General features: G+C 65.1%; 406 protein-coding genes, 1 tRNA gene, 2 pseudogenes and 2 riboswitches (2 of these 411 only partly in view). Of the genes and pseudogenes, 207 read left to right on the plus strand and 202 right to left on the minus strand.

Translation table 11 applies throughout. The features are described from left to right. Both XH92_RS02915 and XH92_RS02920 read left to right on the plus strand, forming a co-directional pair. On the plus strand, positions 1–774 hold the 3' portion of the coding sequence (locus XH92_RS02915) for a FecR family protein (protein ID WP_194457890.1). It extends 213 nt beyond the left edge of the window; the window shows 774 of its 987 coding nt (coding positions 214–987); its start codon lies off the left edge, out of view; the stop codon is at positions 772–774. A 230-nt stretch (positions 775–1,004) separates the two neighbouring features. Then, positions 1,005–12,221 carry a filamentous haemagglutinin family protein gene (locus XH92_RS02920; RefSeq protein WP_194457891.1) on the plus strand — a complete coding sequence of 3,739 codons (11,217 nt, stop codon included), beginning with the start codon at positions 1,005–1,007 and terminating at the stop codon, positions 12,219–12,221. A gap of 278 nt (positions 12,222–12,499) precedes the next feature. Here XH92_RS02920 and XH92_RS02925 read toward each other — a convergent pair whose 3' ends face one another. From XH92_RS02925 to XH92_RS02940, 4 genes are read right to left on the minus strand one after another with little or no spacing between them, the layout of a single operon-like run. Next, positions 12,500–13,522, minus strand: a complete 1,023-nt coding sequence (locus XH92_RS02925) for a zinc-binding alcohol dehydrogenase family protein (RefSeq protein WP_371817929.1) — start codon at positions 13,520–13,522, stop codon at positions 12,500–12,502. Beyond that, entirely contained in the window at positions 13,519–14,436 is a 918-nt protein-coding gene (locus XH92_RS02930) for a 3-keto-5-aminohexanoate cleavage protein (protein WP_194457892.1), read from the minus strand. Before XH92_RS02930 ends, XH92_RS02925 begins: the two co-directional genes overlap by 4 nt. 10 nt (positions 14,437–14,446) lie before the next feature. After that, positions 14,447–15,202 (minus strand): SDR family NAD(P)-dependent oxidoreductase, encoded by a 756-nt coding sequence (locus XH92_RS02935; protein WP_194457893.1) that lies wholly within the window; start codon positions 15,200–15,202, stop codon positions 14,447–14,449. 8 nt (positions 15,203–15,210) lie between these two features. Then, positions 15,211–16,113, minus strand: a complete 903-nt coding sequence (locus XH92_RS02940; RefSeq protein WP_194457894.1) for a dioxygenase — start codon at positions 16,111–16,113, stop codon at positions 15,211–15,213. Between the two features lie 108 nt (positions 16,114–16,221). Between XH92_RS02940 and XH92_RS02945 the strand changes: the two genes are divergently transcribed. The 5 genes from XH92_RS02945 to XH92_RS02965 all read left to right on the plus strand — a co-directional run bounded on the left by XH92_RS02945 (position 16,222) and on the right by XH92_RS02965 (position 22,244). Further along, positions 16,222–17,244 (plus strand): LacI family DNA-binding transcriptional regulator, encoded by a 1,023-nt coding sequence (locus XH92_RS02945; protein ID WP_194457895.1) that lies wholly within the window; start codon positions 16,222–16,224, stop codon positions 17,242–17,244. A gap of 308 nt (positions 17,245–17,552) precedes the next feature. Continuing rightward, positions 17,553–19,817, plus strand: coding sequence for a fused MFS/spermidine synthase (locus XH92_RS02950; protein ID WP_194457896.1), 2,265 nt, complete (start codon positions 17,553–17,555; stop codon positions 19,815–19,817). 260 nt (positions 19,818–20,077) lie between these two features. After that, positions 20,078–21,340, plus strand: coding sequence for a TadE/TadG family type IV pilus assembly protein (locus tag XH92_RS02955; RefSeq protein ID WP_194457897.1), 1,263 nt, complete (start codon positions 20,078–20,080; stop codon positions 21,338–21,340). A gap of 62 nt (positions 21,341–21,402) precedes the next feature. After that, a complete protein-coding gene (locus tag XH92_RS02960) occupies positions 21,403–21,852 on the plus strand; it encodes a TadE/TadG family type IV pilus assembly protein (protein ID WP_194457898.1) in 450 nt (149 codons plus the stop codon). Continuing rightward, positions 21,849–22,244, plus strand: a complete 396-nt coding sequence (locus tag XH92_RS02965) for a TadE/TadG family type IV pilus assembly protein (RefSeq protein ID WP_246788191.1) — start codon at positions 21,849–21,851, stop codon at positions 22,242–22,244. Before XH92_RS02960 ends, XH92_RS02965 begins: the two co-directional genes overlap by 4 nt. 93 nt (positions 22,245–22,337) lie before the next feature. Here the strand turns inward: XH92_RS02965 and XH92_RS02970 are convergent, their stop codons facing one another. After that, positions 22,338–23,996, minus strand: a complete 1,659-nt coding sequence (locus XH92_RS02970) for an alkaline phosphatase family protein (RefSeq protein ID WP_194457899.1) — start codon at positions 23,994–23,996, stop codon at positions 22,338–22,340. 383 nt (positions 23,997–24,379) lie between these two features. On the opposite strand from XH92_RS02970, the gene XH92_RS02975 reads away from it, so the two are divergent. The 7 genes from XH92_RS02975 (at position 24,380) to XH92_RS03005 (ending at position 28,686) form a co-directional block, all read left to right on the plus strand. Next, positions 24,380–25,276: a tripartite tricarboxylate transporter substrate-binding protein gene (locus XH92_RS02975; protein ID WP_246788650.1), complete on the plus strand. Its 897-nt coding sequence runs from the start codon at positions 24,380–24,382 to the stop codon at positions 25,274–25,276. A 111-nt stretch (positions 25,277–25,387) separates the two neighbouring features. Next, complete coding sequence (locus XH92_RS02980; RefSeq protein WP_246788193.1) at positions 25,388–26,104, plus strand: TetR/AcrR family transcriptional regulator; 717 nt, start codon at positions 25,388–25,390, stop codon at positions 26,102–26,104. Between the two features lie 46 nt (positions 26,105–26,150). Beyond that, positions 26,151–26,402 carry a hypothetical protein gene (locus tag XH92_RS02985; protein WP_194457901.1) on the plus strand — a complete coding sequence of 84 codons (252 nt, stop codon included), beginning with the start codon at positions 26,151–26,153 and terminating at the stop codon, positions 26,400–26,402. A 159-nt stretch (positions 26,403–26,561) separates the two neighbouring features. Next, positions 26,562–27,278, plus strand: coding sequence for a septum site-determining protein MinC (gene minC, locus XH92_RS02990; protein WP_194457902.1), 717 nt, complete (start codon positions 26,562–26,564; stop codon positions 27,276–27,278). A gap of 21 nt (positions 27,279–27,299) precedes the next feature. Continuing rightward, positions 27,300–28,115: a septum site-determining protein MinD gene (minD, locus tag XH92_RS02995; RefSeq protein ID WP_050401795.1), complete on the plus strand. Its 816-nt coding sequence runs from the start codon at positions 27,300–27,302 to the stop codon at positions 28,113–28,115. After that, positions 28,115–28,393, plus strand: a complete 279-nt coding sequence (gene minE / locus XH92_RS03000; RefSeq protein WP_194461084.1) for a cell division topological specificity factor MinE — start codon at positions 28,115–28,117, stop codon at positions 28,391–28,393. The genes minD and minE overlap by 1 nt, the downstream gene beginning before the upstream one ends. Continuing rightward, entirely contained in the window at positions 28,390–28,686 is a 297-nt protein-coding gene (locus XH92_RS03005) for a hypothetical protein (RefSeq protein WP_028341537.1), read from the plus strand. Before minE ends, XH92_RS03005 begins: the two co-directional genes overlap by 4 nt. 182 nt (positions 28,687–28,868) lie before the next feature. Here XH92_RS03005 and XH92_RS03010 read toward each other — a convergent pair whose 3' ends face one another. Next, the gene (locus XH92_RS03010; RefSeq protein ID WP_194457903.1) at positions 28,869–29,672 is read right to left on the minus strand and encodes an NAD-dependent protein deacetylase; all 804 of its coding nucleotides are present in this window, start codon (positions 29,670–29,672) and stop codon (positions 28,869–28,871) included. Positions 29,673–29,785: 113 nt separating this feature from the next. On the opposite strand from XH92_RS03010, the gene XH92_RS03015 reads away from it, so the two are divergent. Further along, positions 29,786–30,166, plus strand: coding sequence for a cytochrome c family protein (locus XH92_RS03015; protein WP_194457904.1), 381 nt, complete (start codon positions 29,786–29,788; stop codon positions 30,164–30,166). A gap of 20 nt (positions 30,167–30,186) precedes the next feature. Here the strand turns inward: XH92_RS03015 and XH92_RS03020 are convergent, their stop codons facing one another. Together XH92_RS03020 and XH92_RS03025 are read right to left on the minus strand one after the other, a co-directional pair. Then, positions 30,187–31,317, minus strand: coding sequence for a LysM peptidoglycan-binding domain-containing protein (locus XH92_RS03020; protein ID WP_246788195.1), 1,131 nt, complete (start codon positions 31,315–31,317; stop codon positions 30,187–30,189). A gap of 423 nt (positions 31,318–31,740) precedes the next feature. Then, positions 31,741–32,205, minus strand: coding sequence for an Lrp/AsnC family transcriptional regulator (locus XH92_RS03025; protein ID WP_194457906.1), 465 nt, complete (start codon positions 32,203–32,205; stop codon positions 31,741–31,743). A gap of 161 nt (positions 32,206–32,366) precedes the next feature. Here XH92_RS03025 and XH92_RS03030 point away from each other — a divergent pair, with 161 nt between their 5' ends. The 3 genes from XH92_RS03030 to XH92_RS03040 all read left to right on the plus strand — a co-directional run bounded on the left by XH92_RS03030 (position 32,367) and on the right by XH92_RS03040 (position 35,422). Continuing rightward, a complete protein-coding gene (locus tag XH92_RS03030; protein WP_194457907.1) occupies positions 32,367–33,380 on the plus strand; it encodes a 1-aminocyclopropane-1-carboxylate deaminase in 1,014 nt (337 codons plus the stop codon). Between the two features lie 325 nt (positions 33,381–33,705). Further along, positions 33,706–33,951, plus strand: coding sequence for a hypothetical protein (locus XH92_RS03035; protein ID WP_246788651.1), 246 nt, complete (start codon positions 33,706–33,708; stop codon positions 33,949–33,951). 205 nt (positions 33,952–34,156) lie between these two features. After that, the gene (locus tag XH92_RS03040; RefSeq protein ID WP_194457908.1) at positions 34,157–35,422 is read left to right on the plus strand and encodes a S1C family serine protease; all 1,266 of its coding nucleotides are present in this window, start codon (positions 34,157–34,159) and stop codon (positions 35,420–35,422) included. Between the two features lie 243 nt (positions 35,423–35,665). On the opposite strand, the gene XH92_RS03045 is transcribed toward XH92_RS03040, so the two are convergent. The 3 genes from XH92_RS03045 to recQ form a co-directional block, all read right to left on the minus strand. Next, positions 35,666–36,607, minus strand: coding sequence for a metallophosphoesterase (locus tag XH92_RS03045; RefSeq protein WP_194457909.1), 942 nt, complete (start codon positions 36,605–36,607; stop codon positions 35,666–35,668). Between the two features lie 82 nt (positions 36,608–36,689). Beyond that, positions 36,690–38,438 (minus strand): NAD(P)/FAD-dependent oxidoreductase, encoded by a 1,749-nt coding sequence (locus tag XH92_RS03050; protein ID WP_194457910.1) that lies wholly within the window; start codon positions 38,436–38,438, stop codon positions 36,690–36,692. A 259-nt stretch (positions 38,439–38,697) separates the two neighbouring features. Next, positions 38,698–40,566 carry a DNA helicase RecQ gene (gene recQ, locus XH92_RS03055; RefSeq protein ID WP_194457911.1) on the minus strand — a complete coding sequence of 623 codons (1,869 nt, stop codon included), beginning with the start codon at positions 40,564–40,566 and terminating at the stop codon, positions 38,698–38,700. 134 nt (positions 40,567–40,700) lie between these two features. Here recQ and XH92_RS03060 point away from each other — a divergent pair, with 134 nt between their 5' ends. Genes XH92_RS03060 through XH92_RS03070 form a run of 3 tightly spaced genes read left to right on the plus strand, consistent with a single transcriptional unit; the run spans position 40,701 to position 44,745 of the window. Continuing rightward, positions 40,701–42,044, plus strand: coding sequence for a c-type cytochrome (locus XH92_RS03060; RefSeq protein WP_194457912.1), 1,344 nt, complete (start codon positions 40,701–40,703; stop codon positions 42,042–42,044). Further along, positions 42,041–42,532: a (2Fe-2S)-binding protein gene (locus XH92_RS03065; RefSeq protein ID WP_194457913.1), complete on the plus strand. Its 492-nt coding sequence runs from the start codon at positions 42,041–42,043 to the stop codon at positions 42,530–42,532. Before XH92_RS03060 ends, XH92_RS03065 begins: the two co-directional genes overlap by 4 nt. Continuing rightward, positions 42,529–44,745 (plus strand): molybdopterin cofactor-binding domain-containing protein, encoded by a 2,217-nt coding sequence (locus tag XH92_RS03070; protein ID WP_194457914.1) that lies wholly within the window; start codon positions 42,529–42,531, stop codon positions 44,743–44,745. The genes XH92_RS03065 and XH92_RS03070 overlap by 4 nt, the downstream gene beginning before the upstream one ends. Before the next feature lie 5 nt (positions 44,746–44,750). Here the strand turns inward: XH92_RS03070 and XH92_RS03075 are convergent, their stop codons facing one another. After that, complete coding sequence (locus tag XH92_RS03075) at positions 44,751–45,962, minus strand: DUF2235 domain-containing protein (RefSeq protein WP_194457915.1); 1,212 nt, start codon at positions 45,960–45,962, stop codon at positions 44,751–44,753. A gap of 281 nt (positions 45,963–46,243) precedes the next feature. On the opposite strand from XH92_RS03075, the gene XH92_RS03080 reads away from it, so the two are divergent. Beyond that, complete coding sequence (locus XH92_RS03080; protein ID WP_246788197.1) at positions 46,244–46,771, plus strand: hypothetical protein; 528 nt, start codon at positions 46,244–46,246, stop codon at positions 46,769–46,771. 17 nt (positions 46,772–46,788) lie between these two features. On the opposite strand, the gene XH92_RS03085 is transcribed toward XH92_RS03080, so the two are convergent. From XH92_RS03085 to XH92_RS03130, 10 genes are all read right to left on the minus strand, one after another. Beyond that, on the minus strand, positions 46,789–48,168 hold the full coding sequence (locus XH92_RS03085) for a VWA domain-containing protein (protein WP_194457916.1): 1,380 nt from the start codon (positions 48,166–48,168) through the stop codon (positions 46,789–46,791). A gap of 6 nt (positions 48,169–48,174) precedes the next feature. Then, entirely contained in the window at positions 48,175–49,128 is a 954-nt protein-coding gene (locus XH92_RS03090; protein WP_371818122.1) for an AAA family ATPase, read from the minus strand. 303 nt (positions 49,129–49,431) lie between these two features. Continuing rightward, complete coding sequence (locus tag XH92_RS03095) at positions 49,432–49,752, minus strand: hypothetical protein (protein WP_194457918.1); 321 nt, start codon at positions 49,750–49,752, stop codon at positions 49,432–49,434. A gap of 175 nt (positions 49,753–49,927) precedes the next feature. Further along, a complete protein-coding gene (locus tag XH92_RS03100) occupies positions 49,928–50,560 on the minus strand; it encodes an HAD-IA family hydrolase (RefSeq protein WP_194457919.1) in 633 nt (210 codons plus the stop codon). Between the two features lie 155 nt (positions 50,561–50,715). Further along, positions 50,716–51,402, minus strand: coding sequence for an isoprenylcysteine carboxylmethyltransferase family protein (locus XH92_RS03105; protein WP_194457920.1), 687 nt, complete (start codon positions 51,400–51,402; stop codon positions 50,716–50,718). A gap of 103 nt (positions 51,403–51,505) precedes the next feature. Beyond that, entirely contained in the window at positions 51,506–51,847 is a 342-nt protein-coding gene (locus XH92_RS03110) for a hypothetical protein (protein ID WP_194457921.1), read from the minus strand. A gap of 36 nt (positions 51,848–51,883) precedes the next feature. Then, the gene (locus XH92_RS03115) at positions 51,884–52,057 is read right to left on the minus strand and encodes a hypothetical protein (protein ID WP_194457922.1); all 174 of its coding nucleotides are present in this window, start codon (positions 52,055–52,057) and stop codon (positions 51,884–51,886) included. Positions 52,058–52,113: 56 nt separating this feature from the next. Then, the gene (locus XH92_RS03120) at positions 52,114–52,305 is read right to left on the minus strand and encodes a hypothetical protein (protein ID WP_074131494.1); all 192 of its coding nucleotides are present in this window, start codon (positions 52,303–52,305) and stop codon (positions 52,114–52,116) included. 174 nt (positions 52,306–52,479) lie between these two features. Next, positions 52,480–54,942 (minus strand): S8 family serine peptidase, encoded by a 2,463-nt coding sequence (locus XH92_RS03125; RefSeq protein WP_194457923.1) that lies wholly within the window; start codon positions 54,940–54,942, stop codon positions 52,480–52,482. A gap of 351 nt (positions 54,943–55,293) precedes the next feature. Beyond that, positions 55,294–55,968 carry a response regulator transcription factor gene (locus XH92_RS03130; RefSeq protein ID WP_194457924.1) on the minus strand — a complete coding sequence of 225 codons (675 nt, stop codon included), beginning with the start codon at positions 55,966–55,968 and terminating at the stop codon, positions 55,294–55,296. Positions 55,969–56,404: 436 nt separating this feature from the next. Here XH92_RS03130 and XH92_RS03135 point away from each other — a divergent pair, with 436 nt between their 5' ends. Further along, entirely contained in the window at positions 56,405–57,166 is a 762-nt protein-coding gene (locus XH92_RS03135) for a trypsin-like serine protease (protein ID WP_194457925.1), read from the plus strand. 153 nt (positions 57,167–57,319) lie between these two features. Here the strand turns inward: XH92_RS03135 and XH92_RS03140 are convergent, their stop codons facing one another. The 3 genes from XH92_RS03140 to XH92_RS03150 form a co-directional block, all read right to left on the minus strand. Next, positions 57,320–59,542, minus strand: a complete 2,223-nt coding sequence (locus XH92_RS03140) for an acetate--CoA ligase family protein (RefSeq protein WP_194457926.1) — start codon at positions 59,540–59,542, stop codon at positions 57,320–57,322. Positions 59,543–59,710: 168 nt separating this feature from the next. After that, complete coding sequence (locus tag XH92_RS03145) at positions 59,711–60,286, minus strand: class GN sortase (RefSeq protein WP_194461087.1); 576 nt, start codon at positions 60,284–60,286, stop codon at positions 59,711–59,713. Between the two features lie 199 nt (positions 60,287–60,485). Continuing rightward, positions 60,486–62,705: a marine proteobacterial sortase target protein gene (locus tag XH92_RS03150; RefSeq protein WP_371818124.1), complete on the minus strand. Its 2,220-nt coding sequence runs from the start codon at positions 62,703–62,705 to the stop codon at positions 60,486–60,488. Between the two features lie 252 nt (positions 62,706–62,957). Between XH92_RS03150 and XH92_RS03155 the strand changes: the two genes are divergently transcribed. Further along, a complete protein-coding gene (locus XH92_RS03155) occupies positions 62,958–63,722 on the plus strand; it encodes a helix-turn-helix transcriptional regulator (protein WP_194457928.1) in 765 nt (254 codons plus the stop codon). Between the two features lie 198 nt (positions 63,723–63,920). Here XH92_RS03155 and XH92_RS03160 read toward each other — a convergent pair whose 3' ends face one another. After that, positions 63,921–65,141, minus strand: a complete 1,221-nt coding sequence (locus XH92_RS03160) for an ABC transporter substrate-binding protein (protein WP_194457929.1) — start codon at positions 65,139–65,141, stop codon at positions 63,921–63,923. Between the two features lie 125 nt (positions 65,142–65,266). Next, positions 65,267–66,808, minus strand: a complete 1,542-nt coding sequence (locus XH92_RS03165) for a long-chain fatty acid--CoA ligase (RefSeq protein ID WP_194457930.1) — start codon at positions 66,806–66,808, stop codon at positions 65,267–65,269. A 214-nt stretch (positions 66,809–67,022) separates the two neighbouring features. On the opposite strand from XH92_RS03165, the gene XH92_RS03170 reads away from it, so the two are divergent. The 4 genes from XH92_RS03170 (at position 67,023) to XH92_RS03185 (ending at position 71,046) form a co-directional block, all read left to right on the plus strand. Continuing rightward, positions 67,023–68,159, plus strand: coding sequence for an acyl-CoA dehydrogenase family protein (locus XH92_RS03170; RefSeq protein WP_194457931.1), 1,137 nt, complete (start codon positions 67,023–67,025; stop codon positions 68,157–68,159). Positions 68,160–68,279: 120 nt separating this feature from the next. Continuing rightward, positions 68,280–69,449: an acyl-CoA dehydrogenase family protein gene (locus XH92_RS03175; RefSeq protein WP_194457932.1), complete on the plus strand. Its 1,170-nt coding sequence runs from the start codon at positions 68,280–68,282 to the stop codon at positions 69,447–69,449. Next, positions 69,449–70,105, plus strand: coding sequence for a glutathione S-transferase family protein (locus XH92_RS03180; RefSeq protein WP_194457933.1), 657 nt, complete (start codon positions 69,449–69,451; stop codon positions 70,103–70,105). The genes XH92_RS03175 and XH92_RS03180 overlap by 1 nt, the downstream gene beginning before the upstream one ends. Before the next feature lie 116 nt (positions 70,106–70,221). Next, positions 70,222–71,046 (plus strand): helix-turn-helix domain-containing protein, encoded by an 825-nt coding sequence (locus XH92_RS03185; RefSeq protein ID WP_194457934.1) that lies wholly within the window; start codon positions 70,222–70,224, stop codon positions 71,044–71,046. 143 nt (positions 71,047–71,189) lie between these two features. Here XH92_RS03185 and XH92_RS03190 read toward each other — a convergent pair whose 3' ends face one another. After that, a complete protein-coding gene (locus tag XH92_RS03190) occupies positions 71,190–72,413 on the minus strand; it encodes an ABC transporter substrate-binding protein (RefSeq protein ID WP_194457935.1) in 1,224 nt (407 codons plus the stop codon). Positions 72,414–72,626: 213 nt separating this feature from the next. Here XH92_RS03190 and XH92_RS03195 point away from each other — a divergent pair, with 213 nt between their 5' ends. The 4 genes from XH92_RS03195 (at position 72,627) to XH92_RS03210 (ending at position 78,807) form a co-directional block, all read left to right on the plus strand. Beyond that, positions 72,627–73,493 carry a 3-keto-5-aminohexanoate cleavage protein gene (locus tag XH92_RS03195; protein ID WP_194457936.1) on the plus strand — a complete coding sequence of 289 codons (867 nt, stop codon included), beginning with the start codon at positions 72,627–72,629 and terminating at the stop codon, positions 73,491–73,493. A 111-nt stretch (positions 73,494–73,604) separates the two neighbouring features. Next, entirely contained in the window at positions 73,605–75,203 is a 1,599-nt protein-coding gene (locus XH92_RS03200) for an AMP-binding protein (protein ID WP_194457937.1), read from the plus strand. Next, the gene (locus tag XH92_RS03205) at positions 75,203–76,831 is read left to right on the plus strand and encodes an acyl-CoA carboxylase subunit beta (protein WP_194457938.1); all 1,629 of its coding nucleotides are present in this window, start codon (positions 75,203–75,205) and stop codon (positions 76,829–76,831) included. The genes XH92_RS03200 and XH92_RS03205 overlap by 1 nt, the downstream gene beginning before the upstream one ends. After that, complete coding sequence (locus XH92_RS03210) at positions 76,828–78,807, plus strand: acetyl-CoA carboxylase biotin carboxylase subunit (protein ID WP_194457939.1); 1,980 nt, start codon at positions 76,828–76,830, stop codon at positions 78,805–78,807. The genes XH92_RS03205 and XH92_RS03210 overlap by 4 nt, the downstream gene beginning before the upstream one ends. 150 nt (positions 78,808–78,957) lie before the next feature. Here XH92_RS03210 and XH92_RS03215 read toward each other — a convergent pair whose 3' ends face one another. From XH92_RS03215 to XH92_RS03255, 9 genes are all read right to left on the minus strand, one after another. Further along, positions 78,958–79,950, minus strand: a complete 993-nt coding sequence (locus tag XH92_RS03215; RefSeq protein ID WP_194457940.1) for an ABC transporter ATP-binding protein — start codon at positions 79,948–79,950, stop codon at positions 78,958–78,960. After that, positions 79,947–80,960 carry an ABC transporter ATP-binding protein gene (locus tag XH92_RS03220; protein WP_194457941.1) on the minus strand — a complete coding sequence of 338 codons (1,014 nt, stop codon included), beginning with the start codon at positions 80,958–80,960 and terminating at the stop codon, positions 79,947–79,949. Before XH92_RS03220 ends, XH92_RS03215 begins: the two co-directional genes overlap by 4 nt. Further along, positions 80,960–81,853 carry an ABC transporter permease gene (locus XH92_RS03225; protein ID WP_194457942.1) on the minus strand — a complete coding sequence of 298 codons (894 nt, stop codon included), beginning with the start codon at positions 81,851–81,853 and terminating at the stop codon, positions 80,960–80,962. Before XH92_RS03225 ends, XH92_RS03220 begins: the two co-directional genes overlap by 1 nt. 4 nt (positions 81,854–81,857) lie before the next feature. Continuing rightward, positions 81,858–82,805, minus strand: a complete 948-nt coding sequence (locus tag XH92_RS03230) for an ABC transporter permease (RefSeq protein ID WP_194457943.1) — start codon at positions 82,803–82,805, stop codon at positions 81,858–81,860. 35 nt (positions 82,806–82,840) lie between these two features. Continuing rightward, positions 82,841–84,436, minus strand: coding sequence for an ABC transporter substrate-binding protein (locus tag XH92_RS03235; protein ID WP_194457944.1), 1,596 nt, complete (start codon positions 84,434–84,436; stop codon positions 82,841–82,843). A gap of 403 nt (positions 84,437–84,839) precedes the next feature. After that, complete coding sequence (locus XH92_RS03240) at positions 84,840–85,727, minus strand: TauD/TfdA family dioxygenase (RefSeq protein WP_194457945.1); 888 nt, start codon at positions 85,725–85,727, stop codon at positions 84,840–84,842. 79 nt (positions 85,728–85,806) lie between these two features. After that, entirely contained in the window at positions 85,807–86,505 is a 699-nt protein-coding gene (locus tag XH92_RS03245) for a DUF2270 domain-containing protein (RefSeq protein WP_371817931.1), read from the minus strand. A 99-nt stretch (positions 86,506–86,604) separates the two neighbouring features. Next, a complete protein-coding gene (locus XH92_RS03250; RefSeq protein WP_194457947.1) occupies positions 86,605–88,155 on the minus strand; it encodes an AMP-binding protein in 1,551 nt (516 codons plus the stop codon). Between the two features lie 87 nt (positions 88,156–88,242). Continuing rightward, positions 88,243–89,397: an iron-containing alcohol dehydrogenase gene (locus XH92_RS03255; protein ID WP_194457948.1), complete on the minus strand. Its 1,155-nt coding sequence runs from the start codon at positions 89,395–89,397 to the stop codon at positions 88,243–88,245. A 1,011-nt stretch (positions 89,398–90,408) separates the two neighbouring features. On the opposite strand from XH92_RS03255, the gene XH92_RS03260 reads away from it, so the two are divergent. Then, the gene (locus XH92_RS03260; RefSeq protein WP_246788199.1) at positions 90,409–90,711 is read left to right on the plus strand and encodes a hypothetical protein; all 303 of its coding nucleotides are present in this window, start codon (positions 90,409–90,411) and stop codon (positions 90,709–90,711) included. A 3-nt stretch (positions 90,712–90,714) separates the two neighbouring features. Here XH92_RS03260 and XH92_RS03265 read toward each other — a convergent pair whose 3' ends face one another. The 5 genes from XH92_RS03265 to XH92_RS03285 form a co-directional block, all read right to left on the minus strand. Further along, positions 90,715–91,263, minus strand: a complete 549-nt coding sequence (locus XH92_RS03265; protein ID WP_246788201.1) for a GNAT family N-acetyltransferase — start codon at positions 91,261–91,263, stop codon at positions 90,715–90,717. A gap of 7 nt (positions 91,264–91,270) precedes the next feature. Continuing rightward, positions 91,271–91,801: a phage tail protein gene (locus tag XH92_RS03270; RefSeq protein ID WP_194457950.1), complete on the minus strand. Its 531-nt coding sequence runs from the start codon at positions 91,799–91,801 to the stop codon at positions 91,271–91,273. A gap of 12 nt (positions 91,802–91,813) precedes the next feature. After that, positions 91,814–92,332, minus strand: coding sequence for a phage tail protein (locus XH92_RS03275; protein WP_194457951.1), 519 nt, complete (start codon positions 92,330–92,332; stop codon positions 91,814–91,816). Between the two features lie 12 nt (positions 92,333–92,344). Beyond that, positions 92,345–92,812, minus strand: coding sequence for a phage tail protein (locus XH92_RS03280; protein ID WP_246788203.1), 468 nt, complete (start codon positions 92,810–92,812; stop codon positions 92,345–92,347). Positions 92,813–93,171: 359 nt separating this feature from the next. Beyond that, positions 93,172–101,211, minus strand: coding sequence for a cadherin domain-containing protein (locus XH92_RS03285; RefSeq protein WP_194457953.1), 8,040 nt, complete (start codon positions 101,209–101,211; stop codon positions 93,172–93,174). A gap of 836 nt (positions 101,212–102,047) precedes the next feature. Between XH92_RS03285 and XH92_RS03290 the strand changes: the two genes are divergently transcribed. The 3 genes from XH92_RS03290 to XH92_RS03300 all read left to right on the plus strand — a co-directional run bounded on the left by XH92_RS03290 (position 102,048) and on the right by XH92_RS03300 (position 107,899). Then, on the plus strand, positions 102,048–103,247 hold the full coding sequence (locus XH92_RS03290; protein ID WP_371818125.1) for an efflux RND transporter periplasmic adaptor subunit: 1,200 nt from the start codon (positions 102,048–102,050) through the stop codon (positions 103,245–103,247). Next, complete coding sequence (locus XH92_RS03295) at positions 103,244–106,417, plus strand: efflux RND transporter permease subunit (protein WP_194457954.1); 3,174 nt, start codon at positions 103,244–103,246, stop codon at positions 106,415–106,417. The genes XH92_RS03290 and XH92_RS03295 overlap by 4 nt, the downstream gene beginning before the upstream one ends. A gap of 291 nt (positions 106,418–106,708) precedes the next feature. Beyond that, positions 106,709–107,899, plus strand: a complete 1,191-nt coding sequence (locus tag XH92_RS03300; RefSeq protein WP_194457955.1) for an ABC transporter substrate-binding protein — start codon at positions 106,709–106,711, stop codon at positions 107,897–107,899. Between the two features lie 80 nt (positions 107,900–107,979). On the opposite strand, the gene XH92_RS03305 is transcribed toward XH92_RS03300, so the two are convergent. The 5 genes from XH92_RS03305 to XH92_RS03325 form a co-directional block, all read right to left on the minus strand. Then, entirely contained in the window at positions 107,980–108,369 is a 390-nt protein-coding gene (locus tag XH92_RS03305; protein ID WP_194457956.1) for an MAPEG family protein, read from the minus strand. A gap of 169 nt (positions 108,370–108,538) precedes the next feature. Next, positions 108,539–109,624 (minus strand): lipocalin-like domain-containing protein, encoded by a 1,086-nt coding sequence (locus XH92_RS03310; protein WP_194457957.1) that lies wholly within the window; start codon positions 109,622–109,624, stop codon positions 108,539–108,541. Next, the gene (locus XH92_RS03315; RefSeq protein ID WP_194457958.1) at positions 109,614–112,073 is read right to left on the minus strand and encodes an ABC transporter permease; all 2,460 of its coding nucleotides are present in this window, start codon (positions 112,071–112,073) and stop codon (positions 109,614–109,616) included. Before XH92_RS03315 ends, XH92_RS03310 begins: the two co-directional genes overlap by 11 nt. Then, complete coding sequence (locus XH92_RS03320) at positions 112,070–112,723, minus strand: ABC transporter ATP-binding protein (protein ID WP_194457959.1); 654 nt, start codon at positions 112,721–112,723, stop codon at positions 112,070–112,072. Before XH92_RS03320 ends, XH92_RS03315 begins: the two co-directional genes overlap by 4 nt. 40 nt (positions 112,724–112,763) lie before the next feature. Next, positions 112,764–113,522 (minus strand): class I SAM-dependent methyltransferase, encoded by a 759-nt coding sequence (locus XH92_RS03325; protein ID WP_194457960.1) that lies wholly within the window; start codon positions 113,520–113,522, stop codon positions 112,764–112,766. A gap of 247 nt (positions 113,523–113,769) precedes the next feature. On the opposite strand from XH92_RS03325, the gene XH92_RS03330 reads away from it, so the two are divergent. Next, the gene (locus XH92_RS03330) at positions 113,770–115,086 is read left to right on the plus strand and encodes an MFS transporter (RefSeq protein ID WP_194457961.1); all 1,317 of its coding nucleotides are present in this window, start codon (positions 113,770–113,772) and stop codon (positions 115,084–115,086) included. Positions 115,087–115,305: 219 nt separating this feature from the next. Here XH92_RS03330 and XH92_RS03335 read toward each other — a convergent pair whose 3' ends face one another. Both XH92_RS03335 and XH92_RS03340 read right to left on the minus strand, forming a co-directional pair. Further along, on the minus strand, positions 115,306–117,024 hold the full coding sequence (locus tag XH92_RS03335) for an amidohydrolase family protein (RefSeq protein WP_194457962.1): 1,719 nt from the start codon (positions 117,022–117,024) through the stop codon (positions 115,306–115,308). 167 nt (positions 117,025–117,191) lie between these two features. Then, positions 117,192–119,024, minus strand: coding sequence for a chloride channel protein (locus XH92_RS03340; RefSeq protein WP_246788205.1), 1,833 nt, complete (start codon positions 119,022–119,024; stop codon positions 117,192–117,194). A 77-nt stretch (positions 119,025–119,101) separates the two neighbouring features. On the opposite strand from XH92_RS03340, the gene XH92_RS42890 reads away from it, so the two are divergent. Further along, entirely contained in the window at positions 119,102–119,410 is a 309-nt protein-coding gene (locus XH92_RS42890) for a hypothetical protein (protein ID WP_246788207.1), read from the plus strand. 117 nt (positions 119,411–119,527) lie between these two features. Beyond that, the gene (locus XH92_RS03350) at positions 119,528–121,096 is read left to right on the plus strand and encodes a CYTH and CHAD domain-containing protein (protein ID WP_194457963.1); all 1,569 of its coding nucleotides are present in this window, start codon (positions 119,528–119,530) and stop codon (positions 121,094–121,096) included. 44 nt (positions 121,097–121,140) lie between these two features. Here the strand turns inward: XH92_RS03350 and XH92_RS03355 are convergent, their stop codons facing one another. Continuing rightward, positions 121,141–122,373: an MFS transporter gene (locus XH92_RS03355; RefSeq protein WP_194457964.1), complete on the minus strand. Its 1,233-nt coding sequence runs from the start codon at positions 122,371–122,373 to the stop codon at positions 121,141–121,143. A gap of 172 nt (positions 122,374–122,545) precedes the next feature. Here XH92_RS03355 and XH92_RS03360 point away from each other — a divergent pair, with 172 nt between their 5' ends. Further along, entirely contained in the window at positions 122,546–123,835 is a 1,290-nt protein-coding gene (locus XH92_RS03360) for a hypothetical protein (RefSeq protein ID WP_194457965.1), read from the plus strand. A 135-nt stretch (positions 123,836–123,970) separates the two neighbouring features. On the opposite strand, the gene XH92_RS03365 is transcribed toward XH92_RS03360, so the two are convergent. Next, complete coding sequence (locus XH92_RS03365) at positions 123,971–124,141, minus strand: hypothetical protein (protein ID WP_194457966.1); 171 nt, start codon at positions 124,139–124,141, stop codon at positions 123,971–123,973. 111 nt (positions 124,142–124,252) lie between these two features. After that, positions 124,253–126,466 carry a TonB-dependent receptor gene (locus XH92_RS03370; RefSeq protein ID WP_246788209.1) on the minus strand — a complete coding sequence of 738 codons (2,214 nt, stop codon included), beginning with the start codon at positions 126,464–126,466 and terminating at the stop codon, positions 124,253–124,255. A gap of 163 nt (positions 126,467–126,629) precedes the next feature. Then, positions 126,630–126,828: riboswitch (cobalamin riboswitch) on the minus strand. Positions 126,829–126,941: 113 nt separating this feature from the next. Here XH92_RS03370 and XH92_RS03375 point away from each other — a divergent pair. The 3 genes from XH92_RS03375 to XH92_RS03385 are packed head-to-tail and all read left to right on the plus strand — an operon-like array spanning position 126,942 to position 129,588. Next, positions 126,942–127,985, plus strand: coding sequence for an iron ABC transporter permease (locus XH92_RS03375; protein WP_194457968.1), 1,044 nt, complete (start codon positions 126,942–126,944; stop codon positions 127,983–127,985). Next, the gene (locus XH92_RS03380; protein WP_194457969.1) at positions 127,982–128,755 is read left to right on the plus strand and encodes an ABC transporter ATP-binding protein; all 774 of its coding nucleotides are present in this window, start codon (positions 127,982–127,984) and stop codon (positions 128,753–128,755) included. The genes XH92_RS03375 and XH92_RS03380 overlap by 4 nt, the downstream gene beginning before the upstream one ends. Continuing rightward, a complete protein-coding gene (locus XH92_RS03385; RefSeq protein WP_371817934.1) occupies positions 128,755–129,588 on the plus strand; it encodes an ABC transporter substrate-binding protein in 834 nt (277 codons plus the stop codon). The genes XH92_RS03380 and XH92_RS03385 overlap by 1 nt, the downstream gene beginning before the upstream one ends. 45 nt (positions 129,589–129,633) lie before the next feature. Here XH92_RS03385 and XH92_RS03390 read toward each other — a convergent pair whose 3' ends face one another. The 10 genes from XH92_RS03390 to soxX all read right to left on the minus strand — a co-directional run bounded on the left by XH92_RS03390 (position 129,634) and on the right by soxX (position 137,033). After that, positions 129,634–130,476 carry an IS5 family transposase gene (locus XH92_RS03390; RefSeq protein WP_194455273.1) on the minus strand — a complete coding sequence of 281 codons (843 nt, stop codon included), beginning with the start codon at positions 130,474–130,476 and terminating at the stop codon, positions 129,634–129,636. A 225-nt stretch (positions 130,477–130,701) separates the two neighbouring features. Further along, complete coding sequence (locus tag XH92_RS03395) at positions 130,702–131,742, minus strand: MBL fold metallo-hydrolase (protein WP_194457970.1); 1,041 nt, start codon at positions 131,740–131,742, stop codon at positions 130,702–130,704. Between the two features lie 282 nt (positions 131,743–132,024). Continuing rightward, a complete protein-coding gene (locus XH92_RS03400) occupies positions 132,025–132,468 on the minus strand; it encodes a DsrE family protein (protein WP_194457971.1) in 444 nt (147 codons plus the stop codon). A gap of 8 nt (positions 132,469–132,476) precedes the next feature. Continuing rightward, positions 132,477–132,932, minus strand: a complete 456-nt coding sequence (locus XH92_RS03405; RefSeq protein ID WP_194457972.1) for a hypothetical protein — start codon at positions 132,930–132,932, stop codon at positions 132,477–132,479. After that, the gene (soxB, locus tag XH92_RS03410; RefSeq protein ID WP_194457973.1) at positions 132,929–134,677 is read right to left on the minus strand and encodes a thiosulfohydrolase SoxB; all 1,749 of its coding nucleotides are present in this window, start codon (positions 134,675–134,677) and stop codon (positions 132,929–132,931) included. Before soxB ends, XH92_RS03405 begins: the two co-directional genes overlap by 4 nt. Before the next feature lie 36 nt (positions 134,678–134,713). Continuing rightward, entirely contained in the window at positions 134,714–135,028 is a 315-nt protein-coding gene (locus tag XH92_RS03415) for a hypothetical protein (protein WP_371817935.1), read from the minus strand. After that, positions 135,025–135,885: a sulfur oxidation c-type cytochrome SoxA gene (gene soxA, locus XH92_RS03420; RefSeq protein ID WP_194457974.1), complete on the minus strand. Its 861-nt coding sequence runs from the start codon at positions 135,883–135,885 to the stop codon at positions 135,025–135,027. Before soxA ends, XH92_RS03415 begins: the two co-directional genes overlap by 4 nt. After that, a complete protein-coding gene (soxZ, locus tag XH92_RS03425) occupies positions 135,882–136,193 on the minus strand; it encodes a thiosulfate oxidation carrier complex protein SoxZ (RefSeq protein ID WP_194457975.1) in 312 nt (103 codons plus the stop codon). Before soxZ ends, soxA begins: the two co-directional genes overlap by 4 nt. A 22-nt stretch (positions 136,194–136,215) precedes the next feature. Continuing rightward, the gene (gene soxY, locus XH92_RS03430) at positions 136,216–136,710 is read right to left on the minus strand and encodes a thiosulfate oxidation carrier protein SoxY (RefSeq protein WP_194457976.1); all 495 of its coding nucleotides are present in this window, start codon (positions 136,708–136,710) and stop codon (positions 136,216–136,218) included. 32 nt (positions 136,711–136,742) lie between these two features. Continuing rightward, complete coding sequence (gene soxX, locus XH92_RS03435; protein ID WP_194461093.1) at positions 136,743–137,033, minus strand: sulfur oxidation c-type cytochrome SoxX; 291 nt, start codon at positions 137,031–137,033, stop codon at positions 136,743–136,745. Positions 137,034–137,421: 388 nt separating this feature from the next. Here soxX and XH92_RS03440 point away from each other — a divergent pair, with 388 nt between their 5' ends. The 4 genes from XH92_RS03440 (at position 137,422) to XH92_RS03455 (ending at position 141,780) form a co-directional block, all read left to right on the plus strand. Further along, entirely contained in the window at positions 137,422–138,111 is a 690-nt protein-coding gene (locus XH92_RS03440; RefSeq protein ID WP_194457977.1) for a DUF938 domain-containing protein, read from the plus strand. A gap of 245 nt (positions 138,112–138,356) precedes the next feature. Beyond that, positions 138,357–138,854 (plus strand): type II toxin-antitoxin system HicB family antitoxin, encoded by a 498-nt coding sequence (locus XH92_RS03445; protein WP_194457978.1) that lies wholly within the window; start codon positions 138,357–138,359, stop codon positions 138,852–138,854. A 293-nt stretch (positions 138,855–139,147) separates the two neighbouring features. Beyond that, on the plus strand, positions 139,148–140,392 hold the full coding sequence (locus XH92_RS03450) for an MFS transporter (protein ID WP_194457979.1): 1,245 nt from the start codon (positions 139,148–139,150) through the stop codon (positions 140,390–140,392). A gap of 173 nt (positions 140,393–140,565) precedes the next feature. Beyond that, the gene (locus tag XH92_RS03455; protein WP_194457980.1) at positions 140,566–141,780 is read left to right on the plus strand and encodes an MFS transporter; all 1,215 of its coding nucleotides are present in this window, start codon (positions 140,566–140,568) and stop codon (positions 141,778–141,780) included. Between the two features lie 242 nt (positions 141,781–142,022). On the opposite strand, the pseudogene XH92_RS03460 reads toward XH92_RS03455, so the two are convergent. Beyond that, a pseudogene (locus XH92_RS03460) lies at positions 142,023–142,445 on the minus strand (helix-turn-helix domain-containing protein); the annotation flags it as partial. A 94-nt stretch (positions 142,446–142,539) separates the two neighbouring features. Here XH92_RS03460 and XH92_RS03465 point away from each other — a divergent pair. After that, positions 142,540–143,397: a class I SAM-dependent methyltransferase gene (locus XH92_RS03465; RefSeq protein ID WP_194457981.1), complete on the plus strand. Its 858-nt coding sequence runs from the start codon at positions 142,540–142,542 to the stop codon at positions 143,395–143,397. Then, a complete protein-coding gene (locus XH92_RS03470; protein WP_194457982.1) occupies positions 143,390–143,893 on the plus strand; it encodes a DUF2938 domain-containing protein in 504 nt (167 codons plus the stop codon). The genes XH92_RS03465 and XH92_RS03470 overlap by 8 nt, the downstream gene beginning before the upstream one ends. 73 nt (positions 143,894–143,966) lie before the next feature. Here the strand turns inward: XH92_RS03470 and XH92_RS03475 are convergent, their stop codons facing one another. Both XH92_RS03475 and XH92_RS03480 read right to left on the minus strand, forming a co-directional pair. Then, positions 143,967–144,461 carry a VOC family protein gene (locus tag XH92_RS03475; RefSeq protein ID WP_194457983.1) on the minus strand — a complete coding sequence of 165 codons (495 nt, stop codon included), beginning with the start codon at positions 144,459–144,461 and terminating at the stop codon, positions 143,967–143,969. Positions 144,462–144,595: 134 nt separating this feature from the next. Further along, positions 144,596–145,141, minus strand: coding sequence for a carboxymuconolactone decarboxylase family protein (locus XH92_RS03480; RefSeq protein ID WP_194457984.1), 546 nt, complete (start codon positions 145,139–145,141; stop codon positions 144,596–144,598). A gap of 168 nt (positions 145,142–145,309) precedes the next feature. On the opposite strand from XH92_RS03480, the gene XH92_RS03485 reads away from it, so the two are divergent. Together XH92_RS03485 and XH92_RS03490 are read left to right on the plus strand one after the other, a co-directional pair. Further along, entirely contained in the window at positions 145,310–146,494 is a 1,185-nt protein-coding gene (locus XH92_RS03485) for an acyl-CoA dehydrogenase family protein (RefSeq protein WP_194457985.1), read from the plus strand. 153 nt (positions 146,495–146,647) lie between these two features. Then, the gene (locus XH92_RS03490) at positions 146,648–147,787 is read left to right on the plus strand and encodes an acyl-CoA dehydrogenase family protein (RefSeq protein ID WP_194457986.1); all 1,140 of its coding nucleotides are present in this window, start codon (positions 146,648–146,650) and stop codon (positions 147,785–147,787) included. A gap of 382 nt (positions 147,788–148,169) precedes the next feature. Here XH92_RS03490 and XH92_RS03495 read toward each other — a convergent pair whose 3' ends face one another. Beyond that, positions 148,170–148,346, minus strand: coding sequence for a hypothetical protein (locus tag XH92_RS03495; RefSeq protein WP_194457987.1), 177 nt, complete (start codon positions 148,344–148,346; stop codon positions 148,170–148,172). 381 nt (positions 148,347–148,727) lie between these two features. Between XH92_RS03495 and XH92_RS43565 the strand changes: the two genes are divergently transcribed. After that, positions 148,728–148,856: a hypothetical protein gene (locus tag XH92_RS43565; RefSeq protein WP_256437563.1), complete on the plus strand. Its 129-nt coding sequence runs from the start codon at positions 148,728–148,730 to the stop codon at positions 148,854–148,856. A gap of 34 nt (positions 148,857–148,890) precedes the next feature. On the opposite strand, the gene XH92_RS03500 is transcribed toward XH92_RS43565, so the two are convergent. The 4 genes from XH92_RS03500 to XH92_RS03515 are packed head-to-tail and all read right to left on the minus strand — an operon-like array spanning position 148,891 to position 152,494. Continuing rightward, complete coding sequence (locus XH92_RS03500) at positions 148,891–149,646, minus strand: GntR family transcriptional regulator (RefSeq protein WP_194457988.1); 756 nt, start codon at positions 149,644–149,646, stop codon at positions 148,891–148,893. A 6-nt stretch (positions 149,647–149,652) separates the two neighbouring features. After that, positions 149,653–150,633: a Gfo/Idh/MocA family protein gene (locus XH92_RS03505; RefSeq protein ID WP_194457989.1), complete on the minus strand. Its 981-nt coding sequence runs from the start codon at positions 150,631–150,633 to the stop codon at positions 149,653–149,655. Next, positions 150,630–151,517, minus strand: a complete 888-nt coding sequence (locus tag XH92_RS03510; RefSeq protein ID WP_194457990.1) for an NAD(P)-dependent oxidoreductase — start codon at positions 151,515–151,517, stop codon at positions 150,630–150,632. The genes XH92_RS03505 and XH92_RS03510 overlap by 4 nt, the downstream gene beginning before the upstream one ends. A 17-nt stretch (positions 151,518–151,534) precedes the next feature. Next, positions 151,535–152,494 (minus strand): tripartite tricarboxylate transporter substrate binding protein, encoded by a 960-nt coding sequence (locus XH92_RS03515; protein ID WP_194457991.1) that lies wholly within the window; start codon positions 152,492–152,494, stop codon positions 151,535–151,537. Between the two features lie 135 nt (positions 152,495–152,629). Here XH92_RS03515 and XH92_RS03520 point away from each other — a divergent pair, with 135 nt between their 5' ends. The 3 genes from XH92_RS03520 (at position 152,630) to XH92_RS03530 (ending at position 155,817) form a co-directional block, all read left to right on the plus strand. Continuing rightward, positions 152,630–153,019, plus strand: a complete 390-nt coding sequence (locus XH92_RS03520; RefSeq protein ID WP_097670965.1) for a carboxymuconolactone decarboxylase family protein — start codon at positions 152,630–152,632, stop codon at positions 153,017–153,019. Between the two features lie 60 nt (positions 153,020–153,079). Beyond that, complete coding sequence (locus tag XH92_RS03525) at positions 153,080–154,441, plus strand: adenylosuccinate lyase family protein (RefSeq protein WP_194457992.1); 1,362 nt, start codon at positions 153,080–153,082, stop codon at positions 154,439–154,441. A gap of 119 nt (positions 154,442–154,560) precedes the next feature. Continuing rightward, a complete protein-coding gene (locus tag XH92_RS03530; RefSeq protein WP_194457993.1) occupies positions 154,561–155,817 on the plus strand; it encodes an aminopeptidase in 1,257 nt (418 codons plus the stop codon). Between the two features lie 209 nt (positions 155,818–156,026). Here XH92_RS03530 and XH92_RS03535 read toward each other — a convergent pair whose 3' ends face one another. The 3 genes from XH92_RS03535 to XH92_RS03545 are packed head-to-tail and all read right to left on the minus strand — an operon-like array spanning position 156,027 to position 158,878. Beyond that, the gene (locus tag XH92_RS03535; RefSeq protein ID WP_194457994.1) at positions 156,027–156,959 is read right to left on the minus strand and encodes a GNAT family N-acetyltransferase; all 933 of its coding nucleotides are present in this window, start codon (positions 156,957–156,959) and stop codon (positions 156,027–156,029) included. 11 nt (positions 156,960–156,970) lie between these two features. Continuing rightward, positions 156,971–158,020: an amidohydrolase gene (locus tag XH92_RS03540; protein ID WP_194457995.1), complete on the minus strand. Its 1,050-nt coding sequence runs from the start codon at positions 158,018–158,020 to the stop codon at positions 156,971–156,973. Positions 158,021–158,062: 42 nt separating this feature from the next. Further along, positions 158,063–158,878, minus strand: coding sequence for an MBL fold metallo-hydrolase (locus XH92_RS03545; RefSeq protein WP_194457996.1), 816 nt, complete (start codon positions 158,876–158,878; stop codon positions 158,063–158,065). Positions 158,879–159,052: 174 nt separating this feature from the next. Here XH92_RS03545 and XH92_RS03550 point away from each other — a divergent pair, with 174 nt between their 5' ends. Then, entirely contained in the window at positions 159,053–159,991 is a 939-nt protein-coding gene (locus XH92_RS03550; protein WP_246788210.1) for an alpha/beta fold hydrolase, read from the plus strand. A gap of 3 nt (positions 159,992–159,994) precedes the next feature. Here XH92_RS03550 and XH92_RS03555 read toward each other — a convergent pair whose 3' ends face one another. Then, a complete protein-coding gene (locus tag XH92_RS03555) occupies positions 159,995–161,515 on the minus strand; it encodes a permease (RefSeq protein ID WP_194457997.1) in 1,521 nt (506 codons plus the stop codon). Beyond that, on the minus strand, positions 161,512–162,264 hold the full coding sequence (locus XH92_RS03560; RefSeq protein WP_194457998.1) for an ABC transporter ATP-binding protein: 753 nt from the start codon (positions 162,262–162,264) through the stop codon (positions 161,512–161,514). The genes XH92_RS03555 and XH92_RS03560 overlap by 4 nt, the downstream gene beginning before the upstream one ends. 294 nt (positions 162,265–162,558) lie before the next feature. On the opposite strand from XH92_RS03560, the gene XH92_RS03565 reads away from it, so the two are divergent. The 6 genes from XH92_RS03565 (at position 162,559) to XH92_RS03590 (ending at position 169,409) form a co-directional block, all read left to right on the plus strand. Beyond that, the gene (locus XH92_RS03565; protein WP_194457999.1) at positions 162,559–163,434 is read left to right on the plus strand and encodes a branched-chain amino acid ABC transporter permease; all 876 of its coding nucleotides are present in this window, start codon (positions 162,559–162,561) and stop codon (positions 163,432–163,434) included. A gap of 9 nt (positions 163,435–163,443) precedes the next feature. After that, positions 163,444–164,595 (plus strand): branched-chain amino acid ABC transporter permease, encoded by a 1,152-nt coding sequence (locus XH92_RS03570; RefSeq protein ID WP_194458000.1) that lies wholly within the window; start codon positions 163,444–163,446, stop codon positions 164,593–164,595. Beyond that, positions 164,592–165,350 (plus strand): ABC transporter ATP-binding protein, encoded by a 759-nt coding sequence (locus XH92_RS03575; protein WP_194458001.1) that lies wholly within the window; start codon positions 164,592–164,594, stop codon positions 165,348–165,350. Before XH92_RS03570 ends, XH92_RS03575 begins: the two co-directional genes overlap by 4 nt. A gap of 10 nt (positions 165,351–165,360) precedes the next feature. Further along, positions 165,361–166,140 carry an ABC transporter ATP-binding protein gene (locus tag XH92_RS03580; protein WP_194458002.1) on the plus strand — a complete coding sequence of 260 codons (780 nt, stop codon included), beginning with the start codon at positions 165,361–165,363 and terminating at the stop codon, positions 166,138–166,140. 152 nt (positions 166,141–166,292) lie between these two features. Next, complete coding sequence (locus XH92_RS03585; protein WP_194458003.1) at positions 166,293–168,131, plus strand: long-chain fatty acid--CoA ligase; 1,839 nt, start codon at positions 166,293–166,295, stop codon at positions 168,129–168,131. 78 nt (positions 168,132–168,209) lie between these two features. Next, a complete protein-coding gene (locus tag XH92_RS03590) occupies positions 168,210–169,409 on the plus strand; it encodes an ABC transporter substrate-binding protein (protein WP_194458004.1) in 1,200 nt (399 codons plus the stop codon). A 103-nt stretch (positions 169,410–169,512) separates the two neighbouring features. On the opposite strand, the gene XH92_RS03595 is transcribed toward XH92_RS03590, so the two are convergent. Then, positions 169,513–170,265: a transglutaminase-like cysteine peptidase gene (locus tag XH92_RS03595; protein WP_194458005.1), complete on the minus strand. Its 753-nt coding sequence runs from the start codon at positions 170,263–170,265 to the stop codon at positions 169,513–169,515. A 589-nt stretch (positions 170,266–170,854) separates the two neighbouring features. On the opposite strand from XH92_RS03595, the gene XH92_RS03600 reads away from it, so the two are divergent. Together XH92_RS03600 and XH92_RS03605 are read left to right on the plus strand one after the other, a co-directional pair. Next, positions 170,855–175,018, plus strand: a complete 4,164-nt coding sequence (locus XH92_RS03600) for a VCBS domain-containing protein (protein ID WP_194458006.1) — start codon at positions 170,855–170,857, stop codon at positions 175,016–175,018. Between the two features lie 92 nt (positions 175,019–175,110). Continuing rightward, positions 175,111–177,345: a CHASE2 domain-containing protein gene (locus XH92_RS03605; RefSeq protein ID WP_194458007.1), complete on the plus strand. Its 2,235-nt coding sequence runs from the start codon at positions 175,111–175,113 to the stop codon at positions 177,343–177,345. 145 nt (positions 177,346–177,490) lie between these two features. Here XH92_RS03605 and XH92_RS03610 read toward each other — a convergent pair whose 3' ends face one another. After that, a complete protein-coding gene (locus XH92_RS03610; RefSeq protein ID WP_371818059.1) occupies positions 177,491–179,074 on the minus strand; it encodes an ABC transporter substrate-binding protein in 1,584 nt (527 codons plus the stop codon). A 267-nt stretch (positions 179,075–179,341) separates the two neighbouring features. On the opposite strand from XH92_RS03610, the gene XH92_RS03615 reads away from it, so the two are divergent. The 7 genes from XH92_RS03615 (at position 179,342) to XH92_RS03645 (ending at position 186,651) form a co-directional block, all read left to right on the plus strand. Beyond that, complete coding sequence (locus tag XH92_RS03615; RefSeq protein WP_371818060.1) at positions 179,342–180,961, plus strand: ABC transporter substrate-binding protein; 1,620 nt, start codon at positions 179,342–179,344, stop codon at positions 180,959–180,961. A gap of 197 nt (positions 180,962–181,158) precedes the next feature. Further along, positions 181,159–182,112: an ABC transporter permease gene (locus XH92_RS03620; protein ID WP_194458010.1), complete on the plus strand. Its 954-nt coding sequence runs from the start codon at positions 181,159–181,161 to the stop codon at positions 182,110–182,112. Positions 182,113–182,114: 2 nt separating this feature from the next. Beyond that, positions 182,115–183,002 carry an ABC transporter permease gene (locus tag XH92_RS03625; RefSeq protein ID WP_194458011.1) on the plus strand — a complete coding sequence of 296 codons (888 nt, stop codon included), beginning with the start codon at positions 182,115–182,117 and terminating at the stop codon, positions 183,000–183,002. A gap of 4 nt (positions 183,003–183,006) precedes the next feature. After that, positions 183,007–184,080, plus strand: a complete 1,074-nt coding sequence (locus tag XH92_RS03630) for an ABC transporter ATP-binding protein (protein ID WP_194458012.1) — start codon at positions 183,007–183,009, stop codon at positions 184,078–184,080. Beyond that, complete coding sequence (locus tag XH92_RS03635) at positions 184,077–184,268, plus strand: hypothetical protein (protein WP_092119665.1); 192 nt, start codon at positions 184,077–184,079, stop codon at positions 184,266–184,268. The genes XH92_RS03630 and XH92_RS03635 overlap by 4 nt, the downstream gene beginning before the upstream one ends. Further along, positions 184,265–185,677: an amidase gene (locus XH92_RS03640; protein ID WP_194458013.1), complete on the plus strand. Its 1,413-nt coding sequence runs from the start codon at positions 184,265–184,267 to the stop codon at positions 185,675–185,677. Before XH92_RS03635 ends, XH92_RS03640 begins: the two co-directional genes overlap by 4 nt. After that, positions 185,674–186,651, plus strand: a complete 978-nt coding sequence (locus tag XH92_RS03645; RefSeq protein ID WP_194458014.1) for an ABC transporter ATP-binding protein — start codon at positions 185,674–185,676, stop codon at positions 186,649–186,651. Before XH92_RS03640 ends, XH92_RS03645 begins: the two co-directional genes overlap by 4 nt. On the opposite strand, the gene XH92_RS03650 is transcribed toward XH92_RS03645, so the two are convergent. Beyond that, positions 186,648–187,601 carry a LysR substrate-binding domain-containing protein gene (locus XH92_RS03650; protein WP_246788211.1) on the minus strand — a complete coding sequence of 318 codons (954 nt, stop codon included), beginning with the start codon at positions 187,599–187,601 and terminating at the stop codon, positions 186,648–186,650. The two genes, XH92_RS03645 and XH92_RS03650, sit on opposite strands and share 4 nt — an antisense overlap. An 11-nt stretch (positions 187,602–187,612) precedes the next feature. Here XH92_RS03650 and XH92_RS03655 point away from each other — a divergent pair, with 11 nt between their 5' ends. From XH92_RS03655 to XH92_RS03665, 3 genes are all read left to right on the plus strand, one after another. Then, positions 187,613–188,461: an acyl-CoA thioesterase domain-containing protein gene (locus XH92_RS03655; RefSeq protein ID WP_246788212.1), complete on the plus strand. Its 849-nt coding sequence runs from the start codon at positions 187,613–187,615 to the stop codon at positions 188,459–188,461. A gap of 149 nt (positions 188,462–188,610) precedes the next feature. Beyond that, complete coding sequence (locus tag XH92_RS03660) at positions 188,611–190,362, plus strand: type I secretion system permease/ATPase (protein WP_194458016.1); 1,752 nt, start codon at positions 188,611–188,613, stop codon at positions 190,360–190,362. Continuing rightward, complete coding sequence (locus tag XH92_RS03665) at positions 190,359–191,693, plus strand: HlyD family type I secretion periplasmic adaptor subunit (RefSeq protein WP_371817939.1); 1,335 nt, start codon at positions 190,359–190,361, stop codon at positions 191,691–191,693. Before XH92_RS03660 ends, XH92_RS03665 begins: the two co-directional genes overlap by 4 nt. Before the next feature lie 262 nt (positions 191,694–191,955). Here the strand turns inward: XH92_RS03665 and XH92_RS03670 are convergent, their stop codons facing one another. Next, complete coding sequence (locus XH92_RS03670; protein ID WP_194458018.1) at positions 191,956–192,432, minus strand: CinA family protein; 477 nt, start codon at positions 192,430–192,432, stop codon at positions 191,956–191,958. A gap of 193 nt (positions 192,433–192,625) precedes the next feature. On the opposite strand from XH92_RS03670, the gene XH92_RS03675 reads away from it, so the two are divergent. Genes XH92_RS03675 through XH92_RS03690 form a run of 4 tightly spaced genes read left to right on the plus strand, consistent with a single transcriptional unit; the run spans position 192,626 to position 195,895 of the window. Next, positions 192,626–193,702, plus strand: a complete 1,077-nt coding sequence (locus tag XH92_RS03675) for an amidohydrolase family protein (protein ID WP_194458019.1) — start codon at positions 192,626–192,628, stop codon at positions 193,700–193,702. Continuing rightward, entirely contained in the window at positions 193,699–194,808 is a 1,110-nt protein-coding gene (locus XH92_RS03680) for an amidohydrolase family protein (protein ID WP_194458020.1), read from the plus strand. The genes XH92_RS03675 and XH92_RS03680 overlap by 4 nt, the downstream gene beginning before the upstream one ends. A 52-nt stretch (positions 194,809–194,860) precedes the next feature. Next, positions 194,861–195,274 (plus strand): Rieske (2Fe-2S) protein, encoded by a 414-nt coding sequence (locus tag XH92_RS03685; RefSeq protein ID WP_194458021.1) that lies wholly within the window; start codon positions 194,861–194,863, stop codon positions 195,272–195,274. A gap of 42 nt (positions 195,275–195,316) precedes the next feature. Next, positions 195,317–195,895: a class I SAM-dependent methyltransferase gene (locus tag XH92_RS03690; RefSeq protein WP_194458022.1), complete on the plus strand. Its 579-nt coding sequence runs from the start codon at positions 195,317–195,319 to the stop codon at positions 195,893–195,895. 144 nt (positions 195,896–196,039) lie between these two features. Here the strand turns inward: XH92_RS03690 and tcuB are convergent, their stop codons facing one another. The 4 genes from tcuB to XH92_RS03710 all read right to left on the minus strand — a co-directional run bounded on the left by tcuB (position 196,040) and on the right by XH92_RS03710 (position 201,252). Beyond that, entirely contained in the window at positions 196,040–197,155 is a 1,116-nt protein-coding gene (tcuB, locus tag XH92_RS03695) for a tricarballylate utilization 4Fe-4S protein TcuB (protein WP_194461096.1), read from the minus strand. A gap of 16 nt (positions 197,156–197,171) precedes the next feature. After that, complete coding sequence (gene tcuA, locus XH92_RS03700; RefSeq protein ID WP_194458023.1) at positions 197,172–198,572, minus strand: FAD-dependent tricarballylate dehydrogenase TcuA; 1,401 nt, start codon at positions 198,570–198,572, stop codon at positions 197,172–197,174. A 78-nt stretch (positions 198,573–198,650) separates the two neighbouring features. Further along, positions 198,651–199,976 carry an MFS transporter gene (locus XH92_RS03705; protein ID WP_194458024.1) on the minus strand — a complete coding sequence of 442 codons (1,326 nt, stop codon included), beginning with the start codon at positions 199,974–199,976 and terminating at the stop codon, positions 198,651–198,653. A 376-nt stretch (positions 199,977–200,352) separates the two neighbouring features. Then, positions 200,353–201,252 (minus strand): transcriptional regulator GcvA, encoded by a 900-nt coding sequence (locus XH92_RS03710; protein ID WP_194458025.1) that lies wholly within the window; start codon positions 201,250–201,252, stop codon positions 200,353–200,355. A 157-nt stretch (positions 201,253–201,409) separates the two neighbouring features. On the opposite strand from XH92_RS03710, the gene XH92_RS03715 reads away from it, so the two are divergent. After that, on the plus strand, positions 201,410–201,589 hold the full coding sequence (locus XH92_RS03715) for a DUF1127 domain-containing protein (protein ID WP_371818061.1): 180 nt from the start codon (positions 201,410–201,412) through the stop codon (positions 201,587–201,589). A 67-nt stretch (positions 201,590–201,656) separates the two neighbouring features. Further along, positions 201,657–202,280 carry a GNAT family N-acetyltransferase gene (locus XH92_RS03720; protein ID WP_194458027.1) on the plus strand — a complete coding sequence of 208 codons (624 nt, stop codon included), beginning with the start codon at positions 201,657–201,659 and terminating at the stop codon, positions 202,278–202,280. A gap of 207 nt (positions 202,281–202,487) precedes the next feature. Here XH92_RS03720 and XH92_RS03725 read toward each other — a convergent pair whose 3' ends face one another. Together XH92_RS03725 and XH92_RS03730 are read right to left on the minus strand one after the other, a co-directional pair. Next, positions 202,488–203,318, minus strand: a complete 831-nt coding sequence (locus tag XH92_RS03725; protein WP_194458028.1) for an enoyl-CoA hydratase — start codon at positions 203,316–203,318, stop codon at positions 202,488–202,490. A 193-nt stretch (positions 203,319–203,511) separates the two neighbouring features. Further along, the gene (locus tag XH92_RS03730) at positions 203,512–204,213 is read right to left on the minus strand and encodes an SDR family NAD(P)-dependent oxidoreductase (protein ID WP_194458029.1); all 702 of its coding nucleotides are present in this window, start codon (positions 204,211–204,213) and stop codon (positions 203,512–203,514) included. A 71-nt stretch (positions 204,214–204,284) separates the two neighbouring features. Between XH92_RS03730 and XH92_RS03735 the strand changes: the two genes are divergently transcribed. Together XH92_RS03735 and XH92_RS03740 are read left to right on the plus strand one after the other, a co-directional pair. Next, positions 204,285–206,066, plus strand: a complete 1,782-nt coding sequence (locus tag XH92_RS03735; RefSeq protein WP_194461097.1) for an acyl-CoA dehydrogenase family protein — start codon at positions 204,285–204,287, stop codon at positions 206,064–206,066. Positions 206,067–206,119: 53 nt separating this feature from the next. Beyond that, complete coding sequence (locus XH92_RS03740; RefSeq protein ID WP_018269116.1) at positions 206,120–207,208, plus strand: Zn-dependent alcohol dehydrogenase; 1,089 nt, start codon at positions 206,120–206,122, stop codon at positions 207,206–207,208. A 142-nt stretch (positions 207,209–207,350) separates the two neighbouring features. On the opposite strand, the gene XH92_RS03745 is transcribed toward XH92_RS03740, so the two are convergent. From XH92_RS03745 to mbfA, 4 genes are all read right to left on the minus strand, one after another. Continuing rightward, positions 207,351–207,704 (minus strand): nuclear transport factor 2 family protein, encoded by a 354-nt coding sequence (locus tag XH92_RS03745; protein ID WP_194458030.1) that lies wholly within the window; start codon positions 207,702–207,704, stop codon positions 207,351–207,353. A 207-nt stretch (positions 207,705–207,911) separates the two neighbouring features. Beyond that, positions 207,912–209,384, minus strand: coding sequence for an amidase (locus XH92_RS03750; protein ID WP_194458031.1), 1,473 nt, complete (start codon positions 209,382–209,384; stop codon positions 207,912–207,914). 149 nt (positions 209,385–209,533) lie between these two features. Further along, positions 209,534–210,400: a hypothetical protein gene (locus tag XH92_RS03755; protein WP_194458032.1), complete on the minus strand. Its 867-nt coding sequence runs from the start codon at positions 210,398–210,400 to the stop codon at positions 209,534–209,536. Between the two features lie 16 nt (positions 210,401–210,416). After that, positions 210,417–211,388, minus strand: coding sequence for an iron exporter MbfA (gene mbfA, locus XH92_RS03760; RefSeq protein ID WP_194458033.1), 972 nt, complete (start codon positions 211,386–211,388; stop codon positions 210,417–210,419). Between the two features lie 165 nt (positions 211,389–211,553). Between mbfA and XH92_RS03765 the strand changes: the two genes are divergently transcribed. Further along, positions 211,554–212,276, plus strand: a complete 723-nt coding sequence (locus tag XH92_RS03765) for a hypothetical protein (protein WP_194458034.1) — start codon at positions 211,554–211,556, stop codon at positions 212,274–212,276. Between the two features lie 76 nt (positions 212,277–212,352). On the opposite strand, the gene XH92_RS03770 is transcribed toward XH92_RS03765, so the two are convergent. Together XH92_RS03770 and XH92_RS03775 are read right to left on the minus strand one after the other, a co-directional pair. After that, positions 212,353–212,724 (minus strand): hypothetical protein, encoded by a 372-nt coding sequence (locus tag XH92_RS03770; RefSeq protein WP_194458035.1) that lies wholly within the window; start codon positions 212,722–212,724, stop codon positions 212,353–212,355. 212 nt (positions 212,725–212,936) lie between these two features. Continuing rightward, the gene (locus XH92_RS03775) at positions 212,937–214,082 is read right to left on the minus strand and encodes an alpha/beta fold hydrolase (RefSeq protein ID WP_194458036.1); all 1,146 of its coding nucleotides are present in this window, start codon (positions 214,080–214,082) and stop codon (positions 212,937–212,939) included. Between the two features lie 102 nt (positions 214,083–214,184). Here XH92_RS03775 and XH92_RS03780 point away from each other — a divergent pair, with 102 nt between their 5' ends. Further along, positions 214,185–214,691: a hypothetical protein gene (locus tag XH92_RS03780; RefSeq protein ID WP_194458037.1), complete on the plus strand. Its 507-nt coding sequence runs from the start codon at positions 214,185–214,187 to the stop codon at positions 214,689–214,691. Positions 214,692–214,862: 171 nt separating this feature from the next. Here the strand turns inward: XH92_RS03780 and XH92_RS03785 are convergent, their stop codons facing one another. Both XH92_RS03785 and XH92_RS03790 read right to left on the minus strand, forming a co-directional pair. Next, positions 214,863–216,407, minus strand: coding sequence for an acyl-CoA synthetase (locus tag XH92_RS03785; protein ID WP_194458038.1), 1,545 nt, complete (start codon positions 216,405–216,407; stop codon positions 214,863–214,865). Between the two features lie 95 nt (positions 216,408–216,502). Beyond that, entirely contained in the window at positions 216,503–217,675 is a 1,173-nt protein-coding gene (locus XH92_RS03790; protein ID WP_194458039.1) for an acetyl-CoA C-acetyltransferase, read from the minus strand. Between the two features lie 186 nt (positions 217,676–217,861). Between XH92_RS03790 and XH92_RS03795 the strand changes: the two genes are divergently transcribed. The 9 genes from XH92_RS03795 to XH92_RS03835 all read left to right on the plus strand — a co-directional run bounded on the left by XH92_RS03795 (position 217,862) and on the right by XH92_RS03835 (position 227,416). After that, a complete protein-coding gene (locus XH92_RS03795) occupies positions 217,862–218,527 on the plus strand; it encodes a TetR family transcriptional regulator (protein ID WP_194458040.1) in 666 nt (221 codons plus the stop codon). A gap of 45 nt (positions 218,528–218,572) precedes the next feature. Further along, positions 218,573–219,331, plus strand: a complete 759-nt coding sequence (locus tag XH92_RS03800) for an SDR family NAD(P)-dependent oxidoreductase (protein WP_194458041.1) — start codon at positions 218,573–218,575, stop codon at positions 219,329–219,331. Between the two features lie 173 nt (positions 219,332–219,504). Further along, positions 219,505–220,311 (plus strand): enoyl-CoA hydratase/isomerase family protein, encoded by an 807-nt coding sequence (locus tag XH92_RS03805; RefSeq protein ID WP_194458042.1) that lies wholly within the window; start codon positions 219,505–219,507, stop codon positions 220,309–220,311. Between the two features lie 41 nt (positions 220,312–220,352). Then, positions 220,353–222,221: an AMP-binding protein gene (locus tag XH92_RS03810; RefSeq protein WP_194458043.1), complete on the plus strand. Its 1,869-nt coding sequence runs from the start codon at positions 220,353–220,355 to the stop codon at positions 222,219–222,221. A 111-nt stretch (positions 222,222–222,332) separates the two neighbouring features. Next, a complete protein-coding gene (locus XH92_RS03815; RefSeq protein WP_194458044.1) occupies positions 222,333–223,460 on the plus strand; it encodes an acyl-CoA dehydrogenase family protein in 1,128 nt (375 codons plus the stop codon). A gap of 117 nt (positions 223,461–223,577) precedes the next feature. Further along, the gene (locus XH92_RS03820; protein WP_194458045.1) at positions 223,578–224,825 is read left to right on the plus strand and encodes an acyl-CoA dehydrogenase; all 1,248 of its coding nucleotides are present in this window, start codon (positions 223,578–223,580) and stop codon (positions 224,823–224,825) included. Positions 224,826–224,854: 29 nt separating this feature from the next. Continuing rightward, positions 224,855–226,099 (plus strand): acyl-CoA dehydrogenase, encoded by a 1,245-nt coding sequence (locus tag XH92_RS03825; protein ID WP_194458046.1) that lies wholly within the window; start codon positions 224,855–224,857, stop codon positions 226,097–226,099. 136 nt (positions 226,100–226,235) lie between these two features. After that, positions 226,236–226,934: a nitroreductase gene (locus tag XH92_RS03830; protein WP_194458047.1), complete on the plus strand. Its 699-nt coding sequence runs from the start codon at positions 226,236–226,238 to the stop codon at positions 226,932–226,934. A 71-nt stretch (positions 226,935–227,005) separates the two neighbouring features. Next, on the plus strand, positions 227,006–227,416 hold the full coding sequence (locus tag XH92_RS03835; protein ID WP_194458048.1) for a hypothetical protein: 411 nt from the start codon (positions 227,006–227,008) through the stop codon (positions 227,414–227,416). Here XH92_RS03835 and XH92_RS03840 read toward each other — a convergent pair. Next, positions 227,413–228,417, minus strand: coding sequence for a YafY family protein (locus XH92_RS03840; protein WP_194458049.1), 1,005 nt, complete (start codon positions 228,415–228,417; stop codon positions 227,413–227,415). The genes XH92_RS03835 and XH92_RS03840 overlap by 4 nt on opposite strands. Positions 228,418–228,502: 85 nt before the next feature. Here XH92_RS03840 and XH92_RS03845 point away from each other — a divergent pair, with 85 nt between their 5' ends. Next, positions 228,503–229,147 carry a glutathione S-transferase family protein gene (locus XH92_RS03845; RefSeq protein WP_194458050.1) on the plus strand — a complete coding sequence of 215 codons (645 nt, stop codon included), beginning with the start codon at positions 228,503–228,505 and terminating at the stop codon, positions 229,145–229,147. Between the two features lie 14 nt (positions 229,148–229,161). After that, positions 229,162–229,596, plus strand: a complete 435-nt coding sequence (locus XH92_RS03850) for a DUF6157 family protein (RefSeq protein ID WP_194458051.1) — start codon at positions 229,162–229,164, stop codon at positions 229,594–229,596. Positions 229,597–229,753: 157 nt separating this feature from the next. On the opposite strand, the gene XH92_RS03855 is transcribed toward XH92_RS03850, so the two are convergent. Then, on the minus strand, positions 229,754–230,539 hold the full coding sequence (locus tag XH92_RS03855) for an enoyl-CoA hydratase/isomerase family protein (RefSeq protein ID WP_194461098.1): 786 nt from the start codon (positions 230,537–230,539) through the stop codon (positions 229,754–229,756). Positions 230,540–230,550: 11 nt separating this feature from the next. Further along, on the minus strand, positions 230,551–231,663 hold the full coding sequence (locus XH92_RS03860) for a cyclic nucleotide-gated ion channel (RefSeq protein WP_194458052.1): 1,113 nt from the start codon (positions 231,661–231,663) through the stop codon (positions 230,551–230,553). Positions 231,664–231,980: 317 nt separating this feature from the next. Between XH92_RS03860 and XH92_RS03865 the strand changes: the two genes are divergently transcribed. Both XH92_RS03865 and XH92_RS03870 read left to right on the plus strand, forming a co-directional pair. Beyond that, a complete protein-coding gene (locus XH92_RS03865; protein WP_194458053.1) occupies positions 231,981–232,652 on the plus strand; it encodes a Crp/Fnr family transcriptional regulator in 672 nt (223 codons plus the stop codon). Between the two features lie 29 nt (positions 232,653–232,681). Beyond that, positions 232,682–233,563 (plus strand): DUF6537 domain-containing protein, encoded by an 882-nt coding sequence (locus tag XH92_RS03870; RefSeq protein WP_246788215.1) that lies wholly within the window; start codon positions 232,682–232,684, stop codon positions 233,561–233,563. Between the two features lie 127 nt (positions 233,564–233,690). Here the strand turns inward: XH92_RS03870 and XH92_RS03875 are convergent, their stop codons facing one another. From XH92_RS03875 to XH92_RS03885, 3 genes are read right to left on the minus strand one after another with little or no spacing between them, the layout of a single operon-like run. Next, the gene (locus tag XH92_RS03875) at positions 233,691–233,909 is read right to left on the minus strand and encodes a hypothetical protein (RefSeq protein WP_194458055.1); all 219 of its coding nucleotides are present in this window, start codon (positions 233,907–233,909) and stop codon (positions 233,691–233,693) included. A 49-nt stretch (positions 233,910–233,958) separates the two neighbouring features. Further along, positions 233,959–234,174 (minus strand): hypothetical protein, encoded by a 216-nt coding sequence (locus tag XH92_RS03880; protein ID WP_194458056.1) that lies wholly within the window; start codon positions 234,172–234,174, stop codon positions 233,959–233,961. A gap of 43 nt (positions 234,175–234,217) precedes the next feature. Next, positions 234,218–234,409, minus strand: a complete 192-nt coding sequence (locus XH92_RS03885; RefSeq protein WP_194458057.1) for a hypothetical protein — start codon at positions 234,407–234,409, stop codon at positions 234,218–234,220. Positions 234,410–234,640: 231 nt separating this feature from the next. On the opposite strand from XH92_RS03885, the gene XH92_RS03890 reads away from it, so the two are divergent. The 3 genes from XH92_RS03890 (at position 234,641) to XH92_RS03900 (ending at position 236,260) form a co-directional block, all read left to right on the plus strand. Beyond that, a complete protein-coding gene (locus XH92_RS03890) occupies positions 234,641–234,847 on the plus strand; it encodes a hypothetical protein (RefSeq protein WP_194458058.1) in 207 nt (68 codons plus the stop codon). Between the two features lie 90 nt (positions 234,848–234,937). After that, positions 234,938–235,300, plus strand: a complete 363-nt coding sequence (locus tag XH92_RS03895; protein ID WP_194458059.1) for a PRC-barrel domain-containing protein — start codon at positions 234,938–234,940, stop codon at positions 235,298–235,300. 198 nt (positions 235,301–235,498) lie between these two features. Next, the gene (locus XH92_RS03900; RefSeq protein WP_194458060.1) at positions 235,499–236,260 is read left to right on the plus strand and encodes a Crp/Fnr family transcriptional regulator; all 762 of its coding nucleotides are present in this window, start codon (positions 235,499–235,501) and stop codon (positions 236,258–236,260) included. 242 nt (positions 236,261–236,502) lie between these two features. Here the strand turns inward: XH92_RS03900 and XH92_RS03905 are convergent, their stop codons facing one another. After that, positions 236,503–237,900, minus strand: a complete 1,398-nt coding sequence (locus tag XH92_RS03905; RefSeq protein WP_194458061.1) for a TAXI family TRAP transporter solute-binding subunit — start codon at positions 237,898–237,900, stop codon at positions 236,503–236,505. Positions 237,901–238,319: 419 nt separating this feature from the next. On the opposite strand from XH92_RS03905, the gene XH92_RS03910 reads away from it, so the two are divergent. Both XH92_RS03910 and XH92_RS03915 read left to right on the plus strand, forming a co-directional pair. After that, positions 238,320–238,673 (plus strand): DUF3307 domain-containing protein, encoded by a 354-nt coding sequence (locus XH92_RS03910; protein ID WP_083742225.1) that lies wholly within the window; start codon positions 238,320–238,322, stop codon positions 238,671–238,673. Positions 238,674–238,874: 201 nt separating this feature from the next. Continuing rightward, complete coding sequence (locus tag XH92_RS03915) at positions 238,875–239,282, plus strand: hypothetical protein (protein WP_194458062.1); 408 nt, start codon at positions 238,875–238,877, stop codon at positions 239,280–239,282. A gap of 91 nt (positions 239,283–239,373) precedes the next feature. On the opposite strand, the gene XH92_RS03920 is transcribed toward XH92_RS03915, so the two are convergent. Next, positions 239,374–239,709, minus strand: a complete 336-nt coding sequence (locus tag XH92_RS03920; protein WP_194458063.1) for a YkgJ family cysteine cluster protein — start codon at positions 239,707–239,709, stop codon at positions 239,374–239,376. Then, positions 239,709–240,407, minus strand: coding sequence for a YafY family protein (locus XH92_RS03925; RefSeq protein ID WP_028336549.1), 699 nt, complete (start codon positions 240,405–240,407; stop codon positions 239,709–239,711). Before XH92_RS03925 ends, XH92_RS03920 begins: the two co-directional genes overlap by 1 nt. A gap of 182 nt (positions 240,408–240,589) precedes the next feature. Between XH92_RS03925 and XH92_RS03930 the strand changes: the two genes are divergently transcribed. Beyond that, entirely contained in the window at positions 240,590–240,823 is a 234-nt protein-coding gene (locus XH92_RS03930) for a hypothetical protein (RefSeq protein ID WP_194458064.1), read from the plus strand. Between the two features lie 64 nt (positions 240,824–240,887). After that, positions 240,888–241,616 carry a glutathione S-transferase family protein gene (locus XH92_RS03935; protein ID WP_194458065.1) on the plus strand — a complete coding sequence of 243 codons (729 nt, stop codon included), beginning with the start codon at positions 240,888–240,890 and terminating at the stop codon, positions 241,614–241,616. On the opposite strand, the gene XH92_RS03940 is transcribed toward XH92_RS03935, so the two are convergent. Further along, a complete protein-coding gene (locus XH92_RS03940; RefSeq protein WP_194458066.1) occupies positions 241,613–242,248 on the minus strand; it encodes a pyridoxamine 5'-phosphate oxidase family protein in 636 nt (211 codons plus the stop codon). The genes XH92_RS03935 and XH92_RS03940 overlap by 4 nt on opposite strands. A 117-nt stretch (positions 242,249–242,365) precedes the next feature. On the opposite strand from XH92_RS03940, the gene XH92_RS03945 reads away from it, so the two are divergent. Beyond that, complete coding sequence (locus XH92_RS03945; RefSeq protein WP_194458067.1) at positions 242,366–243,259, plus strand: LysR family transcriptional regulator; 894 nt, start codon at positions 242,366–242,368, stop codon at positions 243,257–243,259. A 16-nt stretch (positions 243,260–243,275) separates the two neighbouring features. Here XH92_RS03945 and XH92_RS03950 read toward each other — a convergent pair whose 3' ends face one another. Together XH92_RS03950 and pobA are read right to left on the minus strand one after the other, a co-directional pair. Beyond that, positions 243,276–243,731, minus strand: coding sequence for a PaaI family thioesterase (locus XH92_RS03950; protein ID WP_194458068.1), 456 nt, complete (start codon positions 243,729–243,731; stop codon positions 243,276–243,278). 287 nt (positions 243,732–244,018) lie between these two features. Next, complete coding sequence (gene pobA, locus XH92_RS03955) at positions 244,019–245,188, minus strand: 4-hydroxybenzoate 3-monooxygenase (RefSeq protein ID WP_194458069.1); 1,170 nt, start codon at positions 245,186–245,188, stop codon at positions 244,019–244,021. 270 nt (positions 245,189–245,458) lie between these two features. Here pobA and XH92_RS03960 point away from each other — a divergent pair, with 270 nt between their 5' ends. The 9 genes from XH92_RS03960 (at position 245,459) to XH92_RS04000 (ending at position 254,577) form a co-directional block, all read left to right on the plus strand. Continuing rightward, positions 245,459–246,484 (plus strand): TRAP transporter substrate-binding protein, encoded by a 1,026-nt coding sequence (locus XH92_RS03960; RefSeq protein WP_194458070.1) that lies wholly within the window; start codon positions 245,459–245,461, stop codon positions 246,482–246,484. Positions 246,485–246,666: 182 nt separating this feature from the next. Beyond that, on the plus strand, positions 246,667–247,176 hold the full coding sequence (locus tag XH92_RS03965; protein WP_194461099.1) for a TRAP transporter small permease: 510 nt from the start codon (positions 246,667–246,669) through the stop codon (positions 247,174–247,176). Positions 247,177–247,194: 18 nt separating this feature from the next. Beyond that, positions 247,195–248,499 carry a TRAP transporter large permease gene (locus XH92_RS03970; RefSeq protein WP_194461100.1) on the plus strand — a complete coding sequence of 435 codons (1,305 nt, stop codon included), beginning with the start codon at positions 247,195–247,197 and terminating at the stop codon, positions 248,497–248,499. Between the two features lie 4 nt (positions 248,500–248,503). After that, on the plus strand, positions 248,504–248,965 hold the full coding sequence (locus XH92_RS03975) for a DUF3237 domain-containing protein (protein WP_194458071.1): 462 nt from the start codon (positions 248,504–248,506) through the stop codon (positions 248,963–248,965). A gap of 367 nt (positions 248,966–249,332) precedes the next feature. After that, positions 249,333–250,127 (plus strand): crotonase/enoyl-CoA hydratase family protein, encoded by a 795-nt coding sequence (locus tag XH92_RS03980; RefSeq protein ID WP_194458072.1) that lies wholly within the window; start codon positions 249,333–249,335, stop codon positions 250,125–250,127. Beyond that, positions 250,124–251,995, plus strand: a complete 1,872-nt coding sequence (locus XH92_RS03985; RefSeq protein ID WP_194458073.1) for a feruloyl-CoA synthase — start codon at positions 250,124–250,126, stop codon at positions 251,993–251,995. The genes XH92_RS03980 and XH92_RS03985 overlap by 4 nt, the downstream gene beginning before the upstream one ends. 20 nt (positions 251,996–252,015) lie before the next feature. After that, positions 252,016–252,777, plus strand: coding sequence for an SDR family NAD(P)-dependent oxidoreductase (locus tag XH92_RS03990; protein ID WP_194458074.1), 762 nt, complete (start codon positions 252,016–252,018; stop codon positions 252,775–252,777). A gap of 63 nt (positions 252,778–252,840) precedes the next feature. Next, positions 252,841–253,260, plus strand: a complete 420-nt coding sequence (locus XH92_RS03995) for a thioesterase family protein (protein WP_097677100.1) — start codon at positions 252,841–252,843, stop codon at positions 253,258–253,260. Between the two features lie 165 nt (positions 253,261–253,425). Continuing rightward, entirely contained in the window at positions 253,426–254,577 is a 1,152-nt protein-coding gene (locus XH92_RS04000) for an ABC transporter substrate-binding protein (protein ID WP_194458075.1), read from the plus strand. Positions 254,578–254,932: 355 nt separating this feature from the next. On the opposite strand, the gene XH92_RS04005 is transcribed toward XH92_RS04000, so the two are convergent. From XH92_RS04005 to XH92_RS04015, 3 genes are read right to left on the minus strand one after another with little or no spacing between them, the layout of a single operon-like run. Beyond that, positions 254,933–255,664 (minus strand): ABC transporter ATP-binding protein, encoded by a 732-nt coding sequence (locus XH92_RS04005; RefSeq protein WP_194458076.1) that lies wholly within the window; start codon positions 255,662–255,664, stop codon positions 254,933–254,935. Then, positions 255,661–257,430 carry an ATP-binding cassette domain-containing protein gene (locus tag XH92_RS04010; RefSeq protein ID WP_194458077.1) on the minus strand — a complete coding sequence of 590 codons (1,770 nt, stop codon included), beginning with the start codon at positions 257,428–257,430 and terminating at the stop codon, positions 255,661–255,663. Before XH92_RS04010 ends, XH92_RS04005 begins: the two co-directional genes overlap by 4 nt. Before the next feature lie 5 nt (positions 257,431–257,435). Continuing rightward, entirely contained in the window at positions 257,436–258,476 is a 1,041-nt protein-coding gene (locus XH92_RS04015; protein WP_194458078.1) for a branched-chain amino acid ABC transporter permease, read from the minus strand. A gap of 176 nt (positions 258,477–258,652) precedes the next feature. Here XH92_RS04015 and XH92_RS04020 point away from each other — a divergent pair, with 176 nt between their 5' ends. Continuing rightward, positions 258,653–259,171, plus strand: coding sequence for a MarR family winged helix-turn-helix transcriptional regulator (locus XH92_RS04020; protein WP_050406246.1), 519 nt, complete (start codon positions 258,653–258,655; stop codon positions 259,169–259,171). An 88-nt stretch (positions 259,172–259,259) separates the two neighbouring features. On the opposite strand, the gene XH92_RS04025 is transcribed toward XH92_RS04020, so the two are convergent. Then, positions 259,260–259,745 (minus strand): adenosine-specific kinase, encoded by a 486-nt coding sequence (locus XH92_RS04025; RefSeq protein ID WP_194458079.1) that lies wholly within the window; start codon positions 259,743–259,745, stop codon positions 259,260–259,262. Between the two features lie 243 nt (positions 259,746–259,988). Between XH92_RS04025 and XH92_RS04030 the strand changes: the two genes are divergently transcribed. After that, complete coding sequence (locus XH92_RS04030) at positions 259,989–261,158, plus strand: trans-acting enoyl reductase family protein (RefSeq protein WP_194458080.1); 1,170 nt, start codon at positions 259,989–259,991, stop codon at positions 261,156–261,158. Positions 261,159–261,308: 150 nt separating this feature from the next. On the opposite strand, the gene XH92_RS04035 is transcribed toward XH92_RS04030, so the two are convergent. Beyond that, positions 261,309–262,034: an adenosylhopane nucleosidase gene (locus XH92_RS04035; protein ID WP_194458081.1), complete on the minus strand. Its 726-nt coding sequence runs from the start codon at positions 262,032–262,034 to the stop codon at positions 261,309–261,311. A gap of 213 nt (positions 262,035–262,247) precedes the next feature. On the opposite strand from XH92_RS04035, the gene XH92_RS04040 reads away from it, so the two are divergent. Further along, positions 262,248–263,477 (plus strand): GNAT family N-acetyltransferase, encoded by a 1,230-nt coding sequence (locus XH92_RS04040; RefSeq protein ID WP_194461101.1) that lies wholly within the window; start codon positions 262,248–262,250, stop codon positions 263,475–263,477. Here the strand turns inward: XH92_RS04040 and XH92_RS04045 are convergent. From XH92_RS04045 to XH92_RS04095, 11 genes are all read right to left on the minus strand, one after another. Continuing rightward, positions 263,474–264,757: a glycerate kinase gene (locus XH92_RS04045; protein ID WP_194458082.1), complete on the minus strand. Its 1,284-nt coding sequence runs from the start codon at positions 264,755–264,757 to the stop codon at positions 263,474–263,476. The genes XH92_RS04040 and XH92_RS04045 overlap by 4 nt on opposite strands. A gap of 21 nt (positions 264,758–264,778) precedes the next feature. Continuing rightward, positions 264,779–266,014 (minus strand): ABC transporter substrate-binding protein, encoded by a 1,236-nt coding sequence (locus XH92_RS04050; RefSeq protein ID WP_194458083.1) that lies wholly within the window; start codon positions 266,012–266,014, stop codon positions 264,779–264,781. 189 nt (positions 266,015–266,203) lie between these two features. Next, a complete protein-coding gene (locus XH92_RS04055) occupies positions 266,204–267,430 on the minus strand; it encodes an ABC transporter substrate-binding protein (RefSeq protein ID WP_194458084.1) in 1,227 nt (408 codons plus the stop codon). A gap of 159 nt (positions 267,431–267,589) precedes the next feature. Beyond that, positions 267,590–268,816 carry an ABC transporter substrate-binding protein gene (locus tag XH92_RS04060; protein ID WP_194458085.1) on the minus strand — a complete coding sequence of 409 codons (1,227 nt, stop codon included), beginning with the start codon at positions 268,814–268,816 and terminating at the stop codon, positions 267,590–267,592. Positions 268,817–269,057: 241 nt separating this feature from the next. Further along, on the minus strand, positions 269,058–270,284 hold the full coding sequence (locus XH92_RS04065) for an ABC transporter substrate-binding protein (RefSeq protein WP_194458086.1): 1,227 nt from the start codon (positions 270,282–270,284) through the stop codon (positions 269,058–269,060). A 117-nt stretch (positions 270,285–270,401) separates the two neighbouring features. Then, a complete protein-coding gene (locus tag XH92_RS04070; RefSeq protein WP_194458087.1) occupies positions 270,402–271,631 on the minus strand; it encodes an ABC transporter substrate-binding protein in 1,230 nt (409 codons plus the stop codon). A 29-nt stretch (positions 271,632–271,660) separates the two neighbouring features. Next, the gene (locus XH92_RS04075) at positions 271,661–272,683 is read right to left on the minus strand and encodes a branched-chain amino acid ABC transporter permease (RefSeq protein WP_194458088.1); all 1,023 of its coding nucleotides are present in this window, start codon (positions 272,681–272,683) and stop codon (positions 271,661–271,663) included. 2 nt (positions 272,684–272,685) lie between these two features. Further along, the gene (locus tag XH92_RS04080) at positions 272,686–273,564 is read right to left on the minus strand and encodes a branched-chain amino acid ABC transporter permease (protein ID WP_194458089.1); all 879 of its coding nucleotides are present in this window, start codon (positions 273,562–273,564) and stop codon (positions 272,686–272,688) included. Positions 273,565–273,577: 13 nt separating this feature from the next. After that, complete coding sequence (locus XH92_RS04085; protein ID WP_194458090.1) at positions 273,578–274,291, minus strand: ABC transporter ATP-binding protein; 714 nt, start codon at positions 274,289–274,291, stop codon at positions 273,578–273,580. Then, a complete protein-coding gene (locus XH92_RS04090) occupies positions 274,288–275,085 on the minus strand; it encodes an ABC transporter ATP-binding protein (protein WP_194458091.1) in 798 nt (265 codons plus the stop codon). Before XH92_RS04090 ends, XH92_RS04085 begins: the two co-directional genes overlap by 4 nt. 69 nt (positions 275,086–275,154) lie before the next feature. Beyond that, positions 275,155–276,021, minus strand: a complete 867-nt coding sequence (locus tag XH92_RS04095) for an IclR family transcriptional regulator (protein WP_076864184.1) — start codon at positions 276,019–276,021, stop codon at positions 275,155–275,157. Between the two features lie 170 nt (positions 276,022–276,191). Between XH92_RS04095 and XH92_RS04100 the strand changes: the two genes are divergently transcribed. From XH92_RS04100 to XH92_RS04120, 5 genes are all read left to right on the plus strand, one after another. Then, positions 276,192–278,288 carry a 3-hydroxyacyl-CoA dehydrogenase NAD-binding domain-containing protein gene (locus tag XH92_RS04100; protein WP_194458092.1) on the plus strand — a complete coding sequence of 699 codons (2,097 nt, stop codon included), beginning with the start codon at positions 276,192–276,194 and terminating at the stop codon, positions 278,286–278,288. 174 nt (positions 278,289–278,462) lie between these two features. Then, a complete protein-coding gene (gene pimA / locus XH92_RS04105; protein ID WP_194458093.1) occupies positions 278,463–280,151 on the plus strand; it encodes a dicarboxylate--CoA ligase PimA in 1,689 nt (562 codons plus the stop codon). Positions 280,152–280,261: 110 nt separating this feature from the next. Beyond that, positions 280,262–281,452: a pimeloyl-CoA dehydrogenase large subunit gene (gene pimC / locus XH92_RS04110; RefSeq protein WP_194458094.1), complete on the plus strand. Its 1,191-nt coding sequence runs from the start codon at positions 280,262–280,264 to the stop codon at positions 281,450–281,452. A 179-nt stretch (positions 281,453–281,631) separates the two neighbouring features. Next, positions 281,632–282,777: a pimeloyl-CoA dehydrogenase small subunit gene (gene pimD / locus XH92_RS04115; RefSeq protein ID WP_194458095.1), complete on the plus strand. Its 1,146-nt coding sequence runs from the start codon at positions 281,632–281,634 to the stop codon at positions 282,775–282,777. A gap of 108 nt (positions 282,778–282,885) precedes the next feature. Beyond that, on the plus strand, positions 282,886–283,659 hold the full coding sequence (locus XH92_RS04120) for an SDR family NAD(P)-dependent oxidoreductase (RefSeq protein ID WP_194458096.1): 774 nt from the start codon (positions 282,886–282,888) through the stop codon (positions 283,657–283,659). 245 nt (positions 283,660–283,904) lie between these two features. Here XH92_RS04120 and XH92_RS04125 read toward each other — a convergent pair whose 3' ends face one another. Further along, complete coding sequence (locus XH92_RS04125) at positions 283,905–285,098, minus strand: O-succinylhomoserine sulfhydrylase (RefSeq protein ID WP_194458097.1); 1,194 nt, start codon at positions 285,096–285,098, stop codon at positions 283,905–283,907. Positions 285,099–285,174: 76 nt separating this feature from the next. Further along, a riboswitch (SAM riboswitch) is annotated at positions 285,175–285,254 on the minus strand. A 170-nt stretch (positions 285,255–285,424) separates the two neighbouring features. Here XH92_RS04125 and XH92_RS04130 point away from each other — a divergent pair. The 3 genes from XH92_RS04130 (at position 285,425) to XH92_RS04140 (ending at position 289,315) form a co-directional block, all read left to right on the plus strand. Beyond that, positions 285,425–286,483, plus strand: coding sequence for a 2'-deoxycytidine 5'-triphosphate deaminase (locus tag XH92_RS04130; RefSeq protein ID WP_371818062.1), 1,059 nt, complete (start codon positions 285,425–285,427; stop codon positions 286,481–286,483). A gap of 204 nt (positions 286,484–286,687) precedes the next feature. After that, complete coding sequence (locus XH92_RS04135; RefSeq protein WP_194458099.1) at positions 286,688–287,743, plus strand: hypothetical protein; 1,056 nt, start codon at positions 286,688–286,690, stop codon at positions 287,741–287,743. Between the two features lie 129 nt (positions 287,744–287,872). Further along, positions 287,873–289,315: an MATE family efflux transporter gene (locus XH92_RS04140; RefSeq protein WP_194458100.1), complete on the plus strand. Its 1,443-nt coding sequence runs from the start codon at positions 287,873–287,875 to the stop codon at positions 289,313–289,315. Between the two features lie 190 nt (positions 289,316–289,505). Here the strand turns inward: XH92_RS04140 and XH92_RS04145 are convergent, their stop codons facing one another. The 4 genes from XH92_RS04145 to XH92_RS04160 all read right to left on the minus strand — a co-directional run bounded on the left by XH92_RS04145 (position 289,506) and on the right by XH92_RS04160 (position 291,930). After that, positions 289,506–289,922: an SRPBCC family protein gene (locus XH92_RS04145; protein ID WP_194458101.1), complete on the minus strand. Its 417-nt coding sequence runs from the start codon at positions 289,920–289,922 to the stop codon at positions 289,506–289,508. A gap of 164 nt (positions 289,923–290,086) precedes the next feature. Continuing rightward, positions 290,087–290,446, minus strand: coding sequence for a VOC family protein (locus XH92_RS04150; protein ID WP_194458102.1), 360 nt, complete (start codon positions 290,444–290,446; stop codon positions 290,087–290,089). 56 nt (positions 290,447–290,502) lie between these two features. Then, the gene (locus tag XH92_RS04155) at positions 290,503–291,342 is read right to left on the minus strand and encodes an AraC family transcriptional regulator (protein ID WP_194458103.1); all 840 of its coding nucleotides are present in this window, start codon (positions 291,340–291,342) and stop codon (positions 290,503–290,505) included. A 9-nt stretch (positions 291,343–291,351) separates the two neighbouring features. Further along, positions 291,352–291,930 carry a methylated-DNA--[protein]-cysteine S-methyltransferase gene (locus XH92_RS04160; RefSeq protein WP_194458104.1) on the minus strand — a complete coding sequence of 193 codons (579 nt, stop codon included), beginning with the start codon at positions 291,928–291,930 and terminating at the stop codon, positions 291,352–291,354. A gap of 170 nt (positions 291,931–292,100) precedes the next feature. On the opposite strand from XH92_RS04160, the gene XH92_RS04165 reads away from it, so the two are divergent. The 4 genes from XH92_RS04165 (at position 292,101) to XH92_RS04180 (ending at position 294,374) form a co-directional block, all read left to right on the plus strand. Further along, positions 292,101–293,651: a 4-amino-4-deoxy-L-arabinose transferase gene (locus XH92_RS04165; RefSeq protein ID WP_194458105.1), complete on the plus strand. Its 1,551-nt coding sequence runs from the start codon at positions 292,101–292,103 to the stop codon at positions 293,649–293,651. A gap of 107 nt (positions 293,652–293,758) precedes the next feature. Continuing rightward, positions 293,759–293,832: transfer RNA gene (locus XH92_RS04170), tRNA-Gly, on the plus strand. A 145-nt stretch (positions 293,833–293,977) separates the two neighbouring features. Further along, positions 293,978–294,160: a DUF3551 domain-containing protein gene (locus XH92_RS04175; protein WP_371818063.1), complete on the plus strand. Its 183-nt coding sequence runs from the start codon at positions 293,978–293,980 to the stop codon at positions 294,158–294,160. A gap of 43 nt (positions 294,161–294,203) precedes the next feature. Continuing rightward, positions 294,204–294,374, plus strand: coding sequence for a hypothetical protein (locus XH92_RS04180; RefSeq protein ID WP_194458107.1), 171 nt, complete (start codon positions 294,204–294,206; stop codon positions 294,372–294,374). A 305-nt stretch (positions 294,375–294,679) separates the two neighbouring features. Here the strand turns inward: XH92_RS04180 and XH92_RS04185 are convergent, their stop codons facing one another. Further along, positions 294,680–295,699, minus strand: coding sequence for an LLM class flavin-dependent oxidoreductase (locus XH92_RS04185; protein ID WP_194458108.1), 1,020 nt, complete (start codon positions 295,697–295,699; stop codon positions 294,680–294,682). Positions 295,700–295,945: 246 nt separating this feature from the next. Here XH92_RS04185 and XH92_RS04190 point away from each other — a divergent pair, with 246 nt between their 5' ends. From XH92_RS04190 to XH92_RS04205, 4 genes are all read left to right on the plus strand, one after another. Next, positions 295,946–297,112: an NADH:flavin oxidoreductase/NADH oxidase gene (locus XH92_RS04190; RefSeq protein ID WP_194458109.1), complete on the plus strand. Its 1,167-nt coding sequence runs from the start codon at positions 295,946–295,948 to the stop codon at positions 297,110–297,112. Between the two features lie 38 nt (positions 297,113–297,150). After that, on the plus strand, positions 297,151–298,080 hold the full coding sequence (locus XH92_RS04195; protein ID WP_194458110.1) for a dihydrodipicolinate synthase family protein: 930 nt from the start codon (positions 297,151–297,153) through the stop codon (positions 298,078–298,080). 235 nt (positions 298,081–298,315) lie between these two features. Then, on the plus strand, positions 298,316–298,504 hold the full coding sequence (locus tag XH92_RS04200; protein WP_194458111.1) for a hypothetical protein: 189 nt from the start codon (positions 298,316–298,318) through the stop codon (positions 298,502–298,504). After that, on the plus strand, positions 298,504–298,704 hold the full coding sequence (locus XH92_RS04205; protein ID WP_194458112.1) for a hypothetical protein: 201 nt from the start codon (positions 298,504–298,506) through the stop codon (positions 298,702–298,704). Before XH92_RS04200 ends, XH92_RS04205 begins: the two co-directional genes overlap by 1 nt. 15 nt (positions 298,705–298,719) lie before the next feature. On the opposite strand, the gene XH92_RS04210 is transcribed toward XH92_RS04205, so the two are convergent. From XH92_RS04210 to XH92_RS04265, 12 genes are all read right to left on the minus strand, one after another. Further along, positions 298,720–299,952: a DUF445 domain-containing protein gene (locus XH92_RS04210; RefSeq protein WP_194458113.1), complete on the minus strand. Its 1,233-nt coding sequence runs from the start codon at positions 299,950–299,952 to the stop codon at positions 298,720–298,722. 21 nt (positions 299,953–299,973) lie between these two features. Further along, positions 299,974–300,813, minus strand: coding sequence for an EcsC family protein (locus tag XH92_RS04215; RefSeq protein ID WP_194458114.1), 840 nt, complete (start codon positions 300,811–300,813; stop codon positions 299,974–299,976). Next, positions 300,810–302,927: a heavy metal translocating P-type ATPase gene (locus tag XH92_RS04220; RefSeq protein WP_194458115.1), complete on the minus strand. Its 2,118-nt coding sequence runs from the start codon at positions 302,925–302,927 to the stop codon at positions 300,810–300,812. Before XH92_RS04220 ends, XH92_RS04215 begins: the two co-directional genes overlap by 4 nt. 26 nt (positions 302,928–302,953) lie before the next feature. After that, positions 302,954–303,511, minus strand: coding sequence for an HMA2 domain-containing protein (locus XH92_RS04225; RefSeq protein ID WP_194458116.1), 558 nt, complete (start codon positions 303,509–303,511; stop codon positions 302,954–302,956). A gap of 135 nt (positions 303,512–303,646) precedes the next feature. After that, entirely contained in the window at positions 303,647–304,042 is a 396-nt protein-coding gene (locus XH92_RS04230) for a DUF5132 domain-containing protein (RefSeq protein ID WP_194458117.1), read from the minus strand. 236 nt (positions 304,043–304,278) lie between these two features. Then, positions 304,279–305,448 carry a cytochrome P450 gene (locus XH92_RS04235; protein ID WP_194458118.1) on the minus strand — a complete coding sequence of 390 codons (1,170 nt, stop codon included), beginning with the start codon at positions 305,446–305,448 and terminating at the stop codon, positions 304,279–304,281. A gap of 101 nt (positions 305,449–305,549) precedes the next feature. Further along, positions 305,550–306,347 (minus strand): helix-turn-helix transcriptional regulator, encoded by a 798-nt coding sequence (locus XH92_RS04240; RefSeq protein WP_194458119.1) that lies wholly within the window; start codon positions 306,345–306,347, stop codon positions 305,550–305,552. Between the two features lie 129 nt (positions 306,348–306,476). Beyond that, positions 306,477–306,839: a nuclear transport factor 2 family protein gene (locus XH92_RS04245; RefSeq protein WP_194458120.1), complete on the minus strand. Its 363-nt coding sequence runs from the start codon at positions 306,837–306,839 to the stop codon at positions 306,477–306,479. A 106-nt stretch (positions 306,840–306,945) separates the two neighbouring features. Beyond that, positions 306,946–307,266, minus strand: coding sequence for a cupredoxin domain-containing protein (locus tag XH92_RS04250; protein WP_194458121.1), 321 nt, complete (start codon positions 307,264–307,266; stop codon positions 306,946–306,948). An 11-nt stretch (positions 307,267–307,277) separates the two neighbouring features. Then, a complete protein-coding gene (locus tag XH92_RS04255) occupies positions 307,278–307,799 on the minus strand; it encodes a DUF4142 domain-containing protein (RefSeq protein WP_194458122.1) in 522 nt (173 codons plus the stop codon). A 94-nt stretch (positions 307,800–307,893) separates the two neighbouring features. Next, positions 307,894–308,583, minus strand: a complete 690-nt coding sequence (locus tag XH92_RS04260) for an RNA polymerase sigma factor (protein ID WP_194458123.1) — start codon at positions 308,581–308,583, stop codon at positions 307,894–307,896. 103 nt (positions 308,584–308,686) lie between these two features. Beyond that, positions 308,687–309,595, minus strand: a complete 909-nt coding sequence (locus tag XH92_RS04265; RefSeq protein WP_194458124.1) for a LysR family transcriptional regulator — start codon at positions 309,593–309,595, stop codon at positions 308,687–308,689. 106 nt (positions 309,596–309,701) lie between these two features. Between XH92_RS04265 and XH92_RS04270 the strand changes: the two genes are divergently transcribed. Continuing rightward, positions 309,702–310,766: an aromatic ring-hydroxylating dioxygenase subunit alpha gene (locus tag XH92_RS04270; RefSeq protein ID WP_194458125.1), complete on the plus strand. Its 1,065-nt coding sequence runs from the start codon at positions 309,702–309,704 to the stop codon at positions 310,764–310,766. Between the two features lie 13 nt (positions 310,767–310,779). Here the strand turns inward: XH92_RS04270 and XH92_RS04275 are convergent. Next, positions 310,780–311,540, minus strand: a protein-coding gene (locus XH92_RS04275; protein ID WP_210345572.1) for an IS5 family transposase whose coding sequence is annotated in 2 segments (ribosomal slippage) — positions 310,780–311,195 and positions 311,195–311,540 — 762 coding nt in all. Because the reading frame shifts where the segments join, the coding sequence is not laid out codon by codon here. A gap of 531 nt (positions 311,541–312,071) precedes the next feature. Here XH92_RS04275 and XH92_RS04280 point away from each other — a divergent pair. Next, positions 312,072–313,067: an alpha/beta fold hydrolase gene (locus XH92_RS04280; RefSeq protein WP_194461102.1), complete on the plus strand. Its 996-nt coding sequence runs from the start codon at positions 312,072–312,074 to the stop codon at positions 313,065–313,067. Positions 313,068–313,145: 78 nt separating this feature from the next. On the opposite strand, the gene XH92_RS04285 is transcribed toward XH92_RS04280, so the two are convergent. Both XH92_RS04285 and XH92_RS04290 read right to left on the minus strand, forming a co-directional pair. Beyond that, a complete protein-coding gene (locus XH92_RS04285; RefSeq protein WP_194458126.1) occupies positions 313,146–313,496 on the minus strand; it encodes a RidA family protein in 351 nt (116 codons plus the stop codon). 121 nt (positions 313,497–313,617) lie between these two features. After that, complete coding sequence (locus tag XH92_RS04290) at positions 313,618–315,057, minus strand: CDGSH iron-sulfur domain-containing protein (protein WP_194458127.1); 1,440 nt, start codon at positions 315,055–315,057, stop codon at positions 313,618–313,620. Between the two features lie 105 nt (positions 315,058–315,162). Between XH92_RS04290 and XH92_RS04295 the strand changes: the two genes are divergently transcribed. The 3 genes from XH92_RS04295 (at position 315,163) to XH92_RS04305 (ending at position 317,779) form a co-directional block, all read left to right on the plus strand. After that, the gene (locus XH92_RS04295; protein ID WP_194458128.1) at positions 315,163–315,510 is read left to right on the plus strand and encodes a helix-turn-helix domain-containing protein; all 348 of its coding nucleotides are present in this window, start codon (positions 315,163–315,165) and stop codon (positions 315,508–315,510) included. A gap of 195 nt (positions 315,511–315,705) precedes the next feature. Then, positions 315,706–316,467, plus strand: a complete 762-nt coding sequence (locus tag XH92_RS04300) for a transporter substrate-binding domain-containing protein (RefSeq protein WP_194458129.1) — start codon at positions 315,706–315,708, stop codon at positions 316,465–316,467. A gap of 169 nt (positions 316,468–316,636) precedes the next feature. After that, a complete protein-coding gene (locus XH92_RS04305; protein ID WP_246788219.1) occupies positions 316,637–317,779 on the plus strand; it encodes an HWE histidine kinase domain-containing protein in 1,143 nt (380 codons plus the stop codon). A gap of 18 nt (positions 317,780–317,797) precedes the next feature. Here XH92_RS04305 and XH92_RS04310 read toward each other — a convergent pair whose 3' ends face one another. After that, a complete protein-coding gene (locus XH92_RS04310; protein WP_194458130.1) occupies positions 317,798–318,280 on the minus strand; it encodes a lipocalin-like domain-containing protein in 483 nt (160 codons plus the stop codon). A 305-nt stretch (positions 318,281–318,585) separates the two neighbouring features. On the opposite strand from XH92_RS04310, the gene XH92_RS04315 reads away from it, so the two are divergent. After that, positions 318,586–319,041: a lipocalin-like domain-containing protein gene (locus XH92_RS04315; protein ID WP_194458131.1), complete on the plus strand. Its 456-nt coding sequence runs from the start codon at positions 318,586–318,588 to the stop codon at positions 319,039–319,041. A gap of 362 nt (positions 319,042–319,403) precedes the next feature. Further along, entirely contained in the window at positions 319,404–319,763 is a 360-nt protein-coding gene (locus tag XH92_RS04320; RefSeq protein ID WP_194458132.1) for a hypothetical protein, read from the plus strand. 188 nt (positions 319,764–319,951) lie between these two features. On the opposite strand, the gene XH92_RS04325 is transcribed toward XH92_RS04320, so the two are convergent. Beyond that, complete coding sequence (locus tag XH92_RS04325; protein WP_194458133.1) at positions 319,952–321,610, minus strand: FAD-binding dehydrogenase; 1,659 nt, start codon at positions 321,608–321,610, stop codon at positions 319,952–319,954. A gap of 276 nt (positions 321,611–321,886) precedes the next feature. Between XH92_RS04325 and XH92_RS04330 the strand changes: the two genes are divergently transcribed. From XH92_RS04330 to XH92_RS04360, 7 genes are all read left to right on the plus strand, one after another. Beyond that, a complete protein-coding gene (locus XH92_RS04330) occupies positions 321,887–322,366 on the plus strand; it encodes a hypothetical protein (RefSeq protein WP_194458134.1) in 480 nt (159 codons plus the stop codon). A 151-nt stretch (positions 322,367–322,517) separates the two neighbouring features. After that, entirely contained in the window at positions 322,518–322,673 is a 156-nt protein-coding gene (locus XH92_RS04335) for a hypothetical protein (protein ID WP_246788221.1), read from the plus strand. Between the two features lie 18 nt (positions 322,674–322,691). Continuing rightward, positions 322,692–323,282, plus strand: a complete 591-nt coding sequence (locus tag XH92_RS04340; protein ID WP_194458136.1) for an SCO family protein — start codon at positions 322,692–322,694, stop codon at positions 323,280–323,282. Positions 323,283–323,459: 177 nt separating this feature from the next. Then, positions 323,460–324,398 carry a transporter substrate-binding domain-containing protein gene (locus XH92_RS04345; protein WP_371818064.1) on the plus strand — a complete coding sequence of 313 codons (939 nt, stop codon included), beginning with the start codon at positions 323,460–323,462 and terminating at the stop codon, positions 324,396–324,398. 225 nt (positions 324,399–324,623) lie between these two features. Then, positions 324,624–326,264 carry a lysine--tRNA ligase gene (locus XH92_RS04350; protein ID WP_194458138.1) on the plus strand — a complete coding sequence of 547 codons (1,641 nt, stop codon included), beginning with the start codon at positions 324,624–324,626 and terminating at the stop codon, positions 326,262–326,264. A 283-nt stretch (positions 326,265–326,547) separates the two neighbouring features. Continuing rightward, on the plus strand, positions 326,548–327,489 hold the full coding sequence (locus XH92_RS04355) for a transposase (protein ID WP_194458139.1): 942 nt from the start codon (positions 326,548–326,550) through the stop codon (positions 327,487–327,489). Between the two features lie 183 nt (positions 327,490–327,672). Continuing rightward, positions 327,673–328,458: a class II aldolase/adducin family protein gene (locus XH92_RS04360; protein ID WP_246788225.1), complete on the plus strand. Its 786-nt coding sequence runs from the start codon at positions 327,673–327,675 to the stop codon at positions 328,456–328,458. A 179-nt stretch (positions 328,459–328,637) separates the two neighbouring features. Here the strand turns inward: XH92_RS04360 and XH92_RS04365 are convergent, their stop codons facing one another. After that, positions 328,638–329,291 (minus strand): helix-turn-helix transcriptional regulator, encoded by a 654-nt coding sequence (locus XH92_RS04365; RefSeq protein ID WP_194458141.1) that lies wholly within the window; start codon positions 329,289–329,291, stop codon positions 328,638–328,640. A gap of 200 nt (positions 329,292–329,491) precedes the next feature. Between XH92_RS04365 and XH92_RS04370 the strand changes: the two genes are divergently transcribed. Next, a complete protein-coding gene (locus tag XH92_RS04370) occupies positions 329,492–329,836 on the plus strand; it encodes a DUF952 domain-containing protein (RefSeq protein ID WP_168470963.1) in 345 nt (114 codons plus the stop codon). Continuing rightward, positions 329,833–330,930, plus strand: a complete 1,098-nt coding sequence (locus XH92_RS04375) for a quinone-dependent dihydroorotate dehydrogenase (protein WP_194458142.1) — start codon at positions 329,833–329,835, stop codon at positions 330,928–330,930. The genes XH92_RS04370 and XH92_RS04375 overlap by 4 nt, the downstream gene beginning before the upstream one ends. Positions 330,931–331,080: 150 nt before the next feature. Here XH92_RS04375 and XH92_RS04380 read toward each other — a convergent pair whose 3' ends face one another. The 5 genes from XH92_RS04380 to XH92_RS04400 form a co-directional block, all read right to left on the minus strand. After that, entirely contained in the window at positions 331,081–332,406 is a 1,326-nt protein-coding gene (locus tag XH92_RS04380) for an MATE family efflux transporter (RefSeq protein ID WP_194458143.1), read from the minus strand. A 114-nt stretch (positions 332,407–332,520) separates the two neighbouring features. Further along, positions 332,521–333,255, minus strand: coding sequence for an MBL fold metallo-hydrolase (locus XH92_RS04385; RefSeq protein ID WP_194458144.1), 735 nt, complete (start codon positions 333,253–333,255; stop codon positions 332,521–332,523). A 21-nt stretch (positions 333,256–333,276) separates the two neighbouring features. After that, complete coding sequence (locus XH92_RS04390; RefSeq protein WP_050426362.1) at positions 333,277–333,582, minus strand: DUF6460 domain-containing protein; 306 nt, start codon at positions 333,580–333,582, stop codon at positions 333,277–333,279. A 96-nt stretch (positions 333,583–333,678) separates the two neighbouring features. Then, a complete protein-coding gene (locus XH92_RS04395) occupies positions 333,679–335,562 on the minus strand; it encodes a cisplatin damage response ATP-dependent DNA ligase (RefSeq protein WP_194458145.1) in 1,884 nt (627 codons plus the stop codon). Then, complete coding sequence (locus XH92_RS04400) at positions 335,559–336,638, minus strand: ligase-associated DNA damage response exonuclease (protein ID WP_194458146.1); 1,080 nt, start codon at positions 336,636–336,638, stop codon at positions 335,559–335,561. Before XH92_RS04400 ends, XH92_RS04395 begins: the two co-directional genes overlap by 4 nt. 131 nt (positions 336,639–336,769) lie before the next feature. On the opposite strand from XH92_RS04400, the gene XH92_RS04405 reads away from it, so the two are divergent. The 4 genes from XH92_RS04405 (at position 336,770) to pdeM (ending at position 342,997) form a co-directional block, all read left to right on the plus strand. Further along, positions 336,770–337,696, plus strand: a complete 927-nt coding sequence (locus XH92_RS04405) for a methyltransferase domain-containing protein (RefSeq protein ID WP_194458147.1) — start codon at positions 336,770–336,772, stop codon at positions 337,694–337,696. 279 nt (positions 337,697–337,975) lie between these two features. Continuing rightward, positions 337,976–339,202 (plus strand): ABC transporter substrate-binding protein, encoded by a 1,227-nt coding sequence (locus tag XH92_RS04410; protein ID WP_194458148.1) that lies wholly within the window; start codon positions 337,976–337,978, stop codon positions 339,200–339,202. 297 nt (positions 339,203–339,499) lie between these two features. Then, the gene (locus tag XH92_RS04415; protein ID WP_194461104.1) at positions 339,500–342,262 is read left to right on the plus strand and encodes a ligase-associated DNA damage response DEXH box helicase; all 2,763 of its coding nucleotides are present in this window, start codon (positions 339,500–339,502) and stop codon (positions 342,260–342,262) included. A 63-nt stretch (positions 342,263–342,325) separates the two neighbouring features. Beyond that, positions 342,326–342,997 (plus strand): ligase-associated DNA damage response endonuclease PdeM, encoded by a 672-nt coding sequence (gene pdeM / locus XH92_RS04420; protein ID WP_194458149.1) that lies wholly within the window; start codon positions 342,326–342,328, stop codon positions 342,995–342,997. Between the two features lie 192 nt (positions 342,998–343,189). On the opposite strand, the gene XH92_RS04425 is transcribed toward pdeM, so the two are convergent. Beyond that, the gene (locus XH92_RS04425) at positions 343,190–344,053 is read right to left on the minus strand and encodes a LysR family transcriptional regulator (protein WP_194458150.1); all 864 of its coding nucleotides are present in this window, start codon (positions 344,051–344,053) and stop codon (positions 343,190–343,192) included. A gap of 110 nt (positions 344,054–344,163) precedes the next feature. On the opposite strand from XH92_RS04425, the gene XH92_RS04430 reads away from it, so the two are divergent. The 3 genes and pseudogenes from XH92_RS04430 (at position 344,164) to XH92_RS04440 (ending at position 347,283) form a co-directional block, all read left to right on the plus strand. After that, on the plus strand, positions 344,164–345,090 hold the full coding sequence (locus tag XH92_RS04430; protein ID WP_194458151.1) for a DMT family transporter: 927 nt from the start codon (positions 344,164–344,166) through the stop codon (positions 345,088–345,090). Beyond that, positions 345,087–345,853: pseudogene (locus XH92_RS04435) on the plus strand (MBL fold metallo-hydrolase). Before XH92_RS04430 ends, XH92_RS04435 begins: the two are co-directional and overlap by 4 nt. 89 nt (positions 345,854–345,942) lie before the next feature. Further along, complete coding sequence (locus tag XH92_RS04440) at positions 345,943–347,283, plus strand: NRAMP family divalent metal transporter (protein WP_194458152.1); 1,341 nt, start codon at positions 345,943–345,945, stop codon at positions 347,281–347,283. Positions 347,284–347,378: 95 nt separating this feature from the next. Here the strand turns inward: XH92_RS04440 and XH92_RS04445 are convergent, their stop codons facing one another. Further along, positions 347,379–347,870, minus strand: a complete 492-nt coding sequence (locus XH92_RS04445) for an Lrp/AsnC family transcriptional regulator (protein WP_194458153.1) — start codon at positions 347,868–347,870, stop codon at positions 347,379–347,381. 146 nt (positions 347,871–348,016) lie between these two features. On the opposite strand from XH92_RS04445, the gene XH92_RS04450 reads away from it, so the two are divergent. Continuing rightward, positions 348,017–349,327, plus strand: coding sequence for an aspartate aminotransferase family protein (locus tag XH92_RS04450; protein ID WP_194458154.1), 1,311 nt, complete (start codon positions 348,017–348,019; stop codon positions 349,325–349,327). On the opposite strand, the gene XH92_RS04455 is transcribed toward XH92_RS04450, so the two are convergent. From XH92_RS04455 to XH92_RS04475, 5 genes are all read right to left on the minus strand, one after another. Then, entirely contained in the window at positions 349,328–350,110 is a 783-nt protein-coding gene (locus tag XH92_RS04455; RefSeq protein WP_194458155.1) for a TIGR02186 family protein, read from the minus strand. Continuing rightward, on the minus strand, positions 350,107–351,036 hold the full coding sequence (locus XH92_RS04460) for a sulfite exporter TauE/SafE family protein (RefSeq protein ID WP_194458156.1): 930 nt from the start codon (positions 351,034–351,036) through the stop codon (positions 350,107–350,109). The genes XH92_RS04455 and XH92_RS04460 overlap by 4 nt, the downstream gene beginning before the upstream one ends. Before the next feature lie 333 nt (positions 351,037–351,369). Beyond that, positions 351,370–352,221, minus strand: a complete 852-nt coding sequence (locus XH92_RS04465) for a hypothetical protein (protein ID WP_194458157.1) — start codon at positions 352,219–352,221, stop codon at positions 351,370–351,372. Positions 352,222–352,336: 115 nt separating this feature from the next. Then, positions 352,337–355,912, minus strand: coding sequence for a tetratricopeptide repeat protein (locus XH92_RS04470; RefSeq protein WP_194458158.1), 3,576 nt, complete (start codon positions 355,910–355,912; stop codon positions 352,337–352,339). 279 nt (positions 355,913–356,191) lie between these two features. Further along, positions 356,192–356,779 (minus strand): PadR family transcriptional regulator, encoded by a 588-nt coding sequence (locus XH92_RS04475; protein WP_194458159.1) that lies wholly within the window; start codon positions 356,777–356,779, stop codon positions 356,192–356,194. 195 nt (positions 356,780–356,974) lie between these two features. On the opposite strand from XH92_RS04475, the gene XH92_RS04480 reads away from it, so the two are divergent. The 4 genes from XH92_RS04480 to XH92_RS04495 all read left to right on the plus strand — a co-directional run bounded on the left by XH92_RS04480 (position 356,975) and on the right by XH92_RS04495 (position 362,877). After that, entirely contained in the window at positions 356,975–357,391 is a 417-nt protein-coding gene (locus tag XH92_RS04480; protein ID WP_194458160.1) for a nuclear transport factor 2 family protein, read from the plus strand. 120 nt (positions 357,392–357,511) lie between these two features. Then, entirely contained in the window at positions 357,512–359,299 is a 1,788-nt protein-coding gene (locus XH92_RS04485; RefSeq protein ID WP_194458161.1) for an acyl-CoA dehydrogenase C-terminal domain-containing protein, read from the plus strand. A 137-nt stretch (positions 359,300–359,436) separates the two neighbouring features. Further along, positions 359,437–360,645: an acetyl-CoA C-acetyltransferase gene (locus tag XH92_RS04490; RefSeq protein WP_194458162.1), complete on the plus strand. Its 1,209-nt coding sequence runs from the start codon at positions 359,437–359,439 to the stop codon at positions 360,643–360,645. Between the two features lie 18 nt (positions 360,646–360,663). Next, entirely contained in the window at positions 360,664–362,877 is a 2,214-nt protein-coding gene (locus XH92_RS04495) for a 3-hydroxyacyl-CoA dehydrogenase NAD-binding domain-containing protein (RefSeq protein ID WP_194458163.1), read from the plus strand. Positions 362,878–363,378: 501 nt separating this feature from the next. Here the strand turns inward: XH92_RS04495 and XH92_RS04500 are convergent. The 5 genes from XH92_RS04500 to gstA all read right to left on the minus strand — a co-directional run bounded on the left by XH92_RS04500 (position 363,379) and on the right by gstA (position 369,170). Next, on the minus strand, positions 363,379–363,687 hold the full coding sequence (locus XH92_RS04500) for a hypothetical protein (protein WP_246788227.1): 309 nt from the start codon (positions 363,685–363,687) through the stop codon (positions 363,379–363,381). Between the two features lie 170 nt (positions 363,688–363,857). Continuing rightward, on the minus strand, positions 363,858–365,102 hold the full coding sequence (locus tag XH92_RS04505) for an HlyD family type I secretion periplasmic adaptor subunit (protein WP_246788229.1): 1,245 nt from the start codon (positions 365,100–365,102) through the stop codon (positions 363,858–363,860). A 40-nt stretch (positions 365,103–365,142) separates the two neighbouring features. Further along, the gene (locus XH92_RS04510; RefSeq protein WP_194458165.1) at positions 365,143–366,933 is read right to left on the minus strand and encodes a type I secretion system permease/ATPase; all 1,791 of its coding nucleotides are present in this window, start codon (positions 366,931–366,933) and stop codon (positions 365,143–365,145) included. 98 nt (positions 366,934–367,031) lie between these two features. Continuing rightward, the gene (locus XH92_RS04515; RefSeq protein WP_194458166.1) at positions 367,032–368,288 is read right to left on the minus strand and encodes a hypothetical protein; all 1,257 of its coding nucleotides are present in this window, start codon (positions 368,286–368,288) and stop codon (positions 367,032–367,034) included. Between the two features lie 264 nt (positions 368,289–368,552). Beyond that, positions 368,553–369,170 (minus strand): glutathione transferase GstA, encoded by a 618-nt coding sequence (gene gstA, locus XH92_RS04520; protein WP_194458167.1) that lies wholly within the window; start codon positions 369,168–369,170, stop codon positions 368,553–368,555. Between the two features lie 130 nt (positions 369,171–369,300). Here gstA and XH92_RS04525 point away from each other — a divergent pair, with 130 nt between their 5' ends. From XH92_RS04525 to XH92_RS04535, 3 genes are all read left to right on the plus strand, one after another. After that, positions 369,301–369,837, plus strand: coding sequence for a MarR family winged helix-turn-helix transcriptional regulator (locus XH92_RS04525; protein WP_194458168.1), 537 nt, complete (start codon positions 369,301–369,303; stop codon positions 369,835–369,837). 93 nt (positions 369,838–369,930) lie between these two features. Next, on the plus strand, positions 369,931–371,301 hold the full coding sequence (locus XH92_RS04530) for a glutamate--cysteine ligase (protein WP_194458169.1): 1,371 nt from the start codon (positions 369,931–369,933) through the stop codon (positions 371,299–371,301). Between the two features lie 180 nt (positions 371,302–371,481). After that, complete coding sequence (locus tag XH92_RS04535; protein ID WP_246788232.1) at positions 371,482–372,000, plus strand: PAN domain-containing protein; 519 nt, start codon at positions 371,482–371,484, stop codon at positions 371,998–372,000. A 108-nt stretch (positions 372,001–372,108) separates the two neighbouring features. Here the strand turns inward: XH92_RS04535 and XH92_RS04540 are convergent, their stop codons facing one another. The 5 genes from XH92_RS04540 to XH92_RS04560 all read right to left on the minus strand — a co-directional run bounded on the left by XH92_RS04540 (position 372,109) and on the right by XH92_RS04560 (position 376,177). Beyond that, positions 372,109–372,675, minus strand: coding sequence for a nucleotidyltransferase family protein (locus XH92_RS04540; RefSeq protein WP_194458170.1), 567 nt, complete (start codon positions 372,673–372,675; stop codon positions 372,109–372,111). A 110-nt stretch (positions 372,676–372,785) separates the two neighbouring features. Continuing rightward, complete coding sequence (locus tag XH92_RS04545; protein WP_194458171.1) at positions 372,786–373,127, minus strand: MmcQ/YjbR family DNA-binding protein; 342 nt, start codon at positions 373,125–373,127, stop codon at positions 372,786–372,788. Between the two features lie 121 nt (positions 373,128–373,248). Next, positions 373,249–374,019 carry a signal peptidase I gene (gene lepB / locus XH92_RS04550; RefSeq protein WP_194458172.1) on the minus strand — a complete coding sequence of 257 codons (771 nt, stop codon included), beginning with the start codon at positions 374,017–374,019 and terminating at the stop codon, positions 373,249–373,251. After that, the gene (tldD, locus tag XH92_RS04555; protein WP_194458173.1) at positions 374,019–375,443 is read right to left on the minus strand and encodes a metalloprotease TldD; all 1,425 of its coding nucleotides are present in this window, start codon (positions 375,441–375,443) and stop codon (positions 374,019–374,021) included. The genes lepB and tldD overlap by 1 nt, the downstream gene beginning before the upstream one ends. A gap of 260 nt (positions 375,444–375,703) precedes the next feature. Then, the gene (locus tag XH92_RS04560) at positions 375,704–376,177 is read right to left on the minus strand and encodes a helix-turn-helix domain-containing protein (RefSeq protein ID WP_194458174.1); all 474 of its coding nucleotides are present in this window, start codon (positions 376,175–376,177) and stop codon (positions 375,704–375,706) included. A 137-nt stretch (positions 376,178–376,314) separates the two neighbouring features. Here XH92_RS04560 and XH92_RS04565 point away from each other — a divergent pair, with 137 nt between their 5' ends. From XH92_RS04565 to XH92_RS04575, 3 genes are read left to right on the plus strand one after another with little or no spacing between them, the layout of a single operon-like run. Continuing rightward, complete coding sequence (locus XH92_RS04565; protein ID WP_194458175.1) at positions 376,315–376,707, plus strand: DoxX family protein; 393 nt, start codon at positions 376,315–376,317, stop codon at positions 376,705–376,707. Positions 376,708–376,717: 10 nt separating this feature from the next. Then, a complete protein-coding gene (locus tag XH92_RS04570; protein ID WP_194458176.1) occupies positions 376,718–377,221 on the plus strand; it encodes a DsrE family protein in 504 nt (167 codons plus the stop codon). 35 nt (positions 377,222–377,256) lie between these two features. Beyond that, positions 377,257–377,856, plus strand: coding sequence for a TlpA disulfide reductase family protein (locus XH92_RS04575; RefSeq protein ID WP_246788234.1), 600 nt, complete (start codon positions 377,257–377,259; stop codon positions 377,854–377,856). 132 nt (positions 377,857–377,988) lie between these two features. Here the strand turns inward: XH92_RS04575 and XH92_RS04580 are convergent, their stop codons facing one another. Next, on the minus strand, positions 377,989–378,516 hold the full coding sequence (locus XH92_RS04580) for an invasion associated locus B family protein (RefSeq protein ID WP_194458178.1): 528 nt from the start codon (positions 378,514–378,516) through the stop codon (positions 377,989–377,991). A 486-nt stretch (positions 378,517–379,002) separates the two neighbouring features. On the opposite strand from XH92_RS04580, the gene coxB reads away from it, so the two are divergent. The 8 genes from coxB to XH92_RS04620 all read left to right on the plus strand — a co-directional run bounded on the left by coxB (position 379,003) and on the right by XH92_RS04620 (position 385,668). Next, positions 379,003–379,842, plus strand: coding sequence for a cytochrome c oxidase subunit II (coxB, locus tag XH92_RS04585; RefSeq protein ID WP_076867054.1), 840 nt, complete (start codon positions 379,003–379,005; stop codon positions 379,840–379,842). Between the two features lie 81 nt (positions 379,843–379,923). After that, the gene (gene ctaD / locus XH92_RS04590; RefSeq protein WP_194458179.1) at positions 379,924–381,540 is read left to right on the plus strand and encodes a cytochrome c oxidase subunit I; all 1,617 of its coding nucleotides are present in this window, start codon (positions 379,924–379,926) and stop codon (positions 381,538–381,540) included. A gap of 64 nt (positions 381,541–381,604) precedes the next feature. Then, positions 381,605–382,543 (plus strand): heme o synthase, encoded by a 939-nt coding sequence (locus XH92_RS04595; RefSeq protein WP_194458180.1) that lies wholly within the window; start codon positions 381,605–381,607, stop codon positions 382,541–382,543. 37 nt (positions 382,544–382,580) lie between these two features. Beyond that, positions 382,581–382,745, plus strand: coding sequence for a CoxF protein (locus XH92_RS04600; protein ID WP_194458181.1), 165 nt, complete (start codon positions 382,581–382,583; stop codon positions 382,743–382,745). Positions 382,746–382,750: 5 nt separating this feature from the next. Continuing rightward, positions 382,751–383,389: a cytochrome c oxidase assembly protein gene (locus XH92_RS04605; RefSeq protein WP_194458182.1), complete on the plus strand. Its 639-nt coding sequence runs from the start codon at positions 382,751–382,753 to the stop codon at positions 383,387–383,389. 106 nt (positions 383,390–383,495) lie between these two features. Then, a complete protein-coding gene (locus tag XH92_RS04610) occupies positions 383,496–384,392 on the plus strand; it encodes a cytochrome c oxidase subunit 3 (RefSeq protein WP_194458183.1) in 897 nt (298 codons plus the stop codon). A gap of 65 nt (positions 384,393–384,457) precedes the next feature. Beyond that, a complete protein-coding gene (locus XH92_RS04615) occupies positions 384,458–384,844 on the plus strand; it encodes a DUF983 domain-containing protein (protein ID WP_194458184.1) in 387 nt (128 codons plus the stop codon). Further along, positions 384,841–385,668, plus strand: coding sequence for an SURF1 family protein (locus tag XH92_RS04620; RefSeq protein WP_194458185.1), 828 nt, complete (start codon positions 384,841–384,843; stop codon positions 385,666–385,668). The genes XH92_RS04615 and XH92_RS04620 overlap by 4 nt, the downstream gene beginning before the upstream one ends. 21 nt (positions 385,669–385,689) lie before the next feature. Here XH92_RS04620 and XH92_RS04625 read toward each other — a convergent pair whose 3' ends face one another. From XH92_RS04625 to XH92_RS04635, 3 genes are read right to left on the minus strand one after another with little or no spacing between them, the layout of a single operon-like run. Further along, positions 385,690–388,815: an efflux RND transporter permease subunit gene (locus tag XH92_RS04625; RefSeq protein ID WP_194458186.1), complete on the minus strand. Its 3,126-nt coding sequence runs from the start codon at positions 388,813–388,815 to the stop codon at positions 385,690–385,692. After that, the gene (locus XH92_RS04630; RefSeq protein WP_246788236.1) at positions 388,812–390,008 is read right to left on the minus strand and encodes an efflux RND transporter periplasmic adaptor subunit; all 1,197 of its coding nucleotides are present in this window, start codon (positions 390,006–390,008) and stop codon (positions 388,812–388,814) included. Before XH92_RS04630 ends, XH92_RS04625 begins: the two co-directional genes overlap by 4 nt. After that, entirely contained in the window at positions 390,005–390,601 is a 597-nt protein-coding gene (locus XH92_RS04635; RefSeq protein ID WP_246788238.1) for a hypothetical protein, read from the minus strand. Before XH92_RS04635 ends, XH92_RS04630 begins: the two co-directional genes overlap by 4 nt. A gap of 35 nt (positions 390,602–390,636) precedes the next feature. On the opposite strand from XH92_RS04635, the gene XH92_RS04640 reads away from it, so the two are divergent. Further along, positions 390,637–391,581, plus strand: coding sequence for a LysR family transcriptional regulator (locus XH92_RS04640; RefSeq protein ID WP_246788240.1), 945 nt, complete (start codon positions 390,637–390,639; stop codon positions 391,579–391,581). A gap of 80 nt (positions 391,582–391,661) precedes the next feature. Here XH92_RS04640 and XH92_RS04645 read toward each other — a convergent pair whose 3' ends face one another. Together XH92_RS04645 and XH92_RS04650 are read right to left on the minus strand one after the other, a co-directional pair. After that, complete coding sequence (locus tag XH92_RS04645) at positions 391,662–393,263, minus strand: DHA2 family efflux MFS transporter permease subunit (RefSeq protein ID WP_194458187.1); 1,602 nt, start codon at positions 393,261–393,263, stop codon at positions 391,662–391,664. 15 nt (positions 393,264–393,278) lie between these two features. Beyond that, positions 393,279–394,541, minus strand: a complete 1,263-nt coding sequence (locus tag XH92_RS04650; RefSeq protein WP_371817944.1) for a biotin/lipoyl-binding protein — start codon at positions 394,539–394,541, stop codon at positions 393,279–393,281. A 204-nt stretch (positions 394,542–394,745) separates the two neighbouring features. Between XH92_RS04650 and XH92_RS04655 the strand changes: the two genes are divergently transcribed. Then, positions 394,746–395,474, plus strand: coding sequence for a TetR/AcrR family transcriptional regulator (locus XH92_RS04655; RefSeq protein ID WP_194458188.1), 729 nt, complete (start codon positions 394,746–394,748; stop codon positions 395,472–395,474). A gap of 9 nt (positions 395,475–395,483) precedes the next feature. Here the strand turns inward: XH92_RS04655 and XH92_RS04660 are convergent, their stop codons facing one another. Further along, positions 395,484–396,200, minus strand: a complete 717-nt coding sequence (locus XH92_RS04660) for a RibD family protein (protein WP_194458189.1) — start codon at positions 396,198–396,200, stop codon at positions 395,484–395,486. Between the two features lie 228 nt (positions 396,201–396,428). Here XH92_RS04660 and XH92_RS04665 point away from each other — a divergent pair, with 228 nt between their 5' ends. Then, positions 396,429–396,719 carry a hypothetical protein gene (locus XH92_RS04665; RefSeq protein WP_194458190.1) on the plus strand — a complete coding sequence of 97 codons (291 nt, stop codon included), beginning with the start codon at positions 396,429–396,431 and terminating at the stop codon, positions 396,717–396,719. 9 nt (positions 396,720–396,728) lie between these two features. Here XH92_RS04665 and XH92_RS04670 read toward each other — a convergent pair whose 3' ends face one another. From XH92_RS04670 to XH92_RS04700, 7 genes are all read right to left on the minus strand, one after another. Next, complete coding sequence (locus XH92_RS04670; protein WP_246788243.1) at positions 396,729–397,541, minus strand: hypothetical protein; 813 nt, start codon at positions 397,539–397,541, stop codon at positions 396,729–396,731. 24 nt (positions 397,542–397,565) lie between these two features. After that, positions 397,566–398,984: a hypothetical protein gene (locus XH92_RS04675; protein ID WP_194458191.1), complete on the minus strand. Its 1,419-nt coding sequence runs from the start codon at positions 398,982–398,984 to the stop codon at positions 397,566–397,568. A 10-nt stretch (positions 398,985–398,994) separates the two neighbouring features. Continuing rightward, positions 398,995–400,173: a chromate efflux transporter gene (chrA, locus tag XH92_RS04680; RefSeq protein WP_194458192.1), complete on the minus strand. Its 1,179-nt coding sequence runs from the start codon at positions 400,171–400,173 to the stop codon at positions 398,995–398,997. A 170-nt stretch (positions 400,174–400,343) separates the two neighbouring features. Further along, positions 400,344–401,063, minus strand: a complete 720-nt coding sequence (locus XH92_RS04685; protein WP_194458193.1) for a superoxide dismutase — start codon at positions 401,061–401,063, stop codon at positions 400,344–400,346. 44 nt (positions 401,064–401,107) lie between these two features. Then, a complete protein-coding gene (locus XH92_RS04690; protein ID WP_246788246.1) occupies positions 401,108–401,440 on the minus strand; it encodes a hypothetical protein in 333 nt (110 codons plus the stop codon). Between the two features lie 44 nt (positions 401,441–401,484). Beyond that, positions 401,485–401,718, minus strand: coding sequence for a PepSY domain-containing protein (locus XH92_RS04695; RefSeq protein WP_194458194.1), 234 nt, complete (start codon positions 401,716–401,718; stop codon positions 401,485–401,487). A gap of 80 nt (positions 401,719–401,798) precedes the next feature. Next, positions 401,799–402,617, minus strand: a complete 819-nt coding sequence (locus XH92_RS04700) for a sulfurtransferase/chromate resistance protein (RefSeq protein WP_194458195.1) — start codon at positions 402,615–402,617, stop codon at positions 401,799–401,801. A 232-nt stretch (positions 402,618–402,849) separates the two neighbouring features. On the opposite strand from XH92_RS04700, the gene XH92_RS04705 reads away from it, so the two are divergent. The 3 genes from XH92_RS04705 to XH92_RS04715 all read left to right on the plus strand — a co-directional run bounded on the left by XH92_RS04705 (position 402,850) and on the right by XH92_RS04715 (position 405,444). Then, complete coding sequence (locus XH92_RS04705) at positions 402,850–403,128, plus strand: metal/formaldehyde-sensitive transcriptional repressor (protein ID WP_194461113.1); 279 nt, start codon at positions 402,850–402,852, stop codon at positions 403,126–403,128. Between the two features lie 5 nt (positions 403,129–403,133). After that, complete coding sequence (locus XH92_RS04710; protein WP_194458196.1) at positions 403,134–404,201, plus strand: nickel/cobalt efflux transporter; 1,068 nt, start codon at positions 403,134–403,136, stop codon at positions 404,199–404,201. Between the two features lie 139 nt (positions 404,202–404,340). Next, a complete protein-coding gene (locus tag XH92_RS04715; RefSeq protein WP_194458197.1) occupies positions 404,341–405,444 on the plus strand; it encodes a Cj0069 family protein in 1,104 nt (367 codons plus the stop codon). Positions 405,445–405,496: 52 nt separating this feature from the next. Here the strand turns inward: XH92_RS04715 and XH92_RS04720 are convergent, their stop codons facing one another. From XH92_RS04720 to metF, 4 genes are all read right to left on the minus strand, one after another. After that, positions 405,497–406,474: an IS481 family transposase gene (locus tag XH92_RS04720; RefSeq protein WP_194458198.1), complete on the minus strand. Its 978-nt coding sequence runs from the start codon at positions 406,472–406,474 to the stop codon at positions 405,497–405,499. A gap of 96 nt (positions 406,475–406,570) precedes the next feature. Beyond that, complete coding sequence (gene maiA / locus XH92_RS04725; protein ID WP_194458199.1) at positions 406,571–407,230, minus strand: maleylacetoacetate isomerase; 660 nt, start codon at positions 407,228–407,230, stop codon at positions 406,571–406,573. 220 nt (positions 407,231–407,450) lie between these two features. Continuing rightward, positions 407,451–411,305, minus strand: coding sequence for a methionine synthase (gene metH / locus XH92_RS04730; protein WP_194458200.1), 3,855 nt, complete (start codon positions 411,303–411,305; stop codon positions 407,451–407,453). Between the two features lie 15 nt (positions 411,306–411,320). Then, positions 411,321–412,235 (minus strand): methylenetetrahydrofolate reductase [NAD(P)H], encoded by a 915-nt coding sequence (gene metF, locus XH92_RS04735; RefSeq protein ID WP_194458201.1) that lies wholly within the window; start codon positions 412,233–412,235, stop codon positions 411,321–411,323. Positions 412,236–412,626: 391 nt separating this feature from the next. On the opposite strand from metF, the gene XH92_RS04740 reads away from it, so the two are divergent. Continuing rightward, positions 412,627–413,643, plus strand: a complete 1,017-nt coding sequence (locus XH92_RS04740) for an LLM class flavin-dependent oxidoreductase (RefSeq protein WP_194458202.1) — start codon at positions 412,627–412,629, stop codon at positions 413,641–413,643. A 37-nt stretch (positions 413,644–413,680) separates the two neighbouring features. On the opposite strand, the gene XH92_RS04745 is transcribed toward XH92_RS04740, so the two are convergent. Together XH92_RS04745 and XH92_RS04750 are read right to left on the minus strand one after the other, a co-directional pair. Continuing rightward, positions 413,681–414,541, minus strand: coding sequence for a prephenate dehydratase (locus XH92_RS04745; protein ID WP_194458203.1), 861 nt, complete (start codon positions 414,539–414,541; stop codon positions 413,681–413,683). Positions 414,542–414,574: 33 nt separating this feature from the next. Further along, on the minus strand, positions 414,575–415,315 hold the full coding sequence (locus XH92_RS04750) for a 3-deoxy-manno-octulosonate cytidylyltransferase (protein ID WP_194458204.1): 741 nt from the start codon (positions 415,313–415,315) through the stop codon (positions 414,575–414,577). 200 nt (positions 415,316–415,515) lie between these two features. On the opposite strand from XH92_RS04750, the gene XH92_RS04755 reads away from it, so the two are divergent. The 6 genes from XH92_RS04755 to XH92_RS04780 all read left to right on the plus strand — a co-directional run bounded on the left by XH92_RS04755 (position 415,516) and on the right by XH92_RS04780 (position 424,011). After that, positions 415,516–416,064 (plus strand): cytochrome c family protein, encoded by a 549-nt coding sequence (locus XH92_RS04755; protein WP_194458205.1) that lies wholly within the window; start codon positions 415,516–415,518, stop codon positions 416,062–416,064. 227 nt (positions 416,065–416,291) lie between these two features. Next, positions 416,292–418,196 (plus strand): extracellular solute-binding protein, encoded by a 1,905-nt coding sequence (locus XH92_RS04760; RefSeq protein ID WP_194458206.1) that lies wholly within the window; start codon positions 416,292–416,294, stop codon positions 418,194–418,196. A 17-nt stretch (positions 418,197–418,213) separates the two neighbouring features. Then, the gene (locus XH92_RS04765) at positions 418,214–420,085 is read left to right on the plus strand and encodes an extracellular solute-binding protein (protein WP_194458207.1); all 1,872 of its coding nucleotides are present in this window, start codon (positions 418,214–418,216) and stop codon (positions 420,083–420,085) included. Positions 420,086–420,088: 3 nt separating this feature from the next. Then, positions 420,089–421,198 carry a microcin C ABC transporter permease YejB gene (locus XH92_RS04770; RefSeq protein WP_194458208.1) on the plus strand — a complete coding sequence of 370 codons (1,110 nt, stop codon included), beginning with the start codon at positions 420,089–420,091 and terminating at the stop codon, positions 421,196–421,198. Further along, a complete protein-coding gene (locus tag XH92_RS04775) occupies positions 421,198–422,382 on the plus strand; it encodes an ABC transporter permease (protein ID WP_194458209.1) in 1,185 nt (394 codons plus the stop codon). Before XH92_RS04770 ends, XH92_RS04775 begins: the two co-directional genes overlap by 1 nt. A 3-nt stretch (positions 422,383–422,385) precedes the next feature. Beyond that, entirely contained in the window at positions 422,386–424,011 is a 1,626-nt protein-coding gene (locus tag XH92_RS04780) for an ABC transporter ATP-binding protein (RefSeq protein WP_194458210.1), read from the plus strand. Between the two features lie 147 nt (positions 424,012–424,158). Here XH92_RS04780 and XH92_RS04785 read toward each other — a convergent pair whose 3' ends face one another. Together XH92_RS04785 and XH92_RS04790 are read right to left on the minus strand one after the other, a co-directional pair. Continuing rightward, complete coding sequence (locus XH92_RS04785; protein ID WP_194458211.1) at positions 424,159–425,001, minus strand: C40 family peptidase; 843 nt, start codon at positions 424,999–425,001, stop codon at positions 424,159–424,161. After that, positions 424,994–426,373 (minus strand): M17 family metallopeptidase, encoded by a 1,380-nt coding sequence (locus XH92_RS04790; protein WP_194458212.1) that lies wholly within the window; start codon positions 426,371–426,373, stop codon positions 424,994–424,996. Before XH92_RS04790 ends, XH92_RS04785 begins: the two co-directional genes overlap by 8 nt. Positions 426,374–426,569: 196 nt before the next feature. Between XH92_RS04790 and XH92_RS04795 the strand changes: the two genes are divergently transcribed. Then, complete coding sequence (locus tag XH92_RS04795) at positions 426,570–427,367, plus strand: tetratricopeptide repeat protein (RefSeq protein ID WP_194458213.1); 798 nt, start codon at positions 426,570–426,572, stop codon at positions 427,365–427,367. Positions 427,368–427,767: 400 nt separating this feature from the next. On the opposite strand, the gene XH92_RS04800 is transcribed toward XH92_RS04795, so the two are convergent. The 9 genes from XH92_RS04800 to XH92_RS04840 all read right to left on the minus strand — a co-directional run bounded on the left by XH92_RS04800 (position 427,768) and on the right by XH92_RS04840 (position 436,526). Beyond that, entirely contained in the window at positions 427,768–428,742 is a 975-nt protein-coding gene (locus XH92_RS04800) for a type II secretion system F family protein (RefSeq protein ID WP_194458214.1), read from the minus strand. A gap of 9 nt (positions 428,743–428,751) precedes the next feature. Further along, complete coding sequence (locus XH92_RS04805; RefSeq protein ID WP_194458215.1) at positions 428,752–429,729, minus strand: type II secretion system F family protein; 978 nt, start codon at positions 429,727–429,729, stop codon at positions 428,752–428,754. An 11-nt stretch (positions 429,730–429,740) separates the two neighbouring features. Continuing rightward, positions 429,741–431,204 (minus strand): CpaF family protein, encoded by a 1,464-nt coding sequence (locus XH92_RS04810; RefSeq protein WP_194458216.1) that lies wholly within the window; start codon positions 431,202–431,204, stop codon positions 429,741–429,743. A 24-nt stretch (positions 431,205–431,228) separates the two neighbouring features. Beyond that, a complete protein-coding gene (locus XH92_RS04815; protein WP_194458217.1) occupies positions 431,229–432,497 on the minus strand; it encodes an AAA family ATPase in 1,269 nt (422 codons plus the stop codon). Then, entirely contained in the window at positions 432,494–433,246 is a 753-nt protein-coding gene (locus tag XH92_RS04820) for a CpaD family pilus assembly protein (protein WP_194458218.1), read from the minus strand. Before XH92_RS04820 ends, XH92_RS04815 begins: the two co-directional genes overlap by 4 nt. Positions 433,247–433,254: 8 nt before the next feature. Further along, positions 433,255–434,739, minus strand: coding sequence for a type II and III secretion system protein family protein (locus XH92_RS04825; protein ID WP_194458219.1), 1,485 nt, complete (start codon positions 434,737–434,739; stop codon positions 433,255–433,257). A gap of 2 nt (positions 434,740–434,741) precedes the next feature. Then, entirely contained in the window at positions 434,742–435,539 is a 798-nt protein-coding gene (gene cpaB, locus XH92_RS04830; protein ID WP_194458220.1) for a Flp pilus assembly protein CpaB, read from the minus strand. A gap of 127 nt (positions 435,540–435,666) precedes the next feature. Then, positions 435,667–436,191, minus strand: coding sequence for a prepilin peptidase (locus XH92_RS04835; RefSeq protein WP_194458221.1), 525 nt, complete (start codon positions 436,189–436,191; stop codon positions 435,667–435,669). Positions 436,192–436,361: 170 nt separating this feature from the next. After that, entirely contained in the window at positions 436,362–436,526 is a 165-nt protein-coding gene (locus tag XH92_RS04840; protein ID WP_050422174.1) for a Flp family type IVb pilin, read from the minus strand. A gap of 278 nt (positions 436,527–436,804) precedes the next feature. Between XH92_RS04840 and XH92_RS04845 the strand changes: the two genes are divergently transcribed. Both XH92_RS04845 and XH92_RS04850 read left to right on the plus strand, forming a co-directional pair. Next, positions 436,805–437,635 carry a sterol desaturase family protein gene (locus XH92_RS04845; protein ID WP_194458222.1) on the plus strand — a complete coding sequence of 277 codons (831 nt, stop codon included), beginning with the start codon at positions 436,805–436,807 and terminating at the stop codon, positions 437,633–437,635. Between the two features lie 24 nt (positions 437,636–437,659). Beyond that, a complete protein-coding gene (locus tag XH92_RS04850) occupies positions 437,660–439,105 on the plus strand; it encodes a hypothetical protein (RefSeq protein WP_194458223.1) in 1,446 nt (481 codons plus the stop codon). 25 nt (positions 439,106–439,130) lie between these two features. Here XH92_RS04850 and XH92_RS04855 read toward each other — a convergent pair whose 3' ends face one another. After that, on the minus strand, positions 439,131–440,615 hold the full coding sequence (locus XH92_RS04855) for a phosphatase PAP2 family protein (RefSeq protein ID WP_246788249.1): 1,485 nt from the start codon (positions 440,613–440,615) through the stop codon (positions 439,131–439,133). Here XH92_RS04855 and XH92_RS04860 point away from each other — a divergent pair. The 3 genes from XH92_RS04860 to XH92_RS04870 all read left to right on the plus strand — a co-directional run bounded on the left by XH92_RS04860 (position 440,547) and on the right by XH92_RS04870 (position 442,375). Next, positions 440,547–440,987, plus strand: coding sequence for a pilus assembly protein N-terminal domain-containing protein (locus tag XH92_RS04860; RefSeq protein ID WP_246788252.1), 441 nt, complete (start codon positions 440,547–440,549; stop codon positions 440,985–440,987). The two genes, XH92_RS04855 and XH92_RS04860, sit on opposite strands and share 69 nt — an antisense overlap. 192 nt (positions 440,988–441,179) lie before the next feature. Beyond that, a complete protein-coding gene (locus XH92_RS04865) occupies positions 441,180–441,737 on the plus strand; it encodes a TadE/TadG family type IV pilus assembly protein (protein ID WP_194458226.1) in 558 nt (185 codons plus the stop codon). A gap of 8 nt (positions 441,738–441,745) precedes the next feature. Beyond that, positions 441,746–442,375, plus strand: coding sequence for a TadE/TadG family type IV pilus assembly protein (locus XH92_RS04870; RefSeq protein WP_246788254.1), 630 nt, complete (start codon positions 441,746–441,748; stop codon positions 442,373–442,375). Positions 442,376–442,580: 205 nt separating this feature from the next. On the opposite strand, the gene XH92_RS04875 is transcribed toward XH92_RS04870, so the two are convergent. The 3 genes from XH92_RS04875 to XH92_RS04885 all read right to left on the minus strand — a co-directional run bounded on the left by XH92_RS04875 (position 442,581) and on the right by XH92_RS04885 (position 444,803). Further along, positions 442,581–442,793: a cold-shock protein gene (locus XH92_RS04875; protein ID WP_016842648.1), complete on the minus strand. Its 213-nt coding sequence runs from the start codon at positions 442,791–442,793 to the stop codon at positions 442,581–442,583. A 267-nt stretch (positions 442,794–443,060) separates the two neighbouring features. Beyond that, positions 443,061–443,354, minus strand: a complete 294-nt coding sequence (gene infA, locus XH92_RS04880) for a translation initiation factor IF-1 (protein ID WP_016842649.1) — start codon at positions 443,352–443,354, stop codon at positions 443,061–443,063. A 24-nt stretch (positions 443,355–443,378) separates the two neighbouring features. Further along, a complete protein-coding gene (locus tag XH92_RS04885; RefSeq protein WP_194458228.1) occupies positions 443,379–444,803 on the minus strand; it encodes a DEAD/DEAH box helicase in 1,425 nt (474 codons plus the stop codon). 531 nt (positions 444,804–445,334) lie between these two features. On the opposite strand from XH92_RS04885, the gene urtA reads away from it, so the two are divergent. The 13 genes from urtA to XH92_RS04950 all read left to right on the plus strand — a co-directional run. Then, the gene (gene urtA, locus XH92_RS04890; RefSeq protein ID WP_050405361.1) at positions 445,335–446,663 is read left to right on the plus strand and encodes an urea ABC transporter substrate-binding protein; all 1,329 of its coding nucleotides are present in this window, start codon (positions 445,335–445,337) and stop codon (positions 446,661–446,663) included. 114 nt (positions 446,664–446,777) lie between these two features. Further along, on the plus strand, positions 446,778–448,373 hold the full coding sequence (gene urtB, locus XH92_RS04895; RefSeq protein WP_194461114.1) for an urea ABC transporter permease subunit UrtB: 1,596 nt from the start codon (positions 446,778–446,780) through the stop codon (positions 448,371–448,373). Further along, entirely contained in the window at positions 448,370–449,539 is a 1,170-nt protein-coding gene (urtC, locus tag XH92_RS04900) for an urea ABC transporter permease subunit UrtC (protein ID WP_194458229.1), read from the plus strand. Before urtB ends, urtC begins: the two co-directional genes overlap by 4 nt. 4 nt (positions 449,540–449,543) lie before the next feature. Then, positions 449,544–450,305, plus strand: a complete 762-nt coding sequence (urtD, locus tag XH92_RS04905; protein ID WP_194458230.1) for an urea ABC transporter ATP-binding protein UrtD — start codon at positions 449,544–449,546, stop codon at positions 450,303–450,305. 3 nt (positions 450,306–450,308) lie between these two features. Then, the gene (gene urtE / locus XH92_RS04910) at positions 450,309–451,004 is read left to right on the plus strand and encodes an urea ABC transporter ATP-binding subunit UrtE (RefSeq protein WP_029077744.1); all 696 of its coding nucleotides are present in this window, start codon (positions 450,309–450,311) and stop codon (positions 451,002–451,004) included. A gap of 50 nt (positions 451,005–451,054) precedes the next feature. Next, a complete protein-coding gene (locus XH92_RS04915; RefSeq protein WP_194458231.1) occupies positions 451,055–451,891 on the plus strand; it encodes an urease accessory protein UreD in 837 nt (278 codons plus the stop codon). Between the two features lie 27 nt (positions 451,892–451,918). After that, the gene (locus tag XH92_RS04920) at positions 451,919–452,221 is read left to right on the plus strand and encodes an urease subunit gamma (RefSeq protein WP_028334687.1); all 303 of its coding nucleotides are present in this window, start codon (positions 451,919–451,921) and stop codon (positions 452,219–452,221) included. 9 nt (positions 452,222–452,230) lie between these two features. Next, a complete protein-coding gene (locus tag XH92_RS04925) occupies positions 452,231–452,536 on the plus strand; it encodes an urease subunit beta (RefSeq protein ID WP_016847280.1) in 306 nt (101 codons plus the stop codon). 5 nt (positions 452,537–452,541) lie between these two features. Next, complete coding sequence (locus tag XH92_RS04930; RefSeq protein WP_194458232.1) at positions 452,542–453,096, plus strand: HD domain-containing protein; 555 nt, start codon at positions 452,542–452,544, stop codon at positions 453,094–453,096. Position 453,097: 1 nt separating this feature from the next. After that, positions 453,098–454,813: an urease subunit alpha gene (gene ureC, locus XH92_RS04935; RefSeq protein ID WP_194458233.1), complete on the plus strand. Its 1,716-nt coding sequence runs from the start codon at positions 453,098–453,100 to the stop codon at positions 454,811–454,813. Positions 454,814–454,861: 48 nt separating this feature from the next. Further along, positions 454,862–455,161: a putative quinol monooxygenase gene (locus XH92_RS04940; protein WP_016847277.1), complete on the plus strand. Its 300-nt coding sequence runs from the start codon at positions 454,862–454,864 to the stop codon at positions 455,159–455,161. A gap of 24 nt (positions 455,162–455,185) precedes the next feature. Next, positions 455,186–455,485: a putative quinol monooxygenase gene (locus XH92_RS04945; RefSeq protein WP_092118991.1), complete on the plus strand. Its 300-nt coding sequence runs from the start codon at positions 455,186–455,188 to the stop codon at positions 455,483–455,485. An 8-nt stretch (positions 455,486–455,493) separates the two neighbouring features. Continuing rightward, positions 455,494–455,785, plus strand: the start of a protein-coding gene (locus XH92_RS04950; protein WP_194458234.1) for an urease accessory protein UreE. 335 nt of this gene lie beyond the right edge of the window; the window shows 292 of its 627 coding nt (coding positions 1–292); the start codon lies at positions 455,494–455,496; the stop codon falls past the right edge of the window.

A 455,785-nucleotide genomic window follows, 5' to 3' on the forward strand; every position in this document is an offset into this window, starting at 1 on the left:
GCAATGATGACAGGACAGTTGCCGCGTGCTTCGCGCCCGCTCAACCGCCGCGCGTTGCTTGGCGGCGGGCTCGCGGCCGCTGCCTCGGCGGCGGGCGTCTACGCGCTTGCGCGTCCGCCGCTCGGTCTGTGGCCGTCCTGGTCGGAGTTCGCGGCCGACTACCGGACCGGCACCGGCGAGCAGCGCCATGTGGCGCTGCCGGGCGATGTTTCGATCCAGATGAACGTGCAGACCAGCATCGCGCTTCGGCCTGCCGATCCCGACGCGGCACGGATCGAGTTGCTTTCCGGCGAGGCGGCGTTCGCTACATCCGGGCGCAGTTTTGGCGTATACGCCGCCGACCGCTGGATTCTCGCGGACAAGGCGCAGTTCGACGTGCGTTATGTGCCGGCTGCCGGCGAGCGGCCGGTCTGCGTGACCTGCCTCAAGGGCGAGCTTCAGGTCCAGCGTGGCGCGCAGGCGATCGCCGTCAAGGAGAGCCAGCAACTGCGCTACGACGCGCGGGGGGAGACACTTGCTGCTGCCGATATCGAGGCCACCTCCGCCTGGCAGCGTGGCTTCCTGCTGTTTCGCTTCACGCCGCTATCCGATGCAGTCGAGGAGATCAACCGCTACCGGACCGGCCGCATCTTCGTCGTCAATGCCGCGATCGCACGGTTGCCCGTCAGTGGCCGCTTTCGCATCGATCGTATGGACGAGGTCCTGACCCAGATCCAGCAGGCGTTCAATGCGCGCGTGCGGCTGCTGCCCGGCGGAATCGTGCTGCTGAGTTGAGGGCGATCCGACGATCCCCCGACCGCTCTGCAGCGACACGAAATTTTCACAAAAATACCTTGCGGGTTTTTGCGTGGCTTCCCGTCACGCTGGTGTGACCTCTGCGGTGTTCGCTGGAAGGACGTGTCATGCCGGTTCGAGCTCAAGCCACCCATCATCCCCGTGCACGCGGTGAATTGGCCGTCAGCGCGCCGTTGCGGTCGTCGCGCCGGATGTCCCGCGGCGGGTTGATGGCCGGCACGAGCCTGGCGACATTGTTGCTCGCGGCGTATCCTGCGAGTGCGAGGCCGTTGAGTGGCCCGTGGACGGTCGCGGCGCCGCGTTACGCGGCCGACGCGGCGAGCGCCGGGGCCCAGCAGGCGGCAGACGCGGCGGCCAAGAGCTCTGATGCATTGGCGCGGGCGGCCCAAGCGATCCAGGCCATGCAGGCGACACAGGCGGCCGCGCGCAGTGCCGCGCAGGCCTCCGGCACCTCGCGGACGTTGCCACAGGTGGTGGTGCCCAATGGTCTGGTGCCGGGTGGGCTACAGGTCGCGCCGGGCGCTACGCCCGGATCGAGCCTCTGGTCCGGCGCCAACCTTCCGACCCAGGCGAGCGTCAACGGACGCACCAGTGTCGGCATCACCCAGACCGCGCCGCAGGCAATCCTCAACTGGCAGAGCTTCAGTGTCGGCGCCCGGACCGACGTCGTCTTCAACCAGCAGGGCAACAGCAACTGGGTCGCGCTCAATCGCGTGATCGGCAATGTCGGGCCGAGCCAGATCCTCGGCCGTATCAAGGCTGACGGCCAGGTGCTGCTGATCAACCAGAGCGGCATCATTTTCGGCGGCGCAAGCCAGATCAATGTTGGCTCACTGGTGGCGTCGACTCTCAACATCACCGATCAGCAGTTCAAGACCGCGCTGCTCAATCGCTCGCCGTTTGACAGCTACGGCAACCTGCAGGCCCCGATCTTCGCCAACGGCAACGGCCCAACCGGCGACATCACCGTCGAAGCCGGTGCTGTGATCGTCACGGCGTCGCCCGCATCGGTCACCACGGGCGGCGGGAATGCATTCCTGTTCGGCGCCAATGTGCAGAACAGCGGCAGCATCGTCACGCCAGGCGGACAGGCCGCGCTCGTCGCCGGCACGTCGGTCTATGTCACGACGAGCAGCGGCACGAGCCAACAGGGCCTGGCGCTGAATGTGCTCAATGGCGGCACGGTCAGCAACACCGGCCTCATCGCGGCGCCGACCGGAAACGTCACGCTGGTCGGCATGAATTTGCAGCAGTCCGGCGTCGTGGTGGCGACCACCTCGGTCAACCAGGCCGGTTCGATCCTGCTGTCCGCGCAGCAGGGGCTGCAGGGAATGTACGGTTATGACAGCTCCTCGCACTACGCGGTGTCGACGCAGACCGGTGTGGTGCGGCTCGCGCCCGGCAGCCTCACGGCGGTCCTCCCCGAAGAGGATGGTCTCACCGCGATGGATACCCAGCCCCAGGCCCAGTCGCGGATCACGGTCGAGGGCGGCTTCGTCAACGTGCAGTCCGGAGCTGCGATCATCGCGCCGTCCGGACGCGTTGCGCTTCAGGCATCGAGCTACGGAGACCAGCTCTATCTGCAGGACAATCCCGCCGCCAAGATCAACACGAACTCCAACCGCGACGGGGCGCGTGTTCTTGTCGACGCAGGTTCCCTGATCGACGTTTCGGGGTTGCAAAGCGTGCCGGTGGCGGCGTCGAGCGACGTGGTGCAGGTGAACGTGCGCGCCAACGAGTTGCGCGACTCGCCACTGCAGCGCGGCGGTATCCTGTCCAGCAAGAACGTGTGGGTGAACGTCCACGATCTCGATCCCGTGGCGTCGGATCGGGTCTACACCGCAGGCGGGCTGCTCGAGGTGTCGGGATGGCTCGGGCAGGTCGCGCGTCCGATCGACCAGCGTCTGACCACGGGCGGTTCGGTGATCGTCTATTCCACGGGCGATGCCCTCCTGCGCCCCGGTGCGACGATCGATATTGCCGGCGGCTCGCTCGCGCATCAGGCCGGCTATGTGCCCGTCACCTGGCTGGTCGGTTCGGACGGCAGGATCTACAGCGCAAATCAGGCCCCCGCGGACCTGACCTACACCTCGATCGGGGTCGGCTTCACGGTCAATCACGCCCACTGGGGCGTCGCCGAGTTCTATGCCAATCCACTGGTCTCCAGTCAGCTGTACCAGCCGGCCTATCTGGAAGGACGCGCCGCCGGCGCCCTGACCGTGATTGCGAGCGCGGCAGAGATCGATGCCTCGGTTCTCGCGACGACTGTCAATGGACCCTATCAGCGGTCCGCCAACACGCTTCCGGCCGGTGCCGCGCTCACCGTCACTGCGTCCGATGCGACCATCATCGCGCCGTCAGTTGCGCCGCCGGAACTTTCCAGCGCGACGGCGCCGCTGCCGCCGTCCTGGCAACAGACCGTCTATCTGCCGGCCGATCTGCTCAACCAGGCGAACTATGGCAGCATCACCATCAATGCCGGGGGCGGCGTGACCGATCCGGTCAGCGGCATGGTATCTCCTGCCATCAGCATCGTGGGCGGCGCCAAGCTTCAGGTCGCCCCCGGCGGCTCGATCACCCTGAACTCGAATGTCGTCTTTGCCGGCGGCGGAATTTCGATCGACGGTCAGCTGGTGGCACGTGCCGGCTCGATAACCGTCAATGCCGCCCTGCAGGGAACGACTGTCTTCACCGGTGACATCGAACTGCATCGGGGCAGTGTGATCGATACGCGCGGCCTGTGGGTCAATGATCGCACCGGCGGCAACGATAATGCGCCTGCGCTCTACAACGGCGGCAACGTCAAGCTGATCGCCTACGGCAACGTTCGGATCGACGATGGGGCGGTGATCGATGCGTCGAGTGGTGGCTGGGTGCAGAGCACGGGCCGGATCAAGACCAGCAATGGCCTGCCGGTCGGAACCGGTGGCAACATCACGCTGATCGCCGACGGCTTCGGGGCGACGCTGCACAATTCGACGACCCTCGCGCAGAACTATCCGGGCCGGGTCTATCTCGATGGTACGCTGCGATCCTACGGCTTCATCCTTGGCGGTGTGCTCAGCATCGCCACGCCCGCGATCCAGATCGGCGGAGACGCCACCCTTCCGCTCCGCACCATCGGCAGCATCAACGCCGACGGGACCAGCAATCTCACGCCGGTCGATCCTGCCAGTGTGATGCGGCTGTCGCCCGGATTCTTTGCCAGCGGCGGCTTCAGTCAATACGCCCTCTACAGCTACCAGAACCTGACGGTCGTGGGCGGCACCGATCTCGAGCTGCACGGGGTCAATCTGGTTCCGAATCCGCAGGCAGCCCTGGCGCCGACAGGCAGCGACGTCATGAGCGTCGCGACGGCGGGGATACTGCCGTCGTATCTGCGGCCGGCGCCCGTCAATCTCGTCCTGAGCGCGATCGACGCTTTCAACGGCAATCTCGACGTTCAGCGCGGCGTCGTGATCAATGCCGATCCGCAGGCGAAAATATCCCTGCACGCACGCCATCAACTCAGTTTCGACGGCACGATCAGCGCGCCCGCCGGCACCATCAACATCGATTTGACCGGCACCACAGGAACCTGGAATGCGGTCGACTCTCAGGTTGGCGTGCCGCCCAACAATGGGCCGTCTTATGTTGCCACGCAGACGCTGTGGATCGGCGCGGACGCAAGGTTGTTGGTGCCTGGCCTCGTGACGTCGACGTTGGATGGGCTGGGGCGCCCGGTGAACACGGTGCTCGGCGGCGGACAGGTCAACATCAATCAGGACGCTCAGCCCGCGCTCTACTACCCCTATTCGGCCACCCAGCCTTATGGCGAGCAGCCGCTCGGTGTCGTCGTGGCGCAAGCCGGGGCGATCATCGATGTGTCGGGGGCGTCGGGAACGATACAGCAGGTCGCGGGCCGATCGGGTCTCATCCAGACACAAGTTGCGACACCGGGCGGCGGGATCGCGATCCGGGCATCGCTCGGATTGCTATTCGACGCCAACATGAAGGCACAGAGCGGCGGGACTGGAGCATCCGGCGGCAGCCTGACGATCGATCAGGTGATCGGGAGCTATGTCGCGGACAATTCGGGGGTCTCGCAGTTCGTGCAGCCGGTGTTTCAGACGATCGTGAGCCAAGCCGCGCCGCTGATGACCACTGGTCTGGCGCAGGGGCAGTCGGTCCCCGGCAACTTGCTCGGAGACATCTTCATTGGCGCTGACCAGATTTCCGGCGGCGGCTTCGCGTCGGTGTCTCTCGGCGCGGTCGATGCGCTGGTGTTCAACGGCAACGTCAACCTCGCCGCGGCGCGCAGCCTGACCATCAACGCCAGCAACATCAGTGCAACGCCGGGCGCGCGCGTCCGGCTCAGCGCGCCTTACGTCGACATCGGCGGCGGTCAGCGCAACATCAACGAATACACCAGCAGCGCCTATGTTCCTCTCGGCAGCTACAGCGCAGTACCCATGGCCGGTACGGCACGTCTCGAGGTCGATGCCGACCTGATCGACATCGAGGGCACGCTGCGCAGCGGTGCGAGTTACAGCTACGTCACGAGCTTCATCGATTTCAGCACTCCGGTCCGTCAGGCGGTGTCGCTGCCCGGCTTTGCCAGCATCGCGTTCAACAGCCTCGGCGACATCCGCCTGGTGCCGGTTTCGAAGACTGCGCCTTCCTACGCTCTCAAGCCGTCCACGTTGGCGACGGCCGGTGACGTGACGTTCACGGGGACGGAAATCTACCCGATCAGCAGCGGACCGGTCAGCAATGCATATGCAAGCATTACGAGCAGTCTGTTCCTGATCCAGGCGACAGGGCCCAACAGCGTGGTCAGCTTTGCCAGCAACGGCCAGGCGCCCTATGTGCCGCTGTCAGCGGGCGGATCCGTGCAAATCGTTGCGCCGACCATCAATCAGGGCGGCGTCCTGCTGGCACCGCTTGGGCAGATCACCTTCGGAGATCCGAGCAATCCCACCTCCACGCGCGCGATCAACCTGCTCCCGGGAAGCATCACGTCGGTGTCGGCGGGCGGCACGCTGATCCCATATGGCGCGCCGCTCGGCAACACCGACTGGATCTACGGCTACGACAACAGCGGCACGCCGAACACGATCAGCGCGCCACCGGCCAAGACGATCTCGTTCTATGGCCGGGCGTTGACGGTCGCAGGCGCGTCGGGTGGGGCGGCTACTGCGCGCATCGATGAGTCCGGCGGCGGCGATCTCTACGGCGCGCAGTTCGTCAGCGGCGCCGGCGGCTCGATCGATACGCTCAACGGTATCAAGACATTCGCGGTCCTGCCGAGCCTCGGCAACCGCTATGCGCCGCGCGATCCCCAGATGCAGCTCAGCGATCCGACGCAGACGACATCCGCGCCGGTTGCCCTGCAGGTTGGTCAGCAGATCTACCTGAGCGGAATTCCGGGATTGCCGGCTGGTACCTACACCTTGCTGCCGGGGCACTACGCGTTGTTGCCCGGCGCTTACAAGGTCACGGTTGCGGAGAATCAGACTACCGCGACCGGGCTGTCGAACTTTGCGCAGCGTGACGGCTCCTACCGTGTGCTGGGCTATGGCGAGGTCGCCAATACGGGCATCCGCGATTCGCTTCCCTCGGTCTACATCGTCACGCCGGGCGCGGTGGTCCGCCAGCAGTCGCAATATGCCGAAACCACGGCAACTCAATTCTATGCGTCCAAGGCGGCCGCAAGCGGCATCGCGGCGCCCTATCTTCCGCTCGACGCGGGACAGCTCGTCATCAATGCGACCAACAGTCTGTCGTTGCCGGTCACCGGCGGATTCGGCGACTTCACGGCTCCGGCGGGCGGCCGGGGCGGGCAGGCCGATATCGTGGCTTCGAATCTCGAGATCCTCGCGCCGGGCGGCGCCGCAGCGCCGGGCATGACGGGGCTGCAGGCCAGTGCGCTCGATAGCATCGGGGCGCAGAGCATTCTGATCGGCGGTACGCGCAACCTGAACGGCAACGTGCTGACCATCACGCCGGCGGCGCAGAAGCTTCAGATCGACAGTGGGGCGGTGCTGACCGCGCCCGAAATCATGCTGACGGCGAGCAGCGCGATCACGATCGGCGCCGGTGCGCAGATCGACACGACGTCGTTCGGCGCAATTTCCACCCTGTTCCCGAACGATCCGAAGACCGGCAAGACCCTGGGATCAATCGCGCTGGCGCGTGTCGGCAGCGGGGCGGGCGCATTCGTGCTGGCGTCCAACGCACCCGTGCTGCCGATTACGTTGCCGACGGGGAGCAACGGCGCGAGCAAGCTGAGCATCGGCGCGGGCGCGCAAATCTTCGGCGGCAGCGCGCTGGCGCTGAGCGCCTCCAACACGATCAGCATGGATCCGCTCGCCCGCCTTGCGGCGCCGACCGTCATGGTCAGCGTGCCGGTGATCAATTTCGGCGCGGGAGGCACTTCGGGCTTCAACCTGAGCGCCGGCCTGCTCTCGCAATTGTCCGAGGGTGATCCGCTGCGTCATCTGCCGGCGACCGGCAACCTGATGCTGTCGGCGTCCACGGCGATCAACGTCTACGGCTCGGTCGATCTCGGTGATCTGGATCCGGCGACCGGCCAGCCGCTGCTCGCCGGACTGACATTGAGTGCGCCCGTGATCAACGGGTTTGGTGCCGCGACCGACAGCGTCAAACTCCGCGCCAACGCGATTACGCTGAAGGGCGGCGCAACCGGCGCAGCTTCGACCGGAAGCGGGCAGGGCGCGCTCGAAATCGATGCGACGCAGCTGACGCTGGGCGGCGGCGGCAATCTCGCGTTCGGGGGCTTCGCCACCGTGACACTGGCGGCATCCGGGCAGGTGATCGGGGGCGTCGCCTATGCCGGCCCGATCGCTGCGGGCACGATGCAAAAAATCGGCACGGTGTCCTACGCCCCGGGCGAGGTGATGCCGGGCACGTTCAGCGTCAGCGGAGACCTGACGATCGCCGCGCCGCTGGTGACGGCGCAGGCCGGCGCGCTGACGCAACTCGTCGCCAATGCCGGCACGGTCACCTTCGCAGCGCGGTCTGGCGGCGCCGTCCAGACGGCCACCAACTCCAACGGCGCAACACTTTCCGTCTCCGCGCAGAGCATCGTCCAGGGCACCACCCTCGACCTGCCGTCCGGCGCGATCACCTTCACCGCGCAGAACGGCATCACGCTGCAGGCCGAGTCCGTCACCAATGTCGCGGGCGCGGTGACGCCGTTCTTCGACGTGGTGCGGATTGCACCGGCCGGCAGCGTGACGCTGCAGACCGTGAACGGCGATGTCGCCATTGCTTCAGGGGCGGTGGTCGATCTGCGTGGCGGCCGATTGGGCTCGGTGACGCTGCCGGCGCTCGATGTCGTGGATTCCGACCAGGGCGGCAACGCCGGGACGCTCACCATCGTCGCGCCGAACGGGACCGCCCGTCTCGACGGCCAGCTGCTGGCCAGCGCCGATCCGCGCTACGCCGGCGGCAAGGCGGTCCTAGCGGTCAAGTCGGGTGACGCTGCTGCGCTGCTCGGCAGCATCGCAGGTTTCTCGGGCGAGCAGGCGCTGACGCTCGCGAACGGCGACATCAATGTCGGCAACATCACCGCCCACGATGTCGAGCTGACCGCGAGCCGCGGCAGCATCATCGTCGCCGGCCTGATCGATGCGAGCGGCGGCAGCGATGCGAGCATCCGCCTGATCGCCGGCAACAATCTGGAGCTGGGCGCGCATGCGGTGCTCAATGCCGTCGCGACCGGCGCGCGGGGCGGTACGGTGTTTCTCGGCCTCGCCGGCAACAGCTCCGGCATGTTGACGTTCGATGCCGACGCCGGCAGCACGCCGACGATCAACGTCGCCGGGGCCGACCCGAACATCGCGCTCAATGGCGGGCAGCTCTGGCTGCGCGCGCCGCGGACAGCCAACAGCGACGGTACCACCGGCGTGCGCGTCAGCAACAACGGGGTGCAGGTCGTCGGTGCGCGCGAAATCGTCGTCGAGGCGGTCAAGGTCTATGACATCACCGGCACACCCTATGTCGACGCGAACCTGGCGACGGCCGATGCCGACGCGCAGGCGTATGTCGCGGCGGCAACGATCAAGACCGGCATCGGCACGCTGACCGGCACCTCCGTCACCGCCTTCCATCTGATGCCCGGCATCGAGCTGCGCAGCAGCGGTGATCTCCAGCTGTTGCAAAATCCATCCCCCACCAATTCCGGAATCGATCTGCACACCTACCGCTACAATGGCGAGCCGATGGTGCTGACGCTCCGCGCGGCCGGCAACCTGCTGATCAATGGCAGCATCAGCGACGGTTTTGCCGCGCCGGTCAGTTCGCCGGACGGCAGCATCTTCGCCATCGCGGCGCCTCTGCCGGCGGGCTCCGGATCGGCGACGCTGCGGCTGGTCGCGGGCGCGGATCTCACCGGTGCCGATCCGCTGGCGGTCGTGCCGGCCGTGCTGCGTCCCGCGGCCACGGCGACCAATCCCGAGCCAGGCTCGATCGTGTTCGCGGCGCCCTACCTGATTGACGCCAATGTCAATGACAGCGGCATCGTCGTGCAGATTCCGGGCGTAGTCCGCACCGGCGCGCGCGATATCGAGCTCGCTGCGGCCGGCAACATCGACATCCAGACCGCATTCGGCATTTATACTGCGGGCGAGCCGGTAACGCCGAATTTCACGCCGGCCCAGCGCGCTCTGATCATGTCTGCCTACACGTACACCTACGACAACTATCTCGGATATACCTTCGACGCGGACTTTAATCTGAAGGCGTACGACACGCTGTATCCCCTCGCATTCAGCGCCAGCTATTCGAGCGGCGGCGGCAATCTCACGGTCAAGGCGCATGGCAGCCTGATCGGCGCCGATACGAGCAATAATGGCGTGACGAGCTATGCGGCTTCCGAGCTCGACACCTTCTGGCTCTGGACCGAACCGAAGGCCGTCAGTCCGACCTGGTTCGTCAATTTCGGCTCCTACTATCAACCGTATCTCGATTTCGGGGGCGACTCATTTCCGTCAGTGGCCGCGTTCAAGGGGCTCGGCGCGTTGGGAGGCGGCAACGTCCGGGTCGCGGTCGATGGTGATCTGAAGGCCGTCGACATCAGCGTGCCGACAACAGGCGGATTGACGGGCACCGGTGCATTGTCAGTCTACGGCGGCGGCAATCTCTCGCTGGCGGTTGGCGGCGCTATCAACTACGCCAATCTGCTGGTGGGGCGAGGAACGGCCGACATCCAGGCCGGCGAGATCGGCATGGCGCCGCTGGACACAACTTCTCTGATAATCGCGCGCGTGGATATGTTGATCGGCGACGCTCAGTTCAACGTGGTGTCCCGCCGGGGAATCAACGCGATCGTCGGCGATCCGACACGGACGACGCAGCAACCCGACCCCGCGAGAACCGGCTATCACATCCCGGCCGGCCTGGAAGGAAATGGGCCCCCCTCATTTTACTACAACCCGGTGGCACCCTACGGCTTCTTCACCAGCATGACGGCCGCCAGCGCCCTGACCGAATTCGCTGAAGGCGGCGACATCACGGTGCATGGTGATTTCGCGCCACCGATCTTCGAACTGACGGCGGCCGGCGGCTCGATCCGCGCCGGCTACATTGCGCAGAGCGGCTCCAATTTCAGTTATCTGGCCGCACTGGCTGCGCCGACGGCCCGCCTCGACCTGCTGGCCCGGCAGGATATCGTCAGCTTCGGCGTCAGCATGACGGCGGCCGATCTGGAGCCCCAGATTACCGGTGCCTCGGCGCCGGCAGGCAGCGATTACGCGAGCACGCTCTCCAATTCGTCCTACGACACGTTTGGCGGCGCATTGTCGCTGCCCTCGAACCTGGTGCAGTTCAACAATCCACATACCGTGCATGTCTATGCGGTGCAGGGGAGCCTGATGAGGCTCGCGCTGGCGACGTCGGAGCGCGCGCAGGTGCGCGCCGGCCTCGATATCGTTCAGCCGATCATCAATATCGAGAACGCCGGGCTCGGCGACGTCTCGCTGGTGCAGGCCGGACGCGACATCGTCAGTTGCCAGCCGTGCAGCCTGGCCTACCCGGACGTCTTCAACATTCGTGTGGAGGGGCCCGGCTCGCTATCGGTCCTTGCCGGTCGCGACATTGTTGCGCAGAAGGGGCAGTATGGCACGCAGGGCGTTGGCATCACGTCGGTCGGCAATGCGGACAATCCATTGCTGCCGGCGACCGGTGCCTCGCTCGGCATCGCGGTCGGCACCGGCGCGAGCGGACCCGACACCGCGGCCTTCATCAACCTCTATTTCGATCCGCGTAACACCGATGCGACGACGCAAGGCTATCTCGCGCAGCTCACCACCTACATGAGCGGGATCGAGGGTATCGCCCTCAGTCGCGACCAGGCGCTCGCCGATTTCCGCAACCTCGGCCCGGCGGCACAATTGCCGTTCATCGAGCAGGTGTATTTCGCCGAGCTCAGGGCGGGCGGCGAGGCGGCGGCGAACGGCCATGGCGCAGGCGGCAAGGGTTACGATCGGGCCTACCGGGCGATCCAGACCTTGTTCCCCGGCAGTGTGATCGGTGGCACCACCACAGCCTATGCCGGCAACCTTTCGTTGTTCCAGCTCGCACGCGTCCGCACCGAGCAGGGTGGCAGCATCAACATCCTGGCGCCCGGTGGCGGCGTGTCGCTCGGCATCGAGAACCAGACGCCCGACCTGACCGGGCAGACCGACACGGCGCGCCCCGGCCTGCTGACGCTCGAAGGCGGTGACATCAACATCTTCACCGATCGGAGCGTGGTGGTGGCGCAGTCGCGCGTCTTCACCGAGCTCGGCGGCGACATTCTGATGTTCTCGACCAACGGTGACCTCAACGCCGGCAAGGGCAAGCAGACCTCGATCGTGACGTCGCCGCCTCTGGTCGTCTACGATCAGTACGGCCGCTCTGCCAAAACGCCGAACACGCCGCAAACCGGCGCCGGCATCGCAACCCTGATTGGTGTGCCCGGCGTGCCTCCTGGGAACGTCGACCTGTTCGCACCGCACGGCACGATCGATGCCGGCGAGGCCGGCATTCGCGTGTCGGGCAATCTCACGCTTGAAGCGCTGCGGGTGCTCAACATCGCCAATATCCAGGTGCAGGGCACATCGGTCGGTGTGCCGGTGGTGCAGGGACCGCCGGTGGGGGCGTTGACCGCGGCGAACAACACCGCGGGCGCAGCCCAGCAGCCGACGGCGGCGGCACCGGCCGGCAACACCGGACAGCCGTCGGTCATTATCGTCGAGGTGCTCGGCTATGGCGGAGGCGACGGCACGCCGGATCCCGGCAGCAACGACCAGCGCCGCGGCGGCAACGAGCGACAGAGCTATGATCCAAACAGCATGTTTCGCGTGGTCGGCAGCGGTGAACTGACGGCCGAGCAGGCGCAGCAGCTGACGGACGACGAAAGGCAGCGGCTGTCGTCGCGGTAGCGATAGCGGGCGGCAAGGCCTGTGGGCAGGCTTGTGATGCGGAGGAGTCCCGACTCCGACGAAGCAAGACAACTGATCGCAGATCGCCGTCGTCAGATACGGCCTTAAAGCGCGATGAGATTGGGTTGAATCGTCATCGCGCTTTAGCTCCTTGTTTGAGCATGATCGTTTCGGAAAACCGCTTCGCACTTTTCCGGATCATGCCCTAGTCCGCATGCCCTACCGCCAGTCGGCGGAGGTTCTCGAAGGCCGTTCGGCGAAGCGGACGACGTGCATGGTCAGGCTCCCGGGCGCAGCACGATGCGGTCGCGCGAGGACCCGATCACGGCGGCATAGGCCGCCTTGGCGTCGGCGAGAGAATAGATCGAGCGATCCGCGATCGGGAATGGGCGAAGGAAGCCGCCTGCAAAGCCTGCTAGCACGCTGCGCAGGACGTCGGCGCTCTCGACCGAGGAGAAGGCGAGGGTGTCGATGCCGACATAGGTGTGCCGCCCTCGGTAGAACTCGAGGATGCTGAACTGCACGATCTTGTGCACGGCTGCGATCAGGATCTGGCGTCCGCGCTTTGCAAGGGAGTGGTGGGCGTCGTCGAAATAGGGGTCACCGACCGTGTTGAAGACGATATCGGCGCCCTTGCCGCCGGTCAGTTCGCGGACACGTTCCGCAACGTCGGTCGCGGCGGAATTGACGATTTCGATCGGAGCATTGGCGTGACCGTCATAGCCCTCGTCCTTGCGCACCACGCCGATCACCCTGGCGCCTCGCCAGCTCGCAAGTTGCACCGCCGCCTGTCCAACCTTGCCGTTGACGCCCATGACGAGAACGTGCTCGCCAGGCTTCGGCATGCCCGACCTGCGGAAGCCCTCGATGGCGGTCAAGAACGGCACGCCGATCCCGGCGGCTTCGTCCATGGAGATGCCGTCCGGCTTTTCCACCAGCGCCGCGGCTTCGACGACGAGATGCGAGGCGTGCGTGCCGTCGCGGCGGATGCCGAGATCGCCGGAGGTGCCGAACACGGATTTGCCGATCCATTGGCGCGGCCCGTCGACCACCCGTCCGGCGAAATCGCGGCCCGGGGTTCGGGGGAAGACCGCATAGGGCATCAGACCGGTAGCGGCCTTCACGTCCGACGGGTTGACGCCGGCGGCCTCGATGGCGACGACGACCTCGTCGGGCTGTCGCGACAACGCACGCCGTTCGATGACGGGTTCAATCGATGCAGCATCGGCCGCCTTGGCGTTGAGCCGCACGCTGGTCGCCTCGACGCCAAGGTTGATTTTCGCTCCGGTCATGACGTTCATGGCCGCTCCCGGGCCGCGCCCTTGGATGGATGCGGCAGGCCGACGATCCGGCGTGCCTCCTCGATCGTCGCGATCTCTCCGCCGAGGTCCTCGACGATGCGGCGTGCCTTGACGACCATCTCCGCGTTAGACGTCGCGAACTGTCCGCGGGAGAGATAGACGGCATCCTCGAGTCCGACGCGGACGTGACCGCCGGCGAGATAGGATTGCGCGACCGTCGTGAAGGCGGCCTTGCCGATCCCGATGGCGGTGAACTCCGCATCGTGCGGCAGCAGATTACGCGCGTAGAGAACGGTTTCCGGCGCCGGCTGAAAGCCGTAGCGCACGCCCATCACGAACGAGCACAGCACCGGCCCCGTCAACGTGCCGTCGGCGATCAGATCGCGCATCAGCGCGATGTCGCCGGAATCGAACAGCTCGATCTCCGGCTTGACGCCGGCCTCGGTGATCACCTTCGCCATTCGCCGCACATTGGGTGGGGTATTGATCACCACCTCGCGGCCCGAATTCATGGTGTTGAGATCGAGGGTGCAGATATCCGGCCGCAGCACGGCGATGTGCTCGACCCGCTGCTCCGGCACCATCAAGGTCGTGCCCTCGGCGGCGATCTTCGGCTCGTCCCTTGATGGCACGAAGCGTCCGCCTGGTCCGGTCGTGATGTTGAGGATCAGCGCGGGATTGCGGGCGCGGATGCGTTGCACGACGTCGACATAGTGATCGAGCAGCATCGAGGGGCGACCGGTCAGGGGATCGCGGACGTGGATATGCACGATGGCCGCGCCGGCGTCCGCGGCGCCGAGGCAGGCCTCGGCGATTTGCTGCGGCGTAATGGGCAGATGAGGGGTCTGCTCGGGCGTCGTCAGATTGCCCGTCACCGCACAGGTGATGATGACCTTGTCGCGTGGAGATCGCATGGGTTGTCCTTCAGAGCGAGCGGCCGCCGTCGACCACGAAGGTCGTGCCGGTGGCGAAGCCGAGTTGCGTGGCGCAGGCGAGGATCGCCGAGGCGATGTCATCCGCCGTTGCGATCCGCTTCAGCGGCGTCGTGGCCGCGGTCCTGGTGTTGAAGTCGGCGCCGCGTCCGGGAACGAAGTTGGTGTCGACCACGCCGGGTGCGACCGCGAGCACCCTCACGTCAGGCGCAAGCGCGCGGGCCAGCGACTTGGTCATGACATCGATGCCGGCCTTGGCCGCGCAATAGGCGATCGACGAGCCGATACCGTTGGTGCCTGCGATCGACGAAATCGAGACGATCAGGCCGTCTTCCGACGCCTTCAGCAGCGGGGCGAAGCTGCGGATGGTGGCGAACTGTCCGCGCCAGTTGACCGCAAACATCCTGTCGATGAGGTCGTCGTCCAGCGCGTCGAGGTCGGCGTGGGGCACCGGCTTGGTGAAGCCCGCGGCGTTGACCAGAACATCGAGGCGGCCGAAGCGCCGTTCGATCTCGGTGCGCAACGACGTCAACGTATCGGTCCGCGACACGTCGGCGACGAGCGCCGCGTGGCCTTCTCCGGGCAGGGATTGCATCACCTTCGCGGCTGCCGCGGCTTCCTCCGGAACATCGCGATGACTGATCGCGATGCGGGCGCCAAGCTCGGCAAATTTCCGGGCAGACAAGGCACCGATGCTACCGGCGCCGCCGACGACGAGGACGACCTTGCCGTCCATGGACTGTTTCATGGCTCTGCTCACTGGATCGGTGGTTTGGGAAGGTTGGCTTCGCCGTTTTCCATGACGAACCGGTAGTTCAGCGTGTACCAGGGCGCGCGAACGCCGGCCGCGGGCGGCTCGCCGTCGTCATGCCGGCGATAGTCGCCAATGAGCGCCCGCGTCACGCCGAACACGACGTCGCTTTCGAGGTGCTCGTCATCGTCCACGAAGACCTGGGTGATCAGCGTCTTGTGCCCGGGCTTGAAGCCGAGGAAATGGATGTGTGCGGGCCGGTAAGGATGCCGGTTCTGGGCCCGCAGCATATCGCCGACGGGGCCATCGGTGGGGACGGGATAGCCGGCCGGCTTGACCGACCTGAAGGAGAAGCGCCCCGCGGCATCGGTGGTGAACTTGCCGCGCAGGTTCATGTCGGCCTGCGCATCGTCCTGGTTTTCGTAGAGCCCGACCGGCGAGGATTGCCAGACGTCGACTTCGACATCGGCGATCGGGTGCCCCGCGACGTCCACGACCTCGCAGCTGACGAAGAGTTCGGGCCCCGGCGTCGGCGAGCGAACGATCGAGCCGCCGTTCTTCGTCCTCGGGGAGTTGGCTCGCCAGAACGGACCGAGCAGCGCGGCAGCGGTTTCGGTCGCGCCGGCGTTTCCGTTATTCAGCAGACAGACAAGCGTCGAGAAGCCGATCGCGTCCGCAAACAGAATTCCTTCGTTGTGGCTGGCGTGGGTGGCCTGTCCGATCCGGTTGAGGAAGTCGATGCCGAGATCGTACTCGGCCTCGGTGAGCTTCACCTCGCGGGCGAAGGCGTGCAGGTGCTTGACCAACGCTTCCAGCACCGTCCGGAGCCGGGCGTTGTCGGTCCCTGCCATCGCCCGCAGCACGCTCGGCGTGACATCCTCAAGTCTCTCGATGATCCCGTTGGACATGCATTGCCTCTCTGCAATCGATTGCATTTGATATTGCAATCGATTGCAAAAAGTCAAGCTGTCTCGTATCATGATCGCGTGAATCGCCTAAATGACAGGAATTGCTGCGTGAATCGGCCCATCACCACGATCAAGCAGATCGCGGACGCAACCGGCGTCCATCCGTCCACGGTGTCGCGCGCGCTCGATCCGAAGAAGCGGCACCTTGTCGCCGACGACGTCGCCAAAAGGATCGTGGCGCAGGCCGAGGCGCTCGGCTATCAGCCCAACCGCCTCGCCGCCAATCTGCGCCTCGGCCGATCCGATCTGATCGGCGTGCTGCTGCCCGATATCGCCAACCCGGTATTCGCGCCGATCCTCGGCGGCATCACGGAGGTTTTGTCTACGCAAGGTTACGCGCCGATCGTCGCAGATGCCGGCAATGCACCATCGCAACAGATCTCCTTCGTGGAGCGATTGCTGAGCCAGCGGGTCGACGGCCTGATCCTCGCGACCGTTTCGCAGGACGATGAGCTCGTCGGCTTCTGCATCCAGCGCGGTCTGCCGGTGATCCTGGTCAACCGATCCGAAGCGCGCGATCGAGTCTCCTCGGTCGTCTCTGACGACGACATGGGGATGCGTCTTGCGGTCGACCATCTCGTGGGCCTCGGGCACCGGCATATCGCCCATGTCGCCGGCCCCATGTCGACATCGACCGGCGCGCTGAGGCGCGACGGCTTCGAACATGCGATGTCCCATCATGGATTGCGCGGCCTCGTGCGTGAGGCGGCGGCCTACACCCGCGAGGCGGGCGCGCAAGCGGCCGAGGATCTCCTCGCCGCGACAGGCGACGTCACTGCAATCGTAGCCGCGAATGATCTCCTGGCTCTCGGCGTCCTCGACGTGTTCAAGCAGCGGGGATTGCGGTGTCCGGAGGACATCTCGCTCGTCGGTCACAACGACATGCCCCTGATGGATGTCGTCTCGCCGCCGCTCACGACGGTGCGGATCGAGCACCGGGAGATGGGGCGGATTGCCGCCAGGATGCTCGCAGAGAGCATCAAGAGCGGATCGAGCGAGATCCGGCACGTGATCCTTCGGCCGGAGCTCGTCGTTCGCGGATCGACCGGCAATTCCATGTTCCGCCGGTAGTTCAACGGCACGTGCCCGGTCGTTACAAGCCGGCCGCATTGTGGTCGAGGGCGCGCGACGTCTCGATGCTCATGCCGCCGTCGATGCGCGTGAGAGACCATTGGCGGAAGCTGTGGTCGATCCGCGATGCCAATTTCCGGCAATGGCTCGATTGGCGGATACTGGCCTGGCAGCGGTGACAATTGCATTGTCCTTCAACGGATTTCCGGACTCCTTCTCCGCCGCCGATACGCGCTCCCTGAGCTCCGGTTAACCGTTGCTTAGGCGCGGCCAATCTACGTTGCTAGCGGGGATTGCAGGGACCACGGATGTCAGTATTCGAGAGCGCGCCGGAGCCTGTGCTTCCCGAGGTGGCGCGTTCCGCCGATGACACGCGCCTGCTGCCGTTCCTCAGCGTGGCGACGCTGTTCGTCTCCGCGCTGCTGCTGTTCCTGATCCAGCCGATGTTCGCCAAGATGGTGCTGCCGAAGCTCGGTGGCGCGCCCTCGGTCTGGTCGGTGGCGATGGTGTTCTTCCAGGCCGTGCTGCTCGCCGGCTATGCCTATGCACATCTGCTTAGCCGCCTGTTCGGGCCGCAGCGCGCGGGCCTCGTCCACCTGGTCCTGCTCGCGGTCACGGCCATGACCTTGCCGATCGCGATCGCGCCCGATTGGGGTGCGCCGCCTGCGGACGGAACCGCGCTCTGGCTGTTCGGGCTGTTCGCGGCGTCGATCGGCCTGCCGTTCTTCGCGCTGTCGGCCAGCGCACCCCTGCTTCAGAGCTGGTTCGCCGGCAGCGGCCATCGCGAGGCCGGCAATCCCTATGTGCTCTATGCCGCGTCGAATCTCGGCTCGTTTGCGGCCCTGTTTGCCTATCCCGTCGTGCTCGAGCCGCTGCTGACGCTGAAGATGCAGACGACGATCTGGTCGGCCGGCTTTGCGGTCCTCGCCCTCCTGGTCACGGCGCTCGCCTTCGTGCTCGGACGCGGCAATGGCGCCGTAACGGCGACGCCGTCGCCGGAGACATCGGTGATCAGCGTGGCCGACAGGCTGCAATGGATCGCGCTTGCGGCCGTTCCATCCGGGCTGGCGATCGCGGTGACCGCGTATCTGACGACCGACGTCGCGGCGGCGCCCTTCCTGTGGGTCATTCCGCTCGCGCTCTATCTGTCCACCTTCGTTGTCGTATTCCGCGATAAGCCGTGGATCAGCCACGCCACCGTGGTGCGCCTCGTTCCGTTCGCCGTTGCACCGCTCGCGATCAGTCTGGTCGGCGCCAAGGTGTTCTGGTTCACCACGATCGCGCTCCACCTCGTCGTGTTCACGCTGTTGGCGCTGCTCTGCCATGGCGAGCTCTATGCGCGGCGCCCGCACCCGCAACGGCTCACGGAGTTCTTCCTGTGCACCTCGTTCGGCGGTGTGCTCGGCGGCGCTTTTGCGGGCTTGCTGGCGCCACAGATCTTTTCCGGCAACTACGAATATCCGATCCTGATCGCGCTCGCCCTGCTGGCGCTGCCCGGCATGTTCGCAGGCGGCGCACGCCAGACACTGATCAAGGCGTCGCCTTGGATCGTGGTGGCGATGGCGCTTGCCATGGTCTGGTACCTGACCCGGCTGCAACTCCCAGCCTCGCTCGAATTGCCGTTCAGGGCGCTGTTGATCCTGCTCACGGCCTGCATGCTGTTTCTGCGGCAGCGGCCGGTGTCTTTCGCCGGATTGGCGATCGCGGGGCTGATCCTGACGACGCTCTGGCGTCCCGGCATGGCCCCGATCGAGACCGCGCGCAGCTTCTTCGGCGTTCACACGGTGGTCGACCTCGCGGACGGCAGCGCGCGGCTGCTGTTCCACGGCAACACGATGCATGGCGCGGAGCGGCTGCGCAACGAGGACGGCACGCCCGTCGCAGGGCCGCCCGAGCCGCAGAGCTACTACTACCCGGGCAGCCCGCTGGCCGAAGGGATCGCAGCGGCGCGCGGCGCACAGAAGACCTTCGAGCGGGTTGCGGTCGTTGGCCTCGGGACCGGCTCGCTCGCCTGCTATCTTCACGGGCAAGAACGCTGGACCTTCTTCGAGATCGATCCCGAGGTGATCCGGATCGCGAGCAATCCGACCTTCTTCACGTTCCTCTCGCGTTGCGCACCCAGGGCCAACCTGGTGCTCGGCGACGCGCGCCTCACGCTGCAGGCCTCGCGTGATCGCTACGACCTGATCGTGCTGGACGCCTTCTCGTCCGACGGCATTCCCGTCCACCTGCTGACGCGCGAGGCGATTGCCGGCTATGTCTCGAAGCTGACGCCGCACGGAAGTATTCTCGTGCACATCTCCAACCGCCATCTCGATCTGGCGCCGATCCTGGCGAATGTCGCGCGCTCCGAGGGATTGCTCGCGCTGTTCAAGGAAGGGCATCCCACCGGCGAGGTCATGACCACGCTGAGGACGGCGTCCCGGGTGGTGATGCTTGTGCGTACGCCAGAAGATGCCGGCGAGGCGGCGCGGCATTGGGTCGCCATGTCGCCGGAGCCGGCCAGCGCACTCTGGACCGACGATTACTCGAACCTCCTTGGCCCCATGCTGCGAGCGAAGTTCGGCTCCTGAGCGGGCGTCGAGTCGGGCGATGACGATGTGTTGTGCGGAGATGTCGCCGCCGATCGACAGCGCGGCTTAGGCCACCGCTGTTGCCGCTCGGCCCGGATTGGCTAAGGGAGTGTTAAGGGCCACGCCGGTTTTTCGTCGATCGCGCAGAACTGACATTAAATTGTCATGCTGTAGGAATCGGGGCAGCTTGCCACGAGCGGCGTGAGGACAACATGACGGCCTTCATCACTGGGAAGGCGGAAGTTGGAATATCCTCGCAAATGAGGTCGGCACCGGATGAGTGCCGAGTTAGCCGGGACGGTCTCCTGAAGCGCTTTGCGCGCGACCGGTCCGGCAGCTACGCGATCATCATCGCCTTGCTGATGCCGGTCCTGGTCGGGACCGCCGGGCTCGGTACCGAGGTCGCGTGGTGGTTCTACAAGCACAAGAACATGATGAGCGCGGCCGACTCGGCGGCTGTCAGCGCAGCCACCGCCGGCACCAATTTCGCGACCGAAGCCAACGCCATCACGACGTTCTACGGCTACGCGAACGGGATCGGCAACGTCACCGTCACCGTGAACCAGCCGCCGACCACCGGAAGCTTCACCTCCAGCTCCCAGGCGGTCGAAGTCATCATCACTCAGCCGCAAGCGCGGCTGATGTCGGCGTTGTTCGGCTCCGGGGCGGTGCCGGTCACGGCCCGCGCCGTCGCACTCGGCAATGTCGGAACGGGCTGCGTGCTCGCGCTCGACCCGACCGCCAATCCCGCCGTGACCGTGAAGGGCAACACCCAGCTCAACCTGATCAATTGCAACCTCTATGACGACTCCAACGCCAGCTCGGCGCTCAATGTCAGCGGGACCGCAACGATATCCGCGGCCATGGTCGGCGTCGTCGGCGGGGTATCCGGCACGAGCAGCATCACGGCGACCAACGGGATCCGGACCGGCATCAGGGCGATCGGCGATCCCTATGCCAACGTCACGCCCACGATGCCGACATGGTGCGACTACTCGAACAAGTTCAACGTGAAGGGGACGACGACCCTTAGCCCGGGCAGCTATTGCGGCGACATCTCGGTGGCCGCAGGCGCGACCCTGACATTCAATCCGGGGATCTACTATTTCAACGGCGCGAATTTGTCTGTGGCCGGCAACGCCACGATCACCGGATCGGGCGTCACCCTGGTGTTCACCGGCTCGAGCGGCAACTGGGGCTCGGCGACGATCGGAAGCAACGCCAATGTCAGCCTCATCGCGCCGACCAGCGGCGTGACCGCGGGTATCGCGATCTATGGCGACCGCAAGATGCCGGTCGGCAGCAGCTTCAACCTGACGGGCGGCGGTACACAAAATCTGCAGGGAGCGGTCTATTTGCCGAAGGCGGCGCTGAGCTTCAGCGGCGGCAATGGCACAAGCGCGAACTGTACGCAAATCATCGCCGACACGATCTCGATCGTCGGAAGTTCCAATGTCCAGGTCAATTGCGCTGCGATGGGCGGCAATGCCATCGGTACGGCGACGGCGCAACTTGTCGAGTAGACTGGAGGGATGAGATGAAAACGGGCACGACTGGTGGTGAGCGCCGTTCTCGGCGGCGTCGCATGTTCTTCCGTCGCAGGTTCGGAAAGGACGCGCGCGGTGTGGCGGCGATCGAATTCGGCGTTCTGGTTCCGCTGCTTTCGCTGATGGTCGTGTCGGTGACCGATATCGGCCTTGCGATCTACCGCAAGATGCAGGTTGAGGGTTCGTCGCAAGCGGGCGTCGAATACGCCATCGCGCATGGCTTCGACGCCAATGCGATCTCGACGGCCGTCACAGCCGCGACGAATTCCAGCGCGATCAACGCCTCGCCCGCTCCGGTCAAGTTCTGCGGGTGTGCGACCAGCTCGGGCGTCACCAGCATGACCTGCGGGGGAGTGTGCCCCGGAGGCGGAACGGCGGGCACATACACCATCGTCTCCGCGCAAGGCAGCTACTCGACCATCATCAATTATCAGGTGGTTCCGAACACCTATGTCATCAGCACGCAGTCGACCGCGAGGCTGCAGTGAGACGCGCATCAGTTACACGCGCGTTCTTGCCCGACCGGAGCGGGGCGTCGGCACTCGAATTCGGCCTGATCGCGCCGCTCTTCTTCGCGTTCCTGTTCGGGGTGATCGAGTTCGGGCTGTTGATGTGGACGCAGGTGGGAATGCAGCACGCAGTTGCGGTTACGGCGCGATGCGCCAGCGTCAACACCGCGCTTTGTCCGACCAGCAACCCGAGCGCAATCGCCACCTACGCAACCCAGCAGGCGTTTGGCCTGACCTTACCTTCCTCGACATTCACCTACAGCGCCGCGGCGTGTGGCAGCCAGGTCAACGCGAGCTATCAATTCCAGTTTCCCCAGATCCTCAATCTGGCGCCGTTCACGCTGACGGCCGCGGCCTGCTTCCCGGCGTAGAAGCTCGCCTCGCGAGGTGCGCCGCAAAGATATCGGCGCCCCGTGCCCGGGGCGCCGATAGGTAAGCCATTCGGTGCGTTGTCCCTCTACGCTTTACTTCAGCTTCAGGGGCTCGACGCCTTCGTCACGAACCGCCTGGAGGCTGCGCGGATTGAGGTCGAGGGCGTGGAGGATGGTCGGCGCGATCTGGGTGGTGAAGGTCGTCTCCTCGACGACCCTCGCATGCTTGATGCGCGGCGAAGAGACCAGCAGCAGGACGTTGCGATCGTCGTTGGAGAAGCCGCCATGCTCGGCGAGCTTGCTGCCGCCGGTGCAGATGACGCCGTGATCGGTGATGGCGATGAAATCAGGCACCCGGCTGTTGTGGAACGGATCCTCGTAGAGCTTGGTCAGTTCGTCGCGGTCGAGCAGCTTCTGGATATGCAGATCGGCGGCATGGGCGAGAATGTAGGCCTTGGCGTCTGCATAATAGGGATGGCCGGTCGCCGGATTGGTCGCCTGTTGCAGCTCCGGCGACAACCAGACCAGCGCCGCGTCATCGCAGATCTCGAAGCCGTTGGCGCCGAAACCGGGCGCATTGCTGTACAACGCGTCGGAGATCGCCACGCGGTCCTTGACGTCGATCGGTGACTGACCGTGCTTGGCGCTGACGATGATCAGCGTCGAATCGTAGAGGTTCTGCGTCTTGAGTTCGTTGACGAACTTGCCGAGCGCGTCGTCCACGAACTGGAATTGCAGCGTGAGCGCATTGCCGGGCGTCGCGTTGCCGTCGGCATAGCCGCCGACCAGCGATTTGTCGGTGTCGGCATGGCCGGCCTTGGCGAGCTTCTGGCCGACGCTGACCGCCTGGAAGTTCATGCCGAAGATCGCGGGCACCGGCTGACGCTGGGTTCGCGTGCCGTCATAGCCGTCGATCCAGTTCAACACCGCCTTCACCTTCAGCGAGTCGTAGGAGCGGACGCCGGTGAAGCTCTTGGTGTAGTCGTCGCCGGGCTGGGCGCCGGGATCGATCGTATCCTGCGAATTGATCTCCGGTGTGAACAGCTCGTCGAGGCCCTTGCCCGAGGGGCCCGCGAGGTCCTCATAGGCCGGATGCTTGTCGGACCAGGCCGTGCGCATCCCGGCCTCCTTGATGACTTCGAAGATCGTGTTGGTGCGCACGTATTCGTGGGGATAGACCGGCACGCACTGGCCGTTCACCAGCTTGCGCTGCATGTGGTCTGGGTCGAGCTGGGTGTAGACTTGGCCGAGCGTGCCGCCGGCGGTGTAGTCGGCGACCAGTCCGCTGGAATAATTGTAGCTCTTGTCGAGCGCTTCGAAATTGGTGAGCTCGGTTCCTGCCGGGCTCACGCAACCGGGATCGTTGAGGCCCTGGCTGGTGTAGAACGCCTTGGCCGGATATTCGGTGCGATCGTAGCTGTCGTCATAAAACAGGCCGCCGCCCTTGGGCGTCGCGCCCGTGACCTGCGCCAGCATGCCGGGATAGCTGTCGGACGGCGCGGTGGTGAGAGCGTTCGGATAGACGACGCCCTTTCCGGTGAGCTGGGCGAAGTTGCCGCCGGGGCGGCTTTCCACCCAACGCTTCAAATCGACGGCGTGCATGCCGTCGACGCTGATCAGCAGCACGTGCTTGTAGCCGTGGTGCTGCGGGTGATCATTGTCGTCATCCGCATGCGCCACGGCGACGCCGCAAGCCAGCATGGCTGCCGCGATCGCGGCAGTTGATAAGAAATAGTCACGAAAACCATTCATGCGTTCGCCCCTGTTCTATTTCCGGTGAGTTTGGAATCGCCTGCGCTGGCCGCGACAACTTGTCGCGGTCAGTTGACGGAGGGATGACGCTTTCTTGCGGGTTCGATGACTGCGGCCGGGGCTGACCGCCATGCAGTGATCGCGGGAGTTGCCTCAGGGCGGGGTTGCGCGCCAGCAGGCGATGGCGCGCAACGGCAAGCTTTGCCGTTCAAACACGGACATCGTGTCTCTGACGTCTTACGCTGGACCGCGCGACACTGCCGGCTCTATGACAGCATAAGGGGGAAACGCAGATGCCCAACATGTCTCGCCGGCCATTCCTGCAGCTCGCGCTCGGCGCGGCGACGCTGCCGCTTGCGTCGTCCGGCGCGCGCGCCGAGACCATGGCGCGCCCGGTCACGATGATCGTGCCATTCGCCGCCGGCGGGCCGACCGACGTGCTGGCGCGGATCCTTGCCGAATACATGCGCAATGCGCTCGGCCATCCCGTCATCATCGAGAATGTCACCGGCGCCTCCGGCACGGTCGCGGGCCTGCGCGCCTCGCGCGCGACACCCGACGGCTCCACGATCACGATCGGGCATTGGGGCACGCATTGCCTCAATGGCGCGATCTATCAGCTGCAATATGACGTGCGGGAATTCGCGCCGGTTGGGCTGATCGCCAGCGGGCCGCAGCTCATCATCGGCCGACCCGATCTGCCGGCGAATAATCTGAAGGAGCTGATCGCCTGGCTCAAGGCGAATGGCGACAAGGCCACAGCTGGCACCGCCGGCCCGGGTTCGGGCGCGCATGTCGCGGGCGTGTTCTTCCAGCAGCTGACGAACACGAACTTCTCCTTCGTGCCGTATCGCGGCGCCGGTCCGGCGCTGAACGATCTGATGGCCGGGCACATCGACATCATGTTCGACCAGGCCTCCAACTCGCTGCCGCAGGTGAAGAGCGGAACCGTGAAGGCTTACGCTGTGACCGCATCGTCGCGGCTCGCATCGGCGCCAGATATTCCAACCGTCGATGAAGCCGGACTGCCGGGTCTCTACATCGCGTATTGGCACGGCATCTGGGCGCCGAAAGGCACGCCCGCCGATATCGTGTCTGTTCTGTCGAAGGCGGTGGTGTCAGCGCTCGCCGAACCCGTCGTTCAGCAACGCTTCGCCGAGCTCGGGCAAGAGATCCCGGCGCCGGACAAGCAGACCCCCGCTGCGCTGCGCGACCATCAGGCCGCCGAAGTCGAGAAATGGTGGCCGATCGTCAAGTCGGCCAACATCAAGGCGGAATAGCGCAATCATCTGATTTGAAACGTGTTTTTGACGAGCCCTCAATCCGGGACTCGTCGCCTTGAAAAGGCGGATGATGGTCTTATATGTTCTATTGTACATATAAGAGTGACGATGACTGATCCGAGTAAATTGGCGGCGCTGCCGGCCTCCCGGCCCAAGGGGCGCCGCAGCAAGGACATGCCGGACGGCCGTCAGGCGCTGCTGATCGCGGCGACCGAGGCCTTTGCAAGTCTCGGCTTCGACGGCGCGGACCTGCGCAGCGTCGCCGCGGCGGCGGGCGTCGCGCCGAACCTCGTGCGCGTCCATTTCGGCAACAAGGCCGCGCTGTGGGAGGCCTGCCTCGATCGCATCGTGACGCTCGCCGTACCTGCGATGGCCGAGGTGCACGCGATCGCCCACGACACCAGCCGTTCGCTCGGCGACCGGCTCCGCGCGCTGATCGTCCGCGTCGCAACGTTCTATGCGGCGTATCCGGAGGTGCGGAATTTCGTGGTCCGGCGCGGTGCCGAGAGCCCTGAGCGCGCCACGCTGGTGACCGAGAAGCTGCTGCGTCCGGCCTACGAGACGGCATACGAGCTGTTTCAGGCCGGCATCGATGCCGGCATCATCCGCAGCCAGCATCCGGCGCTGTTCTTTGCGCTGCTCAATGCGGCCCTCAACCAGCCGCCGACATTTCCGCTGCTGTTGACGCGGATCGCGCCCGAGATCGACGCCGAGACCGCCTGGACGCAGCTGCTCGACACCACGATCGCGACGCTTCTGCATCTTCCGCCGTCGCAAGCCGACGTCGACCCCGCAGCCGGTGACGGCCGCACGCCCGCGACGTGACAACAGTCACGGCCAACACTTCAACCTGCTAACAAGAGAGTGATCCATGAAATTTCGTCTTGCCCTCGTGCTTCTCGCCGCAACTGTTGCGCCCGTTATGGCCCAGTCCGAACCGAACGAATCGATGCAGCGCCAGGCCTGCATGGGTGACGCGGTCCGTCTGTGCGGCGCCTACATTCCGGATCGCGGCCGGATCAGGGATTGCATGGCGGCGCAGGTCGAGCAGCTCAGCCCGTCATGCCGCGCGGTGTTCGATGCGTCGGTGCAGGCCGAGCGATCGCCAACAGCGCGGCGTTGATCCGCGCCGCCGGTCCCAGAATTGTGCGTCCCAGGCAACAGGTAACGGTGCCGGAGGAGCAGCCCTCGCAAATCCGTGAAAACACCACCTTCCGTTAACCTTTGATTAACCATGCGGTCCGATTGTTAACCATTCGACAAGACAACCGAGTCAGAGGCGATGGACGCAACTCCACAGGTGGCACGTCAGCAGGTCCGCATGCGCGGCCGTTCCTATGTTGCGTTCGTCTTCACGCCCGTCGTGCCGGTCGTGTCCTGGCTCGCCGAGATCGACGCGACATTGGGGAAGTCGCCGGGCTTCTTCGCCGGCAAGCCCGTGGTGCTCGACCTCTCGGCGGTCGACCTCAGCCAGGCCGCGATCGCGCATCTGGTCGGCAGCCTCGCTGAACGCAACATCCGCGTCCTCGGCATCGAGGGTGTCGACGAATCCAAGCTCGGCGCCAACCTGCCGCCGCTCCTGACCGGCGGCCGCGCCTGCGCGATCACCCATGTCGAGCCGAAGACGCCGCCGGCGCAGGAAAAAAACAAGGACAAGGACAAGACCAAGCTGCCGTCGCTACTGCTGGAGAGCCCGGTCCGCTCCGGGCAGTCGATCGTGTTTGCCGAGGGCGACGTCACGGTGCTCGGCTCGGTCGGCTCCGGCGCCGAGATCGTCGCCGGCGGATCGATCCATATTTACGGCACGCTGCGCGGCCGCGCGATGGCCGGCATCAACGGCAATTCGTCGGCGCGGATCTTCTGCCAGAAGATCGAGGCCGAACTGCTCGCCATCGACGGCTACTACCAGACCGCAGATGAAATCGCCGACAGCTTGCGCAATCGGCCCGCCCAGGCGTGGCTCGAGGGCGAGATGCTGCGCATCACAGCTTTGAACTGATCGACCACAAGGAGAGAGAGAATGGCCAAGGTATTGGTCGTGACGTCTGGGAAGGGCGGGGTCGGCAAGACGACCTCAACCGCTGCGCTCGGCGCAGCGCTCGCGCAAATGGGCCAGAACGTCGTCGTCATCGATTTCGACGTCGGCCTGCGCAACCTCGACCTGGTGATGGGCGCGGAACGGCGGGTGGTGTTCGACCTGATCAATGTGGTGCAGGGCGTCGCCAAGCTGCCGCAGGCCCTGATCCGCGACAAGCGGCTGGAAAATCTCTGGCTGCTGCCGGCATCGCAGACCCGCGACAAGGATGCGCTGACCGAAGAGGGCGTCAAGCGCGTGATCGCCGACCTCAAGACCAAGTTCGACTGGATCCTGTGCGACAGCCCGGCCGGCATCGAACGCGGCGCGACGCTCGCGATGCGCTACGCCGACGAGGCCATCATCGTCACCAATCCGGAAGTGTCGTCGGTGCGCGATTCCGACCGCATCATCGGCATGCTGGACTCCAAGACGGTCCGCGCCGAGCGCGGCGAGCGGGTCGAGAAGCATCTTTTGGTCACCCGCTATGATGCCGGCCGCGCCGCGCGCGGCGAGATGCTGTCGATCGACGATATCCTGGAAATCCTCGCCACGCCGCTGCTCGGCATCGTCCCGGAAAGCCAGGACGTGCTGCGCGCCTCCAATGTCGGCTGCCCGGTCACGCTGAACGCTGCGAGCAGCGCGCCGGCGCGGGCCTATACCGACGCGGTGCGGCGCCTGATGGGCGAGGCGGTGGAGATGACCGTGCCGGTCGAACGCAAGGGGCTGATGGACCGGCTGCTGCGACGGAGGGCGGCATGATGAACGTAATGCGGCTGTTCGGCGGCCGCGCTCAATCGGCACCCGTCGCGCGGGAGCGGCTGCAGATCCTGCTGTCGCATGAGCGCGGCCGGACCGGCGCGCCCGACCTTCTGGAGATGCTCCGCTCGGAAATCCTGGGCGTGGTGTCCAAGCATATCGACGTCGATCCCGACAAGGTCGTGGTCAAGATGGATCGCGGCAAGTTCGTCTCGATGCTGGAAGTCGACATCGAGGTTCCCAATGGCGTGCAACGATCAAAGATGGTGGCGGCCACATGACGGCAGACAGCGACAGTCACATTGCCTGGCAGCGCGCGCAGCTCAAGAAGCTGCGTGCGGCGTTGAAGGCGATCGAGGTCGACCAGCTCGGCAAGGCCAATTGCGGCCGCGCGACGCAGATGACGATCGACGAATTGCAGCGCAAGATCGGTGAATCCGGCCGCTGCATCGCCGAATACGAGCGCCGCACCCGCCGCCCGCTGGCGACGGATCTCGGCAGCCTCGCCAGCGTCAGCTGGACGCATTGGAATGCCAACATGCCGATGGCCAAGGCACCGCGCCATCGCGCGTAGCGGGCGTGCGCATCGCCAAAGTCATGTCGGTCGTAGCGGCACCGGAAGTTTTACCTCTCCCATAGGGAGAGGTCGGCGCGAAGCGCCGGGTGAGGGATCCCGGCCTCTCATGCGCGCCGCGGCCCCTCACCCGATTTTCGACCTCTCCCCGCTGGGGAGAGGTGAGCCGAAGCCGCAGTGACCTACAGCAAAAACGCCAGCGCGCTCTCGCAACTATCCTCGATCTTGAGCGTGAGCAACTCGTCGGCGCGGGTGCGGCCGAGATTGACGGCGGCGATCGGCAAGCCGCGCTGCTCCGCCATCCGCACGAAACGAAATCCGGAATAGACCATCAGCGAGGAGCCGACGATCAGGAGAGCGTCGGCCTGCTCGAGATGCGCCTGCGCGGAGGCGACCGTGTCACGCGGCACGTTCTCGCCGAAGAACACCACATCGGGTTTCAGCACGCCGCCGCAGGCCTCGCAGGCCGGCACCACGAACGACGAAAAATCCTGCTCGAGATCGGCGTCGCCGTCGGGCGCGTCGGTCGCATCGAGGGTGAGCCAGGCGGGATTCAGCCGCGCCAGCTCACCCTGGAATTGCTCGCGCGGTGTCGTCGCGCCGCAGCCAAGGCAACGGACGACGTCGAGCCGGCCGTGCAGGTCGATCACGCGCTGGCTGCCGGCGGCCTGGTGCAGGCGGTCGACGTTCTGGGTCAAGAGCAGCTCGCAGCGGCCTTGCTGTTCGAGCTTCGCCAGTGCGCGATGCGCACCGTTCGGCGCCGCCCGGCCGAACCGTCGCCAGCCGACCATGCTGCGCGCCCAGTAGCGCTGCCGCGTCGCCGCCTCGCCCAGGAACGCCTGGATCGTGACCGGCCGCGTCCGCTTCCAGTTGCCGTCGCTGTCGCGATAGTCGGGAATGCCGGAATTGGTGCTGCAACCGGCCCCGGTCAGGACAAACAGGCGCTGGTGGCCGGCGACGAAATCCTCGAGGGCGGGGTGCTGCATGGCAGCACATCTAGTGTGGCGCGCGCGGCTGCGCCAGATGGTGGGCCGGCAGCGACAGGACCTTTCAAGTCGCCTCTGCGTTGACGGCATGGCACCGTCCGACGGAGTGATCGATGCGACCAGGATTCATCGTCGTTGTTTGCGGGCTGGCGTCCCTGCCGCTGTCGCCGTCGCGTGGCGAGGATGCGGGCGTGTCCGGCGAGCAGGCGTTCAACAATTCCTGCCGTACCTGCCACACCGTCAAGGACGGCGACAATCGCGTCGGCCCGAACCTGCACGGGATCATCGGCCGCAAGGCCGGATCGGTCGCGAACTTTGCCTATTCGGAGGCGATGAAATCATCCGGCATCGTCTGGGATGAGAGCACGCTGTTGCGCTTCATTGAGGATCCCGAAGCCGTGGTGTCGGGCAACGGCATGAAGCCGTATACCGGCGTGCGCGCGGCGGAGGATCGCGCCAGGATCGTGGCTTTCCTGAAATCCCCTGGCAAGTGACGAGGGGCAGGAAGCCGGTGTCACCGCGTCGGCAGGACGAAGACCTGGCCGGGATAGATCAGATTGGGATTGCGGATCTGCTGGTGGTTTGCCCGATAAATCACCGCGTAGCGCTGCCCGGCACCCAATGCGCGCTGGCTGATCCGCCACAGACTGTCGCCGCGGGCGACGGTGGTCGTGGTGATCTTCGGCACGATCACGGCAGAGGGCGAGCTCGGGGCGGCGGTGGTTGCCGCTGCGAGCTGCGGTGTGCCGGATGACGCCGCAGGCACCGGAACCGATGCGGTGGTCGTCGTGTCGGGAACGTTGAACGGCACCTCGGCACGCGCGCGGACCTTGCCGGAGGCGGGATCGACGGCGTCAAGCCGGACCCGATAATCGCCGGTCGCTACACCCTTGTTGATCGTGACCGAAAGGTGTCCCGTCGCGTCGGCGGTCGCTGACGTGATCAGGCTGTCGTTGAGATAGAGCCTGACCGTCGCGCCCGGCGTTGCCTGAGCGCTCACATGGAGCTTGCCGCCCGGTTCGGTCTCGACAGCCTCCACAGCGACTTTCCCGGCCGCCGGCGAAGCGGGCGCAGGTTGCGACAGCACGCGGACCGGCTTGTCCGGCGCCATCAGCGCCACCATCGGCCGCTCCCTTGCCGCAGCCTCGAGCGCCACGGCCACGCTCTGCTTCGAGGTCGCCTGCTTGCCGTCACGCGTCATGCGCAGGGTCAGGTCATGGTTTCCCGGCGGAAGCGGGCGCGGCACCATGACGAACTGGCCGGATTTGTCCGCTACGGCGCGATCGTGCACCTCGCCGTTGCGCAGCAGTTCCACCGTTGCGCCCGGCAGCGCCCGGCCGGCAACGACGGTCTCGCCGGTCGGCTCGACGTCGACGACGTCGAATTCCGGCACCGCGTCGCCGCCCGGCGCTGGCGACGGTCCCAGCGCGTTGGCGAGCGCCGCGGTCTCGGTTTGCGCCTTGGCCAACGCGGTCTTGTCCTGGTCTTGCGCGGGAGCCGCCGGGGCGGATGGCGCCGTCGCCATCAGACGCGGGCTCACGCCGAGGATCTGCCGGGTTTGCTGGATGCCGAAGACGAGCGCCGCCGCGCCGCCGACGGCGAGTGCCAGCAGCGGTATGACCAGTCTCATCGTCGCGACGTTCATGATGGTCACCCGCGGATCAATTTTTCCCCGCGTCCGCGCGCGCCTGCAGCCCTGCGGATTCTTGCGAGACTGCGCCGGTTTGCGCACCTCATCAAGTCGGATGAAAGGATTACTCCTCCCGGCCAGCCCGGCCGCTGATCGACAGCGCGGCTTAGACCTCCGCCGTTTCCACACCCTCAACCGTCGTCACCCACGAAAGCGGGTGATCCAGTACGCCGCGGCTTCTCGATTCAAACGCTGGCGTCTCTGGAATACTGGATCGCCCGGTCCCGTCTTCGCCAAGGCTTCGACGAGGCCACGAGTCACAGGCGCGCCGAAGCTTTAGCGGAGGCGGCGAGCCGGGCGATGACAGGGGGTGCGCGGGGACATCACCGTCGATCCGACGGTTCACCGCGAGCACACCTGCCGCAGTTCACATCAGCCTCAGAACTCCAGCGCCGCATTGTCCACCACCTCCTTCATCACGAAGAAGGTGCGGGTCTGCCGCACGCCGGGCAACGCGATCAGCTGGTCGCCATGGATGCGGTTGAAATCCTCCATGTCACCGACACGGATCTTCAGGAAATAATCGAAGTCGCCGGCGACGAGGTGACAGTCGAGCACGAACTTCAGTTTCGCCACCGCCTGCTCGAAGCTCGCAAAGCTCTCCGGCGTCGAGCGGTCGAGCACGACGCCGACCATCACCAGCGTGCCCTTGCCGACCTTGCGCGGCGCGACCATGGCGCGGACGCCGCTGAGATAGCCCTCATCGAACAGCGCCTGGGTCCGGCGATGGCAGGTCGCGGGGCTGACGCCGACCTGATCGGCCAGCTCGGCATTGCTGAGCCGGCCGTTCTTCTGCAGCAATCTCAACATCTTGAGGTCGATGCGGTCGAGCCGGGCAGACATGGAAGAATCTCTCATTGTTGGCAGGAAATATGAAAGAAAACATATCATCTGGAGCAAGTTCGGCAATCTTCAATAATCCGGCAGGCCGACTTAGAGAGCACCTTTCGCGCATGGAGTGGTAGGTCTGGCCGCGTTCCAAAGACACCAAAGAGGATGCCAGCATGCTGGAGAAGTTCGCGCGCTATCCGCTCACATTCGGGCCGACCGCCATCGAGAAGCTCGATCGGCTGTCAAAGCATCTCGGCGGCAAGGTCGAGCTCTATGCCAAGCGCGAGGATTGCAATTCCGGGCTCGCCTATGGCGGCAACAAGTTGCGCAAGCTCGAATACATCATCCCCGACGCGATCGCTTCCAACGCCGACACGCTGGTGTCGATCGGCGGCGTGCAGTCGAACCACACCCGCATGGTGGCAGCCGTCGCGGCCAAGATCGGCATGAAATGCCGCCTGGTGCAGGAAAGCTGGGTGCCGCATGAGGACGCAGTCTATGACCGCGTCGGCAACATCCTGCTCTCGCGCGTGATGGGCGCCGATGTGCGCCTGGTCGACGAAGGTTTTGACATCGGCATCCGCAAGAGCTGGGAGCAGGCGATCGAGGAGGTGAAGGCCTCGGGCGGCAAGCCTTACGCCATTCCGGCCGGCGCCTCCGTGCACAAATATGGCGGGCTCGGCTATGTCGGCTTCGCCGAAGAGGTGCGCGTGCAGGAGCGCCAGCTCGGCGTCAAGTTCGACTACATCGTCGTCTGCACCGTGACCGGCTCGACCCATGCCGGCATGCTGGTCGGTTTTGCTGCCGACGGGCGCGCGCGCAACGTGATCGGGATCGACGGTTCGTTCACGCCCGCGCAGACCAAGGCGCAGGTGCTGTCGATCGCGCAGAACACCGCGAAGCTGGTCGAGCTCGGCCGCGATATCGTCGAGGATGATGTCGTGCTGATCGAGGACTACGCCTATCCCGCCTATGGCGTGCCGTCGGAAGAGACCAAGGAGGCGATCCGGCTCAGCGCGCGGCTCGAGGGCATGATCACCGACCCCGTCTACGAGGGGAAGTCGATGCAGGGCATGATCGATCTGGTGCAGAAGGGCTTCTTCCCGGCCGGGTCGAAGGTGCTCTACGCCCATCTCGGCGGCGCACCGGCGCTCAACGGCTACGCCTACGCGTTCAGGAACGGCTGAGGGGACGGGTCACGCTGCTCCAAACCTCCCCTTTGAAAAGGGGAGGTCGCTTTGCTCGTTAGAGCAAAGCGGGTGGGGGTCTTCTCTCTCCGCAAACAGCATCGTCTGCTGCTGACCCCCATCCCGACCTTCCCCCTTTCAGGGGGGAAGGGGAAGAATCGTAGCCCGGATGGAGCGGAGCGAAATCCGGGATTCTCGCCGCGGAGAGATTACCCCGGATTACGCTTCGCTTCATCCGGGCTACGCCCGGACCACGTCAGGTCGGTGTCAGCTTCGCCCGGTATTTTTCCGGGCGCCGGGCGAGTCGGGAGACCTTCGCGTGAGGATGATGAATGCGGGCGGCCGAGCCATCGCCGCGCTCGGCGTCGGCATCGTCGCGATGGGGCATTGGTTCTGGGCTTACCAGAGCCAAGGTCATACGCCGCGCGCTCGCCTGCTGGCGATGAACAGCGAGGTCGAGCTCTATGCCGGCATCTTCCTGATCGGCGTCGGCGTGCATGCCTTCGCATCGTGGTACTGGTTCAGCGATCCAAATCCGCCGGCGCAATCTTCGGCCCGCGAGCCGCAATAGCGTCCGCCTGCCTTGGCGATTGGAATATGTCCGGGTTGACATTTCAGGAACAAAGTAGGAACATTTCCTCCGTAACCTGAGGGTGTGGCGGTTGCCTCATCTGCGGCGGTATTGCGTGGCCGCTGGACCAATGGCCAAGCCGCGCACCACTTGCGGATGAATTTCCCCGCCTCCTATGATGGGTTGTGGCTGGGGAGTATGCGTCATGAGAGTTGCGATCTGGGCGGCCATTGCGGCCGCGTGGCTTCTTGCGTCCGCAACTCCGTCGAACGCCCGCGGTCCCTACGGCTCGATCTCGGTCGGCAACTGGAAGGGCGGCGCCTTCACCGACGACAAGAGCGGTGCATTCACGCATTGCTCGGCGGGGACGGTCTATCAGAGCGGGATCTACTTCGTGGTGGCGATTACCGCGACTGGCAGCTGGCGGCTGGGCTTTGCCCATGAGAGCTGGCGCCTGACGCCGGGTGAGGCCTTTCCGCTGGCGCTGACCTTCGACGGCCAGCCGGCGTTCAACGTCTACGGCATGCCGCTCGGCGAGAAGCTCGTGAATATCGAGATGCCGGTGACCTCCAACCTGATCAATCAGTTCCGCAAGGCACGCCAGATGACGGCATTCGCGCAGGGACAATTGTTTCAGTTCAACCTGAATCAAACCGGACAATTGCTGCCCGCGCTGCTCAACTGCGTCGTCTCGGTGAAGAAGAACGGCGTCGCCAATGCCGGCGAGTTCGCTGTCGCGACAAAGCCTGTGGCTGCGCCGCCGCAGCAGGCGGCAGCACCCAACGCGCCACCGGCGAAGCAGGCGAGATCGGGGACCGGCACCGGCTTCGTCGTCAGCGATAGCGGCCACGTCGTCACCAACCATCATGTCGTCGATGGTTGCAGCGAGATTACCGGCAATCTGAGCGGCGCGGCGGCGGTCAAATTGCGGTTGGTGTCCGACGACGAGACCAACGATCTCGCGCTGCTGCAGGCTCCGTCCCCGTTCAAGGATGTCGCGAGCATCCGGCTGAACTCGATTCGGGTTGGCGACGGGGTGGTGGCGATCGGCTATCCCTATCATGGCCTGCTGACATCCGATTTCACCGTGACCACGGGCATCGTCTCCTCGCTGAGCGGCATCCTCAACGACACGCGTCATCTGCAGATCAGCGCCGCGGTCCAGCCCGGCAACAGCGGCGGGCCGCTGTTCGATCTCGGCGGCGCCGTGGTCGGCGTGGTGGCCGCGAAGCTCGACGCGGTCAGGATGGCGCGGGCCACGGGATCGATCCCGGAAAACATCAACTTCGCCATCAAGACCGGCGCGCTGCGCGACTTCCTCGACAACAGCGCGGTGATGTACCGGACCGCCGAATGGCGCGACGGGACGAAGAAGGAGACCTCCGATATCGCCAAGGATGCCCGCAGCTACACCCTGTTGATCACCTGCACGGTGAACGAGCAGAGCGCGAACGCGAAGAAGGGCAATTGAGACCTCCGCTACCGCTTCTCCCTATCGTTACGGCAGGCGACCATATGGGGCTGTCAGCCATACGATTTTACCTGTGACTGCGGCGTCCGGCAGCCGCCGGCTACTGTGCATGGGGTTGTTTTCGATATTTTGGCAATGCCCGCCTCCGACCGCTGTTCATAGGATGGGTAGAGCGAAGCGAAACCCATCATCGTTCCGCGTGTGAGGTCGATCGCAGCGCTCTACCCATCCTGCGCATCTCAGTTAGCTCAACCGCCGCAGCGTATGCACCGTGATCTCGGCCGGGCAGTTCAACCGCACCGGCGCAAGGCTGGTGCCGGCGCCGGCTGATGTGTAGCCGGCGAGTTCACCGAACCGCCAGGCGCCTCTGCCCATCCGGCGCGGCAGCCGCGCCTCCAGCTTGATCGCGATGCCGCCGGGCAGGCAGAGCTGGCCGCCATGGGTATGGCCGCTCAGCATCAGGTCGAAGCCGGCCGCGGCCGCCGCGCGATAGGATTCCGGCGTGTGCGCGAGCAGGATCGAGAACGCATCGCGCGGGATCGCCGCGGCGGCCTTTGCAATGTCGTCGGTGCGATAGAAATGCGCATCGTCGATGCCGGCGAGATGGATGGTCGCGCCATCGCGCGTGATCGGCTCCTGCTCGTTGAACAGCATCCGGATGCCCATCGCTTCCAGCGCCGGCGTCATCCGGATGCTGTCGTGATTGCCGAGGATGCCATAGAGCGGCAGCTTGATCCGCGCGCAGAGATCTTTCATCAGCGCGAGGCTGGTCTCGAACGGGCCGAACGTCCTGCCGCGATAATCGCCGGTCAGCACGCAGATGTCGCAGGCGATATCGCGCACGATGTCGGCCAGATGCCGCATCGCGCCTTGGCTGATATCGGCGTGGAGGTCACTCAGATGAAGGATGGTGAAGCCGTCGAAGGCCGCCGGCAGGCGCGCCGACGTCACCAGATTGCGCCGCACCTCGACCCGGTCGGCGTTGCGGCGCGCGCGGCCATGCAGGCCCACCAGCTTGAGTGCGGTCTCGACGATCCACGGCGCCAGCTTCCAGTTCTCGACGTTGAACACCAGTGTGCCCTGGCCGAACAGCTGCTTCTCATGCGCGGCCTCGATTCCAAGCCGGCGCACGACGTGATCCGCGCCGATCCGCTCGACCAATCCCTGCAATGCCGTGTCGGCCATCGTCCTCCGTGCGGCCCGCGACGCGACACGCGGGCCGGCGCGACACTATCATGCGCAATCCCGGCGGCGATACGGCCGAGGCTCAGACCACGGGGACGCGCTTGGCGGCGACCGCCGCCGGCGAGATCACCTCGATGTCGAGCGGCACCTGCCAGCGCTCGGTGAAGCGGACTTGCGGCGGCGCATTGCCGTTGCGGCCGCCCTGCAGCACGAAGCCGTCATAGCCCGAATTCATCACCTCATTGCATTTCTGCACATAGATCGGGAAGCCGCCGATATAGGGCATGAACACGCGCGGACGGCCCGGGATGTTGGCGCCGACATACCAGGAGCTGCAGGTCGAGCGCAGCGAGACCGTGGAGACGTCGTTGACATGGGCGACCCAGGCATCCTCGTCGTCGCGGATCGCCTCGATCGTGCCGGCGCCGATGTCGCGCATGTGACTGATGCAATCCGCCAGCCAGTCGACATGCTGCTCGATCGCCTGGATCATGCTCGCGAGCACCGACGGGCTGCCGGGCCCGGTGATCATGAACAGGTTCGGAAACCCTTCCGAGGCAAGGCCGAGATAGGCGCGCGGGCCGGCGCGCCATTTCTCTGCCAGCGTCTGCCCGCCGCGGCCGGTGATCGCGATCTTGTCGAACGAGCCCGTCATGGCGGCAAAGCCGGTGGCGGAGACGATCGCATCGAACTTGTACTCGGTGCCGTCGACCACCATGCCCTCGGCGGTGAAGCGCTCGATCGGTGTCCTCGACACGTCGACCAGCTTCACATGCGGCAGATTGTAGGTCTCGAAATAGTTGGTATCGACACAGAGCCGCTTGCAGCCGAACACGTTTTGCGGGCACAGCAGCTCGGCGGTGGCGGGATCCTTGACGATGCCGCGGATCTTCTCGCGCGCGAAATCGGCGATGGTGTCGTTGGCGGCCTTCTCGAACAGGAGGTCGCCGAACGCGCCGAGGAAGGGCAGGCCGCCGCGCTGCCAGGCCTCCTCGTAGAGCCGCTCGCGCTCCTGCTCGCTTGCCTGCAGCGCGGGCTGGGCATTGAACTGAAAGTAGAAGCCGGTCGGCCGCGCCCGCGCTTTCGCGCGCAGCTCCGGATAATGCGCCTTGGCTTCCTTCAGATACTCAGCGGACAGCCGCTCGTTCCATGCCGGCACCGACCAGGTCGCGGTGCGCTGGAACACGGTGAGCTCGGACGCCTGCTGCGCGATGATCGGGATCGACTGGATCGCCGACGAGCCGGTGCCGATGACACCGACGCGCAGACCGCTGAAGTCGACACCGTCATGCGGCCATTCGCCGGTGTGATAGATCGGCCCACGGAAATCCGCCATCCCGGCGAAGGCGGGGCGGTTCGGTGCCGACAGGCAACCGACCGCCATGATGCAGAATTTGGCGGTGACCTTGTCGCCGCGATCGGTTTCGATCGACCAATTGCCTGCCTCCTCGTCGAAGGTCGCCGCCGTGACGCGGGTGTCGAAGACGATCTGGCTGCGCAGGTCGAAGCGGTCGGCGACATGGTTGGCATAGGCGAGAATTTCGGGCTGCGGAGAATATTTCTCCGACCAGCTCCAGTCCTGGTCGAGTTCCTCGGAAAACGAGAAGGAATATTGCAGGCTCTCGACGTCGCAGCGCGCGCCGGGATAGCGATTCCAGTACCAGGTGCCGCCGACGCCGCCGCCGGCCTCATAGACCCGCGCGGTGAAGCCGAGCCCGCGCAGCCGGTGCAGCATGTACATGCCGGCAAACCCTGCGCCGATCACCACGGCGTCGAACGTTCCACTTTCGGCAGGGCGCGCAGCCTTGCGCGCGGTGCTCTCCTGAGCCATGGCCTGTCTCGTCCCTTATCTTCGTTATGTCTTGCCTGCGCCTCGTTGGACGCGACGACGGAAAGATTAGGGCGAGGGCGGCGCGGCCCGCAAGCACATGCGGTGCCGCGCCGGGTATGGCTCCTATGCCGCGGGAACGATGGCCGCGGTATCCGGAGCAGGCTCGGTCGGGATTGCATAGAGATGCGCCGCTCCTCGGGCAGCGTGTGATCGCAGTCAAACAAGCGCGCTTGGACCGGTTTGAGTTTCTGCGTGCCGCTCAGCCGTCGTTGGACTTCACGATCCGGATCAGCTCGTCGCCGTAATGCTCGAGCTTCTTGTCGCCGATCCCGGCGATGTTGCGCAGATCGCTCAGCGTGTCCGGACGCATGGCGGCGATGCCATCGATGGTCGAATCGTGCAGCACCACATAGGCCGGCACGCCGCGCTGGCGCGCGACCTCCGAACGCCAGGCGCGCAGGGCCGCATGCAACGCGGGACTGGCGATGCCGCCGGGGCTGTCGGCGGCCGGCGCGAGCTCGCCGCGGCGCGACTTGCTGCGCACCGCGCGGTTGCGTGCGCCTTCCGGCTGCTCGCGCAGCATCACCGCGGTCTCGCCTTTCAGCACGCCGCGCGCGCTGTCGGTCAACTTCAGCGCGCCGAAGGCGTCGCTGTCGGCGCGCAGATGGCCCATCGCCACCAGCTGGCGCAGCACCGCGCGCCATTGCTTCTCATTGAGCTCGCGGCCGATGCCGAACACCGACAGCTGGTCGTGATTGAACTGCTTGACCCGTTCGGTCAGCCGTCCGACCAGCACGTCGATCAGGTGCATGGCGCCGAAGCGCTGCCCGGTGCGATAGACGCAGGACAACAGCTTCTGGGCGAGCACCTTGCCGTCGCGGACACGCGGCGGCGTCAGGCAGTTGTCGCAATTGCCGCAGCTTTCGTCGGTGCGGGTCTCGCCGAAATAGCCGAGCAGGCGCTGCCGCCGGCAGTGCACGGTCTCGGCCAGCGCGACCAGCGCGTCGAGCTTGCCGATCGAGACACGCTTGAAGGCGTCGGAGCCGGTCGATTCATCGATCATGCGGCGCTGCTGCACGATGTCGGAGAGGCCGTAGGCCATCCACGCCGCCGACGGCTTGCCGTCACGGCCGGCGCGTCCGGTCTCCTGGTAATAGGCCTCGATGCTCTTCGGCAAATCGAGATGCGCGACAAAGCGCACGTCGGGCTTGTCGATGCCCATGCCGAACGCGATCGTGGCGACAATGACGATGCCGTCCTCATTGAGGAAGCGGTCCTGATGCCGGGCACGCACGCCGGCGTCGAGCCCGGCGTGATAGGGCAGCGCGGCAATACCGGCCTCGCTGAGCGCCGCCGCGACGTCCTCGACCTTGGCGCGCGACAGGCAATAGACCACGCCGGCGTCGCCGGCATGCCGCTCCCTGATGAAGCTCTTCAGCTGCGTGGTGGCGTTCTGCTTGTCGACGATCTCGTAGCGAATATTGGGGCGGTCGAAGCTTGCGACGAACTCCGGCGCGTCGGTCAGCGAGAGACGTTCGGCGATCTCCTTTCGCGTCAGCGCGTCCGCAGTCGCCGTCAGCGCGATGCGTGGCACCTTGGGAAAGCGTTCGGCGAGTGCGGACAGGCCGATATATTCCGGGCGGAAGTCATGGCCCCATTGCGAGACGCAATGCGCTTCGTCGATCGCAAACAGCGCGATTTGCGCCTGGCTGAGCAAATTGAGGCAGCGCGGCGTCAGCAGCCGTTCCGGCGCGACATAGAGCAAATCGAGATCGCCGGCGAGCAGTCGCCGCTCGACTTCCGAGGCTTCCTCATAAGACAGCGTCGAGTTCAGTACCGCGGCGTTGACGCCGGCCTCGGTGAGGCCCGCGACCTGGTCTCGCATCAACGCGATCAAGGGCGACACGACGATGCCGCAGCCGTCGCGTAGCAGCGACGGCAGCTGATAGCACAGCGACTTGCCGCCGCCGGTCGGCATCAGCACCAGGCAATTGCCGCCATCGGTGACGTGGCGGATGATCTTTTCCTGCGCACCACGGAAACCTGACAGGCCGAATACGGAACTGAGCACGGATCGCGCGTCGCGGGGCGGAGCGGATGCACGATCGAGGGCGGGCTGGAAGGTCATGATCCCTTGCATGATCCCTTTGGGATTCCCCCGGATTTCCTTGGGGTCAACAGGCGGTGATCGAGGTCTTCTGGTCGAACGATACCGGAACGAAACGTGTTAATACACGTCCCAACAACAAACTCAATTCGGGCATGGCTCGTCAGCTGCGGTTCATCACAGGCATTGCCGCGATCGTGCTGGTCGCGGGCGCGGCCATGGGTGTCGCGGTCGCCTGGCGGCCGCAGATCGCGGCCATTGCGCCGCCGCGGCCCGACACGTTCGCCCCTGACATCGTCAAGCGCGGCCGCGATCTCGCCGCGATCGGCAATTGCAACACCTGCCATACCGTGCAAGGCGGCCCCAACTACGCTGGCGGACTGCCGGTTCCGACGCCGTTCGGCACCATCTTCTCGTCGAACATCACGCCGGATGCCGAGACCGGCATCGGGGACTGGCCGGAGGCGGCCTTCGTCCGTGCGATGCGCTCGGGCGTGGCCCGCGACGGCCGGCATCTCTACCCGACCTTTCCCTATGACCATTTCACCAACGTCTCCGATGCGGACGACCGGGCGCTGTACGCGTTCCTGATGACGCGGCAGCCGGTGCACGCATCGCCGCCGGCGAATCAGCTGGCGTTTCCGCTGAACTATCGGCCGCTGATTGCGGGATGGAAGCTGTTGTATCTGCGTGGCGGCGACGTTCCCTCCGATCCGGCGAAGGGAGCGGAATGGAACCGCGGCGCCTATCTGGTAGGGGGGCTCGCGCATTGCGGCGCCTGCCACACGCCGCGCAACGCGCTTGGCGCCGAGCGGGTCACTGCGCAGTTCTCCGGCGGCGATGTCGACAATTGGCGCGCCTACGCGCTGAACGACACTTCGCCCGCGCCGGTGCGGTGGACGGTCGACGCGTTGTACAGCTATCTGCGCCACGGCTGGCAAAGCGATCACGGCACCGCACGCGGGCCGATGGCTGAAGTGGCCGGCAATCTGGCTGATGCCGCCGACAGCGATGTGCGCGCGATCGCCATCTACATGGCTGATATTTCGGGCGCGCCGCCGCCGGATCGCAAACAGCCCGCTGACGCTGTGGCGCAATCGGCATCAGAGGATGCCGCGCAAGCCAACGCGCCAGGCGCGGCGATTTATGCCGCGACCTGCGCAGCCTGCCATCAGGGCAATCGGGCGCTGCCCTATGGCGGCGTCAATCTCGCGCTGAGCACGGCGATCACAAGCCCCGATCCGCGCAACCTGCTCAACATCGTGCTGACGGGCGTCGGCGCCGTCGCGGGCGAGCGCAGCCCGATCATGCCGGGCTTCGCGGCCAGCATCGACGACGCGCAGCTGATTGCGCTCGCGAACTATCTGCGTGCCAGGTTCGGCAAGCAGCCGGCGTGGAACGATCTCGACAAGGCCGTGCGCGAGGCGCGCGCGGCGCAGGCCACGTCGCTTGCTGCGCGTGACACGCCTGCGGAAACCAATCAGCGAGGCAAGCCATGACGACAGTGAAGGTCAATGGCCGGGATCATCAGGTCGATGCCGATCCGGATACGCCGCTGCTCTATGTGCTGCGCAACGATCTTGCGCTCAATGCCGCCAAGTTCGGTTGCGGGCTCGGGCAATGTGGCTCCTGCACCGTGATCGTCGACGGCAAGGCGGTGCTGTCCTGCGTCACGCCGCTGCTGCTGGTCGAAGGCAAGCAGGTGACAACGCTGGAAGGGCTCGGCACCGTGACGGCGCCGGCGCCGATCCAGCGCGCCTTCATGGAGGAGCAGGCGGCGCAGTGCGGCTACTGCATCGCCGGGATGATGATGCGGGCGCAGGCGCTGTTGATGCGCAATCCGAAGCCATCGGATGCGCAGATCCGCGCCGAGCTGGAGCCCAATCTCTGTCGTTGCGGCACCCATATGCGCATCCTGCGTGCGGTGCATCGCGCCGCCATGCTGATGGATACGGCCGCCGCCGCAAGCGACAGGAGCGTCCGATGACCGCGTCGATGGTTCTCGATCGCCGCCGCGTGCTGGCCGGTGGCGGCGCGCTGATCGTCAGCTTCTCACTGCGCCATGCGGTGGCGCAGGAGCAGAGGGGCCCGAAGCTGCCGGGCAGCCTCGCAACCTCGCCCAATCTGGACTCCTGGATCCGCATCGATGCCGACGGCCGGATCACGGCCTTCACGGGCAAGGCCGAGCTCGGCCAGGGCTTCCGCACCGCGTTCCAGCAGATCGCGGCCGAGCAGCTCGATATTCCCTTCGACGCGCTGAAAGTCATCACTGCCGATACGAAGCTCACGGCGAACGAAGGCTACACCTCCGGCAGCCATTCGATGCAGGACAGCGGCACCGCGATCCTGCACGCCGCGGCGCAGGCGCGCGCATTGCTGGTCGCGGAGGCGGCGAGGCGGTTCGACCTGCCGCCCGAGAGCTTGCGGACCGAGAATGCGACGGTGATCGCCCCCGATGGCCGGCGCCTGGGTTATGGCGAGCTTGTCGCCGCGGATATGCTGCATGTCGAGGCGCAGCCGGCGTCGCGACTGAAGGATCCGTCGAATTTCACGGTGATGGGCCAGCCGGTGCCACGCGTCGATATTCCGGCCAAGGTGACCGGCGGCGCCGCCTATGTGCAGGACATCCGGCTTCCCGGCATGGTTCATGCGCGCGTGGCGCGTCCGCCGAGTTACGGCGCGCAGCTGATCGAATGCGACACGGCCGCGACCGAGAAGATGCCCGGCGTGATCGGAATCGTGCGGGACGGCAATTTCCTCGCCGTGGTGGCGGAGAAGGAGTTTTCGGCGGTCAAGGCCATGCATGCGTTATCGGCCGCCGCGAAATGGCGGGAGAGCGCGAAGCTGCCGAGCCAGCAGGATCTGGCAAATGTGCTGACCGCGCTGCCGGCGCAGGACTTTGCGATTTTCGAGCGCAGCGATCCCGCAGTGAGCGGCACGAGATCGCTCGAAGCGACCTATACGCGGCCCTACCAGTCGCACGGCTCGATCGGGCCGTCTTGCGCAGTTGCGCAGTTCGTCGATGGCGCTATGACAGTATGGACGCATACCCAAGGCGTCTATCCCGATCGGCAGGCGATCGCCGAGATGCTCGGCATGCCGCTCGCCAGCGTTCGCCTGATCCATGTCGAAGGCTCCGGATGCTACGGCCACAACGGCGCCGACGATGCCGCGGCCGACGCCGCGCTGATTGCCCGCGCGCTGCCCGGCCGCCCGGTCCGGGTGCAGTGGATGCGCGAGCAGGAGCACGGCTGGGAGCCCTATGGTCCGGCGATGGTGACGAAGCTGAGCGCTTCGCTCACGGCCGACGGCAAGATCGCCGACTGGAATTTTGCGGTGTGGAGCAACACGCATTCGATGCGGCCGGGCGGCGCCGGCTCGCTGCTTGCGGCCCAGCACATGGCGCGGTCGTTTGCGGTGCCGTCGCCAAAACCGCTGCCGCTGCCGGAAGGCGGCGGCGATCGCAATGCGATCCCGATCTACAACTTCCCGAACGCGGATGTGATGCATCACTTCATTGCCGCGATGCCTTTGCGGATCTCGGCGATGCGCGCGCTCGGCGCCTATCACAATGTATTCTCGATCGAGAGCTTCATGGATGAGCTGGCCGATCTCGCCGAAACCGATCCGGTCGCGTTTCGCTTGAGGCATCTCGACGATGCGCGCGGTCGCGCGGTGGTCGAGAAAGCCGCGCAGGAATTCGGCTGGACGCCCGGCAGGAGAGCGCCGCAAAATCGCGGCTACGGCTTCGCATTCGCGCGCTACAAGAATCTCGCCGCCTATTGCGCCATAGCATCCGAGGTGGAGGTGGATCGCGAGACCGGGCGGGCTCACCTGGTGCGCGCCGTCGCTGCCGTCGATGCCGGCCAGGTCGTCAACCCGGATGGCATTACCAACCAGATCGAAGGCGCGATCGTGCAGTCGGCGAGCTGGACGCTCTATGAAAGCGTCACCTTCGACAACGCGAGGATTACCAGCATCGACTGGCAGACCTACCCGATCCTGCGCTTCAATGCCGTGCCCGACAGCATCGCCGTCCACATCATCAACCGCCCAGGCCAGCCGTTCCTCGGCAGCGGCGAGACCGGGCAGGGCCCGGCCGCGGCGTCGCTCGCCAACGCCGTCGCGCATGCGACCGGAAAGCGGTTGCGCGACCTGCCGCTCAGCCGCAAGCGGATCAAGGACGCGATCGACGCGTAGACTTGTCAGGCCGTCGGGGCGGGCGGCGGCGTCATTGGCTCGACCTCGTAGGTCGTCGGCAGGTTGATCGGCTTGTAGGTCGGATCTTTCTCCATGCGCTCCACCACCGAGGCATGGATGATCGCGCCCTCCGGTATTGGCCTTGGCTCGCCCATCGGCAGATAGAAGCCGAGGAAGGACTTCCGCTCCGGCCATTCCTTCCATTTATCGCTCTTCGGAATCCATTCCAGGATTTCCCAGGCGCCGGTCAGCGAATTGTGCAGCGGGGCCGTCGCGCTCGGCGGCACGTAGTCGTGTTTGTGTGGCGGCAGCGGCATCCCCCAGGCGAGATGATCGATCAGTGCCTGATCCATGTGCAGCCCGGCGGCCTTGGCCTGCTCGAGCATCCAGATCAGCGGAAATTTCGACGGGCCGCTCTGGTCCTCCGGATAGCCGCCGCCGACGTCGGAGTGCACGCCGGCGAACCAGACCTGGCGAATATCCTGCTCGACCTCGGTTGCCGGATTGAACGGATCGGAGCGGAACTTTTGCGGCTCGATCCAGCGGTTGAGGCGGAACATGCGCCGGCGCTCGTCGATCGAGATCGCCTGGCGGAAGCGTTTGACGCTGGAGTTGGTGCGGGTGAACAGCAGCGTCTGGATGTCGAACAGGAAGTTGTCCTGCCGCGGCACGATGATCGAGGCCACGGTGTCCCAGACGCCGACGAACTCGATGTCGATGTTGCGCCCGCCGGCGATCTGGCTGAAGTGCCAGACCTCCTTCAACGGGGCAGGGTCAAACGTTCCGTCGGACTTCTGGGCGTCCGCGCTGGCCTTCTTGTAGGTGCCGAAGGCGTAGCTTGCGAGGTCGAGCTGGTCGACCGGCAACAGGCCCATCACATGGACGAAGGCCGCCAGCGTGCGCACGGTATAGGCGCCGCGGCTGAAGCCGAACATCCAGACCCGGTCGCCGGGCTCCCAGAGCCGGCACAGAAACCGGTAGGCACCAAGCGTGTCCTCGTCGAGACCCGCGCCGAACGCCAGCCCGAAAAGACCGCGCACTTCCTGCTTGAAGCGGCCCCAGCTGTTCTGCAGGCCGATCGTGCCGAGACCCGGATGATAGTAGATGCGCTGGCGGTCATCCTTGTCGGCGACGCGAAACAGCTTCAGCACGTTGGAAATATTGGCGCCGATCTCGTTGCCGGTGCCGTCGCAACAAATCACAATATCCTTCGGCATCCGGTGCCCCCGCGGCCGCCGTGAAAATCTTGCGACCTCTATGTACGGCAGAACATGGGGAAGATTCAATCTTCAATTGAAGACGGTTCTGTGTACGCGGCATGAACGCCGGCGATCCGCAGAATTCAATTGCAACACTTTTGAAAAGATGGGAATCTCGCCGCCTGTCATTGCGATATTGCGTCGATATTTTTCTCCCTTTCAGGGACTTCGCCGGTGCGCGCGATCATCTTGCCTGCGGCTTTCCGCAGCTTCCCCAAGCAGGACAGGAACCGATCGGCATGAGCCACCAAGCTCTCGTGACGGTTATTCTCGCGGGATTGGTGGTGATTGCGTTCGGACTGTTCTGGTGGGTCGGCCGCTACTCCGATCGCGCTTTCGCGAGCAAATTCCCGACCCGCTTTCCGGAGAAGACGCTGAGCTACAGCGGCGATCAGCTCGGCAAGCTCGTGCAATCCGATCTCCGGATGAAGTATGTCTTCCCGATCCTGTTTCCGTTCGATCTGATCGTCATGCTGGCGCTGGCGGGCGCGATGGGCGCGGCGTCGTCATACTGGCTCAACCAGACCTATCCGGCTGCGGCGTGGCTCGGCCTGGTCGTGCCGGCGGTGTATCTGCTCGGCGACCTGATCGAGGATTGCCTGCTGGCGTGGCTGCTGCTGCGCGGCGACCCGCATGCGGCGGCGCGGTCCATCTCGATGCTGAAGGCGATCACGACGATCAAGCTCGTCAGTGTCTGCGCATCGATCGCGCTGACGCTGGTTGCGTTCGCCGCCTGGCTGTTCAACAGCGAATCGCTCGTGATCTAGCACGCTGGCCGGATTGCCTATTGATACGTCGCCACGATGTCGGAGACGGCGCGCTCGAGCTGCTGGGCAGTCGCGCATTGGCGCACGACAGTGCAGAACGTCGCGTAGCGCGGCATCTCGGAATCGCCAAAACCCCAGACCATGCGGCCTTCGGGGTTGAGCCACACCAGCCGCTTGGAGCGCTCGCCGATGCGGCGCAGGATATCGGCGCGCGGATCGAGATTGTTGCTGCGGGCGTCGCCGAGCACGATCACCGTGGTCTGCGGCGTGATCGCGCTCATCCAATTGTCCTCGAAATCGGCGAAGGAATTGCCATAGTCGGACGAGCCGAAGCCGACCTTGGACATGATCTCCTTCATCGCTTCTTCCGGCGAGTTGGATTCCAGAATGTCGCTGACCTCGATCAGGTGGCCCGAGAAGGCGAACGAGCGGACGTCGTCGACGACCTCGTGCAGGCTGTGGATCAGGAGCAGGAAGAAGTCCGAGACGCGGGCGACCGAACCCGAGACGTCGCATAACGCTATGATCTTCGGCCGGTCGCGATGCTTGCGCTTCCATGCGGTGAGGAAGGGTACGCCGCCCCAGGCCGCGTTCCGCCTTAGCGTGCGGCGGACGTCGAGATGGCCGCGGCGCTGGCGCTTGCGCGGCTTGGAGTAACGCTCGCGCAGCCGGCGCGCGATCTGGCGGATCAGCGCCCGCATCTGCTCGACCTGGCGCGGTTCGATCCGCGCCAGCGGGGCGTTGCGCAAGATCTCGTTGCGCAGATTTTCGGCCTCCTCGCGCCCATAGAGCAGCAGGGCTTGCGATACCGCGTCGCGAACCGTGCCGCGCAGGCCGTTGAGCGCCTCCTGCAGCCGCTCGGCGAGCGCGGGATTGCGCGTAGTCTGCTCGTCGATATCGTCGCGCAGGCGCTGGATGCCCATCGCATCGAGGATACGGGTCTGGAAGATGCCGCGCTGGGTGAAATAGCGGATGTCGGGCAGCGAGGCGGCGCCGGAGGCATTGGCGATCGCCGTCGATATCGCGGAGCGATCCTGCGACAGCAGCATCTGGGCCAGCGGCCCGAGATTCTCGTTGGCGGCGTCGCCCGCCGCATCGCCATGCTCGTCGGCCGGCGGATTGGCGCCGGATTCGCTGTTGTCGTCGTCGGTCTTGTTCTGCTCGGCGCTATCCTGCTGCGGCTCGGGCTGGCTGAAGAACAGGTCGAAGCATTCGCCGAGCGCGCGCTTCTCGTCCTGGGTCTTGGCAAGCGTCAGCAGGAACGTGTCGCGCAGGATGTCGCGGTCGGCAAAGCCGACCTGGGCGACCGCCCGCATCGCATCGATGCTTTCGGCGGGCGAGACCCGGACCCCGGCTCCCCGCGCCGCACGAAAGAAGCGATGCAGGTTCTCGCGCATAATGGTCTAGCTGAACACGCCCTGGCGCGACGCCTTGGCGATGAAGGACGAGATCTGCGGCGTCGCGGCCTCGATGTCGGCCTCGTATTTCAGGAGCACGTTGAGCGTGTCCTTGACGATCTCGGTGTCGAGCTCGCTCGCCTGCAACAGCACCAGCACGCGCGCCCAGTCGATCGCCTCGCTGACCGAGGGCAGCTTCTTGAGGTCCAGCGAGCGAATCTCGTGGATGAAGCCGACCATCTGCTTGCGCAAGGTCTGCGAGATGCCGGGCACCCGGCTCTCGACTATGCGCTCTTCCAGCTTCTGCTCGGGGAAGCCGATATGCAGATGCAGGCAGCGGCGCTTCAAGGCATCGCCGAGATCGCGCTCGCTGTTCGAGGTCAGGATCACGGTCGGCGGCGCCACTGCGGAGACGGTGCCGAGTTCGGGGATCGTGACCTGGAAGTCCGAGAGGATTTCCAGCAGCAGCGATTCGAATTCGGCGTCCGACTTGTCGATCTCGTCGATCAGGAGCACGCAGCCGGCCGGCTGCTCCAGTGCCTGCAACAGCGGCCGCGGCTCGACGAATTCCTTGGAGAAGAACACGTCGCCGAAGGTGTGGAGCTGGTCAAGCGCAGCGGCCAGCGACTGCGCGCCGCCGAGCACCTCGCCGAGCTTGTCCTTCAGGATCTGGGTGTAGAGCAGCTGCTTGGCGTATTTCCACTCATACAGCGCCTTGGCCTCGTCGAGGCCCTCATAGCACTGCAGGCGGATCATCTTCATGCCGCGCCAGGCGGCGATCGCCTTCGCGAGCTCGGTCTTGCCGACGCCGGCAGGGCCCTCGACCAGGATCGGCTTCTCGATCTGCTGCGAGAGATAGACCGCGGTCGCGATCTGCCGGCTCGCAATATAGCCTTGCGCGGCGAGGCCGCTTTCCACGGCCTCGATCGAGGCGGTGGGCCTGGTGTCAGCCACGAGGATCAGCTCCGAATTTGCCTTGAACTCGGACCTGTTCTGCGCCCGTTGCGGGCAAAGCACAAGGCTCGTTTGGCCGCAAAGGCATGGGTTTAGCGCATGGTTCGGGGGTATTCCGCCGAGCGCAATACGGGCTACGGTTGCTCGCGTGTAGCTCGAACCTCCCCTCGAAAAGGGAGGTCGCTTTGCTCGCCAGAGCAAAGCGGGTGGGGATCTACTCTCACCACAACACCGGCGTCTGCGGCCGACCCCCATCCGGACCTTCCCCCTTTCAGGGGGAAGGAGAAGAATCTCGCAGCCCGGCTACCGTCAGCCCGCGCAGCTCTTGACGAAATCCTTGCGCTGCGGGCCGACGATCTTCTGGTCGATCGCCTGCTTCAGGCAGTCGAGATGCGCCTGCGCCATGCAGAGCTGCATCTGGTCGTGCCGCTCCTGACCCTTCAGCGCCTTCGCCGCGCTCTGGCAGGCCGCGCGCTTCGCACCAGGCACCGGAGCCGCGGACGTGATCTCCGATGCGGGAGCCGCCGCCGGCGCTGCTGCCGGTGCCGGGGCTGAGGTTGATTGCGCGAACGCTGCGACCGAGACCAGCAGCGAACCGGCCGAGACCAGGGCGACGACGAGACGTTTCATGGGATGTGCCTCCGCAGGCATGATCCGGGAGCAGCGGGTGCAGGTTGTCCGGAACGTCATGCTCAGACCAGGAAAGGAATCACGATGCGATTTCATGGGCGCGCCGTGACCCAGGGGGAGGCTGAGAATTAGAGATCGCCGCCTGAATGCGGCGTGAATATGCGGTGAGGCCGCTTCACCTCAGCGTGAGGCCGGTCGCCGCTTCGAGCTCGGAGATCGCCTGCGCGGCATTCGCCACCTTGATCGTGGTCATGCCCATCTCGCGCGCCGGCTTCAAATTGACGCCGAGATCGTCGAGATACACGCAGTTGTTCGGGTTCACCTGCAGCGTCTCCACCATCATCCGGTAGATGCGCGGATCGGGCTTGCGCAGGCCGATCTTCGCGGACTCGATGACATGGTCGAACAGCGCCATCACTTCCGCGACATAGAGCGTGCGTCCGCTGTGGCTGCCGATTGCGTTCGACGGCAGGTTGTTGGTGATGCAGCCGGTCTTGAATTTCGCCTTGATGCGCTTCAGCGCCTCGACCATTTCGGGACGCAGGTCGCCGGAGAGCAGCGGCAGCACGTCCTTGCCGCGCACCTCGGCGCCGAGCGCCCTGGATTCGGTTGCGAACAGCGCGTCGAACGCGTCGATGCCGATCTCGGCGCGCTCGAACTTGGCCCAGGCGTTCTCGAGATGGTTGGCGGCGTTGGTGCGGCGGATGATGTCGATCGGCAGGCCGCGCTCGGTCTCGTAACGCGCGAAGGCCTCGAACGGCGAGGTGGTCAAGACGCCGCCGAAATCCCAGATCACTGCCTCGATCATCAATGTCCTGCCCGTTGCAAAAGCGGCGGCTTCGCCTCGGGTCGTCCGGCCGTTTGGCCGAAGACGGGGAAACGCGCGTTGATCTCTCTTTATTGGAATTGCCGCCGATCAGGCAAGCCGCCAGTTCGCGGCAAACTCCGCCATACGGAACGCGCTCACCAGACCATCGGAACCAGGCGATAACGCACGCGGGCAAGATAGTCGGCATAGCCGTCGAGTTCGGCGGTGAGCATCCGCTCCTCCATCATCGACCGCAAGCCGAGCAGCGCCGCCATGACCGGCACGATGGCAAGGCCATACCAGGATCCGAGCAGCAGCGGCGTGCCGACATAGGTCAGGAGGCCGCTGGCATAGATCGGGTGTCGCACATAGGCGTACGGCCCCGTGGTCACCGCGGCATGCCCGCGCTCGCGCTGGATCTTCACGACCGGAGCGGCGTAGCTGTTCTCGCGGTAGGTCCGGTAGACGATGTAGAACGATGCGGCGATCAGCACCGCGCCGGCGCATTGCAGCCCGAAGGGGACGAACGATGTCTGGTAGCGCACCGCATCGAGCGCCATCAACGGCAGCCAAGTCAGCCACAACAGCGGCATGATCGTCGTGATGACGCGGTCCCACCCCGCCTGGCCGCGCGCGGTGCGGCGCTCCGCCAGCAGACCCGGATCGTGCTTCGCGAGCCAGGCCTCGGTGATCAGCCCGCCGATCGTGATCTCGAGCAGGAACATCCAGCCGCCGGTCCACCGCATGGTGCCGGCCGCGAGAAACAGCAGCGTCCCGAGGCCCACAAAGGTGCAGGCGGCGCGGCGCAGATTGACGCGAGGAGGATTGCCGTTCTGATTCATGTCTCTCTCCGACAGGCGGCAACGGCCGCGCCGCCGGGTCGGGGCGGGCCGTCGCATGTTCGGGCAGCGGATCGCAGCGCGGCGGCTCAGTGCGTCGAGCCGGTCACGGTCTACGGGTCCAGTTTCGCGCCTGTCCGGAATAGACCTTGCTCGGCAGCGCGCGAGCGGTGGGATCGAGCAGGATCTTCATCGCGGTGTTGAGCCGCGCCTCCGAATGCGGCGAGCCGTCATGGCGCATCTGCTGCGGAGCACCGGGGCCCTGCGGCGGCGCCATGTAGGCCGGCGTTGTCGGCGGCGCAGGCGTGGTGGCGATCTTCGGACGGGCGACAACGGCTGCCTCCAACGGCTGCCGTGCGTCGGCAAAGTTAGACGCTGCGGATGCAGCTTCCGCCGGCGGCGGCGAGGCGGCGCTGTCGGATCCGGATTTGCGGGGCGGTCTTGCCATGGCATCGGCTCCTTAGGTTCGGTGGTGACGACGATTTCAGGATTTGTCCTCGTCGGACGTGGTGCGTTTGGCGATGATCGGGTTGCGGTCGCTGATCGCGGCGAGCAGCGAAGCGTGGCTCACGACTGATCCCACGACGATCTTTCCGGAGGGCTCGATCCGGCGACCGTTCTGCTGCTGCGGGCTCCGCGCGGTGGACTTCTGCATCATGTCGGCCTCCTTGAGGATGGGTGGGGCCCGACAGTGCCGGGCCCCGAGTTTGGCGATCAGATGCCGAAGGCACCGAGGACGCCCGGCAGCGCCTGCACGACGCCGCCGACGATGTCCTGCCAACCCTGCGGGTTGACCGACCCGTTGGCCGCCACTTCGGCAATCCGCTTCGGACCGCGCTCGATGCCCTCACACTGGATCGGGCTACGCACGCTGCCGAAGGTCTCAAAGTCGTTCCTTGCGTACATGTTCAGCTCCTTCTTTCGGTTTGAATTGACGGCAGCTACGGGAGGTGGGCACCGACCGGGGCAGCCGTCGCTGGACGTCGCCCAGGGGATCGCTCATCGCGTCGATCCCCTGGACCACGTGACGCCAATTCGCGCCACGTTCTGATCTCCTCCGGACGCAGAGGAGCAATCGCGTCAATAGACCTGCCACTGCCGCAGCGGCCCGACCGCCACCGGCACCACGTCGCTGACGTCGATCGTGTACTGATAGACTTCGCGCGCCTGGGTCAGGACCTGCGTCGGGTTGAAGAAGCGGTAGGTCACGTCGTGGCAATCCGAGTCCGGCCGGCAGATCACGCTCTGGTCGACCTCGACGGTGTCGAGCCGCAGGCCCTTCTCGGCGGCGTCAAAGAAGATCTTCCGCGTGTTGTAGGCATTCATCGCGGAATAATTCAGCGCGCGGTCCTGCGGCGAGAGACCGACATTGCGGAACTCGTTGTAGATCCGCTCGAGGAAGCCTTCCGCGCCGGGCGGCCATTGGTCGGAGTCTTTGCCGAACAGCGTGAACAGATCCCACTGGTAGAAGCCGCGCCAGTCGGTCACCAGCGTCGGCACGACGGTGCCGTTGAGCAGCTTGGTCGTGTTGGTGCTGTCGACCCAACCGGCCATCGAAACCCGCGCAACGCCGCCAGGCCCCGGGAATGCCGGGCGCGTCGGCCTTGGTTCGCCGGCGGCGGGGGCCGACATCGTCGCGATCGCCACGGTGCGGGTCGTCGCGGGATCGTCGTGCGAGACCTCCTGATGCCACAGCGCCAGGATCAGCGCGGCGAAGAAGCCGAGACCGAACACATCGAGCGGCTTGATCGCGTAGATCGGGATCGAATCGATCGTCATCGTCCAGGTGATGGCGTCGGCGTCCGGGAAGTTGTTGCCGGCGCCGGCCGGCGTCGCGCTCTCGCCTTCGGCCTGGTTCAGCAGATAGCGCGCCATGATCGCCGGATTGTACGGCGCCGAGGTGTCGCCGGAGCGATCGCGATCCGGGCCGAACACCGGATCGCCACGTCCGATCAGGCTGTCGCGCCAGTTGGCGATCGACTGCACGAAGTAGTCGAGGCGGGCTTCCTTGCCGAAATCGTAGAACAGCCGGCCGATCGGAAAGGCGAGCTGACCGGTGGACTCGGCCGTCGCGCCCCGCGGGCGCATGCCGCCGCCACAGCCGCAGCTCTTCTCGCCGCTGGTGCGTACCGCAGGCGCTTCGTACATTGGCAGCGCCGGCGGCATTGCGACCGGAAGCGCGTGATTCGGCATCAGCGCGGGCAGCTGCTGCGGCTGCAGCCAGGTTTGCGGCATCATGCCGGCCGTCGGCATCGCCATCTGCGGCATCATCATCGGCGGCATGACCATCTGCGGTGCCGGTGCCGGCATCCAGACCATGTCGCCGCCCGGATGGGGGGCGTGATACGGATAAGGCGCCGGTGCAGCGATCGGCGCGGCGACCACACCGTGATCAACGGGGGCGGCCATGGCCGCAGGTGCCGCCGGCGCGGCAGGCTGAGCCTCGCTTGGCATGATCCCGGCGCTGCTTCGCAGGACCGAGCCGTCCGGCCCGAAGATGCGCGGAGCCGATGGTGCAGACATTGCTGATAGATCTCCCATGGAACCCTCTCTGGTTGCAGTTGGCTGAGCGGCGGATGACGGTTGGACGAAAGGGCGCGCGGACACTCCCCGGAAGCGGGGAGGCGCGGCCGTGGCACCCGACGGCATGACGGCGTCCGCCTGCTCGCCAAGCAGGGCGGCGACAGCCGCGGGAATATCGAGCCGTCCGGCGAGACAGCGCGAGGCGCTGCCGTCGTTCCGGCAGGGCGCCGCGCTTTCGAGCAGCGCGGCGCGGACGGCTTGCGGTTCGGCCTTGCGACCGTTCTGGCGCAGGCATGAGAGCAGCAGCGCAACGACGCCGGTGACGATCGGTGCAGCGAAGCTCGTTCCGGAACGCAGGCTGACATTGCGAACCGGCGAGGCGCCCGCGATGTTCTCGCCCGGCGCCAGGATGCCGTTCTCCAGATAAGCGTCGCCGAAATTGCTGAACGGCAGCGGGTTGCCGACGAGATCGCACGCGCCGACCGCAAGCACCGACGAGAGGCTGCCCGGCACCTGGACGCAGCGGCAGCCGTCATTGCCGGCCGCGGCGACGATCAGCTTGCCGGCGCGCTCGCAGGCGCGCACCGCGTCGACCAGAATGCGATCGGCCTGTCCCGTCGCGGATTGCTGACCGCTGCTGATGTTGATGATGTCGGCATCGACAGCCAGCGCCTGGTTGATCGCGAGCGCCAATGTGCTCTGCGAGGACGGCTCGATCTGCCCGGCCGCGCCCTCGCGATAGATCGAGAACACGGTTGCGCTGCAGTTCGGCGCGACGCCGAGCACCGGGCTGCCGGGCGTGCCCATCAACACGCTCGTGACATGCGTGCCGTGCTCGGACTGGATCGTCGGCGACGACGGCGCGACGAACTCGCCGCCCATCGCGACGCGGGCCTGCCTGAGCGAGGGATGATTGAGATCTACCGGACCGTCGATGATCGCGATCTTCACCGCGGGGTCGCCGCCCGACGTTCTCTGCCACAAGGCAGTCAGACCAGCGATGTCGGCAACTGGATTCATGAAATCGATCCTGGCCGGTCTGCTGCGAATTCGTGCAGCCGATCCGCCTTCCACGGCAATCTGCAACCGCGCAGCGAACGAAGAGAGCGGCGTGTCGCTGCGTTGGTGCTGTTGTGGCAGGAGTGCTGCGAAAGGCCTATTCGCCGCGATGGATCAGAAAGGATCGAGCCGGTGATACGGATCGACCGATCCATGAGATCGATCCTGCGCCTCGTGAGATCGATCAAAGGATTGAGTCGGGATCGGTCTTGCTGCGTGATGCGCACGAATGCGTGCAAGGCCGCGCCGCATCTGCGCACCAATGCGTGCGCGCGCCGGGCTCAGCCGAATACGGAATTCCGGACGATGGTGTCAGTCGAGCTCGCGGCAGCGATCGAGAGCCGGCGCGGATGATGCGATCCACGGCGCTTCGCGCACTCGCCGCATCGCCTGCGCCCGGCGCGGCAGGCCGAGCTTCTGCAGTACGTGATGGACGTGATGCTTGACGGTCGCCAGGCTGAGATTGAGATCGCGCGCGATCTCCTTGTTCGACATGCCCTGCCCGATGAGCTTGAGGACCTCGCTTTCGCGCCGGGTCAAGCCCTGGTCAGTGTCGATCGTATCCGTCTGACGCTCCATGCAAAACAGCGCGCGCAGCAGCCCCCCGGAAATCTCGGCGCTGCAGGCGAGTCGCCCCGATGCCACGTCCGACAGCGCGCGGCATAGCTCGTCGAAACTGGCGTTCCGGGAAATGTAGCCGCTGAACCCGGCCCTGCCGCAGCGAACCACGTCGCGCCGGTCCTCGTTGAGGCCGAGCGCGACCAGGGCGATGTCCGCATGCTCGCTCGCAATCACCCGCACCTCGTCGAGATCGATGCCCTGTGTGACGTCGACCAGAATGACATTCACACTGCCGGTCTTCAGGGCCGCGCGCAGGCCGGCAAGGTCGGAGACCGCCGCCTCGACGGCAAACTCGGCGTGGTTCTGGAAACTCGAGGTAAGCCCCTCGCTGAACAGCCTGATCGGCGTGACGACCGCGATCCTCATCATTATCCTCGAACTCAACGAAATGGCGGATGGAAAAGCCGTTGAAGCTCAACGGCACCGGCATCCAGAACGTCATGAAGGTAAGTATGCGGTATGCTGCCAGAGGTTGTATTATTATCAGGCCGAAACTACGGCCCCGATGGGCGCGGGATCAAGAGATGCAGTTCACATTCGAGCGTCGTGCTGGCTGCACGAGGCAGGGTACGATGTGATGGGATATCGCGACACGGCGCCGATACGAAGCGCGCGAACGATGGGACCGTTGGAAATCTGGCGGTGACTTCAAGGCCGTAGTCATCGACGCCTAGATATTTAGATAATTGACGCGTGCGGGCTCGGGTGCTCTGTACAAGTTTGCGTGTTCTTCGGCCGAGCGTGAGCGACGCAATGCCGCGCCTCGGATGTGCTCAATTCAAATGCAGATCGACAGGGTTCCATGACGAGCGTGATTCGAGCGACGGTCTTTCTGACTCTGCTGATGGCAACGCCGGCCTTCGCCATCGTTGGTGGTGGCGCGCCGTCGACCGATGGTGTCGCGCGCGCCGTCGTCACCATCGTCGGCTCGCGCGGTAATTTCTGCAGCGGCGCGCTGATCGCGCCGCAGGTGGTGCTGACCGCGGCGCATTGTGTGCAGCCCGGTGCCGACTACAAGATCGTCGATTACGGGCCGGACCGGCAGCCGAAGCTGCAGGACGTCAAGACGGTGGCAATCCATCCCGGCTTTCGGATGCAGGCGATGACCAATCATGTGGCGACCGCCGATGTCGCGCTGCTGCAGCTTGCGGTGCCAACCGCGGGCAAGGCGCCGGCCGTGCTCGGCATGCCCAACATTCCGATCCAGGTCGGTGGCCGCTTCACCGTCGCGGGCGTCGGTGTCACCGTGCGCGGCGACGGCAAGAGCGGCGGCAGCATTCGCGTCGCCGGCCTGATCGCGAGCGGCAAGCCCGGCACGCTGCAGATCCGTCTCGTCGACCCGGTCGGGCAGGGCGTGCGCGACGGGCTTGGCGCCTGCACGGGCGACTCCGGTGCACCCGTGTTCGAGGACAAGCAAGCCGGGCCCGTCATCGTCGGCGTGGTGAGCTGGTCCACCGGCCCGAACGGCACCGCGGGCTGCGGCGGCATCACCGGCGTGACGCCGCTCACGCTCTATCGCGACTGGGTGATGCAGACCGCGCGGCAGTGGGGCGCGAGCTTTTAGCTCTTCGAGCGACTGGTCCGCTCAAAGCCCCGTCATCCTGAGACGCGCGGAGCCTGTCATCGGGCCGCGCTTTGCGCGGACCCGTTGGCGCTCCTCCAGCGACAAAGGCAAAGCCTGTGCGCGGGGATGACGGGGATAGATTGGCGTCCAACCCTAATGCCCGGCTGCCTTGCTCGCGGCGGCGTTGTTCAGCACGATCAGGCCGTCGACGGCGACGCCGAGCTTGCTGTTGATCAGGAACGGGTTGACGTCGATCGAGGCGATGCGGCCATTGGCGTCGGCCATCAAGTTGGAGAGTCCGACCAGCGCCTTCACCGCCGACGACTCGTGCAGCGCGGGCTTGCCGCGATAGCCCTTCAGCTTGACGCCGGCCTTGGTCTTGGCGATCAGCTGCTTCGCCTCGGCGGCATCGAGCGGCGCGCCGGCAAGGGCGACGTCCTTCATCAGCTCGATATCGACACCGCCGGTGCCGAACAGCACCACCGGGCCCATCTCGGCGTCGAGCGAGGCGCCGACCACGAGTTCGAGGTCGGCCTTGACTTGCTGCGCGATCAGGATGCCCTCGAGCTTCGGCTTGCCCTTCAGCTTCTTCACCCGCGCGGTGATGTCGTTGAACGCCTTCTTCACCTCGGCGGCGCTCGCGAGGTTCAGCACCACGCCGCCGACGTCCGACTTGTGCAGGATGTCGGGGCTGACAACTTTCGCGACCACCGGGAAGCCGATCGCCTTGGCGATCTTCACGGCCTCGGCCGCGGTCTGCGCGACGTCTTCCTTCGAGATCGGGATGCCGTAGGCCTTGAGCAGCTGCTTCGAGGCCACCTCGTCGAGCGCGGCGGCGCCGTTGGCGGCCTTCAGTGTCTTCTCCAGCACCGCGCGCGCGGACGCTTTCGAGCTCGACACGATGTCGGGCACTTCCTTGCGCAGGCCGGCATATTCGATCAGCGACTTGATCGCGCCGACCGCGCGGTCGAGTCCCTGCATCACCGCGATATTGGGCAGTGACTTGCGCAGTCCCTTGGTGAACTCGGTGAAGCCGATCGACATCGCGCTGATATAGATCACCGGCTTGTTGGCCTGACCCGCCATGTCGTTGACGATGCGCAGATTGCGTTCGCGCAGCTCATGCGGCGCCTTCGGCAGCTCGGCATCGATGATGACGATGTCGGTGTCGGGATCGTCGATCATGATCTTGATCGACTTCATGTAGACGGAGGGATCGACCACCGCGGCGAAGCCGGCGTCGAGCGGGTTGCCGACGATGCTGCCGGGCCCGAGCATCTTGGCAAGCTGCTCCGACGCGTTCTCGCTCAGCGGCGCGAAATTCAGGCCGGCGGAATAGAACGCGTCGATCAGAAGCCCGCGCTTGCCGCCGGACAGCGACACCGCCGCGAGCCGGTTGCCCTTCGGCGGATCGGCATGGACGAAGCACTCGGTGGTTTCGATCAATTCATCCAGCCCGCGGACGCGGATCACGCCCTCGCGGGTCGAGATCGCATCGAATGTCTCGATCGAACCGGCCAGCGCGCCGGTATGCGCCATCGCGGCAGCCCGGCCGCCTTCCGAGGCGCCGAGCTTGAGCGCGATCACCGGCTTGCCCGCGGTGCGCGCGGCCTTGCAGGCATCGCGGAACACTTTGGTGTTCCTGACGCCTTCGAGATAGACCACGATGACCCGGATGCTCGGATCGGCGGCGAAATAGCTCATCAGGTCGGGGGTCTCGAGCCCGGATTCATTGCCGGTCGTGACCATGTAGCCGACGCCGACGCCGCGATCCTCCAGCGCCTGGCGGATCGCCATCACGATCGCGCCGGATTGGCCGGCGATCGCGACCGCGCCCGGCTCCATGGTGACGATGCGGTCGTCGATATTGGTGAACAGGTTCTCGCCGGCGCTGAGATTGCCGAGGCAATTCGGACCGGTGACCGCAAGCCCGGTCTCCTTGATCGCCTGCTTCAGCTCGACCGCGAGCCGTTGGCTCTCCTCATCCTGCAGCTCGCTGAAGCCTGATGTGACGATGGTCGCCGAGCGCGCGCCGGCCGCGGCCGCATCGCGGATCACCTGCACGGCAAAGCGGGCCGGCACCAGCACCAGCACATGGTCGGGCTTTTCGGGCAGGCTGGCGAAGTCCTTGTAGCAGGTGACGCCCCAGATGGCCTCGCGCTTGGCGTTGATCGGAAACAGGCCGCCGGCATAGCCGTATTTGACCAGATTGTTCCAGATTCGTTCGGCGTAGTTGCCGGGCTTGTCGGTGGCGCCGACCAGCACGATGTTGCGCGGGTGCAGCATCGCATGGATGTTCTTGACGATGTCGCTGGCGTCAGCGGGCGGCGCCCATTTGTGGGACACATGAGACGCGGTGCTTGCGAAAGCTTCCATGGAGCCTGCCCTTATCCTTGTTCTGTTCGTTTCCTCTGGCCCACGGCGGATCACCGCAGAACGTGATTTTTCATTGTTTTTATGGCCGATGGAAGGGGGTAGCAACTCACGCTGCTGCAAGTCAGGGCAACGCTTGCAATATCCCGGCGGGCGCAAAATCGGTGCGCATCAGGAACCTGATTCGGGTTCGATCATGGTCGCATGCAGCAGATAGCGCTCGGGCCCCGATGTCAGAGCGTCGAATGGCCAGCAGGTCGACAGCACCAGTTCATACCGGTCGGTGAGCGAATCGATGCCGGACTGGTCGAAGCGGACGACCGCGCTGCGATCGACCCGGTAGCGAAAAATCTTGCCGTCGCTCCGCGTGACGTCGATCTCGTCGCCGATTGTGACATCTTTCAGAAAGCGGAAATGGGTGTCGCGATGCGCGGAATAGACCGCGACGCCGCGCTCGCCGGCATCGACGGTCTCTTCCACATGGCCGGGGCCGAATGCCAGCGCCTGGCCGCTGCTCCCGGCCAGCACGATCGCGGAAGCGTGCAGGCGCTTCACCTCGATCCGGGCGACCGGCCAGGTATCGGCCCAGTGCCACGGTTTTACGGGATGGCCGGTTGTGATGCTCTGTGTGAAGGCGCGTTCCAGCAGCACCTGCGCAAGCGTCGCCTTGGCATGGATATAGGCGCCCTGGCCGAACAGGATCAGGCCGATGAGAGCGAAGGCGAGGGGCGGGATGAAGCGGCGCATCTTCATTGTTCCTCGTCATCGCGAGCGAAGCGAAGCGACGAAGCAATCCATCTTTCCCCGCGTGGTGACATGGATTGCTTCGCTTCGCTCGCAATGACGGTTGAGAAAAGTGGCGCGCGCGGCCCCCGGGGGGCGGGTGAGAAGGCCGCGCGCGCTCTTGAAAGAGGAGGTCGGGGGCACCTCCTCCTTTCATCCGACGTCAGTGGGACGACGTCTGACGTCGGTTGAACACCAGAAGCAGAAGGCTGACCGTGAGCAGGATCACACCCGCGATCATCTTCAGTTCGGCGTCGGTCGCGGTCTTCGGCAGCTGGATCGTGCCGGGACGTTCGGTGGCGACCGGCGACCGCTTCAGTGCGGCGAGCTGCAGCTTGCCGTCGCCGGCGTCGGCGCGACGCTCGCCCGGCACAGTCGGCAGACTCGGACGCTCGCCGAACACCTTTGCGAAATCCCAGCCGGCGGGCAGGTTGAGCGGCAGCTCGGAGAGTTTCAGCGGCTCGCCTTCAGGGCGGCTCGGCGTCTTGTCGACTGCAACGAGGCTGGTCAGCCGCGTCACGAGCTGATGCTCAAGTGCCAGCGCAAGGATGGTCTTGTCGGCATCTTCCGGGCTCGCCTGCCGCGTGGTGCGCGCAACCTCGGCATCCGCGATCTTGCGGCGTGCCCACAGCTTGGAGAGACCCTTGCCTTCGGCGGCATTGGCGAGCGGCAGCGTGACGCTCCACGGACGATCGCCGATGCGGCCCTTGATCTCGACCGAGCCGGCGAGCTTGTCGAGCTTCGCGGCCAGCACCAGCGGCTCGTCGCGATAGACGTCGGGGATCGCCGACGGCGTCAGGTCGGCGGTCGCCTCGGAGAATTTCGCGGACAGGTTGGTCACAGCGGGATTCTCCAGCTTGGCGAACAGGTCGCGCATCCGCTCGTCGACTTGCTCGACCGAGCCGATATGGGTGAAGGTGCCGCGGCCGAGCTCGGCGGCGCGCGTCATCAGGTAGGTGTTGGGCGCCGAGCCGATCCCGACCATGAAGATCCGCGAGCGGCCGCGCAGCGCGTTGATGGTCTCGAACAATTGCTGCTCGTTGCCGATCGCGCCGTCGGTCAGGAACACGACCTGGCGGACGTAGTTGGCGTCGTCGTGGTTGGTGTCGGATAGCGCTGCGCGCATCGCCGGCACCATCTCGGTGCCGCCGCGGGCCTGTATCGCACTGACGAACGATGTCGCGTTGCCGATATTGGTGCTGTTCGCCGCGACCGGCGACGGGAACAGCGTGTCCATGGTGTCGTCGAAGCGGATCACGTTGAAGCGATCGGACGGCTGCAGGCGGCCGAGCGCGTAAGTGAGGCTCGCCTTGGCCTGGATGATCGAGGTGCCGCCCATCGAGCCGGAATTGTCGATCACGAAGATCACTTCGCGGGGGAGCTGCTTCTGTTGCGCCTGCTCGACCGATGGCGGAGTGACGAAGGCGAGCAGATAGTCGGAATTGCCAACATGCTCGCGGAACAGCCCGACCGACGGCGCCTTCTCGGCAGACGGCTTCCAGGTCAGCTCGAAATCGCGATCGGCCGGCACCGGGCCTTCGGCGAGCTTGACGACGCGCGTCGTGCTGTCGGGGCTCTCGATCCTGACCTGGTGGAAATGGCTCTTCACCTCGCCGAGCGGGAAGCCGGCGTTGAGGTGCACCGTGATGTTGGTCGGATTGACCGGAGCATTCGTCGCGGGATCGAGTATCGGCGAGGCGGTATGGTCGTGGTCCAGAATTGTATCTGTCGTGGTGGCGCCCCAGCCGCTGCCATCGGCGCGGAGGTCAACGCTCTGCACCACCGGACGCGGATTGTAGCGCGGGCCGACCACCATCGGCACCCGCAGCGAGAATTCGTTGCCGTTCTGCTGCACCGGCTCCTGATATTCGATCTGCACCAGCACGGTTTCGCCGGGGCCGATATTGGCGACCGAGTTGGTGAAGATGTTCGGCCGCTCCTGCTCGGTGAGCGCGGCCTTCTGGCCGTTCTGCTTGGCCTGCTCGTAGATCGCGCGGGCCTGCTGCCGCTCCTTGATGTCGCCGACCACGATGCGGTCGCCGACCACCATCTTCAGCGTGTCGACCGCGCCGCCGGCCGGCAGCGGGTAGACATAGGTCGCTTCCACCCAGTCCTTGGTCGGGTTGCGGAAGATCTGCGTGACGCGGGCGCGGACGGTCGGGCCCGACACCGTGAGGTCGACATCGACGCCGAGCCTCAGCGCATCTCTGTAGCCGTCGTCGGTCTTGAACAGCAGCGAGCCGGAGCGGGCATCTGAAGGCCGCAGCACCGCCTGTTGCGGCAGTTCGGCCGACCACACCGGATCGAAACTCAGGAACAGCGCCGCAAAGCCGATCGCCAGCGCGGCGACACCTTCCACCAGGAAGAACAGCGCAATGCGCATCCGGCGCGACAGCCGGATCTGCGGGCCGCTCTCACATGCATCGTAAATCGTCATTTTCGTCACTCCGAGCGAGACTTTCGCTGCTTCGCAATCATGGAGAGAGGCGGTTTTGGCGCGAGCAGAATGATCGGCAATGATTGGCCGCCGTCCGGCGCGGCCCGCCGCCGGACGAGGCGGGTTTGTGCGGTTTTGTGATGGATTGTGCGGTCTGCTAGACTGCGCGGAATCACGGGGAACCGGGCAGGAATCAGGATGCCGACGCCGGACAAGCAGCTTTCCGCCGAGCAGAGCCGGCAGGTCGCGGAGACCATTCGCGAGGAGATCGCGCGCCGCCGCATCTCGCGGCAGACCCTGGCCGAGCAGGCCAAGCTCAGCCTGTCGACACTGGAGAAGGTGCTCGGCGGCCGCCGTCCGTTCACGCTGGCGACCACGGTGCGGCTGGAGCAGGCGCTCGGCGTTTCCTTGCGCAAGCTGCCGGAGACGATCATGGTGGCAACGCCGGCCAATGGCGGGATCGCGCCCGACAGCCTCGGATCCTATTCGCGCCGCGCGGTGGCGCGGATCGAAGGCACCTACATCACGGTGCGTCCGTCGTTCGGCGAGCCGGGCGCGTTCTATGCCTATCGCACCGAGATCGCCTGGGACGAGGCGGCGTCATCGCTCGGCTTCCGCGAGGGCGAGCGGCAGGATGCCGACTACACCCAGTATGGCGAGGTGGCGGTGCCGAATGAATCGGGCTTTGTCTATCTCGTCACCAACCGGCATGGCCAGCATCGCGTGATCACGGTCTCGCGCCCGCGCAATTCCGGCGAGATGTATGGCATCATCACGACGCTGCTCGCCGGCCGCGGCTCGCTGCTGACGCCGGTCGCCGCGCCGATCGCATTCCTGCCGGTGAAGAACGTGCCGAAGCCGAGCCTCGGCCGGGTGTCGGCCGACGATGCCAACTATGCCCTCTATCGCGAGCATCTGCGGCGGACGATCGACGAGCCATTCGCGATTTTTTTGCCGGGATAATCATCTGCAAATCCCGTCATCCTGAGGAGCCGCGCAGCGGCGTCTCGAAGGATGCACGGCCACAGCCGGGCCGTCGACCCTTCGAGACGCGCGCAAGAGCGCGCTCCTCAGGGTGACGGTGAGAGAGTTGTAAAACAACGAAGCCGCCCGGATGGGCGGCTTCGCGATGGCTGATGTTTGGTTGCGGTGCGTCCGGCGCTAGCCGCCGGTCTCGGCGCTGATGATGTCGCCGAACAGCTCCCACTGTCCGTTCTTGAACTGCATCATCTTGAGCTGCTCGACCGGCGCGAAGTCGGTCGCGCTGGTATTGATCCGGATACCGGGGATCAGCGTGTCGGGCGTGAAGTCCTTCAGGCTGGCGGCCTGCTTCATCACGTTCTCGCGCGTCAGGTTGTCGCCGGCCTGCTTCAGCACCTGCACCATGGTCTGCGCCGCGGCATAGCCATAGACCAGATTGGCGTCGGACAGATTGGCGCCCGGCATGTACTTTTCGGCGAAGGCCATGAACTTCTTCATGCCTTCGTCATTCTTCCACTGCGGATCGGACGCGTCCTTCAGATAGCCGGCCGACAGCACGCCTTCGGAGGCTTCGAGGCCGGCGGGCTTCATGACGGCGCCGATCGAGATCGAGACGTCGGTCATCACGTGCATCGGCTTCCAATTGAGCTCGGCGATCTTCTTGATCGCCTGCGCCGCGAATTTCGGTGTGGAGATGTTGACGAACACGTCGGCGCCGGTGTCCTTCAGCTTGACGATGTGGGAATCGATCGACGGTTCCGTCGTCTCGTAGCTTTCCTCGGCGACGATCTTGACGCTCGACTTGTCGAGCATCTCCTTGAGGCCGACCAGGTAGTCCTTGCCGAAATCGTCATTGGCATAGAAGATCGCGACCTTGGCATCCGGCTTGGCCTTGAGGATGTATTTGCCGAAGATCCGCGCCTCGACGCGATAGCTCGGCTGGAAGCCCATGGTCCACGGGAAATCCTTCGGATCGTTCCACTTGCTGGCACCGGTGGCGAGGAAGAGCTGCGGCACCTTCTTGGCGTTGTGATACTTCTGCACCGCGGTCTGGGTCGGCGTGCCCAGCGCGTTGAACACCAGGAAGACCTCGTCGCTTTCGATCAGCTTGCGGATCTGCTCCACGGTCTTCGGCGGCGAATAGCCGTCGTCGTAGGAGATCCAGTTGATCTTGCGGCCATTGATGCCGCCCTGCTCGTTGATCATCTTGAAATAGGCTTCTTCGGTCTTGCCGATGACGCCGTAGGCGGAGGCGGGACCGCTATAGGCCTCGACATTGCCGATCTTGATCTCGGTGTCGGAGGCGCCGGTGTCGTACTTCTTTTGTGCAAAGGCGGCCTGGGTGGAGAGCAGGCAGAGCGCCGCGGCGGCGGCCAGCAGCGACAGTTTTGTATTTTTCATAAAGGCAATTTCCTCGATTGATTCTGGTTGGGGACTGACGCAACGAACCCGCAGCCGGTCCCGGCAGGCGGCTGCGGGGTAATCCTTGTCGCGGCGCGCTCCGGAACACGCGGCGCGCGTCTCGCTCACGCCGCGGTATCGGTCGGCTTCGGCTGGCTGAATTGCTGCCGCAGCGTCGGCTTGTGAATTTTGCCTGTCGCATTCCGCGGCAGGGCATTGATGAATTCGATCAGGCGCGGGCACTTGAACCGCGCCAGATTGGCCTGGCAATGCGCGTGGATCTCGGCCGGCGTCAGTGTATGGCCCGGCTTCACGGCGATCACGGCCATTCCGACCTCACCCCATTGCTCGTTCGGGATGCCGATGACGGCGGCCTCGGCGACGGCCGCCAGTTGATGCAGCACGCTCTCGACCTCGGCCGGATAGACGTTCTCGCCGCCGGAGATGTACATGTCCTTCCAGCGGTCGACGATGTAGTAGAAGCCTTCCTCGTCGATCCGCGTGGCGTCGCCGGTGTGCAGCCAGCCGTCGGTGAAGGAGGAGGCGTTGGCGTCCGGCCGGTTCCAGTAGCCCGGCGTGATGTTCGGGCCCTTGACCCAGAGCTCGCCTAGCTCGCCGACCGCGGCATCGCTGCCGTCGGGCCGCACGATCCGAACCTCGGTGTGCAGCACCGGCTTGCCGGACGAGCCGGCCTTGCGCGCCGCGTCCTCGCGGTCGAGCACCATCACCGCCGGCGAGGTCTCGGTCATGCCGTAGCCCTGCTGCAACGCGACGCCGCGCGCCTCCCAGGTCTTGAGCAGCGGCAACGGCATCGGCGCGCCGCCGACGCCGCCGATCAGCAGGCGGCTGAAGTCGGCGGTGGCGAAGGACGGATGCTGCGCCATGAACTGGTAGATCGCGGGCACGCCGAAGAACACGTTGATGCCCTGCGCGGGATCGCTGATCAGCCTCAAGGCCTCGCCGGGATCGAACGCGCGCATGATCAGCACGGTGCCGCCGGCATGCAGCACCGGGTTGGTGTAGCAATTGAGCCCGCCGGTGTGGAACAGCGGCAGCACGGTGAGCAGCACCGAGGCCGGAGAAATATAGGCGGGGCCGCCGAGATTGACGCAATTCCAGAACGTCATCCCGTGCGTGATGATCGCGCCCTTGGGCTGGCCCGTGGTGCCCGAGGTGTACATGATGGTCGAGATGTCATCGAGCGTGACCTCCTCGAACCGTTCGAGCGGCCTGGCCGCCGCGATGCCGGCCTCATAGGCGCCGCCGCGGCCGAGCCGCACGGTCGAGGCGACATCGCAGAGTTTGGCGACGGCAAGCGCGGTCTCGGCGAGCTCGTCGTCATGGATCATCACTTTTGGCGAAGCGTCGGCGGTAATGTAGCGCAACTCGGGAACGGTAAGGCGGGTGTTGAGCGGCAGGAAGACCGCGCCGATCCGGAAGCAGGCGAACTGCACCTCCAGCGTATCCGTGGTGTTCAGCGCCAGCACCGCGACCCGGTCGCCGCTGGCGACCTTCAACTCGTCGCGCAGATAGCCCGCGAGCCGCGACACCCGGGCGTCGAGTTCCGCATAGCCAAAGCGGCGACCGCTTGCGAGATCGACAAGCGCCATCTTGTCCGGCGTGCGCCGGCGATGATGCGCGATCCAGTCGTAGTAACGAACCGGCACATTTCCCTCCTCCGGAACGGCAGTCTGCGCCGCCTGTCCCTGGCTCGATTGATGCCATGAATTAGCAGTGGAGGGGGCGTATTAGGATACTGTCTTGCGTTTAGTGGCTGGCGGGTGGCCAGATGGAAACCCGGTCCGGCGGACAGCCACTCGACGCAAGTGAACAGGGAAAAATCCGGACATCGTCGGAGTTAAGAATCAACGGAGCATGCGGATGGCAAACCCGTTCTACACCGGCGAGCATGAGGCCTTTCGCGAGGTGATGCGGCGCTTTGTGGCCAAGGAAATCGAGCCCTATGCCCATCAATGGGACGAGGAGGGCGAGTTTCCGCGCGCGCTCTATGCCAAGGCGTCCGAGATCGGGCTGCTCGGCCTCGGTTTCCCGGAGGAATATGGCGGGATTGCCGCCGACCAGTTCATGAAGATCGTGGCCTCGCAGGAGCTGGCGCGCGCCGGCGCCGGCGGCGTCTCCTCGAGCCTGATGAGCCACACCATCGGCTCGCCGCCGATCGCCCGAGCCGCCCGGCCCGAGGTCAAGGCGCGGGTGCTCCCGGACGTGCTCGCCGGCAAGAAGATCTCCGCGCTCGCGATCACAGAGCCGAGCGGCGGCTCCGATGTCGCCAATCTGCGCACCAAGGCGCGGCGCGACGGCGACCATTACGTCGTCTCCGGCGAAAAGACCTTCATCACCTCGGGCATGCGCGCCGACTATCTGACGGTCGCGGTGCGCACCGGCGGTGAGGGGCCGGGCGGCGTCAGCCTGCTGTTGATCGAGGGCAATACGCCGGGCCTGTCCCGCACCAAGCTGAAGAAGATGGGGTGGTGGGCATCGGATACCGCGACCTTGCATTTTGACGAATGCCGGGTGCCGGTCGAGAACCTGATCGGCGAGGAAGGCCAAGGCTTCAAGATCATCATGCAGAACTTCAACAGCGAGCGCATGGGCATGGCGGCAAGCTGCACCGCCTATGCGCGCGTTTGCCTCGACGAGGCGGTCGCCTATGCCAAGGAGCGCAAGACGTTCGGCAAGCCGATCGCCCAGCACCAGGTCATCAGGCACAAGATCGTCGACATGGCGCAGAAAGTCGCGGCCTCGCAGGCGATGCTGGAAATGCTGGCGTGGCGGCTCGGCCAGGGCGAAAGCCCGGTCGCCGAGATCTGCATGATGAAGAACCAGGCCACCCAGACCATGGCGCACTGCGCCTCCGAGGCGGTGCAGATCTTCGGCGGCGCCGGCTTCATGCGCGGCATCAAGGTCGAGCGCATCTACCGCGAGGTCAAGGTCAACGCGATCGGCGGCGGCACCGAGGAGATCATGAAGGACCTGGCATCAAGGCAAATGGGATTGTGATGCACTGTCGTTCCGGGGCACGCAGCGAACCCGGAACCTAGAGGTTGGATATCTACGGATCGAGATTCCGGGTTCACTCGCTTCGCGAGCGCCCCGGAATGACGAGGGAAAAATCATCAGATGCTCTTCACCGCCGACCACGACGAACCGCGCCGCGCACTGCAAAAGTTCATCGTGGCCGAGATCAATCCGCATGTCGACGAGTGGGAGAAGGCCGATATCTTCCCGGCGCATGAGCTGTTCAAGAAGCTCGGCAATCTCGGCTTCCTCGGCCTCAACAAGCCGGTCGAATTCGGCGGCCAGGGGCTGGATTATTCCTACGCGCTGATGATGGCCGAGGAGTTAGGGGCCATCACCTGCGGCGGCGTGCCGATGGCGATCGGGGTGCAGACCGACATGGCGACGCCGGCGCTGGCGCGGTTCGGCTCCGACGAGGTGCGGCGCGAATTCCTGGCGCCCGCGATCGCCGGCGATCAGGTCGCCTGCATCGGCGTTTCCGAGCCCGGCGCCGGTTCCGACGTCGCCTCGATCAAGACCAATGCACGCTCCGACGGCGACGATTACGTCATCAATGGCGGCAAGATGTGGATCACCAACGGCACCCAGGCCGACTGGATCTGCCTGCTCGCCAATACCAGCGACGGCCCGGTCCATCGCAACAAGTCGCTGATCTGCGTTCCCATGAAGACCAAGGGCGTCCAGGTCGCGCGCAAGCTCGACAAGCTCGGCATGCGCTCGTCCGATACGGCGCAGATCTTCTTCGACAATGTCCGGGTGCCGAAGCGCAACCGGATCGGCGAGGAGGGCCAGGGCTTCACCTACCAGATGATCCAGTTCCAGGAGGAGCGGCTGTGGGGCGCGGCCGCCTGCCTAAAGGCGCATGAATTCATCATCAACGCGACCATCGACTACACCCGGAGCCGCAAGGCATTTGGCGGCTCGATCCTCGATAACCAGGTGGTGCACTTCAAGCTCGCGGAGATGCAGACCGAGGTCGAATTGCTGCGCTCGCTGATCTATCGTGCCGGCGAGGCGCTGGTCGCCGGCGAGGACGTCACCCGGCTCGCGACCATGGCGAAATTGAAAGCCGGCCGGCTTGGCCGCGAGCTCACCGATGCCTGCCTGCAATATTGGGGCGGCATGGGCTTCACCAACGAGACGCCGGTCAGCCGGGCCTATCGCGACAGCCGCCTGACCTCGATCGGCGGCGGTGCCGACGAGGTGATGCTGATGGTATTGTGCAAGATGATGGGCACGCTGCCCGGCATGAAGCAAAAGGGAAACGCCTGATGATCACGCTCTATCACTGCGACGCCGCGCGCTCGTTCCGCCCGCTGTGGATGCTGGAGGAGCTCGGGCTGCCCTATGAGTTGAAGATGCTGCCGTTCCCGCCGCGCGTGTTCGCCAAGGAGTATCTCGGCATCAATCCGCTCGGCACCATCCCGTTCATGGTCGACGGCGAGACGAAGATGACGGAGTCCTCCGGCATCTGCCATTACCTCGGCACCAAATATGGCCCGACGCCGTTGATCGTAGGCTCCGACGAGCCGGCCTATGGCGCGTTCCTGAACTGGATGTATTTTTCCGACGCGACGCTGACCTTTCCGCAGACGCTGGTGCTGCGCTACAGCCAGCTCGAGCCGGAGGAGCGGCGCAACCCGCAGGTCTCGGGCGACTATGCAAAATGGTTCCTGGGCCGCTTGCGTGCGGTGGAGGCCGCCGCCGCGAAATCGGAATTCCTCTGCGCGGAACGCTTCACCGCCGCCGACATTACCAACGGTTATGCGCTGCGGCTCGCCAGCAATATCGGCCTCGCCAAGGATTTCGGGCCGAATGTCGCGGCCTATTGGGCGCGGCTGCAGCAGCGCGAAGGTTACCGGCGCGCGGTGACGTCGGAGCAAAAAGCCGGGCTGGAACAAAATGTTGCGCCGCGCGCGCGGGCTTGATCTCAGCAGCGTCGATGTGTCCAGGAATTGATCCAGCGCGTCGGTGACAGGTTTCGAATTTGCGCTATGGTAGCTCCGCCGCAGCGGCCCAAAGAGCCGCGCGAGGAGGAACCGACATGGACGCGATCGTGGACGCGAAGTGCCAGAATTCTGGCCAGCAGCAATCCGGCCACCGGATGCTGATCACGCCGGAACGGGTGTTCTATGCCGGGCTGCTCGGCCGACCGCGCGAACGCTGTCCCGGCGCATTCCATGTCTATGTCGCGATCCGCGACGGCTTGCATCTGTCGACCAGCGAAGGCCGCGAGTCGCACGGCGAGCTCGCGGTGACGATGCCGAACCTGCGCCACACCATCACCAGCGAATATCGCTCCGCGATCTGCGTCGCGATCGAGCCGGAAAGCGTGCCGGACGGCACGCTCGAAGCCGTCGCCCGCCGGCTGCAAGGACCCGACTCTCATTTATTCGCGAACCGGATTCGCAACGCCTATGCGACGCTTGCCGAGATGCAGCATCGCGACGCGATCGCGAATGCCGAGTTCGACACCATGTGCTTTGGCGACGCACTGCCGCAGCGCGTGCTCGATCCGCGTGTGGTGCGCGCGATCGGCCGCATCGGGCAATTCTCCGGCGAGCCGGTGACCGCGGCAGGCTGCGCCGCCGAGGCCGGACTGTCGCCCTCGCGCTTTCTGCATCTGTTCAAGGAGGAGACAGGAATCTCGTTCCGCTCGTTCCGCGCCTGGAAGCGCGCGCGGCATCTGCTGCACTTCGCCAACCAGGACATCAACCTCGCGCATCTCGCGCAGGATATCGGATATCCCGATAGCACGCATTTCAGCCACTCGATCCGCCGCTTCTATGGCCTGAAGCCGCGCGCGATCTTCTCCGGCTCGCGCGATCTTGCGATCTACCGCACGGGGCAAGAACGTGCGCTGACGTAACTTCCGCTGTCGTCCCGGCGAAGGCCGGGACCCATAACCACAGCAGGCCGTTGTTTTGTCAGGTATCAGCCATCCCGCGCCATCGATAATTCACGCGGTATGGGTCCCGGCCTTCGCCGGGACGACGTTAGGGCATTTCTCCGCTACAAATTCGCGCCCTGGATCACCTCGCCGAAGCGCAGCCAGCCGGGCCCTTCGATCCGTTGCAGCTGCAGCTGCTGCAGCGGGTGATGATTGGTCGGGCTTGTGTTGACCTTGATGCCGGGCAACAGCGTCGGGACCTCGACGTCCTTCAAATTGTTCGCCTGCGCCATGATATTGTCGCGAGTGAAATTGCCCCTGCACTGCTCCAGCACGATCCTGAGTACCTGCGCCACCGTGTAGGCATAGAGGCTGTAGCCTTCCTTCGGATTGCCATCGGGGAAGTACTTCGCCATGAAGGCGAGGAAATCCTTCACGCCGGGGTCGTTGGCCCACGCCGGATCGGCGACGTCCTTCACATAGGCTGACGAGATCGTGCCCTGCGACTTGTCGAGGCCGACAGGCGCGATGGTCGAGGAGATCGAGGCCGCGCCGCTGGCGATGAAATGCATCGGCTTCCAGCCAAGCTCATAGATCTTGCGGATCGACTGCGCGCAGAACTTTGCCGTGCTGCCCGAGATCAGTACGTCCGGATTGGCGCCGCGCAGCGCGACGATCTGGGAATCGATGGTGGGATCGGTGACCTCGTGCGAGGCGACCACCGCTGAGGTCGCGAACCGCTCGCCCAGTACGTCCTTGGCGCCGGCGACGAAATCCTTGCCGAGATCGTCGTTCTGGTAGAGCACCGCGAACTTCGCGTCCTTGTTCTGGCTCAGCGCATATTTGACGAACACCTGCGCCTCGGTGCGGGCGCTCGGCGCGAAGCCCATGGTCCAGGGATAGCTCTTGTAGTCGCCCCATTTGTCGCCGTTAACCGACAGGAACAGATGCGGCACCTTGGCGGCGTTGATGTATTTGACGACCGACGAGTTCGGCGCGGTACCGAGCATGTTGAACAGGAAGGCGACATTGTCGCTCTCGATCAGGCGGCGCACCTGCTCGACCGTCTTGGCCGGATTGAACGCATCGTCGTAATAGATGTACTTGATCTGCCGGCCGGCGATGCCGCCCTGCTCGTTCAGCATCTTGAAATAGGCTTCCTGGCAGCGCGCCTGCACGCCGAGCGCCGACACCGGGCCGCTCAATGAGGTCGTGCTGCCGATCCTGATCTCGGTCGCGGTGACGCCGGGCGTATCTTCGGCGAGCGAAGGCTCAAGGCCTGCGATCGCGGCAACTCCTGCGCCTGCCGCGCCGGTGAGCCATGTGCGCCGGCTGATCGAGACCATGACGTTCTCCCCGTGATGCCGGCTTGTTGCGCCGCTTCTGCTTGAGGCAGATCCTATGCGTCAGGTGGGCTTCTCGTCTTGTGTTAACCGGCTGGCGGCGAATTCCGGCGCCGGCGCATTGACTTAGCCAGTCAACGCAAGATGGCGCGAAGGCAAAGTTCTCATCATGGGAAAATCAGCAGCGCAGGTGCGCTGTAAAGCGGGCAACAGACCATGAGCGACAAGGCCGTCATCACCTGCGCGCTGAACGGCGTGCTTACCGACCCGAAGCAGCACAATGTCCCGGTGACACCGGAACAGATGGCGCGCGAGGCCAGGGCCGCGTTCAACGCCGGCGCCAGCATCATGCACATCCATCTGCGCCAGCAGGAGCCGAACAAGGGCCACCTGCCGTCGTGGGATGTCGGCGTCAGCAAGGAAATCCAGCAGGCGATCCGCGAGGCCTGCCCCGGCGTGATCATCAACCACACCACCGGCACCTCGGGCCCGAACTACCAGGGCGCGCTTGATTGCGTGCGCGAGACAAAACCCGAGATCGCGGCCTGCAACGCCGGCTCGCTGAACTATCTCAAGGTGAAGGCCGACAACACCTGGGCCTGGCCGCCGATGATGTTCGATAACGCGGTCGAGAAGGTGCAGGATTATCTCGACGTGATGAAGGCGGCCGGCACGATTCCGGAATTCGAGTGCTTCGACGTCGGCATCGTGCGCTGCGTCGGCATGTACCGGCAGACCGGCATGTATTCCGGTCCACTCGAATACAATTTCGTCATGGGCGTCGCCTCGGGGATGCCGGCGGATCCGGAGCTGTTGCCGATCCTGCTCAAGCTGAAGGCGCCGGAGGCGCATTGGCAGGTCACAGCGATCGGCCGCGCCGAGATCTGGCCGCTGCACCAGCGCGCCGCCGACCTCGGCGGCCACCTGCGCAGCGGGCTCGAGGACACGTTCTATCTCGGCGACGGCACCAAGGTAACGTCGAACGGGCAGCTCGTCGAAGGCCTCGCCGCCTGCGCGCGGCGTGCCGGTCGCGAGATCGCGAGCCCGGCCGAGGCGCGGCAGATTTTCGGGATCCGACACTAGGCGTCGCCCCGTCATTGCGAGCGAAGCGAAGCAATCCATTTTGCCGCGTGGAAGGTATGGATTGCTTCGTCGCTTCGCTCCTCGCAATGACGGTTGAGAGGAGAACCAGCCATGGACAATCTCGCAGCAACCGGTGGCGTCACCGGCCCCGGCCGCATCGGGCGGGTCGCGATCGGCGACCTGCTGAAGCGCGCCGCGCGGCGGTTTCCGGATCGCGTCGCGCTGACCGATGGCACCAGGCAAGTCACCTTCACCGAGCTCGAGCGCGATGCCAATCGCTTCGCCAACCATTTGGTGCAACGTGGATTGAAGCCCGGCGAAAAAATCTCGACGATCTGCAACAACTCCGTCGAATTCGTCAAAGCGCTGTTCGGCATCCACCGGGCCGGCCTGGTCTGGGTACCGATCAACACAATGCTCGGGCCGGCGGACATGGACTACATCCTCGGCCATGCCGAGGTCCGCTTTGCGATTATCGACGACAATCTGCACGCCCAGGCAGATCGGCGCGCGGCGCTGGAAGCCCGCGGCATGGAGATGATCGCGATCGATCTGACCGGCAATGCCGGCAAGACCGGATTGCAGGAATTCAACGGTCTCCTGAAGGGGCAATCCGACATCGAGCCTGAGATCGAGATCAACGATCGTGATCTCGCGATGATCATCTATACCTCGGGCACGACGTCGCGGCCGAAGGGCGCGATGCATTGCCACCTCGCCGTGGTGATGGCCGTGATGAGCAACTGCATCGAGATGCAGCTTTCGCGCGACGACGGGATCACCGGGCAGTTTCCGCTGTTCCACTGTGCCGGCCACGTGCTGCTGCTGAGCTATCTCTCGGTCGGCGGCCGCATGGCGCTGATGCGCGGCTTCGATCCGGTGGTCTGCATGGAGGCGATCGTCCGTGACAAGCTTACGGTGTTCGTCGGCCTGTCGCTGATGTATCAGGCGATCCTCGATCATCCGCGCCGGCGCGAGTATGATCTCTCCGGCCTGCGCTGCTGCATCTACACCATGGCCCCGATGGGCAAGCCGCTACTGGAGCGCGCCATGGCCGATCTCTGTCCGAACTTCGTGCTGACCAGCGGCCAGACCGAGATGTATCCGGCGACGACGATGTCGCGGCCGGAGGTGCAGCTCGAGCGTTTCGGCAATTACTGGGGCGAGTCGTTGATCGTCAACGAGACCGCGATCATGGACGACAACGGCAACCTGCTGCCGCGCGGCGAGATCGGCGAGCTGGTGCATCGCGGGCCCAACGTGATGATGGGATATTACAAGGACCCGAAGTCGACCGAGGAGGCGCGCAAGTTCGGCTGGCATCATACCGGCGATCTTGCCTTGATCGACGGCAATGGCGAGGTGTTGTTCCTCGATCGCAAGAAAGACATGATAAAGTCGGGCGGCGAGAATGTCGCTTCCGTCAAGATCGAGGAGACTTTGCTGGCGCATCCCGCCGTGCAGAATGCCGCCGTGGTCGGGCTGCCGCATCCGCAATGGGGCGAGGCGGTCTCCGCCTTCGTCAAGCTGAAGCCCGGTGCGGTGGCCGACGAGGCCGGCATCGAGGCGCATTGCCGAAAGCATCTCGGTGGCTTCCAGGTGCCGAAGCTGGTGCGTATCCTCGAGGAGATGCCGATGACCGCGACCGGCAAGCTGCGCAAGGTCGAGCTGCGGCAGCAATACAGCGGGCATTTTGTGGAGCGCGCCTAGTGGCCATCATCGAGAACACCATCGCTACCGGCAGCGCCGCGTTCCAGGGCAATCGCGACGGCATGCTGGCCCTGATCGACCGGATGCGCGCCCTGGAGGAACGTACGCGCGCGGCCTCCGCCGCGGCCAAGGACCGGTTCCATAAGCGCGGTCAGCTGCTGCCGCGCGAACGCGTCGCGTTGGTGCTCGATCCCGGCTCGCCATTTCTCGAACTGTCGACCCTCGCCGGCTACATGTTCGATGTGCCGGATGCGGACAGGAGCGTGCCCGGCGGCGGACTGGTGGCCGGCATCGGCTTCGTCTCCGGCATCCGCTGCATGGTCAGCGCCAATGATGCCGGCATCGACGCCGGTGCGCTGCAGCCCTATGGCCTCGACAAGACGCTGCGGGTGCAGGAGCTCGCGCTGGAGAACAAGCTGCCTTATGTGCAGCTGGTCGAAAGCGCCGGCGCCAATCTGCTGCGCTACCGCGTCGAGGATTTCGTCCGCGGCGGCAACATTTTTCGGAACCTCGCGCGGCTGTCGGCGGCGGGGCATCCCGTCGTCACCGTCACCCACGGCTCTTCAACCGCCGGCGGCGCGTACCAGACGGGCCTGTCCGACTACATCGTGATGGTGCGCGGCCGCACGCGCGCCTTCCTCGCCGGGCCGCCACTGCTCAAGGCCGCCACCGGCGAGATCGCAACCGAGGAGGAACTCGGCGGCGCCGAGATGCACACCTCGATTTCCGGCCTTGGCGATTATCTCGCCGAGGACGACCGCGACGCGCTCCGCATCGCGCGCGAGATCATGGCCAAGTTGCCATGGGACCGTTCTTGGGATCGGCCGGCCCCCGAACCGGCCGCATTCAAGCCGCCGCGTTACGATGCCGAGGAATTGCTTGGCATCATGCCGATGGACCACAAGCGCCCCGTCGACATGCGCCAGGCGATCGCGCGCTTCATCGATGATTCCGATTTCACCGAGTTCGGCGCCAACTACGGCCCGGCCACGGTCTGCGGCCACGCCCGCATCGAAGCGCAGGCGCTCGGCATCATCACCAACAACGGCCCGCTCGATGTCCCCGGGGCCAACAAGGCGACGCATTTCATCCAGGCCTGCTGCCAGTCGCGCACGCCGATCCTCTACATGAACAACACCACCGGCTACATGGTGGGCCGCGCCTATGAAGAGGCCGGCATGATCAAGCACGGCTCGAAGATGATCCAGGCCGTGACCTCGGCGACCGTGCCGCAAATCACGCTGTATTGCGGCGCCTCGTTCGGCGCCGGCAATTACGGCATGTGCGGCCGCGGCTTCCACCCGCGCTTCTGCTTCTCGTGGCCGAACGCCAAGACCGCGGTGATGGGCGGCGAGCAGGCCGCCGAAACCATGGCGATCGTCACTGAAGCTGCGGCCGCGCGGCGCGGCAAGCCGATCGAAAAGGAGAAGCTGGAGGCGATGAAGGCGCAAATCACTGGCGTGTTCGACGGCCAGATGGACGTGTTCTCGACCAGCGCCCGCGTGCTCGACGACGGCGTGATCGATCCGCGCGATACGCGGACGGTGCTGTCAGAGGTGCTTTCGATCTGCCGCGAGGCGGAGGCGCGAAAGCCCCAGCGCATGCAGTTCTCGGTGGCGCGGCCATGAGCGGTACCATCGTGAAGCGGACGCCGTTTTTCAAGATCCTGATCGCCAACCGCGGCGAGATCGCGCTGCGCATCATGCGATCGGCACGGCGGCTCGGCTATGGCATCGTCGCGGTCTATTCGGATGCCGACCGCGACGCACTGCACGTGCTCGAGGCCGACCAGGCGGTGCGGATCGGCGAGGCGCTGCCGGCGCAATCCTATCTGAAGATCGACGCGATCATCGCAGCCGCCAAGGCAAGCGGGGCCGGCGCGGTGCATCCCGGCTACGGCTTCCTCGCCGAGAACGAGGACTTTGCGCAGGCCTGCCGCGATGCGGGGTTGGTGTTCATCGGTCCGTCGCCGCAGGCGATCCTTGCGATGGGCAACAAGGCCGGTGCCAAGGACATCATGCAAAAGGCCGGCGTACCCTGCGTGCCCGGCTATCAGGGCGCCGACCAGAGCGATGCGGCGATGCTGGCAGAAGCCAAGGCGATCGGCTTCCCCGTCATGATCAAGGCAGTCGCCGGCGGCGGCGGTCGCGGCATGCGGCTGGTCGCGGATGCCGCGGCGTTTCCGGATGCGCTGCGCAGCGCGCGATCGGAGGCGCAGGGTGCGTTCGGCGATCCCACCGTCATCCTCGAACGCGCCATCGTCGATCCCCGCCACGTCGAGATCCAGGTGTTCGGCGACCGTTACGGCAACGCCGTTCATCTCGGCGAGCGCGATTGCTCGGTGCAGCGGCGGCACCAGAAGCTGATCGAGGAGGCACCGTCACCGGCGGTGACGCCGGAGCTGCGTGCGCGGATGGGCGCGGTCGCGGTCCAGGCGGTCAAGGCGATCGGCTATGAGGGCGCCGGTACGCTGGAGTTCCTGCTCGATCGCGCCGACAATTTCTACTTCATGGAGATGAACACGCGGCTCCAGGTCGAGCATCCCGTCACCGAGGCGATCACCGGGCTCGATCTGGTCGAATTACAACTGCGTGTCGCGAGAGGCGAACCACTTGGCGTGAGGCAGGAGGACATCAGTTTCTCCGGTCACGCCATCGAGGTCCGGCTCTGCTCGGAGGACGCCGGGCATGAATTCATGCCGCAATCCGGCACGATGGCACGGTGGCAGATGCCGGAAGGCATCCGCGTGGAGCACGCATTGCAGTCCGGCTCGGAGATTCCGCCGTTCTACGATTCGATGATCGCCAAGGTCATCAGCCATGGCGCCACCCGCGACGAGGCGCGCGGCAAGTTGATCTGCGCCCTGGAGCAGGTCACGGCCTTCGGCGTCACCACCAATCAGGGCTTCCTGATCGATTGCCTGCGTCATCCGGTCTTTGCCAGGGGCGAGGCGACTACGGCCTTCATCGGCAACAACCGCGATGTGTTGCTGGCGCCGCGGCCCGATCGCGGCAGCGATCTCGCGCTCGCGGCGCTGCTGCTCTACGTCACCCATCCGGACGCGCCGCCATGGCAGCGCGGCCGGTCGCTCGCTGCGACATTCCCGCTCGGCCTGCGGATCGATCTCGGCCACGGCGTGCAGGAGATCGAGATCGTCCGCGAGCGCGACGGCAGCTACGTCGCCGCTCGCAACGGCGATCGCTTCAGCTTCGCGATCGACGAGCTCAATCAGGACAGCATCCGCTTCCACCATGATGGCGTGATGGAGCAGGCCAGGTTCCTGCGCGATGGCGATCGGCTCTATATCCTGCATCGTGGCGTCACGCTGACGGCGCGCGATCTCACGCTCGCGCCGCCGGAGAGCGCGACGGCTGCCGGAGGCGACGGCAAGGTTCGCGCCGCCATGAACGGCCGGGTCGTCGCGGTGCTGGTGAAGCCGGGCGACAAGGTCGCGGCCGGCCAACCGGTGATGACGCTGGAGGCGATGAAGATGGAGCACGTGCACACCGCAGGGGTTGCGGGCACGGTGTCGTCGATCGATGTTGCCGAGGGCGAGCAGGTGACGACGGGGAAGATCGTGGTGGAGATCGAGGTGGCCGCATAACAACTGTCGTCCCGGCCTAGTGCGCTATTGCGCACGGGGACCGGGACCCATAACCACCGATGTATGTTGTTGGAATAGAATGTGGCCCCAGCTCGCCAAATCAACGGGCATTCGGGGTAATGGGTCCCGGCCTTCGCCGGGACGACAGGTCTACTCGGCACGCCCCGTCCCGTCATTCAGCCAGCAGGCGACCTGATGTGCCGGGGCGGCTGCCAGCAGTGCCGGGCGCTCGGTCTTGCAGCGATCCATCGCGTAGCGACAGCGGGTGTGGAAGGCGCAGCCGGAGGGTGGATTGATCGGGCTCGGCACGTCGCCGTCGATCAGCGGCGCGGTTCGCTTCGCCTTCGGATCGGCAATCGGCACCGAGGCGAGCAGGGCCTGCGTATAAGGGTGGCGCGGATTGGCGAACAGCTCGTGTTTGTCGGCGATCTCGACAATGCGGCCGAGATACATCACGGCGACGCGGTGGCTGATATGGGCGACCACCGCGAGGTCGTGCGCGATGAACAGGTAGGAGAAGTTCTGCTTGCGCTGCAGGTCGATCAGCAGGTTGATCACCTGAGCCTGGATCGAGACGTCGAGCGCGGAGACCGGCTCGTCGCAGACGATCAGCCGCGGCCCAAGCGACAGCGCGCGCGCGATGCAGATGCGCTGGCGCTGGCCGCCCGAGAATTGATGCGGGAAGTTCTTCATCTGGTCGGGCCGCAGCCCGACCTGCTGGAACAGTTCCGCGACGCGCTCCTGCTTCTTCGCGCCGGTCGCGATGCCGTGCACGCTCAAGGGCTCGCCGACGATGTCGCCAGCGGTCATGCGCGGGTTGAGCGAGGCGAACGGGTCCTGGAACACGATCTGCATCGAGCGGCGATAGGGCCGCAGCGCCGTCTTGCTCAGTGACGCGATGTCCTCGCCATCCAGTTTGATCGCACCACTGGTCGGCTCGACCAGCCGCAGCACGGTGCGCGCCACCGTCGACTTGCCGCAGCCGGATTCGCCGACCAGCCCGAGCGTCTCGCCGGTGCCAAGCGCGAAACTCACCCCGTCAACCGCATGCACGGTGCCGACCTGCCGGCGCAGCACGCCGCCGCGCACCGCGTAGTGCTTGACGAGATCGGTAACCTCGAGGAGGGGGCGCTGTTCGGTCATGACGCCTCCGCTATCTCGCCGGCGCGCCAGCACGCCGCCCAGTGATTGCTCTTGACCTCATCGAGCGGCGGATATTCCTGACGGCAGCGGTCGATCGCCAGCTTGCAGCGAGGCGCGAAGGCGCAGCCGGGCGGCAGCCTGGTCAGTGACGGCACCATGCCGGGGATTTCGACCAGCCGCACGTCAGCTTTGGCGTCAGGTGAGGGCACTGCCGGGATCGAGGCCATCAGCCCTCGGGTGTATGGATGCAACGGCGTCTCGAACAGAGATTCAACCGTCGCCTCCTCGACCTTCTTGCCGGCATACATCACGATCACGCGCTGCGCGGTTTGGGCAACGACGCCGAGGTCATGGGTGATCAGGATCAAGCCGGTGCCGAGCCGCTGCTGCAGATCGACGATCAGGGCCAGGATCTGCGCCTGGATGGTGACGTCGAGCGCGGTGGTCGGCTCGTCCGCGATCAACAGCGCCGGCCGGCACGCCAGCGCCATCGCGATCATGGCACGCTGGCGCATGCCGCCGGAGAGCTGATGTGGATATTCCTGGGCGCGACGCTCCGGCTCCGGAATGCGCACCAGCCGCAGCATGTCGACCGCCTGTTTCCAGGCTTCCTTGCTGCTCACCTTCTGATGCAGCCGTACCGCCTCGATGATCTGGTCGCCAATCCGCATCACCGGATTGAGCGAGGTCATCGGTTCCTGGAAGATCATCGAGATGCGGTTGCCCCTGATGGCGCGCATCGCGGTATCGTCGAGCTTCAGCAGATCGGTCCCTTCGAGCGTCACCGAGCCGCCGACGATGCGGCCGGGCGGATCGGGTACCAGGCGCATGATCGAGAGCGCGCTGACGCTCTTGCCGCAGCCGGATTCACCGACGATCGCCAGTGTCTCGCCGCGGCGGACCGAGAACGAGACGTCGTCGACCGCGCGGAACAGGCCGGAGTTGGTGAAGAACACCGTCTGCAGGTTCTTCACGTCGAGAACCGTCACTGCCGTCTTGGCGTCGCTCATCAGCCGCGCTGCCTCGGATCGAGGATGTCGCGCAGCGCGTCGCCGAACAGATTGGTGCCGAACACCGCGAGACTGATCGCTATGCCGGGGAAGATCACCAGCCACGGCGCGGTGCGGACATATTCGGCAGCGGATTCCGACAGCATGCGGCCCCACGACGGATAAGGTTCGGGGATGCCGAGGCCAAGGAACGACAGCGACGCCTCGGTCAGGATGGTCGAGCCGAGCTGCGCGGTGGCGAGCACGATCAGCGGCGCGATGGTGTTCGGCAGCACATGGCGCAGCGCGATCCGCATCTCGCTCATGCCGATCGATTTGGCGGCCTCGACGAACGGCTGCTCGCGCAGCGCCAGCGTGTTGGCGCGGATCACGCGGGCAACCGTCGGGATCAGGGGGATGGCGATGGCAAGGATCACGTTCGGCAGCGATGGCCCGAGCGCCGCGGTCATCACAAGCGCGAGCACCAGCAGCGGCAGCGATTGCAGGATATCGGTCACCCGCTGGAACACGAGGTCGACCCAGCCGGAGAGGTAGCCAGAGGCGAGACCCACGATCACGCCGAGCGTGGCGCCGAGCGTCGTGGAGCCGATGCCGACCGCAAGCGAGATCCGGGCGCCATGGATGATGCGGCTCCAGACGTCTCGGCCGAATGAATCGGTGCCGAACCAGTGCAGCATGGAGGGCGGTGCGAGCCGGTGCGCCGAATCGACCGTGAGCGGATCGTAGCGACTGATCAGATCGGCAAAGATCGCAGTCAGCACGAACAGCAGCATGACGATGAGGCCGATCGTGCCGAGCACATGGCGCTGGGCGAGGAACGTCAGCCGTCCCCAGCCGCTGGTGGCGTTGGCTCCGGCGCGTCGTAACTCACTTTCGAAGTTGATCGTCGCCATCGGGCTAGTCCCCAAACCGGATGCGCGGGTCGATCGCCGCATAGAGCATGTCGACGATGAAGTTCACGACCACGACGACGACAGCGATGAACATCACGAGGTTCTGCACAATCGGATAGTCGCGCCAGCGCAGCGCCTCCACCAGGAAGCGGGCAATGCCGGGGATGTTGAACACGGTCTCGGTGACGATAAGCCCGCCGATCAGGAACGCGGCCTCGATGCCGATCACGGTGATCACCGGCAGCACCGCGTTCTTCAGCGCGTGGTGATAGTTCACCGAGGCTTCGGAGGCGCCCTTGGCGCGCGCGGTACGGATATAGTCCTGGCGCAGGATCTCCAGCATCGAGGAGCGGGTGATCCGCATGGTCAGCGCCGCGCTGCGGAAGCCGACCGCCATCGCCGGCACCGCATAGATGGTCAGCGCCTCGAGCCAGGTCTTCGGGTTCGGATTGAAGATCGGCATGGTGCCGAACAGCGACACCGAGGCCATCAGGACCAGGAGGCCGAGCCAAAACGACGGCAGCGACAAGCCGCTGAGGCTGACGACGCGCAGCGCATAGTCGAGCTTCGAGCCCTGGTGCACGGCGCTGATCACGCCGAGCGGAATGCCGATCGAGGCCGAGAACAACAGCGCCAGACCCGCGAGCCGTGCGGTGATCGGGATCCGCGGCAGGATCTCCTCCAGTGCCGGCTTCTCCGAGACATAGGAATAGCCGAGGTCGCCGCGCAGCAGGCCGCCGATCCAGTGCAGATACTGGATCACGATCGGCTGGCTCAGGCCGAGCTCGCGCTCGAGATTGGCCTTGTCGGCAGGATCGACGAAGCCTGCGGCGTCGAACAGGATGTCGACGATGTTGCCGGGAACGATGCGCAGCAGCACGAAGATGATGACCGAGATCCCGAACAGGGTCACGAGCATCAGGAACAGCCGCCGGACGATATAGGCAAACACCCTCGCGCTTCTCCCTATCTCGTCCGCATCTTGGACTACTTGTCCAGCCAGACGTCTTCGTAACGATAGCCGTTATAGGAGCTGTTGGACATGATCGTGACATTCTTCACGTAAGGCTTCCAGCAGGTGCCGGTCCGGGCATGGAAGATGATTGGCCGTGCGACGTCTTCCTGCAGCTTCTTGTCGATCTCCCAGACCAGCTTCTTGCGCTTGTCGAGGTTGGTCTCCTCGGATTGCTGGTCGAACAGCTTCTCGATGTCCTTGTTGCAATAGTTGGTGTAGTTGCGCTCCGAGCCGCAGGCGTAGTTCTCGTAGAACGACTGGTCGGGCTCGTCGACGGCGTTGCCGGTGAGGTTAAGGCCGAGCGAATAGTCCTTGCGCGCGATCTTCGGGAACCATTGCGCGGTGTCGACGACGTCGAGCTCAGCGTCGATGTAGATGCTCTTGATCTGGTCGATCAGGATGATCGCGGGATCACGGTAGACCGCGATGTTGCGGGTCGACACCTTGATCTGCAGATGCTTGTCCGGGCCATAGCCAGCCTTCTGCATCAGCTTGCGGGCTAACTCGCGGTTCTTCTCAACGTCGGGGCCATAGCCGGGAATCGATTCAAGCATCTCCTTGGGCATCGCCCACAGGCCGTCGGGCGCCGGCTCCATGGTGCCGCCGATATCGCCCTGGCCCTCGAACATGATCTGGATGAACGCCTTGCGGTCGAGTGCCAGCGCCAGCGCGCGGCGGATGTCGAGATTGTCGAACGGCGGCGCGCTCGAATTGATGATGATGTTGGTGGAGACGTTGTTCGGTTCCACCACGCAGACGGCCTTGGCGTCCTGCGACTTGACGTCCTTGAGCAGCGGGATCGAGACCTCGGTCGGGAACGTCATGTCGAACTTGCCCGAGACGAAGCCGAGGATCGCCGTCGAGCGGTTCGGGATGATGGTGAACTCGATGCCGTCGAGATAGGGCAGGCCTTTCTTGAAGTAGTCAGGGTTCTTGGTGAGCTTGATCGATTCGTTGGCCTTGAACTCGACGAACTTGAACGGGCCGGTGCCGATGGGCTTGGTGCGCATCTCCGCCGGCGACACATGGCAGGGATAGACCGGCGAATAGCCGGAAGCGAGCAGCGACAATAGCGCCGGTTGCGGCCGTTTCAGCTTGAACGACGCTTCATAGTCGCCGTTGGTCGTCACCTCGTCGACCTGGTCGTACCAGGACTTGCGCGGGTTCTGCCGGAACTTCTGCTGCGACTTGCCCATCAGCATGTCGAAGGTGCACTTGACGTCGGCCGCGGTGAACGGCTTGCCGTCGTGCCACTTCACGTCCTTGCGTAGTTTGAAGGTCAGCGTCTTGTTGTCGCCGCTCCAGGCCCAGCTTTCCGCAAGCTCGGGCCGGATCGTGCTGGCGCTGTTCTGGGCGATGTGCTGATCGAAGATGACGAGATTGTTGAAGATCGGCATGAACGGCACGTTCAGCGAATAGGTCGCGCCCTCGTGGATCGAGGCGCTGCCGGGGCTGTCGCGGTGATAGATCCTGAAGATGCCGCCGGATTTCGGCTCGGCTGCGCGTGACACGTCGCTGATGGTCAGCACAGACAACGCCGCCACGGCCAGCGCTTGCACGCTCCGCATGGTCCCCTCCCACATGTCGGTCTCAATGGCCGATTGGCATCGACGATACCACGGTGAGGCTGTCGGGCAACCAGCGAGGGCCGTGCGGGGATTGGCAATTCGGATGACGTGAGAGCATTAAAATTTCCACGGACCGGGAATAATGACTGTGGTTGCGGGGAACTCAGTCGGTTTTGCTATGCAATGACTACTCTGCGTTCGAATTCGATTGATAACGCTACCGCGTCCGGCGCCGAGCGATTCGCGATGAGCGACAGTTTGTCGCCTATCGTTGGTGTGTTCTCCGTCATCCTGAGGAGCCGCGAAGCGGCGTCTCGAAGGATCGACGGCCACAGGCCGGGCCGTGCATCCTTCGAGGCTCGCTCCGCTCGCACCTCGGGATGAGGTAGGACAAGAACAACGGTCACTCCGCCGCCTGCGTCGAGGGCAGGTGCATGTTGGCGACACCATCGGCCTCGGTCGCCGAGATTGTGGTGCGGATCATCAGGCGGCCCTCATGCGCCGGCCAGGGACGGCCGCGATGCATGGTGGCGCGGTTGTCCCACATTACGACGTCGCCCTGCTTCCATTGATGCAGATAGCTGACGCCGGGCGCGGTCGCGGCTTCAGTCAATTGCTCGATCAGCGTCTTGCCGGCTTCGGCATCCATGCCTTCGACGCCATAGGCGTGGGAAGCGAGATACAGCGCGCCGCGGCCGTTGACGGGATTGCGCCAGACCATGCGCCAGCACACCGGCGGCAGCGCATCGACTTCCTCTGACGTCGCGAGACCGGTAGCCACCTTGCTGCGGGAATGCGCGTAGGAGTGCCAGGCGAAGGAGTTCTCCAGCCGCTTCGCCACATCCTTGTCGAGCCGCTCGAATGCCAGCCGCATCGAGACGAACTCGGTCTCGCCGCCATGTTCGGGGATGATGCGCGCCGACAGGATCGAGGTCAGCGCCGGCACGCGCTTGAACGACGAGTCGGTGTGCCAGAGCTGATTGGCTTTGGCGCGCAGCTGCTGTCGATGGTCTGATGGAACCACCTTGCCGTCAGGCCCGAAGGTCGAGAGGATCACGAAGTGCGAGCCGGTGCCCATCGAGCCGACCTTGGTTGTCTCGGGCGGACCGAAGCGGCGCGAGAAGGCGAGCTGGATGTCGTCGCTGACCTCCTGGCCGCGGAACACCAGCACCGAATGCTCCTCGAACGCCGCGCGCACCGCCGCATAGGCGGCATCACTGGCGGCAACATCCGAAAGCATGACGCCGCGCAGTTCGGCTCCGAATCCAGGACGCAGTGGGATCACTTCCATCGGCAAATCCTCCCTGACTTTTCTTGTTGAGGCAAGGTTAGGGGAAAAGTCCGCCAGCGGCAACGCGGCTTGCGCCACCTCACCCCATCGCGATCAGATTATGACGCGCCCGCCGGTCGGCGACCTCCATGCGTTGCGTGACAAAAGCGAACAGCGCCCAGCTGGAGTGGAAGGCGACGCCGGCCAGGACCACGATGGTGCCGGGAATCGGGCCGATCGAGGCGCGGTCCCAGATCGCGCTCATCTCGGTGAGCGGCAGGGGATGGATCGCCAGCTTGCCGTAATAGGCGATCGCCTGGATCGCGAAGATCCAGCCATAGGTCCGGCGCAGCCGCCGGCCAACCGCGCGGGCAAAGCTGATGTGATACCTCGGGCGGCGGTAGTCGTTGGCGAGCAACTCGGTCCAGGACGCGTTCGGCGTCGGACCTTCGCCGCGAATCATCGGCGCGTAGAAATCGGTTTCGAGCAACCGCGCCCGGGCGCGCCAGACGTTGAAGTAGCGATAGCGCCGCGCCTCGAACAGCAGGAAGACCGTGACCAGCAGCCCGACCAGCACCATCGGCAAGGGCGAGGCCTCGGCGTTGCTGTAGGTCGCCGACAGCGCGATCCCGGTCGTGACGACAGCCCAGTTGGTCGAGCTGTCGAGGCGGGTGCGCCAGACCGTGCTGCGGTAGACCTCGCCGCGATAGAGGTGGGCGAGCGCACCGATCTCGGCGGCAGTGAATTCGAGCCTTCCGGCCTGTACCGGCTCCGGCTCGCGCGGCTGGGGCGAGGGCATGGCGGCCTCCGGCGAAGCTGGCTTGCGATCCCGCAGCATAGCGCGAAATCCGCGCGACGGGCGAGTTAGTTACGCCGCCCGGCGCGCCGCATCGCCTGGTCACACGATCCGCGAGGTCTTGTTGCCCCAGTAGCGATCGCGCAGCAGGCGCTTGTAGAGTTTCCCGGTCGGCAGCCGCGGCAGTTCGGCCTCGAAATCCACCGAGCGCGGCACCTTCTGGCGCGACAGCGAACTTGCGCAGAAGGCGATCAGCTCCTCGGCGAGCTCCGGCCCCGGCGCGATGCCGTCGACCGGCTGCACCACTGCCTTCACCTCCTCCCCGAGATCGACATTGGGCACGCCGAACACCGCGGCGTCGGCGACCTTGGGATGGGTGATCAGGAGGTTCTCGCATTCCTGCGGGTAGATGTTCACGCCGCCGGAGATGATCATGAAGGTGGCGCGATCGGTCAGATAGAGGAAGTTGTCGTCGTCGACATAGCCGACGTCGCCGACCGTGCTCATGCTGCCGTCCGCCGAGCGGGCCTCGCTGGTCTTGGCCGGATCGTTGAAATACTCGAACGGCGTCGCGGTCTTGAACCACACCGTGCCCGGCGTGCCCTTCGGGCAGGGCTGCATGTTCTCGTCGAGGATATGCAAATCGCCGAGCAGCACCTTGCCGACGGTGCCGCGATGCGCGAGCCATTCCTCGCTGTTGCAGGCAGTGAAGCCGAGGCCCTCGGTCGCGCCGTAATACTCGTGGATGATCGGGCCCCACCATTTGATCATGTCGTCCTTGACCAGCGCCGGGCAGGGCGCGGCGGCATGGATCGCGATCTCGAGCGTCGACAGGTCGTAGCGGGCGCGAACCTCCTCGGGCAGCTTCAGCAGCCGCGAGAACATCGTCGGCACCAGCTGGCTGTGGGTGATGCCCCATGTCTCGACGAGCTGGAGATAGCGCTCGGGATCGAAGCTCTCCATGATGACGACGGTGCCGCCCATCCGGATGGTGAGATTGACCGCAGCCTGCGGCGCCGAGTGATAGAGCGGTGCCGGCGACAGATAGATCATGCCTTCGCGGTAGTGCCAGAGCTTGGTCAGGAAATCGAACAGCGGAAGGTTTTGCGACGGCGGCTGCTCGGGCAGCGGCCGCACGATGCCCTTCGGCCGGCCGGTCGTGCCTGACGAATAGAGCATCGCGGTGCCCGCATATTCGTCCGCGATCGGCGTCGCCGGCAGCCCCGCGGTGGCCTCTCGCAGTCCGACGATACGATCGCCTTCACTGTCGCCGTTGACCACGATGCAGAGCTCGACCTGCGGGCACTCCTTCAGCGCCTCGCGCGCGATGTCGAGCTTCAGCTTCGAGGTGATCAGGATCCGCGACTGGCTGTTGGTCAGGATGTAGGCGAGCTCGCCCGGCGTGAGGTAGGAATTGACGCAGGTGAAGTAGAGGCCGGAACGTTCACCGGCACCGCAGGCCTCGAGGTAGCGATTGTTGTTCTCCATGAAGATCGAATAGTGGTCGAGCCGCTTCATGCCGCGGTTGCGGAACAGATGCGCGAGGCGATTGCTGCGCGCCTCGAGCTCGCGATAGGTGACGATCTCGCCGGTGCTGGCCATGATGAAGGCCGGTTGCAGCGGGCGCAGGTAAGCATGCTTGCCGGTATACATCGAAGCTCAGATCTCCCCTCGGTCCTTGCCTTGCGTCTTGTTTGAACATGATCCGGAAAACCGGTTCCCACTTTTCCGGATCATGCTTTATGCGGCCATCGCCAGAATCTCGCGGACCTGGGATGGACCGTCGATCTTGCGCGGATTGCGCGGCACCCAGGGCGTGCGCATCGCACCCGCCGCGATGCGGTCGAAATGCTCGGGGCCAACATGGACCTCTTGCAGGCTGCGCGGCATGCCGAGGTCGCGGATGAAGCGGTCGAGCAGGTCGCCGGCGTCCGCGCCCGGATGCCCCATCGCGGCCGCGACCAGCGCCTGCCGGTCAGCATTGTCGCGCTTGTTCCAGCGCATCACCGCCGGCAACATCACGCATGAGGTGTAGCCGTGCGGCACGTCGAACTCGGCGCCGAGCACGTAGCCGATGCCATGGCTCGCGCCCATCGGCACGCCCGAGGCGAGCGGTCCGGTGGACAGCCAGGTGCCGATCTGGCAATCCATCCGCGCCGGGATGTCCTTCGGATTGGCCTTCACCCGCGGCAGGCCGGCTGCCAGCATCTCGAGTCCCTTCAGCGCCTGTGCGTCGCCGTAAGGATGCGCCTCGCGCGAGCAGATGCCCTCGACGCAATGATCGACCGCGCGGATGCCGGTCGACAGGAACAGCCAGTCCGGCGTGTGCACCGAGATATCAGGATCGAGAATGGTGGCGCGCGGCATCACCAGGGGATGGCGCAGCATCTCCTTCTGCCGCTTGGCCTCGTTGGTGACGCCTGCGATCGAGGAGAACTCGCCGCCGGCGATCGTGGTCGGCACGCTGATCTGGCGCACGACCGGCGGATTCATCTCGGGCGAGACGCCGCCGCGGGTGCGGATGGTGTCGATGCCGTCTGTCGTTGTGACGTTGTTGGCGAGGCAAAGCTGCACCGCCTTGGCGCCGTCGGTGATCGAACCGCCGCCGATGGTGACGATCAGGTCGGCCTTCGCATCACGCGCCTGTTCCGTCGCGGCGATGACCGCGGCGCGCGGCGTGTGCGCCGGCATCCGGTCGAACGTGCCGACGCAGCGGGCGCCGAGCGCTTGGCGAACTTTCTCGATCTCGTCGGTTTCGCGGTTCAGCGTCCCCGACACCATCAGGAAGGCGCGCTGGGCGCCAAGCCGGTCCAGTTGCTCGACGATGGCCTCGCGGGCGGGCCGCCCGAACACGACCTCGTCCATGGCGCCGAATACGACACGGCCTCGATGCACGCGCGTCTCCTCTCTCAAGATGGCCCGCCTTGCCGGCGGCCGTTTGTGGGGAGGTTAGCGGAGGAAATCGGGGCCGTCATCTGGGGTGTGGGTTGCACAGTCGAAGGCTCAGCATTCACCGCCGTCGTCCCGGCCTAGTGCGCAATTGCGCACGGGGGCCGGGACCCATACGCCGCAGCAGACGTGGTGAACGGGACTCGTCGTTCCGACATCGGGCAACGACTTGCATCTGGGGTTATGGGTCCCGGCCCCCGCCGGGTCGACATCGAATATGTGGCGCTCACTTGAGTCATACATCCGCATCCTCGCGGCGCGCTGCACCCGAGTCTTGCGTTTACTTGCCTCCCCCTGGAAGCAGAGGGCGCAGGGAAGACCGGGTGCCGATCGCACCCATGGGCCCCGAGCAGTGGGTAGGAAGCTCGGGGGTAGGACCACAGGTGTAACCGGGAACAACCCGGCCTTCCCTGCGCGATGGGCTACGGCTTACTTCGTGCTCTCCCCGGCGAGACTGGGCTTGCTTGTCACCGTCTTCGCAACGCGCGACCTGCGCAATCGGAAAAAGACACCTGCCGTTAGGGCGTCAGGACCACACGACTTCACCGTCCGCTTCGTGCGCGTTCGTCAACTGCGCAGTCCGCGTCCACCGCATCTCGACCCGCGTTCGTGACGACCGCGAAGCGCCCCTCGTGTCGGGCGAGACGGGCAGACCATATACTGAGTCGTGTTTCTGATAAAGCGAAATATTTCTGCGGCGGGGGCTTGCCACGTCGGGCAACTCAATGGCACGCGCGCGTGAGGTGAGCAACGGCGGACGGGTTCCCTCTCCCCTTGCGGGAGAGGGTTGGGGTGAGGGGTCCATACGACGAGCTTTCTCCATCTCGCTTATGGCCCCGAGAGGCGTGCTCACCTCACCATCGATCGCGCTCAGCCGAACGCGAATGATGGCCGGCAGAAATCTTGACGGCAACATCGCGACGTGTGTTACACCTCGAAAGCAACAGGGGCGTGCGCATGACATCCACCGTCGATCTGGCCAAGCTGCACATTGACGACTTCACGCCGCATCAGGGTGCGGAGTTCGGGATGCAGACGGCGGAAGGCGTCTTGGCGCTGAAGCTTGCCAAGGTCGAGCCCGTGGGCAACAGCGGCCGGCCGGGCGGTGCGTTCTCGCTGCTGTTCACGACGCCGAAGGGAGCGTGGCTGCCGCAGGCGATCTATCCGGTACGGCATCCGGAGCTGGGGGTGATCGAGATCTTCCTGGTGCCGATCGGGCCGCTTGCGGATGGCAACGGCTACCAGGCCATCTTCACCTGAAGGTCATGCGGCGCGGGAGCCGGGCCTGATCCAGCGCATCAGATCATAGACGCCCTTGTCTTCCTCGGTGATGAAGCCGAGCCGGCGGTAGAGCCGCATCGCCGGATTGAGCTTCTCGACATGAATCGAGATGTCCTTGCCGGCCGCATCAGCCTCGTCCATCGCATCACGCAGCAGCGCTTCGCCGTAGCCCTTGCCTCGATGCTCGGGAACGAAGGCAATGTCGATGATGCGGTGCTGGCTCGGCCAGCGCTCGATGTAGAACCGGCCGACGTCCTCATCCTCGCGGGCGATCACCAGCCAGTCGGCGTTCGGATAGTAGTGCTGGTAATGCGCGTGCTGGGCGCGGAATTGCTGATCGAGAAAGGCGGCCTTGTCCGCTTCGCTCCACTGCACCGGCGCCAGCTCCTCGGCTCGCGTCGAAGCATAGAGCCGGCCGAGGAACGGCAGGTCGGCCTCCGACAGGCGGCGAAAACCGCAGCCGGATCGAGCTGCGCGGGCCCAGCCGAATGCCGGAGTTGCAGACGCGTTTACGGGCACGTCGAACGCCAAGACGGCCTCAGCTTCTCGGCGGGTAGACGCCCTGCAGCGCAATGCAGAAGCTCAAGGTGAGATAGGGCATCAGATTGTTGTGCGGCAGGCCGGAGCCCGTCAGTCCGATCATGTCAGGGCTCATCTGCACCAGCGTGGGCGTCGGAGTGCCGGCGACATAGACCGCGCCGTTGACCGATCGCGCGATGCCCCGAGTCGGTGTCGGCGCGGCCTGGTCGGCCTCCAGGTTGATCGCCATCATGTTGTGCGGGTGCGAGGCGAGTTCCGATTGCAGCAGAGTTACCGTGTCGGAGCCGCCGCTCTCGCCGAGGTCGTACAGCGAGAGGCCGGGGCCCTGTCCTGGCGCCAGTGGCGCGTTGCCCTGCATGTTCGGAAGCGCGAAGTTCGACGTGCCGTTGCCGCCATAGGTGGTGCCGAGCAGCGAGAACAGCGCCGTGTTCTGCGAGATCGGCACAAGCTGACCGTTGCAGAAAGCCCAGCCCTTGGGGGCGAAGTTGAACGGAAAGATGCGGATCTCGGCGACGAAGGGGTCAGCCATGGTGTCGCGCTCCTAACTCTGGCTCGGGAAGATGCCGAACAGCGAAATAATGAAACCGACGCACAGGAAGGGCTGGATGTTGCTGTGCGGCTGGCTGCCGCCGGTCGGCCCGATCACCACCGGGCTCAGCGGCGTGGTCGGCGTTTGCTCCTTGTAGAGCAGCAGCGCACCGCTCATCTGGTCGAGCACGTTGCCTTGCGGGTTCGAGCTCGTGCCGGTGCTCTGCGATGCCATCATCGTGTGGGTATGTGCCGGGATGGTCTGCGTCGTCAGGGTGACTTGCTCGACGCCGCCGATTTCGCCCATCGTGAACGCGGTGCCCGCACTGAAACCAGTATGTACCGGCAGTCGGCCGCGAAGATCTGGCAATCCAAAGGTCGACTGGCCGTCGCCGCCATAGGTGGTGCCGATCAGGTTGAACAGCGCGTCATTTTCGGAAATCGCCAGCAGCCTGCCATCGCAGAACTGCCAGCCGGCCGGCGCGAAATTGCCGGCGAACATTTTGATTTCGCCGATAAACGGTTGTGGCATGAGAGGTCTCCGTCAATTCTGCGAAGGGAAGATACCCTGCAGCGCGATGCAGAAATTGATCGTCAGGAAAGGTTGCATGTTCTGATGCGCCTGGCTGCCGCCGACCGTGGAAATGCTGCCCGGCGTGAGCGCGGTCAGCGCCGCGGGCGCGGCGTACGCGTTGTTCAAGGCGCCGAGAACGTTGTTGGCCGGCACCAGAAGGGCGCCATTGGTGTTGGTGGCGTTCGCGACGTGAGTGTGCTGCGGCATTTCGTTGATCGAAAGCGTGTGCGCCTGCTCGCCACCGAGCTCACCGAGCACATGGCCGTTGCCGACATGCATCGGGGTGCGGCCCTGCAGATTGGGTAAGGCGAAGGTGGTTTGCCCGTTGCCGCCATAGACGGTACCGAGCAACGAAAACAGCGGCTGGTTCTGATTGATCGGAAGGACTTGCCCATTGCAAAAGGCCCAACCCTTGGGCGCAAAGCCGAACGACATCATGCGGATTTCGGAAAGAAACGGATCAGCCATGAGTCCCTCCGCGAATACGTCGTAAGATTTGTGAAAAATACAAGACAATGGTGCTGCGTCGTCAACATGTGCACGATAGCGTGTTTTGCACCAAGTGCAACCTCAACGATTGTGCCGCGTTGGCAATTTTCATTCAATCACCGGTTGAGCTTCGCGTCCGCGAGCCGCGACCACTGACTGCGGAACTCGCGTCATGAAACGGACGTTCGCGCGTGCTCGCTGCGCGACGATCGGAGTCTTCCGCTCCGGACAATTCGGATTCGATCGTGCCGAAAGAACAACGCCTGCCGAAGCGATCCGGCAGGCGTCGTGTTTGATACGGTGCCCGATCAGACGATCAGGTCGTGATTCACCTGTAGGTGGGCGTGATTGTCGGTCGGCGTGCCGCCCATCGCAGCGAACGCTGCCTCGTGGCCGGTCCACCACGGGGCTGCTGCATTGGAAAGGCCGCTGAACAGATCGGACAGGGTCTGGGTGTTCGCGCCGGGGTCCGCATGGCTTGTGGCGGTCGCGGTCGGCGACTGGGTGAACGAGAAGTTGAAGCTGTCATGACTGGCCAGGCTGACCTGCGAAGACGCAGTGCCCTGCGTGGGCATGACGTGCGGCGCAGCCGTGTTGGCATCAGCAGCACTTGGCAACCGGCGCTCGCCATCGGCCAGGTTGATGTACATCAGGTCGCTGGAGTGGCTCGGCGTCGTGTCGTCCGCCAGGCCGATGACGTGACCGAGTTCGTGCGCCACCGCGGTCAGAAGGTCGAGATGTCCGGCTGCCGCACTGGTCGGGTCGGCGAACAGGTCGGTCGCGGTCGCGGCATGGGCAAATTCGAAATTGTCTGATGGGGTCGGGTCGACGAACCAGCCGTGTCCGGCGGCGCCGGCATCGATCGTGATGTGGCCGTTCGATTCCGCGCTGATGACATTGCCGCCGAGACTGGCGACGCTGAACGTGACCGCCTTCATGGTGGCGAGCTGGCTTGCCGTCGCGCCGGCCGTAGCCCATTGCGCGATCGCCGCGGAGATGACGGAATTCAGCTCCGTCTGGGTGAGGTTGGTTTCGCCCGCCGTCGGCGAGGCCGCTTCGACGCCGCCCGAGACGGCGACCATGAACTGGGCGCCGCCGAAATAGCCGCCGCCCGCGGCGTGGGTGGGATCACCGATGGCCTGCGTCCCGACCGCCCCGTTTCCGGTGCCGGTCACAGTGTTGTTGGCCGCGAGGTAGTTCGCCACTGCGGTGAAATCATAGGGCGAACCGGCATAGTTGGGACTGCCGATCAAGCCGGTTTTCGAAACGCCCTCCTGCTCGAGGAAGACGCCGGCAACCAGGCCCAGGCCCGTGTTGCCGCCGAGATCGACGCTGTTCTTCAGCGCGCCGGCGCCCCCGATCGTGGCGTTCAGCAGGTTGTTGTCGCCGCCAACTCCGGTCGCCGATCCGTTCTGCACATCGATGCCGGCAAATCCGTTCGTCGAATCCAGCGTATCGATCGTGTTGCCCTGGATTACCGCGGTCATCGCTCCGCCGGCGCCGTTATGGTTCAGCGTAAAGATGCCGCCGACGACGCCGGAGATATGATTGTTGGTGATGGTCGTGCTCGACGTGCCCGCGCCGTCCTGGAAGACGTTGATGCCGATGCCCTGAGTGGAGCCGCTGCCGGCCACGCCTTGCGTGCCGATCGTGTTGCCGTCGATCGTGCCGGTGAAGTGCGCGTCGGTGCCGGTACCCTTGGTGACCGCGAGAGCGGCGCCGAGAGCGCCCTTGATGATGTTGTTCGCGATGTCGTAGGTCAGCGTGATATTGTTGGTTGGGCCGCCGCCGCCGATCGTGATGCCGCCGCCGCCGCTGACGATGTTCTGGTTGGTGTTGCTGAAATTGTCGCCCGTCATCACCAGGTCCGACGACACCGTGCCGAGCAGATTGAGCTGGAACATGTCGCCGCGCGCGGAAGTGACGGTCGAGTTCTGGATCGTGGCGTTGAACGTACCGCCGGTGGCCTCGAAGCCGATCGCGTCGTTGGACGCATTGCCGGCCGCGGAATTGGTCGCGAAGGTCGAGCCGGTCACGGTAATGCGATTCAGCGTCTGGCCGCCGTCGTTGAACACGTGCAGGGCATCATAGGCCGCACCGGTGAGGGTCGAGTTCGTGATCGACGCGGTGCCGGACAGGCCAGTGAAATAGACGTCGCCCTCGCCGATGCCGCCGACGCTGGTGCCGTTGGTGCCGGTCACCGTGGTGTGGCCGAGGGCAAAGCCGGTGACGCTGGTGCCGACGATGCCGTAGTTCTGGAAGTCATGCATCGTCATATAGGAGATCTGAACGTCCTTGGTGTTGTTCAGATAGATTCCGCTGCCCTGCGTGGTGCTGCCGTCGGCGCCGCTCTTGTTGGCGATGGTGCCGCCGCTGCCTGCCGTCGAGCCGTCGCCGGTGATATGCAGGCCGCCATTGCCGGCCGCGGTGCCGGTGTTCGACAGGATGATGCCGTTGCTGGACCCGCCGCTCGAGGTGATGCTCTTGAGGATGAGGTTGGACGACCCGATCTGGGTGTTCTCGACATCCAGCGCGGTGCCGGTCCCTGACGTGATGGAGTTGGCGCTGCCGGTCAGCGTGATGGTGCCGCCATGGGTGAAGCTCATGCCGGTGCCGCTGGCGGTCTTGATCGTGAGGTCGGACATCGTGACGGTGCCGACATTGTTGCCGTCGTCGCTGATGCCGATGCCGGTCGAGGCCGAGGTATCGATGCTGACGCCGCTGATGGTGTGGCCCGTAGTGCCGAGCAGGTCGATACCGTTGTCGGCGCCGGTGACATGGATGACCGGATCGGTGCCGCTCGCGGTGTTCGCCGTCACCAAAGCGCCGGTCACAGGATTGGTGAATGTCAGGGCGTGACTGCCGCCGACCAGATTGACGCCATTGGCGAGATTGATGCCGTTGGCTTCGGTGTATGTGCCGGATCTCAGCACGACGTAGTCGCCGGAGCCTGCCGGATTCGCCGCGTTGAAGGCGGCGATCGACGTGTACGGATCCGCGGCGGTGCCGAGATTGTGGCTGTTGGCCAGCGCCGTGGCCGAGTTGTCGATGTAGAACACCTGCGGCACGACGCCGACGTGGAAGGTCTGCGGACCGGAGGCCTGCGCGCCCGGTGTGCCGGTGTTGCCGTTGTCGTTGACGTTCAGCGTGACGGTATCCGAGCCGGTGAAGCCGTCGTCGCTGTTGTAGGTCAGTGTCGCCAACGCGGTGTTGACCTGCGCGATGGTGCCGGTGAGCGTGACGGTATGGCTGGCGTTGTTGGTGAAGCTCGCGAGCCCCGTGGTGTCGAAGCTCAGAGCGGCATGGCTCGAGCTGATCGTGGCCGTGATGTTGCCGCTGCCGGCGTCGACGTCGGCGACCGACAGGCCGGAGATCGCGAGATTGGTGTGCGAGAAGGCGGTGCCGATCGAGTTGTCCGCCGGCACCGCCGCAGTGGGCGCATCGTTCACGGCGGTTACGCTTCCCGTCGTCGATGCCGTACCGGTGTCGTTGCCGCCATTCGCGGTGCCGCCGTCATCGTGCACGGTCAGGGTATAGGACCGCGCTGTGGTGTCGGGGTTCTCGCTGGTGTTGTTGAACTGGATCAGGTCGAGCGCCGCATTGTAGTGCGCCAGCGTGTCGGTGCCGGTGAAGCTGATGGTTTCGGTGCCGGCCGTGCTGGTGATGTCGAAATGGATGCCGCCGATGTCGCCGCTGCTGCCGGCATGACCCGCGATCGAGAGCGAATCCGACGGCTTCAGATCGTTCAGCACGAAGGTCGCATCGGTCAGATTGTTGCCTTCGGCGTCAGTGATCGTCAGGTTCGGTGTGATCGTGACCGGCGTCGAGCTCGCCGCCGGCGTGCCGTTCGGCGGTTCGGTGAATCCGCTGATGGCGCCGAAAGTGATGACCGGCGCGTCGTTGACCGGCGTGACGTGAATTGTCGAGGTCGAGGTGTTGCTGTCCAGCGAGCCGTCATTGACCGTGAAGCTGACGGTGCGATCCGCCCCGGAGGGATTGTCGCTCGAGTTGAAATAGGTGATGGAATCGAGCGCGGCCTTGTAGTTGGCGACGCTGGAGGAGCCGGTCAGCGTCAGCACGCCGGTTGCGGCATTATACGATCCGGCGATGCCGTTCTGGCCGACGAAGCCCAGCACGTCCTGACCGGCGGCGAAGCCGCCGGTGATGGCAACCGTGGCGCCGACCATGTTGGCGCTGTCGACGTCGGACACGCTGACCGATGGATCGATCGCGGTCGCGACCTGGTTCTCGATGTAATTCAGCGTACCGCCGGCCGACGTGACCGGCGGATCGTTGACCGGCGTGACGTTGATGGTGTCGGTGACCGGCGTGGAGTTCGCCGCGCCGTCATTGGCGATGATCGTCACGGTGCGCGCCAGGCCCGACGGGTTGTCGCTGGTGTTGAAATAGGTCACCGAGGCCAGCGCGGCCTGGTAGTTGGCGACCGTGTCGGTGCCGGTCAAGGTCAGCTTGCCGGTCGCGGCATCGAACGTACCGGTGATGTTGGCGGTGTTGGTGAAACCCAGGATATCCTGGCCGTTGGCATAATTGCCGGTGATCTGCACCGTCGCGCCGGCCAGCGTGATGTTGTCGACGTCGGTGACGGTAATCGCGGGGTCGAACGCGGTCGCGGCTTGGTTCTCGGTGTAGTTCAAGGTGTGGCCGGCGGTGACCACGGGCGGGTCGTTGACCGGGGTGACGTTGATGGTGTCGGTGACCGGCGTGCTGTCGAGCGTGCCGTCATTGGCCGTGATCGTCACGGTGCGCGCCAGTCCGGACGGATTGTCGCTGGTGTTGAAGTAGGTCACCGAGGCGAGCGCGGCCTGGTAGTTGGCGACGCTGGAGGTGCCGGTCAGCGTCAGCGTTCCGGTCGCGGCGTCGAACGAGCCGGTGATGCCGTTCTGCGGGTTGAAGCCGAGAACGTCCTCGCCGGCCACATAATTGCCGGTGATGTGCACGGTCGCGGACACCAGATTGGCATCGTCGGCGTCGGATACGGTGATCGCCGAATCGATCGCGGTCGCGGCCTGGTTTTCCGTGTAGTTCAGGGTATGGCCGGCGGTCACGACCGGTGCCTGGTCGACGACGACCTGGATGGTGAAGGTCTGCTGGCTGTGCAGCGTGCCGTCGGAGGAGTCGACCGTGACGTCGTAGGACGGGTTGGCAGGATCGAAGACGATCTTGGTCGGATCGGCGACCGTAACCTTGCCGGTGTTGGGGTCGATGGTGAAGCCGCCGCCGGACGTGTCGCCGACCAGCGAATAGGTCACCGCGGGTCCGTTGACGTCGGTCGAGGACGCCGTCAGGTGGGCATAGCTGCCCACCAGCGCGCCGACCGCGACGCGGTTGGCGGCGCCGTCGCTGTCGACCGGGGTCGATGGCGCGACGTCGGTGACGGCAATGGTGAAGGTCTGCGAGCTCGCCAGCGTACCGTCGCTGGCTTGCGCGGTCACCGTGTAGGAATGGGTCGGGCCGCTGCTCTCGTAATCGATCTTGGTGGGATCGGCGACGGTGATGACGCCGGTCGTCGCGTTGATGGTGAAGCCGCCGCCGGAGGTGTCGCCGATCAGCGAATAGGTCACGGCCGGGCCGTTGACGTCGGTCGACGACGCGGTGATGCCGACGGTCGAGCCGGCGGCCGCGCCTTCGGCGATCGTATTGGTGGTGGCGTCGGCATCGACCGGGGTCGACGGCGCGGTGTCGTTGACGGCGATGGTGAAGGTCTGCGAGCTCGTGAGCGTGCCGTCGCTGGCTTGCGCGGTCACCGTGTAGGAGTGGCCTGCGCCGCTGCTCTCATAGTCGATCTTGGTGGGGTCGGCGACGGTGATGACGCCGGTTGTCGCGTCGATGGTGAAGCCGCCGCCGGAGGTGTCGCCGATCAGCGAATAGGTCACGGCGGGACCGTTGACGTCGGTCGCGGAAGCGGTGACGCCGACCGTCGAGCCGGCGGCGGCCCCTTCGGCGACTCTGTTGGCGGTGGGGTCGCTGTCGACCGGGGCCGACGGCGCAACGTCGGAGACGTTGATGGTGAAGGTCTGCGAACTCGCCAGCGTGCCGTCGCTGGCCTGTGCGGTCACCGTGTAGGAACGGGCCGCGCCGCTGCTCTCGTAGTCGATCTTGGTGGGGTCGGCGACGGTGATGACACCGGTCGCCGCGTTGATGGTGAAGCCGCCGCCGGAGGTGTCGCCGATCAGCGAATAAGTCACGGCCGGGCCGTTGACGTCGACCGCCGAGGCGGTGATACCGACGGTGGAGCCCGCGGCCGCGCCTTCGGCGACGGTGTTGGCGGCGATATCGGCGTCGACCGGCGTCGACGGCGCGACGTCGTTGACAGCGATGACGAAGCTCTGCGTGCTGGTGCCGCCCTGGCCGTCGCTGGTCTGCGCGGTGATGGTATAGCTGTGGCCCGCGCCGCTGGTTTCGTAATCGACCTTGGTGGGATCGGCGATGGTGACGACGCCGGTTGTCGCATCGATCGTGAAGCCCCCGCCGGAGGTGTCGCCGACCAGCGAGTAGGTCACCGGCGGGCCGTTGACGTCGATCGAGGATACCGTGACGCCGACGGTGGTGCCGGCAGCGGCGCCTTCGGCGACCGCATTGGGCGTGGCGTCGGCGTCGACCGGGGTCGATGGCGGCGCGTTGGTGACGTCGATGGTGAAGGTCTGCGAACTCGCGAGCGTGCCGTCGCTGGCGGTCGCCGTCACGGTGTAGGCGTGGCCGGGCGCGCTCTCATAGTTGATCTTGGTCGGATCGGCGACGGTGATGATGCCGGTCGTCGGATCGATCGCAAAGCCGCCGCCGGAGCTATCGCCCGTCAGCGAATAAGTGACGCCGGGACCGTTGACGTCGGTCGCGTGCGCGGTGATGCCGACCGTAGTGCCGGCGGCCGCGCCCTCGACGACATGGTTGGTGGCGGCGTCGCTGTCGACCGGGGTCGACGGCGCGACGTCGCTGACGCCGATGGTGAAGGTCTGCGTGCTGGTCAGCGTGCCGTCGCTGGCCTGCGCGGTGATGGTATAGGCGTGGCCGGGGGCGGTTTCGAAATCGATCTTGGTCGGATCGGCGACGGTGACGACGCCGGTTGCCGCATCGATGGTGAAGCCGTGCGTATCGCCGACCAGCGAATAGGTCACGGCGCCGCCATTGATGTCGGTGGCGTGCGCGGTGATCCCGACCGTGGTGCCGATGGCCGCGCCCTCGACCACCGAATTGACGGTGACGTCGGTATCGGTCGGCGCCGACGGCGGCGCGTCGGTGACGCCGATGGTGAACGTCTGGGTCGACGAGGTCGCGCCGGCGGTCGCGTGCACGGAGATGGTGTAGGCGTGGCCGGGCGCGCTCTCATAGTCGAGCTTGCTCGGATCGGCCACCGTGACGACGCCGGTATTGGGATCGATCTTGAAGCCGCCGCCGGAGGTGTCGCCGGTCAGCGAGTAGGTGGTTGCCGGACCGTTCGGATCGACCGCGGACGCGGTGATGCCGACCAGCGTGTTGACCGCGGCGCCTTCGACGACGCTGTTGGCGGCGGGATTGACGTCGACCGGCGTCGAGACCGGAACGTCGTTGACGTTGACCGTGAAGCTCTGCGAGCTGACGCCGCCATGGCCGTCACTGGCCTGCACGGTGATGGTGTAGGCGTGGCCGGGCGCGGTCTCGAAGTCGATCTTGGAGGAATCGGCGACGGTGACGACGCCGGTGTTGGGATCGATCTTGAAGCCGCCGTTGGAGGAATCCGCCGTCAGCGAATAGGTGACGCCGGGGCCGTTGACGTCGGCCGAGGCTGCCGTGATGCCGACCAGGGTATTGACCGCGGCGCCTTCGTTGACGGCGTTGGCGGCGGCGTTGCTGTCGACCGGTGTCGAGGGCGGCGCATTGCTGACCGCGATCACGAAGCTTTGCGACGAGACGAAGATGCCGTCGGTTGCCTGCACATTGACGACGTAGCTGCCGCCGGAGCTTTCGAAGTCGACCTTGGTGGGATCAGCGACCGAGACCACGCCGGTGTTCGGATCGACCTTGAAGCCGCCATGGGAGGAATCCGCGGTCAGCGAATAGGTGACGGGAAGGCCGATCAGGCTGCTCGACTGCGCGGTGATGCCGACCGAGGTGTTGGCTGCCGCGCCTTCGACGACGGTGTTGGTGCTGGCATTGGTGTCGGTCGGCGGCGCCAGGAAGCCCTGGACCGGCGGCCACAGCGTGCCGGGAGGGCAGCCGAGGTAGAGATATTGCAGACCATACGTGTCGGCGAACGCCTGCGCGGCCGGATCGAGGATGATATGTCCGGTCGGATCGAGGTGAAGCTCGGGGCGCGTTAAACCACCGATTGTATAGGCAGGTATGGTCGTCATGAGCGCTCCTGCGACCGGCGTGGAAGCCGATCAGTATTTACAATTGTTGGGGACGATGACGTGTGAAGCCATTCACACGTTGAAGTTGATCGCCCGCGACCGGCGATCGCGCCGAGTCGCCTGCAATTCGAGAAGACCGCGATGTCCGCGGAGCCGTGGCTGCAGCAAGGTCAAATGCGCTTGCCATTTACGTAGTCGCCTTCACATACTCGCGCCGCGACAAACACAATGAATGTTCGAGAAAAATGCGGCCGGCCAACAAAATTCATGCTTTGGCAACCATGACCGTATTGGCGATATTTCCGGGTGTCAATGTGTGCCCGGATGACAACCGCGCCGTTAACGATGATTTCGTCATGCAGCGAGAGGTAGAGTGGTGGAACCTGGCCGGTCCTGGCGTTTGCGCGCCGAGGTTGTTACGCCAAAAGTCGAACCCGAGGCAGTGTGACGCTTCCGTGAAGCGAGTTCGCGCTGTGATTGATTCGGGACGATCCGTCTGTGATCTATTGCCTTCGATAGGCCAGCCAAACTGCCCCTTTTCGTCGTCACGGTTTCGCGAGCGCGTCGTAAGGCTTTCAGACTACGCAACTATTTGCTTGATCCGGCGCCCATCTTGAACAGACTGGGGTGCGGCTACATCTGTGACGTCCGCTGCCGCGACATTGCGGTGGTCCATCCGTGTTGAATCACCGCAATTTGGTTGCGACTTTCGTAGCCCTGCTTTGGTCGGCGTGCTTCGTGGTCTTTTGGGGGAGAGGGAATTGAGTTCGATTGACAGAACGGGGCGTCCGGTTCCGGTGAGCGGCGTCGAGCGTCATTCGCTTCGCCGCCAAGGATTGGTCAGGGCCCGCTGGCTCGGCCTCGCGCCGATCGGCTTGCTTGCCGCGCTGACGCTCGGCGGCTGCGACAACAAGAGCGCGCAATCACAGGCCGCGCCGCCGGCGCCGCCAGTCACCGTCGCTCAGCCGGTCAAGCGCACCGTCACCGATTGGGACGAATTCACCGGCCGCTTCGAGGCGATCGAGGAAGTCCAGGTCCGCGCCCGCGTCGGCGGCTTCGTCAACAGTGTCGAGTTCAAGGATGGCGCGATCGTCCATGCCGGCGATCTGCTCTACGTCATCGACCCGCGGCCGTTCGAGGCGGTCGTGCTGCAGGCCGAAGGTCAGCTCGCCGACGCGCGCGCCAAGGGCGAGCTTGCCAAGCGCGATCTCGAGCGCGGGCTCAATCTGGTGCAGACCAGCGCGGTCTCGGAGCAGGTCGTCGACCAGCGCCGCCAGGCGCTGCAGGCGGCTCGCGCCGCCGAGACGCAGGCCGAGGGCACGCTGAAGGCCGCGCAGCTCAACGTCGAGTTCACCCATGTGCTGGCGCCGATCACCGGCCGCGTCAGTCGGCATCTGGTGACCCCGGGCAATCTGGTGCAGGGCAGCGAGGGTGGCGCGACGCTGCTGACCTCGATCGTGTCGCTCGATCCGATCTACATCTATTTCGACGTCGACGAGGCGACCTATCAGCGCAACAGCAAGCTGTGGTTCGAAGGCCGGCGGCCGAGCTCGCGCGACACGGCGAACCCGGTGCAGGTGACGCTGACCGGCGAGACCAAGCCCTCGCATGAGGGCAAGATGGACTTCCTCGACAACCGCCTCGACGTCTCCACCGCGACGCTGCGCAGCCGCGCGATCATTCCGAACAAGGATCTCTCGATCCTGCCCGGCCAGTTCGGCCGCGTCCGTCTGATCGGCTCCTCGCCCTATGAGGCGCTGCTGATCCCGGATACCGCTGTTGCCACCGACCAGTCGCGCAAGATCGTGTTCGTGGTCAAGGACGACAACACGGTGGAAGCAAGAGCCGTTACGCTCGGGCCGCTGGATGAGGGCCTGCGCGTGATCCGCGAAGGCCTCAAGCCGGAGGATCATGTGATCGTCGACGGGCTGCAACGCGCCCGTGTCGGCGCCAAGGTGACGCCGAAGATGGCCCAGGCTCCGGCGGATACCAAGCCGGCGGCAGACACCAAGCCCGCGGCAGGTGCCAAGCCATGAATCTCGGCAGGCTTTCCATCAACCAGCCCATCCTCGCGATGGTGCTGTCGATCGTGCTGCTGATCGTCGGCGCGATCGCCTATCCGACGCTGCCGGTCTCGGAATATCCGCAGGTCGTGCCGCCGACCGTCACCGTCACGACGCAGTATCCGGGCGCTTCGGCGCAGACCGTGTCCGACACGGTCGCCGCTCCGATCGAGCAGGAGATCAACGGCGTCGAGGACATGCTGTATCTCTACAGCCAGGCGACCTCGAACGGCCAGCTCACCATCACCGCGACCTTCAAGCTCGGCACCGACCTCGACAAGGCCCAGGTGCTGGTGCAGAACCGCGTCGCGATCGCGCAGCCGCGGCTGCCCGAAGAAGTCCAGCGCAACGGCGTCGTCACCCGCAAGAACTCGCCCGACATCCTGATGGTCGTGTTCATGCTGTCGCCCGACGACACGTTCGACCAGCTCTACATCTCCAACTACGCGCTGCTGCAGGTCCGCGACCAGCTGTTGCGGCTCGACGGCGTCGGCGACATCCAGATGTTCGGCGCGCGCGACTATTCGATGCGGCTGTGGCTCGATCCCGACCGGATCGCCAATCTCGGCCTGACCTCGACCGAGGTGCTGGCTGCGATCCGGGCGCAAAACCTGCAGATCGCGGGCGGCCAGATCGCCGAGCCGCCGATCGCCGATCGCGCCTTCCAGCCGAACCTCGTGTTCACCGGCCGCCTCAAGGACATCAGGCAATTCGAGGACATCGTGGTGAAGGCCGGCTCCGACGGCCGCACGGTGCGGCTGCGCGACGTCGCCCGCGTCGAGCTCGGTGCGCTGTCCTATGCCACCAACAGCTTCCTGCTGCGCAAGTCGGCGGTCGCGCTGCTGGTTACGCAGCGGCCCGGATCGAACGCGCTCGCCACCGCCAAGAGCATCTCCGACACGATGGAGCGGATGAAGGCGGGTTTCCCGAAGGGGCTCGACTACAACATCGGCTACAACCCGACCGAATTCATCGCCCAATCGGTCCATGAGCTGATCAAGACGATCTACGAGGCGATGGCGCTCGTCGTCATCGTGGTGCTGGTGTTCCTGCAGGGCTGGCGGCCTGCGATCATCCCGATCATCGCGATCCCGGTGTCGCTGGTCGGCACCTTCGCGGTCATGGCCGCGCTCGGCTTCTCGATCAACAATCTGACGCTGTTCGGCCTCGTGCTGGCGGTCGGCATCGTGGTCGACGACGCCATCGTGGTGGTCGAGAATGTCGAGCGGCATCTCGAGCATGGCATGTCCAGGCGCGAGGCTGCGCTCAAGACCATGGAGGAGGTCGGCGGTGCGCTGGTCTCGATCGCGCTGGTGCTGTGCGCGGTGTTCGTGCCGACCGCCTTCCTCGGCGGCATCTCCGGGCAGTTCTTCCAGCAATTCGCGGTCACGATCGCCGTCGCGACCGCGATCTCCTGCTTCTGCTCCCTGACGCTGTCGCCAGCGCTGGCCTCGCAGATCCTGGTCCCGCACGAGGAGAAGCGCCCGCCGGCACGCTGGAACATCATCGCGCGCGGCTGGGACAGCTTCACCGCGCTGTTCAACCGGGTGTTCGACCGGCTGGCTCACGGCTATGCGGCGGTCGCCGACTTCGTGATCCGGCATACGGTGGTGATGGTCGCGATCTATCTCGTGCTGATCGGTAGCGCCGGTTGGCTGCTCGCGACCACCTCGCAGGGCTTCATCCCGGCGCAGGACCGCGGCTACGTCATCATCTCGGCGCAGCTGCCGGGCGCCGCGTCGCTGGCGCGGACCACGGCCGTGGTCCGCGAGATCGAGCGGATCGCGCTGGATACGCCCGGCATCGTTCGCGTTGCGGCCTTCGCCGGCTTCTCGGGCGCGACACGCACGCAAGCGGGTAATGCCGCGGCGCTGTTCCCGGTGTTCGACGAGCCGGAGGCGCGCCTGAAGAAGGGCCTGACGGCGACTGCGATCACGGCCGACCTGCGCAAGCGCCTGTCGGTGATCCAGGGCGCCTTCATCATCGTCATTCCGCCGCCGGCCGTGCCCGGCATCGGCACCGGCGGTGGTTTCACCATCCGCGTCCAGGACCGGCAAGGCCGCGGGCCCGAATTGCTGGCGTCCGCGACCGACGAATTGGTGCAGGCCGCGCGCAAGTCGCCGAACCTGACCTCGGTGTTCTCGCCGTACTCTGCGAACACTCCGCAGCTGTTCGTCGATATCGATCGCGTCAAGGCGCAGAAGCTCGGCGTTCCCATCGCCAACATCACCGACACGATCGAGACCTATTTCGGCTCGACCTATGTCAACGACTTCAACCTGTTCGGGCGCACCTATCACGTCACCGCGCAGGCCGATCTGCCGTTCCGCAAGGAGACCACCGATCTGTCGCGGCTGCGCACCCGCAACGCCAGTGGCGACATGGTGATGCTCGGCAGCGTCGTCGACTTCAAGGACATCTCGGGCCCCGACCGCGTCGCGCGCTACAATCTCTACTCGGCGTCCGAACTGCAGGGTGAGCCGGCGTCGGGCGTCAGCTCGACGACGGCGCTCAACACCATCAAGAAGATCGCCGACGAAACCCTGCCGAGCGGCTTCTCGTTCGAATGGACCGATCTGTCCTACCAGCAGGTCAATGGCGCCAATGCCGGCCTCTACGTGTTCCCGATCTGCGTGCTGTTCGTCTACCTGGTGCTGGCCGCGCAATATGGCAGCTGGACCTTGCCGTTCGCGGTGATCCTGATCGTGCCGATGTGCCTGTTCGCGGCCACCATCGGCGTGCGCATCATGGGCCAGGACGTCAACATCCTGACCCAGATCGGCTTCGTGGTGCTGGTGGGCCTTGCCGCCAAGAACGCGATCCTGATCGTCGAGTTCGCGCGCGATATCGAGCTCGAGGGCCGGCCGCGGCTGGAGGCGGTGATCGAGGCCTGCCGGCTGCGCCTGCGGCCGATCCTGATGACGTCGTTCGCCTTCATCCTCGGCGTGCTGCCGCTGGTGGTGTCGACCGGCTCGGGCTCGGAGATGCGGCAGGCGGTCGGTGTCGCGGTGTTCTTCGGCATGCTCGGCGTCACCCTGTTCGGCCTCGTCTTCACGCCGATCTTCTACATGGTGGTGCGCAACCTCGCGGAAGGAAAGAACGAGGGCAAGCCGAAGGAACCAGCGGCGACCGTGGCGGGGTAACGGGCGGCATTCGGCATTCCGCGGAAGCAAGGTCCTTGCCCGTCATCCCCGCGCAAAGGCCTCGCCTTTGTCGCTGGAGGAGCCTGCGAAGCAGGCGTCTCGAAGGATGCACGGCCAGCGGCCGGGCCTTCGAGGCTCGCGCCGCTCGCACCTCAGGGTGACGGGGAAACTGTGGGCGTGCGTGGACAGAGCCCATACTTTTGGCTGAGCGGAAAGAGATGGGCAGCAGCTAGGTTATAAAATAATGTCGCGCCGATTTTTCCTGATAGAGACTGCTGGGAGAGCACAACAATGAAGTCGGGATTTTTGGCTGCGGTTGCGGCGTGCAGCCTGATGCTGGCGGCGCCGGCGATGGCCCAGGGTGTCAAGATCGGCATCCTGAACGACCAGTCGGGCGTATACGCCGACTACGGCGGAAAGTATTCGCTCGAGGCCGCACGGATGGCAGTTGAGGATTTCGGCGGCGAGGTGCTGGGCCAGAAGATCGAGATCGTCACCGCCGACCATCAGAACAAGCCCGACCTCGCAACCGCGATCGCGCGGCGCTGGTACGAGGTCGAGAACGTCGACATGATCACCGAGCTCACCACGTCGTCGGTCGCGCTCGCGGTGCAGGAACTGTCCAAGGAAAAGAAGAAGATCGATATCGTGGTCGGCGCGGCGACCTCGCGCATTTCAGGCGATGCCTGCACGCCCTATAGCTTCCACTGGGCCTATGACACCCGCGCGCTCGCGGTCGGTACCGGCGGGGCGCTGACGGAAGCGGGCGGCAACACCTGGTTCTTCCTGACCGCCGACTATGCCTTCGGCTACGCGCTGGAAAAGGACACCAGCGACATCGTTGCCTCGAAGGGTGGCAAGGTAGTCGGCTCGGTCCGCGTGCCGCTCAACTCGTCGGACTTCTCGTCCTTCCTGCTGCAGGCGCAGAGCTCGAAGGCCAAGATCATCGGACTTGCCAATGCCGGCCTCGACACCACCAACTCGATCAAGCAGGCGGCTGAGTTTGGCATCGTGCGCGGCGGCCAGAAGCTCGCCGGCCTGCTGATGACGCTGTCGGAGGTGCACGGTCTCGGGCTCGAGGCGGCGCAGGGTCTGGTGCTCACCGAGGGCTTCTACTGGGACCACGACGATGCCTCGCGCGCCTTCAGCGAGCGCTTCTTCAAGCGCACCAGCCGGATGCCGAGCATGATCCATGCCGGCACCTATTCGGCGACGCTGAGCTATTTGAAGGCGGTGAAGGCCGCTGGCACCAAGGACAGCGAGGCGGTCGCCGCCAAGCTGAAGGAGCTGCCGGTCGACGACGCCTTTGCCAAGGGCAAGGTGCTCGCCAACGGCCGCATGGTGCATGACCTCTATCTGTTCGAGGTCAAGAAGCCCTCGGAGTCGAAGAAGCCGTGGGACTATTACAAGCAGATCGCCGTGGTGCCCGGCGACAAGGCGTTCTTCACCGCCAAGGAAAGCGGGTGCCCGCTGACCAAGTGAGGCGTAGCTGGGGCAACAAATATCGCTGTCGTCCCGGCCTTCGCCGGGACGACAGCGGAGGGTGTGGCGCGATCACGCCCTCAATGCACCAGCCGCCACACCGCGCCGCCGAGCGCGCCGACCCATAGAATGATCGCGGCCATCGCCTGGATGCCAAATCCGCGGCTGCGCTTTGCCACCGCCTCGCGATAGCCGATGAAGTAGACGATGCGGCCGATCACCCAGATCGCGCCGATCGCGGCAGCCGTGGCGTCGCCGATATAGATCGCGAACAGCCAGAGCGACGGCAGGAAGATCGGCATCCATTCCAGCGTGTTCATCTGGATGCGGAAGATGCGCTCGAAGTCCGGATGGCCCGAGATCGCCGGCAGCTTGACGCCATAGGCGGCGCGCGCGTGCGCGACCTGTGTCGTGGTGAAGAAATAGAATGCGACCGCAAGGCAGGTGACGATGGCCGTGTAGTGGTACATGTCAGGCGTGTCCTCTGGTTCTGTTGGCCCCGACCTCGTGACGCGGCAGCGACGACCGGTGTGACAGGCAGGGTCATTTTGGGCGGCGCCGATCTTCCGTCGACGTTTGGGCTTCTTGTTAGAGCATGATCTTTTCGGAAAACCGCTCCGCACTTTTCCGGATCATGCTCTAGTACCCGGTCATCTCAAGATAGCCGATTCCGGCGTGGCTGCCCGAGAAGCGGATCGGGCCTTCCCAATAGGGGAAGCTGGTTCCCATCCAGGCCTTCGGATTGAGCGGCGTAGTCTCGATGGCAAGGCCGCGCGCCGGAAGGGTCACGCGCCACGACGTCGGCAGCTTGCGGCCGTCGATCTCGGTGGTCGCAACCGGCGTGATGCTGTTGCCGGGGCCAGCGATCTCGGCCGAGCGGCCGTCCGGCGTGAACCAGTTGCCGAACAGGTTGTCGCGGCCGTCCTTCTGGCGCAGCCGGTACAGCATCAGCTTCTCGTCGCCGGGCAGATGCAGCGAGAACCAGTCCCAGCCGGTTTGATCCGCCGCCAATGGCTGGCTGCTCCATTCGCGATCCATCCAGGCCGTGCCCGTGACGTCGACCGATCGGTCGTCGATCTCGATGCGGCCGGACACCGTGTAGAACGGCTGGCTGTAATAATAGGACGCCTGTCCGCGATCCGACTTGCGGCTGTAGCCATGGTCGCCTTGCAGCACCAGCGGGCGATTGGCGTTGAGGCGGAGCGCGGTGCCGAAGTCGGCAGCCGAGGCCTTCAGTTCGAGCGGCGCGACGCGCTGCGCATCGAATGGGTCGATCCCATGCATCTCCCAGGCGTCGATCCAGGCACGGAACGGCGTGGCTTCGACACCGGCCTGCCCGACGCCGCCGCGCGCAAAGGTCTCGCTGAAGCGATGCGTGGTGGCGCTGGTCACGGCGGCATGGCCCATCCAGACCTGCTGGTTGGCCCAGCCCTCGGCCGGTCCGCCTGGCTTCGTCGCCTGGCGGAACAGCGTCCATTGCGCGCCATAGGCCGCGCCGCTGGCATCGGACAGGTTTGCCGTCACGTACCACCACTCGATCCGGAACTCCGGATGCGGGCCGTGATCGACGGGGAATACGAACGGCTTGCCCGGCGTGACGGCGGCAAAACCCTCGGCATTCTCGCCGAGCCCGGCAAAGCCCTGCGCGAGACCCTTGCCGCCGAGCGCCAGCGCCAGCGCGCCGCCAGCAAAGGCGCGGCGGGTGATCGTGCTGCTAGCGCTCATTGACGAAGGTCCGGATCAGGGTGGCCGGCTGCATGCGCGCCAGTCTAGCGACCGGCAGCGCCGCCGCACAGAGCGCCGCCGCCATCGCCACTGCGAGCAGCTCGATCAGCTGCAGCGGGAAGACTTGGAACGGCAGCCGCCAGCCGAACGCCTTCACATTGACGATAGCAAGCAGGCACCACGCGACCAGAAGGCCGAGCGGCAGTGCGAACAGCGCGGTGATCAATGCAACCGCCATGGTCTTCAATAGCTCGAGCGCCGCGAGCCGCCGCCGCGTCAGGCCGATCGCCCACAGCGGCGCCAGTTGCGGCAGCCGCGAATTGGCCAGCGTGAGCAGGCTGGTCAGGAGCGCGACGCCGGCGACGCCGAGCGTGAAGGCGTTGAGCGCCGCCGTCACCGAGAAGGTGCGGTTGAACACCCGCTTGGATTCCCGCTTCACCGTCGCCTGGTCGGCAACGTTGCGGTCGTCGAGACCGAACTTCTCCTGCAACGCCGTGATCAGCGGCGCGATGTGATCGGGCGCGACGCGGAGCCCCAGCCGGGTCTGCGGCACGTCCGGGAAGCGCCGCGTCAGTGCGGCGAAGTTGACCGCGATCTGGCCCTTGGGGTTGCCGTAATCGGCATAGATGCCGACGATCTCGAGCGGCCAGTTGCCGCCGGGGGCGGGTACCTCGATATGATCGCCAATCGCGAGCTTCATCCGCCGCGACAGCTGCTCGCTGACCAGACACGTGTCGCCGGGACGCAAGCGCACCCAGGCATTCGCGGTGCTTTCGAGCAACGGCCAATTGTCGCGATAGGTCGTGTGGTCGGGCAGGCCGAGCACCTCGATCGGCGCGCCGCCAAGCTGGGTGTCGGCGCGGCCGCCCGGCAGGATGGCCTGAACCTCCGGCCTATCGCGCAGCCAGGCCTTGATCTCCTTCGCCTGCTGATCGCTCGCGGCGCTGACATAGACGTCGGCGGCGAGACGGCCGTCGAGCCAGACCAGGAAGGTGCGGCTGAAACTTTCCACCATGGTGCTGACGCCGACATTGACGGCGAGCGCGAGCAGCAGCGCCATCAGCGCCAGCGACAGGCCTGACAGCTGCTGGCGGCTGTCGGCCCAGAACCAGATGCCGACCGGTTGCCGCGCGCTGCGCTGGCCGAGCGCGAGCGCGATCTGCAGCACCATCGGCAGGATCAATGCCGCGCCGAGCATCAGCGCGGCCAGCACGGCGAAGCCCGCGATCAGGGAATCGCCGAACTGGATGAGAGCCGCGGCGACCGCGAACACCGCGAGTGCCGCGGCGCTCTGAAACATCAGCCAGCGCCGCTGCGCCTGCTGCCAGGCCTGCGGCTGCGCCGTCGCCAGCACCGGCATCCGGATCGCCTTGGCGAGGCTCGCGGCCGCCGCGGCGAGCGCGCCCAGGATGCTGATCGCGATGCCGACAAGCCACCACACGGGCTTGAGCGAAAGCTGCCCGGGAATCTGCGCGCCATAGAGCCCGCGCAGCGAGGCCGCGACATCGGGCAGCAACGCCGCCGCGATGAAGTAGCCGCAGACGAGACCAATCAGGCCGGCGACCAGCGCCAGCGACACCAGCTCGATGACAAGCACGGTGTTGAGCATCCGCGCCGAGACGCCGCAGGCGCGCAGCGTCCGCAGCATCGGCAGCCGCTGCTCGAAGGCGAGCCCGATCGCGGAGTTGACGATGAACAGCCCGACGAAGAACGACAGCAGGCCGAAGGCGGTGAGGTTGAGATGGAAGCTGTCGGTCAAGCGTTCGAGATCGCTCTCGGCACTCGGCTCGACCAGGCGGAGCTTTTCACCTGCGACGCTTTCCAGCGCTGCACGTGGTGCTTTGGACTTGCCGACCAGCAGACGCGACACCTGGCCGGGCATCTTCAAAATGTCCTGCGCGATGCCGATGTCGACGATGAGCGCGCCGGGCGCAAGCTCGGCTTGCACGCGCAGCGGCGGCAAGGTGATGCCGTTGGCCTGCGGCCGTTCGCCTTCCTTGAGGCCGAGATCCCGCAACGTCTCAGGCGCCGCCAGCATTTCACCTGGCGGCGTGACGAAGGATTGCAGGCTGCCGCGCCCGACCGCCGGCGCGTTGCCAACCTCGGACGGCAGCGTCACCGGCTCGACGCCGAGCAGACGGAAGCTGCGCCCGTCGATCTGAACGCGCCCCTCCAGCATCGGCGACACCGGCCAGCCGGCGCGGCGCAGATCGACGAACAGTTGTTGCGGCAAGGTCGCGCTGTCCTTCGCGGTCAGCATCGCGGTGCGCGAGCCGCCGAAGGTCGCGGCCGCGCGGTCATAGGCGATGCGGGCCTGCTGGTTCAGCGCCTGCACGCCGCTCCACAGCGCGGTCGCCGAGATCAATCCGATCAGCAGCGTCGCAAGCTGCATCGGATGCCGCCGCCAATGGCTGAGCAGCACGGCTAGGATCCATAATGGGCGCCTCACGCAATCACTCCAGCATGCAGGTTGACCTGACGATCGAGCGTCGCGGCCAGCCGCGCGCTGTGGGTGACCATCAGGAAGCCGCAGCCGGTGCGTGTCACCAGATCGCGGGCGAGCCGCAGCACCTCGTCCGCGGTATCCTCGTCGAGATTGCCGGTCGGCTCGTCGGCGAGCAGCAGCAGCGGCTTCGGTGCCAGCGCGCGGCCGATCGCGACGCGCTGCTGCTGGCCGCCGGACAATTGCTCGGGATAGCGCTTCAACAGCTGCTTCAGCCCAAGGCGCTCGACCAGCTCGTCATGCCAGGCGGCATCATGCCGGCCGGCGATGCGCGACTGGAACACGAGATTGTCCGCGACCGAGAGACTCGGGATCAGGTTGAACTGCTGGAACACGAGGCCGAGCCGGTCGCGGCGCAGCTCGGCGCGCCCGGCGTCGTCGAGGGCGGAGACCGTGATATCGGCAAGCCTGATCTCGCCGCTGTCGGCGGCATCGAGCCCTGCGATCAGGTGCAGCAGCGTGCTCTTGCCGCTACCGGATTCGCCGGTCAGCGCCACGCTCTCGCCGGTTGCAACGGCAAGGTCGACGCCGCGCAGCACCGCGACGTCTTCACCGGCAGTGCGGTAACTCTTGGTCAGGCCGGTGACGCGAAGCACCGCGGCGGTCTGGTCAGATGAAGCGATGGCCGTGCCTCATTCAAGGCTTCTGGTATTTCAGGACGAACTCGTCGATCGGCACCGGCGCCTTGAAGACGGGAATGTCCTTCGGGTCCTCCGCATGATGCAGGAAATCGCCCTCGGCCACCAGCTTGAAGCCGGCCGCCTCGATCTCCTGTTTCAGGGTGCTCTCCTCGATCCGGTGCAGCGTTTTGGCGACGCTGGTGCCGTCGCCCGCCTTGGCCGAGTGGTCCGCGATGATCAGGTAGCCGCCCGGCTTCAGCGCGGCGAACATCTTCTTGTTCATCGCGGCGCGGTCGACCGGCAGATAGCTGATGTCGTGATAGAAAAAGAAGAAGGTGATCATGTCGAGGTTGCTGACCTCGGGCGGGATCGGATCGTCGTAGTCGCGCACGACATGGACGACGTTCTTCATCGCCGGCGACTTGGCGCGGGTGTCGAACTTGTCCTTGACGAAGCGCTCGAGCACGGTGGCCGAGTCCTGCGCGTAGACCTTGCCCGACGGGGCGACGGTGCGCGCCAACAGCTCGGTGCTGTAGCCGGCGCTCGCGGCCATGTCGAGGATGCTCATGCCCGGCTTGACGCCGGCAAAGGCCAGCATCTTGGCCGGCTGGCGGCGTAGGTCGACCTGGCGATCCGCATCGCTGCGATCGGGCGCGGCGACGATCGCCGCATAGTCGGGACCGGCGGCGTCCTCGGCGCGGACGGAAGGCACCGCGAGCAGCGTGGCGGACATAAGCGCGGCGCAGGCGGCCGCGCGAAGGATCGATCTGTTCATGAAATAACCCAACCTTCGATAACCTCGGCTCGTCGTTAGCCCGAGCATAGCAGCCGGCCCGTGACAGATCACCGCTTCACTGGCCGCGACGACGCGAACGTGATCGGGCGTGCTTGCCCGGCATCGTGTCGCGCCGGCCACAGAACCCGAGGAAATGCGGTGTTGCGTTGCGTGGCGAGGCGTGGCTAGCATCGCCTGACGGGGCCGATCTTACGAAGCCAAAAAACGAAACGACGGGGAGCCAGACATGATGACGCAGCCGACGTCCAAGGGGATGTCAACGAGGACGCCCAAAGGCGCCTGGCAGATCACCTTCCTTCTATTCCTGTTCATGGTGGTGAACTTTGCCGACAAGATCGTGGTCGGGCTGGCCGGCGTGCCGATCAAGAAGGATCTGGGCCTCACTCCGGAGCAGTTCGGCACCCTCGGATCGTCGTTCTTCTATCTGTTCTCGATCTCGGCGATCGTGATCGGCTTCGTCGCCAATCGCGCGTCGACGCGTTGGATATTGCTGATCCTGGCGCTGATCTGGGCGGTGACGCAGTTTCCGATGGTCGGCCCTGTCGACTTCACGACGCTGATGGTCTGTCGCATCATCCTCGGTGCCGGCGAAGGACCGGCGGCGGCGGTTGCCATTCATGCGATCTACAAATGGTTCCCGGACGAGAAGCGCACGCTGCCGACCGCGATCTTGTCGCAAGGATCGGCATTTGGCGTGATCCTGACGATGCCCGCGCTGGGCTGGGTCATCAACACCTACAGCTGGCATCTTGCCTTCGGTGTGCTCGGTGTCGTCAGCCTGCTCTGGGCCGTCGCCTGGTTTGCGTTCGGCAAGGAAGGGCCACTGGCGTCGACGGCGGCTGTTGTCGCCGATGAGCAACGGATTTCCTACTGGAGGCTTTTGACGTCGCGCACCTTCATCGGCTGCGTTGCCGCGACCTTCGGCGCCTATTGGGCGTTGTCGCTCGGACTGACCTGGTTCACATCCTTCATCATCGAGGGCTTGGGCTTTACGCAGAAGGAGGCCAATTTCATCTCGATCCTGCCCTGGGTCTTTGGCGCGGTTGTCGTGATCCTGACCGGTTGGATTTCGCAGCTGATGCTGGCGCGCGGTTTCACCACGCGCGGCGCGCGCGGCGTGCTCGGGTCGGCGCCGCTCATCGTTGGCGGCTGCATTCTGGCGACGCTGCCCCATGTTGCGCCCGGCGCGCTGATGATCGCGCTGCTGGTGGTCGGCTCTGGCCTGTGCGGCTCGATCTATGTGGTTTGCCCGGCGATGCTCGGCGAGTTCACGCCGGTGTCGCAGCGTGGTGCGGTGATCGCGATCTACGGCGCGCTGTACACGCTGTCGGGCATTTTGGCGCCGCAGGTGATGGGCAACGTGATTCAGCATGCCGGGGCAATGATGGAGGGCTACATGACGGGCTTCACCATCAACGCTGCGATCATGGTCGGCTCCGGCCTGCTCGGATTGCTGCTGCTGTGGCCGAACACCGAGCGTGCGCGGTTGACCGGCACGTCGCAGCCCGCCGGCACGATCAAGGGCGCGATGTCGCCGACGTAACGGGGCGCCCCCTAGCAAGTCGCTTCACTTCGCCTCTCCCCTTGTGGGAGAGGCCGGATTTCGCGCGTCAGCGGGAAATCCGGGTGAGGGGTTTGCCTCCGCAAACTCAGTCCCCTCGAGAGACCGCAACCCCTCACCCGGATCGCATTGCGCTCCGCTCCATGCGATCCGGCCTCTCCCCCAAGGGGAGAGGCGGGAGTTTGCTGCGACGGCTTTACTTCAGTTCATTCCCTGCGCGCCGCGGACCAGCCTGCCCGGCCGTGCGCCGGTGGCCTTGCCCGCGCGCTGCGTGACGACGCCCGAGACGATGGTTGCGTCGTAGCCGTCGACCTGCTGCAGCAGGCGGCGACCGCCGACCGGAAGGTCGTAATGCACCTTCGGCGGATGCAGATGCAGCCGGTCGTAATCGATCACATTGACGTCGGCTTTGAAGCCCGGCGCGAGCACGCCGCGATCAGTGAGCCCGACCGACAGCGCGGTCTTGCGCGACTGCGCCGCGATCACGAACGGGATCGACAGCTTGTCGCCGCGGCTGCGGTCGCGCGTCCAGTGCGTCAAGAGATAGGTCGGGAAGCTGGCGTCGCAGATGATGCCGCAATGCGCGCCACCGTCGGACAGGCCGGGCACGGCGCTGGGTTCGCGCAGCATCTCATGCACGGCATCGAGATTGCCATCGGCATAATTCAGGAACGGCACGTAGAGCATGCCGCGGCCCTCGTCGGTCAGCATCGCGTCATAGGCGAGCTCTTCCGGTTGCCGGCCCTGGCGGCGGGCCTGCGGGCCGAGCGCGTTCTCCGGCGGCTGCTCGTAGTCCGGCGGATTACCCAGCAGATACATCTTGTCGTAGTTCGGCCGGAAGAACAGCGGATCGTCGGTCGCCGTGGCGCTCTCGCTCAGAATCGCGGCGCGCACCTCGGGCCGGCGCAGGTGCGTCAGCCGCTCCGCCAGCGGCAGCCTCGCGATCTCGCGATAGCTCGGATGGGTCTGGAACGGGTTGCGCGACAATTCCAGTCCGAGCAGCAGCCCGACCGGCCGCGCCGCGATCTGGGTCGTGATCGACAGGCCGCGGGCTGCGGCTTCATTGATGGTGTCCATGGTCTGCCGCCAGCGCCGCGGCGCCTTGTCGGCCTGGGCGACGGAGAACGAGATCGGGCATTTGGTGTTCTCGGCGACCCGCAGCATCATCGGCAGGTCTTCGTGCACGGTGCTCTGGTCGAGCACGAATTGCAGCACGCTGCGGCCGACGCCGTGCATCGCGCCGGCGATCGCGGTCAATTCATCTTCGCCCGCTTTCAGCGTCGGCGTGTAGTCGCCGGTCGAGGTGCGGTGATTGAGCGTGCGCGAGGTCGAGAAGCCCAGCGCGCCGGATCGGACCGCATCGCCTGCGAGCGCCGCCATCGCCTTGTTGTCCTCGGGTGTTGCGGGATCGCGGCGCGCGCCGCGCTCGCCCATCACATAGACCCGCAGCGCCGCGTGCGGCAGCTGCGCGCCGATATCCATATCGAAGCTGCGCTTCGACAGCCACTCCATGTAGTCCGGGAAACTCTCCCACGCCCAGGGAATGCCGGCGGAGAGCACCGGCTCCGGAATGTCCTCGACGCCTTCCATCAGCTGGATCAGCCTATTGTGGTCGCTCGGCCGGCACGGCGCGAAGCCGACGCCGCAATTGCCCATGATCGCCGTGGTGACGCCGTTCTGCGACGACGGCGTGATGTCCTGGCTCCAGGTCACCTGGCCATCGTAATGGGTGTGGACGTCGACGAAGCCGGGCGCGACGAGCTTGCCGCGGGCGTCGATCTCTTCCTTGCCCTTTGCCGTGACCTTGCCGACCTCGGTGATCTTGCCGCCGGTGATCGCGACATCGGCTTCATAGAGGTCGCCGCCCTTGCCGTCGGCGATGCTGCCGCCGCGGATCACGAGGTCTGGGGTCGAGGTCATGGCATTTCATCCCGAGGCTGTTCTTGTTTATCCAGCATCATGGGTGAGCCCTTGATGCTGTCAACCATCGCCGGTGAAGCTCTGGGATGCGCTGGCGGCGATTTGCCAGCGGGGATCGAGCGCTGCCGCCAGGCGGAAATTTGTTCCGCGGGGAAGCCGCTGCAGAGCTACCGCGCGCCGAAGAACGCCGTCTTCTGGGTCTCCTCGGCCTGCAGCTTGGCGCGCACGCGCATCAGGTCCTTCCAGCCGATATAGCCGACGAGGCGCTGGTCCTCGCGCGAGATCACAGGCAGGTGCGAGACGTTGACCTGCATCAGGCGATCGGCGAGCCGGTCGAGATATTCATCGGGATAAGCGACGGTGATCTTGCTCCCGGTCAGCAACTGCTTGAGCGTCGCGGTACGGTGCGTGCCGGCGCGGCGCCAGCGCAGCACCGACGGCGGATCGATCACCCCGAGCACGTGATGGTTGGCGTCGACGACCGGGAAGCTCGGGTGACCGGTCTTCGGGTTGGTCAGGAAGGCTGCCGCGCCGTGCAGCGTCATGGTGTCCGCGACGGTCTCGACCGCCTTGGTCATCACGTCGCGCACGCGCGTCAGGGCGAAGGGATCGACCCGGTACTCGCGCACCAGATGGTGGCCGCGCCGCGCCACCTTCTCGGTCAGGATCGAGCGCCGCATCAAAAGCACCGTGACGCCATGCGCGGTGCCGCAGGCCGCGATCAGCGGCAGCAGGACATGGGTGTTGCCGGTGAGCTCGACCGCGAAGAAGGTTGCGGTCAAAGGCGAGCGCATCGTGCCGCCCATCGTCGCCGCCATCGCCAGCAGCGCCCAGAAGCCGGGGCTCGCTTCAGGTAGATAGCCGCTCAGCGCCGTTCCCATCGCGCCGCCCATGATCAGCAGCGGCGCCAGCACGCCGCCCGACGTGCCGGAGCCGAGCGCGACCGACCAGATCACGGCCTTCACCACGAGCAGCAGCAGCGCGGCCTTCAACACCACGTCGCCTTGCAGCATCGACGCGAGGTTGTCATAGCCGACGCCGAGCGCCTGCGGCTCGATCAGCCCGCCGAGGCCGACGACCAGGCCGCCGATCAGCGGCCACCACATCCAGTGGATCGGCAGCTTCAGGAACAGGTCCTCAAACCCATAGACCAGCTGGGTGAGAACGCCCGACAGCAGCCCGGACAGGATTCCGATCAGCATCCAGGCGCCGAGTTGCAGCACCGAAATGTCGACGCTGCCGGTGAACGGAAACAGCGGCGCCTGCATGTGCAGGAAGGTGCGCCCGACCGCCGCCACTACGGCTGCGACAGTGACGGGAATGAAGCTGCGCGGCGTCCATTCGAACAGCAACAGTTCGACCGCGAGCATGATCGCCGCGATCGGCGTTCCGAACACCGTGGTCATGCCGGCGGCGGCGCCGGCCACCAGCAGGGTCTTGCGCTCGTTGTCCGTCACCGGAAGCATCTGGGCAATCAACGAGCCGATCGCGCCGCCGGTCATGATGATCGGGCCTTCGGCACCGAACGGGCCGCCGGTGCCGATCGACACTGCTGACGACAACGGCTTGAGGATCGCCACCTTGGGATCGAGCCGGGAACGGCCGAGCAGGATCGCCTCGATCGCTTCCGGAATGCCGTGCCCGCGGATCTTATCGCTGCCGAAGCGCGCCATCAGGCCGATGATCAGCGAGCCCGCGACCGGCACCAGCACGGTCCAGAGGCCAAGCGGGGAATCCTGCAATTTCAGGTCGGCGAAGCTGAACTTGCCGAAATAGGCGATGTTGGTGGCGAGTTTGATCAATTCCAGCAGTCCCGCACCGGCCAGCACGCCGGCGGCGGAGACGAACACGGCGATCGCCGAGATCACCACGACACGCGGATCGGTGGTGAAGTCGCTCAGAAGATGGCCGGCCTTGTCGCCGATCGTATTGCTGGTCTTGGCGCCGGCTGTGGCACTTGTTTCGGCGGGGGCGGTCGATTTGCTGGAAATGACGCTCATCGGTGGCGTAAGGCTCGGGTGAAGTGGACCGCGGCGTAATATCGTACTGCGATATAATTACAAGCGGGAGCCGTCGAATGGCAGCGTTGAAGGGACCTTCGAAATCGCAGGCCAAGGCTCTGAATCAGGCCAAGGCTCTGAATAAGGCGCGAAAGCGGGTTCCGAGCCAAGCCGATGACGAGGCGCTGTCGCAATTCCGCTATCTGATCCGCCGATTTCTGGAATTCAGCCAGGATGCCGAAGGCCGAGGCCCTGAGGCGGATCGAGCCGCTCTTGAAGCAGGTGCTGTCGCGACGATCGGAATGAATGCGTCGCGCACACCGTCGCGCGGCAGGATTCCTTCGCTCTTGGCTAGCGGAGTAGCCACGCACAACTTGACCGCGTAGATTTAGATAAAATGCGCGGCTAATGCACGCTGCGATACGGCGGTATGCCTTGTCATTGTCATGAATACTTCATAAACCATGCCGGGGACGTTATCATTGGACGGACGGCGGCCGGTCGTGACCGATGCGGGCACTGCCATTGCCATGAGGCATGGCGATCAGGCGGAAATCGAACTCAAGCTGCTTGCGCCGCAAGGAAGCCTCGAGAAGCTGCGCGAGGCACCCTGCATCGTGCAGTATGCGCGCAATCGCGGCGCATTTCACCGGCTGGAAACGGTGTACTACGACACGCCGGAGCGACTGCTGTTTCAGCATGGCATGTCACTGCGCGTGCGACGTAGCGGCAAGAACTTCATCCAGACGCTGAAGCTGGCACCCAATGGTGCGCAGCCTCTGTCGCGTCGCCAATGGGAGGTGCCGGTTGAAGGCATCGCCCCTGATCTGGCGCGACTGCCCGCCGACGAGGTCGGCGATCCCGTGGCGGCGCTGAGCAACGATACGCTGGTGCCGGTCTTTGCGACAAAGGTGCGCCGGCACGCGCGGCAGCTCGACCTGCCCGATGCGTCGATCGAAGTCGCATTCGACGAGGGGACGATCGAGGCCGATGCGCGCCAGGAGGTGCTGTCGGAGATCGAGCTTGAACTGAAGAGCGGCAATGCCGGCGTCCTGTTCGATCTCGGAACGCAGTTGCTCGACGCCGCGCCGCTGCAGATCGGCACGCGCAGCAAGGCGGAACGCGGCTATGCGCTCGCGTTCGATGTCGCGCCGTCGGCCGCGAAGGCCGAATTGTCGGGCATCACCGCGGAGCTCGTGGTCGACGACGTCATCGCATTGTTGGTGGGTTCCTGCTGGCATCATCTTTTGAAAAATCACGCGGTGGCCGAGCAGGGATCGGACCCCGAAGGCGTGCACCAGATGCGCGTGGCGTTGCGGCGCTTGCGGACGATCTGTGCGCTGTTCCGGCGCGACATTCCATCGCCGGCATTTCTGGCGATCAATGGCGAAGCAAAATGGCTGATGCGGCAACTCGGCCGGGCCCGCGACTGGGACGTCTTCGCCGGAACGACGATCACCCGCCTGGTCAGCGCGGTTCCGGATATCGACCTGGACGGCCTCCGCAAGGCGGTCGAGCAGCGGCAGAAGTCGAGCTACGGGACTTTGCAAAGCGTTCTGGCTGATCCCCGATGCAGCCGCTTCCTGCTTTCGCTGGGGCATTTGGTGGAACGCCGCGGCTGGCGCAACGAGATCGACAGCGAAGCGCTGGCCGTCCTGTCGCAACCGATACCGGTGCTAGCCGACAGGATATTGCAACGATTGCATCGCAAGACTTTGAAGCGGGGTGCGGGATTCCGGCGGCTCGATATCCACGCACAGCACAATCTGAGGATCAACCTCAAGAAGTTGCGCTATGCGGCGGAGTTCTTCCTGCCGCTTTATGCCGCCCACGCGCCGGCGAAACGCTACGTGAAGCGGCTCGCCGGGCTACAGAACAGCCTCGGGCGGGTGTGCGACATCGGCAGTACGCGCGTGCTGCTCCACACCATCGCGCAGGACGATCAGCCTGCGCTTCATCTCGGCATCGGCGCGATGGCCGGCTGGCTGGCCCGCGATCAGATCGCGGTGACGAAAGCGCTGCGCAAGAGCTGGCGACGATTCAAGATGACACCCGCATTCTGGGGCCGGTAAATCGGGCCTTTCGCGGACGGCAGCTGCGCGATTGGAGCAATCGCCTAACGGGGCTGCGCCTGGATGGCGAGCTCGGAGGCCTGCGGCTTGCGCTCGGTGACCAGCGCGAGCAGCACGGTCAGCACCATGAAGCACACGGACGCGCCGAACACCCAATGCGGCATGTGCTGGTCCATGATCCAGCCGAACAATAGCGGGCTGACGATGCCGCCGAAGTTGAAGCCGGTGGAGACGATGCCGAAGGCGCGGCCGGCGGCGCCGGGAGGCGCCGCGTTGCGCACCATCATGTCGCGCGACGGCGCGATCACGCCGCCGAGGAAGCCGGCAAGCCCCATCGCGAGCGTGAGTGCCACCGGCGGCAGGTTCAGCAGCGCGATCAGCAGCACCAGCGCGGCATTGACCGCGAAGCAGGCCGCGGCGAGCTGGCTGTGGCGATGGGTCCAGTCGGCGAGATACCCGCCGGCGAGCACGCCCGCGGCGCTGGCGCCGAGGAACGCGGTGAGCGCGATGTTGGCGGTCGAGAACGACGCGCCGTAGCCCCCCATCAGCGCGACCACGCCGAAATTGTTGATGCCCGAGGTCGACAGGCTGAGCAGCGTGAAGAAGGCGGTCAGCACCATCAGCGCCGGGGTGATCACGCTGGCTTTCGGCGCGGTGTCGTCCTTCGGCTTGTTCTTGTTGGCGCCGGCATCGGGAATCCCGAGCACGATCAGGAACAGCGCCACCAGCGGTCCGACCGCGCCGGCGACGACCAGCGCGCCGAGGCCGCCGATCGAAGCGACCAGCGCTGCCATGATCGCAGGCGCCACCGCGCCGCCGAGGAAGCCGGCAAAGGTGTGGATCGAGAAGGCGCGGCCCATCCGCGCCTCGTCCATATGGGCCGAGAGGATCGCGTAATCGGCCGGATGGTAGACGCTGTTGGCGAGGCCGAGCAGCACGGCGCAGACGATCAGCGAGGTATAGCTCAAATGCAGGCCGAGCCCGATCAGCGCACAGCCACCGACGGTGAGCCCGATCAGCAGGATCTTGCGCGCGCCGATGTGGTCGGCGAGGTAGCCGATCGGCGCCTGGGTCAGGCCGGAGACCACCGCAAACACCGTCAGTGCGAAACCGAGCTCGACATAGCCGACGCCGAGCTGCTGCTTCAGGAACGGGAACAGCATCGGCAGCACGAAGATATGGAAATGGCTGACCCAATGGGCGACCGAAATCCCCGTCAGCGTGCGCAGCGCGCTGTCGGCCTTCGCTTGCTGCGGTGCGGCCAGAATGTCGACCATGTCCGTGACAACCCACCCTTTTCAAAGCCCGGCAGGGCGGGCAGAAAATAGAGGCTGGCCGCTAATTGTCCATGAACGCGGGCGCATGGCTGCCTTCGCCGCGGGCGTGCCGGATCGACACATGCGGCATTAAAGGCGGCGACAAAGTGTGGCCGCGCGGTAATGATCGGTCATGATCGACGCCAAAAAGCCGCTCCGGGTGCTTGTGTCGGAGGGCTCCAGCACCTCCGGCCGCGAGACGATCACGATCCTGGGGCTGGCCGGCCATCACGTCGAGGTCTGCGATCCCTCGCGCTGGTGCCTGGCGCGCTATTCCCGCTTTGTCCGCAAGTACCACCATTGTCCGCCGCTGCGGTCGGATCCGGCCGGCTTCCTCGGCTTCGTCGAGCGGCTATTGGCATCGCGGCGTTTCGATGTGTTGCTGCCGACCCATGAGCAGGGGTTCTTGTTCGCCCGCGCCGCGGCGCGGCTGACATCGCGTACCGGCCTTGCACTGCCGGATTTCGACAGCTATCGCGCGGTGCACAGCAAGGCCGCTTTCTGCTGGCTGCTCGACCGGCTCGGCCTGCCGCAGCCGCCGACCCGGATCGTGCACTCGGCCGACGAACTGCGCGAGGCGATGCGGTTTCCATCCGTGGTCAAGACGTCGGTCGGCACCGCGAGCCGCGGCGTCTGGTTCGTGCGCGACGCCGGCGATCTCAACCGCGCGCTCTACGACCTGGAATCTTCCGGCGATTTTGCCGGCGAAGTGCTGGCGCAGGATCTCATCACGGGCACGGTCGAGAAGGCCCAGTCGGTGTTCTGCCGCGGCACGCTGATCGGCTTCCACGCCTACCGGCAGATCGTGGCCGGCGTCGGCGGCGGCGAGGCGATCAAGGAGAGCGTGAGCCGGCCGGCGATCCGCGCCGCGCTCGAGACCATCGGCGCGCATCTTAACTGGCACGGCGCGCTCTCGGTTGACGTCGTCATGCCGCTCGACAGCGCGACGCCGTTGTTGATCGACTGCAATCCACGGCTGGTCGAGCCCATGAACGCGTACCAGTCGGGCACCGATCTGGTCGATCTCCTGCTCCGCGTCTCGCTCGGCGAGACGCCGGCCCCGCTGCCCGATGGCCGCGCCGGGGTGCGGACGCATCTTGCCATGCAGGCGCTGCTCGGCAGTGCGTCCCGCGACGGCACCCGGCGCGACCTGATCCGGGAATGCGGCCGCATCGCTTCCGGTGAAGGTCTCTATCGCGGCAGTGTGGAAGAGCTGACGCCCATGCGGCTTGATTGGCTCAGTGCCGTGCCGCTGGCGATGACGACGGCGTTGCTGCTGGCGTCGCCGCCGATCGCCTCATCGCTGGCCCGCGGCGGCTTTGGCGCGCATCTGCTCGATCGCGGGAGTATCAAGATGATAGAGGGCGAGGATTTTCTGCGCGATACCTCACCACGTCGTCCGGGCGAAGGCCGAGAGCCATAGCCACCGCTGGTCATTGTTGCGCATCGGTGGGGCTACAGCCTGTCTCAACAACCCAACCCTGTGGTTATGGGTCCCGGCTCCCGTGCGCAATTGCGCACTAGGCCGGGACGACGTGGAGATGGATGTCGTCCAGCCCTACAACGGCTCGTCATCATTGCCGTAACGATCGAGCTTCGGCGTGGCGATGTCGCCGTCCTCGTAATAATCGTCGTCCTGCGGCGCTGCGGGCGGAGGCTTTTTCGACTTGTCGTCGACCTTGTCGTTGCTTCCGGCGCTGCCCTTGCTCTTCTTTCCGACCTTGCCCATGCGTTTCCCCTGCGCGGGTCAAATCATCTGCCGGAATTCTACCCCGTTTCCCCGGAACTTGTAACGTGAGGAGATGGCATGGCGGGTCACGTCCGCCGCGCCAATCATGCTCTAGAACGTCGCGCCGGCCTTGACCATGTAGGTGCGGCCGGGCAGCGGATAGGCCGAGAAGCGGCCGGCCGTGAACGAGCTCGCGATCGCGTAGTCGTAGTAGAGCGCGTCGAACAGATTGTTCACGCTGAGCGACCAGAAGAAGCGGTCATATTGCCCGCTCAGCTTGATATCGGCGGTGGCGTTGCCGGGAATTTTGCTCTGGGTGTTGGCCTGGTCGTTGTCCATGATGCGCGAGCTCCAGGCCCGCACCGTGGCGTCGAACACCAGATAGTTCTGCCAGATATTCCAGGTCACGCCGAGATTGCCGGTGGTGCGCGACACCAGCGGCACGTCGTTGCCGGCCCAGATGCCTTCGCGGAACACCGCGCGGGTGATCGCCATGCCGCCGCGCAGGGTGACGCTGTCGCTCACCCGGAGCGAGGCGCTGGTCTCGCTGCCGTAGCGGCGGGTGGGATCGAGGTTGACGTTGTAGAACAGCACCGGGTTGAAATGGATCTCGTTCTCCAGATCCATCAGATAGACGCTGGTCTGCACCTGAAACAGATTGGTCCTGACCCGGAAGCCGCCCTCGACGTCCTGCGACGTCTGGGTCTTGAGCTGGAAGTTCTGCGGGATCGGGGCGAAGGTCACGGGATCGAACGCCGGCCCTGATGCCACGCGCTCGTCGACGTCGGGCGTGCGGAAGGCGCGCGCGGCACGGCCGAACACCGAGAAGGTGTCGGTGAAGCGATGCTCGGCGCCGACATGCAGTGCGTATTGGGTCTCGTTGCTGTCGAGCGGTGCCGCCTGCGTGTCGAAGGCAAACGGCGCATTCGGATCGTATCGATCGCGCGCCGAGACGCTCGTGTTTTGCACGCGCGCACCGTAAGAGAAATCGGTCGTCGGCAGCAGGCCCAGCGTATGCTGCCAGTATCCGGCCACGGTCTGCTGCTCGATATTGTAGATGTGATAGGGATCGACGCCCCGATAGGCGCCGCGCGCCTCGCGGAAGGTCGAATCGTAATGGTCGATGCCGGTCAGGATCGTCGACGGCATGCCGAGCATGACGTTCTTGACGCTGAGGCGTGGCGTGATTGACCAGGTTTCGAGCGCCGCGTCATTGTAGGTCGAGGCGAAGTTGATGGTCGGCACGGTGCCGAAGAAACCGCTTTGCGTCTCGCGCTGCCGCCAGCCGCCGTCGACGATGAGGTCGACGCCGTTGATCAGCGTCTTGGTGAAGCCGGCGGTGACGCTGGCGGTCTGCTGATTGGCATAGTCGAACGGCGTTGCCGCGCCTCTGCGATCGGTGAGCAGCTCGTTGACGCCGATCGACGGATCGACTAGGCGCCCGCCGGGCAGGCCGAGCTTCTGGTCGCTGCCGGTGACGGTGAGGAAGGCGGTGAGATCGGATGTCGTGTAGTTGACGTTGCCGACGGCGTTGCGCTGGTCGAGCGCATTGTTGACGCGGTAGCCGTCGGACTTGATGCCGTTGCCGTAGAACGAGGTCGACCACGGGCCGGAATTGAGCGCCGCGGACACCGCGGCCATGCGGGTGTTGAACGAGCCAAAGCCACCTTCGGCGCGCATCGTGGCCGGCGGACCGCCGGCGCCGGTCTTGGTGATGATGTTGACCACGCCGCCGACCGCATTGTCGCCATAGAGCACCGCGCCGGTGTTGCCGCGGGTGATCTCGATGCGCTCGATCGAATCCAGCGGGATCGTGGTGAGATCGAAGCCGGCCTTGTCGACGTCGTTGAGGCGGCGGCCGTTGAGCAGGAACAGGGTGTTGTCGGAGGCGAATGCGCCGAAGCCGCGCAGGTCGACCGAGGTTTTGGCGCCGTTCGGGCCGCCATAGAGCGATTGCAGCTGGACGCCCGGCACCTGCGCGAGAATCTCGGGCAGCGATTGCGATGGCGAATGCGCGATGTCGTCGGCGGTGATCACGGCCGAGGAGGAGCCGACGATGCCGGCGAACTGGCGGCCGCCGCCAGTGCCGCCAGTTCCGGAGGCTGCTCCAGTCCCTGTCGTGTTCGATCCGGCTCCGCTGCCTACATTGTTGCCTTGCGGGGTGCCCGGCGCCGGGCGGCGCGGCGCCGGCGCCTCGTCAGCGGCCGGCCTGGCGCGGGTGAAATTCTGGTCGTTCGGCCGGGTGACTTCGATGGCCGGCAGCTGATCGGGAGAGGGCGCCTGCTGCGCCCGCGCGGTGGAGATGATGATTGTCGGCGCGATCATCGTCGACGCGAGCAGAAGCGCGCGGCGGCGCCGATGCGGAGGGAGGGAGAACATGAAGCGAGACCTCGGTGACGTCAGTGGCACGTCACCGCGAACCAGTCTCACCATCGTGCTTGCAGCATCAGGTGAAGCTCATGCCTGTACTCCCCGACCGGCATCTTCGCGTGTGACCACGGCTGACGGCAGGTCTCCTGGCTCGCGGGTCGTTACCCTTCGTCGCCTTCCCAGGACCGAGATTCCCAGTGGCCTGTGACGAAGGATTCACCGCATACAGTTGCGGGGGCAGCCGCGGCATTGGGGAAGTCTCCCCGCACCGCATTCCCTTTTCATCTCATGAAAGAACCGTCATGGTCATCTAGGGTTCGGCCGGTCGGCAAAGTCAATCCGGCGGCGGTCGGGCGGCGGCCAGGGGGACCACGGTTTTTGTCGGGTGTCGCTTGTCTGCCACGGCGATCGCTGTAAGAGCATGGATTGGATGAGCGTGCGGGATTTTGCCTTGGCGGCCGAGGTCGCGGCGCGGCGCCGGTGGAGCGCCACCGCGGCGCTGCTCGCGCTCGTGGTCCTGCTGTGCGTGATCTCGCTCGGCGTCGGGCCGGTGCGGCTGTCGCCGCTTGCGGTGATCGAGGCGCTGTTCGGCGGCGGCAGCGACGTGGCGCAGGTGATCGTGCGCGAGATCCGGCTGCCGCGCACCATCCTGGCGTTCGCGATCGGCGGTATCCTCGGGCTGTCAGGCGCGGCGCTGCAGGGCCTGCTGCGCAATCCGCTGGCCTCGCCGTCGCTGTTCGGCGCGCCGCAATCGGCGGCATTCGGCGCGGTGCTGGTGATCGCGCTTGGCCTTGCCGATGTCCGCTCCTACGCACTGCCGGTGGTGGCGATCATCGCCGCGTTCGGCTCGGTGTTCGCGCTGCTCGCGATCGCCGGCCGCAATGCCGGGCTGTTGATCCTGATCCTCGCCGGGCTTGCGATCTCGAGCTTTGCCGGGGCTGCGACGGCGCTGGTGATGAATCTCTCCAGCAATCCCTTCGTGGTGCTGGAGATCGCATTCTGGCTGCTCGGCTCGCTGGAAGACCGCAGCTTCCAGCACGTGGCGCTGGCGCTGCCCTTCATCATCGCGGGTGCTGCCGTCCTGCTCAGCCAGGCGAGCGCGTTCCGCGCGCTGACGCTCGGTGAGGAAGCCGCGCAGAGCCTCGGCGTCGATGTCGGGCGGCTGCGGCTCCTCGTGATCACGGGTGTTGCGCTCGGCGTCGGCGGCGCGGTGGCGGTGACCGGCACGATCGGCTTCATCGGCCTCGTCGCGCCGCATCTGATGCGTCCTCTGATCGGTCACGATCCGGCGCGGCTCCTGGTGCCGAGCGCGCTCGCCGGTTCGGCACTGCTGCTCGCGGCCGATATCGCGGTGCGCATCATCCCCCAGACCTCGGACATCAAGGTCGGCGTGCTGACCTCGATCATCGGCGTGCCGTTCTTCCTTTACCTCATCATGCGCGAACGCCGCGCGCTCGGCGGAGGCGTGGCATGACGCTGCTCTCCGCCACCGCGCTCAACGCCTCGCTCGGCAGCCGCAAGGTGCTGCACGATGTCTCGCTGTCGCTGGCAGCCGGTCATCTGGTCGCGCTGGTCGGGCCGAACGGCGCCGGCAAGACCACGCTGCTGCGTGCGTTGGCCGGGCTGATTCCGTCCGACGGCGAGATCCGGATCGGCGGCGACACATTGGCGTCGCTGCCGCTGCGCGAGCGCGCCAGGCGCTTCGCCTATCTGCCGCAAGGGCATATGGTGCACTGGCCGCTGCCGGCGCGCGATATCGTCGCGCTAGGCCGCTATCCGCATGGCGCGACCGATCCGGCGCGGCTGTCGCCGAAGGATATCGAGGCGGTGCTGCGGGCGATGCAGGCGGTCGACGTCACCGCGTTCAGCGATCGCCGCGTCACCGAGCTCTCCGGCGGCGAGCGCAGCCGCGTCGCGCTGGCCCGGGTGCTGGCGGTGGAGGCGCCGGTGATCCTCGCCGACGAGCCGACCGCCTCGCTCGATCCGCGCCACCAGATCGACGTGATGCAGAAGCTGCGCAACGTCGCCGACACCGGCGTGTTGGTCGTCGTGGTGACGCACGATCTCGGGCTCGCGGCGCGGTTTGCCGATCATGTGCTGGTGCTGTCGGAGGGACGGCTGGCGGCGCAAGGCGCGCCCGCTGTGGCGTTGTCGGAGAGCGTGTTGGCCAGCGTATTCCGGGTCAGCGCCTACCGCGCCGAATTTCAGCGCGAGGCCGTCATTGTGCCGTGGGCGGACGTCTAATGCGCGCGCGACGTCTGGCAGCCTTTGTTGCGGCATGGCTGATGTCGTGTGCAGCCGCCTCCGCCGCCGGACCGCGCATCGTCTCGATGAATGTCTGCAGCGACCAGCTGGTGCTGTCGCTGGCCGACCCGGACCAGATCATGGGCCTCAGCCGTTTCTCGCGTGACGCCTGGCAATCCTGGGCCGCCGAAAAGGCGCGAAACTATCCGCTTCTGTCCGGCGAGGCCGAGGACGTGCTGCTGCTCAAGCCCGACATCGTCGTGGTCAGCCTGTTCGACAAGCGCGCGACCCGCGATCTCTTGAAGGCCCACGGCATGCATCTGGTCGAATTCACGGTGCCGCGTACGCTGGACGAGGTGAAGGATCAGATGCGCGCGATGGGCGATGTGGTGCAGCATCCGGATCGCGCCGAGGTGGAGATCGCACGCCTCAATGCGGCCATCGCCCGCGCGCGCGCAGTGGCGAGCGCGCATCACTATCGCGTGCTGCCGGCGGAGCGCCGCGGCTTTGTCGCTGGTCGCAGCAGCCTGATCAGCTCGTTGCTGGCGGCAACCGGCCTGACCAATGCGGCCGGCGAACTCGGGCTCGATGCGGGCGGATTTGCCTCGCTCGAGGCGATCGTAAAGCTGCGGCCGGATTTCATCCTGGTGTCGGAAGCCGGCGATCGCGCCGAGGATGACGGCCGCGCCTTCCTGCTGCATCCGGCGCTGGAGCTCTTCTATCCGGAAGACAAGCGCATCGTGCTGCCCGAGCGGCTCACCGTATGCGGCGGCGTGATGCTGGCGGATGCGCTGGATCGGCTGACGGAAGAGTTGCAGCGGGTGACGCGATAGATGAAGCGCCCCGCGATCTAAGTCCCGTCATCCTGAGAGTCTGACTCAAAAAGCGCTGAATGTTTTTGGGCATGCCAAGCGCCTAGTTAGTAGCCTGAGGTGTGCGACGAGGATCCAGGCGGTCTCGGTTGCGGCGGACCCTTCGAAGTCTTTGGCAAGGCGGCGGCACCTACCGCACCAGGCGAAGGTGCGTTCGACCACCCAGCGCCGAGGCAAGAGCTGGAAGCCTTTGACGCCATGCGGTCGCTGGACGATCTCGATCGTCCACGGCTTGCAATGAGCCAGGGCTTTGAGAAGCTGCTCGCCGCGGTAAACACGGTCGGCAAAGACGTGGCGCAGCTTGGGGAAGCGGCGGCGTAGTCGCTCCAGCACCGGAACGGCGCCGTGGCAGTCCTGAACATTGGCAGGATGGACATGGACGGCCAGCAGCAGGCCATCGGTGTCGGTGACGATATGCCGCTTACGCCCGCAAATGCGCTTGCCGGGGTCGTAGCCCCGCGCGCCGCCAGCTTGGGTCGTTGGCGCACTCTGGCTGTCGATCACAGCTGCGGTCGGGCTGGGCTTGCGCCCAAGCTGCTGGCGGGCTCGCCGGACCAGACGTTTGACAATCTTCTGCCAGCGTCCGGTATCGCGCCAAGCATAGAAATACCCTTGAACCGTCGAATACGGCGGGAACTCCTTCGGCAAGGCCCGCCATTGGCACCCGGTCGACAGGATGTAGAGGATCGCCTGTACGACCTCGCGCAAATCGACTTCCCGCGGTCTCCCCAGCCGCCGCCGCGGCGGCATCTGTCGGGCAATCAGCGCCCACTCCCGATCGGTCAGATCGCTTGTGTAGCGCAGCCCATTGCGCTGATACTCGACGCGAGTGATTTCGGTCCACGGCATCGTGCCCTCCCTCGAATCTTCGCAAATCCGAAGGAATCACAGCCAACCGAAATCACTCACTGCTTTTTCAGTCAGGCTCTGAGGTGCGAGCCCTTGCGAGCCTCGAAGGATGCACGGCCCGGATTTCTCCAAGTCTTCGCGGAGCGAGTGGGGCCGTCGCCCTTCGAGGCTCGCTTCGCTCACACCTCAGGGTGACGGTGCTAGAAATTGTGCGCGGCTAACGAGCTACCCCATCACCACCGGCCCGCCGGCCTTCTTCCACGCGTCGATGCCACCCTCGATATGCGCGGTGTTGGCCAGTCCGGCCTTCTTCGCCGCCGCCACAGCCATCGCGGAACGCTCGCCGAACGCGCAGAAGAACACGACGCGGCGGCCGGTCGCGGCGGCGACTTCGCGCAGCATGCCGCCGGGTTGCAACGTGGTGCAGATGCCGGGATAGGGCGCGTGCAGCGCGCCCGGAAGTGTGCCGTGCTTGGCCCGCTCGCCGCTCTCGCGCAAATCGACCAGCAAGATGTCGGGCCGGCCGAGGCTCGCGATGGCGTCGCGCGCACTGAGGGAGAGGCCTTCCTTGGCGAGCTCGTCCTGGTGCAGGCCGACATGCATGTTGGCGGGCACCACGACGTCCATCAGCTTCGGATTCGGCAAATTGAGGTTGTTCATCAGCTCGACATAGTCGTCGATCGACTTCACCTGCAGCCGTGGATTGTAGCGCTTCTCCTCGCCGATGGTGGAGACGGTGTCGCCCTTGTAGTCATGCGCCGGGAACACCAGCGTCTCCTCGGGCAGCTTGAGCAGGCGGTTGAAGATCGAATCATACTGCGCCCGCGCGCTGCCGTTCTGGAAATCGGTGCGGCCGGTGCCGCGGATCAACAGCGTGTCGCCGGTGAAGACGCGGTCGCCCATCAGGTAGCTGTAGGAATCGTCGGTGTGGCCCGGCGTGTACAACGCCTCGAGGCAAAGGCCTTCGATCGTCACCTTGTCGCCGTCGGAGACGCGCATCGACACCACGTCGGCCTTGCTCTGCTCGCCCATGATCGTGATGCACTGGGTGCGGTCGCGCAGCTCGCCGAGGCCGGTGACGTGATCGGCATGCAGGTGCGTATCGACGGCTTTGACCAGCCGCAGGTCGAGTTCCTGTAGCAGCTTGCAGTAGCGGTCGGCTTTCTCCAGCACCGGATCGAGGATCAGCGCCTCGCCGCCGGCGCGGCTCGCGAGCAGGTAGCTGTAGGTGCCGGATACGCTGTCGAAGAGCTGGCGAAAGATCATGACGGCTTACCTGTTCTCCGGGTCGAGTCGCGTGGAGGATATTATTCCATAGATGAGGGCGATTCAAAGTAAATCCATCCCCCGGGTAATCCGGTCCCGTCACCCGCCAATCCATCACCGTCACCCTGAGGAGCCGCGAAGCGGCGTCTCGAAGGGTCGACGCCCGGCTCTTTCCGAGAGGAGTATTGGCGTGCGGAAGCAATGGGGCCGCGCATCCTTCGAGACGCCGCTGCGCGGCTCCTCAGGATGACGGGTTTGGCTTGTTGAGTAGGCTCCGAGCCCCTACGGCCTCACGTAACTCCAGCCCTGCTCCTGCAACTCCATCAGATGCACCACGCCTGACGGTACGATGGTGGCGTCGGGGACGACGGAGATGGCGTGGCCCTCGGCCTTCTCCATACCCTGCTTGGTGTTGTTGCAGGCGGAGAACTGGATCTTGCCGGGGAAGACGTCATCCTTGAGCCGCTTGATGCGGTCCTGCACCGGCGAGGTATCGCTGCGCAGCATGTTGAGGCCGGGACCGTAGGTGACGATGTCGATCTCCACGTCCTCGTTCCTGGCGCGGTAGTACTCGATCACGTTGGTCGCGTTGTTGAGCGCGAGGTTCATGACCTGCGGATCGTTCTGGTCGACCTGGATCGCGATGTGATGCGGCTTGTCGGCGGCGGGTGCGCTCGCCGTGAAGGCAAGCGAAAGCATTGCGGCAACGGCGAGACGGCGAAGCATGAGGACTCCTAGGGGCGGACCAGCGTATAGCCGTTCTCGGTGAGAAGCAGGATCTGCGCGACGCCGACCTGTACCGGAGTGGCGGCGGCGATATACTCCGGCCGCTTGCCGGTGTCGCGCTCGATGGTGTCGACGGTGTTGAGGCAGATGTCGACCCGCGCACCTTGCGCGACCAGGCTCTCGACCAGCTTGCGGTTGGCGTTATCGGCCTTGAGCAGGTCGATGCCCGGGCCGAAGGCGACGATCTCGACCGCGACCTTGTCGGGGTCGTAGTGCTTCATCAGATTGCTGGCGACGCTGAGGACAAGGCCCTGCTTCTTCGGGTCGCTGTCGGAGAGCTGCAGTACGACCTTGTGCTCGGCGAATGGCTTGTCCTGCAGCGGCGCCAGCTGGGCGCGGGCGAGCGGCGCCGCGAGGATGAGCGCCGTAACGCCGAGCACGGCGATGAACGCGCGCCGCGTCATCCGTGCCTCGCAATGCCGAGATTGTCCTCGACGCCTTTCAGGGTCACGCCCGGTTCGTCGCGGTTCGGCGGCCGGCCGGAGCGCAGGTGCCTCGCCACGACATCCCAGATCGGTGCGCCGTTCTGCTGGTTGACCGAGGCCCAGCCCGCGACCTTGTAGTGCTTGCCGGCTTCGAGATGCTTGCCGTTGCCGAGCTTCAGCTCGGAGATGCGCTTGCCGACATTCTCGCCCGGCGTGCAGGTATAGGCGAGGCCGCCGACGCGAACCATGTCGCCGCCCTGCTGATAATAGGGATCGGCGTTGAACAGATTGTCGCAGACGTCTTCCAGCACATCCTTGATCTGGCTGCCGGTCATTGTCGCGACGTAGGTCTCGGGATAGGTGATCGCGGTTTCCGACAGCACGTCTTCCATGGTCAGCGGCTGGCCGGCCAGCGTGGTGAGGCCCCAGCGGAAGCCGGGCGACAGCGCAATCTCGGCGTTGAGCTCGTTCAGCAGCGCGTCGCAGATCAGCTGGTCGACGGTGCCGGAGAAATTGCCGCGTCGGTAGAGCAGGCGGTCGGCCGTGCCGAGCTTGTCGCTCCATTCGTCGACATGCGGATCGCGCATCTTGTCGATCAGCGTCTGCATCGCCGGATCGGGCTTCAGGAGCTCGGCAAAAACCGGCAGCAGCCGGTAGCGGATATTGGCGACCTTGCCCTTGGCGAGGTCGAGATCGAGTACGCCGATGAACTTGCCGTTGGAGCCGGCATTGGTGACCAGCGTGACGCCGCCGGGATTGGTCACGGTGATCGGGATCGGGATCGCGTCGTGGGTGTGGCCGCCGAGGATGACGTCGATGCCGGTGACGCGGCCGGCGAGTTTGAGGTCGACGTCCATGCCGTTATGCGACAGCAGGATCACCGCCTCGACCTTGTCGTTGTTGCGATGGCTATCGACGAGCTTCTGCAGCTCGTCGTCGCGGATGCCGAACTTCCAGTCCGGCGTGAAGCGCTTGGGGTGCGCGATCGGCACATAGGGGAAGGCCTGGCCGATGATTGCGACGCGGTGGCCGCCGATCTCCTTGATGATAGACGGCTTGAACACCCGCCCCGAGGCCGGATCGAACGCCTTGGCGTCGTTGAACGCGGCCTCCTCGGTCAGGAACACGTTCTGCGCCAAAAACTCGCCCTTGAAGCGGGAGAGGTTGTCGCGCAGCACCTGTTCGCCATAGGTGAACTCCCAATGCCCGGTCATCGCCTCGATGCCGAGCAGATTGGCGGCCTCCACCATGTCGGCGCCGTTCATGGCGTGGGCGAGCCCTGAGCCCTGCCAGAGGTCGCCGCCGTCGAGCAGGATCGAGCGCTTCTCGCCGACATCGGCGCGCAGCTTGTCGACCAGCGTCTTCAGATGAGCAAAGCCGCCGAGCCGGCCGAAGCGGACGGCGGCCTTCTCGAACTCGACACAGGTAAAGGCATAGGCGTCGGCGCTGTCGGGCCGGATGCCGAAGCGGTCGAGGAACGCCTTGCCCACCAGATGCGGCGGCTGGCCGGCCATCGCGCCGACCCCGATATTGACGCCGGGCTCGCGGAAGAACACCGGCCTCAGCTGCGCATGCGTGTCCGTGATGTGCAGGATGCGGGCGTTGCCGAAGCGTTCGAGGTCGTAGACGCTCGCGGTATCGGCGCCGCGCGCAAGGCGGGGCAGGCCGGCCGCAAGCGCAGCTGTAGCCGAAGCTCTCAGGAAATCCCGGCGGCGGATGATCATCACTCTCTCCGCGCGGCCCCCGAGGCCAGCGCGCCTTTAACGAACTTCCATGTCCTTCCAGCGTTCCTTTTCGCTGGTGGCCTGGAAGATCGATGCCTTTGCCAGCGCCTCGGCCTCCTTGGCCTGGGCGACTGCGGTGTCGAAATCACCAGCCTCACCGGCCTTTTTTGCGGCGGCGAGGGTCGAAGCGGTGGTGGTCCACTGGTTGCGCAGGCTGCCGGCCTCCTTGTTGGCGGCTTCGGCCGCGGCATACGCCGCCTTGTAGTCGGCTTCGGAGGCGGCAAGCGCGCCGGTTGCCGTCGCGATCAGCAGGGCCGATGCAGCGAGGATGGCTCTCATGACCGGGTTCATGGCCGTGCTCCCGGCCCCGAAATCGGCAGGCCATTGCTGACATAGGACAAATAGTATTCGAGGTTGCGATACTCGTCGTCCTGCGGATTGAGCGGCACGCCGCGGATCTGGCTGTTGCAGGTGGTGAAGCGGCGGCTGGTCGTGCCCATGCCCGACCATTCCGAGCGGTAGATCGGCATCGCGTTCAAAATGCCGAGCGCCGGCGCCAGCACCTCGGCGCGAATCCGCTCGCCCGGGCTCTGGATGTGGCAGGTGGCGCAGGAGAAATTGAGCTGGCCGCGGCGGGTGTAGAAATACTCCTTGCCCTTCTGATAGGCCTCCAGCGCGCGCGGATCGTTCGGGATCTTGATATCCATCGGCTTGCCGCGCGAGGTGAAGGCCATGTAGGCGGTGAGCGCCGCCATGTCGTCCTTCACATAGGAGAACGGCGCCTCGCCATTGGCCTCGCGACAGCGGTTGAGTGCGAGCTCGAGCGTGACGACCTTGCCTTCCTTCTCGTCGAAATAGGGATAGTTCTGGCGGATGCCGATGCCCTGGTTCGGGAAGCAGTCGGCGTAGGTCTTGCCGTTCTTGAACGGCGTCGAGAACATCTCCTTGCCGGCTTCGAGCGAGAACTCGTAGGGCGGAAACTGCTCCTTCTCTTCCCACTGCTTGTGCAGGTCCTCATTCATCGAATAGGGACCGTTGACGAAATCCTCGGGCTTCAGCTTGGGGAATTTATTCGTGAAGAACTTCTGGAACGCGGCCTTGTCGGCGGCGGGATCGACGCTGTCGGCCGCGCGCGCAGCTGGTGCGAGCGCCAGCACGCCAAGCGCGAGCGAGGCAATTGCTGCGCTAATTGCGAAGCGCCGCGTCATTGAATCTTCGCCGTGGTGGTATCGGTCGCGCCCTTGTTGTCGACCCAGCTGACCTTCAGATCGTCGCCCTTCTTGCCGCCCTTGAAGGCGAACTTGACGTAAGGGTCCTTGGAGACGCCGCCGCCCCAGTCGGCGACGAACACCGGCTTGCCGTCATACTCGAAGGTCAGCTGCTGGATGAAATGCGGCGGGATGATCTCGCCCTTGGCGTCCTTGACGAAGCCGGAATCCATCGGATGCTGGATCAGCGCCTGCACCTCGGTGGTGTCGCCGCTTGACGTGGCGCGCACGCGAATGCTCGATGCCATCTTGATTGTCCCTTGATTGAACTCAGCCGCCGCAGCCGCCGACGGTGACCTTGATTTCCTTGCTTGCGCTGTAGAGCTTGCCGCCGGCCTCGACGATCACGGTGACGTTGCTGGTCTTGGCCATCTTGATGCGGTTGGCGACGCTCGGCAGCGTGCCGGCGGGAATCTTGTATGAGGCAATCAGCGAGATCGGGTTCTCGCTCACCAGGAACGAGATCGAGGTGACGTCTGATAGCGTCGTGGTGGCGGAGATCGGCACCACCGCGCCGTTCTCGGCGATCTCGGGTGCGTCCATCTTGACCTTGTCCGACGGCTCGGCGGTCTTGCCATAGAGCGCCTTGATCGCATCGGCCTCGTTCTTCTGCTTGAACGCCTCTTCCGGATATTTGTCGTTGGCGGCGGCGAGCGCCCGCGGCACGTCGAACGGAATAACGCCAAGGCCGATCAGCGCGGCGACGCCCGCGCCCTTCAACACCAGGCGGCGGTTCGTCAAGAATTCGCTGGTCGTGATGTTCATCGAAAAAATCTCCTCAAGCTGATGTCGCCGCGTCACAGCGTCTGCAGGAAGTCCACCACCGCGTCGATTTCCTTCTCGCTCAGAATCCGGTTGCGGCCGAACGGCGGCATCATGGTCTGCGGGTTGCGCTTGGTCTCGTCGGTCACGATCGCGATCAGCTCGTTGCGGCTGTATTTCGCCTTCAGGCCGGTCAATTCGGGGCCGATCGTGCCGGGCAGGTCGCCGCCCTTGATGACATGGCAGGTCAGGCAGTTGCCCTTGCCGCGGTCGAAGGCGAGCTTCTGGCCCTCGGCGGCGGATTGGCCCTGCGCGGGCGCGGCCATGGCGGTGCCCGCCAGCAGCGCCAGGACGAAGGCTGGCTTGGAGAAAGTGGCGATCAAGGACGTTTCCCGGGCTTCAATCTCGATGATCCCATCGCAATATAGAGAGTGGAAAGCACAAAGGCTATCGGCTGGCAATGTGGAGAATAGGCGTGTTGCGACGGGGTTAATGTGCTTTAGCGAATGTCCGCAGACACGAAATTGCGCCCGTCACCCTGAGGTGCGAGCAGAGCGAGCCTCGAAGGGTCGACGGCCCGACCGTAGCCGATTCATCCTTCGAGGCTCGCAAGAGCTCGCACGTCAGGATGACGGATTTGGCAGTATCGCCGTCCGGTTCCGCTTTTGCGGCTTGCGGCTGCACGGTCTACATACGGCTAACAGGAGAAGCGCGGTGGCGGAGTTCGTGGTGGAGTTCGGCAAGGACGGCAGACCGGTCGAGCCGGACGGGCGGCTCGATGCGGCAGCATTCCACCGCAATCACCTGCCGATCTGGGCGGTCCTGAAGAATTACCTCGCCGGCCAATCCGGCGATGTGCTGGAGGTGGGCAGTGGCACGGGCCAGCACGTCGTCTATTTCGCCGGCCAGGCGCCGGATATCATTTGGTGGCCGAGCGACCTCCATGCCGCGCATCTGCGCAGCATCGAAGCCTGGCGCGCGCATGCCGCCCTTCGCAACATCCGGCCGCCGCAGCCGATCGATCTGTCCGATCCGGCCTGGTCGCCCGTGTCGCAGGGCGGCAAAGGTCCGGACAAACTGCTCGCGATCTTCTGCGCCAATGTGATCCACATCGCGCCGTGGCGTGTGGCCGAGGGCCTGTTCGCCGGCGCCGCGCGACATCTGCGCGCCGACGGCCGGCTGTTCCTCTACGGCCCGTTCAAGCGCGGCGGCAAGCACACCGCGCTCAGCAATGCCGTGTTCGATACGTCCTTGCGCGAACGCGACGCCGAATGGGGCGTGCGCGATATCGCCGATGTCGAGGCGCTCGCGGAAGGCGTCGGGCTGAAGCTCGCCGGCAGCTTCGAGATGCCAGCCAACAACATGATCCTGATGTTTGTCCGGAAGGATGGCGCGCAATCGTAGGGTGGATTAGCCGACCGCGTCCGCCGTAGCGCACGCGCGACGGCGGAAGGCGCAATCCACCGCCGCCGCATAATGGCGGGTTACGCTTCTAACCCGCCCTACAAAGCCGTGATCGATCGGCTACTAGCCGGCCACCACCATCCGTCCCGAGGGTCCATTGCGCGGTCTCCCCACGATCGGCGCGTTGTGTGATTTGACACACTGAAGTGTGTGTGAAATAGCATACTCCGACGACGGAGGCCAGAATGACGAGACGGCTTTATCCGGCCGTGCTGGAGCGCGGTCCGCGCGGCGCGTTCGGGGCGTGGTTTCCCGACTTTCCCGGGTGCGTCGCCGGCGGCAAGTCGCAGGAGGAGGCGATCGAGCGTGCCGAGCATGCGCTGGCGCAGTCGGTCGACGGCTGGGTCGAGCAGGGTCACGCGCTGCCGGAGCCGACGCCGATCGAGCGGATCGTGCCGCCGAAGGGCTCCGACGTTGCCGCGTTCTTCATGGTCGGCGTCGATCCGCCCGATCCGTCCGAGCGCGTCAACGTCTATCTCCCGAAAAGCCTGATCGCGCGCATCGACAAGCGCGCCGCCGAGCTCGGCATGAGCCGTTCGAGCTTCTTCGGCTTTGCGAGCTCGCTGGCGCTCGAATGGCCGGGCGGCTATCCGCGCGGCGCCCCGATCGCGCCGCGCTCCAAGGTGCACAAGACCGGCGCGCTGCGCGCCGAGAAACGGCCGGGCAAGAAGCCTGTGCGGTAGGTGCTCTCGCCAAGCTCTACCCCCGTCACCCCGAGGAGGCCGCAACGCGGCCGTCTCGAAGGGTCGACGGCCCGACCGGTGGCCGTGCATCCTTCGAGACGCGCTACGCGCTCCTCAGGATGACGGGACTGATAGAAGTGTCGGGCTGCCGTGATGTCACTCTAGATCACGCGATCTCGTGTGCGCCTCCTGCATGGCGTACGCCCGTTTGCGCCGGTTGATCGGCCTCGACCCGCTCTCCATAGTGCGCCCGATTTGGGGGCTCCCGCCGGGGCTTCAGGGCGGGACTGCCGATGATCGACGTGACAGCTGCGGATGAGGCGAGCGACGACGCGCGGGCGCGCAGCAATGTGTGGCGGCTTGCGGCGGCGCAGGCGCTGACCGGCGCCAATTCGGCCGTGATCTTCGCCACCGGTTCGATCGTCGGCGCGACGCTGGCGCCAGACATCTCGCTCGCGACGGTGCCGCTCTCGATGTATGTGCTCGGGCTTGCCGCCGGCACGCTGCCGACCGGCGCGATCTCGCGCGCCTATGGTAGGCGCGTCGCCTTCATCGTCGGCACCTTCTGCGGCACGCTCACCGGCGCGCTCGGCGCCTGGGCGATCCTGCACTCGTCGTTCTGGCTGTTCTGCGGCGCGACCTTCCTCGGCGGGCTCTATGGCGCCGTCGCGCAGTCCTATCGCTTTGCCGCCGCCGATGGCGCCAGCGTCGCGTTCCGGCCCAAGGCGGTGTCGTGGGTGATGGCCGGCGGCGTGTTCGCCGGCGTGCTCGGGCCGCAACTCGTGCAATGGACCATGGACATCTGGCCGCCTTACCTGTTCGCATTCTCGTTTGTGATGCAGGCGCTGGTCGCACTGGTGGCGATGGCAGTGCTGTCGGGGGTCGACGCGCCGAAACCCGCGGCGGCGGATCTGCATGGCGGCCGCCCGCTGCTCGAGATCGCGAGACAACCGCGCTTCATCGCCGCGGCGCTGTGCGGCGTGATCGCCTATCCGATGATGAACCTGGTGATGACCTCGGCGCCGCTCGCGATGAAGATGTGCGGGCTGTCGGTCAGCGATTCCAATTTCGGTATCCAGTGGCACATCGTGGCGATGTACGGCCCGAGCTTCTTCACGGGCTCGCTGATCGCTCGGTTTGGCGCGCCTCGCATTGTCGCGCTCGGGCTGGCGCTGGAGGCGGTGGCCGCGATGATCGGGCTGTCCGGCATCACCGCACCGCACTTCTGGGCAACGCTGTTCGTGCTCGGGATCGGCTGGAACTTCGCGTTCGTCGGCGCCTCGGCGCTGGTGCTGGAAACGCACCGGCCGCAGGAGCGCAACAAGGTGCAGGCATTCAACGATTTCCTGGTGTTCGGCATGATGGCGATCGGCTCGTTCTCATCGGGCCAGCTGCTCGCGCATTACGGCTGGAACGCCGTCAACATGGTGGTGTTTCCGCCGGTGCTGCTCGGGCTCGTCGTGCTATCGCTGGCCTCGTTCGCCAAGCGGCGCGCGAAATTGCGTGCGGTGGAAGAAATCCCGGACCCGAGTATCTAAGGCTCGTTGTTTGAGCATGGTCTGTTCGGAAAACCGCTTCGCACTTTTCCGGACCATGCTGCTGCCAATTGCTGACACTTCGATCCGTTTCGAAGTGACCGGCTTGCACGGCTCCTTACATCGTGAGAACGGATAGATCCGGTCATGACGATGTCGGGAAGCAAGAGCAAGAAATGGACGCATCCTCACCCACGCTGCATGACGAATCCTCGCTTGGTTACGAAGGCTGGCGCATCGTCGTCGTCTGCTTCCTGCTTGCGACCTTCGGCTGGGGGCTGGGCTTTTACGGCCAGAGCGTCTACGTCGCCGAGTTGCACAAGCTGCACGGCTGGCCGGCGTCGCTGATCTCGTCGGGCACGACCTTCTTCTATCTGTTCGGCGCCGCGCTGGTCGCCTTCGTCAGCGAGGCGATCAAGGCGTTCGGCGCGCGCAGCTGCCTGATCGCCGGCACTTTCGCGATGGCGGTCGCGGCGGTTGCGATCGGCGAGGTGCGCGAGCCGTGGCAGCTCTATCTTGCCGACGCGCTGCTGGCGTTTGGCTGGGCCGGCACCAGCCTCGCCATCATCACCAACACGCTCGGCCTTTGGTTCGACAAGAAGCGCGGCATGGCGATCAGCCTGGCGCTGAACGGCGCGAGTTTTGGCGGCATCGTCGGCGTGCCGCTGCTGGTGGCGGGGATCGGCACTTTCGGCTTCTCCGGCGCGATGATCGCGGCCGCGGTGCTGCTCGTCGTGGTGATGGTGCCCGTGATCCTGATCTTCGTCGGGCGGCCGCCGATGCACCTGCACGCGGTGACCTCGGCGGCGGCCGATGCGCCGTCGGCGACCCAGGTGCGCGCCCGTGCGCTGCGCGACATCCGCTTCCTCTCGGTGTCGGTTGCCTTCGCGCTGGTGCTGTTCGCCCAGGTCGGCTTCATCGTGCATCTGATCGCCTACCTCGATCAGGTGATCGGCCGCGAGCGCGCCACCGTGGCGATGGCGCTGCTGACCGCGATGGCCGTGGTCGGCCGAGTCTCGTTTTCCTTCGTGATCGACCGGCTCAACCAGCGGCTGGCGTCAGCGCTGTCCTTTGTCAGCCAGGCGATCGCGCTCGCCGTCATCATCAACGTGCACAACGACATCGCACAGATCGCCGCCTGCGCGCTGTTCGGCTTCTCGGTCGGCAATCTGATCACGCTGCCGGCGCTGATCGTGCAGCGCGAGTTCGATCCGCGCGCGTTCGGCGTGCTGATCAGCCTGATCACGGCGATCAACCAGATCACCTACGCCTTTGGCCCCGGCGTGATCGGGCTGCTGCACGATCTCTCCGGCAGCTACACGCTGCCGTTCTACGGCTGCATCGGCCTCGAGCTGATCGCGGCGGTGACGATCATGACGAAAGGGAAGTAGCTTCCACCTCCCCTTGAAAAGGGGAGGTGGCTTTGCTCGCAGAGCAAAGCGGGTGGGGATCCGCTCTCTCCACTTGCACCGGAGCCCGCGGCTGACCCCCATCCCGACCTTCCCCCTTTCAGGGGGAAGGGGAATAAGGATCTGTCGTAGCCTGTAGCCCGGATGGAGCGAAGCGCAATCCGGGAACAGTATCGTCTCATAGAAAGAACCCCGGATTTCGCTGCGCTGCATCCGGGCTTCTTCCGTGGCCGTCGCACCTTCTTCTCGCCGATCTTGCCGGCCGCTGCGACCCGCAGCAGGCGTCGGAAGGTCGGACATTCCATGTGGCTCGGCGCCGGACACACCGCGGCGTGGCGCAGGCCGTCGCGCATCGCGTTCAGCCTGCGGATGGTGCGGTCGAGGTCGTCGGCCTTGGCCGCGAGCATCTTCCGGTCGATGCGCGGCCTGCCGTCGGGCGCGAACATCCTTGCGATCTCGTCGAGCGAGAAGCCGGACGCGCGTCCGAGCGCGATCAGCGCCAGCCGGTCCAGCACGCCCGGATCGAACAGGCGGCGCAGCCCGCGCCGTCCATGCGAGGCGATCAGCCCCTTTTCCTCGTAGAAGCGCAGGGTCGAGGCGCGAACGCCCGACAGTTCCGCCACCTCCGCGATGTCGATGTCCCGCATCGCCTTGACCTCAAGTTCACTTGAACTGGCAGTGTGCGGCTAGCCGCTTGCCCAAGGCAAGCATCAGGGCAGGCAAATTGCAAAGGACGAGATCATGAGTGTCGCATCACAGGCCGATGACGAGCACGTCAAACTCTGGAACGGTGCCGCCGGACGCGCCTGGGTCGAGACCCGCGACGTGCTCGAAGGGATGTTCAAGCCGCTTGAAGACCTGCTGGCTCGGGCGGTGTCCGATGAAGCGGCGAGCCGCGTGCTCGACATCGGCTGCGGCACCGGCGCCACGACATTCGCCGTCGCTCACGTGCTCGGCCCGCAGGGGCATTGCACCGGTATCGACATCTCCGAACCCATGATCGCGGCGGCGCGTGATCGCGCGGAGCGGGAAGGATGGCCTGCCAGCTTCATCTGCGCCGACGCGCAGACCCATGTCTTCGCGCCGGCGAGTTTCGACATGATCATCTCGCGTCTCGGCGTGATGTTCTTTGCCGATCCGGTGCAGGCCTTCGCCAATCTGCGGCGCGCGGCCCGGCCGGGTGCTGCGCTTCGTTTCATCGCGTGGCGCGGTGCGGCCGAGAACCCGTTCATGACGACGGCGGAGCGGGCGGCAAAGCCGCTGCTGCCGGACCTTCCGGCGCGGCGTACCGATGCGCCGGGGCAATTCGGCTTCGCGGACCGGGGGCGGGTTGAAAGCATCCTGGAGGATAGCGGCTGGGATGCGATCGCGATCGAGCCGGTCGATATCGCCTTGCGCTTTCCGGCAGCGGAGCTGACCCGTTACGTGAGTTGGCTCGGCCCGGTCGGCACGATGCTGCAGGCGATGGAGGAGCCGCGTCGCACCGAAGTGATCGAGGCCGTAGGCGGTGCCTTCGATCGTTACATCCACGACAACGAAATTCGCTTCACCGCGGCCTGCTGGATGGTCGCGGCGCGGGCGCCGGCTGCACATGGTTGACGCGACGGACTTTTTGGCGCGTGCGGTGCTGATCGGGGCCGGCGCCACCATCGTGATGGACATTTGGGGGATCGTCCGCACGCGCGTGCTCGGCATTCCGTCGCTAGACTATGCCCTGGTCGGCCGCTGGCTCGGCCATCTCGCGTCCGGGTGCCTATGCCACGACCGCATCGCCGCGTCGCCGCCGGTCGCGGGTGAACGGGCGATCGGCTGGGCCGCGCATTATCTGATCGGGGTCGGCTTAGCCGGCGTGCTGCTTGCGATTGTCGGGCTCGACTGGGTGCGGCAGCCGACCATCGCTCCGGCTTTGTTGGTCGGGATCGGCAGCGTGGCCGCGCCGTTCCTGGTGATGCAGCCGGCGATGGGAGCCGGTCTTGCCGCGAGCCGCACGCCCCGTCCATGGGCCTCGCGGCTGCAGAGCCTCGTGACGCACGCTGTGTTCGGCGTTGGGCTCTACGCGGCCGGCTTGCTCGCGCACCTATTTCTGAACCCGTAACCCGGATGGAGCCAACGGGCGCGCGTTCGCGCGACCCGTTGGCTCCATCCGGGCTACAATCCGCGTTACGGAATTACACCGCCCGCTGCTTCAGCAGATCTTCAAGATCCAGCCGCCGGGTGAACATCGACAGCTTGCCGTCGGCGCTGCGCGGCCATTCGGCCTCGGGCCGGTCCCAATAGAGCTCGACGCCGTTCTCGTCGGGATCGCGCAGGTACAGCGCCTGGCTGACGCCGTGGTCGCTGGCGCCGTCGAGCTGGATGCCGGCCGACAGCACCCGGTGCAGCGCGTCTGCGAGCGCCGGACGGGTCGGGTAGAGAATGGCGGTGTGGAACAGGCCGGTGGTGCCTGGCGGCGGCGGATGGCCGCCCTTGCTCTCCCAGGTGTTGAGGCCGATGTGGTGGTGATAGCCGCCGGCCGAGATGAAGGCCGCATCCGCGCCCAGCCGCTGCTGCAGCTCGAAGCCAAGCACGCCGCAATAGAAGCCGAGCGCGCGCTCGAGATCGGCGACCTTGAGGTGGACATGCCCGATCCGGGTGCCCGCGATGATGGGAGGATTTTGCGGCATGGTCCGGCTCCATTCGGGTCAGCGCCCTGCATCAAGGGCAAGGCTTCTGCCGTTGATATAGTCCGGATTTGCCGAACTCAGAGCGACCGATCCGGAAACCCAGGGTTTCCGGAAGGCGCCACGGTCCGCCGGGCCTAGCAGAGCTCCGACAGTTCGCCACCGGGCAGCTGGAACTCGAACGTGTTCAGCGTCATCGACACCATGGTGTAATAGCCGCAGAGGCCGATCACCTCGACCAGGCCGCGCTGGCTCAGCACCTCGACCGCCTCGTCATACAGTCCCTTCGGCAGGCCGTGACCTTCGTGCAATGCCTTGGCGACGTCGTAGATCACCCTGGCCTTGGGATCGTCAAAGCTCGGCGTCCGGCGCACCCGAATGTCCTCGATGATCTTGGGGTCGAGGCCGCCCTTTAGCGCGAGGCGCTTGTGGGCATACCATTCGTAATGCGCGGTCCAGTGCCGCGCGGTGACGAGGATGGCGATCTCCGAGAGCTTCGGCGGGAAGATGGTGTCGAAGCGCAGCACCTCGCCGAGCCGCGTGGCGTGCCGCGCCATCTCCGGGCTGTTGAGCCAGGCCATCATCGGCGCCGGTGGCGCGCCGCGCTTGCCGGCGATCGACTCGTCGTAGGTTTCTTTCTGGGCGGCGTTCATTTCGCTAGGCGAAAGCAGCTTCAGCCGCATGTCCGTTTCCTCTTGTTTTTCAATCGTTACCCCATCTCGGCGATACACCCGATCGCGTAAGGTGAGTAGCGACGCCAGAGCATGGCGCGGCCGCGAGGCATATTGAATTCGGCGGCTGCGTAGGTCTAAGGTCGAATCCAATTCGTCGATTTTGACTGGAAACGCACCATGGCTGACCTCGAGAAATTCCGCGCAGAGACTCGCGCCTGGCTGGAGCAGAACTGCCCGGCGGAGATGCGCAAGCCGACGACCTCGGATGGCGACACCTTCTGGGGTGGCCGCAACACGAAATTCTCCTCCGACGCGCAGCGCGTCTGGTTCGAGCGGATGCGCGACAAGGGCTGGACCGTGCCGCATTGGCCGAAGGAATATGGCGGCGGAGGCCTCGACGGCGAGGAGGCCAAGATCGTGCGCCAGGAGATGGCGGCGATCGGCGCGCGGGCGCCGCTGACCTCGTTCGGCATCTCGATGCTCGGACCGGCGCTGCTGAAATACGGCACCGAAGAGCAGAAGAAGGAGCATCTGCCGAAGATCACCGCGGGCCTGATCCGCTGGTGCCAGGGCTATTCCGAGCCGAACGCCGGCTCCGACCTCGCCTCGCTGCAGACCCGCGCGGTCGGCGACGGTGACGACTACATCATCAACGGCCAGAAGATCTGGACCTCCTACGCCAACTACGCCGACTGGATCTTCTGCCTCGTCCGTACCGATCCCGCGGCCAAAAAGCACGACGGCATCAGCTTCATTCTCTTCGACATGACGTCGAAGGGGGTGTCGACCAAGCCGATCCTCTTGATCTCCGGCTATTCGCCGTTCTGCGAGACCTTCTTCGACAATGTCCGGGTACCGAAATCGCATGTCGTGGGCACGGTCAACCGCGGCTGGGATGTCGCGAAATATCTACTGCAGCACGAGCGCGCGATGATCTCGGGCATGGGCGAGCGCGGCGTCGGCCGTCCGCTCGGCCAGATCGCCGCCGACTCGGTGGGCGCGGACGCGCAAGGCAAGCTCGACGATTCGCAGCTGCGCGGCCAGATCGCGAACTTCGAGGTCGACGAGGCCGCGCTCGCTGCGGCCGCCGAGCGCGCGGTCGATCTCGCCAAGGCCGGGCAGTCGCATCCGGCGTTCTCCTCGGCGATGAAGTATTACGGCACCGAGCTCAACAAGCGCCGCTACGAGATCCTGATGTCGGCCGGCGGCATCGACGCGCTGGAATGGGAGAGCGACCGCTCCCGGGGCGGTGCCCGCCCGCGCGCCTGGCTGCGCACCAAGGCCAACTCGATCGAGGGCGGCACCTCGGAGGTGATGCTCGGCATCGTCGCCAAGCGCATCCTCGATCTGCCGGGGGCGTAGTTGCTGCCGTCGTTCCGGGGCGTCGCGAAGCGACGAACCCCAATGCGCGATGGCGCATTGTGGAACCTCGAGATTCCGGGTCCGATGCTGTCGCATCGCCCCGGAATGACGAACTCGGAAATTTTCTACTTAGAACGTTAGATCGGATTCTCCATGGCCCTCGTCCTCACCGAAGAACAATCCATGCTGCGCGACAGTGCGCGCGGTCTCATCAGCGACAAGGCGCCGGTGGCGCATCTGCGCTCCTTGCGCGACAGCAAGGATTCCACCGGCTTCTCGCGCGAGCTTTGGAAGACCTTTGCCGAGATGGGCTTTTCCGGCCTGCTGGTGCCGGACCAGTTCGGCGGCAGCGGGCTCGGCTGCGTCGAGGCCGGCATCGTCATGGAGGAGATCGGCCGCACCTTGATGCCCTCGCCGTTCCTTGCGACCTCGGTGCTTGCGGCCTCAGCGCTGTCGCGCGGCGGCAGCGAGGCGCAGAAAGCGCAGCACCTGCCTGGCATCGCCGACGGCTCGCTGCTCGCGGCGCTCGCGATCGATGAGGGCGCGAAGCATCGCCCGCTGCAGACCAAGTTGCAGGCCACGCGCGCCGGCAACGGCTTCAAATTGTCTGGCGACAAGGCCTTCGTGGTCGACGGCCACACCGCCGATCTGCTGATCGTCGCGGCACGCACGGCCGGCAGCGCCGGCGACAAGAACGGCCTGACGCTGTTCCTGGTCGATCCGAAGGCCAAGGGCCTAGCGGTCGAGCGCACCGCGATGGTCGATTCGCACAACGCGGCGCGCATCGTGTTCGACAATATCGAGGTCAACGCCGACAGCGTGCTCGGCGAGGTCGATCAGGGCGGCGGCCTGCTCGAGGGCGTGCTCAATATCGGCCGCGGCGCGGTCGCCTCCGAAATGCTCGGTCTCTCCGACGAGGTGTTCGGCCGCACCGTGACCTACCTGAAGGAGCGCAAGCAGTTCGGCAAGGCGATCGGCGAGTTCCAGGCGCTGCAGCATCGCGCGGCCCAGCTCTACATCGACATCGAGATCACCCGCGCCGCCGTTCTGAAGGCGTTGCAGGCGCTCGATACGGATGTCGAGAAGGCCGTCACCGCAGTCGCGGTTGCCAAGGCGCGCGCCGGCACCACCGCGACGCTCGCCGTCCAGGAAGGCGTGCAGATGCACGGCGGCATGGGCATGACCGACCAGTTCGACATCGGCTTCTTCGTGAAGCGCGCCCGCGTCTGCCAGGAACTGTTCGGCGACAGCAACTTCCACACCGACCAGCTCGCGAGCGGCAAGGGGTACTGAGCAGGAGCGACGGCGTCGCCGCATAACGCGGCATCGTCGCCACCCAACGCGCTGTCATCGCCCGGCTTGCCGGGCATGACACCGAGCTGAAGTCCGCAAATGACGGTGCGTCGTATCGCGCGAGAACCATCCTCATCGTCGTCCTGGCGAAGGCCAGGACCCATTACCCCAAATCTCAATTGTCGTGCGCGCTGGGGCCGCCATCCCGTTCATCACGGAATGCGGTGGTTTGGGTCCCGGCTTTCGCCAGACGTGGTGGGCCGTGCCCTCACACACTTGATCGCCCGCATGCGCGGGTGGTGATACGGGCAAGCTGTTTGACAATTGAATCGGAGTTTGCGGTCGCGCCGGTCCAGCGCCCTCGCGTCCGGAGGCCGCGCGCCTAGTGGTCCGTCTTCGGCGTCTTGGCTGCGAAGTCGAGGCCGAGCCGGAGGGCGCGCTCCTGCCGCTCTTCGGTCAGGAACTGCAGCTCCCGTTCCAGCGACCGCGCGACTTCGTCCTGCGATTCCTTGGAATGGCGGCGGGAGCCGCCGTGCGGTTTGGCCGGTTGGGCAGTCACGGGAGAACCCTTGTCATCGCAGTGTCACAGCCGCAGGCATGCCACGGCTGGAGTCCGGCGGACAATCAAAAAGAATTCAGCGACGGCGCTTTGGAATGTTTGTTGTGCATCTGACTCAAATTTAAGCAGGATATTCTCCCGGCCTGCCGCGAGTGCCGCGCCGCTAAGACCGCAGTCTCATCAATTCGGATGAGAGGGCCGGGTTCCCACGAAATCATTTCCGGATTCGCACGAAGACGTCCTGAAACCGACAAGGTCTAACCTTAGTAGCGTTGTGAAGGACGGGTGTCTGGTGAGACGCTGACAATTGAGGTCGTGAGATTCACGACGCAGGTCGCGAGGTCGATCGGTGCATCTGAGACGTTGGGGATGATCTCGGAAATGAAGAAGCCGAATGCTGTGCCATATGTCTGGGCGGCCGCGCTGATCGCGGTCGTGATCTGGGGCGTGAGCGGCACCCCGCAGATGGCACATACTTCCGCCACCACGCACCTGGCGCGGGCGCGATAGCGCGTTTCGCAGCGAAACGCGTCCCAACAAAATTCTAAAGCTTCGGCCGCAGCGAGCGCTGCATGTCCATCGTGTAGGTGTAGCGCCCTTCCGGGTGCGTCGTGATGGTGACCTCGAACAGTTCCTCGCGCAGGCCGTAGTAGCGGCGGACCACGGTGAGCGCCGGCGAGCCGGGCTTGACGCCGAGGGCTTTGGCGATCGGCGCCGGCATGCCCCGCACGAAGATTTCCATCTGCGCACGCTCGGTGACCTGGCCGTACATCTTGGCGATCTGCTCGTGCACCGGGGTGCGGCCGTGGTCGCTGCGGGTCACGACGTCGGCGAACCGGCGCAGCACGTAGATCTCGGTCCAGCCGAGCGGGGCGGCGAACTGGTCGGAGCGGCGCACCGCCTCGATCAGGAACCAGCTCTTGCCGGGCTCGCATTTCAGCAGCGCCGCCAACTTGCGGTCGGCGACGACGTCGCTGCTGGCGACGACGTCGCGGTAGGTCTCGTTGGAATAGCGCAGCCATTCGCCGAGCGACTTGACGCTGTGGGTGAACAGCACCGGCGGCTCGGAGGCGATCACCACCGAACCGAGGCCGGCGCGGCGCACGATCAGGCCCTGGTCGATCAGGATGCGCAGCGCCTCGCGCACGGTCTGCCGACTGGCCTGATAGCTCGCCATCAACTCGGTCTCGGTCGGCAGCAGATTGCCGACTGCGTAGGTGCCGAGACGGATGTCCTTTTGCAGTCCGGTGGCGATGTCGCGATAGCGGGACGATCTCGCCCTGTCCGGTTGTTCAGACATGGCAGATCACTGGTATGCCGTATGGCAGGCAACCGGATGCCCAGACTGCATCGATTGCAGCGCGGCCTCGAACGCGGCGAGTGTCGCCAGCACATCTGCCTCCGGTACCGGGAACGGCTGCTTGCGTTCGACCGCGTCGGCAAAGGCGGTAAGTTCCGCAGTGAGCGTGTCGACCGCCGGATAGCACGTCGCTCTCGGTGCCTCGCCGGATGTCCGTAGCACCATCGTCCCCTCGTCGAGCACCTCTGCGGATCCCTTCGTTCCGAACACATGCACGCGCCAATAGAACGGTGTTGCGCGGACCGTAGCAAGGGTTGCACTCACGCCATTCACAAATTCAATCGCTAAAGTTGCAGTGTCGAGCGGCGGCGGTCCGGCTTCGCGCACACTCAACCGGGCATAGACCTGGCGCGCGGGGCCGAGCAGGCTGACGAAGCCGTCCAGCACATGCAGGCCCGCGCCGGTCAGTCCGCCACCGGGCGATTCCTCGGGCGACAGCCGCCAGCCCTGCGTGATGGACTGCGAGTTCTCGTTGCTGTTGTGGCCCTCGACATGCAGGATCGTGCCGAGCTCGCCGCTCGCGACCATCGCGCGCAGCGCCTGCATCGACGGCCAGAACCGGCGGTTATGCCCGACCGCGAGCAGCACGCCGGCATTGCGGCAGGCCGCGAACATCTCGGCCGCATCGCTGCGCCTCAGCGCCAGCGGCTTCTCGCAAAACACGTGCTTACCGGCTCTGGCTGCCGCGATCACCTGGCTCCGGTGCAGCGAATGCGGCGTTGCCAGCAGAACGGCATCGACATCGGGTTCGGCCAGCACGGTCTCGAGGCTAGCCGCAGGCGACAGGCCATGCGCCGCGCAGAAGCTCGCAGCGCCGTTGATGTCGGGTTCCACCGCGTGGATGATTCTGAGCCGAGGCTCGCTCTGCGCAGCCTCGACCAGCGCGCGGCCCCAGCGACCAAGGCCCGCGATCGCACAGTTGATCATGAGTGTTCCTTGTCCTGGCCGCGTCCGGCACGGATCGCCTCGATGACCGCGGCGCTGTCGCGGTCCGGGCCTTGCAGCGCGATCGCCGCGCGCAGCAGCTCGGCCTGCGCCGAGGTCAGCGGCAAGGGCAGGCCGTGCCGGCCGGCCTCCTGCAGGATCAGCTCGGCGTCCTTCAAGGTTTGCGCGATATGCGATTGCGGCGAGAAATCCCGCGCCAGCATCTTCGGTCCCTTGCTGTCCATCACCTTGGAATATGCTGCCGATTGCCGCGCGGTCGCAAGGAACGTCGCGCCGTCGAGGCCGAGGCTTTCGGCAAAGGCGATGCCCTCGGCCAAAGCGGCGCGGTTGCTCTGCAGGATCAGGTTGATCGCGAGCTTGGTGCGGCTGGCATCGCCGATCGCGCCGACATTGATCCGCTGCGGGCAGAGGATGTCGAGCGTCGCCGTGGCGGCTGCGATGACGTCGCGATCGCCAGCGACCAGCGCGGTGGCCGTGCCCGCGCGGACCTCGGCGCTGGTGCCGGAGATTGGGGCTTCGATGAAGGAGAGGCGCGAGCGGGACGCGAATTCGGCAATCGTGGCGATCTCGCCCGGTGCGCAGGTGGTGGTGCAGATCACAAGCGGCGGCAGTGCCGAGTTGGCGAGGTCCGGCAGCAAGCCCGTGACCTGGGCCGCGTCATACACCGCGATGACGATGGTCCGGCAGCGCGCTGCGACGTCGGCGGCGAAGGCCGCGAACTCGGCGCCGCTGGCCCGTAACCCATCGGTCTTCGCGGCGTCGACGTCGAAGCCGATCACCCCGACGCCGGCATCGATCAGCCGCGCCGAAAGCGCCGATCCCATCAGCCCCAGCCCGATCATGCCGACAGGTGTCTCGCGAGCCATGATACGCCGCCGCTTCGCTATTGCGGCTGGATGCCGGCCGCCTTCACCTCCGCCGACCAGCGCACGACCTCGCTCCTGACGAAGGCGCCGAACTCGGCCGGCGCCAGCGGCGCCACGATCACGCCGACATCGGCGAGCTTCTTCTTCGTCTCCGGCATCGCGAGGTACCTGGCGCACTCGGCATAGATCTTGTTGATCACCGGTTCCGGCGTGCCGGCTGGCGCGAACAGCCCGTACCAGATGGTAGCCTCGAAGCCGGGCATCGCTTCTGACAGTGCGGGCAGGCCGGGCGTCAGCTCGTTGCGGGCCGCCGACGTCACGGCGATGCCGCGCAAGGTGCCGCCCTGCATTTGCGGGATCGCGACCGAGAAATCGCCGAAAGTCAGATCGATGACGCCCGCCATCACGTCGGTCATCGCCTGCGGTACGCCGCGATAGGACGCCGCGATCAGCGACAGGCCGCCGCGCGACTGCAATTGTGCGATCGAGATCTGCGATGCGCCGGAGCCGTAGCCCGCGGTCAGATTGGGGGTGGCCTTGGCGTAGCTGAGGAACTGCGGCAGGTCCTTCGCCGCCAGCTTCGGGTTGACCAGCAGCACCATCGCCGTCGTGGTGGTGCGGATCACGGGTGCAAAGTCCTTCACCGGGTCGTAGGGCAGGCTCTTGAGCGTCGCGACATTGCTGGCGTGGGTGGTGTTGGTGCCCATCAACAGCGTGTAGCCGTCGGGCGCGCTGCGGGCGACTTCCTGGGCGCCGATGCTGCCGAGCGCACCGGCGCGGTTCTCGATCAGCACGGTCTGGCCGAACGCGTCCTGCAGATGCTGGCCGACCAGCCGCGCGACATTGTCGGGACCGGCGCCGGCCGGGAAGGGCACGATGATCCTGAGCGGCCGTTGCGGGAAATCGTCCGCGGCCAAAGCCGGCAGGACCGGAAGTGTCGCGAGCAGGACGACGAGCAGCCCCAGCCGTAACTTCATCCCGGTCCCTCCGCTTTTGCTTGGGTGAATTTATACGGACAAATATGCCGGAAGTGCAAGCGAGAGGCCCATCGGAATATTGAGATGCGACATATTTATCCGTATAAATAGCCCATACAGGGGAGCCAGACGACAATGGTGGACACCAGCGATCTCCATGCGCGCGGGCTGCGTCGGCGCCAGAAGATGTTCGGCGAGGTCGATGTCGCCAAGCGGATGGCCGCCGCGGGCGATTTTGGCACGCCGCTGCAAAACATCATCAATGCTTACGTCTATGGCGACGTCTGGGAGCGCTCCGGGCTGTCCGACCAGATCCGCAGCCTCGTGATGCTCGGCATCACCGCGGCAAGCAGCAAGCCGACCGAGTTCCGCGTCCACGCCAAGGGCGCGTTGGCCAATGGCTGCACCGCCGCGCAGGTACAGGACGTGCTGTTGCTGGTCGCGATGTATTGCGGCATTCCGGCCGCGATCGAGACCAGCAAGATCGCAGCCGAGGTGTTCGGCGAGGCGCCCGCGGAGGGGTAGGGTACGGGCCTGCGCCGTGATAGGGACGTTGCCGACTGCGATCGGCAACAGGATGCGCCCATGTCCGCCTTCCCGACCTCGACCACCGTGCTCGATTCCGTGCTGTTTCGCGATGCCTTCGGCACCCGCGAGATGCGCGAGGTGTTTTCCGACCTGAGGCTGATCGCGCGCTACGCCGAGGTCGAGGTCGCACTGGCCAAGGCCGAGGCGCGCTGCGGCGTGATCCCGGCGGAAGCGGCCGAGGAAATCGCAAGGCGTACCGATGTCGGCGCGTTCGACTTCGATCTGCTGCGGCAGGAGACTGATGTCGTCGGCTATCCGATCCTGCCGCTGGTGCACCAGATGGCGAAGCAGTGCGGCGAGGCCGGCCGCTATGTCCATTGGGGCGCGACCACGCAGGACATCATGGACACCGCCGTGGTGCTGCAACTGCGCGATGGTCTCAAAATCATCGAGGGCGACATCGCCGCGCTGCGCGGCATCCTCGCCGATCTCTCAAAGAAACATCGCGACACGCCGATGGCCGGCCGCACCCATCTGCAGCAGGCGCTGCCGGTGACCTTCGGCTACAAGACCGCGATCTGGCTCGCCGCGTTCGATCGCCACGCCGCGCGGCTGGCGGAGCTCAAGCCGCGGGTGCTGGTCGGCCAGTTCGCCGGCGCCGCCGGCACGCTGGCCTCGCTGGGCGACAAGGGCTTCGCGGTCCAGAAGGTGCTGTGCGAGGAGCTCGGCCTCGGCGTTCCCGTCTCCACCTGGCACGTCGCGCGCGACGGGCTGGCGGAAGCGGTGAATTTCCTCGCGCTGGTCACGGGCACGCTCGGCAAGATCGCGCTCGACATCATGATCATGGCGTCGACCGAGTTCGCCGAGGTCTACGAGCCGTTCGTGAAGGGGCGCGGCGCGTCGTCGACCATGCCGCAGAAGCGCAACCCGATCTCGTCGGAGCTGATGCTCGCCGCTGCCAAGGCGGTGCGCCAGCATGCCGGCTTGATGCTGGATGCGATGGTGCAGGATTTCGAGCGCGCCACCGGTCCCTGGCACGCCGAGTGGATGGCGATCCCGGAAAGCTTCGTGCTGACCGCGGGCGCGCTGCACCAGGCAAGGTTTGCGCTCGGCGGCCTGATCGTCGACGAGAAGCGGATGGCCGACAATCTCGACATCAGCCGCGGGCTCATTGTGGCCGAAGCCGTGATGATGGGCCTTGCGCCCGCGATCGGCCGGCAGGAGGCGCATGACGTGGTCTACGACGCCTGCCGGCTCGCCAACGACAAGGGCCTGACGCTGGCCGAGGCGCTGGCGGCGGATGATCGCGTCGCGAGCCGGATCGATCGGGCGACCATCGACCGCCTCACCGCGCCGAAGAACTATCTCGGCCTCGCGCCCGAGATGGTCGACCGGGTGCTGGCCTCGGCGACGCGGTAAAATTCGCGGCAATCGCTCGCCGGCGCGTGATCGGGCGCGGCGGGCAGGAACCTTGCGGATGCGGATCGAATTGGACTACGAATCCCTAAAATCCCTCAAACGACACGGCCGGACGCTTCATGACCGCACATCAACGCAACCTTTCCGCCTCGATCGATCCCGTGAAGCTTGATCGGCTCGCCGAAGTCGCGATCAAGGTCGGCCTGCAGCTGCAGCCGGGGCAGGACCTCTTGCTGACGGCGCCTTCCGCGGCCATGCCGCTGGTGCGGCGGGTGGTGGAGCATGCCTACAGGGCCGGCGCGGGTCTGGTGACCCCGTTCTTCTCGGACGAAGAGCTCACGCTGGCGCGCTATCGCTACGCCAACGATGCGAGCTTCGATCGCGCCGCGGGCTGGCTCTACGAGGGCATGGCGAAGGCGTTCGGCGCCAACACCGCGCGGCTTGCGATCGTCGGCGACAATCCGATGCTGCTGTCGGGCGAGGACCCGACCAAGGTGGCGCGCGCCAGCAAGGCCAATTCGATCGCCTACCAGCCGGCGCTGGAGAAGATCGTCAATTTCGACACCAACTGGAACATCATCGCCTATCCGAGCACGTCCTGGGCCAAGCAGGTATTTCCTGACGATGCCGAGGATGTCGCGGTCGCAAAGCTTGCCGACGCGATCTTCTCCGCGTCCCGGGTCGACCAGGACGGCGCCGTCGCCAACTGGGAAAGGCACAATGCCAGGCTGCGCGAGCGCACCGAATGGCTGAACGGCCAGCGCTTCCACGCGCTGAAATATTCCGGTCCCGGCATGGACCTCACGATCGGGCTCGCCGACGGTCATGAATGGGAAGGCGGCGCGTCGACCGCCAAGAACGGCATCGTCTGCAATGCCAACATCCCGACCGAGGAAGTCTTCACCACGCCGCACTGCCGCCGTGTCTCAGGCCACGTCGTCAGCTCCAAGCCGCTGTCCTATCAGGGCACGCTGATCGACAATATTTCGGTGAAATTCGAGGAAGGCCGCATCGTCGAGGCCAGGGCCTCGCGCGGTGAGGAAGTTTTGAAGAAGGTGCTCGACACCGACGAGGGCGCACGCCGCCTCGGCGAGGTCGCGCTGGTGCCGCACTCATCGCCGATCTCGAAGAGCGGGCTGTTGTTCTTCAACACGCTGTTCGACGAGAACGCTGCCTCGCACATCGCGCTCGGCCAGTGCTACTCGAAATGCTTTATCAATGGCGACAAGCTGACGCCGCAGCAGATCGCCGAGCAGGGCGGCAACAAGAGCCTGATCCATATCGACTGGATGATCGGCTCCGCCCACACCGACATCGACGGCATCCATGCCGACGGCCGCAGCGTGCCGGTGTTCCGCAAGGGCGAGTGGGCGTAAGGCGCGGCTAACTCGTCTTGCGCAACTCAATTCCGTCATCCTGAGGAGCGGCCACTTGGCCGCGTCTCGAAGGATGCACGGCCCGGATGCGTCCGCGCGTTGCTTCTCTACCAGCGAGAGTGTGGCCGTCGACCCTTCGAGACGCGCTACGCGCTCCTCAGGGTGACGGGGATAAGTCTGCCGTTGCCCCCGAGTTACGCTGCAAATGGCTAGCCAAACCGCCGCTCCCGCGCAGCAATCAGCTCGCCCCGCGGCGCGCTGAAGCGGCAGGTCTCGTGCTGCGGCTTGAAGCCGAGGCGGCGATAGATCTTCAGCGCGGGGGCGTTGCGGCTTGAGACGTTGAGCCAGCAGGGATGCTCGACCGACACGTCGTGCGCGGCCAGCACGCGGTAGACCAGCAGCTGGCCGAGCCCGCGTCCTTGCCGCGCCGGATCGACGGCGACCGACTCGATCCACATCGAGTTCCGCTCCGGCTCGGTCAGGCAGAAGCCCGACATCTGGCCATCCTCCGACGCGATCCAGACCTCGCTCTCGGTCAGGACCTGCGCCATCTCCTCCGGCGAATACAGGCGGAAGGCGGAGTCCGAGGCATAGGCGGTGTTGTGGATGCGGGCCACCTCAGCCGCGCAGGCGGTGACATCGCTGGCCTGCTCGATGGTGGCGCGGGCCGCCGCGAGGGTGCGGGCCGGTTGCAACGGCTCGACGCACTTCATCCCGATCTCGGACTCGAGATGAACGAAACCGAATGCCGCCACGAAGGCCATTCCCGCCGGCCAATCGCTGCTCACCAGGGTCTGCACGGCGATATCGGCGTCATTGTCGATCGCAAGCACGTCGTCAAACAGCGCGAGGCCGATCCGGCGCCGCCGCCTCTCGGGCGCGACGACGATCTTGAGGAATCGGGAATGATGCGCGCCCTGATCGCGCAACGAAGATTCGGCCAAGCCGACAAGCAGGCCGTTCCGTTCAGCGATGCGAAAGTCGCGGCCGCCACGGTTCTGCGCCAGCTTCAAGAACTGGTCCCACTGCGGCAGCGTGACAGGGCCCAGCCGCGGTTCAACCGCAGCCGCCTTTGCGTAGAGTTCGACCACCGCTTCCGCATCAGCCTCTCGAAGCGGCCGGATGGTGATGCTGTCATCCATGAGTCGAGAGCTTACCCGATATCGAGCCGATAGACATCCTTTGCCGTCTTCAGGAACAACGCCGTCTTCTCGGCTTCGCTATATTGTGATGCAAGCCGTTTAAAGGTGTTGAAGATGACCTGGTAACTGCACTGCCCCTTATCAGGTGGGAAGTTGCTTTCGAACATGCAACGGTTCGGGCCGAACGCCTCGATGCAGGTCTCCACATAGGGCTGCCAGGCGGCGGCGAGTTCCTCCGACGAGGGCGGCCTGGGGTGGAGGTGGAAGTCGTAGCCGAGCAGGCACATCGCCAGCCCGCCGAGCTTGACCACGACGTTCGGGCATTTGGCGATCTCCTGGATTGACGCCTTCCAGACCGGAAAGGTCTCCTCGCGCTTGCCGGCGAAGCGGCCGGTGCCGACCGGACCGCCGCAATGGTCGAGCACGATCCTTGTGTCGGGAAAGGCGCGGGCGAGGTCGGTCAGTTCGCCGAGCTGGGGGTGGAACAGCCAGGCGTCGAAGCTGAGGCCGAGCGGCGCCAGGCAGGCAAACCCCCTCCGAAAGGTGGAATCCAGCAAGATGCCCTTCGGACGGTTCGCGTACATGTGGGCGACGTTGGGGTCCTCGTCCCAGGCCGAGGAGTGGCGGATGCCGCGGAACCGGCCGTTGCCGGCTGATATCTCCGCCTCCAGCACCGCCTTGGCCTGGTCGCCGATCAGAAGGTTAACGTGACTGACGATGCCGGCGCAGATTTTGGCCTTGCCGTAGCCGCCGCTCGCCGCCATCGCCGCGACGCCGTTGGCGAACTCGACTTCGCCGACCGGGCGGAACGCCTCCGGCCCGTCGGCGCGATACATCGACCGGCAGTCGACATAGACGGTCGCAACGATGTTGTGGCCCGAGGCGGTGTCGTCGCGCATCTCCTCGATCAGATAGCGCAAGCCGCCGCGGTCCCAGAGATGGTGGTGCGGATCGACGATCGGGCGGGCCGGGTCAATGATCTCCTCGGTATATTGGGCGAGCCAGTCTTCGCGCGGATTGGCATAGAGCCCGCTGGCGGAGGCGGGCAGGGTGCTGGCCATCGATTTTCACTCCCGTTTGGTTTGCTTCTTCTTGGACAGACATTACACGCCGTCGAGGATGATCACGGTCGGCGTCGCCGGCAGCGTGTCGCGCGAAATCCGCAAGGTGCGCTCGCCGCCGCGGCGGTCGATCTCGAACTGCTGGCCGATCAGGCGCATGAACTCGTCGAGCGGGGTGGCGAAGCGGTGCATCGGCAGCACGACGGCCGCGCGCAGCCGCTTGGTGATCTCGGAGATGCCGTCGAGCGACATCGTATAGGTGCCGTCGATCGGCACCATCACGATGTCGAGCCTTCCAATCGCCGCGAAATGGCTGTCGTCGAGCTTGACGTGGAGGTGGCCGAGATGCCCGATGCAGAGGCCGGCGACCTCGAAGATGAAGATCGAGTTGCCGTCCTTGATCATCTCGCCGCCGGAATCTTCGCCCCAGTAGCGGCGGATGTCGGTCGTGACGTTGCGGATATAGACGTCGCCGATCCGCATCCCGTAGTGCGCGGCTTGGCCGTTCTCGCCCCACCCGTGCAGCACATGGGGAATTTTCGGGTCTGGAAACAGCGTGTAATGCGTCGCGTGCGCCCGGTTCATGGTCGCGACGTCGGGCAGCCGCCCGGTCTGATAGACGCCGTTGTAGTCGGTTGCGATCCTAATGCCGCCGGGCGTGTCGATGTAATAGGTGGAATGCCCGGCATAGGTGATCGCGACCTCGTCGGCTTTCGCCGCGACGCGCCGGTAGCTCACCGGGATGGCACGCGGTGGCGCACTGGCCATCGCGAGGCACTCGCTGCGCTGGGCGGCCTGCGCCAAGGCGTGGCTGGTCAATGTTCCCAGCAGGACGAGCGCGGCAAGCAATCTCAGCATGAGCTGTTCCGTCTGCGGCGACATCCGCCGACGTCAGACTATCTCGCAATTGGCGTTCCGTCATGATGAGGCCGGCGCATCGCTCCATGGCGTTGGCTGCAACACGATCCGGGCGATTATTCGGTTGGCAGGCGCTATCATGCCGCGCAGATCACGGCGATCAGGGAGTTCTGCGTGACCGACAATAGCTCCGCCCCGCGCGCATCATCCACCAAGCGGCTCGAGCCGTTGCGCCATGTCGACGCAGGCGTGCTCACCATCGCCTATTACGAGGTCGGCCCGGCCGACGGTCCAGCCGTGATGCTGATGCACGGCTTTCCCTACGACATCCATTCCTATGTCGACGTCGCCCCGCTGCTGGCGGCGCACGGCTGCCGGGTCATCGTGCCCTATCTGCGCGGCTACGGACCAACGCTGTTCCGCGACAAGGCGACGCCGCGCTCGGGCGAGCAGGCGGCGGTCGGGGCCGACCTGATGGCGCTGATGGATGCGCTTGGCATCAAGCGCGCGGTGTTCGCCGGCTATGACTGGGGTGGCCGCGCCGCGTCGATCGGCGCGGCGCTGTGGCCGGACCGATGCATCGGGCTGGTCTGCACCAATGGCTACATGATCCAGGACATCGCGCATGCGATGGTGCCGGCGCGCCCGGAGCGCGAGGTGCCGCTGTGGTATCAGTACTACTTCCAGCTCGAGCGCGGACGGGCGGGACTTGCCGCCAACCGAGGCGGGATTGCCAGGATATTGTGGTCGCAATGGTCGCCGAGCTGGGCGTTCGACAATGCCTGCTTCGAGCGCACCGCGGTCGCATTCGACAACCCTGACTATGTCGACGTGGTGATCCACAGCTACCGGCATCGCTACGGCGTCGTCGCTGGAGATCCGCAATATGCGGATTTGCAGCGGCGGCTGGACACGCTGCCGGTGATCACGGTCCCCACCATCACGCTCGATGGCGGCGATGACGGGGTTACGGCTGCCGGCGACGGCAGCGCCAGCGCGGCCAAATACACGGCCCGCCGGGCCTATCGCGTGGTCCCGGGCGCCGGCCACAATCTGCCGCAGGAAGCGCCGGAGGCGTTTGCCGCGGCGGTGATGGAGCTGGTGAAGGGCTAAATCTTACGCGCGCCGCGGGCTGATCTTCCAGGCGGTGGCGAGCGTCAGCAGCGTCAGAATGCCGCTGACGAGCGCAGCCGCCGGGATCGTCAGGGCCAACGCAGCGGTTGCGGCCCAGCCGATCGAGGAGAAGGCTTCCGCGAAGGTGGCGATGCGGGAGGAGGTCTGGCGCCGGCGGAACTGGCTGCGCTTGGCCTGCGCGCGGAACCAGAGCTGGACCGCGGCGGCGGATGCGGTCGCGATCACGATCGCGATCGCGGTGACCGCGGCCTGCCCCGGCGAGGCGAACGCCAGCGCGGCCACCAGCGGCGCGAAAACCGTGGCGATCGCGATCAGGACGACCTCGACCTTGGCGCGGGTCACCCGCGCCGGCGGCAACGGCGCGGTTGCCACCAGATCGGGCGCGTCCTCGCCCGAAATGGTCAGCCAGGCGAGGCCACCGGCGAGTTGGCCTGCCGCCATCACGATCACGGGCGTGATCAGCACGATCGCGGTCGACGTGCCGGAGAAGCTGCGCCACAACATCAGCGCCGGCGGCAGCAGATAGAGCATCTGCATCAGAGTCTGCGACAGCAGCCACGGATCGCGGCGCAGCAGCAGGAATTCCTTGCGCCGCAGCGCCTGCTGCCGCGAGCCGGTCCGGAACGCGCGGGCGCGTCCTTGCGTGACCGCAGCCGGATTGGCGGCAACGCGCGCGACGGTGTCGGCAAACCGCGGCGCGAACACCGCCATCACGACGCCGAGCAGCACGAGCGCGGCGGCGAGCAATAGCATCATGATTTCGAAATCGCCGAGCGATGCCCGGGCCGGCCACCAGAGCAGGTTGCTGGGGGCCGGGGCAATGCGTGCCGCGGTATCGGAAGTCAGAAAGGCAAAGCGCGACAGCGTGCCGTAGGACAGCACCGCGACGATTTGCAGCGCGATGACGAAGCCGGCGCCGATGACGGCGGAGACGATCTGCGCCACCAGCCGCGTCCGGCTCGGCCCGATCAGGTGAAACAGCAATGCGGTGACGGCGATCGCCGCGGCGGCCGCCGACACCCCGATCGCGAGCACGACGCCGAAGCCGGCAAGCCAGCGTGCGCCGCCGAGGTACACCAGCACGTCGATGAACGGCGTCGACAGCAACAGCGCCATGCTGCTCACGGTCAGCGCGATCGCAGCGATCCGGATCGAGAAGATGTTGGTGAGTTTTGCCGGCGACGACATGATCAGATCGAGATCTGCGCGGGCGTAGAACACCCGCGTCACCGACTCGATCGCCTGCGACAGCATCAGCGCCCAAGCCAGGAAGATCGTTGCGGTCAGCACGATCAGTGAGGACGGATCGAGCGGAAACCGCAGGTCGACATAGCGGGCGACCACGGCATAGGCCGGCAGATGCAGGATCGCCGCGAACACCAGCAGGCCGATCACGGCGCGATTGCGCCGGCGCCGGCCGCCGGTCATCATCGCCAGCCATTCGCGCCAGGCCAGACGGAATTCGTGGCGCACGAACCAGGTGAGATGGGCGGTCGAGCTCACGCGGCCGCCGCTTCGGTATCGACCAGCGCGATGAACATGTCTTCGAGCGTGGTGTCGTTGCTGCCGTTCCGCGCGCGCAGCTCGGCGAGTGTGCCTTCGGCGATGAGCCTGCCGGCCGCGATCACGCCGATGCGGTCGGCCATGCGCTCGGCGACCTCGAGAATGTGGGTAGTCATGATCACGGTGCAGCCGGCGCGGACGCGCTCCTGCAGCAGTCCCTTGACGTGACGCGCCGACAGCGCGTCGAGGCCGGTCAGCGGTTCGTCGAGAATGATCAGGCGGGGATCATGCACCAGCGCGCCGGCGAGCGCCACCTTCTGGCGCATGCCCTTGGAGAAGCCCTCGCAGCGCTCGTTGAGATGCGGCTCGAGCCCGAGCGACACCAGCAGATTGCGTGCCGACTGCTCCGACGTGCGGGGATCGATGCCCCACAGGCCGGCGACGAATTCGAGATACTCCAGCGGCGTCAGCTTGTCGTAGATCATCGGCTCGTCGGACACCCAGGCCATGATCTGCTTGGCTGAGACCGGATCGGCCAGCGCGTCGATCCCGAGGATCGACACCGAGCCAGCGTCGGGCCGCAGCAGCCCCGCCACCATGCGCAGCGTGGTGGTCTTGCCGGCGCCGTTCGGCCCGAGCAGCGCATAGAACTCGCCGACACGGACGGTGAGATCGAGCGCGTCCACCGCCGGGCGGTCAAAACGCTTGGTTAACCCTCGCACGGCGAGTGCGGACAGTTCCGAAGTCATGGTATTTGGCGATCCGGGAGTTCGCTCGTCGGTTGCGTGACCTTGGACAAAAACCGTTTCGGTGCAGTGAATCACACGGGGACAATCGAACGCGATATCCGTATTAGTCCGTGCTGCGGCAAATCTCCGCAAATGTGATGATACAGCCGGATCAGCGGTTTGTTGACAGGGATCAGGCGTTTTGGCTCAATCCCGGTCGGACATAGGCGGCTTTCAGCGCTTCCGACACAAGGGCGTGAAGGCGGGATGCAACGAGCGATCGGATAAGAATCGCCGGGCATCGGGGAGGGAACGATGCTGGACTTCGTTCAGCAGCTCGTCAGCGGCATCGCGCTCGGCTGCGTTTACGGCCTGATCGCGCTCGGCTTCGTGCTGGTCTACAAGGCAACCGAGGTCGTCAATTTCGCGCAAGGCGATTTGATGATGCTGGGCGGCTTTTTCGCCTTCACCTTCATCGGCATGCTCGGGCTGAACTATTGGGTCGGCTTCGCCGGCGCGGTGATCTGCATGGCGCTGTTCGGCATGCTGGCCGAGCGGGTCGTGGTACGGCCGATCCTCGGCTATCCGCAGTTCTCTATCATCATGGCGACGATCGGGCTCGGCTATTTCTTGCGCTCGGTCGCCGGCATGATCTGGGGCACCGACGACTTCAAGATCGAAACGCCGTTCAGCCAGGGCGTCTTGAGGATCGGCAGCCTGGTGCTCGCCTATGACAAATTGTCGGTGATCGCGGCGACCGTCATCCTGTGCGCGCTGCTCTATCTGTTCTTCAACCGCACCACGCTCGGCACTGCGATGCGCGCCAGCTCCGAGAACATGCTGGCTGCCTATTACATGGGCATCCCGGTCAAGCGCGTGGTCTCGATCGTCTGGGCGATCTCGGCGGCGGTGGCGACCTGCGCCGGCGTGCTGCTGGCGCCGATCACCTTCATCCACTCCAATGTCGGCCTGGTGCTGGGGCTGAAGGCGTTTCCGGCCGCCGTGCTCGGCGGCTTCGGCTCGATCCCCGGTGCGGTGGTCGGCGGCGTCCTGATCGGTGTGATCGAGAGCATGGCCGGCTTCTATCTGCCGCAGGGATGGAAGGACGTCGCGCCCTACATCGTGCTGCTCGCGGTGCTGCTGCTCAAGCCCGAAGGCCTGTTCGGTCTTCACGTCCGTAAGAAAGTCTGAGGAGCCAGCATGCGGTTTCTCTTCAAGACCGACTACGAAGACGACATCAGGCTGTTTCCGCATTCCGGCTACGTCTACTGCTACGGCCTGTTGCTGGCGGTGCTGCTGATCGCGCCCTACGTGCTCTCAAGTTATCTGATGAGCCAGCTGGTCTTCGTCTGCATCTATGCGACGGTCGGCGTCGGGCTCATGATCCTGACCGGCTTCACCGGACAGGCTTCGCTCGGCCATGCCGCGTTTCTGGCGATCGGCGCCTATACCGCGGCCTATCTGCAGCAGTTCAACGTACCGTTTCCGGTCTATTTCCTCGCGGCGGGCCTGTTGACCGGCGTGGTCGGCGCGCTGGTCGGTTTTCCGGCGCTGCGGCTGCAGGGCATCTATCTCGTGATCGCGACGATCTCGTTCGCCTTCATCGTCGAGGAAATCATGGCGCGCTGGGAAAGCGTGACCCACGGCAATGAGGGCATGCGGATCAAGACCATGCAGCTGCTCGGCATCACGGTGTCGCGCGACGGCCCGACCTTCTATTATCTCTGCCTTGCGGTGCTGGTGCTGACCATCGTCGGCACGCTCAATCTGCTGCGCTCGCCGACCGGGCGTGCCTTTGTCGCGATCCGCGACAGCGAGACCGCGGCGCGCAGCATGGGGATCAACGTCGCGCTGTACAAAGTGAAGTCGTTCGCGATCTCCGCGGCGATCACCGGCTTCGCCGGCGTGCTGTTCGCCCACAAGCTCTCCTTCATATCGCCCGAGATGTTCACGCTGCAGCTTTCGATCGAGTTCATCATCGTGATCCTGATCGGCGGCACCTTCAGCCTGCATGGCGCCGTGCTGGGTGCGATCTTCCTGGTCATGATCGATCCATTCCTGACCTATCTGAAGGACGACATGCCCGGCGTGATCGGCGGCGTCGCGGCAACGCTCGGCGCCGGCAGCGAGCGCGCAGGCCACATCCAGGATGCGGTTGCAGCGTTTGCCTCCGCGAACGGGCTGAAGGGCGCGATCTACGGCGTCATCATCGTGGTGTTCGTGCTGTTTGAGCCCCTGGGACTCTATGGCCGCTGGCTCAAGATCAAGCTCTTCTTCCAGCTGTTCCCGCTCTACAAGCGCGCGACCTTCAAGCGGCAGAAGATCTACGTGAAATCGGAGCGGAACCGATGAGCTATTTCCGCGCAGAGAACCTGTCCCTGCATTTCGGCGGCCTCAAGGCGGTCGATGCCGTCAGCTTCGCGGTCGAGAGGGGCGAGATCCTCTCGATCATCGGGCCCAATGGCGCCGGGAAGAGCTCGATCTTCAACCTGATCTCGCGGATCTATCCGCCGACCTCGGGCAAGATCTTCTTCGAGGATCAGGACATCACCCAGCAGCCTGCTTACGACATCGCAAAACTCGGCATCGCGCGCACCTTCCAGAACATCGAGCTGTTCGAGAATGCGACCGTGCTGAGCAATCTGCTGGTCGGCCGCCATCGCCATTCCACCACCCGGCTCTGGCAGGAGCTGCTGTTCCTGCCGAGTGTCCGGGCCAGCGAGAAGGCGCATCGCCGCCGGGTCGAGCAGGTGATCGAATTCCTCGATCTCGAACCGTACCGCGACAAGCTGATCTCGGGTCTGCCCTACGGCGTGCGCAAGGTGATAGAACTGGCGCGCGCGCTGTGCTCGGAGCCGAAGCTGATCCTGCTCGACGAGCCGTCGTCCGGCCTCAATGTCGAGGAGACCGACGACATGTCGTTCTGGATCCGCGACATGAAGAGCGAGCTCGGCATCACGGTCTTGATGGTCGAGCACGACATGACGCTGGTCAACCGCGTCTCCGACCGCGTGATCGCGCTGAACTACGGCCGCGTGCTGGCGATGGGCTCGCCGTCCGAGGTGCAGCACCATCCCGACGTCGTCGCGGCGTATCTCGGCGCATGAGGATGATGCCATGAGCGCAGCCGACATCATCCTGAAGCTCTCCAACATCGAAAGCTACTATGGACCGATCATGGCGATCCGCGGCATCAGCCTCGAGGTGCCGCGCGGCCAGATCGTGACATTGCTCGGCGCCAACGGCGCCGGCAAGACCACTGTTCTCAAGACGATCTCCGGCATCCTCGATCCGCAGAAGGGCTCGATCGAATTTTTGGGCAAGCCGATCCAGCGCATGGAGGCCGACCGGATCGTCCGGCTCGGCCTCAGCCACGTGCCGGAGGGACGGGAAGTGTTTCCGTTCCTGTCGGTGCGCGAGAACCTGATGATGGGTGCCTATCTGCGCAAGGACCGCGACGGTGTGGCGCAGGACCTCGAACGCGTCTACAGCTATTTTCCCCGGCTGAAGGAGCGGCTCGGCCAGCCGGCCGGACAGCTTTCGGGCGGCGAGCAGCAGATGCTCGCGATCGGCCGGGCGCTGATGAACCGGCCGACGCTGCTGCTGCTGGACGAGCCGTCGCTTGGGCTGTCGCCGATCCTGGTGAAGGAGATCTTCACCATCATCCGCCGCGTCAATCAGGAGCAGGGCATGTCGATCCTGCTGGTCGAGCAGAATGCCAAGATCGCGCTGGAGACGGCGCATTACGGCTATGTGCTGGAAATCGGCCGCGTCGTCATGAACGACACCTGCGAGCGGCTGCTGAATTCGCCTGACATCCAGGAGTTCTACCTCGGCGCCAAGGAAGCCGGCGCGCGGGGCGAGCGGCGCTGGAAAAAGAAGAAGACGTGGCGCTGAATTGGCGCTGACGAAGGCCGGCGTCGACGAAAGTAGCGCTGCGGAAGGTTTGGCACTGAGAGCCAGTTGGAGCTAGATTTCAGGCCTGCTTCGCGAACAAGACCGGCAGCAAAAGCCGGCGCGGGAGGCAAGCGGCAGAGGAGGGAGCGCGCATGGCAGGACCAGCGGTGCTGACGGTTGCCGACACGATCGCGCGGAGCTTTCTGCTCGCGGTTCAGACGCGTGGCGACAGGCCCGCGATCCGCGAAAAGAAGTTCGGCATCTGGCAGCCGACCAGCTGGCGCGAATGGCTGCAGATCTCCAAAGACATCGCCTTCGGCCTGCATGCGACCGGCTTCCATCCCGGCGACGTCGCCTCGATCATCGCCAACGCGGTGCCGGAATGGGTCTATGCCGACATGGGCATCCTGTGCGCCGGCGGCGTCTCCTCCGGCATCTACCCGACCGACTCGGCGGCGCAGGTCGAATACCTCGTCAATGATTCCCGCACCCGGGTGATCTTCGTCGAGGACGAGGAGCAGCTCGACAAGGTGCTGACCTGCCGGTCGCGCTGTCCGACGCTGGAAAAGATCGTGGTGTTCGACATGGATGGCCTGTCCGGCTTCTCCGATCCGATGGTGCTGTCGCTCGCCGAATTCACCGCGTTCGGCCGCAATCATGCGCAGGGCAATGACGCCTTATGGGATGAAATGACCGGCAGCCGTACCGCCGCCGATCTTGCGATCCTGGTCTATACGTCGGGTACCACTGGTCCGCCCAAGGGGGCGATGCACTCCAACCGCAGCGTGACGCATCAGATGCGCCACGCCAACGATCTCTATCCATCGACCGACAGCGAGGAGCGGCTGGTGTTCTTGCCGCTCTGCCATGTCGCCGAGCGGGTCGGCGGCTACTACATCTCGCTCGCGCTCGGCTCGGTGATGAATTTCGCCGAGAGCCCTGAGACGGTGCCGGACAATTTGCGCGAGGTGCAGCCGACCGCATTCCTCGCGGTGCCCAGGATCTGGGAGAAGTTCTATTCCGGCATCACTATCGCGCTGAAGGACGCGACCCCGTTCCAGAATTGGATGTATGCCCGGGCGCTTGCGATCGGCAACCGGATGACCGAATGCCGGCTGCAGGGCGAGACGCCGCCGCTGTCGCTGCGGCTCGCCAACCGCGCGGCCTACTGGCTGGTGTTCCGCAACATCCGCCGCATGCTCGGGCTCGACCGTTGCCGGATCGCACTGACCGGCGCTGCGCCGATCTCGCCGGATCTGATCCGCTGGTATCTCGCGCTCGGCATCGACATGCGCGAGGTCTACGGCCAGACCGAGAACTGCGGCGTCGCGACCATGATGCCGGCGGACCGCATCAAGCTCGGCTCGGTCGGCAAGGCCGCGCCCTGGGGCGAGGTCATGATCTGCCCGAAGGGCGAGATCCTGATCAAGGGCGACTTCCTGTTCATGGGCTATCTCAACCAGCCGGAGAAGACCGCCGAGGCGATCGATGCGAAAGGCTGGCTGCACACCGGCGATGTCGGTGCGATCGACAATGAAGGCTATGTCAAGATCACCGACCGGATGAAGGACATCATCATTACCTCCGGCGGCAAGAACATCACGCCGTCCGAGATCGAGAACCAGCTGAAATTCTCGCCCTACGTCTCGGATGCGGTCGTGATCGGCGACAAGCGGCCGTACCTCACCTGCCTGATCATGATCGATCAGGAGAATGTCGAGAAATTCGCCCAGGACCAGGACATCCCGTTCACCAACTATGCGAGCCTGTGCCGTGCCCGCGAGATCCAGGACCTGATCCAGCGCGAGGTCGAGGCGGTCAACGCGAAGTTCGCACGCGTCGAGACTATCAAGAAATTCTACCTGATCGAACGCCAGCTTACGCCCGAGGACGAGGAGCTGACGCCGACCATGAAGCTGAAGCGCAGTTTCGTGAACAAGCGCTACGCGGCCGAGATCGACGCCATGTATGGCGAGCGGGCGGTGGCTTAAGCGGAGGCATGGAATTGGCGAAGGAGCGAGCAGGCCCGACCCTTCGCGCAACATGGGCCATGTAAGGAGGAGACTGCAATGTCGAAATCGCTGAAGGCGCTGGGCCTTGCGGTGAGCGCGCTGGCGCTGTCCTGTCTGCCGGCGGCAGCCCAGACCAAGGTCACCAATGAAGGCATCTCGCCGACCGAGATCGTGATCGGAACACATCAGGACTTGTCCGGTCCGATCAAGGTCTGGGGCGTTCCGGTATCCAACGGCATGAAGATGGCGGTTGAGGAGATCAACGCCGGCGGCGGCATCAACGGCCGCAAGATCAAGATGATCCTGGAGGATAATGGTTACGACCCGAAGAAGGCCGTGCTGGCCTCGCAGAAGATGGTCGAGCGCGACAAGGTGTTCGCGATGATCGGCCCGATGGGCTCGCCGACCGTGCTCGCCGCGCAGGACATCCTGTTCGACGCCGGCGTGCTGCAGCTGTTCCCGCTGACCGCCGCCGAATTCACCTTCAAGTTCGATCCCGCCAAGCCGCAGGAGCGGCTGAAGTTCAACAACCTGCTGCCCTATGTCGAGAGCACGCGCGCCGCGCTCAAATACATGATGGACTGGAAGAACTTCAAGAAGCCCTGCATCATGCACCAGGACGACGAGTACGGTAAGAACGTGCTCGATGGCTTCACACAGCAGCTTGGCGCGATGAAGGTGCAGCCGGCCTCGGTCACGAGCTACAAGCGCGGGGCTTCCGATTTCTCGGCGCAGGTCGCCAAGATGAAGTCCGACGGCTGCGACCTCGTCGTGCTCGGCACCGTGATCCGCGAGACCATCGGCGCGATGAACGAGGCCAAGAAGCTCGGCTGGGACGTGACCTTCCTCGGCGCCACCCCGACCAACGTGCTCGAAGTGCCGGCGCTCGGCAAGGAAGCCGTCGAAGGGCTCTACGCGGCGTCGGGCTTCGAGATCCCCTACGAGGACACGGCCAAGGGCAAGGTCAAGGACTGGCTGGTCAACTACAAGAAGATGTTCAACTCCGACGCCAATACGCAGGCGATCATCGGCTACAATGCGGTGATGACGTTTGCCTTCTACGCCCAGAAGGCGGGCAAGGATCTCACCGGCCAGAAGATGCTGGACGCGCTGGAGTCAGGCGACAAGTTCCTCGACATCTTCAGCTCGCCGCCGACCAAGTTCTCCAAGACCGATCATCTCGCCAACACCATCACCCAGGTGCAGCAGGTCAAGGGCGGCCGTTGGGTGCTGGTGAAGGATAATTTGATGTTCTGAGTGGCGACCCTCGGGATCGTCGTTCCGGGACGGTGCGTCAGCACCGGACCCGGAACCTCGAGATTCTGGGTTCGATGCTTCGCATCGCCCCGGAATGACCTGGTCAGTTCATCCGCGCCGCCGGCCGCCACGCGGCCTCGGCAACGAGCGGCGCATCGACGTAACGGCTGACGCCGTTCTGGTCGATCACGAAGGTCGGCCGAAAACTCCTGATGTCGGCATCCTCGATCATCGCCATGCGGCGGTTGTCGAGCGTCAGCCAGTGGCCGTCGAGCCGCGCCGCGACCACGGCATGGTCCTCGCCGCCGAGCAGGTCATGCATCACGACGATGCGCAAATCTTCCGGCGCGACGCCGGCCTTGCCGAGCGCCACGAATTTCGCGATCGCATAGTCCTCGCAATCGCCGCTGCCGCGGGCAAAGGTGGCGAGCGGTGTGGCCCAGACGTCGGGCTCGCCATAGGTTGCAAGATCGCTGCCCGGGCGGATCGCTAGATTGATCGCGCGGTTGATCTCGCCGAGACGGGCGCGGCCGTTGCGCGCGCGTCCGGCATCGACGATCGCCAGGAACCGCAGCGCCTCCGGCGAAGCACACCCGGCGCGGTCGCTCTCGCAGGTCGCGAGCTGCGCCAATTCGTCGGCAAGCTGGCGCTGCACGCCGAGCCATTTGTCGTGCAGGCCGCCGCCGGCAAGCAGGCTGGTCGCAAGGCCAAACGGTTCGGTCGACTTTCTGAGCAGGGAGGCAGGGCCGGGCGAAAGCAGCGAGGCAGCATTGAGCTCGGCAATTGGTGCGGCGATCACCAGGCCGAAACCCAGCATGACAGCGCGCAGCGCAAACGAGCGAAGCGAGTTACCCATGTGACACCCCCTGTCCGCTCATCGACGGGTGGATACCGCGCACGCGACCGGATCGTTTCATGCCGGCAGCATGGCCAACGATCCCTTCGAATCGACTTAAGATGTGGGGAATCCGGGCAGGAGCCTAAAGGGCGTGTGGTCCGGGTCCCGAAAACTTTACCGGTTTGTGAAACGAACCGGCGAACCTTTTTCCACTGCGAAACGCCTCATCCTTGCCTTCTGGTTAACCGGGCCGGTCCGCGCACGGGATAGCTGCGATTTGTAAGCCAGGTCACAGCTTTAGCCGGAAAAATGGGGTCAAATGCCCTCTCGGGGCCGCGGGGAAATAAAGGCAAGTAGAGAAATGCCAGTCAATACCACGAATACGTGGCTCAGTACGCATCTTGGCTTAAATCCCATCTCATGGTACCGTCCGGCAAGTTCGGACTACACGACTCATCTGAGAGTGAGCCAAGTCACACCCACCCAAACCGCGCAATCGGAGCACCTTGCGAAAGCACAGGATGGTTTCGCGAAGCTTTATCCGATGATATGCAGGCGTAATCATTCGGATATTTTACCAATATTAACCCTCGTGCGGTGATCCGCAGTGAACTTTGTCGAGAAATTCGACGGCCATTTGCCGAACGTGGACGCTTATGCCCGCGGATCGGTGCATGTCGACAGCGTTTCCACGCACGCGCCGCCCGGCGCGATCACCGTCGACGACGGACAATTGCTGTTCACCGGCGACTTCAAGCGGACGGGGCTCGATCTCGTCATCTCGAAGGACGATCGGGAACTCGTCCTTCACGACTATTTCAGGGGTGAGAAACGCGCGGCCCTGGCTTCGCCTGAAGGCGCGCATCTCACCGGCGATCTCGTCAAAGCGCTCACCGGCTACACCCAATATGCGCAGGCCGGCGGCGCCGCCGAGCCGGCCAAGGTCATCGGTCATGTCACCAAGCTGACGGGCAGCGCCACCGCAATCCGCAACGGCGTCGCCGTTGTCCTCAACCAGGGCGACAACGTCAACAAGGGTGACGTAGTTCAGTCCGGCGGCGACTCGACGGTCGGCATCACCTTCATCGACGGCACCGTGTTCGGTCTCGGGCCGAACGCCAAGATGGTGCTGAACGAGATGATCTACGACCCGAACGGGTCGAGCAATTCGTCGCTGATGAGCCTCGTCTCGGGCACGATCTCGTTCGTTGCCGGCGCGACCGCCAAGCATGGCGACATGAAGGTCGATACGCCGGTCGCGACCATGGGCATTCGCGGCACCGCGGTGCTGGTCGAGATCGATTTTGACGTGCAGGGCACGGGTGGCGTGCCGCCGGCCAAATTCCAGGTGCTGGTCGAGCCCGACGGCACCACCGGTTCCTACATCCTGTTCGACAAGACGACGCTCAATCCGATCGCGACCGTCGATCAGGCCGGCACCCAGACCATCGTCAACGGCCAGGGCAGCGTCAGCTTCGTCTCGTCGGCGCAACTGTCGACCGATGCGCAGAAGCTGATCTCCGACGTCTTCGCGCTGAAGTTCACCGACAATTCGAATCCCAACACCAAGCTCACGACCAACTTCACCGACAGCGTCGTGCCGGTCACGATCGGATTGAAACTCGCCACCGGCGACGTCATCGTGCCGACCAGCTTCCTGCTGGGGTTGACCAACAATTCCGGATCGCAGAGCGCGCCCATCAAGTCCGACCACATCGCCGGGGCGCCGCATGTCGTGACCCAGGATGGGGCGATCACCGAACAGCCCGGGCAGACCCATAGCACGCAGCCCGACACGGTGAGCGGCCAGATCACCTGGGTGGACGTCAATCTCGGCGACAAGCCGACTGCAATCGTCAACTTCAGCGCGTTCAGTTACCACGACGCCGGCGGCAACGATGTCACCTCGTCGCTGACGGCGGCCGAGCGGGCGGCGATCGCGGCGGTCGAGATCCCGGTGCAGCTCGACCCCAATCCGCTGAACAGCAACATCGGCTCGGCGACCTGGACCTACAGCCTTGCCGACGGCGCCTTCGACTTCCTCGCCGCCGGCGAGACGTTGACGCTCACTTACATGGTGCGCGTCGACAACAACTACCCGCTGAGCAACGAGACCGCATTCAAGACCTTCACCATCACGATCACCGGCACCAACGACACGCCGGTCGTGACGTCCGCGGCACAGGTCGGTTCGATCACCGAACTCGCATGGACGACGAATTCCGCCGCGCCCGATACGGCGCATGGCACGGTGACGTTTACCGATGCTGATTTGACCGACACGCACACGGTCACCATCACCGGCGTCACCGCGGCCGGCTTCACTGCCGGAATCCCCAACCAGGCGACTATGCTGAGCTGGCTGTCGCTGGGCACGCTGGCCGATTCGACCGACGGGGTGACGGGATCGCGCGCCTGGACGTTCTCGGCCGCCGACAAGAGCTTCGACTATCTCGCCACCGGCGAGACGCTGACGCTGACCTACACGATCCAGATCGACGACCATCATGGTGGCGTCGTCACGGTCCCCGTCACGATCACGATCGTCGGCACCGACGACAGGCCGGTGATCACCTCGCCGACCCAGGCGGCCGCCATCACCGAGGCCGAGGGCGTGACCGGTTCGGTGAATCCGGATACCGCGTCCGGCACCGTGACGTTCACCGATGTCGATCTCAGCGACACCCATAGCGTGACGGTGGCCGGGGTCACCGAAACCGGCGTGACTACGGGGCTTCCCGATCAGGCGACGATCCTGAGCTGGCTGTCGCTCGGCACGTTGAAGGATTCGACCGGCGGCGTCACCGGATCCAATGCCTGGACGTTCTCGGCCGCCGACAAGAATTTCGACTATCTGGCTGCGGGTGAGAAGCTGACGCTCACCTACCTGATCCAGGTCGACGACCACCATGGCGGCGTCGTCACCCAGCCGGTCACGATCACCATCACGGGCACCAACGACGTCCCGACGTTCACATCGGAACCGTCGACCACCTCGGTCCCCGAGGCGATCGGCGAGACCGGCTCGACCAAGCCGGACGTGGCACAAGGCGTGGTGGCGTTTGCCGACGTCGATCTCAGCGACACCCATACCGTGTCCATTACCGGCGTCGCGGAATCCGGAACGACCACGGGCCTGCCCGAGGACGAGTCCACGGTCCTGAACTGGCTTTCGCTTGGGACGCTGACGGATTCGACCGGCCATGTGAACGGATCGCAGGCCTGGACCTTCTCGGCCGCGGACCAGAATTTCGACTATCTCGCCGCCGGCGAGACCCTGACGCTGACCTACACGATCCAGATCGACGACCACCATGGCGGCGTGATCAGCCAACCGGTGACGATCACGGTCGTCGGCAGCAATGATACGCCAACCGTGACGTCGGAGCCGCAGACGGCCATCATCCCCGAGCAGCCCGACACGACGGGTTCGTTGAAGGCGGACAGCGCCTCGGGCACCGTGACGTTCACCGATGTTGATCTCAGCGACACCCACGCCCTGACCATCATCGGCGTCGCCGAATCCGGCGCGACCGCGGGCCTGTCCGAGGACGAGTCCACGATCCTGAACTGGCTGTCGCTGGGTACGCTGACGGATGCGACCCATGGCGCGATCGGATCGCAGGCCTGGACCTTCTCGGCCGCGGATCAGAATTTCGACTATCTCGCCGCGGGCGAGTCGCTGACGCTGACCTACACGATCCAGATCGACGACCACCATGGCGGCGTCATCACCACGCCCGTGACGATCACGATCAACGGCGCCAATGACGCGCCGACGCTAGCCGACGTCAACGCCGGCACGCTCACCGATACCGCGGCCTACGACACGTTCAGCCCGCTCACCGGCGCGCTGCACGGCCATGACGTCGACGATGGCGAGACGGCGACGCTGACCTATGCCGCCCTCAATTCGGACCACGTCGCGGTCAATTCGCCGATCGCGGGCCTCTACGGCTCGCTCACCGTCAATGCCGACGGCACCTACAGCTATGTTCCCGACGCTGCCGCGATCAACGCGCTGGCCAAGGGCACCTATGCCGACACGTTCACCGTCGAGACCATCGATACGCATGGCGCGACCGGGACCGCGACGCTGACGGTCGATGTCGTCGGCGCCAACGACGCGCCGGTGATCCATGCCGACAACATCAGCATCACCGACAATCCCAACGGGACCGAAACGATCTCCGGCCTGACGGTCACGGATGTCGATGCCGGCGCCAACGAGAACTTCACCCTGGCGGCCGCGACGAACCCCGGTTCGGGCAGCAGCGTCGCGCCGCCGGCGCTGCTCGGCCATCTCCCGGATATCAACACCGCGCTCGGGTCACCGGGCCTTGTCTACAACCCCGGCCAGACCCCGCCGGCGACCGACAAGATCGCGCTCTCCGTGACTGACGGCAACGGCGCGAGCGATACGGTCAACCTGATCTTCAACGTCCAGCAAAATCCGTCCCAGCCGGTGACGCTGACGGGCACCGGCGACAAGGACGTGTTCTTCGGATCGGGTTATCAGGACAAGTTCGTGTTTGCGCCGAACTTCAATCACGACACGATCCTGAACTTCACGCCGGGCCAGGACCAGATCGACCTGTCCGCGATTGTCTCAACGAGCACCTTCAGCAGCTGGTTCGATCAGAATGTGACGACGTCGCCGACGAATTCGGCGGATACGCTGATCACGATCGACAGTGCAGACACGATCACGTTGCACAATGTCTCGAAGGCGAGCCTGTCCCAGAACGACTTCATCATTCATTATACGTGATGGGCGTCGGCCTCCCGAAAAGCCGGCTGGATTCCGCGTTGCGCAACGTCTGCTCGATTGGAACAACTCTCGGCGCGTGATATCCAGACGGCATGAGACGGCTGAGGGCGATACGAAGGTGGTTCGGACGGCGCTTCGGCTACGCGCGGCTGGCCTGCGTGGCGCTCTTGATCGGCATTGCTGCGCTGCGGGTCGTGGATCCGGCTCCGGTGCAGGAGCTTCGCGTCCGGACCTTCGACACATTCCAGGTGATCGAGCCGCGTCAGAAGACCGCGCGACCCGTCACCATCGTCGATATCGACGAAAAGAGCCTCGCCGACCCCCGGCTCGGGCAATGGCCGTGGCCGCGAACGCGGCTCGCCGACATCGTCACCAATCTCACTCGGCTCGGCGCCGTGGTGATCGCGTTCGACGCGGTGTTCTCCGAGCCGGATCGCCTCAACCCGGACATCGCGGCCGATACGTTCAGTAATCTCGACGAGGAAATGCGTGCCAGGCTGCGGCAGTTGCCGAGCAACGACAGCATCTTTGCCGAAGCCATCAAGAACTCGCGCGTGGTGCTCGGCGAATCCGGTGGCCCCAATGTGCGCGCCGACCTCAACGAAAGGCTTCCGGTCACCGGGCTTGCGACGCTCGGTGAGGAGCCGCAGCCTTTCATGTTCATGTTTCCGGGCTTGCTACGCAATGTGCCGGCGCTGGAGGAGGCCGCCGCAGGCCGCGGCCTGTTCACGATCAGGCCGGAGCGCGACGGCATCGTGCGCCGCGTCCCGATGATCATGGTGGCGCAAGGCGTCACCATGCCGTCGCTGAGCTTCGAGATGCTGCGGGTAGCGAGTGGCTCGGGTACGATCCTGATCAAAGCCGACAAGGCCGGTATCAAGAGCCTGGGCCTCAAGGGCTTCGCGATCCCGACCGATCTTCACGGCCAGCTCTGGATCCACTACGCCCGCCGCGATCCCTCGATCTATGTCTCGGCCGTCGACGTACTGGACGGGCGCGTGCCACCGGACAGAATTGCCGGCAAGCTGATCGTGATCGGCACCTCGGCGGTCGGGCTGAACGACATCAAGACCACGCCCGTGACGCCGGCAATGCCTGGTGTCGAGGTTCATGCCCAGGTGCTGGAGAGCGCGCTGACCGGCGACGTCGTTTCGCAGCCGAACTACGGCATCGGCATCGAGTTCTTCGCGGCGCTGATCATGGGGCTGCTTGTGATCGCCTTCGCGCCGAAGTTCGGTCCGATCACGCTGGTCGTCGTCGGTGGGATGTTTGCCTCGGTGCTGACCGGCACGTCCTGGTATTTCTATTCTCAGCACCGGCTCCTGATCGACTTCACCTATCCGCTGATGTCGACCACGGCGATCTACCTCACGCTGATCTTCTCTGCCTTCGTGCGCGAACAACAGCAGCGCCGGCAGATCAGATCGCAATTCGTGCAGTATATGTCACCCGCGCTGGTCGAGCAGCTGGCGCAGTCGCCGGAACGGCTCGTGCTCGGCGGCGAAGAGCGCGAGATGACCATCATGTTCTCGGACATGCGCGGCTTCACCACGATCTCGGAAACCTACAAGCGCGATCCGCAGGGGCTCACGGCGCTGATGAACCGCTTCCTCACGCCGCTCACCAACGTGATTCTCGCCCGCAAGGGCTATATCGACAAGTACATGGGCGACGCCATCATGGCGTTCTGGAATGCGCCGCTCGACGACAAGCAGCACCACCTCAACGCCTGCGAGGCCGCGCTCGACATGCTGCAGCAGGTCGGCGAGCTCAACCAGACGCGCGAGCAGGAGGCCAAGGAAGGTGGCCACGTCTATGTGCCGCTCAATATCGGCGTCGGCCTCAACACCGGCACCTGCGTGGTGGGCAACATGGGGTCCGATCTCAAGTTCAATTATTCGGTGTTGGGCGATAGCGTCAATCTGGCCGCGCGCCTGGAGGGGCAGTCCAAGGAGTACGGCTTCCCGATCATCGTGGGATCGAAGACTGCACTTGCGGTGAAAGAGAGGTTTGCGATCCTCGAGCTCGACTTCATCATGGTCAAGGGCAAGAAGGAGCCCGAGGTGATCTACGCCATTGCCGGCCGCGAGGACGTGGCCGGTTCCGGCCGCTTCCAGCGGCTGCGCAACCTGACCATCGAGATGCTCGCCTGCTACCGCAGCCGCGATTGGGACGGCGCGCTCGCCGCGATCGAGCGCGGCCGCAAGACCGACGAGGCGCAGGCGCTGCAATATCTCTACCGCCTCTACGAGGCGCGCATCCGCGCCTTCCAGAAGGAGCCGCCGCCGGACGATTGGGACGGCGCCTTCGCGTTGACGACGAAGTAACGCGCCACAAATCCGGTGGCGTCCCGGCGCATGCCGGACCCATAACCACGAGTGGGTGTTGTTAGAAAGCCGTCTCGCCGCGTGCCCATTGCGCTGGCCGCGGAGTATGGGTCCCGGCCTTCGCCGGGACGACGATGGAGAGAGTTTACTCCAGCCCGATCTGCGTCAGGTCCTGGAACCAGTGCTGCGCCTGTACGAAGGTCTTCACCTTCGGCGACAGCGCGTGGGGGTTGGTGTCGTGCACCACCCACACCAGCGCGGCGTCGTCGACGATCAGCGCGTGCGCCTGCGCCAGCAGCGCATCCTGCTTGGCGCTGTCGAAGGTCTGCTTGGCCTCGTCGATCAGCGCGTCGACCTTCGGATTCTTGTAGCCGCCCCAGTTGACGCCGGTCGGCGCTACCTGGCCGGAATGAAAGAACCGCACGATGGCGTAGAGCGGATCCGAGGTGACATAGGCGATGTTGTTGGCAGTGATGCCGGCGTTCATCTCGTCGGCCGCGCCCTTGCGCCAGTGCGAATAGAGCGTCTCGAGCTCGACCACCTTGAAGTCGATATCGATGCCGATCTCCTTGAAGCTCTGCTGCAGGAATTCGTTCATCGGCAGCGATAGCATCTGCCCGGTGCCGCCTTGGGCGATGATGAAGGTCGTCTTCAGTGGCTTGTCCTTGGAGTAGCCGGCTTCCTCCACCAGCTTCCTGGCGGCCGCGAGGTCATATTTCAGTTCGAACGTCGGCTTGCCGAACCATGGACTCGACGGATCGACCTGGCCCTTGGCCGGCTTGGCGAGGCCATTCATCAGGCCAACCACCGCATCGCGGTCGATCGCGAGATTAAGTGCCTTGCGCAGCCGGATGTCGGTCCAGGGCGAGCCCGGCAGCACGCTCAGGTGATAATTCCAGACATGCGGCGTCACGTTGTCGACGATCCTCATGCCGGCGGCCTTGAGCTGCGGCACGGCGTCGGGCGCCGGTGTTTCGATCAGGTCGACCTGGCCGGCCAGCAGCGCGTTGGTACGGGTCAGCGCCTCCGGCATCGGGATCAAGATCATCTTGTCGACCTTCGCAAGCCGCTTCTTGTCCCAATAGTCCGGGTTCTTGGTCAGCTCGGCGAGTTCGCGCGGCACCAGCTTGGTCAGCTTGAACGGGCCGGTGCCGGAGGGCTGGCTGGCGAACTTGTCCCAGTTCCCGCCGAGCTTCTCATATTGCGCGGGGCTGGAGACCAGGAACCAGAGCATCTGGTAGGGGAAGAAGGAGTCGACCGTCTTGGTCGTGATCTCGATGGTGAAGTCGTCGATCTTGGCGTAGCTCGCGACTGAGGGCAGGCGGGTCTTGACCTGGGCGCTCTGCCGCTTGTCGAATTGCGGTGCCTTGTCGTTCAGCACCTTGTCGAGATTCCAGATCACCGCGTCGGCGTTGAAATCGCTGCCGTCGTGGAATTTGACGCCCTTACGCAGGGTGAAGCGCCATTTTGTCTTGTCGTTGTCATCGACCTTCCATTCGGTCGCAAGCCCGGGCACCAGTTTGCCCGGCCGGTCGGCAACGTCCATCTCCCAGGCCACCAGCGGATCGTAGATCGTGTAGGCCGTGAACTGATAGGCGCCGGCGCCGCGATCGGGCTGGCCCGTCGTCAGCGGAATGTCGGCCATCGAGATGCCGTAGCGCACAATGGAATCTGCCCGCGCTGAGATGGCCGGCCAGCCCATGGTCAGGGCAAGCGCCATTGCCGCCATCAGGATCGAATTGCGCGCACGCATATGAAAGGCTCCGTTGGTGGGAAGTCGGAGCCAAAACTTGCAAGCATGATGCCAGAATAGGCAGCATTGCCCCGTCTTAGCCTAATGTGGGAAGAAATGACGCGCCCGGTGGTTATTTGCTGAAGAACTATTCCCCTTGGCACAGGCATTGCATACGCTTGCCCAAGAAATAATCACCAAAACGTCACCAGACTCGAAGGGGTTGCTCAGATGCGTAACAGGAAGACCAATGCGACGGCGATCATGCTGGCGCTTGCGATGGCCGCGTGTGTACCGGCGGCCGCCGGCGCCGAGACCGTGCTGCGCATTGGCATGACGGCTGCCGATATTCCGCGCACGCTCGGCCAGCCAGATCAGGGTTTTGAGGGCAATCGTTTCACCGGGCTCACGATGTATGACGCGCTGACGATGTGGGACCTGTCGTCGTCGGACAAGGCGAGCGCGATGATCCCGGGCCTCGCGACCGAGTGGAAGGTCGACGATGCCGACAAGACCAAGTGGATCTTCAAGCTGCGTCGCGGCGTCAGCTTTCACGATGGCTCGCCGTTCAATGCCGACGCGGTGGTCTGGAACGTCGACAAGGTGCTGAAGCAGGACGCGCCGCAATACGATGCGAGCCAGGTCGGCGTCACCGCCTCGCGCATGCCGACGCTGGTCTCGGCGCGCAAGATCGACGACATGACCGTGGAGCTGACCACCAAGGAGCCGGACAGCTTCCTGCCGATCAACCTCACCAATCTGTTCATGGCGAGCCCGGCCAAGTGGCAGCAATTCTACGACAAGGCCGAAGGCGCCGATGCCAAGGCGAAGTCGCAGGCCGCATGGGCCGCGTTCGCCAAGGACGCGTCGGGCACCGGTCCTTGGAAGATGTCGAGCTTCACGCCGCGCGAACGGCTCGAACTGGTGAAGAACGAGAACTACTGGGACAAGGCGCGCGTGCCGAAGACCGACAAGATGGTGCTGTTGCCGATGCCCGAGGCCAACGCGCGCACCGCGGCGCTGCTGTCGGGGCAGGTCAACTGGATCGAGGCGCCGGCGCCCGACGCGCTGCCCGAGATCAAGCAGCGCGGCTTCAATCTCTATTCCAACGAGGAGCCGCATGTCTGGCCGTGGCAGTTCTCGCGCGTCGAGGGCTCCCCGTGGAACGACATCCGCGTCCGCAAGGCCGCCAATCTCTGCATCGATCGCGAGGGGCTGCGCGACGGCCTGCTCGCGGGCCTGATGGTGCCGGCGACCGGCACGTTCGAGCCCGGCCATCCCTGGCGCGGCAACCCGACCTTCCAGATCAAGTACGACAAGCCGGCCGCGCAGAAGCTGATGCAGGAGGCCGGCTTCGGTCCGAGCAAGAAGCTGACGGTCAAGATCCAGACCTCGGCGTCCGGTTCGGGCCAGATGCTGCCGCTGCCGATGAACGAGTATCTGCAACAGGCCTTGGCCGAGTGCTACTTCGATGTGCAGCTCGACGTCATCGAGTGGAACACGCTGTTCACCAACTGGCGGCGCGGCACCAAGGACCCGTCGGCCAACGGCTCGAACGCGATCAACGTTACCTATGCGGCGATGGATCCGTTCTTCGCGCTGGTGCGCTTCCTGCAATCAGGCATGGCGCCGCCGGTCTCGAACAATTGGGGCTTCAATAACAATTCGAAGTTCGACGAACTGGTGAAGAAGGCCCGCCAGACCTTCGAACCTGCGGCGCGTGACGCTGCGCTCGCCGAGCTGCATGCCGCCTCGGTCGATGATGCCGCGTTCCTGTACGTCGCCCACGACGTCGCGCCGCGCGCGATGAGCCCGAAGATCAAGGGCTTTGTACAGCCGAAGAGCTGGTTCGTCGACTTCTCGCCGGTCACGGTCGTGCCGTGAGATAACGTGCGGCGCTCTTAGGTACCCTCTCCCCTTGTGGGAGAGGGTGGCTTCGCATAGCGAAGCCGGGTGAGGGGTTGTCTCCGCGGGCGCTCCTCTCCGATCTGAAATGATGTTGTCCGCGGATAGAACCCCTCATCCGGCGCGCTTCGCGCGCCACCTTCTCCCACAAGGGGAGAAGGAAAAGAGAGCCCAACGTGCTTGCCTATACGTCCAGACGGATCGTCTACGTCATTCCGATCGTGCTCAGCGTCGCGCTGGTGTGCTTCCTCCTGGTGCACATCACGCCCGGAGATCCCTTGGTCGCGGTGCTGCCGGCCGATGCCTCGCAGGAGCTCGCCGCGCAATTGCGCAGCGCTTATGGCTTCGATCGGCCGTTGCCGGTGCAATTCGGTCTGTGGCTGTGGCGCGCGATCCATGGCGATCTCGGCAATTCGATCGCGACCGGACGGCCGGTGCTATCGGAGGTGATGCGGGCGGTCGGCAACACCGTGATGCTGGCGATCGCCGCCGCGATGATCGGCTTCACGCTCGGGCTGCTGTTCGGCCTGATCGCCGGCTATTTCCGCGACACCTGGGTCGACAAGGTCGCGACGTCGGTTGCCATCGCCGGCGTCTCGCTGCCGCATTATTGGCTCGGTATGGTGCTGGTCATCATCTTCTCGGTGCAGCTCAACTGGCTGCCCGCGGTCGGCGCGGGTCCTGGCGGCTCCGGCGCCTGGGCGTGGGACTGGGAGCATCTGCGCTATCTGGTGCTGCCCGCGATTACCACCTCGGTGATTCCGATGGGCATCGTCACCCGCACGGTGCGCGCGCTGACCGGCGACATCCTGAGCCAGGATTTTGTCGAAGCGCTGCGCGCCAAGGGCCTGCGCGAGACCGAGGTGTTCCGCCACGTCATCAAGAACGCGGCGCCGACCGCGCTCGCGGTGATGGGACTCCAGCTTGGTTACATGCTCGGCGGCTCGATCCTGATCGAGACCGTGTTCTCCTGGCCCGGCTCGGGGCTCCTGCTGAACTCGGCGATCTTCCAGCGCGATCTGCCGCTGCTGCAGGGCACGATCCTGGTGCTGGCGCTGTTCTTCGTGCTGCTCAATCTCCTGGTCGATATCGCGCAGGCCGCGATCGATCCGCGCATCAAGCGGAGCTGAGCATGAGTGCAATGAGCGATACCGCATTGCAGGCAGCCCCCGCGACCAAGGCGCGCGGCTACTGGGCGACGGTCGGGCGTCGCATCAGACGCGACAAGGTCAGCATGGCCTGCGCCATCATCCTGGTGCTGATCTTTGCGTCCGCGCTGCTGGCGCCGTGGCTGCATCTCGCCGATCCCTATCAGGGCTCGATGATCCGCCGTCTCCGCCATATCGGCACGCCGGGCTATCCGCTCGGGACCGACGAGCTCGGCCGCGACATGCTGGCGCGGCTGATCTACGGCGGACGTCTGTCGCTGGTGATCGGCATCCTGCCGGTGATCTTCGCCTTCGTGATCGGCACCTCGCTTGGTCTTGTCGCCGGCTATGTCGGCGGCAAGCTCAACACCGCGATCATGCGTACCGTCGACGTGTTCTACGCCTTCCCGTCGGTGCTGCTGGCGATCGCGATCTCGGGCGCGCTCGGCGCCGGCATCACCAATTCGATCGTGTCGCTGACCATCGTGTTCGTGCCGCAGATCACCCGCGTCGCCGAAAGCGTCACCACTGGCGTGCGCAACATGGATTTCGTCGAGGCGGCGCGCGCCTCCGGCGCCGGTCCCTTCACCATCATGCGCGTGCACATGCTCGGCAACGTGCTCGGCCCGATCTTCGTCTACGCCACCGGCCTGATCTCGGTGTCGATGATCCTCGCCGCCGGTCTCTCGTTCCTCGGGCTCGGCACCAAACCGCCGGAGCCGGAATGGGGCCTGATGCTGAACACGCTGCGCACCGCGATCTATGTCAATCCATGGGTCGCGGCGCTGCCGGGCGCGATGATCTTCGCGGTCTCGATCTGCTTCAACCTGCTCAGCGACGGCATGCGCAGCGCCATGGACATCAGGAACTAGTGCGATGATGGATGCCAATCCCGTAGCTGACATGCTGGAGCGGGTCGCCGATATCGGCGGTGCCGCGCAGCCGCTACTGCAGGTCCAGGGGCTGACCAAGCACTTCCCGGTGCGCGGCGGACTGTTTAGTCCGCGCAAGACCGTGCGTGCGGTCGACGACGTCTCCTTCGCGGTCATGAAAGGCGAGACCGTCGGCATTGTCGGCGAATCCGGTTGCGGCAAGTCGACCACCGCGCGGCTGTTGATGCACCTGATGGCACGCGATGCCGGCGACATCATCTATGACGGCCGGCAGGTCGGCCCGGCGCTCTCGCTGCGCGATCTGCGGCGCGGTGTGCAGATGGTGTTCCAGGACAGCTACGCCTCGCTCAATCCGCGCCTCACCATCGAGGAGTCGATCGCCTTCGGACCCAAAGTCCACGGCATGGCCGATGACACGGCGCGGACGCTGGCGCGCGAGCTGCTCGGCAAGGTGGGCTTGCGGCCGGAGATTTTCGCCAACCGCTATCCGCACGAGGTGTCCGGCGGCCAGCGCCAGCGCGTCAATATCGCACGTGCGCTCGCGCTGTCGCCGCGGCTGGTGATCCTCGATGAAGCGGTTTCCGCGCTCGACAAGTCGGTCGAGGCGCAGGTGCTCAATCTGCTCGCCGATCTGAAGCGTGAATTCGGCCTGACTTATCTGTTCATCAGCCACGATCTCAACGTGGTCCGCTACATCTCCGACCGCGTGCTGGTGATGTATCTCGGCGAGGTCGTCGAGCTCGGCCCGGTCGATGCGGTGTGGGACGCGCCGGCGCATCCCTATACCCGCGCGCTGCTGGCGGCGATGCCGTCATCCGATCCCGACAAGCGCACCGAGGTGCCGCCGATCTCGGGCGATCCGCCCAATCCGATCGATCCGCCGTCGGGCTGCCGGTTTCACACCCGTTGCCCGTTTGCGGAGCCGCTCTGCGCAAACGTCACGCCAAAACTCAGCGATCTCGATACAATGGGCCATCAAGCGGCCTGCTACATGGCCATTGCTGGCTCGGGGCACAGCCGCGCGCCGGCAAAAGCAAAAGGAGAAAACGCGGCATGACCAGACCAACCCCGAAGGACGTCAAGGTGATCGCGCACGTCGCCGACGTGCCCGCCGATGACGATGTCGCCACCCGCATCGCCAATTCGATCGGGCCGGCATTCGACGGTTTTGCGCCGATCTCCGGCACGCTGCCGTTCGATCTCGAGCCTGCGAGCTTCCTGCTGGCGCAGAAGGTGTCGAAATGAGCACCGAACCTGCCCTGATGACGCTGACCGCGGTCGCCAAGGCGATTGCCGACAAGAAGCTCTCTTCGCATGAGGTGACGCGCGCCGTGCTGCATCGCATTGCGGAATGGCAGCCGCGCCTCAACGCCTATATGGCGGTCGAATCCGAACAGTCGCTGGCCGCCGCGACCGAGGCCGACGCTGCGCTCGCCAAGGGCAACAGCCGGGGCGCCCTGCACGGCGTGCCACTGGCGCACAAGGACATGTACTACGAGGCCGGCAAGGTTGTGACCTGCGGCTCGCTGATCCGGCGCGACTTCGTGCCGAAGACGACCGCGACGGCGTTGCAGCGGCTGAAGGATGCCGGACAGGTCCGGCTCGGCTCGTTGCAGATGGTCGAGTTCGCCTATGGGCCGACCGGCCACAACGTGCATTACGGCCCGGTCCGCAATCCCTGGAATGTCGAGCACATCACCGGCGGCTCGTCGTCGGGCTCGGGCTCGGCGGTCGCCGCGCGTCTCACCTTTGCCGCGCTCGGTTCCGACACCGGTGGCTCGGTACGCATGCCGGCGCATTTCTGCGGCGTCACCGGCCTGAAGACCACGGTCGGCCGCGTCAGCCGTGCCGGCGCGATGCCGCTGTCGCAGTCGCTCGATACCGTCGGTCCGCTGGCACAGACCGCCGAGGACTGCGCGCTGTTGCTCGGCCTGATGGCCGGCGCCGATCCTGACGATATGACGGCGTCGACACAGCCGGTGCCGGATTACATGGCGGCGACGAGGCAGTCGCTGAAGGGTCTCAAGATCGGCGTCCCGACGGCGTTCTATGTCGACGACCTCGATTCCGAAGTCGCGCGCATCCTCGACGAGACGGTGGCGACCCTGAAGAAGGAGGGCGCCGAGATCGTCAAGGTCGAGCTGCCCGATCAGCGTCAGCTCGGCTCGGCATCGCAACTGGTGCTCGCGGTCGAGGCCGCCGCCTTCCATAAGCGCTGGATGATCGAGCGGCCGCAGGATTACGGTGCGCAGGTCCTGATGCGGCTGCAGAACGGCCTGACCATTCCGGCGGTCACCTATCTCGAGGCAATGCGCTGGCGCGGGCCCGCGCTCGCCGCGCACAATGCGGCGGTCAACGGGATCGATGCCGTCATCGCGCCGTCCTCGCCGGTGCCGGCGCCGACGATCGCCGAGAGCGATGTCGGCAACGGTCCGGGCGCGGAAGCGGTGATCCAGCGGCTGACCCGGTTCACGCGACCGGTCAATTATCTCGGCTTGCCGTCGCTCTCGATCCCGTCGGGCTTCACCAAGACGGGTCTGCCGGTCGGCATGCAGCTGATTGGCCGCTCCTTCGAGGAAGCGGTGTTACTCCGGATCGGCGCTGCCTTCCAGCGCGCGACCGACTTCCACGCCAGGGTCCCCAAGCTCGCATGACCAACCTCGTCGAGATCAACAACCTCAACATCCGCTTCACCGGCGATCGCACGGTCCATGCCGTGAACGATCTCAGCCTGCAGCTCGGCGAGGGCGAGGTGTTGGGGCTGCTTGGCGAGTCCGGCTCGGGCAAGAGCGTGACGCTGCGGGCGCTAATGCGGCTGTTGCCGAAGAAGCGCACGCAGATCTCCGGCAGCGTCAAGGTGCTGGGCCGGGAGGTGCTGACGATGGACGACGAGGCGCTGTCCGCATTCCGCGGCCAGACCGTCTCGATGATCTTCCAGGAGCCGGCACTGGCGCTCGATCCGGTCTACACCATCGGCCGCCAGATCGCGGAGACGGTGATGCGTCACGAGGGCAAGAGCGAGCGTGATGCCATGGCGCGCGCGCTTGAAATGCTCGAAGTGGTGCGGATCCCCTCCGCCAGGCGTCGGCTCGATTCCTATCCGCACGAGATGTCGGGCGGCATGCGCCAGCGTGCGATGATCGCGCTGGCGCTGGCCTGCAAGCCGAAGATCCTGCTCGCGGACGAGCCGACCACCGCGCTCGATGCCACCGTGCAGATCCAGATCCTGCTGCTGCTGCGCGAATTGCAACGCGAGTTCGGGATGTCCGTCATCTTCGTGACCCACGACATCGGCGTTGCCATCGAGATCTGCGACCGGGTCGCGGTGATGTATGCCGGCCAGATCGTGGAGCAGGGCGCCTTGCGCGATATCGTGCGCACGCCGGTTCATCCCTATGCGAAGGGTTTGCTGGCCTCGACCATTCACGGCGCGATGCGCGGCCAGCGGCTCGAGACCATTCCGGGCACGCCGCCTTCGCTCGACCGCGCGCCGGCCAGTTGCTCGTTTGCGCCGCGCTGCAAGTTCGCCGAGCCGCGCTGTAGTGAGAGCCTGCCGCCCAGCGTGCAGGTCGCGCCCGGCCATCTGGCGCGCTGCGTTCTGGCCGAGCCGGCCGTGGCGACGGTCTAACTCGCCCGCGCGACCGCGTCGGCGATCCAGCGCCGCACCGCTGCGATCCGCCGGTCGCGCGCCTGCTCGGTGCGGGAGACCAGGTAGATCGTTTCGCTGGGCTCGGCCTCGAAGGCAAACGGCGCCACCAGCTTCTTGCCGAAGCCGGGCCGCGCCTTGATCAGCGGCGCGATCGCGATCGCGACGCCGAGCCCGTGTTCGGCGGCCTCCAGCATCGCCGGTACGCTGTCGAGCCACAGATGCCCGCGCGGTGCGAGTTGCGGCAGCCCGGCCTGCTGCAGCCAGGCCGGCCAGGCCCGCGGCTGGGTCGTGACATGGATCAGGACCTCGCGCGACAGGTCGTCCGGCTGCCGCAGTCCCGCCTTGACCAGCGCCGGCGTGCAGACCGGCTGTCCGCTGACCCGGACCAGCGGCTCGACCTTCAGCCCGGCGGAATGCTCCCTTCCGTAGCGGATCGCGACGTCGACGCGCGAGCCGGCGAAGTCGGCATATTGGTGCGTGGCCTCGATCCGCAAGGTCAGTTGCGGATGGCGCCGCTTGAACTCCGGCAGCGCCGGCAGCAGCACGGCGCTGGTGAAGAACGGCAGTGAGCTGATCCACAGTTCGCCGCTGGTCTCGCGGCGTTGCCGCAGCATGTCGCGGCTTGCTTCCTGCAGCGTCGCCAGCGCGGCCGCTACCTTCGCAAGGTAACGTTCGCCGTCCGCGGTCAGCCGCACCGAGCGCGCGCCGCGGATGAACAGCTTGGTGCCGAATTGCTGCTCAAGTCCGCGGATCTGATGGCTGATCGCCGACGGGCTCAGCGACAGGTCGCGCGCGGCGCGGCGGAAGCTGAGCTGGGTGGCCGCGCGCTCGAAGGCGAGCAGCGCCGGCAGCGGCGGGATGGCCCGCGGGTCAGGGGCGTCCAACAGGTGAATCTTGTTCACCTGAAGTGATGAATGGCCTTTTGTCATGACCGCTATTCTTGGATCAGATCGCCGCTGCGCTCAATCCTGCTCACCTCAGGGATTTTATCGCCTTGGCCATCTTCGAACCGACAGCGACCCCGCATCACTGGAAGCCCGCCGCGCTGGCGGCGGGGCCGTTCGCAGGTCTCCAGGGCGGCGCGGTCGCAGGCCTGTTGACCGGCGAGGTCGAGGCCATGGCAGGTTCGCGCAACTGGGGGACCGCCATCTCGGCGTCGGCCTGGTTCCTGCGGCCGACGCCAATGGCGGAATTGCGCACGCAAGTCGCTGTCGTGACCGAGGGCGGCCGGGTCAGCGTCGTCGACAACACGCTCTGGCCGGCCGGCGAGGAGGCGCCCTGTGCGACGGTGCGCGTGACGCTGTCGCGCGAACGTGCGGTCGAGATCCCCGGCTTTCACGCCAGCGCGGCCGAGCCAGTGGATCCCATGCGTTTTCCGTTGCACAGCCCGCACGCCGTCCATGGCCGCAGCTGGTTCATGGACGCAATGGAAGCCCGGGCCGGCGGCGATGTCGCCTGGTTTCGCATGCATCACAGCGTGATTGCGGACGCGGGCGCGCTGGCGCGCGTGCTCGGCCCGGCCGATTGGACCCACGGCATCGCGCGCCCGGTGCAGAACGTGGTGGCCGACCCCAATCCGAACCTCGCGGTGCAGTTGTTCCGGCCGCCGCGGGGGGAATGGATCGGCATTCGCGCCGAGGCCCGCTGGCGCCCGGCGGCCGGGCTCGGCGTCGGCAGCGGGACATTGCTCGATGTCGATGGCGAGATCGGCCGGGTCTCGATGTCGGTCATTCTCGTGCCCTTTCCGAGAAGCGCCCCTGCTGCCGGTCCGGGTTCCGCGGCCGGTTAACCCTAATTATTCCGTCAACTGTCTGTGGGATCACAAAAATAGGCTGCGAACCATGCTTTGGTTGGCGCGACTTAAAATGGACGGTGGTCGCAAACGCCTATACAACGTGGTGATCACGTAACTCTTTCATTTTGCAGAGATCGATTTTTATGGCAGCCGCGCCCGCTGTCCGGCGTTCCGAATTGGCTGAGGCGCTGCGCGCATGCCGCAGCGCCTTCATCGGCGTCGGCCTCATCAGTTGCATGATCAACCTGCTCTATCTGACAGGTTCGATGTTCATGCTCCAGGTCTATGACCGCGTGCTGCCGAGCCGCAGCGTTCCGACGCTGGTCGGCCTCGTCGCCATCGCCGCGGTCCTTTACATGGCCCAGGGCGTGCTCGACCTGCTGCGCGGACGGATCCTCGGCCGCGTCGGCACCTCGCTCGACGAAGCGCTCAATGCGCGGGTGTTCGACACCATCGTGCGGCTGCCGCTGATGGCCGGCAATCGCAGCGAGGGCCTGCAGCCGCTGCGCGACCTCGACAACGTGCGCTCCTTCCTCGGCAGCATGGGTCCCGGCGCGTTCTTCGATCTGCCCTGGCTGCCGTTCTACATGCTGATCTGCTTCGCATTCCATTGGCTGCTCGGCGTCACGGCGCTGGTCGGCGCCGTCATCCTGGTGACGCTGACGCTGATCACCGAATACATGTCGCGCACGCCGGCCAGGGAAGCGATGTCGCTTGCGGCGCGGCGCAACGATCTCGCCGCCTCCAGCCGCCGCAACGCCGAAGTGCTCGTGGCGATGGGCATGGCCGGGCGGATGAACAAGCGCTGGAACGAAGCCAACGAGGAGTATCTGTCCGGCAACCAGCGGGCGAGCGACGTGACCGGCGGGCTCGGTGCGGTCGCCAAGGTGCTGCGCATGATGCTGCAGTCCGCCGTGCTCGCTGTCGGCGCCTATCTCGTGATCCACCAGGAGGCCACCGGCGGCATCATCATCGCCGGCTCGATCCTGAGCGCGCGGGCGCTGGCGCCGGTCGATCTCGCGATCGCGCATTGGAAGAGCTTCGTCGCCGCGCGGCAGAGCTGGCAGCGCCTCAACCGCCTGCTGCAGCAGATTCCGGCGCGACCGGCGCAGACGCTGCTGCAGGCGCCGGAGAAGAAGCTGTCGGTCGAGGCGGTGACCATGGTTGCGCCGGGCGACCAGCGCCCGATCGTGCAGGACGTCAGCTTCGCCGTCGAAGCCGGCAGCGGCGTCGGCGTGATCGGCCCGAGCGGGTCCGGCAAGTCGTCGCTGATCCGGGCGCTGGTCGGTGTTTGGTTGCCGGCGCGCGGCAAGGTCCGGCTCGACGGCGCCGCGCTCGATCAGTGGTCGTCGGACGAGCTCGGCCGCCATGTCGGCTATTTGCCGCAGGACGTCGAACTGTTCGCCGGCACGGTCGCGCAGAACATCTGCCGGTTCGATCCCGACGCCAAGTCCGACGGCATCATCGCGGCGGCCAAGGAGGCCGGCGTGCATGAGATGATCATCAAGATGCGCGAGGGTTACGACACCCAGGTCGGCGAGCAGGGCACCGCGCTCTCCGCCGGCCAGGCGCAGCGCGTCGCGCTGGCGCGCGCGCTCTACGGCAATCCCTTCCTGATCGTGCTGGACGAGCCGAACTCCAATCTCGACAGCGAAGGCGACGAGGCGCTCACCCGCGCGGTGCGTGGCGCCCGCGAGCGCGGCGCCGTTGTCATCGTGGTCGCGCACCGGCCGATCGGCATCGAGGGCGTCGACCAGCTGCTGGTGCTCAAGGATGGCCGGATGCAGACCTTCGGGCCGAAGGAGACCGTGCTCGCGCAGGTGCTGCAGCGCGCCGCGCCGCCGGTGCCGACGCCGATCAAGATCGTCGCCGATGCGGGGGCGGCCAAATCATGAGCACCCGCTTGAGCGATCGCATGACCGATCAGCCCCGCAACGCACATGCTTCGATCAGGAAGCATCTCGTGGTCGGCCTCGCCGTGGTGCTGGTGCTGGGCGGCGGCGTCGGCGGCTGGGCCGCGACGGTGCCGATCTCGGGCGCGCTGATCGCGCCGGGCTCGGTGGTGGTCGATACCAACGTCAAGAAGGTGCAGCATCCGACCGGCGGAGTCGTCGGCGAAATCCTGGCGCGTGACGGCGACACGGTCAAGGCGGGCGACGTCGTCGTGCGTCTCGACGAGACGGTCGTGAAGGCGAGCCTTGCGATCGTGGTCAAGACGCTGAACGGTCTCTATGCGCGTGCGGCCCGCCTCCAGGCCGAGCAGCAGGGCCTCGACAAGATCGCGTTTCCGCCGCAGCTCACCGAGCAGGCCAAGGATCCCGACGTCCGCGACATCATGGCGAGCGAAACCAAGCTGTTCGAGGTGCGGGTCAACGGCCGCGCCGGCCAGAAGGCGCAGCTGCGCGAGCGCGTCACCCAGCTCAACGAGGAAATCGCCGGCCTGCAGGCGCAGGAGACCGCCAAGGACAAGGAGATCGCGCTGGTGCAGCAGGAGCTGGTCGGCGTCCGCCAGCTCTATGAGCAGCATCTGGTGCAGCTCACCCGCCTGACCACGCTGGAGCGCGACGCGGCGCGGCTCTCCGGCGAGCGCGCGCAGTACATTGCCTCGCGCGCCCAGGCCAAGGGCAAGATCACCGAGACCGAGCTACAGATCATCCAGGTCGACAAGGACATGCTCTCGGAGGTGTCGAAGGACCTGCGCGAGGCCAACGACAAGATCGGCGAGTTCGTCGAGCGCAAGGTCACCGCCGAAGACCAGCTCCGTCGCATCGACATCCGCGCGCCGCAGGACGGCGTCGTGCTGCAATCGACCGTCCACACCGTCGGCGGCGTCATCACCGCGGGCGATGCCATCATGATGATCGTGCCCAGGGCCGATGATTTGTCGGTCGAGGCCAAGGTCAATCCGCAGGACATCGACAAGCTGCAGGTCGGACAGAAGACCGTGTTGCGGCTCTCCGCCTTCAACCAGCGCACCACGCCGGAGCTGAACGGCGTCGTCACCCGCGTCTCCGCCGACGTCAACACCGACCAGCGCACCGGGCAGAGCTACTACACGATCCGCGTCTCGATGCCGCCGGAAGAGGTCGCGCGCCTCGGCGGCGAGGTGAAGATCATCCCCGGCATGCCGGTGGAAGCCTTCGTCCAGACCGGCGACCGCACCATGATGTCGTATCTGATGAAGCCGCTGAGCGACCAGTTCATGCGCTCGTTCCGCGAGAAGTGAGATCTGGCGGGTACGATTCTCGTAGCCCGGATGAAGCGCAGCGAAATCCGGGAAACGGTCGTCCAGCGGATGCAGTTGCCCCGGATTACGCTTTGCTCCATCCGGGCTACGGTGACTTCCGAGCTACCCATCGTTGATCCGTCATCCTGAGGTGCGAGCGGAGCGAGCCTCGAAGGATGCACGGCCCCGCTGGTGGCCGTCGATCCTTCGAGACGCGCTTCGCGCTCCTCAGGATGACGGGGATCGATGATCCGTGCGGCGACTAGAGATTGCTCAACAACAGCTCCAGCGCCGCTTTGGCAAAGACCTGCATGTTGGCTTGCCGGTCGCCGCTTGCGGTTTCCACCGTGATCACCTGCTGCCGGGGACCTGCGATCGCCATGCAGCTATGGCCGGCGGCATCGCCGTAGCGGTTGCCGGTCGGGCCGGCCGCGCCGGTCTCCGACAAACCCCAATCGGTCGAAAGGCGCTCGCGGATCTGGCGCGCCAGCAGCTGCGCGTAAGGTTCCGACGACGAGCGGAGACCGCGCATGGCATCGTCGGGAATGTCCATCAGCGCGCGCCGCGCGTTGCGGGTGTAGATCACGCCGCCGCCGAGGAAATAGGCCGATGCCCCGGGCACTGCGAGCAGCGATGCCGAGATCAGCCCGCCGGTGGATGATTCCGCGACCGCAATCGTCTGCTTGTTCGCGATCAGCCTTGCGGCGACCTGTTCGGCGATGGATATGAGTGCGTTCATCGGCGCTCTTTCTCGTTGCTTGCCATGAAAACTGCCAGGAAAACTGCCATGAAAATCCCGTGGGGCGTTCTGCCTTCCTAGCACACCACACCGGCCTCTGCCGAGTTGCGGACCGTGGCATGGACTGCTTGAATGTCAGACAACAACCAAGCGGCGCCCCGACAGTTGCGAGAGCGCGCGCGGAGGAAACACCATGACGTCGCCGATCGCGGGTGGCGTGGATTGCGATCTGCATCCCGCCGTGCCCCATCTCACCAGCTTGCTGCCGTACATGAACGATTACTGGCGCGACCAGGTGACGACGCGCGGCATGACCGATTTGATCTCGCAATCCTATCCCACCAACTCGCCGATCGCCTCGCGGCCGGACTGGCGCCCCGCACAGGGCAAGCCGGGTTCGAGCCTTGCCGACATGCAACGTCAGGCGCTCGACCGGCTCGGCACCGCCACCGGCATCTGTAATCCGCTCTACGGCGTGCAGATGGTGTTCTCCGAGGACATGGCCGATGCGTTCTGCCGCGCGCTGAACGACTGGCTGGTCAAGGAATGGCTTGACAAGGACGATCGGCTGCGCGGCTCGATCGTGATTCCCGTGCAGAGCATCGAGAAAGCGGTCACCGAGATCGAGCGCTGCGCGCAGGACAAGCGCTTCGTGCAGGTGCTGATGCTCGTGATGGGCGACATGCCGCTCGGCAAGCGTCACTACTGGCCGATCTACGCGGCCGCCGAACGGCTCGGTCTGCCGATCGGTGTCCATGCCGGGAGCGCCTATCACAACCCGCCGACCTCGGTCGGCTGGGGTTCCTACCACATCGAGGACTATGTCGCGCAAGCGCAGGCGTTCCAGACCCAGCTCACCAGCCTGATCGTCGAGGGCGTGTTCGCGCGCCATCCGAACCTGAAAATGGTGATGCTGGAAAGTGGCTTCACCTGGCTGCCTCCATTCCTGTGGCGGCTGCACAAGTTCTGGCGCGGCGTGCGCATGGAAACGCCGTGGGTCGATCGGGCGCCGCTGGAGATTGTGCGCAGCAACATCCGCTTCTCGCTGCAGCCGGTCGACGCGCCGCCGGAAGGAGATACGCTGAACCGGCTGTTCGACCATATGCAGTCGGATGAATTGATCCTATTCTCGACCGACTACCCGCATTGGCAGTTCGACGGTGACGAGGTGCTGCCGAAGGGGCTGTCGCAGGATCTGGTGCGCAAGATCATGATCGACAATCCGCACGCGACCTATCCGCGCTTGCAGGTGAAGGAGACGACGCCATGAACATCCAGATTCGGGAACGTCCCGACGCGGCTGCGTCAGCCGGCATCAAGACCGCGATCGCCGATTGCGACATCCATCCCGCACGCGCGACCAAGGACGAACTGCATCCTTATCTGGCCAAGCGCTGGCACAGCCATCTCGAGACCTTCGGCGTCCATCCCTATCAGGGTATGATGGAAGGCCCGCCCTATCCGAAGGCGCAGCCCAATGCCTCGCGCCGCGATGCCTATCCGCCGGAAGGCGGCCCGCAGGGCTCGTCGCTGTCCTTCATGCAGAAGCAGCATCTCGATCCCAACAATGTCGCGCTCGGCGTGCTCAATCCGCTCAACACCGGGCAGGGCATCCGCAACCAGGATCTCGCCGGTGCGATCTGCTCGGCGATCAACGACTGGCAGATCGAGAAATGGACAGCTAAGGACTCGCGCCTGAAGGGCTCGGTCGTCGTTGCCAATGAGGACGGCGTGTCGGCCGCGGCCGAAATCCGCAAGCGCGCGGGCGACAAGAATTTTGTGCAGGTGCTGCTGCTGAGCCGCAATGTCGAGCCGCTCGGCCAGCGCCGCTACTGGCCGATCTATGAGGCGGCGCAGGAGGCCGGGCTGCCGATCGGCGTGCACGCCTTCGGCTTCGGCGGCAACCCGATCACCGCGTCGGGCTGGCCGAGCTACTACATCGAGGAGATGGTCGGGCATTCGCAGTGTCAGCAGACCGCGCTGGCCAGCCTCGTGCTCGAGGGCGTGTTCGAGCGTTTCCCGAAACTGAAGATGGTGATGGTCGAGGCCGGGTTCGGCTGGGCGCCGTCGCTGGCGTGGCGGCTCGACAAGGTGTTTGCGCGGCTGCACGCCGAGGTGCCGCATCTGAAGCGCAAGCCGTCCGAGTATATCCGCGACCACATCTGGTGGACGACGCAGCCGATGGAGGATCCGGAGAGCCGCGACCATCTGTTCCAGACCATCGAGTGGATCGGATGGGACAGACTGTTGTTCGCGACCGACTACCCGCACTGGGACTATGACGAGCCGTCACGCGTGCTGCCGGCCGGCGTCAGCGACGCCAACAGGCAGGCGTTCTATCTCGACAATGCGAAGCAGCTTTACGGTATGGCATGATCCGAAAAAGTGGGAACCGATTTCCGAGTCAGATCATGCGTGAGAATAACTGATGGCGCGTCATGTGATCGCTCCGGTGGACGAACTGCCGCCGGGGTCGCGAAAATTCCTCGAGATCGACGGCCGGCCGATTGCCGTCTTCAATGTCAAAGGCGAGTTCTTCGGCCTGTTGAACCGCTGCCCGCATCAGGGCGCGGCGCTATGCGAGGGGCCGCTGATCGGGCTCGCGTCGTCGTCGGACCCCGGCGAGATCGAATACACCAAGCTCGGCGAGATCCTGCGTTGCCCTTGGCACGGCTGGGAGTTCGACATCCGCACCGGCCAGTCCTATTGCGACCCGCGCCGCTTCCGCGTGCGCGCCTACCCGGTCAGCGTCGAGCCGGGCACCAATGTGGTGAAGGGGCCGTATGTCGCCGAGACCATCAAGGTCGCGGTGGAGAGCGACTACGTGGTGGTGGAGCTGTAGCCGCGATCGTCCCGAAATCCGGTTCACCGGAGACGGCACTCCGTGAGCGTCACGCGAAGTATTTTCCTGCGCGCATTTGGCCGGCCTCGGGGTTTCCTGGGGAGGCTGGGCGGCGTGATCATGGCGCGCACCAATGCCGACTGCGGCGCGTGGGTGACGGAACTCCTTGAAATCGAACCCGGCGACAACGTGCTGGAAGTCGGATTCGGCCCCGGCGTCGTCATTCAACGTTTGGTGAAATTGGTGTCAGTGGGGCGTGTCGCCGGCATCGATGCGTCGCAGGAGATGGTCGAGCAAGCCCGGACCCGGAACAGGGCCGCGATCCAGCACGGTCATGTCGAGTTGCGGCTCGGCTCGGTGGAGCGCCTGCCGTTCGATGACGCGAGCTTCGACAAGGCGCTGGCGATCAACTCGATGCAGGTTTGGCCTGATGCGGCTGCCGGGCTACGGGAGATACGGCGCGTGATCAAACCGGGCGGCAGGATTGCACTCGGCTTTACGCGGTATTCCGGACAGCCCAGGGAAGGGGTGGTGGAAAAGCTCGTGACCGCCGGCTTCACGAACGCCCGCCTCGTGGAGACGGACGAGTGGTTCTGCATCCTGGCGGCAAAGCCTGACTGAGCGGATCGCGTTGGAGAGGGACTACGTCGCTCGTCATTCCGGGGCGCGAACCGCGAGCCCGGAATCCATTCTTCCGCTTGGATTTGTGGCCCGATGGATTTCGGGTGCGATGCGGCGCGTCGCCCCGGAATGACGGCGAGAGATTTACTCCGCCTTTCCCTGCACCATCATCTGCCGCTCCCGCGCGTAGCGTACCAGCGCGACGAAGCGGTAGATGCCGTGCACGAATTTTCCGTAGGGCATCGTGATGAACAGCGCGAACACCACGCCGAGATGCAACGCCAGCAGCGGGCCCATCGCGGCGGCCTCGCGCCACAGCAGCAAGGCGAGGCCGCTGATGCTGGTCAGGAACAACATCAGGATGAACGCGGTATCCATGCCCATGGCCTGTTCGTCGACCAGCACGCGGTCGCGCTTCCATTTCTCCGACAGGAGCCCGATCGGGCCGACCACGAGGCCGATGCCGCCGAGCGTGCCGAGCACGACGGGAAGGTCCCACCACGAATAGGGCGCCTCGCGCGCCAGCAGGTAGTGATACAGCGTGCCGACGCAGGTCGCGGCGAAGCACAGCGCAAAGCCGTAGAAGGTGAAATGGTGATACAGCTTGCGGCGGTCGGTCGGGTGGTCGTCCTCGTTGAAGCAGCCGACGCCGCCGCCGTCGAGATAGCGTAGCTCGCCGGCGTCGCGGACCGCCTGCAACAGCGATTTCGCATCCGTCGTCATGCCGACCGGCTCGCCGATATCCCGCCAGAACGCGCGCACGCCCATCACCAGCGCGAGGATCGCGTAGAGCAAAGCGGCGCCGAACAGCAGCGCCATCGCATTGTGCGGCATCAATTTGTAGAACGCGCCGGGACCGGTGTGGATGCCGGTGAGCACGCCGCGGTCGTTGACCGCAGCGAAGCCGAAGATGAAGGCGGCGACGCTCAGCGCTGCGATCAGGCTGATGACCAGGCCGTTGCGCGCAAATGCGCCGGCGAAGGCGCGCGGCCAGGCATAGGCGGCGTAGGATTCGGCGCGCGCGACCGCGAGCGTCTTCGGCACATTGACGTTGAACTCGTGCGGCGGCGAGAACTGGCAGTCGGTGTAGCAGGCGCCGCAGGCGTGGCACAGATTGGCGAGATAGTTGAGGTCGCCGTCGGAGAAGGCGCGGCGCATCTCCATCGCGGGAAACACCGCGCACAGGCCCTCGCAATAGCGGCAGGAATTGCACACCGTCATCAGACGGTCGGCTTCCTGCAAGATCCTCGTCCCGTGCATCGCGTCAGCCCCGCCTTCAGTTCCGCGCATTCTTCGCCGCTTCCCGCCCGGCGACCCGGCCGAACACGCTGCCGATGGTCATGCCGATGCCGGCGGCGTAGCCCTTGCCGAGCACGTTGCCGGCCATGATCTCGCCGGCGGCGAACATGTTGGCGGACGGCTTGCCGTCCTTCATCAGCATCCGCGCCTCTCTGTTCACGCGGGTGCCGAGATAGGTGAAGGTGATGCCGGGCCGCACCGGATAGGCGAGGTAGGGTGGCGTCTCGATCTTGCGCGCCCAATGCGTCTTCGCCGGCGTGATGCCTTCGGTACGGCAGTCGTCGAGGATGGTGTGGTCGAACGTGCCCGGCTGCACCGCGGCGTTGAAGTCGGTGATGGTCTTTTCCAGCGCGGCTGCATCGAGCTCGAGCTTGCCGGCAAGCTCGGCGATCGTCGCGCCCGCGATCGGTGGAAACAGCGTCGGCATGAAGCTGGTTACGACGGTCGAATCGAAGATGATGTAGGCGATCTGGTCCGGCTGCGCTGCGACCAGGCGGCCCCAGATCGCGTAGCGCTTCGGCCAGATGTCCTCGCCTTCGTCGTAGAAGCGCTCGGCATGCTTGTTGACGACGATGCCGAACACGACCGAGTCGTGGCGGGTGATGATGCCGCCGTCGAACTTCGGCGCACGTGCGTCGATCGCCACCGCATGGCATTGCGTGGGATCGCCGATCGCCTGCACGCCCTTGGCGAGCAGCATCTTGAGGATCGCGCCGCGATTATAGGGCGTGCCGCGGATCAGGAAATTGTCGGCGGCCTCGCCCCAATATTGCTTCAGCCACTCGATATTGGCCTCGAAGCCGCCGGCCGCCGCGACCAGCGTCGAGGCGCGTACCTCGGTCTTGCCGCCGACCGGCTGCTTCAGCTGCGCCGAGAGGAACATGCCGTGCTCGATCACGAGATCGATCACCTCGGCATCGTAGAGGATGTCGACGCCGAGCTCCTCGGCGGTGCGATAGAGCGCGTTCAGCATCGCGCGGCCGCCGCCGAGGAAGAACGAGTTGGTGCGGCCGAGGCTCAGCGTGCCGCCGAGCGAGGGCTGCCAGCGTACGCCCTGTTCGACGATCCAGTTCAGGATGTCCTTGGACTCGTGGATCATGAAGCGGGCCAGCTCCTCGTCGGTCTGGCCGCCGGTCACCACCAGCAAATCCTTCCAGAACTCCTCCTCGGTGTAGGGACCGGTGAGGATCTCGGTTGCCGCGTCATGGGCGCAGCGCATGTTGCGGGTGTGGCGGGTGTTGCCGCCGCGGTAGAATTTCGGGGCGCCTTCCAGCACCAGCACGGAGGCGCCGGCGCGCCGTGCGCTGATCGCAGCACAGAGCGCGGCGTTGCCGCCGCCGATCACCAAGACGTCGAACCTGCGCGTCAGATCAACCATGCGCTCTTGTTATCGTGGTCGGCATGGAAAGCAACATGCCGGGGCAGGCGATCGGCCTGCCCCGAATGCATATGCCGATCAGGCCGCGACCGTCTCGCGCTGAGCGATGGTCCGGCCACCACGATAGACGAGCAGCGCGGCGATGATGCCGAGCGCAGCGCCAAACATCAGCCAGTAGGCCGGCGAGGCCTTGTCCTGGCCGGTCATGGCGATCAGCTTGGTCGCGACGAACGGGGTCGAGGTGCCGAAGATGCCCGCCGCCAGCGCGAACGCGATCGAGAAGCAGGTGGTGCGGACATGCGCCGGCACGATCTCGACCAGGCATCCCAGCATCGTGCCGCTGTAGACGCCAAAGTAGAACGAGAACATCATCTGCACCGCTAGCAGTTTTCCGAGCGTCGGCTCATGCGACAGCCACGACAGGGCCGGGTAGGCGGTCACGAACGACAGGCCCGCGATCGCCAGCAGCACCGGCTTGCGGCCGATCCGGTCGGACACCGCGCCGCCGACCGGATTCCAGATGAAGTTGGTCACCGCAACGAGCAGGGTCACCAGCAGCGTGCCGGACGCCGACAGGTGCAGCTCCTTGCCGAAGCCCGGCGCATACACCGTGATGAAATAGAACGTCGTGGTGGTCAGGACCGCGATCATCATGCCGAGGATGACGATGCGCCAGTTCTCGATCGCCGAGGCGAACACTTCGCTGGGCGTCGGGTGCTTCTTCATGGCCAGGAACGCCGGCGTTTCCTCGAGCGAGCGCCGCAGCATGAAGATGACGGGAATGATGAGGCAGCCGACGAAGAACGGGATGCGCCACTTGGCGATGCCGCCGATCGCATCCAGGAAGGTGTCGCCCGGCATCACCTCGCGCAAGAGATAGCCGATGATCGCCGCAACGAAGATCGCGACCTGCTGGCTGGACGATTGGAACGAGGTGTAGAAGCCGCGGTTGCCGGGGGTTGCGATCTCGGAGAGATAGACCGAGACGCCGCCCAGTTCGACACCGGCCGAAAAGCCCTGAATCAGGCGGCCGATCAGCACGATGATCGGCGCGGCAATGCCGATTGCCGCATAGCCCGGGCAGAACGCGATCACCACGGTGCCGAGCGCCATCAGCGCCAGCGTCACGATCAGGCCTTGCCGGCGGCCGATGCGGTCGATGTAGGAGCCGAGCACGATCGCGCCCACGGGGCGCATCAGCGCGCCGAGCCAAAACACGCCATAGGCATTGAGCAGCGCCGCGGTCTCGTTCTGGGCGGGGAAGAACGCTTTCGCGATGTCCTGCGCATAGAAGCCGAACAGGAAGAAGTCGAATTGCTCGAGGAAATTGCCGCTGGTCGCGCGCAGGATGGCGCCAAGACGCGACTTGATTTGCGGGACTTGCGATGAACTCGACTGCGACATAACGCCCTTTCCTCCCCGTGACAAAGCGGCCGGCGCAAATTGTCTCGCCGGCCAAGGCAGTTAACTGCCATATGCGGCAATTTGGCACGGCTGTCCGGCGCGACCAACCCGAAATCGCGCCGCCGCTATCGGAAAAAAGCCGTAGGTAGAAATCGAGAGCGAGGCTCACTTCACCTCGCCCCGCGTGCGGGGAGAGGTCGGAACGCATCTCGGATGCGTTCCGGGTGAGGGGGAGCGTCCGCGAATACGGCTATTACCGTATATGCGGAGACGGTCCCTCACCCCAACCCTCTCCCCGTAAGAACGGGGAGAGGGAGCGCTGCACGGCCGCTATTCCTTTCATCATGCCATCGCGTGCGTTGCGGCGTGCGCCGCATCAGGGCGTCGCATGCGCCGCGGCGCCGAGCCAGGAGCGGAATGCGGAGAGCTTCGGTGAATCGGCGCGTCCCTGCGGCGTGACCAGATAGAAGCCGGCGTCGGCGGGCAGCGCGATCTTGAAGGGAACCACGAGCCGGCCTTTGGCGACGTCGTCCTGCACATAGGAGGTGCGGCCCATCGCGATGCCGATGCCGTCGATCGCGGCCTGGATCGTCACGAACAGCAGGTCGAAAGTCACCCCCGGCTGCCTGGAAATGTCGGTCGGCAATCCCGCCGCGGTCAGCCACAGCCGCCAGTCGTCGCTGTTGGCGTTGCTGGTGTGCAGTAGCACGTGATCCCTGAGGTCCTCGGGGCATTTGAGCGGCTTGGTTCCCTGCAATAGCGACGGGCTGCACACCGGAAACAGTTCGTCCGCCATCAGCCAGTCCGCGCGCAGGCCTGCCCATTGGCCGCGGCCATAGCGGATCGCCGCGTCGACCTTGTCGCGCTGGAAGTCGACCAGGCTGGTCGAGGTGGTGATGCGAACGTCGATGCCGGAATGCGCCTCCTGAAACGCCGACAGCCGCGGCAGCAGCCATTTGGCGGCGAGCGATGCCAGCGTCGAGACGGTGAGCACGTGATCGTCATCCCGGCGCAGCAGGCGGTCGGTTGCGAGCCTGAGATCGTTGAAGGCGGCGCGGACGCCGGGAAGGTATTCGGTAGCCTCCGGCGTCAGGCTCAGCGAGCGGTTCTGGCGGATGAAGAGGCGGACGCCGAGCTCTTCTTCCAGCCGCCTGATCTGATGGCTGATCGCGGTCTGCGTCACGTTCAGTTCGGACGCTGCCAGCGTGAAGCTCATGTGCCGCGCGGCGGCCTCGAACGCCCGGAGGCCGTTCAACGAAGGCAGGCGGCTGGTCATCCCTGGAGTGCCTCCCAATACATGACTTTAATTCATGCGAAACGGTACAAAGTGTCGTTTGTGAACGGGTCGAATGGCGCAGATATTACCGCCAACAAGTTACCGAGAGGACCCGCAAATGTCCATTTTCACCCATGAATCGATGACAAATCATCATATGCCGGATCATCATGCGTCTGGGCTTTTGAACCAGGTCGGCGAGACGCTGCATGTGTGGTGGGAGCGCTATGAGCGCCGCCGCGAGCTGTCGCAGTGGACCGAGCGCGACCTGCACGACATTGGCATGTCCCGGAGCGACATCGTTTTCGAGACCGAGAAGCCGTTCTGGCGGGCCTGACAAGGACGCCTTCGCTGGCGCCGCCTCTATAGGGGCGCCGGCCAATTCTTCACCCGAGGAGCGTGTCATGACTGCGCTGCATCTCGACGACCTCAAGCAATACTCTGATGTGCTGCGCGCCAAGAACGGCAGCGAGATCAGGGTGCGTTTCGTCGAGCCGCGCGACCGCGAAGAGCTGCAGAACTACATCCGCTCGCTCTCCGCGGGGTCCCGTTACAACCGTTTCCTCGGTGCGCTGAGTGAGCTGCCGAAGACGGAGCTCGAGCGTTTCGTTCACGTCGGCGAGGCTGACCGGTTCACGGTGGTCGCGACGATGGTAGTCGATGGTTTTGAAACCATCGTCGGCGAGGCCCGCTATGCCTTCCATGCCGATACGTCGAGCGTCGAGTTCGGCCTGTCGATCGATGACCGGTGGCAGGGCCACGGCATTGGCAAGGCGCTGCTGAAGAACCTCGAATGCCGCGCGGCGTCCTTCGGAGCCGAGCGCATTTTCGGCGACACCCTGCGGTCCAACGCCACGATGATCGGCCTGGCCCGCAAGTCGGACTACGCGTTCATGCCCAGCCCCGGCGACTGGAAGCTGGTGCGCTTTGCGAAAGAGATCCACGTCGAACCGCAAGACATTCCCTGTGCCAGCTGGCGGCTTGCCGCCACTTCCCGCTCGGCCGCGATGTCCTCGCTTGCGGTTTGACTGACTAGGCCCGGTTCTGGCCCCTCCAGAACCGGGCCCTTTTCTTTTTGATTGCTCCAACTCCGTAGCCCGGATGAAGCGCAGCGCAATCCGGGGCAGCCCGTACCGCGGAGAGACTTGTCCCGGATTTCGCTTCGCTGCATCCGGGCTACAAGCTTGCTTCGCCTCTCCCACAAGGGGAGAGGTGATTTGAAGGGCGCTACGCGCCTAGCTCCCCCTAAACACCGGCTTGCGCTTCTCGATGAAGGCCTGCACGGCCTCCTTGTGGTCGGCCGTCGTGGTGAGGCGGATCAGTCGCTCGGCCTCGTGGTCGCGCGCGGTGGCGAAGTCGAACTGCAGTGCCTCGTCGAGATTGTCCTTCATATAGCGCAGCGCCAGCGTCGGGCCCTCGGCGATCGATTTCGCCAGCGCGAACGCTTCGTCCTGCAACGTCTCGTCCGGCACCACGCGGTTGACGAGACCGATCTGCTCGCACCTTGCGGCGTCGACCTTCTCGGAGGTGAACATCAGCTCGCGGGCGCGCGAGGTGCCGACCAGGCGGGTCAGCAGCCAGGCCATGCCGTAGTCGCCGCTCAGCGCCACGCGCAGATAGCCGGTCGAGATGAAGGCGGATTGCGCCGCGATCCGGATGTCGCAGGCCATCGCGATCGCAAGGCCGGCGCCGACCGCAGGGCCAGGCAGCGCCGCAATGGTCGGCTTGCGTACCGATGCGAGCGCACCGGTCAAGAGGCGCTGGCGCTCCTGCAGGTCCGCCACCTTGTCCTCATAGGACATTTCGAGCTTCTTCGGGTCGCGATTGGCGCCCATGCCCTTGACGTTGCCGCCGGCGCAGAATGCCTTGCCGGCGCCGGTGACCAGCAGCACGCCGACCTCGGGGTTCTCGCCGCAGGTCCGGATCATCGTGCGCAGCGCCGGCGTCAAGGTATCCGACAGCGAGTTGCGGGCGTCCGGGCGGTTCAGCGTGATGACGGCGACGCGGTCGCGGATCACGCAGAGCAGTTCGTCGGTGCCGGTCTCGATCTTGATTTCGCTGGTCATGTTCCCCCGGGTTCAATTGTTGTCGTCATTGCGAGCCACCCCGTCGGCGCGTAGCGCCGCCGGATGACAGGCTCCGCGAAACAATCCATGCCAACGCGAGCGGAGAAATGGATTGCTTCGTCGCTTCGCTCCTCGCAATGACAAGCGTGGCGATTGGCATGGAGCTTACGCCGCTTGCATGATCTCCGTCATCTCAAAACTTCTCAACCCAGGGCCGCAATTCCAGCTCCCAGGTCCAGGCGCTGCGCGGCTGTTGCAGCACGTTCCAGTAGCTCAATGCGATCGCATCGGGATCGAGCATCGAATCCGGGCGGTCGGCGGGCTCGGTGCGCGCGGCGCTGCGGATGCCGCCGTCGATCACGAAATGCGCGACATGAATGCCCTGCGGCGACAACTCGCGCGCCATGCTCTGCGCCAGTCCGCGCAATGCGAACTTGCCCATCGCGAACGGCGCCGATTGCGCGTAGCCCTTCACGCTGGCGGAGGCGCCGGTGAACAGGATCGCGCCTTTCTTGTTGGGCAGCATGCGCTTCGCCGCCTCTTGCGCCACCAGGAAACCGCCGAACGCCGAGACCGCTATCGCCTGCTCGACCTCGGAAGGGACCAGTTCAACGAACGGACCGCGCGAGCGGCCGGAGGCGTTATAGACAACGAGATCAGGTGTTCCGATCTCGCGCTCGACCAGGCCGAACAGGCGCTCGACATCCTCCGCCTTGGTGGCATCGCAGGCATAGGCGCGCGCGCCAGTCTCGTTGCAGAGTGCGCCGAGTTTCTCGATGCTGCGGGCGCCCAGGGCCACGCGAATTCCCTCGCGCGAAAATAGCCGCGTCAACGAGGCGCTGAGGCCTTCGCCGGCGCCGACGATCAGGGCGATCTTGTACTTTGGAATATCCATTGGGCTTTCCTTTGCTCGGCCGGAGGAGGATAGTCGTGCCCAAACAAATGAGCACCGAAGCCGGGAATTCAATGCAGCCGCACAAGCAGGATCCGAAACCGTCGTCCACCACCCAGCCGGGCCTGTTGGCGCCCGATACGACGGGAATGAATTTCTACCGGGCCGATCCGGCGCTGACCGATCTCCTGAAGCTGCATCTGCCCGAGGCATTGTTCCGCCACATCGAGCCGCATCTCGACCGGCTCGGCGGATTGGCCGGCGGCTATCTCGACGAATGCGCGCGGCTTGCCGACCGGCATACGCCGGTGCTGCACCCGCGCGACAAGTTCGGCCGCGACGTGCAGTACATCGAGTATCATCCGGCCTATCGCGAGATCGAGAAGGCCGCGTTCGGCGAGTTCGGCATTCACGCGCTGTCGATCCGCAAGGGCATCATGGGCTGGCCCGACAAATATCCTGTGGTGGCCAAGCACGCCTTCACCTTCCTGTTCAATCAGGCCGAATTCGGCATGGGCTGCCCGATCAACGTCACCGACGGTTGCGCCAAGCTGCTGGCCAATTTCGGCAGCGAGGCGTTGAAGGCGAAATATTTGGACGGACTGACCCAGACCGACATGAGCAGACTGACGCAGGGCGGCCAGTTCATGACCGAGAAGGAAGGCGGCTCCGACGTCGGCACGCTGACCACGCGCGCCGTGCAGGAGGGCGATCACTGGCGGCTCTATGGCGAGAAGTGGTTCTGCTCGAACGCCGATGCCAAGGTGGTGATGCTGCTGGCGCGGCCGGAAGGCGCAGGGCCGGGCACAAAGGGCGTCGGCCTGTTCCTGATGCCGCGCTTCCTCGACGACGGCTCGCAGAACCACTACCGGATCGTGCGGCTGAAGGACAAGCTCGGCACCCGCTCGATGGCGTCGGGCGAGATCAAGTTCGACGGCGCGATCGCTTACGCCGTCGGCAAGCTCGACCGCGGCTTCGTGCAGATGGCCGAGATGGTGAACTCGTCGCGGCTGTCCAACGGCGTGAAGTCGACCGCGCTGATGCGTCGTGCCTGGCACGATGCCATCACGGTCGCGCGGGGCCGCGTGGTGTTCGGCCAGCGCATCATCGATCTGCCGCTGGCGCGGCGCCAGCTGATGAAGATCATGCTGCCGACCGAGCAGGCGTTGTCGATGAGTTTCCTGACCGCCGATGCGCTCGACCGCGCCGAGGCCGGCAGCCAGGATGCCGCAGCACTGCTCCGTATCCTGACGCCGACCTTGAAATTCCGCGCCACCCGCGATACCCGCAAGGTCTGCGGCGATGCGATGGAGATGCGCGGCGGCATCGGCTACATCGAGGAATTCGTCACGCCGCGGCTGCTGCGCGATGCGCATCTCGGCTCGATCTGGGAAGGCACCGGCAACATCGTCGCGATCGATGCGCTGAAGCGCGCGGTCGGACGCCATGGCGCCGACGCTGCGCTCGCCGCGGATCTGCATGCACGGCTCGATGACAGCCCGAATGTGCCCGAGGCGTGGCGCAACCGACTGCGCGATCTCGGCGACCGCGCGATCGCGTTTGCGCGCGAGGTCGCAAGCCGCATTGACAATGAGGGCGATGCGCGGCGCGCCACCAGCCTGCTCTATCATGTCGCAAGCGCGGTGGCGCTGGCGTGGGAGGGGGGACGCATCCATGAGATGCGCGGCGATGCGCGCCGGCTGCTGCTGTCGCGGATGGTGATCGATCACCGCGTGATGCCGGGCGATCCGTTCCGGCTTGCGGAAAATACCGTTCAACGCAGGATGACCGAGCACCTGCTCGGCGATCGCACTGTGGGCATGGCCGAGGTTGGCGAATTGCTATCAGCAGCGTAGTCTGCCGCGCGAGCGCACCGTTCAAACAATCAAAAACGTCAAGGGAGACCCCGATGAAGGCCGCCGTCCTGCATGAAGTCAATCAGCCGCTGGTGATCGAGGATGTCAGCGTGCCCAATCCGGGGCCGCGCGAGGTCCTGATCCGCACCGCGGTCGCGGGGCTCTGCCATTCCGATCTGCACTTCATGGAAGGGCTTTATCCGCACCCTCTGCCGGCGGTGCTCGGCCATGAATCGGCCGGTGTGGTCGAGAAGGTCGGCTCCGACGTCAACTACGTGAAGCCCGGCGATCACGTCGTCACGTGTCTCTCGGTATTTTGCGGCACCTGCGACAATTGCACCACGGGCCGCACCGTGCTGTGCACCGACACCACGGTGAAGATGCTGCCCGGCGCCTCCAACCGCCTGTCGTGGGGCCGGAAGGAGAAGCTCAACCAGTTCCTCAACCTGTCGTCTTTTGCCGAGCAGATGCTGGTGCACGAGAACGCCATCGTGAAGATCAAGAAGGAGATGCCGCTCGATCTCGCCGCGCTGATCGGCTGCGGCGTCATCACCGGCTACGGCGCCGTGGTGAACACCGCGAAGGTGACCGCCGGCGAGACCGTGGCTGTGATCGGCTGCGGCGGCGTCGGCATGGCCGCGATCAACGGCGCGCAGATCGCCGGCGCCGGCCGCATCATCGCGATCGACACCAATCCGGCGAAGCTGCAACTCGCGACCAAGCTCGGGGCCACCGACATCGTCGATCCCGCGCGCGGCGACGTCGTGCAGCAGGTACGCGAACTCACCGGCGGCGGCGTGCAGCACTCGTTCGAGGTGCTCGGCCGCAAGGACACCGCCGAGCAGGCCTTCGCCATGCTGGCGGCAGGTGGCACCGCGACCATCGTCGGCATGATCCCGTTCGGCCAGAAAATCGAGCTGCACGGCTTCGACTTCCTGCGCGAGCGCCGCATCCAGGGCTCGTCGATGGGCTCCAACCACTTCCGCGTCGACATGCCGCGCCTCGTCGATTTCTACATGCGCGGCAAGCTGCATCTCGAGGACTGGATCTCGGCCAAGCTGAAGCTTAGTGAGATCAACGAAGGCTTTGCCAACATGAAAGCCGGCAAGACGCTGCGCAGCGTGATCATGTTCGATAGCTAGCCCAGTCGTCGTCGCCCGGCTTGACCGGGCGACCCAGTACGCCGAGGCGGGAGTCGTGTGAATCAACTGCCACCGCGGAGTACTGGATGCCCCGCATGAAGCGGGCCATGACAGCGGAGGGTGACGCTGCGAACGTTACCCCTCACCGCGCGACGTGCGCGGACACCGCGAGCCATTTGCCGTTCTGCCGCGCCCAGCAGTCGGTGTAGCGGCCGTGCGCGCTCTCACCGTCTGCGGTGGTGTAGCTGGTCTGGGCGTGGATGATGGCGAAATCGCCGAGGATGCGGATCTTGACGTCCTCGGCCTTCAGTCCCCTGATTTTCACCGGGATCGCCGTCTGTTTCAGGAAGGCGGCGCGGTCGACCAGGCTCTTGTCGGGATTGGTGCAGTAGAAGTCCTGCGCCAGGATTTCGTCGAAGCGCTTGACGTCGCAGTTTTGGACCGAGTCGACGTAGTCCTTGTTGAGTTTTGTCAGCTCTTCGAGATCGTTGCTCATTGTTCCTCCCGGTTGCTGTTGTTCGTCATTGCTGCGCGACTAGCAGCGCTCTCGACCCGTCATCCTGAGGTGCGAGCGGAGCGAGCCTCGAAGGATGAATCGGCCACAGACGGGCCGTCGACCCTTCGAGACGCGCGCAAGGGCGCGCTCCTCAGGGTGACGGCGATAGAGTTAGGTGCCCTTCGTCGCTCTGCAATGATCGCTCACTCAATCGTCGAACATCTTCGGCGGCACGAAGCCGCCGAATTCGCGCTCGATCAGCTCGGCGAGCTTGAGCGGTGTGCGGTCCTCGAGCCAGGGGCCGACGATCTGCACGCCGATCGGCAATCCGTCCGGCGCAAAGCCGGTCGGGATCGCGGTCGAAGGCAGGCCGGGCAGGGTCGCGATGCCGGGCCAGGCGAGCTGGTCAGTGTAGACGTGCGGCTCACCGTCGATCAGGATTTTGCGCTGCTCCTGGTCGGGTGAGTGATCGTGTGGATAGGCCGGCGTCGGCATGATCGGGCAGATCACAGCGTCGAACGATTTGAACAGCTCGCGCCATTGCGCACGCAGCCGGGCGCGGCCGCCGTCGGCGATCACCCAGTCGCGATGGCTGAGCGCGATGCCGCGCAGCCGCTCGGCTTGCAGGCTGGTATCGCCGGCCGGCAGCGCGGCTGCCGCGGCGCAGGCGCCGGCATAGACCTCCGGCGGGAAGGTCGCCGCGAGGAACGACAGCAGGATCCGCATGTAAAGCCGCGAGGACGCGGCGAAGTCCGGCAGCAGCGGGCTCGAGCGCGACACCTTCGCGCCGGCCTTGTCGAGATTGCTGGCGAGCTTGTCGATGCTTCCCCGGATCACCTTGTCGGTCGGCATCACCGGATCGCTGTCGATCACGAGGATGCGGAAATCCTTCAAGGCGGTGTGGCGCGCCACCGGCAGGTCCAGCCGGTAGGCCTTGCCCGCTTCGAGCGGATCGGGGCCGGCCATCACGTCGAGCACGAGGGAGAGGTCGGCCGCGCCGCGCGCCATCGGGCCGATCACGGAAAGATCGCGATCGAACGGCAGCGGCGGCAGCGGCGGCGGAGTGTGGCCGCGCGACGGCAGCAGCGCGAAGGTCGGCTTGTGCGCATAGATGCCGCAGTGGAATCCCGGCACGCGCAGCGAGCCGCCGATGTCGGAGCCGAGCGACAATGCGCCGTAGCCCGCGGCGAGCGCCGCCGACGATCCGCCGGACGAGCCGCCCGGCGTGCGGCCGAGGTCGTAGGGGTTGTTGGTAGTGCCGTAGATCTCGTTGTAGCTCTGCCAGTCGGCGAGCGCGACCGGCACGTTGGTCTTGCCGAGGATGACGCCGCCGGCGTCCTTCACCCGCGTAATCGAGAGCGCGTCCTCAGCGGGCACGAAATCCTTCTGCGGCGGGAAACCCCAGGTGGTCGGCAATCCCGCGACGTTGAAGGATTCCTTCACCGTCATGGGAATGCCGAGCAGCGGCTTGTGCTCGCCGCGCGCGATCGCGGCATCCGCGGCACGGGCCGCAGCAAGGCCGCGCTCGAAATCGCGCACGCAGACCGCGTTGACCTTGCCGTCGTGACGCTCGATGCGGCCGATCGCGTCTTCGGCGAGCTCGACGGCGGAGACCTGCTTGTTGCGGAGGGCTTTCGACAGTTCGACGGCGGTCTTGAAACTGTATTGCGATTTGGCCACGGCGTGCTCCCTGATTTTGGCGGCGATCATGCGCAGAATGGAGCGGGCGGGCAAGACTGGCTTGATCGCAATTGCGCCGGCGCGCAACCGCGACGTCACCGATCGCCTAACGCGATCGTGATCGTCGGGTTCGGCCGATGGACACGCGCCTAGTAGGGCGTACTTCGCGCCGACAGATGCGCCATCGGATTGATGGGGCCGCTCGCGCTGGCGCGCTCGCTGCTCTCTTTGGTCCCGGGTACCGGGAAAGCGTATCCGATGATGGTCTTGACGACGAGCCGGTCGGATGCCCGTGTCAGGCCGTAGCCGACGCCGAAGTCGATGTCGACATCACCGACCTTGAAGTCGGTCACCGCGAACAACGTGTGCTGCTGCTCGGCAAGCGGGCTGAAGGCACCGATCTTGCCGAAATCGGCATAGTATTCGAGCCCGACATATACATCGTCCTTCAGCTTGCGCGCCACGCGCGCGGCGGGCGCGAAATCCGCTTCGCCATATCGGCCAAAGCCGACGTCGACGATCGGGTTGACGATGAATTCATAGTCCGCGTTGCGTACGCCGATGATCGGTCGGATTTCCAGACCCCAGCGGGTCTGCGCGAACTTCGGCATCTCGTAGCTCAGCTCGAAATTGATGCCGTAGAACAGGTTGCGCTTGTCGGCATTCGGCGAGACGAACACCGTGCGCAGCTTGAAGGCGTCGGACAGGAATTGCCGGTCCTGCACGGCAAACGGCAGATAGAGCCCGAGCTCCCACCAGTCGGTCATGCCATAGGCAAATTCCGGCGTGCCGTTGAGACTGTGGTTGGACGGAAAGCCGCCGGGGAAGGGCGGATCCTTCTGGCCGATGCCGACATAGTTGAGATGCTGCTGGACCGTGAGCTGGCCGACCGCCGCGATGCCGGCATTGTAGACCTGGATCTCGTCGGTCGCTCGTGCACGGCTGCTGTATCCGACGGCGGCGAGCGCAATCAGCGCCGCGCCGGCGGCATCTCGACATTGGCGTCGGGATCGCATCGGTGACCTCACCGTCCTACGCCGCGCCGATCAGGATGCCGACCGCGAGCACGATCGCGCCGCCGAGCACGATCTGGAACACCGCCTGCAGGAACGGCGTGTCCATGTAGCGCGAGCGGATGAAGGCGATCGCCCACAATTCGAAGAACACCACGATCCCGGCGATCGCGGTCGCGATCCAGAATGCGTTCGGCCAGGCGTCGGGCACCAGATAGGGAATGGTGTGGCCGAGGCCACCGAGCGTCGTCATCAATCCGCAGGTCAGGCCGCGCAGCCAGGGTGAGCCGCGGCCGGTCAGCGAGCCGTCGTCGGACAGCGCTTCGGCAAAGCCCATGCTGATGCCGGCGCCGATCGATGCGGCGAGGCCGACCAGAAACGTCTGCCAGTTGTGATGCGTGGCGAAGGCGGCGGCGAACAGCGGCGCCAGGGTCGAGACCGAGCCGTCCATCAATCCGGCGAGGCCCGGCTGCACATATTGCAGCACGAACATCCGCCGCCGCGTGCGGTCTTCCTCGGCGCGCACATCGGGCTTGAGTATCTCGCCGGTCAGGCGGACCGCGAGCTTCTCGTGACCCTTCTCCTCCTCGGCGAGATCGCCGAGCAGGCGGCGCACACCGACATCCTCGGCTTTCTCGGCGGCCTTGGCGTAGAAGCGCTCGGCCTCCAGCTCCATGGTCTCGACTTCCTTGCGGATGGTGTCGAGCGGCAGGTTCTTGGTCAGCCAGATCGGACGCCGGCGCAGAAAGCCTTTGACGTCCTCGCGCCGGATCGGCGGCAGATGCGGACCGAAGCGCTGCTCATAGGTTTCGAGCAGCCGGTGGCGATGGCCGCGTTCCTCTTCGGCCATCTCCTCAAAGATCTTCGCGGTATCAGGATAGCGTTCGGTGAGATCCTCGGCGAAGGACATGTAGATGCGGCTGTCCTCCTCCTCGGAGGCAATCGCGACCGCCAGCACCTCGCGCTCGGTCAGATCGGCGAAATTCTTCACGGCGACGCTTTCTTTACCCGATTTAGAATTAGAATAATTCTAATATTAGCTCGTCAGGCCGAGGTCAATCCTGGGTGGGCGCGTCTCGGCCCGTTCGTGATCAAGTTCAGGGGAACCAGGCTGTGCTACGTCCGTTCGAGTTCCTGCTGTTCACGAGAGGATGCCATGGACACCGTCAAATACCGCCTGAACGACGCGCGACTGGCGCCGCGGCGGACGAAACTCGAGATTCCGGGCTGGGCCGGCAACCGTGAGCCGCGCACCGATGGCTCGCGCGAGCAGGTCTGGCATTGCGTGCCGTTCTCGGAAGGCGCGCAATATGGGATCGAGCTGTTCTATCCCTATGATTTCGAGCTGCACGTCACCACGAAGGACGGAAGGGTACAACTCGACGCCGATTGGGGTGAGCCGCCGGACAGCGGCGTGCAGTGGCCGCCGTTCCGGAATTTCGGCGACGTGTTCTACACTTACCAGATATTGCTCGATCTCAAGGTCGAGAAGGGCATGGCGATTCGTACCGAACCGCATCCGCGCTTCTACACCGATCGCACCGACACCGTGCCGATCGCCGTTCCGGCGCTCGTGCGCAATTGGTGGCCGATGATGTTCTTCACGGTGTTCAAGGCGCCGGCGGAAGGGCGCACTCACATTTTCCGGCCGAACGAGCCGTTCGCCCAGATCATCGTGATTCCCGAGGAAGCGAACTTTCAGCTCGAGCAGATGGGCGAGGAGGAGGCCGCCGAACGCGAATTGCAGGCGCGCCGCATCTACAACAATCGGCCCAAACTGGCCGCCGGAACGGAATGGACGTCGTCATCGGACACGGTGTTCGACGGCACATATCGCCATCTGCACCGCGCCGCGAAGGAGAAGGCGCGCCAGGACTAAGACGGCGCCGCATCATGGTCGAAAAACACAAACGGGGCCCGTGGGCCCCGTCGTCGCATCACCAAAGTGCCATCGCTCAGTAATCGCGACGGTAGAAGCTGTGATGATGATGGTGGTGATGATGGTGATGGTGGTAGCGCCGATAGCGCGGCACCACGATGACCGGGCGGTCGTAGTAGTCGCGGCGATAGTAGCCGTGATGATGGTGGTGGTGATGATGATGATGGTAGTAGTACTGTGCAAGCTGCACGTTCTCCCGGACCGGGGCGGGCGCAGCCTCGTCGAGCGCCTGCAGCTTTGCGGAGGCGTTCGAGATCGGCTCCAGCAGGTCCGCATATGAGTTCGCCTGCAGAACGTCGGCCGGGTTCGGCCCAGGCGCAGCTTCGGCGGCACCGACCGCGCCGAACGCGGCCACCGCTCCCAGAAGTCCAGCGATTTTCCTATCCATCTTTGCTCTCCTTAAAAAGTCGCCGGACCGACCGCCGGTTTCTAGCAACGCCAATCATTGCCCAATGTTTCGTGAACCGCGCATTAACGCCCTGTGACGGGATCGTGGCGGCAGGCATCCGCATCTGACACGGGACGGATGTCGGTTCGCGCGAGGAAAACCTGCCAATACAAGAATCTGGAGCGACTGATTCGATCAGAACCGAAGTGGCTCTACCTTGCACGCGCGAGGAACTGCAGCAGCAGCCGGCTCACCTCGTCCGGCTGCTCCTGTTGCACCCAGTGGCCGGCGCCGTCGACCAGATGGCAGCCGATCATTTTGGTGCAGGCCTTCGCCTGCATCGCCTCGAACACGCCGGGACGCTGATGGGTGCCCCAATCCTGCTTGCCCGAGATGAAGGCGGACGGCTGATCGATGCTTCGGCCGCTCCAGGTCTGCAATTCCGGAGTGAACGCGCCTGACGTCCCGCAGCGATACCATTGCAGCCCGCCCTGGAATCCCGTGCGCTGATACTCGGCGCTGTAAAAGGCCAGCTCGCGGTCCGGCAGCCAGGTGTTGGCGGCGATCGCCTCGCGCGACGGCATCTCCTCGGCGACCGTCGCGGCCATGTCCTTGGCGAGATCCATCACATAGTAGGTCGGCAGTTTTGCCAGTTCGCCCGCCGACCAGGATTGCAGCGGATAAGGCTTGTTGTCGCTCCAATCCGCACTCTTGTGATGATAATAGGCGCGCAGGAAGTCGTGCACACCCTGTGGTGCGCGATGCATGTCGGCGTTGGCCGGACGTGTCGAATAGTACCATTGGTAATGCTTGCGCGGGCGCGGCAACGCCGCCAGTTCGCGATGCACGGGGTCTTCGCTCGCGGGCTTGCCCGGTTCATTGGCGATGTTGAACGGTAGCGACGGCGGTCCTGCGAACGGTGCGCTCATCATCACGACAGCGCGAAACACGTCGGGGCGGATCAGCGCGCACCACGCCGCGACCGACGAGCCGAAATCGTGCCCGATCACGGCATCGACACGCGTGTAGCCGAACGCCGCGACCAGCCCGAGCGCATCGCGCACCAGATTGGGCAGGCGGAACGACGCGAGGTCGCCGTCATAATCCGCGCTCCAGCCTGACGTGCGGCCATAGCCGCGCTGGTCCGGAGCGATCACGTGGTAGCCGGCGGCGGCGAGCTTCGGCATCACCTTGCGCCAGGAAAACGCCAGCTCCGGAAAGCCGTGCAGCAGCAACAGGCAGGGCCGGCCGATTGTTTCGAAGCCTGCTTCGAGCACATGCATGCGCAGGCCGTTGATCCCATCGACATAACGCGAGCGGATGGTGGAGGGGAGCGGAACGTCGGGGAGCGTTTCCATCGCAAATCACCTGTTGGGCATCGCCGCACAACCAGCGCATTTTGCTGTATGCTGGCGGCCATTGATTCACGATAGCAACTTTGCCTACGGGATGCATACCGCATGCGCCACGCGAGGATTGCAGAGCTGCCCGGCCGGATGTCGCGCCTCGGCGTGGTGATCGTGGCCGCCGGCCTGTTGCTGATGCCTGCGGCCCGTGCCGCGGACATCAAGCAGCTCACCGAGAAATTGCCGCGCGCCTATATCGGGGAGTTCCTGTGGGACGGCGACAACGCGGTGCAGAACGTCGTCATCACCTTCGACAAGGTGCAGGCGTTGAACGAGCAGAACGCGGAAGCGCGCGGCTGCGGTTCATATGAGGTCGGCCGTCACGTGACCAAGATCGCTATAGAGATGTTCATCCGGCTATCCGATCTCGAGGTCGAGATCTTCGAACGGTCGCCCGATGGCAACGGAGCGTTCGAGACCGACGGCAGCCATCGCGGCAAGCTGTCGGAAGATTTGCAGCAGATCGATGCGCAATGGACCTCCACAGCATCCGGCAAGCACGGCCAACTGCACTTGCGTGCTGCGGCGTCGGTGGCATGCGAGCCGGCGGAGGATTTGTAGGGCGGCACCCTCCCCTGGAGGGGGAGGGTCGGCTCACAGCGAGCGAAGCGAGATGTGAGGCGAGGTGGGGTGATCTCTCCACGCGGGCAGCACCCGATACGAGGGACTTTCACCCCACCTCGGTTCGCATTTCATGCGAACCGATCCTCCCCCTCCAGGGGAGGATAAGATTCACGCCTTCCCAGTTGCCTTCGGCCAATACCTGTCGCGCAGATGGCGCTTCACCAGTTTGCCGGTGGGCGTGCGCGGCAGCTCCTGCTCGAAGTCGATGCTCTTCGGGCATTTGATCGGCGACAGATGCTGGCGGCAGAACGCGATCAGCTCGGCCTCGAGCTCCTTGCCGGCCTTGCCGATGTCGTGCGGCTGCACCACGGCCTTGACCTCTTCGCCCATCTCCTCGTTGGGCACGCCGAACACCGCGACGTCGGAGACCGCCGGATGCGTGATCAGCACGTCCTCGGTCTCCTGCGGGTAGATGTTCACGCCGCCGGAGATGATCATGTAGCTCTTGCGGTCGGTGAGATAGAGGAAGCCCTCCTCGTCGAGGTAGCCGACGTCGCCGAGCGTCGACCAGCCCTTGGCGTTGTAGGCCTTCTTCGTCTTCTCGGGATCGTTGTGATAGGAGAAAACAGGCGCGTCGGCGAAATAGACCTGGCCGATCTGTCCCGTCGGCGCCTCCTCGTCGTTCTCGTCCAGGATTTTGACCTTGCCGACCACGGCGCGGCCGACGGTGCCGCGATGGGTCAGCCATTGCTCTGAGGTCGAGACGGTGACGCCGTTGCCTTCGGAGCCGGCGTAATACTCGATCAGGATCGGTCCCCACCACTCGATCATCTTGGCTTTCACGTCGACCGGGCAGGGCGCCGCGGCGTGGATCGCGCCCTTCAGCGATGAGACCTTGTAGCGGGCGCGCACCTCGTCGGGCAGCTTCAGCATGCGCACGAACATGGTCGGCACCAGCTGCGACTGCGTGACCTTGTGTTTCTCGACCTGCTTCAGAAATTCCTCGGCGTCGAAATGCTCCATGATGACGGAGGTGCCCCCGAGCACGGTCGCCATCATGTTGAAGCGCAGCGGAGCCGCGTGATAGAGCGGCGCCGGCGACAGATAGATCGAGTCGGCGTTCATGCCGCACATGTCGGCGGTGAGAATCCGCAGAAACGGATTCGGCACATCGATCCGGTTGCCCTCGAACTCCTTCTTGATGCCCTTGGGCCGGCCGGTGGTGCCGGAGGAATACAGCATGTCGTAGCCCGCGACCTCGTCGGCAACCGGCGCGGTCGGTTGCGCGCCGGCTTCCTTGTCATAGGAGCGGAAGCCAGGTGCCGGCTCGTCCATCATGTAGAACAGCGGCTCGCCGGGTTCGCCCTTGATCAGGCCCTTCACCTTGTCGGCGCACTGTGGCGTGGTGATGAACACCTTAGCTCCGCAATCCTTGATGATGTAGGCGATCTCCTCTTCCGTCAGGTAGCGGCTGATCGCCGTGTAATACAGCCCCGAGCGCTGTGCGGCCCAGCAGATCTCCATGAAGGCGAGGCGGTTTTCCATGAGCAGCGCAATGTGGTCGCCGGCCTTCAGGCCGAGCGAGCGAAACAGATGCGCGCCCTGGTTCGAGAGCTCGTCGAGCTCGCGATAAGTGATCGCCTTGCCGGATGCCGCCATCTGGTAAGCGATCTTGTTCGGATGATTACGCGCGTGGATGGAGGGATGGGTCACAGACGTTTCCTCGGGTGTTGCCTCGATATGAAAATGGCGAGCAGGAAGCGCACTCCCTGCTCGCCAGTTGCTCGCGAATAGCTTTTTGCTTCTTCTTACAGCCGCTCGACGATCGTCACATTCGCCATGCCGCCGCCTTCGCACATCGTCTGCAGGCCGTAGCGCTTGTTGCGCTGCTTCAGGGCATGCAGCAGCGTCGTCATCAGCTTGGTGCCGCTGCCGCCGAGCGGATGGCCGAGCGCGATCGCGCCGCCGTTGACGTTGAGCCGGGCCGGATCCGCGCCGGTGGTCTTCAGCCACGCGGCCGGCACCGAGGCGAAGGCCTCATTGACCTCGAACAGGTCGATGTCGTCAATCTTCATGCCGGCCTTCTGCAGCGCGCGCTGGGTCGCCGGCAGCGGCGCTTCCAGCATGATCACGGGGTCGCCGCCCATCATGGTGAGGTGATGGATGCGCGCCATCGGCTTGACGCCGAGCGCCTTCAGGCCGTTCTCGTTGACGACCATGACGCCGGAAGCGCCGTCGCAGATCTGGCTGGCGCTTGCGGCGGTCAGCTTGCCGTTCTCGGCGATCAGCTTGACGCCCTTGATGCCGTCGAGGCTGGCGTCGAAGCGGATGCCTTCATCGATATGGTGGGTGTCGGTCGAGCCGTCGGCGCGGGTGATCGTCACCGGCACGATCTCGTCCTTGAAGTGGCCGGCTTGCGTTGCCGCGATCGCCCGCTGATGGCTGTTGTAAGAATATTCGTCGAGCTCATCCTTCGACAGGCCGTACTTCTCGGCCATCATCTCCGCGCCGGTGAACTGGCTGAACACGATGTTGGGATACTTCGCCTCGATGCCCGGGCTCTTGTAATGGCCGAAGCCGTTCTTGGCGGGCAGCGAGGAGGCGAGCCCCATCGGCACGCGGGTCATCGATTCCACGCCGGCGGCGATCACGCAGTCCATGGTGCCGCTCATCACGGCCTGCGCCGCGAAGTGCAGCGCCTGCTGCGAGGAGCCGCACTGGCGGTCGATCGAGGTGGCGGGCACGCTCTCCGGCAGCTTCGAGGCCATCACCGCGTTGCGCGCGATATTGGTGGATTGCTCGCCGGTCTGCATCACGCAGCCCATGATCACGTCCTCGACCTGCGCCGGGTCGGCGCCTGATCGCTCGACCAGCGCATCGAGCACGGTGGCGGCCAGATCGGCCGGATGCCATCCGGCAAGACGCCCTCCCTTGCGGCCGCCGGCGGTGCGGGCGGCGGCGACGATATATGCCTCGGCCATGTCTGATCTCCCTGATGTTTCTGGATTGGGCGGTCTTTAAAGTTGGGCCGGATTTAAGGGGCGGCTCAGCATTTAGTCAATCAATCAATTAACTCTTGAGTGCAGGCCCGCCATGGGCTTATGTGCGGCCTCGATTTACCGTCGAGCCGAGAAAAGCTCGGGGGACAGAGCGGGACCAGAGCGCAGTTGAATACCAGCGTACCGACGAAACTCCCGGCCGGCAAAAATGCCACCGCCGACAAGCTATTGGTCGCGGCCAGCGAGCTGATGATCGAGCGCGCCTCGATCGAGGTGTCGCTGTCCGACATCGCGCAGAAGTCCGGCGTCAACGCCGCCTTGGTGAAATATCATTTCGGCAACAAGGACGGGCTGTTGCTGGCGCTGCTGGCGCGCGACGCCGCCACCGAGATGTCGCAGCTCGAATATCTCATCAGCCAGCCGATCACCCCATCCGCGAAGCTGCGCCTGCATATCGGCGGCATCATCCGCGCCTATCACCAGTTCCCCTACATGAACCGGTTGATTCATTATCTCCTGCATGAGAGCTCGCCTGCCGCCGCCAACGAGGTGTCGAAATTCTTCGTCGCGCCGCTGCTCGATTTTCACCGCCGCCTGCTCGCCGAAGGCATCAAGGCCGGCGAATTCCGCAAGATCGATCCGGTGCTGTTCTACACCAGCCTGATTGGCGCCTGCGATCATCTGTTCTTCGGCCGCCACGCGATGTCGCGCGCGGTCGGCGTCGGTCCTGTGACCGACCAGGTTTGCCGCGAATACATCAAGCACATGGAAGCCTTGATCTTCGGCGGCGTGCTCAATCCCGATAAGGAAACGGCAGCGGCCGCTGCCGGATAACAAGTTCAAGTCTAGAGAAGAAACGCCCAAGGAAAGGTTGTTCTCATGCAGTTGAAAGACGTTGCCGTTCTCATCACCGGCGGTGGCTCCGGCCTCGGTGCCGCGACCGCGCGCGCCATGGCCGCCAAGGGCGCCAGGATCGGCGTGATCGACCAGAACAAGGAAAACGCCGAGAAGGTCGCCGCCGAAGTGAAGGGCGTTGCCCTGCATGCCGACGTCACCGACGAGGAAGCGATCAAGGCGGCGATTGCCAAGGCCGAGGCCGCGCACGGTGTCGCGCGCGTGCTGATGAACTGCGCCGGCATCGGCGGCTCGCAGCGCATTGTCGGCAAGGACGGTGTCTATCCGCTGGCGAAGTTCGTCCGCATCATCAACGTCAATCTGATCGGCACCTTCAACGTGCTGCGCCTGTTCGCCGAGCGGCTGGCCACCGAAGCCCCGATCGGCGAGGAGCGCGGCGTCGCGATCAACACCGCGTCGGTTGCCGCCTATGAAGGCCAGATCGGCCAGATCGCCTATTCGGCCTCGAAGGGCGGCGTCGTCGGCCTCACGTTGCCGGCCGCGCGCGACCTCGCCAGCCTGAAGATCCGCGTCAACACCATCGCGCCGGGCCTGTTCCTGACGCCGCTGCTGATGGGCTTGAATGAAGAAGCCCGCAAGAGCCTCGGCGCCCAGGTGCCGCATCCGGCCCGCCTCGGCGACGCCTCGGAATACGGCAACCTCGCGGTCCATATCGTCGAGAACCCGATGCTCAACGGCGAAACCATCCGTCTCGACGGCGCTATCCGCATGGCGCCTCGATAGTACCTTCTCCCCTTGTGGGAGAAGGTGGCGCGCAGCGCCGGATGAGGGGTTTCTCTCCGCGGAGGCAGACCCCTCACCCGCGCGAACACGCGGCACACACGCGCATGCCCTCTCCCACACGGGGAGAGGGCGCATCAATTGCCACCGCATTTGCAGATGCAGGAGTGTAACGCGTGTCTCAACCGCTGCTGATCGAACATCACGATGGAGTCGATTGGGTCACGCTCAATCGCCCGGAAAGCCTCAACGCGCTCGATCCTGCGATGATCGATGCGCTCAACACCTACTTCCAGGGCCTGCAGCGCAACCGCGATACCCGCGTCGTGGTGCTGAAGGGTGCGGGCGCGAATTTCTGTGCCGGGCTCGACCTCAAGCACGCGATGGCCCGCCGCGGCGGGCAGGCCGAGCCGCCCGGCGTCACGGAGTCGCTCGACTCGCAGCGCCGCATTGCCGACATCGTGATGCTGATGCGGCGCTGTCCGCAGCCGATCATCGCGCTGGTGCAGGGCGCGGCCGCCGGCGGCGGTTTTGCGCTGGCGCTTGCGGCCGATATCCGCATCGCGGCGAAGAACGCGCGGATGAACTGCGCCTTCATCAAGCTCGGTCTCGGCGGCTGCGACATCGGTACCAGCTATTTTCTGCCGCGCCTCGTCGGCGTGTCGGTCGCGTCGGAATTGATCCTCACCGGGCGCTTCATCAACGCCGATCGCGCGCTTGCCGTCGGCCTGGTGTCCGAAGTGGTCGAGGCCGCCGATCTCGACATTGCCGCCGGTCCTTATGTCGAGGCGATGATGACGGCCTCGCCGGTCGGCCTCCGCTTGTCGAAGGAATGCATCAACATGAGCGTCGATGCCGGCTCGATCGAGGCCGTGATCGCGATGGAGGATCGCAATCAGGTGCTGTGCAGCCGCTCGGAAGATTTCCAGGAAGGCATCAGGGCCTTCCTCGAGAAACGAAAGCCTGTCTATATCAGGCGCTGAGAACAGATCCTCAAAAGGACAAGAATTCCGGGAGACGCAAAATGGACGGAGACGCGGCGATGCTGACGAAACCTGCCTTTCGCAAGGTGGATTGGCTCGCGCGTGACATCGCGGTCGAGCGGCGCGCCGACGGCACAGTCGTGCTGAAGTCGCGGATTCCGCTGCAGGCCTACGAGACCCACATCCCGGCCTACCTCGCCAAATGGGCGGCGCAGGCGCCGGAGCGCATCTGGCTCGCGCAGCGCGGCGGCCCCGACCGGCAGTGGCGCAAGGTCTCTTATGGTGAAGCCAAGCGCACAGTCGATGCGCTGACGCAAGGCCTGCTCGATCTCGGGATTGCCGACGGCCGGCCGGTCGCGATCCTGTCGGGCAATTCGATCGAGCACGCGCTGATGACGCAGGCTGCGATGCAGGCGCGGCTGCCGGCGGCGCCGGTATCGCCAGCCTATTCGCTCATGAGCCAGGATCATCTCAAGCTCAAATACCTGTTCGACCTGATCAAGCCTGCCGTCGTGATGGTGCAGGATGGACCTGCCTTCGAGAAGGCGCTGAAGGCGATCGATCTCACCGGCATCACCGTCGTCCATGTCCTGCGTCCCTGCGAAGGCATCAGGAGCACAGCCTTCGCCGCGCTCGCGGCAACGAAGGTGACAGCCGATGTCGCCGCGTCGATCGCCAAGATCGCGCCCGACACCACAGGCAAGCTGCTGTTCACCTCCGGCTCGACCGGCATGCCGAAGGCTGTCATCAACAGCCAGCAGATGATGTGCGCCAACGCGGCGATGATGATGCAGGTGCGGCCGCGTGATACGGCCGGCCCGATCCCGACAGTGCTCGACTGGATGCCGTGGAATCACACCATGGGCGGCAACGCCGCGTTCAATCCGGTGCTGGTCGACGGCGGTACGCTTTATATCGACGACGGCCGGCCGATGCCGGGCCAGCTCGAGGAGACCATCCGGAACCTGCGCGAGGTGTCGCCGACCTATTACGCCAACGTGCCGGCCGGCTATGCCGCGCTCGCGGCCGCAATGGAGAAGGACGAGGCGCTGTGCGCGAGCTTCTTCAAGAACCTCTCGATCATGGCCTATGGCGGCGCCCGGCTGCCCGACGATCTCTATGACCGCATGCAGGCGCTGGCGGTGAAAACCACGGGCGAGCGCATCGTGTTCTACACCGGCTGGGGCTCGACCGAGACCGCGCCGACTTCGACCGGCACCTATTGGGACACCGAGCGCGTCGGCCTGATCGGCCTGCCGTTCCCCGGCGTCGAGCTGAAGATGGTGCCGTGCGGTTCGAAATACGAATTGCGGCTGCGCGGCGTCAACGTCACGCCGGGCTATTTCGGTCAGCCCGATCTCACCGCGAAGATGTTCGATGAGGAAGGCTTCTACTGCATCGGCGATGCAGGCGTGTTCGTCGATCCCGAAGATCCGCTGCAAGGCATCATCTTTGCCGGCCGCGTGGTTGAGGATTTCAAGCTGACCACCGGCACCTTCGTTCATGTCGGCTCGCTGCGTACTGACGCGATCGCTGCCGCGACGCCGGTCGTGCATGACGCGCTGGTCGCGGGGCAGGATCGCGCGTTCATCGGCCTGTTGTGCTGGCCGAACCTGCATGCCTGCCGCCAGCTCGTCGGCAATGCGGACGCAAGCTATGAGGACGTGATCCGGCATCCCGAGGTGGTCGATTGTCTCAGGAAGGGGTTGCTGGCGCACAATGCGTCCAGCACCGGCAGCAGCATGCGGATCGCGCGCGCGATGCTGATGGTCGAGCCGCCATCGATCGACGGCAATGAGCTCACCGACAAGGGCTATATCAACCAGCGCGCCGGCCTCGAACGCCGCGCCGCATTGGTCGAGAAGCTCTATGCCGGCAAGCCCGGCGACGAGGTGATCATTTTGAACTGACCGTAGGATGGGTAGAGCGCAGCGAAACCCATCATCTCTGACCAAGCAATCGATGGGTATCGCTTCGCTCCACCCATCCTACGAACAACAACAGCAATGCGGGTAAGCGCCATGAATTTCGATTTCTCCGACGAACAGAAGCAGATGCGCGACGAGGCGCGGAAATTCCTCAGCGAGCAGTGCCCGCCGAAGGCCGTGCGCGAGGTGCTCGACGGCAAGGCGCCCTACGACAAGGCGTTGTGGAAGGGCCTTGCCGAGATGGGCTTCCTCGGTGTCGCGATCCCGGAGCAGTTCGGCGGCGCCGGTGCCGGCCATCTCGAGCTCTGCGTGATCGCGGAGGAAATGGGCCGCGCGCTGGCGCCGGTGCCGTTCTCCTCCACCGTCTATCTCGCCGCCGAACCACTCCTGATCGCCGGCAGTGACGCACAGAAGCAGAAATGGCTGCCGAAGATCGCCTCCGGCGATGCCATCGGCACGCTGGCGCTGTTCGAGGGCAAGGGCAATCCGTCGCCGAAGGCGATCACGGTCACGGCCAATGGCGGCGTGCTCAATGGCGTCAAGAAGCCGGTTCCGGATGGTGCGATCGCCGATTTCGCTGTTGTCGCTGCGCGCACTGGCTCGAGCGGGCGCGAGTCCGACATTTCCTTGTTCATTGTCGATCTCAAGGCCGGCGGCGTCGAGATCAAGTCGCTGACCAATATCGACCTCACCCGCGGCCAGGCCGAGATCACCTTCAAGGATGCCAAGGCCGAGCCGCTCGGCGCGGCCGGCGAGGGCTGGAGCGTCATCACCCAGGTGCTGGATCGCGCCGCCGTGCTGATGGCATTCGAGCAGGTCGGCGGCGCCGACCGCGCGCTGGAGATGGGCCGCGACTACGCGCTCGACCGCATCGCGTTCGGCCGTCCGATCGGCTCGTTCCAGGCGGTCAAGCACATGTTGGCCGACATGTATGTCTCGGCGACGCTGGCGCGCTCGAACTGCTACTACGGTGCCTGGGCGCTCTCGACCAATGCCGGCGAGCTGCCGGAAGCTGCCGCCGCCGCACGCATCAGCGCGACGCAGGCGTTCCAGCACTGCGCCAAGAACAACATCCAGGTCCATGGCGGCATGGGCTTCACCTGGGAGTTCGACTGCCACATGTACTACCGCCGCGCCAATGCGGTGGCGCTCGGCCTCGGCAGCCTGTCCTATTGGGAAGACGCGCTGATCGACCGCATGCGCAAGAAGAACGCGGCTTAACGCTACGATTCGTCATTCCGGGGCGCGCGTAGCGCGAACCCGGAATCCAGAGATTGGGAATCGAGATTCCGGGTTCGATGCTCCGCATCGCCCCGGAATGACGGAAAGAAAGCCACCATGAATTTCGATGACACCCCGCAGGAGGCCGCATTCCGCGCCGAGGCGAAAGCCTGGATCGCGGCCAATGCGCCCAAGCAATATGAGGACGAGCTGCGCAAGGCCTCGCTCGGCCGCGTTGCGCTCAAGGGCGCAAACATTCTCGAAGTCGCAAAGGCCTGGCAGAAGAAGAAGGCCGATGCCGGCTGGGCCTGCCTGCACTGGCCGAAGGAGTATGGCGGCCGCGGCTCATCGCCGATCGAGCGGGTGATCTGGCAGCAGGAGGAGGGCCCGTTCGGCCGCCTCAGCTCGATGTTCATCATCGGCCACGGCATGTGCGGCCCGACCATGATGGCGTTCGCCGGCGAGGAGCAGAAGCGCAGATATCTGCCGCCGCTCGCTTCCGGCGAGAAGATCTGGTGCCAGCTGTTCTCCGAGCCCGCCGGCGGCTCGGACGTCGCGGGCCTGCGCACCCGCGCCGAGAAGCGCGGCGACGAATGGGTGATCAACGGCCAGAAGATCTGGACCTCGGGCGCGCATTATTCCGACTACGGCATCCTGCTCACCCGTACGGATCCGACGGTCGCCAAGCACAAGGGCCTCACCATGTTCTTCCTGGACATGAAGAGCCCGGGCGTCGAGGTCAGGCCGATCAAGCAGGCGAGCGGGGCCTCCGACTTCAACGAGGTCTATTTCACCGACGTGCGCATTCCCGACACGCAGCGGCTCGGCAATGTCAATGACGGCTGGAACGTGTCGCTGACCACGCTGATGAACGAGCGGATGTCGATCGGCGCCGGCGTCGCCACCGGCTTCCCGGAGCTGTTCGACTTCTGCAACAGCCTGATGCTGGAGGATGGCCCCGCGATCGAGAACCGCGCGGTGCGCTCCAAGCTTGCCAACTGGGCGGTGAAGGCGAGCGGGCTGAAATACACCAGCATGCGCGCGATCTCCGCACTGTCGCGCGGTGAGCGTCCGGGACCGGACAACTCGATCGGCAAGCTGGTCGCCGGTTCGATGATCCAGGACGTCGCGACCTACGCGCTCGACCTGCAGGGTGCCGCCGGTACCTTGAGCGGACCCGAGGATGCCGAGGTCGCCGGCAAATTCCAGGCGATGCTGCTGCGTGCGCCGGGCACCCGCGTCGAGGGTGGCACCGACGAGATCATGCGCAACATCATCGCCGAGCGCGTGCTGGGCCTGCCCGGCGACATCAGGGTCGACAAGGACGTTCCCTTCAACAAGATCCCGACCAAGGGCCGCGCCTAACAGCGCCAGAACAACGAGAGAGGTTCGCCATGAATTTCGATGACACCCCGCAGGAAGCCGAATTCCGCAAGGTTGCGCGCGACTGGATCGCGGCCAACGCGCCGAAGGAGTTCGAGGAAGAACTCTCGAAATCCTCGCTCGGCCGCATCAGGCTCGCCAAGCACGACATGGTCGAGGTGGGCAAGGCCTGGCAGAAGAAGAAGGCCGAGGGCGGCTGGGCCTGCCTGCACTGGCCGAAGGAATATGGTGGCCGCGGCGCGACCCCGATCGAGCGCGTGATCTGGCAGCAGGAAGAGGGCGTGTACGGCAAGCTGACCCAGCCGTTCCAGATCGGCGAGGGCATGTGCGGCCCCACCGTGATGGCCTGGGGCAGTGAGGAGGCCAAGCGCCGCTATCTGCCGAAGCTCGCTGCGGGCGAGGAGATCTGGTGCCAGCTGTTCTCCGAGCCGTCGGCAGGCTCGGACGTGGCGGGGCTGCGTACCCGCGCCGAGAAGAAGGGCGACAATTGGGTCGTCAACGGCCAGAAGATCTGGACCTCAGGCGCGCATTATTCCGACTACGGCCTCTTGATCGCGCGCACTGATCCGAATGTGCCCAAGCACAAGGGCCTCACCATGTTCTTCCTCGACATGAAGAGCCCCGGCGTCGAGGTCAGGCCGATCAAGCAGGCCAACGGCATGCAGGAGTTCAACGAGGTCTATTTCACCGACGTCGTGATCCCGGACAGCCAGCGCTTGGGTGCCGTCGGCGAGGGCTGGAGCGTGTCGCTAACCACGCTGATGAACGAGCGCATGTCGATCGGCGCGCGGCTCGCCACCGGCGTGCCTGAGATGTTCGAGTTCTGCTCCAACCTGATGCTGGAAGATGGTCTTGCGATCGACGATCCGGCGGTGCGCTCCAAGCTGGCGAGCTGGGCGGTGAAGGCGAGCGGGCTGAAATACACCAGCTACCGCGCGATCTCGGCACTGTCGAAGGGTGAGCGGCCCGGTCCGGAAAACTCGATCGGCAAGCTCGTCTCCGGCCTGATGCTGCAGGACATCGCGACTTATGCGATGGACCTCGAAGGCGCGGCGGGCAGCCTCACCGGCGCCGATGAGGAGCAGGCCAACGGCCAGTTCCAGCAGATGCTGCTGTCGTCGCCCTCGATGCGCATCGCCGGCGGCACCGACGAGATTCTGCGCAACATCATCGCCGAGCGCGTGCTGGGCCTGCCCGGTGATATCCGGGTCGACAAGGACGTGCCCTACAACAAGATCCCGACCAAGGGGCGCTGACGATTCTCGTGTCCCGGACGCGATGCGGCACGTAGTGCCGCGTCGCAGAGCCGGGACCCACCTCTGTGCATGGGCCCCGGCTCAGCAGCGCATCACTTCGTGCTGCGCTGCGTCCGGGGCAAGAAAGCGAGCACCAATGGACGCTGTCGTGAAGCAAAACAACCGCATCGGTGCACTGGAAGAGCTGCTCAACGAGCGCTACTCGGTGCGCGCGTTCGAGCCGCGCGAGGTGCCGCGCGACGTCATCGAGCACATCCTCAGCACCGCGCAACGCACCGCGTCCTGGTGCAACAGCCAGCCCTGGCAGGTGCTGATCGTGTCCGGCGAGGCCAAGGAGCGGTTTCGCAAGGCAATCTATGCCGAGGCCTCGCGCGGTCTCGGCGATGATTACGACTTCACGCCGCCGCGCGAATATGTCGGGGTCTATCTGGAGCGCCGCCGCGAAAGCGGCTTCCAGCTCTACAACACGCTCGGGATCGCGCGCGGCGACAAGGCGGCCTACGGCAAGCAGGCGCTGGAGAACTACAATTTCTTCGGCGCGCCACACGTTGCCGTGATCCACACCAACGAGCCGCTCGGCATCTATGGCGCGATCGACTGCGGCGGCTATGTCTCGAACTTCATGCTGGCAGCGCAGGCTCTCGGGCTCGGCACCATCCCGCAGGCCGCGATCGCGCGTCATTCCGGCCTGATCCGCCGCCACTTCAACCTGGCCGATGACCGCCGGGTTGTCTGCGGCATCTCGTTCGGCTATGCGGATAACGCGCACAAGGTGAACAGCTACCGCACGTCGCGCGCGACTGTGGCGGATACTGTCACATTTGTGGATGTATAGTTTCCCTCAAGGCGGGACGTAACGTTCCCGCCGAGGACGAGAAGACGCGATAAAGAACGACAAGAACAACAATGGCGAATAACGCCTCCCTGTCGCCGGCGGAGATCAGCTGGCAACTGCACCGTCTGCCTGCGCTTGAGCGCGATGCGTTCATCGCGGCGCATTATTTGGGACAGCCCGTCGCCTGGAAGACCCGCTTCTTCGATGCGATCGACTGGGGCGCGGGCTCGGTGCTGCAATTCAGCTTCCTGCAACGCGGCTGGCACCGCCATTCGCGGCTCGACAATCCGATCTATGCCTATATCGACATCGAGCAACATCCGGAAACACGCAACCTGCGCCGCGGCCGGCGGGTCGATCTGCAGGGCACGATCAAGGGCGTCGACTTCGTGACCGGGACGACGCTCACGCTGGACAAGTTCGAAATCCTGCCGGTCAATTTTCTCGACCGCTTCGTCATCAGCTCCGACAGCCGGTACTAGCGCTTGCGTCCCGCCACTGCGCAGCGTGGCGGCGCCTCGATATAGCGCGCGGCCATCGCACCTGTGAGCTCGGCCATCTTCTCGCGCAGCTCCACGGGTGCGAGCACTTCGACCTCGGCGCCGAGCCGCAGCAGCTCGGTTGCCGCGTGCCACACTGTCTTGCCGACCGGCATGACGGCGATCCGCCAGCCGTCGGCGTCGGTGCCATCAGTGAGCCGCACCCGCGCCTTCACGTAAGGATGCGCCAGCGCATCGAACAGCTGCAGCCCGAGCGGCGACAACCGCACCGTGGCCTCGTTCGGATGCAGCTCGGCCTCCAGCCGCTCGATCGAGGCGCGCCAATAGGTGGCGAGATCGAACTCCGCGGGCCGCGCGAACGGCGTCTCCAGCGTGGTGCAATCCAGCACGCGCGCGACGCGGTAGGTGCGTACATTGCCGTCGACGAGGCCGGCGAGATACCAGCTGCCGCCCTTCAGCACGAGGCCGAGCGGGGCCACGCGCCGGCGCTTCTCGGCCTTCCAGCTCTGGTAACGGATCTCGATCAGGGTCTCGCGCAGCACGGCGCCGGCAATGGCGCGCAGATGCTGCGGCTCCTCGGTCTCGCCGAACCAGCCCGGCGCGTCGAGATGGAAGCGCTGCTGCATGCCCCGCGCATTGGGGCGCAGGCTCTCCGGCAGCGCCGCCATCAGCTTGGTCTGCGCCGCCGCCATCGCGGCATCGAGGCCGAGCGCGGCGGCGGGGCCGGGCAGGCCGGCCATGAACAGCGCTTCGGCCTCGCCCTGCGACAGCCCGTTCAGCCGCACCCGGTAGCCGTCGAGCAGCCGATAGCCGCCCTCGGCGCCGCGGTCGGCATAGACGGGCACGCCCGCAGCAGCCAGCGCATCGATGTCGCGATAGATCGTGCGCACCGAGACCTCGCAGGCCTCGGCCAATTCGGGTGCGGTGACCTGTCCCCGCGCCTGCAGGGTGGTGAGGATGGAAAACAGCCGGCTCGCGCGCATGGGAAGATCATACCTGACACAAGATGTCAGGTATAGGCGGACATAAAAGGAGGCCATTCCCCCGATGGCGCAAGGAGACCCGCTTATGACCACTACCGACCGCATCACGCTGTATTATTCGCCGCAAAGCCGCGCCACCGGCACGCGCGTGCTGCTGGAGGAGCTCGGCGCGCCCTATGATCTGCACGTCCTCAACATCAAGGCGGCCGAGCAGCGCAAGGACGCCTATCTCGCGATCAATCCGCTCGGCAAGGTGCCGGCGATCCGCCATCGCGACGCGCTGGTGACCGAACAGGTCGCGATCTTCATCTATCTCGCCGATCTGTTTCCGCAAGCCGGCCTCACCCCCGCGCTGACCGACCCGCGCCGCGGCCCGTATCTGCGCTGGATCGCCTATTACGGCGCCTCGTTCGAGCCGGCCGTGATCGACCATTTCATGAAGCGCGAGCCGGCACCGATCACGCAGTCGCCCTACGCCGATTACGACACCATGCTCGGCACGCTCGAGGCGCAGCTCGCAAAGGGGCCCTATCTCTTCGGCGAAGCGATCACGGCGGCCGACATCCTCTGGGGCATCGCGCTCTCCTGGACCATGATGTTCGGCATCGTGCCTAAGCGGGACGTGTTCGTCCGCTATGCCGAGCGCATCGCCGCGCGTCCGGCGTTCGTCCGGATCTCCAAGGCTGACGACGAGATGGCGGCGCAGCATGCGGCAGCCGCCGGAGTGTGATAGGGATCGTGCCGATGGCAAAGCCGCTGTATAGCACCAACTGCTTCAACACCCTGATCCGCGTCGCCGAGGACTGCCCGGCGCAGCGCGGCGAGGAGCCGCAGCCGCGTGGCGGCCAGCCGACGGTTGCCGTGCTGCAATACCGGATGCTTGCGGACGCACCCTATAAATACACCTCCGACGACGTGGTGTTCGCGACGTCGTCGGCCGGCCGCGCGCTCGATACCAAGGCCGGGAAGAAGGAACGCAACCTCGCCCGCGAGACGTTCTTCTCGCGCGGCCAGGCCTGCATGCGCGCCTCGCCGCTCGGCAAGCGTTTCGGCTGGGGCGTTCACGCCGACGCCGAAGGCCGCATCGCGATCTACGCCGTCGACAGCAAGCGCTACCAGGCGCTGGCCCGCGACCCTGAGGTCGCGCAGACGCGCGCGATGCGGTCGAAACGGGCGTGAGGGGAAGGGTAGTATCGACGGGGCCATTAGGCCCGTCATCCTGAGGAGCGCGCAGCGCGTCTCGAAGGATGCACGGCCACCAGCCGGGCCGTCGACCCTTCGAGACGCGCGTTCCGCGCTCCTCAGGGTGACGGGACTGATAGTGTGATTCGCCGAACTAGAATCTCGGTGCCCGCTTCTCGGCGAAGGCCTTGATGCCTTCCTTGATCTCGTCGCCGCGCATGCTGTCGCGGTGGCGCTGGTCGGCGGCGGCCGCATCCAGCTCGCCGCGGGCGAATTCGTTGATTGCGCGCTTCATGCCGGCCATCGCCTTCGGCGCATTGCCGGCCAGGATCGTGGCAAGCTTGTCGACCTCCTCGTCGAGCAGGTCGAGCGACACCATGGCGGTGAGGTAGCCGATCCGCAGCATCTCCGGCGCCGTAATCTTCTGCGCGGTCAGGAACAGCATCTTGGCGTTGTCGACGCCGAGCCGCGTGACGTAGCGCTGGATGCCGCTCTTGTAATAGTGCAGCCCGAGCCGCGCCGCCGGCATGAACATCTCGGCGGTATCGACGCCGATGCGGAAGTCGCAGGCCAGCGCGAGGTCGGTCGAACCGCCATAGACGCCTCCATTGAGCCGGCAGATCGTCGGCACGGAGAGATCCTCGAGGCGGTTGACCACGACCTCGAATGCCGAGCCCGCGCTCTGCTGCTCATTGGCGCTGACTGCGCGCTCGGCCACCGAGTTGAGGTCATAGCCGGCGGAAAACGCGCGGCCGGTTCCGGTCAGCACCAGCACGCGGATCGCAGGATCGGCCTCGATCCGGTCGAACAGCCTGACGAGCTCGCCGAGATCCTCGGCCTGCAGGCGGTTGAGATGCTTCGGCCGGTTGAGGCGGATCGTGGCGCGCGCGCCGGCAATTTCGAGCACGGGTCCGCTGGCGGTGTCGGCCAACTCGGCCATATCGGTCTCCATCATTGATTCTCGAGTTCGCGCCGCCTTGCCTCGGCATCGATGGTCTCGGCGAGATCGGGGTGCCGTGCCATCAACAGGCGGAAATCGACGAGGTCAAGCACCAACAGCCGGGTCACCTTGCTGGTCGAGACGCTGGCGCCCCGCTTGGCGTTGCCGAGCAGCGCCATCTCGCCGAAGAATGCGCCCTCGCCGAGCTTGACCTTGCGTCCGGGCAGGTCGACCTCGACCTCGCCGGCGGCGACGAAATACATGCAATCGCCATTGGTGTCCTTGCGGATGATCATGGTGCGCGGCGGCAGGTCCATGGTCCGCAGCATCTGGGTGACGTCGGCGATCGCGGCCGGGCCGAGATGCGCGAAGAACGGCACCTTGCTGACCGTCTCCCAGGTTTTCAGGAAATTGTCGCGGCGGGTTTCGTTGGCAAAGCCGGTCGCCAGAATACCGGTCCACAGCCCGAACACGCCGAGGCCCGAGATCATCACCATGGCGGCGACCACGCGGCCGAGCGGGGTGATCGGCACCACGTCGCCATAGCCCGTCGTGGTCAGCGTCACCACCGCCCACCACAGTGCCGCCGGCACGCTGCCGAAGGTCTGCGGCTGGACGTCCCGCTCCAGGAAGTATTCGGCGACGGAGGCCAGGAACACCACCATCAGGAAGATCACCAGCACGCTGAGCAGCGGCCCGGACTCCACCACGAGCACCCGCCGGAGCTGGCGCAGGCCTGGAATGCCCGGCACCACCTTGAGCACCCAGAGCACGCCGAGCAGCCATGCGGTCTTCGGCTCGATGCCGGCAAGCAGCGCCAGCGGCACCGCCAGCGCGCCGATCGCATCGACGATGCCGGCGCTGGACAGCGCGTAAAACCAGAACTTGCCCTGCCGCCGCATATGGCGCAGCCGCACCAGCCATTCGAACACGAAATAGGCAAGGCAAGCCCACAGCAGCGCGTCGACCCAGTGCGGCACCGCATCATAGGCCGGCGCGACCGTCAGCAGCGTCATCATGGCGACACCGACCGTGACCGCGACATAGGCTGCCGTTGTCATGTTGCGGCCGGCAGTGGCGGAAACGAAGCGCGTCAAGGCCGGAAGGACGAGCGGCTTGGACATCGGAACGGAGCTTGCCTGTCGCTGAACTGCTGGAATTAAGGCCCTGCGAACGGCTGAGCCTGTGTCACAACGTGCCTCCCCCGGTTGAGGCCGTCAACGCGCAGGCTGCGGCGGGATGATCGCGGCGGAAGTCCGATATGTTGGACGAATGGCCTAACCATGTTGGCCCGTTTTTGCGCCCGCGAATGTGAGAAATCAGACAAATCGTCGCTTTTTCACCGTATATCAGGGATGCTGGTCGCCGAAGCGACCCTGGCCGGAATGAAGCGACTAATAAGGCGATCTTATTCACTTCTTGAGAAATTGGTTGGTTTCCGATGGATACCTCACATCTCGCGGAGCACGCCGGCGCCGCCGGCAGTTTCTTCGCATCGATCTTCGTGGTCGCCACGCTGTCGATGCGGACCATGATCCCGTTGCGCGTCTTTGCCATCCTGACCAACATCATCCTGATCGCGACCGCCGTCCCGACCCACAATTACGCGACGCTGATCCTGCATGCCGTGCTGCTGCCGGTGAACACCTATCGCCTGCACCAGATGCTGCAACTGGTCCGCAACGTGAAGAAATCGGTCAACAGCGATCTGTCGATGGATTGGCTGAGGCCGTTCACGACCGAGCGCAAATGCACGGCGGGCGAGGTCCTGTTCTACAAGGACGAGAAGGCCGACAGCATGTTCTATATCGTCAGCGGCCGCTTCCGCCTGGTCGAATCCGGCATCGAGCTGCCGGTCGGCGCCCTGGTCGGCGAGTTCGGCATGCTGTCGCCGTCGAACACGCGAACCCAGACGCTGGAATGTGTCGAGACCGGCATGGTGCTGTCGGTGACCTATGACCAGGTCGAGCAGCTCTACGTGCAGAATCCGGCGTTCGGCTTCTACTTACTGCGTCTCTTCAGCGCCCGCCTGTTCGAGAATATCGCGACGCTCGAGCAGCGGCTCGCGCAGCACGCCACCCCACCACAGGTCGCGGAGCCCAAACCTGCATGAGCCCCGCGACGAGTTCTGGAGGCGCCGCAGTGCCGGATGACGACAGCCTGCTGGCTTCGCTTCGTTACCTGTTCGCCGATATCATCGGCGATGAGGACGAGGGCCCGCCGGTGCTGCCCGAAGCCTGCCCGGACCACCTCGGACCCGCGGTCAACGACGCCATCGATCTCTTGATCGCCTATCAGAGCACGAGCTACGCCCAGCTCTATATCGACCGGCTCAAGCGCTTCGTCGGCCGCCGCGGCGTCGACGACGCGCTGCTCGCCGAGATCGCGCGGCTGATGGCTGATCGTATGGCCTATGAGGATGCGATCCGCATCGCGCAGCTCAAGCTCGGCGAAGTCAACGCGGCGGGCGGCCTTGCGGTGCGCTCGGCCGACGACGTCAAGAAGCTCCGCCTCGACGAGTTGATCGACGCCCTGCCGGAGATGGTCGCCGATCCGGTGCTTGCCGTGCTCGACCAGTTCGGTTGGCGCCGCCGCCGGGTCTCGATCCGCTTCAGCGCCAACACCCGCTTCAGCGTTCGCCGGCTCAGGATCGAGGCCGGCCTGAAGCGCTGGCGGCTGTTCTCGGGGCGTTACGCCAAGGAGCGTGTCTGGGTCGAGCGCTGGCTGCACATGATCGACCGCAGCCTGACCAAGCAGCCGGGCGCGGCCCCGGCGGTGGTGCAGACCGCGACCATGATCCAGGGCTACGGCGATCCCTACCGCCAGGGCATCGCGGACTGGCACGTGATCATCGATGGACTGGTCAAGCCGACCTTCGACGGCGTGCTCGCGCTTCCCGACCTTTCCGCCGCCATCGCTGAGGCCCGCGATGCCATCATGCCCGATCCGCGCCAAGCGTCGTTGAAGCGCAAGATCGCAGAGATCCGCGCGCGGGTGCCGGCAAATCCGTCACCGTCATCCTGAGGTGCGAGCACTTGCGAGCCTCGAAGGATGCGCGGCCCGACTGGTGGCCGTCGACCCTTCGAGACGCGCGAAGACGCGCTCCTCAGGGTGACGGGGCACGCCTACAACGGTTGGCTTTCCGCGAAGCCTACCGCTTGATGTGCGGCGGCTCGTCGTAGCCGCGGCGGCTGGAATAGAACAGCAGGCCCATCAGGCCGGCGCAGACCGCAGCCAGGACCACAATTCCGATCGTGAACAGCACAATGCCGTATGTCGGCACCGGAGCGTCCACGGTCAGCCCTTCATAGGCGTAGGCGCCGACGGCGGCCAGAAGTGCCAGCAGCCCGATGCTGATTGCAATGCGCATGCGTGATCTGCCTTTGCTGAAGGCCAGGAACAAGGCAGGTTTGCGCGGACTATCCCGCCGCGGCGGTGACCTTGGCCAACGCCTGTTGTCCGGCTTCGGTGAGCTCGGAGAGCGTCGTCCTGCCGTTCTTGGCGCATTTGATGATGTATCGGGCAACGCGCCTGCGAGTGTCATGTTCCTCGCCATGAAGGGCGCCGGCGCAGACATGGTCGAGCGCAAAGTTCATGGCAGCGAGCGTCCGTGAATCAAATCGTTCCTCGATCATCGCAGCTCTCCCGTCGCGGCTCTCTTTTTTGGGGGCTCTCGGGCTATTTGTCGGGCATCAGCCATTCGCTGACTTCCATCACGGTCTCGGTCTGTCTGGCTTTCTTCATCAGCGTTTCGCGTTCCCGTCCCGGCGGCAGCTTGCGTGCTGCCATGCGCGAATCCTCGGCGAATTTTTGCAGGCGGTCCTCGAACGATCCGGGAGGCCGCGACCTGTTGCGTTTCTTCTTGATCATGCCGCCTCCGCGCTGGAACCAGCAATTCTAGGCATGTTCCCCAAATGCCGTCGTTAACCCATGACATCAGTCGAGCGAAATCGTCGTCAGGAGCGCAGGAACGATCGTCGGCGCCATGCGTAACACTCACGCGTTCGCTGCCTTGCTCCCCGAAAGGCGGTGGACCACCCCGGTGACGGGCCTCGGCGAATTTCATCGCCGGGGCCCGCATGTCTTTTGAGGAGACGGACAATGGCACATTCCAACCAGGGCATCGTGAAGGACGACAAGGGTCAGGAGCAGCCGGCCGACAAGGAGCGCGCGCGGACCGCTCACAAGACCGACACCCGAAAGCCGCCGGCGCGCGAAGCGACGCGTGATCCGAAGCTGAACGACCCCGACAAGACGCCGGGCTCCGGCATGACATCAGACGATCGCGGCGATCCCCCAACGGGCTGAACGGTGTTCAGCCGTGCAGCAAGTGCCGCAATGCGGCAGGAACGACGGTCCCGCTCCATCGTTGGCCTGGGCGTTTAATGGAGAATTGACATGGCGATGGACGAGAATGAGCTCGGAAACCTGATCGGGAGCGACAAGGTCGAGGGCACGGCGGTCTATGGATCTGACGAGCGCAAGATCGGTTCGATCGAACGTGTGATGATCGACAAGAAGAGCGGGCGCGTATCCTATGCCGTGCTCGGCTTCGGCGGCATCCTCGGGCTCGGCAATGACCATTATCCGCTGCCCTGGCAGTCGCTCAAATACGACACAAGGCTCGGCGGTTACGTCACGGGCGTGACCGAGAGCCAGCTGCGCGGCGCGCCGAAATATGGCAGCGAGCGTGACTGGAATTGGGCCGATATCGGCACCACCCGCGCGGTGAACGATTACTACGGCGTGCCGCTCGTCTGAGCGGCATCGGCCCGAAGGGCACCGCTTCTGCCGTCTCCCTTCGAAAAAACCGAGATATACGGCGCTTGAGGGTATAACCGTCGCGTCCTCTGGCGTCTGTACACTAGTGAACATAGGTCATTAGCTGTGCAATGTAACATACGTTATTGAAATCGGCCCGGCGGTTACCCGATTAAACATGCGGGGAGACCTATGTCGTTGGCGTCGCTAGTCCGGAAATTGGAGCAGTTCGTACGGCTTTCGCCGGTAGATCACGCCATTCTCCATCGTGCGTCGACCGAGCGCGTCCGACATTTTGCTCCGCGCGTTGATATCGTCCGTGAGGGTGAAAAGCCGAAGGACGTCCACCTGATCCTGTCCGGCTGGGCCTACCGCTACAAGCAGCTCGAGGACGGCCGGCGCCAGGTGGTCTCGTTCTTCCTGCCTGGCGATATCTGCGACGTGAACGTCTTCATCCTGCGCGAGATGGATCATTCGATTGGCACCATCACCGCGGTGTCGATCGCCGACCTCTCCCGCGAGTTCTTCGACAAGGTCGCAGCCGGACATCCGCGCATCGTCACGGCGTTCTGGTGGGAAACCCTGGTCAATGCTGCGATCCAGCGCGAATGGACCATGAGCCTCGGCCAGCGCACGGCGCTGGAGCGGATGGCCCATCTGCTCTGCGAGATCTGGCTCCGGCTGCGTCTCGCCGGCCTGACCCAGGGCGACAGCTGCGACTTCCCGCTGACCCAGGGCGATCTCGCCGACGCCACCGGTCTTTCCAAGGTCCACGTCAACCGGACCCTGCAGGAGCTGCGCGCCGACGGCCTGATCGTGCTCAAGGGCAAAACCCTGGCGGTGCCCAATCTCGACCGTCTGATGCGGGCGGGGCTGTTCAACCCGAACTATCTGCACATGGACCACGAGGGGCGGCAGCTCGATGCCGCCGGGACGCAGCCGGACGCGGCGGCCGGGTGATGGGACGCGCCCTGTGGCAAGTTGCGAGCGCGCGGGTGCATGATTCACAGGTTTCTCAACATACCTGGTGTCGTCCTGGCGTAAGCCAGGACCCATTACCCCAAATTTCAGTTGTTGCGCGACGCTGGGGCCGCGATCCCGTTCAGCACCGAAAGCAGTGGTAATGGATCCTGGCTTTCGCCAGGACGACAGCCGTGTATGTGGCGCGAGCGCGGGGACGTCGTGGATGCAAGCAACCGCCTTCACCCGTTCGCGGTCTTCACCACCACGAGATTGTCGTCGACCGCCGGCGGGTGGCGCTTGAGGTGGTCGCGGCGCAGGGCGATCTCGTCGCGGACCAGCTCGTAGCCGAGCTTGAAGGTGTCGAGGCCATCGCCGGAGACGGTGCCGTCGCGCAGGCCGATCACCGCGCCGCGCAGGATCGCCTCGAGCTCGTCCTGCAATTCGTCGAGATGTTCGCCGCAGGTGGCGTGCTCGACACGCTCGCCGATGTCGAAGATCCGGCTCGCCAGCTCGCTGGCCTTCTCCGGCGCGACGCGGGTGATCTTGGTGTAGATCGCAGCGAAGATCGTACCGATGATGCTGAGTGCCGCGGCGCCGAGATACATCACGTCGCTGTAGCGATCCATGAACGACTTGGTATCGTCGTTGATGTATTCGGCGGCGCCCTGATGGGCGACGATGAAGGCGTCCTTGTCGGTTGCAGCCGGTTCGATCTTGGAGGCGAAGCCGTCGCCGAGCGCGAGCTCGGACTTGTTCTCATAGATGATGCGCGCGAGCTCGGCCGCCGTGGTCGTGGACATCGAGGATTGCGCCACCAGCAGCCATTCCAGCCCGATGGTGTCGACGTCGTCATCGGGGATCGCCGGCGACGACGACAGCATGCCGGTCGAGACGGTCTCCTCCGAGATCGCCGGATATTTGCGTGCGAGCGCCTTGGCCTCGTCGATCGCATTCAGCGTGAAGCCGGCGCGTTTGGCATATTGCTCGTAGGTCTTGTCCTTGATGATCTTCGAGGCATGTTCGATCGCGACCACGGCGCTAAAGCCCGAGGCGAACAATTTGTCGAGCGGCGTGTTCGGCGGCGCCTGCTGCACCCGCTGCGCCGCATCGGCGCTGTCGGAAATCTCGAGCGCGCTGCGAACGAAATTGACGCTGTTCTCGCCGTTGCCGACGACCGCGATCTTCTTCCGCTTCAACTCGGCCAGCGACTTGATCTTCTTGCCGCCGGGGCTCAGCACCAGCACGACGTCATGCTCGAGGATTGCGATGGTGCGGGCGCGCGGCGGCACCTTTGCATCGGTGCGCAGGATGGCAAGCGTCGCGTCGCGGCGATCGAATTGCGCCAGCGCCTTGGCGTTATCGGGGTTCGGCGAGATCTTCAGCCGCAGCCGCGACGAATTGCCCTTCAGCACGGTGGCGAGGCGGGCGGCGAATTTGGCCTCCGCGCCGTTGGCGTCGCCGACCGCGAACACCAGCGTTTCGGAATTGCGCAGCCAGACCCGGCCGCCGATTACGGTGATCGCGCTCAGGAACAGCGTCAGCATGGTGAAGATGATGATCTGCGCGCGGTTGCTCTTGGCGACCGGAGGACGTGGCCGCGGCAGCATTGGCGAAGGCGCGGGGGCTTCGGCACTCATGGCTGATCACCTGGCTCATCACCCGTCCGGGACGGCCTGTTGCCGCAACGGCGCGGCGCTGCCCGTTGAATCCGTAAATCACTATAAAAGAAAGAAAATTTCCCGTGCCGCCGACGATATACCTCCCCGGCGGGAATGCAAACCGGTCACCAGCCGTAACCTTAATTGCGGCCTGTCTGCGCCGCGATGCCACATGACCATCGCCACTATCGACGCCCGAACCCAGATGTGATTTTCGAGGGGCCGCAGGTGCATTCCGCCGCCGGAGATGTCATAAATGAGACAAGCTTCGCTTTGCGGAATTGTGCTGACGGCCTGACCCGGATTTCTTGCAATCACATTCATCGAAGTAAAAGGGCGTCAGCTTGCTGTTTCCTTCCATGTCATCGTCGGTGTCGGTTGGTGCCCTGGTGGGATGGATGCTGCTCCTCACCGCAAAGCACATCATCGCTGACTTCATGCTGCAGAACGCCTGGATGGCGATCGGCAAGGACCAGAAGACCGGCTGGGCGCTGCCGCTGCTCGCGCACTGCCTTGTCCATCTGGCGGTCGCGCTGGCGCTGATCCTGGTGGTGGCGCCGCGCTTCTGGTACGTCGCCTTCATCGACTTCGTGATCCACATTATCGTCGATCGCTGCAAGGGGATCTGCGCCTCGCATTTCGGCGTGACGCTGGAGTCCGGCCATCCCTGGTTCTGGACCCTGATCGGGGTCGACCAGGCGCTGCACCACCTCACCGGATTCGCGCTGTCGATCTACATGGCCGCGAACTGAGCCGCCGGCCTCTGCCGCTTCCCACATCCCGGACCGTGACCCGGCCGCTGGACCTGCTTCCGTCCCGATGGAATCGGATCTGGCGGCGCGCGGATGTGATTCGCGTGCAACGGGCAAGGGGCCCCGGAGGCGACCGGAGGCCGTGGTTAACCTTTCGTTAGAGGATTGCGCGGCATCTTCCCGATCGAGGGGGATTTGCAAATGTTTTCAAGCCGCGACGCCTTCGAGAACGATGCCTGCCCAGTTGCGGACGACCTGCTCGGCCAGATGTACCGCGCCAATCCGAACGGGCTTTCGCTGCTGGTTGCCAATGTCGCGCCTGACGTCAGGGCGATGCTCGCGCTGTTCTGCTATCGCCGCAGCCATCTGCATGCACTCGCACTCGCGATTGCGTCGAGCTGCAGCGAGTGGGAGCTGGCCAATTGCGGCGGCCGTGTCGGGTCGACGCTCTACGCGCTGTCGCGTGAGCCGGCCCGTGCTGCGACCGTGTCGCATGGCGGCCGCAAGCCGATCACGCTGTCGACCAAGCCGCTGTCGAGCTTCGCGCCCGTTGTCGACGACGAACTCGACGATGAGGACGTCAACGAGACGGTGACTGTGACGGCTTGAGCATGATCTGGAAAAGTGGAAACCGGTTTTCCCTCGCGACAAACGCGGAACGCGTTTGCGCGGAGATCATGCGCAAATAATACAGCCGTGCTCAATCCGGCTGCGCGCTCGGGATGAGCGGCAGCCCGTGCCGGCGCCGCGCCATCGCGCATTCGGCGTCGCCCGGCAGACAGGTGCGGCACACCTCCGGCCGCACCGCATAGACCTCGCAGCGCGTTGCTTCTCCGATCTTGCCTGACAGCGCCGAGCAGCGGTCGCCCTCGCAGCGCATCCCCGACTGCCGCGCATTGACGAATTGCAGCGGGATCAGATCGAGCTGCGCATCGTCTTCCACGGTGAAGCGCGGCCAGTTCTCCGAATAGCTGCAGCAGGCGCCGCAGGACAGGCAGGGGCTCGCGTCTGCCGTGTCGATCGCGTTGTCGGCCATCAGGTGTCCCTCGGCGCTTCCCACACCAGGCTGCGCCGCCAGCGCGCCCTGAGCAGGTCGCGTCGCTCCGGATACTTCTCGTCGTGATAGACAGCCGTGACCACGCGGTCGGTGCGGAAGCTGCGGAAATCCTTGCGCAGCTCGCACCAGGCGGCGAGCAGCCGCACCGCCTCGTGATAGCCGACCGCGATCGGCCAGATCGTGCGTTCGCTATCGCGGCCGTGCTCGTCGCGATAGTTGAGCGTGATCTTCTTGCCCTCGTGGATCTGGCTGCGGGTCCTGACCATGTCGATACGGTCCGGCTCCCGGTTCCAGGCGGAGCGGGCGCGGCTTGCCGGCTCCAGCACGAACGGCCGTAGCCGGTCAGGCACGGTCTCGGCGATCTTGGCCATCAGGTCCTCGGCCGCGCGCGCCAGCGCCGGATCGGCGTGGCCGACCACCCATTGCGCGCCGAGCACGCAAGCCTCGATCTCGTCGGGTGTCAGCATCAACGGCGGCAGGTCGAAACCCTTCTCCAGGATGTAACCCATGCCGGCCTCGCCGCGGATCGGCACCCGCTGCTCGATCAGGCTGGCGATGTCGCGATAGATCGTCCGCTTCGATGTCTCGAGTTCGGCTGCGATCGCATCCGCGGTCAAAGGCTTACGGGTGCGGCGGAGCACCTGGATGATCTGAAACAGCCGGTCGGCGCGTCTCATGGCAATTCTCTTGGTCGTTCTCTTCTCGGGCGTCTTGACGAGTGTCTTACAAGCGTCTCGGCAGCTCTCTTGGTCACTCGGCGCGTCGCCTTTTCGCTGCCCCTTGTCACTGCTGCTGACAGCATGTTGGCAGCAGGTGGGGGCTATATCAGGACAACACCTCAAGTGAAGGGAATTTGTCCATGACGAATCTTGATGAACTCGGTTTCAGGCAAGCGCACAGCTTCGCGCTGGAACAAATGGTCACGGTCTACTCCACCTCCGGCGATCTGCGCTGGGCCCTGGTCGCGCTGGTCGCACAGTCCATCAGCGCAGCCTGGTCCTACGGGCGGGCACGGCTGGTCAAGCGGGTTCGCGAGGCGGTTCGCCGCCTCGCACCCGCAGGCCCGCTCGGCAGTGAATGCCACTACTGCTGACACCATGCTGGCAGCAGGGGACAGCTAGCTTCAATTCACGACCACAGGCGATCGGGAGCTTCATATGATTACGCTTTTTGGCTTTGGCACGGGCTTCGGCTTGCCGGAAATCAGCCCTTTCGTGACCAAGACCGAGGTCCAGCTCAAGATGGCCGGGCTCGCCTACGCCAAGGAAAAGGCAATGCCGCCGGCCTCGCCCAAGGGGCAGCTGCCGTTCATTTCCGATGACGGCGAGATGATCGCCGATTCGACCTTCATCCGCGCCCATATCGAGGGCAAATACGGTTTCGATTTCGATGCGCCGCTGAGCCTGCAGGCACGCGCGCAGGCCTGGGCCTTCGAGCGCATGATCGAGCATCACGTCTACTGGGCGCTGGTCGGCGCGCGCTGGGTCGACGACACCAATTTCGCCAAGGGGCCCGCGCATTTCTTCGACGGCGCGCCCGATCATCTGCGCGACAAGATGCGCGAGGACGCCCAGTTCCGCGTCGCCGAGAACTATCTGTTGAGCGGGCTTGGCCGTCATGGCCCGGATGAGGATGTCGATCTCGCGCTCCGCTCGCTGTTTGCGCTGTCGGTGCAGCTCGGCGACAAACCCTATCTGATGGGCAACGCCCCGTGCGGCACCGACGCCACCGCGTTCGGCGCGCTGGCGGGCATCCTGACCCCGTTCTTCGATTCGCCGCTGCGTGAGCGCACCGAGAAGTTCGATAATCTCACCGCCTATGTCGGCCGGATGATGCAGCAGTACTATCCGGAGTTCGCCTGGGCGCCGCTGCAACAGGCGGCCTAACCGGCGGTGGCAGGAGTGGGCTCGCCCTTCAATGCGGCGAGCTCGGCCTCGAGCTCGGCGATGCGCTGGTCGCGTGAGGCGAGCGCGGTCGCCACATCGGCCGCGTCGAATTTCTGCGGAATGTGTTGCGGGCAGTTGGTGTCCCACGCCGCGACCTTGAACAGGATCACCTGTTCGGGCCGCGCGCGATAGCCCTGCGGCATCAGCGAACGCGTCAGCGCCGGATCGTCTTCCACCACCCGCGCCTCGCCCCAGATCTTCACCCGCTGCCGGTACGCATAATTCATCACGAAGATATAAGCCTTCGGGTTCTCCGAGAGATTGCCCTGGGTAATGAACTGCCGGTTGCCGCTGTAATCGGCGAACGCGATGGTGTGCTTGTCGAGCACCTTGATGAAGCCCTTTGGCCCGCCGCGATGCTGGATGTAGGGCTGGCCGGCGGCCGAGGCGGTGGCGAGATAGAAGCTGTTGGTGTTGGCGAGGAAGGCGGCGAGATTCTCGTCGACCTCGGTCTGCCAGCCGCCATGGGCCTCGACCTCGGCATAGGTTGCGCGCGAGCCCTTGCGGGTCTGGATTTCCTTCACCGCCGGAGTGAACCCGACATCGCTCGAATAGCTGCCAGCGTCTGACATCTGAGTCTCCCGCCAGGGGCGACAAGGGCCGTCCTTCGTGTCGTAAGATGGATATTTCCGGATCGTAAGCAATCTGGTGGATTGACACTTCACTGTTGCCGATTATGCAATAGTGTCATGGACCGGATCGACGCCATGCAGGCCTTCGTCGCGGTGGCGGACCTCGAAGGGTTTGCCCCCGCCGCCCGCAAGCTCGGCCTGTCGCCATCCGCCATCACGCGACTGATCGCGGCGCTGGAGGAGCGGCTCGGCGCCCGGCTGCTGCAGCGGACCACGCGGCAGGTGACGCTGACCGACGCCGGCTCGCGCTATCTGGAGCGGGCGCGGCGGATCCTCGCCGACGTCGAGGAGGCCGAGGACGCGGTGGAGAGCGAGCGCACCCGCCCCGAAGGCCGCCTCGTGATCTCGGCGCCGTTCGGCTTCGGGCGGCTCCATGTCAGCCCGGTCGTATCAGCCTATTTGAAGCGCTATCCGGATGTCGGCGTCGACCTGCGGCTGTCGGATCGCCGGATCAACCTCGTCGAGGACGGCGTCGACCTCGCGGTCAGGCTCGGGCACCTGCCGGATTCGACGCTGGTGGCGCGGCATGTCGGCCAGATGCGCCGCATCGTGGTCGCCTCCGCCGGCTATCTCAAGCTCCGCGGCGAGCCAAAGCGGCCGGCAGACTTGACCTCCCATGACACCATCCAGTTCGGCGCCATGACCGCAACACCGGATTGGCGCTTCATGGAGAACGGCCAGGAGATCCGCATCACACCGACGCCGCGCTTCACCAGCAACAGCTCGGATGCCGCCATCCAGTTCGCCGAGCAGGACGGCGGATTGACCCGGGTGATGGCCTATCAGGCCGCCGAATCGCTGAAAGCCAAGCGGGTCCGTATCGTGCTCGCCGAGTTCGAGCAGCCGCCGGTGCCGATCCATGTCGTCTACCCGACATCCCGGCTGTTGTCGGCGAAGGTGCGGACCTTCATCGATCTCGTCACCGAGATCACCGACTGGCACTTCGGTTAGCTTCTCGCGAAAGCGCTCAGCTCACCGGCGCCTTCTTCGGCACCACGCGGAACGTGCCGCTGGCGCGCGCGATGGTCACGCCGTCGGCCTTGATCAGGCTCTGCGCGAAGCAGATCGTGCTGCCGGTCTTGATCACATCGCTCTCGATCGCGAGCCACTGCCCGACATTGGCCGAGCCGACGAAATCGACCGTGAGCGAGATCGTCACATACGAGGTGGTCCAGCCGGTCGCCTGGCCGCAGCTATAGCCCATCGCGTTGTCGGCGAGGGCCGCGATCAGCCCGCCATGGATCAGGCCGCGGCCGTTGGTGTGCGGCCTTGCCAGCCGCAGGCCGATGATGACGGAGCGCTCGGTCTTCTTCTGGTAAAGCGGCTCCCAGGGCTCGGTGAGCGGGCTCTTGCGGAATAGCGGCTCGAAGCCTTCGGGGACGTCCTGGGGAATGTCGGGGGCGACGTGCGTATCGGTGGTCATCTCTGGCTCGCGAATGGCGTTGCGTTGACGCCATTGAACGCGATGTCGATCGTGGTTTCACCGCCTACAAAGTTTTAAACGGGATTTGCGCGGGTGTTTGAATGTAGCACGGGCCTGTCGCCACATCCCCTGCTGTCATCGCACGGCTTGACCGGGCGATCCAGTATTCCAGAGACCCCAGGTATGAATCGAGAGGCCGCGGCGTACTGGATACCCCGCATGCGCGGGGTATGACGGCGGACATAGCGAAGAGGATGCTGTTCGACAAAAGCATTCCACGAGCTCGCCTAGAACGGCAGCCCGACATAATTCTCCGACAGCGAGGTCGATGCCGCCTTCGAGCTGACGAGGTAGTCGAGCTCGGCGATCTGGATGCGCGCGGCGAATTCGCCCTCGTCGGGGAATTTGTGCAGCATCGAGGTCATCCACCATGAGAAGCGCACCGCTTTCCAGACCCGCGCCAGCGCGCGTCCCGAATAGCCGTCGAGGCCGGCCGGGGACTTCTCGTCGTAATACTCGCGCAGCGCCTGCGACAGGTAATGCACGTCGCTGGCGGCAAGGTTCAGCCCCTTGGCGCCGGTCGGCGGCACGATGTGCGAGGCGTCGCCGGCCAGGAACATCCGGCCGAACCGCATAGGTTCGGCAACGAAGCTGCGCAGCGGCGCGATGCTCTTTTCGATCGACGGGCCGGTGACGATCTCGTCGGCAGCCTTCTGGTCGAGGCGCCGCTTCAATTCATCCCAGAACCGCTCGTCTGACCATTGATCGACATGATCGTCCAGCGGGCACTGCACGTAATAGCGGCTGCGGTGGGTCGAGCGCATCGTGCAGAGCGCAAAACCGCGCTCGTGGTTGTTGTAGATCAGCTCCGGCGAGACCGGCGGCGTCTCCGAAAGGATGCCGAGCCAGCCGAACGGATACACCCGCTCATAGCTGGTGATCGCCGATGCCGGCACGCTGGCGCGGCTGACGCCGTGGAAGCCGTCGCAGCCGGCGATGAAATCGCAGGCGATTTCGTGGCTGACGCCATCCTTGACGTAAGTGACGCGCGGATGGTCGGTGTCGAAATCGTGCGGGGTGACGTCGGCGGCGGAGTAGACCGTGGTCAGGCCGGCCGCCTTGCGGGCGTTCATCAGGTCGAGCGTGACCTCGGTCTGGCCGTAGATGGTCACGGTCTTGCCGGTCGCCGCATGCATGTCGATGCGGTGCCGCGCGCCGCCGAATGCCAGCTCGACGCCGTGATGAACCAGGCCTTCCTGGTGTAGCCGGGCGCCGGCACCGACGCTGTCGAGCAGCGACACCGTGCCTTCCTCGAGCAGGCCGGCGCGGATCCGCCCCAGCACGTAATCCGGCGTCTGCCGCTCCAGAATGACGTTGTCTACGCCGAAAGTATGAAGTAGTTGCCCAAGCAACAGTCCGGCCGGACCTGCGCCTATGATTGCTACTTTTGTCCGCAATACCTGGTCCTCCCGATCGGATAGGCTTTCAGCCGGGCGCTCGCGCCGGGGCGGTCGCCGTCAACTTGCCAAGGCAACTATATCATATAACAGTTTTGGCAAGGCGGATTTGCGCGGGACCTGCGTTCGCCGCAGCGCAAGATGGGCGAGGAGCGGGGTGCGACGAGGCGTCCCGCCTCGCGGATTTCGTCTTGAATATTCGCGCGAATTAGATAACATGTTAAGTAATGAGACCGGGCACGAAGCCCGTCCTGGAGGGGAGGAGACGTGATGAGGAAGAGTTTGCTGGCGCTGCTGGTGGCAGCCGCCGCCATCGTGCCCGCCGCGGCACCTGCCGTGGCGCAGGACAAGACCGTCAATCTCAAAGTGTCGCTCTGGGTACCGCCGGCGCACCCGCTGGTGCCGGCGACGCAAGCGTGGGCCGCCGACATCGAGAAGGCCTCGGGCGGCACCATCAAGGTCACCGTGTTTCCGTCCGAGCAGCTCGGCAAGGCGTTCGACCATTACGACATGGCGCGCGACGGCATCGCCGACGTCACCTATGTCAATCCCGGCTATCAGCCCGGCCGGTTCCCGATCGCGGCCGCCGGCCAGCTCCCGTTCGTGTTCTCGGACGGCAAGAAGGGCACGCTGGCGCTCAACGAGTGGTACCACAAATATGCGCCGACCGAGATGAAGGACACCAAGCTGTGCTTCGCCTTCATCCACGATCCGGGCGCGCTGCACGGCAAGAAGAAGATCCTGCTGCCGAGCGACCTGTCCGGCGTGAAGGTGCGCCCCGCGCAGAGCACGATCGGCGAGATGGTGAAGATGTTCGGCGGCACCAATGTGCAGGCCTCCGCGCCGGAATCGCGCGACGCGATCGAGCGCGGCGTCGCCGACGAGATCACCTTCCCCTGGGGCTCGATCTTCCTGTTCGGCATCGACAAGGTGGTGAAGTACCACATGGACGTGCCGCTCTACACGACGGTGTTCACCTACAACATCAACCTCGCCAAATATAATGCGATGTCGGATGCTCAGAAGAAGGTGATCGACGATCACTGCACGCCGGAATGGGCCTCCAAGGTCACCGACCCCTGGACCGAGTTCGAGGCCAACGGCCGCACCAAGATGAAGGCGCTGCAAGGCCACGAGGTCTATCCGCTGAGCCCCGAGCAGCTCACCGAATGGAAGAAGGCGGCCAAGCCGCTGCGCGACAGCTGGGCCGAGGCCGTGAAGAAGGCCGGCGGCGACGCGGAGAAGATCGAGGCCGATCTGCAGGCCACGCTGAAGAAGTACGAGGCGGGGATCTGATTTCGTCATTCCGGGGCGCGCGTCAGCGCGAACCCGGAATCTCGCGCCACAATCTCCGGATTCCGGGTTCGCTCGCCTGGCGAGCGCCCCGGAATGACGGTTCCTGACAGCGATAGTCCGACATCATGGCTGCCAATTCCGAAGTTTCCCAGGACGGCGCGATCACCGGTCCACCCGAGCCGGTGCGCAAGAATTTCATGGACCGCTTCATCGATTCGATCGAATGGGTGGCGGCGTTCTTCGTCGGCGTCGTCGCGCTCAACACCTTCACGGCGGTGTTCATGCGCAAGTTCTTCGCGGTGACGATCCCCGACTACTACAATTTCGGCCAGTTCCTGCTCGGCATCCTGATCTTCTGGGGCATCGCCGCGACGAGCTATCGCGGCACCCACATCACCGTGGACCTGGTCTGGGCCAATGCCTCGCCGCGCTATCAGCGCTGGATCGATATTTTCGCGACGCTGGTGCTGCTGTTCGTGGTGAGCGTGCAGACCTACACGCTGGTCGACAAGGTGATCGACACCAAAAACAGCCACATCGTCACCATGGATCTCGGCGTTCCCGTGTGGCCGTTCTTCCTGGTGTCGTGGATCGGCGATGTCTCCGCGGTGCTGCTGATCGCGATCCGCACCTACCGCCTGATCTTCCATCCGGAAGATATCCACGATGCCAAGATCAAGACCGCGGAGTAGACGGCCATGAGTCTCGATTTGAGTCCGGAGGCCGTCGCCGTCATCGGCTTCGTCAGCCTGTTCGTGCTGATGCTGTTGCGTGTCCCCGTCGGCATGGCGATGGGCCTCGTCGGCATCACCGGCTTTGGTTATCTCACCGGCTTTGCCCCGGCGCTGAAGCTGGTCGGCCAGACCACGATGCGCACGGTGACGGATTATTCCTTCGGCGTGATCCCGATGTTCCTGTTGATGGGCGCCTTCGTGTCCGTCTCGGGCATCAGCCGCGAGCTGTTCCGCGCCGCCAACACCTTCGTCGGCCACTGGAAAGGCGGGCTCGGCATCGCAACGATCGCAGCCTGCGGCGGCTTTGCCGCAATCTCGGGCTCATCGGTTGCGACCGCCGCGACCTTCTCGGCGGTCGCCTATCCCGAGATGCGCCGCTTCGGCTATCCGCAATCGTTCTCCACCGGCGTGATCGCGGTCGGCGGCACGCTCGGGGCGATGCTGCCGCCGTCCACCGTGCTCGCGGTCTACGGCATCATCACCCAGCAGGACATCGGCAAGCTGTTCATCGCGGGCGTGGTGCCGGGCTTGCTCGCGATCCTGATGCACATGATCACGATCGGCATCATCGGCGTGACCCGGCCGGGTTTCCTGCCGGCAGGCAAAAAGGCGTCGTGGCATGAGCGCCTCATGGCGATGCGTGACGTCTGGTCGCCGCTGCTGCTGTTCCTATTCGTGATCGGCGGCCTCTATGGCGGCTTCTTCGTCCCGACCGAAGCGGGCGCGGTCGGTGCGGTCGGTGCCTTCATCATCGGCATCCTCCGCGGCAAGCTGACCAAGGACGGCATCCTGCAATCGCTGCTGCAGGCAACCCGCACCGCGGCGGCGGTGTTCACCGTGCTGATCGGCGCGCTCTGCTTCGGCTATTTCCTCACCATCACCCAGACGCCGCAGAACGTCACTGCGTTCCTCACCGGCCTCGGCATCGGCCCCTATGGCGTGCTGGCGCTGATCCTGATGATGTATCTGGTGCTCGGCTGCCTGATGGATGCGATGGCGATGGTGATCCTCACCGTGCCGATCGTGTTTCCGGTGGTAACCGCGCTCGGCTTCGACCCGATCTGGTTCGGCATCATCATCGTCATGACGGTTGAGCTCGGCCTGATCCATCCGCCGGTCGGCATGAACGTGTTCGTGATCAAGAGCGTGATCAAGGACGTCAATATGTCGACGATCTTTGTCGGCGTGCTGCCGTTCGTGATCACCGATCTGATCCGGCTGGTGATCCTGATCCTGTTCCCGCTGCTCGCGACCTGGCTGCCGCAGCGCATGATAGGCTAAATCTATGAGTCCGGAGCTTCAGACCAGATACGTCTTCACCATCACCGCCAGGATCGCGGAGGTGACGTCCGCCGGCGACATCGGTACCGGCGTCCGCCGCATCATCCCGATCATCGGCGGCGAGGTGAGGGGCGAGCACGTCAACGGGAAGGTGCTGCCCTTCGGCGCCGACTTCCAGATCATCCGGCCAAGCGAGTTGATCGACCTAGAGGCAAAATATGCCTTCGAGACCGACGACGGCGCCGTCGTCTATGTCGAGAACAAGGGCATCCGCTTCGGGCCGGTCGAGCTGCTCGAGAAACTCAAGCGCGGCGAGCCGGTCGATCCGAAGCTGATCTATTTCCGCACCGTGCCGAAATTCGAGACCGGTGCCGAAAACTACCGCTGGCTGATGCAGCACATCTTCATCGGCTCCGCCGCCCGCCACCCCGACCGCGTCGTGATCGACGTGCATCAGGTGCTTTGAGCCGCGGAGAGAACGGGGCTCTCGCTTCGCGCATGTGCGGAAGGCATTAGCGGAAGGGTTCCCTCCCCCCTTGCGGGGGAGGGCTAGGGAGAGGGGTACCACACGGCGTACTCTCTTGGCCTTCGTTTCAACGGTGCGCGCTCGAATTGCGAGTGCGACGTTCCCGTCAACCATCTCTCCCGGGACCACCCCTCTCCCCAACCCTCCCCCGCAAGGGGGAGGGAGCCCCGATCGTGTGCTCGCCTAACTCTCAGAATGACGAAGCGCGCTGACGAACGTCGCACTCATCCGCCGGAACAGCAGCCATATTGACTCCTGTGCTAATCGTTATAAAACATAACTATTCTGAATAGGAAACAATAAAGCCATGGGAAACGCTGCCGACGCGGGTGACGCCTCGCTGCTCAAGGTCGAGACGCGGGGGGCGGTGCTGACCGTCGGGCTGAACCGGCCCGCCAAGCGCAATGCGCTGAATGACGGCATCATCCTCGCGCTGCGGGACTGCTTCTCCGCGATTCCCGACACCGTGGGCGCCGTGGTGATCCATGGCGTCGGCGATCATTTCTCGTCCGGTCTCGATCTCTCCGAGCTGACCGAACGCGACGCCACCGAGGGGCTGGTGCACTCCCAGATGTGGCACCGGGTGTTCGACCGCATCCAGTATTGCCGCGTGCCTGTGATCGCCGCGCTGAAGGGCGCCGTGATCGGCGGCGGGCTAGAGCTTGCCTGCGCCGCGCATATCCGGGTCGCCGAGCCGTCGGCCTATTTCGCGCTGCCCGAAGGCCAGCGCGGCATCTTCGTCGGCGGCGGCGGATCGGTGCGGCTGCCGCGCCTGATCGGCGTGCCGCGAATGGCGGACATGATGCTGACCGGCCGGGTCTATTCGGCGACCGAAGGCGCGGCCTACGGCTTCTCGCAATATCTTACCGAGGCCGACGGCGCGTTGCCGAAAGCGCTGGAGCTCGCCGAGCGCGTCGCCGCCAATGCGCCGCTGACCAATTTCGCCGTGCTGCAGGCATTGCCGATGATCGCCGAGGCCAATCCCCAGACCGGCCTTCTGATGGAATCGCTGATGGCGACGGTGGCGCAGAGCGACAAGGAGGCCAAGAAGCGGATTCGCGCTTTCCTGGATCGCAAGACCGCCAAGGTGAAGCCGACATGAATGCCACGCCGTCTGCATCCACCGCGAATGCGCATCCGCTGCGCCCGATTTCGTTCGGCAACCCTGATGTCACCGTCGAGCGCCGCGACGACGGCACGATCTATCTTCGCCCCAAGCTAAAGCTCGCCGACTTTCCCGTTCGCCTCACCGACCGCCTGCATCACTGGGCGACCGCCGAGCCGAACCGCGTGTTCATGGCGGAGCGTGCGGCCGGCGGCGGCTGGCGCCAGATCACCTACGCGCAATTGCTCGAGGCTGTCAGGCGCATCGCCTCCGCGCTGATCGCGCGCGGACTGTCGGCCGAGCGGCCGATCGTGATCCTGTCGGGCAACTCGATCGATCACGCATTGATCGCGCTCGGCGCGCTCTATGCCGGCATTCCGTTCTGCCCGGTGTCGCCGGCCTATTCGCTGGTGTCGCGCGACTACGGCAAGCTCGACTTTGTCATCAAGCTGCTCACGCCGGGCCTCGTCTTCGTCGACGACGCCGACAAATTTGCCGACGCGCTGCGGGCCAATGTCGGCCCCGACGTCGAGATCGCGGCAAGCCGCGGGACCGTGCCCGGCCGCGAAGTGACGCGGCTCGCCGGCCTGATGGCAACGCCGGAAGATCCGCGCCTCGATGCGGCCCATGCGGCGATCGGTCCGGATACGATCGCGAAATTCCTGCTGACGTCGGGTTCAACCGGCAATCCCAAGGCCGTCATCAACACCCAGCGCATGATCTGCGCCAATCAGGTGATGCTGCGCGAGACGCTGGCGTTCCTGAAGGACGAGCCGCCGGTCATCGTCGACTGGCTGCCGTGGAATCACACATTTGGCGGCAATCACAATGTCGGGTTGACGCTGTTCAACGGCGGCTCGATGTATCTCGACGAAGGCAAGCCGATGCCCGGCGGCATCGAGGAGACCGTGCGAAACCTGCGCGAGATCTCGCCGACGGTCTATTTCAACGTGCCCAAGGGCTATGAATCGCTGCTGCCCTATCTGCGCGACGACGCAGGTCTCCGCGCAAAATTCTTCCACCGGCTGCATGCGATGTTCTTCTCCGGCGCGGCGCTGTCGCCGTTCATCTGGAACAGCCTCGATGCGCTCGCGGTGCAGGAGAAGGGCTATCGTGTGCCGATGCTCACTGGCCTCGGCGCCACCGAGACCTCGCCGTTCTTCATGTCGGTGCGGCCCGGTACCAGCCGCTCCGGCCATGTCGGCCTTCCGGTGTCGGGCAACGACGCGAAGCTGGTCCCCAACAACGGCAAGCTCGAAGTGCGCGCCAAAGGCCCGAACGTGACGCCCGGCTACTGGCGGCAGCCCGAGCTGACCGCCAAGGCGTTCGACGAGGAAGGTTTTTACAAGTTTGGCGATGCGCTGAAGCCCGCCAATCCGGGCGATCTCGATGCCGGTTTCGATTTCGATGGCCGCATCGCCGAGGATTTCAAGCTCGCAAGCGGCACCTGGGTCAGCGTCGGGCCGCTGCGCGCGCGCTTCGTCGGCACCTGCGCGCCGCTGGTGCGCGACGTCGTGATCGCGGGGCTCAACCGCGACGAGCTGGCGGCGATCGTGATCCTCGATCTCGACGGCTGCCGCCTGATCAATCCGGCGCTCGTCGCCAATGACATCGCGGCCGCGGCCAATGATCCGCTGGTGCGTGCCGCGTTTCGCGAGCGTTTCGCGCGCGTCCTTGCGAGCGCCACCGGGTCGTCGAACCGGATCGCGCGGGCGATCCTGCTCGACACGCCGCTGACGATCGATCGCGGCGAGGTCACCGACAAGGGCTCGATCAACCAGCGCGCGGTGCTGGAGCATCGCACCGACATCATCGAAGCGCTCTACGCGCCGGTGCCGCCGGCATCGGTGATCACGTCAATCTGAAGATCGAAGAGGAGCATGCCATGCAGTTGAAGGACCAGGCCGCCATCGTCACCGGCGGTGCATCGGGATTGGGCGCTGCGACCGCGCGCCGTCTGGCCGCGCAGGGCGCCAGGGTCGCGGTCTGCGACCTCAACGCCAAGCTCGCCGAGAGCGTCGCAGCCGAGATCGGCGGCATTGCTGTGGTCTGCGACGTCGCTGATGCAGCCGCCGCGGAAGCTGCGGTCGCTGCCGCCGCCAAGGCGCACGGCCCGGCGCGGGTGCTGGTGAACTGTGCCGGCATCGGGGTGGCCAAGCGCGTGATCGGCCGTGAAGGGCCGATGGCGCTCGCCGACTTCGACAAGGTGATCAAGGTCAATCTGCTCGGCTCCTTCAACATGCTGCGGCTCGCGACAGCAGAGATGTCGAAGCTCGAGCCGCTCGCGACCGGCGAGCGCGGCGTCGTGATCTCGACGGCTTCGGTCGCGGCCTATGACGGCCAGATCGGGCAGGCGGCCTATTCGGCCTCCAAGGGCGGCATCGTCGCGATGACCTTGCCGATCGCGCGCGAGCTCGCGCAATTCGGCATCCGCGTGCTGACCATCGCGCCCGGGCTGTTCATGACGCCCTTGCTGGCCGGATTGCCGCAGGAGGCGCAGGATTCGCTCGCTGCCGCGATCCCGTTCCCGCGCCGGCTGGGCCAGGCCGACGAGTTCGCCTCGCTGGCGCTGCACATGATCGACAATCCCTATCTGAACGGCGAAGTGGTGCGGCTCGATGCCGCGCTCCGGATGGCGCCGCGCTGACGCATGATCCGGAGGAGCATGACACGCGCCTCCGGATCGCTCGTGCTCAATCGAGGATAAACCATGTTCGTCAATCGGCGCGACGTGCAGATCCAGTGGGGCGATTGCGACCCCGCCAACATCGTCTACTACCCGCGCTACTTCGCGATGTTCGACGACTCGACCTCGATCATGTTCGAGGCCGCCGGTTGCTCGAAGCAGGACCTCGTCCACAAATACGGCCTGGTCGGCATTCCCATGGTCGACACGCGGGCGAAATTCCACATCCCGTCGACCCATGGCGACTGGATTACCATCGAGAGCCGGATCGAGAGCATCAAGCGCTCGAGCTTCGAGGTGGTGCACCGCGTGTTCAAGGGCGAGGCGCTGGCGATCGAGGCATTCGAGACCAGGGTGCTGGTCGGCCGCCACCCGGACGATCCCGCCAGGCTGAAATCGGCGCCGTTTCCGCAGGAGGTCATCGACCGCTTCATGAACGGCTGAGGCGTTCGTGAACGGCTGACTCGTAGCCCCTCATGACTCGACTTTCGGAGCATGATCCTCTTGGAAAACCGGTTTCCACTTTTCCGGATCATGCTCTAAAGAAGGGGCTGAATTGGCCCGCAAAACTGGTTTAAACCCAAAAAACTTATCCGCAGGGAGGAATGAATGAGGAAGGCCACTCTCGCCGCCGCGGCGCTCGCAGCTGCTTTCGCGCTGCCGGGCGCGCCCGCACTGGCGCAGACCAATGAAATCACTATCGGCATCTCGATCTCGACCACCGGCCCCGCCGCGGCGCTCGGCATCCCCGAGCGCAACGCGCTCGATTTCGTACCGAAGGAGATCGGCGGCGTGCCGCTGAAGCTGATCGTGCTCGACGACGCCGGCGATCCGACGGCTGCGACCACCAACACGCGGCGCTTCGTCACCGAGTCCAAGGCCGACATCATCATGGGCTCCTGCATCACGCCGACCACGATCGCGGTGTCGACGGTCGCCAACGAGGCCGGCATCCCGCATCTCGGCCTCGCGCCGTTCCCGATCAATGAGGCTCGCGCGAAATGGTCGGTCGACCTGCCGCAGTCGATTCCGATCATGGGCAAGGTGCTCTACGAGCACATGAAGGCGCACAACATCAAGACCGTCGGCTATATCGGCTATTCGGATTCCTACGGCGACCTCTGGGTCAACGACTTCAAGGCGCAGGCCGTGCCGATGGGCCTGACCATGACCGACGAGGAGCGCTTCGCGCGTCCGGATACGTCGGTCGCGGGCCAGGTGCTGAAGCTCGTCGCCGCCAATCCCGACGCGATCCTGGTCGGCGCCTCCGGTACCGCCGCGGCTTTGCCGCAGACCGCGCTGCGCGAGCGCGGCTACAAGGGCCTGATCTACCAGACCCACGGCGCCGCCACCATGGACTTCATCCGCATCGCCGGCGCGTCGGCGGAGGGCGTCATCATGTCGGCCGGCCCGATCATGTCGCCGGAAACGCAAGCCGACAGCGCGTTGACCAAGAAGCCGGGCCTGACGCTGAACGCCGCCTATGAAGCCAAGTACGGTGCCAACAGCCGCAGCCAGTTCGCCGGCCATTCCTTCGATGCCTTCGAGGTGCTGAAGCGCATCATCCCGACGGCGCTGAAGACCGCCAAGCCCGGCACGGTGGAATTCCGCGAGGCGATCCGCCAGGCCTTCATCTCCGAGAAGGAGATCGTCGCGAGCCAGGGCGTCTACAACTGGACCGAAAAGGACCGCTACGGCCTCGACGACCGCTCGCGCATCCTGCTGACGGTCAAGGACGGGAAGTACGTCCCGGCGATGTGAGCCGATCTCGATCCGCAAAACGAGGAAGCCGGCCCCGATGACGGGCCGGCTTTTTTCTTAGCCTCCGCCGGAGAGTCATCTCACCTGAGATCGCGTAAGGTGAGCACGTTGCGCAGGCTCCCTCCCCCCTTGCGGGGGAGGGTGGGGAGAGGGGTGAGCCCCGGGCGAGATGATCGACGGGATCGTCACTATCGCAAGCTCGGTCGCGCGTAGCCGAAACGCGTGCTGCGAGAGCATGCCGTGTGGCACCCCTCTCCCTAACCCTCCCCCGCAAGGGGGGAGGGAACCCTACCGCCGGTGATTCCCTCACATTGGGCCGGTGGCGTGAGGATCCATCCGCGTACGATGATCAGACCTAAATCGCGCTCTCGCCTTCATGCTGGAAGCCGAGATAGCTCGCGGCGACACCCTTGTTGGCTGCGATCTCATGGGCCGGGCCAGACAGCACGAACTCGCCGAGCTCCATCACATAGGCGCGGTCGGCGATCTGCAACGCGGCCTGGGCGTTCTGCTCGACCAAGAGCACCGAGACGCCGGCTGCGCGGAGCTCGCCGACGATGCGGAAGATGTCGGCGACGATGATCGGGGCGAGGCCGAGGCTCGGCTCGTCCAGCATCAAGAGTTTCGGCGCGCCCATCAGCGCGCGGCCCATCGCCAGCATCTGCTGCTCGCCGCCGGACAGCGTGCCGGCGAGTTGCTTGCGCCGCTCCTTGAGTCGCGGAAACAGCGTGTAGACCCGCTCCAGCGAGGTCGCCGCGACCGCCTTCGCGATCCGGAAGGCGCCGAGCTCGAGATTGTCCTCGACATTCATGGTGCCGAACAATTCGCGATGCTCGGGCACGAGGCTCAGTCCCGTTGCGACGCGGTCCTCGATGTCTAGCGGCGCCATGTCGACGCCGGCGAAGGTGGTGCGGCCCCGCAACGGCAGCACGCCCATGATGGCGTTGAGCAAGGTAGTCTTGCCGGCGCCATTGGCGCCGATGATGGTGACGATCTCGTTGCCGGCGACATCGAGCGAGACGCCGCGCACGGCCTCGACCTTGCCGTAGGCGATATGGACGTCGGTCACCGTCAACAGCGCACTCATGCGGCGGCTCCGAGATAGGCCTTGATCACGTCGGGGTTGCGCTTGATCGCGGCCGGCGTGCCCTCGGCGATCTTGGTACCGAAATCCAGCACGACGATGCGGTCGGCGAGATCCATCACGAACCCCATGTCGTGCTCGACCAGCAGCACCGACATGCCGCCGTCGCGCAACTGCCGGAGCAGCGCGGCCAGCCGCTGCTTCTCCATGTGGCGCAGGCCGGCGGCCGGTTCGTCCAGCAGCAGCAGCATCGGGTCGACGCACAGCGCACGCGCAATCTCGACGATGCGCTGCTGCCCGAGCGACAGCGAGCCCGCGAGCTGGTCGATCTGGTCGGACAGGCCGACGCGCGCGATCTGCCGCGCGGCTTCCGCCAGCAGCTTTGCCTCGTCGGTGCGGTCGAGCCGCAGCATGCTGGAGATCGCCCCGGAATTGCCGCGCAGATGCGCGCCGATCGCGACGTTTTCCAGCACGGTCATGTCGGGCACCAGCTTGACATGCTGGAAGGTCCTGCTGACGCCGAGCTTGACCACTTCTTGCGGCGGCGCGTTCGCGACCTCCTTGCCGTGGACGGCGATCTTGCCGCTGGTTGCAGCCAGGACGCCGGTGATCAGGTTGAAGGTCGTGCTCTTGCCGGCGCCGTTCGGGCCGATCAGCGCGACGATCTCGCGGGCGTTGACGTCGAACGAGACGTCGTTCACCGCGAGCACGCCGCCGAACTGCTTGCGCGCCTTGTCGATATGCAGCAGCACCGGAGACGTTCCGGGCGCTCGCTCGCGGTGTTCCAGCTTCACCGATGTGTCCGGCGTCTTGCGGGTGGGCTTGAACGGCAGCCGCGACATCAGCCAGGGCCAGACGCCCTGCGGCGCGAGCTGCAACAGCAGCACCAGCATGATGCCGAACACGATGGTCTCGAGCTGGCTCTGGCCGCCGAAGATGTAGGGCAGGTAGCTCTGCAGCACCTCTTTCAGGATCACGACAATGCCGGCGCCGAGCACGCCGCCCCAGACGTAACCGGCACCACCGACCACGGCGATGAACAGATACTCGATGCCGGCCTGCGCGCCGAACGGCGTCGGATTGGCGGCGCGCTGGAAATGCGCGTAGAGCCAGCCGGACAGGCCGGCCAGCACCGCGGCATAGATGAAGACCAACAGCTTGGCGCGCGGCGTCTGCACACCGAATGCCTCGGCCGCGATATGCCCGCGCCGCAACGCGCGGATGGCGCGCCCGGTGCGAGAATCCAAGAGGTTCATGGTGAGTAGCGCCGACAGCAGCGCCGCGACCCAGATCGCATAATAGATCGTGTCCGGGCTCAGCATCCTGAACGAACCGATCGAGAGCGGCGGAATGCCGGAAATGCCGTCGTTGCGGCCGAGAAATTCGAGCTTGCTGAACAGATAGAACAGGCCGATGCCCCAGGCGATGGTGCCGAGCGGCAGATAGTGGCCGGACAGCCGCACCGTGACGAGGCCGAGCAGCACGGCCGCGACGCCGCTGACCAAAAGCGAAGCCGGCAGCGTCAACCACGGCGAGACGCCATAGGCGATAGTCAGCACCGCCGTGGTGTAGGCGCCGAAGCCGCAGAACGCGGCCTGGCCGAACGAGGTGAGGCCGCCGACGCCGGTGAGCAGCACCAGCCCCATCGCGACCAGCGCGGCGAGGCCGATATTGTCGAGCAGCACGATCCAGAACGGCGGGATGCCCGGGACAAGCGGGATCACCGCCATCAGGAGCGCGAAGATGATGAGAGGAAGTCGCTGCGTCATCGCGCTCAATCCTTCTCTTCTTCGACCTGGGGCGCTGCGAGCGAGCGCAGCACCAGGACGGGAAGGATCAGCGTGAACACGATGACTTCCTTGAAATTGCTGGCGTAGAACGACGAGAAGGCCTCGACGATGCCGACCAGGATGGCCGCGACCGCGGTCAGGGGATAGCTGACCAGACCGCCGATGATGGCGGCGATGAAACCCTTCAGGCCGATCAGGAAGCCGGTGTCGTAATAGAGCGTCGTGATCGGCACGATCAGGATGCCGGAAATCGCGCCGATCACGGAAGCGAGCAGGAAGGCGATCTGGCCCGACAGCGTGGTGCGGATGCCGACCAGGCGGGCACCGAGGCGATTGACCGCGGTGGCGCGCAGTGCCTTGCCGGTCTTGGTGTAGCCGAAGAACAGCCACAGCGCGACGATGAAGCCGACCGTCAGGGCGTACACGGCAAGGCTCTGGCCGGTGAAGCGCAGCGGACCTGCGGTCACCGCGGCGCTCGACAGCGCCGGGCCGCGCAGGCCCTCGGCGCCGAAGAACACCAGGCCGAGCCCTTGCAGCGCCAGATGGCAGCCGACCGAGGCGATCAGCAGCACCAGCACGGAGGTGTGCGCGATCGGCTGGAACGCGATGCGGTAGAGGAACAGCCCGATCGCCGCCACGATCAGAAGCGCCAGCGCGATGTTGACGGCGATCGGCGTATGGGGGCCGACCAGCGCATAGACGAGGCCGAGCAGCGCGAAGGGAAACACGATGTTGAGCGCGACGGAGCGCATCACCAGCCGGGCATGCAGCGCCTTGCGGGCGAAGAACAGGTCGAGCGCGAATGCAACGAGACCCATCGCGACCGCGAGGCGCACCGTGCCGGGCACCTGCCCGGTCGCCAGCATGGCGTAGCTCAGCGCGCCGTAGGTGACGAATTCGCCCTGCGGGATCAGGATCACCCGCGTCACCGCGAACACCAGCACCAGGGCCAGCCCGAGCAGTGCGTAGATCGCGCCATTGGTGATGCCGTCCTGCAGCAGGAACAGCATGATCGTTGTGTTCAAGGCCGAGCGCTCCCCCTTAAGCGTCGGACCGCCGCGGCCGGTTGTGCCGGTCGGGTCGGCCGATATCGGCTGTTGATAGCCGCCGATATTTGATATAGTTCATAACGATTATTGGATATAATCTCAAGGTCCCCGAGCGTCCCGCGGGGTTTTACCGGGATTGCGAGCCTGGAGCGATGACTGTTTCCAAGACCGCCGCCGATGCCGTCCGTTCGCCGCGTGCCCAGCGCAGGGAACCGGTCGATCCTGCCGGGGACGACAGCATGCTGCAACTGGGCGAACTGTCCGGACTGCTCGGCTATTCGCTGAAGCGTGCGCAGCTCAAGGTGTTCGAGGACTTCCTGCGCTGCGTCGCGCCGCTGCAGCTGACGCCGGCGCAGTTCTCGGTGCTGCTGCTGCTCGACAAGAATCCGGGCCGCAACCAGACCGAGATCGCCAATACGCTCGGCATCCTCAGGCCGAATTTCGTCGCGATGCTCGACGCGCTGGAGAGCCGCGACCTTTGCGCGCGGATGCGTTCCACCAACGACCGCCGCTCCCACATCCTGGTCCTGACCGACAGGGGCCGCGCCGTGCTGGCGCGCGCCAAGAAGCTGGTCGCCAACAAGCACGAGGCGCGGCTGATCGAGGTGCTGGGCCCCGCCAACCACGCCGCGCTGCTGGAGATGCTGGCGAAGCTCGCGCAGGAGTTTTGAGGGGGCGTGACGGCCCGTCCGCTCGCAATGACGCGCTGGGTTGATACATATCCGGCATGCGGGCGCCGCCAGGCGGCGAACCATCGGTCTAAAGCTTGTAGCCAATGTTCCGCAGCAGATCCTTCCGCCACGCAATGTCGGCGTCGGTTTCGACACCCAGCGGCGAGGCGCCATCCACCACGCCGAGCACGCCGCGCCCGAGATCCGTCTGCGCGACGATCACCTGTGTCGGATTGGCCGTCGAGCAATAGATGCGGCAGACCTCCGGCACTGCGCGCACCGCCGGCAGCACGTTGACGGGAAAGAACCCGTCGCCGAGGAAAATCAGGAAGGTGTGACCGGCGCCGATCACCAATGCGTTGTCGCGTGCCAGGGCGAGCGAGGCGTCGTCGTTACCGGAGCAGCGCACCAACCGCTTGCCGGAAGCTTCGCAGAAAGCCAACCCGAAGCGGATGCGCGGGACCGCGCCCACCAGCGCTTCGTGAAGGTCTTCCACGGTCTTGATGAAATGCGACTGGCCGAAGATGAAGTTGGTCTCGTCCGGCTTGACGATGGGTACCACGGTGAGTTCCATGGCTTCGCTCCTGCACAGTGAGCTCCCCAATTCATGGTAGGCCACCGTAGGGCGTTTGCAAGCGGCCACAGGCGCTAGATTGTGTTGCGCGCCCAGAGGCGGGAACTGTGGTATCCTGCGTCAAGCGCGACGGGGGGCGCCCGAATGTTGCGCGACCCCTCGCCAAAGTGGCCGCGAAGCTTACCGGGCGTTTGCGAACGGATCTGAACGGAGCGGCTTGGGGGCTCGAGGAGGATCAACGCCGTGAAGCGGGACTTCGACCTCATCGTCTATGGCGCGACGGGTTACACCGGGGGTCTCATCGCCGAATATCTGGCGACATCCTATCGCGGCGACGATGCACTGTCCTGGGCAATTGCGGGACGCTCGACCGACAAACTCCAGAAAGTGCGTGCCGACATCGGCGCACCGGACGATTTGCCGTTGGTGAAGGCGGATGCCTCCGAGCCGGCCAGCCTGCGTTCGATGTGCGAGCGCGCGGCCGTGGTCGTCACCACGGTCGGGCCCTATCAGCTTCACGGCCCCGAGCTAGTGGCGGCATGCGCGGCCACCGGCACGGCCTATGTTGATCTTTGCGGCGAACCGGGCTGGATGCGGGGTATGATCGACGCCCATCACGAAGAGGCAAAACGGACCGGCGCGCGCATCGTCTTCTCCTGTGGCTTCGATTCCATCCCGTTCGATCTCGGTGTGCTCACGTTGCAGGAGAAGGCGCGCGAGAAATTCGGACGCCCGGCGCGGCGGGTGAAGGCCCGCCTGCGCAAGGTGAGGGGTGGCATGTCTGGCGGCACCGCGGCGAGCGCTCAGGCGACGCTGGCCGCCGCGGCGCGCGACCCGGCTCTGATCCGGCTGCTGACCGATCCCTTCGCGTTGACGCCGGGCTTCACTGGGCCGTCTCAGCCATCGGGCCTCGTCCCCGAATATGACACGAGCATGCACGCGTGGCTCGTGCCGTTCCCGATGGCGCCGATCAACACCAAGAACGTGCACCGCACGAACTTCCTGTTGGGCCATCCCTACGGCAGGGACTTCGTTTATGACGAGATGATGGTGGCGCCGGGACTTGGGGACATCGCGAGCGTGACGACGGAGACGTTCGCCACGGTGGTGTCCTTGTTCGGGACCGGCGGCCTCAAACGCGGCGCAGGCCCGACCCGGGAAGCGCGCGAGAGGGGCTTCTACGACATCTTCTTTCTGGGCGAGGTGCCGGATGGCGGACGGGTCGAAGCCGTTGTCACCGGCGACCGCGATCCGGGCTATGGCTCGACCAGCAAGATGATCACCGAAAGCGCTCTCTGCCTCGTGCGCGACGTGCAGGGCGAGGGCGGCATCTGGACGCCGGGCGCGCTGATGGGGCCGGCCTTGCGCAAGCGTCTGAAGGAGCGCGCCGGCCTCACCTTCAGTGCGCGTTGAGGTCACGCAGTCGGCAGGTACAGCAGCCGGTTCGACCAAAAAAGCGACTAGAGCATTTTCGGTTCTGATTGAATCAGAACCGAAGCTCTAGATTCTTGTTTTGACGCGTTTTCTTCACGCGAACCGGTGCCCACTTCGCTCGAAAACGCTCTAGAAGGCGATCATACGATCTTCCGCTGCGATACTTGAGCTTGGCTCCGACTCATCTGCTTGCAAGGAAGGCAGCCCTAATCCAGGGCCAAGCAATTGACGGCAGCGAAGCAGCGCCGCAAATCCGGACAGTGCGTCGAGACTGGTCCGAAGCAGCATCGGTAACTCGCTCGGCTGTTTCATTGTCGCACGGACCAGCGCGGCGAGATCGATCGTCCCGTTTGCACGCACTGCGGACAGGGCGGCGGCAGGAAGTTGCCGACCGGCCGGATCCATGATCACGCGGACGGCAGCCATAGGGAGGCCGCGCGCAGCAGCGACACTCGCCGCCACATGGGATTCGTTATCGACCGCCAGCGCGCCTGTACTCATATGCAGCGAGCGCTTCGCTTCTGGATGCATGGCGACGGTGGTCACACCAGCAATAGGGCCATAAATCGAACCGGGGATGAGTCGAAGCAAGGCTTGCGACCAGTTCCGATCAGTGAAGAGCTGAATCGTTTCCGAAACGATCGTCGATGCTACGACGCATGCGCCTGCCGGGAGGTCGGGCGAAAGGCCGCCCGCGACGCCAAAACTGATGAGACCGCAGCAATCCTCAGCAATTGCCGACGCGAGAGACTCCGCGAGCGTGCTGCCATCGCCACTGCAGATCGCCTGCGTATGCAGGTCTGCAGCGATCCGCGCCTCAAATGCAAGTCCCGTGACTCCAATCACCGCTGCCATGAGTTCGCTCCCCGGATGCCGCGCTGGACGCCGGGTGTCCGCGCATGCGGGTCGTATCAGGAGTGTTCTGCTCCAACGCCAAATCGCAAATGACTAACGAGTTAGTTTCTGACGGATATGTTAGCTGCTTTGTTTTGGCGCCGTGATAAATGCTGCCTTAGGGCCGGGATCCGTGGCGAGCGTGAGATCGTGCCGGAAGCTGCAACAGTGCACTTGACGAGCCAAATCGGCGACCTCACGGGACGCGAGCCGATGCAATGTCGGCCGCATCTCCAAGTCATTGTGCGGAACGATTTGGAGCATTGTCCGCGCTGGCAGTTCGCCTTCGCGAGCGAGCGCAAGGATCATCGATACTATGAGTTGGTCGAGGATACCCTTCATCCCGAGTTCGATTACCGGTATTTCCTCATCAAGGATGCGGTTGACCAGGTTTGTGCTGTACAGCCATTCTTCCTAATGGACCTGGATGTGCTGGCCGGTGCGAGCCCGCGGTTTGGCGTACTCATCGACGCCATTCGCCGGATATGGCCAGGTTTGATGCGCGCCCGTGCGCTCATGGTGGGTTGCGTCGCCGGGGAAGGTCATCTTGACGGGAACGAGGCCTGCCATCGGGACTGCGCGGAACTGCTGGCCTCTACGATTGCAATACATGCTCGCAGGCTCGGTGCGCGGCTGATCGTGCTCAAGGAGTTTCCGGCGCGATACCGACCAATCCTCGACTGCCTGATCGCTCACGGCTTCACCCGCATCCCCAGCCTGCCCATGACCAGGCTTTGCATCGATTACGCCAGTTTCGATGACTATATGAATCATGCGCTCAACAGCGCAACCCGTAAGAAACTTCGCAAGAAGTTTGAGGCCACAGCGCGGGCCTCTCCATCCGTCGAGATGAACGTCGTCAACGACGCGACGCCGGTGATCGCGCAGATCTATCCATTGTATTTCCAAGTCTATCAGCGTTCGAAACTGCACTTCGAGAAGCTGACGGAACAATATTTCTGCGACTTGGGGCGGCGGATGGGGGACAAGGTCCGCTTCTTCCTCTGGCGTCAGAACGAGCGGATCGTCGCGTTTGCCGCATGCATGGTACACGGTGACGCGATTTATGCGGAGTACATAGGTCTCGACTACGATGTCGCCTTAGACCTGCACCTCTATCATTATGTGTTTCGCGACATGGTGAGCTGGGCAATCGCCAACGGGTACAAATGGTTTCGCAGCAGCGGGCTGAACTATGATCCAAAGCTGCACCTGAGGCACTTGCTTGATCCGATCGACTTATACGTTCGGCACACCTCCGCGCCAATCAACTCAGTGTTGAAGCGCATTTTGCCGGTGCTCGAGCCGACGCGATATGACGAGACGCTTGCGAAGTTTCGTAACTATCAGGAGCTTTGGGCGCAGCCCGAGACTGGCCTTGGGTCCGTCGAGGATACGGCCTAATCCACCAAAATCACCCGCACGTCGTTGACGTTGGTCAGCGTTGGGCCGGTCAGTAGCAAATCCCCGGTCTGCCCGAAGAACCCTGTGGCATCGTTGTTCTCGAGATAGGCCCTCGGATCGAGGCCGAGCGACTTCATCTTCGCGAAGGTCGCCTGATCGATCACGGCCCCGGCAGGGTCGGTCGCGCTGCCGGCGCCGCCATCGGCGCCGTCGGTGTCGGCGGCGAGCGCCGAGATGTCGGGCGTGTCCTTGAGCAGGTCGGCCAGCGCCAGCGCGTATTCCTGGTTGGGGCCGCCGCGGCCATTGCCGCGCACCGTCACTGTGAGTTCGCCGCCGGAGATGATCGCAACCCGCTTGCCCTCGCTGCGTGCCTTCAGCGCAAGCCGCGCATGCGCGGCCGCGACGTCGCGGGCCTCGCCTTCGAGATCGGCGCCGAGCGCGATGGTCTCGTAGCCGGCGTTCTGCGCGACCTTCGCCGCGGCGTCGATCGAGGCTTTCGGCTTCGCCAGCAGCTCGAACGTCGCGCGTGCAAAGGCCGGATCGCCCGGCTTGCAGCTCTCGTTCCTGGGATCGTCGAGCGCGCGGCGGACCGCGTCGTCGACGGAGAGATTGTATTTGGCGACCAGCGCGCGGGCATCCGCCAGCGTGGTCGGATCCGGCACCGTCGGCCCCGAGGCGATCGCCGAGGGATCGTCATGCGGCACGTCCGAGATCGCCAGCGTGACGATCTCGGCGGCGTGCTGGCCGGCGCGTGCCAGCCGTCCGCCCTTGATCCGCGACAGATGCTTGCGGACGATGTTCATCTCGCCGATCGGCGCGCCGGAGCGCAGCAGCGCGCGGTTGACCTGCTGCTTCTGGGCGAAGCTCACTCCCTCGACCGGGGCGATCCAGTTCGCCGAGCCGCCGCCGGTCAGCAGCACCAACAGCAGATCGTCGGGCGTGGCTTCCGCCGCCAGCCGCAGCGTATCGTCGGCCGCGCGCAGGCCGGCTTCATCGGGCACGGGGTGACCGGCCTCGACCACCTTGATGCGGCGGGTCGGCACGCCATGCCCGTGGCGGGTGGTGGCGATGCCGACCAGTCGTGACGGCTCGAGGCCGAGCGTGTCGAGATAGTGCCGCTCCGCCGCGGCCGCCATCGCGCCGGCGCCCTTGCCGGCGGCGAGGCAGATCACGCGACCCTTCGGCGCCGGCCGCAGCCGCGATGCCAGCACCACATCGGGATGCGCAGCCGCCACCGCGGCATCGAAGATCGAACGCAGGAAGGGACGACGGTCGGTCATGGCTGTGCTTTCGTTGTGCGGTCAGTTGCCGCCGACTTCGCCGCTGATGACGTCGCCGAACAATTGCCAGCGCTCGCCCTTGAACTGCATCAGCTGCAGTTGCTCGATCGGCTGGAAATCGTTCGGACCGGTCGACAGCGTCACGCCGGGCAGCAGGCCGCCCTGTGGAAACTGCTTCAGGCTCGCCGCCTGCTTCATCACGTTGGCGCGGGTGAGGTCGTCGCCGCAGCGGCGCAGCACCTCGACCATCGTGGTCGCCATGTTGTAGCCGGTCATCGCCGAGGCATCGACGCGGTTGGTGTCGGGCATGTATTTGGCGAGCAGCTCGTCGAACGCCTTCATGCCGGCGTCGTCCTTCCACTGCGGATCGCTGGCGTCCTTGGCGTAGGCCGCCGAGATCACGCCTTGCGCGTTGTCGAGGCCGGCCGGACGCATCACCGTCGCGGTGGAGGCCGAGACGTTGGAGACGATGGTCACCGGCTTCCAATTCATCTCGCCGAGCTTCTTGATCGCCTGGGCGCCGAATTTCGGCGTGGTGAAGAAGATGATGACGTCGGGATTGGAGGATTTCAGCCGCACCACATGGGAATCGATGGTGGGCTCGGCAACTTCATAGCTTTCCTTGGCGACGACGCGCGCGGGGTCGCTGGCGAAGCCGTCTTCCAGGCCCTTCAGGTAATCCTTGCCCATGTCGTCGTTCTGGTAGAGCACCGCGACCTTGGTTCCGGGCTTCTCCTTGAGCAGATATTTCGCGTAGATCCGCGACTCGCTCTGGTAGCTCGGCAGCCAGCCCATGGTCCATGGGAAGGCCTTCGGATCGTTCCACTTGGTGGCGCCGGTGGCGACGAACAGCTGCGGCACCTTCTTGGCGTTGAGATATTTCTGGATCGCGGTGTTGGAGGCGGTGCCGAGCGTGCCGAACAGGAACAGCACCTCGTCGCTCTCGACCAGCTTGCGGGCCTGCTCGACCGCCTTCGGCGGCGAATAGGCATCGTCGTAGGAGATGAAATTGATCTTGCGGCCGTTGATGCCGCCGTCGTCGTTGACCTTCTTGAACACCGCGGCCATCGCCTTGCCGACCACGCCATAGGCCGACGCCGGGCCGCTATAGGGCACGATGTTGCCGATCTTGATCTCGGTATCGGTCGCACCGGTGTCGTACTTCTTCTGTGCCCATGCGGCATGGCCGGTCGCGGCGGCGACGGCGAGGCCGAGCAGGGCGGTTGCGACACGGTGACGGCGGATCGGCTTCGGCATTTCCCGAAAACTCCTTGTTGTTGCCGGCGCACAAGGGCGCCAGGTTCTCTTCGGTTCTTGCCGGTTTCCTAGCGCATTGCCGGGCAAAGTGTAAGCAGGCATCGCCGGGGCCGGCCGGCCCATGGTGAACGAAAAGCCCCCTGCGACGGTATCGCAGGGGGCCATCGCCGGCCGGATACTTCTGTGAAATCAGCCGCCGACGTCGGCGCTGATGACGTCGCCGAACAGTTCCCATTTCTCGCCCTTGAACTTCATCAGCTGCAACTGGCTGATCGGGGCGAAATCGTTTGCCGCGGTGTTGATCTTGACGCCAGGCAGCAGCACCTCGGTACGGAAGTCCTTCAGGCTTGCGGCCTGCTTCATGATGTTCTCGCGGGTGAGGTTGTCGCCGCACTGCTTCAGCACCTGGACCAGCGTCTGTGCCACGCCGAAGCCGACCACGGTGCCGCCGTCGAGCTTGTCGCCCTCGGGGAAGTCCTTGGCCATGAAAGCGTAGAACTCCTTCATGCCGGGGTCATTGTCCCATTGCTTGTCGGAAGCGTCCTTCAGATAGGCGGCGGAGATGATGTCCTGCGCGTTCTCGAAGCCGGCCGGTTTGATCACGCTGCCGACCGAGGCCGACACGTTGTTGAGGAAGTGGGTCGGCTTCCAGCCGATCTCGGCGACCTTCTTGATCGCCTGGGCCGCGAATTTCGGCGTCGCGATGTCGATGAAGACGTCGGCGTTGCTGGCCTTCAGCTTGACGATGTTGCTGTCGATGGTCGGCTGGGACGTCTCGAAGCTTTCCTCGGCGACGATCATGCTGGCGGCCTTCTGGCCGAGACCGTCCTTCAGGCCCTTCAGGTAATCCTTGCCGTAATCGTCATTCTGGTAGAGCACGGCGATCTTGGCGTTCGGCATGTTCTTCAGGATGTACTTGGCGTAGATCTGGGTCTCGCTCTGGTAGTTCGGCTGCCAACCCATGGTCCAGGGAAAGTCCTTGGGGTCGTTCCACTTGGTGGCGCCGGTGGCGACGAATAGCTGCGGCACCTTCTTGGAGTTCATGTATTTCTGGATCGCCGAGTTCGACGGCGTGCCGAGCGAGTTGAAGATCAGCAGCACCTCGTCGCTTTCGACCAGCTTGCGGGCCTGCTCCACGGCCTTCGGCGGCGAGTAGGCGTCATCGTAGGAGATGAAGTTGATCTTGCGGCCGTTGATGCCGCCGGCGTCGTTGATCTTCTTGAAATAGGCGGCCTCGGTGCGGCCGATGATGCCGTAGGCGGAGGCGGGGCCGCTGTAGGGCATGATGTTGCCGATCTTGATCTCGGTGTCGCTGGCGCCGGTGTCGTATTTCTTCTGGGCGAGCGCAGCGCTGCCGGATGTCGCGACGAACGCGAACGCGGCCCCGAGGACAGCAAGTTTTGTAGTAGCGGACATCTATGTCTCTCTCCCTGTTGTTCAGACGAATGTGTCGCGGCCCCCTGTTTCGCGGGCTCTGTTGTTATGCGGTGAAATTATCACCTTAGGCGGGTCGCCTCAATGAAAAGCCCCTGCGACAACGCCGCAGGGGCCGCGTCTTTAGTCGACAATTCCGGCTTAACCGCCGACGTCGCCGCTCAAAACTTCACCAAAGCGATCCCAGGTCTCGCCCTTGAAGCGCATCAGTTGCAGTTGCGAAAGCGGCGCGAAGTCGGTCGCCGAGGTGTTGACCTTGACGCCCGGCAACAGGCCGCCGGGCTCATAGTCGCGAATGCTGGCCGCCTGCTTCATGATGTTCTCGCGGGTCAGATTGTCGCCGCAGGCCTTGAGCACATGCACGAGGCCCTGCGAGACGATGTAGGCGTACATCACGGAGGCGTCGGCCCGGTTCGCGTCCGGGTAATACTTATCGAGGAATTCGTTCCAGGCGATCATCGCCTTGTCGGTCTTCCACTGCGGATCGGTCGGATCCTTCAGGTATTGCGACGAGATGATGCCCTGGGCGGCCTCGAAGCCCGCCGGCTTGATCACGCTGCCGATCGAGGACGAGACGTTGTTGAGGAAGTGCAGCGGATGCCACTCGAGCTCGGCGTTCTTCTTGATCGCCTGCGCGGCGAATTTCGGCGTCGTGATGTTGAAGAACACGTCGGCGCCGGAGGCCTTGAGCCTGACGATATGGGAATCGATGGTCGGCTCCGTCACCTCGTAACTGTCCTCGGCGACGATCATCGACGCGGCCTTGCTGCCGAGCCCGTCCTTGAATCCCTTCAGATAGTCCTTGCCGTAATCGTCATTCTGGTAGAGCACCGCGATCTTGGCGTCCGGCTTGTTCTTCAGGATGTACTTCGCATAGATGATCGATTCGCTCTGGTAGTTGGGCTGCCAGCCCATCGTCCACGGAAATTCCTTCGGATCGTTCCACTTGGTGGCGCCGGTGGCGACGAACAGTTGCGGCACCTTCTTCTGGTTCATGTATTTCTGGATCGCCGAGTTCGGCGGCGTGCCGAGCGAATTGAAGATCATCAGCACCTCGTCGCTCTCGACGAGCTTGCGTGCCTGCTCGACGGTCTTGGGCGGCGTGTAGGCGTCGTCGTAGCTGATGAAGGTGATCTTGCGGCCGTTGATGCCGCCCTCGGCGTTGACCTTGCGGAAATAGGCTTCCTCGGTCTTGCCGATCACGCCATAGGCGGAGGCCGCTCCGCTGTAGGGCATGATGTTGCCGATCTTGATCTCGGTGTCGCTGGCGCCAGTGTCGTATTTCTTCTGCGCGAGCACGGCGCTGCAGGATGCGGAGACGAGCGCGAGCGCAGCGGCAAGTGCCGCCAGTCGTCGTGTTGCGGACATGCGGTTTCACTCCCTGATGGCAGATGATGCGTCGCGGCCCCCTGTTTCGAGGGCTCTTTGTTGTCAGTGGAAACTATCATTTTACCTGGGGCGTCTCAACGAAAAGCCCCCGTGGCGTGGCCGCGGAGGCTGCGTCTTTAGTCTCGCTCGCCGATCTGCCCGAGATAACCGCGGAGATTGCGGCAAGCTGAGGCGACGCCGTTGAGTTGAGCGCGCGGACGCCGAGGAGAATTCGCGAAGATCAGTTGCTCAGATTGCTCGAGATGATGTCGCCGAACAGCTCCCACTTCTCGCCCTTGAACCGCATCAGGCGCAATTGCTTGATCGGCGCGAAGTCGGTGGCCGAGGTATTGATGCTGATGCCTGGCAGCAGCGTGCCGGGGAGATAATCCTTCAGGCTGGCGGCCTGCTTCATGATGTTGGCGCGGGTGAGATCGTCGCCGCACATCTCGAGCACCTTCACCATGGTCTGTGCGGCGGCGTAGCCGTAGGAGGTGGCGCCATCGAGCTTGTTGGCGTCGGGATAATCCTTCTTGAGGAAGGCCAGGAATTTCTGCATGCCGGGATCCTGGTCCCATTGCGGATCGGCGCCGTCCTTGAGATAGGACGCCGACAGGATGCCCTGCGAGTTTTCGAAGCCGGCCGGCTGCATGACGCCGCCGACCGAGGCCGAGACATTGGCGACGATCTGCATTGGCGTCCAGGCGATCTCGGCGGCCTTCTTGATCGCCTGCGCCGCGAATTTCGGTGACGTGATGCTGATGAAGGTGTCGGCGCCGGCGGCCTTCAGCTTGACGATGTGACTGTCGATCGCGGGCTCCGATGTCTCGTAGGCTTCCTCGGCGACGATCATCGAGGCCTTGTCACCGAAGGCATCCTTCAGGCCCTTGAGGTAGTCCTTGCCGAAATCGTCGTTCTGGTAGAGCACGGCAACCTTGGCGTCGGGCTTGTGCTTCATGATGTATTTTGCGTAGACCCGCGCCTCGTCCTGGTAGGACGGCTGCCAGCCCATGGTCCACGGATAGTTCTTGGGGTCGTTCCACTTGGAGCCGCCCGAACCGACGAACAGCTGCGGCACCTGCTTCTCGTTCATGTACTTCCGGATCGAAGCGTTGGTTGCGGTGCCGATCGAGCCGAACACCAGCAGCACCTCGTCGTCCTCGACCAGCTTGCGGGTTTGCTCCACCGTCTTGGCCGGCGAGTAGCTGTCGTCATAGGAGATGAACGTGATCTTGCGGCCGTGGATGCCGCCGGCCTCGTTGATCATCTTGAAGTAGGCCGCCTCGGTCCTGCCGATCACGCCATAGGCTGAGGCGGGGCCGCTGTAGGGCGCGGTGTTGCCGATCCTGATCTCGGTGTCGCTGGCCCCGGTGTCGTAGGTCTTCTGCGCCAGCGCGACATTGCAGCTCGTCAGGATCAGAGCGAATGCGGACAACAGCGCCGTCAGGGACGGACGTGCGGCAGTCATGGTTTCCCCACCTCGGATCTTAGTTTCGCGTATTCAATACCATCGGTGCGGGGCGTCAACAAAAAGCCCCCGCGACAGATATCGCGGAGGCTGTTGTTTTATTCCCGCAGTGCAACGTCACTCTGAGGGGACATCGCCGGAAATGATGTCACCGAACAGTTCCCACTTCTGACCCTTGAAGCGCTGCATCTGCAGCTGGGCGATCGGGGCGAAGTCGGTGGCGGAGGTGTTGATCTTGACGCCGGGCAGCAGGGTGTCGGGCGTGAAGTCCTTCAGGCTCGCCGCCTGTTTCATGACGTTGGCGCGGGTCAGATCGTCGCCGCACATTTCCAGCACCTTGGCGAGCGTCTGCGCGGCACCATAGCCGTAGACGTAGCCGCCGTCGGTCTTGTCGGCGCCCGGCATGTACTTGTCGAGAAACTCTGCCCACTTCTTCATGTTCGGATCGTTGGCCCACTGCGGATCGGCACCGTCCTTGGCATAGGCTGCCGACAGCACGCCCTGCGCGTTGTCGAAGCCGGCCGGCTGCATCACGCTGCCGACCGAGGCCGACACGTTGGTGATGATCTGCAGCGGCTTCCAGCCGAGCTCGGCGGTCTTCTTGATGGTCTGCGCGCCGAACTTCGGCGTGGTGTAGATCAGCAGCACGTCCGGATTGGCGGCCTTGATCTTGACGATGTGGCTGTCGATCGACGGCTCGGAGATCTCGTAGCTCTCCTCCATGATGATGCTGGAGGCCGCCTTGGCGCCGAAACCGTCCCTGGTGCCCTTGAGGTAGTCTTTGCCGAAGTCGTCGTTCTGATAGAGGATCGCGACCTTGGCGTCGGGCTTCTCCTTCATCAGCCACTTGGCGTAGATCTGCGCTTCGCTCTGGTAGCTCGGCTGCCAGCCCATGGTCCACGGGAAGTTCTTCGGATCGTTCCACTTGGTGGCGCCGGTGGCGACGAACAGCTGCGGGATCTTCTTGGAATTCAGGTACTTCTGGATCGCGGTGTTGGACGGCGTGCCGAGCGGGTTGAACACCAGCAGCACCTCATCGCTCTCGACCAGCTTGCGCACCTGCTCGACTGCCTTCGGCGGCGAATAGGCGTCGTCATAGCTGACGAAATTGACCTTGCGGCCGTTGATGCCGCCGCGGTCGTTGATCATCTTGAAATAGGCTTCCTCGGTCTTGCCGATCACGCCGTAGGCGGAGGCTGGTCCCGAATAGGGGATGATGTTGCCGACCTTGATCTCGGTATCGCTTGCGCCGGTGTCGTATTTCTTTTGGGCGAATGCGGCAGTGGACGTCGCGGCAACAGCTGCGATCGCCGCGGAAATCGCGGCGATCCGAACGGTAGAAAGCATAATGTCTCCTGGTTTGGTTCTAAAGATTCTTAGTTCTTCTTGAGCTTTGCGGCCAGTTGCTGGGCAACGATCGCGACCTGTCTGGCGCCGTGCGGCACGAGGAAGATGACGAGGAACAGCAGCACGCCGAACACCGCGCCCGACAAGCCCTTAGAGATGCCTTCGGCGATGTTCGGCACGAAGATGATGAAGGCGCTTCCTACGATCGAGCCGGGCAGCCAGCCGACGCCGCCGACCACCATGCCGAGGAACAGCGAGATCGCGAGCTGGATGGTGTAGCCATCGGGGGCCACGAACTGCACCGCGATGGCGCCGAGACCGCCGGCAACACCGGTGATGCCGGCCGAGACGCCGAACGCCAGCGTCTTGTACAGCGCGACGTCGACGCCCATCGCGGAGGCCGCGATCTCGTTGTCGCGGATCGCCATGAAGGCGCGGCCGGAGCGCGAGCGCAGCAGGTTCACCGAGGCGACGTAGATCGCGATCGTGACCACCAGGGTGAAGTAATACAGCCACATGTCCTGCGACAGCGGCAGGCCGAACGGCGCATCCGGCTTGGTGACCACGAGGCCCTGCACGCCGCCGGTCCAGTGCTCGAAATAGCCGAGCTTGAGCAGCTGCGGCATGGCTGTGGCGAGCGCGAAGGTCGCGAGCGCCAGGTAGACGCCGGACAGCCGCAGCGCCGGCTGGCCGAACAGGAAGCCGAAGCCGAAGCAGATGATGCCGGCGATCGGCAGCGTGAGGGCATAGTTCATGCCCGCATGCTCCATCAGGATCGCCGACGTATAGGCGCCGACGGCGTAGAACGCGCTCTGGCCGAGCGAGAACTGGCCGCTTCCGCCGGTCAGGATGTTGAGCGCCAGCACCGCAAGCCCGTAGATCAGAAGCATCGTCATCTGGAAGATGATGAAGTTCTTCACGAACAGCGGGATCAGGATCAGCGCGGCGAGCACCACGAGCGAGGTGCCGTAACCCAGCGTCATCGCGCGCTTCGGCACGGCCTCGACGGCCTGGCCTTCGGTGACGACTTCGACTTCTTCAGCGGCGCTCATGATCAAACTCGCTTCACGATGGCGCGGCCGAACAGGCCTGCCGGTTTAACGACCAGGACGACGATGATCAGCGCAAGCGCGATCGGAAGCTTCAGCTCATTGCCGACGCCGGGGATGTAGGTGCCGACGAGGTTCTCGAAGATGCCGACCAGGAAGCCGCCCATCACGGCGCCGAACGGCGAGCTCAGGCCGCCGAGCACGGCCGCGGCAAATCCGTAGATCAGCACGCCGAGCATCATGTTCGGCTCGAGGAACACCACCGGGGCGATCATCATGCCGGCGATCGAGCCGATCGCGGACGCCATGCCCCAGCCCAGCGCGATCATCCACGAGGTGTTGATGCCGACCAGGCGGGCCGATTCAGGCAGCGAGGCGGCCGCCCGCATCGCAAGGCCGACCCGGGTGAAGCGGAAGAAGAAGAACAGCAAGAGCAGCATCAACAGCGTGATGCCGATCATGCCGGCCTGGTGGGTCGAGATCAGCTGGCTGCCCAGGAACGGCGAGGAACCGAACGGCGTCGGATACTGCTTGATGGTGAAGTCCCAGATCAGGCCGGCGACCGAGTTGATGATCGCATAGAGCGCGATGAAGCCGGCGACGTTGGTCAGGATCGGCGCCTTGGCCAGCGGCTTGAACAGCAGCCGCTCGATGACGATGCCGGCGCCGAACGAAAAGGCGACGGTGAGCACGAAGGCGCCCCAATACGGCACGCCCCATTGCATCAGCTGCCAGGACACGAAGGTCGAGAACATCGCCATTTCGCCCTGGGCGAAATTCAGATGGTCGATGGCCTGGTAGATCATCACGACCGCGAGCGCCATGCAGGCGTAGATCGCGCCCGTGGCGATGCCGGCCAGGACCTGGTTGGCAAAAAGCTCCATTGTGCCAGCTCCCTCAGTAGCCGAGATAGGATTTGCGGACGTCTTCGTTGTTCGCGATGTCCTTGGCATTGCCCGACATCACGATCCGTCCGGTTTCGATCACATAGGCCTGGTCGGCGAGCTCGAGCGCCAGCTGCGCGTTCTGCTCGACCACCAGGATGGTCACCTTTTCCTCGCGATTGATCTTGCCGAGGATGCGGAACAGGTCGCGCACGATCAGCGGCGCGAGGCCGAATGACGGCTCGTCGAGCAGCATCAGGCGCGGCCGCAGCATCAGGGCGCGCGCCACCGCGAGCATCTGCTGCTCGCCGCCCGACAGGGTGCCGGCCTGCTGGGTGTAGCGCTGCTTCAGCACCGGGAAATGTTCGTACATCCGCTCGATGTCGGAGCCGATGGCGCCCTTGTCGGAGCGGCTGATGGCGCCGAGCTGCAGATTCTCCTCCACCGTCATGTTGGTGAAGGTGCCGCGGCCCTGCGGCACATGGGCGATGCCGAGGCGGACCACGTTCTCGGTGGAACGGGTGCCGATCGGCTTGCCGTCGAATTCGATGGCGCCGGTCGAACGCACCATGTTGCAGATCGCCCGCAGCGTGGTGGTCTTGCCGGCGCCGTTGGCGCCGAGCAGGGTGGTCAACGAGCCCTCGTTGAGCGAAAAGTTGAGGCCGTGCAGGGCCTGGACCTGGCCGTAATAGGCGCGCAGGTCCTTGACGTTCAGCATCGCTGTCATTGGTCCTTGCTCCCCAGATAGGCCTTGATGACGTCGGGGTCGGCCTGGACCTGGGCCGGCGTGCCTTCGGCCAGCTTGCGGCCGAAATTGAGCGCGACGACGTGGTCGGCGATCGACATCACGAGACCCATGTGATGCTCGACCAGCAGCACCGTAATTCTACGGTCATCGCGGATTTTGCGGATCAGATCGCCGAGCACGTAGACTTCCTCGTGATTGAGGCCGCCGGCCGGCTCGTCGAGCAGCAGGATCTTCGGATCTGCGGCCAGAGCGCGCGCCAGCTCGACGCGCTTCTGGGTGCCGAACGGAAGTCCCGAAACCACGGTGTGGGCGACGTCCTCGAGATCGAGATAGCCGAGGATGTCGTGCACCTTCTTGTTCATGTCGCTCTCGCCGCGGCGGACCCAGGCAAGACGAAGCGAGTCGCTGACGATGTCGCTCGAGGTGCGCGCATGGGCGCCGACGCGGACATTGTCGATCACGGACAGATTGGGGAACAGCGCGACGTTCTGGAAGGTGCGGCCGATGCCGATCTCGGCGATCCGGTGCGGCGGCCGCGACAGGATGCTCTTGCCTTCCATCAGGATGTCGCCGGACGAAGGCTGGTAGAGCCGCGACAGGCAGTTGAACAGCGTCGTCTTGCCGGCGCCGTTCGGTCCGATCAGGCCGAGGATCTGCCCATGGCGCATGTCGAACGACACGCCATTCAGTGCGATGATGCCGCCGAACACGACGCTGACGTCGCGAACCGCGAGCAAGGGATCATTCCCCTGCGCGAGCTGTGCCTGCGTCATCTCGTCTCGCCCGCCGTCTTCGAGCGGTGCGAGCGGCCCTGCGATGCGTTTCGCTGGACGTGATGGAGGCTATCTGATCCCCTCGGCCAAACGTGCAACTTTCCCTCCTACTCTGGTCTTTTTGCGTTCTTCTTTTTTGGATTGCGGCGCCATTCCACCGAGCGCCTGCTCGATGTTCCTTACCATCGCGACAAGACGAGGTCCAATGTCGTTGAGCAATCTATCTTCCGTGAAGCGGAATGCCGGCGCGCCGCAATTGAAGGCGTAAGGACCGGTTCCGTCGTTCAGTCTCAAAGCAACGCCGACGGCGGCGACGTCGTCCTGCCAGTCGCCGGTAGACATGGTGAAGCCGTGCTTCGCCACCGTCTCGCCGGAGCGCTCGATGCCGTCGCGCATCTTGGCCCAGCGGCTGCCATAGTGATCCCGCAGCTCGCGTAATAGAGCCGCACGCTCTTCGGGTGGCAATGCCCAAATATAGGCACGTCCCATCGCGGTGGTTGCGATCGGCACCCGCGAGCCGACGTCGAGCTGCACGCCGAGCGCCAGGCCGTTCCGGCTCTGGCCGAAATAGATCATGCTGTGACGGTCGCGGCCGCCGACCGCGACCGCGCCGCCGGTCGCGCGCATCACTTCTTCTCGATACGGTTCGGACAAATGCCGAACGCCGAGATTGGCGAGCGCGGCATAGCCGAGCGCCATCGCCGACGGCGCCAGCTGATACTTCTCGAATTTCGGTACAGGTGTAAGGTATCCCAGCTTGGTCAGCGTGTAGGTCAGCCGGGAAATGGTTGGCTTCGGTAATTTGGTGCGGGCGGCAATCTCCTGATTGCCGAGCAGCCCGTCATTGGGTTGAAATGCGCGCAGGACGTCCAGTCCGCGGGAAAGCGCGACGACGAAATTGCGATCGGTCGCTACCTTCTTGCTGGCGCGCTTCATTCCCTCACCTTGTCATGCTCGTTGACAAGGCTCGTGCTTCAAAATAACCCTCCGTGTCAAGATGTGGAATTAAATTTCGCAGTGCGAAATTGGTCTAATCCTGGCGGCTCGACGCAAGTCGTGCAGCTACTCAACGCAAGTTCAAGAACAAGCATCCAGGGAGAGTCCCGGTGAGTGAAGTCGTCAAGCTCGAACGTCATGACAACATTGCCGTCGTCACGGTTAACAGTCCGCCCGTGAACGCGCTGAGCGCTGCCGTGCGCGGCGGCATCTTCGATTGCGTCAAGAGCGCGATCGATGATGCGCAGGTCCAGGGCATCGTGCTGACCTGCGCCGGCCGCACCTTCATCGCCGGCGCCGACATCACCGAATTCGGCAAGCCGCCGAAGCCGCCTGGCCTCGCCGAGGTGCTGAGCCTGATGGAAAGTTCGCCGAAGCCGATCGTTGCCGCGATCCACGGCACCGCGCTCGGCGGCGGCCTCGAGGTCGCGCTGGCCTGCCACTATCGCGTCGCCACCAAGGACGCCAAGCTCGGCCTGCCCGAGGTGAAGCTCGGCCTGCTGCCGGGCGCCGGCGGCACCCAGCGCCTGCCGCGTGCGGTCGGTCCCGAGCTGGCGGTCAAGATGATCGTCGGCGGCGATCCGATCGGCGCCGACGCCGCGCTGAAGGCCGGCCTGATCGACGAGATCGTCGAGGGCCCGGCGTCGGGCGGTGAGGCATTTGCGCGCAAGGTGGTCGCCGAGAAGCGTCCGCTGCGCAAGCTGCGCGATGACGATAGCAAGCTCGCCGCGGCCAAGGCCGACCGTTCGATCTTCACCAATGCGGTCGCTGCGCTGACCAAGAAGTCGCGCGGTCTCGAGGCGCCGTTCGCCGCCGCCGATGCCGTCGGCGCCGCGATCGACCTGCCGTTCGACGAAGGCCTGAAGAAGGAGCGCGAGGGCTTCCTCAAGCTGATGAACGGCGACCAGTCGAAGGCGCAGCGCTACGCGTTCTTCGCCGAGCGCGAAGCCGCCAAGATCTCCGGCGTCCCCGAGGGCACCAAGGGCCGCAACGTGGCGCGCGTCGCGATCCTCGGCGCCGGCACAATGGGCGGCGGCATCGCGATGTCGTTCGCCAATGCCGGCATCCCGGTCACCCTGGTCGAGACCGGCGAGGAGCAGCTCAAGCGCGGCCTGGGCATCATGCAGAAGAACTACGAGGCGACCGCCGCGCGCGGCGGCATCCCGGCGGACGCGCCCGCCAAGCGCATGGCGCTGATCAACGGCGTCGTCGGCATCGAGAACGTCGGCGACGCCGATCTCGTGATCGAGGCGGTGTTCGAGACCATGGCGGTCAAGAAGGAAGTGTTCGGCAAGCTCGATCAGTACGCCAAGCCGGGCGCAGTGCTGGCCTCCAACACCTCCTACCTCAACATCGACGAGATCGCGCAGTCGACCAAGCGTCCGCAGGACGTGCTCGGCATGCATTTCTTCTCGCCGGCCAACGTCATGAAGCTGTGCGAGATCGTGCGCGCCGACAAGACCGCGCCCGACGCGCTGGTGACTGCGGTGTCGATCGCCCGCAAAATTGCCAAAGTGCCGGCTGTGGTCGGCGTCTGCGACGGCTTCGTCGGCAACCGCATGCTGGCGCAGCGCGGCAAGCAGTCCGAGAAGCTGTTGTTCGAAGGCGCATTGCCGCAGCAGGTCGACGCTGTGGTCACCAAGTTCGGCATGCCGATGGGCCCGTTCGCGATGGGCGATCTCGCCGGTCTCGATATCGGCTGGCGCTCGCGCAAGGACCGCGGCATCAAGTCGGAGATCGCGGACGCGCTGTGCGAAGCCGGCCGTTTCGGCCAGAAGACCGGCAAGGGTTACTACAAGTATGAGCAGGGCTCGCGCGCGGCGCTGCCCGATCCGGAGGTCGAGAAGCTGATCGACGAGACGCTGGCGCGCCTCGGCCGCAAGAAGCGCGTCGTCAGCGACGACGAGATCCTCGAGCGGATGATGTACCCGATGATCAACGAGGGCGCGAAGATCCTCGCCGAGGGCATCGCGGCGCGTCCGTCTGACATCGACGTGGTCTGGCTCTATGGCTATGGCTGGCCGATCTATCGCGGCGGCCCGATGTTCTGGGCCGACACCGTCGGCCTCAAGCATATCGCTGACCGTCTGGCCTTCTACGCCAAGGAGACCAACGATCCCTCGCTCGAGCCGGCGCCGCTGCTGAAGAAGCTCGCCGACGAAGGCAAGACCTTCGCCTCGCTCGCCGCAGCGTCGAAGGCGGCGTGATCTTTCGGCGATACAAAGGCGGTGACAGGGTTCCCTCTCCCCTTGTGGGAGAGGGTTAGGGAGAGGGGTGGCCGCATCGGGACCGCCCGAGTGGACCCCCTTCCCCAACCCCTCCCCACAAGGGGGAGGGGAGCCCTCGCGCCGGTGCTCACCTAACGGCAGTCAGATGTATCAATGACCTATCCCGGCGAACAATATTATCCCAAGGGCGTGCAGTGGAGTGACGAGATCACGCGCGGCACGCTGCCGGACCTGCTCTCGAATGCCGCCGCCGAGTTCGGCGCGCGTCCGGTGCTCGAATTCCGCGACCGGCAGATCAGCTACAGCGAGCTCGAGGCCCTGGTCGAGACCGCGGCCACCGCCTTCATGCGGGCCGGTTACGGCAAGGGCACTTCGGTCGCGCTGTTTCTCGGCAACTCGCCTGACCACCCGATCAACTTCTTCGGCGCGCTGAAGGCTGGAGCCCGTGTCGTGCACCTGTCGCCGCTCGACGGCGAGATCGCGCTGTCGCACAAGCTGTCCGATTCAGGCGCGCGCGTGCTGGTCACCAGCAACCTGTCGGCGCTGCTGCCGACCGCGCTAAAATTCCTCGCCAAGGGTCTGCTCGACCGTCTGATCGTTTGCGAGGATGACAATTGGGGCAAGGTCGGCACACAGCAGACCGCACTGCCTGACAATCCCGCGATCATCACCCACCGGCAGTTCATCGACGGCGCAGTCAAGCCGTCGCAATGGCCCGCGGTCGACGTCGAGGACGTCGCGCTGCTGCAATATACCGGCGGCACCACCGGCCTGCCCAAGGGCGCCATGCTGAGCCACGGCAATCTCACCGCGGCGGTCTCGATCTACGACGTCTGGGGCAAGCCGGGACGGCTCGAGCGCAACGCGATCGAGCGCGTGATCTGCGTGCTGCCGCTGTTTCACATCTACGCGCTGACCGTCGTGCTGCTGTCGGTGATCCGGCGCGGCCATCTGATCTCGCTGCACCAGCGCTTCGACGTCGAGGCCGTGATGCGCGACATCGAGGTCAAGCGCGCGACGGTGTTTCCCGGCGTGCCGACGATGTGGATCGCGATCGCCTCGCTGCCCGACCTCGACAAGCGCGATCTCTCCTCGCTGGTGGTCGCCGGCTCCGGCGGCGCGCCGCTGCCGGTCGAGGTCGCCAAGATCTTCGAGCGCCGCGTCGGCATGAAGCTGAAGAGCGGCTGGGGCATGACCGAGACCTGCTCGCCCGGCACCGGCCATCCGAAGGAAGGGCCGGAAAAGCCGGGCTCGATCGGGCTGATGCTGCCCGGTATCGAGATGGACGTGGTGTCGCTGGAGGATTCCACCAAGGTGATGCCGGTCGGCGAGGTCGGCGAGATCCGCATCCGCGGCCCGAACGTCACCAAGGGCTACTGGAACAGGCCGGCGGAGACCGCGGAGGCCTTCGTCGGCGACCGCTTCCTGACCGGCGACATCGGCTACATGGACGCCGACGGCTATTTCTATCTGGTCGACCGCAAGAAGGACATGATCATCTCCGGCGGCTTCAACGTCTATCCGCAGATGATCGAGCAGGCGATCTACACCCATCCTGCCGTGCAGGAAGTGATCGTGATCGGTATCCCCGACGACTACCGCGGCGAGGCGGCAAAGGCTTTCATCAAGCTGCGCGACGGCGAGAAGGAGTTCTCGATCAACGAGCTGCGCGCCTTCCTCACCGGCAAGGTCGGCAAGCATGAATTGCCGGCCGCGGTCGAGTTCGTCGCCGAACTGCCGCGCACTCCGGTCGGCAAGCTGTCCCGTCACGAATTGCGGCAGCAGCAGCCGAAGACGTCTCAACCCCATCAGCAACAGACCCCATCAGGATCCCGTTCATGATGGACGATATGGTGCAATGAATCCGTCGTCCCGGCTCCAGTGCGCAATCGCGCACAAGGCCGGGACGACATCGAGAGTGACGAAGCATTGAACTTTAAACGGAGGATCCGATGGATCTCGCTTTCACCAAGGAAGAGATAGCGTTTCGCGAGGAGGTACGGGAGTTCTTCAAGAACAACGTGCCGCCGGATACACGGCGCAAGCTGCAGGAAGGCCGCCATCTGTCGAAGGACGAGATGGTCACCTGGTGGCGCATCCTCAACAAGAAGGGCTGGGGCGTCACCCATTGGCCGAAGGAATATGGCGGCACCGGCTGGACCACCGTGCAGCACTACATCTTCAACGAGGAGCTGCAGTCCTATCCCGCGCCGCAGCCGCTCGCCTTCGGCGTCAGCATGGTCGGCCCGGTCATCTACACCTTCGGCAACGAGAAGCAGAAGAAGGAATACCTGCCGCGCATCGCCAATGTCGACGACTGGTGGTGCCAGGGCTTCTCGGAGCCGGGTTCGGGCTCGGACCTCGCGTCGCTGAAGACCAAGGCCGAGCGCCGCGGCGACAAGTGGATCATCAACGGTCAGAAGACCTGGACCACGCTCGCCCAGCACGCCGACATGATCTTCTGCCTGTGCCGCACCGATCCGGCCGCCAAGAAGCAGATGGGCATCTCCTTCATCGTGTTCAGCATGAAGTCGAAGGGCGTCACCGTGCGCCCGATCCAGACCATCGACGGCGGCCACGAGGTCAACGAAGTGTTCTTCGACGACGTCGAGGTGCCCTACGAGAACCTGATCGGCGAAGAGAACAAGGGCTGGGATTACGCCAAATTCCTGCTCGGCAATGAGCGCACCGGCATCGCCCGGGTCGGCGTGTCGAAGGAGCGGCTGCGTCGCATCCGCGCGCTGGCCTCCAAGGTCGAGTCCGGCGGCCGCCCGGTGATCGAGGATCCGGCATTCCGCGAGAAGCTCACGGCCTGCGAGATCGAGCTGAAGGCGCTCGAGCTGACCCAGCTCCGCGTCGTCGCCGACGAGGGCAAGCACGGCAAGGGCAAGCCCAATCCGGCTTCCTCGGTGCTCAAGATCAAGGGCTCGGAAATCCAGCAGACCACCACCGAGCTGCTGATGGAGATCATCGGACCGTTCGCCGCGCCCTACGACGAGCATGGCGATGCCGGCTCGAACGAGAGCATGGACTGGACCGCGCAGATCGCGCCGAGCTACTTCAACAACCGCAAGGTTTCGATCTACGGCGGCTCCAACGAGATCCAGCGCAACATCATCAGCAAGGCGGTGCTGGGGCTGTAAGCCACAAGTTCGGTGTCGTCCCCCGCCTTGTGCGCAATTGCGCACAGGGGCGGGGGACCCGGTACGCCGAGGCGGTTGTGATTCCCAATGAGGGCCGCGGCCTACTGGATCCCCGCATTCGCGGGGATGACGAGTGGAGATCAGGGCAGGCGCCCGCGTGATTTTGGAGAGATGGTAAAATGGATTTTGATCTGTCCGAGGAGCAGCGGCTTCTCAAGGAAAGCGTCGACGGTTTGCTGGCGGATGCCTACGACTTCGATGCGCGCAAGAAGTACATGAAGGAGAAGGGCGGCTGGAGCAAAGCGCTCTGGGGCAAGCTCGCCGAGCAGGGCCTGCTCGGTCTGCCCTTTGCGGAGACCGACGGCGGCTTCGGCGCCGGCGCGGTCGAGACCATGATCGTGATGGAGGCGCTCGGCAAGTCATTGGTGGTCGAGCCCTATCTCGCCACCGTCGTGGTCGCCGGCGGTTTCCTGCGCCATGGCGGCTCGGCCGAGCAGAAGGCCAAGTACATCCCGGGCATCATCGACGGCAGCAGGACCTTCGGCTTCGCCCAGCTCGAGAAGAACTCGCGCTACGACCTGTTCGACGTCGTGACCACGGCCAAGAAGAAGGGCGACGGTTGGGTGATCGACGGCGAGAAGTTCGTCGTGCTCAACGGCGAGAACGCCGACACCTTGATCGTGACCGCGCGCACCAAGGGCGGCCAGCGCGACAAGATCGGCATCGGCGTGTTCCTGGTCCCGGCGGACGCCAAGGGCGTCACCCGGAAGGGCTATCCCACCCAGGACGGACTGCACGCGGCCGACATCACCTTCACCAATGTCGAGGTCGGTGCGGATGCTGCGATCGGCGATCCCGAGAACGGCCTGCCCCTGATCGAGCGCGTAGCGGACGAAGCCCGCATTGCGCTGTGCGCGGAAGCCGTCGGCGCGATGGACGAGTCGCTGAAGGAGACCGTCGAGTACATCAAGACCCGCAAGCAGTTCGGCGTTGCGATCGGCTCGTTCCAGAGCCTGCAGCACCGTGCCGCCGACATGTTCGTGGCGCTGGAGCAGGCCCGCAGCATGTCGATGTTCGCGACCATGGCGTCGGACTTCAGTGATGCCAAGGAGCGTTCGTCCGCGGTCGCGGCCGCCAAGGTGCAGGTCGGCAAGTCCCTGAAGTTCGTCGGCCAGCAGTCGATCCAGCTCCATGGCGGCATCGGCATGACCATGGAAGCCAAGATCGGCCACTACTTCAAGCGGCTGACCATGATCGAGAACACGCTCGGCGACACCGACTACCATCTCCGTCGCGTCAGCGAGGGCGGCGGGCTGCTGGCTTGAGATGTCGTTGCCGGGCTTGACCCGGCAATCCATCGCTCTTGAAAAGATGGATGCGCGGGTCAAGCCCGCGCGTGACGAGTTTTTCTAACCATCCGGGAGGCAACAACAATGAAAAACACTCCGTTCGATCTCACCGGCCAGGTCGCCGTCGTCACCGGCTCGAGCCGCGGCATCGGCCGCTCCTCGGCGGAACTCCTGGCAAAACTCGGCGCCAAGGTCGTGATCTCCTCGCGCAAGGCGGATGCCTGCCAGGAAGTCGCCGACGGCATCAAGAAGGCCGGCGGCGATGCGCTCGTCATCCCCTGCAACATCGCGCGCCGCGCGGAGGTCGAGGCGCTGATCTCGGGCACGATCAAGCACTACGGCAAGATCGACACCCTGGTCTGCAACGCCGCAGTGAACCCGTATTACGGCCCGCTGCTCGACATCACGGACGAAGCCTTCGACAAGATCATGGGCTCCAACGTCAAGAGCAACATCTGGCTGTCCGCACTGGCGATCCCGCAGATGGCCGAGCGCGGCAAGGGTTCGGTCGTGATCATCTCCTCGATCGGCGGCCTGCGTGGCTCGACGGTGATCGGTGCCTACGGCATCTCCAAGGCGGCGGACTTTGCGCTGTGCCGCAGCCTCGCCGGCGAATGGGGGCCGAAGGGCGTGCGGGTCAATTGCGTGGCGCCGGGCCTGGTGAAGACCGATTTCGCCCGCGCGCTGTGGGAGGACCCGGACAATCTGAAGCGCCGCACCGCCTCGACGCCGCTCCGCCGCATCGGCGAGCCTGACGAGATCGCCGGCGCGGTGGCCTATCTTGCCTCCGATGCCTCGACCTTCATGACCGGCCAGACCATCGTGGTCGACGGCGGCGTGACGACGGCGGCGACGTAAGCGGCTGTTCCCTCAGGGATGACGGGGTGATTGCTCAGCTTGCTCAGTGTCATCACTCGCGCAGGCGGGTGATCCAGTATTCCAGAGACCGCAGTGCTTGAGCCGAAGGGCCGCGGCGTACTGGATCGCCCGGTCCATGTGCGCAATTGCGCACAGGCCGGGCGATGACGGCGGTGGACGAGGATACAGCCTCACATCCTCTCAGGATGAGGTCTTGTTTCGCGCTTTAGGCTTCTACGCCAGTCTCAAACCTGCTCCAGCGCCCGCTCGAAATCCTCGATCAGGTCGTCGGGATGCTCGAGCCCGGCCGAGAAGCGAATGAAGCCTTCGCTGATGCCGAGCTCGGCGCGGGCTTCCGGCGCCAGGCGCTGATGCGTCGTGGTCGCGGGATGCGTGACCAGGCTCTTCGCATCGCCGAGATTGTTGGAGATGCGCGAGATCTTCAGCGCGTTGAGGCAGCGGAAGGCGCCGGCCTTGCCGTCCTTCACCTCGAAGCCGACCAGCGTCGAGCCGGCGCCCATCTGCTTCTTCACCGTCTCGGCCTGCGGATGATCGGCGCGGCCGGGATAGACCAGCCGCGTGATCTTCGGATGCTTGGCCAGCGCCTCGGCGATCTTCGCCGCGTTCTCGGTCTGAGCGCGGACGCGGACGCCGAGCGTCTCCAGTCCCTTCAGCAGCACCCAGGCGTTGAACGGCGACAGCGACGGGCCGGTCTGGCGCATGAAATTGTGGATGTGCTCGGCGATGAAGGCTTCCGACGACAGGATGATGCCGCCGAGGCAGCGGCCCTGGCCGTCGATATGCTTGGTCGCGGAATAGACCACGACGTCGGCGCCGAGCGACAGCGGGCTCTGCCAGATCGGCGTCGCGAACACGTTGTCGACGATCAGCCGGGCGCCGCCGCCATGCGCGATCCTGGCGATGGCGCCGATGTCGAGCACGTCGAGCGTCGGATTGGTCGGGCTTTCCAGGAAGAAGGTCTTGGTGTTCGGCCGCAAGGCGCGCTGCCACTGGTCGAGATCGAGGCCGTCGACCAGCGTGGTCTCGATGCCGTAGCGCGGCAGCAGGTCCTGCACCACGTAGAGGCAGGAGCCGAACAGCGCCTTCGATGCCACCACGTGGTCGCCGGCCTTCAGCGGCGCGAGGATCGCGGTGGTCACCGCGGCCATGCCGGTCGCGGTCGAGCGCGCGGCTTCCGCGCCCTCGAGCTCGATCATGCGGCGCTCGAACATCGCAATCGTCGGGTTGGAATAGCGCGAATAGATGAAGCCGGGGTCCTGGCCCTTGAAGCGCGCCTCGCATTGCTCGGCGGTGTCGTAGACGTAGCCCTGGGTGAGAAACAGCCCTTCCGACGTCTCCCCGAATTGCGAGCGCAGCGTGCCGCCATGGACGAGGCGGGTTTCGGGACGAAAACGGGCGGTACCTTCAGATTCAGACATGTGACCTCCGAAGTGGCCATTTCCCTTGGAAACTGGCCACAAAAAAACCGGCCTGGAGCAACCTCCACAAGCCGGGATCACACTGTCCCCGGCCTGTTTAGCGACTTATTTAACGTGGCTGCAAGCCGGCCGGCTCAAATCACCACGGGATAAGTGCAGCTGATATTCCCTCGCGCCCTTTCCGTCAAGACGGTCATCGGATAACCCCTAAAAGCCCATATATTGGGGCTTGGTGGCCGTTCAGAGTATGATTTTGGGCCATCTCGAGGGACCTCGCCGTGTCGTTCACGCTGGAAGATGAATCCAACGGAATCCTGCCCGACCGCATGATCGCGGAGATGGCGGAGGCCGGCCTCATCCTGCCCGCCTACGACTTCGTCGAGAGCCAGATCCAGCCGGCAAGCCTTGACCTCCGCCTCGGCGACATCGCCTACCGGGTCCGCGCCAGCTTCCTGCCGGGCCCCGATGCCACCGTCGCCGAGCGGATCGACCAGCTCAAGCTGCACGAGATCGATCTCTCCGACGGTGCGGTGCTGGAGACCAATTGCGTCTACATCGTCCCGCTGCTGGAGAGCCTGGCGCTGCCGCCGGAGATCGTGGCCGCGGCCAACCCGAAGAGCTCGACCGGACGGCTCGACGTCTTCACCCGCGTGATCGCCGACGGCACCCGCCGCTTCGACATGATCGGCGCCGGCTACCACGGCCCGCTTTATGCCGAGATCTCGCCGAAGACGTTTCCCGTGCTGCTGCGCGAGGGCTCGCGGCTCAGCCAGGTTCGTTTCCGGATCGGCGAGGCGACGTTGAACGCCGACGAGCTCGACGCGCTGCATGCCGCCGAGCGGCTGGTCGATATCGACGATGCCGATCTCACCCACGGTGTCGCGCTCTCGGTCGATCTCTCCGGCGAGACTTCGGGCGGCTTCGTCGGCTATCGCGCCAAGCGTCACACCGGCGTGGTCGATGTCGATCGCCGCGGCGGCTATGCGGTCGACGACTTCTGGGAGCCGATCAAGGCGCGGCCCGACGGCAGCCTCATCCTCGATCCCGGCGAGTTCTACATCCTGGCCTCGAAAGAGGCCGTGCAGGTGCCGCCGGACTACGCCGCGGAGATGGTGCCGTTCGATCCCCTGGTCGGCGAATTCCGCGTGCACTATGCCGGCTTCTTCGATCCCGGCTTCGGCTATGCCGGTGCTGGCGGCAAGGGCGCGCGCGCCGTGCTTGAAGTGCGCTCGCGCGAGGTGCCGTTCATCCTCGAGCACGGCCAGATCGTCGGCCGCCTCGTCTATGAACGCATGCTCGAGCGTCCCGACGCGCTCTACGGCCAGCGCATCGGCTCGAACTATCAGGCGCAGGGCCTGAAGCTCTCCAAGCATTTTCGCGTGTAATTCCGTAGCTCGGATTTCGCGTCATTCTCCGCCGTCATTCCCCGCGAATGCGGAGAATCCAGTACGCCGCGGCCCCTCCATCGACAACGACTGTCTCTGGAATAATGGATCGCCCGATCAAGTCGGGCGATGACACCGAGTGTGTTGGTTGCGCGGTCTCGTCGGCGATGACACAGTCCGGCAAACAACAAGCAGGGAGCGAACATGAGCGCCGCAACAGATTCAGCGCAGCAAGAAGCGCAGTGGCGGAAGTGGCGCAGCGTCGCCGATCTCTATCACGCCTTCTTCACCGGACTGATCCTCACCGTGGTCACGCGGCGCGGTACGGCCGACGCCGCCGAGTTCGTCTTCCGCGTGTTTCGCCGTCAGCAGCAGGAGCGCTTCCTGCCCGGCTTGAAGAAGCTCGGCCTCGACGGCCTGCCGCCGGCGGTCGCCGCCGCGCAGTATCACTACCTCTCCAACTGGATCGGCGGCGTGCATGTCGAATACATGTACGAGAGTGACCGCAAGGCCTGGATCCGCTATCCGCCGCCGCGCTGGATCTGGAAGGGCACCGCGATCTGTGGCGTGCCCGGCGAGGTCTCGCGCGCGATGCTGCGCGGCTGGCACGCCAACAATGGTGTCGCACTCGGCGATCTCAGGCTCGGCTTTGTCTGCACCAAGCAGAGCGTCGATGGACAGGATGGGCTCGAGGGCTATTACTGCGAATACGATCATCCGCTCGAGCTCGACCAGCGCCTGGTGTTCGCGCGCCATCGCGAGGCGCCGCTGTTCGATCCCAGAACCGCGCCGGCGCTGCCGGTCGACAGCTGGCCGAAGCCGCGGCTGGAGAAGGCCTATCGCAACTACGCGATGGAATATGTGAAGACCGCCGCGCCGGTCATCGTGCAGGTGTTCGGGCCTGAGGACGCGAGCTACCTGCTGCATCTCACCGGCAAGCTCATTGGCATGCAGTATTTCGACGAGGTCGCGCAGGCGCTCGGCGGCAGCCGTGGCCGTGCCGCGGAATTTGCCGCATTCCTGCGCGCGCTGTTCGAGTCGCAGGATGATGTCGCAGAGATCAGCGAGTCCGAGGGCCAGTTCGAGATCCGCCAGCGGGGCTGGAAGCTGATGGCCGACGTGGCCGATTATCACCCGGCCTGCGCAAACGTGCTGACGGGCCTGTTCGAAGGGCTGGCCACCGGCTGCGGACGGCATATTCCGGTGCATCTGACGCCCAATGGCGCCGCCGGCGCGCCGTTGGTCTGGTCGATCGGCTAGATCAGGGGTTCATTCGGGTTCACCTGCAATCGCGCAGGCCCCCCTTGCGTCCCGCGCACGTGGATTTCGCCGCTGCCATGGTAGGGAAACACCATGGCGCGGCTCCCCAGATCGCGCGTGGGAGTAGAAATGTCCGATCTCGGCCTCGCCGAAATACCTGTCGACGAACAAGAACGACCGCTGCCGCCGCCGGTGACGAGACCGGCGCGCAACGCGCTGCTCGACGGGCCGATCTTGCGCACGCTGTTGTGGCTGGCGTGGCCGAACGTGATCGCGCTCTCCGCCGGCACCTGCGTGGTGATCGCGGAGACCTCCTATATCGGCCGGCTCGGCGTTGAATCGCTCGCGGCGATGGCGCTGGTGTTTCCCTGCGTGATTCTGACCATGACGATGTCCGGCGGCGCGATGGGCGGCGGCGTCGCATCCGCGATCGCGCGCGCGCTCGGCGCCGGCGAGATCGAGCGCGCCTCGACACTTGCCATGCATGCGCTGCTGATCGGATTGACGTTCGGTGTCACCTTCATGCTGGGCATGCTGATCTTCGGTCCGCGCCTGCTCGAATTGCTCGGCGGCCGCGGCAACGTGCTGGCGAATGCAATCGCCTATTCGCAGATCTTCTTCGGCGGCGCGATCCTGCCCTGGCTGATGAACACGATGGCCGGCATCCTGCGCGGCACCGGCAACATGAAGCTGCCGTCGACCATGATCCTGTCCTCGGCGGTGTGGCAGATCATTCTCGGCGGCACGCTCGGGCTCGGCCTCGGGCCGGTACCGCAATTCGGCATGCGCGGCGTCGCCGCGGGCTCGCTGATCGCCTATTCGATCAGCATCAGCGTGATGGGCTGGTATCTGTTCTCGGGCCGCGCCCGCGTGAAGCCGAAGCTCAAGGGGTTACGCGTGCAATGGGCGATGTTCATCGACATCCTCAGGGTCGGCGCGGTCTCCTGCTTCTCGCCGCTGCAATCGGTCCTGACGATCTCGATCTTCACCCACATGCTGGCGCAGTTCGGCACCGCGGTGCTCGCCGGCTACGGCATCGGCGCGCGGCTCGAATTCATGCTGACCTCGGTGGCGTTCGCGGTCGGCATCGCTTCGGTGCCGATGATCGGCATGGCCGTCGGCGCCGAGCGCGTTGCGCGCGCCCGGCGCATCGCCTGGACCGCAGGCACGGTGTCATTCCTTGCGGTCGGCGTGGTCGGCAGCTTCATCGCCGTCTTCCCAGACCTGTGGGTCAATCTGTTCACCAATGATCCGCATGTGCGGGCGACCAGCCACCAATATCTCTCGACCGCCGCGCCGATGTACGCCTTCATCGGCCTTGCGATGTCGATGTATTTCTCCTCGCAGGGTGCGGCGAAGGTGCTGGGTCCGGTGCTGGCGCAGACCGCGCGGCTGATCTTCATCGGCGCCGGCGGTTGGTGGCTGTCGACCCATGAGGCGAGCGCGCAAAACTTCTTCGCACTCGCCGCCGCCTCGATGGGCGTGCTCGGCGTGCTCTCTTGCCTCAGCGTGATCCTGACGCGCTGGGGCAAGGCTGCGCCGGTCGCCCAGGCGCAACCGGCGCTGTCGTAAGTCTCAGTCCGTCATTCGCGACTCTCACACCGTCATCCTGAGGAGCGGCCACTTGGCCGCGTCTCGAAGGATGCACGGCCCCGATGCCTCAACAGGCTCGTGGACAAAGCCCGGCCGTCGGCCCTTCGAGACGGCCGCTTTGCGGCCTCCTCAGGGTGACGGTGATAAAGCTTTTCGGCCGCCAGCCCCGCTACGCCGCGCTCTTCTCCCTGGCCGATTTGGCCTGTGCGGCCTGCATCGCCGCCGCGCCGAGATCCATCTGCGCGTCCATGTAGGGCGCGACTTCGTGCGGCAGCACGTCGGCGATCCACACCACCCGGCAGCGCGTATCGCCTTCGGCAAACACCTGCACCGAGGCGGAATGCTGCTTCAGCCGCTCGCTGGTGATCGCATAGACCAGCCGTTGCCGCTTGTCGTCGCAATCGACCAGCGTCTCGTGCGCCACGGTGCCGTTACTGAAAGTCACGGTGCGGACGTCGCCGTCGAGCTTGGTGTCGGTGACGAAGCCCGGCACCAGCCGCGTATGCAGCGCGCCGAAATCGCGCAACGCGTCCCAGACGTGGTCGGCCGGTGCGTCGATCGGGATGTCTTTGTGAATGGAAGCCATGAGATTGAGTCCTTGGTTGGATGGATGTGAAGGTCGTCATTGCGAGCCACCCGGTCGGCGCAAAGCGCCGCCGGATGACAGGCTCCGCGAAGCAATCCATCCTTCCGCAGGGCGAGAGCATGGATTGCTTCGTCGCTTCGCTCCTCGCAATGACGGGTTGAGGCTTAGGTGCTCACCGCCTCGACATTGTTGCCGTCGGGATCGAGCAGGAACGCCGCGTAGTAGGTCGGGCTGTAGTCCTTGCGATGGCCTGCCGCGCCGTTGTCCTTGCCGCCGGCCTTCAGGCCCTCGGTGTGGAATGTCTTGATCGCGTCGTGGCTCGGGGCGCGGAACGCGATGTGGGCGCCGCCTTGCGCGCGGCCCTTGTGCAGATGCAGCCAGAGCGCGGGTTCGCCCTTGGGGCCGAAGCCCGCGCCGCTGTCGTCGCGCGAGCACAGCACGAAGCCGAGCGGCGCCAGCACCGCGGTATAAAAGCGCACGCTGGCGTCGAGGTCGGCGACGCGCAATCCGATATGGTCGTACATGATGGGGTCTCCAGTCGCTGGGCGCGTCGAGGGACGCGCGGACCGGAGCAACCTAGCTATTGCAGCGCAAGGCGTTCTTGGAGAATCTTGCGGTCGCCGCGGGAGGCCTGGCGGAACTTGAGCGGCGAGGCGCCGGCGGCGCGGTGGAAGCTGCGCACGAAATTGGAGAGATCGCCGAAGCCGACGTCGTAGGCGATATCGGTGACCGGGCTGTCGTCGTCGACGAGCCGCCGCGCCGCATGGCGCAGCCGCGAGCGCACGAGATATTGATGCGGGGTAACGCCGAGCACCGCGGAAAACAACCGCAGGAAATGAAAGGTGCTGAGGCCAGCCTGCTCCGCGGCATCGTCGAGATCGATCTGTTGGTGCGAATTGGCGTCGATCCACAGCGCGGCCTCGACGGCGCGGCGGCGATCGCGCAGGCCGGCGGTGAGGGGCTTTGCCTTGCGGTCGGACACCAGCTCGACAAGGCGGCTGGCGAGGAGCTGGCCGACCTCGTCGAGGCCGACGTCGCTGTTGCCAGCTGCCGCCGTTTGGGCGAGCTCGCCGATTACCATCAATTCGGGCAGCGGCGGCACCGAGCCGACCTGCCACACCGTGGTGCGGTCGCCAATCGTCTCGACCAGCTCCGGGTCGAGGAAGAACGACAGGCATTCGTCGCCGACCACATGGTCGTGCGTGCAGGTGTATTCGTCGCCGGGATGGCCGACCAGGATCGAGCCTGCCACCAGCTCATGGAAGCGGCCGCGGCAATGGCAGCCGAAGCTGCCACTGCGGACATAGGACACGGAGTGGCAGGCGAACTGCTCGGCGAATGGTTTGTCGCCGGGCTCCGCCGTGCAGCGAAACTCGTTCACCGTGATGCGATCTCGCTGCAACAGCGTGGTCCGGGTCATACCCCAGATTTAGGCTTGCGGCCGGGGCCGTGCAACGGGCAGCAGCACGTCGAACAGGGTTTTGCTGGTCGATGACTGGGCGCCTTCGATCGAAAGCAGCCGCCGCTTGGAGACGCTGCCGCCGTTCGGGGAGATCCGGTCGGCATAGTGGCCCGCCTCCAGCACGCGGTGGCAGGGCACGATGATCATGAAGGGATTGCGGCCGAGCGCCTGCGCCACCGAATAGACCGCGCCGGACGCACGCAGCGCGCTCGCCACCTCGTCATAGGTCCGGGTCTCGCCGCGGGGAATGCCGCGGACGGTCTGGTAGACGCGCTGGTTGAAGGCCGGGATGGCGCTCATGTCGAGCGCAACGCCGGTGAGATCGGCATTGCCGCTGCGCAAGATCGCTGCAATGCCCTCGATCGCGACCTCGATCTCCTCGGGAGGCCGCATCTCGCGTGCATCGGGATAGAGCTTGAACAGCCGCTTGCGGGTTTCGATTTCGCGGAACTCGGGAAGCTGGACACCGGCGACGCCGGCTTCGCCCCATGCGATGCCGCATCGGCCGATTGCCGTGTCGAAAATGGTGTACCCACGCCCCGCCATGACGCCGCCAACCCCCAGACGCGATCATAACATCGTCGCGGTCCGGCGCATCCGGAATCTTGACGATTGGTTAAGCATGTTGTGGCCGGCGCTGTGTGACCTCGACAACGTCCGGTCACGCATCTTCCAGTCACGCATCTTAAAGGCTTTGCCCGCTATCTGGTCGCGACATGCTGCTCCAGAAGACGATCGGCGGAACGATGACGGGCACGAGCGTCGAGGCCGCGCCCGGCAGCGCAGGCATGGTCGTGCGCGCGCGCGGGCGTGTTCACGGGCTCTTCGCGTTGCTGCTGCTGGCGCTGGTGCTGCGCCTTGCGGCCGCGGTCTGGCCCAACGTGATTTATCCCGACGAGATCTTTCAGTATCTCGAGCCGGCGTGGCGGATGCTTGGCCATGACGGCATCCTGACGTGGGAATGGCGCGACGGCATTCGCGGCTGGTTCCTGCCGACATTGATGGCCGGGCCGGTTGCGCTCGGTGATGCCATCGCGCCCGGCGGCGCGGGCGCCTTCCTGGTGCCGCGCCTGATCGCCGCATGCGCCTCGCTGTCGATCGTGGTCAGCGCCTGGTTGTTTGGCGCGCGGGTGTCGCGAACCCATGCCGTCGTCACGGCCTTCGCGGCCGCGACCTGGTTCGAACTGATCATGCTCGCGCCACACACATTGGGTGAGCCGCTGGCGGCCGCGCTCATCGTTCCGGCGGCGCTGTTGATCACCGATGGTACGTCGCCGCGGCGTCTCGCGATTGGCGGTGCGCTGCTCGCCTTCGCCTTTGTCTGCCGCTTCCAGTATGCGCCGGCGATCGCCGTGCTGGCCTTCGGGGCGTGCTGGACACGCTGGCGAAACCTGGTTCCGATGGTCGCCGGCGGGCTCGTTGCGTTGCTGCTCGCCGCCGCGATCGACCTTGCGCATGGCGCCGTGCCGTTCGCCTGGCTGATCGGCAATATCAGGGAAAACCTGGTCCACGATCGCGCCATCGAATTCGGCGTGTCGCCGCCCTCGGCCTATCTGATCGACTTCCTGACCGTGTGGTCGATAGCGATCCTGCTTCCGCTCGCTGCGATCTGGCGCGGCTGGCGGCACGCGCCGCTGCTGCTGGCCGTGGCGCTCGTCAACCTCGTCTTCCACAGCCTGATCGTGCACAAGGAATACCGCTTCGTCTTCCTGTCGGTGGCGCTGTTCACCATCGTCGCGGCGCTGGGCTCGGCCGATTGGGTGCAATGGCTGCGCGCGAAGGCTACGTGGCGGCGCTGGGCAATGCCGATCGTGCTCGGCGGCTGGGCGCTGCTGTCGGTGGCGCTGGCCGGCGCCAGCGACGGGATGCGCGAGTACTGGACGCGCGGCGTCGGCGCGGCGCGGCTTGCCGCCGAACTGCGCAGCGATCCGCAGCTGTGCGGCCTTGCGCTCTACAACGTTCGTTTCCAGCAATTGCCGGGGCGGGAGCGATTGGTCGGCCCGGCGCCGCTCTATGCGCTTGCGCCCGCCGATCCGATCGCCGAGCTGATCCTGCTACCTCTGCTGCTGCAGGCGACCAGGCCGGCCTTCAACCGCATCCTCGCGCGACCCGAGGCCGCAGCCGATCTGCCGGCGGATTTCTCGCGGCAGAGCTGTGCACGCGTCGGCTTCAGCGAAGCCTGCATCTATGCGCGCGGCGGGAGCTGCGACGCATCCGCTGCTGCCTCCTTTGTGATCAATGACGTGCTTGTGAGGATGGGCCAGTAGCGGCGACGGCGCGGGGATCGGCGCCAATGCGCGCTTGATCCCCAGCCACGGGCCGGGCTATGGTCCGGCGGTCGCAGCCGTGAGGGCGACCTCAAGCAATTGAGATCGCGGGCGTAGTTCAATGGTAGAACGGCAGCTTCCCAAGCTGCATACGAGGGTTCGATTCCCTTCGCCCGCTCCAGCCCCAAGGCCAAATCGCGCGGGACAGTCTTGTCGGCGAGACGATGCATTGTCGCGGCAATCGCAGGAGACATGACGTGAGGTTGCTTGGAGCGCTGCTGCTCGCGCTGGGCGCGCTTTGCATGACGAAGCCGGCATCCGCACAAATGTACGATCCTCGCTATCCGGTCTGCATGCATGTTTACGGGGAACTGGTCGGCGATCGAATGGATTGTATCTTCGCGTCGATAAGGCAGTGTCAGGCCAGCGCCGTGGGGATTCCGGCAACTTGCCTGGTCAATCCCTTCTATGCGCCGAGACCGGCGCATCCCGGCAGGCCTGAACGATGACTTTTCCCGCTCGTATCGGCGAGCGTTCATTTGAGATCAACGCATGGAATGGTGGCCCTACGCACTCTTTGCGGTTGTTCTGATCGGATGCGTATTTGTCGTTCGCGCCCGTCGCGGCAGGAATCCGAGCGAGGATGAGGAATTGAACCGGCGGATTGACGAGCGCATCGATCGCCTCGATCTCAAGCGCCGCAATCGCGACGAGAATTCCTGAGCCAATTCCGCGAGACTGGCCTTGTGTGATGATCCCGGGATATTACGGCGATCTGTTCACGCAACGTGCGCGCCTAACGGACCGTACTCGACCTGTTCTTCTCACAACGCGCAGTTATGTTTCCGTAGTTCTCCGCGTTTGAGAACGAAGTTCCGGCGGAACGATCTCTCCGGTTCCGGCATTGGCCAAACAGAACCGGCCAACCTCCGGCGAGAACGGCCGGTTCAAGCCCGCTGCCGGTCGTCCGCTTTCAACCACACCCCCTGAAGGACGGCCGGCGCGGGTGCTTGCGCGTCGAGGCAAATTCAGCGCCAGCCGAGAGCCGGCGCGATCTGGGTCAGGATGGTCTCGATCACATGGGCGTTGTAGGCGACGCCGAGTTGATTGGGGACGGTCAGCAGCAATGTATCGGCCTCCGCGATCGCCTCGTCCGTCTTCAGCTGCTCGATCAGCTTTTCCGGCTCGGCGGCATAGCCGCGGCCGAAGATCGCGCGCGTCCGCTCGTCGATGAAGCCGATCTGGTCTTCCTCCTGCCCGTTGCCGAAATAGGCGCGGTCGCGATCGTCGACCAGCGCGAAGATGCTGCGGCTCACCGAGACTCGCGGCTCGCGGGTGTGGCCGGCCTCCTTCCAGGCGGCGCGGTAGGCCCGGATCTGCGCGGCCTGCTGGATGTGGAAGGCCTCTCCGGTCTCGTCGCTCTTCAGCGTCGAGCTCTGCAGGTTCATGCCGAGCTTCGCCGCCCAGACCGCGGTTGCGTTCGAGCCGGCGCCCCACCAGATGCGCTCGCGCAAGCCTTCCGAGAGCGGCTCGAGCCGCAGCAGGCCGGGCGGATTGGGAAACATCGGCCGCGGATTCGGCTGCGCAAAGCCTTGTCCGCGCAGCATGTCGAGGAAAATCTCGGCATGACGCCGGCCCATGTCGGCATCGGTCTCGCCTTCGCCCGGCTGATAGCCGAAATAGCGCCAGCCATCGATCACTTGTTCGGGCGAGCCGCGGCTGATGCCGAGTTGCAGGCGTCCCCTCGCGATCAGGTCGGCCGCGCCGGCGTCCTCGATCATGTAGAGCGGATTTTCGTAGCGCATGTCGATCACGGCGGTGCCGATTTCGATCCGGCTGGTCCTCGCGCCGACCGCCGCCAGCAGCGGGAACGGCGAGGCCAGCTGGCGAGCGAAGTGATGGACGCGAAAATACGCGCCGTCCGCGCCGAGCTCTTCTGCAGCGACCGCAAGGTCGATCGATTGCAGCAGCACATCCGCGGCGGAGCGGGCCTGCGATTGCGGGGAGGGCGTCCAGTGCCCGAACGAGAGGAATCCGATTTTTTTCATGTCGGCAATGTAGGCATATCAGGCGCGAATTGCGAACGGTGGCATGGCCCGGCGATGACGGAAATGTTTACCACTCGGGGAAAGTTGATTCAGCAAGCGTTGCGGGTTCTGCGGATCGCGCGCCTGTGTATGCGCTGCATGCGCTTTGGTCTTGCCGCCTGCGCTGCGGCGCGGCTTGCGATCGGCGCGCGCGCCGCCTAGCTTTCGGCCGCCATTCTTCCCGCCACCACGCTTCCGCAGGTCCAGATGTCGCAGCCGTTCTTGTTTCAGCCGATCACGCTTCGCGGCGTGACCTCCCGAAACCGCATCCTGATTTCACCGATGTGCCAGTATTCGGCGACCGACGGCCTCGCCAATGACTGGCATCTTGTTCATCTTGGCAAATTCGCCCAGGGCGGCGCCGGGCTCGTGATGGTCGAGGCCGCGGCGGTCACCGCCGAGGGGCGCATCACCCATGGCGACGTCGGCATCTGGAACGACGAGCAGATCGCACCGCTCGAACGCATCGCCGCTTTCCTGAAGGACAACGGCGCGGTGCCCTCGATCCAGCTTGCGCATGCCGGCCGCAAGGCCAGCATGCAGCGCCCATGGTACGGCAATGCCGCGCTCGACGCGGCCGACCGCGCTCGCGGCGATTTGCCGTGGCGCACGGTGGCGCCGAGTGCGATCCCGATGGAGGAAGGCTGGCTGATGCCGCACGCGCTCGAAATTGCCGAGCTCGCCGTGCTGCGCGAGCATTGGCGCCGCGCCACCTTGCGCGCGGTCGAGGCCGGCTTCGAATTCGTCGAGGTGCATTGCGCGCACGGCTATCTGCTGCACGAATTCCTGTCGCCCTTGTCGAACCGCCGCAGCGACGCCTATGGCGGCGACCGCGCCGGGCGGATGCGCTATCCGCTCGAGATCATCGAGACCGTGCGTGCCGCCTGGCCCGCGGAGCGGCCGCTGGCGGTGCGCATCTCCTCGGTCGATGGTGTCGATGGCGGCCTGACGCTCGAGGATCAGATCGCATTCGCGCGCGAAGCCAAGGCGCGCGGCGCCGATCTGATCGATTGTTCGTCGGGCGGCCTGCTCGGCTCGGCAACCGCGGCGCGGATTCCGCGCGGCTATGGCTTCCAGGTGCCCTATGCGGAGGAAATCCGCCGCGCCGCCGAGGTTGCGACCATCGCGGTCGGGCTGATCCTGCATCCGCAGCAGGCGGAGGATGTCCTGGCCAGCGGCCAGGCCGATCTGGTCGCGATCGGGCGCGAGGCGCTGTTCGATCCGAACTGGCCGCTGCATGCCGAGCTTGCGCTGGGCGGCGGAAGCGGCGAGGTGTTCGCGTCCTGGCCGAAGCAGTATGGTTGGTGGCTGGAGCGGCGCGAGCCGGGCCTGCGCAGACTCGAAGGGCCGCCGCTGCCGTTCCGCAACGTGTGACGGATCAAGCTGCGGCAGATCATGAGGGAGGATTTGACATGACGAATTCGGCACAGCGTCCCTATCGCGGCGTGTTCCCGGTGGCGCCGACGATCTTCGACGCCGGCGGCAACCTCGATCTCGACGGGCAGCGGCGCTGCATCGATTTCATGATCGATGCCGGCTCGCACGGCATCTGCATCCTCGCCAACTTCTCCGAGCAGTTCGTGCTGACCGATGCCGAGCGCGAGACCGTGATGCATGCCGTGCTCGAGCACGTCGCGGGCCGCATTCCCGTGATCGTCACCACCACGCATTTCTCCTCGGCGGTGTGTGCTGCGCGCAGCCGCGAGGCGGAGGCCGCCGGTGCCGCGATGGTGATGATCATGCCGCCCTATCACGGCGCGACCTTCCGCGTTGGCGAGCCGGCGATCTACGAGTTCTATCGGACGGTGTCGGATGCCATCAACATCCCGATCATGATCCAGGATGCGCCGGTCGCGGGCACGCCGCTGTCGGTGGACTTGCTGGCGCGGATGGCGAAGGAACTCGCCAACATCAGGTACTTCAAGATCGAGGTGCCGATGGCCGCGAACAAGCTGCGCGGCCTGATCGAGAAGGGCGGCAGCGTGATCGAGGGACCGTGGGACGGCGAGGAGGCGATCACGCTGATGGCCGATCTCGATGCCGGCGCCACCGGAGCGATGACCGGCGGGGGCTATCCCGACGGCATCCGCCAGATCATCGATCCGTTCTTCGCCGGCCGCCGCGACGAGGCCGTGCAGGCCTACGCGCGCTGGCTGCCGCTGATCAATTACGAGAACCGCCAATGCGGACTGCAGGCCTGCAAGGTGCTGATGCGCGAAGGCGGTGTCATCAAGTCGGACGCAGTGCGGCACCCGTTGCAACCGCTGCATCCGGCGACGCGCGTCGGCCTGATCGAGATCGCGCGCGCGCTCGATCCGGTCGTGCTGCGCTGGGGGCGCTGAGCGCGCCACCCGGCTGCCTCGTCCGGATCGTCGCTGCCGGCTGCATTCACATAACCGTCAACAACGGTATCTACCGTTCCGGTACGGGGAGCGGGCGAGTTTTCCCCGCGTGTGCATTCTGGATACGTCTGACCGCTCGGGCAGAGGATGATCGAGACCTTCCGGGTTGGCGGTTTTGCGATGCGCTACGGCCATTTCGTGCCGCGGCTCTATAATTATTGCCGGTCGCTCGGCTTTGAGCGGCAGCAGATGTTGCCGTCACGCGCCTTCCCGCCTGCGCGACGGCCGCTCGTTCCTGCTGGAGCAGGAGCAGCTGGTCGAGACGCTGCGCCGGATGCCGGGCGAGAATCCGGATTGCCTGTCGTTCGACACCACGATCGAGCAGATGACCACTGCGCCGGAAATCCGGATCCCGATCGGCTGATGCATATGACGACGCTCCCCGCCCTGCGCAGGCACGCTGCTCCCGAACCGCGCCTCCAGCGCCTTGCATTCGCGGACCGCGGGCGAGGCTTGACCCGCCGCCACTTCATCCTCGGCTGCCTCGGAATGGCGGCGGGCCATATCGTGCGGCTGCTCGACAGGCTCCAGCAATTGCCGTTGCTGCGAATTCGTTTTCCGTGACCTTGGGCGGACGCGCTAAAGCCAGCGCGAGACGGAGAAGATCAGCAGGCCGACCAGCCCGCCGACGACGGTGCCGTTGATCCGGATGAATTGCAGATCGCGCCCGACCTGCAATTCGATCCGCATGATCAGCGTTTCGGTGTCCCAGTTCTCGACCACCTTGCGGATGAAGGCTGCGATCTCCTGGCGGCGCGAGGCGAGGGCGCGCAGCGCGGCGACCCGAAGCCAGCGGTTGATGCGGTCGCGCATCTCGGCATCGTCACGGACCCGGGCGGCAAGCGAGATCAGCGCGGTTTCGATGGCATCCGCGATCGCGGCCGAGGTCGCCGCAGAGTTCAGCCGAGCCTCGATCGCCTGCCACATCGCGTCGATCTGCCGGATCACGGCAGGATTGTCGAGCATGCGCTGCTTCAGCTCTTCGCCCCTGGCGAGGTAGTCGGGATCGGTGGCGAGCCGGTCGATCAGACGCTCGACCTCGGCCTTGAGTTCGATCCGCCAGGGATGGTTTGGCTCGCGCATCTCGTCGAGGGTCTGACCGATGCCGGAGATGACGCGGTCGGCCACGATGCCGTCGACCCATTTCGGCACGAAGCGGTAGGAGCGCTGCGAGACCTTCTTGCGGATGGTCTCCTTGTTGTTGGCGAGCGCCTCGCTCGCCGAATTGATCAGGCGCTCGACGAGCGCCTGCGCGTCGCCATGCGCCCACAACAGCGCCAGCACGCGCGATGCGAGCGGAGCCACCGGAACTGCCGCGATCCCCTGCCGGGTTCGGCGGGTCAGGAAGGAATTGAGCTCGGCGCTCGGCGTCGCCTGCAGAGCCTGGTGGACCGCCGAGACCGTGCGTTGCGCGGCGCTGCGGGCGTGCGACGGCCGCTCGATCCAGTGCGCCGCCCAGCCGGCGATATCGACGTCGCGGATGCGGTCGCCGACCACGCGGGGCGACAGGAAGTTGTTGGCGATGAAGCGGCCCAGCGCCACCGCGATGCGCTGCTTGCTCTGCGGAACGATCGCGGTGTGCGGGATCGGGACGCCGAGCGGATGGCGGAACAGCGCGACGACCGCGAACCAGTCGGCGCAGGCGCCGATCATGCCGGCTTCTGCGAAGGCGCGCGGATAGGCCAGCCACGGCCAGTGCGGCTGCGCCATCGAGGTCGCCAGAAACACCAGCAGCATCAGCACGAGCAGGGCCGTGGCGAGTGCTCGCATGCGGCGCAGGTCGCGCAGCCTGGTGTCCTCAGGCGGAAGCACGGCGCCGATGTCCAATTGGCTTCATGCCGTCGCGACGCCGCGGCGCGGCGCGAGCCTCGCCGCGATCGCCGCATAATGTTGCCGAACGCCGGCGCTGCCATGGAGCCGCTCCAGCCGGCGCACGGTGAAGTGGCCCTTCGCGATCTTCTGGAAATGGTCCATGAAGATGACGTTGACGGTCGCGCCGAACGCTGCGCCGATGATCGGTACCGCGCCGGCCGCGGCCTTGTCGGAGACCACCAGCCCGAACCGGGAGACGATCTCGCTGACCAGATTGGAGATCACGGGGGCGGAGGCATCCACCGCGCCGCGCTCCAAAATATAGGCGGCCGCGTCGCTGGTGTATTTGCTGATCAGCGCGCGGGCGGCGTAATAGCCGATGTCGACATTCTCGTCGGTTCGCTTGGTGCCGTAGGCGAAGACTTCGAGACACGCGAGCCGTGCCTCGATCTGGGAGAGATCTTCACCCTGGTGCCGGGCGATCTCGGCAATCGCGCGCAGCATCAAGGTCGTCGTCAGAGGAAGCTCGACCGCCAGCGCACCGAAGCCGAACAGGCCGCTGACGCCGCCGGTCACCCCGGCGAGAAACGACGAGAAGGTGACCGCGGGCGAGGGCGGTGGCTTCTCGTCGAGCGTGTCGACGGCAACTTCCAGTCCCTTCATGACCGCCGTGCGCACCAGCCCGCTGAGCTGGCGGTTGGCGGTTTTCGGCAGCAGGTTGAGGACGCGATTGACGGGAACGCCGGCATAGTCGGCGATCCTCGCCGCGAGGTTGGAGCTCTCGAGCGTCTTGACGGCGGCTTGCAGTGCGGCGTGATCGCCGGGAGGAAGAACGAGGAGCTGGGTGACTTCCTGGCTCATTGATAGCGCAGTATCGGCCGTATGCCGTTGAAGCTCGCGAGGATCGCCGAGCCATTGCTGATGAGCGCGGTCACCTCGGGCGTGATCAGGCCGCCGGGCAAAGCAAGGCCAAGCGCCAGCGTGTTGAGCGCGGCGACGATGGCGTAGTTCTGCTTGATCAGGCTGACGGCGCCTTGCGAGATCTCGACTGCCTTGACCAGCTTCCAGAGCGAATCTTCCATCAGGATGACGTCGGCGGATTCGTGCGTGACCTCGGCACCGTGCTTCATCGCGATCCCGACGTCGGCGAAGCTCAGCGCGGGAGAATCGTTGATGCCGTCGCCGACCATGGCGACCCTGCGCCCCTGGCGTTGCAGCTCCTGGATGACGCCGGCCTTGTCGGCCGGCAGCATGTCGGCGAAGTGCTCGGTGAGCCCGAGATTCTCGCAGACCGCGCGCGCCACCACCGCATTGTCGCCGGTCAGCATGATGCTGTTCTTGACGCCCAGCGCATGCAGCCGCTGGATCACCGAACGGCTCTCCTTGCGGATCTCGTCGGAGTAAGGCACGAGGCCCGCGAGCTTGCCGTCCACCGCGATATAGAGGCTCGAATAGCCGCGCTGGTCGAGCGCGGCGCGATCGAGGGCCGAGGCGTCGACAGCGATCTCGCTCTGGCGCATGAAGCGCTGGTTGCCGACATGGACATAGTAGCCGTTGACCTGGCCCTCGACGCCGAGGCCGAGGCGGTAGGTGGTCTCGTGGCACGGCGGGATGTTGACGGCGAGCTGCCGGGCCCGTGTGCGTAACGCTTCGGCGACCGGATGCTGCAGCTTGGTTTCGGCGGCTGCGGCGAGCCCGAGCAAATGGTTCGGCGTGATCGAGTTCTGGTAGGAGATCACGTCGATGACGGCGGGCGTGCCGTGGGTCAGGGTGCCGGTCTTGTCGAACACCATGGTGTCGATCCCGGCGAGCTTCTCCATGTGGCCGCCGCTCTTGATGATCATGCCGGTGCGGGCGGCCAGCGTCATCGAGGACAGCACCGAGGTCGGCGCCGCGACGCGGATGCCGGTGCCGTAGTCGACGATCACCAGCGAGAGGAAGCGATTGAAGTCGCCCGAGACCATGGCGGTGCCGGTGGCGAGCGCCAGGGTGGGGGTCACCAGGCGGTCGGCGAAGCGTTCGGCATGGTTCTGCATGCGGGTGTCGCCGATCGGCGCGGATTCGATCAATCGCACGATCTGGCCTGCGGTGGTCGCGGTTCCGACGCGCAGCGCGCGCAAGGTGATCTGGCCCTCGCGGATCACCGTGGCGGCAAAGGCCGCTTCGCCCTTGCCGCGATGCACCGGCAGGCCCTCGCCGGTGATGGTCTTCTGGTCGATGGTGGCGGAGCCGTCGATGATCTCGCCGTCGACCGGGATCATCTCGCCGGGATACACCACGACGATGTCGCCGTTCTTGAGCTCGGCAGCGGGGATCGACACCACCTCGCCGTCGCGCAGCAGCCAGGCTGTCTTCGACTGGAATTCGAGCAGCTCATTGATCGCGCGCCGCGAGCCCGCCGCGGTCAGGTCGCGGATCCAGTCGCCGAGCTTGATCAGCCAGGTGATGATGCAGCCGGCCAGCGGATTGCCCTGGACCACCGACGCGCTGATCGCGAGCGTGTCGAGCACGTCGATGTTCAGCCGGCTCTCGTTTGCCCAGACCTTCCAGGCGCGCTTGGCGATCGGGATCGCATTCCACAGCATCAGCGGCATGTTGATCGCCGTGATCACCGGATTGGCGCTGAAGGCCATGAACAGCGACAGCGTCGGCAGTGCCAGCGGCGAGCGCTTGGAGACTTCCGGCGCGCTGGCGCGCGGCAACGCCACCTCCTGCGCGGCGCTCGCGCACAGCGCCTTGACGTCGGCGAGGCTCATGCTCCTGAAGCCGTTCAGCAGCGCCAGCAGCCTCTGCTCGCGGGCCGGATCATATTCCAGCACGAGGCTCGCGCAGTCGTAGTTGATCCGCGCGGTCCTGATACCGTCCTGGGCGCGCAGCCAGCCAAGGCAGGTCTCGCCGAACTTGCGATTGTGCCTGAGCGCGGGAATGCTCAGACGAATGCGCCCAGGCATGGAGTGGCAGAAACTGAAGTCCATGAATTTGCGCTCTCGCCCCTGGCGGGTCAGGCCGTCGCGCCTGCCGGCTCCGCCTGCTCCGCGGCAGCCATGTTGGCCTGGATCATGTGGTTGAGCGCAAAGATCGCCAGCGTGACCCAGACCGGCGTCGCCGCATTGGCGCCGACCTCGAAGATGGTGAAGCCGGCGATGCCCGTGGCGAGCAGGATCTTCAGATCGACCACGTTTCCGGTGGCGACCTTGATGCCGTTGTCGAAGTCCTTGAAGAAATCGACGATCACCCTGGCCGTATGCGAGTGCTCGGCGAGGTACTCGGCTTCCTGCTCGATCTTGGTTGCCAGCGCGTCGATCTCATTGGCCGGCGGCTTGTAGTGGCCGCCGGTGTGATGCTCCAGTCGGCCGTGAAATTCGTCGTGCCGCTCGGTGTCGTAGTGCAGCACGATGCTGCCCGTCGCCGGGTTGACGATGACTTCCTCGATGCCGGGAATGACGCTGAAGGTCTGCTTGATCTGCTCGAGAAGCTCGGGGCTTTCCTTGGCCGACGGCACCTTCATGCGAATCCGCCCCGGAATCTGATGCGCAATTTGCAGCTTCATCTTGGTCATCGCAATCCTCTCACAGCGTTCCAACGCCGGCGCGGGGACGCGAATGATGCCGTCGTCAAATTGTTTGCAGCGCCGGCGTCGCAAGCCCGATCATCGGCGCGCTGCGCCGCCGTGCACGTGCCCGTCCGGCCCGGTTCAGGCCGCGGACGAAGCCCGGCTCTCGGCCGCCGCCTTGCCCTCCTGCGCCTGGCTTTCGGCCTTCACTTCCGCGACGATGTCGTTCACCTGCTCGTGGGCCTCGGCAAACATCTCGCGCGACTTCTGGGCGAACTTGTAGGTGCCGCGAACGGTGGACTTGAACAGCGGATTGAGGGCGCCGGCGAGCTTCGGCAGATATTTCGGCGCGGCGACGGCGGCAACGCCAAGTGCAAGTCCCGGGAGCAAGGCAGCTTCGAACACGGCAGCGCCGACAGCCACCACCGCGACCACCGCAACCGTCTTGTTGATGCCGCCGCCTTCCTCGGAATCCTGTTCGGGGGCGTCATGGTGGAAGGCGGTATCGTGACTGCTACCATTGGTATTCGGGTTCATCTGAAATCCCTTGTGACCGCTCAACTGACTGCAGTTTCATCAATAACGGCGGATTGAAATGGATTCGTGACAGTTTGATTACAGCCGTCCGACCGGTTACGGCGGCATGGTGTCGCAACGCATTTGCCCAGCAAGGGACCGTCCGCATGGTCCGCGGCAAGCCTCGGCGGCGATATTTTATGTCTCGATGTATCCGTGCTGACGTCGATCCGCCGCAACGGCGGACGCGCTGCGCTCTACCGGTCCCACGTCACCGGCAAATCCAGCAGGCCGCGGAACGCCCAGCCGCCGATCCGCGGCGGCTTGTCCGCGATCAGGCGCAGATTGGTCAGCCTGTCGAAGATCGCGGGCAGGGCCACATCGGCGACCATGGCGCGCGAAGCCCAGGCGCCGGCGCAGAAATGCGGACCGGCACCGAACGCGATGCTCTTGCTGGCGTCGCGGCGCACGTCGAATGCGTCGGGTCGATCGAAATGCTTCTCGTCGCGGTTCGCCGAGCCGAACATCAGGAACACGCGCTCGTTGGTCTCGAACGCGACATCGCGGATCGTCCAGGGCTTTGCGATCCGCCGCGGCGACATCCCGATCGGCGAGATCCAGCGCGCATATTCCTCGAACACCTGCAGCCACGGGATCGCGCCGCTCATAGCCAGCGCGAGCTGATCCGGATGGGTCAGCAGCGCCCATACCGTGCCGGCGATCGCATCGCGCGGCTCGTTCTGTCCGCCCGAGATCGCCAGCTTGATGTTGGCGCGCACGCTTTCCATTGGCATGTCGGTCTGCAGCATCACGCCGAGCAGGCTGAGGTCGGGCGTCTTGCGCAGCCTGGGGACCATGTCGTCGATCGCGGCGTCGATGCCCGAGGTCGCGGCATGGCAGCGTGCCTCGATCGCGGCATCGCCGACATAATTGGCGATGCCGTCGATCATGCCTTGCGACCAGGCGTTCATGTCCTGGAAGCGCATATTGGTGAGGCCGGTGATCGATTTCAGGCATTCGGCCGAGAACGGGAGCGCGAAGGCCTGCACGAAATCGACCACGCCGTCCGGCGATAGTTCATCGAGGATGCGCGTCGCGTGTGCAGCGAACTGCGCGGTCCAGTGCGATCGCACGGTTTTCGGCGAGATCGCCGGGAAGATCGCCTTGCGCTCGTTCATGTGCGCATCGCCATCCTTGCGCATCATGTTGTGGCCCATCAGCTTGTTCATCAGCCCCTCGGGCTGGTGCGACGAGAACACGTCGATCTGCTTCTCGGAAACGAAGATGTCGTCGCGGTTGCACAGCAGCGTGCTGCCGAGCTGCGGCACAAAGGCGATCGGCGCCAGCTTGCGCATCCGCGCCAGCGTCGGATAGGGGTCCTGCCAGAAGGCGGGGACGTCGATGTCGAAATGGGGAGCGGTGCTCACGGCGTGATCTCGGGTTGGCCTTCAGGTTTCGAACCGAGCATAGGCCGGCAGACGCTGCCGGTCTGTCCCTACCGTTGGGGACAGGCGGCCGCTTGGGCGCTTCAGTTCAGCTGGCGTGCCGACGCCATCAGGCGCAGCGCGATCGCGAACAGCTCGTTCTGCGAGGAGATGCCGAGCTTGTCATAGGCGCGCTTGCGGTAGGTGAGTGCTGAATGCAGCCCGATGCCGAGCTCGGCGGCGATCGCTTCCGAGCTGAGGCCCGAAAGGATGCGCAGGCAGACCTCCTGCTCGCGCCCGGTCAGCCGCGCGAGCGGCTCAGCGGTCGCAAACAAGGTCTTCAGCCGCGCGATCGGATCAACATCCGCTGCCGGGTCGCGCTGGAAGTGCCGCGCCACCGCTGCGGTCAACGCAGGCGCGACCGCGGCCAGACGCGCGATCTGCTCGCGGCTGAAGCGGCCTTGCGCGGTGATCTGGTAGAAATTGACGTAGAAGCAGGTGTCGCCGGTCCAGATCGCGGAGGCGAACTTGTCGACGATGTCGGAATCGTCGAAGAAGATCTTGCGGTAGCCGTCGCTGTACATCCGGCGGGCGAAGTTCGGCAGCACGATCGGCACGGCCTGCGTCTTACCCTCGAACACCGCATCTCGGTTCGGGTCGGCCTGATGGAAATGTTCGGAATAGGCGATCCGGAGGTCGCGCCCGGTCGGGATGTTGCCGACGTCGAGCAGGCACGCGGCGGACCGCGGGCCTGTGAACGAGAACACCATGCAGTGACCGACGCCGGCGACGCAGCGCAGCGCGCCGATCAGCGCCTGCGGAAAGCCGTCGCGGCCGATCGCCAGCAGCGCCGGCGTGATGTCGCTGACGACCGAAGTCTTGAAGGCGAAATCTGCCTTCATGGCGTCCTCCCTGTGTTTCGGGAAGACTAGCAGCGACATTGCGGGGGTGGAAGTTCCCTCGTCATTCCCCGGTGCGCAATTGCGCACCTGAGGGCGACGCTCCGCGTCGCCCCGGAATGACGGGATTCATCAGGCGCCCGGCACCTGGTCGAGGAACCCGGTGATGCTCCTGATACGGCCGTCCTTCAGCATGGCGAAGTCGGTGCCCTTGATCGGGCTGTCGACGCCGTCAGGGCCAAGGCCCCAGGAGAACCGGACATGGTCGCCGAAGCCGTTCGGCTCGCCGATCAGCTTGAAGCGGAAGTCCGGAAACTTCTGCTGCACGCCGGCGATCAGCGCGTCGACGCCCTCATGGCCGTCGCCGCTCATCAGCGGATCGATATAGCGCGCGTCGGCGGTCCAGTTCTGGCTCAGCATCTCGCGGCGCCGGCTCGGCGTCCGCTCGTTCCAGAGCTCGATATAGTTGCGGGCGATCGTGGTGTGGTCGGTCATGGTGCTCTCCTTCCGATGGGCCGGACTGTGCGGCTGTCCGGACTATCGAAGGTTCGCGTGCGCCGATCGATTACCTCAGAGGTCATCGTGCAACTCATCGCGCAACTTATGGCGCGATGGTCAGCACCGCCTTCATGTTGGGGTGATAGCGGCAATAGTAGTCGACGGTGCCGGCCTTGGTCAGAACCGACTTGACCGTCTTGTTCGGCGCGATCGTCACGTCGAAGTCGCCGTTCTTCGCGGTGGCGGTGTGCGCCAGAACGTCCTTGTTGACCCATTCGACGGTGTCGCCGACCTTGGCCGATACCTCGGCCGGCGAGATCACCAGATTCTCCATCACGATCTGGATGGTGGCTGCATGCGCCGGGACGGCCATCGCGCCGAGCGCGAACAAAGCCAGCGTTGCGAGATAGCGTCTCGGCGACATCGCGCGTCTCCTTACTTCATGCTGGCCGCGACATGTTCGGCATGCTGCTGGTGGCCCTGGAAGATCTTCAGGCCGGTCTGCAGCAGGCTCTTCAGCTCGGGATTGCTCGCCGAGGGGATCAGCTGCGTCTCCAGCGCGGTGTTGACGGTCTTGTGGTAGCCGACCTCGTTGTCGATATAGGCCTTGTCGTAGGCGGTGCCCTTCAGCTTGCCGAGCTCGGCGAGCTTGTCGGCCGCCTGTTTCGACAGCGCCTTGCTGGTGTCGTTGTCCTCCGGCGTCACCTTCAGCTTCTTGACGAGGTCGAGCGCCTGCTTGTTCACCGCTTCATGGTCGCGCGCCATGTCCTTGGCGAATGCCTTGACCTCCTTGTTGGAAGCTTTGGTCTCCGCCTGCTTGGCGGCGTTGATGTCGATCACACCGGCCGTGTAGGCGATGTGCGCGATCTGCGGATCGGTCAGCTTTGTACCCTGGGCCAGCGCTGCTCCGGTGAGAACGCCGAGCGCGGCGACCGCGATGCTCAATCGAACGAACATGGTTTGACACTCCTGTTGAGCCGGGCGTAGCGCACGGCGCGTCGTTACTTGCACAGGAGTTGGATGGTGCTGATAGCCAGAGGTTCCCGAAAATCTATGCTGTGATGCCGAGCCGTTGCAGAACCGCCTCGGTCAATCGCGCGCAGCGTCGGCCCGCGAACGGAAAAGCCTCCATCACGATGGGGCCGATCTTGCGCTCGACATTGTCGCGCAGCATGGTTCGGGCGCGGTGCAGGCGGGTCTTCACGGTTTCCGGCTTGAGGCCGAGGATGTCGGCGGTCTCCTCGACATTCATGCCCTCGATCACACGGGTGATGAAGACGAGGCGGAACGCCTCGGGCAGTTCATCGATTGCGTGCTCGACGAATTGCTGGATTTCGCGCTGGGCCATGGATTTTTCCGGATCGGCCGCTGACGACAGCGGAAACTGGATGATTTGGGCTTCTGCGGCGCCGTTCGGCAGCTCGGACCACTCCACGCTGGCGCGCTTGCTGCGCAGCCGGCCGAGCGCCTCGTTCATCGCGATCCGCGACAGCCAGGTCGAGAGGCTGGAGTCGCCGCGGAATTGGTCCAGATGGGTGAAGGCGCGTACATAGGCGTCCTGAACCACATCCTCGGCCTCGTTGTCGTTGCGGAGGATGCCGCGCGCCAGCCGGAACAGCCGGCGATTATTGGCCTGCATGATGGCGCGGATCGCGGCCTCGTCGCGGGCGAGCGCGCGTCGCACGAGCTCGGCATCGCCCGAACGGATCGGCGGCATAGGCGTGACATGGGCCTGGCGCATGGCGGGCTCGCCCTCTCTGTTGGCGGTATCTTACCATTGGATGCCAACCGGCCGGACAGGTTCCCGAGAAAATGGTGCTCGGCCAAAAAGACCCGGTCAGCGGCTATGGCCTGATATAGGCCTCCGGATCGCCGCGCGCGTGCGCTTCCATCGCGTCGAGGAAGCAGCGCACCTTGGCCGGGACAAATTGCCGCGCCGGCAGCAGCGCGTGCACGTTGAGCGGCTCGCAGGCATGGTCCGGCAGCAGCCGCCGCAATTCGCCGGCCGCGACCGCGGCGCGGGTGTAGCTCGCCGTCACCCGCAGCACGCCATGGCCGGCGAGTGCCGCCTGCAGCCGGACATGGGCATTCGAGCTGGTCAGGCGCGCGCGATCCACCGCGAGATGTTCGACCACGCCGCCGGGAGCCGTGATCGCCCATGGCGGATCGCTGGGGCCGGTCAATAGCGGCAGCTTTCGCAATTCGTCCAGCGTGCGCGGCTCGCCGAATTTCTCCAGCAGCGCCGGCGCCGCGAACAGGCCGCGCTCGAGGGTGAAGACGCGGCGGATCACGATGCCGGCCGACGGCAGCGGCGCCTCCAGCATCGCGAACACGATGTCGTAGTTCTCGGCGATCGGATTGACGATGTCGTGCTCGACGTCGATCCGGATCGCGAGCTCCGGATAGCGGCCCATCACGGCGCAGGCGACCGGCCCTGCATGGTGCGCGCCGAATTCATACGGCGCCTTGATCCGCAAGGTGCCGGCGACCGCGCTCGACATCGCCAGCGCCTCGCTATGGGTGTCATGCAGCGCGGCGAACAACGGGCGGACCTTGCGGTAGATGGTCTCACCGGAATCGGTCAGCCGCAGGTGCCGCGTGGTCCGCTCGATTAGCCGCAGCCCGAGATTGGCTTCGAGACGCTGCACCGCAGCACTGAGGCTCGATTTGGGATGCCCGAGCACGCGCGCAGCCGCGGTGAAGCCGCCATGCTCGACAACCTCGCAAAACAGCTCCCAGTCGCGCCACTCCATGGCCGATTGTCCATCCACCGGTACAGTGTGTCCAGCCAAATCGGATTATCCCGATCGCCGGGATCACCTAACCTGATTGCAAGCAATAGTGCATCGGGAGGGTGAGATGGCTGACGACGGAATTTTCCTGCGCAACGCCTGGTACGTGGCGGCGCTGAATCACGAGCTGATCGACGGCAAGAAGCTGGCGCGCACCATATTGGAGCGGCCCATCGTGATCTATCGCGGCGCCAGCGGAAAGGTGGTCGCGCTCGACGACCGTTGCTGCCATCGCGCCGCGCCGCTGTCGATGGGCCGCGTCGAGGGCGACGACATCCGCTGCATGTATCACGGCATGAAGTTCGCGGCCGACGGCAAGTGCATCCAGATTCCCGGCCAGGACGCGATCCCTGCCAAGCTCGGCGTGCGCAGCTATCCGGTGGTCGAGCGCTACAACATGATCTTCATCTGGACCGGCGATCCCGAAAAGGCCGATCCGAAGCTGATCCTCGACTATCCGCCGCTCGAGAATCCCAAATGGCGCGGCCTGCCGGGCTACATGCACTACAAGGCCAATTGGCTGTTGATCGTCGACAATCTCAGCGATTTCGCGCATCTCGCCTTCGTGCACACCAACACGCTCGGCGGTTCCGAGGAATACGCCTACAAGACCAAGCCGGTCGCGATCGAGAAGCTGGACGACGGTTTCCGCGTCGAGCGCTGGCACATGGGCGCCGATGCGCCGCCCTACCACAAGAAGGTGATTTCCAATCGCGAGGACAAGGTCGATCGCCGCAACATCGGCCGCATGATCGTGCCGGGCATCTTCACGCTCGACACCACGTTTGCGCCGGCCGGGCAGGGCGTGGAGAAGGGCGTTCAGGTTCCGGGCACGCGATCATACCGCAACGCGCAGTTCATGACGCCGGAGACGCGTTCCTCGACGCACTTCTTCTGGAACTATCTGCACGATTTCGACACCGACAATCCGAACATTGCGCTGTCGCTGCGGCATTCTCTCGAGGAGGCCTTCAACGAGGACAAGGATTTCATCGAGGCGCAGCAGAAGGTGCTCGACGTCGATCCGGATTATCAGTTGCTGGCGATCGGCGCCGATGCGCCGCTGACCTATTTCCGCTGGCTGTTCGCGCGCAGGCTCGAGGCGGAGAAGGGCACGGCGCGCGCCGCCTAGGGCCGATCGACATTCATTGCATCCAGATCATTGCGGCTGCGAGATGGATGAAGCCAGTAAAGTTGTCAGATCGCCTGTCATAACGGGTTGCCAAGCGTCGGAAGTGTTTGAGCTGGCAAAAGCAGCGCTCGATGCGGTTGCGCTGTTTGTAGGCGTCGGCGTCGTGCGGAATGATGATCTTGCGGGTGCGGTTTGACGGGATCACCGCCGTTGCGCCGATTTCCGCGATGATCGCACGCAAGGCGTTGCTGTCATAGGCCTTGTCGGCGAGCACGGCATCGCCGCTCTGGCCGTGGAGCAGTGCGGGCGCCTGGGTGATGTCATTAACTTGCCCAGCCGTGACGATGAAGCGGAGCGGACGGCCGAGCGCATCAGCCAGCATGTGGATCTTGGTGGTCAGTCCGCCTCGGGAACGCCCCAGCGCCTGATCTTTGGCCCCCCTTTTCCGCTCGTCGCCTGCTGGTGGGCGCGAACGATGGTGCTGTCGATCATCAGATACTGGTTGTCGCGATCGGCGGTCAGAGCAGCGAACACGCGCTCCCAGACGCCGGCATGGCACCAGCGGCTGAAGCGCTGATGCACCGTTTTCCACTTGCCGTACCGTTCCGGCAGGTCGCTCCAGTGTGCGCCCGATCGCAAGACCCACAAACATCCGTTGACGAACAGTCGATTGTCCGCAGCCGTCCGTCCCGGGTCGCCGGCTTTCCCCGGCAGCAGTGGCGCAACCCTCGCCCATTGCGCCTCCGTCAGCTCATATCGTTTCGCCGCCACCATCTGCTCCGTGTCTCGAATCACGGAACTCTATGAATCAGCGATCAAACCGCTTGGGAATCCTGAATGTCGATCGGTCCTAGAGCATGATCCGGAAAAGTGTGAAGCGGTTTTCCGAAAAGATCACGCTCAAACAAGCAGCGAAAGCGCGATGATGATTCAACCCAATCTCATCGCGCTTTAGTCCGCTGAAACGACGGCGGTTGCTGCTTGGCAGCAAGCCGCGCCGGGATCGCGAGATCGTGACGTCCCGGCGTGGCTGCCGCTCCAGCCGATTTGGCGTAGACTGATTCAACCTGAATTTGTCGGTTCTTGATCAGGGTGAAGGTTTTGGCCCGCGTTGGCCAGACTATCCCGGTAGCGATCAATCGGTGTACGAGCTTGCCCGACAAGACGGATCCATCGGATCGAAGTGCGAGCACCTGGGCGCAGGACGCTTGGCTATGGCCGTTTGAAGCCGCGCGATTGGCGCTGGACATCTACTCGCAGTGGTACCCCAATCGTGCGCCCGAGCCGACAGATTCGTCGGGCGAAGTGGCGGCGCTGGCCTGGACGACGGCCCATTCGGTCGCGCTTCAACTGCCGTCGATGCGCCTGCTGGATTTTTCGCGAGCGCTCGAAGGCCCGCCGCTGCTGGTCTGCGCGCCCTATGCGCTGCATCGCGCGCAGATCGCGGATATTGCACCCGGCCACAGCCTGATGGAGGCGTTGCAGAAGGCAGGCGTTGCGCGTCTCTATCTCACGGATTGGCGCTCGGCGGCGCCGGAGATGCGATACTTCTCGATCGACACCTATCTGTCCGACCTCAACGTGGCCGTCGACACGATCGGGCCGCCCGTCGACCTTGCCGGTCTCTGTCAGGGCGGCTGGCTGTCGTTGCTCTATGCGGCGCGCTTTCCCGGCAAGGTACGGCGGCTCGTTCTCGCCGGCAGCCCGGTCGATGTTTCGGCGCCGTCGGACCTTTCCAGGATGGTCGCCTCGCTGCCGCAGCAAGGCTTCGAGGCGATGGTGCGGCAGGGAGACGGGATCGTCAGCGGCAAGCACATGCTGCAGCTCTGGAGCATTCCGTTCAGCTTGCCCGACGTGGAAGCGGCGCTGCAGCGCCGGCTCGACGGCAAGTCGGAGGATGCACGGGTGCTGCTCGACCGTTTCACGCACTGGGACAGCGATCCGCTTGATCTGCCCGGTACCTACTACCTCGAAGTGACCGACTGGATCTTTCGCCAGAACCGGATTGCAGCCGGACACTTCGTCGCGCTTGGCCGTAAAATCGATCTTGCTGCGGTGACGCTGCCGGTCTTTCTGCTTGCTGCGGAGAACGACATCGTCGTTCCGCCCGACCAGGCGTTTGCGACGATGCGGCTGTTGGGCACGCGGCCCGCGTGGCTGCAACGAGAGACCGAGCCGTGCAGTCACCTCGGCCTGTTCATGGGCCGCAGGGCTCTGGCCGGTTCGTGGCGCCGGATTGCCCGCTGGCTTCAGTCCGATCTCGGCGAGACCGCGAGCGAGCGATCGCGGATCAGCGCGTGAGTGAAAAATGAGAATGCCCCGAACTGCAATTTTGCAATCCGGGGCATCCGACATCGATCGCGACAGCGTGCCGCGCGCTTACTTGGCCGCGACGACCATGATCTCGACATTGTACTGCGGCGCCGCGAGCTTGGCCTCGACGGTGGCGCGGGCCGGGGTGTTACCCTCCGAGACCCACGAGTCCCACGCCGCGTTCATCTCCGGGAACGTCTTCATGTCGGTGATGTAGATCGTCGCGCTGAGCAGCTTCGACTTGTCGGTGCCGGCCTTGGCGAGGTGGCCGTCGATGATCGACAGGATGTCCTTGGTCTGGTCGGTGACGCTGCCGCCGGCGGCCTTGCCGGCGACGACGCCGGCGAGATAGACGGTGTTGCCGTGCACGACGGCCTGGCTCATGCGCGGGCCGGTTTCGAAACGCTGAATGCTCATTTGGGTCTCCACTTGACTGGCGGAAACTCTCTAGCCTGCCAGCGCGTCCGCCGCCACTGCGCAATTTGCAGCGCTGTTCACGGAAATCACTCGAAATTGCTCCGAGGTCGCCTCGGCGCAATCAGGCTGGCGGATTCAGACCGTTCGTCCAGCGCGCGAACAGCGCCACCTGCGCGGCCGGCCAGGCGCCATCGCACGGCATGGTCCCGGCTTCCAGGCGGGCCAGGATCTGCCGACTGTGCCTGGCAACGTCTTCTTCCTTCCAGAGATCGAAGGCGAACAGCATCGAGCTGCGATCCATCGGCCGGAACAGCGGCCGGATGTGCCGCTCGAATTGCACCGCCTCGTCCGGACCGGGCAGCGCGTTCGCGACGGGCGCATCGCCTGCGCTGGCGGGCGGCCGCGCGGCGGGGGTTGCGTTGCAGACCCACCACCAGCGCGGCACCGGCATGTTCGGCGGCGGCTTCGCGCCGGCGCCGGAATTCTCCACCGCGATCCGCGAGCCCCATTCGATATAGGCGACGAAGGCGGCGCGGAATTCCGGATCGGACGGCAGCCCGGCATCGTCGGCGCTCTGCACCATGTAGGTGGCCCACAGCGCGCGCTGCTCCGGCCTGATCTCCTTGCCGATGTGCTGCGACACCATCCGTCGATAGCCGCCATAGCGTTCGGTGTAGAAGCGCGGGCCGCCGAACACCTCGCTGAGCCAGGCCGCCACCCGTTCGGGATGGTCCGGCGACATCTCCGCGAACAGCGGGCCGAGCAGCGGATCTTCCGGCACGTAGCGGCTGTAGAAGATGCGTGTCATGTCGAGCAGCGCCGGATAGCCGCCGGCCCACTCGAACAGCGTCGGCTCGCGCAAGGGATCGGGGACCGGATCGTGAAACCCCACGTTCCAGTGCATGCCGCTGCAGAACGGCTTGTTCAGCGACGCACCGCAGCGGCACAGGCTGGCATGTTCCTGCGACGCACCTGCATTGCGCGCGATCGGCGTGCCATCCTCGTCGACGAGCTCGACATCACCGGTGACGCGATAGGGACCGTCCTTCGACACTTCGATCTGCGGCGGCCGGCTGACGTCGGACAGGTTGACGTCACGCGCGGGGCCGATGCCGATGCCGAGCGCGCCCGATGGACATCGGCGCACCGCATTGATGAGGTCGTCGAGGCGTGCGCCGCTCGGCGCGACGAAAGGTTCCTCGCCGAGATGAAACACCGAGCTGAGCCGGTCGGTGCAGAAGCCGGAATGCGCGCAGGTGCCGCGATTGTCGAACACATGGGCCTGCTGCCCGGCATAGACGTCGAGCTTGTCGGGCACGCGTCGCGGATCCCTCGTGTCGGTGAAGCCGCGCGCGACATGGCTGTCGTCGCAGAACGGTTTGGTCTGCGACTGCCCGCAGCGGCAGAGCCGCACTGGCGCCTCGGCTATGATCGGCGCACCGAGGTGATCGACGATCGGAATGCCGGGTTCGGGTTCGTAGGGCCCGTTGCGCCTGACGATGATGCGCTTGCGCAGCTGTTGCCTGTCGCTTGGACCTTGGGCGGAACTGTCTTCTGTCATGCCTTGCAATGATCCCTGAGCTCGCCCAACCCTTGCGAAGCGTGCTTAGATGGATCGACGGCGGCTCTCAACGAACCAGATGGAAAGTGCCGCGGGAGAGTTGCGATGATCCGCAAGACCAAGCGCAAATATGGTTGCCCGGTCGAGTTCTCTATCGATCAGCTCAGCGGCAAATGGAAGACCGTGATCCTGAGCCGGCTGAAGGTCCGACCGATGCGCTATGGCGAACTGCGCCATGACATCCCGCAGCTCAGCGACAAAGTGCTGACCGAGCGGCTGCGCGATCTCTGCAATTCGGGTTTCGTCAGGCAGGAGCGCGGCGGCGGCTCCTCGCGCTATTGCCTGACCAAACGCGGCGAGATGCTGAAGCCGATGCTGCAGGCGCTCTACGATTGGGGCGAGGCCAACGCCGACACGTTCGGCGTCCGCTTCCTCGGCGCGGAGGCGGATTAGAGCGCGGGCTCATAACGCGCGGCCAGCCATAGCCGGATAGGGGAAGTCCCCAGTTGGACGCTCACGAAGCGGACATCAGCCAGCCGACAATCTCTGCTGAAACCGTCGTGATCCGACTCGGACATGGAGGACCTATGCAATCCTCATCATCGGTTGGTAGAATTGCGCTGCGTGTTCCTTTTGGAAGGGATGCACATGAAACGGCTTCTCCTATCGATTGCTGCATTGCTCGGGATGTCCGGGGCGGTATTCGGGCAGACATCGCCTGTCTCGGAGATCGCGCCCGGCGGAAAGCTGCGGGTCGGCATGATTGCCATCACCGTACTCGGAGGCGTGGCCGAACCCGTCGCGGGTTTCGTCGGACAGAAGTTGGGTGCTGCCGTTGAACCGGTGATGTACCCGAACCCGGAAGCCTATCTACAAAGCTTCGCCAAGGCTGAATGGGACATCGCCATAGGGCCAGGCGTCCTTGCTCCGATCGACAAGGCGGATTCAACGGCGAACCTTTGGGCCATAAGTCTCGTCTACGTCGCCGCGCCGGGAACAGAGTTTCCCGATATCGCCTCCGTGGACAAGGCCGGGGTAAGGATTGGCACCATCCGTGGCGCTCCCTCCGACCGCGTGCTGACGCGGGAGATTAAGGCCGCCGAGATCGTCCGTATCCCTCTGAGCCCGACCATCGCGGCTGACGCAGCCGACTTGCTGCGCTCCGGCAAAGCGGACGTCTTTGGCGCAGACTCCGGCGTCGGGTATCCTGCCGCCGAGGCCCTGACCGGCGCCAAGGTCGTGCCGGGCACCTTTGGGACGGTTCTCGTAGCGGCCGCATTGCCGAAAGGCCGCTCTCCCGCGGCGCAGGCTCTGCTCGCGACGCTTGTCGAAGAAGCAAGACAGACCGGCGTGGTGCAGAAAGCGATCGACGCGAAGGGCCTCAAAGGTGTGAACGTCGTCTCGAAATAGCCGGACACGACGAAGACCCAGGTCAAGCTCGCTCTTGGGCCCTTGGCCGACGTTTGCCCAGAATGCTGCAATGCCCGCTGCCGGGGAGGGAAGCCGACCAGGGTCAAACGGGGCGTCGTGGTCGGCTCTTGACCCGCGACGGACTTGACACAAGCTGGTGTCGAGAGCCTTGTTCCCCGATGGTAAAACCTGCTTGTTGAACGCCATGGGCACCGTTCGCAACGTCGAGGGCGATTTTCCCCAAGGTGGGGGCGAAGCTGCCGCACTCATTAGGTCTCTTGACTGGTCTGCCACCAGCTTGGGGCCAATCGCGGACTGGCCTGCGCACCTCAAGAGCGCCGTTAGCCTTATGCTGCCGGCCAAAGCACAGATAGTGCTGTTCTGGGGGCCGGAGTTTGTGGCGCTATACAATGACGCCTATGCACCGACGATAGGTCAGAAGCATCCAACGGCTCTTGGACGACCTGCACGCGAGAATTGGGCCGAGCTGTGGGATGATTTAGAACCGCTACTCACGCGCGTCCTCGATACCGGCGAAACAGTCTTCGCCAAGGACCGCCCCTTTTATATCGAGCGCCACGGTTACCCCGAGACTGTTTACTTCGACATTTCCTATTCTCCGGTACAGGACGAATTTGGTGAAATTGACGGTGTTCTTTGCATCGTCAGTGAGACGACCGAGCGTGTAGTTGCGCAGGAGCGCCAACGATTGCTCGCGCGGGAAGCCAACCACCGCGTGAAGAACATGTTCGCCGTCTTCCACGGCATCATAAATCTGAGTGCTCGATCGGCGCGAACGCCGCAGGAAATGGCTCAATCGCTACGAGGCCGCCTGAACGCTCTCATGCAGGCCAAGGATCTCATTCGTCCCGGGATTATGGGTACAGAGGCGCATAGCGAGCGAACCACGGTGGGAGACGTTGTGCGAACGGTGTTGCGGCCGTACGAAGATGATGCGTCTCGCGAACGCATCGTTTTGAGAGGACCTAATGTGCCCGTGGGTGCGATGGCCGTGACAAGTCTCGCTCTCGCCCTGCATGAAACAACGACGAATGCGGCCAAATACGGCGCGCTATCGGAGCCGACTGGTTCGGTCAGCATCACATGGGAGACGCATGGTGGGGATTTCCATCTTGAATGGGAGGAGACAGGCGGCCCCGTGATTGTCGCCCCACCGTCAGCTAAAGGCTTTGGTAGCGTGCTTGCAGAGCGCAGCATTGCTGATCAACTCGGCGGCAAGGTTGAGCATGATTGGCTGCCGAGCGGGCTCAGGTTGAGGGTTTCGGTTCCTTTGGATCGCCTTGCAGTCTGAGGCTGTGCCCGGCCGGTCTTAGCGTTCGCGCTCCCAGGTGAGGGTTCCGACCACTTTCTTGCCGGGATAAACGGCACTGGCTTGTTCGGCCGTTCGAATGGTCAGCTTGTCGCCCTGCAAGTTGAAAAATCTCACCTGGTCCTGCCCGGTCAAAAGCTCATTCCAGGATATATCGACCCTGGTCGTGAACTTGTCGTCCTCGATGGTGAATGGGCCGGTGTAAGCCATCAGCGTCTTGAGGAGAGCTGCTGACTCTGCATCGTTTGCCGCCGGCTTGCGATTTGCCGCCGCGATGACGAATGCCGCGTACCCGTCCGGCGTGATGAGCGCCCTGCCTTTCGGATTGCGACCAAACGGTTCGGTGACGTCTCCACCGATGATCTGAATGGTCCACGAAGTCAGCTTCCAACTGCCGGCCAATTGCCTCGCGGTGTCCTGCGCGAAAGCCAATCCAGGCGCAAAATAGCAATACATGACAACAGCGAGGGCGAAGAAGCGCATATGCTGTCCTCCTATGAAGGAACAGACTTCGAGCATGGCCATACTAACGACGGGGAATGAAACCTGCGAGCCCTGCGACGACTGCCTCCTGGCCCGCCACGCCACGTTCTTCGGGCCGCGGAGTGGCAGCAGGTTCGATATTGGCCCCGGTGCGGACTTGGCGGCCTTTATCTTACCCGTCTCGCCCGCGCATGGTATCGTCCGGGCTGCTCGGCTGATGCTATCGATCCTCCCTTTGGAATAGACCAATGATGACTCTGCGAGCAATTTTCGCCGCATGCGCTGTTGCGGCTTTTGGATCGTTCATGATGACAATCGACGCGCTTGGTCAGAAACAATCGCTGAAAGATCAATTGGTGGGCACGTGGACGCTGCTCTCGTGGCAGCAGAAGAAAGGCGACGGCACCAGGATCGAGCGTTATGGGGCCGCTCCGAAGGGCACCGCGTTCTTTGATGCGGGTGGGCGATACATCATCACGGTGATGCGCTCGGACCGAGCCAAATACGCGAGCAATACCCCGTGGCAGGGCACACCCGAGGAAAACAAGGAAACCGCCGACGGCACGATAACCTACTACGGAACGTATTCTGCCAACGAGGCAGATAGCAGCATCGCAATCCACGTCGAGGGCAGTTCCTTTCCAAACTGGAATGGCACCGAACAGAAGCGCTTTGTCGCGATTGCGGCAGACCAACTGACGCTGACCGTTCGTCCCCCGGCGGGAGATATCGTCGACGTAATTTGGAAACGAGCGAACTGATCCGGCTATCACAGCCTGCTGTCGGCGTGTCGTGACCTATTGCGCTACGGCATGAACCTGGTCGCCATAAGAGCAAGGCGGACGTGTCACCTGCCGGGCTTATGGGCGCACGGCCTGGGCTCAAGTTGAGATCAAGCTGTGGCCAGGACATTGCGTAATTTCGGAATATTAGAAACGTATCCCTGAGTTGCCCGACGTGTCAAGTTCCCTGGTCGAACGCCGGCCACCACCGGCTACTTTGCATGGGGTTGTTTTCGATATTTTGGCAGCACCCCTGCGACGAACCGACTTCCGGCCGGAACCTAAAGCGAGGAGAGCCCGTTGTCGCGGGATGTTGGGGGTAATCAACACAAGGAATGCTCATGCGCATCCGCATCTCGACGGCATCCATCGTTGCTGCCGCACTTTCGCTCGGAACACCTGCACTGGCGCAAACGCAGGGAACGCAACCGAAGGCGCCGCCGCAGGCTCAATCCGAGGAGTCCACCGTCATCCGGACCATCCAGGTGGTGGACGTCAAGGAACTCAAGCCCGAGGTCCGGTCGAGGGTCGAGGCTGTCATCGCAAAGGCAAGCGAAGACGACCTGAAGAACCTGCGCGGTTCCATCGACGCGTCCCAGGAAGCGACATCTGCGCTCAAGGCGAAAGGACTGAGCTCGGCACAGGTCGTCGCGGTCAATCTCTCCAACGGCATCCTGACGCTGTTCACCAAGATCGCCTGACGACGTTCGCAACCTGAAGACATTCGGGCTGAACAACAAAGGCCCGCCGGTTCCAGCCGGCGGGCCTGCGCATCTCGGAACAGCGCGCTAAAGCGCGATGAGATTGGGTTGAATCATCATCGCGCTTTAGCTTGTTGTTTGAGCATGATCTTTTCGGAAAACCGCTTCGCACTTTTCCGGATCATGCTCTAGTTCACTGCCTTCGCCGCCGCGCGCCCGGCGTTGCGGCCAGAGAACAGGCAGCCGCCGAGGAATGTGCCCTCCAGTGAGCGATAGCCGTGCACGCCGCCGCCGCCGAAGCCGGCGGCTTCGCCGGCCGCGTAGAGTCCGCGGATGATCTGGTGATTATTGCCGAACACGCGTGAATCGAGATCGGTCTCGAAGCCGCCGAGCGTCTTGCGGGTGAGGATGTTGAGCTTCACCGCGATCAGCGGGCCGTGCTCGGGATCGAGGATGCGGTGCGGCTTCGCGGTTCGGATCAGCCTGTCGCCGATATAGCGCCGCGCATTGTGCAGGTTCATCACCTGCGCATCCTTGACATAGGGATTGGTGATCTCGCGGTCGCGCGCCTCGATCTGAGTCTTGATGGCGTTGAGACTCAAGAGGTCATTGCCGGCGAGCTTGTTCATCGCGGCGACGAGCTCAGTGAGATTGTCGCGCACGATAAAGTCGGCGCCGTGCTGCTTGAAGGCCTCCACCGGCGCCGGTGCGCCCTTGTTGGTGGCGCGCTTGATCGTCATGCGCCAGCTCTTGCCCGTGAGGTCGGGGTTCTGCTCGGAGCCCGACAGCGCGAACTCCTTCTTGATGATGCTCTGGGTCAGGATGAACCACGAATAGTCGTAGCCGGTGCCCATGATGTAATGCAGTTGCCCAAGCGTGTCGGAGCCCGGGAACAGCGGCGCCGGCAGGCGTTTGCCCGTGGCATCGAACCACAGCGACGACGGCCCCGGCAGAATCCGGATGCCGTGACGCGGCCAGATCGGGTTCCAATTCTGGATACCCTCGACATAGTGCCACATGCGGTCGCGATTGATCAGCCGGCCGCCCGCTCGCTCGGTGATCCCGATCATGCGGCCGTCGACATGTTCGGGCACGCCGGAGATCATGAACTTCGGCGGCTCGCCGAGCCGCTTCGGCCAGTTCTGCCGCACAAGGTCATGATTGCCGCCGATGCCGCCGGAGGCGACGATCACCGCCGGCGCGCGCAGCGAAAAATCGCCGACGACATTGCGCGAGGAACTCTTGCCGCGCTCGACCGAAGTCGGTTCCAGGATCGCGCCGCTCACGCCGTCGACGGCGCCGTTGGTGACGCTCAGTGCATCGACGCGATGGCGGAACTTGAACACCAGCCGTCCGCTCCTGGCGGCCTCGCGCGCACGGCGCTCGAACGGCTCGACGATGCCGGGGCCGGTGCCCCAGGTGACGTGGAAGCGCGGCACTGAATTGCCGTGGCCCATCGCATCGTACCCGCCACGCTCGGCCCAGCCGACCACCGGGAAAATGCGGTGGCCCATCGCGCGCAGCCAGTCGCGCTTCTCGCCCGCCGCGAACGCGACATAGGCTTCGGCCCATTTGCGCGGCCAGTGATCCTCCTCGCGATCGAAACCGGCGGTGCCCATCCAGTCCTGCAGCGCGAGTTCGACTGAATCCTTGATGCCGAGCCGACGTTGTTCCGGCGAATCGACCAGAAACAATCCGCCAAACGACCAGAACGCCTGGCCGCCGATGCTCTGCTCGCCTTCCTGGTCGAGCACGATGACGCGCTTGCCGGCGTCGGCGATCTCGGTTGCGGCGACCAGGCCGGCAAGTCCGGCGCCGATCACGATCACGTCTGCATCGTCAGCCATGTTTGATTCCCCCGTCCCGCCGGGATTCAAAACCGTGTCGTTGCGCGCGGTCAACGGCAAATGGACCTTGCCTGTGGCGGCGAGGCACCAAATGGTTGCGGCAAGCTGTTCCAGTTTGGGACCTTTTCCACGCGCCACTGCAGCGCGGGCGCAACACCCAATTTGAATTTGTTTTGACCGGCTTCGCTCGTCTGGACAAAAATCCGCGGCCGCAACACGCTCACGCCCATCTTGCATCACAAGACCAACAGATTCGGTTTCGACTGGGGCAGGCCAATGAAGTTGATGACGGGGTTGCTCGCTGCGGTTCTTCTGCTGGCGGGAATGGGGGCGTCTCAAGCAGTGGTCAGGATCGCCGACGATCGCGGTGGCAAGATCGGCGTCTATGTCGACAGGTATCAGGACCTGCGCACATCGGGCGAGACCGTGATCATCGATGGGCTGTGCGCCTCGGCCTGCACCATCGTGCTCGGCAAGGTCCCGCATGACCGGATCTGTGTGACCTCACACGCCAGCCTCGGCTTCCACGCCGCCTGGGATTACGGGGACAACGGCCGCCCGGTCCCCAATCCCGAAGCCACCCATATGCTGTACCTGATGTACCCGCCGGCGGTGCGCAGATGGATCACCGATCGTGGTGGCCTGACCCGGCGCATGATCTTCCTGCGCGGCAAGCAACTGCAGGCCCTGTACAAGCCGTGCTATCTCAACGCCCAGGCTTCGGCGCCCAAACCCGCCATTGAGCCCGCACACTGAGCTGCCGATCCCGGCGAGCGTCCTCTCTCGTCATGCCGGACATCGCCTCGCTATGATTTGACGGCCTGCGACGGCCATTGCGCTTGCTGGCTGGGGGAACCCGGCTTATCTCAACCGCATGGTTCAGCCGATCTCCACCCGATCCGAGCTCGTGACGGCTCCGCAGGGCCGGGTGGCATCTGCGATCCTGTGGGGCGCTGCCGGAATCGGCGGATTGGCCTCGCTCGCCGCTGCCGCGCTCTGGTTCCACTACGGGACCGCGGTATTCTTCGAAATGATCACGGCCGGCATCGCCGCCTGCTTCTGACAAGGACGCCCTCGCACCATGCCCCGGACCACGCGCCCATTGGTGATCTTCGCTGCCTTCGCGGGCAGTCTGGCGGTCGGCCTGTTCCTCATGCTGTGGGCGGTAGGCGGCTTGCGCACCGTCGCTGCGCCAGCCGCGATCGGCGGGCCGTTCCAGCTCACCGACCAGGCCGGCCAGACCGTCACCGACAAGAACCTTCAGGGCAAGCCGACCTTGATCTTCTTCGGCTTCACCCATTGCCCGGACATCTGCCCGACCTCGCTGTTCGAGATCTCGGAGGTCCTGAAGGCGATGGGCAAGGACGCCGACCGCGTGAATGCCTATTTCGTCTCGGTCGACCCGGAACGCGACACCGCCACGGCGATGAAGGACTATTTGTCGAGCTTCGATCCGCACCTTAAGGGCCTGACTGGCGATCCCGCCGCGATCGCCAAGGTGCTGTCGAGCTACCGTGTCTACGCCAAGAAGGTGCCGCTGAAGGATGGCGATTACACGATGGATCACACCGCGCTGATCTATCTGATGGACCGCGACGGCCGTTTTGTCGCGCCGTTCAATCTGAAACGGACGCCGGAAGAGGCGGCGACCGATCTCAAACGGTATCTCTGACCCTGCTTCCGGCCCGGAATTAACCCAATCGGCGCTCGCATCGGACGCCGGATGGTCTATAAGCCGTTCAATTTCCTGATATTGCCGGTTATGCCAAATCTGTCTGCCCAGCTTTTTGCCGTCCGCCCGCGCCAGCTTCGCCTGGCCGCGGGCATGATGGCGGCCGCCGTGCTGGTGATGGCCGGGCCTGCCGTCGCGCAGACGCCCCCGGCACCGGCGCCGCAGGCCCCGGCGGCCAAGCCGGCCCCTGCGCCCGCCAAGCCTGCCCCGGCACAAGCGGTGCCCGCAACGCCGCCGGCGGCTGCCGCTCCGTCGGCTCCGAACCAGCCGGCCAAGGCCGCCGAGGCTGCACCGCAGGCGGTGCCGGGCTTCTGGGACCCGCGGCGGCGGCCGGATCGGCCGGACCTGTCGCGGCTCACCGTGATCCGTTTCCTGACCGAGACCGACTATCCGCCGTTCAATTTCACCGGGCCTGACGGCAATCCGGCCGGCTTCAATGTCGATCTGGCGCGCTCGCTCTGTGACGAGATCAAGGTCACCTGTACCATCCAGATGCGCCGCTTCGAGACCCTGATCGATGCGCTGGCGACCAACCGGGGCGATGCCATCATCGCCTCGATGGCGGTGACGCAGCAGCTGCGCGCCAAGGTCGATTTCACCGATCCCTATTACCGCGCGCCGGCGCGCTTCGTGTCGCGCCGCGACAATGTGATGCCGGAAATTCGTCCGGAATATCTCGAGGGCAAGAAGGTCGGCGTGATCGCCGGCACTTCGCACGAGGCCTACCTCAAGGCGATGTTCACCGACGCCGAGATCCATTCCTATCCGGACAACGATGCGCTGCGCGCTGCGCTGCGCCGCGGCGAGGTCGATTTCATCTTTGGCGATGCGATCTCGCTCGCGTTCTGGATCAATGGCACCGATTCCGCCGAATGCTGCGCGTTCTCCGGCGGCCCCTTCGTCGAAAGCCGCTATTTCGGCGAGGGCGTCGGCATCGCCGTGCGCAAGGGCAACGATCTGCTGCGGCAGTCGTTGAACTGGGCGCTGTTCCGGATCTGGGAAAAAGGCCGCTTCACCGACCTGTGGCTGCGCTATTTCTCGATCAGCCCGTTCTGACGCTGTGGTCTTCACCTCGCCCCGCTCGCGGGGAGAGGTCGGAATTCAAGCGCAGCTTGAATTCCGGGTGAGGGGGGCCTTCCGCGAATTCCTCTCTCGCCGGTTACGCGGATAGAGCCCCTCACCCCAACCCTCTCCCCGCAAGCGCGGGGCGAGGGAGCGCAGTTTTGCATTTTGCCGCGAAGGCGTTAGTTTTCGCGGCCTTTTTGGAGAAAGCCTGAAGAAATGTCCGTGATTGATCTTGCTGCCAGCCCGAGCGACCTGCGGGCGCTCGCCGAACAATCCAACGCCTGGCCGTTCGAGCAGGCGAAAGCGATTGTGGCGCGGCTGAAGAAAAATCCGAAGGACGAGGTGCTGTTCGAGACCGGCTACGGCCCGTCGGGCCTGCCGCATATCGGCACCTTCGGCGAGGTCGCGCGCACCACGATGGTGCGCCATGCCTTCCGCGTGCTCACCGAGGACAAGATCAAGACCCGCCTGCTCGCCTTCTCCGACGATATGGACGGGCTGCGCAAGGTGCCGGACAACGTGCCGAACAAGGAGCTGCTGGCGCAGCATCTCGGCAAGCCGCTGACCAAGGTGCCGGACCCGTTCGGCACCCATCCGAGCTTCGGCCAGCACAACAATGCGCGGCTGCGCGCCTTCCTCGATCAGTTCGGCTTCGAGTACGAGTTCGCGAGCTCGACCGAGTATTACACCTCCGGCCGGTTCGATGCCGCGCTGCTGCGCATGCTGGAGCGGATCGAGAAAGTGATGGCGATCATGCTGCCGTCGCTGCGCGAGGAGCGCGCGGCGAGCTACTCGCCGTTCCTGCCGATCTGTCCGCGCACCGGCCTCGTGCTCTACGTGCCGGTAACCGCGCACGACGCCAAGGCCGGTACGATCTCCTATGAAGATCCAGAGACCAAGGAGAGCGTCACCGTTCCCGTCACCGGCGGCCGCTGCAAGCTGCAATGGAAGCCGGACTGGGCGATGCGCTGGTACGCGCTCGGCGTCGACTATGAAATGGCCGGCAAGGACCTGATCGATTCGGTGAAGCTGTCCGCCAAGATCTGCTCGGCGCTCGGCGGCACGCCGCCCGAGGGCTTCAATTACGAGCTGTTCCTCGACGAGAAGGGCCAGAAGATCTCGAAGTCGAAGGGCAATGGTCTGACGATCGACGAATGGCTGCGCTACGCCTCGCCGGAATCGCTGTCGCTGTTCATGTATCGCGAGCCCAAGGCGGCGAAGCGGCTGTATTTCGACGTCATCCCGCGCAATGTCGACGACTACCAGCAGTTCCTCGACGGCTTCACGCGGCAGGAGCCGCGGCAGCAGCTGCAGAACCCGGTCTGGCACATCCACTCCGGCAAGCCGCCGCAGGCCGACATGCCCGTCACCTTCCAGCTCTTGCTGACGCTGGTGTCGTCGTCGAACGCGGAGAATGCCGAGACGCTGTGGGGCTTCATCGGCCGCTATCGGCCGGGCGTGACGCCCGAGAGCCATCCGAAGCTAGATGCGATGGTCGGCTACGCCATCAACTATTATCGAGACTTCGTGGCGCCGACCAAGCAGTTCCGCGAGCCCACCGAAGGTGAGCGCGCCGCGTTGCAGGATCTGCGCGATGCGCTCGCCAACATGCCCGCCGACGCGACAGCGGAAGACATCCAGAACGTGGTCTACGAGATCGGCCGCCGCGAGCCGTTCCTCGACATGGTCAAGAAGGGCAAGGACGGCCGTCCCGGCGTCTCGCTCGACTGGTTCAACATGCTCTACCAGGTGCTGCTCGGCCAGGAGAAGGGCCCGCGCTTCGGCTCTTTCGTCGCGGTCTACGGCGTGCAGAACGCGGTCAACATGATCGACGGGGCGCTGGCGCGGTCGTCGTAGCTCGGTGGACTCCCGCTATTGTCGTCCCTGCGAAAGCAGGGACCCATAACCACGGGATCGTGTTGTCAAGGCGAGACGTGGCTCCAGCCTTCTTCAACACGATGAGTGGTGGTTATGGGTCCCTGTGTCTTGGAAGTCTGTCATGATGAGGGTGGGCGGGAAGCCGTTGGGTCCTTGGCGCTTGACGCCGTGAGCCGGCTCGGTCTCCCGCCCGTTCCATCTATCAACCTGAACAGTTGCACGAGGCTGCGCCAACAGACCTCGCATCACAGGGACAGGCACCGTGATCATAGCTCTTCGTTACGTCGGAATCGACATCTCCAAGAAACACCTCGATATCTTTGATGAGGCTGACGGCGTGCCGAGGCGCATTGCCAACGCGCCACAGGCCATCACACAGCAGGTGGCGCGTTGGCAATGCGATACGCTGGTCGTCTTCGAGGCGACGGGTATCTATGACCTCGCGCTTCGCGAGGCGCTGCGTCAGGCCGGGATCCGGTTCGCACGGATCAACCCGGCCCGTGCCCGCGACTTTGCACGGGCTAGCGGCCTACTCGCCAAGACCGATCCGATCGATGCGCGGATGCTGGCGGCCTTTGCGCGGGCCATGCAGCCTGCCCCCGAGCAGGTCGCCGATCCTGCACGCAACACTTTGGCGAGGCTTGCAAAACGGCGGGATCAGCTGGTCCTCATGCGCGCCCAGGAGAAGAACCGGCGCAGCGAGGCCGACGATCGCGCCATGGCCGAACGCATTGGCCGCCTCATCGAGGTCCTCGACAGCGAGATCGCCGAGATCGAGGCGGACATCAGTGCATTGATTAAAGCCGAAGCGGAGATCGCGGACGATGCCAAGTTAATGCGTTCGCTGCCCGGCGTGGGTCCGGTAGCCTGCATGCAGCTGATCGCGCAGATGCCGGAACTCGGGCGGGTCGGGCCGAAACAACTCGCAGCGCTCGCTGGCCTGGCTCCCTTCAACGTCGACAGCGGCGCCTTCCGCGGCAAGCGCAAGATTGCGGGCGGCCGAAAGCGCGTTCGTGACGCCCTCTATATGGCGGCCCTCAACGCAGTTCGCAGAGCTGATCTGTTCAAGGCCTTCTATGCACGACTGCGACAGGCCGGAAAACCAGCCAAACTCGCCCTCATCGCCGTCGCCAGGAAGCTGCTAACGGTCCTCAATGCCATGATGCGAGACCGAAAGCCGTACCTGCAGACCAAACCAACATAACAGTTGCCGGGTCGCGCTTCGCTTACCCGGGACGACAGGGGTGTTTGCGGCGCCAAGCCCGCAAAATGCAGATGGCTGATCCCCGGCATTTTCAGCCAAGGCCGCGGCCGGATTGCGCTACACTTCCTCCCATAAAATCAGCACGGCCTCCATCGAGCGGCCGGCACAAATGGGAGCATGTGCATGCAGTTCAGGGTTTCGCCGACATCGCTGCAGGACAGTTCGAGCGCCGAGGAATGGCAGGCGCGGGTCGATCTCGCGGCGGCGCATCGGCTCGCCTACATCCACGGCTTTTCGGAAGGTATCTTCAACCATCTCACCTTCGTGGTGCCCGGCCGCACCGACCGCTACTACCAGATCCCGTTCGGCATGCACTGGTCGGAGGTAACAGCGTCGTCCTTTATGGAGGTCGGCATCGACGATGCCGAGGTAAAGCGCGGCGAGGGTGAGGTCGAGCGCTCCTGCTATTGCATTCATGCGCCGATCCACAAGGCGCTGCCGCAGGCCAAGGCGGTGTTCCACACCCATATGCCGTATGCGAGCGCGCTGACGCGGCTCGAGGATCCGCGCATCAAGGAGATCGGTCAGACCGAGGTCGGATTGTCGGAGGCGATCGCCTATGACGATCTCTACACAGGTCCGGCGCTCGATCCCGAGGAGGGCGCACGGCTCGCCAGGGTGATCGGTAACAAGACCATCCTGTTCATGGCCAACCACGGCATCTCGACCGTCGGTGAGACCGTCGCCGATGCCTATGACCGGCTCTATTACATCGAGCGCGCCGCGCAGGTGCAGATCTACGCGATGTGGACCCAGCAGCCGCTCAAGCAATTGCCGCAGCATGTGGTGGAGAAGACCAAGCGCGATTTCCGCGACGACCATCTCTACAGCGGCCCATCCCCGGCGCAGCGGCATTTCGATGCGCTGAAGCGGATGCTGGACCGCAAGGAGCCGGACTACGCGACGTAGGGGGAATGCAAGGGGCGCGCCGCAACCTCCGCTGTCGTCCCGGCGAAGGCCGGGACCCATTGCCACAGGGTTGAGTTGTCGAAGCGAGCTGTGGCCCCAGCTCGCTGCAAATCAAACGGCGGTGGTTATGGGTCCCGGCCTTCGCCGGGACGACGATGGTGACGACTGAATCGCCGCAGCTACTGGCTCGCCCACACCACGCGCGCGATCCACGTGACCTCCTCGGCGTCGAGCAGGCGGTCGGGATGTTCCGGATTGAGCGACGCGAGCTCCAGCACCTTGCCGGTGCGGCGCTTCAATTCCTTCACCATCACCTCGCCGCCGGTGGTGCGCACCACGACGCGGTCGCCGCGGCGGATCGCGGTCGCTGGCGACACCACGATGATGTCGCCCTCGCGATAGGCCGGCTTCATCGAGTCGCCCTCGATCTCCAGCGCATAGGCGTGCTCGTCTGTTGTCGCCGGCAGCGCCACTTCATCCCAGCCCTTGCCGGCGGGAAAGCCGGCGTCGTCGAAATAGCCGCCGGCGCCGGCCTGCGCGAAGCCGATCAATGGCACCGACTGGCCTCCGCGCGGACCATCGCCGAGCAACTGCACGAAGGTCTCCATGCTGGCATTGCTCGCGGCCAGTGCCTTGGAGAGCGATTCGGTCGATGGCCAGCGCTCGCGCCCGTCGCCGGTCACGCGCTTGGACTTGTTGAAGGTGGTGGGGTCGAGGCCGGACTGCTTGGCAAGGCCTGAAGGCGACAGGCCGGCGCGTTCGGCGAGCCGGTCGAGCGCGGCCCAGACCTGCGCGTGGGTCAGCGGTCGGGCGGCTTTGGACTGTTTGGCCATCGAGGATACCCCGGATGGTAGGAATTATTACCTGAAAGCTGGCGTTTTCGCAAATCTGCTGTCGGATGTGTCGCAGCGCCGCTTGAGTTGCGCCGCCGCCGCCGATACGGTCCCTCGCTCGCCAATTGGCGTCTGGGGCATTTCCCCTCAAATCCGGATAAAACCCCAAGAGACTCAAGGACAAAAGGGAAGGCCGCGCCGTGCCCATGATCTACAAAATCACTCCCGCTTCGGCCTGGCGCGAGGCCGAGCGGCAGGGCGTCTACCGGGGCAGTGCGGACGACAATCGCGACGGCTTCATCCATTTTTCGACCGCTTCCCAGGTGGCCGAGACCGCGCGCAAGCACTATCACGGGCAAACCGGCCTGTTCCTGGTCGCGGTCGATGCCGATGCGCTCGGCGACGCCTTGCGCTGGGAACGCTCGCGCAATGACGAGCTGTTCCCGCATCTCTATGGCGAGCTCGACCTCGGCGCGGTCACCGAAATCCTCAGCCTGCGCGCGCGCTCCGACGGTGGCCACGATGTTCCGGAGCTCAAGCCGTGATCCGTGCCTTCGACGCCTTCTCGCTGCCGCTGCTGCGCTGGTTCGATCCCGAAGATGCCCATCGCATGGCGATCCAGGGCCTGAAGCTACTGCCGCCGATCCGGCAGCGGGTGGATGATCCCAAGCTCGCGGTGCGCGCTTTCGGGCTGAACTTTCCGAACCCGATCGGCATGGCGGCGGGTTTCGACAAGAGCGCCGAGGTGCCCGACGCGCTGCTGCGGCTTGGTTTCGGCTTTGTCGAGATCGGCTCGGTGACGCCGAAGCCGCAGGCCGGCAATCCGCGGCCGCGGCTGTTTCGTCTCGAGCGCGACGAGGCCGTCATCAACCGCATGGGCTTCAACAATGACGGCGCGGAAGCGGTGCTGCGCCGGCTCGCCGCGCGCGCCAGCGGCGGCGGCATCATCGGGGTCAATGTCGGGGCCAACAAGGATTCGACCGACCGCATCGCCGATTATGTGAAGCTGATCGAGACCTTCGCCCCGGTCGCGAGCTATTTCACCGTCAACGTCTCCTCGCCGAATACGCCGGGCCTGCGCAATCTGCAGCAATCGGCGGCGCTCGACGATCTGCTGGCGCGGGTAATCGACACCCGCGAGCGGGTGCGCAAGAACGCCGGCGACTCGCCGGTGCTGCTGAAGATCGCGCCGGATCTCAGCCTCGCCGAGCTCGACGACGTCGTGCATATCGCCCGCTCGCGGCGCGTCGACGGCATGATCGTCGCCAACACCACGCTGGCGCGTCCCTCGACCTTGCGCGAGGAGAACCGGGCCAAGGAGCAGGGCGGCCTGTCGGGCCGTCCGCTGTTCCGCCTCTCGACCCGGATGGTGGCCGAGACCTATGTCCGTGTCGAAGGCGCATTTCCGTTGATCGGCGTCGGCGGCATCGATAGCGGCGGCGCCGCGCTGACCAAGATCCGCGCCGGGGCCAGCCTGATCCAGCTCTACTCCTCGCTGGTCTACAAGGGCATCGGCCTGGTCGACGACATCAAGCGCGATCTGTCGTCGACTCTGCTGCGCACCGGCCGCGACTCGCTGTCGGAAATCGTCGGCGCCGATGCCGCGACGATTACGGCCGAGGACTGGCCGGTGAGGTAACGGCTCTCTCGTGCCCCGGATGCAGTGCAGCGCGCCGCAGTGGTGGCGTGGTGCGCTGCTGGTCCGGGGCCCATGGTTGACATAGGTCCCGGCTCAGCGGCGCGTCACTTCGTGCCGCACCGCGTCCGGGACACGAGAGGCTTAGCCGAGTCAGGTAGCCTTGAACGACTTCCGCAGCAGCGCCGGATAGCGCAGGCCCTGCAGGCCACCGCGCGCGACGTAGAAGCCGAGCAGCGCGATCCACAGGCCGGTGTTGCCGAACGAACTGAGCGCCCACCAGGTGGCGAGGAAGATCGCAAGCGAGGCCAGCATCAGATTGCGCATCTCGCGCGCCCAGGTCGCGCCAACATAGATGCCGTCGAAACCGAATGCGAACACGCCGGGTAGGGGCGCCAGGATCACGAACAGCAGGAAATCGCGCGCATAGCGGCGTACATCGTCGCTGGTCGTCATAAGGTTGATCAAGGCGGGGCCGAACAGTGCGAACAGCACTGATACCACCAGCGCAAAGCCGACGCCCCACAGCAGTACCAGCCGGGTCGAATCGGCAAAGCCGCGTGCGTCGCGCGCGCCGAACGCGCGACCGCAGAGCTGCTGGGCGGCGTTGGCGAGGCCGTCGAGGAAGAAGGCGCTCACCAAGAGGAAATTGTTCAGCACCGAATTCGCGGCCAGCGTCACGTCGCCCTCGCGCGCGCCCTTGGCGGTGAAGAACAGGAACACGACGATCAGCGCCGCGGTGCGCACCATGATGTCGCGGTTGACCGCCAGCATGCGCATCAGCTTGGCGCGGTCGAACAGCGTGGCCGCGGGAACGGCGAAGCCCGTTTGTGAGATCCGCCACGCCACGACGATGCCGACAGCGAAGCCGGCGGTCTCGGCCAGCACGGCGGCGATTGCGGCGCCTGCGATGCCGGCGCCATAGGCCTGCACCAGCAGCACGGTTGCAATCATGTTGATCAGATTGATCACGATCTGCAGCGCCAACGCCAGATTGGCGCGCGCCTGCCCGACCAGCCAGCCCAGGATGACATAATTGCCGAGCGCCAGCGGCGCCGACCAGATCCGGATCATGAAATAGCTCTTGGCCGCGCGCGTGACGCCTTCGCTGCCGCCCATCAGCTGGAAGGTGATTGCGGCGAGCGGCACCTGCAGCACGATCAGTGCCGCGCCGATCAGGCCGGCGACGATGAAGCCGCGCACCAGGATCGCGGCATATTCCTGCGGCTCGCCGGCGCCTTGCGCCTGCGCGGTGAAGGCCAGCGTGCTCATGCGCAGGAAGGCGAACAGCCAGAACAGGCAGTCGAAGATCACCGAGGCCATCGCCACGCCGCCGAGCAGCGCGGCATCGTCGAGCCGGCCGATCGCGGTGGTCGAGACGATGCCGATCAGCGGCGTGGTCAAGTTGGCGACCATCGCCGGGCCGGCAATGGCGAACACCTGGCGGGTGGTGATCTTCGGGTGAACGGGTGCGTGCATGGCTACGATTGCAAGGAACAGGCGTTTCTATCCCGACATCCGTCGCGCGACCATGCCGGAATTGTTCTCAGAGCAATGCGGTGGCGGAGGGGCAGCCGACAAGGCATGGCATGGTCAGAACGTCACGACCATGCCGTCGCTCGCCGCCGTGTAGGGCAGGCTGTCGACGCGGCCGAGCATGTCGTCGCTCATATGGGTCAGCACCACGCGCCTGGCGTTGATGGCCGGCAAATGAGCTTCCAGCACTTTCAGGCTGAGATGGTTCTTGACCGTCTTGTCGTAGGTATAGGCCTCGACGACGAAGAGATCGGCGTTTTGAGCGGCGGGGATCAGCGCGTCGGTCCACTCGGTGTCGGCGCTGTAGCTGACGACGCGGCCTTCCGCTTCGACGCGATAGGCGAGAAACGGCCCGCCGGATTCGCCATGCACCACCGGGTAGGGTGTTACGGTCACCTCGCCAAAGCCGCGCCGTTCCTGCGGTGCGAGCGTGACGACGGACAGGTCGAAGCGCTGTCTGGTTTTGGACGAATGCTCGAACATCACTTCCATCACCGCAGGCAACTTCGTTTCGATGCCTTCGGGCCCCGCGATCACCAGCGGCCGGGTGCGGCGGGTGAACTGTGCATCGAGCAGGAAGAACGGCAGGCCGGCGAAATGATCGCCGTGGAAATGCGTGATCAGGATCAGGTCGATCGCGTTGCGATCGATCTCGAGCCGCTTCAGTGCCGGCAGCGAGGACGTGCCGCAATCGATCAGGAAGTTGACGCGCGCGCCGCTGACGTGGAAGCAGGTGTTGAAGCGGCCTCCGGAACCGAACGCATCGCCGCAGCCGACAAATTGCAATTGCATCGGCTGCGGACTTTCCTTTGATCAGCGGCCGCGCGGCGCGCCGAACAGCCGCGACAACAACCAGATCGGGATCACGATCACGGCGCCGAGCAGGAAGTAGCGCCAGGCCCAGTTGATCGCATCGAAGCCGAAATCCCAGAGGCTCTGGAACAGCCGGCGGATGCTGTACAGAATGTTCCACGGGTCGAGGCCGATCGCGGCAAGCACGACGCCGACCAGGATCGAAAGCAGGATCAGCCGGAACGCCACCGACAGCGGCGATCCGCCGAGAAAGCGGTACAGGCCGTCACTGTGGCCGGCCGGCAAGTCCCGGATATTGTCTGGCATTGCTGTCTCCCGCGGAATCGCCCGCATTATAGGTCACGGCGGAGCACATGGGAAACCCGTGAGCCGCGATCAATGGCTGTCATGCGGCTTGCGGGTTTAACTTCCTGTCATGGAGATTAACATCCGTTCAAGCGTCTCCAGCCGGTCGGCTTCGCGCGGCGGCTTGTCCCAGCGCAGGCGGCTGATCCGGGGAAAACGCATCGCGACGCCGGATTTGTGACGCGGCGAGCGCTGCAGACCCTCGAAGGCGACTTCCAGCACCAGTCCCTGATCCGGCTCGTGCACGACGTGTCGCACCGGACCGAACTTCTCGGTGGTGTTGCGGCGGACGAAGCGATCGATCTGCAACAGCTCTTCGTCGGTGAAGCCGAAATAGGCCTTGCCGACCGGCACCAGTTCGTCGCCGGCCTCGCCACGGGTCCAGACCCCGAACGTGTAGTCGGAATAATAGGACGAGCGCTTGCCGTGGCCGCGCTGGGCATACATCAGCACCGCGTCGATGATGTGCGGATCGCGCTTCCACTTCCACCACGGACCCTTCGGCCGTCCGGGCAGATAGGGCGCGTCGCGCCGCTTCAACATCACGCCTTCGACCGCGTCGGCATCGTCGCCGGCGCCGGCGCTCCTAGGATCGGCGCGCGCTGCGGCCAGCTCTTCCCAGCTTGCGAACGGGACGTTCGGCGACAGATCGATCCGCGGATCGTTGAGCTTGGCCACGAAGGCTTCGAGATGCGCGCGGCGTTCGGTGAAGGGCAGCTCGCGCAAATCGTTCTCGTCGTCGCCGAGCAGATCGTAGGCCCGCAAGTGGATCGGAAATTCCTTGATCAGCTTCGGCGAGACGACTTTGCGGTTCAGTCGCTGCTGCAACACGTTGAAGGTCTGCACGCGGCCGTCGCGCAGCACCAACAACTCGCCGTCGATCGCGCCGGGCAGATGCAGCGAAGGCACGAGGTCGGGGAAGCTGCCGGTGATGTCCTCGCCGGTGCGCGAATAGAGCCGCGCCTGGATGTGGCCGCGCGCGTCGCGGCCGGCGACCGCCTGCACGCGGATGCCGTCCCATTTCCATTCCGCGCCGAAGTCGGCGGCGTCGAGGTTGGCGAAATCGCTGTCCTCGATCGCATGCGCCAGCATCACCGGACGGAACGGCGTCGGATCACTGTTGACCGGCTTGTCGCCGCGGCCTTCGAGCCAGGCGAACAGGTCGAGATAGGGCGGCGACAGGCCGGGCCACATTAGCTCGATCTCGTGCGGGTCCTTCTCGCCGAGTGCCGCAGCTGCCGTCTTCGCCAGCCGCGCCGAGATCCCGATCCGCATCGCGCCGGTGACGAGCTTCAACAGCGCCCAGCGTCCGGTCTCGTCGAGCTCGTCCAGCCAGCGCGCCAGCTGCGCCGGCAGCTCGGCCTTGCCGAGCGTGCGCAATGTGGTGACGACGTCCGTTAGCGTCGGGGGAGGCGGGTTGTTGTGGGCGCGGAGGTCGCGATCGTTGCGCGAGAGCAGATCGTCGCTGACGTCTCGCCCGCGGTACCCCTCTCCCTCACCCTCCCCCGCAAGGGGGGAGGGAACCCATCCACCGGCGCGTCCCTCACCCAAGTCAGTCACCTCGTTATCGCTGTGAGGTGAGCACGACGGGTGGGCTCCCTCCCCCCTTGCGGGGGAGGGTTGGGGAGAGGGGTGGCTCAGCAAAGATTGGTTGTGAGTCGCACCAGCCGCCTTCGGCCACATCAGCGCGACGGTCTCGGAGAGGTCGCCGACGTAATCGTAGGAGTAGCCGAACAGCACCGGGTCGGCGCGTTCGGTGATGAGATCGCGGATCAAGCCGGGCTTGGCGTGCTTGAACGACAGCGCGCCGGTCAGTGCCGCCAGCGCGTAGCCGCGGTCGGGATCCTCGGTCTCGCGGAAATAGCCAACCAGCAGCTTGATCTTGTTGTTGCGGCCCGGCTCGTAGGCGAGGCGGTCGAGCAGCTCGGCGAAGCGGTTCATGGCTTCTTGGTCTCGCCGACGGGCTGGGCCTCGCCGGCGGGCTCGGCCTCGCCGGTCAACGCTTTCGTCTCGCCTTCGTCCTCGTCGCCATAGCCGACCAGATCGAGCGGCTGCGCGGCAAGGCCCTTGGTCTTGCACCAATGCACCAGCGCGTCTTCCTGGCCGTGGGTGACCCAGATCTCGCCGGCGCCGGTTGCCGCGATCGTCGCCGTCAGCCCGTCCCAGTCGGCATGATCAGAGATCACCAGCGGCAGCTCGATGCCACCTTGCCGCGCCCGGGCGCGGACGCGCATCCAGCCCGAGGCAAAGGCGGTGACCGGATCGGGAAAGCGCCGCGTCCAGACATCTGTTGTCGCGCTCGGCGGCGCCAGCGTGATGGTGCCGGCAAGCTCGGCCTTCTTCATGCCGCGCGCGGGCCGCAGCTCGCCGAGCGCAATGCCGCGCTCCTGATAGTAATAGGTGATCTTCTCCATCGCGCCATGCAGATAGACCGGCGCGTCGTACCCGGCCTCGCGCAGCAGCGCGATGACGCGCTGCGCCTTGCCGAGCGAGTAGGCGCCGACCAGATGGGCCCGCTCCGGAAACAGTTTCACGGACGCCAGCAACTTGTTCACTTCGCCGGCGGCATCGCCATGGCGGAACACCGGCAAGCCAAACGTTGCCTCGGTGATGAAGACATCGCACGGGACGAGCTCGAACGGCGCGCAGGTCGGATCGCGGGCGTCCTTGTAGTCGCCGGAGGCGACGATGCGCATGTCCTTGCAGGTGACCGATATCTGGGCGGAGCCCAGCACGTGGCCAGCGGGATGAAAGGTCGCCGTGACGTCGCCGAGCCTGATCTCTTCGCCGTAGGCGACCGCCTGCACTGAGCCGGCGAAATTCTCGCCATAGCGCAACCGCATCATGTCGAGCGTTTCCTGGGTCGCGAGCACGGCGCCATGGCCCGCCCGGGCATGGTCGGAATGGCCATGCGTGATCAGGGCCCGTTCGACCGGCCTGACAGGATCGATGTGGAAGCCGCCGGGCTTGCAGCAAAGCCCGGCCGGGACGGGCATCAGGATGTCTTGCGGGCGCATTGTCGCTATATAGGCGCTCCTTCCGCGATGTTTAGCCATCACGCGCGGGCTTGACCCGCGCAGCCATCTCCGGAAAAAGTCCGTGCTTTCATGGACGGCCTCGTCGGCCAAGATCGGTTCCTTAAGAGAAAATGGCTCCCCGCCTGTTTCTGTCCTCCGGTGACCTCGTCGCCGACCGCCGCTACGAGTTCGCGCGCGACCTGCAATTGAAGGGCGATCTGCCGGCCGCCGCCGAGCTGCTCGAACAGGCGATCGAGCTCGTGCCGAAATTCCCCTCGGCCTGGTACACGCTGGGGAAGATCCGCCTCGAGCTCGGCCAGCGTGAAGCCGCGATCGCAGCCTTCCGCGCCGCGCGCGACGCCGATCCCGAAGACCGCCATGGCGCCGGCCTGCACCTGATGCAGCTCGGCGTCGAGGCCGTCGGCGCGATGCCGCCGGGCTATGTGCAGACGCTGTTCGATCAATATGCACCGCGCTTCGAGGCGGCGCTGGTCGGCGATCTCGGCTATCGCGGCCCGGCGCTGCTGTTCAAGGCAGTGCTGTCGGTGCGCGCGTCGGCGAAGAAGCCGGCCTTCTTCAAGCGTGCGATCGATCTCGGCTGCGGCACGGGCCTTGCGGCCGGTGCATTCGCCGAGCACGTCGATCGTTTCATCGGCATCGACCTGTCGCCGCGCATGATCGACAAGTCGCGCGCCACCGGGCTTTATGCCGAGCTCGAGGTCGACGACATGCTGAAGGGCATTTCGGGCAAGCCGGACGCCAGCGCCGAATTGATCCTTGCCGCGGATGCGATGGTCTATGTCGCCGATCTCGCGCCGGTGCTCACTGAAGCCGCGCGCGTGCTGGTGGGAGGCGGCGTGCTCGCCTTCACCACCGAGACCCATGACGGCGAGGGCGTCATCCTCGGCGAAGGGCTGCGCTACGCCCACAGCGCAGACTACGTGCGCGCGTCGGTCGCCGCCGCAGGGCTGACGCTGGCCCTGCTCGACGATCTCTCCGCGCGCAACGAGGACAACATCCCGGCGCCCGGGCTTGTCGCTGTCGCGACCAAAGCTTGATGCACCCTCTCCCCTTGTGGGAGAGGGTCGCTTCGCGCAGCGAAGCGGGGTGAGGGGTCTGCCTCCGCGGATGCATACCCCTCATCCGTCGCGGACTGCGTCCGCGCCACCTTCTCCCACAAGGGGAGAAGGTAAGAGGGCGACGCATCCCGCTCCGAAACTTGAGTCTACACGCTACGCATTTGCCGTGACGCGGCATTGCGCCGCAAAGCCGTGACTTCGCGCTTGCCCGGCGCAGGGCGGAATGCGAGAGAGCTTTTCGCCTCAGGGAGAGAAACAATGAAAAAACATACGCGGCGCGAATTCGGCGCCACCGCATTGTCCGTGATCGCAGCGTCGGTGCTGCCCGCGCCCTTCGTCCGGGCGGCAGACAAGAAGTACGATCCGGGCGCGAGCGACACCGAAATCAAGCTCGGCCAGACCGTACCGCATTCCGGCCCGGGCTCGCTCTATGGCGTGCTCGGCCGCGTCGGCGAAGCCTATTTCCAGATGCTGAACGACAAGGGCGGCATCAACGGCCGCAAAGTGAAATTCCTCACCATGGACGACGCCTACAGCGCGCCGAAATGCGTCGAGGCGACGCGCCGGCTGGTCGAGCAGGAGGAGGTGCTGGCGCTCTACGGTTCGCTCGGCACGGCGCCGCAGACCGCCGTGCACAAATATCTCAATTCCAAGGGCGTGCCGCAGTTGTTGCTCAACACCGGCGCCTCGAAATGGAACGACCCGAAGACCTACAAATGGACCATGGCGGGCCTGCCGCTCTATCCGACCGAAGCGCGCATCCTTGCGAAACACGTCGTCAGCGTGAAGCCGAACGCCAAGATCGGCATCCTTTACCAGAACGACGATTTCGGTCGCGACTTCCTCGGGCCGTTCAAGAAGGTGCTGGCCGATGCCGGCGGCAAGGCACAGGTGATCCTGGAGCAGACCTACGATCTCACCGATCCGACGGTCGATTCCCAGCTCATCAATCTGTCGAAGTCGGGCGCCGACGTGTTCTACAACATCACGACAGGCAAGGCGACGTCGCAGTCGATCCGCAAGGTGGCCGAGCTCGGCTGGAAGCCGTTGCAGCTGTTGTCGGCCGGCTCGACCGGCCGCTCGATCCTGAGCGCCGCGGGCCTCGAGAACGCCAAGGACATCGTCGCGATCCGCTACAACAAGGAAGTCGGCGTGCCCCGCTACGAGAAGGATCCGGACGTGGTCGCGTTCGAGGAACTGCGCAAGAAGTATTTGCCGAACATCGACCCCGACAACACCATCGCTTTCGCCGGCTACGGCCAGGCGGCGACGATGGGCGAAATCCTGCGCCGCTGCGGCGACGACCTGACCCGCGCCAACGTGCTGAAGCACGCCACCACGTTGGCCGGTTTCCATTCGCCCTATTTCCTCGACGGCATCAATTACAGCTATACGCCCGACGACTACACGCCGATGAAGACGCTCTATGTCTCGATCTTCAATGGCAAGGACTGGGATCTCGCCGGCGAGCCGATGACGGAGTAGGGGGCACGGCACTTCACCTCGCCCCGCTTGCGGGGAGAGGCATAGGCCGCCTACGGCGGCCGTCCTCAAGAACGCCGAAGCTGAGCTTCGGCTATGTCGCATCGTGAGATGCGATCCGGGTGAGGGGGTACAGGTCTCACGACACTCGCCGCTCGCGGAAGCAGCCCCTCACCCCAACCCTCTCCCCGTGATGGACGGGGAGAGGGAGTCGAAGCGTCCTGTCGCTGGCCCCCTGCCACCTGCTGCCATTTCCGTCCCGCCCTCGACGAAACCCGCTGAACCACTTACCTCTTGGGCGTGTCGACGCTCGATCTCTTTTCCGTCCCGCCGTCGGAAACGGCCGATCTCCTGCCGCGCCGGTTTCGCGACTGGTTCGCCTCACGCGGCTGGTCGCCGCGCGAGCACCAGCTCGCGCTGCTGGCGAAGGCGCGCGAGGAACGTTCGGCACTGCTGATCGCGCCCACCGGCGCGGGCAAGACGCTGGCGGGGTTTCTGCCGACGTTGGTGGAGTTATCGGGTGAAACACTTGGCCGCAAGGATTCTCACCTCCCCCTGAAAGGGGGAGGTCGGCACGCTCGGGGGCGCGCCAGCGCAACCGAGCTGGACGGGTGGGGGTCAGCCGCAGGCACGGAGCAAGCGGCTGACCCCCACCCCAACCCTCCCCCTTTCAGGAGGCGGGAGCCTGACGAGCTCACGAGCGGAGAGGCAGCGGCGTCGGCGAGATCGCGTCCCAACCTCATCTCCACCGGCCACGGCGTTCGCCGCTCCAGCGGGCTGCACACGCTCTACATCTCGCCGCTGAAGGCGCTCGCGGTCGACATCGCGCGCAATCTGGAGACGCCGGTCGCCGAGATGGGGCTGCCGATCAAGATCGAGACCCGCACCGGCGACACGCCGGTGTCGCGGCGGCAGCGGCAGCGGCGCTATCCGCCGGATATCCTGCTCACGACGCCGGAGCAGTTGGCGCTGCTGCTGGCGTCCGACGACGCGCCGTTTCTGTTCTCTTCGCTGAAGCGCATCGTGCTCGACGAGCTGCATGCACTGGTCACCTCCAAGCGCGGCGATCTGCTGTCGCTCGGTCTCGCGCGGCTCTGGACCATCGCGCCCCAGGCGCGCGCCATCGGCCTCTCGGCAACGGTGGCCGAGCCCGAACAGCTCGCGCGTTTCCTGGTGCCGCAGCCGGGCGGCGCGAGCGTGTCCGCCGACGTCGTCACCGCCGGTGGTGCCGCGTCGCCCGTTGTCGAGATGCTCGACACAAGGGAGCGACTGCCGTGGTCCGGGCATAGCGCGCGCCATGCGCTGCCCGAGGTCTACGAGCTGATCAAGCGCAACAAGACCACGCTGGTGTTCGTCAACACCCGCAGCCAGGCCGAGATGCTGTTCCAGGATCTCTGGCGCATGAACGACGACGGCCTCGCGATCGCGCTGCATCACGGCTCGCTCGACGTCGCGCAGCGCCGCAAGGTCGAGGACGCGATGGCCGCCGGCCGGCTGCGCGGCGTGGTCTGCACCTCCTCGCTCGATCTCGGCGTCGACTGGGGCGATGTCGATCTCGTCATCAATATCGGCGCACCCAAAGGCTCGTCGCGGCTGATGCAGCGGATCGGCCGTGCCAACCACCGCTTCGACGAGGCCTCGCGCGCCGTGCTGGTGCCGGCCAACCGGTTCGAGGTGCTGGAATGCGCCGTTGCGATCGACGCCATCGCGGAGAATGCACAGGACACGCCGCCGCTGCGCATCGGCGCGCTCGACGTGCTGGCCCAGCACGTGCTCGGTTGCGCCTGCGGCAAACCGTTCCTGTCCGACGAACTCTACGATGAGGTCAGGACCGCAGCGCCCTATGCGTCGCTGTCGCGAACGGATTTCGACGATGTGGTCGACTTCGTCGCGACCGGCGGCTACGCGCTGAAGACCTATGAACGCTTCGCCCGCATCAAGCAGGACAAGCAGGGCCGCTGGCGCGTCACCAACCCCAAGGTGCGGCAGAGCTACCGTCTCAACGTCGGCACCATCGTCGAGGAGACCATGCTGAAGGTGCGGCTGGTGCGCTCGCGTGCCGGCGGTCGCGGTTCGACCGGCGCGATCGCACGCGGCGGCCGCATGCTCGGCGAGATCGAGGAGGTCTTCATCGAAGGCCTCGTACCCGGCGACACATTTGTCTTTGGCGGTGAGGTGGTGCGCTACGAGGCCTTGGTTGAAGACCAGGTCTATGTCTCCCGCGCCAATGATAAAGATGCAAAAGTGCCGTCCTACATGGGCGGCAAGTTTCCGCTGTCGACTTATCTCGCCGAACGCGTCCGAAAATTGCTCGACAACAGCCGGGCCTGGAACGCGCTGCCGGACCAGGTGCACGACTGGCTGTCGCTGCAGCGAAAATTTTCGCGGGTGCCGGCGGTGCGCGAGCTGTTGGTCGAAACCTTTCCGCGCGGCGGCAGCCATTACCTGGTTTGCTATCCATTCGAGGGCCGGCTCGCGCATCAGACGCTCGGCATGCTGCTGACGCGCCGGCTGGAGCGCGCCCGCGCCCGTCCGCTCGGCTTCGTCGCCAACGAATATGCGCTCGCGGTCTGGGGCGTCGGCGATCTCTCCTTCATGATCCGGCACGGCAAGCTCGATCTCAACGCGCTGTTCGATCCCGATATGCTCGGCGACGACCTCGAAGCATGGCTCGCGGAATCCGCGCTGATGAAGCGCACCTTCCGCAACTGCGCCATCATCTCCGGGCTGATCGCGCGCCGCTTCACTGACGAGGAGAAGTCGCGCCGCCAGGTGCTGTTCTCGACCGATTTGATCTACGACGTGCTGCGCAAGCACCAGGCCGACCACGTGCTGCTGCGCGCCGCGCGCGGCGATGCCGCCACGGGATTGCTCGATCTCCGCCGCCTCAGCGACATGCTTGCGCGCATCCATGGCCGAATCACCCACAAGGACCTCGACCACGTTTCTCCGCTTGCCGTGCCCGCGCTGCTGGAAATCGGCCGCGAGTCAGTTTATGGCGAAGCATCCGACGAGCTTCTGGCCGAGGCGGCCGAGGAACTCGTGCGGGAGGCGACGACGTAACGCTGATACTGTGGGGAACAGGACGTGACGGCAAGCGCGCTAGCTTTGCGAGACGGTGACGACATGCGCGTTTCGAGGGTCACGGTGGCGGACGTCGGCTTCGTGGCGGATTTCTCCGGCGCGCTGTTCTGGGAAGAGCAGAGCCTGCTGGTGGTGTCCGATCTGCATCTGGAAAAAGGCTCGAGCTTTGCCAGCCGCGGCGTGCTGCTGCCGCCCTACGACACGGTAGCGACGTTGAGCCGGCTTGCTGCGGTGATTGCGCGGCACGACCCGCGACAGGTGATCGCGCTCGGCGACAGCTTTCACGATCGCGATGCGCATGCGCGCCTGTCGGAATCGGACCGCGAGGCGCTGGCGGCGCTGCAAATGCGGCGCAATTGGATCTGGATCTCGGGCAACCACGATCCGGCGCTGCCGACCAGCCTCGGCGGCGTGGTCGCCACTGAAGTTGCGATCGGTCCGATCGTGTTCCGCCATGAGCCGACCGGGGCTGCCGGCGAGATCGCCGGCCACCTCCACCCCAAGGCACGGGTGCCGACCCGCGGCCGCTCGATCGAGCGCCGCTGTTTCGCCTCCGACGGCGAGCGCGCGGTGTTGCCGGCGTTCGGCGCCTATACCGGGGGCCTTAGCATCCGCGACGCCGCGTTCGCGCGGATTTTCGGATCGCCGGGTTTCATGGCCCATGTGCTCGGCGACAACCGCGTCCACGCGTTCGTGGCGTCGCGGTGTTGTTGACGGTCGCCTTCACCCTCCCCTGGAGGGGGAGGGTCGACTCACATTGAGCGCAGCGAAATGTGAGTCGGGGTGGGGTGAAAGTCTATCCTCATGCGACACTGCCCGTACGGAGAGATCACCCTACCTCGGTTCGCATTCCGCTGCTTCATGCGCACCGATCCTCCCCCTCCAGGGAGGATGGAAGTCCGAACCTCACGCCGCCTTCGCTTGCACGCTCGCGCAATACTCCGCCAGCCGATCCGCCAGCCGCAATGTCGCGGGGCTGGCTTCGGGGGCGGCGACGAGGGCGACTTCGGTGCGCTCGATCGGGGCAAAGCCGTCCTTCGCCGTCAGCACGCGATGCTCGGCCTGGATCGACATTTCCGACAGAATGCTCAAGCCCAAGCCTGCCGCGACCGCGGCCTGGATGCCGGCGAGACTGGAGGAGCTGTAGGCCATGTGCCAGTTGCGGCCCGCGCGCTCCAGCGCATGGATGGCATGGGCGCGATAGAGGCAGCCCGAGCCGAAGCCGATCAGCGGCACCGAGCCGGTCGCCGTGTCGCGCGGGTGGCTCTTGCTGGTGACCCAGTGCACGCGTTCCGGCCACACCGCGATGCCGCCCTTCTCGCTGGCTGCGCGCTTGATCAGCGCGAGATCGAGATCGCCGCGCTCCAGATCGCGGTGCAGGAACAGGCTTTGGCCCGAGCGTACGTCGAGCCGCAGAGTAGGATGGCTGCGCGAGAAGGCCGCGAGCAATCTCGTCAGCCGATACGCGGCGAAATCCTCGGTGATGCCGATCCGGATCGCGCCTTCGCTGCCGGGGCGCGAGAGCACGTCGCGGGCCTCTTCCGCGAGTGACAGCAGCCGCCGCGCATAGGTCAGCAGCCGCTCGCCGGCCTCCGTCGGGGTGACGTCCTTGCCGCTGCGGATCAGGAGCGGCTGGCCGACATCCTCCTCCAGGCGCTTGATCTGCTGACTGACAGTCGATTGCGTGCGGTGGACGCGCTCTCCGGCGCGGGTGAAGCCGCCGGCGTCGACCACCGAAACGAAACTGCGCAACAGCTCCAGGTCGAGCATCGCAGCCTCCATTCAAAAATCCACTGCATGTCAGTCTATCATTTAATTTCCAAATGACAAGGCGCGGGCCTAGATCAGGGGCGAAGGCGAAATCGCCAGGAGAAGCTCCCATGTCCGCCGCAACTTCGATGTCCGTCCCCCGCACCCGCTTCAACACCCTGCCGCTGCTGATCGCCTTGTTCTGCCTGCTCTGGAGCTACGCCTTCGTCGCCGGCAAGATCGGCGTCACGGATTGCCCGCCCCTGATCCTGCTCGCCGCGCGATTTTCGCTCGCCGGAGTCTTGATCCTCGGCATCTCCTGGCTTCGCAGCGACAAATGGGATCTCACCTGGCGCGATGCGGCGGTGTTCGCCGTGATCGGCGTCGCCAACAATGCGCTCTATCTTGGCCTCGGCTATACCGGCCTGAAGACGGTCTCCGCCGGCCTTGGCGCGCTGATCGTTTCGGCCAATCCGGTCTTCACCGCCATGCTGGCGGCGTTGTTCCTCGGCGAGAGCATGACCTTGCGCAAGGTGATTGGTCTCGTGCTCGGCATCGTCGGCGTCGCCTTCATCGTCTGGCATCGCATCAAGGTCGGCAGCGACAGCCAGTACGGCATACTCTTCACATTGGCCTCGCTCGCCTCGATCGTCGCCGGCACCATGTTGTTCAAGCTGCTGGCGCCGAAGGGCAGCCTTTGGATCGGCAACGGCATCCAGAACATCGCCGGCGGGCTTGCGGTGATGCCGTTCGCCTTCACGCTCTCCAGCGTCGGTGACATCGTGCCGAGCATGCGGCTCGCCGGTGCCTTCGCCTTCCTCGTGCTCGGCGGCTCGATCCTCGCCTATCTGCTCTGGTTTCATCTGCTGAAGGTGTGCGGCGCGACCGCCGCGAGCGCCTATCACTTTCTGATGCCGCCGCTCGGCATGCTGTTCGCCTATCTCGTGCTCGGTGAGCATGTCGAATTTCGCGATCTGCTCGGGATCGTTCCGGTCGCACTCGGCATTTACCTGGTGACCCGCCCCGCGGCGGCTTCGCCCAAGAGGAGTGTGACGTGAGCATCACCATCACCCTGATCGGAGGCCCGACCGCCCTGATCGAGATCGACGGGTTCCGCCTGCTCACCGATCCGACCTTCGATGCGCCCGGCGACTATCAACTGCCGCATGTGAGACTGGAGAAGCTGACCGGGCCCGCGCTCAGCATGCGCGATGTCGGCGAGGTCGATGCAGTGCTGCTCAGCCATGACCAGCATTCCGACAATCTCGACCATTCCGGCCGGATTTCCTTAAAAGCTCAAAGCGCGTGCTGACGACGCAGGCCGGCGCCAAGCGGCTCGCCGGCAACGCCGAGGGTTTTGCGCCCTGGGCATCGACCACACTGAAGAAGGGCGGCCGGACGCTCACCGTCACCGCGACGCCGGCGCGGCACGGGCCGGCCGGGATCGAGCTGTTGTCCGGCGACGTCATCGGCTTTGTCTTGGAGCCGGCGAAGCCCGCCCGTCCGGTCTATGTCAGCGGCGACACCACCTGGTTCGACGGGCTCGCCGAGGTCGCGCGGCGCTTCGATTGCGGCGTGGTGCTGCCGTTCGCTGGCGCGGCGCAAACCCGCGGCCCGTTCCATCTCACCATGGATACCAACGACACGATCGAGACCGCGCGCGCCTTTGCCGACGCAGTCATCGTGCCCGTTCATACCGACGGCTGGGCGCATTTCCGGCAGAACGCCAGTGACCTGCGCGCGAGCTTCGATACGCTCGGCTTCGGCCGTCGTCTGCGCATCCTAGAGCCCGGCGTCGCCACGGTCATCGAGCACGTTTGATCCAGCGCATGGCGGGCAGCAGGCCGCGTGCGAGTTTCATCGTTGGAACCGGGGCAGGTCCGGTTCGTTGTCGCGATGGCTCGACCGGCATGACACAGCACAGGCAGATAGCGCGAAAGCATCATCACAAGGCCGGCAACACGCCGGCGAGCAAGGCCGATCGGCCACGGCTGTTCAGCCTTACGGGCATCCTGAGGTCGCTCGGTCCCGGGCTGATTACCGGCGCAGCGGACGATGATCCGTCCGGCATCGGCACCTACAGCCAGGCCGGGGCTCAGCTCGGCTACGGCATCGGCTGGACCATGCTGATGACGTTCCCCTTGATGGCGGCGATCCAGGAGATATCGGCACGGGTCGGCCGTGTTACCGGACATGGCATCTCGGGCAATGTGTGCCGGCATTATCCCGCGTGGTTGCTTGTCGTCGTGGTGGCGTTGTTGTTCATCGCCAACACCGTCAACATCGCGGCCGACCTCTCGGCCATGGCCGATGCGACAAGGCTCCTGATCGGTGGTCCGGCTTTCCTCTATGTCGTGCTGTTCGGTGTGGCCTCGGTCGCCGCCCAGATCTTCATGAACTACCGGCGCTACGTCGCCGTCCTGAAATGGCTGACGCTCAGCCTGTTCGCCTATGTCGCGGCGCTCGCCTTCGCCAAGGTGTCGTGGACGCAGGCGCTGGCCGGTGTGCTGCTGCCGCGCGTCACCTGGAGCGCGGACTATTTCACCACCATCGTCGCGATCCTCGGCACCACGATCTCGCCCTATCTGTTTTTCTGGCAAGCCTCGCAGGAGGCCGAGGAACAGCGGGTCGATGCCAGCAAGCATCCGCTGATCGAGCGACACTACGGCGCGCGGCGCGAATTCTCCCGCATCCGTGCCGACACCATCACCGGCATGGCATTCTCCAACGTGATCGCGCTGTCGATCATCATCACCGCCGCCGCATCACTGCATGCCGCAGGCAAGACCGACATCCAGACTTCGGCGCAGGCCGCCGAGGCGTTGCGCCCGATCGCCGGACCCTTTGCCGAGGTGATCTTCGCGCTCGGGATCGTCGGCACTGGCCTGCTGGCGATCCCGGTGCTTGCGGGCGCGACGGCTTACGCGGTCAGCGAAGGACGGCGATGGCCGGTCGGACTGACGCGCAAGCCGAAGGAGGCGATCGCGTTCTACTCGGTGCTGGCGCTGTCCGGCGGCATCGGCATCGCGCTCAACTTTACGCCGATCGATCCGATTGCGGCGCTGTACTGGAGCGCGGTCGTCAACGGCGTGCTCGCCGTGCCCGTGATGGTGCTGCTGATGGTCATGGCCCGCCACAAGGAGATCATGGGGCGCTTCGTGATCGGCGGGTGGCTGTATTGGCTCGGTTGGCTCTCGACCGGCGCGATGGTGCTCAGCGTGATCGCGATGGGGATAGGGCTGATTCTGTAACTCTGCCGTGGGATGGGTGGCGCGCAGCGATACCCATCAATTTTTCCGCACCGCGCAATGTTGGGTATCGCTGCGCTCCACCCAACCTGCGCTCCTCAATCCTCAGCGAACAGCGAACTGTCGATCTTGGTGGTCGATTTGACCTTCCGCAGGATGATGGTGGTGCGGTAGCTCGCGATATCTGTGTCCGGATGCATCAGGCGGTCGAGGATGAACGATTGATAGCGGGCGAGGTCGGAGGACACGACCCGCAGCGCGTAATCCCAATCGCCGGCAATCATGCAGCATTCGACGACCTCCGGAAGGTTGATGACCTTCTTCTCGAAGCGAGCGAAGGATTCCCTGTTCTGCTGCTTGAGGCGGACTTCGACGATCACGTCGAACCCGAGGCCAACTCGCGCAGGGTCGACCAATGCCACATAGGAATCGATGACGCCGGTCTCTTCCAGGGTCCGGACACGTCTCATGCAGGGAGCAGACGAGAGGCCGATCCGCTCGGCCAGCTCGAGATTCGTGATGCGCCCCTCGACTTGCAGCACGTCGAGGATTTTCCGGTCCATCTCGTCGATCACGATTGTGATTCCCATTTCTTTCGCATTTTCCATCTTCTGCGCAATTGATTGCAGAAGATCGGGTCAAATGCATCTCAAATCGCAATGTCATTGCCGCGTCGCGCGCATAAGATGCGCTGCAAGCGTCTCCCATCGTGGTGACTGAGCAGCAAGGAGCGGGCATGGCCGGAAATGACGACAAATCCTTTTGGGATCGTGCGCGGCGTCACCTCATTCGCTATGGCGGGACGTTCGCGCCCGTCATCATCGAGCGCGCTTCCGGATCCTTCGTCTATGACGCCGACGGCCGTGCCATCCTGGATTTCACGTCCGGGCAGATGAGCGCCGTGCTCGGTCACGGTCACCCGGAGATCGTCCAGACCATCAGCGAGCATGCCGAGCGGCTCGACCATCTGTTCAGCGGCATGCTGACGCGCCCGGTCGTCGCGCTCGCCGAAAAGCTCGCGGAGCTTTTGCCGCCGGGGCTTGATCGCGTCATGCTGCTGAGCACGGGCGGCGAGTCGAACGAGGCTGCGATCAAGATGGCCAAGCTCGCCACCGGCGGCTTCGAGACTGTTGCGTTCGCGCAGTCCTGGCACGGCATGACATCGGGTGCGGCCGGGACCACCTATTCGGCCGGCCGCAAAGGCTATGGTCCGGCGCCGGTCGGCTCGCTCGCGATCCCGACACCGAATCTCTATCGCCCCCGCTTCGGTCATGCGGCCGATTGGCGGGCCGAGCTGGCCTACGCCTTCGATCTCGTCGATCGCCAATCGACCGGCTCGCTCGCCTGCATGATCGCCGAGCCGATCCTGAGCTCCGGCGGGCTGATCGATCTGCCCGAGGGCTACCTCGCCGCGCTGAAGGAGCTGTGCCGCGCGCGGGGCATGCTGCTGATCGTCGACGAGGCACAGACCGGCCTCGGCAGGACCGGCGCCATGTTCGCGTTCGAGCGTGATCGTGTCGTGCCTGACATCCTGACCTTGTCGAAGACGCTCGGCGCGGGACTGCCTCTGGCAGCGGTCATCACGTCAGCCGAGATCGAGGAGCGCTGTCACGAGCGTGGTTTCCTGTTCTACACGACGCATGTGTCGGACCCGATGCCGGCCGCGGTCGGACTGAAGGTGATCGAGATCATCCTGCGCGACAGATTGACCGAGCGCGCTGGGATCGCGGGCGCGCGGCTGAGGGACGGGCTGCTTGCGCTTCAGAACCGGTTCGAATGCATCGGCGACGTCCGCGGCCGAGGACTGATGCAGGGCATCGAGATCGTGCGCGACCGCTTCAGCAAGGAGCCCGACGAAGCGCTCGGATCGCTTGTGTCGCAGCGCTGCATGGAGCTCGGACTGAGCACCAACATCGTGCAGCTGCCCGGGATGGGCAGCGTATTCCGCATTGCTCCGCCGCTGACGATCAGCGACGATGAGATCGATCTCGGTCTTTCGATCCTGAGCGACGCGTTCGCGAGCACGTTGCAGCAGAGGCGTGATTGATCAATCCTTGCGGAACACGATCGAGGCCATCCAGCCGGTCATCAGCGCCATGAACGCGGTGACGAGGCCGTAGACCAGGCCGTTCTGCCGCGCGGTGGTGGCGACGAACTGCTCGAAGCCGACCTTGACGATCTCGAAGGCGGTCTCGGTCTTGGTCACCAGCGCGCCGTCGGAGAACAGCTTGATCTCGACATTGTAGGTGCCGATCGGCACCTCCGCCGGCAGCGGAATGCCGGTGCGGAACAGGGTCGGCGTGAGAAACGTCACCGCCGATGTTGCCTCGCGGTACAGCCCGTGCTCGGAGCGCAGCCGGACGAAGGCGCTGCGGAACGGATCGTTCGGCACCACGTCGGCATAGTCAGGCCCGACCCGCTGCATCAAGAGCACGTTGTTGAGCCCGAGCTGCTGCCGCCGCTGCACCTCCGGTGAGGCGATCTGGTCGAACGGGCGATTGGAGAACAGTGCGAGATAGCCCGGCACCTGCAGGAATTGGCGCGAATCGGTGTTGATCCAGATGCCGAATCTGCGCTCCTTGCGCCGCGTCACCATGTCGGCGCGCGGGCCCGACACCGTGACGACGAGATCGTAGTTGCCGCGGTTGGCCGGCGTCTTGTCGTCTTTCTCGACCGAACCGAACAGCACGAGCTCGCCGCCGGAATAATTCGGCGTCACCGTGACGCGGTGGTTGGAGACCGACACGATCAGCCGCTCGGCGCGCGCGGGTACTGCCGCCAGGCCGGCGGCGACGAGCCCCATGATCGCGAGCGCCGCGCGCCGCCTCATGGTGGGGCTCCGCCGGTTTCGCGGATGCTGAACAGGTCCTGCGGCCGGATCACCAGCTCGACCGCAAAACGGATGCCGACCGCGAGCACGAGCAGGCCGAGCAGGAGGCGTAGGTGCTCGCCGCGGATCTTCTGGCCGGCGCGGGCGCCGAACTGCGCGCCGGTGACGCCACCGATCATCAGGATCAGCGCCAGCACGGCGTCGACCAGATGGTTGGTCACCGCGTGTAGCATGGTGGCGAACACCATGGTGACGAGGGTCAGCACCATCGAGGTGCCGATCACGGTCGAGGTCGGCACCCGCAGCACATAGATCATCAGCGGCACCAGGATGAAGCCGCCGCCGATGCCCATGACAGCGCCGATGAAGCCGATCACGAGCCCGATCACGACGACCGGGATGACCGAGAGGTAGATCTTGGAGCGCTTGAAGCGCAGCTTTAGCGGCAGGCCGTGGATCCAGCCATGGCTGCCGGGCTTGCGCAGCGCGACCGGGCGGCCGCCGCGGGCGCGCAGCATCGCGCGCAAACCTTCCCAGAACATCAGCCCGCCGACCGTGGTCAGCAGGATGACGTAGGACAGCGCGATCATCAGGTCGAGCTGGCCGAGCGAGCGCAGGAAGGTGAAGGTCCAGACCCCGAGCGTGGTACCGAGCGTGCCGCCGACCAGCAGTACCGCCGCCAGCAGCGGGTCGATCGCGCGCCTTCGCCAATAGGAGATCGCGCCGGAGAATGAGGAGGCCGCGATGTGGCTCGCCACCGAGGCGACCGCGACCGCGGGCGCGATGCCGACGAAGATCAAGAGCGGCGTCATCAGGAAGCCGCCGCCGATTCCGAACATGCCGGAGACGAAACCAACCGCCGCGCCCATCGCCAGGATGAGGAAGACATTGACCGGAATGTCGGCGATCGGGAGATAGAGCTGCACGCGCGTCGCTTCTTGTCGGTTCGCCGCATGCTGGGGCGCAAGGCCACATCACGGCGTGATGTCGTTCGGGTCGGGCATTCTCCGGCTGAACGAATCCGGTCGGCGCGCAAGACGCAGACGAACGCGGGCCGATTGCCGCGTTCTTGCATAACCGAAATCGGCGAGGGGAGGGACTAAAGTTTCCGCTCCGGGTGGCATTTTTCGCCGCACGTGGCGGCTCGGCTGCGGACGTGGTTGATAATTCAGATTAATGGCGCCGGTACCGGCTTGTTTGAGCGTGATCTCCGCGTTTTTCGCGAGGGAAAATCGCTCCGCACTTTTCCGGATCATGCTTCAGGGCCGATCGACCGGCCTGGTGATCAGGTTCAGCGCGAGCGCTTCCTTCGGGCCCAGCCAGCGGATGTCCGAGGTCTGCGACATCGCTTCCACGATCCCGGAGGAGACGCCCATCTTGGTCATGTAGCCCAGCACCATGCCCTGGATGCGCTGCGCCTCGGCGAGGGGATCGCTGACCGGTGCGCTGGTCGTGAAGCGATGCACGCCGAGCCGCGAGCCGGCGATGCCGTAGCGGGTCTGGCCGCCGGCATAGACCAGGACGCAGGCGCTGGCGCAGGCGGCGGGGCGAAGCTTGCCCGAGGCATCTGATGTGGCGACGGCGGTGACGAGCCCATGACTGCGGATGACCTCGCCCATGATGGCGGCCTGATTCAGCGCACCGCCCTGCGACGACAGCAGCACGGCGTCGCCGGGCGCGAGACGCGCCTCGCTGAGCCGGTCGCGGAACCAGCTCGCGCTGGCCGAGCCGATCTTGCCGCTGATCGCGAGCGCACGGCGGCCGCGGCCCGACCCGTCGAGGTCGACGTCGGCAATCACCGCCGACGTCATGCTCGCCGCGATATAGGTCTCGCGCCAGAAGTCCCAGGCACCCGGCCTCGACAGGTCGCGGTAGGCCTGGATGGCGACGCTCGACAGCAGCAGCACGAAGATGATGATGGACCAGAGCGAGAACCGGAAGGCGCGCTGCGGCGATGCCACGTTTCCTTGCTGGAGCCGCGGCGGAGGGGGAGGCGGAGCTTTGGGAGGCGCGGCAAACGGAGACGGCGTCCGACGCGGCGGCGCGACGCGGGGCCCGGTCGGCGACGAACGATGGCCCGTTCCATCATCCTGACGATCGTCGACAGACAAGCCTGACCCTCCGGAACGCGTGCGCCATCGCCGCGGCACCGTGCGCCTGTCTACACGGCGGAAGGGCGGAGGTATAGGACAGCGGCGCCGTCAAGGCGCCGCAGCAGCTTGGTCTCTAGTGAGCTGGCGCGGCCAGCGCCGCGGTGCGCTTCGACGGTTGCCTGACGGACTTCGCCGCCGCGGGCTGCACGGGGGCGCCGTCCCAGCCGCCGGCCGGGGCCGGCACGTTGACCGCATCGCTCGGCTGCGGCTCGGGAGTAAAGGTCTGGATCGCAAGCTTCGCGGCGGCCAGCGACTGCGGGTCGAGTCGCTTGGCGATGTCGTCGCGCTTGTGGCCGGCGTCGGCGTCGCCCTGCGCGGCGGCGAGACTGAACCATTTGAAGGACTCGGCGAGGTTCTGTTCGACCCCGATGCCGCGCGCATAGAGGATGCCGAGGTTGACCTGGCTGTCCGCGACGCCGCGATCGGCCGCCTTGCGGAACCACTGCGCGGCGCTCTTGTAATCGGCGCCCTTGCCGCCGCCGTCGGCGTCGAGCACGGCGAGGTTATGCATCGCCTTGGCGTTGCCGCGCTCGGCGGCCTGCACGTAGTAGCGCCGTGCGACGTCGAAGTCGCGCTTCACGCTGAGGCCCTTCTCGTAGAAGGTGCCGAGCCGGAACATCGCGGGCACCACGCCGGCCTGTGCCGCGCGGCCATACCATTTGGCGGCTTCGTCAACATTGGCGGGCACGCCCTTGCCCTCGGCAAAGCGGACGCCGACCTCGTAGGCCGCGGCCGCATCGCCCTTGATCGCGGCCGTGCGCAGCGCCAGACCGCCAATCGCGTCGGGCAGCTTCTCGCCAGCCGGAATCTGGATCGTGGCGAGCTTGCCGCCGAGCGGCGGCGCGGTCGGAATCGTGCCGGTGATATCACTGGCGGCCGCGACCGGTGGCGCCGCGACCGGCTCCGGCGCTGCGGCGGGCGCGGGCGCGATTGCCTGAGGGATCGTCACCTGCGCGCTGTCGAGCGTGTTCGGCGCCGGGCTGTTGTTGGACTGGCGGCCGAGCGGGGTCGGTGAGGTCATCGACGGCCCGGGCACGCCGGACGGCGCAGCGGGTGCGGGCGATGTGGAATTCTCGGCAGGCGGCAGCGCGGGCGGCGCGGCCGGCTCGCTGTGCTCGATCGCCGGCATCTGTGGCGCCGAGCTGGTGTCGAGCAGGTTCATCGCCATCTTGACGGTGGAGAGCAGGATCACGACCACGCTCGCGCCGACCAGCAGCGAGCGGATCTTGGAGGTGATGGTCGAGGGCTGGGCCTCCGGCGCGCCACTCGCCTGCGCGCCGGTCGCCGGCGTGCCGGCCTTGGCGGCGGCCTTCGCGGCCTTGTCGGCCTTCTCCTTGGCCTTGGCGGCAGCCTTGCTCGCCGCGCGTGCGGCCTTGTCGTTGACGGGTTGCGCGGCGGCGGCCTGCGCGGCGCGGCGTGCGGCGGCGATGAAGCTCGAGGTCGAGACCGGCTCCTTCTTTCCGGCCGGAAGATCAGAGATCGCGCGCTCGGAATCCGCGATCCGCTCCGACGGCGACGATACCCGGCCCGAGGGGCGCGTGCCCGGCTCGAGCGGATGATCCGGCGGCAGTTCAGGCGCGATCGCAGCGCGCGCGGAGGCGGCATGCGGTTCGAGGATCTCGCTGATCGCGCGCGGCGGCAACGGCGGCGGCGCGGCCTCGACCGGCTGCGCGGCATGGAATTCGCGCGGCGCCGACATGAAGTGCTCCTGCGCCAGCGCAGGATTGGGCAATTCGGGCCTGTACGATTCGGGCAAGTACGATTCAGGTTTCGGCTGCGGCATCGCCGCGCGCGGCATCTCCATCCGCGGTGCTTCCATCCGCGGTTCGACCGGCGCGGGGGCCACGGGAGCCGGCGGTGGCGCGGTGCGCACCGTGCGCAGATCGTTCTCGATCATCGCGAGCCGGTCGACGACATGACCGAGCGTGTTGTGAACGGTCTCCAGCGAATCCTGGGTGCGGCGATCGGTCTCCGACTGGCTGAAGCGGATGTCGGACAGCTCGCGCTTCACCAGGTCGACGATGCCGCTGTCCATCATCGGCTGCGGCGAAGAGCTGCTGACGCTGTTGCGGGTGGCATCGGCGAGCGAGGCGATGTGGGCGTGCTGCGCCTCGAGGTGCCGCATGATGTCATGCAGCCCTTCCTCGACCCGGCCGAGATTGCCGGAACGCTGGTCGGCGGATTCGAGGCGCTCGAGCAGATACGAGACGCGCTGTTCGAGATGGGTGAACGCCGACGAGCTGTCGTTGCCGACCTGCAAGCGGTCGATCCGTTCCGACAGCGAGCGCAGGGCGCCCTCGATGGCGTCGGTGTTGTCGTAGCCGGCGGGCCGCTCGCGGGTCTCGAGCGTCGAGGCCAATGCGGCAATACGCTGCTCGATTCCGGCGAAAGCGTCGCCGTAGGACTCGCCGCGCGACATCTGCGACAGCTGGTCGACCTTCGCGGCCAGCGCATGCACGTCTCCGGAGAGCTGCAGCAGCGCGTCGTTGGAGGCGACGTTGGAGACGATGGCGCGCAGTGCGGCGATCGCGCTCTCGAGCTGATGCACCGTCGACGGATCGTCGTTGGCGCGCAGGATCATGTCGAGCTTGGCGCCGAGGTTGCGGATCGCCTCGTCGTAGCCGGTGAGCTGCTCGGCGGGAGTCAGCGTGCGCAGCGCCTCGCGAATTTCCGACAGCGCGCGCTCGATGCCGGTAATCACCTGGGCTTGGTCGTGGCCTTGGCCGTTGCTGCTGTCCTGGCGGATCTCGTCGATCCGGTGGTGCAGCGAGCGGATCTCGTTCTCGATCGATTCGATCGCCCGCCGCGGCATCGCCTCGGTGATGGCCTGGCGGATCTCCGCAAGCTCGCCGCGGAACGCTGCGATCGATTGCTCGATATGGTCGGGCCGCTGCAGCGCCTCGATCTGGCTCGTGATCTTGAGCAGATGCCGCTCGAGCGAAGAGAAGTCGGGCCCGGCCGGGGCCGCGGGCGGCGGCGCGTAGGCGGCCATCGGCGGCGCCGCGTGCTGCATCGGCGGCGCGCTGCGCTGTGGCATCTGCCGGGGCGCCGGGCCATCGAGCTCGTTCTGGCGTGCGGCGATTTCCGCGATCGCGGAATCGAACGAGGCGGGGCTCAGCGGCGGTGAGGGGCGGTAGACCTGGGCGGCGGCGCGCTCGACCGCTTCCGCCTGGCGCAGCCTCTCCTCCAGTTGCCGGTCTTGCAGTTGCCGATCCTGCATCTGCGGCTCCCGCTGCATCTGCGCTTCACGCATCGGCTGGGGCTGCGGCTCGCGCGCCGGCTGCGGCCGCGAAATCTGCGACAGCCGCGCGTCGAGGCGCGAGATCGCGTCGTTCAGCTGGCGTGCGACGGCGGGCTGGCCGCGCGGCACTTCGGCGCGCACGGCTTCGGCGCGCGTCATCGGTTTTGCAATCTGTTCGATCTGGCGGGTGATCGCATCGAGCCGCTGATGGATGTCGGCGACCTCGCGGCTTTCCCGGCTCGGCATCGGCTGCCGTTGCTCCATGCGCCAATCCGGCGGACTCGGCTCGCCGACGGTGGAGTTGAGCCAGTCGTTCAGCGACATGCCGGCGCGGCGCGCAGCCGCCTCGGCCCTGTCGCGGACGGAGGGATCGATGCCGTCAACACTCCACGATACGCGCGAATTCATGATTCCGTCCGGTCCCGACTCCGGCGCCATACTCTGCGCCCGCAGCCTCCCCGCGCATTCCCGTTAAGAGACAATCGAATTCTGCGCTGGTCGTCTGCTTCAGCTGCTGACTTTTTCCCGTCACGGTAAATAACGGGTTAAGGAATGCGATCAGCGGGCCTTAAAGTTAGGGAATCCGGGAACCTGTTGCGCCGGATCAGGACACGCCTATCGCTTTCCGGCAAAGCGGATTCCGCGTCGCGTGTCGGCACGGGCAAAGCAATGGCGCGAGATTTGTTTCTAGCCGTTGCTCTCGCGCTTGCCGTCGTCGAGCGGCAGCACATTGCTGCGGCCGGACATCGCCGACAGCGCGTCGAGCGCCTCCTCGCACCATTCCACCACCATGCGCTCATGGCGCATGCCGAGGCGCAGGCTGAGCATCTTGCCGACATCGGCCGGCGGCGCGGTGCCGTCGGGGAAGCGCTTGTTGAGCAGGCGCTCGTAGCGCTCGAAGCGGTCGCGGTGATGCTCCAGCCGCGCCATCAGGTCGGTGCGCAGCGGCTCGATGTCGACGCAGTCGAGCGCATAGAGCCGGACCAGCAAATCGTCCTTGATCGAGGGCGGAACGCTCGGCCGCGCCGCCCAGTGCTTCAGCGCCGCGCGGCCCTCGGCGGTCAGCGTGTAGACCAGCTTGTTCGGCTTGCCGGACTGCACCACCTCGCGGCCCTGGACATGGCCCTTGTCGCGCAGCCGGGAGAGCTCGCGGTAGATCTGCTGATGGTCGGCCTTCCAGAAGAAGCCGATCGAGGCATCGAACGTCTTGGCGAGCTCATAGCCCGTCATCGGACGTTCCGTGAGGCAGGCGAGGATTGCGTCACCGAGTGCCAACGCCCACCTCCATCAGAGTTCCCGTATCAGCCATTCCGAAGTTCGCTTGACTTTATGCGTTACTGTGCATATGCGTCAATATGCATATGCAGGCGAGTGCCCTTCGGCGCTCGCCCGCCCGATACACATCGGCGTGCCGCCTTGTCGCGCTCGGCCGATGTTGGCTTCCTAAACCTCGCCGCAGGAGACGTCCGAATGAGCAAGCCGGGCCTCGACAAGTGGTACGCCTATATGAATTCCCACGACACCGCCGCATTGTGGGATCTGCTGCATCCCGACGCGGTGTTCGAAAGTCCGGTCGTGCACACGCCGCAGCGCGGCCGCGACATCACCTTCAAATATCTGACCAGCGCCGCCAAGGTGCTCGGCGGCCCGACCTTCAAGTATCTCGGCGAGTGGCGGAGCGACACCGGCGCGGTGCTCGAATTCGAGAACGAGATCGACGGCATCAAGCTCAACGGCGTCGACATCATCACGTTCGACGGTGACGGCCGGATCACGCATTTCAAGGTGATGGTGCGCCCGCTCAAGGCGATCAACCTGCTGCATCGGATGATGGGCGAGGAGTTGATGAAGCAGAGCGGCGCAACGTCGCAATCACAGTCTCGATAGGACCTGCCGCGGACCTCCCGAACCGGATAAGGTCCGCTGCAACAAACCCAAGTACAACCCAAGGACACGCTGCGCAGCATTCGGTCGCACATGCGGCCACGAGCCAGCCGGGAGATCAGCATGCCGACCTACAAAGCCCCCGTCGAAGACGTCAGCTTCCTCTTGAACGACGTTTTCCAGATTGATCGCTACGGCAATCTTCCCGGCTTCACCGATGCGTCGGCCGATGTACGCGAGGCGATCCTCGGCGAGGCCGCCAAGCTCAGCGAGGAGGTGCTGCAGCCGCTCAATCGCACGGGCGATCTCGAAGGCTGCAAGCGCAATGACGACGGCAGCGTCACCACGCCGAAGGGCTTCAAGGACGCCTTCAAGCAGGTCGCCGAGGGCGGCTGGCTCGGCCTGTCGGCGCCGACCGAATTTGGCGGCCAGGGCCTGCCGGTGACGCTCTCGCAGGCGGTCAACGAATTCCAGATCTCCGCCAACATGGCGTTCTCGATGTATGGCGGGCTGACCATGGGCGCGACCGCCGCGCTTTTGGTGCACGGCACCCCCGAGCAGAAGAAGACCTATGTGCCGAAGATGATCGCCGGCGAGTGGACCGGCACCATGAACCTGACCGAGCCGCAGTGCGGCACCGATCTCGGCCTGCTCCGCACCAAGGCGGTGCGCCAGGCCGACGGCAGCTTCAAGATCACCGGCACCAAGATCTTCATCTCCGCCGGCGAGCACGACCTCACTGAGAACATCGTCCATCTGGTGCTGGCCCGCATCGAAGGCGCGCCGGCCGGCATCAAGGGCGTCTCGTTGTTCGTCGTGCCGAAGGTGCTGGTCAATGCCGACGGCTCGCTCGGGGCGCGCAACGGCGTCACCTGCGGCTCGATCGAGCACAAGATGGGCATCCACGGCAATTCCACCTGTGTGATGAACTACGACAACGCCACCGGCTGGCTGATCGGCGAAGAGAATAAGGGCATGCAGGGCATGTTCGTGATGATGAACGAGGCCCGCCTCGGCGTCGCCGTGCAAGGCCTCGCGCAGTCCGAGGTCGCCTATCAGAACGCTGTGGCCTATGCGCGCGAGCGTTTGCAGGGCCGTTCGCTGACCGGGGTCAAGGCAGCCGACAAGCCGGCGGATCCGATCATCGTGCATCCCGATGTTCGGCGCACGCTGCTCACCATCCGCGCCTTCAACGAGGCGGCGCGTGCCATGGTGGTGTGGACCGCGCTGAAGAGCGACGTCGCGCACCGCTCCAACGATCCGAAGGATCGCCAGGCCGCCGACGATCATATGGGCCTGATGACCCCGGTGCTGAAGGGCGTTCTGACCGACACCGGGTTCGCCAACACGGTTTCCGCGCAACAGATGTTCGGCGGCCACGGCTATATCGCCGAGCACGGCATGGAGCAGTTCGTGCGCGATGCCCGCATCGCAATGATCTATGAGGGCGCCAACGGCATCCAGGCGCTCGACCTGGTCGGCCGCAAGCTGCCGCGCGACGGCGGCCGTGCCGCGATGGCGTTCTTCGGCGAGGTCGGTGCCTTCGCCAAGGAGCATGGCGGCGACGAGGCGATGAAGCCGTTCATCACCCCGCTCTCCACCGCGCTCGGCCATCTGCAGCAGGCCACCGGCTGGCTGATGCAGAACGCGCTGACCAAGCCCGACAATGCCGGCGCCGCCGCGACCGACTACATGAAATTGTTCGGCCTCGTCGCGCTCGGCTACATGTGGGCCAAGATGGCCAAGGTGGCGCAGGACAAGGCCGCCGCCGGCACGACGCCCTATCTGAACACAAAGCTCGTGACCGGCCGCTTCTTCATGGAGAGGCTGCTGCCGGAGACCGCGGTGCATCTGGCCCGGATCCAGAGCGGCAGCGCCACCACGATGGAGCTGGCCGCGGAGGCGTTCTGAAGCGTCTTCCAGCGAAGTGGAGACCGGTTCGCGTGAAGAAAACGCGTCAAACAAGAAAGCCTTGAAAATTGCCGCCGCACCGCTGCGGCGGTGCTTCTTTCCGTATATATTATGATCCTCATATCAAGGAGGGCGTCATGCCTGAGGCATACATCTACGATCACGTTCGTACCCCGCGCGGCCGCGGCAAGGCAGACGGCGCGCTGCACGAGGTCACCGCGCTGGCGCTCGCCACGGTGCCGCTGAAGTCGCTCAAGGAGCGCAACAATCTGGCCAAGGACTCCGTCGACGACGTCATCCTCGGCGTGGTCGATCCTGTCGGCGAGGCCGGAAGCGACATCGCCCGCTTCGCGGCGCTGAACGCCGGTCTCGGCGAGAAGGTGCCGGGCGTGCAGATCAGCCGCTTCTGCGCCTCCGGCCTCGATGCCGTGAACTTCGCCGCGGCTCAGATCATGGCCGGCCAGCATGAGCTCGTGATCGGCGGCGGCGCCGAATCGATGAGCCGCGTCGGCATCGGCGCCTCCGGCGGCGCCTGGCCGATGGATCCCTCGATGGCGGTGCCGGCCTATTTCATGCCGCAGGGCATCTCGGCCGATCTGATCGCGACCAAATACGGATTCTCGCGCGACGACGTCGACGCCTATGCGGTGCAGAGCCAGCAGCGCGCGGCCAAGGCCTGGGATGAAGGCCGCTTCGGCAAGTCGGTGGTGCCGGTCAAGGATGTCAACGGCCTGACCATCCTCGCCAAGGACGAGCACATGCGCCCGACCACGACGATGCAGTCGCTGGCGCAGCTGCAGCCGTCCTTCGCTGCGATGGCGGCGATGGCCGGCTTCGACGCGGTGGCGATCCAGTCGCACCCCGAGGTCGAGAAGGTCAATTACGTGCATCACGCCGGCAATTCCTCCGGCATCGTCGACGGCGCCGGTGCGGTGCTGCTCGGCAGCAAGGAGGCGGGCGCCAAGCACGGCCTGAAGCCGCGCGCGAAAATCCGCGCCTTCGCCAATATCGGCTCTGAGCCCGCGATGATGCTGACCGGCCCGGTCGACGTCACCGAGAAGCTGTTCGAGCGCTCCGGCATGAAGAAGTCGGACATCGACCTGTTCGAGCTCAACGAGGCCTTCGCCTCGGTGGTGCTGCGCTACATCCAGGCGTTCGACATCGACAACGCCAGGATCAACGTCAATGGCGGCGCGATCGCGCTCGGCCATCCGCTCGGGGCGACCGGCGCGATGATCCTCGGCACCGTGCTCGACGAGCTCGAGCGCACCAACAAGGAAACGGCGCTGGTGACGCTGTGCATCGGCGGCGGCATGGGCACCGCCACCATCATCGAGCGCGTCTGAGGCGAGGGAGCGAGCAACATGGCTTACAAGAATTTCAAGTTCGACGTCGACGCCGACGGCATCGCGCTCGTCACCTGGGACATCCCGGGCCGCTCGATGAACGTGTTCGACGAGGTCTCGACCCAGGAGATCGGCGAGATCATCAAGCAGACGACCAGCGATGCCGCGATCAAGGGCGTCGTCATCACATCGGCCAAGGAGGCGTTCTGCGCCGGCGCCGACCTGTCGATGCTCGAGGGCATGAACCGCAGCTACGCGCAGCTCTTCAAGGAGAAGGGCGAGGAAGCCGCCAACCAGATGCTGTTCGAGCAGAGCCGCCAGATGTCGCTGTCGTTCCGCGCGATCGAGACCTCGGGCAAGCCGTGGGTCGCCGCGATCAACGGCCTCGCGCTCGGCGGCGGCTTCGAGGTCACGCTGGCCTGCCACTACCGCGTCGCGGCCGAGAACCCCAAGACTCGCCTCGGCCTGCCCGAGATCAAGGTCGGCCTGTTCCCCGGCGCCGGCGGCACCCAGCGCGTGCCGCGCCTAGTGTCACCGCAGGACGCGATGCAGTTGCTGCTCAAGGGCGAGGCCGTCAACCTGACCCGAGCCAAGGCACTCAACCTGATTCACGCCGTCGTGCCGGCGGCCGATCTGATCAAGGCCGCGAAGGACTGGATCAAGGGCGGCGGCAAGGCCGTCGCGCCGTGGGACGAGAAGGGCTTCAAGCTGCCCGGCGGCCCCGTCTTCTCCAAGATGGGCATGCAGATGTTCCCGGCCGGCAACGCGATCTACCGCCGCGAGACCTACGACAATTATCCGGCCGCGCGCGCCATCATGAGCTGCGTCTATGAGGGCCTGCAGCTGCCGATCGATGCCGCGCTGCGGGTCGAGTCGCGCTACTTCACCAAGGTCCTGCGCTCGAAGGAAGCGGCGGCGATGATCCGCTCGCTGTTCCTGTCGATGCAGGAACTGAACAAGGGCGCGCGCCGTCCGGCCAATGTGCCGCCGACCAAGGTCAAGAAGCTCGCCGTGATCGGCGCCGGCTTCATGGGCGCCAGCGTCGGCTATGTCTCGGCACAGGCCGGCATCGACGTCGTGCTTGTCGATCGCGACCAGGAAAGCGCCGACAAGGGCAAGGGCCACGCCAAGACCGTGGTCGACGGCCTCATCGCGAAGGGCCGGATGAAGCAGGAAGCCGGCGATGCCATCCTGGCGCGCATCTCGGCAACCGCGGACTACAACGTGATCAGGGATTGCGACCTCGTCATCGAGGCGGTGTTCGAGGATCGCAAGGTCAAGGCCGACACCTATGCCAAGGCGCAGCCGCTGCTGAAGGAGGGCGCGATCTTCGCCTCCAACACCTCGACCCTGCCGATCAACTCACTGGCCGAGGAGTTCAAGGACCAGGGCAAGTTCATCGGCATCCATTTCTTCTCGCCGGTCGAGAAGATGATGCTGGTCGAGATCATTCTCGGCAAGAACACCGGCGACGTCGCGCTGGCGACCGCGCTCGACTATGTCCGCGCGATCGGCAAGACGCCGATCGTGGTGAACGATTCCCGTGGCTTCTTCGCCAACCGCTGCGTGATGCGCTACATCTCCGAGGGCAACGAGATGCTGCTCGAAGGCGTGCCGCCGGCGATGATCGAGAACACCGCCAAGATGGCCGGCATGCCGGTCGGTCCGTTGTCGCTGCAGGACGAGGTCGCGCTCGATCTCGGTCTCAAGATTACCAAGGCGACCGAGGCCGATCTCGGCCCCAACGCGATCGACCAGGCGCAGAAAAAGCTGATGGTCGAGATGGTCGAGAAGCAGGGCCGCTTCGGCCGCAAGAACGGCAAGGGCTTCTACGACTATCCCGAGAAGGGCAAGGGTCAGAAGAGCCTGTGGCCGGGGCTTGCCAATCTGCAGCCCAAGCAGCTCGATCCGGATACGCTCAGCGTCGAAGAACTGAAGCAACGCTTCCTGGTGGTGCAGGCGGTGGAAGCCGCGCGCACCGTCGAGGATCACGTCATCACCGATGTGCGCGAGGCGGATGTCGGCTCGATCCTCGGCTTCGGCTTCGCGCCGTTCACCGGCGGCGCGCTGTCCTATATCGACTTCATGGGCACCAAGAACTTCGTCGCGCTCTGCCACGCGTTCGAGAAGAAGTACGGTTCGCGCTTCACGCCGCCGAAGTTGCTCGAGGAGATGGCGGCCAAGGGCGAGACCTTCTACGGCCGCTTCCCGCCGAAGAAGCAGGCGGCGTAAGCGCCGTCGTTTTTCAAAAGCGCGATGAGATAGCGAGGCCTCTCCTCTCCCTCTCCCCGTTCTTACGGGGAGGGGGTTGGGGTGAGGGGCTATCTGCGCGAGCTTGATGCAGCGAGTGTGCGGAGATTCCCCCTCACCCGGATTGCATCTGTCGATGCAATCCGACCTCTCCCCGCGCGCGGGGCGAGGTGATGCGGAGTCCGCTCCTTGTCTTGAAGCAAAGTCATCGATCCGACTTGATCCTGCTCTGCGACGGTCATCGTGGTCAAAGTCCCGCCATGCTTGCTCCCAACTGGCACCATGCTGCTGGCATCACTCTTGCTCGTCGATCGGCAAGATGGTCGAAGGCGACGATCAGGGTTGGGGTGTCCTGCAATGCGTTCTGTGCTCAAGGAAGGTGCCGCTGAGGCCGCGGGCAGGCATTCCTTCCAGCTCTCGCCGCCGCGACGCTGGAAACCGCTGCGCTTGCGCGGCAAAGGCCCTTCCTGGATCGGCCTCGTGCTATTCGTTCTGGCCGTGGACCTTGTGCTCGCGGCGGCGGCGTGGAATGCCGTCGATTTCTTCCGCAATTGAGCCGTCATTGTCCGGCGAGAGCATGGCGCCGGCGAGATAGGCGATCTGGTTGAAGGCGAGGCAGGCGACCGCGATCGGGGCGCCGGTGGCAAATGCATAGCCGTCGGACTGGAGCACGATGGCGGCGAGCACCGCGATCAACGGCGACACCAGCATCAATGTCCAAACCCGAAAGTACAAACTGGTGGCCAGCCCAACCAGGGTGCTGGTCAATAAAAGCGTAAAGGCGATCGTCACATTGTTGGACCAGTTGGAGCGGAGGGCGCGCCGCAGGTCATAGTCGGTCAGTTGGATCGCACGAACAAGGACAGCTACGCCCTCAGCCGGAAGTACACCGACTTAGTCTTAATCGGTAGAATGCGGATTAAATTTGATTTGTTCCAGCGCGTGCCGAAAGTTTGCACCGCTCATTTCTCCCTGAAGGCGCGGTGCACCTGGTCGGCCAGCGGCTTCATCAGATAGGACAACACGGTCCGCTCGCTGGTCGGGATGAAGACCTCGACCGGCATGCCCGGCAGCAGATGCGCGGACGCGAGCTTGTTCAACTCCGACGGCGGAATCGCAATGCGCACAAGGAAGTAGGTCGGGGCCGTCTTGTCGTCACGCGAGACGTCGGCGCCGATCCGGCTGACCTCGCCCTCGATCTCCGGCGTGGTGCGCTGGTTGAAATTGGTGAAGCGCAGCACCGCCGATGAGCTCAGCTTCACCTGGTCGATATCCTGCGGTGCAACATGAGTCTCCACGATCAGATTGTCCTGGTCGGGTACGATCGTCATGATGGTTTCGCCCGCCGCGATGACGCCGCCCTGGGTGTGGATGGTGAGATCGTGGACGACGCCGGCCTGCGGCGCGCGGATCTCAAGCTTCTCGGTCTGGTCCCTTGCGGTGACCTGCTTCTCGATCGCGTCGGCATATTTGGCGCGGATGTCGGCGAGCTCCTTGGCGACGCCGGAGCGGAAATCCTGATCGACCTGCAGGATCTTCAGCTCGGTCTCCGAGATCTTGCCCTTGGCCTGCGCGATCGATGCGGTGAGCTGGCCGCGCTCGCCGAGCAGCCGCGCCGAATCCCGTTGCAGCGCGCTGAGGCGTGACAGCGAGACCAGGCGTTGCTCCCAGAGCTGCTGCACGCCGGTCAATTCGTTGGCGATCAAATCGGCTTCCTGCTTCTTGGCGCTCAGCTGGTCCTGCATGCCGCCGATCTGCTCCTTGAGCTGCGCGATCTGCTCCTTCAACTGCTGCTTCTGCCCGTCATTGGCGTCCTTGCGCAGCTGGAAGAACCGCCGCTCGCCCGAGACCACCGCCTGCGCCGCGGGATCGCCGAGCGACGCCACGCTGTCGGGGAATGCGACCTCGGCGTCGCCGTCGCGCTCGGCCTGCAGCCGCGCGCGGCGGGCCTCGAGCTCCCACAGGCTCTTCGTCACGGCGGTGAGATTGGCCTGCGCCACCGTCTCGTCCATCAGGATCAACAGATCGTCCTTGGCGACACGGCTGCCGTCCTCGACCAGGAGCTTCTTGGCGACGCCGCCGGACGGGTGCTGCACCTTCTTGACGCTGGATTCGACCACCAGCGATCCCTGCGAGATGATCGCACCCGACATCTTGGTCGCCGCACCCATGATGCCGATGCTGGCGACGAGGAGCGCCGCGGCCATGACGACCGCCAGGATATGATGACGAACCGACTGCCGGGCGCTAGGCATTTTGCCGGGGCTCCGCTTCCTTCTTGCGCTTGCGGCGCGCCGGGGCCGGTGCCGGCTCCGCGGCGGCTGCCGGCGCCGGCTGCGGCGCCTTCGGCACCAGCAAGGGCAGCACCGTCGCCGTGGTGCCGAATGCCTGCATCCGTCCCTCGTTCAGCACCAGCATGTGATCGACCGCCTGCAGCACTGCCGGACGATGCGCGATCACCACCACGATGCCGCCGCGGGCGCGGACCCGCGCGATCGCGAGCGTGAGCGCGCGTTCGCCCTCGGAATCGAGGTTCGAGTTCGGCTCGTCGAGCACGACCAGGAACGGATCGCCATAGAGCGCGCGGGCCAGCGCAATGCGCTGCCGCTGGCCGCCCGACAGCATCAGGCCGCCATCGCCCACTTCGGTCTCGTAGCCGTCCGGCAATCGCAGGATCAGTTCGTGGACACCGGCCTCGCGCGCGGCGGCGAGCAGCTTGCTGGCGTCGGGAGTGGCGTCGAAGCGGCAAATGTTCTCAGCCACCGTGCCGCGGAACAGCGCGACGTCCTGCGGCAGGTAACCGATCGACGGGCCAAGCGCGAGCGGATCCCATTGCGCCAGCGTGGCGCCGTCGATCCGGATCACGCCGCGCACCGGCGCGCCGATACCGACCAGCGCGCGCGCCAGGGTCGATTTGCCGGAGCCGCTCGGGCCGACGACGGCGACCGCATTGCCGGCACGCAGCGCGAAGCTCACCTCGTGCAGCACCACGGCATCTGTTGCCGGCGCGGTCAGGCTGATCGAGGTGACGCGAACCTCGTTCTTCGGCGCGGGCAAAGGCGTGAACGCCAGCCGCGACGGCACGGCCGTCAGGGCTTCGGCAAGCCGGCCCACGCTGGCGCGGACCGCGATGAAGCTGCGCCAGTTCGCGATCGCAAGCTCGATCGGCGCCAGCGCGCGGATCGAGAGGATGGTCGCCGCCAGCATGACACCGGCGGTCGCCTGCTGGTTGATCACGAGGTAGGCGCCGAGCGCCAGCACGCCGGATTGCAGGATCATGCGCAGGAAGCGCGAGGCGCTGCCGAAGGTCCCGGTCAGGTCGGAGGTCACACGTTGCGCATTGAGGTAGGCCTGCGTGCGCGCCGACCATAGTTCGCTCATCCGCCGCTGCATGCCAAGCGCGTGCACAACCGGCGCGTGGTGGAATGCGGTCTCCGCCATCTGCCGCCGCGACGACGCGAGCGCCACCAGCGAGCGCGTCGGTGCGCGCGTGAACAGCTCGGCGGCGACCGTGATCAGCGCCAGTGCGACGGCGCCGCCGGCCACCGCCAGGCCCATCAGCGGATGAAACAGCGTGCAGACGATGATGTAGAGCGGCGTCCATGGCAGGTCGAAGATCGCGACCAGGCCGCTGCCGGCGAGGAAGCCGCGGATCGTGTCGAGGTCTCGCATGATCTGCAGGCCGTCGCCGTTCGGCCGGCTGAGAGACGCGTGCTGCACGCTGTCGAACACGGCGCCGCGAATGGCCTCGTCGAAGATTTCGGCGATGCGCGCCAGCAGCCGGCTGCGCAGCACATCGACGCCGGCCTGCACGATCAGCAGCACCAGCGCGATCGCGAGCAGGCCGACCAGGGTTGCGATGCTGCGGCTCGGCAGCACGCGGTCATAGGTCTGCAGCATGAAGACCGGGCCGACCAGCATCAGTAGATTGACGAGGCCGCTCGCCATCGCCACGGCGATCAGCGCGCCGCGCACGGCCGTGATCGCGTTCCGGATTTCGACCGGCAGTGAGGAGAAGCGTTTGCCCTGACCGATCATCGCGCCCCGCGGATGTTCAAGCCTGTGATGCCCAGTGGACATGGAGAGGGAGTTGCGGAAGCGCGGCGAATCCACGCTTCCGCCGATTGGCGGCGACTTCAGAGGATGTGTGTGCCGTGGGTATCAAGGATGCCGTGACCATGTGTGGGCGGTGAGAGCAGATCGTGGACGACCGTCCCGAGATCGACTGGCGCGGATACCGGTGCGCTCGCAACGTGTGCGGAGACGCTGCTGTTGCCGAGCAGACTGAGGTTCAGGCTGCCGAGCAGATTGCCGACCAGTCCGTCGGCGCCGACGCCGCCGAGGCTCGGTATGCTAAGGCTCGGGATGTTGAGTCCATGCGCGCCGGTGAGCGCACCGAGATCAAGCAGATGCGGTCCGCTCTGGCCGGTGTCGACGGCGTTGATGTCGGCGGCGTGATGATCGCCCGACGTCGACGCCGCGAGGATGTCGAGCGTCGATCCGTTCGGTTGCGCCGGGCCAATATTGACGCCGGCCAGATGGCCGCTGCTGGTGCCGGTGAGGCCGCCGAGCAGGCCGCCTAGCAATCCGCCGCCGTTTGCGGCGTCGCCGCCGAGATTGAGCAGGCCGTTATCGAGAAGGCCATTATCCGGGAGGCCATGGCTGAGCTGGTTGACCAGCCCGGAGACCGGGCTCAGCAGACCACTGACGTCGGAGACAACGGTGTCCACCAGTCCTGCGACGACATGGACCACGCCGGAGATATCAGCGCCGAGATGCGCGATCGTCTCGCCGAGATTGCCGGCAAGGATCTGTCCCGGCACATCCAGGATGTCTGCGACCAGATTGGCATGGCCGCCGCTGGTCCCGACACTGCCGAGGTCGATTGCCTGTCCGAGATTTGTGATGCCGTGAAGCGCATCAGGCAGGACGGTCGCCTGGGACAGGACGTCGGCTGAGGAATGAACCGCGGTGCCGGCGGTGTCGAGCGCCGGTTGCAGCATTCCGCCTGATGCCATGAGCGCCGGTGCCGGGTCCGGTTCGGCTGGCAGCACCGCATTCATCAGGTTACCGGCCACCGGCAGATCACTCGTGCTCAGCAGCCCCCCGACCAGGGGCAAGTCGGACCTGGCGGCGCCGCCGGCGCCATCGCCGAGTAGGGAGGCGGCGCTCTCCAGCGCATTCGCCGCCGGCAATAGGTCGACCAGAGGCGCGATCAGGCCGTGGGCGAGCTGGCTGGCGGCCGTATCGGCGGGGTTGTCCTCGGGCTGCACCGATGTTGCCGGGAGCGGAAGCTCGGTGAGGCTCCCGACGGGATTTGCCAGCAGCGCCGTCGAGCCCGCCAGGACCTCGACCATCCGGTCGGCCGCGTTGCTGGATAGAGAGCTACTCATAGGCGCATCTCCGGCTGGGTGAGGCAGCAGTGCGGCTACGCCCGATCGAAGGAATAGTTGCCTCACCGCGGACCGGCCGTTCGCGTCGTGGCGAAGGCACAGCTAAGCCGAAGACGACAAACTGCGGAAAATTGCATGGAAGGTAGGGCCGGCCGGAGGTTGACCTGCTGCGCGGTGATGCTTGCCGTGACCTTGTCGACGGCGCAGAAAAAAGGGCCGGATCTCGATCCGGCCCTTTACGTCTGATGAAGCCGGCTCGAAAGCTCAGGCGGCCTTGAGCAGGCCTTCCTTCTTCAGCGCTTCCTGTACCTTCGGGCGCGCCGCGACGCGGGCCTTGTAGGCCGTCACATTGGGCAGGCCGGAGAAGTCGAAGCCGAGCCGGTCCTGCGCCCACATGATCATGGTGAACAGGTAGCCGTCGGCGACCGTGAACTGGTTGCCCATCAGATAGTCGCGCCCGGCGAGCTGGCTCTCGACATATTTGAACTTGCCCATGGCGCGATCCTTGAAGAACGCCTTGGCGTCGTCGGCGAGCACCGGCGAGAACATCGGGCCGAGGTTCTTGTGCAGCTCGGTCGTGATGTAGTTCAGCCATTCGAGCAGCTTGTAGCGCTCGTTGGAGTCCCGGGCGGGCGCCAGCTTCCGGTCAGCGACCCTGTCGGCAATCATCTGGATGATGATCGGCCCTTCGGTGACCATCTCGCCGGTATCCAGCGCCAGCGCGGGCACCTGGCCCTTGGGGTTCACAGCGAGGAAATCGTCGCCGTTTTCGAGCTTCTTGGCGCGCAGATCGACCTTGACCAGGTCGTAGGGCAGGCCGGCCTCGAGCAGGGCGATGTGGGGGGAGAGGGAGCAGGCACCGGGGGAGTAATAAAGCTTCATGGGGGTATTCCTTCCCTTGTTCTTGGCGTCCGGAGAGGGATTGCCTACATGCACCTGCATGAAATAGTCAAGATTGATGCAGATGCATTCAGTGCGGTACACTGGGTTCCGGGACCTTATGGACTAGACGATGAAACGCAAGCTATCGAGCGAGGCGACGGCCGCCTGGATCCGCCTGATGCGGGTGCCGAGCCGGGTGCTGGACTGCGTCGAGCAGGATTTGAAGAAGGCCGGCTTTCCGCCGCTCGCCTGGTATGACGCCTTGCTCGAGCTGTCGCGCGCGCCGTCGGGCGAGCTGCGCCCGGTCGAGCTCGAGCGGCAGATGCTGATCCCGCAATATTCGACGTCGCGGCTGATCGACAAGCTGGTCGACGAGGGGCTTGCCGCCCGGCGCGAATGCAAGATCGACAAGCGCGGCCAGTTCGTCGAGATCACCGAGGCCGGGCGCGAGCTCCAGAAGAAGATGTGGAGCGCCTATTCTGCCGCGATCGACAAGCATGTCGGCTCGAAATTGTCCGATGCCGATGCGGCCAGGCTGTGCGGTCTGCTCGACCGTCTGGGCTGCTCCTGCGGTGACGCCAAAGCTGACACCAAGGTCGATGCCAAGAGCGATACCAAGAGCGATACCAAGGCCGCGCCGGCGCGAGACGGCGTGCCTGCCCGATGATATTCCTGATCCCATCATCCGCGGCCGTTGTGGCCCACGGATGCCCCTGCCACCGCGCGACTTCGATCGAAGCGCCCTTGAGTTGGATTTTCTATGGCGCGTGACCAGATCGACATGACGCCGCTGCAGTCGCGCGACGAACTCGTGGCGTGGCTTGAAGCCGGCGTGAAGCCTGAGTCCGAATTCCGTATCGGCACCGAGCACGAGAAGACCCCGTTCACGCTCGAGGGCCATCAGCCCGTCCCCTATGAAGGCGCGAAGGGCATCGGTGCGCTGCTCGAGGGCATGAAGCTCCTGCTCGGCTGGGAGCCGATCATGGAGCGCGGCAACATCATCGGCCTCTATGACGTCACCGGCGGCGGCGCGATCTCGCTCGAGCCGGGCGGCCAATTCGAATTGTCGGGCGCGCCGGTCGAGACCGTGCACCAGACCCAGTCGGAATTGATGGCGCATCTGGCGCAGGTGCGGGAGATCGCAACCCCGCTCGGCATCGGCTTCCTCGGGCTCGGCATGACGCCGTCCTGGTCGCGGGCGCAGATCCCTGTGATGCCCAAGGGCCGCTACAAGATCATGAGAAATTACATGCCGAAGGTCGGCAAATACGGCCTCGACATGATGTTCCGGACCTGCACGGTGCAGACCAATCTCGACTTCTCGTCCGAAGCCGACATGGTGAAGAAGCTGCGGGTGTCGCTGGCGTTGCAGCCGATCGCGACCGCTTTGTTCGCCAACTCGCCGTTCACCGAAGGCAAGCCCAACGGCTTCCTGTCGTTCCGCTCCGAAATCTGGCGCGACACCGACAATGCGCGAAGCGGCATGATCCCGTTCGCGTTCGAGGACGGCATGGGCTATGAGCGCTATGTCGATTACGCGCTCGACGTACCCATGTATTTCGTCAAGCGCGGCGATGAATATATCGACGTCTCCGGCTCGTCGTTCCGCGATTTCTTCGCCGGCAACAACAAGATCCTCCCCGGCGAGCGCCCGACCCTGTCGGACTGGGCCAATCATCTCTCGACCATCTTCCCCGAGGTGCGGCTGAAGCGTTACCTCGAGATGCGCGGCGCCGACGGCGTGCCGTGGGGCCGGCTGCCGGCGCTGCCGGCGTTCTGGGTCGGGCTGCTCTACGACAACGACAGCCTCGACGCCGCCTGGGACATCGTTCGGCACTGGACCGCGCCGGAGCGCCAGGCGCTGCGCGACGACGTGCCGCGTTTCGGCTTCAAGGCGCGGATCAAGGACCGCTATCTGTTCGAGATCGCCAAGGAGTGCCTGATCCTGTCGCATGCCGGATTGCGGCGGCGCGGCCGGATCGACCATCTAGGTCGCGACGAGAGCCGCTTCCTCGAACCGCTCGAGCGCATCATCGAGACCGGCCGCTCGCCGGCCGAGGAGATGCTGGAGAAGTTCAACGGCCCCTGGAAGGGCTCGGTGGAACCGGCATATCAGGAGTACGCCTTCTAATCCCCGCCCGGCCCGAATTCGGGCGGGGCACGCGCGTGAACGGCGGTGGTGTCGCACCCGCCGTTCATCAGCCGTACAGGTTCATGGCGTTCAAATGACACCCCGCGGGATGCGCGGGGGCTGTGCGAATTTGAAAGCAATCTCATGGGGATAGGTCGCCTCTCTAGGGCGTGCGTGGTGATGTTCGCGGTTTTTTCGGCCGCTTTCGTCGCGCGTCCGGCGCTGGCGCAGACCAATTTCGACCGTCCCGGCGGCGACTACCTCAACGCGCCGGTGACATCAGGCGATCCCGCCGATTGCGCGCTCACCTGCGAGCGCGACCGCCGCTGCCGCGCCTGGAGCTTCAACTATCCGACCGACGCCAATAATGGCGCGGTGTGCTGGCTGAAGAACACCGTGCCGGCGCGGGTGCAGGACGTCTGCTGCGTCTCCGGGGTGCGCGGCGCCGGCGTGGTCGAACCGCGCAACGGCGCCATCGAAACCTCGATCGACCGGCTCGGTGGCGACTACAAGAATTTCGAGTTGAAGAGCAGCGACGGCGACGAGGCTTGCCATGCCGCCTGTACCGCCGACAACAAGTGCCGCGCCTGGACCTATGCCCGGCCCGGCTATGCCGGCCGCGACGCGCATTGCTTCCTGAAGAAAGAGATCAAGCCGCCGCGCCGCAAGGCGGGGTTCACGTCGGGCGTGGTGCGGTAGCGCGCAGGGAATCCGTAGCCCGGATGGAGCGAAGCGCAATCCGGGAACGCTCTCACCGCGGATACATCTGCCCCGGATTTCACTTCGCTCCATCCGGGCTACGAATCTCTACTCCGCCGCCAGCACCGTGATCTCCGGCCACAGCGCCTTCCACCGCTCGGCCTTCGTCACATAGTTCGCCGCGGAGAAATTCGCGGTCGGGTTCGGCCGCACGATCATGCCGGCGATATCGTCAAAGCCACTTGGCGCATAGACGTCGTAGCCGCTCGCGCTGCGGCGGATACCGACCTGCACGTTCGCGCTGAGGAAGCGATCGATGCCGTCGGTCGAACGCGACAGTGCGGGGTAGGGCACGCCGTGCTTGCCGGGGTACCAGAGATGGACGCGGGCCTGGTTGCGGACCTCGATCTCGGCACCGAGATGGCCGAGCCGCGCCGTGAGGTCGCGGATCACCGCGTCCTCGGCCTCCCATGAGGTATCCGGATCGAAATAGAAGACGTCGTAATCGTTGATGCCGTGATCGAGCGGCCGCTTCGTCAGCACATTCCACACGCTCTGTACCAGGCAGCCGGCCACCAGCCACGCATCGGGCAAACCGAGGCGGTAAAGCTCGTCTGTGATCGCTGGATTGACGGGGTTGCGCAGCGCCGCGGCGAGGAATTGGTCCTGCGTCATGATTCCAGGTCTCTCCCCGTCATTGCGAGGAGCGAAGCGACGAAGCAATCCATTGATCCGTTATGCCGTGACATGGATTGCTTCGCTGCGCTCGCAATGACGGGAAACGATTACCGGATCGCGTCGTAATCCCTGACCGCCTTCTTCGATGCCAGCGTGCGCCAGTGTCGGCGCAGCAGCGGCTCGACGGTTTGACGCTTGGCCTTCGAGAGGCGGACCAGCACCGTCGGATAGTCGCGGTAGTGATCGGTGAAGTAGAACACCTTCGGCTGGCCCTCGACCAGCATGTCGCGCTCATCAGGAGGCACGCCGGGGATCACCAGGCTGTCGCCGTCTTCCTTGAGCCGCACCAGCATCTTCTTGCGCACCTTCAGCGCCGGTGTGCCGTAGGAGGAGCCGTCCTCAACCTCCGGCCACGCCAGTGCGATGCGCCTGATGTCGTCGAAGGTCACGGCCGGTGCCCCGCGAAGAATGTAGCCCGGATGGAGCGAAACGTAATCCGGGGTTCTCGCACGATGAAGGATTTGTCCCGGATTGCGCTGCGCTCCATCCGGGCTACGGGTCCGTTCGAGCTTACTGCACCGAGGTGAAGAAGCGCGCGAGACGGAAGCCGGAGAGCCAGGTCCAGACCGGCTGGCTGCGGATGCCCATGTCCCAGGAGCCGACCACCGCGTCGGCGCGGCCGATCAGATTGTCGATCGGCAACAGGCCGACGCCGCCGTCGCGCACCGGCACCCGGCTGTCGGCGGAATTGTCGCGGTTGTCGCCGAGCACGAACAGGTTGCCTGGCGGCACCGTCACCTCTTGCGTGTTGTCGAGCCTGCCATTGTCGCGGATCTTGAAGATCGCGTGGCTGACGCCGTTCGGCAGCGTCTCGATATAGCGGTAGGCGTCCTCGCCGCCGCCGCGATCGTCCTCGGCAAAGCCGGTGCCGTCGGGCTTCAGCGCCGCCGGATGATCGTTGATGAAGAGCTGGCCCTGCCGCATCTGGATGCGATCGCCGGGCAGCCCGACCACGCGCTTGACCCAGGCCTGCGAGCGGTCGCCCGGCCAGCGGAACACCACGACGTCGCCGCGCTTCGGCGTCTCGCCGAACACCCGGCCGGTCTCCGGCAGCGTGATCTGGATCGGCAGCGACGCCGCGCCGTAGCCATAGGGAAACTTCGAGGCGACCAGCGCATCGCCGATCAGCAGCGTCGGTTCCATCGAGCCCGACGGCACGTAGAACGGCTCGGCGATCGCGCCCTTGGCGAGGAACACGACGGCCACGATCGCAGCCAGCTGCACGGCCTGCCCGCGCCAGCTGGTCGGCTTGGCCGCCACGACTTCGTTTCCGCTGCTCACTAGCCCGTTCCTCCGACCGTAATCCGTTCCATTCTGAGCGTCGGCTGGCCGACGCCGACCGGCACGCCCTGGCCGTTCTTGCCGCAGGTGCCGATTCCCGTATCCAGCGCAAGATCGTTGCCGATCATGGTGATCCTGTGGAGATCGGTCGGTCCATTGCCGATCAGCATGGCGCCCTTCAGCGGCGCACCGAGCTTGCCGTTCTCGATCTTGTAGGCCTCGGTGCACTGGAACACGTATTTGCCCGAGGTGATGTCGACCTGGCCGCCGCCGAAATTGGCCGCATACATGCCATTCTTCACCGAGGCGATGATCTCGGCCGGGTCGCGGTCGCCGGAGAGCATGTAGGTGTTGGTCATGCGCGGCATCGGCACATGGGCATAGCTCTGCCGCCTTCCGTTGCCGGTCGGCTTCATGCCCATCAGCCGGGCATTCTGGCGGTCCTGCATGTAGCCGACCAGGATGCCGTCCTCGATCAGCACGGTGCGGTTGGTCGGGGTGCCCTCGTCGTCGATCGACAGCGAGCCGCGGCGCGAGGCCATGGTGCCGTCGTCGACCACGGTGACGCCCTTGGCGGCGACCTGCTGGCCCATCAGGCCGGCGAAAGCGGAGGTCTGCTTACGGTTGAAGTCGCCCTCGAGCCCGTGGCCGACGGCTTCATGCAGCATCACGCCGGGCCAGCCGGCCCCGAGCACGACGTCCATCTCGCCGGCGGGCGCCGGCACCGATTCGAGATTGACGAGCGCCTCGCGCAGCGCGCCGTCGGCGGCGTCGCGCCAGGCCTTGGTCTCGATGAAGCGGGCATAGCCCTCGCGACCGCCATAGCCCTTGCTGCCGCTCTCCTGGCGGTCGCCCTGGCCGGCGACCACGGAGATGTTGACGCGCACCAGCGGACGGATGTCGCGATAGCTCTCGCCGTCGGGCCGCAGGATCTCCACCACCTGCCAGGTCGCGGTAAGGCTGGCCGAGACCTGCCGCACCCGCGGGTCCTTGTCCCTGACATAGGCATCGATCTCGCCGAGCAGCTTGACCTTGGCCTCGAACGCCGGGCCGTCCAGCGGGTTCTCGTCGCCATAGAGCTTGATGTTGGTGTGGGCCGGCGCCGCGGCGAACGTCCCGGCATAGCCGCCGCGCACCGCCGCCACCGCGTCCGCAGCGCGAATCAGCGCCGGGATCGAGACGTCGGAGGAATGCGCATAGCCGACCGCGTCGTCCTTGACGGCACGCAGGCCGAAGCCCTGCGAGGTGTCATAGGTCGCCTGCTTCAGCCTTCCATTGTCGAACACCAGCGCCTCGGTCTGCCCGAACTCCAGGAACAGCTCGCCGTCGTCGGCGCCTTCAAGTCCGCGCGCCACCTCGCGGCGGACGGCATCGCGGTCCAAATTGGCGCGGTCGATCAGGGAGGTCGTGGCGGGATTGGTCATGGTCACTCCGACGCAATGCGATTCCTTGGGCGTATCCTTGCCTGAAGCGCAACCGATTGCCAGTGCGGAACTCGCAGCAGGAATTCCCGGCGATTGAAGCAGAGGTAGGCAGAAAACTCACCTTACAACCCGGAAACCTGTGCCGGTCCCGGTTCAGGCCTGGACGGCGATCGCTGAAGATAGTGTTTGGGGTGGCAAACCGGGAGTACCTGCGGCCATGCGGTCGATCACGGTGGCTCCCCGGAATCCTCACCTTGTCGTCATCGTCGCGTGTGCCGATCCGCCTTGCGCGGCGAGCTCTCCGGCGCGTCGGCATCGCGCGATTGCGATACCGGCTTCGGCTGCGCGCCGCCGGAGGCGCCCTGCGCCGAGGTCGGAAAACCATGCTCCTGTGCCCAGCGGTACAGCTCGTCGAACACCGGTTTGAGCGCCTTGGCCGACGGCGTCATCTCGTACTCAACCCGGGGCGGCACCTCGGGATAGACGGTGCGCTTGACCAGGCCGTTGGCCTCGAGATCGCGCAGCTGGGTGGTCAGCATGTGCTGGGTCACGCCCGGGATCGCCTGCCGCAACTCGCCGAACCGGCGCTTGCGCTCGACCAATTGCCAGAGGATGTCGCCCTTCCATTTCCCGGCGAGCACGGAAAGCGCCCGATGGAATTGCGCCGACAGGTCGCCGTTGCACGGCTCGGATGCCGCCGGAGGCTCGGCGGGCTCAATAGTCAGTTTTTTCATACTACCTCACAAAAAGCATCCTACTTGTCCTTTTCATCTTACTCCCGAATTTAGTCTATCGAAAGCCGCGGGCCAGCCCGCCGAAAGGGGGCGGGTGGCTGCGCGGTCAGGTCGATTTGAACAATGGGGAGTCATCAATGTCAGTTGCTGTTGCCGCGGCGCCGTCGCGCTGGAAATCCATCACCCTCTGGGTCGTCAGGGGATTGCTCGCCTTGGCCTTTGCCGCCGCGGGCGCCGCCAAGCTCTATGGCGTGCCGATGCTGGTCGAGGAATTCGAGCATATCGGGCTCGGCCAATGGTTCCGCTATCTGACGGGATCGCTGGAGCTGCTCGGCGCGGTCCTGATCCTGCTGCCGCCGGTCGCAGCCTTCGGCGGCGTGCTGCTGAGCTGCATCATGGTCGGCGCCACGTTGACGCATCTGTTCGTGATCGGCGGCTCGCCGGTGCCCGCTCTCGTGCTGCTGGCCTTGAGCGCGATCGTCGCCTACGCCAAGCGGAGCCAGTTCGCCCTGGTCGCGAGCGCGCCATGAGGCGGGTGCGATGCGCATCTCTCGCCGTATCCTGACGCTGGCCGCTGGTCTCGCGCTGGCCTTCGCAGTGCCGTTCGCGGTGACATTGCTGCTCACCGGCTCGGTCGCGGCGGTCTCCAGACCGGAGCCGAAGAAGGCGGAGCCGCGCGTGCACCATGTGGTGCTGCCGATCAACAGCGACGACCCGACCACGATGCGGGCGCTGATCTCGACCGCGCTCAACCTCCCGAAACATTATCGGGAGCGCAACGAGCCGTTCGAGATCGAGGTCGTCGCCTACAATGCCGGCGTCCACATGCTGCGCGCCGACACCTCGCCGGTGAAGGACCTGCTGCGGGTGGTGCGGGGGCTGACGCCCGAGATCCGCTTCGTGGTCTGCGAAGCCACCAAGCTCGGCATGGAGCGGGCAGAGGGACATCCGCTGGTCCTGCTCGACAATGTCGACCTGGTGCCGAACGGGCCCGGACGCATCATCGAGTTGCAGGAAGCCGGCTGGTCCTACATCCGGTCCTGAGCGATGTGGCAACCAACGTAAGCGGAGAATCCGTCATGACCTCTGTTCGCGCGCCCACGCGCCGCGCCGTTGTCGCCGGCATGATCGGCGCCGGTGCCTCGCTGGCGATGCCGGCTGCACGCCTTCGCGCCGCATCCGGACCGCCGCCATTCGGCACCGTCAGGCATCAGTTCACGCAAGTCGAAGGCGCACGCCCGGTGCCGCAGGTGGCGATCCCCGCGCTCGCTGCCGGCGCGCTCGATCTCACCGCGTTCAAAGGCAGACTGGTGCTGGTGAACTTCTGGGCCACCTGGTGCGCGGCGTGCCGCACCGAACTGCCGATGCTGGATCGCCTCGCGGCCAGCGGTCGCAGCGATCTCGTCGTCGTCGCTGTCAGCACCGATCGCAACCGCGCGCAGGTCGCGCCCTACGTCAAGCAGCTCAAGCTCCGCCACCTTGCGATCGGCTTCGATCCCGGCGGCCTCGTCTCGCGCGTCGACGCGGCCGAACTCGACACGCCGTTTGCGCTCTACGGCATGCCGATCTCGTTCCTGGTCGGCGTCAGCGGTGAGGTCGAAGGTTATATGACGGGAGAAGCGGACTGGCTGTCGGCGGAGGCGGAAGCGTTGTTCGATTACTATGCGCGTGTCCGCTGACATGGCGTAGCCCGGATGGAGCGCAGCGAAATCCGGGACTGGTCAATCCGCGATCAGAGCGGCCCCGGATTGCGCTGCGCTCCATCCGGGCTACGTGCTGCTGTATTCCGTGACGCAGCAGGGTGGGTAGCCCTAGGGCAATTTGTCATAGCCCTCCGCCAGCCCGTTCAGGCTGAGCGGAAAGCCGATCCCCTCCTCCGGCGTCTCGAAGATGATGAACGTCGCGGTCTTGGCGTTCTTGAGCTGGCCTAGCAGCTTGTCGTCCATCACGACCTCGGCGACGCAGCCATTGGGCAAGCAGCGGACAAAACCGGCGCGGCCGACGTCCTGGTTGTCGAGCTTGAGGCCCAGGCCGGAGGGCAGCAGCACGCCGAGCGGGGCGACCACGCGCATCAAACGGCTCTTCTGGTCGGCGGTCTTGAGCACGATCACGGTCAGGCCGGCATTGGAGCGGTCTTCGGCTACCACGCTCTGGATCAGCGCGCATTGCTCGGCCTGGGCGCCCGGCGGGGTGTCGCAGCGGATCTGCCAGTCGCCATGGACCGAGCGCACCGCGCCCTGCGCGTTCGCTTGCTGGGTCAGGCCGAGAGAAAGGGCCAGAAACAGCAGTCCGCCGAGCCAGCCGGCCTTTCGTCCTGCCTGAATGTTCGAAGCGCCCATCCGGGTCGATCCTTTGATTGTTCGGTCGGTCCGGCCGTCGAGGCCGCCGGGTAGCACGCATCAGTCGACTGATACCGCAATAGGGCGCCTTGAAGGCGATCTTGAAGCCATTCCCGCGCCGGATTGGGGCAGCCCGCAGCGAATCAGGTTCCTGTGGGCACCACCGCCTGTGGGTACATCCGGCAATCCCCCTGTCAACTGCGTGCGACGTCGTTTCCGCGACTTTCGCTTGATTTTGCGGGAAAAATCGCAAGCGGCAGCTTCATCGCAGGCGCATGGCTTTCGGCCCTACTACTGCATTGCGAGCGCCTGAGAATTATGGTTTGAGAGGCTGGATTTCGACGCGTTCTAGCGATCTGGCTCCCGTACCCACCTTGACTCAGAGACGGGTATGTCCGGAAGGCCGTTTGTCAGGGCGGATCGTGCTGCATTTTCGGCCACATGCCGAAGGTGCTTTGGGGAATAATGCAAGGGAGCGCGAGCGGCATGAAGATGTCGATTGGCCGGTTGGGCAGGCAATTGCTGGGGTTGGCGGTAGCGGGTGTGGCGTCTGTCGCCGCGGGATCGGCCTTCGCCGAAATGGGGCAGCCGGCGCCGTGGGAGCACACGCTGCAGGAAGCCGCGACCCCGGTGATGGAAAACATCATCTGGTTTCATAACTTTCTGCTGGTGCTTATCACCGTCATCACCCTGTTCGTGCTGGCGCTGCTCGTCATCGTGGTGGTGAAGTTCAACGCCAGGGCCAACCCGGTCCCTTCCAGGACTACCCACAACACGCTGATTGAAGTGGCCTGGACGTTGATCCCGGTCCTGATCCTGGTCGGCATCGCGGTGCCGTCGTTCCGTCTCCTGTTCCTGGAGCTCGACGTGCCGAAGCCGGACCTCACTGTGAAGGTCACCGGCAAGCAGTGGTACTGGTCCTACGCCTACCCGGATAACGGCAAGTTCGAGTTCGACTCGCTGCTCGACAAGGACAAGCAGCCCCGGCTGCTGGGCGTCGACAACGAGATGGTGGTCCCGGTCAACAAGGTGGTGCGGATCCAGACCACCGGCGCCGACGTGATCCACTCCTTCGCGGTGCCGGCCTTCGGTGTGAAGATCGACTCGGTCCCCGGCCGCCTCAACGAGAGCTGGTTCAAGGCCACCAAGACCGGCGTGTTCTACGGCCAGTGCTCGGAACTGTGCGGCAAGGACCACGCCTTCATGCCGATCGCGGTTCGGGTCGTCAGCGACCAGGAATTCGCGACCTGGGTTGAAGGGGCGAAGAAGAAGTTTGCGACCAACCCGGCGAATTCTTACGCCTCGGCTGGTCAGGCGGCGCAGTAAGCCTGACGGCTCACGGCGCGGACGGAATAAGGGCGACGGGACCGCAAGGTCCGAGAGGGACTGCAAGGCAGGATTTTGAACATGGCGACAGGCGCAGCGACACACGACGATCACGCCCATGATGATCACGCCCACCATCCGACCGGATGGCGGCGTTATCTCTACTCCACGAACCACAAGGACATCGGTACGATGTACCTGGTTTTTGCGGTGATCGCGGGCGTCATCGGCGCTGCGATGTCGATCGCGATCCGTGCCGAGTTGATGTACCCGGGCGTCCAGATATTCCACGAGACGCACACCTATAACGTGTTCGTGACCTCGCACGGTCTGATCATGATCTTCTTCATGGTCATGCCGGCGATGATCGGCGGGTTCGGCAACTGGATGGTGCCGCTGATGATCGGCGCGCCGGACATGGCGTTCCCGCGCATGAACAACATCTCGTTCTGGCTGCTGCCGGCCTCGTTCGCGCTGCTGGTGCTGTCCACCTTCGTCGAGGGTGAGCCGGGCGCCAACGGCGTCGGTGCGGGCTGGACCATGTACGCGCCGCTGTCGACCTCGGGCCATCCCGGTCCGGCGGTCGATTTCGCGATCCTGTCGCTGCATCTCGCCGGTGCGTCGTCGATCCTCGGCGCCATCAACTTCATCACCACGATCTTCAACATGCGCGCGCCGGGCATGACGCTGCACAAGATGCCGCTGTTCGTGTGGTCGATCCTGGTGACGGTGTTCCTGCTGCTGCTGTCGCTTCCGGTGCTCGCCGGTGCGATCACCATGCTGCTGACCGACCGCAATTTCGGCACCACCTTCTTTGCGGCTGACGGCGGCGGCGACCCCGTGCTGTTCCAGCATCTGTTCTGGTTCTTCGGTCATCCCGAAGTGTACATCCTGATCCTGCCGGCCTTCGGCATGATCAGCCAGATCGTCTCCACCTTCTCGCGCAAGCCCGTGTTCGGCTATCTCGGCATGGCCTACGCCATGGTCGCGATCGGCGGCATCGGCTTCGTGGTGTGGGCGCACCACATGTACACCGTCGGCATGTCGTCGGCGACGCAGGCCTATTTCGTCGCCGCCACGATGGTGATCGCGGTGCCGACCGGTGTGAAGATCTTCTCGTGGATCGCCACGATGTGGGGCGGCTCGATCGAGTTCAAGGCGCCGATGATCTGGGCGATCGGATTCATCTTCCTGTTCACCGTCGGCGGCGTCACCGGCGTCGTGCTGGCCAATGCCGGCGTCGACCGCGTGCTGCAGGATACCTATTACGTGGTGGCGCACTTCCACTACGTGCTGTCGCTCGGCGCCGTGTTCGGTATCTTCGCCGGCTGGTACTACTGGTTCCCGAAGATGTTCGGCTACATGTACTCGGAGCGGATCGCCAAGCTCCACTTCTGGTTCACCTTCATCGGCGTCAACCTGGTGTTCTTCCCGCAGCACTTCCTCGGCCTGTCGGGCATGCCGCGCCGCTACGTCGACTATCCGGATGCGTTCGCCGGCTGGAACCTGATCTCCTCCTGGGGCTCCTACATCTCGGGCGTCGGCGTCCTGATCTTCATCTATGGCGTGATCGATGCCTTCGTCCGCAAGGAGCAGGCCGCGAACAATCCGTGGGGTGCAGGTGCGACCACGCTGGAGTGGACGCTGACCTCGCCGCCGCCGTTCCACCAATTCGAAGTGCTGCCCCGCGTGCAGTAAGTCCAAGACAACGCGGCGCACCTGCGGGTGCGCCGCGCCTTTCTAAAAGAAGTGAGACCTGATCTTGTCGGTTGTCGATCACAACGCCATCGAGCTGCCCCGGATCTCCGAGGCCGAAGTGGGCGACTACATCGCGCTGCTGAAGCCGCGCGTGATGTCGCTGGTGATCTTCACCGCGCTGGTCGGGCTGATGATCGCGCCAGTGCACGTGCATCCGGTGCTGGCGTTCACCTCGATCCTGTGCATCGCGGTCGGCGCCGGCGCCTCCGGCGCGCTCAACATGGCCTATGAGAGCGACGTCGACGCCTTGATGTCGCGCACCGCCAACCGGCCGATCCCGCGCGGCCGGATCACCCAGGCCGAGGCCGCCGCGTTCGGCCTGACGCTCGCCTTCTTCTCGGTGATGACGCTTGGCATCCTGGTCAACTGGGTGGCGGGTGCGCTGCTTGCCTTCACCATCTTCTTCTATGCCGTGATCTACACGATGTTGCTGAAGCGCTGGACCGCGCAGAACATCGTGATCGGCGGCGCCGCCGGCGCGCTGCCGCCGGTAGTGGCATGGGCGGCCGCGACCGGTTCGCTCTCGGTCGAGCCGATCCTGCTGTTCCTGATCATCTTCTTCTGGACCCCGCCGCATTTCTGGGCGCTGGCGCTGTTCCGCAGCGACGACTATGCGCGCGCCGGCATCCCGATGCTGCCCGTCGTCGCCGGTCCCGACGCGACCCGGTTGCAGATCCTGCTCTACACCATCGTGCTGGTCGCGATCGCGCTGGCACCGTGGCCGCTCGGCTATTTCGATGCGATCTACGGCATCACTTCGCTGGTGCTCGGCTGTGGCATGCTGTGGCTCGCCATCGAGGTCTATCGCCGTCGCGAGGGTGTTGCGGCCAACCGCGCCACGCGCCGGCTGTTCGCCTTCTCGATCCTTTATCTGTTCGCGCTGTTTGCCGTCCTCCTCGCCGAGGTCGTGGTCCGCGCGATCCTGCCTGTTTTCATCGGGTAGGGACGCCGGGGGCAAGATGGGGGCGCACGGGATACCAATGGACGAGAAACACGAACCTGAAGGCATCGTCCTCACCGAGGCGCAGCTCAAGAGCCGCCGCCAGCGCTCGATCGCGATTGCGCTCGCGCTCGGCGTCATGGTCGTGCTGTTCTTCGCCGTCACCCTGGTCAAGGGGCCGGCCGTGCTGGTGCGGCCGCTGTGAGTGAGATGGCCAACCAGGGTGCGCCGCAGGCTCCGCGAGGCGAGGGCGCGAAAGTCACGCGCCGCATGCTGACGCGCGACGCCATGGTCGCGTCGATCTGCGGCTTCGTCGTGGTGCTGATGGTCGGCGCGTCCTACGCGGCCGTGCCGTTCTACAACTGGTTCTGCCGCACCACCGGCTTCAACGGCACCACCCAGGTCGCGACCTCGGTGCCTTCGGATGCGCCGCTCGAGCGCACCATCTCGGTCAGCTTCGATTCCAATGTCGCGCCGGGCCTGCCCTGGAAGTTCGAGGCCGAGCAGAACACGATCGACGTCAAGATCGGCCAGGTCGTTACGGTCTATTACACCGTGACCAACCAGTCGGCGCGCACCACGACGGGACAAGCCGCCTACAATGTCGCGCCGCTGACGGTCGGCGCCTATTTCCAGAAGATCAACTGCTTCTGCTTCACCGAACAGACCATGGCGCCGGGCGAGAAGCGCGAGATGGCCGTGGTGTTCTATGTCGATCCGGCGCTGGCCAAGGACAGCGAGAACGACACGCTGAAGACGATCACTTTGTCCTACACCTTCTTCCCCGTGCGCGATGCCGCGCCGAAGCCCGTGGCTGCGGGCGAGGCGGAGCAGCGCAAGGGCGGCTAGAGCATGATCCGGAAAAGCGGGGACCGGTTTTCCGAGAAGATCATGCTGAAGAGATTGGAATTTAAGATTAAGACGTGCCTTGCGGCACGCGAATGGAGAGACGGCAATGGCTGAGGCGCAAGTCAAGCATCACGACTATCATCTCGTCGACCCGAGCCCGTGGCCGGTGGTCGGCTCGATCTCGGCCTTCATCATGGCGTTCGGCGCGATCGGCTGGATGCACCACATGTTCTCCGCCGCCCCGATCGTGTTCGGCGTCGGCACCATCGGCGTGCTCTACACCATGGCGAGCTGGTGGGGCGACGTGATCAAGGAAGCCCAGTACAAGGGCGACCACACCCGCGTGGTGCAGATCAGCCACCGCTACGGCATGATCCTGTTCATCGCCTCCGAAGTGATGTTCTTCGTCGCCTGGTTCTGGGCGTTCTTCAATTCGGCGCTGTTTCCGGCCGATGCGGTGCATGCCACCCGCGATGCCGTGTTCGGCTGCGGCGCCGGCACGGCGATGGGCGCCTGCTCGGTTCCCGGCACCTGGCCGCCGCACGGCATCGAGACCTTCGATCCCTGGCATCTGCCGCTGCTCAACACGCTGCTGCTGCTGACCTCCGGCACCACGGTCACCTGGGCGCACCATGCGCTGCTGGAGAACGACCGCCAGGGCCTCAAGCAGGGCCTGATCCTGACCGTGATTCTCGGCGCCTTGTTCACCTGCGTGCAGGCCTATGAGTACGCCCATGCGACGTTCTCGTTCGGCGGCAACGTCTATGGCGCGACCTTCTTCATGGCGACCGGGTTCCACGGCTTCCACGTGCTGGTCGGCACCATCTTCCTGCTGGTCTGTCTGATCCGCGCCTATGCCGGTCACTTCACGCCGAAGCAGCACCTCGGCTTCGAGTTCGCCGCCTGGTACTGGCACTTCGTCGACGTGGTATGGCTGTTCCTGTTCATCTGCATCTACGTGTGGGGCCACGGCGCCGAGTCGATGGCGCACGGCGCCCACTAAAGCGCAGGCCGACGTGCTAACAAGGGGCGGCCGAATGGCCGCCCCTTTGCTTTTGAAGAGAACCGATGAACGATACTCCGCCCACTGTGACCGAAAGTGCGCTGCGCGGCATCGCCTGCCGGTGTCCGCGCTGCGGCAAGGGCAAGCTCTATTCCGGCTTCCTGACCTTGGCGCCGCGCTGTCAGGCCTGCGGCCTCGACTTCGCCTTCATCGATGCCGGTGACGGACCGGCGATCTTCGTCATCATGCTCGCCGGCGCCATCGTGGTCGCGGCGGCGTTGATCGTCGAGGTGAAATACCAGCCACCTTTCTGGGTGCACGCGGCGCTGTGGCTGCCGTTGATCGTGGTCACCACGATCCTGCCGCTGCGTTCGATGAAGGCGCTTTTGATCGCGCTGCAATTCCACCACAAGGCCGCCGAAGGCCAATTGATCGAGCGCGACCCGAAATGAATGAGAGGACGAACAAAGCGTTTTCCAGCGAAGCGGGCACCGGCAAACAAGACGCGTCAAAGGGTTCTACCCGGCCGAGCGCGGCCGGCTTCGGCATTTTCACGCTGATCCTGATCGCGGTGTTCGTCGCCCTCGGCTTCTGGCAGTTGCAGCGCCGGGTCGAGAAGCACGCGCTGATCGCAGCGCTCGACGCACGGCTGGCCGCCCCGACCGAGGCGCTGCCACCGCCATCGTCGTGGCCGACGATGACCTCGGCGAGGGACGAATTCCGCCGCGTCACCCTGACCGCGACCTACGCGAAGCAGCCGGACGCGATGGTCTTCAGCTCGGGCTCGGGCGTCCGCGACGACATTTCCGGACCCGGCACCTGGGCGTTCCTGCCGGCCAAGCTCGCCAGCGGCGAGACCGTCGTGATCAACACCGGCTTTGTCCAGAACACGATGCAGGACCGTGCCTTCGAGGATCGCGTCACCGGCCGCCTCGTCACTGGCGCGCCGGTCGAGCTGACCGGCTATATCCGCTTCCCCGAGCCGCCGGGCCGTCTGACGCCGAAGGAAGATCCGGCGAAGCGGCTGTGGTTCGTGCGCGACCATCGCGCGATGGCGCAGGCGCTCGGCTGGGGCAAAGATGGAGCTCAGCTCGCGCCGTTCTACATCGACCTCGAGGCGCCGGTGCCCGACAGCGGCACGCCGAAGCCGGGGCCGCTCAAGGTCCATCTCAAGGACGATCACATGCAGTACGCCATCACCTGGTTCTCGCTGGCCGCCGCGGTCACGATCGCCTTCGGCCTGTGGTGGCGCGGCCAGCGCCGCAGGGCCGATTGAGGTAAGCCCGCGGGCACAGGATCAGGTCGTGAGGCTCGCCTCGGGTCCGTGCGGTGCGGCGTTCTGCTCACCTTTGCGCAGCTTGCCCAACGACCGGCTGATTCTGTCGAGATAGATGTAAACGACCGGCGTCGTGAACAGCGTCATCAGCTGGGAGACGATCAGCCCGCCGACGATGGCAAAGCCGAGCGGCTGGCGCAGCTCCGATCCGGTGCCGGTGCCGATCATCAAGGGAACGCCGCCGAGCATGGCGCACATCGTCGTCATCAGGATCGGGCGGAAGCGCGCCCGGCAGGCCATGTAGACCGATTGCTCGGCGGAGAGATGCTGGTGGCGCTCGGCCTCCAGCGCGAAATCGATCAGCATGATCCCGTTCTTCTGCACGATGCCGATCAGCAGGATGATGCCGACCAGCCCAATCACGTCGAGCCCGAAGCCGAACGCCCACAGCGCGAGCAGCGCGCCGAGCCCGGCGGACGGCAGGGTCGAGAGGATCGTGACCGGATGGATCGTGCTCTCATAGAGCATGCCGAGGATCAGATAGACCGCGACCACCGCGGCCAGGATCAGGATCGGCGTCGACGCGAGCGCCGCCTGGAACGCCTGCGCATTGCCCTGGAAGCTCGTGAGCACGGTCGATGGCACATGCAGATCGGCGGTCGCCTTCTGGATTGCAGCGACCGCGGTCCCCACCGCTGTGCCCGGTGCCAGGTTGAAGCTCAGCGTCACCGAGGGAAACTGGCTCTGGTGGTTCACCGCGAGCGGCGCGGTGCCGTAGTCGATGCTCGCGATCTGGCTCAGCGGCACCATCGTCCCCGCGGACGAGCGGACGTAGATGCGGTTGAGCGCGTAGGGCCCGAGCTGGAACGACGGATCGACCTCCAGGATCACGTAGTAGGTGTTGAGCGTCGTGAACAGCTGGGCGACGTGACGCTGGCCGAATGAGTCATAGAGCGTGTTGTCGACCGCGGCCGGATCGATGCCGAGACGCGAAGCCGCGTCCCGGTCGATCTGCAGCTTGAGCTGGCGCGCGGCGTTGGCCTGGTCGGTGGCGACGTCGGCCAGCTCGGGCAGCGTCTTCAGCTTCTGATACAGCTTGCCGGCCCACAGATTGAGCTCGTCCTGATTCACGTCGGTGAGGGTGAACTGATACTGCGTCTTGGACAGGCGGCTGGCGAGGTTGATGTCCTGCGTCGCCTGCATGAACACCGACATCCCCTTGATCTTCTGCAGCGCGGTGTCGAGCTGCCGGATCACCTGATCGGCAGACGCATCGCGCTCGGCTGGCGGCTTCAGCAGCACGAACAGGCGGCCGTTGTTCTCGGTCACGGTCGGGCCGCCCGGTCCGATATAGCCGGTCGCATTGGCGACCGATGGGTTCTTCGCGATGACATCGATGACGCTGCGCTGCAGTGCCGCCATCTGCGCCGGCGAGACGTCGGCCGAGGCCTCCGTGATGCCGGTGATCATGCCGGTGTCCTGCTGGGGAAAAAAGCCCTTTGGGATGCCCACGAACAGCAGGCCGGTCGCGACGACGCTCGCGAGCATGATCGACAGTGTCGTGGCCTTGTAGCGCAGCGCTACAGCGAGCACCGCCTCGTACGCGCCCTGGATCGCAACGAAGCCGCGCTCCAGCGCGCGCGACACCACGCCGGCATTGGCGCCCTGGTGCGGTGCCAGCAGATACGCGCACATCATCGGCGTCAGGGTCACCGAGACGACCACCGACACCACGATGGCAACGCACACCGTGACGGCGAATTCCTGGAACATGCGGCCGATCACCCCGCCCATCAGCAGCAGCGGAATGAACACCGCGATCAGCGAGACCGAGATCGAGATGATGGTGAAGCCGATCTCGCCGGCGCCCTTCAGTGCGGCCTGCATTGGCGAGAGGCCTTCCTCGATATGCCGCGAGATGTTCTCGATCATCACGATGGCATCGTCGACGACGAAGCCGACCGCGATCGACAGGCCCATCAGCGACAGATTGTCGAGGCTGTAGTTGAGCAGATACATCACGCCGAAGGTGCCGATCAGCGAGATCGGGACCGAGACCGCGGGGATGATGGTCGCCCACAGATTGCGCAGGAACAGGAAGATCACGCCGACCACCAGCGCAATGGTCAGCGCCAGAGTGAGCTGAACGTCGGCGACGCTGGCGCGGATGGTCTGCGTGCGGTCGGAGGCGATCTGGACCTTGATGTCGGACGGCAGGCTCGACACCAGCTGCGGCAGCAGCTTCTTGATACCGTCGACCGTGCTGATCACGTTGGCGCCGGGTTGGCGCTGGATCGCGAGGACGACCGCCGGCTTGTCGTTGTACCAGCCATGCAGCGTGACGTCCTCGGCCGCCACGATCGCGTGCCCGATATCGCGCAAGCGAACCGGCGCGCCGTTGCGATAGGCGATGATCAGATCGTCATACTTGCTAGCAACCAGAACCTGGTCGTTGGTGGCGAGCGTGTAGGCCTGCTGGCTGCCGTAGAGTACGCCCTTGGGCTGGTTCACGGTGATGTTGCCGAGCGTGGTGCGCAATTGCTCGAGATCGAGCCCCGCGGCGGCGAGCTTGGCCGGATTGACCTGTACCCGGATCGAGGGCTTCTGCATGCCGCCGATGGTGACGAGCGAGACACCCGGCACCTGCGACAGTTTCTGCGCCAGGATACTGTCGGCATAGTCGTCGACCTTGGTCAGCGGCTCGGTGTCCGACGTCAGCGCGATCAGCAGCACCGGCACGTCGGCCGGATTGACCTTGTGGAAGGTCGGTGGCGACGGCATCGTCTTGGGCAATTGCCCCGATGCGGCATCGATCGCGGTCTGCACGTCCTGCGCGGCTGCATCGACGCTGCGGTTCAGCGCGAATTGCAGCGTGATCTGGGTGTTGCCGAGCCCGCTGCTCGAGCTCATGCCGGTGAGGCCGGCGATCTGGCCGAATTGCCGCTCCAGCGGCGTCGCGACCGAGGAGGCCATGGTCTGCGGATCGGCGCCGGGCAATTGCGCGGTGACCTGGATGGTCGGGGTATCCACCGTCGGCAGCGCCGAGACCGGCAGCCGCACGAAGGCGATCATGCCGACCAGCACGATGGCAATTGCGAGGAAGGCGGTGGCGACGGGCTTGCGGATAAATCCTGCGGAGATATTCATGGCAGCATGCCTGCGCTTGCGGTGGTTGCGTCCTGGACCTGGTCCGTCTTGTCGTCGGGCACGATCTCAACCGTTGTCCCCGGATTGAGCCGGTACTGGCCCGCGGTGACCACGATCTCGTTCGCCGCGAGGCCCTGCTCGATCAGGACCTGCCCGTCGCGCGATTGCCCGGTCGTGACATTGCGGATGCTGACGACGTTGTTCGCTCCGACAACATAAGCGAAGCTGCCGTCCGGACCCTGGCGCACCGCCGTCAGTGGCACCGTCAGCGCGTCATGGCGAATCGCGATCGTCAGATGGACGTTGACGAAGGCGCCGGGCCACAGCGTGTTGCCGGCATTGGGAAACGATGCCTTCAGCTGCACCGTGCCGCTTGAGCTGTCGACCTGGTTGTTGATCAGCATCAGGGTGCCGTGGTCGAGCTTGCGCTTGTTCTGTGCATCATAGACGTCGACCGACGCGTCCCCGGATGCCAGCGCCTGCCGCACGCCTGCGATCTCGCCGGACGGCAGTGTGAAGATCACCGCGATCGGCTGCAGCTGGGTCAGGACCACGAGCCCGTTGGTGTCGGTCGGGTGCACGATGTTGCCGGGATCGATGCGGCGGATACCGGTGACGCCGTCGAACGGCGCCGTGATCGTGGCGTAGCTCAGCTGGGTCTGCGCGGCTTCCAGCGCCGCCTTGTCGAGCGCGACGGTGCCTTCGCCCTGCGCGACCTGCGAATCCTGGGTATCGAGCAATTGCTGGGTGGCAAAGCCGCGATTGGCGAGCGGCTGGGTTCGCGCCAGATTGGTCCTGGCGTTCTTCAGGCTCGCCTCGTCGCGCGCCAACGCGGCCTCGGCCTGGTCGACCTGGGCCTCGTAGACCCGCGGGTCGATCCTGGCGAGCACATCGCCGCGCTTGATCTGCTTGCCCTCGACGAAATCGACGCTGTCGAGCGTACCCTGCACCTGGGTGCGTATGGTGGCGGTGTTGATCGGCGTCACCGTGCCGAGGCCTTCGAGCACGATCGGCACATCGTGCTGCAGCACCTTCGCCGCCGTCACCGGAACGACTGATGTGGTGGTGTTCGACTGGGACGCCGGTGCATGGTCCGTCGCGCGGTCCGGTCGATGCAGGACGTAAGCGCCGGCGCCGATTGCGGCGGCGGCCACCAGGCCGGCGGTCGCGATCTTGAAGGTCTTCGATCTCATGGCTCACCAGCTCCATCGGTTGTCCGGCGGCCGATCGTGGCGACCAGCTCCAGGACGAAGGTTTCAGTTGCACTCGCCGCGGCCGCCTCGGCCCCGCGGCCGGCGGTCAGGTCGAGGTGGATGATGCGTGCGTCGAGATCGGCGGCGCGCAGCGCACCGATCAGGCTGGCCTGCGGCGCATCGTCGTTGCGGTGAACGACGAGCCGGATCGCGGTCACCGTCGGCACGATGTGAAACGGCAGCGCGTCGGTGGCAGCGTCGATCGCGACAATGCCGCCGCAGGGCAGCTCGCCCCGCAGCGCCAGTTCGAGCATGTGCCGCGCGACCGATCCTTCGCCGAGCAGGATCAGCTGCCGCGGGATCATGCCGACGCGATCGAGCGCGTCGGCGACGCTGCTCAGGATGCCGGCATAGCTTGCCTCGCGGAGCTCGATCGGCAACCACGTCGCAAGCGGCGTCAGCCGGCGCCAGCGCGCGAAGGTTTCCGGCACGGCGATGGACGCCGCATCGGGGGCGGCCAGAACGCCGACCAGCACGGGCGTTGCGGCGCGACGGGGCCGGGTTGCGATTGCGCTGTGCGGGCTTCCGGACATGCCCGGAAGCTGGGCCCTGGCCTGATATTATTCAAATGAATTGTCTTTATCCGCCAATTCATGTCGTGCATGATGACGGCATGCGGCTGCGCAATCTCGATCTCAATCTCCTGCTGGTGTTCGACGCCGTGATGCGCGAGCGCAGCGTGGTGCGCGCGGCCGGCACGCTTGCCATCAGCCAGCCCGCCGTGAGCCACGCGCTGAACCGGCTGCGTCATGCGCTGAAAGACCAGCTGTTCGTCCGCACGCCGTCCGGCATGCTGCCGACGCCGCGGGCCGAAGCGCTCGCGCTGCCGGTCCGCAAGGCGCTGAGCGAGCTGCAACTCGCGGTCGAGGGCGATCGCTTCGATCCGGCGCGGGCGGAGCGGCGTTTCAGCATCGCCGTCAACAACTATGCCGCGGTGGTCGCAGCCGGTTCGATCATCGCGGCGGTGCGCGCGCAGGCACCCAAGGTGCGGCTGACGCTGGTGCCGAGCGGGACGCTCAATCTCGCCGACAGTCTCGATCGCGGCGAGCTCGATCTTGCGATCTCCGCCCGCGCACTGGAGGGCGAACGCTTTGCCTCCTGCCGGCTGATCGAGGACCGCTTTGTCGCGGTGCTGCGGGTCGGTCATCCGGCCTTGCGCAAGAAGCTGACCGGGGAGACGCTGGTCGAGCTGCCGCACCTTGCGATCACCTCCAGCGGCGAAGATCTGGATTTCATCGATGCCTGGCTGCGGGCGCGCAAGGCGAGCCGCATCATTGCCTCCGATGTGCCGTATCTGTCCGCCGGCGCGGTCCTGGTGCAATCGAACATGGTCGCGATCCTCGGGCGCAAGCTCGCGCTCGAATTCCGCCGCGCCTATCCGATCGAAATGCGGGAGCTGCCGTTCGACGCATCGAAGCTGCAAAGCGTCATGAGCTGGCACCGCCGCTTCGACGATCTGCCGGCGCACCGTTGGCTCAGGGACACGATCATTGCCGCGACGCGCGGCATTTGATCTCTGGCGAGACGATCCGGAATCGATACGCCTGCGCCGATCTGTGGCGCGGGCGTATCGCAGGAGACCTCCGCTCTTCGTCAGTGGCCAACAGGGGCGGGGCCGCCGAGCTTGATCTTGCGCAGGGTCAGCGCCAGCGGGATCGCCGACAATGCGATCAGCATCAGCACCCAGAACGCATCCATGTAGGACAGGAACGAGGCCTGGGTCTGCACCTGCTGGCCGATCCACTGGACCGCCTGTTGATGCGCCTGCGCCAGCGCATTGCCCTGGGCGACGAAGTAGTCGGTGACCTGGTGCAGCGTGTCCTGATATTGCGGGCTCGACGGCGTCACCTGCTCGACCAGCCGGCTCTGGTGGAACTGCTGGCGATGCGTCAGCACGTTGGAGACGAGCGAGACGCCGATCGAGCCGCCGGTGTTGCGCGCCGCATTGATCAGCGCGGAGGCCTGGTCGGTCTTCCCGGCGGGGATACCGTCATAGGACGCCGTCATGATCGGAATGAAGATCAGCGGCAGGCCGACGCCGATCAGCATGCGCGAGCGCGCCATGAACCAGAAGCCGAGATCGCCGTACACGTTGGTCATGCTGTACATCGAGGCCGCAATCACCAGCGCGCCGACGATGATCAGATATTTCGGCTGCACCTTGGCGGCGAGCCGGCCGACCACGAACATCATCAGCATGGTGACGACGCCGCCGGGCGAGAGCACGAGGCCGGCCCAGGTCGCGGTGTAGCCGAAATCCTGCTGCACCAGCTGCGGCAGGAACTGGGTGGTCGCAAGCAGGATGGCGCCGGTCGCCAGCATCACCAGGAAGCTCGCGCCGAACTGCCGGGTCGCGACCATCCTGAGGTCGATCATCGGATTGCGGCGGGTCATCTCCCACGGGATCATCAGCACGAACGCCGCGGCACAGATCGCCGCTGACGCGACGATGAAGGACGATCCGAACCAGTCGTCCTCGAGGCCGCGATCGAGCGTCACCTCGAGCGCGCCGAGGAAGGTCGCCACCAGCGCGAAGCCGATGAAGTCAAATGTATTGTCCGTCTGCGCGTCCTGCTGCGCGCCCTTGGTCTTCGCAGGCTCCCGCAGCACCGCGGCGATCGCGATCGTCGCGAACAGCCCGACCGGCGCGTTGATCAGAAAGCACCAGTGCCAGGACAGATTGTCGGAGAGCCAGCCGCCGAGCGTCGGGCCGACCACCGGCGCCACCACCACGGCGATGCCGAACACCGCAAACGCCTGGCCGCGCTTGGCCGGCGGGAACGCATCCGCGAGGATCGACTGCGCCACCGGCACCATGCCGCCGCCGCCGAGACCCTGCAGGATGCGGAACAGCAGCAGCGCGTTCAGATTGGGCGCGAAGCCGCACAGGATCGAGCTGACGGTGAAGATACCGAGGCAGATCAGGAAGAACGTCTTTCGCCCCAGCATTTTGGCGAGAAAGCTGGAAGCGGTCAGGATGATGGCGTTGGACACCAGATAGGAGGTGACCACCCAGGACGCTTCGTCCTCGCTCACGCCCATACCGCCTGCGATGTAGGGCAGCGCCACGTTGGCGATGGTGGTGTCGAGCACCTCCATGAAGCTCGCGAGCGCGACCACGATGGCGATCAGCCAGGGATTGACGGCAACGCTCGGAGTAGGGAGGCTTTTGACATCGATTGTTGCGGCACTCATGACAGCCTCCCCGGATCAGAGCTTTCCAAGCCGCTCGAGCAGGGACGGCGCCGGATCGATCCGCACCGTCGGGACGACGGACATGCCCGGGCCGAGCGCGACGTCGGTCGGCGGGTTGTCCATCACGATTTTCACCGGCACGCGCTGCACGATCTTGACGTAGTTGCCGGTAGCGTTCTGCGCCGGCAGCAGCGAGAACGCGGTGCCCGATCCAGGCTGCACGCTTTCGACATGGCCCTGGATCGTGCGGCCGGGATAGGCGTCGATCTTCAGCGTGACCTTCTCGTTCGGCCGCATCTGGTCGAGCTGGATCTCCTTGAAGTTCGCGGTGACCCAGGTCTGGTCGGGCACGAACATCGTGAGGTTGGTGCCGGCCTGCGCGAACTGGCCGACGGCGGCCGACAAATTGACGACGCGGCCGGGCTGCGCGGCGGTGACCGTCGTGTAGGAGAGATTAAGTTGCGCCTGGTCGCGCTGTGCCTCGGCCTGGGCGAGGTTGGCGACCGCGCTCTTGCGCTGCGCTTTCAGCGATTCGACCTGGCGCTGCGCGAGGTTGAGCGTCGCCTGCGCGCTCAGGAGTGAGGCCTGCTGCTGATGCAGCTGCGAGGTGTACTGCTCTGAATTCTGCACCGTGCCGTAGCCGGTCTGCTCCAGATGCTGGTAGCGCGTCGCCTGCTGCTGGGCGAAGGTCAGCGCCGCCTGCGCCTGGTCGACCTGGGCCTGGTTGGCTGCGATCTGCGCCTGCTGCACGTCGAGCTGCGCGTCGACATTCTGGATGCTGGCCTGCGCGGCCGCGACCTGGGCTTCGGCCTGCGCCAGCGCCACGCGATAGTCGCGGTCATCGATGCGCGCGATCACGTCGCCGGCGACAACATGCTGGTTGTCGGTGACCGGCACGGCCGTGAGATATCCCGACACCTTCGGGGCCAGCGCGAACTGCCGCGCCGCGATGAAGGCGTCGTCGGTGGATTCGAAATGCCCGCTGTAGTCCATGTAGAGATAGCCGCCGCCGAGCGTGGCGGCGAGCAACACGGCGCCGATCGCGGAGACCACCGGCCGGCGGCGCAGGAAGCCGCGTCGCTGCGGGCTCATCTCCGGCGGGATTGTTGCCGGCGGGGCGGGCTGCTTGCTTGCGGGGCGCTCCTGCGCCGGCGCCCGCGCGGTGATCTCCGGCCGCTCGGATGTGATGGTGGGCTCGTGTGCGGCCGGCGCCGAAGGCGAACCCTCGACGCTCTCGTGCCCTCCCTGGTCGCGCTCCAAAACAGTGTCTTCGAACATGATGGCTGCTCCTGCTGTCGGGCGAGGTCTACAAGGCCTTCGCAAAAAGGAACGATACCGTTCCGTTCTGTGCGACAAATAGTCCTGCTGCGGTGCAGCGTCAATAGAAACGGAACTGTACCGTTCTATTTACAACTAGATGTGATGGGGCTATATTGCCTGACGTTGCCGGCCGGACCGGCCCATGGAACCCGGGGAAGACTGATGACCACCAGTACCCTGAAGATGCCGCGGGCGCCCAAGAGCAGGCCGGCGACCAGGCCGGTCGAGGTCCGCGCCGGCCGGCCGCCGAAGGAATTGGCCGGCGAGGTCGATGCGCGCATCCTCGATGCCGCGCGCAAGGTGTTTCTGCAGCGCGGGTTCGAAGGCGCCAGCATCGACGAGATCGCGGAGGCCGCGCGCTCCGGCAAGCGCACCATCTATGCGCGCTTCCGCGACAAGCGGGCGCTGTTCACCGAAGTGGTGACGAGGGACATCCTGTCGCGTATCGCCGAATTCAAGGCGGACGCGCCGCTCGGCGCGACGGTCGAGGAGCGCCTCACCAGCGTTGCCTCGACCCTGCTGCACTGGGGGCTCGACGCCGACCGGATCGGCCTGATGCGGCTTGCCATCGCGGAGGCGCATCGCTTCCCGGATCTCGCCGCCACCGTCAACCGCAGGGCGCGCGCGCTCGCCACCGAGCTCGGCGTTCACCTGCTGCGCGAGCTGACGCAATCCGACGAGCTCGGCAAGCTGCCGGCCTTCGCGCCCGAGCACCTGCCGACCACCGCGCGCCTGTTCCTCGACATCATCGCGGTGCCGATGTTGATGCGGGCGCTGTACGAAGTCGACCTCAAGACGCTCGATCCCGAGCTCGACGAGCACGTCGCACGCGGCGTCTCGTTCTTCGTCGCGGGGTGCAGAACCGGCTGGGTGGAGCCGCGCCAACAGTAGGCGCGAGCCTCAGCCCGGCGCGCGCTCCACCGCGTGGCGCAGCCAGACCATGCCGCCTTCCAGCGTCTCGCAGTGGGTGAGCCGGAGCGATTGGCCGGCTCCGGGACGGTCGCCCTCGGGGCCATGATAGTCGACGATGCACTGCGATCCGGCGACGCCGTCGACCGCCGGATGAATCAATGTGCTGAACTCGTCGATCAGCCCGTGCTTCAGAAACGCGCCGTTGATCCCGCCGCCGCCCTCGAGCAGCAGCGTCTTCGCGTCGAACAGCGCCGCGAGCTGCGCCATCGCGCCCGCCAGATCGTCGCCCTTGGGGCCTGCAAAGATGTAGGACGCGCCGTCCTCGCGCAGCTCGGCGAGATGATTGTCGGAGACCTGCTCGCCGAGCACCGCCACGGCATGATCGCCGCCGACATTGTCCTTGCCGAAATGCACCCGGCCCGACGGATCGATGCCGACAGCAAGCTTGCGGCCATTGCGGTTGCCAAGATGCGGCTCGCGCGGCTGCTTCGGTGGGTTGGCGATGTGCCGCTCCGTTCCCTTGGCCATCTCGTTCATGGTGACGCGGCCGATGATCCATCCATCGGCGTTGAAGCCGTCATGAATCCGTTCGTAGTGGGCGCGCAGCACGTCGACCGGGATGCCGGCGGCAGCCTTGGTGAAGCGGCTGGGATGAAGCCGGCCGTCGATCGACGTACCCATGTGACAGATGATGTGGGGTCGCATTGGCTCAACTCTTGTAGGGAATGACAGTGCCGCGGGGTGCGGCAGGTCCAGATCTAGAGAGCCGCAATCGGGTTCTCAACGCCGATAACGCAGCGGTGTTTCAGTTTCTGAAATGTGCGGAATCCGCCGGTTCCAGTCTCGCAGGGCGCGCGTCAAACGTGCTCGTTTTAAGAACAAAGCCCGTCACGGCGAGTTGGTGCACAGTTCTGGCGAGGAAGGGAGACGACCATGAGAATTTCTGCATCGCTTGCATTGTTATCCGCTTTCGCGCTGATTTTCGCCTTCGACGGTGGTGCGGCACAAGCACAGTCCACTCCCGTTCAACAGGCACAGACGCCTCAGCAGTCGGAGCAATCCCGTGAACAGGATCGCAATCGCGCAGAGGACGTCAAGATCGGGCGCGACTGGAAGGCCGTGGGCGGCGAAGATGACCACGCCAATCAGACTGCACCGAATGAGGATCACCAGACCGTTGGCCGCGACTGGCGGGCGCATCCCGAAGACCGGGACCGCCAATAGGCTATCAGACTATCGTGGCAGGTTTGGCCCTGCCTGGTGCGCAGCGTGACTTCCGAGGGCCGAAAGCGGGAAGCCGAAGGTCAACCCCGCACGTATTTCGTTCACCGGGTGTCCACCTGTGAGCGCGTGGCGGACTGCGACGTCGAAGTTGAGGTCATCGCTTACACGATAGATCAGCCCGACCAGCCCCGAGAAGGTCTCCTGCCGTCCGAGCTCGTTCTCGTAGAAGATTTCGGCGACGGGACGTACTGTCCACGTTGCCGGTCCCTCGACAATTGCACCCAGGAATACATCGCCATGATGGTCACGGGTCAGGGCCGTCTCGGCGTTCAGATGTATCGTCCCCCAGTCCCAGCGCTGCGAGACGATCCCGGCCAAGCTAAACCCGGCGCCTGAATTGCCGGTGCTGTCAGGTAACAGGACGCCAAATTCGGTCGCAACACTTGGGCCGGTCTTGTCCTGCAGGCTTCCGGGCACGATCACATGCTTGAGGAACGCGCCGGCGGCGGTCAGGGTCGTCGGTCCGGGCGGGGAAAGCGAGGTCCGGCCCTGGCCTTCAAAGACCGCTTCCCAATCCTCGCTGAGTCCGTAGTTGATGACCCAGGCCGGCGCGATCACGCTTGTCCCACCCTCGTCGCGCAAGCGGCCGGCCGGCTGCAGCTCGATCTCCATTTCTCCCTTCTTGGCGACCGCAGCATCCGTGCCGTCAAACGGACGATAGGCCGACGCGGGAGCAGGCAAGGCGACGAGGCCCGAAGCGACGATAGCGCCGAGCGCAGGACGTGCCGGGAAGCTGCGAAAGCCTCGGCCTTGTTTTGACATATGCCGCCTCCTACCGGATCAATCTCAAGGCGTTGGCTTGAACACCCAAATCGCCGCAGGTCCTGCGGGGCCCGCGCGCACCGCGACGAACAGACGGTCCATCTCCGCCACAAAGAGCGCCGTTCGCGCGCCCGTTGCCGTCGGCGTGCGCGCGATCCGTCGATAGACCGATCCATCGACTTCGAGTACGTCGACGTAGCCTGCACCGCAGCTCAAATAGACCCGCTCACGCTTTGCATCGACGAAGAGATCGTCGACATCGCCGCAGGTCTCGGCATTCGCGATCGGTTTGCCGTCCGTCGAAAAGACGGCAAGCTCGGCGGGATTACGGTACGCCAAAAGCACACGCCCGCGATCGCGATCGACGGTCATCGCGAAGTTGCCGCCCTTGTCCAATGGCCAATTGGCAAGCTGTTTCCCGGAAGTGCCGTCCACCACCGCGACCGCGTGCGCGTCAGGCAGGTTGACAAAAATGCGTCCGCTGTCGGGCTCGAGCTGGAAGCTTTCCGGATGAACCTTTAGCGGTACGCTTCGAATCTTGGTGCGGGTGGACGGGTCGAGCACCGCCAGACCGCCATCACCATAGCCGACGACAACATGCTTGGCCGCCGCGTCGATCCGGATGTTGTCCGCATCGCTGCCCAGTTCGATCCGTCCGGTCGCCTTGTACTCGTTAGCCTCGAACAGCCGCACCGATCCATCACGGGCATTGGCGACATAGAGGGTCTCGGTCGACGGCTCATAGCCGACGCCCTGGGGTTCGTTCAGCCCGGCGATGGTGCGAAGCAGGCTGTGGGCAGCCAGGTCGACGACGCCGATGCTGTCATTGCCAAGCTCGGCCACGAACAGTCGCTGGCGCTTCAGATCGACTGCCAGGTGATCGATCCGCCCGCGGACATCGCCGAGCAGGATTTTCGCTTCGAGCTGAAGCGGCGCCTTGTTTCCTGCCGCTTCGGTTGCTGCCGCCAGCGCCGGAATGAGTACATCGATACGCTGGACGATTTGGTCCCGGGTTGACTCGTAATCATCGATACCCAGAGGAATGCCGGACCAGTAGGTCACGTCGGCTCGTCCTCGCCGCTCGGCGGGAATCCGATCGAACGCCACCACCTGGTCCGCCGCGGTCATGTCGTCCAAGGTCAGTTGTTGCGGCGTGTTCGCTGTCTCCAGACCATCCAGCGCTAGCCCGTCCTGGATCCTGACCGGCACTGACCGATAAAGGTCGATGCCGCGCGAGACCGCCCTGAACCGCAATCCGCGCTCCTGCGCAGCCTTGTTGAAATAAGCCGCCGCCATCTGGCTGTTCACCACGCCGTGCTGGCAGACAAAGACAATCATCTTGTCTTCGCCGGCCGGCGCGGGCCGGACTGATGTCAGCAGGATCGCGAGCACCGCGGCCACATTGAGCAGCGTCGCCTGGGTCCTCCTGAGCAGCGTCTGCATCGTCGGTCTCTCACTTCAAACCGGTCAGCACCCACGCCGGTTGCAGGATGGGGTAAGCAAGTAGCCCAATGACCGCCGTAACTGCAATGAGCAGGGGGTTGCTGACCTTCCAGCGGAACAGAACGGCGAGCGATCCAATGCCGATGAGTGCGGTCAACCAATCGCCGATCGCGATCTTGCCGAGCAGGATGCACGCGCCGAGAATCGTTCCGATCGCAGCCGCATAGGCGCCCTTCACGAATCCCTGGACGTTCGGATTCTTGCGATGCCGCGCCAGCAGGGGTGCCACGATCAGGACAAGCAGGAAGGATGGCAGGAAGATGCCGATGGTCGAGACGAGAGAGCCCCAGAAGCCCGCGACCAGGTAGCCGACGAAAGTTGCTGTGATCACGACCGGTCCGGGGCTCATCATGCCGATCGCGACGGCCACCAGGAATTCACGTTCGTTGAGCCAGCCATATTGCTGCACGAGTCCTTGTTCCAGGAAGGGAACGATGACGAGGCCGCTGCCGAAGGTCAGCGAACCGGCCTTGAGGAAGAACAGCAGCAGTTTGCCCAGCGTCGAACCGGTCACGACCGGCGCGGCGCCGGGTGCTGCCGCCGGTATGATCGCGAGTTGCAGGGCGACAGGCGGACGCTTGATGTTGCCGTAATAGATGATGCCGACGATCCCCGCACCGATGAAGAGCAGTGCGACCTCAGCCTTCAAGATCACAGTGACGGCAAAGCAGACTGCGGCGATCACCCATTGCAGCCAGTCCTCCATGCCGAGCTTGGCAAGCCGGTAGCAGGAGTGAAGGATGAGCGCGATCACGGCGGGGCTGACGCCATAGAAGACGGCGGTGACGGGCTGAAGATCGCCCAGATAGACATACAGCGCGCCGAGAGCCGCGACGATGGCGAAGTTGGGAAGGATGAAGCACCATCCACCGACCCAGGCTCCCCAAAAGCCGCCGCGAAGCCAGGACACATAGATGCCGACCTGGATCGCCAGCGGCCCCGGAAGCGATTGGCAGATGGCAATCGATTCCCTCATCTCCTCCTTGGTCAGCCATTTCTTGCCGTCGACCAGCTCCCGCTCCATCTGCCCTACAAGCGCGACCGGGCCGCCGAAGCCGAGAAAGCCGAGGCGCAGGAAATAGCGTGCGAGCTCTGCCAAATGGCTGCGTTGTGAGGTGGTCGGCGACATCGCTGAAAAATCTCCTCGGAAACAAATTGGCGTCTCGTTGCGGATCAGAGATGCTCTGAAGAATGCCGTCTAGCCAGGGCCGAAGCCCAGCCGGCATCAGCGTGAATGAAGAACCGGAGAGCACGACGTCGTGGCAGCCGTCGCCGGCTGCCTCGCGCACGTGTTTCTCCTCAGGCTTCCTTCGAATATTGCTCATACAGTCTGGCCGCGTTGTCCCAGCGGATGGCTTCCATGTAAATGTCGACATAGCGGGCCGCCGCGGCTCCGAAGTCCATGTGATAGGCGTGCTCATACATATCGAGCACCAGCACCGGGCGGCCGCCGGCGAGCGTGGTCGTGTGATCGGCCGCCCATTGGTTGACGAGCCGCTTGTCGCGGGGCGAGTAGGCGAGGATCACCCAGCCCGAGCCGCCGCCTTCCGCCTTGCCCATGGCGGCGAATTCGGTCCGCCAGCGCTCCAGGCTGCCGAAGTCGCGCGCGATCGCCTCGGCCAGTGCGCTGCTCGGCTTGCCCGCGCCGCCGAGCCCGTCGAAATAGACCTCATGCAAGATCATCGAGTTTGCCGCGATCAGCTCCTCGCGCTTCAGGCCGTTGATGACGAAGTTCGGGGCCTTGGCGAAGTCGAGCTCGGCAAGCTGCGTGCCGATTGCGTTGAGCCGCTTCACCGCGCCGACGTAGTTGTTCTCGTAGTGGCTGACGAGTATCTTCTCCGAGATGCCGTTGATCGACTTTGGATCGAACGGCATCGGCTTAGCTTGATAGGACATGGCTCTGGCTCCTGTCTGCTGATTGGTTTCGGCCGCGGCCTGGTTGATGCCAAGCACCGTTGCAGATGCTGCGGCTACGCCAGCCGCTGCGATGAAGTTTCGACGCTCTGTGTTGATTGTCATCGGCTTCTCCCAATGTTGAACGATCCTTGCGCCAGATCGCGGCTCTATTGCTTCGTAAGTCCGACGATGGTCGGGAATCCCGAGATGGTCTGCACCGAGATTTCGACGGGATCGCCGAAGCGGACGGCGTTGAAGATCAGGCCGTCCTGAACCTTGAACGGCTCCGTTCTGCCCGCAGGCAGGCGTATCAGCAGCGTGTCGTTGCGTTCGTCGACGCTATCGACGACGCCGCGCAGCGTCTCGCTTATCGGCGGATGGACGGCCGCGGCCTGCAATGCGACGGACGTTTCACGCTGCTCGCCACCATCGGCCGGTGTCGCAAGCGTTGCGCCGGGCCACAGCACGGCGAGGCACAGGGCCAAGGTTGTTCTCATCATGATCGTCGCTCCATTGTTCTGGTGGCTTCGGGCGGAGCAGGACCTCAGTCCTGCTCCTTGACCTGGCCGCTGCTGTCGATCACGAGCTTTACGGGCTTGCCGTTCTTCATCGCCTTCGCCGTCGTGCCTTCGGCCGTCGACTTGACGTCGCTGACGTTCGCGTAGCCGGCAGCCTGAAGTTTCGCGACAAGCTCGTCCTGCGTCAGGGCGCGGGCGGGCACGGCGGTGCCTGCGACCGCGAGCGCAAGGATCAGGTGGATGAATCTTTGCTTCTGCATCGCTGTTCTCCTGGTTGTGTTGTGCTGCCCCAGGTTCTTCAGGTGCGCGCTTGCTCAGATGAAGCGGAAGATCGCGACGCTCATGGCTTCACCTTGCTGGTCGGCCAGTTGTGCGTCTCCTTCGTCGCGTCGCGGCACCAGCGATAGAAGGCGTCGTAGAGCAGCATGCCGGCGCTCAACTGGTCGAGATCGTCGTCGAACATCCGCGACAGGCCGAGCGAGGCGGCGAGCAGCCCGGGCGCTTCCGGCGAAAGCTCGAGCCGCGCGGTATCCGCGGCCCGCACCATCGTCGCAAGCCGCTCCAGCGCAGGTGTCGACAGGCCGAGTTCCCTGACCATTACGTCGAAGGTGCAGAGCTCGCCGCGATGGCTCCAGAACACGTTCTCGATGTCGAACGGCGTGGCGTCGAATCGTTCGGCGACCGCTTCGACTTCCGCTGATGCGACGAACAGAAACACGGCCGCGGGATCGACGAAGCGGCGGATCAGCCACGGACAGGCGATGCGATCGATCTTCGGCCGCGACCGCGTCACCCAGACCGTGCGGCCGCGCCCGTCACGTTTCGGAATTCTGTCGGCGGGAATGGTCGGAAGCTCCGCCTGCTTCCAGGCGAGGTGGCCGCCTTCGAGAACTTCGGCAGCAATGTTGCCGCATCGGAGCCAGGCGGCGGCACCTTCGCTGAGCTTCTGTCCCTTCTGGCAGATCACGACCACGGACTGGCCGGTCAGGCCGGAAGCCCAGTCCTGGACGTCGAGATGGGAGTGCCGGATGGCGCCCGGAATCAGGCACGGATCGGCGGAAAAATCCTCATCGAGACGGACGTCGACAAGCGCCGGCGCCTTGGCGGTACCGATGAGACGAAACAGTTTTTCGGATGAGATCGAGGTGTATGACGACATGGTGCGTCCTTGGTGAACAGGACGCGATTCTTGGGCATGTCGCCTCGCGGGGAGATCGCACATCCCCGTGCCGTCAATAGAAGACCAATGTGCCTCGCTGTCAACCGGCTCTGCCGGATCAGCGGATCACCAAGAATTCACCGTTTGCGATAGGAACATATCGGTGCTGGCCATCGTGACCGGATCGCCCGACTTGGTTGACCAATATAGGGTACCCCCCTATATTACTGGAATGTCGCACACGATCAAGCACAAGTCCAAGCTCGTTGGCCGGGTTCGCCGTATCAAGGGCCAGCTGGAGGCCGTCGAGCGGGCGCTGGAGTCCGAGATCGGCTGTGCCGATGTGCTGATGCTGGTGGCTTCGGTTCGCGGCGCCATCAACGGCCTGACCGCGGAGTTGCTCGAAGATCATATCCGCCATCACGTGGTTGATCCTGCCCGGGAAAAGGATCCCGAGCGAGCGCAGGGCGCGGCCGATCTGATCGACGTGGTTCGTACCTATTTGAAGTGATGCCTATGACCGACCTGTCCCAGCTGCTCCAGCAGAGCACCGCGCATGCGTGGCTGTTCATCCCCAGTGCTATCCTGCTCGGCGCGCTGCATGGGCTCGAGCCGGGCCACTCCAAGACGATGATGGCGGCCTTCATTGTCGCGATCCGCGGCACCGTGGTGCAGGCGGTGCTGCTCGGCCTGTCGGCCACGATCTCGCATACGGCGATCGTCTGGATCGTCGCGTTGGCGGGGCTGCATTTCGGCCAGCAATGGTCCGGCGAACGCAGCGAAGCCTGGCTGCAACTGGCCTCGGCAGCGATCATCATTGCGATCGCGGCCTGGATGGCCTGGCGCACCTGGCGCGAGCAGAACTCCGACCATGATCACGATCATCACCATCACGACGAAACGCGCCGGCTGGTCCTTGCCGGACAATCGCTGTTGCTCGAAGTGTTCGAGGACGGCGTGCCGCCGCGCTGGCGATTGCGCAGCGACGCCGGCGCGCTGCCGGCGGCCGGCGAGGTCGATGTCGTGACCATCCGCCCCAACGGCGGCGAGCAGCAATTTCGCTTCGTTGCACGAGACGGCTATCTGGAAAGCGTCGATGAAATCCCGGAGCCGCATGCCTTCAAGGCGCGCATCTCGCTGCGCGCGGACACCGCCGAAGTGCTGTTCGAGGAGCACGACCACGCGCACATGGACCTCGGCGACGAGGACGATGCGCATGCGCGCGCCCATGCCTCTGACATCCGCAAGCGCTTTGCCGGGCGCACCGTCACGACCTGGCAGATCATCCTGTTCGGCCTGACCGGCGGCCTCATTCCGTGTCCGGCGGCGATCACCGTGCTGCTGCTCTGCCTTCAGCTCAAGCAGTTCAGCCTCGGCTTCGTGCTGGTGCTCTGCTTCGGCATTGGGCTTGCGATCACCATGGTCTCCGTCGGTGTTGCGGCCGCGCTCAGTCTCCGCCATGTCGAGCGTCATTGGGGTGGCTTCAGCCGCTTTGCCCGACGCGCGCCCTACGTGTCGGCGGCGCTGATCGTGCTGGTCGGCCTCTACACGGGCTGGCTGGGATTGCACGGAATCACGGCGTGATCCGGGATCACGGCCCGATCCCACTTCCATCTTGAAAGCTGCGCGAGGTGGTCTAGAGTCCTGTCAAGGGGACAAGGCAGACTCCCCGTGAGACCTCGGTCCAAGCTCTGCGCGACACCGTCAGTCGTGGAGCTTTCATATGGACACCGAACCACACACTCATCCTCGTTCCAACACTGCTCGTCGTTCCAGGATCGCGATCCTGTCGCGTGGCGACGCCGCGGCGCGGCACGACGCGACGGCGCAGAACAGCCGTTTCGTGCGCGTCTTCGAAGCGCTAGATGCCTCCGGCATCGAGGCGATTCCTGTCGTCTATGACGAGACCTTCGCTGATCTCGTCCGCAACCAATTGCTGACCATGGACGGCGTTCTGGTCTGGGTCGATCCGATCCATCAGGGCAAGACCCGTGCGGCGCTCGATCCGCTGCTGCGCGAGGTCGCGGCAAAGGGCCCGATGAAACGACCATGGGTCAGCGCACATCCCGACGTCATCCTCAAGATGGGCGTCAAGGACGTGCTCTATCGGACGCGTCATCTCGGCTGGGGCGCCGACACGCATCGCTACGCCAGCGTGGAGGCTTTCCGCGCCGAATTCCCGTCGCGCTTGTGCACGGTCGGGCCGCGCGTGCTCAAGCAGAACCGTGGCAATGGTGGGCAGGGCGTCTGGAAGGTGGAAGCCGTGCCGGGTACGGACGCCGCCGTCCGCGTGCTGCACGCACTGCGCGGCAGCAGGCCCGAGGAGATGCCGCTGGACGCGTTCATGGCGCGCTGCGAGCCGTATTTCGGTTGGGGCGGCTGCATCATCGATCAGACATTCCAGCCGCGGCTGCCCGAAGGCATGATCCGTTGCTATGTCAGCGGATCGAAGGTCGCGGGCTTCGGGCACCAGCTGATCAAGGCCCTAATTCCGCCACCGCCGGAAGGGCCGGATTCACCGGAAGCCCAACCCGGACCGCGCATCATGCACGGCCCCGACGCCGCGCAATTCCAGAGGCTGCGGCGGCTGATGGAGGACGAATGGATTCCGCGGATGATGGAGACGCTGACGATCGATGAAGCGTCGCTGCCGGTGATCTGGGATGCGGACTTCCTCTACGGTCCGCGCGATACCGATGGCGCCGACACCTACGTGCTCTGCGAGATTAACGCGAGCTCGTGCTTTGCGATCCCCGACGAGGCGCCGGCCGCAATCGCGCGGACGGTCAGCGAGCGTATTGGTCGGAACGTGGAGAGCGGCGGATAGAGCATGGAGGGCTCCATCCACTCGTCATGTCGCGAGAATGCGGAAGTGCGACTCACGGACGGAGCAACAAATGTGGTGTCGTCCCTGCGAAAGTGTTTGGTCCCGTTTGATTGGCAAGGGCCTGGATTGGCGCCTTGTAGCCGAGGCATTTGAGGCGGGTTCGGTTGTAGTGGTGGACGAACTTGCTGAGGAAGGCGTCCCGATCGGCATGGTCGACGAAGGTGCGCCGGGCGCTGCCGCGCTTTTCTTCGCGGCCTATGGCTTCGGCGATGCGCCGGTTGAAGCGTTCGACGAGGCCGTTGGTCTGCGGGTGGTAGGGCTTGGTCAGGCGATGCTCGATGCCGCGCTGCTTGCAGAGCTGATCAAAGGGATGGTCGCCGGACGGTCGCCCGGCCGGCTTGTTCTTCTTGTCGACAGCGAAGCGGTCGGTGAACTCGGCGCCATTGTCGGTCAGGATGGTGTGAACGTCGTGAGGGAAGTCGGCCAGGAAGCGTTTGAGGAAGCCGGTCGCGGTGGCGCCGTCCCGCCGGGCATGGATCTCGACAAAGACGTAGCGGGTGGCGCGATCGATGGCGACAAAGGCGTAGCTGGTGCGGCGCTGCAGGGCCGGCAGATACTTCACGTCGATATGGATGAAGCCGATACCGGCATTCTCGAAGACGCCGGCCTTGGGCCTGTCAGGCTTGGCAAGCCGGCTGATGCCATTGCGCTGCAGGCAGCGGTGAATGGCGCTGCGGGACAGCTTGGCATTGATGCAGCGCCGCATCACCTCGACGATGTCGTCGAGCGGCAATTGCAGCGACGTCCGCAGCTCGCACACCGCCCGCTCTTCGACGGCCGACAGGCTGGTCACGAGGTTGTGCGGCCGGTGCGAGCGGTCCTCGACCGTGGTGCGGCCGCGCCAGCGATAGATCGTGGTCTCGCTGACCCCGAGTTCGGCCGCCAACTGAGCGACCGACTTCCGGCTGCGCTGGATGTAGCCACGTGTCTTCGGCGTCGTCGTGGCGTTCGCGTGCAGGTTCAATTCCATGACACGAGGCGCTCCCTGACAAAGGCCACGCCTCGTTCTACACCGATTCCATCCAACCAATCAGCAGGGATCAAACACGAAAGCAGGGACGACAGCTCACTTCGCCCGCATCGCCACAGGCGTGTCCGGCTGCGCGGACGGATGCGCTTTCGCAAACGCCGGCAGCGCCATGGCCGTGTCGTGGATGCGCTTCACGGTCGGCCAGGGCGACAGGCTGATCTGCTGGTTGATCGCCGCCGTGACATGGCCGACCAGGCAGATGTCGGCGAGGGTGGGCGCATCGCCGTGACAGAACCGGCCGGTGGCCTTGTGGCCGGCGAGGTGGCCTTCGAGCGCCGCCAGCGTCTCGACCGTCCAGTGCCGCCGCCAGGCGTTCTGCTGGCTGTCGCGCAGATCGAGCTCGCGGTCGAGATAGCGGCGCACGCGCGGCGTCAGCAGCGGATGACCCTCGCAGGCGACGATCAGTGCAAGCCCGCGAACCCGGGCACGGCCGAGCGGGTCGGACGGCAGCAGCGCCGGGCTCGGGTAGGCCTCGTCGAGATAGTCGATGATCGCGAGCGATTGGAACAGCACCGTGCCGTCGTCGGTCACCAGCGCCGGCAGCGCCATCTGCGGATTGATCTTGCGATAGGCGTCAGCGCGATGCGCGTCCGCATCGATGTCGACGAACACCACCTCCGCCGGCACGCCCTTCAGATTGAGCGCGATCCGCACCCGAAAGCTCGCCAGCGATCGCCAGAAGGAGAAGAACTGCATGGTGTGGCCACTCCGCATTTCTTCCCCTCTCCCCTTGTGGGAGAGGGTGGACATAGGCGGCCTTCGGCCACCGTCCGCTTCGAGACGCCGATGCTTCGCATCGGCTATGGCAAAGCATCGCGGACGGGTGAGGGGTCTGTCTCCGCGGATAGAGACCCCTCATCCGTCGCGGATTTCATCCGCGACACCTTCTCCCACAAGGGGAGAAGGGAAGGAAGAGCTACCCCGCACCCACCTTCTTCTTTCGCCAGGCAAGGTGCACCGCGCAGGTGCAGCCCTGCGGATGCGAGGCCAGTTCCTCGTCATTGGCGGGCGTCGCGGCAGGCGCGATCGCCTGCCCCTTGGCGCCGTCCTGCGACGGGATGTAGTTCAGCACCGGCGCCAGCCAGCGCTCGACCTCGGCGACCGTCATGGCTTTGCGCGCGGCATAGTCCTCGACCTGGTCGCGCTCGATCTTGCCGACGCCGAAATAGAAGCTCTCGGGATGCGAGAAGTACAGGCCCGAGACCGACGACCCCGGCCACATCGCAAAGCTCTCGGTCAGCTTCACGCCGGCGGTGTTCTCGGCATCGAGCAGCGCGAACAGCGTCCGCTTCTCGGTGTGATCGGGCTGCGCCGGATAGCCGGGCGCCGGGCGGATGCCGTCGTATTTCTCGAGGATCAATTCGTCCGCCGAGAACGTCTCGTCGGGCGCATAGCCCCAGAACTCCTTGCGCACGCGCTGGTGCATGCGCTCGGCAAAGGCCTCCGCGAGACGATCGGCCAGCGCCTTGCACAGGATCGAGGAGTAGTCGTCATTGGCGTTCTTGAAACGATCCGCGACCGCATCCTCGCCGATTCCCGCCGTGACCACGAAGCCGCCGATATAGTCGGGCACGCCGGTCTCCTTTGGCGCGACGAAGTCGGACAGCGCGGCGTTGAAGCGGCCCTCGCGCTTCTCGAGCTGCTGGCGCAGCGTGTGGAAGGTCGCGATCTTTTGCTTCCGCGTCTCGTCGGCATAGACCTCGACGTCGTCGCCGACCGCATTCGCCGGCCAGAAGCCGATGGTGGCGCGCGCGGTGAACCACTTCTCCTTGACGATCGTGTCGAGCATCTTGCGCGCATCGGCATAGAGCGAGCGGGCGACTTCGCCGACCTTGGGGTCGTCGAGGATCGCCGGGAAGCGGCCGGTCAGCTCCCAGGTCTGGAAAAACGGCGTCCAGTCGATGTAATCGGCGAGTTCGGCGAGATCGTAGGCGTCAAAGCTCTTCAGGCCGAAGAAGGCCGGCTTCTTCGGCGGCACGGCTGCGAAGTCGATCGCGACCTTGTTGGCGCGGGCGTCGTTCAGCTTCAGCCGCTTCTTGTCGGCCTGGGCACGGAAATGCGCCGTCGAGATTTTTGCGTATTCGGCGCGCACCTCGGCGGCGTAGGCCTGCTTCTTCTCGGCCGACAGCAGCGAGGAGGCGACGCCGACGGCGCGGCTCGCGTCGTTGACATGCACGACCGGGCCGCCCGGATAGTTCGGGTCGATCTTGACGGCGGTATGGACGCGGCTCGTCGTTGCGCCGCCGATCAGGAGCGGCACGTTCATGCCCTGCCGTTCCAGTTCGCCGGCGAGGAAGCTCATCTCGTCGAGCGAGGGCGTGATCAGGCCGGACAGGCCGATGATGTCGGCGCCCTCGGCTTTCGCGGTCTCGATGATCTTGTTGGCAGGCACCATGACGCCGAGGTCGATCACCTCGAAATTGTTGCACTGGAGCACGATGCCGACGATGTTCTTGCCGATGTCGTGGACATCGCCCTTCACCGTCGCGAGCACGATCTTGCCCGCGGCGTTGCGGCCGCCGGTGATGCCGTTGGCGAGGTTGCGCGCCTTCTCCTCCTCCATGAACGGCATCAGATAGGCGACCGCCTGCTTCATCACGCGGGCCGACTTCACGACCTGCGGCAGGAACATCTTACCGTCGCCGAACAGGTCGCCGACCACGTTCATGCCGGCCATCAGCGGGCCCTCGATGACGTCTAGCGGACGCGACGCGTTCTGGCGGGCGGCCTCGGTGTCAGCCTCGATGAATTCGGTGATGCCGTGCACCAGCGCGTGGCTGAGCCGCTTCTCGACCGGCCATTCGCGCCAGGCGAGATCCTGCTCCTTGGTCTGCTTCTCCTTGCCGCGGAATTTCTCGGCCAGCGCCAACAGCCGCTCGGACGCGCCGGGATCGCGGTTGAGGATCACGTCCTCGCAGGTCTGGCGCAGCTCGGGATCGATGTCGTCATAGACGATCATCTGCCCGGCATTGACGATGCCCATGTCCATGCCGGCATGGATGGCGTGATACAGGAACACCGAGTGCATCGCCTCGCGCACCGGCTCGTTGCCGCGGAACGAGAACGACAAATTGGAGACGCCGCCGGAGATGTGGGCGCCGGGCAGGTTCTGCCGGATCCAGCGCGTCGCCTCGATGAAGTCGACGCCGTAATTGTTGTGCTCCTCGAGGCCGGTCGCGATCGCGAAGATGTTCGGATCGAAGATGATGTCCTCGGGAGGGAAGTCGAGCCGACCCACCAGGATGTCGTAGGCACGCTTGCAGATCTCGGTCTTGCGCGCGAACGTGTCGGCTTGGCCGGTCTCGTCGAACGCCATCACCACCACGGCGGCGCCGTGGCGCTTGGCGACCGTCGCCTCGTGCAGGAACTTGTCCTCGCCTTCCTTCATCGAGATCGAGTTCACGATCGGCTTGCCCTGGATGCATTTCAGGCCGGCCTCGATGACGTGGAATTTCGAGGAGTCGACCATCACGGGCACCCGCGCGATGTCGGGCTCGGCGGCGACGAGGTTGAGGAATGTCACCATCGCCGCTTCGGAATCGAGCAGACCCTCGTCCATATTGACGTCGATGACCTGGGCGCCGTTCTCGACCTGGTCGCGCGCGACCTGCAGCGCGGCAGTGTAATCGCCGGCGGTGATCAGCTTGCGGAAGCGCGCCGAGCCGGTGACGTTGGTGCGCTCGCCGACGTTCACGAACGGGATCGCGTCGGTCAGGGTGAACGGCTCGAGGCCGGAGAGCCTGAGCCGCGGTTCGATCTCGGGCACCACGCGCGGCTTGTGCGGGGCGACGGCCCTGGCGATCGCGGCGATATGGTCGGGCGTGGTGCCGCAGCAGCCGCCGACGATGTTGACGAGGCCGGCGGCGGCGAACTCGCCGATCAGCCGCGCCATGTAGTCCGGCGTCTCGTCATACTGGCCGAACTCGTTGGGCAGGCCGGCGTTCGGGTAAGCGCAGACCAGCGTGTCGGCGACGCGGCCGATATCGGCGATATGCGCGCGCAGATCCTCGGCGCCGAGCGCGCAGTTGAAGCCGATCGTGATCGGCCTCGCGTGCCGCACCGAGTGCCAGAACGCCTCCGGCAACTGCCCGGAGAGCAGGCGGCCGGACTTGTCGGTGATGGTGCCGGAAATCATCACCGGCACGTCGATGCCGCGCTCCTCGATGATCTCGGCGATCGCATACAGCGCCGCCTTGGCGTTCAGCGTGTCGAAGATGGTCTCGACCAGCAGCAGGTCGGCGCCGCCGTCGAGCAGGCCCTTGGCCTGTTCGCCGTAAGCCTTGCGCAGATCGTCGAAGGTCACCGCGCGATAGCCGGGGTTGGAGACGTCCGGCGAGATCGAGGCGGTGCGGTTGGTCGGGCCGAGCGCGCCGGCAACGAAGCGCTGCTTGCCGTCTTCCGCGTTCACCCGCTCGGCGGCGGCGCGCGCCAGCCGCGCGCCCTGCAGGTTCATCTCGTAGGCGAGGTCCGACATGTCGTAGTCGGCCTGCGCGATCGAGGTCGAGGAGAAGGTGTTGGTCGCGACGATGTCGGCGCCGGCACGCAAATATGCGGCGTGGATGTCCGTGATCGCCTCGGGCTGGGTCAGGATCAACAGATCGTTGTTGCCCTTGATGTCGCGGTGGAAGTCCTTGAAGCGTTCGCCACGGAAAGCGGCTTCGTCGAACTGCAGGCCCTGGATCATCGTGCCCATGGCGCCGTCGAGCACCAGGATGCGCTCGCGGGCAGCCGCGAGCAAAGCGTTACGCTTGGGAGAAACCGGTACGGACATCGATGGCTTTCTGGCTCAGGCAGCTTTTTGGGCACCGGTCGGCCGGATGCCGAGCAGGTGGCTGATCGCGAACACGAGGTCCGCGCGGTTCATGGTGTAGAAGTGGAAGGTGTCGACGCCGTGCTTGAACAGCTTCTGCACCTGGCCGGCGGCGACGGTGGCCGCCACCAGCTTGCGGGTCTCGGCGTCGTTGTCGAGGCCCTCGAACTTCTCGGCGAGCCAGTCCGGCACGCTGGTGCCGGCGCGGGTGACGAAGTTGCGGGCCTGCTTGAAATTGTGCATCGGCATGATGCCGGGCACGATCGGAATCTCGATGCCGCGTGCCCGCACCCGGTCGACATAGCGATGGTAGAGGTCGTTGTCGAAGAACACCTGGGTGATCGCGCGCGTCGCGCCGGCGTCGACCTTGGCCTTCAGCGTGTCGATGTCGGCATCGAAGTCGGCGGCTTCCGGATGCTTCTCCGGATAGGCGGACACCGAGATCTCGATGTCTGCGTGGCGTCGCTTGATCCCGGCGACGAGCTCGGCCGAGCTCTGGTAGCCGTCGGGATGGGTGAAGTAGGGCGTGCCGATGCCGCCGGGCGGATCGCCGCGCAGCGCCACGATGTGGCGGACGCCGACCTCATGATAGCGGTCGACGATCTCGTCGATCTCGCCGCGCGAGGCGCTGACGCAGGTCAGGTGCGCGGCCGGCAGCAGATCGGTCTCGCGCAGGATGCGGCTGATGGTCGAATGGGTGCGCTCGCGGGTCGAACCGCCGGCGCCGTAGGTCACCGAGACGAAATTGGGCGTCAGCGGCGCCAGGCGGTTGATGGTCTCCCAGAGATTGCGCTCCATCTCCTCGGTCTTCGGCGGGAAGAACTCGAAGGAGATTTTCGGCGCTTTCGGCGCGCGCTGCCCGTTCGGCAGGGAGGAAATGGTCTCGGTCATGATACGCAATGGCTCCGCAACTGGAGGGTCGATGTCCGGCCTGGATATGGTGGCCATAAGATAAGCCAAATCGGTGGGCCAAAACAGCCCATCGAATATGGGAAATTGCCCATTGGTGCCTAATTTATGGTCAAAATCAACGATCGAGGATAAGCAGTGGGCTGTGCCAGCGATTGGTGAATAATTGAGCTATCATAATGAACTATAATGATAAAACTAGATATTCTGCGGCCGGCCAGATGTCCACATCGACAGTGGGCTACGCGACATTTCAACGAATCTTCGTATTTCGTCCCAATGACTTGGATAGCCGGAGCGACTTTCCGGTGCGGGACTGGTCTGCGCGGCCGAGGTCTTTGTCGCTTCGTGACGCCACACTAGGTTGGCGGCCATGATCCCGCTCTCCGTCCTCGACCTGTCCGTCGTCACCACAGGCACCAGGCCCGCCGTTGCGCTGCGTAACAGCATCGATTTGGCGCGCCATGTCGATGGTCTCGGCTACACGCGCTATTGGCTTGCCGAGCACCACAACCTTGCCTCGGTCGCGAGCCCTGCGCCCGATCTGATGATCGGGCAGATAGCGGCGGTGACGCAGCATATCCGCGTCGGCTCCGGCGGCGTGATGCTGCCGAACCACGCGCCGCTGGTGGTCGCCGAACGCTTCAAGATGCTGGAGGCGCTGTTTCCCGGCCGCATCGATCTTGGCCTCGGTCGTGCGCCCGGCACCGACGGCGCCACGGCCTACGCGCTGCGCAGCCGGCTCGATCGCCGCGAGGGCGACGACTTCCTCGAGCGGCTGCACGAGCTGACCTTGTGGGAGACGCGCGATTTCCCACCCGGCCATCCCTACAACAACGTTGTGGCGATGCCGGACGATTCGCCGCTACCGCCGATCTGGCTGCTCGGCTCGAGCGACTATTCCGCCGAGCTGGCTGCGCAGGTCGGGATGGGCTTTGCGTTCGCGCATCATTTTGCCACTCACGACGCAATTGCGGCGATGACGAATTATCGCGCGCATTTCAAGCCGTCGGGCTGGCGCGCGACGCCGCAGTCGATCCTGGCGGTCGCCGTCGTCACGGCCGAGACCGATGCGGAAGCCGAGCAGCTTGCGACATCGATGGATCTCAATCGGCTGCGCCGCGATCGCGGCCAGTATCTGCCGCTGCCGAGCGTCGAGGAGGCCGAGGCCTATCCCTACACTGACGCCGAGCGCGCCTCGATCGCGCGCAACCGCGCGCGGCTCTTCGTCGGCAGTCCTGCAACCGTGATGGCGAAGCTGGAGCCGCTGATCGCGGCGACCCAGGCGGACGAGCTGATGGTGATATCAGCGGTCTACGATCACGTGGCGCGGAAGAAGTCCTACAGCCTGCTTGCCGAGGCGTTCGGGCTGCAGAAGGCCGCCGCATAACCATCGTCGTTCCGCCGAAAGACTGCGATCGCCTGACTTAGGCCTGCGTCTCGCTGAAGGTCGCGCGGAACGGATGGCCGGGATAGACGCCGACGATGCGGAATTCGCGCGAGAAGAATTTCAATTCCTCCAGCGCAAAGGCCAGTCCACGGTCGTCGGGATGGCCGTCGACATCGGCATAGAATTGCGTGGCGAAGAAATTGCCGTCGACCATGTAGCTTTCGAGCTTGGTCATGTTGACGCCGTTGGTGGCGAAGCCGCCGAGCGCTTTGTAGAGCGCGGCGGGCAGATTGCGCACCCGGAAAACAAAAGAGGTCACCAGCGGCCCCGAGCCCTGCGCGGCCCATTTGGCTTCGCGCGCCAGCACCACGAAGCGGGTGGTGTTGTGGGCCTCGTCCTCGATGTCCTCGGCGAGAATGTCGAGGCCATAGATATCGGCGGCGAGGCGCGAGGCGATCGCCGCCACGCTCTTGTCGCCGCGCTCCGAGATATCGCGGGCGCTGCCGGCGGTGTCGCCGGCGACGATCGGCCGGATGCCGAGCTTGCGGATGATGCGCCGGCACTGGCCGAGCGCGTGGACGTGGCTCTCCACGCTCTTGATGTCGGCGAGCTTGGTGCCCTTCACCGCCATCAATTGGTGGCGGATCGGCAAGAACCATTCGCCGACGATGAACAGGCCCGAGGCGGGCAGCAAATGATGGATGTCGGCGACGCGGCCGGCGACCGAATTCTCGATCGGGATCATGCCGAGATCGGCCTCGCCCGAGGAAATCGCGGCCAGCGCGTCCTCGAAGGTCGGGCACGGCATCGGCTCGGCGTCGGGATAGGCCTCGACGATCGCGATATGGGAATTGGCGCCAGGCTCGCCCTGGAACGCGATTTTCAGCTTCTTGGTCATGGGTTCTTTCCTGGCGGGCCTTTTAGCACCCACTCAGTCTTTGGAAAGTATTCTGCGGGCGGTTTCGAGGTCGGCGGGGGTGTCGACGCCGCGGGGGACGGTGTCGACGATGGTAATGTCGATCCGCATCCCGGCCTCCAGCGCGCGCAGCTGCTCGAGCTTCTCCTGCTGCTCGAGCGGCGAGGGCGGCAACGCTACGAACCGCTCCAGCGCGGCGCGGCGGTAGGCGTAGAGGCCGATATGGTGGTAGCGCGGTCCATCGCCATAGGGCGCGGTGGCGCGGGTGAAATACAGTGCACGCAACCGGTTGGGGCCGATCGGGGAGCCGACGGCCTTGACGACGCTGGGGGCCCGGTCCTCCTCCTCGGTGTGGATGCGTGAGGCCAGCGTCGAGATATCGACGGCGGCATCAGCCAGCGGCGGCATCACGCTGCGGATCGTCTCGGGGGTGATGGTCGGGAAATCGCCCTGCAGGTTGACCACGATCTCGGCCGCGCCGTCCGGGTCGAGGATGGTCATCGCTTCATGGATCCGGTCTGAGCCGGACGGATGGTCCGGGCGGGTCATCACCACCTCGCCGCCGGCAGCCTTCACGACGTCGGCGATCTCGGCCGTGTCGGTCGCGACCGCGACCCGGCCGATCCCGGCCGCCTCGGCCCGCCGCAGCACATGGACGATCATAGGCCGGCCAGCGATATCGAGCAGCGGTTTGCCGGGGAGGCGCGTGGCGGCCATGCGGGCCGGAATCAGCACCAAGGTGCGCGGGTCGGTCATACGTGTCGGGGCCCGTCCGGCCTGCGGAAATTGCCGGGGAGGAGGTTGAATTCGGCGCGTTTATACGGGTTGCCAGAGCGCGGGCAAACCGATATCTCAACCCTGCTTGGGGCGGTGCGATAAGGCCGATTCCCAGGTCTTTCCCCGCGGCCGTATTCCCGGCCTGAAGTCGACATTCAAGGCCCGGAGCCTGACCCAAAATGGACTCCTTCGAACTCAACAAAATCCTCGGTGCGGTTCTCGGCACCTGCATCGTCGTCCTGGTGATGAGCTTTGCCGCCAGCGCGAAATTCGCGCCGAAGCTGCCGGAGAAGCCGGGTTTTGAGATCGCGGTGAAGGAAGAGTCCCATGGTGGTGGCGGCGAGGCCGCTGCGGCCGCCTCCGAGCCGATCGAGAAGCTGCTGCAGACCGCCTCGGTCGAGAAGGGCGCGGCGGCCGCCAAGAAGTGCCAGGCCTGCCATACATTCGAGAAGGGCGGCCCCAACCGCGTCGGTCCGAACCTCTACGGTGTCGTCGGCGAGAAGAAGGGCGAGGGCCGCGGCTTCAATTTCTCGGCTGCGATGAAGGGCAAGGGCGGCGACTGGTCGTTCGACGACCTCAACAAGTTCCTGACCAACCCGAAGGGCTTCATCCCCGGCACCGCGATGGGCTTCGCCGGCGTGCCGAAGGACAGCGAGCGCGCCGACATCATCGCCTATCTGAATTCGAACTCGGAGCATCCGGCTCCGCTCCCGACCGCTTCGAAGTAACGAATTGCTTCGCGCAAGCATGCGGATGAAACGGCCAGGCAATGCCTGGCCGTTTTCGCATGAGGAATCCCTTGGGGAATCCGCTGTCGCGGGGTTGTTATCGGGACGTTTCGCCGCACCGATATTGTTCCCGGGCCAATATCATGAGGAAAAAGCAACGTAATTTGTCGAACCGTTGCCTTATATTGGGTCCCATGTAACCGGGGCCGCAAGCAGGAAGAGCGAATTTGGCGATCACCCGACGACACCTCCTTCAAGGCAGCGCACTGGCGACTCTCGCTCCGGCGCTCGGACTGAACTCCAGCCTGTCGGCGATCACGCCGGCACTCGCCGACGACGCCCCGAACGGGCTGAAATGGCGCCACGGCCTCTCCACCTACGGCGAAATCAAGTACCCGGCCGACTTCAAGCGCTACGATTACGTCAAGCCGGACGCGCCGAAGGGCGGCGTGGTGCGACTGTTCCAGCCCGGCACCTATGACAGCTTCAACCTGGTCGTTGCGGGATTGAAGGGCACGGTCGCCGCCGCAGTCGCCCGCATCTACGACTCGCTGATGGAAGCTTCGCTCGACGAGCCCGATACTTATTACGGCGAACTCGCCGAGGCTGCGGCCTTTCCGGACGATTTCTCCTACGTGATCTACCGCCTCCGGCCGGGGTCGCGCTGGCACGACGGCAAGCCGGTGACGCCGGAGGACGTGATCTTCTCCTTCGAGGCGCTGAAGGCGAACAGCCCGATGTTCAGCGCCTATTACCGGCATATTGCAAAGGCCGAGAAGATCGGCGATCGCGACGTCAAATTCACCTTCGACAGCCCGGGCAACCGCGAGCTGCCGATGATCACCGGCCAGCTCATCATCCTGCCCAAGCATTGGTGGGAGGGCACCGACGCGCAGGGCAAGAAGCGTGACATCACGGCGAGCACGCTGGAGCCGCCGCTCGGGTCGGGTCCTTACAAGATCAAGGAGTTCGTCGCCGGACGGTCGGTGGTGCTCGAGCGCGTCAAGGACTACTGGGGCAAGGACATTCCGATCGCGATCGGACAGAACAATTTCGACGAGCTGCGCTACGAGTATTTCCGCGACGACACCGTCGCGCGTGAGGCGCTGAAGGCCGACGGGTTCGATTGGTACAACGAGCGCAGCGCCAAGGAATGGGCGTCGGCCTACGACGTTCCGCCGGTGCGCGAGAACCGGCTGCTCAAGGAGCTCTTCACCGTCCGCAATCAGGGCCGGATGCAGGGTTGGGTGTTCAACCTGAGGCGCCCGAAATTCGCCGACCCGCGGCTGCGCCGGGCCTTCAACTACGCGTTCGATTTCGAAGAGATGAACCGCGTGCTCTCGACCGGCGAGTACCATCGCGATTCAAGCTATTTCGACGGCATCCCCGATCTGATGGCGACCGGCCTGCCGGAAGGCAAGGAGCTCGAGCTGCTGGAGACGGTGCGCGACAAGGTGCCGCCGGAAGTCTTCACGACGCCATACAAGGATCCGGTCGGCGGCACGCCGGAAAACGTGCGCGCCAATCTGCGCGAGGCGACGCGGCTGTTGAAGGAAGCCGGATTCGAGATCCGCGACCGCAAGCTGGTCGATTCCTCGGGCCAGCCGTTTACGGTCGAGATCCTCGGCAACAGCGGCGATTCCGGCATGGAGCGGATCACCCTGTTCTACAAGCCGAGCCTGGAGCGCCTCGGCATCACCGTCAATCTGCGCGCCGTCGACACCGTGCAGTACCAAAACCGGGTGCGCGATTTCGATTTCGAGATGGTCACCCAGGTGTGGGGACAGTCGATTTCGCCCGGCAACGAACAGCGCGACAATTTCGGTTCGCAGGCTGCCGACCGGCCGGGTTCGAACAACCTCCCGGGCATCAAGAATCCGGCCGTCGATGCCATCATCGAGCGCATCATCTTTGCCAACAGCCGCGCCGATCAGGTCGCCGCCGCCAAGGCGCTGGACCGGGTCTTGCTCTGGAACTTCTATTGCGTTCCACACTTCAACTACGACAAGCAGCGCTACATCTATTGGGATCGCTTCAGCCATCCCGATCCGCTGCCGAAATACGCGGTTTCAGGATTCCCAAATCTTTGGTGGTACGACGCCGACAAGGCGGCCAAGCTCAAGCGTTCATAAGATCGAAGGATTCGCGCATGACGCACTTCTCCCGTCGGCACGCACTCGGTCTCGGCATCGGTGCGTTGAGTGCTGCAGGCTTGCGTGTCGCACCGGCGGCGGCCGACAACGGAACCGAGATGCACGGCATGTCGGTGTTCGGCGACCTGAAATACCCGGCGGATTTCCAGCAATTCGACTACGTCAACGTGAAGGCGCCGAAGGGTGGTGCCTTCTCGGTCATTCCATGGGTGCGCGGCAATAATCAGTCCTACTACACCTTCAACTCGCTGAATGCCTATGTGTTGAAGGGCGAGGGCGCGCAGGGCATGGACATGACCTTCGCGACGCTGATGTCGCGCGCCAATGACGAGCCCGATGCGATGTACGGCTTTGCCGCGAAGTCGGTGCAGATTTCGCCGGACAAGCGGGTCTACCGTTTCAACATCCGTCCCGAGGCGCGCTTCCATGACGGCACGAAGCTGACCGCGCAGGACGTGGCCTTTTCACTGAGTACGCTGAAGGAAAAGGGCCACCCGTTGATCCAGGTGCAGCTCCGCGACTTCGTCAAGGCCGAGGCGACGGATGATGCGACCGTGGTCGTGACCTTCGCGCCCGACCGGGCGCGCGATGTGCCGCTCTACGTTGCCGGCCTGCCGATCTTCTCCAAGGCCTATTACGCGACGCGATCGTTCGAGGAATCGACGCTCGATACGCCGCTCGGCTCGGGGCCGTACAAGGTCGGCCGGTTCGAGGTCAACCGCTATGTCGAGTTCGACCGCGTCAAGGATTGGTGGGGTGCCGACCTTCCGGTCAATCGCGGCAGCTATAATTTCGACACCGTGCGCTATGAATTCTACCGCGATCGCGACGTTGCGTTCGAGGGCTTCACCTCGAAGAGCTATCTGTTCCGGGAGGAATTCACCGCACGGGTCTGGGCGACGCGCTACGATTTTCCCGCGGTGAAGGACGGCCGCGTCAAGCGCGAGACGCTGCCCGACGACACGCCGTCGGGCGCACAGGGCTGGTTCATCAACACCCGCCGCGACAAGTTCAAGGACCCGCGGGTGCGCGAGGCGCTGATCAACGCCTTCGATTTCGAGTGGACCAACAAGACCATCATGTACGACGCCTATGCCCGAACGGTGTCGCCGTTCCAGAACTCGGACATGGTGGCGGAAGGGCCGCCCTCGCCCGAGGAACTCGCGCTGCTCGAACCGTTCCGCGGCCAGGTGCCCGACGAGGTGTTCGGCCTGCCGTTCGTGCCGCCGAGGTCCGACGGCTCCGGGCAGGATCGCGCGCTGCTGCGCAAGGCGGTGCAGTTGCTCAACGAGGCCGGCTGTGTCGTCAAGGACGGCAAGCGCCTGCTGCCGAACGGCGAGCCGCTCACCATCGAATTTCTCAACGACGAGCCCTCGCTGCAACCGCATCATGGGCCCTACATCAAGAATCTCGGTACGCTCGGCATCGAGGCGACGTTCCGCCTGGTCGACGCCGTGCAGCGCCGCGCGCGGGTGGAAGATTTCGACTTCGACATGACCATGGAGCGCTTCAGCTTCTCGGCGACGCCCGGCGACAGCATGCGGCCGTTCTTCTCCTCGCAGGCGGCGAAGACCAAGGGCTCCTACAACCTCGCCGGCATTGCCAGTCCCGCGATCGACGTGCTGATCGAGAAGATCATCGGCGCCAACAGCCGCCATGACCTGACCGTCGCCTGCCGCGCCTTCGACCGCGTGTTTCGCGCCGGCCGTTACTGGGTGCCGCAATGGTACCGCAACACGCATCCGATCGCCTATTGGGATCAGTTCGGCCATACCGAGAAGCTCGCGAAATACACCCAGGGCGTCGGTGCGCCGGAGAATTGGTGGTACGATGCGGCGAAGGCCGCGAAGCTCGAGCAGGCGAAGTAGCCGATGAGCGCCTATATCGCCCGACGTATCTTTCTGATGCTGCCGACGCTGCTCGGCATCCTGTTCGTCTCCTTCGTGGTCGTGCAGTTCGCTCCCGGCGGACCGGTCGAGCGCGTCATCGCGCAGATCAACGGCGCCGACACCGGCGGCACCTCGCGCGTCTCGGGCGGCGGCGGCGATTTCGGCGCGCAGCGCGGCCAGGGCGCGGGTGCCGGCGCGGCCATCAATTCGAAATACCGCGGCGCGCAAGGGCTTGATCCTGACTTCATCAAGAAGCTCGAGGTACAGTTCGGCTTCGACAAGCCGGCACCCGAGCGGTTCGCGTTGATGGTGTGGAATTTCGCGCGGTTCGATTTCGGCACCAGCTATTTCCGCAGCGTGAGCGTGATCCAGCTCATCAAGGAAAAGCTCCCGGTCTCGATGTCGCTCGGCATCTGGATGACGCTGCTGACCTATCTGATCTCGATTCCACTCGGTATCCGCAAGGCGGTGAAGGATGGTTCGCGGTTCGACACCTGGACCTCGGCCGTGATCATTATCGGCTTTGCGATCCCGGGATTCCTGTTCGCGATCCTGTTGATCGTGCTGTTCGCCGGCGGCTCGTTCCTCAACATCTTCCCGCTGCGCGGCCTGACCTCGGACGGCTGGTCGCAATTCCCCTGGTACTGGAAGATCATCGACTATTTCTGGCACCTGACGCTGCCGCTGGTCTCGATGGCGCTCGGCGCCTTCGCCACCATGACGCTGCTCACCAAGAACTCGTTCCTCGACGAGATCCGCAAGCAATATGTGATGACCGCGCGAGCCAAGGGCTGCAGCGAGCGCCAAGTGCTGTACGGCCACGTCTTCCGCAACGCGATGCTGATCGTGATCGCGGGCTTCCCGGGCGCGTTCATCCACGCGTTCTTCTCGGGCTCGCTGCTGATCGAGACCATCTTCTCGCTCGACGGGCTCGGCTTGCTCGGCTTCGAGAGCGTCCTGAACCGCGACTATCCGGTGGTGTTCGGAACGCTGTTCATCTTCTCGCTGGTCGGACTGGTGGTCAATCTGATCTCCGATCTCGCCTATATGTGGATCGATCCCCGGATCGACTTTGAGGCGCGGGAGGTCTGATGACGCTGCTCGCACCCCAGCCGGTCGAAAGTTCGACGCAATCGCCGCTCGGCGAGGCCGTGCCCGCCACGCGCCACGGCTTTTCGCCGTCGCCGTTGAACAAGCGACGCTGGCAGAACTTCAAGGCGAACCGCCGCGGCTACTGGTCGTTCTGGATCTTCCTCGCGCTGTTCGTGCTGTCGCTGTTCGCCAATTTCATCGCCAACGACAAGCCGCTGATGGTCAAATATGACGGCCGGCTCTACTGGCCGGTGATGTTCACCTACGCGGAGACCACCTTCGGCGGCGACTTCGAGACCGCGGCCGACTATCGCGATCCCTATCTGCAGAAGCAGATCGCCGCCAAGGGCGGCAGCATGATCTGGCCGCCGATCCGCTATTCCTACGACAGCCGCAACCTCGACCCGCCGACGGCGGTGCCGTCGAAGCCGACCTGGCTCCTGACCGAAAAGCAGTGCGCGGATGTCGTGAAGCGCAAGGGGCTGACCGGTTGCCGCGACCTCGAATACAACTGGCTCGGCACCGATGATCAGGGCCGCGACGTCGTGGCGCGGCTGATCTACGGCTTCCGCATCTCGGTCTTGTTCGGCCTGACGCTGACCATCCTGTCCTCGATCATCGGCATCGCCGCGGGCGGCGTGCAGGGCTATTTCGGCGGCTGGATCGATCTCGGCTTCCAGCGATTCATCGAGATCTGGACCGCGATCCCCTCGCTCTATCTGCTGTTGATCATCTCGGCGGTGCTGCCGCCGGGCTTCTTCATCCTGCTCGGCATCCTCCTGCTGTTCTCCTGGGTCTCGCTGGTCGGCCTGGTGCGTGCCGAATTCCTGCGCGGCCGTAACTTCGAATACATCCAGGCGGCACGCGCGCTCGGCGTCTCCAACGGCAAGATCATGTTCCGCCATCTGCTGCCGAACGCGATGGTCGCGACCATGACGTTCCTGCCCTTCATCGTCTCGTCCTCGGTGATGACGCTGACGGCGCTGGATTTCCTCGGCTTCGGCCTGCCGCCCGGTTCGCCTTCGCTCGGCGAATTGCTGTCGCAGGGCAAGGCCAATGTGCAGGCGCCGTGGCTCGGCCTCACCGGCTTCTTCTCGGTCGCGATCATGCTGTCGCTTTTGATCTTCATTGGCGAAGCCGCGCGCGACGCCTTCGATCCGCGCAAGACATTCGCGAAGGGCTGACGCATGGACGCGATCAACCAGCCTCTGCTTGACGTCCGCGACCTGTCGGTCGCCTTCGGCCGCTCGGTTGCGGTCGACGGCATCTCGTTCTCGATCAAGCGCGGCGAGTGCGTCGCGTTGGTCGGCGAGTCCGGTTCGGGAAAATCCGTCAGTGCGCTGTCGGTGCTGAAGCTGTTGCCCTATCCGACGGCATCGCATCCCTCCGGCGCGGTCCGTTTCCGCGGCCGCGATCTCTTGACCGCGTCCGACCAGGAGATGCGCGAGGTCCGCGGCAACGACATCTCGATCATCTTCCAGGAGCCGATGACCTCGCTCAATCCGCTCCAGACCATCGAGACCCAGATCGGCGAGATCATGTCGCTGCACCGGGGCGTCAGCGGCGGGGCGGCGCGGGCCCGGACGCTGGAATTGCTGGGCCAAGTCGGCATCCCCGAGCCGGAAACACGGCTGAAGAGCTATCCGCACCAATTGTCCGGCGGCCAGCGCCAGCGCGTGATGATCGCGATGGCGCTCGCCAACGAGCCCGACCTGCTGATCGCGGACGAACCGACCACCGCACTCGATGTCACGGTGCAGGCGCAGATCCTGGCGCTCTTGGCCGAGATCCGCGCCCGGCTCGGCATGAGCCTCTTGTTCATCACCCATGACCTCGGCATCGTCCGCCGCATTGCCGACACCGTCTGTGTGATGAACAACGGCAAGATCGTCGAGCAGGGCCCGGTCGAGCAGGTCTTCACCGCGCCGAAGCACGCCTACACGAAGGCGCTGCTGGCGGCCGAGCCGAAGCCCGATCCGGCGCCGCCGCAGCCGGGCGCGCCGGTGGTGATGTCGGCGGACAATCTCAAGGTCTGGTTTCCGATCAAGCGCGGGCTGATGCGCTCGACCGTCGGCCACATCAAGGCGGTCGATGGCGTCAGCCTCGCGGTGCGCAAGGGCGAGACGCTTGGCGTGGTCGGCGAATCCGGCTCCGGCAAGACCACGCTCGGGCTCGCGCTGCTCAGGCTGATTTCCTCCGATGGTCCGATCGTGTTCCTCGGCAAGGACATCCAGGGCCTGCGCTTCAAGCAGATGCGACCGTTCCGCCGCGACATGCAGATCGTGTTCCAGGACCCGTTCGGCTCGCTCAGCCCGCGCATGTCGGTCGCCGACATCATCGCCGAGGGGCTCGAGGTGCACCAGAAGCAGCTGTCGCGCGAGGAGCGCGAGGCGCGGGTGATCAAGGCGCTGAAGGACGTCGGGCTCGATCCCGATTGGCGCTTCCGCTATCCGCACGAATTCTCCGGCGGCCAGCGCCAGCGCATCTCGATCGCGCGCGCGGTCGTGCTGGAGCCGAACTTCGTCGTGCTGGACGAGCCGACCAGCGCGCTCGACATGCTGTTCCAGGCCCAGATGGTCGATCTGCTGCGCGACCTGCAGCGCAAGCGCGATCTCACCTACATGTTCATCTCGCACGATCTGCGCGTGGTGGCCTCGCTCGCGAGCCATCTGATCGTGATGAAATCCGGCAAGGTCGAGGAGGAGGGGCCGGCCTCCGAGCTGTTCAAGAATCCGAAGAGCGACTACACCCGCGCGCTGTTCGCGGCGGCGTTCCGCATCGAAGCGGCCGGCGACGGGACGGTGGCGACGTAGCCACCCTTCTCGTTCCACGTCATCCCCGCGCAAAGGCTTCGCCTTTGTCGCTGGAGGTGCGAGCGGAGCGAGCCTCGAAGGGTGGCGTGGCCCGAGTAGGGCCGTCGATCCTTCGAGACGCGCTTCGCGCTCCTCAGGATGACGGGGTTAGAGCCGCTTGATCGCCAGCACCTCGCTGCCGGCGGCCTTGATCCGCGCGATCGCGGCCTGCGTGTTCTCGACGACTGTCGCCATGTGATGCGCGTTGGCGTGCACGATCGTCGTCGCATCGCGCACGATGGCGACATGGCCCTTCCAGAAGATCAGGTCGCCGCGCTGCAGATGTCTGGATTCCGCCGCCGTCAACTCGCGGCCGAGCCCGTCCTGCTGCATGTCGCTGTCGCGCGGGCAGCCGGTGCCGGCGGCGGTCAGCGCGATCTGCACCAGGCCGGAGCAATCGATGCCGAGGCTCGACTTGCCGCCCCAGAGATAGGGGGTGCCGACGAACTGCTCGGCGATTGCGACGAAATCCGGCGCCATCGCGTCGAGCGCGGCGAGATGCTGGCGCGGCAGGTGCCAGCCCTCGCGGGTCACCGCGAAGGGACCGTCTTCGCGGGTGATCGCGAGCTTGGTCCCCATCGCCAGCGCCTCGACCGGCGGCAGCTTGATCGACGGTCCCGGAAACGCCAGCGTGCGCAGCGCCGTCACCTTGTGCGTCGGCGCCGCGCCGGGCGCGGTCAGCGCGGCTTCGGCAATCCAGCCGACATAGCCGTCATCGGCGAGCTGGCCCCAGGCCCAGCCCTCACCGTTGCGGTCATAGACAGTGACGCGTTCGCCCCTCAGCGCCTGCGTCATCTGCTCGGCATCGGCCGCCGGCGCCCGCCGCAGCGGCGCGATGGCCTCAACCACCTCAAGCGTCTCGCCGTCGACGAAACGTGCGGCCTCCACCTTGCCCTCGAGATATTTCGCGGCGAGGTCGGCGCGGGCAGGTGTAAGCCTGACATCATGCATAGCGCTGGCTCAGCAATTTGTAGATCGCGCGTGCGGCCTGGCATTCGCCGCCTTCGGGACGGCCGGGCTTTGCCGATGGCGTCCAGCCATAGATGTCGACATGCAGCCAGCTCCGCGCGTGCTCGACGAAGCGCTGCAGGAACAGCGCGCAGGTGATCGAGCCGGCGAAACCACCTGATGGTGCGTTGGTGATGTCGGCGGTCTTGGAATCGAGCCAGGCATCGTAGGCCGGCCATAGCGGCAGCCGCCACAACGGGTCGTTCTCGCTTTTCGCGTGAGCTGCAACGTCCGCGGCGAGTGCCTCGTCATTGGTGTAGAACGGCGGCAAATCCGGGCCCAGCGCTACCCGCGCCGCGCCGGTCAGTGTGCCGAGATCGATCAGCAGATCCGGCGTCTCCTCGTCGGCCAGCGCCAGCGCGTCGGCGAGCACCAGCCGCCCCTCGGCATCGGTGTTGCCGATCTCGACGGTGATGCCCTTGCGCGACTTGAAGACGTCGAGCGGGCGGAACGCGTTGCCGGCGACCGCGTTCTCGACCGCCGGGATCAGCACGCGCAGCCGTACCTTCAGCTTGGCGTCCATCACCATCTGCGCCAGCGCCAGCACGTTGGCGGCGCCGCCCATGTCCTTCTTCATGATCAGCATGCCGCTCGACGGCTTGAGGTCGAGCCCGCCGGTGTCGAAGCAGACGCCCTTGCCGACCAGCGTCACCTTCGGATGGGCCGGATCGCCCCAGCTCAGATCGATCAGCCGCGGCGCGCGGGTCGAGGCCATGCCGACGGCGTGGATCAGCGGGAAGTTCCGTGCGAGCTCCTCGGCATCGATGCAATTGAAGGCGGCGCCGAACCGCGTTGCGAGGTCGCGCGCCGCCTCGGCGAGCTCGGCTGGGCCCATGTCGTTGGACGGCGTGTTGATGAGGTCGCGCGCCAGCGCCGCCGCTTCCGCCATCCGCGCGATCTCGGCCGTGTCGACGCCGTCGGGCGGCACCAGGCGGACCTCGGGGGCTTTGTTCTTGCGATAGCGGTCGAAGCGATAGCAGCCGAGCGCGAAGGCGAGCGCGGCGAGCCTTGCGTCATGCGGCGCATTGGCGAAGCGGTAGACGCCAGGCGGCAGCAGGCCGGGCAGGGCGCCGGGCCGAAACGGATCGCGCGCCTTGTGGTCCGCATCCTCGAGGCCGAACAGCACCTGCGCGATGCCGCCATCGGCTGCCGGCAAAGCGAGGGCCTTGCCGGGCTTGGCGGCAAAGTCATTGGCCTCCGCGAACTGGCGCGCCGGCGCCGGCAATTCGCTGCGGATCGCATCCCATGTCGCCCTGGTGACGAAGGTGATCGGCGTGACGGCGGTCGTGGGGGCGGTCTCGAACACGGATGGCATGCGGCTCTCGGCTGTTCTGGCGTCGTTGCTGGTGACTACCACGGCTTTCGCCGTGGTTGGTAGCGCGCCCGCGGCTGACGCGACCTGCGGGAATTGGAACCGGCGCGCCGGTCAGTTAACCAGACGTTAGGGTTAACAGTCTATTGCTGGCGCGCTCGGCTCGATCCATTCGCCCGATTTCGTGAGTCACAGTGCCATGCGTCGACAGTCCATTTTGACCCGGCATCTTGCTTCCGCAGCCCTCGTGGCGGTCCTCGCCGCCGGGCTTGGCGGCTGCCAGACCATGTCCGACGTCACCGGATCGATCGCGTCCCGGTCCGATCCGGTGCCCGACGATCCGCGCCGCAATATCGAGGTGTATGGCGAGCGCTATCGCAAGAATCCCAAGGACGTCGACGCCGCGATCGCATACGGCCAGGCGTTGCGCGTGAGCGGACAGCGTTCCCAGGCCTGCGCCGTGTTGGAGCAGGCCACGCTCGCCACCCCCGGCAACAAGCTGCTGCTCGCCGCCTATGGCCGCGCGCTCGCTGACAACGGCAATTCGCAGGCCGCATTCGACGTGCTGAGCCGCGCGCACAGCCCGGACAATCCGGACTGGCGGATATTGTCGGTGCAGGGCACCACGCTCGACAAGCTGAACCGGCACGAGGAAGCGCGGCGCTATTACGCCAGCGCGCTTCGACTGGCTCCGGACGAGCCGTCCGTGCTGTCCAATCTCGGCCTGTCCTACATGCTGACCAAGGAATTGCCGAAGGCGGAGGAGACGCTGCGCCAGGCCTATGCCAGCGCCCGCGCCGACACCCGCATCCGGCAGAACCTGGCGCTGGTCGTCGGCCTGCAGGGCCGCTTCGCGGAGGCGGAGACTATCGTCAAGGCCGACCTGCCGGCCGATGAGGCGGCGGCGAACGTCGCCTATCTCCGCGACATGCTGAGCCGCAAGGACGGTCCGCGGATTTCCTCGCGCGCCGCGCCTGTTGTCGCCAAGGACGATTAGCCGACATGGCGACTTGCCAACTTCCCCTTGAAAAGGGGAGGTTGCTTTGCTCGCGAGAGAAAAGGCGGTGGGGATCTGCTCTCACCGCTTGCAGCGGCGTCCGCCGCTGACCCCCATCCCGACCTTCCCCCTTTCAGGGGGAAGGAGCAGAACCGTAGCCCGGATGAAACGCAGCGCAATCCGGGGCGCTGTAACCGCGGATGGTCCTCTTCCGGATTTCGCTTCGCTTCATCCGGGCTACGCAGTCCAACCTCCCCTTGAAAAGGGGAGGTCGCTTTGCTCGCGAGAGCAAAGCGGGTGGGGATCCGATCTCTCCGCAAACTCCGTCGTTTGCCGCTGACCCTCATCCCGACTTTCCCCTTTCCGGGGAAAGGGAAGGCCGCCGGCGCAGTGCGCGGGCTCAATGCATCGTGGCGATCTTGATGTAGGACGGCCCGAGGATCACGATGAACAGGCAGGGCAGGAAGAACAGGATCATCGGCACGGTCAGCTTGGGCGGCAGTGCCGCCGCCTTCTTCTCGGCCTCGTTCATCCGCATATCGCGATTTTCCTGCGCCATCACGCGCAGGCTCTGGCCGAGCGGGGTGCCGTAGCGTTCGGATTGCTGCAAGGCCATGCAGACCGATTTCACGCCTTCGAGCCCGGTGCGGCGCGCCAGGTTCTCGTAGGCGGACTTGCGGTCCTGCAAATAGGACAGCTCGGCGGTCGTCAGGGCGAACTCTTCCGACAGCGCGATCGACTGGCCGGCGATCTCGTTGGCCACCTTCCGGAACGCGACCTCGACCGACATGCCCGACTCGATGCAGATCAGCAGCAGGTCGAGCGAATCAGGGAAGGCGCGCTTGATCTGGAGTTGGCGCTTGGAGATCGCGTTCTTCAGGAACAGCATCGGCGCCTGGAGGCCGGCATAGGCCGCACCGACGCAAATGCCGATCTTGAGCGTGAGCGACCAGTTCGCGCCGGCGATGAAGAACGTATAGATGATGGCGCCGAGCAGCAGCACGATCGGTGTCACGGCGCGGGCGAACAGGAAGGTGACGTAGGGCGCGTGGCCGCGATAGCCCGCCATCACGAGCTTCTCGAGCGCCGCTTCCTGGGCGAGCCATTTCGTGAGGTTGAGATCGTCCACCACCCTGGAGACGACCTGCTTCGGGGTCTGCCGCAGCGCCACCTTCTCGGTCTTGGAGAGACGTTCGCGCTCGCGCTGCCGGAGGCGCTCGCGCTCGCTGGCGACGGCCTTCATGCGCTTGTTGAGGTCGCCGCCGGCGAGCAGCGGCATCACCAGCGTGTAGACCGTCGCGCTTGCCGCGAAAAAGGCAAGCAGCATGGTCATGAACCTGACGTCGTGGAGCTTGGCGATCAGAATATCAATCATGCTGCACCGTCAGAAATCGAAGTTGATCATCTTCTTCATCACCAGCACGCCGCAGGTCATCCAGAGGGCGCAGCCAACCAGCATGAGCTGGCCCATCGAGTTGGTCCACAGCAGGGCGATGTAGTCCGGCGTCGTGAGGAACACGAGGATCATCACGATCGGCGGCAGCGAGCCGATGATCGCGGCGGAAGCCTTCGCTTCCATCGACATCGCCTGGATCTTCTCGGCCATCTTCTTGCGGTCGCGCAGCACCCGCGACAGGTTGCCGAGCGCTTCCGACAGATTGCCGCCGGACTTCTGCTGGATCGCGATCACGATGCCGAAGAAATTCGCCTCCGGCAGCGGCATGCGTTCGTAGAGCCGCGCGCAGGCCTCGCCGAGCGGCATGCCGATCGCCTGGGTCTCGATGATCGCAAGAAACTCGCTGCGCAGCGGCTCGGGTGCGTCGTTGACGACCGCCTTGAGCGATTCGAACAGCGGCAGGCCGGCCTTGATGCCGCGCACGATGACGTCGACGGCGTCGGGCAGCGACTTCAGGAAGGCCTTTTCCCGCCGCTTCTTCAGGAAGCCGAGCAGCCAGCGCGGCAGGCCGAGACCCATGGCAAAGCCGATGCCGGCGGCACCGAGCAGGCCTCCGCCGACCATGAACGCCACGGCGAACCCGAACAGGCCGAGCCCGCCGGAGATCATCCAGAATTTCTGCTCGGACCACTCCAGTCCGGCCTGCGAGATGCGCAGGCCGAGCGGGACTTTCTTGTCCTTCTGCCGCCGTGCCTCGAGCTCCTTCAGCGATCCTTCGACCTGCTCGCGGCGGGAGCGCTGGGTGCGGTCGGTGCTTCGCGTCGTCGACGGTTCGCTGCGCGCCACCGATGCGCGGCGCGACTCGGCCTTCTTCTCTCCCGAGAGGTAGGGATAGAGGAAGACCCAGGCGATGCCGCCCACGGTGGTGGCGGCGAGGAAGGCCAGGGCGAGGGTTTGCGTCTGCATCCTGCGTTCCCCTAGACCGGCGCCGGCGAGTCGGAGGCGTCCAGCGCCGCCGCAAGCCGCTTCTCTTCATTGTAGTAGCGCGCACGCTCCCAGAAGCGCGGCCGGCCGATGCCGGTCGAGCGGTGCTTGCCGATGATCTTGCCGTTGGCGTCTTCCCCGACCACGTCGTAGAGGAAGATGTCCTGCGTGATGATGGTGTCGCCTTCCATGCCCATCACCTCGGTGATGTGGGTGATGCGGCGCGAACCGTCGCGCAGGCGCGCGGCCTGCACGATGATGTCGACGGAGGCGCAGATCATCTCGCGAATGGTGCGCGAGGGAAGCGAGAAGCCGCCCATGGTGATCATGGATTCGCAGCGCGACAGCGCTTCGCGGGGATTGTTGGCGTGCAGTGTGCCCATCGAACCGTCATGGCCGGTGTTCATCGCCTGCAACAGGTCGAACGCCTCGGGTCCGCGGACTTCGCCGACGATGATCCGCTCGGGACGCATACGCAGGCAGTTGCGGACCAGTTCGCGCATCGTGACCTGGCCTTCGCCCTCGATGTTCGGCGGCCGGGTTTCCAGCCGCACCACATGCGGCTGCTGCAGCTGAAGTTCGGCGGCGTCTTCGCAGGTGATGATGCGTTCGTCGTGCTCGATATAGTTGGTCAGGCAGTTCAGCAGCGTGGTCTTGCCCGAACCGGTGCCGCCCGAGATGATCACGTTGCAGCGGACACGGCCGATGATCTGCAGGATGGTCGCTCCTTCCGGCGTGATCGCACCGAACTTGACGAGCTGCTCCAGCGTCAGCTTGTCCTTCTTGAATTTGCGGATGGTGAGCGCGGGCCCGTCGATCGCCAGCGGCGGCACGATGGCGTTGACGCGCGAGCCGTCGGCGAGGCGGGCGTCGCAGATCGGCGAGGATTCGTCGACGCGCCGGCCGACCTGGCTGACGATGCGCTGGCAGATGTTGAGCAGCTGCTGGTTGTCGCGAAAGCGGATGCCGGTGCGCTGGATCTTGCCGGCGACTTCGATGAACACGGTGCCCGCGCCATTGACCATGATGTCGGCGATGTCGTCGCGCGACAATAGCGGCTCCAGCGGGCCGTAGCCGAGCACGTCGTTGCAGATGTCGTCGAGCAGCTCTTCCTGCTCGGCGATCGACATCACGATGTTCTTGATCGCGATGATCTCGTTGACGATGTCGCGGATTTCCTCGCGCGCCGACTCGCTGTCCAGCTTGGCGAGCTGGGCAAGGTCGATCGCCTCAATCAGGGCGCCGAAGATCGTCGCCTTGACCTGGTAGTAGTTGTCGGAGCGGCGTGCCTCGACGGCGGGAGCAGGCGGCGGCTTGGCCGGGGCCAGCGGCGGCGATGATATCGTCGGGGCGGCGGACTCGCGCACCATCGGCGACGAGCCGGCAGGCTCCGGCGTCTGAAAGGCGGGCTTGGGTGCCCGCAGATCCCCATCGTTTCCGCTACGCTTACCAAACACGACGTCTTGACTCCACGCGGACCACTATTTGGACCGCAGCTTTTCGAGCAGGGGCGACAGGAAGGACCCCCTCGGCTTCTTGGTCTCGCCGCGGCCTGTCAGCCGTTGCGCCATCTGCAGAAACATCTCGACCGCGCGGTGATTGGCGGAGATCTCCGCGATCATCTGGCCGTTGTTGGCGGCTGAACCGAAGATCTGCGGATCGAACGGAATGGCGGCGATCGGCTGGCTTTCGATCGCCTTGGCGAATTCGCCTGCCGCGATCTCCGGACGCTTCGGCACGCCGACCTGGTTCAGGCAGTACAGCGGCGCGCGGTCGTTCGGCCGCGACGCCTTCAGGAGGTCGAACATGTTCTTGGCGTTGCGCAAATTGGCGAGGTCGGGCGCCGCCACGATCAGGATGTCGTCGGCCGCGATGAGCGCGCGCTTGGTCCAGCCGGACCATTGGTGCGGCACGTCGAGCACGATGCAGGGCATCGTGGTGCGCAGCGTGTCGAAGATCGCATCGAACGCCTCGGCGCCGAAATCGTAGACCTTGTCGAGCGTCGCCGGCGCCGCCAGCAGGCTCAGATGGTCGGTGCATTTCGACAGCAGGCGGTCGACGAAGGCGGTATCGACGCGGTCCGGCGAGAACACGGCATCCGCGATGCCCTGCGCCGGATCCTGGTTGTAGTTGAGGCCGGCGGTGCCGAACGCAAGGTCGAGATCGGCGACCACGGAATCGAGCGCCAGATCGCGGGCGATCGCCCAGGCGACATTGTGGGCGATCGTCGAAGCGCCGACGCCGCCCTTCGCGCCGACCACGGCGACGACGCGGCCGACTGCCTTGGCTTCCGGCGCCGAGAACAGGTTGCAGACCGCGCGCACCACGTCGATCGCATGTGCCGGCGCGATCACGTAGTCGCTGACGCCGCGGCGTACCAGCTCGCGATACAGCGTGACGTCGTTGACCCGGCCGATCACGACCACTCGGGTGCCCGCGTCGCATACCGTGGCGAGCTGGTCGAGCCCGGCCAGAATGTCGCTGCGGCCCTCGGTCTCGAGGATGATGACGTTGGGCGTCGGCGCCGAGCGATAGGCCTCGATGGCCGCCGCCATGCCGCCCATCTGGATCTTGAGGTGGGCCTTGGCGAGCCGGCGATCCTCGCCCGCCGACTGCACGGCAGCGGCGGTCTCGACCGTTTCGCAGAACGCCTGGACCGAAACCCGTGGCGCCGGAGCAATATGGTCGTCCACGCCCTGCGGCGGGGCGTCCGTCTGCTCTTCGGAGTTTTGCTGCGCGTAGGTGATCATTTTCCTGTGTCGCTTAGCTTGGCCCTGTCGGCCTCGGGATACGTTGTCGCTGTCGTGGTGCCCTTGCGATACTTGTCGAAGGCGATATTGCGGCGCGACGTGTAGGCGGGGGTCTCCGCGCGCGGCTGCACGAGGTCAGTCGGGTCTTCGACCATGGCTGCAAGGTTGCGCTGATTGGCGCAGCCGAAATTGTAGTATTGCTTGTTCTGGATGTAGGACCCGTTGTGGATCGACGGGCCGAGATCTTCGGGCCACAGACCGCACGGCCCGGCCTGCGCCTTCATCTTCGGATAGTTGACGCGGATCGCGGGCATCAGGCGCGGATTCTCGGGATGGTATTTGCGCACGAGGATTCCGCGCGGCGGCACGCCGGCGGCGGCGAAGGTCGCCTGGATCTCGCGCAGCGATTCCTGGGCCGGCCGGGCGTTCGGCGTGTCGGCGGGAACGTCGATGGTGACGGCGCCGGTGCCCTCGCGCATCCAGTCCTGCGCCATTCCCATCACCTCGGCGCGCTGCTCCGCGGTCAGGCCGCCGCGGCTGCGGCCGACGAAGACCACGATCGAGCGATCCGCCTCGGTCACCGCGATCGGGTGACGCAGGCGATAGTCGGCCGGCGCGTCGACCATCGCGAAACTGTTGTCGGCGGCGTGCTGGCAGGCGCCGAGCGTCAGGGCAAGGCCGACGAGCGCTCCCGCGAGACCGGCGGTGCGCTTGTAATCGGCGGATGTTCTGGGTGTGGTCTGTGTCATCGTCCGCCTCAGTCGGTAATGAAGCCGTAGGTGCCGCGGTAATTCCGCGCCGGCTCGGTGCGGCCGGGCACGCCGTAGATGCGATTGAGGCTGCCGAGCAGGTCGGCCTGCGGATCGGAGGCGTTGGCGAAGCCGTCATCGGGGCGCGACAGGTCCTTCTGCGCCACGGCGCGAACCACATAGGGCGTCACCAGGACCATCAGTTCGGTCTGGTTGTTGACGAAGTCGCGGCTGCGGAACAGCGTGCCGAGCACCGGGAGCGACGCCAGCCCGGGAAGGCCGTTGATCGCCTGCTTGGTCTGGTCCTGGATCAGGCCGGCCATCGCCATCGAGCCGCCCGAGGGAATTTCCAGCGTGGTCTCGGCGCGGCGGGTCTTGATCGACGGGATCGTCGTGCCGCCCGCGCCGCCGGTCAGCGCGTTCTCGGTCGAGACTTCCGACACTTCCGTCATCACGCGCAGGCTGATCCGTCCTTCGGTCAACACCACCGGCGTGAAGTTGAGCGAAATGCCGAATTTCTTGAAGCTGACGGTCTGCACGCAATTCCCGATCGTGCCCGTCGACGAGGTCTGACAGGTCACGCCGGTCGGAATTGGAAACTCGCCGCCGGAGATGAAGGTTGCCGATTCGCCCGAGATCGCGGTCAGGTTCGGTTCGGCGAGCGTCCGCACCACACCGGCGCTTTCCATCGCGCGGATCGTCGCCGACACCGACGATCCGAACGACGTGGTGAGCGCGTTGCCGGCCACCAGCGGCGAGCTGTTCGCGGTGAACGGGTTGCTGTTGGCGAATTTCACCACGGTCGTGCCGTAGTTGAGGTTGGCGGTGAGGTCGATGCCGAGCTGCTTGATCAAGCTGCGCGCGACTTCGGCCACCGTGACTTTCAGCATCACCTGGTCGCGGCCGCGGACCGCGATGGAGTTCACGACCTTGTCGGGGCCGCCGACCAGCCGCTGGGCGATCTCGCCGGCCTGCTGCGCCTCGACCGGGGTCGCCGCGCTGCCGGTCAGCACGACGCCGTCGGCAACACCTTCGATCTGGATATCGGAATTCGGCAGTGCCGCACGCAGCGCGGCGCGCACGCCGTTGAGATCGCGCTTGACCGCGATGTCATAGGCCGCGATCTGCTGACCGGCGGCGTCGAAGAATACGATATTGGTCTGGCCGACCGTCGCGCCGATGATATAGGCGCGTTGCGCCGAGCGGACCACGGCATTGGCGATCTTGGGATCGGCGACCAGCACGTCCTTGATGTCCCTCGGCAGATCGATCACGATCGATTTGCCGACGCCGAGCGAGAGAAAACGGGCGTTCATCTGGCCGCCATCAGACGATGCCGCAGGGGCGGGCGCCGCGCGATAATCGCTCGCCAGCACCGGCGTCAGCGCCGGGTTGAGCGAGAGCGCCGTGACGGCCGAGAACGACAATGCGCGGACCATGAAGGCCCGTATCGTCCGTTGAGTTGCCCCGCCCTTCATCACGTGTGTCCTCATGGTCACTTCTGCATCGTTGCCTGGTTGGCAACGCCAAAGCGGATGACGTTGATCGTCTCACCGCGCTTCTGCCGGTTGTAGTCGTCGGTCCTGGTTTCGGGCGCGTTGTTGTCGGCGATGCTGCGCAGCGCCAGCGACAGGACGCCGCTCTGGCGCGCGCGCGCCAGCGTCTCGGTCTGTTCGGGCTTCAGCTCCAGCGTCACCGTCTTGCCGATCAGTGCGTTGGTGCCGTCCTTTTCCTTCGGAGCCTGGTCGATCGCGAGCACGCGGACGTTGGTCAGGATCACCTCGGAGTTGACGATGTCGGCGCCGTTGCGGTCCGGATTCTTGTCCCGCTTCGACAGCAGGACGTCGACGCGGTCATTCGGCAGGATGAAGCCGCCGGCGCCGGTCTCGGGTGAGATTTCGGTCGATACCGCCCGCATGCCGGTCGGCAGGATCGCGGCCATGAAGCCGCTGCCGTCGGCCTTGACGAGCTTCTGCTCGCGAATCGGTTCGCCCTGGATGAACGGGGCGCGCGCGATCGAGCCGGTGACGTCCTTGATCGCGTCGGCGTTGCTGTCCCTGCGCATGAAGCTGGCGCTGGCGGTTGCCGCCGGCCAGGTCTGCCATTGCAGGTCTTGGGGTTTTACGGCCTGGCCGAGGCCGATGTCGGATTTCGCGACCAGGATGTCGACGGTTGGCAGTTGCGCGACCGGCGGAGGCGGCGCCGGCTTGTCGTCGCTTCCGCTTGCCAAATAGAGCGCCGCAAGGCCGGCGCAGCCTGCAATTGCCAGGACCAGAATGCGGGCCTTATCCATTACGCTTCACTTTCCACATGACGCCGCGACGCTGCCGCCGCCGTGATGGGAGTTGACCAGCTATTCGTCAAAGCATGGTTAATGAGGCGTATCTAAATCGCCTTAACGAGCGGTTACCGCTGCTTTCTCAGCGCATGGCGAAGTGCGCGAGATCAATCGTCTTGATCCAATCGGTCTCGGGATAGATCAGCAGGGCGCCGAGCGCGAGTGCGATGCCGTAGGGAATTCCGGTCTGCTTGTCGTGCAGGCGACTGAGCCAGGCCTGGTTCGCGAGCGGATAGGGCAGCGGCCATTGCCGGAGCTGCAGCAACAGCACCGTCAGCGCGCCGCCGAACAGCGAGGCGAAGACCAGATAGGGGAGCAGATGCTCGAACCCGAACCACAGTCCGGCCGCGGCCGCGACCTTGGCGTCTCCGCCACCGACCCAGCCCATCGCAAACATGCCGAACGCCGCCACCAGGACCACGGCGCCCGCGCCGGCATGGCTGAGGATCTCTTGCACGCCCATCCCGGTCAGCGGTGCCAGGACGAAGAAGCCGGCGGCCAGTGCCAGCGAGATCCGGTTCGGGATCGTCATGGTCAGGAGATCGCTCGCCGCCGCAAACGCCATCAGGGCGGGAAACAGCATCAAGCGTGCGATGTCGAGGATCATGGATTTATGCCGTCAAGCTGGAGCTGCGGTCGAGACCCGACGCTAGCGGCCAATGGTGAACAATCGGGAAAGGCGGCGGTGGCCGCCATCAAGGCGCCGACGGCCTGCCCGCCAAATAGCAAAGGTCCCGGGGTTGCCGGGACCTTTGATGCGAGTTCGTTGGAACCGGCTTACTTCAGCGAACCGGCGATCGTGCTGAAGGTGCCCGACAGCTTGGTGCCGACGCCGTTGACTGCAGCGATGATCGCGATGGCGATACCGGTGGCGATCAGGCCGTATTCGATGGCGGTCGCGCCCGACTCGTCCTTCACGAAGCGCGAAACGAGGTTCTTCATAAGTAACTCCTGTGTACACGTGGCTGGTCGAACTTGGTTTGGTCTCGCCGGCGTTCTCAGCACCGTGACCATTGCGGCACCCTACGGTTCGACAATTTCGGTGCAGTTAATTTGATTGCATAAACACAGCGGGAACCCGCTGTTGTTGGGCACAGTAAATTTGAGATTAAGCGGCCCGCTAAGATTGCAGACTATTGCAGGGGCCGGCTATCGGCCCCTGTTCACGGCTCCTTAAGCGCACATCTGTACCCATGGGGCTTCCGTGAAATGAGGCGGTCATGCCCAGCCTTCCCCTTGAAGTCATCGAGATGATCGGCCAGACGATGATGAAGGTGGTGCCGATCACCATCGCGCTGGCGCTGTTCTTCACGGTGCTCACGCATTTCTGGGCCTGCAATCCCGGCAAGCCGTGGTGGCAGAAGCGTGAGCTCGTCACCGACATCTGCTACTGGTTCTTCGTGCCGGTGTTCGCCCGCGTGCTGCGTATCGGGCTTCTGGTCGTGGGCGCAGCCGTGGTGTTCAACGTTCACGGCGCCGACGATCTGATCGCCTTCTACGAGAACGGGCATGGCCCTCTGGCGCAGCTTCCGCTCTGGCTGCAGTCCATTATCTTCCTCGTCGGCTCCGATTTCATGCTGTACTGGCTGCATCGGATGTTCCACCGCGGCGACTTCTGGAAGTACCACGCCATTCATCACTCCTCCGAGGATCTCGAATGGATCTCGGCGGCACGCTTCCATCCGGTCAATCTCCTGATCGGCACCATCACCGTCGATGTTATCCTGCTGATGGCGGGCATCTCGCCGAACATCATGCTGTGGGTCGGACCGTTCACCACATTCCACTCGGCGTTCGTGCACGCCAACCTGAACTGGACGCTCGGTCCGTTCAAATACGTGATCGCGACGCCGGTGTTTCATCGCTGGCATCACACCGGGCTCGAGGATGGCGGCGACACCAATTTCGCGGGCACGTTTCCGCTCTGGGATATTCTGTTCGGGACGTTCCGGATGCCCGAAGGCAAGCTTCCGGAAGATTACGGGGTCGATGCCGAGCAGGGCGTGCCGTCCGAGATCGGCGGGCAGTTGGCCTATCCGTTCCGGCAATGACGCCGCTGGCCGGCCGGTGCCGTCATGAGCGCTGAGACCGCGACGTTCCCCCGGGCGAAAGCCTCCGTGTTCGCCGAGCTGCCGGCCTGGTTCTGGATGGCGTGCGGCGTCTATGCGCTGCTGCTGTTCGTCGGCGACAGGCTGCTCGCCGATTCCGACACCTATTGGCAGATTGCCGTCGGGCGCTGGATCCTCGACCATCGCACGCTGCCGGCGGTCGACATCTATTCGTTCACCAAGGCCGGCGCACCGTGGGTGTCGTCGTCCTGGCTGGCGCAGGTCCTGTTCGCGAAGGCCTATGATCTTGCCGGGTGGACAGGCCCGGTGGCGCTCGCCGCGGCCTGTGCCGCTGCCAGCTTCGCGCTGCTCACCGCCATCCTCAGCCGCGCATTGCCGACGATCTATGCGAGCCTGATCGCGCTTGCGGCGCTGGTTCTGACCTGCGGGCACCTGCTGGCCCGTCCGCATGTGCTGGTGATGCCCATCATGATCATCTGGGCGAACGGCCTGATGACCGCCAGCGAACGCCGCGAGGCACCCTCGTTCTGGCTGCTGCCGCTGATCGCGCTGTGGGCCAATCTGCACGGCGGCTTCCTGTTTGGGCTGGTGCTGGCCGGCGCATTTGCGCTCGATGCGATGTGGAATGCCCTGCCGGCCCAGAGGCTGGCGCTGGCGCTGCGCTGGGGCGTGTTCGGCATCGGCGCGCTGGCTGCGTGCTGCGTGACGCCCTATGGATGGGGCTCGATCGTTGCCTCGCTGAAGATTCTCGGCCTCGGCGAATTGCTGCATCTGATCGCGGAGTGGCGGCCGGCGACATTCGGCGAGATCGACCCGTTCGGGCTATCCATCCTCGGCCTGCTCGGCGCTGCGCTCTATTGCGGGGCGAGGTTGCCGCTGCCGCGAATCCTGCTGGTGCTGGGCTTGCTGCACATGGCGCTGTCCCATGTCAGAAATCTCGAGCTGCTCGCCCTGCTGATGCCGCTCGCCGTGCTGACGCCGGTCGCAACCCAGTTCGGACTGCGCGCAACGAGCACCGTCCGCCCGAGGGCCGCGCCGGCCGCAATCCTGATCGTCGGGCTTTGCGCCTGGACCTCGGTCGTTGCGGCGCGCCAGGCCATATCGCCACCGCCGAACTATTCGCCGGCCGCCGCCGTCGACGCGATGAAGGCGCGCGGCGTCAAGCGGGTGCTCAACGATCTGCAGTTCGGCGGCTATTTGATCTGGCGTCAGATGCCGGTTTTCATCGACGGGCGTGCCGAGCTCTACGGTGAGACGTTCGGGATGAGCCTGGCCCGCGCGCTTCAGCTGAAGGACGTCAACGGTTTCCTCGATCTGCTCAAGACCCATGACATCGATGCGGTGATGCTCGATCCGACCACACCGGCCTCCAAATTGCTGGATCACATCGGAGGATGGCAGCGCCTCTACGCCGATGACCGCGTGGTCGTTCACGTCCGCGACGCCAGTTGAAGCCGCTGCGCTGCGCGGGCGGCGCTCAAGTCCTGCTGACGGACGGCCTTGCCGAGCGACGAGCCACCAGGATGGCGGCCGTCGTCAGGCCGCCGCCGGCGAGGACGTCAGCGAGGTGATGCCCGCCAACGGGCATCGTCGCGACAATCATCGTCGCATTCACGATGAATACGGGAACGACCAGCCAGCGCGTGTCACGCGCAGCATAAATCGTCATGACGCCGAGCATGGTGTGAAACGACGGAAAGCTGACGATGCCGTCGACCCCCGCCATGTCAACGACCGAGAGCGATCCGTCCCGCAACATCGAGAAGGTTCGTCCGAACGTCCACATGTCGCCGAGCGCCGCAAAGTGCGCGTAGGTGTGTGGGGCGGGATGGAAATAGGCGAACGCGCCCGCAGCCAGGATCAGCCGCATGCCGATGCACAGCGCGACCGCGCTCAGACTGAGCACGGCGATGAATTCCGCGAGCCTGTCGCCGCGCCGTTGCAGGATGAGCCACGCCAGGACCAGCTGGGACATTAGACCGGTGCTTTGGTAGGCCGTCGTCAGCAGCGTCGCGATGAACGAATTCGAATTTGTCGCGGCCACGAAGCTCGGCCAGTCGAAGCCCAGCAGATGATCGACGTTTGCCAGCACGTCGTCCCTGAGCGGCAGCTTCGCCGCTGCGATCAGATAGCTGAGCGTGCTGCCCGCGGTCAGGAGCGCGCTGATCGGCAGCAGCGCGCGCCAGAACAGCTCGGTCATGAACAGGCCGCGCCGCAACAGGACGGCCGGGCGCCGCAGGTCGGCGCCGAGCCGGCTCGAGGCGATGGCGATGAACGCTGCGGCAATCCCGCAATATGCGATGCCTTTCAGGATCGCGATCCAATTCCCGGACGCAAACGAAAGGCCGGAGTTTGGCAGCCAGATCGCGTCGGCAAGCGTGCATGCGAAAATACAGGACCAGGCGATCGCCATGTGACGCTGCGCAGCGTCGCCGAAGTCGCTGAACATGAACCAGCGCGCCGCAGCGTCACGAATCCGGATCGGGTCGACAAGCAGGCCGCGAGCGCCGGAATTGCCGGCGCGCTTTTCGATTCTTGATATCGACGACACGTGCTGTCCCGCGGTTGTGGCCGGCGCAGAACCTGCTTTGGAGACTCTTAAGATTGCTATAAGCGCGCCGCCTTTGCCGACCGGCTGGCCGACGGAATCGAGGGCCGGATGGTCCCGCGCCACGGCTGGCTGATCCGCTCGGGAAGTCGTGACATCCGCGCAATTCGGCGGTCGATCTTTGCTCTTCCTAAATGAATTGCCGTCAGATTTGCCAGCGTCGGGCGCCGGTCCGCAGCGTATCGCCTTTGCCGGCCTGTTAACGTCCCGGGGTAGAGTATGTCGTTTCAGTTCCCGCGTATTTGCGCCGTCACGCGCATTGGATTCATCTCGCTGGCCGCAGCCTTGCTGCTGGGGCCCGCACTGGCAACGGCAGCGCCGGATCCCGACCGGATCGCGGTCAATGTCGATCAAGCCAAGCTCGTCAAGCTGCCCGGCGGCATTGCCACGATCGTGGTCGGCAATCCCCTGATCGCCGACGTCACCCTGCAGAATGGCGGGGTTGTCGTGGTGACCGGCAAGGGGTATGGCGCGACCAATTTCATCGCTCTCGACCGCTCCGGCCAGGTGCTGGTGGATCGCCAGATCCAGGTCGAAGGTCCGACCGATCAGCTCGTCACCGTCTATCGCGGCATCGATCGCGAGACCTATAGCTGCATGCCGGTTTGCCAGCGCCGCATCACCCTCGGCGACGGTGACACCTATTTCAGGGCGACCATGGAACAGGCCGGCACGCTCAACAACCAGGCCACTGGCTCGGGTGGGGCCGCGAAGCCGCAGAACTGACGCGTGTCGCTCCGGCGCTTCACGGGCCGGAGCCTTGCCTGAATGTTGCCTGAGTCTTGGCCGATCGCAGGCCGTTCGTCCGACATGCTTAACAAGGGGCTAACGGATCGGGTCGCTCTGTCTCGATCCGGCGAAATACTTCGACAATGACTCTTGGGTAGTTGTTGCCGCCATGTTGATCCGGGGTCGTTGATGCCGTTGACCGCTCATTCCTTCGCGCGCCTCCTCCGTCGCTTTCGCCGGGACCGCCGCGGTGTAACCGTGGTGGAATTCGCGATGGTCGCGCCGCTGTTCTTCGGATTGCTTTTTGCGATCATCGAAGTGGCAATGATCTTCTTCGCCAGCCAGGTGCTCGAGACGGCGACGCAGGATTCGTCGCGCTTCATCATGACCGGTCAGGCCCAGGGGTTGAGCTATACCCAGGCGCAGTTCAAGGCCTATGTCTGCGGCCGGGTCAACAATACGCTGTTCGACTGCACCAACGGCATCTACGTCGACGTCCGCAGCTATGCGTCTTCGACAGGCTTCAGCAGCGTCAACATCACGCCGATCACCGATCCCACCCAGGTGAAATGGTGTCCCGGCAAGGACGGCGACGTCGTGGTGGTGCGCCTGTTCTACCAATGGCAGCTGTTTGTCACCCAGCTCGGCTTCAACGCCTCGAACCTCCCCAATGGCAAGCGGCTCCTGATCGCGACCGCGACATTCAAGAACGAGCCGTCCGGAACCGCCGGAGCCACCTGTTCATGAGTAAGGTCATGAAAACCCTGCCCGCGGCCTTGCTGCGCTCAGTTGCCGCTCTCGCGCGTGACCGCCGCGGCCTCGCCGCCGTCGAATTTGCCTTCATCATGCCGCTGATGCTGGTGACGTTCTTCGGCACCGTCGAATTTTCATCCGGTGTCGCGGTCGACCGCAAGGTCACGCTGATGGCGCGCGCCGCGTCGGATCTCACCTCGCAGGCGACGCAGGTGGTGGATGCCGACCTGCAGAACTTCTTCAGCGCCAGCGTCGGCATCATGACGCCCTACGATGCGTCGCCGACCAAGGTCACGTTGTCGGAGATCTACGTCGATAATTCCAACATCGCGCACATTCAGTGGAGCAAGGCCGGGACGATCGCCTCGGGGGCGACGCAGGCCACGGTGACGGCCTCGACCCGCAATCAGGGTGACATCGTGACAAGCATCGTTCCGTCGGCGCTGCTGGTTGCGGGCACCTACCTGATCTTCAGCGAGGTGAGCTACAAATACGTTCCGTCGGTCGGTTATGTGATGGCCAAGGCCGGCATCACCCTCAGCGACGTTGCCTTTACGCGGCCGCGGCAGTCGGTTTGCGTGTTTTATGCCCCGACGTCCGCCACCATGCCGACGACCTGCTCGACCTACTAGGGCCGTTTTCGAGCGAAGTGGTTCGCGTGAAGAAAACGCGTCAAAGCAAGAATTCAAAGCTTTGGTTCTGATTCAATCAGAACCAAAAATGCTCGAAGCCGCGCCGGCAGAGGCGCGATCAAGACAAAAAGGGCCGCACCCGAAGGTGCGGCCCTTGATGCTTTGACGACAATTTCCTGGAGCTGCGCGCTCCCTGGAAATCGGCTTATCCGGCGGCGCGCAGATTGTCGGCCGAGGATTTGCCGGAACGGCGGTCAGCCACGATCTCGTAGGAGATCTTCTGGCCTTCACGCAGAGTGCCAAGGCCGGCGCGCTCGACTGCACTGATGTGCACGAACACGTCGTTCCCGCCTTCATCCGGCTGGATGAAGCCGTAGCCCTTGGTCGCGTTAAACCACTTCACGGTTCCCATGCTCACGTGGGTAGTCCCTTCTCAGATATACAAGTTCAAGACCCGCCGGTTGGCGGGGTGGTGAGATCGAATTTTTGGAAGGGTCGTCAGCGTCTGAACCGGCTGTACCGGTATTGGCTAATGTCGTCCGGCCGAAAATCGATGGGTAGGATATTATTCGATAGAAGGCTTCAAAACAATCCTGACGTGCGCGATTTTTTGGCCGGCGCAGCCGCCGGCCATTTGTTGCGCAGGACATCAGGACGTCATGCGCGCAACGGTTGCAATTCCGATCTATCGGCGACGGAACTGGCCGCCGCGCTGCGCGCCGCCCCGCGGCGGACCGCCGGGCGCGCCGCTCGGACGCTCGTCCTTGTGCCGGAAAATCAGGCGGCCCTTTTCGAGATCGTAGGGTGACATTTCGATCGTAACGCGGTCGCCGGCCAGCGTCTTGATGCGGTTTTTCTTCATCTTGCCGGCGGTGTAAGCGACGATCTCGTGTCCGGCATCGAGTTGCACCCGGTAACGAGCGTCGGGGAGGATTTCGGTCACCAGTCCTTCGAACTGGATCAGCTCTTCCTTAGCCATATGGTTCTCCAGATCGAGCGACGGCTAGTGCTTCGGTCGGTTGTTGCGGTTGTGTTGCGGATTCGGCCGGCTCTCGCGATGCAAGAAGGCGACGCCCTGGATGCCTTCGCTGCTGCCGGCCTGCGACGGACGCGGCGACTCGCCCCGGCTCGTCTGCGGCGCGCCATTATTACCACCCCGACGGCGGCGGCGGCGAGGGCCTTTTGCGCCCGGAGCGGCCTCGTTCCCACGGACATTATGCGCGCGCGGTGCAGAGCGGCCGCCACGGTGGGGGTGGGTAGCCTGCGCGGTCGCAGCCGCGGCCTCGCGGCTGCCCTGTTGAGTACGGCGGTCTTCCCGGGGCACGGTGATCCGGATCAGCCGCTCGATATCGCGCAAATAGCCCATCTCCTCGGCGCCTGATATCAGCGAGATCGCGACCCCGTCGGCGCCGGCACGCGCGGTGCGGCCGATGCGGTGGACGTAGGTTTCGGGGATGTTGGGCAGGTCGAAGTTCACGACATGGCTGACGCCGTCGACGTCGATGCCGCGGGCGGCGATATCGGTCGCCACCAGGGTGCGGATCTCGCCGGAACGGAACGCCGCCAGGGTGCGCTCGCGGTGGTTCTGCGACTTGTTGCCATGGATCGCATTGGCCTCGATGCCGGCCTTGGCGAGGCTCTTCACCACCTTGTCGGCGCCGTGCTTGGTGCGGGTGAACACCAGGGCACGATTGACCGGCTCCTGCTTCAGCAGCTGGGCGAGCACGGCCGGCTTGGCCGCAAAATCGACCTGAATCGCGCGCTGGGCGATGCGATCCACCGTCGAGGCCACCGGGGTCACCGCCACGCGGGCCGGGTCGCGCAGCATCGCCTCGGCGAGCTCGGCGATGTCCTTGGGCATGGTGGCCGAGAAGAACAGCGTCTGGCGCCGGATCGGCAGTTTGGCGACGATTTTTCGGATGTCGTTGATGAAGCCCATGTCGAGCATGCGGTCGGCTTCATCGAGCACCAGGAACTCGACCTGGTTGAGCTTCAGTCCGTTGCTCTGCACGAGATCGAGCAGGCGGCCGGGGGTGGCGACCAGCACCTCGACGCCCTGCATCACGGCGCGGACCTGGCGGCCCATCGGTACGCCGCCGATGGCGAGCGCCGAGGACAGCCGGATGTGGCGGCCATAGGTGTTGAAGCTGTCGAGGATCTGCCCGGACAGTTCGCGGGTGGGCGAGAGCACCAGCACGCGGCAGCTCTTGGGCTGCGGGCGGACGCGGTTCTCGAGCAGCCGGTGCAGGATCGGCAGCGCGAAGGACGCGGTCTTGCCGGTTCCGGTCTGGGCGATGCCGACGACGTCGCGGCCGGCGAGTGCGAGCGGGATGGTCTGGGCCTGGATGGGGGTCGGCGTGAGATAATTTTCTTCTCGAAGCGCGCGGGCGATGGGATCGGCGAGGCCGAAATCCTGAAAGGAGGTCAAAAGGTGGTTCTTTCCATAAAAGCCGTCATCGTCCCGGCCCATATCGGCCGGAATCGCATGAAGGCATTCGGGGACACCCGCGTGTCTGGGGCGTCAAGCTGGGTTAGCTGAAAGGCGAGCCAGAAGCCGCTTGGGGCAGCTTGAACACGCAGCTCGCGAAGGCACCGCGATGTCGCGGGCATGGCGAGGATATGGACCAGGAACTGGGCGGATTCAAGATGATATCGCCGGGATTGGTGCCCGGAATGCGCCGAACCATCGCGCAGACTGTCACAAATCTGTGCCGGAAATTTAGCCAAGAAGGCAATTTTGCCTACAAAATAGACTGATTGCTCTTTCAGCAGTCAAGTTTGCGGCTCAATGATTGGGCAGTCGTCTTCCGTATTTGCCCGGAACTCGTGAAATTATCCAGTCGGTTCATCGGCTTACGGTGCCCACGCACCGTGGCACAGTTCTTGCGATTCCCTTAACCGCAGGCGGCCAAGCGGCCGTTCGCAAGCGTTCACGCCTGCGTCAGGGAGACGACATTTCATGCTTACTCAGCTTACTCACAAGATAACGACGATGACCCGCCGCCGCGCGCTCGCGGCGACGGCCGGCCTGGTTTTGGGCCTGGCTGCGTCCTCGCCGTTCGCGCCCGCCCAAGCGGCCGACGACACCATCAAGGTTGGCATCCTGCACTCGCTGTCGGGCACCATGGCCATCAGCGAAACCACGCTGAAGGACACGATCCTTTTCCTGATCGACGAGCAGAACAAGAAGGGCGGCGTACTCGGCAAGAAGCTCGAGGCCGTCGTGGTCGACCCCGCCTCGAACTGGCCGCTGTTCGCCGAGAAGGCGCGCGAGCTGATCACCAAGGACAAGGTTGCGGTCGTGTTCGGCTGCTGGACCTCGGTGTCGCGCAAGTCCGTGCTCCCGGTGTTCAAGGAGCTCAACAACATCCTGTTCTACCCGGTGCAGTATGAGGGCGAGGAGTCCGAGCGCAACGTGTTCTACACGGGCGCTGCGCCGAACCAGCAGGCGATCCCCGCCGTCGACTATCTGATGAAGGAAGAGAAGGTGAAGCGCTGGGTGCTGGCCGGCACCGACTACGTCTATCCGCGCACCACCAACAAGATCCTGGAAGCCTATCTGAAGTCGAAGGGCGTCGCCCAGGACGACATCATGATCAACTACACGCCGTTCGGTCACTCCGATTGGCAGACGATCGTGGCCGACATCAAGAAGTTCGGCTCGGCCGGCAAGAAGACCGCCGTGGTCTCCACCATCAACGGCGACGCCAACGTTCCGTTCTACAAGGAGCTCGGCAACCAGGGCATCAAGGCGACCGACATTCCGGTGGTCGCGTTCTCGGTCGGCGAAGAAGAGCTCGCCGGCATCGACACCAAGCCGCTGCTCGGCCATCTCGCCGCCTGGAACTACTTCGAGTCGATCAAGACCCCGGCGAACGAGAAGTTCATCAAGGAGTGGCAGGCCTACACCAAGAATCCGAAGCGCGTGACCAACGACCCGATGGAAGCGCACTACATCGGCTTCAACATGTGGGTGAAGGCGGTCGAGAAGGTGAAGTCGACCGATCCGGACAAGGTGATCGACGCGCTTCCCGGCACCGAGGCGCCGAACCTGACCGGCGGCACCTCGAAGATGCTGCCGAACCACCACATCACCAAGCCGGTGTTCATCGGCGAGATCAAGGGCAACGGACAGTTCGACGTGGTCTGGAAGACCCCGGGCCTGGTGGCCGGCGACGCCTGGTCGAAGGAGCTCGAGGGCTCCAAGGACCTGATCGGCGATTGGGTCGGCAAGAAGTGCGGCAACTACAACACCAAGACCAACAAGTGCGGTGGCCAGGGCTCCTGATCGGGCACTCCTGACCTAACGACACAACACAACCATCCAAGAACCTGGAGAAGGCGGCATGCTCGTCGCCTTCTCCTCCACTCCTGCCGGGGTACTGACGTGTTTGCCAATTGTATTGATCGCTTTCGCGCGCTTTGTCTCTCGATCCTGCTGCTGAGCTGCCTTGCTGTGCCGGCGCTGGCCGGCCCGTTCGAGGATTCGGTCGCCAAATTCGCCAATGACGAGTTCTCCGACACTGAAGCTGCGATCGGCGAGGTTGCCGCATCGGGCAACGCGCTGGCATCGCCGATCATCAGCGCGCTGCAGGACGGCCGGCTTTCGGCGGATCCCGACAGCAAGAAGGTCTTCATCACGCAGGCCGACGGCAAGATCGTCGACGCCACCACCGGCGCTGCCGTCGACAAGCTGCCTGACAACGCCGCCGCCGTTCGCCTCAACAACCGCCTGCGCCGCACCGTAGAGGCCGCGCTCGGCGGCCTGACGCTGCTGTCGCCGGATCCGGCCAAGCGGCTGGCGGCTGCGCAATCGGTGTTCAAGAGCCACGAGGAGAACCTGCTGCCGACGGTCGAGGGCGCGCTCGCCAAGGAGAGCGTCAAGTCGATCAAGCAGGCGTTCGCCGAGGCGCGCGCCGCCATCATCCTGTTCAAGTCGGATGCATCCGACGTCGACAAGCTCGACGCCGTCGCCGTGGTCAAGGCGCGTGGCGACCAGGAGGCGCTGGCGCTGCTCACCGGCCTTGGCGACCAGCCGCCGCTGGTCACCAAGGCGGCGGCGGCCGCGGTGACCTCGATCCAGAGCAATCTTGCGATGTGGTCGATGGTGCAGAACGCCTGGTACGGCTTGTCGCTCGGCTCGGTGCTGCTGCTCGCGGCGATCGGGCTTGCCATCACCTTCGGCGTGATGGGCGTCATCAATATGGCGCACGGCGAGATGGTGATGCTCGGGGCCTACACCACCTTCGTGGTGCAGGAGGTGATCCGCACCCGCTATCCCGCGTTGTTCGACTATTCGCTGCTGATCGCGGTGCCGCTCGCCTTCCTGGTTGCCGGCTTCATCGGCGTCCTGATCGAGCGCACCATCATCCGCTTCCTCTACGGCCGTCCGCTGGAAACGCTGCTCGCGACCTGGGGCCTGTCGCTGGTGCTGCAGCAGGCGGTGCGCACCGCATTCGGCCCGACCAACCGCGAGGTCGGCAACCCCTCGTGGATGAGCGGCGCCTTCGAGCTCGGCCAGATCACTATCACCTATAACCGGCTCTGGATCCTCTGCTTCACGCTCGCGGTGTTCGCCATCCTGCTCGCGATGCTGCGCTACACCGCGCTCGGGCTCGAGATGCGCGCGGTGACGCAGAACCGCCGCATGGCGGCCTCGATGGGGATCGCCACCTCGCGCGTCGACGCGTTGACCTTCGGGCTCGGCTCGGGGATCGCCGGCATCGCCGGCGTGGCGCTGTCGCAGATCGACAATGTCAGCCCGAATCTTGGCCAGAGCTACATCATCGACAGCTTCATGGTCGTGGTGTTCGGCGGCGTCGGCAATCTGTGGGGCACGCTGGTCGGCGCCTTCACGCTCGGCATCGCCAACAAGTTCCTCGAGCCGGTGGCAGGTGCCGTGCTCGGCAAGATCGCGATCCTGGTGCTGATCATCCTGTTCATCCAGAAGCGGCCGCGCGGCCTGTTCGCGCTCAAGGGCCGGGCGGTGGAAGCATGACGCCGCACATCCTCACCCGTTCGCTCGACCGCGCGGCGACCGCGTTCGTCCTGATCGTCGCCGCGGTCGGGGTGCTGATCCCATTGTCGAACCTGCTGCTGCCGCAGGGCTCGATGTTCCAGGTGCCGACCTATCTGGTGGCGCTGTGGGGCAAATATGTCTGCTACGCCATCCTCGCGCTCTCGATCGACCTGATCTGGGGTTATTGCGGCATCCTTTCGCTCGGCCACGGCGCGTTCTTCGCGCTCGGCGGCTACGCGATGGGCATGTACCTGATGCGGCAGATCGGCAGCCGCGGAGTTTACGGCAACCCCGTTCTGCCCGACTTCATGGTGTTCCTGAACTGGGACAAGCTGCCCTGGTACTGGTACGGCTTCGATAAATTCGCCTTCGCGGCGCTCATGGTGCTGCTGGTGCCCGGCCTGCTCGCTTTTTGCTTCGGCTGGCTCGCCTTCCGCTCGCGCGTCACCGGCGTGTACCTGTCGATCATCACGCAGGCGATGACCTATGCGCTGCTGCTCGGCTTCTTCCGCAACGATTTCGGCTTCGGCGGCAACAACGGCCTGACCGACTTCAAGGACATCCTCGGCTTCAACGTGCAGGCCGAGGGCACCCGTGCCGTGCTGTTCCTGCTGAGTTGCCTCGCGCTGATCATCGCCTTCCTGATCTGCCGCGCGATCGTGACCTCGAAGCTCGGCAAGGTCCTGATCGCGGTGCGCGACGCCGAGAGCCGCACCCGCTTCCTCGGGTACCGCGTCGAATCCTACAAGCTGTTCGTGTTCACGCTGTCGGCCTGCATGGCCGGTGTCGCCGGCGCGCTCTACGTGCCGCAGGTCGGCATCATCAATCCGAGCGAGTTCGCGCCCGGCAATTCGATCGAGGCGGTGATCTGGGTCGCGGTCGGCGGCCGCGGCACGCTGGTCGGCGCCGCGCTCGGCGCCGTCGTGGTCAACTACGCCAAGACGTTCTTCACGTCGGGACCGCTCGCGCCGTACTGGCTGTTCATGCTGGGCGCACTGTTCATCCTGGTCACGCTGCTGTTGCCGAAGGGCATTGTCGGCACCTTCAACAGCTGGTGGGAGCCGATCAGGGCGGGGCGCAACTCGCCTGACGCGGAGAGTGCCGCGCGCGAAGACGGTGTCGGCGCACCGAACCTGGCGGAGTAGGCAGATGAACGTCATGGATACCCGTGCCACCTCGGCCATGCTCTATCTCGACGGCGTGCACGTCTCGTTCGACGGCTTTCACGCCATCAACAATCTGTCGCTGACGCTCGCGCCCGGCGAGATGCGCGCCATCATCGGGCCGAACGGGGCCGGCAAGACCACGATGATGGACATCATCACCGGCAAGACCAAGCCGGACGAGGGCACCGTGCTGTTCGACGGCACCGTCGACCTGACCCGGCTCGACGAGACCCGCATCGCCGAGCTCGGCATTGGTCGCAAATTCCAGAAGCCGACGGTGTTCGAGAGCCAGACCGTGCAGGACAATCTGCTGCTCGCGCTCAATGTCGACCATTCCGTGCGCGGCACGCTGTTCTGGCGCGGCAGCAAGGCGGAGTCCGAACGCATCGACAAGGTGCTGGAGACCATCCGCCTGACCGATGCGCGCAACCGCCTCGCCGGCAGCCTGTCGCACGGCCAGAAGCAGTGGCTCGAGATCGGCATGCTGCTGGCGCAGGACCCCAAGGTGCTGCTGGTCGACGAGCCGGTCGCCGGGATGACCGATGTCGAGACCCATCTGACCGCGGAGCTTTTGAAAGAGATCAACAGGAACCACACCATCATGGTGGTCGAGCACGACATGACCTTTGTGCGCGAGCTCGGGGTCAAGGTGACCTGCCTGCACGAAGGCACGGTGCTCGCCGAAGGTTCGATCGACCAGGTGTCGTCGAACGAGCGGGTGGTCGAAGTGTATCTGGGACGCTAGGCGATGCTGAAGATCGACAACATCAATCTCTACTACGGCGCTGCGCAGGCGCTGCGTGGGGTGTCGCTGACCGCGGAGCCCGGCAAGGTCACCTGCGTGCTCGGCCGCAACGGCGTCGGCAAGACCTCGCTGCTGCGCGCCATGGTCGGCCAGTATCCGATCGCCTCCGGCGCGATCAATTTCGACGGCAAGGACATCACCGCGCTAAAGCCCTATGAGCGGGCGCGGCGCGGCATCGGCTTCGTGCCGCAGGGCCGCGAGATCTTCCCGCTGCTGACGGTGGAGGAAAACCTCAAGACCGGCTTCGGCCCGCTGAAGCGCGAGGACCGCAACATCCCCGATGACGTGTTCTCGCTGTTCCCGGTGCTGCAGACCATGCTGGGCCGCCGCGGCGGCGACCTCTCCGGCGGCCAGCAGCAGCAGCTCGCGATCGGCCGCGCGCTGGTGATGCGGCCGAAGCTCCTGCTGCTCGACGAGCCGACCGAAGGCATCCAGCCCTCGATCATCAAGGACATCGGCCGCGCCATCTCCTATCTGCGCAACCTCGGCAACATCGCAATCGTGCTGGTCGAACAATATCTCGACTTTGCCTGCGAACTCGGCGACAGTTTTGCCGTGATGGACCGGGGCGCGGTGAAATATGCTTGTGACCGCGCGAACCTCGATCCCGCCGAGATCAGCCGCCAGATGGCGCTGTGAAGATGATGTGACGCCGCCTTTCGCGGCGCGCGCAAGGGAGCATTGGGGGAATGCGGACCGGGATCGCAAGCGCGGCAGCGGCGACGTTTGCGGCAAACCGTGCCCAGGGTGCGGTCCGGTTCGGCGTGCATCGCAAGGATGGCGCGACCCGCCGCGGCGATCTCCATGAATCCGGCTCCCTGCGCGTGCGCTTCCCTTCACCAGAGGATGAGGGCCTGTCGGCGATGTTCGTCAACACCGCCGGCGGCATTGCCGGTGGGGACCGCTTCGAGATCGCGATCGCAGCCGGCGAGGGCGCCCGCCTGACGCTGACCACGGCGGCGGCAGAAAAGGTCTATCGCGCGCCGGCAGCGGCGGCGCGGATCGATATCGCGCTCAAGGTCGCTGATGGCGCGCATCTGTCCTGGTTGCCGCAGGAGACCATCCTGTTCGACCGCGCCCGGATTCATCGCAGCTTCGACATCGACCTCGCCGAGGGGGCCTCGCTCTTGCTCTGCGAGATCGTGGTGTTCGGCCGCGCCGCGATGGGCGAGACCATGCGCCATGGCGAATTCGTCGACCGCTGGCGGATGCGCCGTGGCGGCCGGCTGGTGTTTGCCGAGACCATCAGGCTCGACGGCGAGATCGGCGAGAAGCTGGCACGTCCTGCGATCGCAAATGGCGGCTGTGCGATCGGCACGGCGCTGATCGTGCCGGGCGACGAGGCGCTCGTCGAACGCATCCGCGAAGCGTCGGACAGCTTTGGCGGTGAGGTCGGCCTCTCCGCCTGGAATGGCTTTGCAACGGCGCGCTTCTGTGCCCAAGATGCGGCCCGGTTGCGCGCCGACATGATGGCGGTGCTCGGCCGCGCGTCCATCGTCCCGCTGCCGCGGTTATGGCTCAACTAATCCTTTCAGAACGATCAGAGTGCTCGCATGAATTTGTCTCCCCGCGAAAAGGACAAGCTCCTGGTTTCGATGGCGGCCATGGTGGCCCGCCGCCGGCTCGAGCGTGGCGTCAAGCTGAACCATCCCGAAGCGGTGGCGCTGATCACCGATTTCATCGTCGAGGGCGCACGCGACGGCCGCACCGTCGCCGAGTTGATGCAGGCCGGCGCCAAGGTCCTGACCCGCGCGCAGGTGATGGATGGCATCCCGGAGATGATCCATGACATCCAGGTCGAGGCGACATTCCCCGACGGCACCAAGCTCGTCACCGTGCACGAGCCGATCCGATAGGAGCCTGACATGATCCCCGGCGAACTCTTCATCAAGGACGGCGAGATCGAGCTCAATGCCGGCCGCAAGACCGTGACGCTCTCGGTCGCGAACACCGGTGACCGCCCGATCCAGGTCGGCTCGCACTACCACTTCTTCGAGACCAACCCGGCGCTGAAATTCGACCGCAAGAAAGCCCGCGGCATGCGCCTCGACATCGCTGCCGGCACCGCCGTCCGCTTCGAGCCCGGCCAGACCCGCGACGTCCAGCTCGTCGCACTCGCCGGCAAGCGCGTGATCCACGGCTTCCGCGCCGAGGTAAAGGGGAAGCTTTAGATCCGATGCTCCCCGCGCTCCGCATGGTTTCCGAAGCTGCCGAGCTTGCCGCGCGTCGCCACAACGGGATGGCGCGCAAGGGGCGGGGAAACGAGCCGTACATCAACCATCTCGCCGAGGTTGCCAACCTGCTTGCGCAGGTCACCGATGGCACCGATGCCGAACTGGTGGCGGCCGGCTGGCTGCACGACACGATCGAGGACACCGAGACGACGCGCGAGGAGCTCGCCGGGAAATTCAGCGAACGCGTTGCCTCCCTGGTGGTCGAATGCACTGACGACATGAGCCTGCCGAAGGCCGTGCGCCGGCAGAAGCAGATCGAGGACGCTCCGCACAAATCGCCCGATGCAAAACTGATCAAGACCGCCGACAAGGTCAGCAATATCGGCGCGCGGATTGTGCCGCATCCAGACAAGGACGAGCGCGACGACCTCGCCGACTATGCCGCCTGGGCCGACAAGGTCGTTGCCGGGTGCCGGGGCATCAATCCGCGGCTCGACCGCATTTTCGACGACACCATTGCGCGCGCCAGGGCCGCGCTGGCTGAAACTGGGGGCTGACATGTCCGTGAAGATCAAGCGTTCCGTCTATGCCGACATGTTCGGTCCGACCACCGGCGACAAGGTGCGGCTTGCCGACACCGATCTGATCATCGAGGTCGAGAAGGACCTCACCACCTATGGCGAGGAGGTGAAGTTCGGCGGCGGCAAGGTGATCCGCGACGGCATGGGGCAGTCGCAGGTGACCAACGCGCAGGGCGCGGCCGATACCGTCATCACCAATGCGCTGATCGTCGATCACTGGGGCATCGTGAAGGCCGACGTCGCGATCAAGGAGGGCATGATCGCCGCGATCGGCAAGGCCGGCAATCCGGACATCCAGCCGGGCGTCACCATCGTGATCGGCCCCGGCACCGACGTGATCGCGGGCGAGGGCAAGATCCTCACCGCGGGCGGATTCGACAGCCACATCCACTTCATCTGCCCGCAGCAGATCGAGCACGCGCTGATGAGTGGCGTCACCTCGATGCTGGGCGGCGGCACCGGCCCCTCGCACGGTACCTTCGCCACCACCTGCACGCCGGGCCCGTGGCACATGGGGCGGATGATCCAGTCGTTCGACGCCTTCCCGGTCAATCTCGGCATCTCGGGCAAGGGCAACGCCTCGCGTCCGGCGGCGCTGGTCGAGATGATCAAGGGCGGAGCCTGCGCGCTGAAGCTGCACGAGGATTGGGGCACCACGCCGTCGGCGATCGACACCTGTCTCTCCGTTGCCGACGACTACGACGTCCAGGTGATGCTGCACTCGGACACGCTGAACGAATCCGGCTTCGTCGAGGACACGGTGAAGGCGTTCAAGGGCCGCACCATCCATGCCTTCCACACCGAAGGCGCCGGCGGCGGCCACGCGCCCGACATCATCAAGATTGCCGGCCTGAAGAACGTGCTGCCGTCCTCGACCAATCCGACAAGGCCGTTCACCCGCAACACCATCGACGAGCATCTCGACATGCTGATGGTTTGCCATCACCTTGATCCGTCGATCGCCGAAGACCTCGCCTTCGCCGAGAGCCGGATCCGCAAGGAGACCATCGCGGCGGAGGACATCCTGCACGATCTCGGCGCACTCTCGATGATGTCGTCGGACTCTCAGGCCATGGGCCGGTTGGGCGAGGTCATCATCCGCACCTGGCAGACCGCCGACAAGATGAAGAAGCAGCGCGGCGCGCTGCCGCAGGACAAGGGCAACGACAACGACAATTTCCGCGTCAAGCGTTACATCGCCAAATACACCATCAACCCCGCGATCGCGCATGGCGTGTCGAAGCTGATCGGTTCGGTCGAGAAGGGCAAAATGGCCGATCTCGTGCTGTGGTCGCCGGCGTTCTTCGGCGTCAAGCCGGATTGCATCATCAAGGGCGGCTCGATCGTGGCAGCTCCGATGGGCGATCCCAACGCCTCGATCCCGACACCGCAGCCGGTGCACTACCAGCCGATGTTCGCCGCCTTCGGCAAGTCGCTGACCGCGTCCTCGGTGGTGTTCACCTCGAAGGCCGCGGCGAGCGGCGGTCTCGCCCGCAAGCTCGGCATCAGCAAAAAGCTCTACGCGGTGCAGAATACCCGCGGAAAAATCTCCAAGAAGAGCATGATCCACAACGACGCGACGCCCGAGATCGAGGTCGATCCGGAGACCTATGAGGTACGCGCAGACGGCGAGCTCCTGACCTGCGCGCCGGCCGAGGTCCTGCCCATGGCACAGCGCTATTTTATGTTCTAAAACCCTTCCCGGTATCTCACTCAGAAAAGAAAACCGGGAGGAATTTCCGTGATTTACGTCGTTGCTACGCTGACCATCAAGCCCGAGACCCGCGCCGAATTCATCGCTGCGGCGACGGCATGCATCAAGGAAACCCGCAAGGAGCCCGGCAACATCGCCTACGATCTGCACGAGAGCGTCACCGACCACAGCAAGATGGTGTTCGTCGAGCAGTGGGAGAACGCCGACGCGCTGGTGCCGCATCGCACCGCCGAGCACATGAAGACGTTCGGCCGGGTCGCCGTGAAGTGCATGGCCGCGCCGCCGAAGATCGAGGTGATCACGCCCGAGAAGGTCGACGTCCGCTAATAAAAACAAGATCGGAGCAACACCATGATCTATGTGATCGCCACCACGCCGATGAAGCCGGAGAACAAGGACGACTTCATCAGGGGACACAAGGCGTGCATCGCCGAGACCCACAAGGAGAAGGGCTGCCTCTCCTACGAGGGCCATGTCAGCGTCAACGATCCCAATCTGTATGTGGTGGTCGAGCGCTGGGAAACCCGCGACGATTTGACCGCGCACAGCAAGGCGCCGCATATGAAGGTGTGGCGCGAATATTCCGCCGAGATGAAGACCGGCCCGACGGTGATCGAGATCATCAGCGACGCCAAGGTTCAGAAGCTCTGAGGCAATCGATGATCCGCGCAACCAAGGTCCTTGGACAGCATCGCTGGACGGAAGCGGCAGCCGACACCGTCGTGCTCGATTTCGACGACCGGCACCGGCGGCGGATGGCGATGACGGGGACGCGCGGGCTCGAATTCCTGCTCGATCTCGAAAACGCCATCGCCTTGCGCGGCGGCGACGCGCTGGTGCTGGAGGACGGCCGCCTCGTCGAGGTGGTCGCAGCTCCGGAGCCGCTCGCGGAAATCCGCGGCAGCGACCCGCATCATCTGATCCGGGTCGCCTGGCATCTCGGCAACCGCC

It is taken from the genome of Bradyrhizobium sp. CCBAU 53421, from assembly GCF_015291625.1.
Lineage (GTDB): Bacteria > Pseudomonadota > Alphaproteobacteria > Rhizobiales > Xanthobacteraceae > Bradyrhizobium.

Excerpts from the sequence above, each read along its gene's own strand:
- cpaB (WP_194458220.1), bottom strand. The coding sequence starts at position 435,539 with ATGGATAAGGCCCGCATTCTGGTCCTGGCAATTGCAGGCTGCGCCGGC.
- XH92_RS04025 (WP_194458079.1), bottom strand. The coding sequence starts at position 259,745 with ATGGAACTCACCGTGGTACCCATCGTCAAGCCGGACGAGACCAACTTC.
- XH92_RS03385 (WP_371817934.1), top strand. The coding sequence starts at position 128,755 with ATGCGCGCGCGACGTCTGGCAGCCTTTGTTGCGGCATGGCTGATGTCG.
- XH92_RS03645 (WP_194458014.1), top strand. The coding sequence starts at position 185,674 with ATGACCAACCTCGTCGAGATCAACAACCTCAACATCCGCTTCACCGGC.
- minE (WP_194461084.1), top strand. The coding sequence starts at position 28,115 with ATGAACGTAATGCGGCTGTTCGGCGGCCGCGCTCAATCGGCACCCGTC.
- XH92_RS03595 (WP_194458005.1), bottom strand. The coding sequence starts at position 170,265 with ATGGGTAACTCGCTTCGCTCGTTTGCGCTGCGCGCTGTCATGCTGGGT.
- XH92_RS03475 (WP_194457983.1), bottom strand. The coding sequence starts at position 144,461 with ATGCCGCAAAATCCTCCCATCATCGCGGGCACCCGGATCGGGCATGTC.
- XH92_RS04290 (WP_194458127.1), bottom strand. The coding sequence starts at position 315,057 with ATGACAGAAGACAGTTCCGCCCAAGGTCCAAGCGACAGGCAACAGCTG.
- urtD (WP_194458230.1), top strand. The coding sequence starts at position 449,544 with ATGAACGTCATGGATACCCGTGCCACCTCGGCCATGCTCTATCTCGAC.
- XH92_RS03175 (WP_194457932.1), top strand. The coding sequence starts at position 68,280 with ATGCTCTTCACCGCCGACCACGACGAACCGCGCCGCGCACTGCAAAAG.
- XH92_RS03985 (WP_194458073.1), top strand. The coding sequence starts at position 250,124 with ATGAATGCCACGCCGTCTGCATCCACCGCGAATGCGCATCCGCTGCGC.
- XH92_RS03500 (WP_194457988.1), bottom strand. The coding sequence starts at position 149,646 with ATGTCTGAACAACCGGACAGGGCGAGATCGTCCCGCTATCGCGACATC.
- XH92_RS04635 (WP_246788238.1), bottom strand. The coding sequence starts at position 390,601 with ATGTCCGGAAGCCCGCACAGCGCAATCGCAACCCGGCCCCGTCGCGCC.
- XH92_RS04625 (WP_194458186.1), bottom strand. The coding sequence starts at position 388,815 with ATGAATATCTCCGCAGGATTTATCCGCAAGCCCGTCGCCACCGCCTTC.
- XH92_RS03300 (WP_194457955.1), top strand. The coding sequence starts at position 106,709 with ATGAAGTCGGGATTTTTGGCTGCGGTTGCGGCGTGCAGCCTGATGCTG.
- XH92_RS04075 (WP_194458088.1), bottom strand. The coding sequence starts at position 272,683 with ATGAGCGCCGCTGAAGAAGTCGAAGTCGTCACCGAAGGCCAGGCCGTC.
- XH92_RS04450 (WP_194458154.1), top strand. The coding sequence starts at position 348,017 with ATGGCCGGAAATGACGACAAATCCTTTTGGGATCGTGCGCGGCGTCAC.
- XH92_RS04800 (WP_194458214.1), bottom strand. The coding sequence starts at position 428,742 with ATGATTGATATTCTGATCGCCAAGCTCCACGACGTCAGGTTCATGACC.
- XH92_RS04920 (WP_028334687.1), top strand. The coding sequence starts at position 451,919 with ATGAATTTGTCTCCCCGCGAAAAGGACAAGCTCCTGGTTTCGATGGCG.
- XH92_RS03575 (WP_194458001.1), top strand. The coding sequence starts at position 164,592 with ATGAGCTATTTCCGCGCAGAGAACCTGTCCCTGCATTTCGGCGGCCTC.
- XH92_RS03975 (WP_194458071.1), top strand. The coding sequence starts at position 248,504 with ATGAGTCCGGAGCTTCAGACCAGATACGTCTTCACCATCACCGCCAGG.
- XH92_RS04775 (WP_194458209.1), top strand. The coding sequence starts at position 421,198 with ATGACGCTGCTCGCACCCCAGCCGGTCGAAAGTTCGACGCAATCGCCG.
- XH92_RS04745 (WP_194458203.1), bottom strand. The coding sequence starts at position 414,541 with ATGACCAAGAAGCTGAAAATCGCGTTCCAGGGCGAGCCTGGCGCCAAT.
- XH92_RS04605 (WP_194458182.1), top strand. The coding sequence starts at position 382,751 with ATGGCCAACCAGGGTGCGCCGCAGGCTCCGCGAGGCGAGGGCGCGAAA.
- XH92_RS03530 (WP_194457993.1), top strand. The coding sequence starts at position 154,561 with ATGACCGCACATCAACGCAACCTTTCCGCCTCGATCGATCCCGTGAAG.
- XH92_RS04160 (WP_194458104.1), bottom strand. The coding sequence starts at position 291,930 with ATGGCGGGGCGTGGGTACACCATTTTCGACACGGCAATCGGCCGATGC.
- XH92_RS04340 (WP_194458136.1), top strand. The coding sequence starts at position 322,692 with ATGCCCCGGACCACGCGCCCATTGGTGATCTTCGCTGCCTTCGCGGGC.
- XH92_RS02940 (WP_194457894.1), bottom strand. The coding sequence starts at position 16,113 with ATGTCCAACGGGATCATCGAGAGACTTGAGGATGTCACGCCGAGCGTG.
- XH92_RS03325 (WP_194457960.1), bottom strand. The coding sequence starts at position 113,522 with ATGAACAGATCGATCCTTCGCGCGGCCGCCTGCGCCGCGCTTATGTCC.
- XH92_RS02985 (WP_194457901.1), top strand. The coding sequence starts at position 26,151 with ATGAAATTTCGTCTTGCCCTCGTGCTTCTCGCCGCAACTGTTGCGCCC.
- XH92_RS04540 (WP_194458170.1), bottom strand. The coding sequence starts at position 372,675 with ATGACGCAGGACCAATTCCTCGCCGCGGCGCTGCGCAACCCCGTCAAT.
- XH92_RS04250 (WP_194458121.1), bottom strand. The coding sequence starts at position 307,266 with ATGTCGCCGAGACGCTATCTCGCAACGCTGGCTTTGTTCGCGCTCGGC.
- XH92_RS04080 (WP_194458089.1), bottom strand. The coding sequence starts at position 273,564 with ATGGAGCTTTTTGCCAACCAGGTCCTGGCCGGCATCGCCACGGGCGCG.
- XH92_RS04865 (WP_194458226.1), top strand. The coding sequence starts at position 441,180 with ATGCCGTTGACCGCTCATTCCTTCGCGCGCCTCCTCCGTCGCTTTCGC.
- XH92_RS02920 (WP_194457891.1), top strand. The coding sequence starts at position 1,005 with ATGGCCGGCACGAGCCTGGCGACATTGTTGCTCGCGGCGTATCCTGCG.
- XH92_RS04445 (WP_194458153.1), bottom strand. The coding sequence starts at position 347,870 with ATGGGAATCACAATCGTGATCGACGAGATGGACCGGAAAATCCTCGAC.
- XH92_RS03670 (WP_194458018.1), bottom strand. The coding sequence starts at position 192,432 with ATGAACGCACTCATATCCATCGCCGAACAGGTCGCCGCAAGGCTGATC.
- XH92_RS04690 (WP_246788246.1), bottom strand. The coding sequence starts at position 401,440 with ATGATGAGAACAACCTTGGCCCTGTGCCTCGCCGTGCTGTGGCCCGGC.
- XH92_RS04425 (WP_194458150.1), bottom strand. The coding sequence starts at position 344,053 with ATGCTCGACCTGGAGCTGTTGCGCAGTTTCGTTTCGGTGGTCGACGCC.
- XH92_RS03145 (WP_194461087.1), bottom strand. The coding sequence starts at position 60,286 with ATGCGCCGCTTCATCCCGCCCCTCGCCTTCGCTCTCATCGGCCTGATC.
- XH92_RS03100 (WP_194457919.1), bottom strand. The coding sequence starts at position 50,560 with ATGATCGAGGCAGTGATCTGGGATTTCGGCGGCGTCTTGACCACCTCG.
- XH92_RS03765 (WP_194458034.1), top strand. The coding sequence starts at position 211,554 with ATGGACACCGTCAAATACCGCCTGAACGACGCGCGACTGGCGCCGCGG.
- XH92_RS03305 (WP_194457956.1), bottom strand. The coding sequence starts at position 108,369 with ATGTACCACTACACGGCCATCGTCACCTGCCTTGCGGTCGCATTCTAT.
- XH92_RS03505 (WP_194457989.1), bottom strand. The coding sequence starts at position 150,633 with ATGATCAACTGTGCGATCGCGGGCCTTGGTCGCTGGGGCCGCGCGCTG.
- XH92_RS03395 (WP_194457970.1), bottom strand. The coding sequence starts at position 131,742 with ATGATCTTTCGCCAGCTCTTCGACAGCGTATCCGGCACCTACAGCTAC.
- XH92_RS04575 (WP_246788234.1), top strand. The coding sequence starts at position 377,257 with ATGACCTCTGTTCGCGCGCCCACGCGCCGCGCCGTTGTCGCCGGCATG.
- XH92_RS03075 (WP_194457915.1), bottom strand. The coding sequence starts at position 45,962 with ATGCCGAAGGATATTGTGATTTGTTGCGACGGCACCGGCAACGAGATC.
- XH92_RS02975 (WP_246788650.1), top strand. The coding sequence starts at position 24,380 with ATGGCGCGCCCGGTCACGATGATCGTGCCATTCGCCGCCGGCGGGCCG.
- XH92_RS03020 (WP_246788195.1), bottom strand. The coding sequence starts at position 31,317 with ATGAACGTCGCGACGATGAGACTGGTCATACCGCTGCTGGCACTCGCC.
- XH92_RS04000 (WP_194458075.1), top strand. The coding sequence starts at position 253,426 with ATGAGGAAGGCCACTCTCGCCGCCGCGGCGCTCGCAGCTGCTTTCGCG.
- XH92_RS04655 (WP_194458188.1), top strand. The coding sequence starts at position 394,746 with ATGACCACCAGTACCCTGAAGATGCCGCGGGCGCCCAAGAGCAGGCCG.
- XH92_RS03030 (WP_194457907.1), top strand. The coding sequence starts at position 32,367 with ATGCTGGAGAAGTTCGCGCGCTATCCGCTCACATTCGGGCCGACCGCC.
- XH92_RS03080 (WP_246788197.1), top strand. The coding sequence starts at position 46,244 with ATGAGCCACCAAGCTCTCGTGACGGTTATTCTCGCGGGATTGGTGGTG.
- XH92_RS03915 (WP_194458062.1), top strand. The coding sequence starts at position 238,875 with ATGTTTTCAAGCCGCGACGCCTTCGAGAACGATGCCTGCCCAGTTGCG.
- XH92_RS04365 (WP_194458141.1), bottom strand. The coding sequence starts at position 329,291 with ATGGCCAAACAGTCCAAAGCCGCCCGACCGCTGACCCACGCGCAGGTC.
- XH92_RS04755 (WP_194458205.1), top strand. The coding sequence starts at position 415,516 with ATGGACTCCTTCGAACTCAACAAAATCCTCGGTGCGGTTCTCGGCACC.
- XH92_RS03310 (WP_194457957.1), bottom strand. The coding sequence starts at position 109,624 with ATGAGCGCTAGCAGCACGATCACCCGCCGCGCCTTTGCTGGCGGCGCG.
- XH92_RS03610 (WP_371818059.1), bottom strand. The coding sequence starts at position 179,074 with ATGGCGGCAATGGCGCTTGCCCTGACCATGGGCTGGCCGGCCATCTCA.
- XH92_RS04260 (WP_194458123.1), bottom strand. The coding sequence starts at position 308,583 with ATGCGCCAGGCCCATGTCACGCCTATGCCGCCGATCCGTTCGGGCGAT.
- XH92_RS03830 (WP_194458047.1), top strand. The coding sequence starts at position 226,236 with ATGGACGCTGTCGTGAAGCAAAACAACCGCATCGGTGCACTGGAAGAG.
- XH92_RS04380 (WP_194458143.1), bottom strand. The coding sequence starts at position 332,406 with ATGCACGCACCCGTTCACCCGAAGATCACCACCCGCCAGGTGTTCGCC.
- minD (WP_050401795.1), top strand. The coding sequence starts at position 27,300 with ATGGCCAAGGTATTGGTCGTGACGTCTGGGAAGGGCGGGGTCGGCAAG.
- XH92_RS03515 (WP_194457991.1), bottom strand. The coding sequence starts at position 152,494 with ATGAAGTTACGGCTGGGGCTGCTCGTCGTCCTGCTCGCGACACTTCCG.
- XH92_RS04660 (WP_194458189.1), bottom strand. The coding sequence starts at position 396,200 with ATGCGACCCCACATCATCTGTCACATGGGTACGTCGATCGACGGCCGG.
- XH92_RS03845 (WP_194458050.1), top strand. The coding sequence starts at position 228,503 with ATGACCACTACCGACCGCATCACGCTGTATTATTCGCCGCAAAGCCGC.
- XH92_RS04205 (WP_194458112.1), top strand. The coding sequence starts at position 298,504 with ATGCATATGACGACGCTCCCCGCCCTGCGCAGGCACGCTGCTCCCGAA.
- XH92_RS03565 (WP_194457999.1), top strand. The coding sequence starts at position 162,559 with ATGCTGGACTTCGTTCAGCAGCTCGTCAGCGGCATCGCGCTCGGCTGC.
- XH92_RS04710 (WP_194458196.1), top strand. The coding sequence starts at position 403,134 with ATGACCGACCTGTCCCAGCTGCTCCAGCAGAGCACCGCGCATGCGTGG.
- XH92_RS03400 (WP_194457971.1), bottom strand. The coding sequence starts at position 132,468 with ATGCTTCGCCGTCTCGCCGTTGCCGCAATGCTTTCGCTTGCCTTCACG.
- XH92_RS04150 (WP_194458102.1), bottom strand. The coding sequence starts at position 290,446 with ATGTACGACCATATCGGATTGCGCGTCGCCGACCTCGACGCCAGCGTG.
- XH92_RS04510 (WP_194458165.1), bottom strand. The coding sequence starts at position 366,933 with ATGATCGGTCAGGGCAAACGCTTCTCCTCACTGCCGGTCGAAATCCGG.
- maiA (WP_194458199.1), bottom strand. The coding sequence starts at position 407,230 with ATGCAGTTCTTCTCCTTCTGGCGATCGCTGGCGAGCTTTCGGGTGCGG.
- XH92_RS03035 (WP_246788651.1), top strand. The coding sequence starts at position 33,706 with ATGATGAATGCGGGCGGCCGAGCCATCGCCGCGCTCGGCGTCGGCATC.
- XH92_RS04390 (WP_050426362.1), bottom strand. The coding sequence starts at position 333,582 with ATGCCAGACAATATCCGGGACTTGCCGGCCGGCCACAGTGACGGCCTG.
- XH92_RS04580 (WP_194458178.1), bottom strand. The coding sequence starts at position 378,516 with ATGGGCGCTTCGAACATTCAGGCAGGACGAAAGGCCGGCTGGCTCGGC.
- XH92_RS03010 (WP_194457903.1), bottom strand. The coding sequence starts at position 29,672 with ATGCAGCACCCCGCCCTCGAGGATTTCGTCGCCGGCCACCAGCGCCTG.
- XH92_RS03040 (WP_194457908.1), top strand. The coding sequence starts at position 34,157 with ATGAGAGTTGCGATCTGGGCGGCCATTGCGGCCGCGTGGCTTCTTGCG.
- XH92_RS04685 (WP_194458193.1), bottom strand. The coding sequence starts at position 401,063 with ATGACAATCAACACAGAGCGTCGAAACTTCATCGCAGCGGCTGGCGTA.
- XH92_RS03910 (WP_083742225.1), top strand. The coding sequence starts at position 238,320 with ATGCTGCTCCTCACCGCAAAGCACATCATCGCTGACTTCATGCTGCAG.
- XH92_RS02930 (WP_194457892.1), bottom strand. The coding sequence starts at position 14,436 with ATGCGATCTCCACGCGACAAGGTCATCATCACCTGTGCGGTGACGGGC.
- XH92_RS04225 (WP_194458116.1), bottom strand. The coding sequence starts at position 303,511 with ATGACCAAGATGAAGCTGCAAATTGCGCATCAGATTCCGGGGCGGATT.
- XH92_RS04145 (WP_194458101.1), bottom strand. The coding sequence starts at position 289,922 with ATGGCTTCCATTCACAAAGACATCCCGATCGACGCACCGGCCGACCAC.
- XH92_RS03990 (WP_194458074.1), top strand. The coding sequence starts at position 252,016 with ATGCAGTTGAAGGACCAGGCCGCCATCGTCACCGGCGGTGCATCGGGA.
- XH92_RS04845 (WP_194458222.1), top strand. The coding sequence starts at position 436,805 with ATGCCCAGCCTTCCCCTTGAAGTCATCGAGATGATCGGCCAGACGATG.
- XH92_RS03190 (WP_194457935.1), bottom strand. The coding sequence starts at position 72,413 with ATGGTCTCGATCAGCCGGCGCACATGGCTCACCGGCGCGGCAGGCGCA.
- XH92_RS04870 (WP_246788254.1), top strand. The coding sequence starts at position 441,746 with ATGAAAACCCTGCCCGCGGCCTTGCTGCGCTCAGTTGCCGCTCTCGCG.
- XH92_RS03285 (WP_194457953.1), bottom strand. The coding sequence starts at position 101,211 with ATGACGACCATACCTGCCTATACAATCGGTGGTTTAACGCGCCCCGAG.
- XH92_RS03980 (WP_194458072.1), top strand. The coding sequence starts at position 249,333 with ATGGGAAACGCTGCCGACGCGGGTGACGCCTCGCTGCTCAAGGTCGAG.
- XH92_RS03225 (WP_194457942.1), bottom strand. The coding sequence starts at position 81,853 with ATGGCGACGATCAACTTCGAAAGTGAGTTACGACGCGCCGGAGCCAAC.
- XH92_RS03480 (WP_194457984.1), bottom strand. The coding sequence starts at position 145,141 with ATGCGGCTGAAGCTGCTTTCGCCTAGCGAAATGAACGCCGCCCAGAAA.
- XH92_RS42890 (WP_246788207.1), top strand. The coding sequence starts at position 119,102 with ATGGCAGCGTTGAAGGGACCTTCGAAATCGCAGGCCAAGGCTCTGAAT.
- XH92_RS03160 (WP_194457929.1), bottom strand. The coding sequence starts at position 65,141 with ATGAAAAATACAAAACTGTCGCTGCTGGCCGCCGCCGCGGCGCTCTGC.
- pimC (WP_194458094.1), top strand. The coding sequence starts at position 280,262 with ATGGATCTCGCTTTCACCAAGGAAGAGATAGCGTTTCGCGAGGAGGTA.
- XH92_RS03625 (WP_194458011.1), top strand. The coding sequence starts at position 182,115 with ATGAGTGCAATGAGCGATACCGCATTGCAGGCAGCCCCCGCGACCAAG.
- XH92_RS03070 (WP_194457914.1), top strand. The coding sequence starts at position 42,529 with ATGACCGCGTCGATGGTTCTCGATCGCCGCCGCGTGCTGGCCGGTGGC.
- XH92_RS04700 (WP_194458195.1), bottom strand. The coding sequence starts at position 402,617 with ATGTCGTCATACACCTCGATCTCATCCGAAAAACTGTTTCGTCTCATC.
- XH92_RS03895 (WP_194458059.1), top strand. The coding sequence starts at position 234,938 with ATGGCGATGGACGAGAATGAGCTCGGAAACCTGATCGGGAGCGACAAG.
- XH92_RS03880 (WP_194458056.1), bottom strand. The coding sequence starts at position 234,174 with ATGATCGAGGAACGATTTGATTCACGGACGCTCGCTGCCATGAACTTT.
- XH92_RS03770 (WP_194458035.1), bottom strand. The coding sequence starts at position 212,724 with ATGGATAGGAAAATCGCTGGACTTCTGGGAGCGGTGGCCGCGTTCGGC.
- XH92_RS04470 (WP_194458158.1), bottom strand. The coding sequence starts at position 355,912 with ATGAATTCGCGCGTATCGTGGAGTGTTGACGGCATCGATCCCTCCGTC.
- XH92_RS03720 (WP_194458027.1), top strand. The coding sequence starts at position 201,657 with ATGACTGCGCTGCATCTCGACGACCTCAAGCAATACTCTGATGTGCTG.
- XH92_RS03485 (WP_194457985.1), top strand. The coding sequence starts at position 145,310 with ATGGCTGACCTCGAGAAATTCCGCGCAGAGACTCGCGCCTGGCTGGAG.
- XH92_RS03120 (WP_074131494.1), bottom strand. The coding sequence starts at position 52,305 with ATGTACGCAAGGAACGACTTTGAGACCTTCGGCAGCGTGCGTAGCCCG.
- XH92_RS04070 (WP_194458087.1), bottom strand. The coding sequence starts at position 271,631 with ATGCTTTCTACCGTTCGGATCGCCGCGATTTCCGCGGCGATCGCAGCT.
- XH92_RS04770 (WP_194458208.1), top strand. The coding sequence starts at position 420,089 with ATGAGCGCCTATATCGCCCGACGTATCTTTCTGATGCTGCCGACGCTG.
- XH92_RS04175 (WP_371818063.1), top strand. The coding sequence starts at position 293,978 with ATGTACGATCCTCGCTATCCGGTCTGCATGCATGTTTACGGGGAACTG.
- XH92_RS03890 (WP_194458058.1), top strand. The coding sequence starts at position 234,641 with ATGGCACATTCCAACCAGGGCATCGTGAAGGACGACAAGGGTCAGGAG.
- XH92_RS03685 (WP_194458021.1), top strand. The coding sequence starts at position 194,861 with ATGGCGCGTCATGTGATCGCTCCGGTGGACGAACTGCCGCCGGGGTCG.
- XH92_RS03650 (WP_246788211.1), bottom strand. The coding sequence starts at position 187,601 with ATGACAAAAGGCCATTCATCACTTCAGGTGAACAAGATTCACCTGTTG.
- soxA (WP_194457974.1), bottom strand. The coding sequence starts at position 135,885 with ATGACGCGGCGCTTCGCAATTAGCGCAGCAATTGCCTCGCTCGCGCTT.
- XH92_RS04505 (WP_246788229.1), bottom strand. The coding sequence starts at position 365,102 with ATGGCCGCGGCGCTCCTCGTCGCCAGCATCGGCATCATGGGTGCGGCG.
- XH92_RS02970 (WP_194457899.1), bottom strand. The coding sequence starts at position 23,996 with ATGAATGGTTTTCGTGACTATTTCTTATCAACTGCCGCGATCGCGGCA.
- XH92_RS04270 (WP_194458125.1), top strand. The coding sequence starts at position 309,702 with ATGGCTGACGACGGAATTTTCCTGCGCAACGCCTGGTACGTGGCGGCG.
- XH92_RS04255 (WP_194458122.1), bottom strand. The coding sequence starts at position 307,799 with ATGTTCGTTCGATTGAGCATCGCGGTCGCCGCGCTCGGCGTTCTCACC.
- XH92_RS03105 (WP_194457920.1), bottom strand. The coding sequence starts at position 51,402 with ATGAATCAGAACGGCAATCCTCCTCGCGTCAATCTGCGCCGCGCCGCC.
- XH92_RS43565 (WP_256437563.1), top strand. The coding sequence starts at position 148,728 with ATGAAGAAGCCGAATGCTGTGCCATATGTCTGGGCGGCCGCGCTGATC.
- XH92_RS04405 (WP_194458147.1), top strand. The coding sequence starts at position 336,770 with ATGGCTCCCCGCCTGTTTCTGTCCTCCGGTGACCTCGTCGCCGACCGC.
- ureC (WP_194458233.1), top strand. The coding sequence starts at position 453,098 with ATGTCCGTGAAGATCAAGCGTTCCGTCTATGCCGACATGTTCGGTCCG.
- XH92_RS03520 (WP_097670965.1), top strand. The coding sequence starts at position 152,630 with ATGGTGGACACCAGCGATCTCCATGCGCGCGGGCTGCGTCGGCGCCAG.
- XH92_RS03015 (WP_194457904.1), top strand. The coding sequence starts at position 29,786 with ATGCGACCAGGATTCATCGTCGTTGTTTGCGGGCTGGCGTCCCTGCCG.
- XH92_RS04570 (WP_194458176.1), top strand. The coding sequence starts at position 376,718 with ATGCGCATCTCTCGCCGTATCCTGACGCTGGCCGCTGGTCTCGCGCTG.
- XH92_RS04020 (WP_050406246.1), top strand. The coding sequence starts at position 258,653 with ATGACTGTTTCCAAGACCGCCGCCGATGCCGTCCGTTCGCCGCGTGCC.
- pdeM (WP_194458149.1), top strand. The coding sequence starts at position 342,326 with ATGCGCGTTTCGAGGGTCACGGTGGCGGACGTCGGCTTCGTGGCGGAT.
- XH92_RS04345 (WP_371818064.1), top strand. The coding sequence starts at position 323,460 with ATGGCCGGGCCTGCCGTCGCGCAGACGCCCCCGGCACCGGCGCCGCAG.
- XH92_RS03365 (WP_194457966.1), bottom strand. The coding sequence starts at position 124,141 with ATGGGCAAGGTCGGAAAGAAGAGCAAGGGCAGCGCCGGAAGCAACGAC.
- XH92_RS04495 (WP_194458163.1), top strand. The coding sequence starts at position 360,664 with ATGGCTTACAAGAATTTCAAGTTCGACGTCGACGCCGACGGCATCGCG.
- soxX (WP_194461093.1), bottom strand. The coding sequence starts at position 137,033 with ATGGCCGCGCCCGCGCAGGGCCAATCCGCCGCCGAGGGCCAGAAGCTC.
- XH92_RS03730 (WP_194458029.1), bottom strand. The coding sequence starts at position 204,213 with ATGGATATTCCAAAGTACAAGATCGCCCTGATCGTCGGCGCCGGCGAA.
- XH92_RS03745 (WP_194458030.1), bottom strand. The coding sequence starts at position 207,704 with ATGAGCAACGATCTCGAAGAGCTGACAAAACTCAACAAGGACTACGTC.
- XH92_RS04385 (WP_194458144.1), bottom strand. The coding sequence starts at position 333,255 with ATGCAATTGCAATTTGTCGGCTGCGGCGATGCGTTCGGTTCCGGAGGC.
- XH92_RS04615 (WP_194458184.1), top strand. The coding sequence starts at position 384,458 with ATGAACGATACTCCGCCCACTGTGACCGAAAGTGCGCTGCGCGGCATC.
- XH92_RS04645 (WP_194458187.1), bottom strand. The coding sequence starts at position 393,263 with ATGAGTGCCGCAACAATCGATGTCAAAAGCCTCCCTACTCCGAGCGTT.
- XH92_RS03380 (WP_194457969.1), top strand. The coding sequence starts at position 127,982 with ATGACGCTGCTCTCCGCCACCGCGCTCAACGCCTCGCTCGGCAGCCGC.
- XH92_RS03590 (WP_194458004.1), top strand. The coding sequence starts at position 168,210 with ATGTCGAAATCGCTGAAGGCGCTGGGCCTTGCGGTGAGCGCGCTGGCG.
- XH92_RS02935 (WP_194457893.1), bottom strand. The coding sequence starts at position 15,202 with ATGAAACAGTCCATGGACGGCAAGGTCGTCCTCGTCGTCGGCGGCGCC.
- XH92_RS04620 (WP_194458185.1), top strand. The coding sequence starts at position 384,841 with ATGAATGAGAGGACGAACAAAGCGTTTTCCAGCGAAGCGGGCACCGGC.
- urtC (WP_194458229.1), top strand. The coding sequence starts at position 448,370 with ATGACGCCGCACATCCTCACCCGTTCGCTCGACCGCGCGGCGACCGCG.
- XH92_RS04785 (WP_194458211.1), bottom strand. The coding sequence starts at position 425,001 with ATGCATGATGTCAGGCTTACACCTGCCCGCGCCGACCTCGCCGCGAAA.
- XH92_RS03445 (WP_194457978.1), top strand. The coding sequence starts at position 138,357 with ATGACGAGACGGCTTTATCCGGCCGTGCTGGAGCGCGGTCCGCGCGGC.
- XH92_RS03340 (WP_246788205.1), bottom strand. The coding sequence starts at position 119,024 with ATGAGCGTCATTTCCAGCAAATCGACCGCCCCCGCCGAAACAAGTGCC.
- XH92_RS04485 (WP_194458161.1), top strand. The coding sequence starts at position 357,512 with ATGCCGACCTACAAAGCCCCCGTCGAAGACGTCAGCTTCCTCTTGAAC.
- XH92_RS03560 (WP_194457998.1), bottom strand. The coding sequence starts at position 162,264 with ATGACTTCGGAACTGTCCGCACTCGCCGTGCGAGGGTTAACCAAGCGT.
- XH92_RS04010 (WP_194458077.1), bottom strand. The coding sequence starts at position 257,430 with ATGACGCAGCGACTTCCTCTCATCATCTTCGCGCTCCTGATGGCGGTG.
- XH92_RS04360 (WP_246788225.1), top strand. The coding sequence starts at position 327,673 with ATGCAGTTCAGGGTTTCGCCGACATCGCTGCAGGACAGTTCGAGCGCC.
- metH (WP_194458200.1), bottom strand. The coding sequence starts at position 411,305 with ATGTCCGTACCGGTTTCTCCCAAGCGTAACGCTTTGCTCGCGGCTGCC.
- XH92_RS03945 (WP_194458067.1), top strand. The coding sequence starts at position 242,366 with ATGGACCGGATCGACGCCATGCAGGCCTTCGTCGCGGTGGCGGACCTC.
- XH92_RS04065 (WP_194458086.1), bottom strand. The coding sequence starts at position 270,284 with ATGACTGCCGCACGTCCGTCCCTGACGGCGCTGTTGTCCGCATTCGCT.
- XH92_RS04515 (WP_194458166.1), bottom strand. The coding sequence starts at position 368,288 with ATGAGTAGCTCTCTATCCAGCAACGCGGCCGACCGGATGGTCGAGGTC.
- XH92_RS04245 (WP_194458120.1), bottom strand. The coding sequence starts at position 306,839 with ATGACCGACCACACCACGATCGCCCGCAACTATATCGAGCTCTGGAAC.
- XH92_RS03510 (WP_194457990.1), bottom strand. The coding sequence starts at position 151,517 with ATGGCTCGCGAGACACCTGTCGGCATGATCGGGCTGGGGCTGATGGGA.
- XH92_RS04130 (WP_371818062.1), top strand. The coding sequence starts at position 285,425 with ATGATCGCGGAGATGGCGGAGGCCGGCCTCATCCTGCCCGCCTACGAC.
- XH92_RS03185 (WP_194457934.1), top strand. The coding sequence starts at position 70,222 with ATGGACGCGATCGTGGACGCGAAGTGCCAGAATTCTGGCCAGCAGCAA.
- XH92_RS04060 (WP_194458085.1), bottom strand. The coding sequence starts at position 268,816 with ATGTCCGCAACACGACGACTGGCGGCACTTGCCGCTGCGCTCGCGCTC.
- XH92_RS03280 (WP_246788203.1), bottom strand. The coding sequence starts at position 92,812 with ATGATGTCGTTCGGCTTTGCGCCCAAGGGTTGGGCCTTTTGCAATGGG.
- soxY (WP_194457976.1), bottom strand. The coding sequence starts at position 136,710 with ATGAACATCACGACCAGCGAATTCTTGACGAACCGCCGCCTGGTGTTG.
- XH92_RS03835 (WP_194458048.1), top strand. The coding sequence starts at position 227,006 with ATGGCGAATAACGCCTCCCTGTCGCCGGCGGAGATCAGCTGGCAACTG.
- XH92_RS03925 (WP_028336549.1), bottom strand. The coding sequence starts at position 240,407 with ATGAGACGCGCCGACCGGCTGTTTCAGATCATCCAGGTGCTCCGCCGC.
- XH92_RS04790 (WP_194458212.1), bottom strand. The coding sequence starts at position 426,373 with ATGCCATCCGTGTTCGAGACCGCCCCCACGACCGCCGTCACGCCGATC.
- XH92_RS03940 (WP_194458066.1), bottom strand. The coding sequence starts at position 242,248 with ATGTCAGACGCTGGCAGCTATTCGAGCGATGTCGGGTTCACTCCGGCG.
- XH92_RS03630 (WP_194458012.1), top strand. The coding sequence starts at position 183,007 with ATGATGGATGCCAATCCCGTAGCTGACATGCTGGAGCGGGTCGCCGAT.
- XH92_RS03235 (WP_194457944.1), bottom strand. The coding sequence starts at position 84,436 with ATGCGGAGCGTGCAAGCGCTGGCCGTGGCGGCGTTGTCTGTGCTGACC.
- XH92_RS02925 (WP_371817929.1), bottom strand. The coding sequence starts at position 13,522 with ATGAACGTCATGACCGGAGCGAAAATCAACCTTGGCGTCGAGGCGACC.
- XH92_RS03665 (WP_371817939.1), top strand. The coding sequence starts at position 190,359 with ATGAGCACCCGCTTGAGCGATCGCATGACCGATCAGCCCCGCAACGCA.
- XH92_RS04695 (WP_194458194.1), bottom strand. The coding sequence starts at position 401,718 with ATGCAGAAGCAAAGATTCATCCACCTGATCCTTGCGCTCGCGGTCGCA.
- XH92_RS03455 (WP_194457980.1), top strand. The coding sequence starts at position 140,566 with ATGGACGCATCCTCACCCACGCTGCATGACGAATCCTCGCTTGGTTAC.
- soxB (WP_194457973.1), bottom strand. The coding sequence starts at position 134,677 with ATGATCATCCGCCGCCGGGATTTCCTGAGAGCTTCGGCTACAGCTGCG.
- XH92_RS04400 (WP_194458146.1), bottom strand. The coding sequence starts at position 336,638 with ATGCGCCCGCAAGACATCCTGATGCCCGTCCCGGCCGGGCTTTGCTGC.
- XH92_RS04820 (WP_194458218.1), bottom strand. The coding sequence starts at position 433,246 with ATGACACAGACCACACCCAGAACATCCGCCGATTACAAGCGCACCGCC.
- XH92_RS03920 (WP_194458063.1), bottom strand. The coding sequence starts at position 239,709 with ATGGCCGACAACGCGATCGACACGGCAGACGCGAGCCCCTGCCTGTCC.
- XH92_RS04430 (WP_194458151.1), top strand. The coding sequence starts at position 344,164 with ATGTCCGCCGCAACTTCGATGTCCGTCCCCCGCACCCGCTTCAACACC.
- chrA (WP_194458192.1), bottom strand. The coding sequence starts at position 400,173 with ATGTCGCCGACCACCTCACAACGCAGCCATTTGGCAGAGCTCGCACGC.
- XH92_RS03245 (WP_371817931.1), bottom strand. The coding sequence starts at position 86,505 with ATGCCCTCGCCCCAGCCGCGCGAGCCGGAGCCGGTACAGGCCGGAAGG.
- XH92_RS03295 (WP_194457954.1), top strand. The coding sequence starts at position 103,244 with ATGAATCTCGGCAGGCTTTCCATCAACCAGCCCATCCTCGCGATGGTG.
- recQ (WP_194457911.1), bottom strand. The coding sequence starts at position 40,566 with ATGACCTTCCAGCCCGCCCTCGATCGTGCATCCGCTCCGCCCCGCGAC.
- XH92_RS04610 (WP_194458183.1), top strand. The coding sequence starts at position 383,496 with ATGGCTGAGGCGCAAGTCAAGCATCACGACTATCATCTCGTCGACCCG.
- XH92_RS03525 (WP_194457992.1), top strand. The coding sequence starts at position 153,080 with ATGTCCGCCTTCCCGACCTCGACCACCGTGCTCGATTCCGTGCTGTTT.
- XH92_RS03535 (WP_194457994.1), bottom strand. The coding sequence starts at position 156,959 with ATGGATGACAGCATCACCATCCGGCCGCTTCGAGAGGCTGATGCGGAA.
- XH92_RS03855 (WP_194461098.1), bottom strand. The coding sequence starts at position 230,539 with ATGGCCGAGTTGGCCGACACCGCCAGCGGACCCGTGCTCGAAATTGCC.
- XH92_RS03840 (WP_194458049.1), bottom strand. The coding sequence starts at position 228,417 with ATGCGCGCGAGCCGGCTGTTTTCCATCCTCACCACCCTGCAGGCGCGG.
- XH92_RS03860 (WP_194458052.1), bottom strand. The coding sequence starts at position 231,663 with ATGTCCAAGCCGCTCGTCCTTCCGGCCTTGACGCGCTTCGTTTCCGCC.
- XH92_RS04440 (WP_194458152.1), top strand. The coding sequence starts at position 345,943 with ATGACACAGCACAGGCAGATAGCGCGAAAGCATCATCACAAGGCCGGC.
- tldD (WP_194458173.1), bottom strand. The coding sequence starts at position 375,443 with ATGACCAATCCCGCCACGACCTCCCTGATCGACCGCGCCAATTTGGAC.
- XH92_RS04665 (WP_194458190.1), top strand. The coding sequence starts at position 396,429 with ATGAGAATTTCTGCATCGCTTGCATTGTTATCCGCTTTCGCGCTGATT.
- XH92_RS03820 (WP_194458045.1), top strand. The coding sequence starts at position 223,578 with ATGAATTTCGATGACACCCCGCAGGAGGCCGCATTCCGCGCCGAGGCG.
- XH92_RS03270 (WP_194457950.1), bottom strand. The coding sequence starts at position 91,801 with ATGGCTGACCCCTTCGTCGCCGAGATCCGCATCTTTCCGTTCAACTTC.
- XH92_RS03155 (WP_194457928.1), top strand. The coding sequence starts at position 62,958 with ATGCCGACGCCGGACAAGCAGCTTTCCGCCGAGCAGAGCCGGCAGGTC.
- XH92_RS04395 (WP_194458145.1), bottom strand. The coding sequence starts at position 335,562 with ATGAACCGCTTCGCCGAGCTGCTCGACCGCCTCGCCTACGAGCCGGGC.
- XH92_RS03125 (WP_194457923.1), bottom strand. The coding sequence starts at position 54,942 with ATGAATCCAGTTGCCGACATCGCTGGTCTGACTGCCTTGTGGCAGAGA.
- XH92_RS04795 (WP_194458213.1), top strand. The coding sequence starts at position 426,570 with ATGCGTCGACAGTCCATTTTGACCCGGCATCTTGCTTCCGCAGCCCTC.
- XH92_RS03540 (WP_194457995.1), bottom strand. The coding sequence starts at position 158,020 with ATGGCCAGCACCCTGCCCGCCTCCGCCAGCGGGCTCTATGCCAATCCG.
- XH92_RS04850 (WP_194458223.1), top strand. The coding sequence starts at position 437,660 with ATGAGCGCTGAGACCGCGACGTTCCCCCGGGCGAAAGCCTCCGTGTTC.
- XH92_RS03585 (WP_194458003.1), top strand. The coding sequence starts at position 166,293 with ATGGCAGGACCAGCGGTGCTGACGGTTGCCGACACGATCGCGCGGAGC.
- XH92_RS03735 (WP_194461097.1), top strand. The coding sequence starts at position 204,285 with ATGCAGCCGCACAAGCAGGATCCGAAACCGTCGTCCACCACCCAGCCG.
- XH92_RS03170 (WP_194457931.1), top strand. The coding sequence starts at position 67,023 with ATGGCAAACCCGTTCTACACCGGCGAGCATGAGGCCTTTCGCGAGGTG.
- XH92_RS03800 (WP_194458041.1), top strand. The coding sequence starts at position 218,573 with ATGCAGTTGAAAGACGTTGCCGTTCTCATCACCGGCGGTGGCTCCGGC.
- XH92_RS03250 (WP_194457947.1), bottom strand. The coding sequence starts at position 88,155 with ATGTATACCGGCAAGCATGCTTACCTGCGCCCGCTGCAACCGGCCTTC.
- pimD (WP_194458095.1), top strand. The coding sequence starts at position 281,632 with ATGGATTTTGATCTGTCCGAGGAGCAGCGGCTTCTCAAGGAAAGCGTC.
- XH92_RS03715 (WP_371818061.1), top strand. The coding sequence starts at position 201,410 with ATGCCGGATCATCATGCGTCTGGGCTTTTGAACCAGGTCGGCGAGACG.
- XH92_RS03930 (WP_194458064.1), top strand. The coding sequence starts at position 240,590 with ATGACGAATCTTGATGAACTCGGTTTCAGGCAAGCGCACAGCTTCGCG.
- XH92_RS04490 (WP_194458162.1), top strand. The coding sequence starts at position 359,437 with ATGCCTGAGGCATACATCTACGATCACGTTCGTACCCCGCGCGGCCGC.
- XH92_RS04315 (WP_194458131.1), top strand. The coding sequence starts at position 318,586 with ATGATGACAATCGACGCGCTTGGTCAGAAACAATCGCTGAAAGATCAA.
- XH92_RS03110 (WP_194457921.1), bottom strand. The coding sequence starts at position 51,847 with ATGGCAAGACCGCCCCGCAAATCCGGATCCGACAGCGCCGCCTCGCCG.
- XH92_RS04930 (WP_194458232.1), top strand. The coding sequence starts at position 452,542 with ATGCTCCCCGCGCTCCGCATGGTTTCCGAAGCTGCCGAGCTTGCCGCG.
- XH92_RS03660 (WP_194458016.1), top strand. The coding sequence starts at position 188,611 with ATGGCAGCCGCGCCCGCTGTCCGGCGTTCCGAATTGGCTGAGGCGCTG.
- urtE (WP_029077744.1), top strand. The coding sequence starts at position 450,309 with ATGCTGAAGATCGACAACATCAATCTCTACTACGGCGCTGCGCAGGCG.
- XH92_RS03640 (WP_194458013.1), top strand. The coding sequence starts at position 184,265 with ATGAGCACCGAACCTGCCCTGATGACGCTGACCGCGGTCGCCAAGGCG.
- XH92_RS03450 (WP_194457979.1), top strand. The coding sequence starts at position 139,148 with ATGATCGACGTGACAGCTGCGGATGAGGCGAGCGACGACGCGCGGGCG.
- XH92_RS04005 (WP_194458076.1), bottom strand. The coding sequence starts at position 255,664 with ATGAGTGCGCTGTTGACGGTGACCGACGTCCATATCGCCTACGGCAAG.
- XH92_RS04945 (WP_092118991.1), top strand. The coding sequence starts at position 455,186 with ATGATCTATGTGATCGCCACCACGCCGATGAAGCCGGAGAACAAGGAC.
- coxB (WP_076867054.1), top strand. The coding sequence starts at position 379,003 with ATGAAGATGTCGATTGGCCGGTTGGGCAGGCAATTGCTGGGGTTGGCG.
- XH92_RS04925 (WP_016847280.1), top strand. The coding sequence starts at position 452,231 with ATGATCCCCGGCGAACTCTTCATCAAGGACGGCGAGATCGAGCTCAAT.
- XH92_RS03605 (WP_194458007.1), top strand. The coding sequence starts at position 175,111 with ATGAGACGGCTGAGGGCGATACGAAGGTGGTTCGGACGGCGCTTCGGC.
- XH92_RS02980 (WP_246788193.1), top strand. The coding sequence starts at position 25,388 with ATGACTGATCCGAGTAAATTGGCGGCGCTGCCGGCCTCCCGGCCCAAG.
- ctaD (WP_194458179.1), top strand. The coding sequence starts at position 379,924 with ATGGCGACAGGCGCAGCGACACACGACGATCACGCCCATGATGATCAC.
- infA (WP_016842649.1), bottom strand. The coding sequence starts at position 443,354 with ATGGCTAAGGAAGAGCTGATCCAGTTCGAAGGACTGGTGACCGAAATC.
- XH92_RS04310 (WP_194458130.1), bottom strand. The coding sequence starts at position 318,280 with ATGCGCTTCTTCGCCCTCGCTGTTGTCATGTATTGCTATTTTGCGCCT.
- XH92_RS03415 (WP_371817935.1), bottom strand. The coding sequence starts at position 135,028 with ATGAACCCGGTCATGAGAGCCATCCTCGCTGCATCGGCCCTGCTGATC.
- XH92_RS03215 (WP_194457940.1), bottom strand. The coding sequence starts at position 79,950 with ATGACCGAACAGCGCCCCCTCCTCGAGGTTACCGATCTCGTCAAGCAC.
- XH92_RS04180 (WP_194458107.1), top strand. The coding sequence starts at position 294,204 with ATGGAATGGTGGCCCTACGCACTCTTTGCGGTTGTTCTGATCGGATGC.
- XH92_RS04705 (WP_194461113.1), top strand. The coding sequence starts at position 402,850 with ATGTCGCACACGATCAAGCACAAGTCCAAGCTCGTTGGCCGGGTTCGC.
- XH92_RS04155 (WP_194458103.1), bottom strand. The coding sequence starts at position 291,342 with ATGACCCGGACCACGCTGTTGCAGCGAGATCGCATCACGGTGAACGAG.
- XH92_RS04240 (WP_194458119.1), bottom strand. The coding sequence starts at position 306,347 with ATGAAGGCAGATTTCGCCTTCAAGACTTCGGTCGTCAGCGACATCACG.
- XH92_RS03390 (WP_194455273.1), bottom strand. The coding sequence starts at position 130,476 with ATGCCGTGGACCGAAATCACTCGCGTCGAGTATCAGCGCAATGGGCTG.
- XH92_RS04325 (WP_194458133.1), bottom strand. The coding sequence starts at position 321,610 with ATGGCTGACGATGCAGACGTGATCGTGATCGGCGCCGGACTTGCCGGC.
- XH92_RS04165 (WP_194458105.1), top strand. The coding sequence starts at position 292,101 with ATGCTGCTCCAGAAGACGATCGGCGGAACGATGACGGGCACGAGCGTC.
- gstA (WP_194458167.1), bottom strand. The coding sequence starts at position 369,170 with ATGAAGCTTTATTACTCCCCCGGTGCCTGCTCCCTCTCCCCCCACATC.
- XH92_RS03060 (WP_194457912.1), top strand. The coding sequence starts at position 40,701 with ATGGCTCGTCAGCTGCGGTTCATCACAGGCATTGCCGCGATCGTGCTG.
- XH92_RS04455 (WP_194458155.1), bottom strand. The coding sequence starts at position 350,110 with ATGAGGCGGCGCGCGGCGCTCGCGATCATGGGGCTCGTCGCCGCCGGC.
- XH92_RS04220 (WP_194458115.1), bottom strand. The coding sequence starts at position 302,927 with ATGGACTTCAGTTTCTGCCACTCCATGCCTGGGCGCATTCGTCTGAGC.
- XH92_RS03240 (WP_194457945.1), bottom strand. The coding sequence starts at position 85,727 with ATGGAAGTGATCCCACTGCGTCCTGGATTCGGAGCCGAACTGCGCGGC.
- XH92_RS03885 (WP_194458057.1), bottom strand. The coding sequence starts at position 234,409 with ATGATCAAGAAGAAACGCAACAGGTCGCGGCCTCCCGGATCGTTCGAG.
- XH92_RS03465 (WP_194457981.1), top strand. The coding sequence starts at position 142,540 with ATGAGTGTCGCATCACAGGCCGATGACGAGCACGTCAAACTCTGGAAC.
- XH92_RS03710 (WP_194458025.1), bottom strand. The coding sequence starts at position 201,252 with ATGACCAGCCGCCTGCCTTCGTTGAACGGCCTCCGGGCGTTCGAGGCC.
- XH92_RS04050 (WP_194458083.1), bottom strand. The coding sequence starts at position 266,014 with ATGCCGAAGCCGATCCGCCGTCACCGTGTCGCAACCGCCCTGCTCGGC.
- XH92_RS03065 (WP_194457913.1), top strand. The coding sequence starts at position 42,041 with ATGACGACAGTGAAGGTCAATGGCCGGGATCATCAGGTCGATGCCGAT.
- XH92_RS04320 (WP_194458132.1), top strand. The coding sequence starts at position 319,404 with ATGCGCATCCGCATCTCGACGGCATCCATCGTTGCTGCCGCACTTTCG.
- XH92_RS04750 (WP_194458204.1), bottom strand. The coding sequence starts at position 415,315 with ATGACCGACCCGCGCACCTTGGTGCTGATTCCGGCCCGCATGGCCGCC.
- XH92_RS03905 (WP_194458061.1), bottom strand. The coding sequence starts at position 237,900 with ATGAGTGCCGAAGCCCCCGCGCCTTCGCCAATGCTGCCGCGGCCACGT.
- XH92_RS03025 (WP_194457906.1), bottom strand. The coding sequence starts at position 32,205 with ATGTCTGCCCGGCTCGACCGCATCGACCTCAAGATGTTGAGATTGCTG.
- XH92_RS03780 (WP_194458037.1), top strand. The coding sequence starts at position 214,185 with ATGCGCCACGCGAGGATTGCAGAGCTGCCCGGCCGGATGTCGCGCCTC.
- XH92_RS03775 (WP_194458036.1), bottom strand. The coding sequence starts at position 214,082 with ATGGAAACGCTCCCCGACGTTCCGCTCCCCTCCACCATCCGCTCGCGT.
- XH92_RS03865 (WP_194458053.1), top strand. The coding sequence starts at position 231,981 with ATGGATACCTCACATCTCGCGGAGCACGCCGGCGCCGCCGGCAGTTTC.
- XH92_RS03490 (WP_194457986.1), top strand. The coding sequence starts at position 146,648 with ATGGCCCTCGTCCTCACCGAAGAACAATCCATGCTGCGCGACAGTGCG.
- XH92_RS04670 (WP_246788243.1), bottom strand. The coding sequence starts at position 397,541 with ATGTCAAAACAAGGCCGAGGCTTTCGCAGCTTCCCGGCACGTCCTGCG.
- tcuA (WP_194458023.1), bottom strand. The coding sequence starts at position 198,572 with ATGGTTGATCTGACGCGCAGGTTCGACGTCTTGGTGATCGGCGGCGGC.
- XH92_RS03580 (WP_194458002.1), top strand. The coding sequence starts at position 165,361 with ATGAGCGCAGCCGACATCATCCTGAAGCTCTCCAACATCGAAAGCTAC.
- XH92_RS04650 (WP_371817944.1), bottom strand. The coding sequence starts at position 394,541 with ATGTTCGAAGACACTGTTTTGGAGCGCGACCAGGGAGGGCACGAGAGC.
- XH92_RS04765 (WP_194458207.1), top strand. The coding sequence starts at position 418,214 with ATGACGCACTTCTCCCGTCGGCACGCACTCGGTCTCGGCATCGGTGCG.
- metF (WP_194458201.1), bottom strand. The coding sequence starts at position 412,235 with ATGACCGAGACCATTTCCTCCCTGCCGAACGGGCAGCGCGCGCCGAAA.
- XH92_RS04350 (WP_194458138.1), top strand. The coding sequence starts at position 324,624 with ATGTCCGTGATTGATCTTGCTGCCAGCCCGAGCGACCTGCGGGCGCTC.
- XH92_RS04410 (WP_194458148.1), top strand. The coding sequence starts at position 337,976 with ATGAAAAAACATACGCGGCGCGAATTCGGCGCCACCGCATTGTCCGTG.
- XH92_RS03815 (WP_194458044.1), top strand. The coding sequence starts at position 222,333 with ATGAATTTCGATTTCTCCGACGAACAGAAGCAGATGCGCGACGAGGCG.
- XH92_RS03330 (WP_194457961.1), top strand. The coding sequence starts at position 113,770 with ATGATGACGCAGCCGACGTCCAAGGGGATGTCAACGAGGACGCCCAAA.
- XH92_RS03995 (WP_097677100.1), top strand. The coding sequence starts at position 252,841 with ATGTTCGTCAATCGGCGCGACGTGCAGATCCAGTGGGGCGATTGCGAC.
- XH92_RS04565 (WP_194458175.1), top strand. The coding sequence starts at position 376,315 with ATGTCAGTTGCTGTTGCCGCGGCGCCGTCGCGCTGGAAATCCATCACC.
- XH92_RS04720 (WP_194458198.1), bottom strand. The coding sequence starts at position 406,474 with ATGGAATTGAACCTGCACGCGAACGCCACGACGACGCCGAAGACACGT.
- XH92_RS04715 (WP_194458197.1), top strand. The coding sequence starts at position 404,341 with ATGGACACCGAACCACACACTCATCCTCGTTCCAACACTGCTCGTCGT.
- soxZ (WP_194457975.1), bottom strand. The coding sequence starts at position 136,193 with ATGGCATCGAGCATTCGCGTGCGCGCCACGTCAAGCGGCGACACCACC.
- XH92_RS04120 (WP_194458096.1), top strand. The coding sequence starts at position 282,886 with ATGAAAAACACTCCGTTCGATCTCACCGGCCAGGTCGCCGTCGTCACC.
- XH92_RS03680 (WP_194458020.1), top strand. The coding sequence starts at position 193,699 with ATGAACATCCAGATTCGGGAACGTCCCGACGCGGCTGCGTCAGCCGGC.
- XH92_RS03470 (WP_194457982.1), top strand. The coding sequence starts at position 143,390 with ATGGTTGACGCGACGGACTTTTTGGCGCGTGCGGTGCTGATCGGGGCC.
- XH92_RS04125 (WP_194458097.1), bottom strand. The coding sequence starts at position 285,098 with ATGTCTGAATCTGAAGGTACCGCCCGTTTTCGTCCCGAAACCCGCCTC.
- XH92_RS03260 (WP_246788199.1), top strand. The coding sequence starts at position 90,409 with ATGACATCCACCGTCGATCTGGCCAAGCTGCACATTGACGACTTCACG.
- XH92_RS03195 (WP_194457936.1), top strand. The coding sequence starts at position 72,627 with ATGAGCGACAAGGCCGTCATCACCTGCGCGCTGAACGGCGTGCTTACC.
- XH92_RS03725 (WP_194458028.1), bottom strand. The coding sequence starts at position 203,318 with ATGACCAGCGAAATCAAGATCGAGACCGGCACCGACGAACTGCTCTGC.
- XH92_RS03570 (WP_194458000.1), top strand. The coding sequence starts at position 163,444 with ATGCGGTTTCTCTTCAAGACCGACTACGAAGACGACATCAGGCTGTTT.
- XH92_RS04285 (WP_194458126.1), bottom strand. The coding sequence starts at position 313,496 with ATGAGCATTCAGCGTTTCGAAACCGGCCCGCGCATGAGCCAGGCCGTC.
- XH92_RS02955 (WP_194457897.1), top strand. The coding sequence starts at position 20,078 with ATGAGGTCGGCACCGGATGAGTGCCGAGTTAGCCGGGACGGTCTCCTG.
- XH92_RS03375 (WP_194457968.1), top strand. The coding sequence starts at position 126,942 with ATGAGCGTGCGGGATTTTGCCTTGGCGGCCGAGGTCGCGGCGCGGCGC.
- XH92_RS03850 (WP_194458051.1), top strand. The coding sequence starts at position 229,162 with ATGGCAAAGCCGCTGTATAGCACCAACTGCTTCAACACCCTGATCCGC.
- XH92_RS04560 (WP_194458174.1), bottom strand. The coding sequence starts at position 376,177 with ATGAAAAAACTGACTATTGAGCCCGCCGAGCCTCCGGCGGCATCCGAG.
- XH92_RS04740 (WP_194458202.1), top strand. The coding sequence starts at position 412,627 with ATGATCCCGCTCTCCGTCCTCGACCTGTCCGTCGTCACCACAGGCACC.
- XH92_RS03220 (WP_194457941.1), bottom strand. The coding sequence starts at position 80,960 with ATGAGCGACGCCAAGACGGCAGTGACGGTTCTCGACGTGAAGAACCTG.
- XH92_RS04535 (WP_246788232.1), top strand. The coding sequence starts at position 371,482 with ATGTTCGCGGTTTTTTCGGCCGCTTTCGTCGCGCGTCCGGCGCTGGCG.
- XH92_RS04815 (WP_194458217.1), bottom strand. The coding sequence starts at position 432,497 with ATGATCACCTACGCGCAGCAAAACTCCGAAGAGCAGACGGACGCCCCG.
- XH92_RS03545 (WP_194457996.1), bottom strand. The coding sequence starts at position 158,878 with ATGCTGAGATTGCTTGCCGCGCTCGTCCTGCTGGGAACATTGACCAGC.
- XH92_RS03360 (WP_194457965.1), top strand. The coding sequence starts at position 122,546 with ATGATCGACGCCAAAAAGCCGCTCCGGGTGCTTGTGTCGGAGGGCTCC.
- pimA (WP_194458093.1), top strand. The coding sequence starts at position 278,463 with ATGACCTATCCCGGCGAACAATATTATCCCAAGGGCGTGCAGTGGAGT.
- XH92_RS03370 (WP_246788209.1), bottom strand. The coding sequence starts at position 126,466 with ATGATCGCGCCGACAATCATCATCTCCACCGCGCGGGCGCAGCAGGCG.
- XH92_RS04675 (WP_194458191.1), bottom strand. The coding sequence starts at position 398,984 with ATGCAGACGCTGCTCAGGAGGACCCAGGCGACGCTGCTCAATGTGGCC.
- XH92_RS03275 (WP_194457951.1), bottom strand. The coding sequence starts at position 92,332 with ATGCCACAACCGTTTATCGGCGAAATCAAAATGTTCGCCGGCAATTTC.
- XH92_RS03135 (WP_194457925.1), top strand. The coding sequence starts at position 56,405 with ATGACGAGCGTGATTCGAGCGACGGTCTTTCTGACTCTGCTGATGGCA.
- XH92_RS04525 (WP_194458168.1), top strand. The coding sequence starts at position 369,301 with ATGAAACGCAAGCTATCGAGCGAGGCGACGGCCGCCTGGATCCGCCTG.
- XH92_RS04840 (WP_050422174.1), bottom strand. The coding sequence starts at position 436,526 with ATGAAGAACCTCGTTTCGCGCTTCGTGAAGGACGAGTCGGGCGCGACC.
- XH92_RS03150 (WP_371818124.1), bottom strand. The coding sequence starts at position 62,705 with ATGCGCATTGCGCTGTTCTTCCTGGTGGAAGGTGTCGCCGCGCTGGCG.
- XH92_RS03935 (WP_194458065.1), top strand. The coding sequence starts at position 240,888 with ATGATTACGCTTTTTGGCTTTGGCACGGGCTTCGGCTTGCCGGAAATC.
- XH92_RS04055 (WP_194458084.1), bottom strand. The coding sequence starts at position 267,430 with ATGTCCGCTACTACAAAACTTGCTGTCCTCGGGGCCGCGTTCGCGTTC.
- XH92_RS03825 (WP_194458046.1), top strand. The coding sequence starts at position 224,855 with ATGAATTTCGATGACACCCCGCAGGAAGCCGAATTCCGCAAGGTTGCG.
- XH92_RS04600 (WP_194458181.1), top strand. The coding sequence starts at position 382,581 with ATGGACGAGAAACACGAACCTGAAGGCATCGTCCTCACCGAGGCGCAG.
- XH92_RS03095 (WP_194457918.1), bottom strand. The coding sequence starts at position 49,752 with ATGAAACGTCTCGTCGTCGCCCTGGTCTCGGCCGGTTCGCTGCTGGTC.
- XH92_RS04045 (WP_194458082.1), bottom strand. The coding sequence starts at position 264,757 with ATGACCGACCGTCGTCCCTTCCTGCGTTCGATCTTCGATGCCGCGGTG.
- XH92_RS04300 (WP_194458129.1), top strand. The coding sequence starts at position 315,706 with ATGAAACGGCTTCTCCTATCGATTGCTGCATTGCTCGGGATGTCCGGG.
- XH92_RS03005 (WP_028341537.1), top strand. The coding sequence starts at position 28,390 with ATGACGGCAGACAGCGACAGTCACATTGCCTGGCAGCGCGCGCAGCTC.
- XH92_RS04215 (WP_194458114.1), bottom strand. The coding sequence starts at position 300,813 with ATGAGCCAGGAAGTCACCCAGCTCCTCGTTCTTCCTCCCGGCGATCAC.
- XH92_RS04265 (WP_194458124.1), bottom strand. The coding sequence starts at position 309,595 with ATGGAGTGGCGCGACTGGGAGCTGTTTTGCGAGGTTGTCGAGCATGGC.
- XH92_RS03705 (WP_194458024.1), bottom strand. The coding sequence starts at position 199,976 with ATGTCGCAGTCGAGTTCATCGCAAGTCCCGCAAATCAAGTCGCGTCTT.
- XH92_RS04185 (WP_194458108.1), bottom strand. The coding sequence starts at position 295,699 with ATGAAAAAAATCGGATTCCTCTCGTTCGGGCACTGGACGCCCTCCCCG.
- XH92_RS03140 (WP_194457926.1), bottom strand. The coding sequence starts at position 59,542 with ATGGAAGCTTTCGCAAGCACCGCGTCTCATGTGTCCCACAAATGGGCG.
- XH92_RS03960 (WP_194458070.1), top strand. The coding sequence starts at position 245,459 with ATGAGGAAGAGTTTGCTGGCGCTGCTGGTGGCAGCCGCCGCCATCGTG.
- XH92_RS04140 (WP_194458100.1), top strand. The coding sequence starts at position 287,873 with ATGTCCGATCTCGGCCTCGCCGAAATACCTGTCGACGAACAAGAACGA.
- XH92_RS02960 (WP_194457898.1), top strand. The coding sequence starts at position 21,403 with ATGTTCTTCCGTCGCAGGTTCGGAAAGGACGCGCGCGGTGTGGCGGCG.
- XH92_RS04835 (WP_194458221.1), bottom strand. The coding sequence starts at position 436,191 with ATGATCCTCGACATCGCACGCTTGATGCTGTTTCCCGCCCTGATGGCG.
- XH92_RS04640 (WP_246788240.1), top strand. The coding sequence starts at position 390,637 with ATGAATTGTCTTTATCCGCCAATTCATGTCGTGCATGATGACGGCATG.
- XH92_RS04480 (WP_194458160.1), top strand. The coding sequence starts at position 356,975 with ATGAGCAAGCCGGGCCTCGACAAGTGGTACGCCTATATGAATTCCCAC.
- XH92_RS03790 (WP_194458039.1), bottom strand. The coding sequence starts at position 217,675 with ATGGCCGAGGCATATATCGTCGCCGCCGCCCGCACCGCCGGCGGCCGC.
- XH92_RS04035 (WP_194458081.1), bottom strand. The coding sequence starts at position 262,034 with ATGGCAGCGGTGATTGGAGTCACGGGACTTGCATTTGAGGCGCGGATC.
- XH92_RS03755 (WP_194458032.1), bottom strand. The coding sequence starts at position 210,400 with ATGCGATCCCGACGCCAATGTCGAGATGCCGCCGGCGCGGCGCTGATT.
- tcuB (WP_194461096.1), bottom strand. The coding sequence starts at position 197,155 with ATGCACGGGACGAGGATCTTGCAGGAAGCCGACCGTCTGATGACGGTG.
- minC (WP_194457902.1), top strand. The coding sequence starts at position 26,562 with ATGGACGCAACTCCACAGGTGGCACGTCAGCAGGTCCGCATGCGCGGC.
- XH92_RS03675 (WP_194458019.1), top strand. The coding sequence starts at position 192,626 with ATGACGTCGCCGATCGCGGGTGGCGTGGATTGCGATCTGCATCCCGCC.
- XH92_RS03355 (WP_194457964.1), bottom strand. The coding sequence starts at position 122,373 with ATGGTCGACATTCTGGCCGCACCGCAGCAAGCGAAGGCCGACAGCGCG.
- XH92_RS03740 (WP_018269116.1), top strand. The coding sequence starts at position 206,120 with ATGAAGGCCGCCGTCCTGCATGAAGTCAATCAGCCGCTGGTGATCGAG.
- XH92_RS03950 (WP_194458068.1), bottom strand. The coding sequence starts at position 243,731 with ATGACCACCGATACGCACGTCGCCCCCGACATTCCCCAGGACGTCCCC.
- XH92_RS04195 (WP_194458110.1), top strand. The coding sequence starts at position 297,151 with ATGACGAATTCGGCACAGCGTCCCTATCGCGGCGTGTTCCCGGTGGCG.
- XH92_RS03335 (WP_194457962.1), bottom strand. The coding sequence starts at position 117,024 with ATGACCTCGACCCCAGACCTCGTGATCCGCGGCGGCAGCATCGCCGAC.
- XH92_RS04230 (WP_194458117.1), bottom strand. The coding sequence starts at position 304,042 with ATGAACCCGAATACCAATGGTAGCAGTCACGATACCGCCTTCCACCAT.
- XH92_RS03115 (WP_194457922.1), bottom strand. The coding sequence starts at position 52,057 with ATGATGCAGAAGTCCACCGCGCGGAGCCCGCAGCAGCAGAACGGTCGC.
- XH92_RS04805 (WP_194458215.1), bottom strand. The coding sequence starts at position 429,729 with ATGCAGACGCAAACCCTCGCCCTGGCCTTCCTCGCCGCCACCACCGTG.
- XH92_RS03045 (WP_194457909.1), bottom strand. The coding sequence starts at position 36,607 with ATGGCCGACACGGCATTGCAGGGATTGGTCGAGCGGATCGGCGCGGAT.
- XH92_RS04630 (WP_246788236.1), bottom strand. The coding sequence starts at position 390,008 with ATGAGATCGAAGACCTTCAAGATCGCGACCGCCGGCCTGGTGGCCGCC.
- XH92_RS04825 (WP_194458219.1), bottom strand. The coding sequence starts at position 434,739 with ATGAGGACACACGTGATGAAGGGCGGGGCAACTCAACGGACGATACGG.
- XH92_RS03050 (WP_194457910.1), bottom strand. The coding sequence starts at position 38,438 with ATGGCTCAGGAGAGCACCGCGCGCAAGGCTGCGCGCCCTGCCGAAAGT.
- XH92_RS04780 (WP_194458210.1), top strand. The coding sequence starts at position 422,386 with ATGGACGCGATCAACCAGCCTCTGCTTGACGTCCGCGACCTGTCGGTC.
- urtA (WP_050405361.1), top strand. The coding sequence starts at position 445,335 with ATGCTTACTCAGCTTACTCACAAGATAACGACGATGACCCGCCGCCGC.
- XH92_RS03810 (WP_194458043.1), top strand. The coding sequence starts at position 220,353 with ATGGACGGAGACGCGGCGATGCTGACGAAACCTGCCTTTCGCAAGGTG.
- XH92_RS03615 (WP_371818060.1), top strand. The coding sequence starts at position 179,342 with ATGCTGGCGCTTGCGATGGCCGCGTGTGTACCGGCGGCCGCCGGCGCC.
- XH92_RS03085 (WP_194457916.1), bottom strand. The coding sequence starts at position 48,168 with ATGCGCGAGAACCTGCATCGCTTCTTTCGTGCGGCGCGGGGAGCCGGG.
- XH92_RS04095 (WP_076864184.1), bottom strand. The coding sequence starts at position 276,021 with ATGAAGCGCGCCAGCAAGAAGGTAGCGACCGATCGCAATTTCGTCGTC.
- XH92_RS03635 (WP_092119665.1), top strand. The coding sequence starts at position 184,077 with ATGACCAGACCAACCCCGAAGGACGTCAAGGTGATCGCGCACGTCGCC.
- XH92_RS04330 (WP_194458134.1), top strand. The coding sequence starts at position 321,887 with ATGAAGTTGATGACGGGGTTGCTCGCTGCGGTTCTTCTGCTGGCGGGA.
- XH92_RS02950 (WP_194457896.1), top strand. The coding sequence starts at position 17,553 with ATGTCAGTATTCGAGAGCGCGCCGGAGCCTGTGCTTCCCGAGGTGGCG.
- XH92_RS04530 (WP_194458169.1), top strand. The coding sequence starts at position 369,931 with ATGGCGCGTGACCAGATCGACATGACGCCGCTGCAGTCGCGCGACGAA.
- XH92_RS03405 (WP_194457972.1), bottom strand. The coding sequence starts at position 132,932 with ATGACGCGGCGCGCGTTCATCGCCGTGCTCGGCGTTACGGCGCTCATC.
- XH92_RS04295 (WP_194458128.1), top strand. The coding sequence starts at position 315,163 with ATGATCCGCAAGACCAAGCGCAAATATGGTTGCCCGGTCGAGTTCTCT.
- XH92_RS03180 (WP_194457933.1), top strand. The coding sequence starts at position 69,449 with ATGATCACGCTCTATCACTGCGACGCCGCGCGCTCGTTCCGCCCGCTG.
- XH92_RS03200 (WP_194457937.1), top strand. The coding sequence starts at position 73,605 with ATGGACAATCTCGCAGCAACCGGTGGCGTCACCGGCCCCGGCCGCATC.
- XH92_RS04190 (WP_194458109.1), top strand. The coding sequence starts at position 295,946 with ATGTCGCAGCCGTTCTTGTTTCAGCCGATCACGCTTCGCGGCGTGACC.
- XH92_RS04135 (WP_194458099.1), top strand. The coding sequence starts at position 286,688 with ATGAGCGCCGCAACAGATTCAGCGCAGCAAGAAGCGCAGTGGCGGAAG.
- XH92_RS03875 (WP_194458055.1), bottom strand. The coding sequence starts at position 233,909 with ATGCGCATTGCAATCAGCATCGGGCTGCTGGCACTTCTGGCCGCCGTC.
- XH92_RS04915 (WP_194458231.1), top strand. The coding sequence starts at position 451,055 with ATGCGGACCGGGATCGCAAGCGCGGCAGCGGCGACGTTTGCGGCAAAC.
- XH92_RS03130 (WP_194457924.1), bottom strand. The coding sequence starts at position 55,968 with ATGAGGATCGCGGTCGTCACGCCGATCAGGCTGTTCAGCGAGGGGCTT.
- XH92_RS03210 (WP_194457939.1), top strand. The coding sequence starts at position 76,828 with ATGAGCGGTACCATCGTGAAGCGGACGCCGTTTTTCAAGATCCTGATC.
- XH92_RS04090 (WP_194458091.1), bottom strand. The coding sequence starts at position 275,085 with ATGACGCAGGCACAGCTCGCGCAGGGGAATGATCCCTTGCTCGCGGTT.
- XH92_RS04085 (WP_194458090.1), bottom strand. The coding sequence starts at position 274,291 with ATGACAGCGATGCTGAACGTCAAGGACCTGCGCGCCTATTACGGCCAG.